304 protein-coding genes, 3 tRNA genes and 2 pseudogenes (1 of these 309 only partly in view) are annotated in these 461,373 nt (G+C 49.0%); 107 read left to right on the top strand and 202 right to left on the bottom strand.

From position 1 onward, the window contains the following. Both HMPREF9441_RS06365 and HMPREF9441_RS06370 read right to left on the bottom strand, forming a co-directional pair. The coding region (locus HMPREF9441_RS06365; protein ID WP_008619324.1) for an AAA family ATPase at positions 1 to 487 on the bottom strand (487 nt) is incomplete at its 3' end. A gap of 180 nt (positions 488 to 667) precedes the next feature. Then, entirely contained in the window at positions 668 to 1,735 is a 1,068-nt protein-coding gene (locus HMPREF9441_RS06370; RefSeq protein WP_039864996.1) for a transcription termination/antitermination NusG family protein, read from the bottom strand. Positions 1,736 to 2,192: 457 nt separating this feature from the next. Between HMPREF9441_RS06370 and HMPREF9441_RS06375 the strand changes: the two genes are divergently transcribed. Both HMPREF9441_RS06375 and HMPREF9441_RS06380 read left to right on the top strand, forming a co-directional pair. After that, positions 2,193 to 2,894 carry an iron-sulfur cluster assembly scaffold protein gene (locus HMPREF9441_RS06375; RefSeq protein ID WP_008619330.1) on the top strand — a complete coding sequence of 234 codons (702 nt, stop codon included), beginning with the start codon at positions 2,193 to 2,195 and terminating at the stop codon, positions 2,892 to 2,894. Positions 2,895 to 2,911: 17 nt separating this feature from the next. Further along, a complete protein-coding gene (locus HMPREF9441_RS06380; protein WP_008619332.1) occupies positions 2,912 to 3,922 on the top strand; it encodes a GGGtGRT protein in 1,011 nt (336 codons plus the stop codon). An 82-nt stretch (positions 3,923 to 4,004) separates the two neighbouring features. On the opposite strand, the gene HMPREF9441_RS06385 is transcribed toward HMPREF9441_RS06380, so the two are convergent. From HMPREF9441_RS06385 to HMPREF9441_RS06450, 14 genes are all read right to left on the bottom strand, one after another. After that, positions 4,005 to 4,214, bottom strand: a complete 210-nt coding sequence (locus tag HMPREF9441_RS06385; protein ID WP_008619340.1) for a hypothetical protein — start codon at positions 4,212 to 4,214, stop codon at positions 4,005 to 4,007. Further along, positions 4,211 to 4,405: a hypothetical protein gene (locus HMPREF9441_RS06390; protein ID WP_008619342.1), complete on the bottom strand. Its 195-nt coding sequence runs from the start codon at positions 4,403 to 4,405 to the stop codon at positions 4,211 to 4,213. The genes HMPREF9441_RS06385 and HMPREF9441_RS06390 overlap by 4 nt, the downstream gene beginning before the upstream one ends. Before the next feature lie 84 nt (positions 4,406 to 4,489). Next, complete coding sequence (gene rbr / locus HMPREF9441_RS06395; RefSeq protein ID WP_008619344.1) at positions 4,490 to 5,068, bottom strand: rubrerythrin; 579 nt, start codon at positions 5,066 to 5,068, stop codon at positions 4,490 to 4,492. Positions 5,069 to 5,229: 161 nt separating this feature from the next. Further along, positions 5,230 to 9,831 carry a rhamnogalacturonan lyase family protein gene (locus tag HMPREF9441_RS06400; protein ID WP_008619346.1) on the bottom strand — a complete coding sequence of 1,534 codons (4,602 nt, stop codon included), beginning with the start codon at positions 9,829 to 9,831 and terminating at the stop codon, positions 5,230 to 5,232. Positions 9,832 to 10,158: 327 nt separating this feature from the next. Next, entirely contained in the window at positions 10,159 to 11,262 is a 1,104-nt protein-coding gene (gene hisB, locus HMPREF9441_RS06405) for a bifunctional histidinol-phosphatase/imidazoleglycerol-phosphate dehydratase HisB (RefSeq protein WP_172634928.1), read from the bottom strand. 5 nt (positions 11,263 to 11,267) lie between these two features. Then, positions 11,268 to 12,320 (bottom strand): histidinol-phosphate transaminase, encoded by a 1,053-nt coding sequence (gene hisC, locus HMPREF9441_RS06410; protein ID WP_172634925.1) that lies wholly within the window; start codon positions 12,318 to 12,320, stop codon positions 11,268 to 11,270. Between the two features lie 2 nt (positions 12,321 to 12,322). Then, the gene (gene hisD, locus HMPREF9441_RS06415) at positions 12,323 to 13,618 is read right to left on the bottom strand and encodes a histidinol dehydrogenase (protein WP_039864999.1); all 1,296 of its coding nucleotides are present in this window, start codon (positions 13,616 to 13,618) and stop codon (positions 12,323 to 12,325) included. Positions 13,619 to 13,663: 45 nt separating this feature from the next. After that, positions 13,664 to 14,515, bottom strand: coding sequence for an ATP phosphoribosyltransferase (gene hisG, locus HMPREF9441_RS06420; protein ID WP_008619350.1), 852 nt, complete (start codon positions 14,513 to 14,515; stop codon positions 13,664 to 13,666). 286 nt (positions 14,516 to 14,801) lie between these two features. Further along, entirely contained in the window at positions 14,802 to 15,272 is a 471-nt protein-coding gene (locus HMPREF9441_RS06425; RefSeq protein ID WP_336495116.1) for a class I SAM-dependent methyltransferase, read from the bottom strand. A gap of 91 nt (positions 15,273 to 15,363) precedes the next feature. Beyond that, positions 15,364 to 16,272, bottom strand: coding sequence for a beta-1,6-N-acetylglucosaminyltransferase (locus HMPREF9441_RS06430; protein ID WP_008619354.1), 909 nt, complete (start codon positions 16,270 to 16,272; stop codon positions 15,364 to 15,366). 4 nt (positions 16,273 to 16,276) lie between these two features. After that, complete coding sequence (locus HMPREF9441_RS06435) at positions 16,277 to 17,299, bottom strand: hypothetical protein (RefSeq protein WP_230315336.1); 1,023 nt, start codon at positions 17,297 to 17,299, stop codon at positions 16,277 to 16,279. 199 nt (positions 17,300 to 17,498) lie between these two features. Then, positions 17,499 to 18,563, bottom strand: coding sequence for a hypothetical protein (locus tag HMPREF9441_RS06440; protein WP_008619358.1), 1,065 nt, complete (start codon positions 18,561 to 18,563; stop codon positions 17,499 to 17,501). Between the two features lie 58 nt (positions 18,564 to 18,621). Next, the gene (locus HMPREF9441_RS06445; RefSeq protein WP_008619359.1) at positions 18,622 to 19,272 is read right to left on the bottom strand and encodes a hypothetical protein; all 651 of its coding nucleotides are present in this window, start codon (positions 19,270 to 19,272) and stop codon (positions 18,622 to 18,624) included. Between the two features lie 414 nt (positions 19,273 to 19,686). After that, positions 19,687 to 19,992, bottom strand: coding sequence for a Dabb family protein (locus HMPREF9441_RS06450; protein ID WP_008619360.1), 306 nt, complete (start codon positions 19,990 to 19,992; stop codon positions 19,687 to 19,689). Positions 19,993 to 20,108: 116 nt separating this feature from the next. Between HMPREF9441_RS06450 and HMPREF9441_RS06455 the strand changes: the two genes are divergently transcribed. From HMPREF9441_RS06455 to HMPREF9441_RS18750, 7 genes are read left to right on the top strand one after another with little or no spacing between them, the layout of a single operon-like run. Then, positions 20,109 to 20,330 (top strand): DUF4492 domain-containing protein, encoded by a 222-nt coding sequence (locus HMPREF9441_RS06455; protein WP_008619362.1) that lies wholly within the window; start codon positions 20,109 to 20,111, stop codon positions 20,328 to 20,330. 22 nt (positions 20,331 to 20,352) lie between these two features. Next, entirely contained in the window at positions 20,353 to 21,843 is a 1,491-nt protein-coding gene (locus HMPREF9441_RS06460; protein WP_008619370.1) for a cytochrome ubiquinol oxidase subunit I, read from the top strand. 44 nt (positions 21,844 to 21,887) lie between these two features. Then, positions 21,888 to 23,039, top strand: coding sequence for a cytochrome d ubiquinol oxidase subunit II (cydB, locus tag HMPREF9441_RS06465; protein ID WP_008619371.1), 1,152 nt, complete (start codon positions 21,888 to 21,890; stop codon positions 23,037 to 23,039). A 12-nt stretch (positions 23,040 to 23,051) separates the two neighbouring features. Then, positions 23,052 to 23,696, top strand: coding sequence for a uridine kinase (udk, locus tag HMPREF9441_RS06470; protein ID WP_008619372.1), 645 nt, complete (start codon positions 23,052 to 23,054; stop codon positions 23,694 to 23,696). Further along, positions 23,693 to 25,090, top strand: coding sequence for an MltF family protein (locus HMPREF9441_RS19170; protein ID WP_008619373.1), 1,398 nt, complete (start codon positions 23,693 to 23,695; stop codon positions 25,088 to 25,090). Before udk ends, HMPREF9441_RS19170 begins: the two co-directional genes overlap by 4 nt. A 3-nt stretch (positions 25,091 to 25,093) precedes the next feature. Further along, positions 25,094 to 28,711, top strand: coding sequence for a DEAD/DEAH box helicase (locus HMPREF9441_RS06480; protein ID WP_008619374.1), 3,618 nt, complete (start codon positions 25,094 to 25,096; stop codon positions 28,709 to 28,711). Between the two features lie 17 nt (positions 28,712 to 28,728). After that, on the top strand, positions 28,729 to 29,043 hold the full coding sequence (locus HMPREF9441_RS18750; RefSeq protein WP_021981637.1) for a hypothetical protein: 315 nt from the start codon (positions 28,729 to 28,731) through the stop codon (positions 29,041 to 29,043). Positions 29,044 to 29,308: 265 nt separating this feature from the next. Here HMPREF9441_RS18750 and HMPREF9441_RS06485 read toward each other — a convergent pair whose 3' ends face one another. The 19 genes from HMPREF9441_RS06485 to HMPREF9441_RS06575 form a co-directional block, all read right to left on the bottom strand. After that, complete coding sequence (locus HMPREF9441_RS06485) at positions 29,309 to 29,830, bottom strand: RNA polymerase sigma factor (RefSeq protein ID WP_008619380.1); 522 nt, start codon at positions 29,828 to 29,830, stop codon at positions 29,309 to 29,311. Positions 29,831 to 30,009: 179 nt separating this feature from the next. After that, positions 30,010 to 31,764, bottom strand: a complete 1,755-nt coding sequence (locus HMPREF9441_RS06490; RefSeq protein ID WP_008619384.1) for a RagB/SusD family nutrient uptake outer membrane protein — start codon at positions 31,762 to 31,764, stop codon at positions 30,010 to 30,012. A 7-nt stretch (positions 31,765 to 31,771) separates the two neighbouring features. Then, positions 31,772 to 34,984, bottom strand: coding sequence for a SusC/RagA family TonB-linked outer membrane protein (locus HMPREF9441_RS06495; protein WP_008619387.1), 3,213 nt, complete (start codon positions 34,982 to 34,984; stop codon positions 31,772 to 31,774). After that, the gene (locus HMPREF9441_RS06500) at positions 34,974 to 36,566 is read right to left on the bottom strand and encodes a fasciclin domain-containing protein (RefSeq protein WP_008619390.1); all 1,593 of its coding nucleotides are present in this window, start codon (positions 36,564 to 36,566) and stop codon (positions 34,974 to 34,976) included. The genes HMPREF9441_RS06495 and HMPREF9441_RS06500 overlap by 11 nt, the downstream gene beginning before the upstream one ends. Positions 36,567 to 36,583: 17 nt before the next feature. Continuing rightward, complete coding sequence (locus tag HMPREF9441_RS06505; RefSeq protein ID WP_008619392.1) at positions 36,584 to 38,644, bottom strand: fasciclin domain-containing protein; 2,061 nt, start codon at positions 38,642 to 38,644, stop codon at positions 36,584 to 36,586. A gap of 21 nt (positions 38,645 to 38,665) precedes the next feature. Further along, a complete protein-coding gene (locus tag HMPREF9441_RS06510; RefSeq protein ID WP_008619394.1) occupies positions 38,666 to 40,306 on the bottom strand; it encodes a RagB/SusD family nutrient uptake outer membrane protein in 1,641 nt (546 codons plus the stop codon). Positions 40,307 to 40,330: 24 nt separating this feature from the next. Then, on the bottom strand, positions 40,331 to 43,639 hold the full coding sequence (locus HMPREF9441_RS06515) for a SusC/RagA family TonB-linked outer membrane protein (RefSeq protein WP_008619396.1): 3,309 nt from the start codon (positions 43,637 to 43,639) through the stop codon (positions 40,331 to 40,333). A gap of 29 nt (positions 43,640 to 43,668) precedes the next feature. Further along, positions 43,669 to 46,389 (bottom strand): fasciclin domain-containing protein, encoded by a 2,721-nt coding sequence (locus HMPREF9441_RS06520; protein WP_008619399.1) that lies wholly within the window; start codon positions 46,387 to 46,389, stop codon positions 43,669 to 43,671. A 92-nt stretch (positions 46,390 to 46,481) separates the two neighbouring features. Further along, positions 46,482 to 50,153, bottom strand: coding sequence for a hypothetical protein (locus HMPREF9441_RS06525; protein ID WP_244949650.1), 3,672 nt, complete (start codon positions 50,151 to 50,153; stop codon positions 46,482 to 46,484). 243 nt (positions 50,154 to 50,396) lie between these two features. Beyond that, complete coding sequence (locus HMPREF9441_RS06530; RefSeq protein ID WP_244949651.1) at positions 50,397 to 53,210, bottom strand: alginate lyase family protein; 2,814 nt, start codon at positions 53,208 to 53,210, stop codon at positions 50,397 to 50,399. 294 nt (positions 53,211 to 53,504) lie between these two features. Beyond that, positions 53,505 to 57,605, bottom strand: coding sequence for an ATP-binding protein (locus HMPREF9441_RS06535; protein WP_008619406.1), 4,101 nt, complete (start codon positions 57,603 to 57,605; stop codon positions 53,505 to 53,507). 154 nt (positions 57,606 to 57,759) lie between these two features. Beyond that, entirely contained in the window at positions 57,760 to 60,837 is a 3,078-nt protein-coding gene (locus HMPREF9441_RS06540) for an alginate lyase family protein (RefSeq protein ID WP_244949653.1), read from the bottom strand. A gap of 95 nt (positions 60,838 to 60,932) precedes the next feature. Beyond that, entirely contained in the window at positions 60,933 to 62,369 is a 1,437-nt protein-coding gene (locus HMPREF9441_RS06545) for a glycosyl hydrolase family 28 protein (RefSeq protein ID WP_008619412.1), read from the bottom strand. A gap of 149 nt (positions 62,370 to 62,518) precedes the next feature. After that, positions 62,519 to 64,411, bottom strand: coding sequence for a glycoside hydrolase family 97 protein (locus HMPREF9441_RS06550; RefSeq protein WP_008619418.1), 1,893 nt, complete (start codon positions 64,409 to 64,411; stop codon positions 62,519 to 62,521). A gap of 40 nt (positions 64,412 to 64,451) precedes the next feature. Beyond that, a complete protein-coding gene (locus HMPREF9441_RS06555) occupies positions 64,452 to 66,356 on the bottom strand; it encodes a glycoside hydrolase family 97 protein (protein ID WP_008619420.1) in 1,905 nt (634 codons plus the stop codon). 67 nt (positions 66,357 to 66,423) lie between these two features. Next, positions 66,424 to 68,280, bottom strand: coding sequence for a beta-L-arabinofuranosidase domain-containing protein (locus HMPREF9441_RS06560; protein ID WP_008619422.1), 1,857 nt, complete (start codon positions 68,278 to 68,280; stop codon positions 66,424 to 66,426). Positions 68,281 to 68,476: 196 nt separating this feature from the next. After that, a complete protein-coding gene (locus tag HMPREF9441_RS06565; RefSeq protein WP_244949654.1) occupies positions 68,477 to 69,493 on the bottom strand; it encodes an acyltransferase family protein in 1,017 nt (338 codons plus the stop codon). A 53-nt stretch (positions 69,494 to 69,546) separates the two neighbouring features. Beyond that, positions 69,547 to 72,093 carry a glycoside hydrolase family 31 protein gene (locus HMPREF9441_RS06570; protein ID WP_008619426.1) on the bottom strand — a complete coding sequence of 849 codons (2,547 nt, stop codon included), beginning with the start codon at positions 72,091 to 72,093 and terminating at the stop codon, positions 69,547 to 69,549. A gap of 112 nt (positions 72,094 to 72,205) precedes the next feature. Next, a complete protein-coding gene (locus tag HMPREF9441_RS06575) occupies positions 72,206 to 73,561 on the bottom strand; it encodes an MATE family efflux transporter (protein ID WP_008619428.1) in 1,356 nt (451 codons plus the stop codon). Between the two features lie 809 nt (positions 73,562 to 74,370). Here HMPREF9441_RS06575 and HMPREF9441_RS06585 point away from each other — a divergent pair. Continuing rightward, positions 74,371 to 77,136: a hypothetical protein gene (locus HMPREF9441_RS06585; RefSeq protein WP_008619435.1), complete on the top strand. Its 2,766-nt coding sequence runs from the start codon at positions 74,371 to 74,373 to the stop codon at positions 77,134 to 77,136. Positions 77,137 to 77,253: 117 nt separating this feature from the next. Next, a complete protein-coding gene (locus HMPREF9441_RS06590) occupies positions 77,254 to 79,257 on the top strand; it encodes a hypothetical protein (protein ID WP_244949655.1) in 2,004 nt (667 codons plus the stop codon). A 98-nt stretch (positions 79,258 to 79,355) separates the two neighbouring features. Here the strand turns inward: HMPREF9441_RS06590 and HMPREF9441_RS06595 are convergent, their stop codons facing one another. Together HMPREF9441_RS06595 and HMPREF9441_RS06600 are read right to left on the bottom strand one after the other, a co-directional pair. Next, positions 79,356 to 79,739 (bottom strand): VOC family protein, encoded by a 384-nt coding sequence (locus tag HMPREF9441_RS06595; protein ID WP_008619439.1) that lies wholly within the window; start codon positions 79,737 to 79,739, stop codon positions 79,356 to 79,358. Further along, the gene (locus HMPREF9441_RS06600) at positions 79,736 to 80,830 is read right to left on the bottom strand and encodes an HpaII family restriction endonuclease (RefSeq protein ID WP_008619440.1); all 1,095 of its coding nucleotides are present in this window, start codon (positions 80,828 to 80,830) and stop codon (positions 79,736 to 79,738) included. The genes HMPREF9441_RS06595 and HMPREF9441_RS06600 overlap by 4 nt, the downstream gene beginning before the upstream one ends. A gap of 77 nt (positions 80,831 to 80,907) precedes the next feature. Between HMPREF9441_RS06600 and HMPREF9441_RS06605 the strand changes: the two genes are divergently transcribed. Continuing rightward, on the top strand, positions 80,908 to 82,131 hold the full coding sequence (locus HMPREF9441_RS06605; protein WP_039865005.1) for an L-serine ammonia-lyase: 1,224 nt from the start codon (positions 80,908 to 80,910) through the stop codon (positions 82,129 to 82,131). Here HMPREF9441_RS06605 and HMPREF9441_RS06610 read toward each other — a convergent pair. From HMPREF9441_RS06610 to HMPREF9441_RS06635, 6 genes are read right to left on the bottom strand one after another with little or no spacing between them, the layout of a single operon-like run. Further along, positions 82,128 to 82,598 carry a low molecular weight protein-tyrosine-phosphatase gene (locus HMPREF9441_RS06610; protein WP_008619442.1) on the bottom strand — a complete coding sequence of 157 codons (471 nt, stop codon included), beginning with the start codon at positions 82,596 to 82,598 and terminating at the stop codon, positions 82,128 to 82,130. The genes HMPREF9441_RS06605 and HMPREF9441_RS06610 overlap by 4 nt on opposite strands. A gap of 33 nt (positions 82,599 to 82,631) precedes the next feature. Next, complete coding sequence (locus HMPREF9441_RS06615; protein WP_008619443.1) at positions 82,632 to 83,120, bottom strand: hypothetical protein; 489 nt, start codon at positions 83,118 to 83,120, stop codon at positions 82,632 to 82,634. A 17-nt stretch (positions 83,121 to 83,137) separates the two neighbouring features. Continuing rightward, positions 83,138 to 83,719 (bottom strand): Maf-like protein, encoded by a 582-nt coding sequence (locus HMPREF9441_RS06620; protein ID WP_021981613.1) that lies wholly within the window; start codon positions 83,717 to 83,719, stop codon positions 83,138 to 83,140. Positions 83,720 to 83,735: 16 nt separating this feature from the next. After that, positions 83,736 to 84,254, bottom strand: a complete 519-nt coding sequence (locus tag HMPREF9441_RS06625; protein ID WP_039865041.1) for a KdsC family phosphatase — start codon at positions 84,252 to 84,254, stop codon at positions 83,736 to 83,738. Next, entirely contained in the window at positions 84,247 to 85,050 is an 804-nt protein-coding gene (locus HMPREF9441_RS06630; RefSeq protein ID WP_008619457.1) for a Rossmann-like and DUF2520 domain-containing protein, read from the bottom strand. The genes HMPREF9441_RS06625 and HMPREF9441_RS06630 overlap by 8 nt, the downstream gene beginning before the upstream one ends. Then, positions 85,047 to 85,589, bottom strand: coding sequence for a nitroreductase family protein (locus HMPREF9441_RS06635; RefSeq protein ID WP_039865043.1), 543 nt, complete (start codon positions 85,587 to 85,589; stop codon positions 85,047 to 85,049). The genes HMPREF9441_RS06630 and HMPREF9441_RS06635 overlap by 4 nt, the downstream gene beginning before the upstream one ends. Positions 85,590 to 85,810: 221 nt before the next feature. Between HMPREF9441_RS06635 and HMPREF9441_RS06640 the strand changes: the two genes are divergently transcribed. From HMPREF9441_RS06640 to HMPREF9441_RS06665, 6 genes are all read left to right on the top strand, one after another. Beyond that, positions 85,811 to 88,156: a TonB-dependent receptor gene (locus tag HMPREF9441_RS06640; protein WP_008619461.1), complete on the top strand. Its 2,346-nt coding sequence runs from the start codon at positions 85,811 to 85,813 to the stop codon at positions 88,154 to 88,156. A gap of 118 nt (positions 88,157 to 88,274) precedes the next feature. Continuing rightward, complete coding sequence (gene mce, locus HMPREF9441_RS06645) at positions 88,275 to 88,679, top strand: methylmalonyl-CoA epimerase (RefSeq protein ID WP_008619462.1); 405 nt, start codon at positions 88,275 to 88,277, stop codon at positions 88,677 to 88,679. Between the two features lie 171 nt (positions 88,680 to 88,850). Further along, the gene (locus HMPREF9441_RS06650; protein ID WP_039865007.1) at positions 88,851 to 90,404 is read left to right on the top strand and encodes an acyl-CoA carboxylase subunit beta; all 1,554 of its coding nucleotides are present in this window, start codon (positions 88,851 to 88,853) and stop codon (positions 90,402 to 90,404) included. A gap of 20 nt (positions 90,405 to 90,424) precedes the next feature. Then, on the top strand, positions 90,425 to 90,604 hold the full coding sequence (locus HMPREF9441_RS06655) for a hypothetical protein (protein ID WP_008619465.1): 180 nt from the start codon (positions 90,425 to 90,427) through the stop codon (positions 90,602 to 90,604). Between the two features lie 13 nt (positions 90,605 to 90,617). Beyond that, the gene (locus HMPREF9441_RS06660) at positions 90,618 to 91,022 is read left to right on the top strand and encodes a biotin/lipoyl-containing protein (RefSeq protein ID WP_008619466.1); all 405 of its coding nucleotides are present in this window, start codon (positions 90,618 to 90,620) and stop codon (positions 91,020 to 91,022) included. A 238-nt stretch (positions 91,023 to 91,260) separates the two neighbouring features. Then, positions 91,261 to 91,455, top strand: a complete 195-nt coding sequence (locus HMPREF9441_RS06665) for a hypothetical protein (protein ID WP_008619467.1) — start codon at positions 91,261 to 91,263, stop codon at positions 91,453 to 91,455. Positions 91,456 to 91,475: 20 nt separating this feature from the next. Here the strand turns inward: HMPREF9441_RS06665 and HMPREF9441_RS06670 are convergent, their stop codons facing one another. Then, the gene (locus tag HMPREF9441_RS06670) at positions 91,476 to 91,877 is read right to left on the bottom strand and encodes a winged helix-turn-helix transcriptional regulator (protein WP_008619468.1); all 402 of its coding nucleotides are present in this window, start codon (positions 91,875 to 91,877) and stop codon (positions 91,476 to 91,478) included. A gap of 239 nt (positions 91,878 to 92,116) precedes the next feature. Here HMPREF9441_RS06670 and HMPREF9441_RS06675 point away from each other — a divergent pair, with 239 nt between their 5' ends. After that, positions 92,117 to 92,776, top strand: coding sequence for an NAD(P)-dependent oxidoreductase (locus HMPREF9441_RS06675; protein ID WP_008619469.1), 660 nt, complete (start codon positions 92,117 to 92,119; stop codon positions 92,774 to 92,776). 240 nt (positions 92,777 to 93,016) lie between these two features. Here HMPREF9441_RS06675 and HMPREF9441_RS06680 read toward each other — a convergent pair whose 3' ends face one another. Next, positions 93,017 to 95,029 (bottom strand): glycoside hydrolase family 2 protein, encoded by a 2,013-nt coding sequence (locus HMPREF9441_RS06680; RefSeq protein WP_008619470.1) that lies wholly within the window; start codon positions 95,027 to 95,029, stop codon positions 93,017 to 93,019. Between the two features lie 192 nt (positions 95,030 to 95,221). On the opposite strand from HMPREF9441_RS06680, the gene HMPREF9441_RS06685 reads away from it, so the two are divergent. From HMPREF9441_RS06685 to HMPREF9441_RS06695, 3 genes are all read left to right on the top strand, one after another. Then, complete coding sequence (locus HMPREF9441_RS06685) at positions 95,222 to 97,747, top strand: hybrid sensor histidine kinase/response regulator (RefSeq protein ID WP_244949656.1); 2,526 nt, start codon at positions 95,222 to 95,224, stop codon at positions 97,745 to 97,747. Between the two features lie 82 nt (positions 97,748 to 97,829). Next, the gene (locus tag HMPREF9441_RS06690; RefSeq protein WP_008619473.1) at positions 97,830 to 99,191 is read left to right on the top strand and encodes a sigma-54-dependent transcriptional regulator; all 1,362 of its coding nucleotides are present in this window, start codon (positions 97,830 to 97,832) and stop codon (positions 99,189 to 99,191) included. Positions 99,192 to 99,386: 195 nt separating this feature from the next. Beyond that, complete coding sequence (locus HMPREF9441_RS06695) at positions 99,387 to 99,905, top strand: hypothetical protein (protein ID WP_008619474.1); 519 nt, start codon at positions 99,387 to 99,389, stop codon at positions 99,903 to 99,905. Between the two features lie 52 nt (positions 99,906 to 99,957). On the opposite strand, the gene HMPREF9441_RS06700 is transcribed toward HMPREF9441_RS06695, so the two are convergent. The 4 genes from HMPREF9441_RS06700 to HMPREF9441_RS06710 form a co-directional block, all read right to left on the bottom strand. Further along, positions 99,958 to 100,761, bottom strand: coding sequence for a TIGR03915 family putative DNA repair protein (locus HMPREF9441_RS06700; RefSeq protein WP_008619476.1), 804 nt, complete (start codon positions 100,759 to 100,761; stop codon positions 99,958 to 99,960). Further along, entirely contained in the window at positions 100,758 to 102,032 is a 1,275-nt protein-coding gene (locus tag HMPREF9441_RS06705) for a putative DNA modification/repair radical SAM protein (protein WP_008619477.1), read from the bottom strand. Before HMPREF9441_RS06705 ends, HMPREF9441_RS06700 begins: the two co-directional genes overlap by 4 nt. 118 nt (positions 102,033 to 102,150) lie before the next feature. Further along, a complete protein-coding gene (locus tag HMPREF9441_RS18610; RefSeq protein ID WP_008619478.1) occupies positions 102,151 to 102,324 on the bottom strand; it encodes a hypothetical protein in 174 nt (57 codons plus the stop codon). Between the two features lie 17 nt (positions 102,325 to 102,341). Beyond that, entirely contained in the window at positions 102,342 to 105,044 is a 2,703-nt protein-coding gene (locus HMPREF9441_RS06710) for a chitobiase/beta-hexosaminidase C-terminal domain-containing protein (protein WP_008619479.1), read from the bottom strand. A 380-nt stretch (positions 105,045 to 105,424) separates the two neighbouring features. Between HMPREF9441_RS06710 and HMPREF9441_RS06715 the strand changes: the two genes are divergently transcribed. Next, positions 105,425 to 105,514 (top strand) — tRNA-Ser (locus tag HMPREF9441_RS06715). A gap of 271 nt (positions 105,515 to 105,785) precedes the next feature. Beyond that, complete coding sequence (locus HMPREF9441_RS06720; protein ID WP_244949657.1) at positions 105,786 to 106,427, top strand: CDP-alcohol phosphatidyltransferase family protein; 642 nt, start codon at positions 105,786 to 105,788, stop codon at positions 106,425 to 106,427. Positions 106,428 to 106,512: 85 nt separating this feature from the next. Here the strand turns inward: HMPREF9441_RS06720 and xpt are convergent, their stop codons facing one another. From xpt to hydE, 4 genes are all read right to left on the bottom strand, one after another. Further along, positions 106,513 to 107,082, bottom strand: coding sequence for a xanthine phosphoribosyltransferase (xpt, locus tag HMPREF9441_RS06725; protein ID WP_021981593.1), 570 nt, complete (start codon positions 107,080 to 107,082; stop codon positions 106,513 to 106,515). 409 nt (positions 107,083 to 107,491) lie between these two features. Then, positions 107,492 to 108,691, bottom strand: coding sequence for a [FeFe] hydrogenase H-cluster maturation GTPase HydF (hydF, locus tag HMPREF9441_RS06730; RefSeq protein ID WP_008619484.1), 1,200 nt, complete (start codon positions 108,689 to 108,691; stop codon positions 107,492 to 107,494). Positions 108,692 to 108,710: 19 nt separating this feature from the next. Beyond that, positions 108,711 to 110,126 (bottom strand): [FeFe] hydrogenase H-cluster radical SAM maturase HydG, encoded by a 1,416-nt coding sequence (gene hydG / locus HMPREF9441_RS06735; RefSeq protein WP_087943192.1) that lies wholly within the window; start codon positions 110,124 to 110,126, stop codon positions 108,711 to 108,713. 26 nt (positions 110,127 to 110,152) lie between these two features. Further along, positions 110,153 to 111,241, bottom strand: coding sequence for a [FeFe] hydrogenase H-cluster radical SAM maturase HydE (hydE, locus tag HMPREF9441_RS06740; RefSeq protein ID WP_407946614.1), 1,089 nt, complete (start codon positions 111,239 to 111,241; stop codon positions 110,153 to 110,155). Positions 111,242 to 111,320: 79 nt separating this feature from the next. Here hydE and HMPREF9441_RS06745 point away from each other — a divergent pair, with 79 nt between their 5' ends. Next, positions 111,321 to 112,763 (top strand): monomeric [FeFe] hydrogenase, encoded by a 1,443-nt coding sequence (locus HMPREF9441_RS06745; RefSeq protein ID WP_008619489.1) that lies wholly within the window; start codon positions 111,321 to 111,323, stop codon positions 112,761 to 112,763. A gap of 23 nt (positions 112,764 to 112,786) precedes the next feature. Beyond that, entirely contained in the window at positions 112,787 to 116,521 is a 3,735-nt protein-coding gene (locus tag HMPREF9441_RS06750; RefSeq protein WP_244949658.1) for a T9SS type A sorting domain-containing protein, read from the top strand. A 73-nt stretch (positions 116,522 to 116,594) separates the two neighbouring features. Here the strand turns inward: HMPREF9441_RS06750 and HMPREF9441_RS06755 are convergent, their stop codons facing one another. Then, complete coding sequence (locus HMPREF9441_RS06755) at positions 116,595 to 117,173, bottom strand: HdeD family acid-resistance protein (protein WP_008619491.1); 579 nt, start codon at positions 117,171 to 117,173, stop codon at positions 116,595 to 116,597. Positions 117,174 to 117,321: 148 nt separating this feature from the next. On the opposite strand from HMPREF9441_RS06755, the gene HMPREF9441_RS06760 reads away from it, so the two are divergent. Then, positions 117,322 to 117,879 (top strand): histidine phosphatase family protein, encoded by a 558-nt coding sequence (locus HMPREF9441_RS06760; RefSeq protein WP_008619493.1) that lies wholly within the window; start codon positions 117,322 to 117,324, stop codon positions 117,877 to 117,879. 4 nt (positions 117,880 to 117,883) lie between these two features. On the opposite strand, the gene HMPREF9441_RS06765 is transcribed toward HMPREF9441_RS06760, so the two are convergent. The 6 genes from HMPREF9441_RS06765 to mfd all read right to left on the bottom strand — a co-directional run bounded on the left by HMPREF9441_RS06765 (position 117,884) and on the right by mfd (position 125,630). Beyond that, complete coding sequence (locus HMPREF9441_RS06765; protein ID WP_008619494.1) at positions 117,884 to 118,486, bottom strand: zeta toxin family protein; 603 nt, start codon at positions 118,484 to 118,486, stop codon at positions 117,884 to 117,886. Next, a complete protein-coding gene (locus HMPREF9441_RS06770) occupies positions 118,473 to 118,670 on the bottom strand; it encodes a hypothetical protein (RefSeq protein WP_008619495.1) in 198 nt (65 codons plus the stop codon). The genes HMPREF9441_RS06765 and HMPREF9441_RS06770 overlap by 14 nt, the downstream gene beginning before the upstream one ends. 140 nt (positions 118,671 to 118,810) lie before the next feature. After that, on the bottom strand, positions 118,811 to 121,096 hold the full coding sequence (locus HMPREF9441_RS06775) for a M6 family metalloprotease domain-containing protein (protein WP_008619497.1): 2,286 nt from the start codon (positions 121,094 to 121,096) through the stop codon (positions 118,811 to 118,813). Between the two features lie 71 nt (positions 121,097 to 121,167). Continuing rightward, positions 121,168 to 121,560, bottom strand: coding sequence for a hypothetical protein (locus tag HMPREF9441_RS06780; RefSeq protein WP_008619499.1), 393 nt, complete (start codon positions 121,558 to 121,560; stop codon positions 121,168 to 121,170). A gap of 115 nt (positions 121,561 to 121,675) precedes the next feature. Then, entirely contained in the window at positions 121,676 to 121,894 is a 219-nt protein-coding gene (locus HMPREF9441_RS06785; RefSeq protein ID WP_021981582.1) for a hypothetical protein, read from the bottom strand. Positions 121,895 to 122,228: 334 nt separating this feature from the next. After that, entirely contained in the window at positions 122,229 to 125,630 is a 3,402-nt protein-coding gene (mfd, locus tag HMPREF9441_RS06790; protein WP_008619505.1) for a transcription-repair coupling factor, read from the bottom strand. Positions 125,631 to 125,781: 151 nt separating this feature from the next. Between mfd and HMPREF9441_RS06795 the strand changes: the two genes are divergently transcribed. Beyond that, on the top strand, positions 125,782 to 126,525 hold the full coding sequence (locus tag HMPREF9441_RS06795) for a polyprenol monophosphomannose synthase (protein WP_021981580.1): 744 nt from the start codon (positions 125,782 to 125,784) through the stop codon (positions 126,523 to 126,525). Between the two features lie 155 nt (positions 126,526 to 126,680). Here the strand turns inward: HMPREF9441_RS06795 and HMPREF9441_RS06800 are convergent, their stop codons facing one another. Next, on the bottom strand, positions 126,681 to 127,325 hold the full coding sequence (locus tag HMPREF9441_RS06800; RefSeq protein ID WP_008619509.1) for a hypothetical protein: 645 nt from the start codon (positions 127,323 to 127,325) through the stop codon (positions 126,681 to 126,683). 135 nt (positions 127,326 to 127,460) lie between these two features. On the opposite strand from HMPREF9441_RS06800, the gene dinD reads away from it, so the two are divergent. From dinD to HMPREF9441_RS06825, 5 genes are all read left to right on the top strand, one after another. Next, a complete protein-coding gene (gene dinD, locus HMPREF9441_RS06805; protein ID WP_008619513.1) occupies positions 127,461 to 128,294 on the top strand; it encodes a DNA damage-inducible protein D in 834 nt (277 codons plus the stop codon). 77 nt (positions 128,295 to 128,371) lie between these two features. After that, entirely contained in the window at positions 128,372 to 129,736 is a 1,365-nt protein-coding gene (locus HMPREF9441_RS06810) for a dihydroorotase (protein ID WP_172634929.1), read from the top strand. Beyond that, complete coding sequence (locus HMPREF9441_RS06815; protein WP_008619518.1) at positions 129,733 to 130,656, top strand: vitamin B12 dependent-methionine synthase activation domain-containing protein; 924 nt, start codon at positions 129,733 to 129,735, stop codon at positions 130,654 to 130,656. The genes HMPREF9441_RS06810 and HMPREF9441_RS06815 overlap by 4 nt, the downstream gene beginning before the upstream one ends. A gap of 16 nt (positions 130,657 to 130,672) precedes the next feature. Next, positions 130,673 to 131,863, top strand: coding sequence for a metallophosphoesterase (locus tag HMPREF9441_RS06820; RefSeq protein WP_008619520.1), 1,191 nt, complete (start codon positions 130,673 to 130,675; stop codon positions 131,861 to 131,863). A 40-nt stretch (positions 131,864 to 131,903) separates the two neighbouring features. Beyond that, positions 131,904 to 132,662 (top strand): lysophospholipid acyltransferase family protein, encoded by a 759-nt coding sequence (locus tag HMPREF9441_RS06825; protein ID WP_008619521.1) that lies wholly within the window; start codon positions 131,904 to 131,906, stop codon positions 132,660 to 132,662. 64 nt (positions 132,663 to 132,726) lie between these two features. Here the strand turns inward: HMPREF9441_RS06825 and HMPREF9441_RS06830 are convergent, their stop codons facing one another. The 3 genes from HMPREF9441_RS06830 to HMPREF9441_RS06840 form a co-directional block, all read right to left on the bottom strand. After that, positions 132,727 to 133,494 carry a DUF4369 domain-containing protein gene (locus HMPREF9441_RS06830; RefSeq protein ID WP_008619523.1) on the bottom strand — a complete coding sequence of 256 codons (768 nt, stop codon included), beginning with the start codon at positions 133,492 to 133,494 and terminating at the stop codon, positions 132,727 to 132,729. 98 nt (positions 133,495 to 133,592) lie between these two features. Further along, a complete protein-coding gene (locus HMPREF9441_RS06835) occupies positions 133,593 to 133,985 on the bottom strand; it encodes a hypothetical protein (RefSeq protein WP_008619524.1) in 393 nt (130 codons plus the stop codon). After that, on the bottom strand, positions 133,969 to 134,289 hold the full coding sequence (locus HMPREF9441_RS06840; RefSeq protein ID WP_008619525.1) for an FtsB family cell division protein: 321 nt from the start codon (positions 134,287 to 134,289) through the stop codon (positions 133,969 to 133,971). Before HMPREF9441_RS06840 ends, HMPREF9441_RS06835 begins: the two co-directional genes overlap by 17 nt. A 110-nt stretch (positions 134,290 to 134,399) precedes the next feature. Between HMPREF9441_RS06840 and HMPREF9441_RS06845 the strand changes: the two genes are divergently transcribed. After that, positions 134,400 to 136,214: a DNA polymerase III subunit gamma/tau gene (locus HMPREF9441_RS06845; RefSeq protein ID WP_008619526.1), complete on the top strand. Its 1,815-nt coding sequence runs from the start codon at positions 134,400 to 134,402 to the stop codon at positions 136,212 to 136,214. A gap of 31 nt (positions 136,215 to 136,245) precedes the next feature. On the opposite strand, the gene queF is transcribed toward HMPREF9441_RS06845, so the two are convergent. Genes queF through HMPREF9441_RS06860 form a run of 3 tightly spaced genes read right to left on the bottom strand, consistent with a single transcriptional unit; the run spans position 136,246 to position 138,085 of the window. Beyond that, entirely contained in the window at positions 136,246 to 136,713 is a 468-nt protein-coding gene (gene queF, locus HMPREF9441_RS06850) for a preQ(1) synthase (RefSeq protein WP_008619527.1), read from the bottom strand. Further along, positions 136,710 to 137,399 (bottom strand): 7-cyano-7-deazaguanine synthase QueC, encoded by a 690-nt coding sequence (gene queC / locus HMPREF9441_RS06855; RefSeq protein WP_172634930.1) that lies wholly within the window; start codon positions 137,397 to 137,399, stop codon positions 136,710 to 136,712. Before queC ends, queF begins: the two co-directional genes overlap by 4 nt. 2 nt (positions 137,400 to 137,401) lie before the next feature. Continuing rightward, positions 137,402 to 138,085, bottom strand: a complete 684-nt coding sequence (locus HMPREF9441_RS06860; protein WP_008619529.1) for a queuosine precursor transporter — start codon at positions 138,083 to 138,085, stop codon at positions 137,402 to 137,404. Between the two features lie 181 nt (positions 138,086 to 138,266). Here HMPREF9441_RS06860 and HMPREF9441_RS06865 point away from each other — a divergent pair, with 181 nt between their 5' ends. Then, positions 138,267 to 139,361, top strand: coding sequence for a TlpA disulfide reductase family protein (locus tag HMPREF9441_RS06865; protein WP_244949659.1), 1,095 nt, complete (start codon positions 138,267 to 138,269; stop codon positions 139,359 to 139,361). 113 nt (positions 139,362 to 139,474) lie between these two features. Here HMPREF9441_RS06865 and HMPREF9441_RS06870 read toward each other — a convergent pair whose 3' ends face one another. Continuing rightward, complete coding sequence (locus HMPREF9441_RS06870; RefSeq protein ID WP_008619541.1) at positions 139,475 to 141,037, bottom strand: OmpP1/FadL family transporter; 1,563 nt, start codon at positions 141,035 to 141,037, stop codon at positions 139,475 to 139,477. 494 nt (positions 141,038 to 141,531) lie between these two features. Here HMPREF9441_RS06870 and tpx point away from each other — a divergent pair, with 494 nt between their 5' ends. The 4 genes from tpx (at position 141,532) to HMPREF9441_RS06890 (ending at position 144,853) form a co-directional block, all read left to right on the top strand. Beyond that, positions 141,532 to 142,173, top strand: a complete 642-nt coding sequence (gene tpx, locus HMPREF9441_RS06875; RefSeq protein WP_008619542.1) for a thiol peroxidase — start codon at positions 141,532 to 141,534, stop codon at positions 142,171 to 142,173. A 147-nt stretch (positions 142,174 to 142,320) separates the two neighbouring features. After that, the gene (gene ffh / locus HMPREF9441_RS06880) at positions 142,321 to 143,673 is read left to right on the top strand and encodes a signal recognition particle protein (RefSeq protein WP_008619543.1); all 1,353 of its coding nucleotides are present in this window, start codon (positions 142,321 to 142,323) and stop codon (positions 143,671 to 143,673) included. A gap of 24 nt (positions 143,674 to 143,697) precedes the next feature. After that, a complete protein-coding gene (gene folD / locus HMPREF9441_RS06885; RefSeq protein WP_008619545.1) occupies positions 143,698 to 144,576 on the top strand; it encodes a bifunctional methylenetetrahydrofolate dehydrogenase/methenyltetrahydrofolate cyclohydrolase FolD in 879 nt (292 codons plus the stop codon). 203 nt (positions 144,577 to 144,779) lie between these two features. Then, positions 144,780 to 144,853 (top strand) — tRNA-His (locus HMPREF9441_RS06890). Between the two features lie 138 nt (positions 144,854 to 144,991). On the opposite strand, the gene HMPREF9441_RS06895 is transcribed toward HMPREF9441_RS06890, so the two are convergent. The 5 genes from HMPREF9441_RS06895 to HMPREF9441_RS06915 are packed head-to-tail and all read right to left on the bottom strand — an operon-like array spanning position 144,992 to position 150,711. Further along, a complete protein-coding gene (locus tag HMPREF9441_RS06895) occupies positions 144,992 to 146,113 on the bottom strand; it encodes a porin (protein ID WP_008619550.1) in 1,122 nt (373 codons plus the stop codon). Then, positions 146,110 to 147,318, bottom strand: a complete 1,209-nt coding sequence (locus tag HMPREF9441_RS06900) for an electron transfer flavoprotein subunit alpha (protein WP_244949660.1) — start codon at positions 147,316 to 147,318, stop codon at positions 146,110 to 146,112. Before HMPREF9441_RS06900 ends, HMPREF9441_RS06895 begins: the two co-directional genes overlap by 4 nt. 14 nt (positions 147,319 to 147,332) lie before the next feature. Beyond that, positions 147,333 to 148,118, bottom strand: a complete 786-nt coding sequence (locus HMPREF9441_RS06905) for an electron transfer flavoprotein subunit beta/FixA family protein (protein WP_244949661.1) — start codon at positions 148,116 to 148,118, stop codon at positions 147,333 to 147,335. Positions 148,119 to 148,153: 35 nt separating this feature from the next. Then, a complete protein-coding gene (locus HMPREF9441_RS06910) occupies positions 148,154 to 149,380 on the bottom strand; it encodes an NAD(P)/FAD-dependent oxidoreductase (protein ID WP_008619555.1) in 1,227 nt (408 codons plus the stop codon). Positions 149,381 to 149,382: 2 nt separating this feature from the next. Continuing rightward, the gene (locus HMPREF9441_RS06915) at positions 149,383 to 150,711 is read right to left on the bottom strand and encodes a DUF5690 family protein (protein WP_407946619.1); all 1,329 of its coding nucleotides are present in this window, start codon (positions 150,709 to 150,711) and stop codon (positions 149,383 to 149,385) included. Positions 150,712 to 150,889: 178 nt separating this feature from the next. Here HMPREF9441_RS06915 and HMPREF9441_RS06920 point away from each other — a divergent pair, with 178 nt between their 5' ends. Further along, on the top strand, positions 150,890 to 151,798 hold the full coding sequence (locus HMPREF9441_RS06920) for a hypothetical protein (protein WP_008619560.1): 909 nt from the start codon (positions 150,890 to 150,892) through the stop codon (positions 151,796 to 151,798). 74 nt (positions 151,799 to 151,872) lie between these two features. On the opposite strand, the gene HMPREF9441_RS06925 is transcribed toward HMPREF9441_RS06920, so the two are convergent. Together HMPREF9441_RS06925 and HMPREF9441_RS06930 are read right to left on the bottom strand one after the other, a co-directional pair. Further along, complete coding sequence (locus tag HMPREF9441_RS06925) at positions 151,873 to 153,888, bottom strand: glycoside hydrolase family 97 protein (protein ID WP_008619561.1); 2,016 nt, start codon at positions 153,886 to 153,888, stop codon at positions 151,873 to 151,875. 138 nt (positions 153,889 to 154,026) lie between these two features. Then, on the bottom strand, positions 154,027 to 156,363 hold the full coding sequence (locus HMPREF9441_RS06930) for a GH92 family glycosyl hydrolase (RefSeq protein WP_172634926.1): 2,337 nt from the start codon (positions 156,361 to 156,363) through the stop codon (positions 154,027 to 154,029). Positions 156,364 to 156,818: 455 nt separating this feature from the next. On the opposite strand from HMPREF9441_RS06930, the gene HMPREF9441_RS06935 reads away from it, so the two are divergent. Genes HMPREF9441_RS06935 through HMPREF9441_RS06945 form a run of 3 tightly spaced genes read left to right on the top strand, consistent with a single transcriptional unit; the run spans position 156,819 to position 162,555 of the window. Continuing rightward, a complete protein-coding gene (locus HMPREF9441_RS06935) occupies positions 156,819 to 158,204 on the top strand; it encodes a sugar porter family MFS transporter (protein ID WP_008619564.1) in 1,386 nt (461 codons plus the stop codon). An 11-nt stretch (positions 158,205 to 158,215) separates the two neighbouring features. Continuing rightward, positions 158,216 to 161,560, top strand: coding sequence for a DUF5107 domain-containing protein (locus tag HMPREF9441_RS06940; RefSeq protein ID WP_008619565.1), 3,345 nt, complete (start codon positions 158,216 to 158,218; stop codon positions 161,558 to 161,560). After that, positions 161,551 to 162,555, top strand: a complete 1,005-nt coding sequence (locus HMPREF9441_RS06945) for an aldose epimerase family protein (RefSeq protein WP_008619566.1) — start codon at positions 161,551 to 161,553, stop codon at positions 162,553 to 162,555. Before HMPREF9441_RS06940 ends, HMPREF9441_RS06945 begins: the two co-directional genes overlap by 10 nt. A gap of 120 nt (positions 162,556 to 162,675) precedes the next feature. Here HMPREF9441_RS06945 and HMPREF9441_RS06950 read toward each other — a convergent pair whose 3' ends face one another. The 32 genes and pseudogenes from HMPREF9441_RS06950 to HMPREF9441_RS07115 form a co-directional block, all read right to left on the bottom strand. Beyond that, positions 162,676 to 163,362 carry a DUF4276 family protein gene (locus HMPREF9441_RS06950; protein ID WP_244949662.1) on the bottom strand — a complete coding sequence of 229 codons (687 nt, stop codon included), beginning with the start codon at positions 163,360 to 163,362 and terminating at the stop codon, positions 162,676 to 162,678. Continuing rightward, positions 163,329 to 164,423: an AAA family ATPase gene (locus HMPREF9441_RS06955; RefSeq protein ID WP_008619569.1), complete on the bottom strand. Its 1,095-nt coding sequence runs from the start codon at positions 164,421 to 164,423 to the stop codon at positions 163,329 to 163,331. The genes HMPREF9441_RS06950 and HMPREF9441_RS06955 overlap by 34 nt, the downstream gene beginning before the upstream one ends. A 336-nt stretch (positions 164,424 to 164,759) precedes the next feature. Then, positions 164,760 to 164,832: transfer RNA gene (locus HMPREF9441_RS06960), tRNA-Gly, on the bottom strand. Between the two features lie 144 nt (positions 164,833 to 164,976). Beyond that, positions 164,977 to 165,366, bottom strand: a complete 390-nt coding sequence (locus HMPREF9441_RS06965) for a rhodanese-like domain-containing protein (protein WP_008619590.1) — start codon at positions 165,364 to 165,366, stop codon at positions 164,977 to 164,979. Positions 165,367 to 165,404: 38 nt separating this feature from the next. Continuing rightward, a complete protein-coding gene (locus HMPREF9441_RS06970) occupies positions 165,405 to 166,052 on the bottom strand; it encodes a nitroreductase family protein (RefSeq protein ID WP_008619592.1) in 648 nt (215 codons plus the stop codon). 34 nt (positions 166,053 to 166,086) lie between these two features. Continuing rightward, positions 166,087 to 166,980, bottom strand: coding sequence for an AraC family transcriptional regulator (locus tag HMPREF9441_RS06975; protein ID WP_008619593.1), 894 nt, complete (start codon positions 166,978 to 166,980; stop codon positions 166,087 to 166,089). Between the two features lie 150 nt (positions 166,981 to 167,130). Then, on the bottom strand, positions 167,131 to 168,411 hold the full coding sequence (eno, locus tag HMPREF9441_RS06980) for a phosphopyruvate hydratase (protein WP_008619594.1): 1,281 nt from the start codon (positions 168,409 to 168,411) through the stop codon (positions 167,131 to 167,133). Between the two features lie 138 nt (positions 168,412 to 168,549). Then, on the bottom strand, positions 168,550 to 169,215 hold the full coding sequence (locus HMPREF9441_RS06985) for a hypothetical protein (protein ID WP_008619595.1): 666 nt from the start codon (positions 169,213 to 169,215) through the stop codon (positions 168,550 to 168,552). Then, on the bottom strand, positions 169,190 to 170,002 hold the full coding sequence (locus HMPREF9441_RS06990) for a metallophosphoesterase family protein (protein WP_244949663.1): 813 nt from the start codon (positions 170,000 to 170,002) through the stop codon (positions 169,190 to 169,192). Before HMPREF9441_RS06990 ends, HMPREF9441_RS06985 begins: the two co-directional genes overlap by 26 nt. A 335-nt stretch (positions 170,003 to 170,337) precedes the next feature. After that, positions 170,338 to 171,069, bottom strand: coding sequence for a pyruvate formate-lyase-activating protein (gene pflA, locus HMPREF9441_RS06995; protein ID WP_009391503.1), 732 nt, complete (start codon positions 171,067 to 171,069; stop codon positions 170,338 to 170,340). A gap of 10 nt (positions 171,070 to 171,079) precedes the next feature. Continuing rightward, positions 171,080 to 173,320, bottom strand: coding sequence for a formate C-acetyltransferase (gene pflB, locus HMPREF9441_RS07000; protein WP_008619609.1), 2,241 nt, complete (start codon positions 173,318 to 173,320; stop codon positions 171,080 to 171,082). A gap of 131 nt (positions 173,321 to 173,451) precedes the next feature. Then, positions 173,452 to 175,338, bottom strand: coding sequence for a DEAD/DEAH box helicase (locus tag HMPREF9441_RS07005; protein WP_008619613.1), 1,887 nt, complete (start codon positions 175,336 to 175,338; stop codon positions 173,452 to 173,454). Next, on the bottom strand, positions 175,326 to 176,285 hold the full coding sequence (locus HMPREF9441_RS07010; protein WP_244949664.1) for an acyltransferase family protein: 960 nt from the start codon (positions 176,283 to 176,285) through the stop codon (positions 175,326 to 175,328). The genes HMPREF9441_RS07005 and HMPREF9441_RS07010 overlap by 13 nt, the downstream gene beginning before the upstream one ends. A 7-nt stretch (positions 176,286 to 176,292) precedes the next feature. Further along, on the bottom strand, positions 176,293 to 177,042 hold the full coding sequence (locus tag HMPREF9441_RS07015; protein ID WP_008619615.1) for a WecB/TagA/CpsF family glycosyltransferase: 750 nt from the start codon (positions 177,040 to 177,042) through the stop codon (positions 176,293 to 176,295). Between the two features lie 38 nt (positions 177,043 to 177,080). Next, complete coding sequence (locus tag HMPREF9441_RS07020; protein ID WP_008619616.1) at positions 177,081 to 177,962, bottom strand: glycosyltransferase; 882 nt, start codon at positions 177,960 to 177,962, stop codon at positions 177,081 to 177,083. A 347-nt stretch (positions 177,963 to 178,309) separates the two neighbouring features. Next, positions 178,310 to 179,377 carry a glycosyltransferase family 4 protein gene (locus HMPREF9441_RS07030; protein WP_008619618.1) on the bottom strand — a complete coding sequence of 356 codons (1,068 nt, stop codon included), beginning with the start codon at positions 179,375 to 179,377 and terminating at the stop codon, positions 178,310 to 178,312. A gap of 186 nt (positions 179,378 to 179,563) precedes the next feature. Further along, complete coding sequence (locus HMPREF9441_RS19175; protein ID WP_272869425.1) at positions 179,564 to 179,767, bottom strand: serine O-acetyltransferase; 204 nt, start codon at positions 179,765 to 179,767, stop codon at positions 179,564 to 179,566. A gap of 306 nt (positions 179,768 to 180,073) precedes the next feature. Next, positions 180,074 to 181,183 (bottom strand): glycosyltransferase family protein, encoded by a 1,110-nt coding sequence (locus HMPREF9441_RS07040; RefSeq protein ID WP_008619622.1) that lies wholly within the window; start codon positions 181,181 to 181,183, stop codon positions 180,074 to 180,076. A gap of 13 nt (positions 181,184 to 181,196) precedes the next feature. Beyond that, positions 181,197 to 182,243, bottom strand: coding sequence for a glycosyltransferase (locus tag HMPREF9441_RS07045; protein ID WP_008619624.1), 1,047 nt, complete (start codon positions 182,241 to 182,243; stop codon positions 181,197 to 181,199). Positions 182,244 to 182,570: 327 nt separating this feature from the next. Beyond that, positions 182,571 to 182,717 (bottom strand): annotated as a pseudogene (locus HMPREF9441_RS19290) (DapH/DapD/GlmU-related protein); the annotation flags it as partial. Between the two features lie 554 nt (positions 182,718 to 183,271). Beyond that, positions 183,272 to 184,483 carry a hypothetical protein gene (locus HMPREF9441_RS07060; RefSeq protein ID WP_008619633.1) on the bottom strand — a complete coding sequence of 404 codons (1,212 nt, stop codon included), beginning with the start codon at positions 184,481 to 184,483 and terminating at the stop codon, positions 183,272 to 183,274. Then, on the bottom strand, positions 184,480 to 185,187 hold the full coding sequence (locus HMPREF9441_RS07065) for a glycosyltransferase family 32 protein (RefSeq protein WP_008619637.1): 708 nt from the start codon (positions 185,185 to 185,187) through the stop codon (positions 184,480 to 184,482). Before HMPREF9441_RS07065 ends, HMPREF9441_RS07060 begins: the two co-directional genes overlap by 4 nt. Further along, on the bottom strand, positions 185,184 to 186,119 hold the full coding sequence (locus HMPREF9441_RS07070) for a glycosyltransferase family 2 protein (RefSeq protein WP_008619644.1): 936 nt from the start codon (positions 186,117 to 186,119) through the stop codon (positions 185,184 to 185,186). The genes HMPREF9441_RS07065 and HMPREF9441_RS07070 overlap by 4 nt, the downstream gene beginning before the upstream one ends. Beyond that, a complete protein-coding gene (locus tag HMPREF9441_RS07075; protein ID WP_008619646.1) occupies positions 186,106 to 187,239 on the bottom strand; it encodes a polysaccharide pyruvyl transferase family protein in 1,134 nt (377 codons plus the stop codon). Before HMPREF9441_RS07075 ends, HMPREF9441_RS07070 begins: the two co-directional genes overlap by 14 nt. Continuing rightward, positions 187,236 to 188,267, bottom strand: a complete 1,032-nt coding sequence (locus HMPREF9441_RS07080; protein ID WP_008619648.1) for a hypothetical protein — start codon at positions 188,265 to 188,267, stop codon at positions 187,236 to 187,238. The genes HMPREF9441_RS07075 and HMPREF9441_RS07080 overlap by 4 nt, the downstream gene beginning before the upstream one ends. Before the next feature lie 95 nt (positions 188,268 to 188,362). Continuing rightward, positions 188,363 to 189,223 (bottom strand): aldo/keto reductase family protein, encoded by an 861-nt coding sequence (locus HMPREF9441_RS07085; RefSeq protein ID WP_008619649.1) that lies wholly within the window; start codon positions 189,221 to 189,223, stop codon positions 188,363 to 188,365. Next, positions 189,220 to 190,755, bottom strand: coding sequence for an MATE family efflux transporter (locus tag HMPREF9441_RS07090; protein ID WP_244949665.1), 1,536 nt, complete (start codon positions 190,753 to 190,755; stop codon positions 189,220 to 189,222). The genes HMPREF9441_RS07085 and HMPREF9441_RS07090 overlap by 4 nt, the downstream gene beginning before the upstream one ends. After that, positions 190,742 to 192,574: a Coenzyme F420 hydrogenase/dehydrogenase, beta subunit C-terminal domain gene (locus tag HMPREF9441_RS07095; protein ID WP_008619651.1), complete on the bottom strand. Its 1,833-nt coding sequence runs from the start codon at positions 192,572 to 192,574 to the stop codon at positions 190,742 to 190,744. The genes HMPREF9441_RS07090 and HMPREF9441_RS07095 overlap by 14 nt, the downstream gene beginning before the upstream one ends. Before the next feature lie 530 nt (positions 192,575 to 193,104). After that, positions 193,105 to 193,440 carry a PD-(D/E)XK nuclease domain-containing protein gene (locus HMPREF9441_RS07100; protein ID WP_410517974.1) on the bottom strand — a complete coding sequence of 112 codons (336 nt, stop codon included), beginning with the start codon at positions 193,438 to 193,440 and terminating at the stop codon, positions 193,105 to 193,107. 13 nt (positions 193,441 to 193,453) lie between these two features. Beyond that, positions 193,454 to 194,191 (bottom strand): UpxY family transcription antiterminator, encoded by a 738-nt coding sequence (locus tag HMPREF9441_RS07105; protein ID WP_008619655.1) that lies wholly within the window; start codon positions 194,189 to 194,191, stop codon positions 193,454 to 193,456. 815 nt (positions 194,192 to 195,006) lie between these two features. Beyond that, complete coding sequence (locus HMPREF9441_RS07110; protein ID WP_008619658.1) at positions 195,007 to 196,437, bottom strand: rhomboid family intramembrane serine protease; 1,431 nt, start codon at positions 196,435 to 196,437, stop codon at positions 195,007 to 195,009. Positions 196,438 to 196,545: 108 nt separating this feature from the next. After that, positions 196,546 to 197,178, bottom strand: coding sequence for a hypothetical protein (locus tag HMPREF9441_RS07115; protein ID WP_008619659.1), 633 nt, complete (start codon positions 197,176 to 197,178; stop codon positions 196,546 to 196,548). A 234-nt stretch (positions 197,179 to 197,412) separates the two neighbouring features. On the opposite strand from HMPREF9441_RS07115, the gene lysS reads away from it, so the two are divergent. From lysS to HMPREF9441_RS07160, 9 genes are all read left to right on the top strand, one after another. Further along, a complete protein-coding gene (gene lysS / locus HMPREF9441_RS07120; RefSeq protein ID WP_008619660.1) occupies positions 197,413 to 199,206 on the top strand; it encodes a lysine--tRNA ligase in 1,794 nt (597 codons plus the stop codon). 12 nt (positions 199,207 to 199,218) lie between these two features. After that, complete coding sequence (locus HMPREF9441_RS07125) at positions 199,219 to 200,214, top strand: NAD(P)H-dependent glycerol-3-phosphate dehydrogenase (RefSeq protein ID WP_008619661.1); 996 nt, start codon at positions 199,219 to 199,221, stop codon at positions 200,212 to 200,214. A gap of 30 nt (positions 200,215 to 200,244) precedes the next feature. Beyond that, positions 200,245 to 201,594, top strand: coding sequence for a glucose-6-phosphate isomerase (locus HMPREF9441_RS07130; protein ID WP_008619662.1), 1,350 nt, complete (start codon positions 200,245 to 200,247; stop codon positions 201,592 to 201,594). A gap of 4 nt (positions 201,595 to 201,598) precedes the next feature. Continuing rightward, the gene (locus HMPREF9441_RS07135; protein WP_008619663.1) at positions 201,599 to 202,327 is read left to right on the top strand and encodes an HAD-IA family hydrolase; all 729 of its coding nucleotides are present in this window, start codon (positions 201,599 to 201,601) and stop codon (positions 202,325 to 202,327) included. Positions 202,328 to 202,347: 20 nt separating this feature from the next. Next, on the top strand, positions 202,348 to 202,770 hold the full coding sequence (locus HMPREF9441_RS07140; RefSeq protein ID WP_008619666.1) for a PaaI family thioesterase: 423 nt from the start codon (positions 202,348 to 202,350) through the stop codon (positions 202,768 to 202,770). Beyond that, positions 202,767 to 203,450, top strand: coding sequence for a response regulator transcription factor (locus HMPREF9441_RS07145; RefSeq protein WP_008619668.1), 684 nt, complete (start codon positions 202,767 to 202,769; stop codon positions 203,448 to 203,450). The genes HMPREF9441_RS07140 and HMPREF9441_RS07145 overlap by 4 nt, the downstream gene beginning before the upstream one ends. A gap of 18 nt (positions 203,451 to 203,468) precedes the next feature. Further along, the gene (locus tag HMPREF9441_RS07150) at positions 203,469 to 204,743 is read left to right on the top strand and encodes a sensor histidine kinase (protein ID WP_008619670.1); all 1,275 of its coding nucleotides are present in this window, start codon (positions 203,469 to 203,471) and stop codon (positions 204,741 to 204,743) included. A 91-nt stretch (positions 204,744 to 204,834) separates the two neighbouring features. Then, a complete protein-coding gene (locus tag HMPREF9441_RS07155; protein ID WP_008619681.1) occupies positions 204,835 to 205,275 on the top strand; it encodes a PepSY-like domain-containing protein in 441 nt (146 codons plus the stop codon). Positions 205,276 to 205,325: 50 nt separating this feature from the next. Next, positions 205,326 to 205,793, top strand: coding sequence for a PepSY-like domain-containing protein (locus HMPREF9441_RS07160; RefSeq protein ID WP_008619684.1), 468 nt, complete (start codon positions 205,326 to 205,328; stop codon positions 205,791 to 205,793). A gap of 75 nt (positions 205,794 to 205,868) precedes the next feature. On the opposite strand, the gene HMPREF9441_RS07165 is transcribed toward HMPREF9441_RS07160, so the two are convergent. The 5 genes from HMPREF9441_RS07165 to HMPREF9441_RS07185 all read right to left on the bottom strand — a co-directional run bounded on the left by HMPREF9441_RS07165 (position 205,869) and on the right by HMPREF9441_RS07185 (position 214,929). Next, positions 205,869 to 207,863: a hypothetical protein gene (locus tag HMPREF9441_RS07165; RefSeq protein WP_008619686.1), complete on the bottom strand. Its 1,995-nt coding sequence runs from the start codon at positions 207,861 to 207,863 to the stop codon at positions 205,869 to 205,871. Between the two features lie 21 nt (positions 207,864 to 207,884). Further along, positions 207,885 to 209,558 (bottom strand): O-antigen ligase family protein, encoded by a 1,674-nt coding sequence (locus HMPREF9441_RS07170; protein WP_008619688.1) that lies wholly within the window; start codon positions 209,556 to 209,558, stop codon positions 207,885 to 207,887. Further along, the gene (locus HMPREF9441_RS07175; protein ID WP_244949666.1) at positions 209,555 to 211,552 is read right to left on the bottom strand and encodes a hypothetical protein; all 1,998 of its coding nucleotides are present in this window, start codon (positions 211,550 to 211,552) and stop codon (positions 209,555 to 209,557) included. Before HMPREF9441_RS07175 ends, HMPREF9441_RS07170 begins: the two co-directional genes overlap by 4 nt. Positions 211,553 to 211,589: 37 nt before the next feature. Further along, positions 211,590 to 214,295 carry a hypothetical protein gene (locus HMPREF9441_RS07180; RefSeq protein WP_008619690.1) on the bottom strand — a complete coding sequence of 902 codons (2,706 nt, stop codon included), beginning with the start codon at positions 214,293 to 214,295 and terminating at the stop codon, positions 211,590 to 211,592. A gap of 94 nt (positions 214,296 to 214,389) precedes the next feature. Continuing rightward, positions 214,390 to 214,929 (bottom strand): hypothetical protein, encoded by a 540-nt coding sequence (locus tag HMPREF9441_RS07185; protein WP_244949667.1) that lies wholly within the window; start codon positions 214,927 to 214,929, stop codon positions 214,390 to 214,392. Positions 214,930 to 215,267: 338 nt separating this feature from the next. On the opposite strand from HMPREF9441_RS07185, the gene HMPREF9441_RS07190 reads away from it, so the two are divergent. Beyond that, positions 215,268 to 215,873, top strand: a complete 606-nt coding sequence (locus HMPREF9441_RS07190) for a hypothetical protein (RefSeq protein ID WP_008619693.1) — start codon at positions 215,268 to 215,270, stop codon at positions 215,871 to 215,873. 576 nt (positions 215,874 to 216,449) lie between these two features. Here the strand turns inward: HMPREF9441_RS07190 and HMPREF9441_RS07200 are convergent. Then, positions 216,450 to 217,895, bottom strand: a complete 1,446-nt coding sequence (locus HMPREF9441_RS07200) for a DNA recombination protein RmuC (protein WP_087943193.1) — start codon at positions 217,893 to 217,895, stop codon at positions 216,450 to 216,452. 102 nt (positions 217,896 to 217,997) lie between these two features. On the opposite strand from HMPREF9441_RS07200, the gene HMPREF9441_RS17735 reads away from it, so the two are divergent. After that, positions 217,998 to 218,549, top strand: coding sequence for a GNAT family N-acetyltransferase (locus HMPREF9441_RS17735; RefSeq protein WP_009391501.1), 552 nt, complete (start codon positions 217,998 to 218,000; stop codon positions 218,547 to 218,549). An 11-nt stretch (positions 218,550 to 218,560) separates the two neighbouring features. Then, complete coding sequence (locus HMPREF9441_RS07205) at positions 218,561 to 219,934, top strand: alanine/glycine:cation symporter family protein (protein ID WP_008619700.1); 1,374 nt, start codon at positions 218,561 to 218,563, stop codon at positions 219,932 to 219,934. Positions 219,935 to 220,027: 93 nt separating this feature from the next. On the opposite strand, the gene HMPREF9441_RS07210 is transcribed toward HMPREF9441_RS07205, so the two are convergent. The 3 genes from HMPREF9441_RS07210 to HMPREF9441_RS07220 form a co-directional block, all read right to left on the bottom strand. Further along, the gene (locus HMPREF9441_RS07210) at positions 220,028 to 221,428 is read right to left on the bottom strand and encodes a glycoside hydrolase family 125 protein (RefSeq protein WP_087943194.1); all 1,401 of its coding nucleotides are present in this window, start codon (positions 221,426 to 221,428) and stop codon (positions 220,028 to 220,030) included. An 82-nt stretch (positions 221,429 to 221,510) separates the two neighbouring features. Next, entirely contained in the window at positions 221,511 to 222,101 is a 591-nt protein-coding gene (locus HMPREF9441_RS07215) for a DUF4230 domain-containing protein (protein ID WP_008619703.1), read from the bottom strand. Position 222,102: 1 nt separating this feature from the next. Next, positions 222,103 to 222,777, bottom strand: a complete 675-nt coding sequence (locus HMPREF9441_RS07220; protein WP_008619704.1) for a DUF4230 domain-containing protein — start codon at positions 222,775 to 222,777, stop codon at positions 222,103 to 222,105. Between the two features lie 138 nt (positions 222,778 to 222,915). Between HMPREF9441_RS07220 and HMPREF9441_RS07225 the strand changes: the two genes are divergently transcribed. After that, on the top strand, positions 222,916 to 223,476 hold the full coding sequence (locus HMPREF9441_RS07225; protein WP_230315496.1) for a DUF4738 domain-containing protein: 561 nt from the start codon (positions 222,916 to 222,918) through the stop codon (positions 223,474 to 223,476). 80 nt (positions 223,477 to 223,556) lie between these two features. On the opposite strand, the gene HMPREF9441_RS07230 is transcribed toward HMPREF9441_RS07225, so the two are convergent. The 5 genes from HMPREF9441_RS07230 to HMPREF9441_RS07250 all read right to left on the bottom strand — a co-directional run bounded on the left by HMPREF9441_RS07230 (position 223,557) and on the right by HMPREF9441_RS07250 (position 233,385). Continuing rightward, positions 223,557 to 224,915: a TlpA family protein disulfide reductase gene (locus tag HMPREF9441_RS07230; RefSeq protein ID WP_244949668.1), complete on the bottom strand. Its 1,359-nt coding sequence runs from the start codon at positions 224,913 to 224,915 to the stop codon at positions 223,557 to 223,559. A 2-nt stretch (positions 224,916 to 224,917) separates the two neighbouring features. Further along, a complete protein-coding gene (locus tag HMPREF9441_RS07235) occupies positions 224,918 to 226,402 on the bottom strand; it encodes a RagB/SusD family nutrient uptake outer membrane protein (RefSeq protein ID WP_244949669.1) in 1,485 nt (494 codons plus the stop codon). Between the two features lie 12 nt (positions 226,403 to 226,414). Further along, on the bottom strand, positions 226,415 to 229,690 hold the full coding sequence (locus HMPREF9441_RS07240; protein WP_147715946.1) for a SusC/RagA family TonB-linked outer membrane protein: 3,276 nt from the start codon (positions 229,688 to 229,690) through the stop codon (positions 226,415 to 226,417). A gap of 17 nt (positions 229,691 to 229,707) precedes the next feature. Beyond that, positions 229,708 to 232,281: a C10 family peptidase gene (locus tag HMPREF9441_RS07245; RefSeq protein ID WP_008619710.1), complete on the bottom strand. Its 2,574-nt coding sequence runs from the start codon at positions 232,279 to 232,281 to the stop codon at positions 229,708 to 229,710. A gap of 75 nt (positions 232,282 to 232,356) precedes the next feature. Further along, positions 232,357 to 233,385 carry a T9SS type A sorting domain-containing protein gene (locus tag HMPREF9441_RS07250; protein WP_244949670.1) on the bottom strand — a complete coding sequence of 343 codons (1,029 nt, stop codon included), beginning with the start codon at positions 233,383 to 233,385 and terminating at the stop codon, positions 232,357 to 232,359. 374 nt (positions 233,386 to 233,759) lie between these two features. Between HMPREF9441_RS07250 and HMPREF9441_RS07260 the strand changes: the two genes are divergently transcribed. Then, the gene (locus HMPREF9441_RS07260) at positions 233,760 to 234,968 is read left to right on the top strand and encodes a hypothetical protein (RefSeq protein ID WP_008619716.1); all 1,209 of its coding nucleotides are present in this window, start codon (positions 233,760 to 233,762) and stop codon (positions 234,966 to 234,968) included. A 355-nt stretch (positions 234,969 to 235,323) separates the two neighbouring features. Here HMPREF9441_RS07260 and HMPREF9441_RS07265 read toward each other — a convergent pair whose 3' ends face one another. From HMPREF9441_RS07265 to dnaK, 4 genes are all read right to left on the bottom strand, one after another. Continuing rightward, positions 235,324 to 235,812, bottom strand: coding sequence for an S-ribosylhomocysteine lyase (locus HMPREF9441_RS07265; RefSeq protein ID WP_008619719.1), 489 nt, complete (start codon positions 235,810 to 235,812; stop codon positions 235,324 to 235,326). A gap of 22 nt (positions 235,813 to 235,834) precedes the next feature. Beyond that, positions 235,835 to 236,533: a 5'-methylthioadenosine/adenosylhomocysteine nucleosidase gene (locus HMPREF9441_RS07270; RefSeq protein WP_008619720.1), complete on the bottom strand. Its 699-nt coding sequence runs from the start codon at positions 236,531 to 236,533 to the stop codon at positions 235,835 to 235,837. A 45-nt stretch (positions 236,534 to 236,578) separates the two neighbouring features. Beyond that, positions 236,579 to 237,682 (bottom strand): linear amide C-N hydrolase, encoded by a 1,104-nt coding sequence (locus HMPREF9441_RS07275; RefSeq protein ID WP_008619721.1) that lies wholly within the window; start codon positions 237,680 to 237,682, stop codon positions 236,579 to 236,581. Between the two features lie 408 nt (positions 237,683 to 238,090). Next, positions 238,091 to 240,007, bottom strand: a complete 1,917-nt coding sequence (gene dnaK, locus HMPREF9441_RS07280) for a molecular chaperone DnaK (RefSeq protein WP_008619722.1) — start codon at positions 240,005 to 240,007, stop codon at positions 238,091 to 238,093. A 244-nt stretch (positions 240,008 to 240,251) separates the two neighbouring features. On the opposite strand from dnaK, the gene HMPREF9441_RS07290 reads away from it, so the two are divergent. Next, a complete protein-coding gene (locus HMPREF9441_RS07290; RefSeq protein ID WP_244949671.1) occupies positions 240,252 to 242,297 on the top strand; it encodes a patatin-like phospholipase family protein in 2,046 nt (681 codons plus the stop codon). 29 nt (positions 242,298 to 242,326) lie between these two features. Here the strand turns inward: HMPREF9441_RS07290 and HMPREF9441_RS07295 are convergent, their stop codons facing one another. From HMPREF9441_RS07295 to HMPREF9441_RS18350, 5 genes are all read right to left on the bottom strand, one after another. Beyond that, positions 242,327 to 244,522, bottom strand: coding sequence for a GH92 family glycosyl hydrolase (locus HMPREF9441_RS07295; RefSeq protein WP_087943195.1), 2,196 nt, complete (start codon positions 244,520 to 244,522; stop codon positions 242,327 to 242,329). 90 nt (positions 244,523 to 244,612) lie between these two features. Further along, positions 244,613 to 245,653, bottom strand: a complete 1,041-nt coding sequence (gene recA / locus HMPREF9441_RS07300) for a recombinase RecA (protein WP_008619726.1) — start codon at positions 245,651 to 245,653, stop codon at positions 244,613 to 244,615. Between the two features lie 80 nt (positions 245,654 to 245,733). Then, a complete protein-coding gene (locus HMPREF9441_RS07305) occupies positions 245,734 to 246,927 on the bottom strand; it encodes a saccharopine dehydrogenase family protein (protein ID WP_008619727.1) in 1,194 nt (397 codons plus the stop codon). Between the two features lie 155 nt (positions 246,928 to 247,082). After that, positions 247,083 to 247,664, bottom strand: coding sequence for a DUF6621 family protein (locus HMPREF9441_RS07310; protein WP_008619729.1), 582 nt, complete (start codon positions 247,662 to 247,664; stop codon positions 247,083 to 247,085). A gap of 428 nt (positions 247,665 to 248,092) precedes the next feature. After that, positions 248,093 to 248,359, bottom strand: coding sequence for a hypothetical protein (locus HMPREF9441_RS18350; protein ID WP_008619731.1), 267 nt, complete (start codon positions 248,357 to 248,359; stop codon positions 248,093 to 248,095). A gap of 131 nt (positions 248,360 to 248,490) precedes the next feature. On the opposite strand from HMPREF9441_RS18350, the gene clpB reads away from it, so the two are divergent. From clpB to HMPREF9441_RS07330, 4 genes are all read left to right on the top strand, one after another. Further along, positions 248,491 to 251,091, top strand: coding sequence for an ATP-dependent chaperone ClpB (clpB, locus tag HMPREF9441_RS07315; protein WP_008619732.1), 2,601 nt, complete (start codon positions 248,491 to 248,493; stop codon positions 251,089 to 251,091). Positions 251,092 to 251,433: 342 nt separating this feature from the next. Then, positions 251,434 to 253,752, top strand: coding sequence for a TonB-dependent receptor (locus tag HMPREF9441_RS07320; RefSeq protein ID WP_008619733.1), 2,319 nt, complete (start codon positions 251,434 to 251,436; stop codon positions 253,750 to 253,752). A gap of 33 nt (positions 253,753 to 253,785) precedes the next feature. After that, the gene (locus tag HMPREF9441_RS07325; RefSeq protein ID WP_008619734.1) at positions 253,786 to 255,192 is read left to right on the top strand and encodes a DUF4374 domain-containing protein; all 1,407 of its coding nucleotides are present in this window, start codon (positions 253,786 to 253,788) and stop codon (positions 255,190 to 255,192) included. A 9-nt stretch (positions 255,193 to 255,201) separates the two neighbouring features. Beyond that, a complete protein-coding gene (locus HMPREF9441_RS07330; RefSeq protein ID WP_008619735.1) occupies positions 255,202 to 256,377 on the top strand; it encodes a PepSY-associated TM helix domain-containing protein in 1,176 nt (391 codons plus the stop codon). 73 nt (positions 256,378 to 256,450) lie between these two features. On the opposite strand, the gene HMPREF9441_RS07335 is transcribed toward HMPREF9441_RS07330, so the two are convergent. Both HMPREF9441_RS07335 and HMPREF9441_RS07340 read right to left on the bottom strand, forming a co-directional pair. Next, complete coding sequence (locus HMPREF9441_RS07335) at positions 256,451 to 257,248, bottom strand: alpha-1,2-fucosyltransferase (protein WP_008619736.1); 798 nt, start codon at positions 257,246 to 257,248, stop codon at positions 256,451 to 256,453. A gap of 17 nt (positions 257,249 to 257,265) precedes the next feature. Further along, the gene (locus HMPREF9441_RS07340; RefSeq protein WP_039865018.1) at positions 257,266 to 258,762 is read right to left on the bottom strand and encodes a glycoside hydrolase family 10 protein; all 1,497 of its coding nucleotides are present in this window, start codon (positions 258,760 to 258,762) and stop codon (positions 257,266 to 257,268) included. A 99-nt stretch (positions 258,763 to 258,861) separates the two neighbouring features. Here HMPREF9441_RS07340 and uvrA point away from each other — a divergent pair, with 99 nt between their 5' ends. After that, positions 258,862 to 261,669: an excinuclease ABC subunit UvrA gene (uvrA, locus tag HMPREF9441_RS07345; protein ID WP_039865020.1), complete on the top strand. Its 2,808-nt coding sequence runs from the start codon at positions 258,862 to 258,864 to the stop codon at positions 261,667 to 261,669. Positions 261,670 to 261,761: 92 nt separating this feature from the next. On the opposite strand, the gene HMPREF9441_RS07350 is transcribed toward uvrA, so the two are convergent. The 14 genes from HMPREF9441_RS07350 to rlmN form a co-directional block, all read right to left on the bottom strand. Beyond that, positions 261,762 to 273,599 carry a right-handed parallel beta-helix repeat-containing protein gene (locus HMPREF9441_RS07350; protein ID WP_008619742.1) on the bottom strand — a complete coding sequence of 3,946 codons (11,838 nt, stop codon included), beginning with the start codon at positions 273,597 to 273,599 and terminating at the stop codon, positions 261,762 to 261,764. A 22-nt stretch (positions 273,600 to 273,621) separates the two neighbouring features. Then, the gene (locus HMPREF9441_RS07355; RefSeq protein ID WP_008619743.1) at positions 273,622 to 274,626 is read right to left on the bottom strand and encodes a hypothetical protein; all 1,005 of its coding nucleotides are present in this window, start codon (positions 274,624 to 274,626) and stop codon (positions 273,622 to 273,624) included. Between the two features lie 28 nt (positions 274,627 to 274,654). Continuing rightward, complete coding sequence (locus HMPREF9441_RS07360) at positions 274,655 to 275,617, bottom strand: FimB/Mfa2 family fimbrial subunit (RefSeq protein WP_008619744.1); 963 nt, start codon at positions 275,615 to 275,617, stop codon at positions 274,655 to 274,657. A 179-nt stretch (positions 275,618 to 275,796) separates the two neighbouring features. Then, positions 275,797 to 277,014 carry a hypothetical protein gene (locus HMPREF9441_RS07365; RefSeq protein ID WP_008619752.1) on the bottom strand — a complete coding sequence of 406 codons (1,218 nt, stop codon included), beginning with the start codon at positions 277,012 to 277,014 and terminating at the stop codon, positions 275,797 to 275,799. A gap of 61 nt (positions 277,015 to 277,075) precedes the next feature. Then, positions 277,076 to 278,416, bottom strand: a complete 1,341-nt coding sequence (locus tag HMPREF9441_RS07370; protein ID WP_008619754.1) for a tetratricopeptide repeat protein — start codon at positions 278,414 to 278,416, stop codon at positions 277,076 to 277,078. A gap of 14 nt (positions 278,417 to 278,430) precedes the next feature. Next, on the bottom strand, positions 278,431 to 279,009 hold the full coding sequence (locus tag HMPREF9441_RS07375; RefSeq protein ID WP_008619755.1) for a DUF3575 domain-containing protein: 579 nt from the start codon (positions 279,007 to 279,009) through the stop codon (positions 278,431 to 278,433). A 929-nt stretch (positions 279,010 to 279,938) separates the two neighbouring features. After that, positions 279,939 to 280,310 (bottom strand): preprotein translocase subunit SecG, encoded by a 372-nt coding sequence (gene secG, locus HMPREF9441_RS07390; RefSeq protein WP_008619758.1) that lies wholly within the window; start codon positions 280,308 to 280,310, stop codon positions 279,939 to 279,941. Between the two features lie 2 nt (positions 280,311 to 280,312). Continuing rightward, on the bottom strand, positions 280,313 to 281,059 hold the full coding sequence (locus tag HMPREF9441_RS07395; protein ID WP_008619759.1) for a hypothetical protein: 747 nt from the start codon (positions 281,057 to 281,059) through the stop codon (positions 280,313 to 280,315). A gap of 4 nt (positions 281,060 to 281,063) precedes the next feature. Then, entirely contained in the window at positions 281,064 to 281,591 is a 528-nt protein-coding gene (locus HMPREF9441_RS07400) for an LptE family protein (protein ID WP_008619761.1), read from the bottom strand. Further along, the gene (locus tag HMPREF9441_RS07405; protein ID WP_008619763.1) at positions 281,566 to 282,792 is read right to left on the bottom strand and encodes a sigma-54 interaction domain-containing protein; all 1,227 of its coding nucleotides are present in this window, start codon (positions 282,790 to 282,792) and stop codon (positions 281,566 to 281,568) included. The genes HMPREF9441_RS07400 and HMPREF9441_RS07405 overlap by 26 nt, the downstream gene beginning before the upstream one ends. An 84-nt stretch (positions 282,793 to 282,876) precedes the next feature. After that, entirely contained in the window at positions 282,877 to 283,872 is a 996-nt protein-coding gene (locus tag HMPREF9441_RS07410) for a lysylphosphatidylglycerol synthase transmembrane domain-containing protein (RefSeq protein ID WP_008619765.1), read from the bottom strand. Between the two features lies 1 nt (position 283,873). Then, a complete protein-coding gene (gene pdxA / locus HMPREF9441_RS07415; protein WP_008619767.1) occupies positions 283,874 to 284,965 on the bottom strand; it encodes a 4-hydroxythreonine-4-phosphate dehydrogenase PdxA in 1,092 nt (363 codons plus the stop codon). A 17-nt stretch (positions 284,966 to 284,982) separates the two neighbouring features. Continuing rightward, positions 284,983 to 286,044: a DUF4837 family protein gene (locus HMPREF9441_RS07420; RefSeq protein ID WP_050806176.1), complete on the bottom strand. Its 1,062-nt coding sequence runs from the start codon at positions 286,042 to 286,044 to the stop codon at positions 284,983 to 284,985. Positions 286,045 to 286,060: 16 nt separating this feature from the next. Then, positions 286,061 to 287,095: a 23S rRNA (adenine(2503)-C(2))-methyltransferase RlmN gene (gene rlmN / locus HMPREF9441_RS07425; protein ID WP_008619769.1), complete on the bottom strand. Its 1,035-nt coding sequence runs from the start codon at positions 287,093 to 287,095 to the stop codon at positions 286,061 to 286,063. A 112-nt stretch (positions 287,096 to 287,207) separates the two neighbouring features. Between rlmN and HMPREF9441_RS17745 the strand changes: the two genes are divergently transcribed. The 3 genes from HMPREF9441_RS17745 to HMPREF9441_RS07440 are packed head-to-tail and all read left to right on the top strand — an operon-like array spanning position 287,208 to position 293,311. Beyond that, on the top strand, positions 287,208 to 291,095 hold the full coding sequence (locus tag HMPREF9441_RS17745; RefSeq protein WP_008619770.1) for a DUF4922 domain-containing protein: 3,888 nt from the start codon (positions 287,208 to 287,210) through the stop codon (positions 291,093 to 291,095). A 7-nt stretch (positions 291,096 to 291,102) separates the two neighbouring features. Next, positions 291,103 to 292,431, top strand: coding sequence for an MFS transporter (locus HMPREF9441_RS07435; protein ID WP_008619771.1), 1,329 nt, complete (start codon positions 291,103 to 291,105; stop codon positions 292,429 to 292,431). After that, positions 292,415 to 293,311: a hypothetical protein gene (locus HMPREF9441_RS07440; RefSeq protein ID WP_008619772.1), complete on the top strand. Its 897-nt coding sequence runs from the start codon at positions 292,415 to 292,417 to the stop codon at positions 293,309 to 293,311. The genes HMPREF9441_RS07435 and HMPREF9441_RS07440 overlap by 17 nt, the downstream gene beginning before the upstream one ends. 242 nt (positions 293,312 to 293,553) lie before the next feature. Here HMPREF9441_RS07440 and HMPREF9441_RS07445 read toward each other — a convergent pair whose 3' ends face one another. Next, complete coding sequence (locus HMPREF9441_RS07445; RefSeq protein WP_008619773.1) at positions 293,554 to 294,462, bottom strand: DUF4595 domain-containing protein; 909 nt, start codon at positions 294,460 to 294,462, stop codon at positions 293,554 to 293,556. Positions 294,463 to 295,187: 725 nt separating this feature from the next. Here HMPREF9441_RS07445 and HMPREF9441_RS07450 point away from each other — a divergent pair. Then, positions 295,188 to 296,357, top strand: a complete 1,170-nt coding sequence (locus HMPREF9441_RS07450) for a DUF418 domain-containing protein (protein ID WP_039865051.1) — start codon at positions 295,188 to 295,190, stop codon at positions 296,355 to 296,357. Between the two features lie 37 nt (positions 296,358 to 296,394). Continuing rightward, positions 296,395 to 297,927: a right-handed parallel beta-helix repeat-containing protein gene (locus HMPREF9441_RS07455; protein WP_008619776.1), complete on the top strand. Its 1,533-nt coding sequence runs from the start codon at positions 296,395 to 296,397 to the stop codon at positions 297,925 to 297,927. Between the two features lie 80 nt (positions 297,928 to 298,007). On the opposite strand, the gene pfkA is transcribed toward HMPREF9441_RS07455, so the two are convergent. Then, positions 298,008 to 298,985, bottom strand: coding sequence for a 6-phosphofructokinase (gene pfkA, locus HMPREF9441_RS07460; RefSeq protein ID WP_008619778.1), 978 nt, complete (start codon positions 298,983 to 298,985; stop codon positions 298,008 to 298,010). 166 nt (positions 298,986 to 299,151) lie between these two features. Here pfkA and rpsA point away from each other — a divergent pair, with 166 nt between their 5' ends. From rpsA to HMPREF9441_RS07515, 11 genes are all read left to right on the top strand, one after another. Beyond that, on the top strand, positions 299,152 to 300,945 hold the full coding sequence (gene rpsA, locus HMPREF9441_RS07465) for a 30S ribosomal protein S1 (protein ID WP_008619781.1): 1,794 nt from the start codon (positions 299,152 to 299,154) through the stop codon (positions 300,943 to 300,945). A gap of 104 nt (positions 300,946 to 301,049) precedes the next feature. Further along, a complete protein-coding gene (locus tag HMPREF9441_RS07470; RefSeq protein ID WP_008619782.1) occupies positions 301,050 to 301,964 on the top strand; it encodes a ribonuclease Z in 915 nt (304 codons plus the stop codon). A gap of 93 nt (positions 301,965 to 302,057) precedes the next feature. Continuing rightward, on the top strand, positions 302,058 to 302,363 hold the full coding sequence (locus tag HMPREF9441_RS07475; protein ID WP_244949673.1) for a T9SS type A sorting domain-containing protein: 306 nt from the start codon (positions 302,058 to 302,060) through the stop codon (positions 302,361 to 302,363). A gap of 101 nt (positions 302,364 to 302,464) precedes the next feature. Then, complete coding sequence (locus HMPREF9441_RS07480) at positions 302,465 to 303,898, top strand: L,D-transpeptidase family protein (RefSeq protein ID WP_244949674.1); 1,434 nt, start codon at positions 302,465 to 302,467, stop codon at positions 303,896 to 303,898. Positions 303,899 to 303,946: 48 nt separating this feature from the next. Beyond that, positions 303,947 to 304,492 (top strand): RNA polymerase sigma factor, encoded by a 546-nt coding sequence (locus HMPREF9441_RS07485; protein ID WP_008619785.1) that lies wholly within the window; start codon positions 303,947 to 303,949, stop codon positions 304,490 to 304,492. A 49-nt stretch (positions 304,493 to 304,541) separates the two neighbouring features. Next, positions 304,542 to 304,916, top strand: coding sequence for a hypothetical protein (locus HMPREF9441_RS07490; RefSeq protein ID WP_244949675.1), 375 nt, complete (start codon positions 304,542 to 304,544; stop codon positions 304,914 to 304,916). A gap of 19 nt (positions 304,917 to 304,935) precedes the next feature. Next, positions 304,936 to 305,397 (top strand): hypothetical protein, encoded by a 462-nt coding sequence (locus HMPREF9441_RS07495; protein WP_008619787.1) that lies wholly within the window; start codon positions 304,936 to 304,938, stop codon positions 305,395 to 305,397. Positions 305,398 to 305,539: 142 nt separating this feature from the next. Beyond that, entirely contained in the window at positions 305,540 to 307,402 is a 1,863-nt protein-coding gene (locus HMPREF9441_RS07500; RefSeq protein ID WP_021980678.1) for an SLC13 family permease, read from the top strand. Positions 307,403 to 307,901: 499 nt separating this feature from the next. Beyond that, entirely contained in the window at positions 307,902 to 309,608 is a 1,707-nt protein-coding gene (locus HMPREF9441_RS07505; RefSeq protein ID WP_230315544.1) for a glycoside hydrolase family 43 protein, read from the top strand. Between the two features lie 27 nt (positions 309,609 to 309,635). Beyond that, positions 309,636 to 311,654: a family 16 glycoside hydrolase gene (locus HMPREF9441_RS07510; RefSeq protein WP_244949676.1), complete on the top strand. Its 2,019-nt coding sequence runs from the start codon at positions 309,636 to 309,638 to the stop codon at positions 311,652 to 311,654. 52 nt (positions 311,655 to 311,706) lie between these two features. Beyond that, positions 311,707 to 313,080: a DUF1593 domain-containing protein gene (locus HMPREF9441_RS07515; RefSeq protein WP_008619794.1), complete on the top strand. Its 1,374-nt coding sequence runs from the start codon at positions 311,707 to 311,709 to the stop codon at positions 313,078 to 313,080. 11 nt (positions 313,081 to 313,091) lie between these two features. On the opposite strand, the gene mazG is transcribed toward HMPREF9441_RS07515, so the two are convergent. Beyond that, entirely contained in the window at positions 313,092 to 313,889 is a 798-nt protein-coding gene (gene mazG, locus HMPREF9441_RS07520; RefSeq protein WP_008619796.1) for a nucleoside triphosphate pyrophosphohydrolase, read from the bottom strand. Positions 313,890 to 314,083: 194 nt separating this feature from the next. Here mazG and HMPREF9441_RS18615 point away from each other — a divergent pair, with 194 nt between their 5' ends. From HMPREF9441_RS18615 to HMPREF9441_RS07540, 4 genes are read left to right on the top strand one after another with little or no spacing between them, the layout of a single operon-like run. After that, positions 314,084 to 314,248 (top strand): hypothetical protein, encoded by a 165-nt coding sequence (locus HMPREF9441_RS18615; RefSeq protein WP_008619800.1) that lies wholly within the window; start codon positions 314,084 to 314,086, stop codon positions 314,246 to 314,248. Further along, complete coding sequence (locus HMPREF9441_RS07530) at positions 314,220 to 315,041, top strand: threonine/serine exporter family protein (RefSeq protein WP_008619802.1); 822 nt, start codon at positions 314,220 to 314,222, stop codon at positions 315,039 to 315,041. The genes HMPREF9441_RS18615 and HMPREF9441_RS07530 overlap by 29 nt, the downstream gene beginning before the upstream one ends. After that, positions 315,032 to 315,535 (top strand): threonine/serine exporter family protein, encoded by a 504-nt coding sequence (locus HMPREF9441_RS07535; protein ID WP_008619803.1) that lies wholly within the window; start codon positions 315,032 to 315,034, stop codon positions 315,533 to 315,535. The genes HMPREF9441_RS07530 and HMPREF9441_RS07535 overlap by 10 nt, the downstream gene beginning before the upstream one ends. 11 nt (positions 315,536 to 315,546) lie before the next feature. After that, complete coding sequence (locus HMPREF9441_RS07540) at positions 315,547 to 316,452, top strand: LysR substrate-binding domain-containing protein (RefSeq protein WP_008619805.1); 906 nt, start codon at positions 315,547 to 315,549, stop codon at positions 316,450 to 316,452. Here the strand turns inward: HMPREF9441_RS07540 and HMPREF9441_RS07545 are convergent. Further along, on the bottom strand, positions 316,444 to 317,811 hold the full coding sequence (locus tag HMPREF9441_RS07545) for an MATE family efflux transporter (protein WP_039865053.1): 1,368 nt from the start codon (positions 317,809 to 317,811) through the stop codon (positions 316,444 to 316,446). The two genes, HMPREF9441_RS07540 and HMPREF9441_RS07545, sit on opposite strands and share 9 nt — an antisense overlap. Before the next feature lie 154 nt (positions 317,812 to 317,965). Here HMPREF9441_RS07545 and HMPREF9441_RS07550 point away from each other — a divergent pair, with 154 nt between their 5' ends. Further along, a complete protein-coding gene (locus tag HMPREF9441_RS07550; protein WP_008619810.1) occupies positions 317,966 to 319,165 on the top strand; it encodes an efflux RND transporter periplasmic adaptor subunit in 1,200 nt (399 codons plus the stop codon). A gap of 11 nt (positions 319,166 to 319,176) precedes the next feature. Beyond that, positions 319,177 to 323,646, top strand: a complete 4,470-nt coding sequence (locus tag HMPREF9441_RS07555) for a multidrug efflux RND transporter permease subunit (RefSeq protein ID WP_008619811.1) — start codon at positions 319,177 to 319,179, stop codon at positions 323,644 to 323,646. A gap of 242 nt (positions 323,647 to 323,888) precedes the next feature. Here HMPREF9441_RS07555 and HMPREF9441_RS07560 read toward each other — a convergent pair whose 3' ends face one another. Then, positions 323,889 to 324,656 (bottom strand): ion transporter, encoded by a 768-nt coding sequence (locus HMPREF9441_RS07560; protein ID WP_008619814.1) that lies wholly within the window; start codon positions 324,654 to 324,656, stop codon positions 323,889 to 323,891. 305 nt (positions 324,657 to 324,961) lie between these two features. Between HMPREF9441_RS07560 and HMPREF9441_RS07565 the strand changes: the two genes are divergently transcribed. From HMPREF9441_RS07565 to HMPREF9441_RS07575, 3 genes are all read left to right on the top strand, one after another. After that, positions 324,962 to 325,606 (top strand): hypothetical protein, encoded by a 645-nt coding sequence (locus HMPREF9441_RS07565; RefSeq protein WP_244949678.1) that lies wholly within the window; start codon positions 324,962 to 324,964, stop codon positions 325,604 to 325,606. Positions 325,607 to 325,652: 46 nt separating this feature from the next. After that, positions 325,653 to 326,363: a glycoside hydrolase family protein gene (locus HMPREF9441_RS07570; protein ID WP_008619817.1), complete on the top strand. Its 711-nt coding sequence runs from the start codon at positions 325,653 to 325,655 to the stop codon at positions 326,361 to 326,363. Positions 326,364 to 326,504: 141 nt separating this feature from the next. Beyond that, positions 326,505 to 329,174, top strand: coding sequence for a valine--tRNA ligase (locus HMPREF9441_RS07575; RefSeq protein ID WP_008619820.1), 2,670 nt, complete (start codon positions 326,505 to 326,507; stop codon positions 329,172 to 329,174). Positions 329,175 to 329,270: 96 nt separating this feature from the next. On the opposite strand, the gene HMPREF9441_RS07580 is transcribed toward HMPREF9441_RS07575, so the two are convergent. Further along, positions 329,271 to 329,930, bottom strand: a complete 660-nt coding sequence (locus HMPREF9441_RS07580) for a hypothetical protein (RefSeq protein WP_008619821.1) — start codon at positions 329,928 to 329,930, stop codon at positions 329,271 to 329,273. A gap of 53 nt (positions 329,931 to 329,983) precedes the next feature. Continuing rightward, on the bottom strand, positions 329,984 to 330,589 hold the full coding sequence (locus tag HMPREF9441_RS07585; RefSeq protein ID WP_008619822.1) for a PD-(D/E)XK nuclease family protein: 606 nt from the start codon (positions 330,587 to 330,589) through the stop codon (positions 329,984 to 329,986). A 190-nt stretch (positions 330,590 to 330,779) separates the two neighbouring features. Between HMPREF9441_RS07585 and HMPREF9441_RS07590 the strand changes: the two genes are divergently transcribed. Continuing rightward, the gene (locus tag HMPREF9441_RS07590) at positions 330,780 to 332,984 is read left to right on the top strand and encodes a sodium-translocating pyrophosphatase (protein WP_008619823.1); all 2,205 of its coding nucleotides are present in this window, start codon (positions 330,780 to 330,782) and stop codon (positions 332,982 to 332,984) included. Positions 332,985 to 333,065: 81 nt separating this feature from the next. Here HMPREF9441_RS07590 and HMPREF9441_RS07595 read toward each other — a convergent pair whose 3' ends face one another. The 5 genes from HMPREF9441_RS07595 to HMPREF9441_RS07620 form a co-directional block, all read right to left on the bottom strand. After that, positions 333,066 to 334,172 (bottom strand): 6-bladed beta-propeller, encoded by a 1,107-nt coding sequence (locus HMPREF9441_RS07595; RefSeq protein ID WP_244949679.1) that lies wholly within the window; start codon positions 334,170 to 334,172, stop codon positions 333,066 to 333,068. 751 nt (positions 334,173 to 334,923) lie between these two features. Beyond that, entirely contained in the window at positions 334,924 to 335,364 is a 441-nt protein-coding gene (locus HMPREF9441_RS07605) for a hypothetical protein (protein ID WP_008619841.1), read from the bottom strand. 205 nt (positions 335,365 to 335,569) lie between these two features. Continuing rightward, positions 335,570 to 338,866: a preprotein translocase subunit SecA gene (gene secA, locus HMPREF9441_RS07610; protein ID WP_008619843.1), complete on the bottom strand. Its 3,297-nt coding sequence runs from the start codon at positions 338,864 to 338,866 to the stop codon at positions 335,570 to 335,572. 101 nt (positions 338,867 to 338,967) lie between these two features. Continuing rightward, positions 338,968 to 340,515 carry an alkaline phosphatase family protein gene (locus tag HMPREF9441_RS07615; protein WP_008619845.1) on the bottom strand — a complete coding sequence of 516 codons (1,548 nt, stop codon included), beginning with the start codon at positions 340,513 to 340,515 and terminating at the stop codon, positions 338,968 to 338,970. 46 nt (positions 340,516 to 340,561) lie between these two features. Continuing rightward, positions 340,562 to 341,740, bottom strand: a complete 1,179-nt coding sequence (locus HMPREF9441_RS07620; protein WP_244949680.1) for an Lnb N-terminal periplasmic domain-containing protein — start codon at positions 341,738 to 341,740, stop codon at positions 340,562 to 340,564. Between the two features lie 150 nt (positions 341,741 to 341,890). On the opposite strand from HMPREF9441_RS07620, the gene HMPREF9441_RS07625 reads away from it, so the two are divergent. From HMPREF9441_RS07625 to HMPREF9441_RS07650, 6 genes are all read left to right on the top strand, one after another. Next, a complete protein-coding gene (locus HMPREF9441_RS07625; protein ID WP_021980636.1) occupies positions 341,891 to 342,622 on the top strand; it encodes a type III pantothenate kinase in 732 nt (243 codons plus the stop codon). Beyond that, complete coding sequence (locus tag HMPREF9441_RS07630; RefSeq protein ID WP_008619849.1) at positions 342,609 to 343,916, top strand: hypothetical protein; 1,308 nt, start codon at positions 342,609 to 342,611, stop codon at positions 343,914 to 343,916. The genes HMPREF9441_RS07625 and HMPREF9441_RS07630 overlap by 14 nt, the downstream gene beginning before the upstream one ends. Beyond that, a complete protein-coding gene (gene lptC / locus HMPREF9441_RS07635) occupies positions 343,916 to 344,566 on the top strand; it encodes an LPS export ABC transporter periplasmic protein LptC (protein WP_008619850.1) in 651 nt (216 codons plus the stop codon). Before HMPREF9441_RS07630 ends, lptC begins: the two co-directional genes overlap by 1 nt. Further along, the gene (locus tag HMPREF9441_RS07640) at positions 344,563 to 345,831 is read left to right on the top strand and encodes a hemolysin family protein (RefSeq protein WP_008619851.1); all 1,269 of its coding nucleotides are present in this window, start codon (positions 344,563 to 344,565) and stop codon (positions 345,829 to 345,831) included. Before lptC ends, HMPREF9441_RS07640 begins: the two co-directional genes overlap by 4 nt. Before the next feature lie 103 nt (positions 345,832 to 345,934). Further along, positions 345,935 to 348,085 carry a peptidylprolyl isomerase gene (locus HMPREF9441_RS07645; protein WP_008619852.1) on the top strand — a complete coding sequence of 717 codons (2,151 nt, stop codon included), beginning with the start codon at positions 345,935 to 345,937 and terminating at the stop codon, positions 348,083 to 348,085. Between the two features lie 115 nt (positions 348,086 to 348,200). Continuing rightward, complete coding sequence (locus HMPREF9441_RS07650; protein WP_008619853.1) at positions 348,201 to 350,339, top strand: cation:proton antiporter; 2,139 nt, start codon at positions 348,201 to 348,203, stop codon at positions 350,337 to 350,339. 36 nt (positions 350,340 to 350,375) lie between these two features. On the opposite strand, the gene HMPREF9441_RS18355 is transcribed toward HMPREF9441_RS07650, so the two are convergent. The 6 genes from HMPREF9441_RS18355 to ilvD all read right to left on the bottom strand — a co-directional run bounded on the left by HMPREF9441_RS18355 (position 350,376) and on the right by ilvD (position 356,681). Further along, positions 350,376 to 350,525, bottom strand: a complete 150-nt coding sequence (locus HMPREF9441_RS18355) for a TlpA family protein disulfide reductase (RefSeq protein ID WP_009391480.1) — start codon at positions 350,523 to 350,525, stop codon at positions 350,376 to 350,378. A 121-nt stretch (positions 350,526 to 350,646) separates the two neighbouring features. Continuing rightward, positions 350,647 to 351,690: a ketol-acid reductoisomerase gene (gene ilvC / locus HMPREF9441_RS07655; RefSeq protein WP_008619856.1), complete on the bottom strand. Its 1,044-nt coding sequence runs from the start codon at positions 351,688 to 351,690 to the stop codon at positions 350,647 to 350,649. 112 nt (positions 351,691 to 351,802) lie between these two features. Continuing rightward, complete coding sequence (locus HMPREF9441_RS07660) at positions 351,803 to 352,570, bottom strand: acyl-[acyl-carrier-protein] thioesterase (protein ID WP_008619865.1); 768 nt, start codon at positions 352,568 to 352,570, stop codon at positions 351,803 to 351,805. A gap of 17 nt (positions 352,571 to 352,587) precedes the next feature. Next, the gene (ilvN, locus tag HMPREF9441_RS07665; RefSeq protein WP_008619866.1) at positions 352,588 to 353,151 is read right to left on the bottom strand and encodes an acetolactate synthase small subunit; all 564 of its coding nucleotides are present in this window, start codon (positions 353,149 to 353,151) and stop codon (positions 352,588 to 352,590) included. A gap of 15 nt (positions 353,152 to 353,166) precedes the next feature. Continuing rightward, positions 353,167 to 354,864 (bottom strand): biosynthetic-type acetolactate synthase large subunit, encoded by a 1,698-nt coding sequence (gene ilvB / locus HMPREF9441_RS07670; RefSeq protein WP_008619867.1) that lies wholly within the window; start codon positions 354,862 to 354,864, stop codon positions 353,167 to 353,169. A 14-nt stretch (positions 354,865 to 354,878) separates the two neighbouring features. Continuing rightward, a complete protein-coding gene (ilvD, locus tag HMPREF9441_RS07675) occupies positions 354,879 to 356,681 on the bottom strand; it encodes a dihydroxy-acid dehydratase (protein WP_008619869.1) in 1,803 nt (600 codons plus the stop codon). 955 nt (positions 356,682 to 357,636) lie between these two features. Between ilvD and HMPREF9441_RS07680 the strand changes: the two genes are divergently transcribed. From HMPREF9441_RS07680 to HMPREF9441_RS07725, 9 genes are all read left to right on the top strand, one after another. Further along, complete coding sequence (locus tag HMPREF9441_RS07680) at positions 357,637 to 358,542, top strand: GNAT family N-acetyltransferase (protein ID WP_008619872.1); 906 nt, start codon at positions 357,637 to 357,639, stop codon at positions 358,540 to 358,542. Between the two features lie 84 nt (positions 358,543 to 358,626). Further along, positions 358,627 to 359,232 carry an FKBP-type peptidyl-prolyl cis-trans isomerase gene (locus HMPREF9441_RS07685; RefSeq protein WP_008619873.1) on the top strand — a complete coding sequence of 202 codons (606 nt, stop codon included), beginning with the start codon at positions 358,627 to 358,629 and terminating at the stop codon, positions 359,230 to 359,232. A gap of 38 nt (positions 359,233 to 359,270) precedes the next feature. Then, positions 359,271 to 360,347 carry a chorismate synthase gene (gene aroC / locus HMPREF9441_RS07690; protein WP_008619874.1) on the top strand — a complete coding sequence of 359 codons (1,077 nt, stop codon included), beginning with the start codon at positions 359,271 to 359,273 and terminating at the stop codon, positions 360,345 to 360,347. Positions 360,348 to 361,062: 715 nt separating this feature from the next. Further along, complete coding sequence (gene gltB / locus HMPREF9441_RS07695; protein ID WP_008619880.1) at positions 361,063 to 365,598, top strand: glutamate synthase large subunit; 4,536 nt, start codon at positions 361,063 to 361,065, stop codon at positions 365,596 to 365,598. Positions 365,599 to 365,629: 31 nt separating this feature from the next. Next, positions 365,630 to 366,994, top strand: coding sequence for a glutamate synthase subunit beta (locus tag HMPREF9441_RS07700; protein ID WP_008619882.1), 1,365 nt, complete (start codon positions 365,630 to 365,632; stop codon positions 366,992 to 366,994). Beyond that, on the top strand, positions 366,982 to 368,715 hold the full coding sequence (gene asnB, locus HMPREF9441_RS07705) for an asparagine synthase B (protein WP_008619883.1): 1,734 nt from the start codon (positions 366,982 to 366,984) through the stop codon (positions 368,713 to 368,715). The genes HMPREF9441_RS07700 and asnB overlap by 13 nt, the downstream gene beginning before the upstream one ends. Further along, positions 368,712 to 369,518 (top strand): diaminopimelate epimerase, encoded by an 807-nt coding sequence (dapF, locus tag HMPREF9441_RS07710; RefSeq protein WP_008619884.1) that lies wholly within the window; start codon positions 368,712 to 368,714, stop codon positions 369,516 to 369,518. Before asnB ends, dapF begins: the two co-directional genes overlap by 4 nt. Before the next feature lie 15 nt (positions 369,519 to 369,533). Next, positions 369,534 to 370,763 carry an LL-diaminopimelate aminotransferase gene (locus HMPREF9441_RS07715; RefSeq protein WP_008619898.1) on the top strand — a complete coding sequence of 410 codons (1,230 nt, stop codon included), beginning with the start codon at positions 369,534 to 369,536 and terminating at the stop codon, positions 370,761 to 370,763. A gap of 605 nt (positions 370,764 to 371,368) precedes the next feature. Then, positions 371,369 to 371,902: a hypothetical protein gene (locus tag HMPREF9441_RS07725; RefSeq protein ID WP_008619900.1), complete on the top strand. Its 534-nt coding sequence runs from the start codon at positions 371,369 to 371,371 to the stop codon at positions 371,900 to 371,902. 644 nt (positions 371,903 to 372,546) lie between these two features. Here the strand turns inward: HMPREF9441_RS07725 and HMPREF9441_RS07730 are convergent. The 6 genes from HMPREF9441_RS07730 to HMPREF9441_RS07755 form a co-directional block, all read right to left on the bottom strand. Further along, positions 372,547 to 373,437, bottom strand: coding sequence for a hypothetical protein (locus HMPREF9441_RS07730; protein ID WP_008619902.1), 891 nt, complete (start codon positions 373,435 to 373,437; stop codon positions 372,547 to 372,549). 11 nt (positions 373,438 to 373,448) lie between these two features. Beyond that, positions 373,449 to 375,545 (bottom strand): S8 family serine peptidase, encoded by a 2,097-nt coding sequence (locus HMPREF9441_RS07735; RefSeq protein ID WP_244949681.1) that lies wholly within the window; start codon positions 375,543 to 375,545, stop codon positions 373,449 to 373,451. A gap of 121 nt (positions 375,546 to 375,666) precedes the next feature. Beyond that, the gene (locus HMPREF9441_RS07740; protein WP_008619906.1) at positions 375,667 to 376,479 is read right to left on the bottom strand and encodes an SDR family oxidoreductase; all 813 of its coding nucleotides are present in this window, start codon (positions 376,477 to 376,479) and stop codon (positions 375,667 to 375,669) included. Between the two features lie 29 nt (positions 376,480 to 376,508). Next, positions 376,509 to 377,690 (bottom strand): mannonate dehydratase, encoded by a 1,182-nt coding sequence (uxuA, locus tag HMPREF9441_RS07745; RefSeq protein WP_008619908.1) that lies wholly within the window; start codon positions 377,688 to 377,690, stop codon positions 376,509 to 376,511. Positions 377,691 to 377,703: 13 nt separating this feature from the next. Next, positions 377,704 to 379,107 carry a glucuronate isomerase gene (gene uxaC, locus HMPREF9441_RS07750; RefSeq protein ID WP_008619910.1) on the bottom strand — a complete coding sequence of 468 codons (1,404 nt, stop codon included), beginning with the start codon at positions 379,105 to 379,107 and terminating at the stop codon, positions 377,704 to 377,706. A 12-nt stretch (positions 379,108 to 379,119) separates the two neighbouring features. Next, positions 379,120 to 380,595: an MFS transporter gene (locus HMPREF9441_RS07755; RefSeq protein ID WP_244949682.1), complete on the bottom strand. Its 1,476-nt coding sequence runs from the start codon at positions 380,593 to 380,595 to the stop codon at positions 379,120 to 379,122. Positions 380,596 to 381,714: 1,119 nt separating this feature from the next. Here HMPREF9441_RS07755 and HMPREF9441_RS07765 point away from each other — a divergent pair. Then, on the top strand, positions 381,715 to 383,949 hold the full coding sequence (locus HMPREF9441_RS07765; RefSeq protein ID WP_008619923.1) for a YyaL domain-containing protein: 2,235 nt from the start codon (positions 381,715 to 381,717) through the stop codon (positions 383,947 to 383,949). 93 nt (positions 383,950 to 384,042) lie between these two features. Here the strand turns inward: HMPREF9441_RS07765 and HMPREF9441_RS07770 are convergent, their stop codons facing one another. Together HMPREF9441_RS07770 and HMPREF9441_RS07775 are read right to left on the bottom strand one after the other, a co-directional pair. After that, positions 384,043 to 385,968, bottom strand: coding sequence for a glycoside hydrolase family 127 protein (locus tag HMPREF9441_RS07770; protein WP_008619931.1), 1,926 nt, complete (start codon positions 385,966 to 385,968; stop codon positions 384,043 to 384,045). Between the two features lie 22 nt (positions 385,969 to 385,990). Next, positions 385,991 to 388,264, bottom strand: a complete 2,274-nt coding sequence (locus tag HMPREF9441_RS07775; RefSeq protein WP_008619932.1) for a heparinase II/III domain-containing protein — start codon at positions 388,262 to 388,264, stop codon at positions 385,991 to 385,993. 159 nt (positions 388,265 to 388,423) lie between these two features. Here HMPREF9441_RS07775 and HMPREF9441_RS07780 point away from each other — a divergent pair, with 159 nt between their 5' ends. After that, on the top strand, positions 388,424 to 390,352 hold the full coding sequence (locus tag HMPREF9441_RS07780; protein WP_008619934.1) for a glycoside hydrolase family 97 protein: 1,929 nt from the start codon (positions 388,424 to 388,426) through the stop codon (positions 390,350 to 390,352). 76 nt (positions 390,353 to 390,428) lie between these two features. On the opposite strand, the gene HMPREF9441_RS07785 is transcribed toward HMPREF9441_RS07780, so the two are convergent. From HMPREF9441_RS07785 to HMPREF9441_RS07880, 19 genes are all read right to left on the bottom strand, one after another. Next, on the bottom strand, positions 390,429 to 394,295 hold the full coding sequence (locus tag HMPREF9441_RS07785) for a hypothetical protein (RefSeq protein ID WP_008619935.1): 3,867 nt from the start codon (positions 394,293 to 394,295) through the stop codon (positions 390,429 to 390,431). Between the two features lie 919 nt (positions 394,296 to 395,214). Beyond that, complete coding sequence (locus HMPREF9441_RS07795; RefSeq protein WP_230315582.1) at positions 395,215 to 399,000, bottom strand: hypothetical protein; 3,786 nt, start codon at positions 398,998 to 399,000, stop codon at positions 395,215 to 395,217. Positions 399,001 to 399,115: 115 nt separating this feature from the next. Continuing rightward, entirely contained in the window at positions 399,116 to 402,247 is a 3,132-nt protein-coding gene (locus HMPREF9441_RS07800; RefSeq protein WP_008619939.1) for an alpha-L-fucosidase, read from the bottom strand. Between the two features lie 446 nt (positions 402,248 to 402,693). Next, a complete protein-coding gene (locus HMPREF9441_RS07805) occupies positions 402,694 to 404,412 on the bottom strand; it encodes a RagB/SusD family nutrient uptake outer membrane protein (protein WP_008619941.1) in 1,719 nt (572 codons plus the stop codon). Positions 404,413 to 404,417: 5 nt separating this feature from the next. Beyond that, positions 404,418 to 407,516 (bottom strand): SusC/RagA family TonB-linked outer membrane protein, encoded by a 3,099-nt coding sequence (locus HMPREF9441_RS07810; RefSeq protein ID WP_008619943.1) that lies wholly within the window; start codon positions 407,514 to 407,516, stop codon positions 404,418 to 404,420. A gap of 4 nt (positions 407,517 to 407,520) precedes the next feature. Then, positions 407,521 to 409,152, bottom strand: a complete 1,632-nt coding sequence (locus tag HMPREF9441_RS07815; RefSeq protein ID WP_008619944.1) for a fasciclin domain-containing protein — start codon at positions 409,150 to 409,152, stop codon at positions 407,521 to 407,523. A gap of 18 nt (positions 409,153 to 409,170) precedes the next feature. Next, the gene (locus HMPREF9441_RS07820) at positions 409,171 to 410,784 is read right to left on the bottom strand and encodes a RagB/SusD family nutrient uptake outer membrane protein (protein ID WP_244949683.1); all 1,614 of its coding nucleotides are present in this window, start codon (positions 410,782 to 410,784) and stop codon (positions 409,171 to 409,173) included. 16 nt (positions 410,785 to 410,800) lie between these two features. Next, positions 410,801 to 414,091 (bottom strand): SusC/RagA family TonB-linked outer membrane protein, encoded by a 3,291-nt coding sequence (locus HMPREF9441_RS07825; RefSeq protein ID WP_008619948.1) that lies wholly within the window; start codon positions 414,089 to 414,091, stop codon positions 410,801 to 410,803. Between the two features lie 18 nt (positions 414,092 to 414,109). Beyond that, on the bottom strand, positions 414,110 to 416,602 hold the full coding sequence (locus HMPREF9441_RS07830; protein WP_008619950.1) for a hypothetical protein: 2,493 nt from the start codon (positions 416,600 to 416,602) through the stop codon (positions 414,110 to 414,112). 23 nt (positions 416,603 to 416,625) lie between these two features. Further along, positions 416,626 to 418,623: a fasciclin domain-containing protein gene (locus HMPREF9441_RS07835; protein ID WP_244949684.1), complete on the bottom strand. Its 1,998-nt coding sequence runs from the start codon at positions 418,621 to 418,623 to the stop codon at positions 416,626 to 416,628. Between the two features lie 94 nt (positions 418,624 to 418,717). Continuing rightward, positions 418,718 to 420,715 carry a fasciclin domain-containing protein gene (locus HMPREF9441_RS07840; RefSeq protein WP_244949685.1) on the bottom strand — a complete coding sequence of 666 codons (1,998 nt, stop codon included), beginning with the start codon at positions 420,713 to 420,715 and terminating at the stop codon, positions 418,718 to 418,720. Positions 420,716 to 420,866: 151 nt separating this feature from the next. After that, entirely contained in the window at positions 420,867 to 423,428 is a 2,562-nt protein-coding gene (locus HMPREF9441_RS07845) for a hypothetical protein (protein WP_244949686.1), read from the bottom strand. Positions 423,429 to 423,751: 323 nt separating this feature from the next. Further along, on the bottom strand, positions 423,752 to 423,997 hold the full coding sequence (locus HMPREF9441_RS07850; protein WP_008619959.1) for a hypothetical protein: 246 nt from the start codon (positions 423,995 to 423,997) through the stop codon (positions 423,752 to 423,754). A gap of 54 nt (positions 423,998 to 424,051) precedes the next feature. Continuing rightward, entirely contained in the window at positions 424,052 to 427,276 is a 3,225-nt protein-coding gene (locus HMPREF9441_RS07855) for an alginate lyase family protein (protein ID WP_253270811.1), read from the bottom strand. Between the two features lie 155 nt (positions 427,277 to 427,431). Then, positions 427,432 to 428,883 (bottom strand): glycosyl hydrolase family 28 protein, encoded by a 1,452-nt coding sequence (locus tag HMPREF9441_RS07860; RefSeq protein ID WP_008619961.1) that lies wholly within the window; start codon positions 428,881 to 428,883, stop codon positions 427,432 to 427,434. 10 nt (positions 428,884 to 428,893) lie between these two features. Then, complete coding sequence (locus HMPREF9441_RS07865) at positions 428,894 to 431,452, bottom strand: alpha-L-arabinofuranosidase C-terminal domain-containing protein (protein WP_008619962.1); 2,559 nt, start codon at positions 431,450 to 431,452, stop codon at positions 428,894 to 428,896. 52 nt (positions 431,453 to 431,504) lie between these two features. Next, on the bottom strand, positions 431,505 to 435,179 hold the full coding sequence (locus tag HMPREF9441_RS07870) for a LamG-like jellyroll fold domain-containing protein (RefSeq protein WP_244949688.1): 3,675 nt from the start codon (positions 435,177 to 435,179) through the stop codon (positions 431,505 to 431,507). Positions 435,180 to 435,212: 33 nt separating this feature from the next. Further along, positions 435,213 to 437,501 carry a hypothetical protein gene (locus HMPREF9441_RS07875; protein ID WP_008619964.1) on the bottom strand — a complete coding sequence of 763 codons (2,289 nt, stop codon included), beginning with the start codon at positions 437,499 to 437,501 and terminating at the stop codon, positions 435,213 to 435,215. 42 nt (positions 437,502 to 437,543) lie between these two features. Further along, positions 437,544 to 438,068 (bottom strand): sigma-70 family RNA polymerase sigma factor, encoded by a 525-nt coding sequence (locus HMPREF9441_RS07880; RefSeq protein ID WP_008619965.1) that lies wholly within the window; start codon positions 438,066 to 438,068, stop codon positions 437,544 to 437,546. A gap of 318 nt (positions 438,069 to 438,386) precedes the next feature. On the opposite strand from HMPREF9441_RS07880, the gene HMPREF9441_RS07885 reads away from it, so the two are divergent. After that, positions 438,387 to 441,278 (top strand): AraC family transcriptional regulator, encoded by a 2,892-nt coding sequence (locus HMPREF9441_RS07885; RefSeq protein WP_008619968.1) that lies wholly within the window; start codon positions 438,387 to 438,389, stop codon positions 441,276 to 441,278. A 40-nt stretch (positions 441,279 to 441,318) separates the two neighbouring features. Here the strand turns inward: HMPREF9441_RS07885 and HMPREF9441_RS07890 are convergent, their stop codons facing one another. The 11 genes and pseudogenes from HMPREF9441_RS07890 to HMPREF9441_RS07940 form a co-directional block, all read right to left on the bottom strand. Next, positions 441,319 to 442,929: a hypothetical protein gene (locus HMPREF9441_RS07890; protein WP_008619970.1), complete on the bottom strand. Its 1,611-nt coding sequence runs from the start codon at positions 442,927 to 442,929 to the stop codon at positions 441,319 to 441,321. Positions 442,930 to 442,954: 25 nt separating this feature from the next. Then, the gene (locus HMPREF9441_RS07895) at positions 442,955 to 445,288 is read right to left on the bottom strand and encodes a DUF5703 domain-containing protein (protein WP_008619972.1); all 2,334 of its coding nucleotides are present in this window, start codon (positions 445,286 to 445,288) and stop codon (positions 442,955 to 442,957) included. A gap of 228 nt (positions 445,289 to 445,516) precedes the next feature. Next, positions 445,517 to 448,117, bottom strand: coding sequence for a glycoside hydrolase family 2 protein (locus tag HMPREF9441_RS07900; RefSeq protein ID WP_008619980.1), 2,601 nt, complete (start codon positions 448,115 to 448,117; stop codon positions 445,517 to 445,519). Between the two features lie 15 nt (positions 448,118 to 448,132). Further along, a complete protein-coding gene (locus HMPREF9441_RS07905; RefSeq protein ID WP_008619982.1) occupies positions 448,133 to 449,752 on the bottom strand; it encodes a glycoside hydrolase family protein in 1,620 nt (539 codons plus the stop codon). A gap of 150 nt (positions 449,753 to 449,902) precedes the next feature. Continuing rightward, entirely contained in the window at positions 449,903 to 452,200 is a 2,298-nt protein-coding gene (locus tag HMPREF9441_RS07910) for a glycoside hydrolase family 35 protein (protein ID WP_407946617.1), read from the bottom strand. 144 nt (positions 452,201 to 452,344) lie between these two features. Next, positions 452,345 to 453,454: a serine hydrolase domain-containing protein gene (locus tag HMPREF9441_RS07915; RefSeq protein WP_172634927.1), complete on the bottom strand. Its 1,110-nt coding sequence runs from the start codon at positions 453,452 to 453,454 to the stop codon at positions 452,345 to 452,347. A gap of 15 nt (positions 453,455 to 453,469) precedes the next feature. After that, positions 453,470 to 454,261: pseudogene (locus tag HMPREF9441_RS07920) on the bottom strand (alpha/beta fold hydrolase); the annotation flags it as partial. A 110-nt stretch (positions 454,262 to 454,371) separates the two neighbouring features. Continuing rightward, complete coding sequence (locus tag HMPREF9441_RS07925) at positions 454,372 to 457,497, bottom strand: glycoside hydrolase family 2 TIM barrel-domain containing protein (protein WP_407946618.1); 3,126 nt, start codon at positions 457,495 to 457,497, stop codon at positions 454,372 to 454,374. Between the two features lie 168 nt (positions 457,498 to 457,665). Then, on the bottom strand, positions 457,666 to 459,855 hold the full coding sequence (locus HMPREF9441_RS07930; RefSeq protein WP_008619991.1) for a glutamine synthetase III family protein: 2,190 nt from the start codon (positions 459,853 to 459,855) through the stop codon (positions 457,666 to 457,668). A 52-nt stretch (positions 459,856 to 459,907) separates the two neighbouring features. Beyond that, a complete protein-coding gene (locus HMPREF9441_RS07935) occupies positions 459,908 to 461,167 on the bottom strand; it encodes an ammonium transporter (RefSeq protein ID WP_008619993.1) in 1,260 nt (419 codons plus the stop codon). 57 nt (positions 461,168 to 461,224) lie between these two features. Further along, positions 461,225 to 461,373: the 3' portion of a P-II family nitrogen regulator gene (locus HMPREF9441_RS07940; RefSeq protein WP_008619995.1), read on the bottom strand. Its footprint extends 208 nt past the window's final position; 149 of the gene's 357 nt are visible here — the last part of the coding sequence; its start codon lies off the right edge, out of view; its stop codon occupies positions 461,225 to 461,227.

Genomic DNA, 461,373 nt, shown 5'->3' on the forward strand with positions numbered 1-461,373 from the left:
GCACCACGTCGAGCAAGGGCGCATCGTATTCGTCAATGAGCACCACTACTTGACGGCCTGTCTGTTCGTAAGCCCTTTGAATCAGTCCCTCCAAACGTTGGTTGACTTTGACGTCCCCTTTACCGCGCCCGTAAAGGGCTTCATATCTCAGCAGTTTCTTCTCCAGTTCCAAAATCAGGTCTTCCTTATCCACGTGCTTCGCCGTGCTCATGTCGAAATGCAGGACGGGATATTCCGTCCATTCCGTTTCCAACCTCTCCAAAGCCAAACCCTTAAACAGTTCTCTACGCCCTTCAAAATAGGCTTCCAAAGTACTTGTCAACAGCGACTTTCCGAAACGGCGCGGACGGCTCAGGAATATGTAATTTGAGTCGGAATGCGCCATACGGTAGACGTATTCCGTCTTGTCTATATACAAGTAATTACCGTTCCTTATTTTTTCAAACGTCTGTATGCCAATAGGATAAAGCCTTCTCAAAAAAAACATTCCAAGTCCTCCCTTTTATTTCATTTCCGTTCCATCACGTACCTTCAACATCCCGGGAAATCCATAACATCTTCTCAGAATCCGTACACCAACCGGATACTTCATCCAAGCCTTTTCCATAACACCCACGTAAAGGTAGAAAAATCAAACAGACATTCCAAACTTTCCGGCTATAAATATTTATCCCCGATGCCCCAGCCATTCGTCATAATCATCCAGCCACTGCAAAAGTTGCCGCTTGCTTTTCTTCATATCAGGCTCCCTGCGCCATGGGACGATTAAAGCATGAGCCTCATGGTAATACATGTTATTATCCGTACAACCATACAACGTAGCCAATAACAAGGCACGGGATTGCTCCGATTTCAGCAAAGGCAGGATGGTGCGGGAAAAAGCTTCCAACTCGCCCCTCTCTTCCCGATTCCCCAACACCGTATGAGCCATCAATAAGATTGAAGCCAACTTGCAACGCATCACATCGCTATCCATCTGTAACTTACCGTAAGCACGCAAGGCCTCTTCCGCCAAAGCCCGGTCGGCGTCCGTCACACCGCCACGGGAGTGATAATTCCGTAGTGCCTTATGAAGCCCCTGGAAAATACGTTCATTGGACAACTTCGTATACACATGTTTGCCGTTTTCGTTCAGGCCGATGATTTCATACTGTCCGGCAGACACACGCATTAAAGGCACCCACAAACATCCTTCTATGCAAACCACGACATCCTTATGCCCGGCCCCGGGCTGGACTGCCACCATGGCTTCTACTCCTTTAAACTCCCCTTCCGTAATCCGGACACGGTCGCCTTTCACCAGGCGTCCTGCCTCCGGCACATACACCGGAAGCTCGCCACGGTATGCTTCCGCCACCCAACGAAGATTTCTCATTTCAGCATCTGAAAGATAGGGATAATGACTTTCGCCACCGCTATGCACGCGCGGCAAAAAACTATAGGCATGCAGGGTACTTCGCTGCCTTCGGTAAATTTCGGCCTCCGTAGAACGAATGAATACATAATTGTAAAGCAAGGGTCGCTCCGTACGCACGAATTCCCCACCCTTTCTTTTTACCTCTATATATTTAGGTGCAAAATATTCCAACATCGCTTCATCCCTCTTCACACTCCGGTCAACCTCCATACGCAATGCACGGGCCGGATCTCCTCTGTGCCCTACGGGAAGTACCAGAATATACCAACGTACAGCATGGCTTCCCATCCCCCTACGAGATGAAACTATCTCACTCATAAATACTTGATGACCATACCGGTAAAATTACATATTTTACTGGCTTTTAGATATTTACATTAGACAAACAGGCATTCCTGAAAATTTAAGTTCCTCGGTTTGCCTATTGCTTCCCTCCGATGCGGCATTGCTTTTGTACATAAAGTGAAAGTACATTCAAAAATGGCCACCTCTATAAGAAAGAATAATCATTCGGCAAAAATATAAAAAATAATTCATTTGGCATTTCTATTTTAAAAGTTTTTTCATTCTCATGTAAAATTGCGGAAAAGCAATCCCCCCAATATCCGCCCAAGCACCCGATACCTCATATAAGTGATAAAAATCATAAACCATCCCCAAAAAGTTGGTATCGACTTTTAATGAAATACTAAAAATTGATTATCTTTGCAGCGCAAAAAGATGAAGGTTTTTAATAAGAATCTCATTATATTACCTATAATAAATTAGTATAATTATGGTTTATTCACACGAAGTAGAAAACATGTGTTGTGTTGCCAAAGGCCCGAACCACGGACCAGCCCCCATTCCTGAAGAAGGCAAATGGGTACAGGCAAAGGAGATCAAAGACATCTCAGGTTTGACTCACGGTATCGGATGGTGTGCCCCCCAGCAGGGTGCCTGCAAACTGACGCTGAACGTAAAAGAAGGTGTCATCCAGGAATGTCTGGTGGAAACTATCGGTTGTTCCGGTATGACCCACTCAGCAGCTATGGCTTCTGAAATTCTTCCGGGCAAGACGATTCTGGAAGCATTGAACACTGACTTGGTTTGCGATGCCATCAACACAGCCATGCGCGAATTGTTCCTCCAGATTGTTTACGGCCGTACACAGTCTGCTTTCTCTGAAGGCGGTTTGATGATCGGTGCCGGATTGGAAGATTTGGGTAAGGGACTGCGTAGCCAGACCGGTACCCTTTATGGTACTTTGGCCAAAGGTACACGTTACTTGGAGTTGACTGAAGGTTACATCACCAAAATGTTCCTCGACAAGGACGATCAGGTATGTGGTTACGAATTCGTACACATGGGTAAATTCATGGAGGCCATCAAGAAAGGTGTACCCGCAGACGAAGCTTTGAAGTCTGTAACAGGTACATACGGCCGCACAAAACCGGAACAGGGAATTGTTAAATCTATTGACCCACGTAAAGAATAATAAGGAGGAACCAGATTATGATTAGAGAAGTGAAATTTGAAAGTCAGGACCGTCGTATCAAGCAGATTTTGGCTGCATTGAACGAAAACGGTATCAAAGATATTGAAGAGGCTAACAAAATCTGTGAAGAAGCTGGTTTGGATCCTTACAAGACTTGCGAAGAAACCCAAATGATTTGCTTCGAAAATGCAAAGTGGGCTTACGTGGTAGGTTCTGCCATTGCATTGAAGAAGGGATGCAAGAATGCAGCCGACGCTGCCGAAGCTATCGGTATCGGTTTGCAGGCTTTCTGTATTCCGGGTTCTGTGGCCGACGACCGTAAAGTAGGTATCGGACACGGAAACTTGGCAGCCCGTCTGCTCCGCGAAGAGACGCAGTGTTTCGCCTTCTTGGCCGGCCACGAATCTTTCGCTGCTGCCGAAGGTGCCATCAAGATTGCCGAAATGGCCAACAAAGTTCGTAAGAACCCGTTGCGTTGCATCTTGAACGGTTTGGGCAAGGATGCCGCCATGATTATCTCACGTATCAACGGCTTTACTTACGTACAAACGAAATTCGACTACTACACGGGCGAACTGAACGTAGTGAAAGAAACCGCTTACTCAGACGGCCCTCGTGCTAAGGTAAAATGCTACGGTGCAGACGATGTGCGCGAAGGTGTGGCTATCCTGTGGAAGGAAAACGTAGACGTATCTATCACGGGTAACTCTACCAACCCGACCCGCTTCCAGCACCCTGTAGCCGGTACGTACAAGAAAGAGCGTGTATTGGCAGGCAAGCCTTACTTCTCAGTGGCTTCAGGTGGCGGTACAGGCCGTACCTTGCACCCGGACAACATGGCTGCCGGCCCGGCTTCTTACGGTATGACGGATACGCTCGGCCGTATGCACTCAGACGCTCAGTTTGCAGGTTCTTCATCCGTTCCCGCTCACGTAGAAATGATGGGCTTCCTGGGTATCGGTAACAATCCGATGGTAGGTTGTACGGTAGCTTGTGCTGTAAACGTGTCTTTGGCTCTGAGCAAGTAATCACTGAACATAGACTGCATAAAACCAATAAAGGGGACGTTTTCTAGCGTCCCCTTTATTATTGCCTATCGACTAAAACTTATTAATAAACCAACATATAATACACATTGTCTCCTTCACGTTCTTGCTTAATCTTATGCTCCTGCATCAGACGGGCAATGCTCAGGCACAATTCCGTAGTTCCTAACTTACATTGGTTTTGTAACTCGTCGAACGTACACCGCAATAAATTCGACAACGTCTTGTAAACGCTCATACTGCGTGATTTGATGGTTTTTTCGTCTGGTATCATAATGTATCTTTGTTGTTGATTGCAAAGAAACGAATTAAAATCTCCTCCTCAGCAAACCACCTTATAATAGATGTTCCTTTTACCCATTTTTCAGAAGAACAAAAGTCTCTTTGCATTATAAGAGCAATAACCCCCTTCGAGAAACTTAAAAATAACCCTAAATAGCAAGGTGTGTTAAAATCCTCTTTCATAAAAAATCCGGTTCTTCCCTGAACCCATTTATCAGGAAAGAACCGGAAAGCCTCGTTCGTTTTCCGTAAAAATACGGCAAACGATTAATAGTTCTCTTTCTTCACTTCGAAGTAAGCCTGCGGATGCAAGCAAGCCGGGCACATCTGCGGAGCTTCTTTACCCACATGGATATAACCGCAGTTGCGGCACTGCCATACCGTCTCACCGTCCTTCTCGAACACTTTGAATTCCTCCAAGTTCTTCAACAAAGCCAGATAACGCTCTTCGTGACCCTTTTCCGCCACAGAAATCATACGATACATCGCAGCAATGGCAGGAAAACCTTCTTCGTCCGCAATATCTGCAAACTTAGGATAATCCAACGACCACTCTTCGTGTTCTCCGGCAGCCGCAGCCTTCAGGTTCTCCATGGTAGTACCGATTACACCGGCCGGATAGCTGGCCGTAATCTCTACCATACCGCCTTCCAGCCACTTGAACATACGTTTTGCATGTTCTTTTTCCTGGTCGGCCGTTTCCGTAAATATAGCCGCAATCTGTTCATAACCCTCTTTCTTTGCCGCACTGGCAAAGTAAGTGTATCTCATTCTGGCCTGAGACTCACCGGCAAAAGAAATCATCAGATTCTTTTCCGTACGCGTACCTTTAATACTCTTCCCCATAACTTTTCTTTTTAAAATTTTGAATTTAAATCTATAACTTTTCTAACGTTTCAAAGATACGGATAAAAACGTTCATATTTGTAATCATTACAGTGTATTTTCCTTAATTCTATGTTAAAGAATGCTACGCCGCACAATTTCCAACTGTGCGGCATGCCCCGTCAGTCCACAGTTACTTTACGGCTCACCGTCCGCTGACCTTGGGTCATCTTAACCATGTACATACCAGACTTAAATCCATTCTCTTCCATATACACCCTGACTTCCGACGGCATGCAGGTAAAATATCCCGCACGTGCTCCATCCAACGTATAAACCACGCAATCTACCGGTTCACCGGAAACCACCCCCGTAATACCCGTCGCAGTTTTCACTTTCAGGACACCGTCTTCCAACGCAGAAGTATCCCATTCCAATCCTTCTCCGGGGCTATCCAAATCCAGCGTACAGGCGGAAGAGAGCACCGTCCGGTTTGCAGTCCACAGTTGAAACTCATCCCCGGCTTCCAGTTCGAGCCCTTCACGTACCGACACTTTCAGCGTACCACGCAGGGAGAACGAGCTTATTCCTTCCAAGGTCGTACAGCGTACTTTGGAGGCCACATTGAACATTACCTCCCCACCGGCACTGACCGTAAGCCTCTTGCCAGAGAAATCCAACGCTCCGGAAGAAGCACCCTCACGTGTTCCGGAATACAAGCGTCCGCCACGTTCCACCGTGACCGAAGCATTACCCAATTTACCCAAGCCACACAACACCGCACCGTCCTCAACCGAGAGTTCTCCGCTTCCCAGCATAGCATTTTCTGCCGAGCGGTCATTCAGGCAAAGCGTACCTTCCTTCACGGCCACTTCGCCCGTATTGTCCCATACTCCACTAACCGTCATCTTGCCGCTGCCCACTTTCTCAAATTTAGAATTGGCTGTTACGGTTCCGGCCCAAGTGAAATCATCGTCGCATCCCACCTGCCACGTGTTGACACCCGTGGCCCCGTCATTGGCAAAAGAAGCATAACCGCCCAACGCACCTTTTCCGGCCAGTTTCCCAATACGGAAAGTCCGCCCGGTGTTTTGCACTGTTACTCCTCCGGCGATATTAAGCGTTCCGTCCGGCATACCCGAAGACGTATTGAGCGTAAAACGCGGATAAGTGTCGGCCATGTCTGCCGTGGCATTGATTGTCCCTGTAAACTGGGCCAAATTGACAGCCACCGGCGTGCGGGTGGCAAACCAACCATTACCGTGTTCCACTGCACAGTATATCGTAAGCGTACCTTCGCCCGTTATCTTATTGGTATAAGTCGAACGGTTGGCCAACGACCACGTACCGCTACCGCCTTCCGGCACATGAATGGCATAACTTGAACCTGTATTTTCATACAACGTGCCGGAACGGAACTCCACCGTCCGCGCAGGCTTGTCGCAAGCCACACACTGCACGGTACCGCCATCGAGGGCAAGGCGTTCCAACGAAGGACAGGCCGTGTTCAGTTTCATCCATCCGTCTCCTTTCTTGGTGAGTAGCGTACCCTCCACCGGGGTTTCGATGATGAAATCCTTGAGATTCTCAACGCAGCCGCCATCTTCGCCTTCCATCTTCATGGGAGAGCCTTGGGTAACAGTCTCCGTCGTCCGCAACGTGGCGCCGTTCTCTATGACGAAGAGGTCGGCCGATTCCACCACTCCGCCCAGACCTCCGTAAGCCCGTGTGGAGTTGCTCAACATATTCACCGATACCGTACCGCCACTGATACGCGTACCGCCCGTATACGTATTGTCGTTACTGATGGTCAGCATACCGCTGCCGCGTTTCACTAATGCCGTATGGCCCGCAAGGGCACCCGTCCCGCTGAAAGCATAATTCAAAGTATTGTCCACAGTGACACTTTCGGCCTCGATACTGCCGGAAAGGCTCACGCTCCTGCGTTCGGCCGTATCGTCGAACAAAACCCTGTCGCCCGTCACGAAAAATACGGGTCCGGCCTCTTCTGCCAAGGTGAAATTCTCGCTTTGGCCAAAGTCCCAGATATTGCTGTTCAAACCGTTCCAAACCACATCGGATACAGCACGCACGTCACTTAGGGAAAGATACAGCGTACCGTCTTCCAACACCAACCGGGCACTCATTTGCGAACTGATACCCTCGATGAGGATACTGGAAAGTTCACCCTTGACCATAGCCGCCGTGCCTATCGGATAACGTCCGGGCTGCACATCCTCGCCCCGGAACTCAAATACAGGCGCCAAATACTTCGGCCCGTATTTCCATGACTTCGTTTCGACGGTAAGCACCTTAGCATCGAGACGGTCGGAAGTAAAGTCATTCTTCAAATCAAAGACCACGCGCGAACCGAAACCCAGCGTCGCGGAGTCCGTCGTAATGGTGCCAACCTGTCCGTCACCGCCCGGATAGACTGTAGCATTATAGTCCGCCTTGATGCTATGGAAAGTACCGGCGGAACGGAGCGACGTATGACGGTTAAGCCAAAGGGAGGACTGTTTCATCGTCCCGTTGAAAACGAGTGTCCCGTTCCACACATCCGTATTGCCGCGATGGGTCATCTCCACGTCCGGCAGCACCAACGTACCTTCGCCCTGCTTGACCAAGCGTGTGGCCCCACTGAACCCGCTACCCGTCACCGTACAAGTATAATAGTCATAATCGATAGGCACGTCTTTCGTGGTACAATCGCTCAGTGCCGTTCCTTTCACCCACGAAGGCACGTTGAACACAGCCACCCATGGTTCGGCACCGGACTCCACTGCCACTTGCGTGTCCGCATTGTCGAACACAAGCACCTGACTACCGTTGTGTGCCGTAGTAATATTGCCCCCATTCGCAATCTGCGTACGCCCCTCCGTGGTGAGCGGCGGCGGAGCCACGGTGATGTCCTCCAGTTCGCCCAAGAAATAACTCAGGTGGGGAGGCTGGTTGTAACCGATGGTTTCCCACACCATGCCCTGCCGGTATTGATGATCGTGCCAGAGAGTGGGGATACGGAAATCCGTCGGATAGTTGGTCGTATAAATCAGCAAATCTTTCCCGTCGCGTACGAGCAGTTCCTCTCGCCAGTCACCGAAGAGGTCACCCGTGACGCATGGGTTGTTTTTAGTCCCATTGTTCATGGCACCGTTCCCCAAGAAGATACGTCCCACGCCGGGTTTGTCGATTTTGGGCTGGCGCGCCGTTCCGGGACTGTTGAGCACCTCCTCGCAAAGGTCGCCGTCCCAATAGATACGGAAATTCAAGTCCCATCCCGCGACATCGGGCAACGGCTTGTCTGCCGTGAGGCTGATGACGCCCGACTGGCTGCTTGCCCCTTGGCAACCCGGATAATTCTTATAGAACTTGCCGGCCAACGCACGCCCGTCGTCACTGGTACTTTGCAAACGGTAATATAGTTCCGACGTGGTGGCATTCCGGTAATTCATGGCCGGGGAAGTTTCATTACAGGCAAACATCTCCTGCCCGAAACGGTAAGGATCCAAATCGGCGCAATGTTGTGCGTCGCCATGCCCGAGGCCGGTGGTACTCAATCCCTTTCCATTATCGTCTATTATCATCGAGCCGAATACGATTTCATCCCGTCCGTCCATATCCACATCGGCCACGCCGAAGTTGTGGTAACCCTGCCCGAACCACGGACCTCCCACGCTGCATACCCAATTCCAACGTTCCGTCAGCTTATGCGTAGCAGGGTCTACGTCGAAAGTATAAAACTTGTGACGCGTGTAGCAACCGCGTCCGACGAAAATGGAAGGATGCCGACCGTCCAGATAAGGCGCACCGAAATAGTGTTTGGTGGCACGATGCCCCGTGCCGTCGCCCCAAGCGGCCGTCCAGTCCGTCTCGCCCGGTTCCAACCGTTTGCAAGGGTAAGGCATCCATTTCTCGCCGTTTTCCCCGATTTCGTACAATTTGCCCGTGGCACCCTCCATATAGAGCAAATACTCGTTATCGGGCATGGAATATTCGGTATTGTTAATCTTACGGATATCATGGGACATATTGCCCACTTCCGTGACCGTGCCGTCCGGATGATGGACAATCATATTGTCCGCCCCACGCATCAGCACTTCGGCTCTGCCGTCTTCATCCCAATCGAAAGCTACGGCATCGAACTGTTCATCGGGTCCCGACTGCATGTTCGGACCGATATCAATGTACCATAGCCGCTCTCCCTTGACGTTGTACACCTCGATGCGGTTGTAAGCCGAAGTATTGGCCACGTCTGTCACCCCGGGAGTACCCGTATAAAGACGTTTGGCGATAATCTCCGGCATCCCGTCTCCATCGACATCAGCCAGCACAGCATCATTGAACATATAGTTTTCTGTCAGATCCTCGCCATTACGTCCTTTCATCTCTGCCCCCGGAACTCTGAGGAATCCTGTATTTTGTCCTGTAAGGGAATAGAAACTGAATTCCGTGAAACGTGTGATGGGGTCGCACTGTTCCCCCTCCTTGCCTTTCACCACAGGAGCCACCGTATATCGGGTTTCGGCCGTCCCTCCCGTATGGACGTAGTTACTTGCAGACAGTCCTTTGGCTACCAACACACCGTCGGCATAAAGGTTATAAGTCACGTCGTAGTACTCTTCGCCCAGCACACGCCAGCTCACGAAGTTTCCACTTCCGCTTTGAGTAACGGTTGCCACGAGTCCGCGTCCCAACTTGTCCATCGTCCGTTGGGCATACAAATCCGTTGTGCCGCCTCCTAAAGCCAAGCAGCAAGCAAAAAACAAAATCCGGTTCTTTTTCATGGGTTCTATTTTATTAGGTTAATCCATAAGATGATACAAAAATACATAAATAACTCAACAGACTGCCATGTTTGGAGACTTTTCACCTAAACTTTTTAATTCTGTCAATAAAATCAAAAAGCCCCAGTTTCCTCCTCGAAAAGAAGTTAACGTCCAATAACACATTCATACTCAGCGCTATACAATACCCCAAAAACAACCGCAGAACGGTAAATCAATCTCAGCCGATTGATTTACCGTTCTGCGCCAAACGATTTTCCGTTCTCAGCAGGACGGCATCACGCCTTCCGCAGCCCCGTCTTTTCTGTAAAAGATATGAACTTCACGTCAGAGGACACCCTTACTCGAAGGCAGCTCGTAATGATAGATGTCGCGCCTTACCGCCATCTTCAGGCTACGGGCCAGAGCCTTGAAAATTCCCTCTATCTTATGGTGCTCGTTCACGCCTTCGGCCTTGATGTTCAAGTTCATCCGCGCCGCGTCGCTCAGGCTCTTGAAAAAATGGAGGAACATCTCGGTAGGCATCTCACCCACTTTCTCGCGACGGAACTCGGCATCCCACACCAACCAAGGCCGTCCGCCGAAATCGAGAGCCACGCTGCACAGGCAGTCGTCCATGGGCAGGCAATAGCCGTAACGCTCGATGCCGCGCTTGTCGCCCAAAGCACGCAACAGGCACTCTCCCAAAGCCAGGGCCGTATCCTCTATCGTGTGGTGTTCGTCCACCTGCAAGTCGCCTTCCGTCCGGATATACAAATCCATTCCGCCATGCTTGCCAATCTGCTCTAACATGTGGTCGAAGAATCCCAATCCCGTACGGATATCACACCGGCCGCTACCGTCCAAATCCAAGCGTACCTCAATGTCGGTTTCCTTGGTCGTGCGACGCACACGGGCTTTGCGTTCTCCGGCAAAAAGGATTTCGGCAATGCGATCCCAACTGTCCACGTAGCGGATGCGCTCGTCCGAAAAAGAATCCTCGTCCTTCTCCTTCAGAATCAGGGCACGACAACCGAGGTTCAGGGCCAACTGCGCGTCCGTCTCACGGTCGCCGATGACCCAACAGGCCGCCATGTCGTAATCGCCCGAAGTGTAACGTCCCAACATGGCCGTACCCGGCTTGCGCGTGGGCAAATTCTCTTCCGGGAAACTGCGGTCTATCAACACGTCGTCGAACGTTACGCCCTCTCCCTCCAAGGTGCGCATCATCAGATTGTGCACCGGCCAAAAGGTGTCTTCAGGGAAGGCTTCCGTGCCCAACCCGTCTTGGTTGGACACCATGACAAACTCGTAATCCAGTTTCTGGCGGATAAATGCCAGATTGCGCATCACGCCCGGCACGAACGCCAGTTTCTCGAACGCGTCTATCTGCTCGTCCGCCGGCTCTTTTATCAAAGTGCCGTCGCGGTCTATAAACAAGGCTTTTTTCATGATGTTCATTTTATCGTCTCCGGTTTGTAAGAACGCAACGCGCCCAACAGGCTGTTGTCCTCCTGCGGCGTACCGATGGTCACACGCAGGCAGTCGCCGCAAAGTTCCACTCTCGAACGGTTGCGCACGATAATGCCGTTCTTCACCAAATAGGCGTATATCGCATCGGCTCCTTTGACTTTCGCCAGAAAGAAATTGGCATTCGTCGGATAAATCTTCTCGCAGATATCCAGTTCGGCAAAGGCCGCCATGACCTGCCCGCGTTCGCGCAGCAACGTCTTCACCCACTTGTCCACATCGAAACGCTTCTTCAATATCTCCACGGCCTGACGCTGGGTCAGTTGGTTCACGTTGTAAGGGTACTTCACCTTATTAAATAAAGAGATGACCTCTTCGGAGGCAAAGGCCATGCCCAAGCGGATGGCCGCGCTCCCCCATGCCTTGGAAAACGTGTTGAGCACGATAAGGTTCGGATATGTCTCCAGTTCTTCGCGGAACGGTTTCTGTTCGGAAAAGTCGGCGTAGGCCTCGTCGATGACCACCATCCCCGGAAAACGCTCAAGCACCTTGACGATTTCCTCCCGTTCCAAGTCGTTTCCCGAAGGATTGTTCGGCGAACAAAGGAATATCAGTTTCGTATGTTCGTCCGCAGCAGCCAGCAATTTGCCGGCATCCAACCGGAAACCGTCATCCAACAATACGGGGCGATAGGCCACGTCATTGATATCCGCACACACTTTATACATACCGTAAGTAGGAGCTATCGCCACCACGTTGTCCGTCTTCGGTTCGCAGAAAATCCGGAATGCCAAGTCGATGGCTTCGTCACTGCCGTTACCGAGAAAGATTTGTCCGGGCTTCACGCCTTTGACGGGAGCCAACATCTCTTTCACCTCCAGTTGCAAAGGGTCGGGATAGCGGTTGTACGGGGCATTGTAAGGATTCTCGTTCGCATCGAGAAAGACGGAAGCCGCCGCACCCTTGTATTCGTCACGGGCCGAGCTGTACGGCTTCAACGCCCAGATGTTCGGGCGCACCAGTTTTTGCAAAGGTTTCATGCTCATTTCATTTCGGTTTTAATGGATTCCAATCTTACGGTCATGGCGTTGCGGTGTGCGTCGAGATGCTCGCCCGCCGCCATGAGTTCCACGGCCGGACCGATGGCACGGACCCCCTGCGGCGTAAGTTCCTGAAACGTAATCTTACGGTGGTAGCTGTCCAAGTTGACACCGCTATAAGCCGTAGCATAACCGTTGGTGGGCAACGTATGGTTCGTGCCTGAAGCATAATCCCCCGCACTCTCCGGCGTATAAGAACCGAGGAACACGCTGCCTGCATTGACCACCCGTTCGGCGGCCTGCATGTAATCGGCCGTTTCGATAATCAGATGTTCGGGCGCGTAGCGGTTGGTCAGTTCCAACGCCTCGTCCATGTCGCGCACCACGACGAGTTTGCTGTGGGCCAATGCCTGCTCCGCGATTTCCTTGCGCGGAAGGGCAGCCAACTGGCGTTCCACTTCGTCCTGTACCTTGCCGACCAAAGCTTCGTCGGTCGTCACCAACAAGACCTGGCTGTCCACGCCATGCTCGGCCTGCGAAAGCAAGTCGGCCGCCACGAATACCGGATTGGAACCGGCGTCGGCCAATACCTCCACCTCCGAAGGTCCGGCGGGCATGTCGATGGCCACATCATGAAGCGACACTTGCTGCTTGGCCGCCATGACGTACTGGTTGCCGGGACCGAATATCTTATACACCTTGGGCACGCTTTCCGTACCGTAGGCCATGGCACCGATGGCCTGCACACCGCCCGCCTTGAAAATACGGTTCACTCCGGCCACACGGGCTGCGCAAAGGATGGCGGGATGCACCTTGCCGTCACGTCCCGGCGGCGTGCAAAGCACGATTTCACGGCATCCGGCAATCTTGGCCGGTGTGGCCAGCATCAGCACCGTGGAGAAAAGCGGCGCCGTCCCTCCGGGTATGTAAAGCCCCACCCGTTCTATGGGAACGGCTTTCTGCCAACAGGTCACCCCGGGACGGACTTCCACCTTCGTCGTTTCAAAGCGTTGGGAAGCGTGGAACTTCCCGATATTGTCGTGCGCCAAGCGCAAGGCATCCTTCAGTTCGGGCGACACCAGACGTTCGGCCTCGTCCATTTCTTCTTCCGTGACGGCCAGACGCTCCAGTTCCACATGGTCGAACTGCTTTTCGTAGGCCATGACGGCGCGGTCGCCGCCCGTCTTCACGTCGTCCAACACCCTGCATACGGTTTCACGCAACGTGTCCACGTTCATTACGGGACGTTTCAACAGTTCGTCCCATTCTTCTTTTTGCGGATATTTTATCACATTCATTTGCTGTCCTCCTCTTTTTGACATGAAAATACCGGCCTGTCCGGCTCAAAGAATCATCTTCTCCACGGGAACGACCAGAATGCCCTGCGCTCCCAACTCCTTCAGTTTGGAAATAATCTCCCAAAAGCGGGACTCATCGATGACGGTGTGCACACTGCTCCACCCTTCCTGCGCCAAAGGCATCACCGTGGGACTTTTGGCTCCGGGCAATACGGACACGACATCTTTCACCTTGTCCGACGGCACGTTCATCAGTACGTATTTCTTGTCTTCCGCACTCTTTACCGCCTCGATGCGGAACAGCAACTCGTCCAAAATCGCCTTCTTGGCATCGTCCATATTCCGGTTGGCGATGAGCAACGCTTCGCTCTTCATGACGACGGCCACCTCCTGCAAGTTATTGCTTACCAAGGTGGAACCGGAGCTTACAATATCGAAAATACCGTCGGCCAACCCGATACCGGGCGCGATTTCCACAGAACCGGTAATGACGTGGATGTCCGCCTCCACTCCGTTTTCCTTCATGAATTTTCTCAAGATATTGGGATAGGAAGTGGCTATCTTCTTACCTTCGAACCAAGAAAGGCCGGAATAATCCACAGCCTTGGGTATGGCCAACGAAAGGCGGCACTTACTGAAGCCCAGACGGCGTACCACCACGGCATCCTCCTCTCTTTCCACAAATTCATTTTCGCCCACGATACCCAAGTCGGCCACTCCTCCCGCCACGGACTGCGGAATATCGTCGTCGCGCAGGTAAAGCACCTCGACGGGGAAATTGGAGGACTGCACCAACAAGGTGCGCTTGGATGAACTCACTTTGATGTCGGCCTCCGCCAGGAGCGCCATGGTGTCTTCGTAAAGACGTCCTTTCGACTGTACTGCAATTCTAAGCATATCTGTTTTTTTAATGAAGTATTCTTAAACTATCAAAAAAGGCTCACCGTTCATATCGGCAAGCCTTCATTTCTATCCTTCCATTGGCACACGCGGGACAGCCTACCGATTTCTAACCGTTAGGATGATGATGGTGGCGTGTTGCAATATTCTTCATTTTCTCTTTTATTTGTGGCAAAGTTAAATTATTATCTGCAAATAAACAACAAATTCGCAAGAAAATTACGAAGAAGTTATCATTGGACAACGAAATCGGCAGTTCTTTTTCTTATGAAAAGCAGTTGTTTCAGTAGTTGATGAGTGGTAAATTCCGCCGGGTGAGCACACAGCAGTCTTTCCTTTTTAAAACGACGTGCAGCCTGGCCGTCATATACCTTTCTACGGTATAGCCTTCGTTTTCAAAGTGAGGGATAATGTCTTCATCTGTCATGTCCCTATGGGGGAAAGCGGCCACGGCGTCCGGTACGTTCCAACTTAACAGGATGAAATGCGACGATAGGCGTGCGAGGTTACGTATGGCTGTGGATGCCGATTTTTCAGGGATATAGGGAAGCACGTCCTTGCATACCACGATATCAAAGGGAGTGGAAATATCCAGTTCTTCCGTGAGGTCTGCCACTTCGCAGACAGCATCCCCCTCGGGCAGGAGCATACCGGACAAATCCGGCGTACGGGGATTCGCGTCATATCCGGCAAACGCAAGTCCGCGGCTCCTCCATTGCGAGACATAGTAACCGGCACCGCATCCTATGTCTATCCCCGTCCGTGCCCCCTATGTCCCACCACATTTGCGTGACGAAATCGCAAAATGTTTTGTCGTATCCGTACTTCAGGAAACCGTCATACGTCTAACTGCCGGTCTTTGTCAGGCCAATCTCCCTGTCTTGTAGCAGATACCGGTCTATCCTGTCCAATAGCACCGTACTGCATGGCTGTTCGATTTTTCGTGCGAAAAGATATTCGTCTTCCAAAAGGTAACGGAAATGTTCGCATCCCAAATTGGCGGGACGGTTGCCGTTTTCATGTTTCCAACGGATAAAACGGTGGTTCCAAGGCACGATGTCTTCCTTATCCATTAAATTGACCAATACGGTGGCCACATAACATTCCTCCGGTGCGAAAGTCATCCACATCCGGCCATAAAGCGAGGGGAAGCGGTCAGTATAGTCCAACAAGGTGATGGCAGCCTTTCGGGTTATGGACCACCATTGCGAACTGCCGTACAGATGGTCGAACTCATCGGGAATGGGGCGTTTTGCCCTTTTGGCCTGTTGTTGCCTTACCTGTTCCCTGACCCACCCACGCGGATTCCTTTTGCCTGCGGCATAGTCGTATGGATAATAATATTGCAGTCGGCGGAAAGTATTGTCTTCCCAGTTAGGATGCGGCAAATGCAGGTATCCGATGTATTCTTTTCCCGCATTCCGGTCAAAGAACTCCAGGAAATAATCTAACGGACGAGTCGGGTAATCTTGCCCGCTGATAAGATGAAAGTAATCGGCATCACTGCGTTGCACAGCCATGCGCAACAGGTGCATTTCGCTTTCCAATACACTTGTGCCGCCCCAGTTCACGTCATATTCACGCGAAACGGCTTTCACTTGTTTGTAACTACGCAACTTTTCTTCCTCTTCGCGTGTGACGGGTTGCTTTTTGTCTATATGGATGAATACGTCGCAATCCTTTTCGAAATATCCGGCCAACCTGCATAGCTGGCCGATGTTTTTGTGGGCTAAGATTAGAATGGCATGTTTCATGGCTTTAATGTCGTTGTGTGATTGAATCGGGAAAAGTCCTTAGTATCTCAGGCTTGAACAAATCCTCCTTTTTATAGATGAGTTTCCTGTAAATCTCTTCAATGATAACTGAATCAAGGGAACTTTTTAGCCGCAAAGTCAATGCTGACGATAAATCCTTAATATCCATGTCATCTGTTATATGAAAGACATTCGAGGCTTCCCTAAACGTACCATCTTTACAGAACTCCAACACCATGTAATCCGCATATGGAGACGGGGCGCGATGAGGAGTCATGCAACTTTTGACGACGAAAAAGAAATAGCCTTCCTTGCTTTCGATGTATCGACAAGGTGTCCATTGGAGGTCGCGTGGCCAACACCCACAATCGAGGGTGTCCGGAATTAGGGAGAAACATTCCGGAAAAGGTAAGTCGGCATATGGAGGAGATGGTATAAACAAGGAATCGTTTACGTAAGGATTATCCCATTTCTTAAAATAGGACATAAATTCTTCAAACCGGATAGGGGTGCGGTCGTTCTCCGGATTTTTAATGGTTTCTTTTTGGGCTGTTCCGGTTGTTCTCTCTTTGATTTTCCCGTCCGGGCTTACGTTGTATTCGTACGTTCTTACCGTGTAGGTCAAGTCTTGGTATCGGAGGATTGAAGTACAATCATCCAAAGAGCCTTGCTCCACAAGGAAGTTTGGTGCCTGTCCACTGGGGACTATACGTGTGAAGTACGCTCTCCCATCGTGTCCGACCGTTTTAAAATCCAGGATTTTACCATCGCGTGAATATGTGACGAGCATATAATCGGTAACATCGTTCTCTATGAAATATTGGCTGTTTCCGTCCTTGTAGTCTTGGCAGTGCCTTTTCAGCATGATGGTGATAAACCCTCCACGCTCCATGTAACTTCCTTTTTGCCAAAAGACATCGTCCTGTCCACAAAGGCAGCCGTCTTGTATGGGAGGAAGAAAACGGGCATACATGTCGCTATCTATCAAAACTGAATCGGATATGATTCTCTCCCCAAATGATGTCATATTAATTTGGGTGCACTTCTTAAACCCTGACAAGAAAGTGCGGAATGCTGCCGGTTGGGCGGTTGCATGTGCAAAATGTGATAAAAAGAAGAATATGAATATGTTTCGTAGGAGCATGAATGATTGTATTTTTAGAAATGTTCAAAAGAGACAGCCATAGTTTTTTACGAGCCAAAATAGAATGACGCGTCCCATAGTTTTATGAGTCTATTGCTTTTGTCATAAGCAATATGGGACTTAAATCATATTCCACGATGGTATAAGTCATTTTTATATTGTCGTATCCTATTGTGTACAGATGCTTGTTGACAATAACCGTTGTATTATCAGAACTTAGTGCGCCACCTGGAAACCAACCGGTTGTCGCATCCAATCGTGGTAAGCCGGAAATGGGATATTTTGTTATGGTATGGTGTATTGTGTCTATTATTGCAATCGAGCCGATGTCATAGTCGATAGAACCATATATAAGAAAAGTGTCTATTTTTCCATAAAAAACCATATAAGGGGGATTGTTTTCCAAATCAATAAATACCGGCGTGCCGTTAAGGTGCAACTTAGCGATGTCGTTTTCTCCGCTGATTTTATTTTGCAATTTATTAGGGTATGTGAAGAGATAGGCTACGTCGTGGCTTCTGTCATAGCCCGGAACGCTATCAGGTACATTTTTGGGTCTTGCTACTACATAAAAACCGTTGTTTCGTAAATTTCCCTCAAGATATTCTCCATCTATGTATAGGGGGAAACGTTCAACATCTCCTTTACCGCTTTTGTGGATGCGAAAGATAGAGTTGGCTTCATCCATGTAAAGATTGGATTTAGCTTCATCTTTGAAATACATAGAGTTAGCCTCATTAAAAGAATAGATGTATTTGACTTCATTTATAAAATAAATGGAATCGTTTACCATCTTGAATAAAGCATTTTGGCAGTGTCTCATAGACAAACCGAGGCCTCGGCTCCATTCCATATTCTCTCCTATGAAACAAGCTAATCGGACGGGTTCTCCCCCTAAAATGTAAAAACGCCCCTTACCGTCTGTATCGAAACCTTTAATCGTACCATCATACGCTCCATGGTCACATGGGAATTTTTCATCGTCATACCTGAATGTCCATTTCCGGGTAGGTCTCAGGCTGTCGTTCTCCATACGGATGGTTTGATATTCCTTTTCAAGTACATTGTCTCCTATTTCTGCTTGCAAACAGGAATAGGAGGATAATGGAATAAGGACCAATAGGTATCCGATAAAAGTTTTCTTCATGACTATTTCCTATAAATATAAGATTAAAATGGCAGTCTCATGGTTGCAATGCGTTTCTTTACAGTCCCGTCCTGTCTTTGAGCAAGACGAAAGCCTTGCCCTCCCTATCAATGTAAGGGCAAGTCAGGTTCTTGACCCTTACGGTGTCTTTCCTCACAGACATGTTGTAGCGCACGGTGTCGTTTTCCAACCACCGGGCAAAGGAGATACTCATTTGTATCTCATCCTCCATCCGGTCGGTAAAGGGTTCCCACGTCTGATAGCGAGACATGGCTTCCTGCCAAGAACGGATATGGCGGTCAATGGGGGCTTTGACGAAAGTGTTGACTTTTTCACCGCTTGAGGTCGTGACAATGTCCAAACGGAATGAAATGGAGTCTTTGTCTTGTTTTATATCCGTCATGGGCATGACGAAATAGCCGCACTCGTAGCCTTCACGAGCTTGTTCAAACTCGTCAGTCGTTCCCCAAAAGTACCCTTTCTTCAATATGCCGTTTTCCAAGTACAATTCCATATAACAGTCTTCGGGAAGCAAGTCCGGATAATAATCCTGCTCTGGATTATGGTAACGATACCATAGGGTGTCAATATCCACACGTTCTTGTGCGGAAAGAGGTATGATACTGATGAAATACCAGGCAACCGATAGTGTCATGACGGCTGTAAATAAAGACTTGCTTTCAGGTCGGTTTGATTTGTACGATTCCATGGCGTATTTTGTTATTGATGGTGTGTTAAGGGATAAGTTCCACTACAGACGTTCTGCAAAAATCCGCCATCCCCCCAAGAGTTTTTTAAAAAGACCTTTCATCTTTCAGGCAGCACGATAAGCAGCTATTACATAACACGTTACAGAATGAAAGATGTTTCAGGAATCCTTCAGTTTCCGTTCATTGCGGAAAGCGATAAAAAGTTCTCAGCCAAATGATTTTTCAATCTCAGCCGAACGATTTTTCGTTCTGCGCCAAACGGAATGAAGCATAGCTGAAAGATGCCTGAAACATCCTTCAGCCTGTAACATCAATATTATGAACGGATTACCATATATCCTGAAGGATGAAGGCTCTTTTTGCAAAACTCCTATGTAGGGGAAGGGTGCGTCCAGCATGCAAGGACTCCTTGGTCAGGCTTTGCATTCATAATCCACACACGAACGGCTTTTTTTGCAATCCTTCAGCAAAGCCGCTACGGCCAAATGAGCCGGATGGGCCGCATAAGCCCTTACATCGTCCATCGTGTCGAACTCACTGTAGAGCGCGATGTCGAATTGTTCTTCCGGATTGGCATTCAACCCGACCTCAATCTTCCGAATAAACGGGATTTTGGCAGGCAGGGCCTCTATCCCCTTCTTGAAAGCATCCATCACGTTTTTCTTACGCTCGGCTTCCATTTCAGAAGCCAACTGAAATAATACGATATGTTTCACCATAATAATACAACGTCTTTTATATTATTTTCATCCAAAGTTAGCAAAAAATCCGTTCACGGCACCCGCTTCCAACTGTTTTTTGCTTACCTTTGCCTTATCACACTTATACATTCACTATGATAAGACAAGGAATCATCGGAATTTGGAGATTTTACCGCGACGGTTTCCGCAGCATGACGCTGGGACGTACGTTGTGGGCCGTGATTCTAATCAAACTTTTCATTATGTTCTTTATCCTGAAACTTTTTTTCTTCCCGCCTTTCCTCAAAGGCAAATCGACCGAAGAAAAGGAAGACTACGTAGGAAATGAACTGATAGAAAGAGCTATTCATCCTTAATCTTGAAATAAAAACAAGGCTTATGTTAGACAATATGGAGACAATGATAGACTGGTCAAGAGCACAATTCGCCCTGACGGCAATGTACCACTGGCTGTTTGTTCCGCTCACGCTGGGACTGGCTGTCATCATGGGAGTTATGGAGACACGGTACGTCATTTCCGGTCATGATTTCTGGAAAAGAACAGCCCGTTTCTGGATGAAACTGTTCGGAATCAATTTTGCCATCGGAGTAGCGACCGGACTGATTCTCGAATTCCAATTCGGTACGAACTGGAGCAACTATTCTTGGTTCGTAGGTGATATCTTCGGAGCCCCTCTTGCCATTGAAGGCATCGTAGCCTTCTTTATGGAAGCTACTTTTGTGGCCGTAATGTTTTTCGGATGGGACAAAGTAGGCAAGAAATTCCATTTGGCTTCTACATGGCTCACCGGTCTGGGAGCTACCTTGTCTGCCTGGTGGATTCTGGTGGCCAATTCATGGATGCAATATCCCGTAGGAATGGTATTCAACCCCGAAACGGTACGCAATGAAATGGTTGATTTCCTCGCCGTAGCCTTTTCGCCTGTAGCCGTAATGAAGTTCTTGCATACAGTACTCAGCAGTTGGATTGTAGGGGCCGTGTTCGTCATTGGGGTTAGTGGTTGGTTCCTATTGAAACGGCGTGAGAAGGAATTCGCTTTGGCCAGTATGAAAATTGCAGCATGTACAGGTATGGTCGCCTCGCTGTTGACACTATACAGCGGAGATAAATCCGCCTATCAAGTCGCACAATACCAGCCGATGAAACTGGCTGCAATGGAAGCACTTTACGAAGGTGGAACAAGACAGCCGTTAACGGTGGTCGGCGAATGGAAAATCCCGACTATGCTGTCTTTTCTGGCCACACGGAATCCCGACGGTTACGTACCGGGAATCCACAATATCCTGGCTGGAGGACATACGACAAACGACGGTTCCAAGGCTCTGTCCGCCACAGAAAAGATCGCGAGAGGCAAAATGGCAATCGCGGCCTTATCGGATTTCCGGCAGGCTCAAAAGGACGGCGACCAAGATAAGATGGACGCGTCCCGCCGCACATTGGAAGAAAACATGCCATACTTCGGTTACGGTTATATTCAAAACCCTGACGATCTTGTGCCGAATGTAGGACTTTCGTTCTGGACATTCCGGATTATGGTAGGTTTCGGGATGTACTTCATTGCTTTTTTCGCCTTGGTCCTTTTCCTGTCATGGAAAAATAAACTGTACGGACAAAGATGGCTGCACCGAATCGCCCTATGGAGCATTCCTTTCGCCTTCGTAGCCAGCCAGGCCGGTTGGGTCGTATCAGAGGTCGGGCGACAACCTTGGGCCATCCAGGATTTGTTACCGGTCAATGCCGCCATATCCAACCTGTCTGCAGGAGCGGTACAAACGACGTTCTTCATCTTTCTGGCCATTTTCACTATTTTATTCATTGCCGAGATAGGTATCATGGTAAAAGCCATCCAAAAAGGACCTGAATCATGAACGAAACCGATAAAAAAGATTAGTCACTGTCAAATATCAAAACTATGGAATCGACCTATATTTTTCTACAGCATTATTGGTGGTTCATCATATCCCTGTTAGGGGCACTATTGGTCTTCTTATTATTCGTACAAGGGGGCAACTCATTGTTATTCCACTTGGGAAAGAATGAAACGGAACGTGCTTTATTGGTGAACGCGACAGGCAGTAAATGGGAGTTTACATTTACCACGCTCGTCACTTTCGGAGGTGCTTTTTTTGCCTCTTTCCCTTTGTTTTACAGCACAAGCTTCGGCGGAGCATATTGGCTGTGGATGCTCATACTTTTCAGTTTCGTACTACAAGCTATTTCTTATGAATTCCAATCGAAATTAGGAAATCTGTTAGGCAAACGTACTTACCAATCTTTTTTGGTATTCAACGGAGTCATGGGTCCGGTTCTGCTCGGAGCGGCCGTGGCCACATTCTTCAACGGGTCTGATTTTCTTGTCAGCAAATCCAATCTGACAGAGGCCGCCATCCCCGTCATCAGTCATTGGGGTAACGAATGGCACGGCTTGGATGCTTTGGCAAATCCTTGGAATCTCATGTTGGGACTGGCTGTCTGTTTTCTGGCTCGTATTTTAGGTTGCCTTTATTTCATCCGCAGCATTCGCGACACAGAGCTGATTCCCCGTTGCCGCCGCCAATTGCTGGGAGACAGCGTCCCATTCCTGCTGTTTTTCTTGGCTTTCGTGATCCATACGTTATTGAAAGACGGTTTTGCCGTCCATCCGGAAACCGGCATCGTTTTCATGGAACCCTACAAGTATTTCCACAACTTGACAGACATGCCGATATTGCTTGTCTTGTTCCTTTTAGGTGTGACAGGTGTGCTTTTCGGACTTATTCGTGGTATCTTCTGCCACACCAGTCGCAACGGTTTCTGGTTTACAGGTACAGGAACCATACTGACCGTATTATCCTTGCTCCTGTGTGTCGGCTATAACCATACTGCTTACTATCCCTCCACCGCAGATTTACAAAGCTCTTTGACCTTGGCAAACAGCAGCTCCAGCCTGTTCACCCTGAAAACCATGGCCTACGTGTCTCTTCTCCTTCCCGTAGTCGTGGCCTACATCGCATACGTGTGGAAGGTTATGGATCGCAAACCGCTCACATCGGAAGAAATTACCGGAAACGAAGATGTTTACTAAAACAAAAACAGAATGCCCATGTATATTATCGGAATAGCCGGAGGCACGGGATCCGGAAAGACCACGGTCGCACGAAAAATCATTGAGAGTCTCCCGAAAGGTGAAGTGGCCCTCATCCCGCAGGACTCATATTATATCGATGCCACGGACATGACCATGGAAGAACGCCGCAAAATCAACTATGACCATCCTTGCGCTTTCGACTGGAAGCTCTTGATCCGTCAGGTGAAAGAACTGAAAGCCGGACGGGCTATCGAACAACCGACTTATTCATATTTGGAATGTAACAGGTTGAAAGAGACCATACACGTAGAACCCCGAAAGGTTATCCTGATAGAAGGCATACTCGCTTTGTCCAATAAAGAACTCCGGGACCTGATGGACATCAAAATCTTTGTAGATGCAGACTCCGACGAACGCCTCATCCGTGTCATCGAACGGGATATCATCGAACGGGGAAGAACCGTACAAATGGTAGTGGACCGCTATCGGGCCGTACTCAAACCCATGCATCTGGAATTCATCGAACCGACCAAACGCTATGCCGACCTTATCATTCCCCAAGGAGGAGAAAACGAGAAAGCCATCGAAATCATGCGTACTTACATCCTACACCATCTCAATCTCCATTTGGAACAAACGGGGCAAGCTCTATGAAAGTCCGTATAAGCGAATTCGGATGGAAGGCCGGCTTCCGGCTATGCCGAAAACGACCGGATTTATGGAAAATCACGAGTAAGCGAGGGCAGAGCGGGGCGAAAACGAAGTTTTTAGGCTCCGTTCTGCCGAACGGGAGCGATTTATGGAAACACAATCTGCTGGCCTGCCTCTTGACCGTCCTTGCCGTCAATCTCGTATCCTGCGGAGAAAAAGAGGAGAAAAAAATATCCCCTTTGGGTATCACGGAAGAAGAATATGCGGAAACAGCTTACGACTTAGACCAGATACAGGAAGCCGGCGAACTGATAGCCGTCACGCTGTCCGGTCCCGACACTTATTATGAATATAAGGGAAAAGGATTCGGACTGCAATTTGAATTGGCCGAACACTTTGCCGTGTCCATCGGTGCCAAGCTCCGTATGGAAGCAGTACGCGATACGGCGGAGCTTTTCCAACGACTGAAAAAAGGAGAGGCAGACCTCATCGCATTGGAAATTCCGGAGAACCACATGACAGACACGGAACTGCAATTCTCCGGCGTCCGGTCGTGTCCGTCAGACAGTACGGCCGCAGTCAAAACCGGATGGGTCGTACGAAAGGATGCCCCCTTCCTGGCCGAAGCCTTGGACGGATGGTATAAACCCGAGACACGGTCTTTCTTGCAAAAAAGGGAACAGTTGCGTCTGTCTCCCGGCGGAAGTGTAAAACGCCGTGTCCGTGCCCCCTTCCAGAATCGCGCCAAGGGCATTATCTCGCCGTACGACACTCATTTTATCCGTCATAGCCAAGCCATCGGGTGGGACTGGCGGCTCATGGCCGCACAATGTTACCAAGAGTCCGGTTTCGACCCGGAGGCCGTATCGTGGGCCGGAGCACGCGGACTGATGCAGATTATGCCTGAAACAGCCGTACATCTCGGTTTGCCCGCCGACCAAATGCACCAGCCCGAAAAGAACATCAGTGCGGCAGCCCGGTACCTCCGTGAACTCGAACGTAAATTCAGCGATATCCCCGGCAGGTCGGAACGTATAAACTTTATCCTGGCGGCCTATAATGGAGGAACGGGACACGTTCGCGACGCCATGGCCTTGGCACGTAAACACGGCAAAAACCCGCAGTTGTGGAACGATGTGGCTCCTTTCATCCTCCGCCTGAGCCAACCGCAATATTACAACGACCCCGTAGTGCGTTACGGCTATCTGCGCGGAGAAGAGACCTACGGCTACGTGACTTCCATCCGTGAACGTTGGCTACGTTACCGTGCTGCCGTCCATGGTGGCACGACCGGTGCCGCGCCTGCCCCGTCACGCAAGAATTCGCGCGGAGGATTCAAAAGCAAAGTACTGAGTGCCGAAGAAGTGGAAGCCAAGTCCAAACAGAATACGCCATAACCCATGACGGAAGAGATTCAGGACATATTCGATGAAATCAGAAACATCATGCAGCCGGACATGGACTGTACCGCACGTTACCATGCCCTCGACGCGCTGTTGCTCCGTGCGCTGAAAGACCGGACCCGCCACAGTCCGGTGGATTTCACCCACACAGCCGCACGCCTATATTGGCTCTGCAAACAAACCGGCCATCCGTCCCACCCGTTGGAAGTGTTCCGTGCGCGGGCCGGACGAATACAAAAAGGGCTTTTCCTGCCCGACGGAGAGGATGAAGCCTACGACTTAAAAGCGGTCTGCGAAGGATTGGCCGCTTTTTACCAAACCCATGTTCCGGAAGACGTGCAAAAACGCCTGCCCCGCCATTGGCGACCCGCTCCCGCACCTGCCGAAAAAGTACCGCAGGCCAAACGTATCCGGATAACGGTGCACCGGTGGGACGAGCATTTCATTTATGGAAAAGACCACACGCATCCCACGGAACAACTGTTGAAAGTGGAATATGCCGACGAAACCGACCGCACGTTCGCCGACTTGAAAGAACAACTGTACGAAGGGGCGCAGCTCAATCTCTTATCGGTCAAAGCCATAAAGGCGGAAGGCGCATATCCTTATGTCCTAAAACCCGAGATGTTGGTTCTCGACCCGGATTTCCTGATTGACATCACAGCCTTGTGCGCCTGCATCAGACCGTACGGGTATTCGGCTTACACCCACTTGTTGAACAAATTCGCTCCTCCGGCACGCTCTGCGGCCATACAGTTGGGAAATGCGGCCAACCAGTTTCTGGACGACTGCGTGAATGAAAATCGCGATTTAGAGAGAGAAGAAACAAGCGAAAACGAAGTTTTCAGGCTTGGCTCTGCCGAACGTGAGCGATTTATCCAAAATCGCGATTTAAAGAGAGCAGACCGGGCTTGCCCGGAGTCTGCCGGGCGTGAGCGATTTACCCAAAATGCAGACGGGACGGCAGAAGCGGAACTCTACCTGCGTTCCATGCAGAATTCCTTCCGGATCTCCCCTCTTGCCTGGTCCACCTTGCCGGACATCGACCGCGATTTCTTCAACCGCTGCGAAATGCAATTCCACCACATCCGGCAAACCGTACGCAACAGTTTCAGTGCCGCAGGCATCGACATCCGGAAAACGGAAGTGGAACTGGAGCCGTCTTTCCTTTGCGAAGCCCTCGGGTTGCAAGGACGTATGGACCTGCTCACCCGAAACGCCGACAAGTTAGTGGAACTGAAAAGCGGAAAAGCGGACGAATATCCCTACCGTAGCCCGAAGGACGAACACCGCCTGCAAATGGCCCTGTACAAAGAAATCCTGTATTATAACCTGGACCGCAGGCATGAACAGGTACAGTCTTACCTCTTCTATTCACGCTATCCCGGGCTTTATGCCGTCGACGTGCCGCGCAGCCATATCCGCCGCGCCATGGCCCTGCGGAATGCCATCCTGCACATAGAGCACCGCCTGAGAAGGGGGGAATCCCGTGCGTTGATAGACGAGCTGACGGAAGAACGGCTCAACGTGAACGGACGGGGCGATCGGCTCTACACTCGTTACCTGCGCCCCCGCATGATGGAAATACTGACACCACTTCATGGCATGAGGGGCGCGGAAGCCGATTATTTCCATCGCTTCCTGACGTTTACCGCCCGCGAACAATTCCGCGCCAAAGTCGGGGACGACCGGGCGGACTCGCCGGGCGGGTTCTCCGAAACATGGTGCTGCGACACACTGACCAAACAACAGAACGGAAACATCCTGACCGGACTGAAACTGCATCCCGTCCCCGACGAGGAAGGTGCCATCGTGCGGCTGGATTTGAAACTTCCGGAATACGGCGAAGACTTCCTCCCGAACTTCCGGCAGGGCGACATGGTAATGCTCTACGAACGGAACCACGAAGGGGACAACGTGACGAACAAACAGTTCTTCCGTTGTACCATAGAGGAAATCCATCCTGAACACATGCTGCTGAAACTATCTTACAAGCAGCGGAATGCCGGAGTATTCCACCCCGACAGCCTTTATGCCATAGAGCCGGGTTACATGGACGCCACATTCAACCAAGCCTACTCGGGACTGTTCAGCCTGCTCACCGCCCCACGGGAACGGAAAGAGCTGCTGTTGGGCATACGGCCACCGGCCACCGATCCGTCCGTAAGGCTCCACCGGCATTACCTGAATGAAGAAATAGACCGTATCGTCCTGAAAGCCAAACAGGCCCGGGATTACTTCCTGCTTGTCGGACCGCCGGGGACAGGAAAGACGTCGGTAGCCTTGAAATCCATGGTGGAAGAGTTCTTGTCGGATTCTCCACAAAAGACCCTCCTGCTCATGGCTTATACCAACCGGGCTGTGGATGAAATCTGCCATACGCTGTCTGCCATCAACCCTGCTCCGGAATATATCCGCATCGGTCAGGAACTGAACTGCGCCCCGGACTTCCGGCCACGGCTCATGAAGCACGTCATCGGGGATGCCACCTCCCGAAAAGAAATCTACGAGAAGTTGGCGCCCGTCAGGGTGTTTGCCGGCACCATCAGCAGCCTATGCAGCCAGACAGAGCTATTCAGCCTGAAAGTCATCGACGTGGCTATCATCGACGAAGCCTCACAAGTGCTCGAGCCCCAACTGCTCCCCCTGCTATGCGCCACTACTGCGGTGAACCGGGGAGACTATAACCTGAACCGTCTGGCCATCGGGAAGTTCATCCTCATCGGCGACCACAAGCAACTGCCCGCCGTCGTGAGCCAACCCCGGGAAATGTCACGGGTGACCGAGGATAGCCTGCAAGCCATCGGGCTGACCGACTGCCGTAACTCCCTGTTTGAACGCCTGCACCGGCTGAGCAGCCTGCAAGGCACGAAAAACATCGTGGAAATGCTTCATCGCCAAGGACGCATGCATCCGTCCATCTGCGAATTTGTCAACCGTAATTATTATAACGGCGGACTGGATGCCGTTCCCCTCCCCCATCAACAGGAACCACTGGCATTCGGCACCCGTCCGGACGATGACCGATGGACCGCCTTCGTGGCCGGTACACGTATGGCATTTATTTCCGTACAAGCCGACGAAGCAGAATATTACACGAAAATCGAGAGTAAGCAAGAGCAGACCAAGCTTGCCCAAGGTCTGCCGAACGTGGGCGATTCATCCAAAAGCAACAAGCGGGAAGCCGAGACTGTGGCACGTCTGATACATACCCTTTGCCAACTGTACAGCCGCTCGGGCATACCCTTCAGTCCCTGTAAGCAAATCGGAATTATCGTCCCCTTCCGCGCACAAATCGCCATGATACGCAAAGCCTTGGCTGAACGGCACATTCCCGACACGGCCGACATCACCATCGACACGGTGGAACGTTATCAGGGCAGCCAACGCGACATCATCATATTCAGCACCACCGTCAGCCGTCCGTACCAGCTCTCCATCTTGTCCGAACCGGTCATGACAGACGGTCGGGAAATAGACCGCAAGCTCAACGTGGCCCTCACCCGGGCACGCAAGCAATTTTTCATGACCGGAAACGAAACGCTGCTCCGGAATTGCACGGCCTACCGGAAGTTTCTGGATTTCTTAAGCAAAGAGCAAATCCTACGTCTGTAAAAACCTCCAATTACAAAATGGCAAAAAGTCAATTCCGATGGTGCGTGACTCGTTTATTCGTCCCCCACTTGGATGTCCGCCGTAAATACGCGATTCTCGCACCGTCGGGAAAAGGCAAGATGAAAGCCGGAAATGTATTCCGTTATCATAATGAAAACCATAAGGCGCGTTCTGCGCAGCCCCCAAAGAATGGCGTAACCAGTAAGGCGTTCCAGCTTACCAAAAGACACTCCGAACCCACAGGCTTTTCCTTTCCAAATAGAGAAAATAATGGCATCCGCAGCAGGTTGAGCCACGGTTTTAAGGCACTTGTTCCACCGATAAGCGCATGACTTCCGACCGTCACGAGGAGAAAAAAAATGTTTTCTCAGCCGAACGATTTTTCATTCTGCTCCAAACGATTCATGTCTTTGGTGAATAAACATAAAAAAATGCCTTGAAACCTTAAAAAAGTATTCCTAAAAAGCCTCTTCCATACCTGTTTCAGGCTTTTGACACAACTCCGGCCAATGGGAAGAAAGCCTTTTCCCTTTCCATTTGCATGCCGGAAAGCGGAAAGAGTGCACATATTGTCAAGAATGGGACTTCCGGTTCCATTCACCCCGCCTTATACCGGTATATCCCGTCCACCCCCAGACGCACCGCCCTGAACGCCCTTTGCAAATGACTGCCCACAGAACGTTCGGACACACTGAGCCTGTCGGCAATGGAAGCATACGACATACCCCTGTAAAAATACAAAATATATGCCTGACGGCGTTTCTCGGACAACTGTTTCACCATCTTCCTATGCGCCACGCGAAGCTCCTTGTAATAATAATCTTCTTCTACCGTACTGCGGCCCTCCTCCTCACAGCAGGTGTATATGTCCATCTTGTCTTTTTTCATATAACGGCGGCGCAGATAGTCTATCACGGTGTTCCGCATAACCGTATAGACTAAATTGTGAAGCGTTTCCTTGCGTACCCCTTCCCTGCATCTCCATATATTTTCAAATACGTCCTGAGTCAGATCCTCCGCCTCTTCACGGTCGGAAACCCGAGACAAGATATAACCTCTCACCCGCCTCCGGTAATGTATATAACATGCTGAGAATTGACTTTCCGTGAATATTTCCATGATATTGGGTTCTTTAGTTTTCTAATCGCAAAATTAAGCCACCTTACCCAAAGAGGATAGGGCAATTTTCGACAAAACGTATGTCATTTTTTCCCATTTCATATTTTTTGCAGAAAAAACAGGCATGGAAAAGAGCCTATGCCTGCGTTCCATGCCTGCCATTCCTCAATATACCATTCTCAATTCTCCACCATCGGCAAATACCAGTTTTTGCGGTCTTTCAATTTGTTGTAGAGCGTCTGGTCCGGCATATCCGGATTATTACGCCGTGCCACACGGGAAGCCAGAAAATCTTCTCCGCGACGGAACGCAAAGCGCATCAAGTCATAGAAACGGTTGCCTTCGTAGGCCGTCTCCAAAGCCATTTCGTCGCAAATCATATCCTCCACTTTCTGAATGCTGTCCTGAAGCGAAGCCATGGTGGGTAACGAGTAATGCAACGTGTCCATCTCCGCGTTACCACAACCGCGTGCATGCAAACCAATATTATCCTTGTTGTCATACATGTCGTAAAACGTATAACCGGACTGCATCAGACGGCGATATTCCCCATTGGCATCATATTGTATCAAATTGCCACGGCTCAAACCATACTTCAACGCATGGAAAGCCGTCAACGGATAACCCGCACGGTTGATGGCCTCGGCCAGACGAAGGTATACCGCTCCCGTACGATAGGTGGTCACATGCGGCCAAGAAGAGGAATACTTATTGATGCTCAACCCGTATCCCTCCTGATAATCCCGGTTGAAACGCAAATCGCCCATGAAATATTGCGGTGTGCCCGGTACTGTGATATATGAATAATACTGAGGATTTTCCTTTGTCCCGTAATATAAGGTATCCTTTGCCAAACCCGTAAAACGAGACATATACTCACTTTCACCCGATTCTGATTCTTCTGTATACATCACGTAACAATAATAAGACTCATCCACTAATTTCTGAAGAGCATCAGACCCCATGAAAGACCTAAACGATTGCCGCAAACTTCCCAATTTTCCATATTGAGAATTGCCTGCAAATGGAACGAGGCTAATACTTTCATTATAATTGTTTCCGAGAAAAACGGAACTCCAACGATCCACAATTTGGGCACCATCCATATCCACAGTCCGATAAGCCACCTTTACATCAGGACTTACAAATCGTTTTTCAGACAATAAATAATCACGATATTCTTGTGCAGCCTTAGCAAAATCAGATTTATTACCATCCAATGAACCACGCCATAAATAAAGGTCACCTCTCAGTAAACGAATTGGAAGAAAAAAATCACTACTATTTACTGAACTACTCTGATCATAAGTGAAGTTCCCATAATTGGGAAACGGCACATCAACGTAAGGAAGCAAATCATCAATGAAATAAGAACAAATCTCACCCAATCCCTTCCGCTTGGAAGGATCATTCATCACTTGCTCTATTTCAGAATAAGACAGCAAAGGCTGAGTATAGAACGGGACTTCGCCATAAAGCAAGGCCAATTGCAAGTAAGCCCACGCCCGGTAGGCACTCACGGCTGCATATTCCTTCAGGAACACTTTCTGCCCGCGACGCTCCATCTCGGCATCCGCACGTTCCAAATAGAAATTGCAATTATTCACAATGGCATAGTAATCCCGATAACGGTTGAAAGTCGCATTTTCCAAATTCTCAAAACGAGTCAAATCCACCCAAGCACTACTTGTACCGACAAAAGGATCAGGCTTTACCAAATCTCCTCTCAATTCCCCTAAAAGCACTCCTTTTTCGACCACGTCTTGAACCTTGTCCAATATACCCAACATAGAGAACACGGTATCGCCCGGTTGAGAAAAGTCATGGTCTTCTTCAAACATCACCGTAGTAGTATCCACTTCACAAGCCGTGAAAGATACCGTAGCCGCCATCCAAATGGCGGTCAACTTTAATATGTTTTTTAACATCTTCATATCCTTGTTAAAGATTTATTTTAACACCTAAAACGAAACTGCGCCCGTGCCCTAACAAACCACGGTCAATCCCCTGATAAATCGGATTGCCTGAAATGGAAAGTTCTGGATCGCTACCCAAATATTTTGTACACGTAAATAGATTATTTGCAGCTCCCCAAACTGTAATCCCTTGTAGAAACGTCAAGTTGAAAGGGAAACGATAACTCAAACTTAAAGTCTTGAGTTTCAAGTAAGAGCCATCCTCAATCCAACGATCAGAAAAACGTGCGTTTCCCATCCTATCACCGTATTCCACACGGGGGATTGAAGTCAGCTGCCCCTCTGAAGTCCAACGATTCAACATAGCTGTGGTCTGATTATAATAAGAATTTCCGCTTTCCAATACGGCACGTTGATAATTGTAAATGTCATTCCCCAATGAATAACTGAAAAAGGCATCCAATGTCCAATTTTTGTAATGCAGGCTAGTCCCGAAATTACCGAAAACATCCGGATTGGGGTTGCCGATTACATCTTTGTCCTTATTATCAATCACCCCATCAGCTACCAAATCGGAGAAATGCACATCACCTGCACGGAAAGCACTTCCATTTTCACTTCCATTACGTAAATCTGTTTTAGCAGCTTCTTCTGAAGTGGCAAACACCCCTTGTGTCTTGTAACCATAGAACAAATCGATTGGGTTTCCGACTTTAGTCATGACCTCACCACCATAAACCGAAGTATAAATCGTCTTATCGTTATCTGGCAACGCAGTCACCTCATTCTTGTAATGGCCGACACTTGCAGAAATTTCCCATGAGAAATCCTTTAATGCCATGACTTTAGCCACTGCCGCAACATCAAAGCCCTGGTTTTCCATCTTACCCTCATTACTCCAATAATTACGCAATCCGCTCACCCCTCCCAATGTCTTATAAGCTAACATATTGTTCACATAAGACTTATAATAATTGAATCCAAGCGACAAACGGTCATGCCAAACGGACATATCCAAACCTACAGAAATCCGCGTGACAGTCTCCCATTTTAGTTTATCATTACCGATATTGGCCAAGGCCAAACCCGACGTATGATTCAAGAATGCACTTGGAGCAAAATAAGACCGGGAGGCAAAGCAATCAATATTATCATTGCCCGATTGGTCGATGCCGACATTCAGTTTCAAATAGTCAATACCTTTCACGTTTTGAAAGAAAGGTTCGGCGGAAACCACCCAAGCCGCCTGTAAGGACGGGAATACCCCCCAGACATAATCGCCCAGTTTCATTCCCCCTGTGGCATTCTTACCGAAACGCGTAGATGTCTCCGCAGTCAACGTTCCCTGCAAAAAATACTTATCCGCATAATTCCAATCCGCATTCACATACACAGCTGTGGATTTCCATTCTTCAATAATACCGTCTACCTTACGGTTTTTCATTTCATTGGAAATATTCGGCAATTTATCGCCCGCACTGTTATCTGCACGAATAGCATCTGAATTAAATGAATCGCTTAAATAACGGAAACCTCCAAAAAGATGAATCACATGTCCACCATAACGGCACGACCAATCAATTCTGGTGTCGCTCGCCACGGACAATTGCTTACTAGAATAAGCCCTTGCCCTGTTAACAGTCATATCGTCACCACTCTCTGTAAAAGTTGGTACCCCTTCATCCGGGATAAACGAACGTTCCGTAACATTATTCAACACATAACTTACCTTTTCAGACAGTGTCAAGTTTCGATTGATTTTCCATTTCGGCATGGCACTCAATGAAAACAAAGTATACTCCAACCGGTTTTTATTACTTGCGTCGCCATTTTCCAATATGGACAAGGGATTGGACAAGTTAAAACAATCGTAGTCTGCCATGGATGCCGTAAATCTGCCATATTGGTCAGGATTGTATGCAGCCAATACAGGTGATTTAATAAGGCTCAACATTCCCGGAGACAACATCTGCCCATTGCCCATTCCATCATCCCGTAAATTCCGGGTCGTATTGGAATAAGCCACATCTAAACTGCAATCCAAATTCTTCATAAACTTCACATCTGTATTGAAACGCATATTCAACCGTGAGAAATCATTGTATTTCAATGTACTTTGCGCATTAGCATAGCCTATGGAGAGATTGTAATTAGCCACATCGTCACCACCTTGCACGTTTACACCGTAATTTTGTGTGAAAGCTTCATGATAAACATAATCCTTCCAGTCCGTATCGTTATGGTACATGGCGTACTTTTGCTTGTCCGTTGTAAAATCATCCAAAAAATCCGGAGTTTCCGTCACGTTCCCCATCACATCCGTTGCATACAAACGATATTGCCCGGCATTCATCATTGAAGGCAATTTCGGTAACAATTCAACCGCTCCATAGATATCTACATCAATCCGTGTAGCCATACTCTTTGCACGTTTTGTCTCAATCATCACAACACCATTGGCACCTTTCGCCCCATATAATGCAGTGGCGTTTTTCAACACTGTAACTTTCTCAATGTCATTAACACTAATGGCTGAAAGCACGTTATTGACATAACCTTCGTGCATTAACGAACGCCCGTTTTGAGTATCAAGAATCACACCGTCCACTACAAACAAAGGTTGCCCGCCTCCATTCAACGAATTATATCCTCCAATAAACATGTTCGCTCCTTGAGCCGGATTACCCGAACGAAGCAATACACGTAAATCAGCACCAAGCTTTTTAGCCATTTCGTCTTCAATGGTCAATGACGAATTTGGAGAAAAATCTCCGACACTGCTCTTATTCGTCACCCTCACTTCATTGGCATAACCATCGGAAAAATATTCTGAATACATCCTCACTACTAATTCTTTTCCTTTTCCAACCAAATGTACCCTAGCCAAGGCATAAGTAGGTGTACGCACCAACAATTGATTGGCATACAACGGCACTTTTATTTCAAAAGCACCCTGTTCGTCGGAAATGGAACTGAACCGTTCGTCTCCGGCTACTTGTATGATGCCGCCCTGCACTGGCCCACCTGTGGCAGCATCGACCAATGTCCCCTTACAAACCACCGTGGGAAGCTTATTCATTTCTCTCTGCACTACAATCTGAAGTGAATCGGTTTCTCTTCCTGCGGCCGATAACGTGGAATCTATCATCCCTTCCGCATCCACCTGCCCATAGACCGTTTGCAGACTGCCTGCCAAGGCCATACAAAAACATATACTATATAGATTCTTATTCTTCATCACTTAAATCTCCATCAATTGAGGGTTTCAACAATATGCAATCAATGTATAAATCACGTGTATAATCCGACTCACTACGTTTAGGCGTACTAACGATTTTTAAAGAGATTTTAGCATCTTCCATAGAAACACGATCGGGGAAATAATCACAATAAGCAAAATGATACCCTTGTGCCACCCATATCGTATCAACCTTGTCACCTGGTATTTCAATCCCTCCCACTGCCAGCTTTTCATTCGTGTATTTATCATTCAATTCGACATCCACACGCCCTTTTTTTGTATCAATGGAAGAAGACCAACCATTACGCGTCAAATTCATCGGAACAAATACAATCCCTATATCATAGGCGCAAGACAATACGTTTGGGATAGCATAAGTGACGGTGGCGCCCCGTAACATGTTCGTAGAAGTAAACTTCATGTAATAACTAGATGACACACCGGTATTTGCTGCGGCAACAAACACAGGACGATCCTTATTTTCATCGTAATAATTAGCTGCAAGCAGATAATCACCGATATTTTCGGCTTCAACAACAATGTCACTGTTTAAGACCTGATAGGGGCTCAAATTCACATCGGCCGCTTTCAATATTTGTCCATTGCTACAACCAATGGCTTCGGTCCCTTCAAACAAGCCCCCGGCATCTTGGGGACGATAGAACAATTTTCCGGACGTACTTTCCCAATAATCGGATGTCGAAGACTGACTACGGGTTTCAAAAACCAAAGCATCCAATATGCTGCGACACGCATACTTGTCTGCCAATTCCGGTTCTTCGTCTTCCGAATAATGATAAAAGCCCTTAAACTTATCCACCAACCGGTCCCAACAATCATTCACGGGAACCAACATCGTATAATTCCGCTGCTCGTCATTCAAGTAGCCAATCTGCCCCCACAATTCATTTGTTAAGACAAACACGGAATCCGTATACACCTGTTCCCCATTCACCACACCGCCCGGTGTACTCAATTCAGGCACAAACTCCAATTTATTAAAGCTATACAAATAATTGGTAATATTAGAAAAATCAGCATCTTGTCTCAAATAAGACCAAACATTGTTATTATAAACCGCCTGGTGATCTAATATATGCAAATCTCCATTACTGCATTCAATATTAAAAGATTTGGCCGGCGAGCCATTGAAATGAGGCACACCCCCTTCTGACACAAAAGGCATGGGCTTCCCATTCAACACTTTTATAGTATCGTTCACAACAGACGACGCCGCAATAACTCCACGGGCGATATGGTTTTTAACTACTTGTTCCATCACTTCATCCGAAGTCATGTTCTCACCGGTCACCAATGTCGTGTCTATAGTACCGGTAGGCGCCCAAACCGTATAACGTTGACCCGAATCCAAGAACTTGTCATAACCATGGCTTTTAAGCAATTTTGCAAAATCCGCCAACTCCGGACGGGCAGTAATTTCCTGCCACAAAGTCCTTGTAGGACGGGGCAGACCATCATAATGTGCATCCCAATCGTCCGAACAAGACAAGACCAATCCGGTAGCCAATACCGCCACGCAACAAATAGCTACCCTGGTATATTTTTTAGTATCTTTCATAATCTTCTGCTTTTAATTTAATTTCTATCTTCTGGTATAGCACCATTATACACACTTTTCGGCACAATTTCGATAAAATCGATATTCAACATGCGCCCGGTTCTTTCATCCACTTTACGCAGGCGTAAATAAGAAGGTTTTTCTTCCAAAGTCTGAGTGGTGACGATATTACGTATATACCACCAATCGTTAACCAACTTCGCACGTAATGAAACCCTGTCATTGTCTACTCTATACACGCAGGCAGGCCCTTTCATATACCCCAAATTACGCATAGCCTTATCATTTTCGGTGATGGTTGTCTTTCCTTCGAAATTATTCGACACGTCATTATGAATATCATCAAACAAAGCATCGTCTGCTATCATTCCCACTTTGGGCATTCCCCCTCCCCATCCCAAATTCAAAGGGATTCCGGTGGGTTGCATGTATTCACTATTTTGTCCAAAATAAATTTGCGCAATCCCCATAAGGCCATTAGCCACGTACCCTAATCTAATCTCATACTGACCGGCAGGCACGGCAGGCAAACGCAACATCACATCATATTCCCCCGCAAAATTCATATTATCCGTACGGAATGCTGCCAAATCATAGTGCGACCCCATTCCGGTTCCCTGAGGATTAGGCCAACGGTTATATTTGCAATCGCATTGGCTGTCATAACGCACATCATCAAAATATCCTTCCGGGAAATGCCACCATAACATATCTCCATCCGGATCCAAACGGACATCATTGTTCACCAATTCAGGAAACAAAACCCCCGTATCAATACGGATTCGTTCACTACGAAGCATTTTCACGACATTTTCATTATAAGAAAGGATACTGCTCAGAAATTGGAAATTGCCATTTACTGTTGAAGAACCTCCGGAAGGAAGGACTTCCGCACCATCCATCCTGTTGTCAGCCCTATTCACATCATCACAGCGATTTAAGTATATCCCGTCTCCCAAAAGAGATACTTTTTGGGCACGCAACAAATTACCGGCCATGGTTTCGTAGTACTCCACAAAATCCCCACCTTCCTGCACAGACCAATCCGGAGTAGAACGTACCAAATCCCCATAGCTTGCATTACGGTCCAAGATATGATAAGCAACAAAACGGTTTAAAGGATTCTTGGGATGAGTATAGTCATCATCATACAATCCCTTATCATCCGGATATACCTTGTCATATATATCCTTTGCATAATTAAACAAGGATGCCAAATCCGCCTGAAGATCCCCTGTATAGACAGGCTTACCCATATTTTGCGGATCATAGACCGTTTTATACAATTCATCTTTCTCTACCAGTACCGTATAACCGAACTTACGGGCCGGAGGAACTTTATGCCCAGCCGTAGTGTACTCCGAATTCGAAGCATATTGGGCCAATCGGGACAACATTTCCGGGCTTTCATCTTTTTCCCTTAACATGGAATCCGTCAAATGAGTCTGTTTCAAAGCCTCCATAAACAGGGTAAAACCCAACATCTCACATTTGGACTGCATGTAATCCGGTAACACATAACTGGACTGCTCCAACACTCGATCTATTGTATGAACAACCCCATTGCTCACAGTATCGTTAGCTTGGATAATCCGTGAATAATCGTTCAAGACATACACTGTCATACTATCGCTTATTTCAGCATCGAACTCTTTTTCAATGGTCACTTGTACCTTACGGTCGTACATGTTAGACTCCTGAAGATAGCCTGTTGAAAAATCTGAAGTCAAGTAGCGAATGTCTATCAAATGACTTTTGGCCAAAGCCACCACAGCTGAATCCGGCAAAGTTTCCAACGTACAGCCCGGATAATTACTATCCACATAACGGTCTATGGCCTCGTTGGTCGGTGCAAAGCAAGTGTAATCCCCATAAGCATACATCAAACCTTTCATGCCGGCACGTTCCAAAATAGTGGAAAACTCACCATATTTCCCGTCTGCATCCAAATAATCACCAATCGTCTGTCCCTGAAACACATAATAACTGTCACCTTCCACACCGTCGTCATAACAACCCAATAATGTTGTTGCCAAAACCACACATCCTATTACCTTATTATATATGTTACGTTTCATATTACTTCTATTTACTCTTGATTAATAAATGATGTAAGCCGGATTCTGATCCGGTACTAACAACGGATTCACATCTAACTCTTTCTGATAAAAAGGCAGATACAAATTATCCAATGATCCCATTCGAGCCACGGCATCGCGTCCTCCTGTTCCATATTTACGTTGCAAATATGTACTACGCAAAGTGGACATCGCATTCACCGGATTGTCGGAGTGACGTACCATTCGCATCAAGTCATACCAACGCTTCCCCTCAAACATCAGTTCACGTTGCCGTTCATCCAAAACGATATTCTTTATTTTATCGGCATCAAACACCAACAAACTACGCCCTTTGCACGACCGCATGTTCACAGATTTCACAATCTCAAAAGCTTCCTGACTGTTTTCATCCCCTCCCATATAAGCCAAAGCTTCAGCACGCATCAACATCACATCCGTCAAACGGTAAACAATCCAATTCTCTGCCGTGGAACGAAACCCTCTTTCATCATTTCCGAAATACAAGAAACGAAACTTATAGATAGGATAACTGTTTGAGGGTTCACCCATATATCCGGTATTCTCTTCCAACCGCAAATCCGATGCGTCTGCAAACAAGGCACCAGCCGTCTGATTGGTCAAATAAGCCGCTGCATTGACCTTTCCTGAGAGATCTTTATGATTCCCATAGAAATAAGAAACACCTTCATTGCCATCCTTACGGTTATCATAATCGTATTGGAGCTCAAAAACACTTTCAAATGAATTTCCCCGCTCATACAACATGGTATAAGGATAATGAGATGAATAAGATTCATCCAAAAGCGGATAGCCATTGTACAAGGTCAGAGAACCTTCTGTAGAAGAAGATATAAAATTCCCCTCCAATTCTGCTGCTTTGATGGCATTGTACTCTGCCATTTTCTCATCCATGATTTCCTTACAATACTGCGCACACCTGGCATAATCCCCTTTCCACAAGTAAATATCTGCCAAAAGGGCTTTCACAGATAATTTATTGAAACGTCCTTTCCTTTCGCGTACATCACCAAAAAACTTTTTATTCCATATATAATCTTTCGACCATTCCAAATCTGCAATAATCTGTTCCAATACTTCCTGCTCAGAGGATGCACGTACTTTGAAATCCACATCATCACCGATAGTAGCCTGGAGCACCAACGGCACTTTTTTAAAGGTACGGATTAAATAGAAATAACACAAAGCACGAATCGACTTAGCTTCGGCTTCATGCGTATGTAATTCGTCTACTGAATAATTTCCATCCTTGGCTTGAGCTTCAGGTGCATAATGCAAGATAGTATTACATAAATTGATCACATTATAGAAATCCGCCCACGAAGTCCAACTGTTATCCGGAACAATGTTATTCGTATAAAAATCATAAAGTTCCTTTTCTTTTGCAGCCATAGTGGAAGTTTCCGTCAAATTGTCCCCCCGTAACTCCCCCCAGGCTATCACGCGTTGAGAAAAGCCCTTATCCTGCATGTGAAAATAGCAAGAAGTTATCACACTCTCCACTTCGCTTTTCTTCTCCCAATAGTTTTCTACCACCACAGCATTCAAGGGCGTTATATCCAAGAAATCGCCACAGGAAGTCGTAAAAGCGGCAAGGGAAACGGCCATGGCCAATGTTCCGGTTTTCAATATCTTTTTCATATTTCCTTCTGTTTATTCATGTCATTAGAACGTTGCTGTCAACCCGAATGTAAAAGACTTTGCACGAGGAGTTATCGCCTCATCTATAGTCACTCCCATACTACCATAATCTACTTCGGGATCCACGCCTGAGTATTTCGTTAGGCAGAACAGATTCTCTCCGCTCACGTAAAGGTTCAGACGAGAAAGCCCGATGCGCTTGACAAGCTTGGAGTCAAACCCATAAGAAAGTTGCAAATAGTTCAGGCGCAAGAATGAACCGTCTTCCACAAAACGGTCACTGCCCATCCAGTTATACCCCTGACCATACAAAGCCCGAGGCAACACATGCCCTCCATTTGCACCGTCACCTTCCTTACGCCAACGATAGTTCACCGCCGTACTCTGATTGTCTGCACCATGCATGTTTTCCGCCATCATTCGCGCCACATTCGCAATCTTGTTACCATAACGATAGTTGAACTGCGTATTCAAACTCCATCCTTTATAGAACAACCTAAACCCAAAACCACCGGTCAATTTGGGCAATGAACTGCCTAAATAGACCACATCATATTGATCAATACTCCCGTCGTGATTCACGTCTTCATAAATAGCGTCACCACCGGTAAAAGCATATTTCGTACCGTTATAATCATAATACATGGGCATCGGATCTCCATTGGCACCATAAATGACGCCTCCGGCTTTATCTCGCGCCACCGGGCAAGTCGCGCCGGACGCCTGTGCCTTGTCAAACTGGTCGTAACTGTAAGCGTACACACCTTTATAACGCAAGCCGTAAATCGCACCAAACGGGTTGTCTATCTGCACACGGGACATATACTCCCCGTTTTTAGGTAACTTGACCCCTGTTCCATTAATGGCATTCAGACGCGTAGGTGTCATGGCCGTAATAGTATTCCGGTTATTAGCGAATGTAAAATTGAAAGTAGCCGCCAAATCCCCCGTCAATTTTACACGGTTCAGGTTCAAATTGATTTCATAACCTTTATTCAACATGTCTCCGCCATTCTCCACAATCAACTCTGAAAAACCGGTCGTTGTGGGAATAGAAGCATGTTCGGTCATCAAGTCTGTTTTCTTCTGGGAATACAAATTGATATCCGCCGTTACCAAATCATCAAACAAACCGATGTTCCACCCTAGGTTCCACGCAGTCTGTTTTTCCCAACGCAAATCCGTCAAGCGGATATTGTTCGGCCGCATCCCGATGGAATTAATATACCCCCCATCTACACCATACACACTGAAATGGGTATCCTCCTTAGGAGGTTGCGTACCCGTCACACCCCATCCGAAACGGACCGCAAACATGCTCAACCATTTTTTGGTCGGTTCCATCCATTTTTCATCCGAAATATTCCAACGACCGGATGCGGAATAAAAATACCCCCAACGATACTTTTGGCCAAAACGAGTGTTTCCTTCTCCGCGCAAGGCCAAATCCAAGGAATATTTGGACTGGTAGGCATAATGCCCCTGAAGGACCCAATCGGCCTTCCGCCAATGACCGGCTCCTGTTTTCGTCTCATTCAAAAAGCCACCGGCAGTTCCAGAAGTGATGGTTCCACTGGGCAACAAGTATGAACTTAAGAACTGGGAACTAGACGTACCGGAAACCATTTCCCCTTTAAAGAACAAGCGTACCGAGTGGTCTTGGTTCATGATATAAGGGATATATGTCAACTGATGACGTGTGTTAAAACCGAAACTCTTTTCAAAAGCCGAAGAAGCGGAATTTATCCCTTTCTCATTCTCCTTGAAATCCACATTCTTCAACTCCCAAGGATAGTAAGAATCATTGTATTTGTTATAAATGCTCAATACCACAGTCCCCTTATAAGTCAATTGGTGAGAAGTCTCGTCAAGTCCTAACAAACGGTATTGGAAATCGAATTGGGGTTGGATGTTATAACTACGTTCCTCCTTCTTTGCCAAATATGCCGAAGCCACCGGATTCACTTTACCGCGTTGTGACGAAAGTTCATCCTTGTCCCCTTGGTACCGTTCCACAAACCTCGGTTGCATGTAATACGTACCCAAAGAATTACCGTACGCATCCTCGTCATAAATAGCCAGATTGGGCATCTTCGTATAAGCTACCTTCAACAAATCATCACTATTCATGTGGTTATCCGTATAAGTCAATGCAAAGTCGCTCGAAATCTTGATACGGTCGTTTACAAAATAATCCAATGCCATACGGGTGGTAAAACGATCCAGTTTCTGAGCGATAATAGAACCTATCTGATGGTCATAACCGGCTGAAATACGATAATTTGCTTTCTCTCCACCTCCCGACAAAGAAACATAATGCGTTTGGAACAGCCCGAACTGCTTCACAGCATCCCTCCAGTCAGTATTGTTATTGAATTGTTCGTATTCAGAAAAGGTTGGGTCATAATTCAATTCCGGCTGACTTTCGGGGTTTTGGTTCACATTGAATAGCTCCTCTTTCATCAGCATGGTATACTCATCTCCGTTCAATAATTTGTAACCCTCAGGCTGATAAGTACCCTTCAATCTCAAAGAATAAGTAAATTGGGGTTTGCCACGCCTGCCACGCTTGGTTACGATATTGATGACCCCGTTAGAACCTTGTGAGCCCCAAATAGCCGTAGCCGCCGCATCTTTCAGCACCGTAATGCTCTCTATGTCTTCCGGGTTGATAGACAATAATTCGGCAAACCTTTCATCCGTCATACTCGTATAATCGATATCATCATTAGCATTGGTCTCAAAGATATTGTCATCCACAACAATCAACGGTTCTGCATTTCCCATAATGGTTGACACACCGCGTAAACGCATCGTCGTACCGGAACCCAAGTTTCCGGATGAAGCGATAATGTCCAACCCGGCAATACGTCCTTGCAAAGCCTCATCGGCAGAAGTGAAAGATAAACCTTCGAATTCTGTCATTTTGATCGTCTGCTGAGCAAAAGACTGTTCACGCTCCGGTATTTCCAATCCTCCGGTGGCAATCTTCGGACGGGCTTCCACCACGACTTCTTTCATAACCTTACTGTTTTCCTCCATCATGATATCGAAAACCGCCCGCTTTCCTATTTCCTGCAAAACCGTCTTGTACCCCATATAAGTAAAACGCAACTTATTCTTAGGGTTTTGTACTTTTAGAGTGAAATGCCCGTTCATATCGGTCACAGCAGCAGACACAATACGGTTGGCTGCATCTATCTCCCCCACGTACACTCCCATCAGAGGACCCAAGTCGTCCGACACGGTACCGCTTGCCACTTGGTTCTGCCCGACGGCCCACAGCGGACATAAGCAGAATAGAAATACTATCAAATATTTTATTTTATTCATAACCTCTTTTTTTATGATTCATGGTATTGTTAATCCTCCGGAACGCGTTCATTATCTTTCAGGCAGAAGCATTCGTCATCGTATATCAAAGGTTCATTCACGCGATGAACTACCACATATGAAGAAGCGTTGATATTACCATTTTCCGTTTTTTCCGAGAATGTATATTCACGCGTCATCCGGTTATAGAACTCTGGATTTTCAGGTTTTATATGAACCACATCGGTCTTCTCCGAATTATCTGTCACCATAATACCCGCGGCGTCAGAATTCACCCGCAAGGTATAGCTCAACCCCTTGTCCGCACCGTCCAAATGAGTTGCCGCAGTTTCGAAAGACATATTACGGGCATCCCCACCGATATAAACCGCATTGTCTTGGAAATGATACTTCAAAAAGTTCATCACACGTCGGGTATAAGCCTGTTTCAAAGAATCCACGTTGACATCCGTCCCGGCATACACATTGGCCAGATTGTTGATGTCTTTCCAACGCGGTAACCCGAGACTGTAAGCTTTTTCCATGGCTGTATTGTCCGGTACATATACCGTATAATGATAAGAACTGAAAGTCTGTATGGCAGCATTGTCCTCATTCATATTCAAAGATTTCGTAGAAATCAAAGAATATAGGTTCGACTCGTTGGTAGTCCATTCCTCATTTCCCAAAAGCAATTCGTAGAACTCAGAATATTCTGAATGTTCCACCAACTCCTGCATTAAACTATGGAATGTAGGCTGTACCATTTGGTCAAGCACATAATACACCCCATTATCCATCGTTACAAAATCCTGCGTTGTTACTTCTGCTCCGGAAAACTGATCGGCCACAGTCACTTGCCCGCCCACTTTTTCAATCTTCATGGGACCGTCATCCTTTGTCTGATAATATACAGAACCATTGCCCACATAATTGCCCCCGTTCACATCCCGAGGAACGATACAGAAATTCAGCAAATCGGTCAGACGATTTTCGACCACAGGATTGATTTGATAATAGGAATTACCCTCACTATCTTGTTGCAACGTGCTACCCAATATGCGCATGTCATCTTCTGTGCAGCCGTCCCATCCACCCAATTTCTTATCATAGCGGTAAGAATATGCTTCCACCTGGTTCTTCTCCGCATTATAATAAAACTTGAACCAACGCGGATCCGTTCCGTTATACGACACGGGGTCAATGTAACGTGAAAGGGCCTCATCCGTCAATATCATGAAATCATAATGACTCACCATAGACAACAAATAAGGTCTGAACTCCAAACTTCTAATAGCCCAATTCATGATTTTCATATTCTCATTGACCAACGTCGGAGCCAACACGGAACGGAACGATGCCGGTGCATAGGCTTTTTTCATCACATACACAGCACCATTGTTACACACAGCCGTGCTTCCTTTTATAATATCAGCCTCGTCAAGTCCGACAGGGTCTTTGGCATCATCCAATACCAAATTGAATTTGCTGGGCAAAGAAGACAAGAACGAATACTGCATGTGGTTGTTCAAGAACTCCGCCAACACATTGTTAGGAACGTTTTCGAAAGGCTCTTCGCTCGGATAACGTTCACGTAAGAAAGAGCCGTTTTCACTATTCCAATACGAGTTCAACGCCTCATCTGTAGGAGCAAAGATGGCACCCATGTCCAAGTTGACATTATTCGTTTGTACCCCATTTATAGTATAGATATTCCCTTCCGCATAATCGTTTCGCGAAGGATCGAATTTCAGCACACCGTCCACTTCCGATCCGTTGTACGAAGTCAGTGAATTCCCATCGGCCGAAGAGAAAAAATAACGCCGTCCATATATGGAGTCCCCTCCGGCCAATACCGGATAAAGATTCTGGTTAGCATAGAGGTCGTGCAAATCCTTGTAAGAATTGGTAAGGAGGACTGATACAAAAGGGGCTGAATAACGATCCATCAACTTACTGAACAAAGAGGTATTCCCGTTCGTGCGCAAATAACCGGCCATATTAGGCAAAGGTTCCGGCACACCTTCCATAATATGGATATATCCGTTCTGGCACGTCACATTCCCCTCGCGCACCTTCACATTATTTATATATACATCCTCTTCTTGGAATTCCGTTCCATTAAAAAGGTAAGAAAAATCTTTTTTAGTAATGCCCTTGGACATCATTTGGCGCCATATAAAATGCACCATCGGCACAGTCCCCTCTTCAATCAGGTTATACACGGACTGATGCCTTCCACGCAATCCCCCCCAGTAATCTGCACTCACCGAAGCCTCGGGCAGTTCTGCCACGGACACAGCCGGAATAGAATCATACACCGACCATTGCGTATTGGTACGGCGCATCACCTGCCCTTTCAATATATTGTCTCCTGACGGTTGGTTGGTCAACAAATCAAGCACGTAGGCATTCTCCAACATGGAAGTGTTCACCAAAAACCTCTTCATCGGGGTGGAGATATGATTCTCATCCACTCCCTGCGCCTTAAAATAAGCGCGATAAGTATCGTCATCGGCCACAAACACCGTCACACTACCGGTCTTGCTTAAGAATTCGGTACGCCCCAAGTCGTCCACCATCTTTAAATAAATACCGAAATTGCCACGGCGTGCCAACTCGTCATAAATGCTTTGCCCCAACCACGAGGGTTTCTCCTGTGCCCATTCATAATCATCCGAACAGGAGGGCATCATGCAAAATGCACCAACCCAAATACCGGTGGAGATCAGTACCCTATACGGCCTTGCACGTAATACCTTTTTTAGCATAAAACCTTGTTTTAAAATTATGTTTTTCTTTCAACCCTAAATGGGAGAAACGGGACGGCACACGACGGTGCCCCGTCCCGTTTTGTTTTAGATTAATTGCCTGTCACTACATATTTCTTGCCGCCTGCAATATAGATTCCTTTCTTCAAGCCCTTCACCGCATCGGCACGTTTCGCTTGTTTGCGCACAAGCTTGCCGGTAATATCATATACATCTACAAGTTCCGACAAATTATCGTTGCGGCCAACCATGGTACCACCGATATTGCTACCTCTTTCCGTACCGACATAATAGAGACGGAAATTGTCAGCCAGGAACCAAGAATCATTTCCTCCAACTCGTCCATTACCACGTATTCCAATAGTCACGGCCCCATTCTCCACATAGATTTCAGGAACCACTGTGGTCGTTCCCAAAGTCGCCTGTGCTGCATCCCATACATCCTGCTTTCCGTTGAAGGCACTGTCTGCATATTCAATTTCAGTATAGGCATACACGGTACTGTCTTGCCCGGCACTTCCGGTCACCGTACTTACCTCCACACTGTTCGTCTGCGCATAAAGCCTCATCTTGTCCCATTCATGGTTCAAGAACGTAGCGGCCTCCACACGATAGGCGCCGGTTGGTAATCCATACTTGCCCTCAGCAGACACTTCGGGTTGCGTACCGATAACCTGACGATAATCCGTAGCCGAAGAAATATTATGAGCATCATTACTGGAATGACTGGTCGTGTACATCCAAGTATCACCAGACGTGGCCCCTGTACGCGGTGCACGATCTGCATTCGTTTCCAAAGTCCATCCATTGATTCTTATATCAGTCGGATTGCCTTCATCATCCGTGGCATCCTGATAGATATTAGGATTGACAACAAATGTCGTCATATCAAACGGTTCGTCAACTGTTGCCCGTGCCAACACTTCTGGAGTCATGGCATTGATACACTCACCTTGCAAGGCCTGTACCGCCAAATCAACATCCAAAGGATCCAACTCATCCGAAGCAAGATAAGTCATTACGTTAAGGTAGGCCTCTGTTTGTGCCAACCCTCCTATCTGGTCTGCCAAAACTTTGGCTGTCCCCATCGGGAAGCAAAGTGCCACGGAATTCATGAACTCCGTAGTGGCCACTTTTAGAGCCTCTGCCTGTTCAACCACTGCGTCTGACAAATAATTGTCCCAAGTCATATCCTCAGCCACTTCCGCCGCCGTTTCCAAAGCCGCAATAAATGTTTTTTTTGCTGTAGGTTGAGCAAACAGAACCCCTTCATTCAATTGATTATTGAAATTATTTCCATTCTGCACCAATGGAGTCAAAAGTAAATAATTCGCAATCAATTTCTCGGCATCCGCGTTCATCTTATCCAAGTCATTTATGGCATAAGAAACGTCGTCCAAAGTCCCTTCCGTCAAGAAAAGATAATAACCCTCTTCCGGATCCAAGGCAAAACCGTAGGACTCACTGTCGTCTATACCGTAGACCGTCAAGGAGTCGTGCAATACCACAGCCTTATCCAACCGGTCTTGTAAACGTCCCCGGTAAGCCCCAAGCACATCCTTTCCTGCAAAATAAAGACGGAAGTTATCGGCATACCAATTCTTACCATTACCACCTTGATGGTTATTCTCCGGATCGGATCCCCTTACACCTATATACAATTGGCCACCAACTACCACGACATCTTCCACCGTACTGGTCACATCTGTCTTAGAAAGAGCTTCATCATAAAGCATCCTATCACGGTTAAAATACACTGTATCGAAGTTTACACTGTCAGATGTCGCATACAGTACAATCTTATTCGGGTCACCGTCAGAATAAGTAGCAGCCGCCAACTGATACAAACCATCCGGCAATTTGACAGAGCCATCTCCAATTCCTATTTTCTGATAATAATGTACTCCTGTCACATCATTACCTTTATTACCAGACCAATTACCCGCATGCAATTCACCATCACCGTCTGTCACCGTACACCACTCTGTGTTGTCACGCGCATCATTACGACCAAGAATCCATCCCCCAGGCATTTGGTTCTTTACACCAGTATTGTTGAAAATATTCGGGTTAGTAATAAAGCTCGTCAAATCCAATTTGTTCTCTTCTGTAACCGTAGCCAAGAATTCCGGTGTCAGTTTTTCTTGGATTTTCGCATTCAAAGCAGCCACATCCAAGATTGCATCGTCAAATGTCAATTCCACAGCATCCAAATCAGCCAACACTTTTTTATACTCATCCGTGTTCTCCAATCCGCCCAACCGGTCGGCCAAAGCCTTTGCTTTTCCTAAAGCGTATGACAATCCGGCCCAATTCCGAGCCGAAACCACCATTGCATTCAATTTTGTGGTACTTTCTTCTGCCCCAACAACCATATCAGCCATATTGGTCTCCGCAAGTTGTTTCTTAGCTTCCGAAATCTGTTGCTGCAAAGAAGTCTTTAAAGCAGTATTCAATGTGACTTCCCCATTCTCGACTTTTGCCCAATATGCTTCGGCCCCCTTCACGGCATTGTTCAAAGCCATGGTCAATGCACGTGCGGCATTAGCCGATTTCACAGTCTCTGATACAACTTGCAACGCCTCCGTGACATCGCCTGTGGTTCCAACATACTTGTCATATACGACCTGAAGCTCTGACTTTATAGCTTCAGCTCCAAGGTCATTAAAATCATTAATCAGATTCTGGAATGACCCCATCAACTCAGTAAAGGCTTCTTCTGCCGTTGCCTCTCCCAAATATGTTAAACGGAAATTGTCAAAAACGACCCAATCATTTTTGATATGTGCATTTTTCTTCACACCGAGACGCAAAGTACCGTCCTGCACAATCACTTCCACCGTATTGCCGCCATAACGGCCATCCCCAAAGGCAATCGCAGCCTTATTGGCATCCGTGGGAACATCCTCCTCGCTCTCGGCTAAAAGAAGAGGGGATTCAATCAAACCTGCATACAACATGGCGTTCCGAACCGAACCGTCACCGCGATAAAAACCTTGGCAGGTCAAACGGTAACGCCCGTTACGGATACCGGTAAGTTCCTGGTAAATATCGAAATTGTCATTATTGGACGCTTCTGCACAATAAAAATGATTTCCAGAAGCTCCACTCGGAGAACTTAAACTAACCGTTCCGCCATTATGCACCTCTTTCCAATTGTGAGGTTCTGTGCGAACAAAACTGGCTCCCATGATATAGAACGTAGCATCCACCCCATTGTCTTTGGTAGCCTGATTGAGTCTTTGCTCACGTTGTGCTTTCGAAACGAACAACCATTGCGCATCGGTGGCACTTCCGTTACCGTCCAAATTTAACACCGTGCCTTCCCCGCCATAATAAAACCATTTGTTGGCATCCAAGTTCATCACATACTCATTAAGGCCATCATCCGGTGTGGGATCAGTGAAGGTATATTCAGCCGGGGTACCATTATCAATATATCCATCGCTGCCCAAGCCCCTGTTGTCACCGTTGCAACGGGTCACAATCTTGTATTTGCCATTCGACACGACTACCGTGCACAATAATCCCGGTTGTCCCAAGGAACCTTGTGTACCCCAGGTATTGGCTCCCAAAAGAAAACCGTCACCACTTTTGTTATAAAGGTAAAACTCACCACCTTCTGCTGGCAGAGCCTCACCCACCCAAGGATTTTCCTCCTGGGCAAAAGCCATGTTGGCTGCCGCCAATGCCATGGTCATCAAAGCCACCGGCAAGCGTTTGCCCAACCGGACAGAAAAAATTTTCGTCGCTCTTCTTTTCATGTTCATAAGTTTTAAGGTTCATTATTCTTATCGCATATCACAGCCGAACCTATTGACTGCAAAAGCGTTTTTTTATCCAACTGCTTTCAAAGGTAGACACTATATATTTAAAGGTATAGGACAAAAAATAACAAATGATTAGACATTTTATAACATAGCACAAAAACCATTGATTTTCAATACATACAAAACGTAAAAAAGCACCATCATTCTATCGTCCCATACTTATTCCGACACATAGACCTACATCATCTTCAGGCTCTTGCAACGACCTGAAGTCGTCACATAACGCAAAATCATCATGCCCTTCCGCGCCGGCAGATCCACACGGTTTGTACCCGGTACACAACGGACACTGCGCAACAAGCTGCCTTCAAGCATATAAATATTCAACAAGCCCTCTTCGTCCACACATACTTCCAGAGCACTTTTGCCACAACGGCCAACCTCCAACAACGGGATGCTTTCCTCATCTTCCAAAACGACATCCCTTACAGAAGAGCCGTCTTCCTTCTTCACTAAACGGAACGGGAATGAAGTACAAAGCCCTTGGTTCACCGATATAACAGACGATTCCGGAACAATTTCCCACAAACCACCAGACACAGACGAAGAACGTTCTATGGCATACAAGTCGTCCGAGCCGCATTTATGCCACAAATTAAAGGAATGCCGAGAATAATCGCTCGCCGAACTCAAACGCCCATCTTCTGATAAATGCTGTCCGCTGTTGGTACGGCTGATGAACATGTAACGCGAACCATAAGTAGAAGGAAGACGACGGATACGCCACAAATACTCTTCATCTGTATCCTCAGAATAGGTCATGAACTGCCCGTCCGTATTCCGCAGATAACGATTACCCGAAGCCTCTTGAATATAGTAGTTGTCTTCATCAGAAGGAGACAAAGCATTGGTCTCATATACAGGCACATCGAAATGGTACACCGTGCGAGCCTCTTTCCCTGTAGATGAAAAACGTTGGAACACCAAAGTAACACTAAAACTAGTGTCCATGGCTGATACATGCAGGGTATCATTCAGATCGGCCACCTGTACGCCCAAATCATCCAAATGGTAAGTCAACGTGTCGGCCTGGATGGTATCGTTGGCCACGGCCCATTTGTAAATGCGCGTTGAATTCACCGACTGGCTCAATATGGACGTAGGCTTAGCATAAAGGCTGAAAGAAGCCCCTTGCGGCAACACCAAGGATGTACCGGGATATTCTTCACCATTATAAATAATGAAAGGATCTATTTCGGAAACCTCCACGCGGAACACCTGCGACTTGAACACTCCCGACTTGTGTTCCATCGTCACACGGTAATAGGCACTGGAAGCCACACTGGCCAATTCAAAACGGTTGGTTGTCGCGTTGTTCAACTTCGACCAATTCTCCCCGTTCGTACTCTTTTCCCAACGCCATGACCTGACATGCCATCCACCGTAATCCATACCTAAAATCACGCTCTCGTTCTTCTTCACGTAAATCAAAGTGTCCTGGCTTTCCCGGTAAGCATATTTGCAATAAGGCGTGCAGTCACGCACGTATGCCTCGCCCGCCACCTGTATGGAAAACATCTGCGTACTTACCACTCCTGCCGAATTCGTATAACGTACACGGTACACGAAAGAGGTATCCATTTCCACCTCACGCTCGGCTGAAATACAAGAGGCATCATCATCCCACGCCCACTTACCGGTATCAGTCTCACCTTCCGGTAAAGCCACCTTCAGTGTCACTTTCGCCCCTCTCGGAACGGCATTCAACAAGGTACGGTCCAAAGCCTCACCGCCATACTCAATACTTCCTTTCAGAACGGTCGGTACAAGGGTTTCGTCTTCCAACGGATCCAAGGAACACATCAATGTTGTGAATCCCAAATGGTCGTATCCGCCACTGTTTCCGCCGTAAAATCCCCCACCGCCATCAATTCCATTCTCATGCATCATCATGATTTTATGCGAATAAGGCATATCCACGCCACGGATGTTCTCATAATAATTCACGATGCGTGGCCAACCACAACGATTTGTCCCGCGCCCACCGTATCCCATCTCCGGAAAAGTGCCATCGGAATTAGTGTAGGGAGAATTGGGCAAACCTTCCTCACCTGTATTATACGCCGCTACATATTCAAAACCGGTTGCGATACGGTCGTCCATATAGGCATAAAGATCATCACCTTGGTTCAAACCCGCCCCACACACATCTGCCGCCAAAACCACAGCCATGGAAGCGTGCCCTTGGTCACGGTTGGATTCCTGCATTTGGCCAAAATAACCGAAGGGGCCACGGTCGTCCTTATGGAGTTTCCATACCAGATTGCGAAGAGTCTCCGCATAACGGTGCTCCTCCATATACTTATAATACTCCATACCGGCATTATACACATAAATGTCGTCGCACAAAATACCCACACTGATTTCGCACAACACATTACACAACCCCCAATTCGACCAGTAATGGTCATCTGCACAGCCATGACGCTCCTGTAGGAAACCGAAACTCTGATCGCTGAACACCCTCAACATCCACTGCTGGTAACGTTTGAAATCCTCACGGTTCCACCCTTCATAGTCGCGCATTAATTCTCCAGCGTTGGCAAACTCGTATCCATAAAGCCCAGAGGCAAGACTGCCGTTGGAATTACCGGACACTTTCTTGCAGGTCCTGGCCCACGCATTCATGATTTCAACAGACTTTTCCGCATAGCGCTCATCTCCGGTAATCCTCCAAACCAATGCACACTGGTAAGCCGTAGCCGCATCATTCATGGCGGCTCCATAATTGTCACCTTCCGGTTCCCAGACATTCCATCCTCCACGGATAATCTTGACTGTGGGATTGGGTTTCCAATTCAAATCCACATGCTTGCTGGTCATCAACTTGTTGTAGGCCGCCGTCCAAGGTTCCTGCCCTGTGGCCAACTTTTCCTTCACCCTGTCGAAATCCGCCTGCGTGTGCAATATGCCGGGATGTATGAATCCCTGCGCCATCCCAGACAAAGACATACAGACAAACAGCAACGACAATACGCTCTTTTTGTTCATAGCATTCATTTTTTTAATACAACGATTCAAAATTATATGATTCATTCCATACAATATGGGACAAAAAATAACAAATGATTAGGCAATTTGTAACACCACATGTAAAACACTCATATCCATATATATAAGGATAAAAAAAGAAGTCATGTATCCCTTGAATCAATCTCAGCCGAATGAAAAATCATTTGGCTGAGATTGATTTTCCATTCGGCTGAGATTAAAATTCCGCTTGGCTCAGACTGAAAATCCACTCCATTCACAAAGGCGCTCATACGACAATAAAACAAGACATTTTCAAGTCTTAGGGCTTTTATTTACCTTTTTGTTCGCTTCACGATACTGCGTAGGTGTCATGCCGAACTCTTCCTTAAAATAACGGTTGAAGTATTTGATGGTGTTAAACCCGACTTTATCCGCAATCTCCACCACATTGTACTGGCTGCCCACCAACAATTGGGCGGCACGTTTCAAACGGATGGACCGGATAAATTGGAGGGGTTTCATATTCAGAATGACAGTCAACTTCCGGTTCAGATGCGTCTTGCTCAAACCGAGGTCACTACTTAAATCTTCCAATGAATATTCCGAATCATCCATATTTTTTTCTACGAAAGCTACTGCTTTCTTTACGAATTCCTCATCCAAGGAAGTCGTAGTAATCTCACTCGGGGTTATTTCGATGTTCTTCTTAAACGTTTCCTTCCTTGTTTCTCGTTGTTCGATAAGTTTTTGCACGCGAACCTGCAACATCTCAAAATTAAAAGGTTTTGAGATATACGAATCGGCACCGGCTTTGTAACTCTCTATGCGTGCGTCATCCGACATTTTGGCCGTCAACAAAATGAAAGGAATATGCGATGTATGTATGTCGTTCTTCATCCGTTGACAAAAAGCTATGCCGTCCCGCTTGGGCATCATCAGGTCTGAAATGACGAGGTCGGGCCATTCCTCACGCACCATTTCCTCTCCTTCGGCACCGTCCCCCGCCTCTACCACATCGAAATCCGAGCTGAACTCATGGACCAAATAAGCCCTGAAATCCGCATTATCTTCTACTATCAACAGCTTTTTCCTCTCTCCGGATGGTTCACTGCCATCTTCTGCTGCCGATGGAACGGAAACACCAACTGTTTCCTTGTCCTCTCCATGCGCTATAGTTACTTTTTCGTCATGCTGTAAGTCTATCGGCAAAAAAAACGTAAACACGCTGCCCTCTCCGGGCCGACTGTCCACAGTGATTTCTCCCCCATGCAAATCCACATACCCCTTGACCAAGTGTAAACCTATTCCGCTGCCCGACTGGCTCTTATGGCTACTCTCCACCTGATAGAAACGGGTAAATATACGCTCTTTGTCCTTCTCTTCCATGCCGCATCCTGTATCCCGGACTGACACTGCTACGTACTCACGACCGTTGCGAACCGAATTTTCCACCCGTACGGCAATTCGACCACCTGAGGGGGTAAATTTCACTGCGTTGGACAACAAATTGTTCACCACCTTATATACTTTATCATGGTCATAATTCATATACAGATGCCCAATCTTACTTTCAAAAGCCAACGTAACACCTTTTTCCTTCACCAATTCGCAGAACGCCTCAACCGCATCCCGAACAAACACGACAATATCCCCCATACTGACCGACAATCTTTCGCCTTGCATCTCCAATTTCCTGAAATCCAACAACTGGTTCACTAATTGGAGTAACTTTTCCGCATTACGGTAAATCACGACCAGCCTCTGTTTCAAATCCACGTCGCTCTGCTGTTTGATAAGCGATCCGAGCGGAGTCAGAATCAACGTGAGAGGCGTACGGAACTCATGGCTTATATTGGTGAAAAAACGCAATTTCATTTCTTCCAGATGTTCCTGTTGCCTCCTCGCATTTGCCCTACGTTCCTCCATCATCTTTTCCTTTTCCCGATGTACATACATCCTGGAAATCCAGTAAACCATCCCGACTACCATGAGAACATATACCGCCATGGCATAATACGTAGCCCAAAAAGGAGGATGCACAACAATAGAAAGTCGGGCCGGCTCCTTGCTCCAAACTTTGTCCCCATTGGCCGCATACACCTCAAATTCATACTCACCGGGACGTAAACCTGTATACACCGCACGCCCCTGAGCAGTAGCATGAGACTCCACCCATCCCTCTTCATAATTTTTCAACCTATATTTATAATAGGTATGGTCTGGATTGGCGTAATTCAAACCTGAAAATTCTATGGAAATGAAATTCTCATCATAGCGCAGTTCAATCTTGTCCGTACGGTTCATGGGCGCCGACAAAATAACATGCCCCTCATACTCTTTCCCCACCCTAACGGGCGTGTTAAAAATACTAAGTCCCGTTAGAATAGGCTGGCTGGCAGCTTCTTCATATACCATGTGCCCGGGATTGAAATAATTAAACCCGTGCGCACCTCCGAAATAAAGCGTCCCGTTTTTTGCTTTCAGTGCCGCATGGTCATAAAACATTCCGCTTTGCAATCCATCCGCCACACCAAATGCCACCAAGGAAAAACAATAACCGCCTTTTTCTTCCTCACGAGGAATAATCTTACATATACCATTCAAAGTTGAAGCCCACACAACTCCGTCGCGGTCCTCCAAAATGGAGGAAACGGCATTGTTCGGCAATCCTTCAGCCGTTGTAAGTAAATAAAGACGTCCCGACTTTTTATCCCAAATACGGATACCATCCTCTGTAGCAAACCACTGCAAGCCACGCACATCAGTCAGCAAACCAAAATATTTGATGCCGGGCTTATAATATTTATCTTTACATACATCAGGAATCTGCACTTCATCTTTTCCGGCATCATAATAAAATAACCCGTTATCTCCCATTGCAGCAAAACAATCTTTTCCTATAGGACAAAGCGAATGAATCAGCTTAAAGTTCTTCAGCTCGGGATGTCGCTCATGCAACATAAATTCTATTGTTCCATCGTTTGGATTCAGCAAGCCGACCCCACCGTTCACACTGGTCCAATAATTCCCACGGGAATCTTCATACAATGCCCGCGACACATTCTGCGCCACCTCCTGCTCGGAATCGCCTCGGTTTCTTAAAAAATGCTTACATCCCCCCCCCCCGCAAATTTGGTAAAAACCTTTTAAAAAAGTTCCCACCCATATATTTCCATGACGGTCACGGGAAAGCGACAAAACCAATTCGTTAATCTCATCTTTGAAAATCTGCTCCACCTTATGGGTTTCCGGATGAAAACGGAACAATCCCTTTCCGCTTCCCACCAAAATAGTCCCATCCTTATCCTCTAAAAAACATCGCACGGATTCGTTGGTAATATAAGAACTTCCCGGAGAAGTCTGTGCCAATTGGAATTTCTGCATGCTGGGATGATAGTAGCAAAGCCCCTGAAACAACGTACCAACCCAAAGCCCACCGCGCGAATCCGACATCACGGTATAAATATCATTATGGAGCATCCCTCCGTTTGTCAAAGGCAAATCCGGCATCTCGGACACCGCAAACGTTCTCCCGTCCACATGCCGCAAGCCGCTCCGGGAAGTCCCCGCCCAAATATCCCCGTTACGATCCATATCCATACAAGTAAAGAAGTTAGATATACCAAAGATACTGGTCACATCTCTCCATTCCCGAAGTGTCCGGTTATAAAAACAAATACCATTGTTGTACATCAACCATAGATTACCCACCGAATCAGGATGCAGATAAAGCCGGTCAGTATATTCATTAATAATACCCTCAAAACGGGAATCCTGAAAAAGAAAATCGGAAGAAGTATAATCCCAACACCGAATCAAGCCGCTACTATACACAATCCAGCAGAAATTCTTATATTGAGCTAGTTCCAAAGGAACGCCGTATCTCTGCGTAAATTCACTGTCCCCGCGGTCTATCACTTGTTTTTTATGTTTGCCGACATCGTAAAAAGAAAAAGTATTATCCTCTGTCAGGAACCAATAATTCTTGGCATCATCGATAAAAAGGTTTTTCAACCTTTTATCAATCCCCATAGTCTCCAACTCCCCTTGAATATCATAATTGAAAGCATTTGTCTTTAAATCTAAAAGCAACAAATAACGTAGTTCCTTCATCCACACTCGGTCTTTTCCGTCATAATACTCTTTCGGCGGACGGGAGTATGTCCACACATATTTCCGGTCTTTGTCATAAGGAAAATACTCAAAAGATGCGCCATCGTAAATGTTCAATATAGAGGCAGTCCTTATTCCGACACGCCCATCCGGAACCATACTCAGTCCACGAATCTGATTATCGGACAATCCGTCTGGCACATCAATCAAACGAAATTTATACTGTTCTACAGACTTGCACGGAAATACAAGACAAACAAAAGAAATTAATGCCCAAAACATTTTCGCCATGTTCTTCATAATCTTTCCACGTTCTTTATGCGACGTTATTTTTCGTTAGTATTAATACATGCAAATATACTTCAAAAGAAAGGCTTAGTATATCAAAAAAAAAGAAAAAAGAATCCCCATTAGAAAAAATGAGGATTCAAGACTTCTAAAAACATTCCTACCTTTAATCTATCGAGATGTGATCTAAAACCACGTAATTCCCCCCTTTACCTTCACGGAAACTTCCGATCATCCCTACATAAATTTCCACAGGCATATCCATTCGGGTAGAATGCACATAAAACCAATTCACTCCATCAGTCGACTCATAAGCATAAAACACTCTTCCCACACGAACCAATTTAAACCAGGCAGGTACCCAAGTATATGTGTTCCCAATAGCAAAATGTCTTTTCTTCTCGCCTTTTACAGACCATCCCATTCGCGCAAACCGTCGACCAAAGTGGCCAAGCGTCATCGTCACAGCATTTCCTCCACCGGCCAACGTTTCCTTCGCCATCAACCCACATTCACTCACATAGCCCTTTATCGCGTTGACACGGCAAGAAAAAGAAAAATCACCTTTGATTTTCCGATATATAAACGGAGTATTTTCCACCCCGTTTCCCATAAAGCCCTCACGACACTCCAAACGAAAAGTCCCTTCCTGCACATCGGCATAGGCAACCTTTCCGCCCACAACATCCCCGATTTCACCGTAAGCCCATTCTTGCGGCCATTCCCCCTCCGAAATGGCAGTAGCCCTCACGCACTCCGAAAAACGGCTCGTTCCGGTCTTATTCACCGCCGCCACCCGATACTCATACGTTTTACCTGCTTCTATATGGGTATCGATAAACCAATTGGTCACCTTTTCTTTGTATACAGCTATATCTTTGAATTCACTCCGTCCTGCCTCCGAACGTTGAACGATATAACCATTAGCAAAATATCCGGCTGACGGTTCCCAATCCACTCTGATCTGCCCGATAGAAATTTCGGTTCTCAGTCCGACAGGTACTTCCGGAGTAGGCAAAAGAGGATAATTGGAAGGACGCAATGAAAAGGTCAATGACCCATAGCCGAAATGATCCTTACTACCATGTTCCGGACGCAACAGCTCGGCCATCCGTTTAGAATAAGGAGCTGGTATACCTTTCAACACTTCGTAATGGTTGTATATCATCTCCCAGACCGGACGGTCTTCCAATCGCCCAAGCCCGTTTATGGAAGGCCAACGGTTATTCAAACCTTGGCTATTATTATAATAAGTAAAAGGAACACCACGCATCTGATTATGACGGGCCACGTATTCTGCTCCCGCTAATAAACGGTTATGGTCGTAAGCAAACAGACCATCCCCCTGATTCCAAGCTATCTGACAAAATGTACCCAAAAAACCTACCCCTAACATTGCATGTTCCTGGTCGCGGCCGCTTTCCTGCCATTGACCGAGTACTGTACCATCTTCCATTCGGTGCAGGTAAGGCACCGCGTTTCCTATACTTCCATTACCCAAACCATGCTTGAAATATTCAATCCCTTCACGATAAATATCCGGACGGTCACATAACACACCGATAGCGACCAAGGCCACCATATTACATGCATCCCAGTTTGTCCAACAATAATCCACATTACCACCTCCATGAGTTTGAAGAAACTCATGGCTCACGGGGTACAAATACTCCACCATCATGTCCTTGAAGCGTTCAAAATCGTCCTTTTTCCACAAAGGACAAACCCTCAACACCTCGGCAGCCATGGCAAACTCGCTGATGGGTATGCCTAATAAACCCTGGTCTTGCCTTGCTTTCGGAATCTGGTTCACAGTTTCCGACCAGGCATTACAAATATTAACGGCACAACGCGCGTATGCCTCATCACCGGATACATACCAACGGATAGCATTCAAATAGGCGGCATGGGCATCTGCCGAAGCCTTTTGACGGCTGTTGCCCATATTCATCATAGGCCGAGGCTCAAACGTAGATTGTGCCCATGGGTCTTTTTGCAATTCAACCCAACTTTCTGCCCAAGGATGCTGTCCTTGAGCTACCATCATTTTCATCCGTTCTAAGTCGGCAAGGGTATGCAACCCACCCGGATGGACAAATTTGCGTCCTACCGCCCCTTCGTTAAACAAAAGGGTTCCAAAACCGGGTTGGTCCCGATCGTACCCTTCCGGCCTGAGTTGCTCCAACACCTGCTTCGTGAACGGCATGGGCAACCCCATCCGGTTCACATAATGATTGTAAGCGATTTCGAACACATACATATATCTTCCACGGGCCTTATCCGACACTTCATTCCAATCGCAATACTTTCCTGTAATGTCCGTCCACTTCACAAAAGGAACATCATAACCCAAATTATAACGCGCCACATACTCGTAACCTTTCAACAAACGGTTGTTTTTAGCGGAATATAAATCATCTCCTTGTTGCCAAGCCAATTCACAAACAGTAGCCATAGCCCCGATTCCCAACATACAATGGCTTTGGTCACGACCACTTTCTTGTATCTGTCCGGTCTCCCCGTCAATATAATGAGCCAATGTCCCGTTGTCACGTCCGTCAAGGTAGAAAGCGCGTGCCTTTTCATACATATTCCGGTCATCCAAATGGATAGCGGCAGCCATATAAGTCTTGGTCACGATAGTCCCCCAATTTCCGTTCGTATAAGGATTACGATCATAAAAAGTATCCAGCACGGGAAGAAATATCTTCGTAAACATGCGCAAAGCATCCTTATAATCATCCTCCGGCATCTTACGCCAGGTATGTTTCAACAGTTCCAAGGCATATACGATTTTAAAGCCTTCCAACCCAGCCAACAGCGGTGCGTCATTCGTGTTGGGAATACGTTTTAGCACACGGGCATAGGCAGCCAACACTTCGGCCGACTTACGGGCATGAGCCTCATTCCCCGTAATACCCCACATCAGAGCATTCAAATAAACCGCACTGAAATCCCGTTCCATCTTCGATTTCGTATAAGCAAACTTCCCGTCACGCGAAATGGTGTCGAACGGTCCTTCCATCTTATAATCAGCTTGTGCACAAGGATGTTTCTCCAATAAAAGATAAGAAGCATAAGCATCCTCATTTTTTTCCTTCACCAACGCCCGAATTTGCTTCATCCGCTCTTTCGTATGCAATACGCCCGGATGGATAAAATTACGGGAAAGTACCGGACACATCACCAACAGGCATCCCAACCAGACACACAACCGTTTCACCGCAGAAGTTCTACATTTCATGGCATTTTATTTTGTGTTAAATTTATCACTAAATGCAAAGATAGGCATTTTATATATATCCTTTACACTATTCAGGTATCCCGATATAGAACATCCTACTCTTTCGTTTCCACAAACTGCACGTTTTCTACATGTGGACCCACATAAATCCGGCACATGTCTCCGGTGTTATACCATCCGGGCTTACCGGACATGTCGTCCGTTATCAACTGCCCGTTGACGCGGAGGTTCTCGAAACGGATGTCTTTTATCTTCCGTTCCTCGTTATATCCCTCAATCACCGAGACCTCCGCACGGTCTCCGGTATAGGAAATATCCTTGAATAGCACATTCTCTATACCGCGTCCCGGTGCCGTACAATACTTCTTATTATAGAAGATACGCAGGTTGACCAACTGCCCCTGCCGGAAATCCTCCACACGGATATTTTCGAAACGGACGTTACGAATCAAGTTGTTATCTCCTGCATTGATAGCCATACATCCCTGATAATTCAACTGTTTTTCTTTATGGTCCAGGATGTCTATATTGACATAGTTCAAGTCTTCCAGTATCTCCTGTTCTTTCGAGTTACCGTGAATACCGATAAATATCGGATGAGCCACATCCGCCCACAAGGTAGAATTCTGCATCGTGATGTTCCTGCAACCGCCTTCGAATCCCAGACGTGTGCCATACACCGTCGTACAATCGTCCGAATTACGGCAGAACACGCCATCGAACAACACATTATTGCTGGCAAAGACATTCATCCCGTCTCCCCATCCGTAATAGCTGATGCTCTTTACGTTGCGGATCGTCACACCATCCGATCCCCCCGTAGCGCACTGGGTCGTGACAACGCCTTCGACCAGTACGTTACGGGAGTTGGCTATACGGATGCCTCCTTTTACCTTATAATCAATAATACCTCTTCCTCTCAAATTCACATCGTGTACGCCTTCCATAATGACACGCCCGGCCAATACAGCTCCACCGGCCAGATAGACGGTCTTTCCCGAAGGAACTTTCAGTTCCCCGTTCTCCGGCGTATGCAAGCCCGGGCCATAATATAATACATCCGGGTCATTTTTATCCGGTACATCCGTCTCCAACGGATTGGCAAACAAATGTAAGTTGTGGAAAATATCTCCATTCACTTCGACCGAAACATTGCAGGGACGCGTCAATTCGAAACAAACGGCATTCCCCTCCACCCTGCACGGTATGTCGTAAGAAAGCGGACGGACACGAGCCGTGTTCACCTTACCTTTATTATATACGGCTTTCACGTCAACCTTTCCGGAAAAGTCGAAAATGGCCATCGAAGCGTCCTCCACGCAGTGTTTGGTATCCCTCACCTCATCCACCTTCACCAAGTAGGACGGCAAGGTTTTCCATTCTCCCCCGTCTTGACGTACCTGTACCGTAAAATCATCATTCAAATCCACACCCTCAGGAGCCGGATAAGTCACCAAAGAAGACGAGGCCATACAAACCGCGTGTCCCGTCCCAACCAATAGCATAAGCAAAAGCCAGTGTTTTATTTTCATCTTGATTTCATTATTGAATTCCGAATGCAAAAATAATGCAACCGAAAAGAATAGAATGGGACAAATTGAAACAAAAATAGGGCTTAAAATCCCCAAATGGAGATTTAAGCCCTTAGATTGTCATAAAAAACGTCCCTTACGACATTTTATCAATGAAACCATCCCACGAAACCTCCCCCGGCACGCAAGTGGACTTTCAATGTTTCTTTTTTAGACACTTTCCTATCTTCACGCGCAACGGAAGCCAAAATCTTATCATCATCATGCAGTAAGACTGCATCCATACTCTTTTTCAAGAAATCCAAAGGTATCTCAATTTCCCGTTCCTTATCTCCATTCATCACTCCTACCCACCAATCATTCCCTTTACGGCGGGCATAAGCCACGACTTCGCCCATCTCTGTACAGGATAACACTCGGGTCTCGTCCCAAACCGTCGGCACTGCTTTAAGCAAATCCAAGAAAGGACTTTCCAAATAATAAGAATAATGATCGGAAAAATGAGTAATGGGCGAAAGAAAAACAATAGACTGGGCAAACTCATGTGTCCAAGTATAACCTCCAGTCTCTATTTCACGCGGGTTCAACGTCACGGGAGTCACATCCGCAGCTCCGGCCATCAAACGTGTGAACGGCAAAGCCACATAGTGAGATTGAGGCAATACACGCCCGTATCGTAAAATATGCCACTCGTTTCCTCGAACGGCTTCCCGCGTAACATCGTTCGGATAAGTACGGGAAAGCCCTGTAGGTTTTACGCTTCCATGAAAATTCAACAACAGTCCCAATTCCGCACAATCCTGCATGGCTCCCATATACCATTGCATGATTTCTGCCGTGGCCGCCGGAATGAAGTCAATTTTAATGCCTGAAGCTCCCACTGCTTTTATTTTCTCCAAATAAGCCCTGCGCGGACCCGCCGTACGCATTTCATTAGAGTTGACCCAAACAATGGATTTTACTCCCACACTACGCCCGTATGCTATGACTTCCTCCAACAGTTCCCATTGGTCTTTCCCGTCTTTACGCCAATTTCGCCAACCGTCATCTATCAGATAATATTCCCATGTAAGTTTGGCGGCGGCATCGAACCATTCCTTTTGTTCCTCATATCTCGGTGCTCCCACACTCCACCATTGCCACAGACATCTTCCGGGTTGCACCCATGAGAAATCACGCCCTTCTTCCGGAGAAGGGCACAAGTTCGTCAACATATCCGAGTTGACCAAAGCTGTCAAATCCCCGGCTATTATCACACACCTCCAAGGAGAAACATCCTTTCCCTTATACCTTCCGGCCAGAATCTTTTCCGACTCATCGGGCAAGCGCCGGATATCCCATCCTTTTTCCGAAGCGGGGAAACCAGCCTGAAACGTATTCCCCGAACGGGTAAAGGCCATGTCTGGAAAAGATTCGCAATCAGCCTCGGTAAGTGTCACGTAACAGTTGCCCAGATCGACTGTAAGCGGACCTCCCACATATCCTTTATCCGGCATGGCCTCCAACGCCGTGACATGCACATATCCTTCATAACCTGGCTCATATTCAGCCCACGCCACCTTCTTTACCCTCTGTGGCAGGGCCCAAGCTGTCCTTTCATTTCCTATATGTTTCGCGCCTTCTGGCAAAATGTAACGTATGGCAACTCCGTCATTATACACTCGCACCACCAAGCCGAAACGCACCCCGGAAGCCTGCATCGGCAATACCGCCTCTACCCCTCTCCCCGATGCTTCGGCATGATTCCCGAATATAGGATATTTTTCTTGTATTTTTTCTATTTCCGGCTCAGCCACCAACGACGCACCTTTTCCCAAGTCATTCCCGTCTACAGTTATTCCCAACGGAGATTTCTGCAAAACATCCACCTTCCCCCGCTTGACGGAATAAAGGAGCCAGCCTCCGTCCTCTTCCACACAAACTTCTATGTTTTTATCGGGACTGCCCAACCGTAACAAGTCCCCACGGCTTCCGGCCGCATGCACCGACATCGAAAACAACGACCACAGAAGCCCGGCACTTATAAACAAGTGATTTTTCATATCTGTCTTCTCTTAAAACAAAAACACAAGTCCACACCTATTACTTCACTACAGCTACAAATCCGCCCCGCGGCAGACATGTTACTTGCACAACTTTTCCGTTCTCCGGCAAAGACACACTCTCTTCCGTCACGAAACTCTTGCCGTCGCTCCCGTCTTTGAACCATGTCACCTTACAGCTTTTCTCCAAGCCCAAGTTTTCCAACGGCACGCCAATCACACGGGGTTCATCCGTTCCGTTAATCCCCGCTATGTACCATACATCCCCCTTACGGCGTGCCATGACGACTTCCGTCCCGGGATAACCGGCCAAAAGCTTCGTATCATCCCACGCCGTAGGCAACACCGACAAGAATTGTTTTACCTGCTCCGGCAAACCGTAATATACCGACGGCCTGTCGGGCATGTGCTGCAAAGCCGATTCAAAAATCACAGGCAATGCCAACTCATGGGCATACGTTGTGATATGCGGATGCTGGGAATCGGAGAAAGTTCCGGGAGTATAATCCATCGGCCCCACTACATTCCTCGTAAAAGGCAAGGTTGCATTATGTGCCGCAGCCTGATTGGTCAGCACGCCGTTATTGTTATACCACTCTGCCCCGTAAACGGCTTCCACTGACATCAAATTAGGATAAGTCCGCTGCCATCCCCTCGGAATAGTCGCACCATGGAAATTCACCATCAAATTATACTTAGCCGCATCCTCCAACAAGTCGATGTAATAATCCATAGAAGAAATGCTGTCTCCTAAAAAGAAGTCCACTTTTATACCGAAAACGCCTAACTTGTTCAACCATTCGAATTCTTTCGCACGGTCTTCCGGCTTATTCAGACGATACAAAGGAGTTGGGCCTAACCAGTTTGTGCTTGAGTTGTACCACAACAAAGGTTTCACGCCACGCTCGTGTGCATACTTCACGGCATCTTCCAAGTTTCCGCCGTTGCCCATCTGATCCCATTCCCAATCTATCAGACTGTAAGGCCACTTCATTTCGGCCGCCAAATCAAAATATTCTTTCAGAAGCTGATAATCTCTCGTTCCGTGATTGTACGCCCAATATATCCACGAAGCCGAACCGGATTTGATCCACGATGTATCTTCCACCGTTGAAGGGTCGGAGACATCGGTCACCAACGTAGATTCCACGACGTCCGACAACGTCCCTATGATAAGCACCCTCCAAGGCGACTCCCAAGTCTCTCCCATGGGCTGCTGCTTGTCGAACAGACGCACACGGTAAAGGTCGGCACTGTCGGCATTACACAAGAAAGAGCCTCCATGTCCCCGCCGGATATTCGCCTCCGTCATCAACATAAATACGGAATCCCGTAATTCCACAAGTCCGGGATAGCCCCAAAGATTCGCATCCGGCTGCCCTTCCAACCTGCCATTAGTGGACAAAGGATAAAAACCTTCATATCCCAACGTATACTGCTGCATCCAACGTTTCACCCCCTGGGGAACATCGTATGCCGTATGTTCATCCACGACAAACTCTTCCGGCGCAACAGACTTCACCCCGTATTTAAAGGCCACGCCGTCATCATACGCCCTGATGGTCACGTCCAATATGTTGCCGTCCTCATTCTCAAAAGAATAAACCCTTTCAGTACCGTGGTTCACGCAATGACTGCGTTTTCCGGTAAGCATCCGGTAATCATCCGTTATCGGTTTAGCCTCCGACACGCTTTTAAATTTCAAGTTGCCGGCATATTTCTGCCGGTTCGTTTCCATTCCCAGACGGACCAATGGCAACGCACGCTCCCCGTTATAATACACCGCGAAAGACACATCGCCATACTCACCCTTGTCAAGTTCTGTCATGCCCACAACCAAGTGCCTGTCCGGAGAAACCACTTCCTGTTCTTCTACTCCACTACAGGAAGGAAGCCCCACGGCCAGTCCTAAGCACCACACCCATTTCAAAACTCCTGTCTTCATTCTTTTTCTTTTTTAATTATTTCACATTAAAATACATACTATATTCAGATCACAGTCGCGCAGCCCCTCAATAATTCCGTATCGTAGCATATACCCCATAGGATTCCTTGTCCACATCAAACAAGGGGCGAAGCCGAAACTCGCGTTCTCCGTTCTTCAGGACAAAACGTCCGGACTCACTATCCGCAAACGACAATCCTGCAAGTATCTCATCTTTGTTGCCTTTCAATATCACCTCGTCACGGGTCTCGAAAGCCAACAGCATCGGGCCATAAAACACAGCCAACATATTTTCCTTATCCGGCATGGACTGCAAACGGAATGCGTAACGAAACTCTATCCGTACCCTGTCACCATCTGCCCAACGCCTTGAAAGCTTCAGGAAGGAAGACGGACGTACCGGCATTTCCTGCTTCTCGCCGTTCACATATACCACTGCACCATCCGTCCAGGCGGGTATGAACAAATTCAACACGAAATCCACCGGACGGCGCACCGACACGGTGAAATCCACTATCGGTTCCACCGGAAATCCCCCGGCTTGTTCCAAACCGACCTTTTTATCAGCCCAATGCACTTTGGAAGGCACGTATAAATTCACATACACGGCCGAGTCGTCATGATAATAAATGCCGTTGTTCAATTTGGCAAACGCTTCGGCACAAGACCCGCTGCAACACTTGAAGTCGTTGTCCGCCATGTACGCCTTATGACGAGGTGACCCCAACGGCAAATGGTAAACATAAGCTCCCGTGGAACGGCTCTGCACGGGAAGCACCGCATTATAGAACATGTTCATGTAAACATCCGCATAACATGGATTACCCGTCCACGAAAAAAGACTGGCATTCAACCGCTGCGTGTTATGGGTCACGCAACTCTCCGCAATGCCTTTGGTCAAAGTATTGCACAGATGGCAAGGTTCGCCCCAATGCTCTGCCGTCAACGAAGTCTCGGTCGTGACGTTCGGGCGCGGACCGCTGCTTGTGCCGTTGACATACGCATGGAAATGCATGAGCATATTCCAAAAGTTCGCAACGGACTTCCCGTAACATTCCTCCCCCGTGGACTCATACCGCCGGGCAAAACCGTTCACCAAAGCAATGTGCGTATTGGCATGCAATCCGGAAAGAATGTCCTCGTTCCGCACCAAGGGTTCCAAAAACCATGAGGGGTCAAATAAGGAAGCCAGTTCCAAATACCGGGGTTTTCCGGATACACAGTAAAGTTGGTACAACACTTCGTTCATGCCCCCCATCTCATTCTGGGGATTGGCATCTGCCGTGTACATCATGCGTGCGACAGTCGCCGGATCCAGTTTCGACATGCGCCTGTCCACATAACCGGCCAAGCCCTCCACCATGGCGTATGCCTTTTCATTGCCGGTGCGGAGATACACGTCCAACAGTCCCTGCATGATTTTGTGAAGCGTATAATACGGTGCCCACACACCTGTAAAACGCGTCTCCAACACCTCTATGTCCGTTTCGGGAAAAGCGCTTAAATAACCGTTTCCGTGTGCTTGCTGGCAGGCATACATGCCCTCGACGACCTTCTCCAAGTTCCGTGCCAACCCGGCGTCTTCATATCTCTCCACCAAGGCTGATACAGCCGAAAGATAATGTCCCACGAAATGTCCCCGCAAGCCTACGCCGGGCGACTCCCAGCCTTCCAAGGGCTTTGCCACGGAAGGCAAGCCTGCGTTCACCCTGAAATTATGCAATAACCTGTCCGGTTCCAACGACCTAAGGAAAGCGGTATTCAGGTCTTCCCGCTGCTTAACCCACGAAGAAGCCAATTCCACGTCATGGCTTGGAAACGGCAACAACATCTCCGTCGCAGAAGGGCTGACGGCCATCTTGCCGCCTGCTTCCATCCGAACGGCTACCCAAAGGAAAAGTATAAACCAATAATGTGCCTTCATACACCCGTATCATTTATTCCTACCGCAAAGATACGCCCTTTCCACCCATCATAATAGGACAAAACCACCAAAAAGATAGGATAAAAAACTTTTTTATCACGATTCTCTTTCCATGCCATGCAAAAACAACTTGGCGTGACATTTCCATCCCTCCGTACGCATTGGCTTTCGCAAAGGCGAGAGAGCCCCCGGAAAACTACCTTTCACCCAACACGAACAAACGAATATAGACATTCTTTTTGAACAGCAGCACCAAACGGTAACAAACCACCAGTTCGACCAAGGCCAGACATGGCGGCAGGACAAACGTCCAAATCATGGGTACATAAAATCCCAGACTGTTGAACAGGTATTCCAACAAAAAAGTCTGCAACCAATAAATGCCCAAAGTAGACCGTCCTATGCCATTCAATGCCGTTGCGATTCCTTTACCCTCAATAAGGCGATAAACGTAGGGAGACAACAGGAAAAACGACATGCTACCTGCAATGCCTATCGCCAGACGATAGAGCACCACAGAAAGGTTCTGCACGTCCCACGTGAACGTCCCCCAGTCCAACACTTGAGTGGGAACCATATACACCGTAAGCCTCCCGGACCAAAATGGCAGCATAACACCAAAAGCCACAAGGGAAATCCCTAAAAACCATTTGCGGTGGCGGTCCAAAAGGGATTGGTTCAGCTTACAAGCATATCCCACCCAAAACATGGGAAGCATAAAGTTGAAGTTCGCCACACCGCCATAGGGCAAAATGCCGGACAACACGACAGTCACGAGGGCTGCCAGCCAAACATTCCGGAACAAGCGGATGGACAAGAATCCCACCAAATAACACAAAAACACACATTTCAAGAACCACACCGTGTTCATAAACCCCATCCAATCGGGAGTGAACAGGGCTGGCCACGGGTTATGCCCCATGACGGACACCGCCGTCCACACTATGACAAAAGCCGTCACCGAGGGCAAGAGCAACTGCACGAACTTCTTTTTCAACAGTCCCCCGAAGGTGAGCTTCAGCGAAGAGCCGAAGAAATAACCGCACAGCAACATGAAGAGCGGCATGTGGTAAGTATAAATAAAACTCCAAATAGGGTTGTCCCAATAGTCGTTCCCCGTGAGCTGTTCCACAGAATGCCCCAGCAAGACGCTGCCAATGGCAAAAAACTTCAAGAAATCAAGATAGGGGATACGTGCTTTTGATTTTTCCATCAGAATGATATGATTAATGTGTTGGATAATCGCTTTCCGCCATTCCACCAGCCTCACAAGCGGCATTCCGTGGCTGTTCCGTCGTAACGGACTTCCACGCCCGCCCCTTCACGGAACACCTCGTCCGCGCTGCCGCCCAAGACCACGCGGAACTTTCGGGACTCCTCCATGCCGGGGAACGAGCCTTCGCGCCGGGCGATAGACAGCACGCCCCGGCTATCGTCCCATTCCATCCGGATGGTCGAGAAACGCCCCTGTTCGTAACCGTAATTGTCGCCTTCGTCCTCATACAGGGTGAAAATGGCATCCCGTCCGGGATAGACCACGATGGTAAGTTCTTTTCCCGACAACTCTCCCGTATGCTGCACAACCGGCCCCATCGGAACGATGGAACCCTGGCGCACGAACAAGGGAATCTTGTCGATTGGCGCATCCGCCTTGACATCCCGGCCGCCCCGGTACTTTTTCCCACTCCAGAAATCCACCCAGTCCGTACCTTCCGGCAAATATACGGTCCGTGTCTTTTCCACACCCTGCAAAGCCACGGAACCTTTATCATAGTACATCGGACGGGTCACGGGACACACCAGAAAAGCCGGACCAAACATGAATTCGTCCTTGATGTCGTGCACACGGGCGTCGTCCGCAAAATCGAAAGCCAACAACCGGCTCATGGTATAGCTTTCTTGCGTGACCTTCCCGGCCAAAGAATATATATAAGGTATCAGGCGGTAACGTAAACGAATCATGCGCAGGATACTGTCATAAAAAGGCTCGCCCGGCCGGCCGAACCGCCAAATCTCACGCGGAGTGTCCGTGCCATGGCTGCGGAACAGAGGCAAAAATGCCCCGTATTGCAGCATCCGCACGTAATATTCCCGGTAACCCATATCGTCCACGCCGGCATCGAAATCTCCCGCACGAAACCATTCGCGCCCTTTCCGCGTGAAAAACGAACCGATATCCACCGTCCAATAAGGGCAGCCCGTAGCCATGAAATTCAACCCCTGCGGAATCTGCTGGGCGAACGACTTCCACGAAGCATGCGTATCACCGTTCCACGTGATGGTAGAATAACGCTGTTGTCCCGCATAACTGGAACGCGTCAGGTTCACCACTCGCTTGCGGTCGGTCGTGGCACGCTGGTTCTCATACAGCCCCTTGGAATGATACAACGAGAAAAGGCTGCTCCGCTCAGCCCCCAACACACCGTCCAGCAAAGCCAGATTCCCTTTCCACCGTTCTTCATGGCTGTCCCAACCGTATCCTTCGGGCATCGGTCTCCAATCCGCATCCAACGGTTCCGTGCAGTCGCACCACCAAGCATCGAAACCGTTGCCGAAGAATTCCCCGTCGGCATATTCCCAATAGCGCGCCCGGGCCAGGGGATTGAAAACGTCATACACAGAACGGGGCAACATAAAGCCACGCCTCTCAAAGTCTTTCGTCTGGGGGCAGTTCGTCGGGTTGGGCCAAATGGACACCATCAGCTTGGCATCCCACGCATGTATGGAATCTGCCAACGCACGCGGGTCGGGATAGTTTTCACGGTTCATCTTCATGTACCCCCACTGTCCGCCAGGCCAATAGTTCCAATCCTGCACGATGACATCCAAAGGCACCTGCCGCCGACGGTATTCCTGCACGACGTCCACAAGCTCCTTCGAATGGGTATAGCGTTCCTTAGACTGAATGTAACCGAAAATATACCGGGGCATCATCGGAGATTGTCCCGTCAACTTGCGGTACTGGGCCACGACGCGATCCATCGTAGATCCTTTCATGAAATAATAATCCACCTCCTTGGCGGCTTCCAATTCCATGAAACCGCCTTCCGCCCCGTCTTGGAACTTCATCCCGCAACCCGCATCGAACAACAGGCCGTAACCGGCCGTGGAGTTCAACACCGGTACCATCTCTTTCAGGTTATGCTGGCACAGGTACATCGTCTTGCCCCGCAAGTCGAGGAAATCTTCCATGTGGCATCCCAAACCATAAAGCGCCTCGCCTTCCGACCAGCGGAAATGATTCCTGAACGTCCAAGTCCACCCCACCGTGTCGCGGCGAAGCACGTCCATCACTTCCTTCTCTCCGTCGGCCGTTTTCTCGATTCGCCTGCTATCCGGGTCGTAAACGACGTTTTCCATATACGTCTTCTCCGCCTCGCGCGGCATGTCCTGACGCTCGGAAAGCAAAACCTTTCCCGTGCGGGCATCCTTATAAGTAAGGGCACAAGTGTTCAAATCCACCCGCACTTCCAGGCTGTCCGACTGCAAAGAAAGCCCCCCTGACACCGAAGCTACCTGAAAAGGAACCTTGTTTTCCGTCCGCTCCACGCATACTATAGTACCGTTCCCCAAAAAATCGGCTTCACGCGTATAACGTACCCTCACGATGTCCGGACTCACGAACTCCACACGCATTCGCCCGTCCGCCGTACGGCAATACACTCCGTTCTCCAACATGACATACCCGTCGTCCGCCGCCGCGACCATAGCCACAGAGCCGACAGAAATAAAAAAACACAATGCTGCACTAAACTTGGAAAAGCCCGACTTCCAAAAACTCGGCCTCGGGTTTGCAGATACCTCTATATCCATATATCTTTCGCTTGTTGTCATGCGGCAAAGATACGGTTTTCCATTTTTCCTTTATAGGACAAAACCACACAAAAGATAGGACTATATGTACAAGACTTCCGTCGACAATGATTCACCTTGCCATTTTACGTAGGATTTTCGGGAACTGCCAAACAAAAATCAAGGTGCAACAAACGGCTGCGGCGGCATCGGAAACACCCTCGGCGGCGTACACGCCCATAACCCCCATCCAGCGCGGCAACAGTAGAGCCAACGGCACCAACAATATCACCTTACGCAACAAGGCGATGAAAACGGACACCTTGGCCTGGCCAAGCGCGACAAACATGTTCTGGCAAGCCCGTTGCAGGCCGAAAATCGTCATACCGGCCAGGAACACGGGTAAGGTATACTCCACGGTGGCTATCAGCCGTTCGTCGGACGTAAAAGCCGAAGCGACCAATCCGGGAAACAGAATCATGAAAAGGACAAGCAGCAGGTTGAAAGAAAACATCACCCGGACCACGATTTTAAAGCAGTCCTTCACCCGCTCACGGTTCCCGTGGCCGTAGTTGTAACTCACGATAGGAATAAAACCTTGTGCGAACCCTGTCAACGGTACACTGACGGCCAACATCGCACTTTGCATGATGGCCAATGCGCTGATATAGATGTCGCCATACACTTTCAAGCCGCTGTTCAGCACAAAACCCACCAGACTTTCCGTACTGGCCATGATGAACGGGGACACGCCCAAGGCCAACGTGGCACCAATGATTCTCCTGTCGGGACGCATATACCTCCGCTCGATTCTCAACGTGGCCTTGCGCGAGGTCAGGAAATGCAACACCCACCAGGCACTGCAAGCCTGCGAGAGGATGGTGGCCAAAGCCGCCCCTTTCACCCCCATGCCGAACACAAAAATGAACAGCGGATCGAGACCGATGTTCAGCAGCGCACCGATGACGACCGAGCACATGGCTATGCCCGGCCTTCCCTGCGTATTGATGAAAGTGTTCAGCCCCACCGAGACCTCCACGAACAACGTCCCCAACAAATACACCGACAAATAATCCATCGCATAGCCTATCGTATGTTCCGATGCCCCGATAGCCATCAGCAGGGGACGCATGGACAGGTAAGCCATGGCCGATGTAAGGACGGTGAAAAGCAGGAGCAATACCAGTCCGTTCCCCAATATCTTGCCGGCCCGCTCCCGGTCGCCCTGCCCCAACGCGATGGCAGCCAAAGGTGCACCTCCCGCCCCCACGATAGAGGAGAAAGCGGAAATCAGGATGATGACCGAACTGGTCACTCCGATACCGGCCAACGCGTCGGTACCGATACCGGGAATATGGCCGATGTAAATACGGTCCACGATGTTATAAAGCAAGTTGACGATTTGTGCGGCCACAGCCGGAAGGGCCATCCGGAACACCAACGGCAGCATGCGGTCCGTACCCAACCGCTCTTCGTATAGATTATTCATGTGTCTGCTCTCTCATATAACTTCGTGCAAAGTTACGAATTTTAAATGGAAGACAGGAGCAATGACAAAATGTTCCTTCTGACTTTTTGTATTCCGTAATGCCCCGAGAATCGGATATTCCGTCCCGAATCCGGTCGGGACGGAAAATATCGCAGCCATGCCGGTTCCCGTAAAATCAAAAAGTCGGTCCGGTGCGCTCATTCCCGTCATTTTGCCACCGTCCGCCTCATTTGCTCCGCACGGTTCGCCGTCCGTGTTTCTTAAAAGCCCGTTTCTGCTTGCGCTTTGCACGATTCTTCATGTCATCGGAAAATCTCCAAATAAATCCGCGAACGCCCCTTTCTGCACATTCCACTCCCGTTGAAGGCCGATTTTCCACACGGAAAAAAGGAACCGCCGCCACGACATGCGGACAATATGCCAATGACATGCTCGTATAAAAATCCCGTTCTCATGAGATTGATTTTCTATTCGGCTGTGAACGGTACGCCGATATGCAGCGTTTATGCAAAAAAAACACTTGATATACGTATATTTATGCAAACCATCCTCACAGATTCGGGCTGAAGCTTCAACCCGGATGTCAGCCCGAAAGCTTATCCGGCTACTTTTTAACAGCAAAAGAAGTGATTATCCCTATTTTTGTTACTCACCACATCCTATACATCTATGTAAGAGCGTAAAGGGAAGTAAAGAAGGAAATCAAGCCCCAAAACAAAAGACTGCTTGAAAATGTCCCATGATTTGTTACGAAACGTCCCATACTGTTCTTCAAATCTTTTATTACTTTGCTTAAACATACTAAGAACATGAAAAGAATTACCTTATTTTATGCACTTGTTTGCACCGTATGGAACATCTCAGCGCAAAGCCATAAAGATATTGCATCCGTGGATTCCCTCGCCGCCCGCGTGGAACGTTTCGGCACCGGCCTACCGCAAGAGAAAGTGTACCTCCATATTGATAACACCTGCTACTTCGTGGGCGATACGATATGGTACAAAGCATACGTCACACGGAGTGACAAGGGATGGCTCACCGACCTGAGCAAAATCATGTACGTGGAACTTCTCACGCCGGACGGCTATCTCGTGGAACGGCAGCAACTGAAGATGGAGGACGGAACGGCACACGGGGCGTTCACCCTGACCGACTCGCTCTATGCCGGATACTACGAACTGCGGGCATACACCCGGTGGATGCTCAACTTCGGACGACACGAGCATCCGCATTCAAAATATACGGAGGATATGTTCTACAACAAACAGATGGCCAAAGATTTCTTCCGGGATTATGACAAGTTGTATTCGCGCGTATTCCCCGTATTCGACCATCCCAAGGAAGCCGGGCGTTATGCCAAAGACATGACACTACGCCCCATGCGAAGGTACTACAAGGCGCGGAAAGGGAAGCCCGAAATAGACCTGCGTTTCTATCCCGAGGGAGGGCATCTGATTGAAGGTACAGACGGACATGTGGCATTCGAAATCAACGATGAGGAAGGAAAACATTTAGATGCAGAATTTTCCATCATCGATAGCGATGGAAAGGAAGTAGCCCAGACACGGACATTGAACCGGGGAAGAGGCGTGTTCACCCTAACAGACATGAAACCGGACGATAAATACAAAGCCAGACTGCATTACCAAGACTACGACTATGAAGTGAAGTTACCGGAAGTGGAAAAGGAAGGATATGCCCTGCATGTGGAGAGGAAAGACAGCGTACTGAGGATGATTATACAAGGTACTACCGAAAGCAAGGAGGAATTAGGGATACAGATACAGTGCAATGGCGTAAGCAAGGCCGTCAGAAAACTCTCGACCAACGCCACGGGAAAGGACACCGTAGACATATATTGGGCTTCGCTCCCCACGGGCGTGAACCAAATCACAGTCTTCAATGGCGAAGGACGGATTTATGCCGACCGCCTCTTTTTCGTCAACCACCACGATTATAACCAACCGCTCATCACCGTAGAAGGCATAAAACAGGAATATGCCCCGTTCGAGCCTATCGAACTGCGGATGAAACTGCTTCGGCATCATGATGCGGACGTATCCCTCGCCATACGCGACCATGCCACGGACGAAACGACTTACGACAACGGTACGATGCTCACTGAAATGCTGTTGGCTAGCGAGATTAAAGGTTTCGTGGAAAACCCCGGATGGTATTTCGAGACGGACGACAGCCTGCACAGGAAAGCCCTCGACCTGCTCATGATGGTACAGGGATGGAGAAGGCATGACTGGAAAATGATGGCCGGACAGGAGCACACACAGTTTGAGTTCCTGCCGGAAAAGATTCAGACACTCAGCGGAAGTGTGCACCAGACTTATCCGCTCTTGGAGGAAACAAACTACGGTGAGTCCGTGTACATACCCCTCATAGCTGACACTGCACCTATTTATACCACGGCACCCGACTACCATAAAAAGGGAATAAAACCACCCCTCGCCAAAGTCCTGACCCTGCAAGACCTCTATGGCCCGCTCATTAAAAAGATGAAAAAGGAAGCGAACGTGTCCGCCTCGTTCATACAAGACCGAGACATCGTAGATGTTTCACAAACCACACAAAACGGAAAGTTCTACATGCCTTCGGCTGTCGTCAACGACAACTACGTCTTATTCCTAAGCGCTTCGGACAGTACAAAAAGTGAGAAATATAAAAGAAGAAGAAAAAGGAAAGGATTCATGGACGAACAAGCCTACCCGGAGTTCTACGTCAAACTCGACCCGTTCTTCCCGGTATTTCCCAAACCATACAGTTACTATCAGGATGCTGCTTTCGAGGAAAAATTTGCCTTGCAGGATTCCGCAAGCTGGGAAAGCTTCACCGAACGGAAACTGAATACTGTCACAGTAAGGAGCAAACGGGGAGGATTGAGAAGATTAGACCACAGCAAGCCGGCCTTGGTCGTGGATGCTTACGAAGCCTTCAACCTTGCCGCCGACTATGGGTTGAACTGCGGCATGCACGACTGGAGGGCATTCTCGAGGCAAGTGGCCACGGCGTTTTTCGGAGACATGGGTATGGACAGGCATTTCTATCTGCAAGAACAATACGATGGAAAGATATTAGATTTTATGCCTGAGCAAAAGAGGGAGTCCGAAGCGGGCATGTCCATGTCCAACGCACAAATGGAAAAGTACCGTCGCCTCCGCCATCTGGACAAACTATACATCTATACCGATTACGTCCCACGGGAACAAGGAAGTTGGAAATACAGCCAGACCAACCAACCGGAGGTGGTCATAGACTACCGGCTTCTGCCCAACGACGGAGTACGACCCACCTACCGGGACAGACGGTATGCTGCAACAGGATACTCCGTTTGTACGGAATTCTACTGTCCCGATTACAGCAAGAAGCCGATGCCCGATGTCAAAGACTACCGACGCACGCTTTACTGGACACCCAAAGTGAAATTCAACGACAAGGGAGAAGCCGTCATCCAACTATATAATAATAGTAAAAAGACGGTGATAACCGTGGAGGCCGAAGGCATTACAACCGACGGGAAACCCGTTGTGTGGAAATCGGAAACAGATAAAACATACTCACGTTGATTTGTCCCATCATTTGGAAAAAAATGTCCTATACACTTCCAAAATAAGTCCATACCTTTGCAGCGGAAACATGAAAGAGTCAGTGAATAACAGATATTTAAAAATATGAAGAAAGTCATGATTAGAAAGAAAACGGTAAACATCATGTGGATGATATTTCTGCTTATACTCACAGGTCAAACCATCAGTGCAAAACCCAAAAGTATAAAGGTTCATCCATACGTACCCTTTACCATCCCTGAAACAGGACCTGGAGGAGAAGCATATCCTTCGCATGTAAGAAACGATGTAGCCTCTGCACGCTTTAATGTAAAAGTGGCAGATATCAGAGTTGCTGCAATCCGCTATGACAATACAGGTTTTGGCAACCAAGGGCACAACATGGATGTCGCTCGCTTCGCCTCAAACAGCCGGTCCCCCGAAATTGAAATCAATGTGACGGGAGATGACGAAATCAACAGTGTAACCATTCATCCTGTACGTTTCTATCCACAAGAAAAACTGAAAATCAGTCCCGACAAAAAGACTGTCATATTCGAAATGGCCGAAGAACTACCCTACGCCATTGTCATCATCAACGGAGACGACCCACAGGATGCCTCTACCTCCAACCCACAGCTTACACTGATAAACGATCCCTTGGAAGACTTGGCGGAACGTCCTTCATTGGAAAGTCCTAATGTTCTTAATTTTAAAGCATTTGCAGAAAATTACTTAAAGAACAATCCAATCACAGACATTGCCGGACAAGCATGCCGTCCTGCGGGAAGTATCGCAGATGCCAGCCTGAACGACGAGAAAACGTTCACGTGGAATTACGAAAAGGGAGTATTCGTCCCCTACACCAACCGAATTGTAGCATTCCCGGACATGAGGGCAAGAAACCGAAATGACGTCTCTGATGCCCTGCAAGCCGCATTGGAGGCAATCAGGAACACACCGGAACTCAATACACTCTACATACCGGCCGGAACTTATATATGGTCGGGACTTCGTATCGTCAACTGGAACGGAGACCATAAAAAGGGAGGAAAGCCCCTTTTCGTTTACACTGATGAAAATGCGCTCATGATTAACCGTTTGAAAGAATGCCGGGAAGCCAACGAACCTGCCATATACATTGCGAACTCTTGTTTTGTGACCATTTCCGGACGCGGCATGCATGACGGACAAGGTTGCTTTACTTTCGCAATGGACAGGAAGGACGCACGAAACACTCCACACCAGGGAGGAGCCGTAATAAAGAAATCAAGCCATATCACATTCAACGACACATATATACGTGACAGCCAGCAATGGAATTGGGAAACACATGATGCCACCGACATAAAACTAAACAACATTAAGGGGTTGTCGCCCTATAACCATGGATGGATAGACGGCCTCAACCTATCAAGCGGAAAAGACATCACTGTTAATGGTGCCATTACGTTGGGCAATGATGATACTTTCGCAACCGGCCACTATAACCCTTCGAACGAATTCCCAATACGTACTTATAGGGAGAATCCATCCATCAACCTCACAAACACAGACGACAATCCGGCAGAAATACGTAATACGTTTGCAGCAGCAGGTGTTTACAACAAAGACCGGATGGAATGGAGCCGCGACGGAGCTTCGGAGAATATCCGCGTCAACAATGCCATCGGATGGACACGTACGGCACATTGCATACGCATCGGAGGAAACGTCTTGGTCGGCAAACCTCAGGGCGGTTCCAACAGCAGGACTATAAAAGGGTATTACTTTGATAATTTTCATTCCATAACAGGAAGAAAAGCGGGCGGAGACATCAGGGTCCAATTCTATGAGAACTCCGATTTGCCGGCAAACGGGGAGCTTGTCGTCAAGAACAGTTCCTTTTGGACTCCTGCAAAGAAATGGGCACTTATCCCTGCCACAAAAGACAATCGGCACACGATACGAAAAGTAATGTTACAGAATCTTTATTTCGTAAAACCCACAACAAAGCCTTCAGCCGTCTTCTCCGACATCGAAGAATTGACCATAAAGCAACTGCATATCGGAGGACGAACGATTGAAAAATACAGCTCTTCGGGTATTCCGGAGAAATTGGAAAATGTCACTCACTTCAAAAGCGATTTCAAAGATAAATAATAGAAGAAACCATGTCTGAAAAAGAACCGATAAGGCTTCGAAAAAATGAAAGATGATTTAAAAGACTATCAGAGAAGGTTGGTAAACCTCCTCTGATTTCACACGGTAATCTCTATTTGATTGTGTTCGGAATCCAGAACACAACTTTCATAGAACCCATCGCCGGTAAGACGTGGTCCACTGATAACCTCGTACCCGGCTGATTGTAATTTAGCAGTCAGACTATTCACCTGTTCCTCACTCCCCACGCTGAACGACAAATGAATATATCCCGTACAATAAATATCTTTTCCTAGGTCCGACAAATCCGGACGTGTCATGATTTCCAACTTGGCTCCATTGCCGAAACTTAAAAAATAGGACTTCAAGCCTGTCCGGGGATTATGATACATTTCATTAGAAACGGCATCGAAAAAACGCACAAAGAAATCCTTTACCGCCTCCAAATCCCTCACATACATAGCCACATGATCGATCTTCATCTTTTCACAAAACCTATCTTTAAGTTCAACTTCAAATAGTAAGCACGGTTTTCACGCTCCAGATAACCATACTTGTCTTTTTCCGGATGTCCTTTCTCCAAACGGGTATGCTTGAACAGAAAATCGGCAAAGACCTGACGCTCCGTCTTACGATAGGCCACCATACGTCCCTCCGTATCCACCATTACGAAACCAGCCACGGCCGAATCAGTCCCGTCGTACTGCTTGGCCGGACGCATGCCTAAGGCCAAAGCCAACAGGAACTCTTTCATCTTGTAACGGTAATACCCGTGTTTGCGAATCAGTTCTTCCTTTATTTTCAACGGGTTCCGCTCTTCTATGAGCGCCGTCAGTTCGTCCACCCGGCTCACGTTGTCCAAATGCATCAAACGCACCATCTCGGCCAACACGCGGGGGAAGTTGAGGTCTATCATGCAAAGGTTACTGCGGAACACTTTGTCGGCCACGTCATTGTATTTCAACACGCCGCCCATGCTCTCGATGTAAAGCATGCGGCGCGCCACCTCGTTCGGATTGTCCGGGTCGTCCGTATAATTGATTTTGTTGACCGCCGGTTGGGAGAAACGGATACCTCCCTGCTCGAATTTCAGATTGGCCGTCCGTCCGCCATCCAACAAGGGCATCATGGCGCAAAGACGGGAATAGATGCGGAATCCCACGGGTGGGAAACTGCTGTCATGAAAAGTAATGTAGAAATCGGTACGGTCATCCGTCCGGGCTTCCATGTCATAAATCTTCAGTGCATCGAGAAAGCCCTCCACCCCTTCGGGTGCCTCCACCTCTTCGTTCCGTTCCCGTTTCAGCGTATCAAGAATCATAGCCGCCACTGTGCCGAAGTCTTCACGCGGAAAACGTTCGTCCATCTGTTCCCCTTCGACATGGATGTCGGCCTCTTCTACCGTGTAACGACGCTCTCCGTCATGCTCCTGCCGCGTCACCTGAAAAATAGGCAACACACGACCGGAAGGTAGCCCCTCTTCGTTGCCCAAGACTATCCTTCCTTGAGCCAAGAGGTTGAAAAACACATATAATTCGTTCCATTCCCTACGTGTAGCTGTCAACATATCCATTCCATTTTAAAATACAGGCAAAAGTAATAAATAATATGGGATTTTCCCTACCTTTGCAGACAAAAACAACGCTTACAATGATAACTCTGAAAGAACTATACCGTATCGGCTACGGCCCGTCGAGCAGTCATACCATGGCTCCGCGCAAAGCTGCCACCCTCTTTTTGGAACGCAATCCGAAGGCCGTACGTTTTGAAGTAACCCTTTACGGCAGTCTGGCCGCTACAGGAAAAGGACACATGACAGACAAAGCGATTCTCGACGTATTGGACGAACCACGTACCACAATCATTTGGAAACCTAAGACTTTCCTTCCCTACCATCCGAACGGCATGAAGTTTCAAGGATTCGACGCAGAAAGACACATCACAGAGAATTGGACTGTGTTCAGTATCGGCGGAGGAGCACTGGGTGAAGAGGGAAAACAGAACCTGACGTTTGAAGAAATATACCCTATGAACTCTGCCACAGAAATCCTGGCTTGGTGCATGCATACCGGAAAGAGTTATTGGGAATACGTAGAAGAATGCGAAGGAAAAGACACCTGGGACTATCTGGAAGAAGTGTGGAACACCATGCAACAGGCCGTACGGAACGGACTGGAACATGAAGGCGTGTTACCCGGCCCATTGGGATTGAGAAGGAAGGCCACGTCTTATTACGTCCGTGCCGACGGCTACCAACATTCCATGCGTACGCGCGGATTGCTTTTCGCATACGCCCTTGCCGTCAGCGAAGAGAATGCCGGAGGCGGAAAAATCGTCACGGCCCCCACTTGCGGCTCCTGCGGCGTACTGCCGTCTGTGTTATACCATCTCTCCGTATCGCGGCATATCAGCGACCAACGTATCCTCAGAGCTTTGGCCACAGCCGGCCTTTTCGGAAACATCGTGAAGAAAAACGCATCCATATCCGGTGCTGAAGTAGGATGCCAAGGAGAAGTGGGTGTAGCTTGTGCCATGGCGGCCGCTGCCGCAGCCCAGTTGTTCGGAGGCACACCGGCACAAATCGAATATGCAGCCGAAATGGGATTGGAACACCATTTGGGACTGACTTGCGACCCTGTTTGCGGTTTGGTGCAAATCCCCTGCATCGAGCGCAATGCCTATGCTGCCGCCCGTGCCATGGATGCCAATTCGTATGCCATGCTGACTGACGGAGCACACCAAGTATCGTTCGACAAAGTGGTGGAGGTAATGAAAAAGACTGGCCACGACCTACCGTCCCTATATAAAGAAACGGGAGAAGGAGGACTGGCCGAAGATTACAAACGGATGTGGGACACGTTGCATACCCGTTAACGGACACCACGCAACGTATCCAACAAACCGGCACAAGCATCTTCCAGTATGTCGAGAACATTCTCGAATCCGCTGTCGCCTCCATAGTAAGGGTCGGGCACATGGTCTACTACCTTCAGCCGACAATAGTCCGTCATGCGTACGACTTTCTGTTCTTCCTCCAATCCGGGCGCCAAAGACTTCAACTTACTGATGTTACGGTCGTCCATTCCTACAATCCAATCGAAATCAAAGAAATCATCATACCGCACCGGACGTGAAATGTGAGTAATGTGGTACCCTCGGCGTGCCGCATGTGCCCGCATACGGGCATCGGCGGGTTCTCCTTCATGATAGTCTATCAAACCGGCGGAATCCAAGAAGAACTCATGCTCCAAACCGGCATCATTCACCAACCTCCGCATGACTTCTTCGGCAGCCGGAGACCGGCAAATATTTCCGAGGCAAACAAATAAAATCCTTTCCATCGCTATCTAAAATCAAATCCTCTCCACAGACTGTTACCAAGAAAGAGTATATGAACCACGCCCCGTCCCATAAAGCTGGCTGGCTGCCGTAGTCGTAATACTACCGTAAATACCCGATTGTCCGCTATTGGAGCCACTCGGTGCCGATTGCGGAGCCGTAGCCGAATAACTATACTGAACGCTGAAGTTTATTTTGGCCATTCTACCGCGAAAATCGTCCGGAAGCCGGATACCGATGTATGGATTGGATTTATCCGCATCATACACCACATTATAATCTTTAGTGAAAGTCGTATCCGTACATTCCACACTCCAATGGTATTCAGCCTTATACAATAAATCCCCCAGACTTTGCTGTACTGCCGTAATCGTAACCGAATCTCCCGCATTCCATACCGTAGGTTCAATACGGAAACCGGCAAACGACGGTAAAGTACAAATATGCTTGTCTTCTTCGCAAGCTACAAAGGCCATAGCCACCGCACCCAAACATGCCAGACGCATCAAAGATTTCATTTCCATTCGTCTCTTTATCTTTTTTATAATGTTTTTAATTCCTTATATAAACGTTGCACCGGCAATCCCATGACATTGAAATAAGAACCGCTGAGGGAAGATACTCCCACATAGCCTATCCACTCCTGAATGCCGTATGCCCCGGCTTTATCCAACGGACGGTAGTGCGCCACATAATACGCTATCTCTTCATCCGACAACTCGTCGAAAGTCACTTCACTGACCGTCGCAAAAGTCTTTTTCTTTCCGGCTGTTACCAGTGTCACTCCGGTTATCACCTGATGCGTACGTCCGGACAGGCGGCGCAACATATCCTTGGCTTCGGCCTCGTCTTTCGGCTTGCCCAGAACCTTCCCATCCGTCCAGACTATCGTGTCAGCCGTGATAATCAACTCGTCCGGCTGCATAATGGCTTCATACGCTTCCGCTTTCTTGCGGGAAATGTACTTCGGAATTTCTTCCCCTGACAACCCGTCCGGATAAGACTCGTCGATGCCCGGCAACACTCTCACTTCATAATCCACATCCAACCCCGCCAAAAGTTCTTTCCGACGCGGGGAATTGCTGGCCAAGACCAGACGGAATTTCTTCAAGTTCTCCAACATATTTTCCATTGTTTTACTACCAACCAAAAGCCTTTTCATCCTTCAACCACAAGCCTTGCGCCTTCAACACCTGTTCTATCACGTCGCGCCCGCATCCATATCCCCCTTTCAAATGGGAAATATAAACCGCCAAAGCCTTGATTTCCGGAGCCGCGTCGGCCGGTGCACAAGGACAGCCGCAACGCTGCATGACCTCATAATCAGGTATGTCGTCGCCCATGTAAAGCACTTCCTCGTCCCGCAATCCATAACGTTCCAAAAAGGCTTCGTATGTCTTTATCTTCACAGCACATCCCAAATGCACGTCCGGAATGCCCAATCCCTCATACCGTTTACGTACCGATTCGGTACGTCCCCCGGTAATAATGGCCACATGCAAGCCCGACTTGACAGCCAGTTGCAAGGCATATCCATCTTTGATATTAACTGAACGCATCGGTTCCCCTCCGGGATGCAACGTAATGGTCTCGGCACTCAGCACACCGTCCACGTCGAAAGCCAACGCCTTTATCTTCCTTAAATCGTAATTAATCATTTGTTTCTTTCCTTTCCGCTTCATTCCTCAAAGCCAAAGCATGGATGCTCCGGCTCATCATTTCATAGAGTGCTTTCCGCTCCGGTTCGCCGTCCAGCATGGCGCACTGGCGAACCATCACATTCCGATCGTAACGCACAGCCGGTCCCGTCTGTGCCTCCACGGGCGGAAGGCGATGGACCTTCCGTGCCGTCTCGTCTATCAAAGGCCACATCACATCGAACGGTATGCCGTCCCTGCCCAATACATCCGCAGCCAAAGCATAACAATGGTTCACAAAATTGCAAGCAAATACCGCTGCCAGATGGAGACGGCGGCGTCTCTCCGTACTCATCTCCTTCACCCTGTCCGAGACAGAACGTGCCAACTGCTCCGTCTGTGCGAACACATCAGGGGCAGACGCTTCCACAAAGACCGGAATCTCCTTGAAATCCACCGGACAATCTTTAGAGAACGTCTGCATAGGATACAACACACCATAACGCCGGGCGTGACCACGGAAAACATCCATCGGAATGCTCCCTGCCGTATGCAGGCACAAGGCATCTCCTGTCCGGGGAGCGATACGGGACACCAAGCCCTCTAACACTCCATCTTTCACGGAGAAGATATACACATCCGCACCCGATACCACGGCATCAAGGTCATCCGTTGCCGGACATCCCAAACGTCCGGCCAAAGCTTCGGCGGAAGCCATCGTACGGCTGAACACCTGCAACGTTTCATGGCCTGCACGGTGCAGAGCCTCTCCCAACTGCGTGGCCAAATTACCGGCACCGATCCAGACAATTTTCATTCTTCCGGTGCGTCAAAGGTATTGATATGCACTTTCTCCCACTGCAACCGGTCTTCATTGAACGGCTTGCGTTCCATTCCCTTATGGCCCACAGCCACGATGGAAAGCACCCTTAGATGCGCCGGAATATGCAGAATGGCCCGCACCATCTCCTCCGCAGGTTTTCCATCCGCCATTGTACGGTTCCGGATTTGTACCCAACAAGCACCCAGACCCAAATCCTCAGCCTGCAACAGCATCATGGTCGTAGCCACCGAAGCGTCTTCCACCCACACGTCGCTCTGCGTCGGGTCGGCCAAGACGACTACCGCCAAGGGAGCACCTTCCACCAGTTCGGCTCCGTGCTCCTTGCAATGCGCCAGTTGTTGCAACAATTCCTTATTGTCCACGACCACGAACTCCCAAGGACGCACTCCCTTGGAAGAAGGGGATATCAGCGCCGCACGCAACAAAGCCACCACTTCGTCTTGGTTCAACTCTTCTTCCGTAAACTTCCGCATGCTACGACGGATGCGAATCAGCTCGCTAAACTTTTCCATTTCCTTATCCTTATATTTATTGTCACATTGCGCAAAGATACATGATTTCCCTATTACGGAGAAAAGAAATCCGGACGGAATCGACAGTTTCACCAAATAAATCGACGGTTCTTTATACAAAAAAGCGTATTTTTGCGTTATTTAAAAAGCGTAAGTAGACAAACAACGAAGTGAAGACAAGACTTTTCAAATCCATATTCTGCCTTTTCCTGCTGACCCTTATGGCCTTGCACGTCGCCGCCCAAGACAAAGTAAAACTGTCGGGAAGGGTCATCGACGATGAACAAAACCCGGTACTTTTTGCTGTAGTAAAAGTCGATGGCCAGGCCGCAGGTACTACCACAGACCTGCAAGGGCGTTACCAACTGGAATTCTCCACTGCCGATACCGTGACCGTGTCGTTCAGCATGATAGGTTACGTAACCAAGAAAAAAACACTGGTCCGTCCCAAAGGCAGCTTGCGGCTCAACATCACCCTGCAAACCCAAAGCATCGACATGGGTGAAGTAACGGTAAAGGAAGTACGGCGGCAAATGAATTCCACGCAACATCTGAATGCCGAAAACCTGAAACGGCTGCCCTCCACTACCGGAAATGCCGTAGAGGAACTGGTGGCCACACAAGCGGGAGTCAGCACACACAATGAGTTGAGTTCGCAATATAACGTAAGGGGCGGAAGCTTCGATGAAAACAGTGTGTATATCAACGGAGTGGAAGTTTACCGCCCCATGCTTATCAGTTCCGGACAACAGGAAGGGCTGAGCGTCATCAACAGCGACATGGTGGAAAGCATCAACTTCTCGGCCGGAGGTTTCGACGCCAAATACGGGGACAAAATGTCGTCCGTATTGGACATTACTTACAAGAAGCCCAAGAAATTCGAGGCTTCGGTTTCGGCCAGCCTTCTGGGAGCCGGCCTCTATGTAGGTTATGCCAAAAAGAACTTCAGCATGACCCACGGTGTACGTTACAAGACCAACCAGTATATGTTGGGGTCGTTAGAAACCAAAGGAGAATACAGCCCACGTTTCCTCGACTACCAGACTTATATCAGTTGGTCGCCCAACAAACGTTGGAGCCTGGATTTCATCGGGAACATCTCCCAGAACCAATATGACTTCCTGCCGACGAACCGGCAAACCAATTTCGGCACGATGCAGGATGTCAAGTCGTTCCGTGTATATTTCGACGGAAAGGAAGAGGACCTCTTCCGTACGCTGTTCGGCACATTGAGCCTGTCGCACAGCTTCACCGACCGCACGAAGCTTTCCCTTTTGGCTTCGGCATTCGCCACCAAGGAACGGGAAACATACGACATCCAAGGACAATATTGGCTCGACGAGACCAACACGACCGAACAATTAGGCGTAGGCACCTACATGGAGCATGCCCGCAACTATTTGGATGCCAACATGAAGAGCCTGAAGGTCTTGTTCTCCCACAAACCGAAGGGGCACGACATACAGACCGGACTCACGTGGAAACACGAAATCATCGACGAGAACTCACGCGAATGGGAAATGCGCGACTCTGCCGGATATTCCATTCCCCACACGGGCAACCGTCTGGACCTGATTTATAACCTGAAGTCTTCCAACCGCATCAGCAGCGACCGCCTCGAACTTTTCGGACAGGACACTTGGCGGTTTACCAACAGCCACGGTATCTTTTCCCTGAATTACGGGGCACGGTTGAGCTATTGGAGCTGGAACAAGGAATGGCTGTTCAGTCCGCGTGTTTCGCTCGGCATCATCCCTTCTTTCAACGAAGATTTCACATTCCGCATTGCCACGGGACTGTATTACCAGGCTCCTTTCTACAAGGAGTTACGAGACACCGTGACAACCGGAGTCTCCACCAAAGTACACCTGAACCGGAACATCAGGTCACAGCGTTCGTTCCAAGTCGTATTGGGTGGCGACTACAAATTCAAGCTCATGAACCGTCCGTTCAAATTCACCACGGAAATCTATTACAAAGCCTTGAGCAACCTGATTCCCTACAATGTGGACAACGTGAAAATCGTATACTACGGAGGTAACATCGCCTCGGGATACACCACAGGCATCGACTTCAAAATCTTCGGGGAGTTTGTAGAGGGTACGGACTCCTGGATCAGCTTCAGCCTGATGAAAGCCCAGCAGAAAGTAGACGGTAAGAGTTTCCCGCAAGCCACCGACCAACGCTACAACCTGAACTTCTTCTTCAGCGACTTCTTCCCCGGTACGACGCGGTGGAAGATGACACTGAAAGCCAGCATTGCCGACGGACTTCCCTTCGGTCCGCCCCATACGGGATTGGAACGCATGGTATTCCGCGCCCCGGCCTACAAACGCGTGGACATCGGCATGAGCTACCGGCTGTTGGACAACGAGGACGGACGCAACCAAAAGAAGTTCATCCGCCACCTGCGTAACGTATGGCTGGGTGTGGACTGCTTCAACCTGTTCGACATCAGCAACGTAAGCTCATACTATTGGGTAACGGACGTGACCAACCAACAATACGCCGTACCCAATTACCTGACCGGACGGCAAATCAACGCACGTATCCTGATTGAATTGTAACCACGGGAACGGCTACTGCCAAAAAAACATGAATTTATTTCCTGTTTCACCGCAAAATGCGTACTTTTGCATCATGATAAAAGCACGCCTGCGTGCAAACAACTAAAATTTATATGTCATGAAGATATCACATATCGAACATTTGGGTATCGCAGTGGAAAGCATCGAAGCCGCACTGCCTTATTATGAAAACGTATTGGGTCTGAAGTGCTACAACATCGAGGAGGTGGCCGACCAAAAGGTGAAGACCGCTTTCTTGAAAGTAGGCGAAGTGAAAATCGAACTCTTGGAGCCGACAAGCCCGGACAGTCCCATCGCCAAATTCCTCGAAAAAGGAGGCCGTGGCGTACATCATGTGGCATTCTGCATCGAAGACGGTGTGGCCAATGCTTTGGCTGAATGTGAAGAAAAAGGCATCCGCCTGATAGACAAGGCTCCGCGTCTCGGAGCAGAGAAGTTGCAAATCGCATTCCTGCATCCCAAATCGACTTGCGGCGTACTGACCGAACTTTGTGAACATTAACACAACTCCAAGTGAATTTCAATCCAATCTTTGAACTTCATATAAAGGCTCGTCCTTGAACCTGATACCACCGGCGGAACCGCTTTCCACGAAAGCCTTCCGCTGGTGGCTTGTTTTTTAGGGGATAGGAAAATCAAAGCCTTCTTTTTGAAACAGAAAATAAAACAGATTATGAGTGTCCAAACAGAAAAAATCAAGGAATTAGTAGAACTGCGCGCCAAAGCCCGTATGGGAGGCGGCGAAAAAGCCATTGAGAAACAGCATGCCAAAGGCAAGTACACGGCCCGCGAACGTATCGACATGCTGCTCGACCCGGGCAGCTTCGAGGAAATGGATATGTTCAAACTGCACCGTTGCACGAACTTCGGCATGGAGAAGAAACAGTACTTGGGCGACGGCGTGGTAACCGGCAGCGGCACGATAGACGGCCGTCTGGTTTATGTCTTCGCACAAGACTTCACCGTGAACGGCGGTTCGCTGTCGGAAACGATGGCTGAAAAAATCTGCAAGGTCATGGACCAGGCCATGAAAATGGGCGCACCCTGCATCGGCCTGAACGACTCCGGCGGCGCACGTATCCAGGAAGGCATCAATGCTTTGGGCGGATTCGCCGAGATATTCCAACGTAACATCATGGCCTCCGGCGTAGTGCCCCAAATTTCGGGCATCTTCGGCCCGTGCGCCGGCGGTGCGGTCTATTCTCCCGCCCTGACGGACTTCACGTTGATGATGGAGGGCACTTCTTATATGTTCCTCACCGGTCCGAAAGTGGTGAAGACGGTGACGGGCGAAGACGTGTCGCAAGAAGACTTGGGCGGTGCAAGCGTACATTCCACCAAGTCCGGCGTGACGCATTTCACGGCCCAGACGGAAGAAGAGGGCTTGGCCACCATCCGCACGCTGTTGAGCTACATCCCGCAGAACAACATGGAAGAAGCTCCGCGCATGGAATGCACCGACCCCATCGACCGCATGGAAGACGCGTTGAACGAAATCATCCCGGACAATCCGAACAAGGCATACGACATGTATGAAGTCATCGGAGCCATCGTGGACAACGGCGAGTTCTTTGAAGTGCAAAAAGACTATGCCCGCAACATCATCGTAGGCTTTGCCCGTTTCAACGGCCAGAGCGTGGGCATCGTGGCCAACCAACCGAACTGCTATGCAGGCGTGCTCGACTGCAATGCCAGCCGCAAGGGCGCACGTTTCGTACGTTTCTGCGACGCGTTCAACATACCTTTGGTCACGTTGGTAGACGTGCCGGGCTTCTTGCCGGGTACAGGACAAGAGTACAACGCCGTCATCCTGCACGGTGCCAAGCTGCTGTATGCTTACGGCGAAGCCACCGTACCCAAAGTGACGGTAACCTTGCGCAAGAGCTACGGCGGTTCGCACATTGTCATGAGCTGCAAACAGTTGCGCGGCGACTTGAACTACGCTTGGCCGTCAGCCGAGATTGCCGTGATGGGAGCAGAAGGTGCCGTGGCCGTGCTTTATGCCAAAGGCGCGAAGGAAGCTGAAGACCCGAAAGCTTTCCTGGCCGAAAAAGAAGCCGAATACAACAAGCTCTTCACGAACCCGTACCAGGCTGCCAAATACGGCTATATCGACGACGTAATCGAACCGCGCAACACGCGTTTCCGTGTCATCCGCGCCTTGGCCCAACTGAAGACCAAGAGTTTGACCAACCCGGCCAAAAAGCATGGTAATATTCCTTTGTAATCCCTGTCATCCGAAACATCATGGAACAGAATCAGAATAAAAACAATGAAGTGTTGGCCGCCATCACGTTGGCTCTGCACGAATATCAGGGCTACACGATGCATGTGTCGGAAAGCGGCGTCCTGACTTTGGGAAACGCGGATACGGAGTGGAACTCCAAGTTACGCACGCAACGCCAACAGCCTGAACATAAATTTTAAAGCAAACAAGCAGATGAAGACTTACAAATACAATATCAACGGCAACGATTATGAGGTGGCCGTGGAAGGGATAGAAAATTACGTGGCTACCGTGACGGTAAACGGTGAGAGCTATACCGTGAAGATGCCCGAACCGGAAAAGCCGGCACATCATCCCGTAGTAGTAAAACCTGCCGGAGTGCCCGCCGTAATCGACAAACCCAAGAAGTATGGAGTGAAAGCTCCGCTTCCGGGCGTGATCGTGGACGTGAAAGTGAAACCGGGCGACGAAATCAAGCGTGGCGATACGGTGGTCATCTTGGATGCCATGAAGATGGAAAACAACATCACGTCCGACCGCGCCGGAAAGATTGCGGAAATCTGCGTCGTACCGGGCGAATCGGTCATGGAAGGCAAGGACTTGGTGATTCTGGAATAATCCGAATACCAAGAAAGTGCTTCCATCCCATTAGCACTTAAACGAACATATAAGTAATGAGCTCCGCAGCCCTTGTTCTTTATTCATTGAGTACGGTCAGCATTCGTACTTTGGGAACAAGTGGATGCGGAGCTCGTATTTATAGGGCATGGTGAAACTTTCGGGTCATATAGCTTTGCGTTTCAGGGAAATATTGTATATTTGCCATCAGAAATAAAAATGAAAGGAAGTACAATCTATGAAAGTAGGAGACAAGGTATGGATATCTCCCGACTTGACGTTACTCAAAAGATGGATATCAGGGACGGTCATTCAAGTAGAAAACAATCCGTTTGTAGGTACCGTCATATCTGCGGAAACTGAAGACCTCAACGTGTTTTTCGGGAGAGAGGAAATGTTCAAACTTACGAAGGAGGAGATATGTTTGCCATAAGTTTCGATATGACGGTTTCGTTATTCATATTGTATGATTGAAGTGGCGGATGCCTTTTGCCCGCTTCGCGCCCTGTCTTCCATAATGGCATCCATTTGTTCCTTGGCCCAATCAATCAGCGCGTTCAACCGGGGCAACAAAGACTGCCCACGCGATGTCAACGAATACTCCACCTTCGGAGGAATCTGGGCATAGACCCGGCGGTTTACAATACCATCTTGCTCCAACGTCCTCAAAGTCACCGTCAACATCTTTTGCGAAATATCGGGAATAGCCCTTTGGAGTTCGCCAAATCTCATGACCGCCGTCTGCTCCAACGTAAATATCACCAATATCGACCATTTGTCGCTAATACGGGACAGGATGTTCCTTATCGGGCAATCCCGGACAAAGATTTCATCTTTCTGCTTATCTGCTTCCATAACCCATTATGTTTGAATCACGCTACAAAAGTAACTAAAAACCCATAATGGTACAAACAGTCTTATTCTTCCGCGTTAAAACAAGTTAAACCACCCAAAGATAATCCCCTCATACACAACATTGGTTTCCGACCGGTAAGTATCTGAGAATTCGGTGCCTACTTGTATATACGGCTGTAAAGGACGAACTTTGCAGCATCAACCGAACAAACAGTATAAACCCTAAAAAAGAACAAGTCATGAAACATGTAACATTGATTGGTGCAAGCGGATTTGTAGGAAGCGCCATTTTGGAAGAACTCTTGAATCGTGGGCATCATGTCACGGCCATCGTACGTACACCCAACAAACTTACGCAGTCCCACACGAATCTGAAGGTTGAAGTCATGGACGTGGAAGACCGGAATGCCCTCGTCCAAGTATGCCACGGACAGGATGCCGTGATAAGCGCGTATAATCCGGGATGGGGCAACCCGGAAATATACGAAGACACCTTACGCGTCTATCCCCTGATATTGGAAGCCGTGAAAGCCTCCGGCGTGAAACGCTTTCTGGTCGTGGGCGGCGCAGGTAGCTTGTTCGTCAAACCGGGGTTGCGTCTGGTGGATACCGGCACCCTGCCGGAAGCATGGCTCCCGGGCGTGAAATCCCTGTCCAAGTTCTTTTTGGAAACATTAACCGCAGAGCAAGAACTCGATTGGGTGTTCTTCTCCCCTGCCGCCAACCTCGGCAATTTGCAGAAAGGCGTGCGCACGGGCAAGTTCCGCCTCGGGAAGGACGACCTGATTGTGGACGAGAAGGGGGACAGTTTCATCTCCGTAGAAGACTATGCCATGGCCATGGTGGATGAATTGGAACAGGAAAACCACCATCGGGAACGCTTCACGATAGGATATTGAAAAGCTATGTCCGAAATCATCCGGAGGGCATAAAACGTAAAATATCCGGAACAGCTATTCAAATTCTATAAACTATTAAAATTCAAATACTTATCATTTTAAAATCGTTCTGCGCCAAACGAAAAATCATTTGCCGCAGAACGATTTTCCGTTGTGCTGAGAACGATTTTCCAATCTCAGCACAACGATTTCAGGCTTTCTGCCGTAAATAACATTTACCTACCGAAAGCCTCATCCCACTCAGAAGAGCACCCATTTACAACGGTCTGAAAACTCCTGTCCGCCCCGCTGCCCGAAAGCCTCCACTTGGTTCTCCCCGTGCTTCAAACCTACCTTCCTCCAGATGCAAATGCTTCCGTTGCGCTCCGGACTGCCGCAATCTTTTCCGTTCACTTTCAGGCGGACGGTCTCGCAATTCGTATATACCTTGACATCCGTCAATGAATCCCGGCGGGCCACATCCCTCCGGCTGGCGATATGAACCACCGGCTCTTCCGACCATTCCGACTGATAAAAGTAGAAAGCATCCTTCCGTATCTTACGGTCGTAAGAGACCAACCCCTTGTCGTTCATCCCCGGCATATCCCCCTCGTTGCGCGACGCGCTGGCAAAATCGAACATGTTCCAGACGAAAGAGCCCCACGCGAAACCGCTGCGCTTGATGGCATCGTAAGTCTGTTCGTGCACCGTGGCCTGCCATTCTTCGGGATGGAACACCCCGTCGGCCTTCGGCGTCTTCTTTCCCGTCTGCCAATGGTGCCACACGTTTGCGCCGGCTCCATACTCGCTCACGGCGATACCCTTGTTTCCACACTGGCGGTTCCACCGCTCCAAAGTGGATTTCATTTCCGAAGGCATCGCCCAATACCATCCGGGATAGGTGTTGAACGCCATGATGTCGGGCACGGCGTTTTCCGGACGTTTCTCCACATTTGCGGCCAACACCGTCAGCCGTCCCGGGTCTTCGCGGTGCGACACGTCATTGAGTTCCGAAATCAATTCTTTCACATCCCCTTTGGACAACTCGTTGCACAGGCTCCAACAGAAAATGGAAGGGTGATTGAAATTCTGCCGGATGAGTTCCGTCAATTCCGTTTTCATGTTCTCCGTGAATTCCGGGGTATCCAAGGCTTTGCCGACCAAAGGAATCTCGGCCCAGACCAACATGCCCTCGCGGTCGCACAAGGTGTAAAACTCGTCCGAATGCGGATAATGTGCCAACCGGATGCCGTTGGCACCGATTTCCTTGATGAGTGACATGTCCTCCCGGTGGTCGGCCGAAGAGATGGCCCACCCCTTGTCCGGACGATCCTGATGGCGGTTCACTCCTTTTATCTTATAAGGCTTCCCGTTCAGGATGAAACCTTTTTCAGCGTCCACATGGAAAGATCTCAGGCCGACATACTGCGACAGGGTGTCCAACACTTCCTTGCCCCGTTTCAGCTCCACGAAAACACGGTACAGGTAAGGCGATTTACGCCCGTCCCACAACATGGGGTTGTCCACCGTCAACCGGTTCGTAAAATCGAGCCGTGCCTGTCCTTCTGTGGCTTGGGAGGTCGTGGCCGTCGCCACCAGTTTACCGGCGGCGTCGAACACGTCCGTCTTCACGGACAATTCTTTCACCCGTTTCAGTCCGTTGTCCACTTTGGTGACTACCGACAAGTCCGCACGTCGCTCGCCGACCTGTTGGCTGACATATACCCCGGAAGAAGCATAATCCAAAGGCGTGATGCAAGCCTTGGGCAACAGCAGGAGCGAGACAGGCCGGTAGATGCCGCCAAAGACGGTGAAGTCCCCCTCCAACGGAGCGATGTTCAACTCCTTACGGTTGGACACGGCTACCTCCAACAGGTTCTCGCCGGAATGCACGTAGGGCGTGATTTCAAAACAAAAGGCATTGAAACCTCCCACATGTTCTCCTACCTCCTGTCCGTTGAGTTTCACTTCCGCCTTTTGGCTCGCCGCCTCGAAACGCAAAAAGATACGTTTTTTCATCATCGCGGGCGAAACGGACAAGGTGTAACGGTACGTGCCGTCGCCCCTGTAATAATCGGGCGACGTACCATCTGTCGCATTCCACGTGTGAGGCACGTCCACTTGCTCCCATACGTCTTCCGCCTCATCCCTATCCAGACGGAAATCCCATTTCTCACTCAAAAAACTTTGCTGTCTGAGCTGCCCGGCCACAGGAACGGACAGGCACGCGCAAAACATCGCCAAGGCCACGGGCCTTACTTTTAATACATTCATCGGTTCTAAAAGGTTAAGTTGTATCTACAAAATGATGCCAAAGATAAGAGGCATCATCCTACCAGACATCACACATTCCCACAATAAAATACGATTTTTGCGGCAAAAGGACTTTTGAAGCCGTCTTCTTCCCTCTTTTCGGAAGTTTTTCTTAGTTTTGCAAAAGGAATGAACGGCCATAGCCTTACTTTTATGAAACAAAATACATCCTTCAAAATCGCCTGCGGATACTTTTTATTAATCTGTCTCCTGTTAGGTTCCATCTACTATATTTACCACCAGACCACTTCACTGACCCGGATGTCCGGCAATGAACAAACGCTGGCCGAACGCCGGAAAGTGACTCATCAGCTTGTCAGTCGGCTCTTTGAAACGGAAAATATCGGGCAAGCCATCCATTTCGGCCGATGGGAGGCCTACCGCAAATACGTGCAATCCATGTCCGACGTACAACAGACCATATCCGCGTTGGACACTTTATTCACCGATTCTTTGCAAAAAGCCCGGCTCGACACACTGTCTTCCTTACTGGCCGACAAACAGGAAAACATGAAACGATTGGTATTGGCTTTGGAGCACAACTCCGCCCCGCAAATTTACCAGCACCAAATCAGCCTGCTTGTCAAAAGCCAAGACACCGTCATCCAAAAGCCGCATATCACCCGGCAAATCATACAAAAAGACAAATCCTACACGGTGAAAGAACCGAAAAAGAATTTCTTCCAACGACTGGCTTCCGCTTTCCATAAACCGGAAGCAGACACCACTTCTGTGAAACAAACCGTGCAAATCTTAGAAACGGACACGATTCATCAGGAGTTCAACGCAAGAGACACCCTTGCACACATCCTGGACAGCATAGAAAGCAGCATGAAACTGTATAACAGCCGACGGCAACAACGCATCAACGCGCAAGCGGAACGGCTTTGGTACACGAGCCTCGAACTCAACAACCGCGTCACGCAACTCCTGGAAAGCATCGAGAAGGAAGAACAGCAACGATTGGAAGAAGAAAGCCGGAAAGCCTATCTGGTACGGAAACAGGCAGCCCTCACGACCGGCCTCATTGCTACGGCTGCCATCCTTTTGGCCATTGTCTTCTTCGTCATCGTATGGCGCGACATCACTAAAAGCAATCATTACCGCCGCGAGTTGGAGAAAGCCAAGAAAAGAGCCGAAGACCTCTTGGTTTCGCGTGAGAAATTGATGTTGACCGTGACCCACGACATCAAGGCACCGGTAGGTTCCATCATGGGATACACGGAACTCCTGGCCCCCCACGTCTGGGAAAACCGTCCCAAAAACTACTTGGACAACATCCGCAGCTCATCCGAACATCTGCTCAGCCTCGTCGGTTCACTGTTGGATTACCATAAGTTGGAAGCCCATAAAATGGATTTGCATCCGGTCAGCTTCAATCCGGACGAACTGCTTCATACCATTGCCCAAAGCTTCTTACCTATAGCGGAAAAGAAGGGATTGGAGCTGCAATGTGAGACCTCTCCCGAAACCCGACGGACCTATACCGGCGATGCCTTCCGCATTCGGCAGATTGTGGACAACCTGTTAAGCAATGCCCTGAAATTCACACAGCAGGGCCATATCCTCCTTCGCGCCAAAATGCACGGCCGCCTGCTTTGCATCACCGTGCGCGATACGGGATGCGGAATGACTGCGGAAGAACAGCAAATGATTTTCAAGGAATTTACCCGCCTGAGCAGCGCGCAAGGAGAAGAAGGAGTCGGTTTAGGATTATCCATCACGCTGAAACTGGTACAGCTCCTTCAAGGAGAAATCCATTTGGAAAGTACTCCCGGAAAAGGCAGTTCTTTCCTTATCACGCTTCCCTTACAACCTACACAGAATAGTCAGGCTCCTGCGGAGGACTTTCCTGTGCCCCTTGAATCTCCGGAGCGTCCTCTCCATATATTGCTGATTGACGACGACCGTATCCAAATGCAACTGACTCAAGCGATGTTACAACAAATCCAACCGGAAAAAACAGCTTGGGAGATTGTTTCCTGCCGTACGCCGGAAGAAGTATTCCGCCGGATAGAACAACACCGTTTCGATTTGTTGTTCACAGACATACAAATGCCGTCCATGAACGGTTTCGACGTATTGAAAAACATACGGAGCCTGAATCCTCACGCCCATGCACAACTCCCAGTGGTGGCCATCACGGCACGCTACGACATGCAGGAAGCGTTTTTCAGGAAACATGGCTTCGCCACCTGCCTTTACAAGCCGTTCAACCAAAAAGATCTAGCTCAAGCCATCCGGAAAGCACTCGGAGACGTCCGGCCGGAAGTAAAAGAAGAACCCGGGAAAGCTGAAGCTGAGCCATCCTCGGCATCTCCCGTCATCGACCTTGCCCCATTGACCGAATTCGCAGGAGACGACCGGAACGCCGCACGGGAAATCCTGAATACCTTCCTGCAAGAAACCCTCCTGCATGCCGAAGCGTTCAAAAAGGCTTACGAACAAAAGGAAAAGGTCGAAATATGCAGGATTGCCCATAAATTGCTTCCCACCTTCACCCTTGTGGGCGCTCCCTGCATCAAAGCATTGCAGACTTTGGAACAACGACGGGATGAACAGGAATGGAACGACGCGGACAACGTCCCGGCACAAGAAGTCATCGAGTCTTTCCACCTCGTCGTCCGTGCCCTGAAAGAAAAGAATGGCAGTGAACCGACACGTAAGCGTGAATATTAAAACATTTAAAAAGCCGCTCCGCATATACTTTCGTACTGCAAAAGGCATTATCTTTGTGTCAACTTAATCCGATAAAGACCACATGGCAGCCATTCTCATAGTAGAAGACGACTTGACGTTTGCCACCATGCTTAAAACGTGGTTGGGCAAACAAGGATTCCAAATCAGTACGGCCGGAGACTTATCCAAAGCACACAAGTTATTGGAACATCAGTCGTATGACCTCATCCTGTCGGACCTTAGGTTACCGGAAGGCGACGGCCTGTCTCTGCTTGACTGGATGCAAAAACACGGCCTCGTTGTTCCTTTAATCGTCATGACCAGTTATGCCGACGTCCAAAATGCCGTAAACGCCATGAAACAAGGGGCATGCGACTACATTGCCAAACCGGTGCAACCGGCTATGCTTCTGGAAAAGATAGAAGATGCCTTGTCCGCTTCTTCTCCGCCCCTCTCCAAAAGGAATACGGATTCCGAAGAGACTCAAACAAGTACCGAAACCCACCCGACATTTCTGGAGGGAAAGAGCGAGGCGGCACGCCAACTTTACAATTACGTGGCTTTGGTGGCCCCGACACCGCTTTCGGTACTCATCAACGGTGCCAGCGGAACCGGAAAAGAATATGTGGCCCACCGCATACACCAATTAAGCAAGAGGGCTGACAAACCCTTTGTAGCCATCGACTGCGGAGCCATGCTCAAAGAACTGGCGGCTTCTGAATTCTTCGGCCACGTGAAAGGTTCGTTTACAGGCGCCGTGGCCGACAAAACGGGAGCTTTCGTAGAAGCCAACGGCGGCACGCTGTTTCTCGACGAAGTGGGAAACCTGAGTTATGACGTGCAAGTACAACTCTTACGGGCCATCCAAGAACGGAAAATACGTCCGGTGGGTTCCAACCAGGAAATAGAAGTGGATGTCCGGCTCGTCTGTGCCACCAACGAGAACCTGCAACAGGCCATCGCCCGTGGAGAATTCCGCGAAGACCTCTACCACCGCCTGAATGAATTCACCCTGCACATGCCTTCTCTGAAAGACCGTGGCGAGGACATCCTTCTATTTGCCAACTTCTTTCTGGACCAAGCCAACAAGGAACTGGAAAGGCATATCGTAGGTTTCGACGCCCCGGCTTCGGAAGCGTTGCTCAATTACGCATGGCCCGGTAATTTGCGCGAATTGAAAAACCGGGTGAAACGCGCTACTTTACTGGCACAAGACCGCCTGATCCATAAGACCGATTTGGGAGAGTTCAATATCATAAACCGTGGCGAAGAAGAACTCCCTGCAGCAACTCCTTTCGCCTTACACGATAAAAATACCGAGAAAGAACGTATCCTGCAGGCCCTGCAAACGGCACACCACAATAAAGCGCGTGCCGCACGTCTTTTAGGCATAGACCGCAAAACCCTCTACAACAAAATCAAGCTCTACGATATTCCACAATAAAAGTGTGGAATTCTTCCCCACTCATCCCCACATTCCACACGTTCGTTTTTTAGCCTCATGCAATCTTAAATGCAAAGAATCCACTTATAATCAACACCTTACAACCTTCTTTCTTTTTCTGGCACACCTCTTGTCCATTAGTTTGGCAGATGACAAGATAAAACAGTCAAACAATTAAATAAAACAGAAAGCATTATGAAAAAGTTATTTGCAACAGCCTTAATGGCTATGAGTATGGGAAGCGCTTTTGCACAGGGTAACATCGTCGCAAACGATACTGTAAAAACGGATACTACAAAGAACTGTCCTGCACAAGGTTGCCAGAAATCATTGGCTGCCCTCATTTCTAACGATACTGTAACCACAGACAGCACCAAAGCTAAATTAACCGCCATGTTGGCGTGCGTAGCTATGAATGATACGGTAACCACAGACTCCACAAAATCCGCTCCGGCTGCATTAGTGGCGCTGAACGACACAGTTACGACAGACAGTGCAAAAGCACAACCGGCAGCCTTGGTTGCAGCCAACGATACGGTCGTAACCGACAGCACGAAAGCTCAACCGGCCAAACCGACAGCTTTAGTAGCCATGATTGAGGAAAAGGATACGACTCAAACCAAAGATGCAAAAACGACTCCTTCTACTTGCGACAAAAAAGCAGGAGAGAAAGCGATCCAAGCATTAAACGCCATGAGAAAAATCACCGCCTAACCACACTGATTTTTCTCATTTTAAAAGAGGAGAACGTGCCCGCGTTCTCCTCTTATTTTTCTTGTTCCCCAATTTGCTTTTCGGTCAGATACTTCCAGTAACGTACCGGCATGTCTTTCCGGTGTTTACGGGGATTCAAGCGTTCCTTGATACAAATGGCTTTAAAATACGTCCGCCACATCTCCTGATACCACATTTCATCCTCGTCCCGCATCGCTTCGCTCAAACGTCCGTCCGGCAGTCGGAAAACCTCTGCTCCATCTTCAAAAGTAACACGTACGGACTTATGCCCAGCATAATAGTAGCCATACCGGCGACGCCGGTCGTAAATCAGCCAACATTCTTCCGAAAAACGGTCGCTAAAATGCGGAACGATTAAAGGCAACACGTCATAGTCCGGCTCTATCATGGCAAAATAAGTTCCGTCGGCAGTTTTCTGGAAGCGCACGAATTGCATCATGCGAAGACGTTCATAACGCACCTTACGATAGGTATTCGTCACAAAAAGCACATCCGGGTCGGCAAAATTCGTTTCAATGCTCTGCCCGGCCTTCACGGCTTTGCATACATACCGGAACAAAGGCAAGTCCAAATCCGGCAGTTCGGAGAAAAGACTGGTCGTCAGACAAGCCAGTGCCGACGTCGAGAGTTTCCTTTGCAATGCCCGAAACACTCTTCCGGCTTTTTCTTCATCCGTTGTCACCCGATGTACGACTGCAAAAAGAGGAGGCGTGTCCTTTTCTCCGATAATCGCCACAGGAAACTGGTGACGATAGAATGCATCGAACACCGCTGTCAGCAAACCATCCCATGTACGGTCGTACACGAAAACACTATCCTCTGTCATACTCCTCATGCAGGCTCCTCCTTAAACAGCAACGTCAACTGCCCGTCATTCTGCTTCTTCCGGCTTTTCGACTGCACCAATAAAGAACGGACACGTTCGGGATAAAGCTCATTCACTCCCTTGGCTTCCAACTCCCCACAGGTTATGAAATATTGGGCACGCTTCATCACACATCCCATTTTCTTCAAATCAAAACTCGTCAAACGGCCGAAACGGCGCGAACAAACAATCAGACGGGCCGACTTTACCCCAATACCGGGCACCCGTAAAATCCGTTCATACTCCGCACGGTTCACATCCACGGGAAATTGTTCGGGATGCCGAAGAGCCCAGGCCAGCTTCGGATCCACTTCCAAATCCAAATCAGGATGCGTTTCATCCACAATCTCTTCCACTTTGAACTGATAGAACCTCATCAACCAGTCTGCCTGATACAAACGGTTTTCCCTGACCAACGGCGGTTGTTTCAGAGACGGAAGTCGAGGGTCGTACGTATTCACGGCCACATAACCGGAATAATACACACGCCGCATGGTAGGCCGACCGTACAATGCGGACGAGAGGTACAAAATATCCCGGTCGGACTCCCCGGTTGCTCCCACAATCATTTGCGTGCTCTGCCCTGCCGGAACGAAACGGGGAGCATGCCGGTGTTTTTTCCGTTCTTCCGCACTCTCCAGTACACCTTGCTGTATATATCCCATAGGGCGGTAGACACTCTCATGATCTTTCTCCGGTGCCAACAACTTTAGCGAAGCCTCATTGGGAATCTCTATGTTCACACTCATACGGTCTGCATACAAACCCGCCTCGTCCACCAACTCACGACTGGCTCCCGGAATACTTTTCAAATGGATATACCCATTAAAACGGTGCACCGTACGCAGGTCTTTCACCACACGTACCAAACGTTCCATCGTATAATCGGGGTTCCTCACCACACCGGAACTCAGGAACAATCCTTCGATATAATTCCTTTTGTAGAACTCCATCGTCAGGTCTACCAATTCCGATACGGAGAGTGTGGCACGGGGAATATCATTCGTGCGACGGTTGATACAATAAGCACAATCGTAAATACAATAGTTCGTCAGCATGACTTTCAGCAAGGAGATGCAACGTCCGTCCTCAGCAAAACTATGGCAAATACCGATGCCTCCCACGGTATTCCCCACTCCGCCTTTCACGTTACGCCTCACCGTACCGCTCGAAGAGCAGGACACATCATATTTGGCCGACTCTGCCAATATCTTCAACTTCCTGAGCGTATCGTCTTTCATGCCGCAAACCACTTTTGTTTTTGCAAAGATAACCCTTTTCAACAGATTAGGAAAAAGCCGCTCCGGGTTTTCATCCGAAGCGGCTTTGCCGTATCACGTTCAAAAGTGTACCAAAGTATTAATACTCGTTACCCCATATATCGGTAAAACCTTGATTCATATTGGTCCGACCTTCCATTCCATCCTGTGGCGTGTTATCGACTCCTATCATAGAACGACTTAACAGCAATGAATCTTGAATCTCAAATTCTGCCACTTCGCAAACCGGTTTTATATATATTTTCTTGTCCATATTTCAACTTGTTAATACTATTTTACTACTACTTTTTTACCATTCACAATGTAAATGCCCTGCGGCAAGCCTTGAGTGGCCTCTGATTTGTCGACCTGATGGCGAACTTCCACACCGCTAAGTGTGTACACATCTGCCAAACCGCCCTCAACCATTGTTTCGGAGATACCGGTCGCATCTTCAAATGAAATCAGGCGTTGGTTCACACCAACTTCTCCACTGTATTCCGGAACTTCATTCATATCGATATAGGCACGGTTTCCCGAAATCTTACAACTCTTACCGCAAAGCTGCACTTTATTTTGAGCACTAATCAGGTACATGCCTTCAGCCACATCTTGCCCCTCAAAGGAACCGATCAAACCGTTTGCCTCTTCAGCCACAGCCACAGCCTTTCCACTGTATGCAGCTATAAGCTTGTCGGAAGTTGCACTGAATATATAAGGTACTCCAGCCTCAAGGGTAGTCACTTGATTCAAGACTATGGATTGCGGCTCTCCGTCCTTCATGATCTTTCCGGCAATGCTGAAGAACTCTGCACCAGCCATATCTTCTGCGGCCACCGCATAGGGAAGACAGATAGTACCGTAATCGCCGGAAGTCACATTCCTATGGTACCCCTCGGTTATAGGCATTACGACAGGGGCAGGATATTTGGCAGCTATCTCATTCACCAAATATGTTCCAAAGAAATATTTGGTTACATCATCATTGGTTGAAGAATTCAATCCTATGGCTCTTTGTTTATTCTTTTCATCAACACACGTCCACATTTCATCAGAATATTCCCATTTAAAACCATTGGATTGCAACACCAAATCCGTATTACCAGAACCGTGGGCTACAAACATATTATCATTGAAATCTTTAATATATCCAGCACTTTGATCTACTACCCAACCACACAAATCCATTCTATCTGTAATAACTTTCCCATTAAGAATAGTAGCTTCACTCGCATTCAACTTATTTTTTGAGTTACCCGTGGTATTTAACATCGCATAATATATACCATCTTTTTCCGAAACCAAGGCTACAACATCAGGTACAATACCCGGATCTACCACTTTCACGGTACAAGTTGCAGTTGCACCGGTATATTTATCATTTTCGGTTACAGTGGCCGTAATCGTTACCGTCCCGGCCTTGTTACCGGCTTGGACCTCTCCCGTATTCTCGTCCACCGTAGCTATCGTTTTATCCGAAGAAGAATAAACCACCGAAGCCGAAGAATTTGTAGTAGCCTTGACCGTTAAGGACTCGCCCACATTCACAGAATAAGCATCCGAATCAAAAGTCAACGTAGCCTGCGTCTTGCCTGCAGTCTTTACAGCAATATCCTCTTGCAAGATTACATTCAATTGCTTTGTGGAATTATACAAACCGGGATACCCTGTTACATCAACCGTGGCCTGCACATCCGCCGTAATGCTTTCGTCAGCCGCCCTGAGTGCTATCTTTTCGCCGTTTTGCTCGATTTCTCCATTCTTATCGTTAAAGCTTGATGTTACCGTCGCATCTACCACTTTTACACGCATGGATTCATACTGGGCAAAGTTTTGGTTCAATTCAGCCACAGTCACCTCTTGTACCGGAATCTCAACGTCGTTAGTAACCGCAACATTGTCGAACTCCCCTCCGTCTACTTTCAATTCATACAGGCCAAAGTACAATGCCAATTGGGCAGCTACCACACCGTTCAACTTCGTTCCGGCCTTCAATTTATTTGAGCCAAAAACATACAACCCTGCTGTTTCATCTTGAATATAAGCCTTTCGGGAGTCGGCATACGTCACCACAGCATCTGTCAATTTCATTATACAAGGTACACCAGCAGCGGTTGCCCCACCTTTTTCTTTCAATTCAGCCAAAGAAGCAAAAGGTTCCACCTTAGTATAAGTAGCTGTTACCACACTACTGTTATCTAATCCCTCCTTTACAGCAATAGCCTTAACGGCAGTAGTTTCAGTAATGGTGATCCCCGCTTCCGTAAGAACATCAGAATCAACTGTCGGTTCATCACCGTTTGTCGTGTAATGGATGGATGCTCCCTCTGTTGCACAGGTCGCTTTTACAATTAGGCTTTCATCAAATGTTGTTCCGTCTATTGGTTCGAACGTAGGAGTCGCAACCTTATTTGTAGCAACCGCCTTCGTTATTTCGTACGTAGACATTCGTATGGTTTTAGAATTAGAACTTGGCACAGCTACTAACACTATATCTTTTATACTCTGAGGTTGAGCAAATTCGTATGAAATACTTCCTGCAACAGTCGGACCGCTACCTGAAGTTAATGTGTTTTTCAAAACTAATCCGTCTCCCTCATCCACAAGCAGATACATCCTCATTGCATCATTGCTACCAGCCCAATCAAACTGAATGTGACCAACATCACTCAAAGAAGTTCCATTTAATTGTAAGCGCATAGCATAAGCATGGTCCGTGTTTTCCTTAAAAGAAGCATCTTGGTTCTTTATTGCAGCAATAACATCAGCCCATTTATCACTTAAAAGCCCTTTTGCAGCGTTTTTACTATTACATCCCAAATAAAAAACACTCGCATTATATTGGGAAGTACTAACCAACCAGGTATCATTACCTACAACAACTTCCTTATCCGCTGTATAAGAATACGCCGATAATTTTCTGAAATCACCGCTCTTTAAAACTTCTTGTCCCCAAACACTACCGGAGACCAACGCGAGAAGTAGTAATGTCAAAATTACCCCCCCGATTTAACATTTGTAAACCTTTTCATACGCTTAAGTTTTATATGAATAATAAATTGAAAAGTTTTCTCATGTTATGACATGGCAAATATATACAAAAGAAATTAGGCTGCCATATAAAAAACGGATTATTATTCATATTTTCCACATAAAAATTAAACTGTATTACAATAAAATGACACGACATCAAAAATAAGAAGTCTTTCAAACATTCATGGTCTGTTAGAATCAGATTGTTAAATTCAGCCTCCAGAAAGGAAAGAGTCCGGCAAAACTCCATTTCCCAACCCTTATCTCACTATTTCCCCATACTTTTTTGAAACTTTTCGCTCGCGTATCACAAAAAAGTTGTAACTTTGCCCACCGAACAAGGAAAGATGCCGGAGTGGTCGATCGGGCCGCACTCGAAATGCGGTGAACGGGCAACTGTTCCCAGGGTTCGAATCCCTGTCTTTCCGCCAAAACAAAAAACTGCCGACCAAATTCCACCCATATAATTGGGGACTTTTAAAAGGTTTGTAAGGCTCACTAAACAAAACTCCCGACTTCACTATCTCCCCCAACGGAATGGTAAAGTCGGGAAATTCATTTTCCAAGTATCCGGAAGAACTGTATCTTCAGAAGAAAGCATTCACGTGCAGTCCTGACGGCAAAAGACTAAAAGGGAACAAAAGAACACTAAAAATGGGAAACGAATCATCTGAAAGAATTCAAACCTCCATTTTAAACAAGATGGAGAAGAAGTTGCTGATATGGCTGGCACAGAGACAACCGGCATGGATCACATCCGACTTCCTGACTTTCATTGGCGTGATAGGAGCCGTACTTTTCGCCATCGGAGGCATATTGGCCCATATCGACACAAAATTCCTATGGTTGGCTTCATTGGGGTTAGTCATTAATTGGTACGGAGACAGTCTGGACGGTACATTGGCGCGCGTCCGCCACACGCAAAGGCCCGTATACGGCTTTTTCATCGACCACACTTTAGACGCTTTGACCACATGTCTTATCTGTTTGGGACTGGGATTATCCCCCATGATGAGGATGGACGTGGCATTTCTGATTTTGGCCGGATATTTGTGCTTGTCCATCTATACTTACGTCTGCACTATCATTATCAACGAATTCCGGCTGACATACGGCAAACTGGGGCCAACGGAGGTACGATTGCTGCTCATTGCTGTCAACACCTTATATATATACACTCCGTGGTCGGCCATACATTATAATATATATGGCAGGAATTGGGGGCTGTTCGACATCATAGGATGCACTGTGGCCGCCATCCTTTTCATGCTCTACATCAGTCAATTCACAAAGGACAGGCGGGCTCTTGCCTTGAAAGACCCGGCCAAACCTTGGCATCCGTAAATACACCTTACAAACGTAATACCCTCGGAAGTTTCCGGTTGAACTTCCGAGGGTATTACGTTTAAAACCACAAGAGCGTATAACGTTATTCTTTCAAAGTTATGCGGCATCCCTCCAAACTTTCGATTACCGCCAACGATTCCACATGAATGCCTTGTGCACGCAAATAATCACCGCCATGCTGGAAGGCCTTCTCGATGAGGAAACCCATGCCGGCAAGTTCGGCTCCAGACTGACGCACCAAATCCATCACGCCCTTAGCCGCATTGCCATTGGCCAGAAAATCATCTATGAAAAGCACCTTGTCGCCCGGCTGCAAATAATCCTTGCACACGCATACATCGTACGTATTGTTTTTAGTAAACGAAAAGACTTTCGTCACCAGCATGTTTTCCATCGTGCTCGGTTTCTTCTTCTTGGCAAAGACCACCGGAAGTTCCAAGAGGTAGCCCACCATGATGGCCGGAGCTATGCCACTGGCTTCTATCGTCAGTATCTTGTTGATGTCGCGCGACGCGAAACGGCGCACGAACTCCACGGCCATGGACTTCATCAGTATGGGATCCATCTGATGGTTGATGAAATTGTCCACTTTCAGTATTCCTCCCTCGAAACATTTTCCATCGCGCAAAATGCGCTCCTTGAGTTGTTGCATATCTTTTTCCTCTTTATATCCCGTCTGAGTGTTTTCCTTTCCGGCATGGCCGAAATGTGGGGCAAAGATAACACAAAAAAAGTAAACAACACGGCTTCTGCAACAGAAAATAAGAGGACGAGCAACGTCCTGCATCGGAAAATAAGGTCATCCTACACGCCACATAGGGAAGGTTCCCGGAAACACTTCCCTTCATTCAGGCCGAAAACCACTGTTCTTTCCTAAAAGCATTCAACCAATTCAAAATCAATCCACTAAACCATCATCCCGGACCTTCAGGAAAGCCCCTAAAATTTGTGCGCCAAACGAAAAATCAATCTCAGCCGAACGAAAAATCAATCTCAGGAGATTGAAAACACTCTTTAAGCCGAGCAATCTGAAGACCTCCACGGACCGGTTTCCAATCCCCCTATTCCGGCACCGCCACCTTGTCCAAGATACCGGTCAAAGCCGCTATGGCTACTCCATAATTGGTCACAGGCACACCGCAGGCACGTGCCCGCCTCAAGCGGTTCAGCACATGGCGGCGCGTAAACATGCACGCCCCACAATGGATGACCAAATCGTAAGCGGACAAGTCTTCGGGAAAGTCATTACCAGACACAATGTCGATGTGCAAAGCCTCGCCGAACTTACAGCGCAACAAACGAGGAAGCTTCACGCGTCCAATATCTTCATGTTGCGGCACGTGGGTACAAGCCTCCGCTATCAGCACGCGGGCATCGGGACGCAAAGCGCACAACGCCTCCGCCCCTTGCAGGAATTGCCGGATGTCCCCCTTCTGGCGGGCAAACAAAACGGAAAAAGAAGTCAGCCGCGTTTGCGGCGGGCAAAGGGCCTCCACCGTAGGAAATACTTGCGAGTCCGTGATAATCAGGGACGGGGGCGACGACAAGACGGACAACGTGGCCGACAAACGGTCGGCCGTACAGCACAAAGCCGTACAACGTTTGTCCAACAAGTTGCGCAAGGTCTGCACCTGTGGCAGGATTAACCGTCCCTTGGGTGCCTGGATGTCTTGCGGCATGACCAACACTACGGTATCGCCCTCGCCCGCCAAGTTTCCCGTCAAATCCTCCACCTCATCCGTACGGCGATACACCTCGGCCATCGCAGACAGCAAACGGTCACGGCCTTCGCCCGTACGCGCCGAAACCGATACCACCTCCGTCGCCCCCAACGTCATGCACCAAGCATCGGCATGGCTTCCGCCATCTTCGTCCACCTTATTATATATATACAGAACGGGAATGTCGTCCGCCCGGAAACGTTCCGCCCAAGCCTTTTCCTTCTCAGCCCCGTCCGGCAAACCCGACACGATGATCAAAGCCAAATCCACCCTGCGGGCAGCATTGACGGTCTGCCTCACACGCAGTCCGCCCAATTCCCCTTCGTCGTCATAACCGGCCGTGTCGACCAAAACGGAAGCCCCGACACCCGGCAATTCAATGTTCTTCAATACCACATCCGTCGTCGTGCCCGGCACATCGGACACTACGGCAACCTGCTGCCCCGTCAGCATATTCACCAACGAAGACTTGCCGCTGTTGCGGCGACCGAACAATCCGATATGGAAACGGTTGGCGCGTGGAGTTTCTTCTTTCATCATAACGTATCTTACCTACACTTTAAAAACGGAAATCACGTCCGCCATCCTCTATGGCTTTCAAATAGCAGCGAGCGTTCTCCCGAACCCGTCCGCCGGGCACGGTTTCCAACAAACGGGCAATCATGGCCTCTCCTTTCGCACGGGTGGCAGGCGACGCATAATCATTCAAATACTCTTTCAGGGTCAGCAAGGCATTGGGCAGGCAACAGTTGGCAATCTGTCCCTTCTTCACCAACGACATGAAACGGTCGCCCGTACGCCCCTCACGGTAGCAGGCCGTGCAAAAACTGGGCAGGTAGCCCAAATCGAGCAGCCATCCCACCACCTCGTCCAACGAACGGCGGTCGGACACGTCGAACTGGGCGGAGTTCTCCTCCGTCTCTTCTTGCACATATCCTCCCACGCTGGTACGGGAACCGCCGCTCAACTGCGACACGCCCAATTCCAATACCTTCTCCCGACTGGCAGGCGTCTCTCGCGTGGACACGATCATTCCCGTATAAGGCACGGCAATACGGAGCACCGCCACAATCTTATGGAAAATCTCGTCCGGCACACAGTTCTTGAAATCCGCCGTGTCTATGTCGTCGGCCGGACACAGGCGTGGCACGCTGATGGTGTGCGGCCCGACCCCGAAACGGGCCTCCAGATGCTCGGCATGCATCAGCAAACCGATGAAGTCGTAACGATAAGTCTCCAACCCGAACAACACGCCGATACCCACATCGTCGATACCGCCCGTCATGGCACGGTCCATGGCCTCGGTGTGGTAGGCATAGTCGCTCTTCGGTCCCGTAGGATGAAGTAACTCATAATTCGTCCGGTTATACGTCTCCTGAAAAAGAATATACGTACCGATGCCCGCGTCTTTCAAGCGGCGGTAGTTCTCCACCGTCGTGGCGGCAATGTTCACATTCACGCGCCGGATGGCCCCGTTCTTATGCTTGATGCCGTAAATCGTACGGATGCTCTCCAACACATATTCGATAGGGTTGTTACGCGGGTCCTCGCCGGTCTCCAAAGCCAACCGCTTGTGTCCCATGTCCTGCAAGGCGATGACTTCCCTGCGGATTTCTTCCTGCGTCAGCTTACGGCGGCGTATCGTCTTGTTCTTGGCATGGTACGGGCAATACACACAACCGTTCACACAATAATTGGAAAGGTACAACGGGGCGAACATCACGATGCGGTTGCCATAAAAACGCTGCTTGATGTCGCGTGCCAAGGCAAACATCTCTTCCGTCAGGTCCTGCTGCCCGGAAGCCAACAGCACGGCCGCCTCGCGATGGGTAAGCCCTTTGCAAAGGCGTGCTTTCTCCAATATGGACACGATGAGCGGACGGTCGTCCTTATGCGCCTCGGCGTATGCCATTGTCTCACGTATCTCCGCGTCGGAGATAAACTCTTCGGCGCGTTCCGATTTCACATCATACATTATCTTCATATCTAATCGTTCTACAGCTACTTTCCTCCCCCATGTCCCAGACTGTCTCCGCGACCGTATGAGATGTGGTAGCCTATTTTTTTCAAATCCTGCTCCAGACGGTGCAACCCTTCGGCTGCCTCGCTCCCTCCGGACGCTTTATGGTCGTAAATACTGTATTGCCCCCTCACGGTCAAAGGGGATAAGTTAGGCATCACCACGTTTGCCCCCGCCAAGATACCGGCCTCACGCCCGTGTGCGTCTAACGTAGCCAAAGCCGTGGTGGCCGGAATCAATGCCTCCGGAAAACGCAGCCTCATCAATGCAATCAAGCGGAGCGTCAAAGACACCGACCCGGCCGGATGACGGGCAAAAGGCGTATGGGCAGCCGGAACGAAAGGACCCATGCCTATCATTTCCGGTTCCAATTCTTCCAAAAAAGCAATGTCGTCCAACAAGCAATCCCATGTCTGACCGGGCGACCCCACCATCATGCCGGCTCCAGTCTGATACCCCAAAGCTTTCAGCGTCCGCAAGCATTCCCGACGCCGTGCACCGTCCATCTCACGTGGATGCAAAAGGGCATAATGCGCCTCATTCCGTGTTTCGTGGCGAAGCAGGTAACGATCCGCCCCTGCATCACGCCACCGGCGGTACACCTCCCCGTCTCGTTCCCCCACAGACAGCGTGATGGCATGTCCGGGGAACTCCGCGCGGAGCTTGCCCACCAATTCTTCAATCCAATCCTCATCTTGTTCCCCGTCTTCTCCGCCCTGCAAGACAAAAGTCCCGAAGCCGAGCCGTGCCCCCTCCCGGCAACAATCGAGTATTTGCTCCTGAGACAAACGGTAGCGCGAGGCGAAACGGTTGGAACGGCGAAGCCCGCAATAATAACAGTTGTTGCGACACCACGAAGAGATTTCAACGAGTCCGCGAATGAATATCCCGTTCCCGAAACGCTTCCGGGCAGCCTCTGCCGCAAGGGCACGAAGAGACTCATCCTGCCCGTCGTCCAAACCGGCAAGTAACAATCTCCAACCTTCCCTACCGGGACTTTTTCCAGCCAAAAGTACATCCAACAGGGTAGAAAAACCGCTTTCTGAAATATTATTGAAACATTCTGTCATAAAATTAACACAAAGATACAAAAGATTGCCTTTTTTTTCGTAGATTTGTCCAATAATCAAAACTAAATAATCCTAAACGATGGCATATAACAACAACATCATGTTCATCCGCTACCAATTATTGGCGCGTTTGGTGAAAATGTGGAAAGAAAACGAGTTATTAGAAAAAGTAGACCGGCTGCCTGTGGAACTGCATCCACGCAAGCAAAAACCGTTGGGACGCTGCTGCGTGTATAAAGAACGTGCAGTGACAAAATACAAGACCATGGCCATGATGGGCTTCGACATGACGGATGAAACCGACGAAACCGAACGTCTGTCTACCTACGCCGCCCGCATGATGGAACGAAAAGAAATCGATTCGGAGAAAAGTATCCTCAGCGTAATGGACGAAGCGTGCTCTTCGTGCGTGAAAATCAACTACGAGGTGACGAACCTGTGCCGTGGCTGTGCCGCGCGGCCTTGCTACAACAACTGTCCGAAAGATGCCATTCACTACGACAGCGAAGGAAAAGCCTACATCGACCACGAAAAATGTATCAGTTGCGGCCGGTGCCATCAGGTATGCCCTTACCACGCTATCGTGTACATTCCTGTGCCGTGCGAAGAGGCTTGTCCCGTGAAAGCCATTTCCAAAGACGAATACGGCGTAGAGCATATCGACCCGGAAAAATGTATCTATTGCGGCAAATGCCTGAACGCTTGTCCGTTCGGTGCCATATTCGACCAATGTGCCGTATTCGATGTGCTGAACCGCATCAAGGAAGGACGACAAGTAGTGGCTATGGTGGCCCCCTCCGTGTTGGCCCAATTCAAACAGCCTGTAGAGAAAGTATTCGGTGCATTGAAAGCCATCGGTTTCAGCGACGTACTCGAAGTGGCATACGGCGCCGAAGAAACCATACGGCGGGAAGCGGAAGAATTCAAAGAGAAATTGGAAAGCGGAGCTGCGTTCATGACCACCAGTTGCTGCTCGGCTTACGTACAGTTGGCGCGGAAGCACATCCCCGAAATCATGCCTTACGTGTCTTCTACGGGTTCTCCCATGTACTACGTAGCGGAATATGCCCGCAAAAAACATCCGGAAGCCCTGACGGTGTTCATCGCCCCCTGCGCCTCCAAAAAGGCGGAAGGACGCGAGAATCCCAACGTAGACTTCGTATGGACGTTCCGTGAACTGGATGCCGTCATTGAAGGTATGGAAATAGACATGGCGGCATGTGAGGACTTTACGCCCGAAGAACATGCCGGACATGACGCACACGGCTTTGCCAAGACCGGCGGTGTATTCACGGCCGTAAAAAACATGGTAGGCGACCCGGAACTGCAAGGTACACTGATAGCTGACCTGAACAAGAAAAACATTGCCGCGCTGAAAGCGTACGCCAAAACGGGCAAATGCCCCACGCGCATGATTGAGGTGATGGCTTGCCCGGGCGGTTGCATCAGCGGTCCGTGCGCCTGCAACGAGGGTATGGCCGCCATCCGGCAGTTTGACGCGGAACTGAAGAAAAAGGAATAGTATTTACTTCAAAAATAAAAACCATGAAAAAATTATGGACGCTGTGTACCTGCTGTTTGTCTGTCGGCATGATGTGGGCACAAACCGGAAACTGGACGGACGAAGGCAATTACGACACATCATGGTGGGACGGTAACAATAGCCAGGAATACCACATTTCCACAGTGCAACAGTTGGCAGGGTTGGCCTATTTGTCCCAACAAGGCACCACGTTCCTGCAAAGCAGAATCGTGTTGGACAACGATTTGGACATGGGGGCGCATTATTGGACACCCGTCAAAAAATTCGGTGGATTTTTCGATGGTAACGGGCATACCTTATCCGGAGTACAGGTACAAGCCGGTGTGGGGAATTCCGGATTTATCGCCACTTTACAAGGCTATTATGGCAATCCCGAATATGGAGTGGTGTATGACCTGATTTTGGACGAGACATGTAAAATCACTTCCTCTAACCAACTTCCAGATGCCACAGTGGGCGGCATCGTAGGCGAAGCCATGGCGTACACGACTATAGCCGCCTGCCGTTTCGCCGGGAGCATCACCTTTGAAAAATACCGTGGCGAACTCACCGTGGGGGGCATTGCAGGCAGCACCGACGGCACCGTGAACGGTTGCCTGAACGAAGGAGGAATCACAGTGGAAGTCACCGAAAGCGGCAGCGTGTCTGGCGGAGGCATCACGGGCGACTGCAACGGAAAGAACATACGCATCACCGGATGCGTAAACCGGGGCAAACTGTCGGGCAACAGCTCGTCTTACAAGACGGAAGGCATCAGTCTGGCGGGCATTGTGGGTACGAACTTTTCCGGTTCCACCATCAACAACTGCCTGAACGAAGGAGAGATAAACATACGGTTCAGTTCGTCACAAACGGTATACAGCCCGTTCTCGGCTGCCGGCATTACCACCAGTAATTACGGCCTCGTCATCAACAGCGGCAATACAGGACGCATTGCCGTACAAAGCGACATGAAAGCCACCGTAGGCGGCATCAGTTCTCACAATTCAGGAAGTATTGTAAACAGCTACAACATCGGTGCCATCGCATGCAACGGCCGGAAAGGACAAACGTTCTACAATAACGGAGGCGGTATCACCGGCGTATTCCAATACAGTACAATAGGTATCACGCCCTTGATTTACGGATGTTACAATTCGGGGACGGTAAGTTCCACCGGATCGGAAGAACAGATAGGTAGCATCGCAGGGGATGCCAGTTACCTGATAGACAAATACAACGTACCGACCCGCATTCGGAATACTTATTACAGCACGGAAACGGGAAAGTCCATCGGCAATGACTATTACCAACAGTCACAGTACATCTTAGGCGTATTCGACATGAAAGGCAAGGATTTCCGGCAGGACTTAAACGAGGCTGCCCAAGCCTATAACGACACGGCCACTGCGGACAAAGGCCACGCCTGGACGGGGGACAACTACACCCTTCCACATTTCCGCACGGCGGATGTCTTTTCTACCGGAACGAACTATTACACCGCGCATCTGGAGCGAATCACCCCGAATCCGGACAACGTTCCAAGCAACATGGTATTGAAATACAAGAAAACCACAGAAACGGACTACACGGAAATTCCATGGAGCGGCACGGAAACAGACATTGAAGTATCTCCTGACACGGAATACGAATACTTGTTGGCATGGGAAGAAAACGGTATGGAAAACCTCATGCCGTCCAAAAAGTTCAAGACCGGTAACTTATTCGAGGAACTGAGCGCACAACCCACACGTACTACAGCCGACCTGCTTGCCCTCATCAAGGGTGAACCGGCAAAAGTAAAGAAAGTGAGCTTCGAGGTGGGCATCGGCCATCCGCTGGAAGAAGGATACAAGATTATAGCTGTTGTGGACGGCAGCCCCATGGACGAAACAGGATTCGTACGCGCTACCGTAACGGGACTGCAAGGCAACACGTCCTATTGCATGCGAGCTATCGTGAAAACCGAACACGAGACCATTTACAGCAGCACACGGTTCTTCACCACTAAAAACACGGGAGTACTCTGCCATACCATAGAACTTAACGCCACGCAAACCCGCATAACCGCCTTGCATACATTGGACACGGACAAAATAGAAGGTACGCTAAAGGAAAGCGGCTGCTACTACGTGCCTCTCGACACATTAGAGAAACACAACTGGGCATGGAACGACATGACTCTATGGACGAAAGTGAAAGGAGATCCTTCTACCCATGGAATTGACAAAAATGTATTCAAGACTACCATCTCCGGACTGATAGAGGGCACGAAATACTCCATCAGGCATTACGCCATCGTAAACATCCCAAATGAAGGCGACATTGAGGAAACGTTCTACAACAACCTCGGGGATTATTATCCTACCCTTCCCGTCGCGGTTTCCTGGGCTTTGAAAGAAGCCACACAGACTACGGCGACCCTCGTTTGCCGTTTCGACACGGGAGATGCCACTGTGATAGAAAAAGGATTGGATTTGAACGGGGAGCACTATGTGCTCAACGGGAAAGACTCTCTCGTAACACTGACGGGACTATATCCCGGCGGATACTATTCCCCGACAGCTTACGTGAAAACTCCGCACGGGACTTATACCAGTGGATGGAACTCGTTCTCCACCCTTCAGGTCACCGTCGGCGGCAATGTCGTGGAAGCCTTGCAAACCTCTGCACTGGTCACGGTGTCGTCCGACTTGGCCGAACCCTCCGCCATTACCGCTTCGGGCGTAGAATGGAAAGTGGGAAACGAAACGTTCCGGAAAGAAGGTACCTCCTGCCGGTTGACAGACCTGCCGACTCACGCCACTGTATCTTACCGTACCTTTATCCAAATCGGTACGAACAGTACTTATTCCGAATGGAACACGTTTACGACACAACCTATCAGCGCCACCATAGAAGCTGCCGATGCATGCTCACACACTTCGGCCACATTACATGCCCTCACGGCGTGTGACACTTACAGCGACGCACAATTCGGTTTCGAGTGGCGGAAATATGACGCACCGGATTTGGTTCCGTCGAACACCGTGCTCGCACAACCTCCCGTAGACGGCAAACTGGCTTTCAGCCTGCGCAGCCTAACGCCAAGTACTTACTATAAATACCGCGCTTTTGTGAAATACCAAGAAAAAGAGTATTTCAGCGAATGGATAGGATTCGGGACAGCCGATGCTTTCGTACTCTTCCCGCCCACCGTGCAAACCATCACCATCACATCGCCGGACGGTACGTCCGTCACATTGATGGGCTACATCATCAGCGGTTCGGAAGAAATCCTGCAAAAGGGATTTGAATACTGGACAGAGGATATTGCCAGAAGCTACGCCGACAAGCAAACGGTTATCGTGGACGGCGAGAAAATGAAAGCAGAGCTGCATGACTTGAAACCTTACACCACATATAAATACAGGAGTTTCGCTAAAACCGCGTCCGGAACGACCTACGGAGAAGAACAAACGTTCACTACTGGTGGGGCAAGCAGCATCGCCGCAAGTGAAGCCGGAAAATTCTCCGTGCACCTGACACCCAACCCTGTCAGGGAGAGTGCCACATTGGTCGTCGACCACACGCAAGACGGAACTGTGGTTTACCGGATTTATTCTTTAAGAGGCAACCTCATAAAGCATGAAGAAATCGCAGCCCAAAACGGGAAAACCGAAATTCCGGTTTACGCACACGACTATCCCCCTGGTACTTACTTGATACAAGTAATCTACAAGGATTATAAGGAAACCATAAAAATGCTCGTAAAATAAAAGACATTCGCAACAATAAGAAAGGGAACGACCAAAATGCTGTCGTTCCCTCTTTATTGTTGTGAAATTACCCTCAAATTTCTTCATCTTCTCTTTCAATCAATACTTGTTCCTTTTGCTGTTGCATCCGGCTATATTTACGCCAACGCACGCCGTTAATCAATTCCGACACACCATAAAGCATGAAACTCACTCCCAATAGAATGAACGGGACGGAAGCGGATTCCAACGGATTGAAAAGCACAAATACGCCTAAAGCCGTAATCAATAATGTGAAAAACAGAACATACCAACGGAAAGGTATCAAACGACGCAAGCGAAACATATTCCACAACTGATTGATGCCGGCCACCACCATCAGAAAACCGAAAATATACATCAGATAAGTAATGAACAGCCCCGGGAAAAAACCAAGAAATACTCCAAACAGCAAACTGCCCAACCCCACCATAGGAAATACGGGCTTGACCGGTACTTTATCCGAATAACTGATAATGAAATAATTAATGAGCGAGACTAATCCGGAAATCAGAAACAATCCACCGATTACCTGCACCAACAATCCGGTCATCCTCTCTGGATTGGATACTAACAAAAGGCCGATAAGCAAAGCGCATACGGCACGAAAAATATAACTGTTCACTATCTTCATAAGTGTAAATGTTTAATGTTTATACACAGCTAAGGTACGATATTATCATTGAAAAAACGAAAGAAACCCTGAAAAATCGGCAAAAAAGCCGATTAAACGGATTTATTTTACTTACTTTACCTCTTATTACACGACAATCTTATCTTTTATGACAGAACTTTATCTGGTGAGACACGGACAAACGGAAGAAAATGCAGCCCACATCCTGCAAGGACACATGCCGGGACATTTGTCGCGCGAAGGAATCGCACAAGCACAAGCCCTACGGGATGAATTGAAAAATATCCGTTTCGATGCTTTATTGTGCAGCGACTTGAAACGCTGTATGGACACCGCTATGATACTGAATGAACCGCACGGCCTGCCTCTTGAATCCACACCTCTCCTTCGCGAACGGGATTGGGGGCCGTTTACGGGTATGGATATCCTGAAGGCACGTACAAAGATAGACCACCGGGCCGAACCCGTAGAATCTATGTTTCGCCGGGCGGAAACATTCCTGCTCGATACAGTGTCCCGTTACAAAGATAAACGTGTATTAGCAGTAAGTCACGGACTTTTCTGTCGTGTCATCCAAGCAGCCTGTTCGGGTAAGACCATTCGCGACATTCCACGTATGGACAATGCGGAGGTGCGCCGCCTCATCCTCACACCGCCGTTCTCCTTCTCCTGCCAGCGAGAAGAAACCGGTGCCACGGCCAACTAAAGTTTTATTCGTCTACACTAGAAATAATTCGTGCCCAAAAGGGAATATCCGTTACGTACTTCTTAAAAAGCAGGCCATCTTTCATCCTATACAAAAGCCTTGCTTCTACCCCATCCATAGAATTGTCATACACGTAAGTACGATCCACAAAAGAAGAAACTATACGACAATTAGAAATAGATTTCTGATATCGCGAAATAATCTTAGAGATAGGAACATCATGCCCACCCTCCATAACTCTAGCTGCTATACGGGACGCATTTATCTTAGGCGAACTTGTAGAAATAAAAAAGACACGAACAAAAAAACCGGCATCTTTTGCCCGGCGAATAAAATCAACCTTATCAGGGGCAGACATCACAGTCTCAAAAATCATACTTTTGCGCTCTGCTAAAAGCCTTTCCCGTAAACGTGCAGCGTATAACGCAGCTTTATAAACAGCATCCATGGAATTCCACCCACCGAATCGCTCTTCGGCTATATTGTCCGGGTTGATATAATAACTGTCTTCCATCCATTCATGATGTAAGACCTTCGCGGTAATAGTTGTTTTACCGGAACCATTGGGTCCGGCTACAACAATCAATAGCGGTTTACGTTCTCCCATAACGAGTTTTATATTCAGCCATATACTGACGCGCCATATTTTCCAACTCTGCTTCAAACTTAACATCAGCTTCCCGTGCCCGTTCTACAGCATCCGAACAGGCTTCTCGCATTAACTGAGCAAGCTGGGCATCAGTCGGCTCTTTACCGCTAAAGAAGCTGTAATTCATATCCACCTTTTCCATACCGTCCTTCTTTTAAAACCACATCTATCAAACTTTACGGACAAATATAGTTCATTTTACTCAAGCTACAAAACAAAATCTTTGTTTTTCAATGGCATAATACAAGGATGGAATGTCCTGTCGCCGTCGGATGTCCGGATTCAATTATGAATCCGAACTTTCTGAACGTACTCCCCGATTCGTACCACATAGATGCCGGACGGCAAACGGAACGTCTGTTCCCCTGCTTCGTAACGACCGGACAGTATCCGGCGGCCATCCCAAGCATAGACGGACAAGACAGACGGAACGGACAAAGACACCCACAAACATCCCTCCCTCGCGCCGATTTGGCAACCGGCCGGTTTGCTTGCAACTTCAAGCGCGTCGCCCTTTCTTGGCTTCAATATAGATACATCATCTACAAACGCCCCACAAGCTCCTTCCGTTTTGGCCAAGAATATGACTTGAAGGCGTTCCGTGCTCACGGGCAAATCCACTTCCTGTTTCGTCCACGTACCGGTTATTGCATCCAAAACCTGCAAAGGAATCCATTCCTTCGAGGTTTCCTTTTTACAATACACTTCCAACGTAACCTGTCCTCCGCTTCGTGCCTTGTTCTGGTAAAAAAAACGCAATTTGGCATTACCGTCGGGATTGTCCGTCACGGGCGGTGACACCATCACACCTCCCAAACTTCCCAACATAAACCGCTGTACCAACCCCATATAATATGAGCCATCTGCCGCATCGGTTATGTAGTCCCACGAAGCGATTTCCCCTATTCCTCCGGAACTGTCAGCCATCATACGTTCCCATTCCGTTGTATAGCCCCATTGGCTCGACACCAACCATGATGAAGCGGAAGAGGGATTCTCAAAACTTTCGTTCCATTCCGTCTTCCATTCCGAAGACGAAACCGTACCATCCACCGTAAAACGGAAAGAAACCTGTCCGTCCGCAGTGCGGTTTATATCGGACAGTTCGAAGCCTACGTCACTCCCGTCCCATGCAAACGCCGCCGGAACGGTCTGCCCGCCGAACTCCGTTTTACCAGACGAACCGGGGAAAGGGCAACCTGCCGAATTAATCTCACCGTATGAATAAGAAGAAGATGAGGGAACGGACACAGACGAAGAAGCACACACCGGATACATCATTTGCGGTGCCGAAGCGTTTATCGTATTGCCATACGCCCCTTCCTTAATCCGGGGATGCACGTGATACACCATCAGCCCTTCACCGGGCAATACCGTATCGAACCCGTCACGAACACGGCTCTCCAACAAATAAAAATCCCCCTCGGAACCTGTATCGACCCGGTACACGCCGTCTTTCTCCCAAATGGAAGGATGGAGCGAATAATCTCCTGTATGCGTTAACGTAGTCACACCCACCCAACCGAAATCATAGGCTTTCACGTAAGGGTTGAAATGTGCCGGGGTGATACCGTCGTTGTTCCAACTGCCTTGCGCCATGACATCCCATACGCCCGTGCCCTCGAAACTACCGCCCGTGGTATAATCGGTATCGTAATAGTCCATCGCTCCCAAAGCATGCCCCATTTCGTGGCAGCAAGGTCCGATACGTGATATACCTCCTCCACGGTTTCCCCGTAGCTCCGGCGTACAGGAATAACGGTCTATCTTCATGCCTTGCATGGTGATTTCCGGGAACATGGCCTCATGCGACCAGATGGCGGAGGGAGAAGCCCCGGCTTCTTCACCATATCCGGCAAACACGATATGCACGTTGTCCACATAACCGTCTCCGTCGGCATCATAATCCTGCAAGTCGATTTCCCGCACGGCATGTTCCATGGCTTCGAGAAACAAAACATACGGGTTCACATCCGAACCGCCATAACCGTTCGAGCCATAATAAGCCATAGGATACACGGCCCTGTAAGGCCCTAATACGTCGCAATGAAACGAAAGCTGCCCGTAGGAAACCTCTCGGAAGTAATCATAGACGCTTCCCTGAGCCCCATCCACGGCATAACCAGGCTCATTGAAAAGTGCATCGAAATCCGCCTCGGTCTTAGTGAAGCTTACATCGGCAAATGACATCAGGATTACTAAGGCACGATGTTCTCCAACGACTGCCGCATGCCTTCCTCGTTTTTCAACAGCCTTATTTCTGTACGATAGCCTCCTCTTTTGAGCTTCATCCACCATAGGACACAACCCTTTCGGCTGTTGCGCCAGAAAACGACGCAAACTTTCCGGGCGTTCGGCATCGGCACACAATTTATAACCAGAACGGACAGCATTCCCCATGCTGTCCGCCTTAGCAAAATACCATTCATTTCCCGAAGGTAGTAAGGTATAATTGTCTGTGGTCAAAGCCCATTTGTTGTATTCGTCGCCTTTAAGACGAATTGACACTTCCGTACTGTCCCCAAACTTATAAAGGACTTTATGAGGATAGGCAGGAACTGAATACATCTTTATAGAAAACAAAGAAAACACAGCTAACCAACATCCCCTTCTTCTCTTATTCATTCTACAAATAAAAGCTACTTTTTATATAATATAGAGATTTCCTCTCCATTTGAAGTATTAGTCAATACCATTTTAACGCCTTCACTAACAACGCCTTCAAGATTTGCCTTTCCCGTTTGTTGGGGTCTAAATACAATCAAAGTTCCAGAATATGTATAAGAATAAGGACTTGACGTATTGTCAACAATCGTACCTCCTGCATTTCTTTGTTCTACTTCATAATAAGCTTTTGTTTCATCCGCAAAGCGAATACGCGTTGTTATAGTACCAGACTCATAAATATCTTCATATTCCCAAACTGTTCCCGCATAGGGATGTCCTTCATCATCATCACTACAACTAGAAAAGGACAAAACCGATAATACGGCCACAAACATCCAACTCAAAAATTTTAAAGTCTTCTTCATAACATTTCTTTTTAATTATTAATATGAAATTAAACTGATGCAAAGTTAAGGAGGAAAATGCGTTAAGACATATAGAATTTGTAGACGTAACGGCTACAAACCGTAGACAAAACCGCTACGGTTTGTTATCGGAAACAAAGTCGTCGGTATAGTACTTAAAGAAATCATGGGACAAAACACAAGAAATACGATAGAGCAACAACGTGTCTATGCTCTCCTTACGAAATAGTTTGTACACATTGGTACGGTCGCAATAGAGTTCCTTTGCGAACCATGACACGGAACGTCGCTGGCGGCGCAGTTCCTGTTCGATGAGCTGACCAATGTGTACCATAAAAACAAAAGCGTAAACCATCCAGTGCTTATTGCCTGCCTGAGGTACCGCCAAGTAACCTGAAGATCGCATATAAGCACAGACGGTTCACGCCCGTTAGGACGCGAACCTCTCGTAGCTTATCCTCTGATCTTCAAATTTTGGCGGTTTTCAGACAGTGAGAATGTAAGCTAAAAGCTCGTTTTCTTAAAAGCTGAATGGAATCGCTATTCCACTATTTATATGTTTATCTTTATTGTCGTCTGACTACTTTTGTTCTTATAAAGCCCCCAAAGGTACGAAGATTCCGGCAAAAGTACAAACGGGTAAAAGAAACACGCCTTCAAGCATGTGTTCACACCGCCTGCAACTCCGAAATCTGCCGGAGTATCCCGACGGCATCTTTCACCGAACGCACTTCCTGAATCACCATCGAACGGCGGCCGTTAGCCTCACGCAGGTTGCTGCGATGGGCATTCATGGCAGCGTATGCGATGCACTGCCCAAAAGCCTTGCTCTCGAAATAAGCACTCTTCTCGTTCTGCACGAAATAAAGCACCATGCGCCCGGCCTTGAGGAATATCTTTTCTGCACCGAGGCACTTGCCGAGACGACGGAGCGTCACTACACGAATCAATTCCTCGCCCTCCTCCGGAATCTCTCCGAAACGGTCTTTCATGCGCAAACGGAATGCTTCCACGTCTTCGTCGCGCTCCAGACCGTCCAATTCGCGGTAGAGGAGCATGCGCTCGCTGCTGCTGGGCACATAATCATCGGGAAAAGACATCTGCAAGTCGCTCTCCAACGCGCACTCGTCCACAAAGTTCTCACCGCCCAAGTCGTTCCCCTTCCTGATTTCCTCGGCATAGAGGTCGCCGAACTCATCGTTCTTCAGTTCCTTCACGGCCTCGGACAAGATTTTCTGATAGGTCTCATATCCCAGGTCGGCGATGAAACCGCTCTGCTCGGCTCCCAACAGGTTACCCGCCCCACGGATATCCAAGTCCTGCATGGCGATGTGGATACCCGAACCGAGGTCGCTGAAATTCTCGATGGCCTGCAGGCGGCGGCGCGCTTCCGGTGTCAAGGCAGCCAAAGGAGGCGCCAAAAGATAACAGAAAGCTTTCTTGTTGCTGCGCCCTACGCGGCCTCGCATCTGATGCAAGTCGCTCAGACCAAAGTTCTGCGCCCCGTTGATGATAATCGTATTGGCATTGGGGATGTCTATACCGCTCTCGATGATGGTGGTGGACACCAACACGTCGTAATCATAATGTACGAAACCGAAGATGATGTTCTCCAGTTCTTCCGGCGGCATCTGCCCGTGCCCCACGCAAACGCGGGCATCCGGCACATGCTTGTGCAACAGAGCCTCCAAATCGTAAAGACTGGAAATACGGTTGTTCACGATGAACACCTGCCCGTTGCGGCTCATCTCGAAGTTGACCGCCTCGGCTATCAGCTCCGCACTGAACGTATGCACCTCGGTCTGCACGGGATAACGGTTGGGCGGCGGGGTCTGTATGACCGACAAATCGCGTGCCCCCATCAGGGAGAACTGCAACGTACGCGGAATCGGCGTGGCGGTAAGCGTCAGCGTGTCCACGTTGACCTTCATCTGCCGCAGCTTTTCTTTGGTAGCCACCCCGAACTTCTGCTCTTCGTCGATAATCAACAGGCCGAGGTCCTTAAACTTCACCGACTTGCCTATCAGTTTGTGCGTCCCCACAATGATATTGATCTTCCCGTCGGCCAAATCCCTCAATATTTCTTTGGTCTTGGCTGCACTACGGGCACGGCTCAGGTAATCCACCCGAACGGGCATCCCTTTCAGACGCGACGAAAAAGTCTGGAAATGCTGATAGGCCAACACGGTGGTAGGCACCAACACCGCCACCTGCTTATTGTCCGCACAAGCCTTGAAGGCAGCGCGGATGGCCACCTCGGTCTTGCCGAATCCCACATCCCCACACACCAGACGGTCCATCGGACGGTCGCGCTCCATGTCGGCCTTTACGGCCTGCGTGGCCTTCAACTGGTCGGGCGTGTCCTCGTAGAGGAAGCTTGCCTCGAGCTCGTGCTGCATGAAACTGTCGGGACTGAAGGCGAAACCTTTCTCCTGACGGCGCAGGGAATACAACTTGATGAGGTCGCGTGCGATATCCTTGATTTTGGTCTTCGTCCGCTCTTTCAGGCGTTCCCATGCCCCCGTGCCCAACTTGTTCAACCGGGGAGGCTCGCCCTCCTTGCCACGGTATTTGCTCACCTTGTGCAGGGAGTGAATGGAGACGAACACCACATCGTCGTTCTGGTAGATAATCTTGATGACTTCCTGCATGGTGTCGCCATTGGGAATGCGCACCAAACCGCCAAACTTTCCGACCCCATGGTCTACGTGGACCACGTAATCGCCGATGTTGAACTCCTGAAGCTCTTTCAACGAAAGAGCCACTTTGCCGCTCCGCGCCTTGTCGCTGCGAAGGTTATATTTATGGAAACGGTCGAAAATCTGATGGTCGGTGAAAAAGCACGCCTTGAGGTCGTCGTCGGCAAACCCGGCATGCAAAGTACGGTTCACGGGAGTAAAACCGATACCCGAAGCCTGTTCCGTGAAAATGGAAGCCAACCGGTCGGTCTGTTTGGCAGAATCGGCCAATATATATAAGGTGTATCCCTTTTCCAGATACTCATGGAAAGTACGGGTCACCAATTCAAAATTCTTATGGAATATAGGTTGTGCCGTCAGGTGGAAACGCACGGTGGCCTGCGGTGTGGCGGACGGCTTGTTCCCCACCTCTACCCTGCGGAAATCGAGCATTCCCTTCATCAAGGCCGACCCGTCGACAAGCATCAGGTCGGCACGAAGTTTCTCGTGCCGCTCCGCCTCTTCCATCTCCGTCCGGGCCTGCTCGTCCATCAGAGCCTGCGCCGAAAAGCCGTCGGCATATACCCGGTCGGCCACGTCGCGCAAGAAAAACAAATCCTTCATCACCAAGACGGTCTCCGGAGGCAGGAAGTCCGTGAACGGCACCTTTCCCTGCACGTAACCGGCCAGTTCGGGCACGATGACGATTTCTTCCTGTTTGTCGCGCGAGAGTTGTGTCTGCACCTCAAACGTACGGATGCTGTCCACTTCATCGCCGAAAAAGTCTACCCGGTAAGGCCATTCCGAGGAGAATGAAAAGACATCGAGAATACTGCCACGCACGGCAAACTGCCCCGGTTCGTAAACATAATCCACACGCCGGAAACCGAACGCACGCAAAGTCTCCTCCACGAACGTGATGTCCACCCGCTCGCCGGCATGCAGCCTCAGCGTCTGCTCATCCAGTTTCTGCCGCGACACGACTTTTTCCATCACCGCCTCGGGATAAGTGACCACGAAAAGCGGACGATGCCCTGCCGACAAACGGCTGATAACCTCCGTGCGGAGTATCTCGTTGGCTGCGTCCCGCTGCCCGAACTTCACCGCCCGGCGGAACGAAGAAGGAAAATAGAACACTTCCTGCTCACCCAAAATCTGCGTCAGGTCGTGATAAAAATACCCGGCCTCTTCCGCATCATCCAGCACGAAAACATACGGACAAGCCATCACCTGCGGACAAGCTGCGGCCACACTGCTGAACAGCAAAGGAGCGGCCGACGCGCACAGTCCTTCCGCGAAAATCGTCCGCGCGGAACCGTCCTGCAAAGCCTTTGCCAAAGCCTTTACCGACTTATGCCCTGCATAGAGGGCCTGTAAACCTTGTATCTCCATGATTCAATCCGGTGCAAAATTACAAAGAATCACTAAAAAAACACCTCCGCCGGAAGAAATATTTCCACTCTGTTACCTGTATTCGTGATTTATGTCTATATTTGTTTCACGAATACAAACGAAGTCATTCACTTTTAAAGCTGACAGAAATATGCGTTCAGACAGTGTAGTTATCATTCCTACGTACAACGAAAAGGAAAACATAGAAAACATCATCCGGGCCGTATTCGGACTGGAACAACCGTTCGACATGCTGATCATAGACGACGGCTCGCCCGACGGCACGGCGGCCATCGTGAAACGCCTCATGGCGGACGAGTTCAAAGACCGCCTGCATCTCATCGAACGTACGGGGAAATTAGGCCTCGGCACAGCTTACATTGCAGGATTCAAATGGGCTGTGGCGCAGAAATACGACTATATCTTCGAGATGGACGCCGACTTCAGCCACAACCCGAACGACCTTCCGCGACTGTACGCCGCTTGCGCCCAAGAGGGGTACGACGTGGCCATCGGGTCGCGCTACGTGAACGGGGTGAACGTGGTGAACTGGCCCATGGGGCGCATCCTGATGTCCTACTACGCCTCTAAATACGTGCGCATCATCACGGGGCTGAAGATAAACGACACCACGGCCGGCTTTAAATGTTACCGCCGCCGCGTGTTGGAGACCATCGAACTGGACAAGGTGCGCTTCAAAGGATATGCCTTCCAAATAGAAATGAAGTTCACCGCCAAGCAGTGCGGTTTCAAGATAAAGGAAGTACCGGTCATCTTCGTCAACCGCGAGTTGGGCACGAGCAAGATGAGCGGCGGCATCTTCAGCGAAGCCGTGTTCGGGGTCATCCGCCTGCGGCTCGACGGGTGGTTCAGACACTACCCGAAGCCGTCTTGAAATCAAGCACTTACGAAAGCAAAAATATTTGCCGCAGATTAACATTTTTTTCTCATGAGATTGAAAAATCGTTCGGCTGAGATTGATTTTTCAATCTCAGCCGAACGATTTTCGGTTCTCTACCGAATGTTTTCACACGTGCCCAAAGGCCGTTTTCAGTCTTCAAACATCCTCTTTGCGTCCACCCCCAAAAGCCCGCAAAGTTGAAGCACCATTTCTTGTGGAAGCCCCATGCGCGGGTCGTCCGTCGCAGGCCAAAGGGATGCCAGGAAGTGAGGCCACTCCTCACGATAAACTCCGGCCATGCGATGATTGTAATCCGAAGTCTGCCGCAAGGAGAAACGTACGTTGGCCATGCGGTCGGCCAACTTGACCATGGGGGCGTAAGGTGTGGCACGGATACCCTCATAATATTTCACGCCCGCACGCTCGGCACGTGTACGCCCTTTTTCGTTCGTCAACGCGTACACAATCTCCGCCGCCATGAACGCCTGTGCCTCGTCCAGCCCCAAAGACCGGGCGCGTTTCCGCACGTCGTTGTACGTCAGACGGGCATCCTCTATACTGTCGTGGAACCAGGCCCCGAACATCACGGCCGGAACGTCTTCCGCCCGCGTGCATACCTCGCCTCCATAACGGGCCACCAGTTCCGCTACACCGTCCAAATGGTAAGAATAAGGCAAGTCTACGCCATAAAATTGGTTGACGGCCGCATGCGCCTCATGCGCGGCATGGCGGATACGTTCCAACAGGTCCGACTGCCGTTCCAGTATTTCAGAAAATAAAGTCTTGTTTTCCATATTCCTTTGATTTTGATTTACAAAGGAAACAAAAATCCATATACCGGACAAGATTCCGCCCGACAAGATACCACCAATAAGAAGTATTTATTAAATTTGCAGGAGATGCGGATACAAAACCATTGATGGAGGCACATGAAGACAGAAGAAATCATAGAACTTTTCCGGCAATTCGAATCGATAGCCAACGAATATGAAGGTGTCGAATGTTGGAGCGCAAGGGAACTTGCCAAATTACTTGGATACGCCCAATGGCGCAATTTTGAAAACATAGTAAACAAAGCCAAAGCGGCATGTGAACATGCAGAACAAGAGGTTTCATACCATTTTGCTGAAGTCGGCAAAATGGTTTCCCTCGGTTCCGGTTCGGAACGCGAAGTTTCCGATTATATGCTCACCCGCTATGCCTGTTACCTCGTCGCCCAGAACGGTGACCCGAGAAAACCGCAAGTGGCATTTGCCCAAAATTATTTCGCCGTGCAGACGAGACGGGCCGAACTGGTACAACAACGTATCCTCGACTACGAACGGATACAAGCGCGCACCAAACTTGCAGAAACAGAAAAACGCCTGTCCGGCATCCTTTATGAACGTGGCGTGGACAGCAAAGGCTTTGCCCTTATCCGTTCAAAAGGAGACAAGGCTTTGTTTCGTATCGACACGGCATTGCTCAAAAGGAAATTAGGAGCACCAGAAAGCCGTCCATTGGCCGACTTTTTGCCTACAATCAGTATTAAAGCCAAAGACTTCGCGGCAGAAATGACCTCTGTCAACGTACAACAAAAGGACTTGTACGGACAACAAGAAATCGGGAAAGAACACGTAGACAACAATGCCGCCGTACGAGACATGCTCCTGCAACGAGGTATTGTTCCTGAACAACTTCCACCCGGTGAGGATGTGAAAAAAGTGGAACGAAGGCTTAAATCAGAAGAGAAACGGCTGACCGGAAAAGCGAAAAAGAAATAACCGAATACGCCCATCATCTTCTCCGAAAATAAAATATTATAAAAACAGGAGCTGAAAAAGACCCTATAAAGAAAACCATTATGAGAACCAGAATACAAAATGCCACCATCGTCAACGAAGGAAAACGCTTCGTAGGTACGGTCACACTGGAAGACGACAAGATTCTGAGCATCGTCCCGTCCGACGATACCATACACACCCTTCCGCCGACCGACCGCGTGATAGATGCCGAAGGGTTGTACCTGATACCGGGCGTGATAGACGACCATGTGCATTTCCGCGAACCGGGACTGACCCACAAGGCCGACATCGCCACCGAAAGCCGGGCGGCGGCGGCCGGAGGCGTGACGTCGTACATGGACATGCCGAACGTCGTGCCGCAGACCACCACTCTCGAAGCCTTGGACGACAAGTTCCGGTTGGCAGCGGAAAAGAGTCTCGTCAATTATTCTTTCTTCTTCGGGGCCACCCATACGAACACTGACATGCTGGAACAACTGGACCCGCACAAGGTATGTGGCGTCAAACTGTTCATGGGAAGCAGCACGGGCAATATGCTCGTCGACCGCGAAGACGCGCTACGTGCCATATTCAGCCGCTCCCCCCTGCTCATCATGACCCATTGCGAAGACTCGTCCATCATATCGGCCAACCTGAAATCGTTCCGGGAACGGTATGGAGACGACCCGGACGTGAAATACCATCCTGCCATCCGCAACGAAGAAGCTTGTTTCCGTTCTACGGAACTGGCCGTCAAACTGGCACGGGAAACCGGTGCGCGACTCCATGTGGCCCATGTCAGCACCGCACGTGAACTCTCTCTTTTCCGCCGGGATCCGCTGTGGGATGAAACCACGGGACGCATGAAACCTGTCACAGCCGAAGCCTGCATCGCCCATCTGTTTTACACGGATGCCGACTATGCCCGCCTCGGAACACGTATCAAATGCAATCCGGCCATCAAGAGCGGCGCCGACCGGGCGGCTTTGCGACAGGCACTGACCGACGGGCGTATCGACGTGATAGGCACGGACCACGCTCCTCACCTGCCTGTTGAAAAAGAAGGAGGTTGCGTGAAAGCGGCCTCCGGTATGCCCATGGTGCAGTTCTCACTCGTCAGCATGCTCCGCCTGTCTGATGAAGGCGTGCTGCCCCTCGAACGTGTCGTGGACCTGATGTGCCATGCCCCGGCCCGGCTGTTCCAAATCAAAGGCCGCGGTTTCCTCCGCGAAGGCGCACAAGCCGACCTCGTACTGCTCCGTCCGTCCAGCCCGTGGACCTTACGGAGAGAGGACATCTTAAGCCGCTGCGGTTGGAGTCCGTTGGAAGGAGAAACGTTCAACTGGTCGGTGGAACAGACCTACTGTAACGGGCATTTAGTATATAATCACGGCCATATAGACACGGACGTCTGCGGCCGGCAACTTACTTTCGACCGATGACCCATACATTGACTTATCGCATACACGAGGTCGCTCCCTACATCAACTGGATATACTTTTTCCACGCCTGGGGATTCCCGCCGCGCTTTGCCGCCATCAGCCGCATACACGGCTGCGATGCCTGTCGTGCCGGTTGGTTGGCTGAATTTCCGGAAGAGGAAAGGGCGCGGGCGGCCGAGGCCATGCAGCTATTCAAGGATGCCAACCGCATGTTGGCACAGTTGGACGGAGATTTCCACACCCACGTACGTTTCGGGTTATATCCGGCCTGTTCGGACGGCGACGACCTGCTTCTTACCGACCCCGAACAGGAGGGGCGCACGCTTCGCCTCGCCTTGCTGCGCCAACAACACACCACGAAACCGGACGAGCCTTATCTTTGCCTTTCGGATTTCGTACGTCCGCTGTCGCAAGGCATATCCGACACCGTAGGTGTTTTCGCGGCTACGGTAGATGCGGACATGGAACATCTCTACGAAACCGGCGCATACGCCGATGACTTCAAGCACCTGTTGGCCCAAACGCTATCCGACCGTTTGGCCGAAGCCTCTACGGAAAAAATGCACCAAGAAGTGCGTACGACCTATTGGGGATATGCAAAAGACGAACAGTGGTCCATCGAAGACTTATTGGTGGAGAAGTTCGCCGGCATCCGGCCGGCCGTAGGCTATCCTTCCCTACCGGACCAGTCTGTCAACTTCGTGCTGTCGGAATGGTTGGGTTTTCCGGAAATCGGTATCCGGCTGACCGAAAACGGTGCCATGGTGCCGCATGCTTCGGTAAGCGGACTCATGCTATCCCATCCCTCTGCACGCTACTTCGCCGTAGGAAAAATCGGGGAAGACCAGTTAGAAGACTATGCCCGACGACGCGGTCTGCCCGTGGAAACGATGCGTAAATTCTTAGCCGCTAACCTTTAACCGTCAAAACAAAAACATGGTATTACGAATACTTCCCGTCTTATTGCTGACGTTGATATTGTCCGATGTCTACCTGTACTTCAAGTTCATGTACGGACGCAGGCACCCTCTTTGGGCCTATTTTCTCTTTTTCCTGCCCAACGCATTGTTGCTGATTGCCGCCCTCATATTGACTTGGACGGAAAACCATACGCCGGAGAACATGACCCAAATGGTCATCTTCTTCAGTCTCTACATGCTCATTGCGCTGCCCAAGATGCTGTTCCTTATCGTGGATTTGATAGGAAAAGGCATCTGCCTGTTTTTCCCCCGTGCCAAAAAGGCATGTACGATGGTAAGTTCCGCCGCGTCTCTCTTTTTGTTCTGTATCATGGGAGCAGGGTTGAGTTTCGGCCCAACCCTCTTGCAAGTCCGCCACACGAACTTCTCTTCGGCCGACCTTCCGCCTGCCTTCGACGGCTACCGCATTGTGCAGTTCAGCGACTTGCACCTCACAAGTTTCAGGAACCGGCCGGAAATGGTGGAGAAGGTCGTGGAACGCATCATGGAGCAATGTCCCGACATGATCGTGTTTACCGGTGATTTGGTCAGCACGGAAGCAAACGAATTAGACGGGTTCGACGGGATACTTTCCCGTCTGCACGCACCGGACGGGGTGTATTCCATCTTAGGCAACCACGACTACCTGACATACGCCCATTACCTCTCTACCGAAGAGCAAGCCGCCCAACGGGAAGAGTTGAAGGAAAGGCAACGTGACATGAACTGGGACCTGCTGCTGAACGAACACCGCATCATACGTCAAGGCCGGGACAGCATCGCGCTCGTCGGCGTAGAGAATGACGGGAAACCGCCCTTTCCCGAACGTGGCGACCTGAAAAAGGCTTTGGCCGGAATCCCCGGGTACGGGCAAGGCAACGACTCGACGCATATGTTTAAAGTGTTGCTCAGCCACGACCCGACCCACTGGCGTCGCAAGGTATTGCCGCAAACCGACATCCAGCTCACGTTGTCGGGACATACCCACGGCATGCAGTTCATGCTTTTCGGCTGGTCGCCCTCCAAATTCTTCTATCCTGAATGGAAATACATGTACCGCGAAGGCGAGCGCGGATTGTATGTCAGTCTGGGTATCGGCGGGGCACTCATTCCCTTCCGCTTCGGAGCATGGCCCGAAATTAACGTCATAACCTTGCACAATAAATAGGTATTACTTAACTTTGTATAGTCAAACTGTCATAGAAAACATGATGTTACTCTATCGAATCTACCAACTCTGTATCGCGCTGCCCATCCTGTTGGTCTGCACCATGTTGACGGCTATCGTCACCATCATCGGTTCGTGGATAGGCAACGCTCATTTCTGGGGATACTATCCCGGAAAAATCTGGTCTATCATCATCTGCCGCGTGCTCTTCATCCCGGTTATCGTACGCGGTCATGAAAACGTGGACAAGAAAACCTCATACGTATTCGTGGCCAACCACCAAGGGGCATTCGACATTTTTTTGATTTACGGCTTCTTGGGACGCAATTTCAAATGGATGATGAAAAAATCGTTGAGGAAAATCTTCCTGGTCGGAAAAGCATGCGAGAGCGCACGTCACATCTTCGTAGACAAGTCGGGACCGAAAAAGATTCAAGAAACTTATGCCAAAGCCCGTGAAATCCTGAAGGAAGGAACCTCGTTGGTAGTATTTCCCGAAGGTGCCCGCTCGTTCACCGGACACATGGGAGTGTTCAAGAAAGGAGCATTCCAACTGGCGGACGAACTGCAACTGCCCGTAGTCCCCGTAACGATCAACGGCTCGTTCGACATCCTTCCACGTACGAAAGGTTTCGGCTTCGTCAGACGCAGTAAACTGACTCTCACCATCCACCACCCCATCCTGCCTAAGGGAAAAGGACCGGAGAATATCAAAGAAACGATGGAGGAAGCATACCAAGCCGTCATGGCAGGCCTCCCGTCCGAACGACAGGGCTTTATAAAAAATGAAGACCAGTAAATCCTTATTCAAACGCATACGGCTCGCCCAAAAGGCGAGCCGTAATTCTATCCGGACAAAAGTTTTATTTTAAAGAATCAGTTCCCGAAAATTCCGGTAACTCTGCTAAAGAATCCTCCGGCAAGACGTCGTCATAACCATACCCCATTTGCGTCATATTCTCCTTGGCCGCCTTGATGTAATTTTTCACATATACATCATTCTTAAAATAAGGGGTGGCCTTGGCCATGATCTCTTCTATTTGAGGGGTCATCACCGGATAAGGATAACTGCTTGTCAGAATCATAAAAACGCCTGCTCCCAAGACATTATCGAAATTGGACGTAATGAAATTGGTAATCAAACGGTCGTTCTGCAATGCCAGACGGTTGGCTTCGTCATTCAAACGCACCATAATGACATCCTCATCCACCCCATCCATAATCATTTGGCTTTCCTTATGCGGCAATTCTGCTATCTGATTGTCCAACCGCGTCTTGCGACGGATAAAACTATATAAGGTATCGTTCAGAGCACTTCCTGTCACGTATTGACGTGCCGTACTGATATGTATGGACAGTTCTTCCGGCCCCAAGACAAACGGCATCAGGCATTCATCATCTATAAAAAGGCTCACCATCATGACGGAATCCAGTGCACCGATAAAATTAAACTTCCCATGCACCACATCGCTGGAGTCAATATCCACCAGATCATCATCCTTATAGGCTTTCAAATACAGTTTTTTCCCATCCATGGTCTGTATCGTAGAGTTTCCTTCCACCATGTATTCTGTCTGGTGGCAAGAAGCCAACACCATAAGGCTCACCAATATCCATAAAAAATTTTTCATTCTTCTTATATTATTCCGGACTTATAGGGGTACAAAGATAAGCGCTTATCACCAGAGGATAAAGCGTTTTATCACTATTTAAGCTTGTCTTTTCCGTTTTAAAACTTATTGTTGTTTTTTCGTGACTCTTCTTTCTCCAATTCGGCCGGAATACGAAAAGCGGTGTACAATTCCAGCACGCAAGCGACTGCCAGGCATACCACCCATTCCTGTCCGCGGGCAAAACCGAAATCAAAAATACGCATAGCCATAAAAAAGGCTGTACAAACCAACAAAAGCGCACCGATGACTTGTTGTCCCCGCAACCGGCGGATAACGAAATTATCCCCTTCGTACCCGGCACGCAACTGCATCGCAGCAAAAGCGCAAGCCCCCACCGTATAAAGATAAAAGGCATAAAGCCAACCGGTAAAAAAAGTGGCTGCCCCAATCAACAACAGCACAGCTCCGGTTATGAATACTATATTTTGAATCTTATTCAGTCTCTTCATCCGTAGTTTTTTCTTGTATGACAAAAATATCTTCGTCGTCTGTCTTCATGTAATATCGCTCACGTGCAATCTCGATTAACACGTCGGGGTCGGTGTTCATTTCCTCCAAATAACGCGTGTCATGCTCGTACATCTCCGTGTACTTCCGGATTTCAAAGCGCAATTCAGCCAACTCAGCCTTATGACGATAGCGGCTCCACAAACTGTTTTCGTCTACCACTCCCATCAACAAGACGAAAAGCCCGATGACAAAACCATATTTATGCCGGCGAAAGACATTCCAGAAAGTATGAAGCTTACCCATAACTTGACTTGTTTATAGGGGCAAAGATACGACAAAATCAACGAAAACGGAGGATGCACCCGTTTTTTTTGCTAAATTTGCTTTGCGAATAACTAATTCATCAATCCATCATGGGAGAATACATCGTATCGGCACGAAAATACCGCCCCTCGGCATTCGATGCCGTGGTGGGGCAGGAGGCGCTCACCACGACTCTGAAAAACGCCATTGCAGCCGGTAAACTGGCACATGCTTACCTGTTCTGCGGACCACGCGGAGTGGGAAAAACGACTTGTGCCCGCATTTTTGCCAAAACCATCAACTGCCTACACCCGTCCGACAACAGGGAGGCTTGCGATGAATGCGAATCATGCAAGGCTTTCAACGAACAGCGTTCGCTCAACATCCATGAGCTGGACGCAGCCTCAAACAACTCGGTGGAGGAAATACGTGCCTTAATAGAAAAAGTGCGCATACCGCCGCAGGTGGGACGCTATAAGGTGTTCATCATCGACGAGGTGCACATGTTGTCCACGGCTGCATTCAATGCTTTCCTCAAGACGCTGGAAGAGCCGCCTTCGTATGTCATCTTTATCCTGGCCACTACGGAAAAGCATAAAATCCTGCCTACCATATTGAGCCGTTGCCAAGTGTACGATTTCAACCGCATGAGCGTACAGACCATTGTCAACCACCTGAAGTTCGTGGCAGACAAAGAGGGATATGCATACGAGCCGGAGGCACTGAACATCATTGCCCAAAAGGCAGACGGCGGCATGCGTGACGCACTTTCCATTTTCGACCAGACGGTAAGCTTCACGGGAGGAACCCTGACGTATAAAAAGGTTATAGAAAACCTGAACGTACTGGACTATGAATACTACTTCCGCCTGACGGACCATTTCCTGAAAAACGAGGCAGTGCAGTGCATGCTGGTCTTCAACGAGATTTTAGAGAAAGGTTTTGAAGGCAGCCATTTCATTACCGGATTGGCCGCACACCTGCGCGACCTGTTGGTCAGCCGCGACGCAATGACCCTCCCGTTACTGGAAGTAAGCGACAGCATCAGGGCACGTTATCAGGAACAGTCGCAACGGTGCACGCCCAAATTCCTATACCGTGCCATCAAGTTGTGCAGCGACTGCGACTTGAATTACCGGGCCAGTAAGAACAAACGGCTGTTGGTGGAAATCACCTTGATACAACTGTCTCAACTGACCTTGGAAGATGACAGCGTCGGCTCGGGGCGTAGCCCTGAGAAGACATTAAAACCCCTATTCGACCAACCTGCCGGGACGGTACAACAGACTGCCGCTCCGGTCAATCCGCAGAAGCCTCAGGCTCCCGTGGAAAAGGTTGCCTCCGCCGTTCAGGACAGAACGGCACCGTATGAAACGCGCAAATCCCCGCTTCCGGACACTGAAACCACGGAACGCAGGCTTCCCAAAGTCAAACTCGGCTCTTTCGGCCCATCCATCAGCCGACTTAAACAAGGAATAGGAAATCCGGCCGAGACTTCCCAACCGGCTACAACTCCGGCTACGACAACCATAGCCTCACAGACACCGAAAGAAGAAGAAAATTATCCTGTCACGGAAGATAACATCCGTTTCTGTTGGCATGAGTTCATCAACCTCCTGCCACAAGAAGAAACCGCCATCGCACAACGGATGAAAGTCATCCAGCCCAAGCTACAGAAAGATGCCACGTTTGAAGTATTGGTGGACAACGAACAGGTGAAATTCTACATGGAACAAATCGCCCGGCGTATAGAAACCCACATGCGCAAGCAGCTCCATAACCGGAACATCACCATGACCGTACGTGTGGCCGAACCGTCAGAGGTCACCCGCATCACCAGCAAACCCCAACAATACCAAGCGATGAGCAAACGGAATCCGGCCTTGCAAAAACTAAAAGAAACGTTCGGACTGGAATTGGCGTAACCTCTCATCCGAACGTTTCTCCATTTTTCTCTTATTTCAAATCATGATTCATCATGCGGAACTCCGCCATCTGCTCGAACTTCGTACCTTTGCGGCCGTAGTTGGCATACGGATAGATGGAAATCCCGCCACGCGGAGTAAAGATACCGGTGACTTCGATGTATTTCGGATCCATCAGACGAATGAGATCCTTCATGATTTTGTTCACGCAATCTTCGTGGAAGTCGCCGTGGTTACGGAAGCTGAACAAATATAGTTTCAGACTCTTGCTTTCCACCATGCGGCGGTCGGGAATATAACTGATACGGATTTCGGCAAAATCGGGTTGCCCCGTAATGGGACACAAACTCGTGAATTCCGGACAGTTGAAACGTACCCAATAATCATTGTCGGGATGCTTGTTTTCAAAAGCTTCCAGCACCTCAGGAGCATAATCCTGGCGATACTCCGTCTTTTTACCCAACGACTGCAATCCTTCTTTTTCTCTTTCGCTGCTCATGGTTCTATATTTTCCTCTACATGTGACTTACATTCTTTCTCTGCCAAATACTTATGCAGACCCTCATTCCGCAATTTACAAGCCGGACAATGGCCGCAACCGTCGCCCTGCACACCGTTGTAGCAGGTCAGCGTGTCGTGGCGCACCAAGTCGAGCACGCCCAGTTCGTCGGCCAAAGCCCACGTCTGGCATTTGTCGATCCACATCAACGGCGTATGCAAGACGAATTGCTCGTCCATGGCCAGGTTCAAGGTCACATTCAGACTTTTGATAAACGCGTCCCGACAATCGGGATAACCGCTGAAGTCCGTCTGCGACACCCCGGTCACAATATGGTTGATGCCCCGTTCACGGGCATACACGGCAGCAATGCTGATGAAGAACAAGTTACGCCCGGGAACGAACGTATTCGGACAATGCCCCTCGGGCTTCTCCTCATCCATCTGCATGGTGGCGTCGGTCAACGAGTTCCTCCCCAATGAACCGACGAAAGAAACATCCATACAGTCCCAGTCCACATCGGCCCGTGAAGCTATGGCCTTGGCCAACTCTACCTCCTTCACATGCTTCTGCCCGTACACAAAACTCAAGGCCACGACTTTCTTGAAATGCTTTTTGGCCCAAAACAAACAGGTGGTGGAATCCTGACCGCCACTGAACACCACCAAGGCGGTTTCCTTATTCATGGTCATAATTGAGACACCTTTAATATATTATAAGAAATATTTTTGTCATACACATCTACGCCTTCCACACGTTTCACCCAGCGAACCACACGAATCGTGACGGGAAGTATGACGACCTCATAAAGCGTCTTCAGCAAAATCTGCCAGAACATCATGAGCAACAGATTATCCCAAGGCACAAGGCCGCCCAAAGCTATCGGAAAGAAGATCAGGGAATCGGCTGTTTCTCCTGCCACAGAAGACAAGACGGCGCGCAACGAAAAGCGACGCCCACCGGAAGCCACCTTCATCACGCTCATCACATAGGCATTGAGGAAAGAGCCGGAAAGGAAAGCCAAAAACGAAGCTGCCGCCACGCGGGGAGCCAGACCGAACAGATTGTGAAAGCCTTCCTCGTTGTTCCAATACGGCGCACCGGGAATAAGGTCGGCCACATAACCGAAGAAGACAAACAGGAAGTTCATCAGGAAACCCGTCCATATCAAGAATTTGGCTTTGTTGAACCCCCAAACCTCGACGATACAGTCGTTCACGATATAAGAAATGGGAAAGACCAAAATCCCGGCCGTAATATTAAACGGACCGAACATGATTTGCTTCGTGGCCAAAAGATTGGCCGAAATGAGACACACACAAAACAGTATCCCCATCAACATGAAGGATACACTGACTGTTTTTTCTTTCATATAATCTTGTTTTTTAAGAGGTTACCAAGCACTCATCGCGCATTCCTTCCGGAAACGCGGGGACAAAGATACGATAAAGACAGGAGACAGCAAAAAGATTGCATAAAAAAAGTTTTTCCCTGCACGGGAGCGAAAAGATTTCGTACCTTTACATTCAAATATCAATGATAAAAATATGAAAATGAAAAAACAAATCATGTGCCTGTCACTGGCAGCATGTTGCGGTGCGGCTTTCGCACAAACGGATTACAAGGTGACATTCACCACAGACCGGACCGACATCACTACAATCTATCTTTACTCGGAAGAGGACGGCACCGTATTGGACAGTGCTTCGTGCCACAACGGCAAAGCCGTGATGGACGGACAGACCAGATTGCCCCAAATAGCCGTCGTTGCCCAAGACAAAAAGTCCAAAAGCCCAATCTCTTCATTCATACTGGACAGCACGCCCACTACAATAAACCAGACGAAAACGGGAATTGAAGTGAAAGGTTCGCCTCTCAACCAAAAATATGCAGAGGTAAAAAAGAGCGTAAATGTCCACAATGAAAAAATGAGGGCTCTACAGGAAGAAGCAAAAGCCATCGCACAAAAAAACAACGGCAAAATACCAGATGAACAGTTGAAACGCCTGCAAGACGAGTTCGACAAAGCCCTGCACAGTCAGACCGAAGCCATTCGGACAGCCCTTCAGGAAAATAAGGATAACCTGATTCCGGCTTCCATGATTGCATTCTACAGCGAGAATATCGGCATGGACAAGGTTGAAGAATACCTGAAAGAATATGCTTATAAAGACAACGGCATACTGAAGAATGTAAACAATTACATTCAAGCTTTGAAGCGTAAGGCTGTAGGGGCCATGTTCACGGATTTCACGATGAACGACATGCAGGGCACGCCCAGAAAACTATCCGACTACGTAGGTAAAGGAAACTATGTCTTGGTAGACTTTTGGGCCAGTTGGTGCGGCCCTTGCCGTGCGGAAATGCCGAACGTAAAGAAAGCCTACGAACAATTCCACCCGAAAGGGTTTGAAATCGTAGGCATCTCGTTCGACGCACAAAAGGACGCATGGCAAAAGGCGACTACCCAATTAGGCATCACATGGCCTCAAATGTCGGATCTGAAAGCCTGGAACTGCGAAGCCGGTGCCATTTACGGTATACGGAGCATCCCGGCCACCATACTTTTCGGTCCTGACGGTAAAATCGTGGCTACGGACCTGCGCGGAGAAGAACTCCAGAAAAAGTTGGAAGAAATTTACCCGTAAGCCACAGGCAGAACGGTTCTCCGTTCCCATTCACAAAAGATGGCATCTCCGGATATCCCGAAGATGCCATCTTTCGCTTTATTATCTTACTAAATTCAAAACTGCGCGCCCACTTAGAAACTGAAATCTATTCCCAGACCAAAAACCTTATTGGTACGGGTGAAAGAGTCGCTGCCCTTCAACATACCGGAAGCAACCAAAGCGTCGGCCGTAGCCTGTCCGGCCGCCGTGGCCACCGTCGCGCTGATGCCGTTGTAATCGTTCGTAGCGCGGTTGTAGTCTTTATAGAAAGTATGGAAATAAGCCACATTCACCTTGATGCGTTTCGTAGCCTGTATCCCCAAGCCCACACCTAAGGAGTTGGAGCTTACGTTGAAACTCATATCTTTCATGTACTCGTCCGTCAGGCCGAAATAGGTGTTCTGCCATCCGGCACTGGCCTGCACACGGTCGGTGATGTCGTATTCCACACCGGCCAGAAATTCCCTCGAACCGCTCTTCAGCAATTTTTGCGAACCACCTTCCTGCGAAGCTTGTTTGTCGAAGTAATGATGATACCCTGCCATGATACGCAACGAAGGGAGGATTTCGTATTGCGCACCAAGGGTCAACAGTGCCGGGATGTCTTCTTTCACAGTCCGTCCGTCGCGGAACTTATCCAACATGGCCAAGCGTTCAGCCGACTCACTGTTGGCCGCACGGTTGTCCAAACGGATTTTCGTCTTAAACTCATACTTGGCTCCGAAGTTGAACTTGCCTATTTTATAGTCCAAGCCGATAATGGGCGTAAAGCCCCACCCCGTCTGGTCACAGTTGAGTGTCACGTCTTCCGTAGCTACAGCCAAAGTACCCATTTGCTGGGCAGCCGCACCGGCCTTTTGGGCCAATTCGGCATACTGTTGCGCCAAATCCTGATTTCCGGCAGCGGCAGCCTGTTCGGCAGCAGCCGTCAACTGTCCGGCCTGCTCTAAATAAGAAGCCATTTGTCCGGCAAACAAAGCCGAAGCCCCCACCATCTCTCCGCCTACAGGATTGTTCACCGAGATATTTTTCACATAACCGTAGTAGTTCGTGGTGGCATACACCAGCCGTCCGCCGACAAAAGCCGACAGATTGTCGGTGATTTTATAGGACGCACCGATTTGGAAACCGTAATAATACTGGCGGCCACGCATATAACTGTCGAGAGAATAGCTGTTGATGCCCATCTCGCTCCCCAACAACGGCAGCAACGCCGCCTGGCTCTCGAACGAGCCTAAACCATCTTCAAATGCGCACTTTCCGCCCCCGCCGCCAATGGCGAAGTTGAAAGAATACGACCAACGGCCACGATTGTAAGCCGCCTGTAAAGAAGGAACAACCGGAGCTTTGGCATCTCCTTTAAACAGTTTGGAAGATTCTCCACGATTGCCTGCACCGTATGCGAAGGGACCAAACACAGAGGTAATCTCACGCGTCTGGTAAGCACTCTGGAAATTCAGGGACAAATGCAATCCGTCCGGCAAAAAAGCCACACCCGCCGGGTTACTGTACACTCCGTCGATACCGATGGCACCATCTCTCGCGGGATTACGCAGGAATGCCGCATTTTGATTTGTGTTCGTAAGCAATCCTCCGGCAAAAGTTAAACTTGAAACCATCAAGCCAAAGGAAGCTACAAGAGTTTTTTTCTTCATTTCTATGAATTTTGCTAAAAATCAGGTGCAAAATTAACAATTAAAACTTATATTCACAAAGAATTCCTCATTTTATTCTATTTTCAATCGTTACACATACAACAAAACACTTCGTTCCAAAGTACACGTCTCACGACATCTCCTCTCCATTACACATCCGTGCAAAAATCCTCCTTTGCTTTTCTGAAAAACATACACTTATACACCTGAAATCAATCTCAGGAGAATGAAAAATCAATCGACTGAGAACGAAAAACGAATCTCAGCCAAACGATTTTTCATTCTCCTGAGATTGATTTTCCATTCTACCGAGATACCTCCAGCACTCTCTTAAATTCCACACCAACCACCTGTATATCAAAGAAATGAATCTCATTCAAGCTAACTTTTTTTCTACCCTTTTCGCTCTACCCTTCCCCATTCCGTTTTTTATACTTATATTTGCTGTCGCCTTTCGCCTTACTTGTTTTGATAAGAATTAAACCTACTTAAAAATGACGGATATGAAAAAAACGCTTTTTTTGTGGCTGGCATTGGGAGCCACCACAACCGCTTTCACCCAATCCCCCGATGGCATCACCGGAGCCTCGGCCGTACAAACGGGACAGACGAAAAACAAAGGAGAATCTATCATCTATAAGGGGAACACCCTACATACGACTGGAAAGATGGTAAAAACAGGACGCAAGGCACCGGACTTCCACCTGACACAGTCTGACCTGCAAGACGTAAAACTCTCTGACTTCAAAGGTAAGAAAGTCATTCTGAACGTATTCCCCAGTTTAGACACCCCCACTTGCGCCGTTTCCGTACGTGAATTCAACGAAAAGGCCTCGGGACTGGAAAACACGGTCGTGCTCTGCATATCCATGGATTTGCCCTTCGCACAATCACGGTTCTGTACCACCGAAGGGCTTACCCGCGTCATACCGCTTTCGGCCTTCCGAAGTCAGGATTTTACCCAAAACTACGGTTTACAGATTGCAGACGGCCCCATGAAAGGCTTGTTGGCTCGCGCCGTGATCGTGGTGGATGAAAAAGGAATCGTGCGGCACACCCAACTGGTCAAAGAGATTTCACAGGAACCGGACTATGAAGCGGCATTGGAAAGAGCCGCAACGGCAACTACGGAGTGAGGACGCAGACGCATACCCGCCTTCTGCCGCAAACTCCGAAAGGAAAAGGCTTATGAAGCAGATTTTATCCGCTGTCATCCCTCTCTCGACGGAAGTTTTTTCGTATCTTTGCCGCTTTAAGAATAATCACAAAAAAACAAACGATATATGTTCGACAATTTGAGTGAAAGACTGGAACGGTCTTTCAAAATCCTAAAAGGTGAAGGCAAAATCACCGAAATCAACGTGGCTGAAACCTTGAAAGACGTGCGCCGCGCATTGCTCGATGCCGACGTGAACTACAAGGTGGCCAAGACTTTTACCGACACGGTAAAGCAAAAGGCATTGGGGCAGAACGTGCTGACAGCCGTGAAACCCAGCCAGTTGATGGTGAAAATCGTACACGACGAACTGGCAACCCTGATGGGAGGCGAAACGGCCGAACTGAACCTGCAAGGCCATCCGTCCGTCATCCTGATGGCGGGATTGAACGGTGCAGGTAAAACGACCTTGTCCGGAAAACTGGCCCTGATGCTGAAAACAAAGAAACGTAAGAATCCTTTGCTGGCGGCTTGCGACATCTATCGTCCGGCGGCCATCGAACAGTTGAAAGTGCTGGGCGAACAAATCGGTATCCCCGTATATAGCGAACCGGACAACAAGGATGCCGTGCAGATTGCACAGAACGCCGTAAAGGAAGCCAAGGCCAAAGGCTACGACGTGGTCATCGTCGATACGGCCGGACGTCTGGCGGTGGACGAACAGATGATGCAGGAAATCGCCGCTATCAAGCACGGTATCAACCCCGACGAGACACTCTTCGTGGTAGATGCCATGACCGGACAGGATGCCGTGAACACGGCCAAGGAATTCAACGACCGTCTGGACTTCGACGGCGTGGTGCTCACCAAATTGGACGGCGACACCCGCGGCGGTGCGGCCTTGTCTATCCGTACGGTGGTGAACAAGCCCATCAAATTCGTCGGCACGGGAGAGAAAATGGAAGCCATCGACCAGTTCCATCCTTCGCGTATGGCCGACCGTATCTTGGGCATGGGCGACATCGTGTCGCTCGTGGAAAAGGCCCAGGAACAATATGACGAGGAAGAAGCGCGCCGCCTGCAAAAGAAAATCGCCAAGAACCAGTTCGACTTCAACGACTTCATGTCGCAAATCCAGCAAATCAAGAAGATGGGTAACCTGAAAGACTTGGCCAGCATGATTCCCGGCGTGGGCAAGGCGCTCAAAGACGTGGAAATCGACGACAATGCCTTCAAGGGTATCGAAGCCATCATCCAGAGCATGACTCCGCGTGAACGTACCAATCCGGAAATCCTGAACACCAGCCGCCGCCAACGCATCGCAAAAGGTTCGGGCACCAACATACAGGAAGTGAACCGCCTCATCAAACAGTTCGACCAGACGCGCAAAATGATGAAAATGGTGACGGGCAGCAAAATGGGCAAGATGATGGCCAACATGCCCAAGATTCCGGGTATGCCTAAAATGCCTAAACTATAATCGTAAACCAAAAGAGGAATAACCATGCAACTGATTGACGGAAAGGCCACCGCCGCACAAATCAAGGCGGAAATTGCCGAAGAGGTAAAACAAATCGTAGAAAGCGGAGGGAAACGCCCGCATTTGGCTGCCATCCTCGTGGGACATGACGGAGGCAGCGAGACTTACGTGCGCAACAAGGTATTGGCTTGCGAAGCCTGCGGTTTTAAATCGACCCTGCTCCGCTTCGAGGATACCATCAGCGAAGAGGAACTTCTGGCCGAAGTGGACAAGCTCAACAAAGACGAGGACGTGGACGGATTCATCGTGCAACTGCCCCTCCCCCGCCATATCTCCGAACAGAAAGTCATCGAGGCTATCGACTTCCGCAAGGATGTGGACGGTTTCCATCCCATCAACGTGGGAAGAATGGCCATCGGGCTTCCTTGTTACATCTCAGCCACCCCGAAAGGCATCCTGGAACTGCTCCGGCGTTACCATGTCGAGACGAGCGGCAAGAAATGCGTCATCCTGGGCCGCAGCAACATTGTAGGCAAACCCATGGCACAACTTATGATGCAAAAGCAGTATGGCGACGCTACGGTGACCGTATGCCACAGCCGGAGCCGCGACTTGAAGAAAGAATGCCGCGAGGCGGACATTATCATAGCCGCTATCGGCCAGCCCGATTTCGTCACGGCCGACATGGTGAAAGAGGGAGCCACGGTCATCGACGTGGGCACGACACGCGTCCCCGATGCTACGAAGAAAAACGGATTCCGCCTCAATGGCGATGTGAAATTCGACGAGGTAGCTCCCAAATGTGCTTACATCACCCCCGTACCCGGCGGAGTCGGCCCGATGACCATCTGCATGCTGATGAAAAATACACTGTCGGCGGGCAAAAAGGAATTCTATCGTTAACAGGGTATTGAACAGACATAAGGTGTACCGCCTGCTTGACGGTACACCTTATTATATATAAGCCTTCGCGGACTTCAAGGCTGTGGCTCAAAAAAAGTTTTAGTAAAAATCCGACGAAACATTTGCAGTTTCAAATAAAATGCGTACCTTTGCATCGCTTTAGGAAAGGAACATGATACTTTCCATACAAGCACACCAAAATGGTGACTATAGTTCAGTCGGTTAGAGCGTCAGATTGTGGTTCTGAATGTCGTGGGTTCGAATCCCACTAGTCACCCGAAGAAAAAGGATTTCCTCTCGGGAAATCCTTTTTTAATGCCTTTATATCGTACTCCCCGATACAAAAGAACAGACAGATGCTCCCTTGCGAAAACATCCGTCTATTACGAATCCGAGAAATCAGATGAGGGCTGCCTCAAAAAATATATTGGACACGTAATTGCCCCAAGAATAGGTTTTTCTTGTAAAATTCATTGCAATGTTCTCCTACAAGGACATAACTTCCGTTCAGCTTTACGGCCAAATATTCATTCAAATAGAAATTGGCTCCCAACGAAACGTCGCTTTCCCGTCCGCCCATGATGCCGGCTCTGCCATCGTTCAAGTTCGTATAATTGAAACGTGCCGTGAGTTCTATCGCCTGTTTACTGCCCGGCCTGCCGGGAATACCGTACAGGTCGTCATACGCAAACCCTCTTCCCCGAACCAGAAAGCCTGCCTGCACATATCCTCCCTGCGGACGGTAAGCCTCCCTTTCCGTACGATTGAGACGGTTCAGAAAGTATTCTCCCTGTACCATGAAACGCGGAGCGGTATAAAGTATCTCAAAAACGCCTTTGAGTTCTGTCTCTAAACGATCCACGGTGGCTTCCATCAATGGACACGGGAACATGGATGTCACGCCATCGTTCGATACAGTTTTTGTCGGCGATTCCACTGTATTCACAGGTTTGGTACGGAAAGAAAAAGCACCGCCCACATGCAACAGATTCCCTTTCCACCGCTTGCGCCAAACACCCCGCGAAGTGGAAACCAAAGCGTTAACCTGCCCGTCACCGATTTTATTGATGTCATTATGCGTATACAATCCCGTAGCCCAATATCCAAATGGTAGACTGGAATGATAGGTCAACCCGAGCTTGCGCCCGTCCGTAAAAGCCAATACGGATCCGGCCGACTGATGAAAGCGCATGTCTGCCGTACTGATGAGCATATCCATGGAATAAGGTTCATAAGCATTTCCTAACGAAAGGACACCATGTTTAAAGTGATAGTTCAACAACAAATCCTTGATGGCTACTTTGTTTCCTCCCAAACCAATGTCGGCTTTCATTTCATATTGTCTGTAAGTGGCTTTAAAGCCCACACGGAAATCTTCCAAGCGATAATACCCCTGCACACTTTCCTTGCCATAACCGGACACAGCGGCATCCAGCAATGCCCTCGAACGGAACTTCACGGTCAGAGGTTCGTCCGCCTGTGCCGTCATAAAGCAACTTCCCATGCCCAACCACACGCATGCCATCCATTTTCTCATACGCACCGGTTCAAAATGTTCATGAATTGCGGAAGTGCCTCTTCCACAGGTATTGCCCAACCATAATCCGCCACATTGAAGATCGGAGCCGTACGGTCTGGGTTAACGGCTATCACGCAACGCGCTCCGGTGATGGCCGCCGTATGCTGTATCTGTCCGCTGATACCGATGGCGATATACAAATCCGGAGCTATCGTATGCCCGGTCTGCCCCACTTGCACGGAAGCGTCCACCAACCCGGCTTCTACTGCCGCACGAGACCCGGCTACCGTCGCACCGATACGTTCGGCCCACTTCCGGATTTCATCGGCACATCTCCGCGTTTTCACGCCTCGTCCGATACCTATTATAATAGAACTGTCGTTCAGCGAAGTTCCGCCCACTTCTTCCGCCACGGTCTCCAACACGCGAACACGGCTGTCGGTTCTCCCGGCCTCATAAGCATGATAGACGATTTCCCTCCTCCTCGAAGTATCCTTCTGCCGGGCTTTCATCACCCCGGGACGTACGGAAGCCATTTGCGGCCTACAAACGGGGTTGACAATCGTAGCCATCAGATTTCCTCCGAAAGCCGGGCGTATTTGGCGCAACAGTCCGCTGTCCGTATCCATTTCCAACTCCGTACAATCTGCCGTCAATCCGGTGTGCAGTACGGCAGCCAATCGTGCGGACAAACCACGACCGCATGGCGTAGCCCCGATAAGCAAGATCGAAGGATGCTGTTTGCGCACCAAGCCGGCCAACACCTCCGTATAGTTTTCCTCCACAAAATCCGATAGAAGCGGAGACTCCACCACGTGCACGCGGTCTGCACCGGCGGCTATCAACTCATCCGCCCATGCAGACACCTCACCGCCTATCAGTACAGCCTCGACCGGTTGGGGACGGCAAGCCGCAAGTGCCACAGCCTTTCCCAAAAGTTCCCGGCTTACCGGTGCCAAAGCTCCGTCCATGACTTCCGCCCACACCCAAATGCCATTGGAATCATCCACAGGCTGTTCCTGCCTTTCGTCTTGACGCTGCATCACCCAAGCTCCAACCGGACAAGCCTGCACACAACCGCCGCACAAACGGCAATTCTCTTCGTCCACCTCCGGAAAGTCGCCCATACGGATAGCCCCATAGGCACAACTTTCGGCACATATTCCGCAGGATACACATTGCCCGGCCTGCAATTGAAGTATAAAATCCTTATCTTTATTCATTTTCATCTTGCTTTTTAAAAATTAATCCCGCGTCTCATGCTTTCACGGACGACTGCAAAAAACTTTTCCCCGTCGGGAAGCCATTCCACGTCTTTCTTCCGTCGAGGCACCATGGTAGACACTACTTGAGTAGGAGATGCCTGCAATCCAACTTGCGAAGGTTCCAGTCCCAAGTCGCATTCATCCCAATGAAGGATGGTCTGCCGCTGAGCCCACCGCCAACCGGTCAGTGTGGGACAATCCAGTTCCCCCGTCTCCCGGCCAACCGTCACGACACAAGGTAAATCCACCTCCATACGTTGGAGTAAACGACCGGCCTTCTTCCTCACACACATACAAGTATCCGATATGTCCGAAACCTCCATCAAATGCGTCACTTGGGGAATGTCCAACTGTCCGGCTACCTCAGGCCCCACTTGTGCCGTATCGCCATCCACCGCCATTTTCCCGAAAAGCAACAAGTCGTATTCACCCAACTTGCGCACGGCTGCCGCCAGTACCAGGCTCGTACACCACGTATCGCTTCCGGCAAATGCCTTGGAGGACAACAAAACCGCCTTATCCGCCCCTCTTTGCAAAGCCTCCCGGAGCACTTCTTCCGCCGAAGCGGGTCCCATGCTTACTGCCACTATCTCAGCCTCTGTCTGCCTTTTCAATTTTACTGCCAACTGCAAGGCATACAAGTCATCAGGATTTGTCCGGGTCATGGCCGACGAACGCTTCAGCGTCCGGGTTACAGGGTCCATCTCTACCTTTGTAGACAAAGGCACTTGCTTTAAGAATACAATATACCGCTTCATATCTTTCGTTTTTTTATCTTCCATATATCCGAACCCTATCCACCTTTTTTGTTGGAACGGGCATCCGCACACCTTTTTTGAAACTCAACCGAAAACGGATCCACTGCCCCGAAACGGTCCGGTGCAAACCCGGCCGGATCCACAAACGGCTCTTCCCGCAAAATCAATTCTGCGGCCAAGCGTCCCATGCCTCCACCGGCAGCCACGCCTCCTCCACAGCATCCGGCTACGGCATACAACCCGTCGTATGGACGCACCTGCCCGATAATGAATTTGGCATCCGGCACGTAACATGAGGGCCCGGCCATATAATGCGCGATACCCAATGTTTCTATGTCCGGAAGATAACGCTGTAGCAACGGGGCACACTCGTCGAGCACTTTCCATTCGGCCGCCTTATTGAAATCGAAATCCTCCAGCTTATCCGTCAATGTGTCGGGATTGAAGGCCTGGCATTCACTTTCGCGCAAGCCGATAATCAACGCCCCCACATCCGAACGGGTGAAAGCACGGGCATCGGGAATCACCGTAAAAGGATGGTTTGCCGGAAAACGCCCGAGGTTTGTTCCCGTAATCCAAAAATGACTCCGCACCGGAGTAAAAGGAAGCCCTACCCCTAAAGGACGCATCAACAGGTTGGCCCACGAGCCTGCGGCATTCACGACAACCGGCGCCAGTACTTTTTCCCCGTCCGCCAACTCCACTTCTGTCGCCTTGTCTCCAACAGCCACAATGGCTTTTACTTTCGTATTCGAACGCAATTCCGCCCCGAGACTTCGTGCAGCACGTGCATAACCGGAACATAACAAAGCACAATCTATAAACGCATCCGTAGGCATGTAAAGCGCCTCTTCTACCGCCGAAACCTCCATCCAAGGAAGAAGTTCTTTCAAACGCCTCCGGTCGATACGTTCATTCGGTATTCCGAAACGTACGGCCGCTTCTTCCAATGCTTCGAGTTCTTTCAGCGATGCGTCGGACGAAGAGATGGTCACACTGCCGCACTGCTGCAGTTCGAGCGATTCCCCCAAAAGGTGCTCTATTTCATCAATGCAATCATACGTTTCCTGCACCATTTCCATCAAAGCCGGTTTGGTACGCGCCCGTGTCAACAGGCAGGCTGCACGGGACGAAGCCTGCGACGCTATCTCGTTGGCATCCAACAACAACACCTTCCCCGCCTTACGTTTGGCCAACTGGTAAGCCGTGGCGCATCCCAACAAACCGCCACCGATAATTATCACATCATAATCCTGTTTCATCGTCAAATCGCATTATATTGAGGATTCATATACAAAGTCGTACGCTCCGTCTGTTCTTTTCTACGCCCTTGAGCGGAATACCGTTTATAAATCAATACGGCAGCCACCGTGAACAAGACCGCACAAACCGCGCCGACCGCACATGCCATGTGGTTGTAAAGCGCAAACCACTCCATGTCGAAGTTCAAAAACTCCTTGGTGGAAAGCAGAGTCACCGTACCCATGTAGCCGATGAAATCGATAATGGCGATGAAGAAACCCACGTTTCCTCTGATGCGGAAACAAGCGATGAAGCGATCGAAGAAAATCGTCTGAAAAGTCAGATAGGCAATGTAAAGGCACAGGCTCTGCACAAACAACCACACTACCGGCTGCCAATCCAATGCCTCATAATTCAGCGACACGTATGTCATGACCAAACAACCGGCAATGACCAGTCCCATCAAGCACATCAAAGCCCGAATATTGCTGCGGAAGAAGATGAAAGCGGCAAATATCCCGAGGATGACCAACGTAACAATCGTATCCACCTGGGCGAAAAGCCAAGAAGACTGATTACTCATATCCAGGATATTGACCAGAAAATCTTCCTTGATGTCGCGCAGCACCAGCAACATGAAGTTGCCCACGAACAACAAGGTAAGAATCGGAGCGTAACTTCGGAACAAGAGCTTACGTCCGTTTCCGTCCAATGTCACACGTTCGTTACGCAGCGCAATATCCTCTTCCGTAGGCTGTGGCAGACGCTTCAACATATACCCCATAAAAACGAGAAGAGGCAAAGCAAAAGCCCCAATCACGGCAGGCATCCAAAACTGTCCCACGTGCATCTCGTTCATGGCAAACAAGCCGAAACTCTTGGCCACACCGGAACTGAACACCATGCTTACCCCCAACAGACTGGCCAACATATCCGTCACCTTGCGTCCCTCGATAAAGCTGAATATCACGCCCCACATACAACCGAGCGACAAGCCGTTCAAAAACATGGCCGCCACATTGAACGGAGGAGCCAACAGGCCGAAGCCTACCAAAGCAGCCTCGGCTGCTACCGCCGAACAGACGAAAAACTTGAAACGACGCTCCTTCTTCAACTCCGAAATCAACTTGATGCCAAAGAACTTGGCTATCACATAACCTAAAATCTGAATCGTCGTCACCGCGACCTTGTAGTCCGTGCCGAAAAAATCAAACCCCTCGAACGAAGCCGCCGTATAAGGTTTGCGCAAGGCATACACCAAAGAGTAGGAAAGCAAGGCCGCACCGCCCGCCCACAGGATGAGCAACGCATCCGAAAATCTTTTGTTCTTTACGATTTGTTCCATAACCATAGTTTTGTTTTCGGCTGCAAAACTATCCCAAACTGCCATCTGAAAAAATTAATTCATTATATATCATACGTCCGTCCAAACCCGTATTTATAATGTAACATTCATCTCACGGTAATGAAGCACGAAAGCAACAGGTTTGTAACATGGAAAACGTACCTTTGCCCAAAAGAACATACGTATGGACAAATTGGTATCACTCTACGAACGGATGAAGAAACTACGCGAAGCCGGTGTACGGATGAAGGACATCTCCGAAGAGACGGGCATAGCATCCAGCGTACTCTCCTCGCTCTATTCTTCCGTGCTCCCCACCTACATCAATCTGCTCTCCGGAGGATGCGGTACGGAAAGTGCGTTAGACCAAGGGCTACAACAAGTCAACAACGTGTCGAAACGCAAACTGCAAGGTTGCCTCGATGAATTGTACGACAAAGTGAGCCACATCGAGCCACGTTTCGTTTCCAACAAAAACGGCGGACGACCTTTTCTGGACGACATCGAGAAAGAAGCCATCAAATATCTGCCCAATGCCGGCATCTATACCGGACTTTACCAGTCTTACAGTTCTTCGTCCTACTCCGACGGACTGAAAGTGGAGCCTTATATGATATCCTCTATCGTAGACGGCGACACCATGCCCAAAGTCTATTGCCAGAACCTGTCGGGCGACTATTATATCGGCGTGGGGCTGTTCTCGCCGTTTCAAATCGGTTATCTGATGTTCAACGAACAAAAACGCCTGCAACTTGCCCTGAAGGTGGTCTACCTGCAACTACCCATCATCGAGTATCCCCAAATCATGAAAGGAATCTATCTGACACACGACTATAACCGCAATCCGATCGCCCGGCGCATTCTCTTTGTCCGGCAAGGCGACGAAATCCCACTGGAAGAGTTTGCCGACTTGCGCACAGAGGTGATACCCAAAGCACGACTGACCGGGGAACTGTTGGAATACTACAATTACACTTGCTGCAACGAGGATATCATACGGAGCATGATGCTGATATCACCGGACAAGGATACCAAAGAACTCCAACGCGAAAAGCAGCTCCTGAAAATCCTCAGTACACAAGAGGCTCCCTGAAGAAAGGTCACCCGCCATGCGAAAGGCCGCAGAAGGATATTTCCTTCTGCGGCCTTTCGCATAAAACCTTACTTTCATTCTTCCGTCAGACGAATCGCAAAGCCGCCTCCACGAGCCATATCCAACGTCAGTTTCGTATTCCGATCCACATTCATCGTCTCGCAGGCGTACGTTGTCGGATGGTCGCCCGACTCCGGTTTATCCTTGAAAACCACGGCGCGGTAGGTCTTCCCGCGTTTCAGGAAACCGAAGTCCACCGTCACGCTGCGCGGTGTCCAGTTCGTCATGCCGCCCACGTACCAATCCTTACCGGTTTGTTTGGCCATCACGATGTACTCGCCCAAACGGGCATCGAGCGGAAGGGTCTTGTCCCACACCGAAGGAACTTTCGACAGATAATCCAAGATGTCGGGATATTTGTTATATTCCGAAGGCGCGTCGCACAGGTAACCGATCCAATGGTCGAATATGACGTACATGGACAAGACATGCGAACGCGTCCCCATATTCATCGGAGGGATGCTGTCCCGGTCACGCGGTTGGAACTCTTCGGGCGTCACGTTGCGCATGCCGCCCGGCGTGTAATCTTCCGGTCCGGCCAATGAACGGATGAAGGGGAAACGTGTATGGTATTCGGGCGTGATGGTCTTTTCCCAGAAATTGCATTCAGCCCCTCTCACGGCCTCATAATTCATCACGTTGGGGTAAGTACGGTTCAAGCCCACCGGTACGGGACAACCGTGGAAGATGGCCACCATCCGGTACTGCGCCAACCGTTCGGCAAATTCGCGCCCCCAACGCATGGCAATCTGGTCGTTGCGTTCGAAGAAATCAATTTTGGCACCCGCCACCCCGCACTCGTGCATCTGCTTGATCCAATCGTTCGGATTCTCCAACGGACAACTGGCCCAAGTCCAAACCAATATCTTCACGTTCTTCCCCCGGGCATAGTCGCACAATTCCTTGATGTACTCCATTTTCCATCCGGCATCGAGCGTCATGTATTCTATACCGTTCTCCGAAGCCCAGTCTACATAGTATTTATAAAGTTGCAACGAGAGATGTTTGTTCCCCACCGGGAAGTCCACGCCTTCCACCACGGCTTTGTGCCACCATTCCCAAGCACTCTTTCCGGGTTGTATCCACGAGGTATCCTCAATCTTGCAAGGTTCGGCCAGCATGTAGACCAGCTCATTGTTCAACAACGTCTTGTCGTCGTCGGACACGATCATGACGCGCCACGGGAACGTGCGGTCGCCTCCCGTCCTTGCAATGTAATCCTCACGTGAAATCACCAGATGGTTGGAATACCAACGGTAAGGGTTCGACGGGTCTCCGTCCATCACTTCTTTAGGGTAAGCCGCCCACTTTCCGCGCATGGAATTCTGCCCGGCGGCTTCCATATACAAGCCGGGATAATCGTAAGTGTCCGATTCCGTCACCACCACCTTGTAGGGCTTGCCGGGATACTCGAAGAGCACCGGAGAAACGGAAAAACGGCCGGCCGGAATCTCACCCGGCGAACGATACACCTTGTAAAGCCGCTCGAAATTACGGTAGCCCTGATGAATCTGGTGCACCTTGCCCGACTGTTCACGCTCGGGTGCGGTATTGCTGTCGCACTCCGGGAAATACACCGTAGGGGTAAAAGCGAAATTGAACACGGCATCTTCGCTGTCGATAATGATTTCCTTGTCCCAGTGCGTCACGAAACGGTAAGCCCACCCTTCGTTGTAGGCTCTCACGACCAGGTCGTAGTCCGTGCCGTAAGACAGCACGATTTCATTGTACGCCTCTTTCAGGGTCTTGTTTTTCCCCGCCACGACATCTATCTTGCGGTTCACACGGTCTTTCTTCACAGAGGTCACGGGGTCGCCTCCCACGTGACGCCCGTCGGACAGGTTCATCCCTATCACCGAAGGTTCCACCAACTTCACCTTATCGTACCACACTTCAAATTCCGTACGCCCCTCCACACGGAGCTTCACCTCCAGTCTCTTGTCGGGCGAAGACAATTTGTACTCTTCCGCTTTCAGGGCAAACGTCCAGCAAAAGAATACCGCCAAAGATAACATGATTTTTTGAGCCATATCGCCATATAGATTTAAGAATGATTATTCGTCTGCAAAGTAAGTCCGTTTCACTAAAAGCCGAAATGGAGAGAATCACTTATCACATGGACAATTTTGCGATTCTCTCCATTCCTATATGACTTGCCATACGGCCGCTCATTCCACACCCCACTGCTTGTTCGGCGTGCGCCCCAACACGAAGTGCAACTCACCGCCACGGACGATATCCTCGTGGTCGATATAGCAACGGTTGTAAGGCTTGCCGTTCAGCGTGGCCGACTGGATGTAACAGGCATCGGGCGCATTCCCCTCCGTAGTGACTACAAACTTACGGCCTTTGGCATAACGGCGGTCGAGCGCGATCTCCACACGGTCGAACACAGGGGCTGTCAATTCATAACGCGTCTCGCCCGGACAAAGCGGATGGAACCCCGCAGAAGCCAGGATATACCAGGCCGACATCTGCCCCACATCCTCATTGCCGCACAGCCCGGCCAGACTGTTCTTGTAAGCGTCGGCACAAATCACACGCGTCCAGTACTGCGTGAGCCACGGCGCCCCCAAGCGGTTGAAGAGGAAAGGCACGTGGTGCACGGGTTCATTGGCATGATTATAATAGGGATTCCAATAGAATTCGCGCGGCGTGTTTTCAAAAAAGGATTCCAGATCGGCCAGCACTTTGTCGCGACCGCCCATGATTTCCACCATGCCGGACACGTCGTGCGGCACGAACCAACCCTGTTGGTAGGGATTGCACTCCATGCAACCGTACCACTCCTGCAAGCGTCCTTTTTCCGGCCAGTCCGCCCACGAGCCGTCGGCGTTGCGCACGCGGAACCATCCCTTTTCCTTGTCGAAGATTTTACGGTATGCCTGTCCGCGCCGGTGATAGATGCCGGCATCCTCCGTCTTGTCTAAAGCCTCGGCCCATTCGCCCACACACCAATCGAAGTATCCGTATTCCAACGTTTCCGATATGCCGCTGCCGCCGGGCGAATATCCCAGTTCCGGATGGTGCCCGATGCGGTCGGCGGTCTGACGGGCAAAGCGGTAAGCTTTCTCCACGTCGTATCCGCGTATGCCTTTCATATAGGCATCGACGATGACGGCTATGGCCGGATTACCCAACATGCAGCCGCTGTAAGCGTTCAGGAACTCCCAACGTTCGTACACGCCCGTACCGTTTTCCTCGGCCAGAGTGACAAACGAGTTGATCATGTCGTTCACCACTTCCGGATTGATAAGGTTTTGCAGGGGGAACTGGCTGCGGAACACATCCCAACCGCTGAACACCGTACGCTTCTTGAATGCGTCGGTCTTGTGCACCTTCCGGTCTCCTCCCACGTATTCACCCGTCACATCGCGATAGTCGCGCGGGTCTATCATCGTGTGGTACAGCGAAGTATAAAAAATCGTGCGCTCATCTTCTGTCCCCCCGGAGATTTTGATTTTCGACAAGGCCTCGTCCCACAGCGCAGCCGCCTTTTCGCAATACCGTTCGAAGTCCTTTCCCTTCAATTCGGCTTTGAAGTTCGCCTCCGCTCCTTCCAGACTGACAAAGGAGATGGCCGTGCGCATCAGCACCTGTTCGCCTTCGCGCGTGGGGAACTCCGTATAAAATCCCAAATGGTCTCCCTCCATGCGGTCGGGACGTTCCGTCACCTTCGCCCGGCGCACCGCCTCGGCAAATTCCGGCGAGGTCACGTTTTCCAACTTGCGCCCCATACCCTCAGGAAACTCGGCCGACCATACGCCGTAACGCTCCAACGGCTTGCTGAAACGGGTGTAAAAGTAGACCGTATAATCGGCCTTCCCTCCCCCGTTGCCCCAACCGCCTCCGTCGGGCGTGCAACGCATCCATCCGCGGATAGCATAGTCATCCACACACTCCACGTACTGCCGGACAGACGTACCGCCCACACGGCGGGCCAAGTCGATTTGAATGCGCGAACATTCGTTTTCCGGATAAGTGAAACGCATGACCCCACCGTGAGGCGTGGCCGTCAGTTCCGCCCGGATGTCATAATCGGTCAGGCGGACAGCGTAATATCCTGCACGTGCCGTCTCGCTCTCCTTATCGTAACGCGAACGGTAGCCCTCCTCCGGACGTTCCGCCTCGCCGCGATACGTATGCAAAGGTCCTGTGGTGGGCATCACTAAATAATTCCCCAAATCGCCATACCATCCGATGCCGCTCATCTGGGTCAAGGCAAAGCCCTCGATGGTCGTATGTTCATAACTGTACCCCGAACCGTTGTCGCCTCCGGTAATGGTATTGGGGCTGACCTGCGTCATGCCCCACGGCGTGGCCACACCGGGAAAGGTCTTTCCCAACCCATGTTCGGCCTTGGCCATTTGTGTGTTCGTCGTAGCCCCAATAAACGGGTTCACATACTCCGACAAGCGTTTTCCTCCACGAGCCTGCACGCTCAAAGCCGCCGTGGCCGCTATGGCCAGTACTCCGGCCTGCTTCAAATTCAACTTTATTTCCATGATATTTTGTATGATATTCAAGTAGTATAACTCAGCATACAAAAGTACGAAAAGAAAACCTTGCCTCTGTCCGAAATTCTCGTCAAAAACAAACAAATTCGCTCCAAAGTCAATATTTTTTAGAGTAGAAGCCCAATAGGATCTCCATCAATAACACACTATGATACAACGATTTATGATTTACAAAATTTTCTCCTGAGAACGATTCGCCGTTCTGCGCCAAACGATTTTCCGTTCTCAAGAGATTGATTTTCCGTTCTGCGCCAAACGATTCGCCGTTCTCCCTTTGTCAAAATAAGCCACTGCGTCGCCCATACCCCGAACCGTCGCCCGGCCGCACAAAAACACCCCACCGCAAAATTGTCCATATCATAAGTGATTCTATCCATTTCCGGAACCGCAAAAACCGCGTTACTTTGCACCCAGAAAATATTTCTTAAACCATTTCTACAATCATGAAGACAAAAACAAATCTTTACCTGTTTCTGATTGCGCTGATTTCCGCCATGGGCGGTTTCCTTTTCGGTTACGACTGGGTCGTAATTGGTGGCGCCAAACCTTTTTATGAACAATACTTCCAGATTGCCGACAGCCCTTCGCTTCAAGGGTGGGCCATGAGTAGTGCGTTGATCGGCTGCCTCATCGGCGCGTTGAGCGCGGGCAAGCTGAGCGACAAATTAGGCCGTAAACCCATATTGATACTGGCCGCCGGACTATTCATCTGTACGGCCGTGGGCACGGGTGCCGCCGACACGTTCGGACTGTTCAACGTGTTTCGCCTCATCGGCGGATTCGCCATCGGCATCGCTTCGAGCCTTTCTCCTATGTATATAGCGGAAATCGCCCCGGCCCACTTGCGCGGACGTTTCGTGTCCATCAACCAGTTGACGGTAGTACTGGGAATCCTTAGCGCACAAATCGTCAACTGGCAGATTGCCGAACCGGTGGCCGACCACGCCACAGCCGAGATGATACGCCTGTCGTGGAACGGACAAATGGGATGGCGGTGGATGTTCTGGGCCATGGTCGTACCCGCAGCCCTTTTCTTCGTCTTCAGTTTCGTCCTGCCCGAAAGCCCGCGCTGGCTGGCCTCATCGGGGTACAAGGAGAAAGCCTTCGGCATCTTCGCGAAGATAGGCGGCGAGGCCCATGCCCGTGAAGAACTGGCAGCCATAGAAGCCGCCGCAGGAGAGAAAACCGTGGAAGGCGGATTCAAACAACTGCTCCACCCCTCGATGCGCAAAATCCTGCTCATCGGCGTGGTGATGGCCGTGTTGCAACAGTGGTGCGGCATCAACGTCATCTTCAACTATGCCCAGGAAATCTTCATGGCAGCCGGTTACGGCGTGTCCGACGTGCTGATGAACATCGTGGTGACGGGAGTGACCAACGTGATTTTCACAGTATTGGCCATGTGCGTGGTAGACCGTTGGGGACGCAAAGCCCTGACTCTCTTCGGGGCGTTCGGCCTGACACTGATTTATGCCTTCATGGGTGCAGCCTACTGGTTCCATATCAGCGGAGTCATGCTGCTCGTCATCGTGGTGGCCGCTATCGCCTGCTACGCCATGACGCTGGCTACGACCATGTGGGTCATCATCTCCGAAATATTCCCCAACCGCATACGGGGCGTAGCCATGTCGGTATGTACCTTCGCCCTTTGGGCCGCCTGCTTCATCCTGACGTACACCTTCCCGGTGCTGAACAGCGGATTGGGCGCAGCCGGGACGTTCTGGCTCTATGGCATCATCTGCCTCGCCGGTGGCATCTTCGTATGGCGCCGCCTGCCTGAAACGAAAGGCAAGAGTCTGGAAGAAATCGAACACGAACTTATCCAATAACTTCATACATCATGGAAAAAATCACATCCTATTTGATTCAAAGCACGGTGAACACCTCCGAGGTGCGTGCATGGGAAGAGGACATCCTGCTCCCCACCTACGAAATCGGCAAGGAAGAAAAGAATCCGATTTTCTTGGAGAAACGTGTCTACCAAGGCAGCAGCGGCGTGGTCTATCCTTATCCCGTGGTAGAGAAAATCTCCGACGAGAAGAAAGACAAGCTTTACCATGCGCTCTTCATCGAGAACGAATATATCAAGGTGATGATACTCCCGGAACTGGGCGGACGCATCCACATGGCCTACGATAAGGTGAAGCAACGCCACTTCGTGTACTACAACCAAGTGGTGAAGCCCGCACTCGTCGGCCTGACCGGCCCGTGGATTTCGGGCGGTATCGAGTTCAACTGGCCGCAACACCACCGCCCGTCCACGTTCCTGCCCACGGACTTCTCCATCGAGGAGCATGCCGACGGCAGCAAGACGGTATGGTGCAACGAAGTGGAACGCATGTTCCGCACCAAAGGGATGCAGGGCTTTACGCTCTATCCGGGCAAGTCGTACATCGAAATCAACGTGAAGATTTACAACCGTACGTCTTTCCCGCAGACGTTCCTGTGGTGGGCCAACCCGGCCGTGGTGGTCAACGACCACTACCACTCGGTGTTCCCGCCCGACGTGAACGCCGTGTTCGACCATGGCAAGCGTGACGTGTCGTCGTTCCCCATCGCCACGGGCACTTACTACAAACAAGACTATTCCGCCGGTGTGGACATCTCGAAATACAAGAATATCCCCGTGCCGACATCCTACATGGCCATTCAATCGAAATTCGACTTCGTGGGCGGATATGAAGAGGACGTGAAAGGCGGATTGCTCCACGTAGCCGACCACCATGTGTCGCCGGGAAAGAAGCAATGGACATGGGGCAACGGCGACTTCGGACGCGCATGGGACCGTAACCTGACGGACGAGGACGGCCCGTACATCGAACTGATGACAGGCATGTACACCGACAACCAGCCGGACTTCACGTGGTTGCAACCCTACGAGGAAAAGTCGTGGAAACAATACTTCATGCCCTACGCTGAGGTGGGCTACGTGAAGAATGCTACCAAGGACGCGTTGCTGAACATGGAAGTCAAGGAGGGAAAAGGCAAAGTCATCCTGTATACCACCGGAGTGAACAAGGACGTGCATGTGTTCGTCAAGGACAACGTGAACGGCGGCACCCTTTTCGACAAAGTCATCTCCATCTCTCCGGCAGAACCGTTCCAAGCTGAATTTGCCGCCGAGGGCTTGAAAGACGAAGACATCCTGGTTGAAATCCGCAACCACGAGGGCCGCATCCTGGTAAGCTATCAGGCCGACAAACCGGAAATCAAGCCCGTACCGGATCCGGCCAAGGCCGCCAAAGACCCGAAGGACATCGCGTCCATCGAACAGCTCTACCTCACGGGACTCCATTTGGAGCAATACCGCCACGCGACTTACAACCCGATGGACTACTATGAAGAAGCACTGAGCCGCGAACCGGGCGACGTGCGTTGCAACAACGCCATGGGGTTGCTCCTGATGCGCAAGGGACAATTCGCCAAGGCCGAAGGTTATTTCCGCAAAGCCGTCGAGACCCTGACGGAACGCAATCCGAACCCTTACGACGGTGAACCGTATTATAATCTGGGTTGGAGCTGTCTGATGCAGGACAAAACGGACGAGGCATACGACGCGTTCTTCAAATCGGCCTGGAATGCCGCTTGGCAGGATGCCGCCTATTACAACTTGGCCGCCATCGACTGCCGCCGGGGCAACTTCGAGAAAGCCCTCGACCTGATAGACCGCTCGCTCGTACGCAACTGGCACCACCATAAGGCACGCCAACTGAAAGTCTCCATCCTACGCCACTTGGGACGTAAGGAAGAAGCCCTCGAACTGATAGCGGAATCGCTCAAGATAGACCGCTTCAACATGGGATGCCGCTTCGAGCAATATCTCCTCACGGACGACGACAACGTACTGAAGGAAATGCAGCAACTGATGCGAGGCGCAGCCCACGTCTACATAGAATACGCACTCGACTTCGCACAGGCCGGGCTTTACGACGAGGCCATCAACCTGTTGGAGGGTTACGCCGCCACACAAAGCTCAGTTTACCCGATGGTACATTACGCGTTGGGTTACTGCCACTCGCGTAAAGGCGACACGGTCAAGGCGCTCGAATATTACAAAAAGGCCGAACAGGACGACCATTCTTACTGCTTCCCCAACCGCATCGAAGAAGTATTGGTGTTGCAGGATGCCATGAAAGAGAACCACGAAGCCTGTGCCAAAGCGGCCTACGCCCTCGGCAATTTCTGGTATGCCGCACGGCAATACGACAACGCCATCGCATGCTGGGAAGCATCGGCCGCTATCGACCCGGCGTTCCCTACCGTATGGCGCAACCTCTCGTTGGCTTACTACAACAAACGCAACGATTCGCAGAAGGCGGTGGAAACACTGGAGAAGGCTTACCGCCTCGACGAAAGCGACGCCCGCATCCTGATGGAATTGGACCAGCTCTACAAACGGCTCGGACGTCCGCAAGCGGAACGTCTCGCATTCCTCGAAGCCCATCCGGCCGAAACGGAAAGCCGCGACGACCTGTCCATCGAGCGCATCACGCTCTACAACCAATTAGGACGCTATGAAGAGGCCAAGGCACTGATTGCCGCCCGCAAATTCCATCCGTGGGAAGGCGGTGAAGGAAAAATCACGGGGCAATACACCATCTGCCATGTGGAACTGGCCAAAATCGCCCTGCGCGAACACCGCTACGCCGACGCTTTGGCTTTGTTGCAGGCCACAGACCAATACCCGTACAACTTGGGCGAAGGCAAACTCATCAATGCAGAAGAAAACGACATCTGGTACTACAAAGGACTGGCTTACCGCGGACTGGGAGATGAAGAAAACGCCAAACTTTGGTTGCACAAGGCCACCCAAGGCTCTGCCGAACCGCAACAGGCGTTTTTCTACAACGATGCGCAACCAGACAAGATTTTCTATCAGGGACTGGCTTGGCGCGCATTGGGCGAGGAAAGCAAGGCACGCGGACGCTTCAACAAGCTCATCAAGCATGGTGAGAAACACTTGTTCGACCACTGCCGCATAGACTACTTTGCCGTATCGTTGCCCGACCTGGCCATCTGGGAGGACAATCTGGACAAACGCAACGCCATCCACTGCAACTATGTCATGGGATTGGGCTATTTAGGATTGGAAGACCGCGTACACGCCATCGAGTACTTGGACAAGGCACGCGCTTTGGACATCAACCACCAAGGTGCACAAATCCATCGTGAATTATGCGAATAAACACACAAGTGATCTGTAATATGCCGACGGGCGCCCCGGTCTACGGCTTCCGGTTGACAAACTCAACCGGAGCCGTGGTTGAACTGACCAACTGGGGTGCCCGTTGGCTTTCTGCCATCGTGCCGGACAAACACGGAGAGATGGCGAATGTGCTCGTCAGCCCGACCGACCTGTTGTCGGACGAGTTCTACATGGGAGCCATCGTGGGCCGTTTTGCCAACCGCATCGGAGGCGCACGCCTCTGCATCGACGGGCAAACCTACGAACTGGAAAAAAACGACGGGCAGAACACCAACCATGGCGGCTTCTCCGGCTTCGACCGCATGCTGTGGGACTGGGAAGTTTTGGATGAAGGCGTGCACTTCACGCGGCTTTCCCCCGATGGAGAAGGCGGTTATCCGGGCAACGTGCGTATCACGGTGGAATACCGTTGGAACGATGACAACGAGCTGTCCATCCGCTACTATGGAACAACAGACAGGGCGACCTACCTGAACCTGACGAACCATGCCTACTTCAATTTGGGTGACAAAGGAGAGAAAATCACGGGACATGTATTGCGCATCCCTTCACATACGATGCTGGACACCACCCCGCAGTTCATTCCCACGGGTAAACAGGTGAAGGTGGACGGCACGCCTTTCGATTTCACTTTTGCCAAACCCATCGGACAGGACTTATATGCCAACCATAAGCAACTGAAATGGAACAAAGGTTACAACCACTGTTACGTACTGAAAACGGAAAAGTCTCCCGACATGGTGGAGGCCGCCCGGTTGTCCGAGCCCACCACGGGCCGCAGCCTGACGGTAAAAACCAACCTGCCCTCCGTACTGCTCTACACAGCCGGTTATTACGTCCATCCCGACACCGCCGTCTGCCTCGAAGCGCAATACTATCCCGACACACCATCGCATCCCGATTTCCCCTCCTGCCTGTTGCGTCCTGGGGAGGAATATCGGCAAACTACGGTGTTCCGGTTCGATACGGAATAAGACTTCACATCACCAACACGCCCAAAAATGCGTGTTGGCTTTTTCCAAACGCTATAAAATCATCAGATATAAACAACCGACTTTCTGCCTTCATACAATATGCCCCGAACCTCATTCAACCTATACTTTACAGGTGTCAATGATTTGGGTTATCCACCTATTGAATCTCGGACATTTTTCAAGCATACTCATTATCCCCACCTCCAGTGCTATTAAGTTTCCCTCCAACACTTTATTATAATCAGATTTCAAGGCCAACAATCTTTTAGAAGGTGCTCCCTCTGGAGATGAATTTATATCTTCCGGATTTTCATACGAGGAAACAATATTATTTGTTTTTTTAGCACATTCTTCTGAGAAGTAGTACTCAAAACCATTATTATTAGAAAACAAAAGAGCCTCAAATTCATGTAACTGGATATAAGAAAAGAAACGTCTATCTCCGATATGTTCATTCATAGCGCTTTCCAGTGCTTTGACACGCTCTATTTTACTGGCTTTCGCCATACATTCTTCATACCTCGGCATGGTGTTAGGTATCCTGAAAAAGTCGATGAATGTAGTTACAACAAAATCATTCCTTGAAGATCCCAAAAGCGATTTGACGGTATTCCATAAATGCTGGTAATTCACCATTCCACCTCTCCCGTTCCTACTGGTCCGGATCAAAACCGGAGTAATATTGAATACGCCAAATTCTTGTAAATAAAGAGAAATAACAGTATTGACGAATTCCTGCTCAGTTTGTCCTTCCACAACAATATATACACGTCTCATAACTGTCCTCCTATCATATTCTTCTCCCACAAATCACTAATTGACAAATCGTATTCATCCATCCATGTCGCCAAATCCTCCTCTGACAAATGCCTAAAAACAGATTGGCTCTCAATCCTATCCACAACTATAATATCTTTCACATCAAAGCAATTCACTAAATTTGTAGATTGTGTGGATAAGATAATCTGACTCTTATTGGATGCACGTTTGACAAGTTCGGCAAACTTATTTATAGCAGCAGGATGCAAACCAAGCTCGGGCTCATCAATCACAATAACCTCGGGGGTTTTCGATTGCAACAGTAAAGTGGCTAAAGCAATAAAACGTAAAGTCCCATCCGAAAAACTGTATCCGTTAAGATACATATCTGTCTCCTTTTCTTCCCATTCCAAGCGTATTCTTTCCTTATCATTTACATCCGGACGTAACTTGAAACACTTAAAATAGGGCGCAATCGAACTTACCACTCCTTCTATCAACCGAAAATTAGTTTCATCATTTTGCATCATAGAATAGAGAAATGCCGCTAAATTAGAACCATTGTCACGAAGGCATTCGTTATCATTGATATTACAATCTCCACGCATAGGAGAACTTGCACTGGTATCATGAAAATGATATACCGTAAAGCTACTCAAATATTTCTTTAAATAACCGGCCCTCCATTTGAGATTTTGGATTAAAGAAGATTCTTCAACAGCGGAATCCCATAGCGTCTTATTCCATTCCGCATAATCCTTACCTTCTGTATGGAAATTATTGAAATAATCCCCCGTTTTTTCTATAAATCCCTTATTGGATTGCGCGGGTTTTATTTCAAAAAAGAAAGCATTATTATTATCGAAATCTAATAATCCATGGATGGAAGGAGATACCTTCCTTCCACGATACAACAAGCTGTCAATACCACCTTTTGACAAAGTATAACTTCCGAACCGTTGCTCATATATGGCTTTCGTCAATTCAAAAAATGAGATAAAATTACTTTTACCCACACCGTTTGAACCAATGAGCACATTCAATCGGTTTAAGGGTAAAGACAAATCCCTTATCGACTTATAATTATTTATTACAACCTGCTCTATCATATCATACTATTTTTATTTTTTCAATCAGTCCCGTAAACTATCTACACATCTCACAAAGCCATGAAACCTCTTCATCCCATTTTGATTTATCATCTATATCAAAAGAGCATACTTTTATCTTTCATTACTTGTACTCCACACAAATATACTATATTCACACAATTCCAACAATCATATTATGGATTAAAGATAAAGTATTAACGATATTTTATGGCACATATCAAGACTTTGCACGACTACATTGCATTAAACGTTATAACGGGGCTATCCGGGTAAATAGCATTTACCTCACGAATACAACAAAAAAGACCTGCTAAAAACAGCAAGTCTTACATGAGCGGAAAACGGGACTCAAACCCGCGACCCCCAGCTTGGAAGGCTAGTGCTCTATCGACTGAGCTATTTCCGCATGATTTCCTTGAAATCGAGTGCAAAGATAATGAAAAGAGCCATTATATGCAAGTTTATCGCGAAATTACAGTCATTTTTTCACCCCAAATAGTCTCTTCTTTTCACTGGCCCCCCGGACTCATCCGTTTCAAGACTTGTCCCGTCACTGTCCGGCCTTCGTCCATTCCATGTATCCACCGTCAAGCTCCACCACCTTATAATGAAGCTCACTCAGAATCCGTGCTGCTTTCTTGCTGCGCTTCCCACTCCGGCAATACAAGACTATGGTCTTGCCTTTCGGTAAAACGGCCTTGCTCTTCTGTTTGAAATCCGGTTGTAACACGTCTATATTCACCGCCCCGGCAATATGTCCCTCCGCATATTCTTCAGCCGTACGTACATCTAAACGCACGACCGCCGTATCGGCAATGTATTCTTTGAATTCCGCTACGGAAAGCGAACGGAAATCCCCGTCCGAAACATGGCAACCGAAAAGGCTGCTCAAAAATGCACTCATTCCCATGGCTACCCCCAGTATATAAAAACGTTTCATACTTCTCGTTCTTTAATCTCCAATCAACAAAAACCGCATCATTCAACCGTTCGGACCTTGTTCATATCACGAGGTTTGGGAGAAGGTTCTTCATCCGGATAACCGAAAGCTATGGCATAAAGTAATTTATGCGTTTCGGGAAAATCCAATTCATCAAGCAATTCACGACCTTCCGGTTCATTCAGGAAACGGCAAATACCACCCAAGCAACATGAACCAATCCCTAACGATTGTGCCGCAATCATCATGTTTCCGCCCAATAGTCCGCAATCCACCTGCGACAAATCATAAGTCGTATCGCATGCGATAAATACCAACACAGGTGCACCGTATGCCGCTCGAAGAGTGGTTTCCTCCTGTCCTTTCCCCATGAAACGGCTGTAAGCCGAATCTATCGAAGCCAACAAACGGGGATTGTCCACGACACGCACTTCCCACGATTCCAGTCCTTTCCCGTTGGGAGCATACACTCCACATTCCACTATCTGTGCCCACTTGTCCTTCTCTATCGGTTGCGGCTTGTATTTCCGGATGCTGCGACGCTGTAGAATCGTATTCACGACTTCATTTTTTACCACCACACTGTCTGCCGCCCCCGTTTCTCCTTCACGGGAAACAGGCGCTGTATGGCAACTGTAAAGCAGGGAAATGCCTGCTACTAAAGATAATAGAGCTTTCGTATTCATGTCTCGTTCCTCAAATATATAATTATTTAAAATCTTACCCTTTCTTCTTTGATTTATATTCCGACGGCGACATGCCCATGTATTTCGTGAACTGTCGGGAAAAGTAAAGCGAATCCTCATAACCGACCAACGGACTGATCTGACTGATTTTCAACTCTGTGAAATCCAAATAATGACAGGCTTCCTGAATGCGGAGGTATCCCAAATAACGCAAAGGGGGAGAACCGGTCTTGTCCTCAAAGACATTGGAGAAGTAAGACGGGGAAAGTTTCACTTCGCGGGCAATATCCGTCAGACGGATTTTCTTATTCAAGTTTTCCTGCATGAAATGAATGGCACGCTGCACCACGTCTCGTTTTTCCTGCACACCCGCAAAACGGCACTCACGGTATTCTCCAAGAAACTTCATGGAACCTAAGAAGTGGAAAAGGCTCGTCGTGGCATACAACATGTAGTTTTTGTTATACCCAGAACTGACCGAAGCATAAATTTCTTCAAACAGCATCAGACGTTCTTTGATACGGGAATGTTCTGCCGGTGAAATATCATGCGGCTTACTGAAACCCACACTGAAAAAGGCGGCTTTCGCGCCATCGAAATGAATCCAGTAAATCGTCCAAGGATTCTCAGCCTTACTGCCATAAGCATGCGCCTTATATTTGGGCAAAATGAAAAACTGGTTGGCCCCAACGTCATAACGCTTACCGTCCAGTTCGAACCATCCCTCCCCCTCTACACAATAAATCAGCACAAACTCATTGGAATCCTCCTCTTTCCGCTCACAATAATGAAAACCAGCATGCGGATAATAACCGATATCCGTGATGTAAAGCTCGCGGCCCAAAGGGTCGCGCTTCAACTCTTCTATCAAAAATCCCGGCAAGACAACTATCCGTTCTCCCTTGAACCCTTCCTTTATCCGTGGCATGGCCTTTAATTTTTAAGGTGCAAACAAAGTTAGGAAAAACAAAGATATGAAAAGCCATGCCTCCCTGTTTTTCTTGCAAAAAAAGAGTTGCATTCGGTAAAATATCTCCCGAAGCAACTCTTTTTTCATTCAATCACAATACGTAAAGTCTCACTTGATGCGCTTATAACCATACACAGCCAAATCCCCCAGTTCTTCCTCGATACGGAGCAACTGGTTGTATTTGGCCATACGGTCGGAACGGCTCAAAGAACCGGTCTTGATTTGGCCGCTGTTCGTAGCCACAGCGATATCGGCAATCGTAGCGTCCTCTGTCTCTCCCGAACGGTGGGAAGTAACCGTTGTATAACCATGACGATGAGCCATCTCGATGGCATCCAAAGTTTCGCTGAGCGAACCGATCTGGTTCACCTTGATTAAGATGGAATTGGCACACCCCATGGCTATACCCTTGGACAAGAAGTCCACGTTGGTCACAAACAAGTCGTCGCCCACCAACTGGCAACGTCCGCCGATACGCTCCGTCAACTTCTTCCAACCGTCCCAGTCATTCTCGCTCATACCGTCTTCAATAGAATCAATCGGATACTTCGTGATTAATTCTTCCAAGTAAGCGATCTGCTCGTCTGAAGTACGCTTCTTACCCTTTTCACCCTCGAAAATGGTATAATCGTACACTCCATTTTTATAGAACTCGGAGGAAGCGCAGTCCATACCGATCATCACATCCTTGCCCGGTACATAGCCGGCAGATTTAATGGCTGCGATTATGGATTCAAGAGCATCCTCGGTGCCATCCAACGAAGGAGCAAAACCGCCTTCATCGCCTACTGCCGTACTGAGTCCACGGTCGTGAAGCACTTTCTTCAAGGCATGGAACACTTCAGCCCCCATCCGCAAACCCTCACGGAAAGAAGGAGCACCCACCGGACGAATCATGAATTCCTGAAAAGCTATCGGCGCATCGCTATGCGAACCTCCGTTAATAATATTCATCATCGGGACGGGCATCACGTATGTGTTCACGCCGCCAATATAACGATATAAAGGAATGTCCAAATATTCCGCAGCAGCCTTAGCCACAGCCAACGACACCCCGAGAATGGCATTGGCACCTAAATTAGACTTTGTCTTCGTGCCGTCGAGTGCCAACATCTTGTGGTCGATGGCACGCTGTTCCAAAGCACTATAGCCCACCAAGGCCGGAGCAATTACCTTATTCACATTTTCCACAGCCTTCAACACGCCTTTACCTCCGTAACGTTTTTTATCTCCGTCACGCAATTCCAAGGCTTCGTGCTCGCCCGTAGAAGCTCCTGAAGGAACTGATGCACGGCCCACCACGCCGCATTCCAACTCCACCTCTACTTCTACTGTCGGATTACCACGGGAGTCCAATATCTCACGTCCTTTAATTGATTTGATTTTCATATTTACTTTTGTTTTTAATTAAACATCTTTTTCTATGGCAAAGTTCATCACTTTCCGCCATTCGTACAATACCTGAAAAAAGGGATTCTAACAAGACGCAAGATACTGACTTTTAAGTACGCCCGCAAATAGGAGAAGTTAAATATGCAGTTTTATACCGACAGCCAGACTTAAAATTTCTTTAAATTTGATACTGCGGTCACCAAAAAAGGTACAGAAATCGGTATCGCAAGCTCCTAATTCATAATACAAAGAAATGTCCTGTATCCACCAATTAGATACATCCGGCACATCGTACATCACACGCTGACCCAAAGAAAGATTGGCACGAATACGGGTAGAAAAACCGTAATATCCTTTAGGATAACGGTCTGGCTCATGCGTCCAAAACTTATCGCTCAATACGGAGGACAAGAACAAACTGCATGACAAAGGCTGAATCACCCACGCACTCTCTTTCACGCGTAACCGCCAAGGCAAATACGACTGTTTCAGAGTGAAAACGGCCTTATTATGTTCACTTTCAAATTTAGGCAAAAAGCCCAACATGATATCTGTCTCCCACTGCTGCTTCTTCCCGTAGGTCCATCCCGTACCGATTGAAACGACACCGATACTTCCCGCAAACTGTATCTTGTAATGGTCGGGAATCAAACGTTTCCACCCTTCCATACGGCGTGTCATCATTTTCTCATAGCGTGTCGGAACTGTATCCGATGCCGCTTCCGTCACACCCTGCCCCATTACCCAAGAAGGCATGCCAGCCGAAAGCCATATACTAAAAATCGCAACGTTCAATTTCATATCCTTCTTCTTTTATGGTAATGACGTAATACCCTCGCTTCCCGACTGTCGTACATCCGTAATATACGACTCCATCCTCAAAAAACTCTTCTTCAGCCCAACGGTGGATGTGGCCGAACAGACAAAACTGCATACGGGGAAAACTGGTCACATAGTGTTCAAAGGCACGCCCCACATTGTTGTTGAACTCCCCGTCGCCGGGTGGCACGTGCATGGCTACAATGGTTTTCTCTATGCCCGCCGGCATATTCCTCAATTCATCCTCCATAAAATTGAAATCGGGCACCGGATGACTGTAATCATATTCAAGCGCGTTGGTATTCAAACAGATAAAACGCACGTTGCCCACCGTAAAAGCAAAATTATCCTCTCCGAAAACTTTCAGATATACATCGAACCCCGTCCCCAGACAATCATGATTCCCCAACAGGCAAACATACGGCACCCGCAACTTATTCAAGAAATCCCGTGCCCATAAAAATTCTTTCGTCTCGCCGAAATCCGCCACGTCGCCGCCATGCAACACAAAATCAATGTCACCGCGGTTATTGATGATATTCACGACTTCTTTCGTCTCGTCATACCGACGTTGGGTGTCGCTGATCATGGCAAAGCGGAACTCACGCCTTCCCCGCATCTTGTCTTCAATCAAACGGATGTTCTTCTCCGTCAGCCCGACCTCTCCTTCTATACGCGTATCGTAGGGATGATATTCGATGATTTCGCAAGAAGACAATATCCCCATCCCGCAAAGTAGGCCAACGACGGAATTGTATATTCTGCTCATAAAAAACGCTTTTGAATATCAAAGATAGAAAAAGAAGCAATACGAAACACACAAAAAGTCCGTTTCAGACTATTTGGAAAAATAATCCCTACTTTTAGAACAACTGCCAAGGCATATACCACAAGAAAAAAGCACAACAGGGGACAGCCTCACAGAAGCCCTGAAATCAATCTCAGCCAAATGAAAAATCAATCACAGCCAAACGATTTTTCATTTGGCTGTGATTGATTTTTCATTTGGCGCAGAATGATTCGCCGCACTTACCAGCATGAATTACAACATGTTACGCAAAGGAGTATAAAAATAAAGAAATTATACATCACCATACGCACACATCAGCACGGGAAGATGCCCTCAAAACGTTTTTTAATGGCTTCTATCCTTTCCCGGGCAAGAGGAGGCACGTCGGCCAACGGGTAGTCCAACCCGAGTTCCTTATACTTAAATACCCCCATTGTATGATAAGGCAACCATTCTATTTTGCGCACAACCTTGTAATGTCGTACAAACTCGACCAGTTCATCCAGCAGCGTGTCGTCGTCCGTCAGACCGGGTACCACCACATGACGAATCCAAACCTCCGTACCCCTCCTTTCCAACTCGTCAAGCAACGCCCGGGCATTCCGTCCGTCACTTCCGCTGACTTTCCTGCAAAGTTCAGGGCGAAGCGCCTTAATGTCGAGAAGCACCAGATTCGTATAATCCAGCACAGCACATACGCGCTCATTGAACACGGCTCCTGAAGTGTCCAATGCCGTATGAAGACCTTCCTCACGGCAGAGACGAAAAAACTCACGACAGAAATCAGCCTGCAATAAAGGTTCGCCCCCCGTCAACGTCACCCCTCCACGGGCTATGAAACTGCGCACCTTGAGTACTTCGGCAAGCAATTCCTCCGGAGTCATTTGATAACGGGGAGGACGACCGGCATCCCAAGTGTCCGGATTATGGCAATACAGACAACGAAGCGGACAACCTTGCAGGAAAGTCACAAAACGAATTCCAGGACCGTCAACGGTCCCGAAACTCTCAAGTGAATGTATTTTACCCACTAATGGTTTTTCCATATCCTTTATATTACAAAGAGTGGTTGATGGTACGCGAAATGACATCCAACTGTTGTTCACGCGTCAGCTTCACAAAGTTCACGGCATAGCCGGACACGCGGATGGTCAACTGCGGATATTTCTCAGGATGTTCCATCGCATCCACCAACAGATCCTTGTCGAACACATTGACGTTGAGATGCTGGCCACCGTCCGGAGTGAAATAACCATCCAACAGTCCGACCAGATTGCTTACCTGAATGTCACGTTCCTTACCTAACGTAGCCGGAGAAATGGCAAAGGTATAAGAAATACCGTCATGTGCATGATGGAACGGAAGCTTGGCCACCGAAGCCAAAGCCGCAACGGCTCCTTTCACGTCACGCCCGTTCATCGGATTAGCCCCCGGTGCAAACGGAGTACCGCCCTGGCGGCCGTCGGGAGTCGTACCGGTTTTCTTTCCATACACCACATTGCTGGTAATCGTCAGGATGGACTGCGTGGCAACCGCATTGCGGTAAGTCTCGTGCTGACGGAGGTAATTCATGAATTTCTCCGTGATTTCCACTGCGATGGCATCCGTGCGGTCGTCATTGTTGCCGTAAGGAACATACTCGCCTTCACGCTCGAAGTCCACGGCCAGGCCGCGTTCGTCACGAATCACCTTCACCTTGCAATCGCGGATGGCAGCCAAAGAGTCGGCCACGATGGACAAACCGGCAATACCGGTAGCACGGATACGTTGCACATCGCCGTCGTGCAGAGCCATTTCGTATGCTTCATAGTCATACTTGTCGTGCATATAGTGGATAATCTTCAAGGCGTTCACGTACACCTTGGCCAACCAACGCATCATCTGCTCGTACTTCTCCATCACCTCGCCATAGTCGAGATATTCGCTCGTAATCGGCTCGAACTTGGGAGCCACCTGCACACCGGTACGCTCGTCGCGCCCGCCGTTGATGGCATAAAGCAAGCACTTGGCCAGATTGGCACGAGCACCGAAGAACTGCATTTGCTTGCCGATTTTCATCGGAGACACGCAGCAGGCAATGCCATAGTCGTCACCGTAATCCACACGCATCAGGTCGTCGTTCTCATACTGGATGGCCGAAGTGTCGATAGAAACCTTGGCACAGAACTTCTTCCAGTTCTCCGGCAATTTGTCCGCCCACAGCACCGTCAAGTTCGGCTCCGGAGCCGGCCCGAGGTTGTAGAGCGTATGCAGGTAACGGAAGCAAGTCTTCGTCACCAACGTGCGGCCGTCGATGCCCATTCCGCCCAACGATTCCGTCACCCATACCGGGTCGCCGGAAAACAAGTCGTTATATTCGGGCGTACGCAAGAACCGTACGATACGCAATTTGATGATCATCTGGTCCACCAGTTCCTGCGCTTCCTCCTCCGTCAGTTTCCCCTCGCGGATGTCTTTCTCTATATAAATGTCGAGGAAAGTAGAAGTACGCCCTATGGACATGGCCGCACCGTCCTGGTCCTTCACAGCGGCCAGATAAGCCAGATATACGAACTGCACGGCTTCGCGGGCATCCTTGGCCGGACGGGTCACATCGAACCCGTATGCGGCACACATCTTCTCAAAATCCTGTAAAGCATGAATCTGTTCCGTGACCTCTTCACGGTTACGGATGATTTCATCATTCAGTTCCTGAATGTCAAGGCGTTTTTGGAACTGCTTCTTGTCCTCAATCAAACGTGCAGTACCATACAAAGCCACACGACGATAGTCACCGATGATACGGCCACGACCGTACGCATCCGGCAAACCGGTGATGATAGCCGACCGACGGGCCGCCAACATCTCCTCCGTATAGGCTGAAAACACACCTTCGTTGTGCGTCTTACGGTATTTCGTGAAAATCTCCTTCGTCATCGGGTCGAGATGATAACCGTAAGCTTCCAAGCTGTTTTCCACCATACGGATACCGCCCTTCGGGAAAATACCACGCTTGAGCGGAGCATCCGTCTGCAATCCCACAACCACTTCGTTATCCTTATCTATATAACCCGGCCCGTAAGTCGTGATACTTTGAGGGAGTTTGGTTTCGGTGTCATACACGCCTTTTTCACGCTCCACCTTAAACATCTCGGTCAATTTGTTCCACACTTTGCGGGTCTTCTCCGACGACGGCTTCAGGAAAGAATCATCTCCCGTATAAGGAGTATAATTGTTCTGAATGAAATCACGCACGTTGATTTCCTTCTTCCACAGTTCGCCTTTGAAGCCGGCCCAGCTTTCGTTGTTACGTTCCATAATTTATCCGTTTTAGTTATTTATGTGCTAACCGGCTGCAAAGATACGGAGAAATAACGGAATCCCCTATACTAATTTGTAGGTATTTCAAATTTAAAACTATCCTTAGACTACTTTTGTATTCATTCCAATCAAAAACCCGGCCAATGATGAAATCGGATATACATCCGGTCAGGGGTACGGGTTACTGTTCCCGGATAAGGAGGCTTAAAGTCACAAAAACGATTTCCGGAATCCAATATTAGGCGGTACACATTCTGCCCGGGCAACTTTACCAGAATCATTCCTTTGCTGAATCCAAGAAATTCATACAGAAACTGTTCTTTTTTATCATTCACAATCAGATGCTTGCCGATAATAAAAACCTTTTCGGTGGCACAGACCTGCACATCTTCTTTCCGGAACGAGAAGTCCAGCCCACGCTCCCTGAAGCGGAACATGTATGCGGCATCCTGCTTGACTAGTTCAAACCGCCCGAGCCGCCCGAGTTCCGGCATCTTTTCGTAGAGCCTCCGCGTCTTGCTGTCCCAATAGACCTGCCTTCCCGCAAAGTCATACCCCTTAAAAAAATCCCCTTTGCATTCCACCTTTCCATAAAGTTCCGGCCTCAAATCACGCCCTTTTGCATCCACCACCGTCACCTTCCCCCGAAAGACAGCATCATACGGATAAAAACATAGGGCAAAATAAGGTTCCGGCAATCGCTCTATCCGCGTGAACTGCGGGGCACAGACCTCTTTTCCATCCAACGCTATGCCATATTTTCCGCCCTGCATAAACACTTCCATCCCCTCACGCTTCTCTTCTTTCCGTTTGATACGGACCATCTCCAGATTCACCAACTGTTTTTCCATGGCCTCCTCTCCTATATATATAGGATAAGTATTGCACGTTACGGAACGCCCGGCTTGCCTCCCCTCAAACATCCGCTGCCAGTCCCATCTTTGTATCGGCATGCCAAATGCCAGATATAGTCCCACTTGATCCAATATCATCACGTGACTTTTCTTGCTGGATACGCGCATCCCCCGCCCCACCTGCTGTAAATATTTGGCTAATGAAAGCGTGGGACGGGCAAGCTGAATGACCTCCACCTCCGGCACGTCCCATCCTTCTGAGAATATGTCGACGTTGACCATCAACGTAATACGGCCGTTCCGATAGTCTTCCACCAAACTCCGGCGTTCCTCCGGCGGCGTCTTCGCGTCAATCATGCAACAGCTTACCCCGCCCTTCCGATAATACTCCACGATATGACGCGCATGCTCCCGATTAATGGCATATACTATGCCTTTTTTCCCCGAAGCAAACGTTTGGTAAGTATCATACAAATGCCGGATGCTTTCAGGGCAATCCATCACCGTGGCCATCTCTTTCAACTGATAATCGCCATCCGCACCGCGCTTGGACAACAACCCCACCCGGCATACCGCCTTACTGTTCGGGTCGGCACTTATATATTCAAAATCAGCCAGCCATCCCTCGTCGATAAAGCGTTCCATACTCCACGCTTGGAGCAACACCCCGAACAAGTCCGTGAAAGGTTCGCCGCTCAACCGGCAAGGCGTAGCCGTCAGTCCCAAGAAAAGAGCCTCCGGCCACTTTTCCCACAATATGCGGTAAGTCTTCGCCAAGGCATGATGAGCCTCATCCACAACCACAACAGAAGGGCAAAAAGAAAGACTATCTATACATCGGCTCAACGTCTGTATGCTCGCCACCCGGACGTTCTCCGCCAACAACGCCTTCCGGCCACCGGCAATCACCCCGTGACGTACTCCGAAACGAGACAAGGTTTCCGAAATCTGCTCTACCAATTCTATCCGGTGCGTCACGACCAACACCCCGTCCGCAGCATTCTCGCGAACCACGGCAGCCATCAGGAACGTCTTTCCCGTCCCCGTAGGCATCTGCACCATCACGCTCCGGCTTCCGCCCCACCATTTTTCATACAGGCGGTGCTTCATCTCCCGCTGATAGCTGCGCAATTCCGTATAACCAACATCTACTTGCTCCATATCCTGCTATATGCAATAGCTGTACTATATGACAAAAGCAAACACAACACGAACACCACAGCAATCGGTGCATTATGCCCGATATAATAAAATATGATGTCAAAGACCAACATGTGTACTAAATACCATTCGTATGAAAAACGGTTGGTCCACTCCAACAACCGGTTAAGCGGCTTGATTCCCACCTTATAGATGATAAGCGCAAGAGACATATAACCCACCAAAGAGGGTATATCATTGTAAAGTTTCCATGGCCACCCCGCGAAACCCATTATGCCTGTCAACCCCACACCGGCCATACACAACGGCAACAAACATTTCCACCGGGGCACTTCCAGTGCTTTAGGATTGCCATGATATATTTCTGCCATCTTCATCCCTAAGCAAAACTCCCATAAATATTGCAGGAAGAAACTGTTCCAAACTCGCTCCTCTGCATACCCTAACAGGCCTACGGTCGTAGACCATAACAGGCTGATAATGAGCGCAAGCTTTACCCCCCCCCGAATGTTAAATAACTTAACAATAAGAGGCCAAGCAAGATAGAACTGAATGATAGTAGACACAAACCACATCTGCCCTCCCATAGAACTCTCCAGTTCGGGAACGAACATTTTGAAGAGCAGCAAATTGCCCCACAGCGGCATGAACCATTCACGCCCCATACAAGCCATCCAGACAGCCGTGGCCACGCACAAGACGGCCATCGGCATATAAATCCTCGTAAAACGTTTCTTCAGGAAAGCAATGTATCCTAAAGGCTTACGAAGGTAAGAAAGGTATAATCCAAATCCCGAGCAGAGGATAAAGACGTGCACTCCGGCACCACCAAAGGCCGCTGCTTTTTCCCATATTCCGGAAATCCCCAACATCCCTACAAGATGCATGATTACTATGGTAGAAATGGAATACCCGCGCAAAAAGTTTACCACATCAAGCTTTCTCATTTTCATTTCAACGTTTAAACGGGTTACGATAAATCCCAAGTAGTTGCCGACCGAAATACCAAAAGAATTTCACATCATCCACAAAGTATCTCCTGAACATTCGTTTGGGTTCCATCAGAAACCTGTAAAACCATTCCATCGCCAACATCTGCATCCATTTCGGTGCCCGCTTCACATTGCCGGCCTCAAAGTCGATCGTAGCACCCAAAGCCATCCATATATCAACTCCCGGCATGCGGCTTTTATGACGGAAAATCCATTTTTCCTGTTTGGGCGCCCCCACACCGACCAGTACCACATTGGCACCGGAAGCATTAATGGTACGGTAAATCAATTCATTTTCCTCTGGTTTGTTTTCAAAACCATACGAAGGAGACATCGCCCCCACCACGATTTCGCGCCCCACCGAGGCATTGATACGTTCCATGGCCTTTTGTGCCACACCTTCCATCGCACCCAAAAGAAATATCCGGCAATCCGGATTATCCTTATGATATTGATAGAAAGCCGTAAAGAAACTGCTACCCGGAATGGCTTCCGGTATTCTTTTCTTCAGCAAACGAGAGCACAAATACAAGATTTTACTGTCGCAAACCACCCACTCCGCCTTTTGATAAAGGTCATAAAACTCACGGTCATGCTGGAGTTTGACCAAATGATCAAGATTCGGAGTGACCAATACCCCGCGTTTTAAGCTTTGCAGCAGTTCAATCCGGGTAATGGACAAGAGGTTCGCATTCAAAATACGAACAGACATGAAATAAAAAAATTAATGTTATCGATTATAATCTATGCCTACAGTCCCATCTTATGTCCTGTAAGTTTCCATTGCACATGCTTTAAAAACACCTTTATAGCATGCGGTAAAAATCGGCTCCAACAATACAAACGTCCCACATTCAAGGTTCGATTCAACGCAAAACAGGATAACAACTCCGAATCCCGAACGAAACGGAAATCAAGACTCATTTTAACATCATTATCCACATTTCGCTCATGTACGACTTCGCCCCATAACGGCTCGTCATCCTTAGTATCCAACATAACGGAACGTACATTTTCCATCCGAGAGAGATAATAATGAGTACCAAACTCATACACCGTTTTCAAATGAGATCCAAGCGTAAAGTCTTCTACCCTTGAAACGAAATGATTGTTTGGGAAACTTATCCACAGCGCATAGTTTTGCTTTAGGAAATACTGTAAACCTCTTTTATAAAAGAAAAAAGTTCCGCCGCAGAGCCTTTGTGCATCATTTCGTACCGCAGCCATATAGTTGCAACCCAATACGTCATCGTTATCCAACCACGAAGTAATTACTTTTGTCGGCTGCACACACCCTTGTAAATCATTCTCTATCCAACGCGCGAAAACTTGCGGATAGAACCGGGCATATTCGGATTTCACGGGTACATACTTAAAATTTTCACATCTTTCCGCCCATCCTTTTACACGCTCACGATAAACCGGCGGAGTATCCCCATCGAAAAGTACAACCCACGTAAAATCCTTGCAACTTTGCTGCAAAACACTGGGCAAAGTATATTGTTCAAAAAGGCGGAACCTGTCTTCCAACCACACTTCATCCCGAGTCGCCAATCCACGCTTATCCTTGTTCCACAACGGAAGGTTGAAACGTGTCAACAAATAGTGCCGAACGGGAGTAGTGCTACACATAGTTAAAGCATGAGATACTTCGTTATAAAGTATCAATTGTTATTATACTCATAAAACCATATTTAAACCGATAATGCAAATGTACATAATAATCATCACGATTCAAAATGTAAGCATCTAATTTTGAGGTATCGCATAGGGAATTATGGAAGAGATTGTAGGGTACTTTGTTTTTCAAACAGAAGTTCTGTATGGACTCACCGTGTGGCATGGCTTCCGCCTTGTAGCGAATGAACAGCCTTTCAAAATCACTGCTGCTATACATAATGTTTTTAATTTTGGACTACAGCAGCGAAGGTCGTGTTTTTTATTCTTTGAAGCAATACGTCATTTTTGGACGCTTACTGTTATACATTTATAAGTGAGTTGTAAATCCCTTCCAAATCCCTGAAAACCCTTTCCGGGAAAAAGTCTTTTGCCCTCGCGAACGCATTGTCCCCCTGCACTTTTATCACTTCGGGATGTTCTATATAATGCCTTATCGCACCAGCTATCTCCACTGCATTGCCCGGTTGTACAAGCATTCCGTTCTCTCCGTCCTTTACCAATTCAGGTATTCCGCCCACCGGCGTCGATATTACGGGGTGACTGTAACTCATCGCCTCTAGTATGGCTATGGGCAGACCCTCATTATATGACGGCAGGACGTACACATCTTCCCACGCCAGACAATCGGTTTTCTTCTGTCCGGAAATCCATCCCTCGTAGCTTACAAACCTTTCCAGACCATGCTCTCGGATATACGTACGGACATTGCCGTCAACCTCGTTGCCGCCCATACGCAAAATGAGCTTGTCCTTGAAGTAATCCTTGTTGTCACTTACGGCCTTGAGCAGGTCGAACGCTCCCTTACGGTTACTTATTTCACCCATGTAAAGCAAGTGCAGCTTACCGTCATCGTGCCTGACGTTGGCGGCAACAGGCGGCAAAACGATATTGTTAAGCACACGAATCTTACCCTCTTCCACGCCAATGGACGAGAAGTAACGCCGCCACGACTCAGACAGAACAATCAGGCAGTCGCAGGCATTAATTGTACTGACAATGCCTGCCTTGTCGGTAGCCGCATCATAAAACTCGATGAAGTCGGCAGCGTGCTCATGCAGAATCACTTTCTTTCCGCATCTCTGTACAAGCCCTATGAACATGCGGCAACGGTAAAACGACGCGTTGGCCGCACCATGTATATGCACAATCCTGATGCCACGGTCAAACTGGCACAGCCACCATGTCCTTACCATAGCCTGTGCCGCATACCACGCTTTCACCACCTTGCCGCCCAACCGCCACGTGGGCACAAATTTCATTCCCTCAATATACTTCCCGTACGAAACGAGTACGGCGGTCATCCCCCCTTTAGTCTTCATGGACACGCCAAGGAAGAGAACTTTACGAGCTAAATCCTTATTAATCACCTTCTTTATATCATATTTTTAATTGATGCTCTTTTACATATTTGATTATCACTTTTTGCCATGTGAAAAACCAACTGTTGCATCGCATCCATCATCATTTAACTTATTGCCTTTCACTTACAAAGCTCAATGCTATTTATCAGTGGCAATAATAAAGCTTTTGCTTCTCAGGCGTGTTTACGGCTATCACTTTTGCCGGAATACCAACAGCAATGAATTGTCTGGAACGTCTTTCGTAACGACGGCATTTGCTCCAATGGTAACATTATTTCCGATAGTGATGCCACCTATTATCTTTGCACCGCTTGACAATATGACGTTATTACCGATACGCGGTATGCCCGATGTTCCCACACCAATTATTACACCTTGGAATATAAGACAATTCATTCCTATTATTGTCGCTTCATTTATCACGATACAAGAAAAGTGTTGAAATCTTAATCTTTCACCAACCTTTGTTTCTAACCGCAGTTGTATTCCCGTAAGGTATTGATTGTGCTTATGGATAAAAAAAACGATTGCATATAGCATCTTGAAAAAGATGTTTTTCTTTGTCCTCAAGTATGCTCCGAGCCTAAACCACACAGTAAATTTAAAAGATGCGTTGGATAGGAAATATTTTATCCCCCCATTTTTTCCGAGGAAACATTCTCAAATCCCCTCGTATTAAAGACAAGCACTCATGAAATTTCATCACTTACAAATTTTGAAAGCCTCATTAAACCGCCTTGTCCAAGTATGTTCCTTTTCAGCTCGTACCCTCGCTGCTTTTTTCATCAAATTAACAAGACTTTCATTTTTCTTATCCAGATAAAACTTTGCCTTATCTACCATTTCTTCTTTTGAATGATAAAGCACAATTTCTTTACCATCTTCAAAATATTCAGACAGTTCTTCTGTATAACTTGCCAATTGCAGCCCACCACACATTGGAATTTCAAAAGTGCGTAGATGCGTTTTGTTTACAGGCTTCTTCAAGATATAAGTATCCCGCAGTTCAGTTATATTCAAAGAAAGTGTTAAGTCTGAATACAAGCCAACCATTTCATCATCGCTGACCGACTTGTGCTTGGTCAAGAATTTGCTTTCGGAACATAAATCAGTCTTCTTCATCAGTTTATTCTTAATAGTAGAATAAAGCACCTTGCGCCCTATAGGAAAACGCATATATCTGATTGCCTTTACACATACGTCCAATGGATCAAATTGTTGCACTTTTCCCAGCGAAGTGTTATATCCTATATTGAACAAGGAATCAGAAAAGACATCGCAATATATTCCACTTGCCAACAAATCATTTAATTTGTTTACCCGGCTACCATAAGGTGAGCCGATAAAGCCAACCTTACTTATCGTTTTTCCCCAACATGGTTTGAACACATAAGGGTTTGCAGCAAATGATTGGAATATAATGTTTTTGCATCCCCACCTCTCAAACAAATATTTTGTCTCTACAGAAGTTATCCAAACCATGTCAAACAAAGGAGCTATTGACTTGTGCTTGTATGGCAATTCCAAATTATCCCAACAAATAAGCAATGAAGGTATTCCCATTTTATTTATCTCTTTCATTGTCTCGGGATACAAGACAGAGGAATCGTCACAGTTCATAAACAGGTCAATATCCTCAGTATCTTTTATAGCAGAAATTAATTTTTCGTTAGCTTCATCTGTTGACGGATAATCCAAAGGATTGAATGTAATGATGTGATGTCCACCCCGTTCTAATTCATCAAAGAAATGTATCCTTTGCCATTGATACATTGGCGTTTGCAATTCCTTAAAGAAATAAAATATGTTCATGCTCTATTAGGCTTTATTTGTGTAAAATACTTTTTATAAACAAAATGATTTTCACATAAAATAATGCTGTCGCGTACATCCTATTTCTTTGCAAAAAACAAATCAGCCGGGAGTTTTTGTTTAGTGCAGAATATGGGTACGAGTCTACGGTTTTCCATATGTCTTTATCATTCAACTCTTTCATTAATCTTATTTTCTCATTATATGGTATGTCCATCGCTGATATGCCATATAAATGCGCCCTCATGTATGATATGAAAAATCTTTTCGCCCTAAGACATTCTTTATCAAAATCCCTTGTTTTGCTTGCCAACAAATTATATAACGCCATACTTCTTTCAAGCTTGTCATTAGAGTATTTACTTTGAGTTAATGAAGATGCGTTATTCATGCAATAATAATATAGTGTATCGGGGATATATGACGCTGAATTAGCCGCTTTGAGAAAATCAACTTGGAATGGAATATCTTCAGACAAATAATTTCTTTCTGAATAGAATTTAATATTATTCTCTTTTATGATTTCTCTTTTGTAAATGGAATGCCACACGGACATCTCATATTTCCAATCTTTTTTACACTTAGGTGACGATGAAATAAAATCCAATAATAGTTGGTTAACATCTTCCCCTTTATATATATGCTCAGAATTTACATTGGTATAATGTATGACCTTATTTTCAGAATAAAATCTGTTAAAACCACAATATACGACATCCGACTCTGTTCGGATAGCTGTAACATATAGCTTTTCATACATCTCCAAATCTACGTAGTCATCGGAGTCCACGAACGCGACGTATTCACCGGTTGCAACATCCAAGCCCGTGTTGCGTGCGTAACCAAGTCCGGCATTTTGCTTGTGTATTACTTTTACACGTGCATCCCGCCTTGCGTATTCGTCACATAAGGCAGGACAACCGTCAGGCGATCCGTCATCTACCATGATTATCTCGACGTCCTTCAGTGTCTGGCCGAGCAGCGACCGCATACAGCGGTCAAGGTACTTCTCGACGTTGTAAACCGGAACTATTATACTTACTTTCTGACGTTTATTCATTGTATATGGATATGATTATACTGATATATGGGCGTTTTATTTTCCAAATCTATTATAGAATTCGTTCATAAAATCTTCGAATGAATTGAATGGAGCTTTATGGGACTTCAGCCATTCGTTAAAAGCAAGATCTGAAGTAAATACATTTTTATAAGGGAAATAAGGATAATCTTTGATATTGTATTTATCTACGAAAATCGGATAATCATCTGCGAAATCTTTTGGGATAGGTTCTCTATGTTGGTGTGTTCTTATACACTCTGCGTATTCAAAAACTTCATTGATATATTCTTTTTTACGTTTCTGATAATATTCTTCCAATGAACATATTACTTTGGCCGGACAGCCAACGGCAACAGAATTTGCTGGAATGTCTTTTATGACGACACTACCATATCCAATAATGCAATTATCTCCGATTTTTACCCCTTTTAAGACGGTACATTTTTCTCCAAACCAAACATTATTTCCAATTGTGATTTTTCCATGAGATGGAATAAATTCATGGTAGAGGTTGACAAAGACACGGGAGGCATAATCATGAGACAGTATAGTTAGATTTTTATGTAATAGGACATTATTACCGATTTCCAATAAGTCTGGTCGCGAGGTATCTATTTCTATTGTTCTAGGATATTTGCAGATAGTTCCTTCGCCAATTGTGATTCCGCATCTACGCAGATATTGAATATATGCTTGGCTGTTTCTTCTTTGCCAGTAATATTTGATTTTATTTATAATATTCATATTGCAGTATATTGATTATAAGTAAGCACTCAATTTAGGGCATTCCCTCTTTGAAAGGGCACTTTTCAGTGCCCTAAACCGAGTTATGATAATTAATTAGTGAGTATCCTTAAACCACTTTTGGAAAATGTTATAAGGGACTTTGTTCTTGACACAAAACGACTGGAGGGATTCTCTATGAAGCAAAGCCTCGGTCTGGTACTGAAAGTAAAACCTTTTAAGATCTTCACTGCTATACATAATTCTATAAATTTGGTTGGCAGCGAAGGTATTCATTTCAATTAATAGCCATTTTTTGACTGCTTACACTCTTTATTTGTAGTATTATTCTGTAGGTAATTATTTTTAAAAGTATACAATGACATAACCAATATCGGTATAATGGGGCATGACGTTTGTAACGCATTATTTGTATTTAGTAATAAAAAACAAATAATTATTGTGGTATAAAAAGTAAAATTATTAGCTCCAATGCTTTTTAATTCTTTAAACATGAGAAACAAAAAGCAAATCGTAAAAATTAATCCAGATCCAAATATTAAGTTTACAATTGAGTTCTCAATAGCTATAAGTTCGTTGTTTTGCATTATAAAAAGAACCGTCTCGTCTCGAATACCAAATAGTATATCATTTAAATTCAAAGACATAAGTATGTCTATTAAAACAAACCTTGCATTTGAACTGCCATCATCTTTGGTCAACCCCGTTGATAGACGTGAACCTAATGAATGAGTTTCAATATATGACATACTAAAATATATTACTGTAATTATAAATGCAATAAGCATTGTTTTATGCCATACTTTCATCTTATTGCTCCTCATATCTCTTAGCAAATTAATTACAAATATTCCACCTAAGAAGTATATAGAACTTCTTGTATTGAAAGCAAATATTGCTATGTAACCAAGAAAAAACAAAGCATATCTATTTTGAATTTTCATTTTTGAACTTAATATTATTGTAGACAACATACTGACCAAAAATGCATTCTGAAGAGGATGTCCATGCAAACTATAAGCTCGCATATCCAAACTTGTCCCCATAACATCAATAGCATTAATGTCGGCAAAAAGAATAACTTTACTTACTGATTCAAAAATGGCCACTCCACATTCCAATATAAAGAATAATATCAACATCTTACGTATAAAAAGCACCTGTTTTTTTCTTGTTATACGTAATAGCGACAATAACAATATAGGCTCAATTATAAAATTCAAGAATCCTGACAGACCTGCAGATCTATCAAAAACGACAATATTTAACAACCCGAATACAGCAACAATAAGAAATAATTTCGTTTCAGAATTTGTTAATCTAACAAAAGATATATTCCTTATAAATACTAATAATAAAAACGGCAATGCAAGGTAGTGAGATAAAGCGATAATACCTTTTCCTTCTATCGTTAGATGTAAAAACTGCTGTATTGATAAGCCCAAAAATAAAGTTATGAATATGTATAATAAAAAGGATTCCTTACTTTTCATATTAAAAGACCTCTATATTTGATTACTGTCATCAATTCCTTTAACCTGAAACATATTCTTTTATAAAGGCTGTTTCTACTATCTATCCATAATCCAGCAAAGTCATGTATGGATAAGCTCTCTGATACATTGTAATATTCTTTTGTCCTGCAGTCTTTACAGCAAAATATATTTTGTGGATATATCACAATATCATTTAAATCTTGATATGTATTGTTTCTTTTTAATCCATGTTTCGCAAGAATATCCGTAAACAAATTAACATTGGGTATTAAACTATATCTGATTCCCTTGAAAAAATGCATATCATTATAACATTGCAAGAATTCTTTTATAATAGGATTGTTCTTTTCACTTCCCATTATACCTGTTCCGATATTAATTTCGTGTTCAAATCCTGCAAAAGCCTTATGTGAGCGTAACTTATCAGGAAAAGTCTTTAAAATAATAACATCCGTATCCAAATATATACCTCCTTCTGAATAAAGTGCATAAAGCCTACATACATCTGAAACGAAAGCATACTTTTTTGCAAAATAAGCTTCCCTTGTAAAGTTTAATTGATCAACATCAAAGTTGCCTTCATTCCATTCCTTAATCTCATAATCAGGAAAACATTTTTTCCATGTATCAATGTACCTCAACATACTTTGAGTCTTTTGATTATGTCCGAACCAACAATAATGTATTTTCTTGGGTATCATATTTTTGTTTTTATCAAACTTGCTATTTTAAACATGTGAAAATATGCAAAAACCAAACAAATCTTAATTTTTCTTCCATATTTATATGCAAGAATTGTACTTAACGGTGTTTTATAATAACCGTAAAATTCATCTTCGGATAATTTATTATGATTAAATGCTTCTAATTTTACTTGAAATGCCACTTCGCTTATTATCACATCATTTGGTATTGGTAATATCTTCTCTAATTCTGACACATATTTTTTTCTCATTAAATATGTTTGCTCTGTATAATTTCTTGTTATTGAATCATTTGAAAACTGTTCATAGTGATAAAATCCCTTGTGGATGAATGATATTCTTAAATCATTCAAAAGAAGTTGGCTTAACACTAATACATCCTCACAATAGTCCACTCCTTTTATAAACCTTACGTTATATTCCTTATATAAACTATGCCTTATCAACTTATTCCATAGAGAACCAAATAATTTATTTCTCAGTATATCTGTTAATATGTCAAACGAAGTCTTTGATTGCGTTTTCTGGCATTGATAAAATGATCCTTTTACGTTTTCTGTATAAAAATCAGATATTAAAATATCAGCTTCATCTTTTTCTATCTTATTATACATTTCATAGAGCATATCTGAAGAAACCCAATCATCAGAATCCACATGAATCGAATATATCCCATACGCATTATCAATACCGATTTGTCTTGCCGAACTTACTCCACCGTTTTCTTTATGTATCACGCGTATGCGTGTATCCCGTTTCGCGTATTCATCGCAGATACGACCGGAGCAGTCGGTACTACCGTCATCGACAAGCAGCAACTCGAAGCAGGTGAATGTCTGGACGAGTATACTGTCAATGCAGCGTGACAGGTATTTTTCCGCGTTGTAAACAGGGACGATGACTGATATTGTAGGATTATTGTTTTCCATCGGTTGTGTTCAAATTGCCAACAAGATAATTCATCGCTTCCCTTTTCTTTTCCGCCAACATGGCCATGATGTCTGCCCTGTCTGCATCCTTACATTCAGTATACGCATGACCATTGGTTACAAGCCTATCCTCAAGTCCGAACATGGAGAACAGTGAATTGAAACGTGACATGCCACGATCGGCGTTACCCACGGCTACGAAAGGCTTGCCAAAGAGAATGGAGAACACGCAGGCATGAAACGAGTCGGTAACAACGAACTCGGCATCATAGAAGCCGCGAAGCCATTGCTCCAATGGTGGCTGTATGCGCTCACCGATGGGCGAAGCTATGCTATCGCTCTGCGATTTCACGTTGAAAGGTGTCAGTCCCTTTTCGTCAGCTATGCGCCTTACCACCCCCCTTTTCTCTTCCGTCTCGTCCAACATATAGCATAAAAGGTTACCCTTGCTATTGGGCGTGCCAACCGTCTCAAACAATTTCACGTAATCATTCTTGTCAAGAAGCATCGTAGGGTCAAGCACATGCCGCGCGCCAACACCGAAACGCTCCCGGCACAGCCTTACGCCCGAATCCTCCCTTACAGACACCGCATCGAACATCCTTAACAGTCTGCCGCACTCTGATGTCTGCTTGGCAGTATATTCCCATTCGTCCGTGCCGAACGACGCGGCGTATGCTATGCGCTTGATGTTCCACCCCTCGGCAAATTTCAGATAGGCGTTCCCTATCTGTTTTATGCCGAAATACCTTGGCCGCCACACTTGGTCGCTGCCAACTATTACCGCATCATATTCTGATTCTTTAATATCTGAAAAATCATCGTATTCAACCAAATGAATATATTTCTTTATAAACTTGTCTGTATTCTGTCGTATTATGGATTGCTCCCTGTGACATTTCTGTTCGTACAAAACTGGGATTTTATGCCCTAGCAGATTCATCACCATTCTTTTGCCGTAAACGTATGGCATTTTATAAAAAGGCAAGCCGTAAGGTCTTTTCCACTCTACCACACGCACCTCGTGCCCCAAACGTTCCAACACAGTCTGCAACGCGTATGCCTGCAATATGCCTCCGTAATTTTGATTCAAAGGAAGCGTCAGTATCCCGATTCTCATAATATATGCAAGTCTTTTAATACGATTCTTGTAAACTTCCGTGCGCCCTCTTCACTCATGAAGAATGAATTACGGAAATATCTTTCATCGTCAAACCTCTCATCGTCCATATAGTTCAAGAACAGCACATTATGCGTGTTTGCCTTCCGGATAAACGGATAGATGTAATTATCACGAAAAGTCGGAGTGAACTTGTTTGAAAGACTTTTGTGCATGGGGGGAATGACAATGACCGGACGCAAACTCCTTTCCATGCAGAAAGACAAGATGTCGGTCAATAGGACTATACGTTTTCCCTGTCCTTTAAGATTTACCGGTGACAGTGGAGCATTTAGTTCGTCTATACCGAACTGGGACATCCAATTCTCAACCCATATCTTTGAATCGTCAATAAAGCATTTATCGGGCTGTGTTTTGCCTGCTTTCGTCTTCTGTTTCTGAACCTCTTTTATAATGCTTTTTATCGAGAGCTTAGGCAAATACAGTAAAGGGTACTTTCGCCTTCTTGATACTGCTTTATAATCATCTATTAATTCACAAGGAAGTGTGTAATAATATTTATCATTGACAGTCTTGTCCCATTTGCCTTCCACGTCCAAACCTGATAATGGACACAATGATATTATAACCGTCCCGTTTTCTTTAAGAATACTGAAATATGTTTTCAATACTTTAAAACCATTACTTAATAATTGCGGTTGCTCTCCCCAATTGAATGCTTTTACGGGTAATCCGGAATAATCAAAAGCATATTTCGCTGATGAACTGCCGATATTCACTACGTCAAAGTTACGTTCCAAATGTTCTCTATACCACTCATTCGTCGGATATAAAGACATGTCGGGAATCGTGCTTTTATACCATAAGGTCGTCTTGACAAACTTATTTGCGAACCAAAAAGTGACAAGAAGAATTAACAAGAACACCAACAAGCCAAACATGGCAATGGCAACGGAACCTTTTATCGCTGACATTAAAGCGCATATAGCCAAATACGCAAGAACCAGTATGTACAGTTTCTTTTTCATGTAAAATCTAATTTTCTATCCACAGACAAGATAATAAACAACACCATCGGTAAAATTATAGAGTCATCCTGCAAACAAACTCTTTCTCAATACGATTAATAACCGGGACAATTCACAGATTCAATATGATATTTATAGTCTTGATTCAACGAACTAATTCCAGCCAACTCATCCGTTGTCAGCTCAAAGTCGAAAATGTCTATGTTTTCCTTAAAACGTTCAGGCTTGTACGACTTGAACACGGGCATGACATCTCCCTGCTGTATATGCCACCTTAAAATTATCTGTCCTAACGACTTGTTGTATTTTTCTGCCAACGCTTTCAATATGTGGCTGTTCTTGAGCTGCGGAACGAGACGGCACAAAGGAGCATACGCCTGAATCTTTATGTTGCGTTCTCTAAGATATGCCGTCAGCTTTTCCGCAATCCTGAGTGGATGGTATTCCATTTGATTTACCATGGGCGTGGGAAGAATATTCCCAGATTTTCCTGCCAATAATGCCTCAAAATGGCGGACATCGTAATTCGCCACACCTATGGCACGCGCCTTGCCCAATTCATATACTCCAACCATCTTCTCCCATGTCTGTTTGTAATAACCAGGATACGGCCAGTGCATCAGCCATAAGTCAACATAATCGGTTTGGAGGTTTCCGAGTGATATGTCCATCTGCTCTTTTATATTGCCAAGCACCTGCTGGGCGTTACCTATTTTAGTCGTCACGAAAATGTCTTCCCTTTGAAGGCCGACATCTTTCAAGGCATCTCTCAATGCTTTACCCACAACAGGTTCATTGCCGTAATCACGTGCAGTATCAATGGCTCTGAATCCGGAACTAAACCCGGCAACAAGTATCCTCTTCAACTCTTTATAATTCATCCAGTTGGTACCAATGGCCATACATGGCATTTGGATACCGTTTGACAATGTGATTTTATCGTTCGAATAGTTCATCTTTTCAATTTATTTGTGATAATATTTTTCACCTTATCTCTTTCCGTTTTGTCCATTCCTAAAACATAAACAAAGAACATCGACGATGCTGTAGATAACACACAGGTCAGAACGAGATGCAAAAAACCCTGATTGTAAATATGCTGATAAAGGATGTGCGTTATAAAGAATGAAGTGATAACAACCAGCAGACAGCGTCCGTATACTTTTTTTATGTAATCGGAAATGGAATAATCGATATATTTTTTCAAGATTATCATACTTGCGGCTTCAGAAACCAACATGGTCGCGTTTGCTGCATAAAAAACACTTTCTGGGGAAAATCCGATTTTTAACAAAATATATGCTAACGGAAACGCGGCGCACAATATTCCTCCAACCACCATATTTACGAATTTCAAATGCCCTGTGGCATGAAACACTGTTGAGCGGGGAGTCTTTATTGTCTGAATAAGACAAAGTATCAAAACAAGATGCAAGAAACATACCGTATGCTCAGGATAATCTCCGAGCCAAAGTGTCAAGATGTAATCCGTCTCCAAGAATATTGGAAGAGAAATCACCCACATCAGATAGAACGAGAAACAACTGCTTTGTTTCACGAGACGCATCATTTCCTCCGGCCTACTTTCGGCATACAGTTTAATTATCTGCGGTCTGACGGCAGTCATAAAATTATTGCTGAACTGTGTTATTGCCCCTTGTACCTGATACGCTATTCCTCTCGCAGCATTTACCGTCGGGCCGAAAAACATATTCAAGAGAATGTTCAAACCTTGGCCTTGTGCCAATACGGCGATATTGCCTATAAGGTCAGAACCGGCATACGAAAACATTTCCTTGAAAAGCCTTCTATCCTTATATATATGTATCACACATGACGCAAAGTGTCTGTTGCAATAAATTCTATAAAAAAACATTATTCCTATTTGGATAAGGCACAACATTAATGCGTAGAAAACCAGTTTGTCAATAGGAGACACAAAAATAAGAAACACTACCGATAATTTAAGAAGGACCTCGACAATACCCACATAGGCATAGATTTTCATGTTTTCATACGCAATGATTGTTGCGTTATACGGCACTTGGGTGAGCGAGAAAAAACATGTTATTACTGAAATTTGGTACACCCATAATGCTGCCTCCAACCTTCCATGAGGTATCGTCATCTTTTCATAAAAAAACCACAATCCTACAGTTTCAGCCAACAGGATTATAAGTAAAGCGATAATAACGTGTATAATCAAGGCCGTATTGAAAACTTTGTTCAGACGCTCAAAGTCCCTTTTGCCAAGTTCGAACGTTATATAACGCGATGTGGCCGCCCCGAGAGAGCCGTTCAGAAACGTGAACATTGTCACGATTCCACCTACAACATTGTATAGTCCATAATTCTCAAAGCCGAGAACCTGCAATACGACACGTGACGTATACAAATTAACTCCCATTACAAGGAGCATCCTGAAATACAGGAACATCGTATTCTTAGCTATCTTCCGGTTATCTGCCATGACTTCAATACCACTCAATGTTTTCCTTTATCACCTTTGCCGGCGATCCTCCTACAAGGCTATGCGGTGGCACGTCTTTCGTCACTGTCGCATTAGCTGCCACCACACTGCCTTCTCCTACTGTCACACCGGGCATTATGGTACATCCCGTACAAAGCCAAACATGGTCTTCAATACGTACAGGAGCATGATTCCGATAATGGTCGTTTATGATAACATGAGATCCGTTCCAATCTCTTATTGACACGTTCCGCCCTATACGTACCCCGTTGCCTATTGTAACTTCCTTGGCACACATTATCGTCAGCCCCACGTTCGCCGCGCCTTGACCGATTGTCAGCCTGCCACCGTTCACTATTTCTATATATGCGCCATAACGAAGATTATACGGCATTGTACCATAACGCGTCAAAGGCCCATCGTGTATTTCAAGTGTCGTGTTGGCCTCCATTCTCAGACATGTCGGTATACGCATCCCTTTTACAGGATTCTTGCCATACAACAACGATGCCTTTATTATGATTTTTGCAGAAGGATGGATATCAAATGTCGAGCTTGGCATTGTATATATCACGTGTCCTGACATCCAGTCGCTTTCCGTGTTTTTCCTATAATTCAGCTTAAGGAAATTAATATATGCCTTTGGCGAAAAACCCAAATACTGGTACAAACCGTAATATGGTTTCAATATTCCCTTAAGTTTCTGCCTGAAAGACAAATCAGCATTTGTCTTTAGAGGAAAATATTTACTGACAACTTCATCAAACGTGCCTTTATCCAAGTCTTCAAAGAATTGCCTGCGGTCTATCTTTGCAGGCTCGATAGGTTTTGTCAGTGCGACATTTCCAGGCAAGATGCTTTCAAACGTTGTATATTCCCACTCTATTTTGTCTTTTACCTGCCCGAAAAAATTTTCGCCTTTCTTCGAGTTAAGCAGAATCATCGATGTTCCGATATTGTTGTCAAGATTCTTGTTTATTTTCTCAATTCCCCAATAATCCGCAATGGTTATGTCGGCAATGCGTGGAAATCCCTTATATTGGCACGTGTAGCAGGAGGGACGGCAAAAAACATTGGTATGATAACCACGACGGAAATTATCGTCCATCTTTACTCCGTAATATACTTTTCCGTTATCAAATACAACTTTACGAGTAAGGTTTCTCCATCCCAACTCCTTGTTCTTAGCCTTGACATAAACCACCTTGCCACCATACTTACGTTCCAAAGAGTCTAGATATTTCCTATAAACTTTCGGAGAATTTACCCCACGGCAAATGAAGTCGACAATAACGAGATTGTCATAATCCTTGTGCAAGAACAATCGCAGGGCTGCCATCTGGCACGGTGTACCACATGCCAATACCTTTTTCCCATTCCTTAACAACTCTCTAATCCTTACATAAAGCCCCTCGGCATTACTTTGCAGATATTTGGAACTTCTTAACCTTGACAGATCTTCAGGCTTGTCGGAGACAAAATTGTGTACCAAAAAATTCTCATCATACACAGCTCCGCTGACATAACCACCCTGTTCATACATAACTTCAGCCAAGGCCGAAAATGCTCCGCCGGAAGTGCTGTCCCAACGGACGGCCATATTCTTGTTTATCGCTGCTACCGTTACGGGCGGATTATTGTCATTCTTCTTTAATTCGCCAATATGCAATTCAGGACACACCCTTTCACAAAGCCTGCAATCCACGCATTTTGTTTCGTCAACGACAGGATACCAAAATCCTTCTATATCCGTCTTAAATGTGATTGCTCCATGCGCACACACGTCACCACATGCATTGCAACCGCAACAATCAATATTATTCTTTATTGAAATCATTTGCCTATCAGTTATTAGAAAATATATTTAAGATCTCATTAGCCCCTCACATGGATTATCCACTTCACGTAGAGCAGTTTTTGCCTTAATCAGTCAATTCGATTAACGGATTGGAAAATCCTCTCTTTGGGAAGAAGTTGTTTTAGGCATCGAATGTGTCCACTTACAAAGAGTTTTGTCGAAAAATGGCTTCGCATCTTTCATACCTACTGGAAAAAGACTGAGTTAAGGTGAGCCTTGTTGTAAAATGCATTCATCTGCCTTTCACATAGAGACAAGCGTTGGTAATTTAGTTATGATATGAAATTGCACACGGCAATAATTGTAAGATTTTATAGATGGGACATTTTTTCAATGGTTGCCTTTGGTTAATTTGATAACACTCTGCCTTCAAGAAAAAACAACCCATCCTTCGAGTTCATGGCCAACCAATCCACACGGTTGTATTTTCAACCTCGTTTTCCTGACTCCTTTCACTCTCCATGAGGTTGCGATTGGCTTTGTCGCGCAACAGGCGTTTCACAGCCCAGTCAAAACAGACATTCCTCAACCTTCCACTCTTCCACCCCTTTGGTATCAGACGAGAAGTTCACACCTACGAGGAACACCTTCCGGCCATCCTTACGGTAAGGCTCGGCATAACCTTTCTCATGAATCTGTCGCAAAGCCTCGTCGGCACTGCCGTCGAGTTTGATTTCCATCACATAGATGTAATCCGACGTTTTGATGACGATGTCGATACGGCCGCGATGGGTGGTGCGCTCCACTTCGGTATAAAAGCCCATCATCTTGAAGATGACATACATAGTGTTCTGAAAATGGTAACATATACCGTTCAACATATCCGAGGTTAGTTCTTCGTGCACCAGATTGTTCCATTCATATATTCTTCGGCTCAGGCACTTCCCTCAAAAAAGCCTTGGGGATATAGGCCGAAGCCAGAAAGCATATCGGCTGCAAATCCACGATGACACAAGTCTGGCGGTCTATACGGGCCACGCGCCCTACTACGCCTTTGAAATCCCCTTCGGTAATCACGACTTGCTGGTCTTTCTTGATCCGGAAATCAGCCGGTGAGACGGCACGGATAGACTCGCTCCCTCCAATGGTGAAACGAATAAAATTGACCATCTCCTTGTGGGGTATAACCACCACGTCATTCAGCCCGTTTTCATTCAAAGACGTATGGTCGTACATGAAATGGAGGCTTACGGGCATCTTGTCTTTGCGACGGGATTCAGATTTCAATGGGAATGCCACCAAACGGCGGGCCGTGCACTCGTCCGTAAACACGAAAACAAGATTGGGCAAGAGGGATTCCTCTACTTTCTTCTTCTCTCCTTTCACCATCTTCAACGTCTTCCGTTTCGGCACATACACCAAAACGCCCCGTTTCTTCAATAGGTCTTCAGCCTCCCGTTCACGTCCATACGTCGCTCTCAAAACATACCATCGGCATTCTTGCGGAAGGCCGTGCGTCGGATGCAGGACATACTCCAAGGACACCCCGGTCCCGCATCTTTGCGAACCGGCGGTTGTGACAGGAGGCAATCCCTCACTCGGAAGTCGGCTTTCGCTTTCTTCCGGAATACTGGCTACATTTATCAACGTATCCATCACACCTTGGCACGGAAGTCCTGTGTGACGACACAAAAAAAGCGTGAGACCGTCGTTACTCGTCCCACCCTAAGAGGCTCTGGTATGCCCATTGTCGTTGAACGAGCAACATCCAGAGCCCACGCCGATATGGATATAACTTCTCCCTTTACGACACAATATACCCGTATCGAAAAGGGATGCGCATATATACACATCCCGAGGACATCTACTGTTGCCTCATCCCTGACGACAATTGAAATTTACCAGATTCCTTAGAGTCAAGAACAAGACGTCACGTAAACGCCTTTAATATGTCGCGAATCTCCGTCCCCACCCTTCCCCCGCATACGCGGTTCGGCGCAGGCTTCCGTCCGTTTTCAGCATCCCTGACAAATTACTCCGTCAGGGCAAGCTTCGCACGAACCCGGAAATTCTGCGGCAAAGATAATTATTTTTTCATTCCGTTCAAAAAATTCACCTTTAATTAACTCATAAACTTCAGCGATGCCGTCTTGGTCCCATCGAAATGCGAAAACAGTCCAAAAACGTCAGGCAAACGACTTTCCGGTGTGCGGCAAACGTTCGATCAATCTACTGAGAACTTTTTACGGATGTCCTGCAGGCAATGTTCCTTCCCCACCCCTTTCATTATGTTTTCATTTAAAAAGGGTTCACATCCTTCATTCTATCTAAGAATCAAACAATTAAGGTGAACCCTTCACTCAAACAGTCTTCACAAGAGATTCACCGAAAAATTCCGTTCCGCACTGTGGTACAACACTTTACGGTGAACCTTCAGCCGTCATTCACAAAAAAGAAAAATCAAATGCCCTTTATGGTTCCCGTACGAAAAAACTTTGTGCCATTTCATCCATCTCTTTTCGGAAAGGTTCACTCGTGGTCCACTGCACGATGGTCATGCACCGTAAAGGATTATCCTTATAATATCCGTAAGTAGTACGCCTCGCCTCAATCCATTTCTTCCCTGTAAGGGAGATACGTTGGGGGCTACTGACTTTCACAAATTCAGTCCCGTTCAGGACGACCGTCTCGCAAGTGCAACCGTCAAGCAAACGGCCTTCTTCGTCACACACACTCCGCTTTAAAGCATCTTTCATTTTCCGGGCATCCGTATCTGCCGCAGCATCCGAATACTCCACGGTCATCCAATTCAACCCGTTTTCGATGCGGAAATCCGACCATCCATCCGGCTTTCTATGCCAATTGGACGGATAACGGAAACTGAAACCACTCGCTTCGTCGCTAAAAGGAATCCAGACATCCTGATCCGTCATGGTCCAACCCTCCACTACGGTATACTCCGTCTTCTGCCCCATACCGTTCTCTTCCGAATGAATCTCCGAATCTCCGTTTCTTATATAGTCTTCCAACAGGCCACTCCGCCAAACTTCGCACACGTCTTGGTAATCGGGAGGCATTCCGTGTGTCAAGGCGGAAAACCAACAGATAAACTCAGATAATAAGACGAATTCTGCCAGACAAGCCACAACCATCCGTTTGCTTTTCTCACGCACCTTATCCGACATCCCGTAAGCCAACCCCAACAAGAAACCACACCCCAATCCGCCGACGTGCGCCGCATTATCCACACTGTCATCTCTCATCCCAAACAACAGATTATACAAAATGAAAACCGCAATACTGATAAGCAAGGTCTTTCGCCTCTCCTCTCCGCCCCTGCGTAAAAGCAAATAAGCAAAAAAGAGACCATACAAGCCGAATATGGCTCCCGAAGCCCCGGCCGCAATCCATTCGGCATTGACCGACAGGCTCGCCAAGGATGCGTAAAGTCCGGACAAGACATAAGCCATAGCCATACGGCGAGAACCTGCCAACGGCTCCAAAAACAGACCAATGAACAATAAGGCATACATGTTCATGGCCAAGTGTATAAGACCTACATGCACATAATTGCAGGTCAGCACACGCCAATAATCGCCGGTCAGAGTCAATGGAGCAAAATCGGCGCCCCAATGCAACAAATCGACATTGTCCGGAAAAAATATCCCTACACCGGACAAGCACATGGCCAGAAAGACGAGAAAATTAAGATCCAACAACAAAGGGGTAACCCAAAATCCCCTGCGTGGCACGAAAAAAGAAAGGAAAAAGCCTTTTCCGGGTTCGGCCGCACTAGGCGGAATAGTCTCATCTGCTTTTTCCCGCCCCTCTTGTATTTCACCACCGGATGACGCAAAGTAAAACCGAGCGGACAACGCCTGTGAATCCTTACGAACGTTCATACCCCCTTCTTTCCTCAAAAAGGAAATCCGCCGTCATATCCAAGTCCTGCCACGGGACTTCCGGAAATATGAGACGACAGCGGATTTCCGAACAGAAGCGCCTTACACTTATTCTTTCACTATGATATGTTCGCCATCTTCGGCTACATGGTAAGTCTTACTCAACATATTGGAGGACTTGTGTCCCACCATGATGAACGCATCACCTTTTTCTATCTGGTAGCTTCTCACATAGCCGTCTTCGCCATATCCCGATGCTTCCAACGCCTCTTTGCAGAACACCGGCAGATTCTCCACCTGCTTGGCCACATCATCGTAAGTGAAAAGCATATCCTTGAAACCGTCATAGGTATCAATCACATTATCGTCATGATCCGAAATCACCATATCCTGTTTATCCAGTTTGTTACGGACATCCTTATTATCGTACCAACTATATTCCGCCATCTTGTTCTTATCCTCCGGCGTTACAATTTGTATCGTCACACTCGTAGAAGGATCACCCGGCTTATAATTGAAATAGGTATAAATCTCGGCAAACTCTGCCGTTTCCTTTTTTGCCTTGGCCAATTCCAACAATTCATCTATCTTCCCGTCCAACTCCCCGGCATTTGCTCCGATAATCGTGTCCGACGGCGTTGTAGTAGCATTCTCTTTCATCTTATTCACAAAATCACAAGATGCCATCGTAACGGCAACTACACATAAGGCCCAGACACCTTTCCAAACTTTTGCTTTCATAGTCCCAATTTTAAAAAGTTACCACTCTATTGATTTATTTGCGAAAGTTAGCATTTTTATACTGAGCAAAATTACCCTCCCCGAATATTTAACACAAAATTAACTATATAAGTCCGTCATTCCAAAGAAAACATGTTTTCACTGTCCTAAGCTCCATGCTAATAAACGGGTAAATCATTGGGACACTCAAAAAACTTTTGTAATTTTGCCCCAAATATCGAAATCAGAATAAAAATGAATGTTTTAGAGTTAAGTGAACAAGAAATCGTAAGAAGGAACAACCTGAACGAACTCCGTGCCTTGGGCATCGACCCTTATCCGGCTGACGAATACCCGACCGATGCTTTCTCGACCGACATCAAAGCCGAATACGACGATGCGGCGGAAGAGAAACGCCAAGTGTGCATCGCAGGCCGTATCATGAGCCGGCGCATCATGGGCAAAGCCTCTTTCCTCGAATTGCAGGATTCCAAAGGGCGCATTCAGGTGTATGTCACCCGCGATGATATTTGTCCCGGAGAAAACAAGGATTTATACAACACCGTATTCAAGAAATTGCTCGACTTGGGTGACTTTGTCGGCGTCAAAGGCTTTGTTTTCAAGACTCAAACAGGCGAAATCAGCGTGCACACGCAAGAACTGACGGTTTTGGCCAAGAGCCTCAAGCCCCTGCCCATCGTCAAGATGAAAGACGGCGAGGTATATGACTCTTTCGACGACCCGGAACTGCGTTACCGCCAGCGTTACGTGGACTTGATTGTCAACAGCGGAGTGAAGGAAACGTTCCTGAAGCGTTCGGCCATCCTGAAAACGTTGCGTGCCGCCCTGGACGAAGCAGGCTACACGGAGGTGGAGACACCTATCCTGCAATCCATCCCGGGAGGAGCCAGCGCGCGCCCGTTCATTACCCACCACAACTCGCTCGACATCGACCTGTATCTTCGTATCGCCACGGAACTCTACCTGAAACGCCTCATCGTAGGCGGTTTCGAAGGCGTGTACGAAATCGGCAAGAACTTCCGCAACGAGGGTATGGACAAGAGCCACAATCCGGAGTTCACTTGCATGGAACTTTATGTACAATATAAGGATTACAACTGGATGATGGCGTTTACCGAAAAGTTGCTCGAGCGCATCTGCATCGCTGTGAACGGCAGCACGGAGAGCGTGGTGGACGGAAAGACCATCAGCTTCAAGGCACCCTATCGCCGTCTGCCCATCTTGGAGGCCATCAAGGAAAAAACGGGTTATGACCTGAACGGGAAGAGCGAAGAGGAAATCCGCGAGATATGCAAGGCCCTGAATCTGGAAATCGATGACACGATGGGTAAAGGCAAGCTTATCGACGAGATTTTCGGCGAGTTCTGCGAGGGTACTTATATCCAACCTACCTTTATCACCGACTATCCGGTGGAAATGTCGCCGCTCACCAAGAAACACCGCAGTAATCCGGCATTGACCGAGCGTTTCGAGTTGATGGTCAACGGTAAGGAACTGGCCAATGCCTATTCGGAGTTGAACGACCCGATAGATCAGGAAGAGCGTTTCATCGAACAGATGCGCCTGAGCGAGAAGGGCGACGACGAAGCGATGTTCATCGACCAGGATTTCCTGCGTGCCTTGCAATATGGCATGCCCCCCACCAGCGGTATCGGTATCGGCATCGACCGTCTGGTCATGCTCATGACGGGCCAGACCACGATTCAAGAGGTTCTCTTCTTCCCGCAAATGCGTCCTGAAAAGAAAATACCCAAGGACAGTGCCGACAAATACGCTGCCATCGGCGTGGCCGAAGCACTCGTGCCCGTGCTGCAAAAAGCCGGATATAATCTGGTAAGCGACATGAAGGAAGTCAATCCGCAAAAGCTACAGCAACAGGTGGGAGAGGTCATCAAGAAATACAAACTCGACATCGAAAAGCCATCCGTCAACGACGTGGCCGAGTGGATTGCCAAAATCGCGAGTGAGCGAGCGCAGACCGAGCCTGGCTCGAGTATGCCGAACGTGAGCGATTTATCCAAAATATAACAACCGGAAAACATGGGAAATTGTGGAACCATAGCCATCATGGGGGGCGGTAGCTGGGCTACCGCCATCGCCAAGATGATGTTGGAGCGAAACGATTCCATCCATTGGTACATGCGACGGGAAGACCGCATCGAGGAATTCCGCCGCCTGGGACATAATCCGGCTTACCTGACCAGCGTACATTTCGACGTGAACCGCATCCACTTCTCTGCCGACATCAATAAAATAGTGGAAGAAGCGGATACTTTGATTTTCGTCACCCCCTCACCTTATTTAAAGAGTCATCTGAAGAAACTCAAGACGCGCCTGCGCGATAAATTCATCGTCACGGCCATCAAGGGTATCGTGCCCGACGAAAACCTGGTCTGCTCGGAATATTTTCATCAGGTGTATAGCGTGCCCGACGAGAATCTGGCCGTTCTGGGGGGACCGAGCCATGCGGAAGAAGTGGCTTTGGGACGGCTTACTTATCTGACCGTAGGATGCGCCGACTTGGAAAAGGCGCAAAACTTTGCCGACATGATCAGCAGCGAATATGTCAAGACCAAAATCAGCGACGACGTCATCGGCATCGAATACGCTTCGGTGTTGAAGAACGTCTATGCCATCGCGGCGGGTATCTGCAACGGCCTGAAGTATGGAGATAACTTCCAATCGGTCATCATGTCCAACGCAGCGCAGGAAATGAACCGTTTTCTCAAGATTGTACACCCCATTGAACGGAATATCATCGATTCGGTCTATCTGGGCGACCTTCTCGTCACGGGATATTCCAACTTCAGTCGCAACCGGGTGTTCGGTTCCATGATAGGCAAGGGGTACAGTGTGAAAAGCGCACAAATAGAAATGGAAATGATAGCCGAGGGGTATTACGGCACCAAATGTATGAAGGACATCAACAAGTGCCTCCATGTCAACATGCCGATTCTGGACGCCGTATATAATATCCTCTACGAACGTATCTCGCCGAGCATCGAGATAAAACTGCTCACCGATTCATTCCGATAACTCATTATTGTTTTTTAATAGCGTAAAAAGATGAAGAATATTCAATTAGACATCACAAAAGCAACTCAGTTCCTTCAGGCCGATGCCATCGCGGCATACGAACCGAAGGTGAAGGCCGCACAGGAAGCGTTGGAAAACGGCACTTGTCCGGGTAACGACTTTTTAGGTTGGCTGCACTTGCCGTCTTCCATTACTCCCGATTTCATCGGTGAACTGAACGCCACGGCACAGGTGCTCCGCGAGAACTGCGAAGTGGTCGTAGTAGCCGGCATCGGCGGAAGCTACCTTGGCGCACGCACCGTCATCGAAGCCCTGAGCAACAGCTTCCAATGGTTGCTGAACGATAAGAAGAACCCGGTCATCCTGTTTGCCGGAAACAACATCGGCGAAGACTATCTGGCCGAAATGTGCGCTTACCTGGCCGACAAGAAATTCGGTGTCATCAATATTTCCAAGAGCGGCACGACCACCGAAACGGCTTTGGCTTTCCGCCTGCTGAAAAAGCAATGCGAAGACCAACGCGGCAAGGACATGGCTCGCAAAGTCATCGTGGCCGTAACCGATGCCCAAAAAGGTGCCGCCCGTACCACGGCTGATAAGGAAGGATACAAGAGCTTCATCATCCCCGACAATGTGGGCGGACGTTTCTCCGTACTCACTCCCGTAGGCTTGCTGCCTATTGCCGTAGCCGGTTTCGACATCGCACAACTCGTGGCCGGTGCCGCCGACATGGAAAAAGCAACAGCCGTGGACGTACCTTTCATGGAAAACCCCTCGGCCGTATATGCAGCCTGCCGCAACGCTTTATATGCCGAAGGCAAGAAAATAGAAATTCTGGTAAACTACCAGCCTAAGCTGCACTACCTGAACGAATGGTGGAAACAGTTGTACGGAGAATCGGAAGGAAAGGATCAAAAAGGTATTTTCCCGGCTGCCGTAGATTTTACCACCGACCTTCATTCCATGGGACAATGGATTCAGGACGGCGAACGTACCATCTTCGAGACCGTCATCAGTATCGAGCAGCCCAACCACAAGGTGCTCTTCCCTTCGGACGACGAAAATCTGGACGGCCTGAACTTCCTGGCCGGAAAGCGTGTGGACGAAGTGAACAAGATGGCCGAACTGGGTACGCAACTGGCTCACGTGGACGGCGGTGTGCCCAACATGCGCCTGAGTGTCCCTGTGTTGAATGAGTACTATTTGGGACAAATCATCTATTTCTTCGAGAAGGCCTGCAGCATCAGCGGTAACCTCTTGGGGGTAAATACCTTCAACCAGCCGGGCGTGGAAGCCTACAAGAAGAACATGTTCGCCCTGCTGAACAAACCGGGTTACGAAAAAGAAAGTGAAGCCATCCGCGCACGCTTAAACAAATAAGCCCATGTTCGAAGCAGAAAAAGACAAATATTTAATGAAGCACGGCTTTGGGGCGACGCGCCTTAAAGCCGTGCTCTTTGATATGGACGGGGTCCTCTTCGACTCCATGCCCAACCATGCCTATTCCTGGAGCCATGCCATGACGCAGTTCGGCCTGCACATCACGCCCGAAGAAGCCTACATGCACGAAGGACGTACGGGCGGCGGAACCATCGATCTGCTGGCACAACGTGATTGGGGACGCCGGGCTACCGAAGAGGAGAAGCAAACCATCTATAAAGCCAAGTCCGACGTGTTCAGCCGTTGTCCGGAAGCCCCACGGATGCCGGGCGCTTACGAGTTGCTGAAAAAGGTAAAGGCCGATGGCTTCACCCCCATGGTCGTCACCGGGTCGGGGCAGGTCAGCCTCATCGACCGGCTGAATCATAATTTTCCGAGCGTATTCCGGCGCGACCTGATGGTGACCAGTTTTGATGTGAAATACGGCAAGCCCAACCCCGAGCCCTACCTCATGGGACTGCAAAAAGCCGGTATACAACCGTGGGAAGGCCTTGTGGTGGAAAATGCTCCCTTGGGGGTACAAGCCGGAGTATCTGCCGGAATCTTCACCATCGCCGTCAATACGGGACCGCTGCCCGACGAAGTGCTGATTGATGCCGGTGCCGACTTGTTGTTCCCTTCCATGCAATCGCTTTGCGAACACTGGGAAGAAATACGAAAAACTTTCGCCTGACATTTTTATCCAACTATAGTATGACATTATCCGAATTATTACAGAACGACCGGTTTGCCCGGGCGGCCGGTGTCGAGATACTCGACATCTGTCCGGGATATGCCAAAGCCCGAATGGAAGTCACCCCTGCCCACCTCAATGCCGCCGGGGTCTGCCAAGGCGGTGCCCTTTTCACGTTGGCCGACTTGGCTTTTGCCGCCGTAGCCAACAGCTATGCACAGGTAACATTGTCTTTAAGCGCCAATATCAACTTCCTGAAAGCCGTGTCTGCCGGATGGCTTTACGCAGAGGCCCGTGAGATACACCACCACCCGCGCATTCCTTATATAGAGGTAAGAATCTGCCAAGAAAACGGTGACTTGGTGGCCATCCTCAACAGCACAGGTTACCGGAAGAAAGACAGATTACCCATCGACAATCCATCCGATACGGAACAGTCATGAAGATCCTGCTGATTGAAGACGAAGAGGAGTTGCGGAATACCGTCAGGGAGTACCTCACGCGCGAAAAGTTCATCGTGGAGTGTGCGGAAGACTATGCCTCTGCCATGGAAAAGGTCAACGATTACGATTACGACTGTATCTTGCTGGACATCATGCTGCCCGGCGGAAGCGGACTTTCCGTCCTGGCCCATCTCAAACGGATGCGTAAACAGGAAAGCGTCATCATCATCTCGGCCAAAGACTCCATTGAGGACAAGGTGGAGGGGCTTAATCTCGGGGCCGACGATTATTTGGCCAAACCATTCCATCTGGCCGAGCTTAACGCACGGGTAAAATCCCTGTTGCGCAGGAAAAAAGCCGGAGGAGACACCAGTATCGTACTGGGCAACCTGACTTTAGTCCCTGACACACGCAAAGTGACCGTAGATGGGAACGAACTGAACCTCAACCGTAAGGAGTTCGACCTGCTGTATTATTTCATCAGCAATCCCAACCGCCTCATCAACCGTATGGCATTGGCAGAGTCTGTATGGGGCGACCACATCGACCAGGCTGATAGCCTCGACTTCATTTATTCCCAGGTGAAGAATTTGAGGAAAAAGATGAAAGCTGCCGGCACACAAGCAGAAATAAAAGCCGTTTACGGTTTCGGCTACAAACTGGCATTCGACATGCCGTAAACTCCCCATACCCCGACCATGAAGTTATTACGCTATACCCACTTCAACCTCTCTTTCCTCCTGTTCTTGTTGCTGGGCGGATGGGGTACCTTTTTCTATTACACCGTCATCGACGAAGTGATGGACGAGACCGACGATGCCCTGGCCAATTACCGGGATATTATTGTGGGGAAAATCCTGGCGGACTCTACTCTTTTAGATACCGAGGACAAAATCATACACAGTTACAGCATCCGTCCGCTTACCACGGAAGAGGTCGAGCACTATCGCGACCGGTACTACGACGGTACGGTATATATCGAGACTGAAGATGAATATGAACCCGTACGTATCATGAAGTCCTGCTTCATGGCCACCGACCTGAAATATTATGAACTGGAACTCCGACTCTCCACTTTGGAACGGGACGATTTGATAGCCGCCATATTCAAATATCTCGTCGCACTCTACATCGCATTGCTTTGTTGCATCATCTTCAGCACACGCCTTATCCTGAAGTCCGTGTTCCGCCCGCTCGACCGTTTATTGGAATGGCTTGAAAACGTATCACCCGGACACCCGGCACCTTATCTGAATCCGGATTGCCGTATTCGGGAGTTCCGTACCCTGAACCGTGCTGCCCTTGAAATGCACGAACGGGCAGAAAAAGCATACCGGGAACAAAAGGAATTCATCGAAAACGCCTCTCATGAACTGCAAACCCCGTTGGCCGTCATCAACGGTAAGCTGGAATTGTTGGCCGAACATGAGAATCTCGATGAAGAGGAACTGAAAAATATCGATGACATGTTCCGTAGCCTGCACCGTGCCATACAGCTCAATAAATCCCTGCTCCTGCTTTCGCGTATCCAAAACCGGCAATTCGAGGAAGTAACTGAAGTGGATATGAACCCACACGTCCGAAAGATTCTCGAACTGTTATCGGACTTATACGAAGAAAAAGAACTGGACTATCACTTGTCAGACACGGAAGACTGCCGTATCAGGATGAACGAATCGCTGGCTCATACTTTACTGACCAATCTCATCAAAAATGCCATCATACATAGCCCCGAACACGGACGTGTGGACATACTCATCCATTCCACCCGGATTGAAATCGTCAACGACGGGAACCAAGCCCTCGACGAACGACAAATGTTCAAACGCTTCTACAAGGGGCATAGCGGACAAAAAGAATCGACCGGACTGGGACTGTCTATCGCCCAATCCATTGCCGACCTGTACCATCTCTCCCTCACATACTATCATGACGGACGACATCATTTCGTGTTAAAAGTTGCAAAGCCCTAAAACGAAAAGCACAAATCCCAAATCTTTCCAGAATCAGGTATTTACTTTGCGGTTACAATAGCATTACTAACCATTAAAAGGAATTACCATTATGAGAAAGATTTTTGCCATATTGATTTTAGGGATTGTCATCGTAACGACCGCTTGCGCCGACAATGATGTCATCACCCGCAATTTAAACGAACTGCCCGCCCCGGCACGTACGATTTTAAAGCAGCAATTTGCCCATACCAAAGTCTCGTATATCAAAATAGACAAAGACTGGTTCAAATCTACCACTTACGACGTACAGCTTGTCAATGGTACGGAAGTCTCCTTCGACAGCAAAGGGGATTGGACGGAAGTAGACGGCAAAAGGTCTGAAGTCCCGGCTTTTTTCATACCGAAGGAAATCAAGAAACAAGTGAACGAGATGTTCCCCGGAGAGAAAATCACCAAAATAGAAAAAGACAGTCGTAAGTACGAAGTGGAGCTCACCAACGATGTAGAACTCAAATTCGACCGTAAATTCAATATCCGTGAGATTGACTGAAAGATGAGATTTTCACAAGAATATAAACCTTTTACAAAAACCAAAACAAAATGAGAAAGAATATATGGAAATGGGGGCTTTTCATCTTATTGCTCGCCCCGGTTATGACCGCATGTAAAGACGACGATGAGGACGACTACAACTTTCGGAATGACCCACACATCACCCAAACGGTAGAAAGCCGTTATCCGGGAGCACAAATCGTGGAAGTCGAACGTACCTACCAAGGATATGAAGTACAAATGTGGCTGAACAATGCAGAGGCAGACATGCACGTGGACACGAATTACCAATGGTTGTTCACTGAATTCGAGGATATGGCATGGACATCCGTTCCGGAAGCCGTAGTCAACAGCTTCACGCAGGAAGGTTACACGTTCAACCCACGTGAGGACGATGTAGACCGCATTGAATATCCCAACGGGGCGGAAACAGGCGTCTACTACCGCATCGAATTGGATCGCGAACCGATAGATCTCATTCTGGTTTACAATCCCGATGGCAGCAAACGTTCATAAAAATCCCTTCTTGAAAAGGAACACTCCCTGTCGGCACAAGCAGACCGACAGGGAGTAATTTCATAATCCACCCACTCACCAATACACTTGTTTACCGTCTTTATACTCAAACAACCGTTCCGCTTCTCCCCGACTCAAGTCGCGAAGTAACAAAAGCGCATGTTTCGGCACTCCCTGGAAAAGTAAAGAATCAGCCGTAGCTATTTGCCGGGCAAACGGAACCCACGTTCCCTCACGGCAAACTAAAAGCTCATACAAATCTCCTTTACGGACAAAATTATCCCGATTACGGGGCGTATAGACAATTTTCCCTATATGCTTTCGCTCGCCCAAATCAAGTCCGGCCCATCCTCCGTCAGCGAAAGGATAATCATACGATGTATCCGTATGCCCGTCGAACACATTGAAATAAGAATGGTCGCCTGTTGCACCGTCTTCCGGCCCCAATATTTTTCCGGCCAACGGCATTGTGTCATTCACAGACGAATAGAATCCGGCCTCAGAGATATTCCCGTAACCACCAGCCGGACCGTAATACCTTACATAACGATATGCTTTGGAAGAACCTGTTTTTACCACTGTGCAAAGTCTGTCCGGAGTCGCACGAATCAGGAACAACGTATCTTTTTGTTTGAAAGAAGGCGAATTGCTGCCCTCAAATACCCCATTGACCATCCGTCCTAAAAAGAACTCCCCAAGCATTCCGAATTTACTCAGCAGAACGACATCTTCCGTTTCTTCCTGCACATCATAAAACTCCATTTTCCCGTTCTCCTGACCAACGCTGAAAGGTGAAGACACCGGAGCCAACTTGTCATTAGCCGCGTCATAAACCGCCAAACAGTAAATGGTACCTCCGTGACAATCCTTAAAGACAGCATTGGAACCGTCATATCTTGTCCATCCCACAGGTTTCCAAGCATAACGGTCAGACATACAAATATAAACTACTTCTCCTGCCCTTATATCTCTGGCAAGATGCTGTTTCCCTACGGATAAAGTAAAAGCCTTGTCCGTAGCATACAGACGGGTGACATCCTCAAAAAAAGGATAGCGGAATACAGGATGCACACTGTCCAACGGCATCCGCAATGAATCCATCATATCTCTGTTCAGGCTGAACCGTTGCCTGAACACTTTTCCATAGACATCTGCATACACTTCGGCTTTCAGCAGGCGATGCCACCAATAAAACATAGAAAAATACCAAGTCTGCCCATGCTGGTCAACAAGGAAATTCCAAAAATGCGGTGCGTTGTTGTTCCCACGCATCGGAAGTTCCTCTATGCCACAAGGGATTCCCAACGCCCTGTAAATGTATACCAACATGTCGCACAAATCCAGACAACTTCCACCTCGCCAGTCCGCAATCCTCGGTCCGATACGTACGCTCGTCGCCATCTCGCCCGTAAAATAGAAAGGTGCCCGGAGCAAACTGTCCAAAACAATGTGGGCGGCAAATGTGGGGTTCTCTATTTGAGGGTCATTCTTGTACTTCTCGATAATAGGCATGAACTGGTAATATAATTTTTCCCGCCATGGAATCAATTCTTCGTTTCCAATACGGTAAGGCAGTATATACTCACAGAATTGTTCGAATGAAACGTTTTTCCCCCATGGTTGTTCCCTCCATACTTTGAAAGCCCACTCTATATTGGATACCAAAAATCCGGGATCCATATCCACATCTGCCTTCCATACGATGTCTTTCACATTCTTGGGCTTTCCGCAAAGCTTCGCGGCCGAATCCAATGCTTGCCGATAAGTATAGCGTCCCGTGCTGAATATTTCGTATGCTTTGTACATGGAGTTCAGTTCGCCACTGTCTGCCCCTTGGTAATATCCCATATTGTCTATCAGAAACAAAGCGGCCTCATATTTCAAAGAATCTTCTTGGTATAATTCCAATATGCCTTTTAACCCGGGATTTTCAGCTAAAACCATATCACGGACATGTTCCTTATCCGTGTGTTCCGAACAACTGACGGCTGAAAACACTGCAACAATCGTGGCAACAGCTACGACCACTATCATTAAAACAACTGTATTTTTCATTTTCATGAGTTTCATACCTTTTTCATCTATTCCGTCTCACGGCACCATCTTTTCACCGTGCCGCATATCCTCCAATATTTCCTTTTTAATCCGTTGGACATCCCGGGAATCCACCTTTATCTTCTTCCGGAAAATTACGTTAGCTACCGAATCTGCCATAAGCGATCGGTTCCCTGATTTATAAGCATAATACAAACCTTCCAAGGGAGCAAACCTCACCGGACACATCCAATGAGCCTGTACATAATATTGCACGGCTTCGCCATACTTTCCGGCAGCCCGACAGATGTCTCCGGTCAGAAGGGACAAATTATAAGACGGCCATAACGCCCTGCATTCTTTAGCTGTCTTCAGTGCCTCCTCATACTGCCCGGCATAGAACTGTTCTGCCGTATAGTTATACAAGAAAGAAGCATCGCGATGGTAATGCCTATACAAATCCGCATACCGTGGCATCATTTCACGGGAATGCCCGTGCAAGGCACAGCGAGCCACCCGGCTCCATTCATATTCATAGGAATAGGCAACGGACACCTTTATCAACGCCACAACCGACACCACGACTCCGGCCATGCCTACCCAACGCCAACCCCACTCATTCATCTTTATCCGTCCTGACATACCGGCACACACGCGCCACATAGCCACTATGCCTATTACCGAAGCCAACGGATATTTCAACGGATAGGAAAACATGGCAAAAATAACGCTTGCACATAAAGAAACGGCCAGCATACGGGAAAAGATGTCGCGCCTCCGGAACAATCCGGCCAAAAGCCAAGCCAAAGCCCCCAATAACAATAATATTCCCGGCAAACCGAACTCAATCCATACCCATACGAATTCGTTCAGCGGATGATACACCTCGCCGGCCAACCACGCATATCCGCTATCAGCGTGCCGTCTGAAGTAATCGGCCTGCCGGGGCATATACTCACGCAGGAAGCCACCGGAGCCGTATCCGGCAAAAGGACGTGCCTGCACCAATTCCCATGAACGTTCCAATATGAAACGGCGACCGCAGGTAGAATCCGTCTTGACAACCGAAATACTCCAGGCCAAACCAGCGGCCAATACCGCCAGAATCGTCAGTTTCATCGTACGATGACCTTTCCACTGTTTTTGCAACCACAAAGCGGCATACAACGCCAAGCAAATCCATCCGGTGCGGGACTCTGTGCACAATATGGCAACCCAAACGGCCAGACCACTCACAGCAAGGACAACACGATAACCAATCCTCCTCGTCCACCTTTGCCATAAACAGACATGGAAAGGCAAGGCGGCACAAAGACAGAAAGCCAATCCGGCAGGGTTATCGAACGTGCCGGATGCCGGCATTCCTTGCCCGTCCCGATACATCCGGCCTATTGCGTACACTGCTTCCATAAAGGCCACGGCCACCAAAGCTTCACAAAACGCGTCCTCTACACGTCCCCACCGCAAAAGAACCCGCCATCCGGGATTCCGATGCTTGCAGGCCACAAGCACCTGTATTCCTAATGTCAAAAGCACCAACAGCCCTGTTGTTTCGGCCAAGACCCATTTCGGCCTTAGCCATTCCTCTGAAAAGCCTCTCACCGGAGGAAAAAAACAGGCGGCAAACAAGCACAGGAACAAGTAAAAGTAAATGCCTGTCCCGTCTGCCATCTGCTTTCCTTTGGAAACGCATTTCCCAACACGGTCACTGTTTTCCTCCATTGCCATCATTGCATCTCTTTTTCCGCTTTCAATATACGACGGAACCGGTCACGGAACATCGTTTCGTTTTTCATGTCAAGCGGTTGTTTGAAAACCAACCCGTTGCGGTCGAAAGTCATCTGCTTGCCACTGCTGTAGAAATGGAATAACTCCTGTAGTTTGAGGTAACTTTCGCCATCCCTGAAATAAACCACCGGAAAAGACAGCTCCCTCATCATCCGGTCAGCCACTTCATCATCCGAATATGCTTTTCCGTTAAGTATCGCGATGATTTGCAAGTCCGGAAAACTTTCATGATCTGCCATGATGTTCTTCACGGACGAATTGCCATTGAAGCTAAAATCTTTATTAGGATCTGAAAGCCAAACCACCTGCACATACCGGCCTTTATAACTATTTAAAATAGACTTCATGTCCCGGTAGCCCTCCCCTTCCGGTATTTCATAAACCCATGAGGTAGAGTTTCCGGACAAACGGTTCAATTCCTTTATTTTCTCCTTGAAGTAGGGGTAAGTCAGATAGGAAGATGACAAGAAGTCTGCCAACTTTTCGCGTTGGCCTATGCTCCATTCCCCTTGCAAACCAGTCATTTTTTGGGTGAGATAGGCTTGCACAGCCCAAGGAGTCCCCTTTGTACCGGTCAGTTCACGCAACGTTTTCACTTGAAGACTGTCTTTTTCGATTTCTACTTTCGCATAGTCCAAAGGTTCTGTTTCAGAAGAATTATCCCAAAAAGCATACATATCAAGAAAAGCCATCATATATGTCATACTGATGGACGGAGGATATCCTAAACTATAAGGCAAGAAAGAAAGCGACGGATCATCCAAAGAAAGAATGTTTAACACCTTATAGGCAGAATAATCATAACCTACATAGTCTTCTTTTTCCACAGGATATTTTCTCGGACGTTCTACCTTTTCTTCGAACAACCGACTGGCCATAAACAAATAACGGTCTGTCAATTCAAACCTTTGACGGTTCTTCAAAAGGTGCGTCTCCCATGGAGAAAGCTTGTACTTCCATGCCACATAGTCGCAAAGCCGCATGTTTTCCGCTACACTCTCGTCCACATTCTTCAGAAAATATTCAGTGTCCAAGTTCCGTCCATAATCCGACAAACGTTCCCATCCGTAATAGATGACCGGCACGTCCTGATGCTTCAACAAGTCCTCATAACAGCCTTTCGGATGGCTGCTGGAGTAGTCCACGGTCACATTCTTCTCCAATATCCCTTTCACGGTAATGTCAAGCGTATCACCAGGACGGACATAAAAAGGAACTGGCGCGTTTCCACCTCCCATCTTCATCTCCGCCCACACCGGATGCTCCAAAGATAGTTCTGCATAGAATGTCCCGTCCGGTTTCAAAGCCGTACAAGGCCGACTTATGGGATAAGGAGCAATCTCCCTATGTCCCAAGAAACTGACATCAAAGAACAAAATAACCCCATTCCAATCTTGGGAATATCCCTCTATCTTGCCGCGCACCACGGCCTTTCCTTTTCGGAACATCTTCTCGGAGGTCTCTTCCGCGTCTATCTCTTCTTTGGCCTCCGGAATCTTTATCTTGGCCTTGGCATCGTGGATGCCATAGATGCGGAACATATCCTTGTCCGTCCCTTCTATCAGGTCGAATATCTTCGTGTCTTTCGGCATCGGTTTGAAGAGCAAACGGAACGCCAACTGCCCGGCTTTCGGAATATAGCATTTCTCGCCCAAGGTCAGCCCCACAGCCCCCTTCACGGGATAACGCGCATCCTCTTCATCGCTCAGGTACGTGGATGACGCGAATTGAAACCAAGAGTTGATTTTCCCTTTCGCCGTGCAATACATGACCGTGGCCGTATCGGACAGCACCACCTTGTCTATGGCCACCATCCCCGCATTGGAATAGAAGGACTGCAAACGGGTGTAGACGACCTCACCTTTTCCAAATAAAAAGGCAGGCAACATGCAAGCAAGAAAAAAAGCCTGCATTTTAATGAATGTTGAATTCCTCATATTGTTCTCTTTTTGATACTCATACCACTTCGTTTGTTTACCGCACACTGTTATATTGCATATACCGCCCGCTGTCCGTAACGCCCATGGCCTCGACACTGACAGCCGTCCGCTTGCTGTTGTTGTAAAGGCGGACTGTGGCACTTCCCTCTGCATCAAACTCCACTTCGGGCATCCATAGGAGCGTACGGCGGTAATCTTTCGTTTCGGGCAAAGGACGATGACTGTAGTCGGGACTGTAGAAATCATCGCACACGGCATAACCATGTAAGAGGTAACGGCGGTCACGGCAAGAAGGGAAATATTCCCCGTCGGGACGGAGCTGCATACCCACGATGACTTCCGGCTGGTTGTCCTGCCGGTATTTCCAACTGCCCATTTCACGGGGCACATAGTCCGTATAAATATAAAACTTGTCCAACAGGCTCAGCGACCGGTATTTCTCAAATTCCCCGCGCGACAACCAATCGGGGACGGGATAGGTCGGCGTGCTCGGCATGACAGGCTTGTCCCACAGACGGTTGGGCCAAGCGTTGAAGGTTGTCCGAAGAAAATAATCACGGTATTTGTTCATGTCGCCCACAAATAAGAACGAAATAAGCGTGGACACGGCCGGACTGCTCAAATAATAGAAAGGCACATCGGCCAAACCGTAATCGGCCATCATGTTATATGCGTCGTACGCGTCGATAACGACTGCAGGCTTCGTCGGGTCGTAGCGGCGTAACCCGTTCCTCCGCGTCCGCACCGTCACGGAAGGCAACACGCGACCCTCGAACGAACCGCGCACGAGGCTGTCCTCATGAGCAAACGGTTCGAGGTCACGCGGCGACACGTCCTGGTAAAAGCTGTAGGGATGTGCGAAATGGGGATGGAACAAGTCCAGTTTCACATAATAGTCCGGCCAAGCCTCCTCGTCGGTGAAGCCCTTCCGACGCCTTTTGCTGACATACTCTGCCCCCTTACTCAGTTTCGCCGCGCTGAGGAACATCATGCAATCACCGTAAATCTCAGGCATGGCCATATAGAATGCACCGTCTTTCGTCTGTTGCTTCAATTCAAAAGTCTCCGGTCCCTGCGTGAACATGGCCCAGACGTTCACCTCCTTTTTCAAGTTGCTGATCTTTTTAAAATCAATGTTTTGCCTTTCCGAACGGTTGACACACCCTCCGATGGTCTGGAACTTCTCGGGCAACCAAGGCAGCGCGAGGGGTTCTACGTCCGCCATCTCACGCCACTTGTAACGTCGCCACCCCTGCACCATCATGAGCCGGTCGAGGGCTTGGCGGCGAAGACTGTCGTCTGACTCGAAATAATAACCCGGATTCTCCACAAACCCCTTGATTTCACTGGCAAGGAGCATTTCGGTGAGTATCGTGCCATTGTCATACGTGTCTTCTTCCGTATCCCGGTCGCGAACGGCAAGGGAAAGACTCGACAAGGAATCCGCCGGGTCGGTCAGTTGCAGGTGTAAGGTGATGGAATCGAAAGGTTCGTAGGACTGACGTACACCGGAAACGGCCAGTTTCGGGGCATCGTAGTCGTGATGGTTGACGAAAAAGAGCCGGTCGGCATAGATACGTCCTTCCCCGTCGAAGACCGTAAGTTGGTTGACACCGGTGGGAAGACTGTCCAACGGGATAGCCATCCGGCAGACCCGGAGGCCGGAGGCCGGTTCGTCCGCCGTGTCCGCCATCCCGTTTGAAAAGAGCGACACAGGCAAGGGACGGTAGAAACGGGACACTCCGCCACTCATGACGTGCAAGGCAACGGGGCGCTTCAGTCCGACGGCCTGTATCACGGCCTCCACCACACTGTCGCCCACCGTGACAGTCAAGGCACAACCTTCTTTCTCCACTTCGGGAAGTTCTTCTTCATACTCATATCCTTTGTAAGTGAAAGTCGCACGGAAATCCGCCTGTTCCGACACATCCGGCAGGCGGAATGTCGTCCGGCCGCGCTCGTCCGTCCGGCAGACAACCGCCACCTTTCCCTCCTTATCCCGGACGGTAAGCTTCATTCCGCCAAGATGTTGCCCGTCCTCGCCGTTCAATTCAAGAGCCACCCGGCAAGCCGCACCGGCCACAAGGTTACCTCCTTCGGGATAGAAACGCAAGTCCACTTTGGGTTTCTTTTTCTTCGGGGTTTTATAGTAGCGGCGCATGGGGCGCAACGTCATGTCTTTTGCAAAATCCCCGGCTTTCTTAGGCTTGTCATACACAGGAAACACCCGTGAATAAAGCTTCTCATAGTCTCGGAAAAATTCCTTGGCCATCTTCTTGCTGTAGAACAAATCCTCTGAAATACGCACATGGGGATATTCACACTGTCCGAAGTTGAGCATCCAACGCGTATAGGCCCTCAATTCGTAGTAACCGGCATAAAGCGTATCCTTCAGCACGAACATGCCATGGGCCGTGCCGTCTTCCATCTCCAACTGCTGCCGTTCCACGGAATAACCGTCCGGCGTGAGAAGCTCCACGTAGAGAATCTTGCTCAGGTCGGTCAACGTGCCCCGGTCGGAGCGCGTGACATAGCCTTTGTACCAAATGGTATCGCCGAGGAAATAGCAGGTGTTGTCCAAATGGAGATACGCCTTTTCCTGCGGCAAGCCCACCCCGAAGCCCTCCACTTTACGGTAAAGCGAATCTGTACCTTCAAAACTGGCTATTCCTTGCCCATACGTGGGAAGCGGCCACCCCAACCCATACATCAGCCCCCATACCCAAAATACATATTTCATAGTCCTACTTTTTTATTTTTATTAAACTCTCCTCCCCACAACACTCAAAAGAGGGAAGTGACATAGGCACTACCCTCTAAACAGCCTCATTTCATCAATTCTTTTTTTTATCATCTTCCTCTTCTACAAACTTGATAGGATTACTCAAATGAAAGACATACTTATTATTGTAATAAACATTCTTTTGGAGTTTCTTATTTCCTTTCCAGTCTGTTACATACTCCCACTTTACATAATCATAGGTCAATTCTCCTCCTATATGATAAGCACCTTCCCAATCCAAATCGGAAATCCGAGGATTTATTACTATAGTATCAGATGAATAAACACTTCCTGAAATCGTTGCCATATCGCTGTTATTATGAACACCAGAAGTATACCCCCTCGTCCACGAAACACTTACTTCCACTTCACCATGGGGACATTTAACATCTTCTTTCCAACTACCAGCTTCGACTTTACTTGTCCCCGTGCTTGGGCTAAGCCCTTCTCCGGAAGGATACATAGCTCTCTTCGCTAACGAACGTACATCTTCCTCTTCCTCAAAAATACCATCCCCGGAACAGCTATAAGCCAACATACCAACACCGACTAACAACAAGGCCAAGCCTCTTACTCCAAAAATTCTTTTCATTCTCATGTTCTTGAAATTAAATTAATACTTAAAATAAATCTATTGTCTTCTTTACCACCATGGTTTAAGACGACGATACAAAGTAAAACAATAGAGATTTCAAATACAACTTTTCGTTATCAAATCTTATCAAATCCGGTATCAAATAATATCAGAAAATATCAAGCCTCTCATATTCAGCATAAAGAAAATTTTTAAAATACGCCTTTTTCTTTCATTTTTTCTGAACAGGAAAACATAACCATGATATATTCACAAAAAAATCCAAGTATTATTTGCCTTTCAATACTGGAATATTTAATTTTGTGTCATATTAACTTAATCAACAATGCAAAAACATGAAGCACAAATTTACTTTAATCATTTCAGTAGTCACTGCACTCCTCTTGACCACCATCATCGGAGCTACCATTAGTCTGTACCACTGTATGAAATGGGTATCTTACTGCAACGATGAGACTTTACCTTTGATGGCCGTGAAGTTTACGCAAAACCTGATTTTCCACGCCTATTACTGGATGGGGATAGCCTTCATCTGCTTATGCCTGGTTGTCGCCATGCTGGTATGGTATTTCCGCCATCAGCAGAAACTCCATCCGGAACTGAGCGACATGATAGCCGACACATCGGAATGCGAATTCAAAAAAATACGGGTGAACCGTTATACCAACGAAATCACCATAGACGGCACGACCCGCCCAAGCCGCCGCCAAGTGGCGACCTTACTGGATTATCTCCTTAAAGCTCCCACACACGAAATCTCATTCACGGAACTCAATACCGTATTCAATGAGAATTTCTTCGACGGTTCGCCGGCATCCAAACGGAAAATAAGTAACCTTAAATATGAAATCAACGACCTTTTGAAAAACTTAGGATTCGAACTGGTCAAGACTTCTTCCGACCAATTCGCTTTAACCGCAAAGAGGAAAGAAGTCATTTAATCCTGTCAAAAAGTCAAACCGACCTCCGCGAGAATCCGTTATTTACGCCCCGATACGGAAGTCTACGGAAATACGGGATTCTCACGGGGGTACGGAAAGGCAATCTGACAGCCCATAAGGCTTTCGGGCTACATCTTGCACCGCCGGAAAGCAAGACGTAACGCAAACGGCCGGAGGGCGAGGAAGCGCAAAGCGAATTTACATGCCATTTTGACAGCCGTTTTTTGCGAACGGAAGCACTTCAAATAGAATAAAAACGAACTGGAAAAGCTTGCCCACGCTTCGTTTTCCGGCATATTCCGGCCCAACATGAGGACAGCTTTCAAACGACATGCGGAGAAAAAATATGTTTTCTCAGCCGAACGGAAAATCATTCGCTTGAGATTGAAACGCATTTAGACTTAAAAAGATAAAAAAATCTACCGGAAACGCTAAAAATTGTATTCAAAAACGACCTAAACTCCCTCTAAAACCTGCATGTTTTCAAGGCATGCACAAAACAAAAAACGTGGTTTTACTATCAAAAAGACAGCAAAACCACGAAAGACCTATCTTAAATCAAAGTCGCAAAAAGAGTCATCCCGGGAGGTTGGCACCCATCTCCGCCGTCCCTTCCACTCCGTGCAACGGTTCGTTCTCCTCGGGAATCACCTTCTTGGCACTGGCCTTGGCACCCAACTTGATAAGTTTGTTGGCAGCTCCCACCACGCTCAACCGTCCGTCCTTCAGCTTGTCGGCAGCCTTGGTAAAGGAGGACGAAGCATCTTGCAACTTCTGTCCCACCGTCTCGAAATGGCCGATAAAATCGGCCACACGGTCGAGCAACATCCGGGCCGTATCGTAGATGGCCTCCTGATTCTGCGCCTGTTGCATTTGGGTCCAGGCTATCTGGATAATGCGGAGCGCCGCCGTGAGATTCTGCTCACCGGTGATGAACACCCCTTTGGAGAATGCCTCACGCCACAACTCCGGTGCTTCTGCCAACGCCAACTGGAGCGCCCCTTCGTTGGGTACGAACATGATGACGTAATTCAAAGCCTGACGCGGCAACTTGATGTACGCACTGTAATCCTTGCGGGCCAATTCGGCCACATGCTGCCGCACGCTCCTGACATGCCGCTGCAAGGATTCGGCACGCGCATCGTCCGTCTCGGCGTTCTGATAGTCCACAAAAGCCGTAAGCGACACCTTGGAGTCGATTACCGCATCTTTTCCGTCGGGGTAATGCAGGATGGTATCGGGAATCATCCGCTTCCCGGACTCTTCGTTCAGGATGGCTTTACCTGCACGGTCGCGCAGGGTCACCTGCTTCTCGTAATGTATGCCTTCCTTCAGCCCCTGGCTTTCCAACAACTCGTCCAGAATCAACTCGCCCCAATTCCCTTGCACCTTGTTCTCGTTGCGCAACGCCGAAGCCAGCTTGTCGGCCTCAGCCCCGATTTCACGCGTACGCCTCATCACTTCCTCGATGGCTTTCTCCAGCGAAGCCGTATTCTTATTATGCGTGTCGCGGCTGCTGTCCATGGCCGTACGCATTTCCCGGATGGTCTCTTTCAGCGGGTCTATGATAGCCGTCATCTGCACCGTGTTCTGCTGCGAAAGTTCACGGGTGCGCTGTCCCAATATTTCACGGGTAGCGTTCTGCAACTGCTCTTGCATGAGATTCAGTTGTTCCTTGAAACGGCGGTTGCGCTCTTCGCCCTCGCGCACCATCTGCTCGCGCACCAACACCAATTCTTTTTCCAACGTCTGCTTGTCGGCAGCCAGCCCCTTGTTCTCGCGATTCAGTGCCTCGCACCGTTCCTGCAACGCTGCCAAATGGTTCTCCATGCGTTCTTCGCGCTCCTTGAAATCCTGCGACTGCCGTTCACCCGATTCTTCCATCTCGCTCCGGCGTTTTTCCATCTCTTCCTCACGGACCTGCAACAGGGTTTGCAGGGAAGACATACGCGCCTTCGTCCACAAAAAAACAACACCGGCACCACATGCCCCTCCGGCGAACAGCCATAAAAGTTCCGTCATTTCTTCTTTTTCCTTACGTTTTATAACAAAATTACGTTTTTTTGTGGATAAAACAAAACGATCTTTGTATTTTTGTGACCTATAATCTAAAAAACAAACAGAATGGAACTTATACCCGTAAAAACGACAGACCCGTATTATGCTGAAGCCGAACGGCTCATGACGGACGCTTTCCCGCCCGAAGAACGACGCCCCCTGGACCGACAACGTCAATACACCGACCACAATCCGCTTTTCCACCCTCAGGTCGTTGTGGAAAACGGGACGTTTGCCGGACTGTTCAACTATTGGACTTTGGACGGATTCCTCTACGGAGAGCATCTGGCCACCTGCCCCTCCCTGCGCGGCGGCGGACTGGGACGACGCATCCTCGACACTTTCATCCGGCACGCCGGACAACCCATCGTGCTGGAAGTGGAGCCGCCCACTACCGACATAGCCGCACGGCGCATCGGCTTTTACCGCCGTTGCGGTTTCCGGTTGTGGGAACATCGCACCTATATACAGCCTCCTTACGCTGCCGACCTCCCGCCGCTCCCCCTGCTCCTTATGGTGCACGGCGATTTGGACGAAGAGAAAGACTTTGAACATATCTGCCACGAAATCCATACGAAAGTGTACGGATGGCAGGGAGGTAAACTGACCAACGACTGAAGATAATCCATATGGCAGAAACACTTAGCGCATTCATCAAGTCGTGCAGCGACTGGCTCTGGGGATGGCCCATGGTGATTATCCTGTTAGGCACCCACTTGTTTTTAACCGTACGGCTGCGCTTTCCGCAACGCAAACTGTTCAAAGCCATCCGGCTCTCGGTACAGTCGGACAAGTCAGGTCAGGGAGACGTCAGCCAGTTCGGCGCGTTGGCCACAGCGTTGGCAGCCACCATCGGCACGGGGAATATCGTAGGCGTAGCCACGGCCATCACGTTAGGAGGACCGGGCGCCGTATTCTGGTGCTGGCTGACCGGCGTGTTGGGCATCTCGACCAAGTATGCCGAAGGACTGCTGGCCGTCAAATACCGCATCCGTACCCCGCAAGGCAAAATGCTGGGAGGCCCCATGTATGCCTTGGAACGGGGAATGGGCATGAAATGGCTCGCTGTCTTGTTCTGCATCTTCACGGTGTGCGCCTCGTTCGGAATCGGCAATCTGGTGCAAAGCAACGCCATATCCATGCTGTGCTACGAGACATACCGTGTGCCGCAGGCACTTACCGGAACGGCAGTAGCCGTATGCGTGGCTTTGGTTGTCATTTTCGGCGTGAAAGGTATCGCACGTGTCTGTAGCGCGTTTGTCCCCCTGATGGCCGCACTTTATTTCTTAGGATGCTGCTACATTCTGTGGGTCAATGGCGGCTATGTGTGGGAAGCGGTAAAACTGATCGTGGAATCGGCCTTTCATCCCGAAGCGGCCGGAGGAGGTTTTGTGGGTGGTTCCGTCATCATGACCGCCCGTTACGGCATCGCCCGCGGACTTTTCAGCAACGAAAGCGGCATGGGTTCCGCCCCGATTGTGGCGGCTGCCGCGCAGACCCGCAATCCCGTGCGCCAGGCATTGGTGTCGTCCACCGGCACATTCTGGGATACGGTGGTCATCTGCGCCCTTACCGGCCTGGTTCTGGTATCCAGCATTCTGGCCTATCCCGACATCTCATACGCCGACGGACCGGCTCTGACCAAAGTGGCTTTCGACAAGATTCCCTATCTGGGCGCTCCCCTGCTCACGTTCGGCATCGTCACTTTTGCTTTCTCCACTATCTTAGGATGGTGTTACTACGGCGAAAAGGCCATGGAATACCTGAGCGGCAAACGGTGGACCTTAGTCTACCGGGGCGTCTTTATCGTCGGCGTATTTTTCGGTGCCATTACGCAGTTGGCCGTGGTGTGGAACTTTGCCGACCTGACCAATGCCCTCATGGCTCTGCCGAACATCGTATCCCTGATCGGACTTTCGGGCATTGCTGCCGCCGAGACCCGAAAATACCTGTGGGAAGACCGTCTGGACGAAGAAGCCGATCCGGAAGACAACCCGATGTAGAAAGGCCAGGCACCCGTACCTTACAAATAAATCCGGTGCGGCGGAAAGCTTCCGCCGCACCGGATTTTCTTACCGGCATCCCGTATTCCCGGGTCAATCCGTCTCGATACTGTTCAACAAGTCTGCCTTTCCCTCGTTGATCAGTTTCAATATCAATTCGCCGAACAACGTGTTTTGCCAGGCAAACCATGCACGGGTAAAGTTCTTCGGGTCGTTCTTATGAAAAGACTCGTGCATGAATCCCGTACCGGCATCCGTATTCACCAGCATTTCCACACAGGCTTTGATTTCCTTGTCGTCACGGCTCGTAAAAGCTTTCATCATGATGCTCATCGGCCAAATCATATCGTAACCGACATGTGGCCCGCCGATACCTTCGCCCGCCGTCCCCTTAAAGAAATAAGGATTGTCCTCGCTCCATATCAGCTTGCGGGTATTCTGATACACCGGATCGTCCGCAGGCACGTCACCCAGATAGGGCATGGCCAACAGACTGGGCACATTGGCATCGTCCATGAGCAAACGGTTGCCGAAACCGTCCACCTCGAAAGCATACACTTTTCCGTAACGGGGATGATCGTATACGGCGTATTTCTTCAAGGCGGTCTCCACTTCATCCGCCAATTCACGACATTCTTTAGCCAACGTCTTTTCATGATTCACCTCGGTCAATATCTCGGCCGCCTTACGCAAGGAAGTCACGGCAAAGAAATTGGAAGGCACCAGAAACTGAAACGTGGTGGCATCGTCGGAAGGACGGAAAGCCGAGGCTATCAACCCTACAGGCTTCACCGGATTGCCCCATCCGTTATTGGTCACGGTGTCGAGCGCACGCTCCGTCTTGCGTTGGAAGTGATAGGGGCCGTTCCCCTCCTTACGCTGCTGTTCCCGGAACGTCTGTAGAATGTATGCCACGGCTTGCAGCCACTCGTCGGAGAAGACACTGGCATCTCCCGTCACCTTCCAATAATGGTAGGCCAGACGAATGGGATAACACAGCGAGTCGATTTCCCATTTCCGCTCATACACTTCGGGCTTCATATCCGTCATGTCGGACGCCCAATAGCTTCCCGTCGCCTCCTTATTGAAGGCATTGGCGTATGGGTCGATGTTGATACACTTGAACTGACGGCGAATCACTCCGGCCAACATTTTCTTCAGTTCAGGATCCTCATTGGCCAACTGTACGTAGGGCCACACTTGCGCACCGGAATCCCGCAGCCACATGGCATGGATATCACCCGTGTACACGAAGGTGTCGTCCGCCCCGTCGAAGTGGACGGTCGTATCCAGCGTATTCGGGAAGCAATTCTCAAACATCCATGCCAATTTTGTATTCGTCAACAGTTTCTTGGCACGTTGTATCTGCTCCTCTACGGCTTTGGAAGTGAACAAACGTTTTTCGGGCCGATGGCTCTTCCACACACTGACCTGAGTGTTGTCCCGTTCGGCTACATACTCCTGCATTTCAGCCGCCCGGGTCTCTACCGTCATTCCGGCAACCCCCACGGCCACTCCTACAATTTTAATAAGATTTAAGTTCATAGCATTTATTGTGAATTAGTATTAAGTTGGGTTATCTTATAAAATAGATTTCCACCGCATGGAAACCCAAAGCACGGAACAAGGCCGTGAACTGATTGCGTGCATTGGCTTCTGCCCGACGCATATTCGACGGCGTCAGGCATTGGCGCAACATCTTCCCGTAAGCACGGTCGTACAAATCGCGGCGTGCGCCGTTCGGCCATTTTCCACTCTCATAGAACACCTTCGTACGGGCTTCGTCGATAAAATTCTTGTCCAACAAATGCACGGCAGGCAAACGGAGAGTCACGGTATCGCCATGCGCCTGCGCCCATTCTCCTGTCACCCGGTTCATGTCGATCCCGATGCGGGGAACTCCGGTGTACACAGCCACCAAGCGGTCGTCGGTAAAGAACCCTTTGCGTAACGTATCGGCCACGACTTCAGACTGAACCGACAAAAATTCCCATTGTCCGATTTGTTCGATACGGCGTATCTCCTGAGAGGTCAGCTCGATACGGTCATCAAAACCGGCCTCCACCGATATGCCTCCTTTACGATTCCATTTTATCAGCAGCCCGATAAAAACAGCCAATACGACGGCCACGACCAGCCACTTCAGTGCACTCAACCATTTTCCCATTTCATTTCAGTTTTTCAGTCCGGCCTTCACGTTCCAACAGCAACGGCATATCCGCCGTCGTAAAATCCTTACGGAAGGAAATCACTATATTCCGCTCGTCATAGCCTAACCTCGTCAACATCGGCACCAACACATGAGCCGCATTCTCACGAGCCATCTCCAAAATGCCCAACTGCGGTACGGAAGCCAGAATCTCGTCTTCCCCCTGACGCGTAAAATCGGCCAACTCCGCAGAAGTGTAGTCCGAACGTGTCAAAGACACAAATTGCTTCACTTCATCGTGATTGATGCGCGAGGAGGTCACGACCACCCGTGGGTCGGGCAAAGTGACCACAATACGGTCGCCCGAACGCAACACATTCTTCTCGCCGAAGCCCGTGAAGTCAATATAAGCTTTCAGGGTTACATCGAGAGGTATCATGACCTTGCGTTCGCCGATAGGAACTTTTACGTCGAACGCCCGCTGAAAGAGATTTCCTTTCACCCGCAAAGGGTCGTCCTTCAACACTAATTTATGGACTTCATATTCGGCCGTATAAAGACGGGCACACTCCTTTACCTGCATAACCAAAGAGAGCGTATCGACCCGGACGGCTTCTGCTTTCGTCTCTTCCCCGCGACAAGCCGACAAAAGAGACAGGCACAAAACTATGACAAAGTAAAACGTTGTTTTCATTGCAAATGCTTGGGGACTTCAAAGATAGACATTTATGGACTAACAGGCAACAAAAGAAGACCTAAAAATATAATAAACCGGCTTGTCCAACTCACCTTTTTTTTGTTCCTTTGTGAAACTGTTGAGAAAAAGAAGAAAATGCAGACACATTTCAAATTCCTATGTATGGCATGCACCGTATTGCTGTGCTACAGTTGCGGCGGAAATAACCCGCAAACCACCAGCGGATACAGTGAATATGAAAAACCGGACACGACAAATTCCGTGCAGGAAATGAAAGACTATCATTACAGTGCAGAAGTCAAAGTCGGACAAACGCGATATACGTACGACATCGTACGGGAGGTAAACGATACGCTTCCGTTAGTGACGGGGGACGACGGCGAACGCTATGCCGACAACTATATCCGGCTGCGCGTGAACCGCGAAGGAAAAGAAATCTTCAATAAAGTCTTTACCAAAAACCACTTCAGAAGCTATATGGAAAAAGGATTCATATCCCACGCCATTTTGGAGGGAATGGCCTTCGATAAAGCGGACGGCAACAACCTGCGTTTTGCCACCAGTGTCAGCTACCCGGCTTCGGACATCTACATCCCGTTGTCCATCACCATCTCGCCCGACGGCAGTTATCAAATTACAAAAGATGAAGTCCTGGACACGGTGGTAGCCACAGACTCTACGGAAACGGAAGAATAATCCGACAAACCACGATGCCCGGTCCAAGTAAGCTTAGGCCGGGCATCGTGGCTGTTCCCTCTCAACAAGAGAAGGGAACGTTATTTCATCAACTTTTCCAACTGTAATTTCAACTTCGGATCGGAAGGTCGTTTCGCATAGGCATCCACGATACGTCCATCCTTATCCACCAATACCACGCGAGGAACAGAACGGATGTTCATTCTTGCCGTAAAATCGGAACGGAAACCTCCGGGCAGATTCAAATTCAATACAGGTGATTTCCCGCCTTTCTCCGACACCATCTTTTTCCACAGTGCCATCAATTGGTCGCCGGTATCCAACGAAACGGACAGGAATTGAACCGGACGGTCTTTGAATGTTTCTGCCAGACGGTCGAAGTAAGGCATTTCCGCACGGCAAGGAATACAACCGGTGAACCAAAAATCTATGACTACCACCTTGCCTTTCATGTCGGATAAGGTATAAGCTTTCCCGTCTTGGGTATAAGCCGTAAAGTCCGGCATTTCCATCCCCCTGAGCAAATCTTTGTTTTTTTCGCGCAAGGTAAGGTACTGTTTTTCTATTTCCGCCAAATCCTCCAAAGCTTTCCTGTCGGTTATCAACGGACGCACATCATCTACATATACATTGAAATCGTCAGAGAATCCCTTACGTAAAGTGAATCTCAGCATCTCCACCAGAAATCTCGAGCGTAGCTTCTCGTCTGTAATGCGCTCCGCATAAATCGGAAGATAATGGGTGGCGGAAACCGTCAAAAAGCCTTGTTTCTCCATCTCTTCCATAGCGTCTTTCATTACGGAGAACCATTTGGGCAGGCAAAGAATAAGGGAATCTCCGAAGGTAAGCGTTCTCAAAAAGTCATAATAATCCCGACCTGCATCGGCTCCATGTCCGAACATTTGCATGGTACGGGCATTCAATCTGAGATTCAGAAACACAAAACGAAGATATTCTTTGTGAACCGCCACAAAGTTTGCAGGCAAACCGGAGCGGTCCAATAGGCCGTATAGCTCTCCCAGCTTCTCTTCATTATAATGCACCCACTCTTGAGAATAAGTTTTTATAGGTTCCGGAGCACGGCCTATATAACGATGTTCGTCCAGAAAAGTCTGTACCCGGGCTTTCGTACCGCTCCAAGAAAGTTTTTTCCCGTCATACAGTAATTCCAATGTGTCTCCCGGTTCCACGTATAAAGAGTAGAAATTGGAATTGGCATCCACAAAGCGATAATAACAAGCACCGTCCACGACCGGTTTCATTACGGTGGTTCCGGGAAGAACCTTACGATACCCCGTCGTATCTTCCGGTTGCAGAAACACGTCTTCCGTACTTTTATTCTCGACCGTTATATACACTTCTTGTGCCTTGGCCCCTACGGTCCCTATCACCGTCAGGCATAAACCGCCGACTAAGCTTATCAATCTTTTTCTTTCCATCGTCATTTACTATTTTGAATCAAATTACTCGTCTGCATAGCCTTCAAAGGGAACGGATACGTTAGCAAATGAGACGCAGGAGACAAAGTATAGGTTTTCCCTTCAACCACACGTGTCTGCGTCTCGTTGAACTCCGTAACAAAACGTCTGAGGTCAAAGAAACCGTTACAAGTGAGGAAAAGTTCACGTTTACGTTCCTCGCGTACCAAACGTAACGCTTCTTCCGCATCGGTCGGCGCAAAAGGCTGATAGCGACCGGGAACCATACGGCAGGCACGCAATGTTTCCATATACCCCATGGCTTTAGACAGATCTGCCGTGTTGCCCTTACGGGCATAACATTCAGCCAACATCAGATAGACTTCGGACAATCTCATCCCGCCGGGATTCCACTTGATAGCCAACGTTGAAAAGTTACTGTCACCCGCCGGAGCCGTCTCGTGCTCGGCCTTGTAACGGATGCAATAACGATAGCGCAAATCCGCATCCTTCTGGAAAAGATCCAGCACTTGCTTGGGCACGTACATAGGATAAGGATCGGTATAAGTGGAACCGAACTGATACAACAGTTGTTCCGGGGCATCATACTCAAAAGGTATTCTCGTTTTCCATACATTCTCGACAAAGTCGTTCACTCCCGCATACTGAGGTTCGTCTATCGCCATTTCAGGGTATCCTGCCGCCACAAGCATCGGAGCAAAAGTGTTATAGCCTTCCGTCATATCCCACAACTCGTGCCCGGCCCGGGCGGCCTCCGCAAGTGCGGAATCGCATGCTTCTATACATTGTTCGAACTCCCGTCGGAATAAATGTACCTTGGCTTTGAAAGCGTATCCAAAAGTCTTGTCGGGACGAAACGAATTTGTAGCCTTATGCGGCAAATCAGGTATAGCCGCTTCTATGTCGCGCTGTATAAAATCATAGGTATAGCCTACCGACTGCTGTATCCCCACATCTTCCAAACTCTCGAACATCTTTTCCCTGACAATGATACCGTGAGTCTGATAGGCCGTAGCAGGATCATAAGGACGGGCAAAAGTGTTTATCAAGAAAAAGTAATTGTATGCTCTCAACACTCGTGCCTGCGCTTCTCCCATCCGTTTGTCCTCTTCCTTTCCCTCGGACGAGGCAATACCGTCCACCACGACATTGAATTTCGTAATACGGTCATAACATGCATTGTAAGCAGCATTCTCTATCATATCCCCGGCACGATCGTACGACTCGTCCCAGAAATAGGCTACCGAGTTCAACGGATTGGTATAACTTTTCAACTCTTCGGCCTTATACCAACTGGCCTCACCGGCCAAAATCCAGCTATTCATCATATCATATTCGGGCGACCTGTCCTCTATCAATCCCAAATAATCTTCGGTAGATTTCAGCAAAGCCTTACCTTTGGGCGTAATATCCAAATAGTCGTCGCAGGCCGCCAACGTTACGACCATGCCGATACAAGCCGTCCAATTTCTTATTATATTCCTCATCATTTGTTCTTTTTAGAATTTCACATTAAGCCCTAAAACATAGCTCGGCATGATAGCGTCCGTACGGGTTCCAGTATTTGCATTGAAAGCCTCGGGGTCAATATCACGCTTGTTGGCAGCCCAATAACACAGATTGTCCACCTGAGCCTTCACTGTTATGCCTTTCATTTTCAGTTTCGACACAAGTCCCTGAGGCAAAGTGTAGGACACTCCGATATTCCTCAGTTTGATGAACGAAGCGCTCTCCGTATTCACATCGGCATATTTCCAATGATAGTTGCGTTCCCCTACATTGGTATGCAGTCCCATGGCCGGAATATCGGTATCCGTATGTTCCGGAGTCCAGCGGCGTGAAATATCTTCGTGAATCGCTCCTCCCTCGATAGCATTGTATGGATCATAAAGCGTTACCACATCGTCACGCAGAGCATGGCCGGTATAATAAACGACTTTGGCAAACACATTCAATCCTTTCCAACGGAAGTCGAGCTGCAATGCACCATTCCATTTCGGAGTAAGTTGCCCCACACAAACCACGGCATTCACATTACGCACCTGTTCTATGGAAATGACATTGCCGTTTTCATCGTAAACAGACGGGTCACCGGTTGCTGTCAAGCCCGCATAACGATAGGCATAAAGAGAGTTATAAGTATCTCCCATCTTATAGTTGGATGTAGGCTCACGCATCATATCCAATGCATCGGTGGGTTCATAATCCACTTTCTTGATTTCATTCTTATTGTAAGCTGCCGAGAATGATGTGGTGAAAGACATATCACGCTTCTTCAACCAATCGTAAGAAAGAGAGAGTTCCACACCATTATTCTGCATCTCTCCGTTATTGGCACGTGCCTTTCCATCGAATCCCAACGAAGGGTCTATGCTTTTATTGACCAACAAATCCGAACTATAACGCCGATATACATCAAAACTTCCCGTCAATCTGCCGAGCAACATGAAATCCATACCGAAGTTCAGCGTAGAGGTCTTTTCCCAACGCAACGAGCTATTGGGAGGAGTCTGCAACGTAGTAATGGGTGAATTCGTATAAAGGGAAGTAAGATAGTAAGCCAACAGATAAGGAGACGAGGTCTGGTCTACATTTCCCGTAATGCCATAAGTCAGGCGCAGTTTGAACATGTCCAGCCAATCCATTCCCGCATCTTTGACAAAACGTTCATTCGTCACATTCCAACTGGCCCCCACCGACCATAAGGGACGATAACGATATTTGGGGTCCGTACCGAAAAGATCCGCCTGTTCCACACGCACGCTCCCGTTCAGAGAATAACGGGTGTCGTAGGTATAACCGGCATTGAAATAAGCTGATACATAGCGATGCATTTCTTCATAGACGTTCAAGACCTCACTTCTGCGCCGCAAAGCGGAATAGAGCCCTCCTTCCACTCCGTCTTTCGACAGCGTGGCCCAATCGACCATAGAATATGTCAGGCGCATGTCATCATAGCCGTAACGTTCGCTACTTGCCGAACGGTTCTTGTCCTGCCGTATTTCTCCTCCCAACAAAGCTGAAACATCATGCTTTCCGGCAAATTCCTTTTTGTAATTGAACTGCCCCCGCAAGTTATAGTAACTGGCATTCGTATTCCCCGTGAGCAAATGTCCCCCACGTGGGATATGATAAGTCAGCGTACCATCATCGTTGCGCGATGCAAATTCGTTGAGGATGGAACGCATCATATAGGAATTTTCCTCGTCATACTCATTGGTTTCGGCATGGTTTCGTTCATACTGGAATTTCAACTCCAAATCCAAATCCTTGGTAATGTTGAAATCCGTATGCAAGAACAGTTTCAGATATTGGCGGTCGGTCTTCTTGATGTTATGCTCAGACTCTTCCGCTGCGTTGAACCCCATATCGTAATATCCGTCCTGTGTGGCCAACTGTTCAGCCAGCACTTGATTATAAATATAACGATTCACCGGCTGGCCATCGTCGTCGTAAAGACGGTCATAAGGCATGGCGCTGGTATATCCCATTCCGGAAGCCTGACAAAACTCACTTCGGTTGAAACGGGTATCCATCCCTAACGTAAGTTTCATCCAGGAAGCTACCGACAACGTATTCTTCAGATAAAGTGAAATGTTACGGGCTTCGTCGTACCGGTTGTACTGTCCGAGTTCCTGATAGCGCGCCGAGAAAAAAAGGTCGTTCTTCCCCCCGCCTTTCGAAAGCGTCACGTTGTAATCCTGCGTCAGATTCAGGTGTTGCAGCTTTTTGCGGTACTCCCGGCGATAGTCGTTGCCACGCAAACGGTCCAGTCCCGCATTCACCTCTTCCTGTGTGATTTCGCCCATGGCCATACGGTAGTAAAGCATGTCCACTTGTGTCATATACGCCGGACTCGATTTGGCCGTCATCGTTGAGAAATAAGCTGTAGGGCTCTTGATATATTCCGGGTCGGACAGCAAGTTGTCGCGCTCCAAATCAATGATGTCGCTCGTCGAAGCATAGTGCATGTAGTCGAGCGACGGCAAAGGTTTGAGGTAGTAACCTAACGACACATTGACATTGAGCTTGTCGTTTTCAGCCTGCTTGGTCGTCACGACAATGACCCCGTTGGAAGCACGCACACCGTATAGCGACGTTGCCGCAGCATCCTTCAACACCGTTATGGTTTCCACCGTCTCCGGATTCAAGTCTTCCAAGGTCAGGCTGCTCGGTTGCCCGTCAACCACAAGAAGCGGAGTCGTGCCCACGGCAAACGACGAAACTCCGCGAATGCTCAGTTCATTGTTATAGGTACTCAGACCCGGAGCAATACCTTCCAGTTTCGCCACAAGGTCGGGCGCCTGCACTTGGTTTAAGTCCTCGCTATTGACAATTACGGCCGAACCGGTAGCACGCTCGCGCGAAATCGTCTGGAATCCGGTCACAATAAGCTCGTTCATTATACGTTCTTCTTGTGCCATACGGATATTCAAATTCTTTCCTGGCACAGCCTGGCGTTCTATACTCTCCATTCCTATATAAGAAACGACCAGAGTAACTTTCCCCGTGCCCTTGACCGGGATTTCAAACGTGCCATCCATTCCGGATATGGCACCCGTATCAGTCCCTTTTATCCGGACCGAAGCACCGGGAAGCGGCTCTCCCATGTCATCAATAATCGTTCCTGTCACTTTATACCGACTTGTCTGGGTAACTTGTCCCGCCATTTCCGGAGTTGCAGCCTGCACTACGGAACAATACGGGTGTCCCACCCACAAAGTCAACACGCACGCGGCATGGCCGCAAAATGGTAAAAACCTGTTCTTACACATCTTAATAATTGTATGGGTTAAGGTATCACGATTTCTTTTATTTGCACACGGCCTCCCGTTCCAATCCGAACAAAATACAGTCCGGAAGGCAAGTCTTTCACGGAAATATCTGTTTTGATTCCGGCCGCAAGAGAAGCGTTACGCACCACCATACCCGACAAGCTGATGATAGAAACTTGTCCGGCTTGGGGCACACAGAGTGTCACCAGAGCTTCTGCGCGCCGATAAGTGACTTCTGAAGCCCATCCGACCTCTTCTACCGAAGAACCTTCGTCCACGACCGTCAATGAGCCGGACGAAAATGCCGTAGCATAGCCGTCATCAAAATAAAACACGATATTATACCCGCCGCCTAAAGGCAAATCCACCGTTTCAGAGGCCCAAAGCGTTACATCCGTTACCGATGGTTTGGTTAATTCCAAGAGCCCGGAATAGACTTTCACACCGGTAGTCTCCTCTCCCGTAGCCGTCTTGCGGAATATTTCGGCATAGATACGTCCTACAAACGGTATCTTAGAAGAGGGTTGAGACACTTCCACTGTCACACTCCCATCACGCCGATTCAACTTAAATCCGTCGGAAGGAGTCATTACACTGACCAGCGGTTTACGCGTAGCCTTCACCGTAACGCTCTCACCCAAAGATATACTGTTATCCACCGTTGGTTTGGCATAAATACCGTTCACACTGCAATAATACGGAGTCAACTGATAATCAACAGCCGCCATGCCATCCAAATTAGCCAATACATTGACCGTCACGTCTTCTCCCGCCTCACAATAAGCCAACGAAGCAAAAAGAGTATCCACTCCGGCCTCTTCACTCTGCATCCGTATGCCGACCCATCCTTCAAGTCGTACAGCCCCCAGATTCGTGATATGAAGCTGCCAAGTCTTCAGGCCGGTCGTATACAAAATACCCGGTTGGAAATCTTCAGCCAAGGCTATACGAAAATCAGGATGAATTTTCTCCATCGTCACAGTCTCGGTTCCTATCACAAGACGAAAAGCAGAAGCATTTGCCTGTTCGGCTTGCATGGGCGACCAAAGTCCGTCATCACCTTTATAATACAGTCCCACTTCATAGGAACCTTCGTCCAAAGAAGACAAGTCCAAAAAAGCAGTGAACCATTGGGCGTCATTGTTGGAAGGTACAGCCATTTCGCGCTCAACGGTAAGGGGCACCACGACCCCGTCACGGTAAATGCCGGCACAAACCGTCGTGGCGAACGCAGCCACCGTCTCCGCATTGAAATAACATCCCACTCCGATACTTTCGTCGCGTCCTGCTTCGACCACGCCTTCACTTACGTATTCGTAGCTGGGAGCCGGCCGGCGGGCATAAAGCGACGAGATATAAAGCCGGTTCGGCTGCGGCGTTGAGGAACTTACCGGCGGTTGGATACGGCATACCATAGTTTGGTTAAAAGCATAAGACCCGTTGGAGCCTCCGATGCCCTGCGTACTCGGATTCATAGCCGAAAGGGCATAATATCCATCACTGGAACCACCCCATCCCCAATTAAAATGAAACAGCCCGTCTCCGTCGTAACCATCGCAAAGAAAAGCATGGCCGGCCTTATTATTGAATCCTTCATAAAGCACGGGACGACCGGCTTGCAGTTCGTCGACCAGTATCTTCACCCATTCGTCATAAGGAGTAAGCGCACGGATATGACGATGCATATTGGCATCGTATCCCAAGAAGTCCCGTAAACCAATGGCTGCATCCTTCAGGAAGGCCGTACTTTCACTCCTTGAGTAAGCCATCTTACAGGCATATCCGGCACAAACACTCAGATTGGCCACGGCATGACGCTGCGCTTCCGTACCCGAGGCATAAGGATAATAGGCAAGCATATTATCCCAATCGAAATCCGGACACTCATCAAAATCAAACTCACGGTAAACCGACTGTTTCCGGTCATAATATTTTATATATCCCGAAGGACGCTGAGGCCAGCGATGATAATACATCAACTGTGCCATGGCTGTGGCCACACATCCCACGACACATCTTTCGTCCGACTCGCCGGATTCGTTTTCCGTCGGACAGAACAAATTGAACGGATCCGCCTGAGTCCATTGGGTCTGCAACATAGGCTGTATGACATCCGTCGGATAATCCGTTTTCCGAAATGCGGCAGCCTTACTCTCCGCCCCGTCCTCGGGCATATCTTTCAATAAGGAAATTTCTTCTTGATAACCTTGCAGCCAACTTTGACTATTGGCAGGAAGGGCGTCGGGAGTAAATCCGCCATGCAGACTATAGGCTAATATGGGACGGGCGCGGTCGTCACCCGACACAATGACAAAACCTTCATTCCCGTTCACATTCACCACATAGAAACAGGCTTCTTCTGCAGAAACCATCCTACGGGGCGCAACTTTACCTTTACGGTAAGCCACATAAGATAGTTCAAAACGAGGTTTCGCGGACAAAGAACGTACATTTCTCGGCGCGGAAACCGTCTTTAGTTCATAAAATGCTTCGGCTTGCGCTAAAGCCTGTTTTAAAGATACAGGACGCGCCCACCCACAAACGCACAGGCAGACCAGCAAGCCACTTAATATAATCTTCGGAATGTTCATATATAAAAAAAGGAGAACGGCCTAACCCCAAAAAGGTTAGGACCGCCCTTTTATCCATCAAAATACCGTTTTCACTTATTCCACAATAACTTTAGTCGAAGCAGACTTGCTACGGCCTACAACCAAGAACATATATGTCCCGGCAGGAACACCGGACAGGTTTACGATCGCAGCATCGGAAGCCGGTTGTGCCTTGATGCTGTTGATTACACGTCCGCTCATATCGTACACATATATACCGGCACCTTCGCCCAACAAATAGCTGCTGACACGATATTCCCTTTCGGCCACTTTGCTGACCTTCATATCGCTATAAGTCTCGGAAACGCTACGAACGCCTGTCGCATCCTTGCTGATTTGAACACTCGGCATACCCGTACTCATTTTGGCAAAAGTTTCGCTGGAGATCACGTAAGTCTGGCCTTCTTTCATTTCCACATAAACCTTGCCCTCTCCATTTTCACCCACTTCGGCCATCTGGGCATCCTCAAAATTGCAGGCAAATTTGGCGTTGTCATCTTCTTCCAACGTCCCGACTTGGAGAATCGTTCCCTGCGGAGCCTTATTTGTCACCAAATAAGTAGCCGTCTCAGGAGCGATAAAACGCCAATAGTTCTCATAAACGGCATTAGGATATGTAACTCCCGTATTTTCGGACAATACGGTCATACGTTCCGGATGGTTCTGGCAACTGGCTACAGGGGAAGACATCTGGAACATAATCTGAGTATCCCCCGAACAAGTCACACAAAACAGGTTCTCACCGGATTTGGCATAAACCTGGTCCGGCATCAAAAGATTGCTTTCGTTCTCCACGGCATTGCAATCACCGCTCTTCACTTTCACAGAAGTGACCGTAGCCGAGGAACCTGTAGCCGTGAACTGTCGCACACTATACAAACCGGGATAAACCAGATTTATCTTGAACCATGTCGGATGATTAGCCTTTATAGGAGTGTACATACCTTGATTCACAGCAATCGGATTTGAACAATCATCTCCCTCGGCAGCAGCCGCCACTTCCACTGGAGTTCCCATAGCCATAACGTTCGTACCCGCAAACCACATACAAGCAGCAGCAATAGTTAGTAAACTTCTTCTCATAATCATTTTATTTTATATGAATACTATACTAAAAAACACGTTAATAAAACCGTAACCTTCATTCTATTCCGGTAAAATTTGCATTTCGGCAAATCATTCTTTTTTATCTCTCTCTTCCTAAGAGAGCGACAACGGTTGCAAATTTATTGAAAATCTATAGATTCGACAAATAAACATTAATAAAAGTTTGCCAAACCGTTACTTTTTGTTTGAAAAACACAAATAAAGCCTCCTTGGAAAGCACGTAGAAATGCCAATATGACAAAGGTTGTCGCTCTCTTAGGAAGAGAGCAACCGCATTTCTCTTGATGCAAAACCACACAACTTCTATCTTTTTTTCGTAAATTCGCAAAAAGATAAAAAACAAACGTGATATGGTAGTCATTAAAATAGGCCGCGGCGCAACCCAACGCATAATATGGATTCTGGCCCTCCTGATTCTGGCCGGGGGACTTACGGTAGCATTCTTCCACTTACGTGATAAAATCTTCCCCTCCACCACGTTTGAACTGAATGACGAATTAGGGGGAAACATCTTCCCTTCCCTGATTCTCTCCACAGCCACTACGGACACCCTTATCGTAGCCCCCACGGAAAAAGGCGCGCTGGGGAATCCCAAATCGGGAATCTCAATACAAATCACAAGCCCCGTAAAAGACGCCCGCCTGCATGTAGAGGTGGCAGAAACGCCGTTTTTCAAACGTTCCGTATCGGAATTCATCCTTCCCGAGGAAGGAAAGGCTTACACGGTGTATCCCGATATTCTTTGGAACTACGACGCTTTACGCAATAACACACAGGCCGAGCCTATCACCGTGTCGGTGGAAGTACAAATCAAAGACCGGGAGGCAAGCCAACGCGTACGTACTTTCTCCGTGCGCAGCATCAATGAATGCCTCATCGGCTACAATGACAAGAAGAACCGCTTTCACAATACGGGAGTCCTGTTTGCCGCATACGTGAACGAAGACAGTCCGTTGATAGACAAAATCCTGCGGGAAGCCTTGAACACACGTATCGTCAACCGCTTTATGGGCTATCAGAACAAGCGTAAAGACTACGTGGACAAGCAGGTCTATGCCCTTTGGAACGTACTGCAACGGCGCAAGTTCCGTTACAGTTCGATTTCATACAGCAGCCTATCGAGCAACGTAGTCTATTCCCAGCGTGTACGGACGTTGGAAGACGCTCTGGCTTCTTCGCAAATCAACTGCGTGGACGGCAGCGTATTGTTCGCCTCCCTGCTCCGCGCCATCAACATCGACCCGATATTGGTGCGCATTCCGGGGCACATGTACGTAGGGTATTACACCGACCGCAATCACAGTCAGGCCAATTTTCTGGAGACAACGATGATCGGAGACATAGACCTGGATGATTTCTTCCCCGAAGAAAAACTGGATTCCACTTCCGAAGGCAAGTCGCAGGAAGAAATGTCACGGCTCACTTTCGAGAAATCCAAAGAGTATGCCCATCGTAAATACTCGGCCGACAGCGCACGCATCCATACGCTCCCACGGCAATACATGTTCCTGGAAATCTCCAAGGCATTAAGACGGAAGATACAACCGTTGGGCAAATGAAACCGGCGTCCCCGTCATATTTACGGACATTCGAGAAAAAGCAAACGGCATCTCCAATATTTTATAAAGCATTGTATTAGAATCAATTACAGCTTCCCTCATTTTGATTTTCCGTTCTGCGCCAAACGGAAAATCAATCTCAGGCAAACGATTTTCCGTTCTCAGCCAAACGATTTTTCATTCTCAGCAGAACGGAAAAAGGCGTTCTGCAATCCTTACACCCTATTCCGGTATCCGGAAAAACGATCGCTAAAAAAGGGGATGGCTTCGCACGAAGCCATCCCCTTCAAGTTCCTGAAAAAATATCCACCGTCCACTCCTACGCAACGGATTTCCGTCTCTGCCTCCACACGGTTCAACCTTCCTGCGACGGATAATGCAAATTGGCGTCCGTCACCTGTTCCAGCACTTCATGGAGGTACTTGGCAGACTCCCATTTGGCCATCGGCAAGTCCTGCAACAAATAATTGCCGCAGTCACGCGGGGTTGCTCCGGGAACTTCCCCTTCATATTCCGCAATGAAACGGAACGTTTCTTTCATCAGTTCCACAATATCCTCCGACTGCAAGTCCCCCTTCATCAGCAGGTAATTTCCCGTCAGGCACCCCATCGGTCCCCAATATACAATCTTATCGGACCATACCGGATGATTGCGCAGGAACGTGGCCGCCAGATGTTCTATTGTATGCAACGCGCCTTGCCCCAAAGCCGGCTCACGGTTGGGTTCTTTCATGCGGACATCGAACGTGGTCACTGTCTCACCTCCCACTCCATCTTTACGGGAAACGTAAATGCCCCGCAACAAGTGGATGTGGTCAATCGTAAAACTTGGAATTTTCTTCATTGGATTTATATGTTTTTTCGAATTAAGACAAAGAAGAAGGCAAACTCTCCAAGAAGGTACGTACTACCCCGAAAGAACGGTCGGCCATCGTTTCCCAAAAATTCTCGTACTGCTGCCAGTGCGCATCGGCTCCCGGCGTGTCGCTGATAATCCGGAAACTGATGAAAGGCACGCGGTAGAGGTGGCAAACCTGCGCTATGGCAGCCGATTCCATGTCTACGGCCAACCCCTCAGGAAATTCGGCTTTTATGGCATCCAGTTCGCCGCGCTCCGTGATGAACTTGTCACCAGTACAAATCAACCCGGCATGCACGGGAACCGATGACGGCAACGAAACGGCCTTGCGAACCAATCTTTCGTCGCACGTGAACCGGGGAGGCAATCCCTGAATCTGCCCGTAGACATTCCCCATGCCGCACCATACGTCATGATAGACCACCTCCGAAGCCGCCACGACTTCCATCACACCGGCTTTTGCGTCGATGCCTCCGGCCACTCCCGTACTCACCACCACATCCGGCTGCATGCGGGCCGTCAGTTCGGACGCACCGACGGCTGCATTCACTTTCCCAATGCCGCACTCCATGATATATAAGGTGTTCCCGCCCAACTGTCCTATGGTATATTCAAAAAGTCCATGTCGCTCCTTACGCATCTCCGCGACCAACCGGGTCAACTGTTCGCGTTCGGAAGCCATCGCTGCAATAATTCCTATTTTCATTCGTCGTCATCTTTATTTCCCTGCAAAAGTACAATTTTTCCGCCACTAATTCAATATAATCGGGACAATCGGTTGTTCTTTCACATCGTCTATCGCTACAGAACGGTACTTCACACGGGCAAAGTCTATGGCCTTCAAATCGATGCTCCGGATTTCGCTGTTGTACATGGTACGGTAATAAAACACCAAATCCTTCATGTCCGTGGCGGAAGTCCACTGCGTAGCGCTCGGAATATCCGCCGGCACCTTGGCATCTGCAAATTCAATCCCCACGGGAATGTCGAAATTGTTCAATATCTGGAAAGCTTGCAGTACCGTCTTTTGCGCCGTAGCCTGCACGGGAGAAGAAGTCTGATAGAAAGCGGCACGCACAAAACGGGACGGAGGCGTCACATCGCCGGGAATCCCTAAAAAGCCGCTGCCTGCACCAAAAGCGGCGAGCTTCACCTTGCCGAACGGCTTGGCTTCCGCCACTCCTGCATACAGGTTTACATAATTGTTCAGGTTCGTCATCTGCCATTCAAAGCCCGGAGAGTTGGTGAGCACGCCTAATTCATTTTCATAAAAATGAGGAATGCCGTCCACAATCTCCAACACGACCTGTCGTCCCGAAGCGTCCGCAATGCGCCAATGAGCCGTAGAGGCACGCGGGTCGGACGACACCACATGCACCGTTCCGAGTGCCTCTTTTACCTCATCCACCGTCTTGAACTGAGACAACATCCAAGGTACCAGTTGCAAATCGGACAAAGTACTCTCACGTTGCCCCTCATCGTACGCTTCATAACTACCGTAGTGAGGGAAGTAAAACAAACCGGCAGCCAGTCCGGCCTCGTTCAGTCCGTCGGCCACAAAATCCTCCAACTCCACGGCTATCCCTACATAACCGTATACCGCCGTAAATTCCAATCCGTTTTTTTGTCCGCCCGGCACATACGATTGTTGCACATACCCCCGAGGCACAACCACATAACGGCTATTCAGATAACTGCCGCCCCACTCTATGGTACGAGCCAAGACGGTGGCGCCGTCCTGCGACTTCAACGTAATTCCCGTACATGCATCAGCAGTATGCGGAACCCATAGTCCGACCGCCGTAACGGCAAGCCCGAAAACCACGTCCTTTATTATTTTATTCACATTCTTCATCTTTTCAATATTTTATATGGTTATATTTCGAAAGGTACGAAAAAAGCCATACTTTTGCAAGCATAATCCAGTATTATATTTTCCAACTTCACAAAGATGCAACGCTTTTACGCATTCTTATTATTGTTCCTAAATGCAGTATTATGGGTTCTTGTCGCGATTATCGGCCCCATATATTTGTTATTGCATGCTCTATACCAAACATGCAAGCGATGCTTCGTACACCCCGAATAAACCCCGGAAGAGACTCGAATCCCTCATTAAAACTTATCTTGGAAAGGGGTAAGTAAGACTTGAAATACCCGGCCTCTCTACTCAAATAAAAGTATACAAACAAAAGAACTCCCTCCACCAACTTTCAAAAGTTGGTGGAGGGAGCTCACATCTATTAACTAACACCTAATGCAATTACTTCACTTCCTCAAAATCTGCATCTTGAATACTATCATCAGAAGAAGAGTTTCCGGCGTTGGTATTACTCTGTCCTCCAGCATTCTGCTGTGCACCGGCTCCAGGCTGTGCACCACCCTGATACATCTGTGCACTGGCTGCCTGCCATGCTGCATTCATTTCGGCAATAGCAGCATCGATGGCGGCAACATCACCCGCCTTGTGAGCATCTTTCAATTTCTGCAAAGCTCCTTCGATAGCAGGTTTCTTGTCAGCCGGAATCTTATCACCCAACTCTTTCAACTGGTTCTCTGTCTGGAAAATCATAGAGTCAGCCTGATTCATCTTGTCTACTCTTTCACGCTCTTTCTTGTCGGCATCTGCATTAGCCTCAGCCTCAGCTTTCATACGGTCGATTTCGTCTTTGCTCAAACCTGAAGAAGCTTCGATTCGAATAGCCTGTTCCTTACCGGTAGCCTTATCCTTGGCAGACACTTTCAAAATACCATTGGCATCGATGTCGAAAGTCACCTCAATTTGAGGAACTCCACGACGAGCAGGTGCAATGCCGGTCAAATTAAACTGACCGATAGACTTATTCTGAGCGGCCATCGGACGTTCTCCCTGCAATACGTGAATAGTCACTTCCGTCTGATTGTCGGCAGCCGTACTAAACACTTCGCTCTTGTTGCACGGAATGGTCGTATTGGCTTCAATCAACTTCGTCATTACGCCACCCATCGTCTCAATACCCATAGACAACGGCGTCACATCCAACAATACGATGTCGCCCACTCCGGCTTCCTTATTCAGGATGGCCCCTTGGATAGAAGCGCCTACAGCTACGACCTCATCCGGATTTACACCTTTAGACGGAGCTTTGCCGAAGAAATCTTCTACTAACTTCTGGATGGCCGGAATACGACTCGAACCGCCGACAAGAATCACTTCGTCGATGTCTGAATTACTCAAACCGGCATCCTGCATTGCCTTCTGGCACGGTACCTTACAAGCCTGAATCAAATTATCGGCCAACTGCTCGAACTTAGCACGCGTCAAAGTCTTCACCAAGTGCTTGGGCACACCGCCTACAGCCGTGATATAAGGCAAATTGATTTCCGTAGTCGTAGAAGAAGACAATTCAATCTTGGCCTTCTCGGCAGCTTCTTTCAAACGTTGCAATGCCATCGGGTCTTGCTTCAAATCAACTCCTTCTTCCGACTTGAAGTCAGCAGCCAGCCAGTCGATAATCACTTGGTCGAAATCATCACCTCCGAGGTGAGTATCACCATTGGTAGAAAGCACCTCGAATACACCGCTACCAAACTCCAGTATGGAAATATCAAATGTACCACCTCCCAAGTCGAAGACAGCAATCTTCATGTCCTTATTGGACTTATCCACACCGTAAGCCAAAGCCGCAGCCGTCGGTTCATTCACAATACGTTTCACTTCCAAACCGGCAATCTGTCCGGCCTCTTTCGTCGCCTGACGCTGAGAATCCGAAAAATAAGCCGGCACGGTAATCACGGCTTCCGTCACCTCCTGACCCAGATAGTCCTCAGCCGTCTTTTTCATCTTCTGGAGAATCATGGCAGAGATTTCCTGCGGAGTATAGAGACGCCCCTCAATATCCACACGAGGCGTGTTGTTATCTCCTTTTACTACTGAATAAGGCACACGTGCTATTTCTTTCTGTACCTGATCATAGGTCTCACCCATGAAACGTTTGATAGAGAAAATGGTATTCTTCGGATTCGTAATCGCCTGACGTTTGGCCGGATCACCCACCAAGCGTTCGCCGTTTTTAAACGCCACGATAGAAGGAGTCGTACGCTTGCCTTCGTTGTTCGCGATTACTACCGGTTCGTTACCTTCAAATACGGAAACACAAGAGTTTGTAGTTCCCAAGTCAATTCCAATAATCTTTCCCATAATATATCTACTTTTTTATTATTAATCTAAATTGAATGTATTTCTTACGTCCGCCTCTTACGGAAGCAGCGCACTGTTATAAAAACAAACCGCGTGCCAAACCATCTCATGAGACAGAAAAAACAATAAAAAAAGATTTATCGGAATCAAGAGAGAGTTTTTCTGCTATCTTTGTTCTCGGACAAGCTCATCTGCGACAGTCAAACCTGAAAACTGCCAAAATGGCTGAAAAAATATAAAATGTATGACGAAAATAGCACGACTTCTATTATTTCTTTGCACCTTATCGGTATTCCATATTTCTATGGCACGCCCACGGGTAGCCGTAGTACTAAGCGGAGGCGGTGCAAAAGGTACGGCTCACATCGGGGCACTGAAAGTAATTGAAGAAGCAGGAGTCCCCATCGACATGATTGTAGGTACGAGCATGGGTAGTATCATCGGCGGGTTATATGCCATAGGATATACGACCGAACAGCTCGACAGTATATTCATGGCACAAGACTGGAACACATTGCTTAGCGACAAAGCTTATCGCAACGCGCTTAACCTACAGACCAGAGAACAAAATTCACAATACATCCTCTCCGTCCCCTTCTTTGAAAAACCGCAAGACTTAATCAGCGGAGGAGTCATTAAAGGAAGAAACATCGGGCGTATGTTATGGCAACTCACCGAAGGGTACCACGATTCCATTGATTTTCAAAAAATGCCTATCCCGTTTGCCTGTATTTCCCAAGATTTGGTGACGGGCGAAGAGATCGTATTCCGAAACGGCGTACTGCCCATCGCCATACGTGCCAGCATGTCCATTCCCGGTGCTTTTGCCCCGATATCCATGAACGGCAAACTACTCATCGACGGTGGTATCATCAACAATTATCCGGTAGATGTGGCACGGCAAATGGGAGCAGACATTGTCATAGGCGTGGACGTACAGGATCCGATGAAAAATGCAGAAGAACTTCAAAACAATATCTTCGCACAACTCAACCAACTCATCGACTTGCAAAGAAAAGACCGTTGGGAACAAAATATCGCGCTTTCGGACGTCTATATCAAGGTCGATGTAAAAGGATACAACACAGCCAGTTTCAACACAACAGCCATAGACTCCCTGATGGAACGTGGAGCACAGGCCGCCCGCTCACAGATAGACACCTTACGGGCCATAGGCGGTCGTTTCTCTCCCGACGATTCCATCGTGAGCCGTCCCACTCCTCCTTTCTTCTATATGCACCGCCCGGGAAATATCGAAGCGCGCTATGCAGGAAGCTTGAAAATCCTGATAGGCGACGCGCCCAGAAATTCCATCAATCTGGGACTTAGGTTCGACAACGAAGAACTGGCAGCCTTGCTGTTCAACGGACAAATGCAACTCGGGAAAAAAAGGAATCACCACATCAACCTGACTTTACGTTTAGGAAAGCAAACTTATGGCGACGCGCATTACAATCTCAACTTAGGCAGGGAATGGAACCTTACCACCGGTTATCGTTATACTTACAACGATTTTAACATCTATGAGAAAGGAGAAAGGACGTACGGCATCAGCTTCAATCACCATTTCGGAGAGGTCGGATTCACCAAAAGCTGGAAAAACGTACGTCTCAAGTTGGGAGGTATTTACCAACTCTACAACTACGGTTCCTTCCTCTATCGCTTCGAGGACAGCTCGCCGACAGATATTACCAAAGAAAGCTACCTGAAGTTCGGCACACAATACGCCGTCAACACATTGGACGATATTTACTTCCCGACAAAAGGAGCTGAATTCGATATGGAATACTACTATGCCATACCATTAAACGGAAACAAAGCCTTCCACACAGCCGGAATACACTGGAATGCCGCATTCTCTTTCAACTCGCGCTTCACTTTAATGCCCCGGATAGAAGGACGCTATCTGACGACAGAAAACACCGTGGCCGAGATGAATACGCTCGGCGGCCAAGAACGGGGCAAATACTTCAGCCAACAAATACCATTCTACGGCATCAATCATTTCGAGATGTCCCATCGTTCTTTGGTCGTGGCGGGAATAGAGGCCCGTCAACGCATCGGAGGAAAGCATTACGTCAGCGGCGTATTCAATATCGCCGCCACATCGGACGACTGGATGCATTTTTTCAAAAACAGTTTCAACAATAACGACCTGTTGGGATACCACATCTTCGGTGGAGCCGTAAAATATGACCTCCGTACCTTTATAGGCCCTATCGGTATTACGATTTGCTTCAGCGACCGAGCCAAGACCGCCGGATACATAAGGGCGGGATTCAATTTCTGAAACCCGCCCTTCAGTCCTTCACAGCTTTTTCACTCGGCTTTAAACTCCAAAACTCCGCCTTTCATCAAGTCCCGGATGGCAATGAAAGGCGCATCCAGCTTCTTTCCGTTAAAAAGAATGACCGGCAGATGCTTATGTTCTTTCAGACCTTCGGCACGAACTGTCAACACTTTGCCATGCGGCAGTTCCACACGGGCCGACGGGAACCGCGGAATCCCCAACGCATACTCTCCCGACGCCGGAGTCACCGGATAAAAGCCCAACGAACTGAACAGATACCAGGCAGACATCTGTCCGCAGTCGTCATTTCCCGACAGTCCGTCCGCCCCGTTCCTGTAATGGGTTTCCAGGATTTCCGGAATACGTTCTTGCGCCTTGTCGAAGCGACCGCAATAGTTATATAAATACACATAATGGTGACCGGGTTCATTGTCATGCCGGTAATGCCCGTTGTCGAACACGTTATCGAGCGCTGCGGCAAAAGACTCATTACCTCCCATTAAATCTATCAGCCCCTGCACATCCTGCATGACACAAAATTGATAAGTCCAGTTGGCCCCTTCGGTAAACCCTGAATGCTCCCCGGCCCAACTGCCATCGGCATTACGCGCTTGGAAAAGTTTCGTTTTCGGATTATATAAATAGCGGTAATTCTTTGCCCTTCTCATCAAATCTTCATAATCAGCCGTTTTTCCCAAAGCCTTTGCCATTTGGGCAATGCAATAGTCGCTTAAAGCAAATTCCAACGTGCGGGCCACGGATTCATTCGTCCGGTCATCCGCCACGTAACCGTTCTTCAGGTAATAAGACAATCCGCCGCGTGCCTCATATCCGCCGTTCCACCATTCTCTGTCCCCCCAACGGTGGAGACTGTCGTCCGTAGGAGGCACGTAGGCATCCTTACGAATCGCTTCATACGCCTTCTCCACGTCATAATCGCGAAAGCCATTGATGTAAGCATCCGCTATTACAGCGTCCGCATGCGTGCCGATCATGATATTCGTATAGGTAGGATTCGGCCATTTGGGTATCCAGCCGCCCTCTTCGTACATTTGTACCAATGCCGTAACCATATCATCCACCCGTTCGGGCGCCATGATTTGCAGCCAAGGGTGTTCAGCCCTGAAAGTATCCCACAAAGAATAAGCATTATAGGAAACGCCCTGATGCACCTTATCGTCAAACGGACTGTAATAACGGCCATATTCCGAAAACTCCCGAGGATACTGCAAGGTACGGAAAAACGCCGTATAGAATATCGTACGGTCTTCTTCGCTCGCCCCCTCCAAGTCTATCTTGGAAAGCTTTTCCTCCCATTCCTTTTTCACTTTTTTCGTCACGGATGCAAACGAAGACCTGGCCGGAATCTCTTTAGACAGGTTCACCGCAGCTTGCTCGAAGTCGATAAAAGAACTGCCGATACGTACATCAACCCACGTCGTCCCCGCAGGAAACTCGACATATCCGCCTACCGAACCACCTTCCGCCTGTACAGACTTTCCGCTGACCGCCCCGTCGCGCCATGTGCCGTAACCGGCGAAGGCCTGGGAAAACTTCAACACATAATATCCTTTGAATCCCGGTAAGGCCGGCCCCAAATGGGCATCATGCCTTTCCTTATTATATATATGTACCTCGCGCTTGTCGGGATAAATGCGTATGAAACCTCCTTCGTTTTCCCTCCCGGCCTCCAAATAAAGCAAGGATTTTTCCCCTTTGGGGTAAGTGATATGAAAGAAAGACGCGCGTGAAGTCGCTGTCATTTCCGTGGTAATCTCCGAACCGCCGTGTTTTCCCGAAGCGTATGACACCTTATAATAATAAGGTGTAGCCACTTCTTTCCCATGATCCAGACGCACCTGCCTGTCCGTCGCCTTGATTTTCAGTTCTCCACTTTGGGGCATCAGAGTCATGAACCCGTAATCTCCCATCCAGATGGCCGGCTGGTGCGTCCCCATAAAACCGATTAAGACCGAATCGCAACGGCGATACATCGTACGGGATATACCGTTGAGGCGGGTCGCCGCGCACCACTGCGTCATGGCAAAAGGCGTACCCACGGCCGGAGTCGTCCCCCCGTATTCCGTCTCATGGCTACCATCCGTACCAATCATCATAGACACTTCGTCCACATGGGATTTAGCTGTTTTTGCGGCTTTGCCCGGCATGACAAAAGGACACGAAGCCACACTCATCAATAAAAATAAAGTTCGTAACACTCTCATGTTATTAAAAATTTGGTTAGGGTTGTCTTACAAATAAACGGAAAAGAACAGCCCTGCGGCCATTCTTTTCGTTTATAAAAAAGGATATTGTCACGGATTGGCATTGGCATCCTGCAAGGCTGCCGCAATCAGTCCTTCCACTTCGTCACAGAGTTCGGGGTTGTCTTTCAACATATTTTTCACGGCATCCCTTCCTTGTCCAATCTTCGTATCGTTGTAACTGTACCAGGAACCGCTCTTCTTCAGAATACCCAGTTCCGTACCCAAGTCTACGATTTCGCCGATTTTAGAGATACCTTCTCCAAAGGTGATTTCAAATTCAGCCTTACGGAAAGGAGGCGCCACCTTGTTCTTCACCACTTTCACGCGTACCTGATTACCGACCACCTCGTCGCCGTCCTTGATACTCGTCACGCGGCGGATGTCCAGACGCACGCTGGCGTAAAATTTCAAAGCGTTACCACCGGTCGTCGTCTCCGGATTGCCGAACATCACGCCGATTTTCTCACGCAACTGGTTGATGAAAATACAAGTGGTATTCGTCTTGTTGATTGTGGAGGTCAGTTTACGCAAAGCCTGACTCATCAAGCGGGCCTGCAAACCGACTTTATTGTCCCCCATATCGCCCTCGATCTCAGCCTTCGGTGTCAAGGCAGCCACGGAGTCTATCACGATAATGTCGATAGCCGACGAACGGATCAACTGGTCGGCTATTTCCAATGCCTGCTCCCCGTTGTCCGGTTGGGAAATCCACAAATTGTCCACATCCACGCCCAACTTGGCGGCATAAAAACGGTCGAAAGCGTGCTCCGCATCGATAAACGCGGCTATCCCGCCGGCTTTCTGCGCCTCGGCAATGGCATGGATGGCCAAGGTCGTTTTACCGGAACTCTCCGGACCGTAAATCTCTATAATACGTCCGCGCGGGTATCCCCCCACGCCCAAAGCGGCATTCAACGCGATGGAACCCGTAGGAATCACATCCACCTGTTCCACGTGGTCGTCACCCAGTTTCATGATAGAACCCTTTCCGAAGTTCTTCTCTATCTTGTCCATCGCCGCTTGCAGGGCTTTCAGCTTCTCCGTATTCGGTCCGCCGCCCCCAGTGGTTTCTTCTTCTTTCTTTGCCATAATCTTTTTTATAATCAAATCATCTATGTTTCAGCTCCCGGCAGCACCCCGACAAGAGATGCAATCCGGGATATACTGCATTAAAGTTCAAGGTCGCCATTGAACACTTCGTGCCAGGGAAGCCCGTCCTTGTTCAACTCCTCCATGAACGGATCCGGATCGAACTCTTCCACATTCCACACACCGGGCTTCTTCCAGATGCCTTTCAGGAACATCATGGCTCCTATCATGGCCGGCACGCCCGTCGTATAGCTGACCCCCTGCATGCCGGTCTCCAGATAAGCGGCATGATGGCTGCAATTATTGTACACGTAATAAGTCAGCTCTTTTCCGTCCTTCACCCCACGGATACGGCAGCCGATACTGGTCTCGCCTTCGTAGTTTTCACCCAAATCCTGCGGGTTGGGCAACACGGCCTTGAGGAACTGCAACGGAACGATTTTCACTCCATTGTAATCCACCTCGTCTATGCGTGCCATACCGATATTCTGAATCACGCGCAGATGCGTAAGGTATTCCTGTCCGAAAGTCATCCAGAAGCGGGCACGCTTGATGGTCGGGAAGTTCTTCACCAGCGATTCGAGCTCTTCGTGGAACAACAGATAAGAGTCGCGCGGACCGATGTTCGGATACGTCAGGTCCTTATGGATTTCCATAGGCTTCGTCTCCACCCACTGTCCGTTCTCGTAATAACGTCCGTTCTGAGTAATTTCGCGGATGTTGATTTCCGGATTGAAGTTTGTGGCAAAAGCCTTATGATGATTTCCCGCATTGCAGTCCACGATGTCCAGGTAATGGATTTCATCGAAATAATGTTTGGCCGCGTATGCCGTATACACACCGGAAACGCCCGGGTCGAAACCGCAGCCCAGAATGGCGGTCAGTCCAGCTTCCTCGAAACGTTTCTTGTAGGCCCACTGCCAACTGTATTCAAAATGAGCCACGTCCTTCGGCTCGTAGTTTGCCGTATCCAGATAATTGCATCCGGTTTGCAGACAAGCTTCCATAATGGTCAAGTCCTGATAAGGCAAGGCCAGATTCATCACCATGTCCGGTTTGTAACCGTTCAGCAGTTCCACCAACTCTTCCACATTGTCGGCGTCCACCTGTGCCGTTTGGATAGACGGGTTCCCGATGGCCTTCACGATAGCGTCACACTTGGCCTTCGTACGGCTGGCAATCATGATTTCGTCAAACACTTCCGGATGCTGGGCCACTTTGTGCGCTGCTACCGTGGCCACACCGCCGGCACCGATAATTAAAACTTTTCCCATTTTTTTGAATTCGGTATTATAATTAAATATGTATAGGATGCAAAGTTAATGACTTTTTCCAAGAAGGAAAGAAAAAGCCTGTTTTTTTGATTTTTATTTGAATTAGATAATTTGCTCACGCTCGGCAGACTCGAACAAGTTCGGTCTGTTCTCGCTTAATCGCAAATTTCGTCTCCCCTGATGCCCAACGCATTCATCAACGAGTAACCGAGAATTTCCTGACGGAATCCTCTCCCCGCCTGAGGTTCCATGGCCAGCAACGTGATGTCCTTGCCTTCGGTCCGGCCCAAAATCTCGCGTACTCGAAGACCGTATTTCTCCACGTCCGGCACGATGACCAGTCGTTTGATGCCTTTCTCGTCGGCCAATGCCTCGAGCGACTGCAAATAGAGGGCGTCTCCGTCCACCAAGTTCTCCACTTGTACGGAACTTAACTTGAATTCTCCCAAATGTCCGTCGCAGAACGCCTTGCCGTCAAGTTCGGCCTCGAAGTCCGAGGGGGTGAAGTTTTCTAAGGCTTTCCGCCCCTTGCCGTGGATAAACACGACCTGTATGTCGTTCTTTCCCTCTCCGACTCCCCCGTCCAAAGCCGCGCAAACCAGCCATTGCGCCAGGTCGGCCTTAGGAATCGGACGGTTCAGCATCCGCTCGAAATTCACGATTAAATTGAATGCCACGGCATCCACGTAATCCGCATCCACCAGTATGACATTCTCACTCCATTTCGTTTTTTCCATTTTATGTAGTACTGTTTTCCGTTCACAAAGATACAAAAAAACAAAAGCAGAGCAGCGCATGAAACGAGAATCTGTCGTCACCAACTGCGTCTTTTTGCTTTCAAAATGACAGCAAAAAGGTCATACAGGCCAGTGGAAAAACCTTTTTCCAGCGTAGTTTCAGATGTTTTCGAGGCATCCCTAAATACAGTTTTTCACGTTTAAGACTCGTTTTTTAATCTTTTTAAGCCTAACCGCGTTTCAATCTCAAGAGATTGATTTTCCGTTCGGCTGAAAAAACATTTTTTTTCTCCACTTGTCGGCCGGAGGAGGTCTGCATCGGGAGGCGAAATGTACCTGAAAACGACGTAAGGACAAGCTTTTCCGGCTTGATTTTTTGCTATTTGAAGCCTTTCCGCCTGTCAAAGGCTGATGTCAAAATGCCATGTCTATCCGATTTGTACTATCACGCCCGGTACTCTCCTGCGCAGAACCTCGCAGCCCGGCCTTCCGGATGTTGCCGGAAAGCTCCTTATGGACGACAGATTGTCTTCCCTCCACCCCACGAGAATCGCGTATTTCCGCAGACCTCCGCACGGGGACGCAAATAACGGATTCTCATGAAGGCCGATTTGACTTTTTGACAAAGACGCTTGTCCCTCACATGAAAGCCCACATACCAAAGCCGTCAGTCCGCGAAGCATCCGGTCTGCCATTTTTTCATGTTTTATGACATTTTGTCAGACTATTCCTTATGGCAAACATTTTGATACAGGATAAGTGTGGCTCGAAAACGCCACACTGAAATACAGAAAAATAAACAATTAAATATAGAAAGGAAACAACCATGACTTTTGACAAATTTACCATCAAGGCCCAAGAGGCCATTCAGGAAGCCGTCAACCTTGTACAGGCAAGGGGACAGCAAGCCATCGAACCGGAGCACTTGTTGGCCGGTATCCTCAAAGTGGGGGAAAACGTCACGAATTTCCTCTTTCAGAAACTGGGTGTCAACAGCAGGCAAATCGAACAGGTACTGGAAAGCCAGACCGCTTCGCTGCCAAAGGTACAGGGAGGCGAACCCTACCTGAGCCGCGAAAGCAACGAAGTGCTGACACGGGCACAGGATTACGCTTCCAAGGGCGGCGACGAGTTCGTCTCGCTCGAACCGATGCTTCTGGCTTTGCTGACCGTGAAAAGCACGGCCTCCAGAATCCTGAAAGACGCAGGCATCACTGAAAAGGAACTGGCATCTGCCGTCAACGAACTGCGTAAAGGAGAAAAAGTGACTTCCCAAAACAGTGAAGACACTTATCAGGCGCTCAACAAGTACGCCAAGAATCTCATCGAGGAAGCGCGGAGCGGAAAGCTCGACCCGGTCATCGGACGGGATGAAGAGATACGGCGCGTGCTGCAAATCCTGAGCCGACGTACGAAGAACAACCCCATATTAATCGGCGAACCGGGTACGGGTAAGACGGCCATCGTGGAAGGACTGGCCCATCGTATCCTGCGGGGCGACGTACCGGAGAACCTGAAAGACAAACAGCTCTACTCCCTCGACATGGGCGCGCTTATCGCCGGTGCCAAATACAAAGGAGAGTTTGAGGAACGTCTGAAATCCGTCATCAACGAAGTGACGAAAAGCGAAGGGCGCATCATCCTCTTCATCGACGAAATCCACACGTTGGTGGGCGCGGGAAAAGGCGAGGGTGCCATGGATGCCGCCAACATCCTGAAGCCTGCCTTGGCACGGGGCGAGCTGAGAAGCATCGGTGCCACCACGTTGGACGAATACCAGAAGTACTTTGAAAAGGACAAGGCATTGGAGCGCCGTTTCCAGACGGTTATGGTCAACGAGCCGGACACGCTCAGCACCATTTCCATCCTGAGGGGACTGAAGGAAAGATATGAGAACCACCACAAGGTGCGTATCCAAGACGACGCCATCATCGCCGCCGTGGAACTTTCCAACCGCTATATCACCGACCGTTTCCTCCCGGACAAGGCCATCGACCTGATGGACGAGGCGGCAGCCAAACTGCGTATGGAGCGTGACTCCGTACCGGAGGAATTGGACGAAATCGAACGCCGGTTGAAACAGTTGGAAATCGAGCGCGAGGCCATCAAACGGGAAAACGACCAGCCCAAACTGGAACAACTGAGCAAGGAGATTGCCGAACTGAAAGAACAGGAAAGCAGCTACAAGGCCAAATGGGAGGCCGAACGCGGACTGGTGAACAAAATCCAGCAGAACAAACAGCAAATCGAGCAGTTGAAATTCGAAGCCGAACGGGCCGAACGCGAAGGCGACTATGGCAAGGTGGCCGAAATCCGCTACGGCAAGCTCAAGGCATTGGAGGACGAAATCAACCGGATACAAGACCAGTTGAAGGACACGCAGGGCGGAGACGCGATGATTAAAGAGGAAGTGACCTCGGAAGACATCGCCGATGTGGTAAGCCGTTGGACGGGCATCCCCGTGAGCAAGATGCTGCAAAGCGAGCGCGAGAAGCTGCTCCATCTGGAAGAGGAACTCCACAAACGGGTCATCGGGCAGGACGAAGCCATACAGGCCGTGAGCGATGCCGTGCGGCGCAGCCGTACGGGACTGCAAGACCCGAAACGTCCCATCGGTTCGTTCATCTTCTTGGGAACGACCGGTGTAGGCAAGACCGAGCTGGCCAAGGCTTTGGCCGAATACCTCTTCGACGACGAGACGCTGATGACGCGTATCGACATGTCGGAATATCAGGAGAAATTCAGCGTAAGCCGGTTGATCGGTGCGCCTCCGGGATACGTAGGATACGATGAGGGCGGACAACTCACGGAGGCCGTACGCCGCAAACCTTACTCGGTAGTTCTGTTCGATGAAATAGAAAAGGCGCATCCGGACGTATTCAACATCCTCTTGCAAGTGCTCGACGACGGCCGCCTGACCGACAATAAGGGACGCGTGGTGAACTTCAAGAACACCATCATCATCATGACGAGCAACCTGGGGAGTGGTTACATCCAGAGCCAGTTCGAGAAACTGACGCCGCAGACCGGCACACAAGCCCGCGAAGCCCTCATCGAGGAGACGAAAAAAGAGGTGCTCGGCATGCTGAAGAAGACCATTCGTCCGGAGTTCCTGAACCGTATCGACGAGACCATCATGTTCTTGCCGCTCACTCAGGAGCAAATCAAACAGGTGGTGCGCCTGCAAATCAACGGCATCACCCAGATGCTGGAGGGCAACGGCGTGACCTTGCAACTGACCGATGCCGCCCTGGACTTCCTGGCCGATGCGGGTTACGATCCCGAGTTCGGTGCCCGTCCGGTCAAACGGGCCATCCAGCGTTACCTGCTGAACGACTTGTCGAAGACCATGCTGGCACAGCATATCGACCGGACGAGACCCATCATCGTGGATGCGGACGGAAACGGATTGGTGTTCAGAAACTAAGCATAAACAAAGAGCGGAAATGTGAAACCACACATTCCCGCTCTTTTTGTTCATATTTCACAATATCCCTACTTTCAAGTATCCATACGCCCATCTCTCCGTCAGTATGAACTGATAAGATAATCAAGAAATAATGCAATACCTAAAAACAGGTATTTGCTCAATCCGCAAATTACTGATTTTGAACGATTGCAAAATTCTCTTTCCAAGCCGTATCTTTGCATTCGCAAAACAAACCTCCTAAACTCATAAAAATTGAAAACGGTAATCAGATTGTTAAGCCTTACATTGGTATTTATTGCAGGAACAAATCACCTTTCAGGACAAGCCCGGAAACAGGCTATGGTCTCAGGCAAGGTGATCTCCACTTCGAACGAAATCATGGACTTTGCTACCGTACAAGTCAAAGGGACTTCTATCGGTACACGCCCCGACGAAAAAGGAATATATCATCTGAAAGTCGATGCGGGAAAGCATACATTGGTGTTTAAGGCTATGGGGTACGCCACGGTGGAACGTACCGTCACCCTCCAGGCTGGCGAACGCCAGAAGTTGAATGTCAAAATGCACCAGAAAGATATGGAACTGGCCGAAGTGAAAGTGGAAGCCAGCCACGTGGGCCGCATCAACAAATCGGCATTCAACGCTGTGGCCGTAGACTTGAAAGGCATGGCCGGACTGAATAAGAACCTGGCCGAAGTGCTGACCACCGTTCCGGGCGTCAAGCTGCGCGAGACGGGCGGAATGGGTTCGGACATGCAACTCATGCTCGACGGTTTTACGGGCAAACACGTCAAGATCTTTATCGACGGCGTACCGCAGGAAGGAGCCGGAACAGCCCTCAATCTGAACAACCTGCCGGTGAACTTCGCCGAACGCATCGAGGTCTACCGTGGAGTGGTTCCCGTAGGTTTCGGTACCGATGCCTTGGGCGGGGTCATCAATATCGTCACCAACCAAAGGAAACTCGGCTGGTTTGCCGATGCCTCTTATTCTTACGGCTCGTTCAACACCCACAAATCTTTCGTCAACTTCGGACAGTCATTCAAGAACGGTCTGCTGTATGAAATCAACGCTTTCCAGAATCTCTCGGACAACAACTATTACATTGACTACTACGTTACGGAATTTAGCGACGACGGTATCTCGGAGAACACTGACAAGACAAAGATTTACCATATAAAACGTTTCAACGACCGTTTCCACAACGAAGCCGTGAGCGGCAAAATCGGGGTGGCCGACAAGAAATGGGCCGACCGCCTGATGCTGGGCTTTACCTACACCCACTTTTATAAGGAGATACAAAACGGAGTGTTGCAGAAAGTCGTATTCGGAGAAAAACACCGTCATGGCTTCTCGTTCATTCCCTCTTTGGAATACCGCAAACGCAACTTGTGGGTCGAGGGACTCGATGTCATGGCCAATGTCAACTACAACCACAACATCACCCACAACATAGATACGGCATCTTACAAATACAACTGGTTGGGACAACGGAAATATACCGGCGTGCCCGGGGAGCAATCCAACCAGAACAACGAGGCCAAGAACAAGAACTGGAACGGTACGCTCACGGCCAACTATCGCATCGGCCACGCCCATCTGGTCACGCTCAACCATGTGCTGAGCACTTTTGAACGCACCACTCGTTCGTACGTCGCAGGAAGTTCGCGCCTCTCGGACTTCAGCATCCCCAAGCGTTCCCGCAAGAACGTCACCGGACTGTCTTACCGCTTCATGCCCACAGAGAAATGGAACGCCACGGTGTTCGGCAAGTATTACAACCAATATAACGAAGGCCCCGTATCCCAAAGCGACGACGGTATCGGCAATTACATACAGATGTCGCAAAAAACGAGTGCTTTCGGCTATGGAGCAGCAGGAACTTACTTCATCCTGAAAAACCTGCAGGCCAAGCTGTCATACGAGAAAGCTTACCGCCTGCCCTCGACAGACGAACTTTTCGGTGACGAGGACCTGGAAGCCGGACGGGCGAACCTGCGTCCCGAAAAAAGCGACAATGTCAACTTCAACCTCGGATACACCCCGCGATTCGGTAAGCACGGACTGTACATGGAAGGAAGCCTCATCTACCGCGACACGAAGGATTACATCCGTCGCGGATTGGACAACGTGGGCGGTATGGACTTCGGATTCTACGAGAACCACGGACGGGTCAAGACCAAAGGATACAACGTCTCCTTGCGTTACAGCTATGCGAACTGGTTCAGCTTGGGCGGAACATTCAACAGCATGGATGCCATCGACCGTGAGAAACGGTTGGCCGAAGGCACGGGGCAGGCTTCGCTGACCTACGGACAGCGCATCCCCAACCAGCCCTACCGCTACGCCAACTTCGACGCATCATTCTATTGGCATGACTTGTTCGGCAAAGGCAACATGCTCTCGCTCACTTACGACAGCTACTACCAGCACGAGTTTCCCCTGTACTGGGAAGACTTCGGCGACCCGGACACCAAAGCACGCGTCCCCGAACAGTTCTCCCACAATCTCACACTGAATTACAGTGTGGCCAAGGGACGTTACAACTTTTCGCTCGAATGCCGTAACCTGACGGACGAAAAACTTTACGACAATTACAGCCTGCAAAAGGCCGGACGGGCTTTCTATGGAAAGGTAAGGGTTTACTTCGGGAAATAAACAGCATCATTCACTCAATAAATAATTAAAAACATGGAAAAAAGATTCTTTACTTGGGCGCTTGCTGCCGCCCTCTGCGTCGGCGGCGCATTGACTTCATGCAGCGATGACGACACGACTCCCGGCGGAGGCAACGGTAATGGCGGCACCACAACTCCGGGTACAAGCAAATACGTCATAGCAGCCAAGGCCGACGAAGGCACTTATCTCGTCACCAGCGAATCACTCGACGAAGGCTCCGTGACGGTATTGGGCAACGGTACCGAAGCCATCGGTGCGTCCTATTGGATATTCTACGGCCAACAATACCTCTTCGGGCTGCAATACAATGACGGAAATGCAGGAACCGGAACTTCTTACGCCCTGAATGCCGCAACCGGAAAGGTAAAAGAAGCACGCGAATACACTTTCAACCGTATCACGACATACGGTACATGGGGCGATAATGTCATCACCTGCTCCACCAACGACGGCTCGCAGGAAAAAGACGCCCAAGGCAATTTTGCCAAATATCTCCAGTTCAATTATCTGAATGTACATTCGGGCAATACAACCACCGGTAAGCGTATCGCCGAGAACTTCCTCGGCAACGGCGAGATTGTCAGCTTTGCCGGTTTCGTGGAGGCAAACGGCAAACTTTATACCTCAGTCGTTCCTATGGGCATGAGCCACTATGGCGTGAACACCTTCCCTGAAAAGGTCACGGACCAGGCACTCATCGCCACTAGCGACGGCGGCAGCGGTTCCGGTCAATACACAGCCGGGCAGATTCCTTCCACCCAATATCCTGACAATGCCTTCATCGCCATTTACAGCGGAGACAGTTTCGACGAAACTCCGGTTATCGTAAAAACCGATAAAATCGGCTTTGCCAGCGGACGCAAGAAATCGCAATACTACCAGACCATTTGGGCTGCCGACAACGGCGACCTCTACGTGTTCTCTCCGGGTTACGGGCGTACGGCTACCTCTTCTGCCGACCTGAAGAAAGTTACCGGCCAACTGCCATCGGGCGTTGTCCGCATCAAAGCTGGAGAGACTCAATTCGATGCCAACTACTACTATAATCTTGAAGAACAGGGTACGGGTCATCCGATGTTCCGCTGCTGGCATATCACAGCCGACTACTTCTTGCTTCAAATGTATAGCGAGGGTACGATGAGCGGCAAGAATGCGCCGACCAACGAACTGGCCGTATTCAAAGGCGAAAGCGGTAAGCTGACTCAAGTAACCGATGGATTGCCAGCCCAAGAGCAGATTTCTTCATTGGGTGACCCCTTCTGCGAAAACGGGGTAGCATACGTCCCTGTCACGACCAAGGACGGCGAGGCTCCGGCACTCTACAAGATAGACCCGGCTACGGCTAAAGCTACCAAAGGGTTGACCATCATTACCCACAACAGCGTGTCGGCCATCGGCAAACTGGCCGCTACAAACTAATTTTGAAATATGAGAAAAGCATTCGCCAAGATTCATCTTTGGTTTTCCATTCCATTCGGCATCATTATCAGCGTCGTCTGCCTTTCGGGGGCGGCGCTGGTATTTGAGCAGGATATCACCCGTGCCCTGAATCCCGGTTTTTATCGGGTCGAAGTAGAGGATGGAGCAAAGCCGCTCACGCCTTCCGAACTGGTCACGAAGCTCCGCACGCAACTCCCGGACGCATTGCAGATTTCCGGCCTGCAAATGTCGGGCACCCCGGAAGAAGCCTGGATGGTCAGCTTTGAGCACTTAAACCGCAAAACGCTAAGCGTAAACCCTTACACCGGCGAGATAAACGGATGGAACAAAAGCTATCCTTTCTTTCAGACCATGCGCAAACTTCATCGCTGGCTGATGGATGTTCCGCCTCGGAAAGGAGACAAGACCGTGGGTAAAACTATTGTCGGTGTCACTACGCTGGTCTTCGTTGCGATACTCATCAGTGGTGTGGTGATTTGGATACCGCGGACCAAAAAGGCTTTGAAAAACCGCCTTCAGGTATCCTGTAACAAAGGATGGCGGCGTTTCTGTTACGACAGTCACGTATCGCTCGGTTTCTACACCACGCTATTCCTACTCGTCATGGCGCTGACCGGACTTACCTGGTCATTCACTTGGTATCGCACAGCCGCGTATTCCCTTTTCGGTGGCACCGCGCCAAAAGTGGAAAATACGCCTCGACCGGAATATCGGCAAAAGGGACGGAAAGATGCCGCAAAACAGTCCCGTCCGGACGGACAGCGGCATGCCGGCGGAGAAAAAGGCCGGAAAGGGACCACTTTCAATTATGCCGTATGGGACAAAGCCGCAGACGCTGTCCGCCAGATCTATCCGACCTACAAGTCGGTCAAGCTGGGTACGGAAGGCATAGAAGTGGCTCCCAACCCGAAGACCGACCGCCGTCAAACGGATAAAATACAATTCGACCCGCAAACCGGTCGCCTCGGCTCCATAACCTATTATAAGGATGCCCCGGCCTCACAAACGCTGAAAGGTTGGTTTTATGCCTTCCACACCGGCTCCTGGGGCGGCATGTGGACCAAGGTACTTTATTTCCTGGCTGCTTTCATCGGAGGGATTCTCCCGCTCAGCGGCTATTACTTGTGGTACAAACGAAAGTTCTCGTCTCGACGGAAACGTTAACGTCTTCGTTCTACGTAATACACACGTCCCCGGGAAATCCAAAACGGAAATTCCCGGGGACGTATCTTATATCCTATAGCCCGACCCACTCTTCCGAAAAGATAGGCGGACTGGTCCATGTAGGGTCGCGGAACCACCGACGAGGATAGATTTTCATACCGTTGCCATCTACGGCCAAATATGCCCCCCAAAAGCTGAACGTGGAATTGGAAATGATATGCCCGCGGCACAACGTCATCAAATATAAATCCACGTAGTCGGGCAGCAGTTCCGTATGTTCCACATATACGGCATCCTCCATCCAAAGATTCTCCCTCACCCATTCCATATCGTCGGAAAAGAAAAAGAAACGCGCATCGGGCCGCTTCTTTCTGACATAAGCAATGGCTTGTTGGAAATAGTCCACTCCACATAAACCGAAACTCGAGTTGGAAGGATGCAAATAGTCTCCGCGCCTCACGTGTACCGATACCGGATAATCCACGGCTCTTATCATCTGTACGAAACCGCTCTGCAGTTCTGCCAAAAACTGACGGAAAAAGAAGTAACGACGAGCATTCGGTATAAAACGCCGGTGCTGACTGTAATCGTCTATCAACACGGCTTCCGGCTTCTCGTCATCATACAATCTTTTCAAAACTCCCACGGCACGACAGATTTTGAGCCCCCAAACCACCAGTTTTATCCCCCACGGACAAGAAGGTAATTCCAGTTCAAAACAATCGGAAAGCCTCAAACCATTATGCTGTTTCAGCCTACGGTGGTCGTAAAACAGATAAACCTCATCGTGTCCGGACTCCATCAAATCCCGGAAACGACAATATTCGAACATCTGGTTCCCCAGTCCTCCTTTCAGACAAACGATTTTCATGCCGTCCGCGTACAATTCTAAAGACGTATTTTCTTTTTCACCTTTTTCGACTCGTTTTGCAAACGGTCGAGTGCCGTCACCACATACGTATATTTCCGGCTCCCGTCCTCATAAGGCAGTTTATAGAAAGTGTTCGGCGTAATCGCCACGATATTCTCGGCATATTCCAAATCTATAGGCTCGCCCTCGGCAAAGCGATAAACCACATATTGACGCGCACGGTTCATCTCGCTCGTTCCGCGCGGCTCACGCCAAAACAGCATATAGCCGTCTTCCGTCCATAAAGTGGTCAGTTTGCGTACTTTCTTCGGACGCTTGTGGTCTATCCACGGCATCTCGGGCTGCAAGGCCGGATAACGGTGGTAATAGTTGCGCAACATCGTGCCATAATTTCCTTTGTTGTCCACCACTGCCTTGGCATACCATTGGCAACTGCCCTCGATGTTAGGCAACGAACGTTGCAAAGCCATCTTGCGCTCCATCTGGTGTTTGTTCGGGTCCACGGGGTCGGCTTTGGCTACCGTACGGTCCACGTCCTGCCCGATGTAGAGAGGCCGATGTCCGGCATGCTCACTCCACCAGCGTATCAGCGTATCGTAGTCGGCCGCGGAATGCCCGATTTCCCAATACACCTGAGGGATGTTATAATCCACCCAACCTTCTTTCACCCATTTCAACACATCGGCATAGAGATCGTCATAGTTCTGCAATCCGCGCGTATTGCTTCCCCTCTTCGGGTCGCTCTTCAAGTTACGATAGATACCGAAAGGAGACACGCCGAACTTCACCCAAGGCTTGACGGCATGGATGCAGTCGTGCAACTGACGGATGAAAAGGTTCACATTCTCCCGTCGCCAGTCATCGCGGTTCATTCCGTTCCCGTAACGCGCATACGTCTGGTCGTCCGGAATGCGCAAACCGCTTTCGGGATAAGGATAAAAGTAATCGTCGATATGAATGCCATCCACGTCATAACGCAACAGGATGTCCGTCACGACGTTGCAGATATAGTCCCGGTTCTCGGGCATCCCCGGATCCATAATCAGTTGTTCGCCATACCAGAAATACCGCTCAGGATGCTTTCTGTAATCATGTGTGGCAGCCAGTTCCTTCGTACCTTTCGTTTTGGCCCGGTAGGGATTGATCCAGGCATGCAGTTCCATGCCCCGTGCATGACATTGGGCTATCATCCACTGCAACGGATCCCAGTAGGGAGAAGGCGGCGTGCCCTGCTGTCCGGTCAGATAACGGCTCCACGGCTCGAAGCTGCTGGCATAAAGCGCGTCGAACTCAGGGCGTACCTGAAACAGGATGGCATTGATACCGCACTTTTGCAGTTCATTCAACTGGTACGTCAGCGTACGCTGCATCTCTGCCGTACCCAACCCCATAAACTGATAGTTCACACACTGTATCCATGCGCCGCGAAACTCCCGTTTGGGCGACAACTGGGCCTGAAGCGCAAAGCTGCAAAGCCACATCATCAAAAGCAAAAGTGATTTTTTATTCATCATACACGTTATTTCCGTGCAAAAATACAATAAAAATCCATCATGCGTTTGCCAAACATTGACTAACTTTGCAAACATAAGGACAATTAACGAAAACAACTGATGAACGACTACATACATATCAAGGGGGCGAGGGTGAACAACCTGAAGAATATCGACCTGGACATTCCACGCAACAAACTGATTGTCATCACCGGCCTGTCCGGTTCGGGCAAGTCTTCGCTGGCATTCGACACGCTCTACGCCGAAGGACAGCGACGTTACGTGGAAAGCCTGTCGGCTTACGCCCGGCAATTTCTCGGACGAATGAGCAAACCGGAATGCGACTACATCAAAGGCATCCCGCCCGCCATCGCCATCGAGCAGAAGGTAAGCAGCCGTAATCCCCGTTCCACCGTAGGGACTTCCACCGAGATTTACGAATACCTGCGCCTGTTGTATGCCCGTATCGGGCGCACTTTCTCCCCCGTGAGCGGACAGGAGGTGAAAAAAAACACCACGGAAGACGTAGTGCAGTGCATGCTCTCCTATTCCAAAGGCACGCGCTTCACCGTACTCGCCCCGTTGCAGGTGCGTGAAGGGCGCACCCTTCAAGAGCAACTGGACAGCGACTTCAAGCAGGGTTTCTCGCGCATCGAAGTAGACGGCGAGGTCGTGCGCATAGAGGACTTCATGCTGGAACTGGCCTCGGATCCGTCGAAAGGCGAACACCGCACCATCCATCTGCTCATCGACCGCATGAGTTGCGACGACAGCAAAGATACCATCTCCCGACTGACCGACTCGGCCGAAACCGCTTTTTATGAGGGGAACGGGCAATGTATGTTGCGCATCGTTCCGTCGGGCATCCTGCACACTTTCTCCACGCGCTTCGAGGCGGACGGCATCACGTTTGAAGAACCGTCGGACAATTTATTCGCGTTCAACTCGCCGGTCGGTGCCTGCCCCGTATGCGAAGGATTCGGCCGCGTCATCGGCATCGACGAAAAGCTGGTCATCCCCAACTCGGCCCTGAGCGTGTACGACGGAGCCGTGGTCTGCTGGCGCGGAGAAAAGATGGGCGAATGGAAAACGGAGTTCTGCCGCCGGGCACAGAAGGCCGACTTCCCCATCTTCGAGCCTTATTACAAGTTGACACGGGAACAAAAGGATTATTTATGGCACGGAAAGACCGGTGCTTCATCGCCCGAAGAGGAAATCTGCATCGACAACTTCTTCAAGATGTTGGAGAAAGACCAATACAAGATACAGAACCGCGTCATGTTGGCACGCTACCGGGGCAAAACGATCTGTCCCCAATGCCACGGCACGCGCCTGCGCCCCGAAGCCGGATACGTGAAAGTGGGCGGACGGGCCATTTCGGATCTGGTGGACCTGCCCGTCACCGAACTGAAGAAATTCTTCGACACGCTGACACTCACCGCCCACGAGGCGGAAGTGGGCAAACGCCTGCTCACCGAAATCAACAACCGCATCCGTTTCCTGCTCGACGTAGGACTGGGATACCTCACCCTGAACCGCCTGAGCAATACGCTTTCGGGCGGCGAAAGCCAACGCATCAACCTGGCCACGTCATTGGGCAGTAGCCTGGTGGGGTCGCTCTACATCCTGGACGAACCGAGCATCGGACTGCACAGCCGTGATACGGACAAACTTATCCGCGTGCTCCGGCAATTACAGCAATTAGGCAACACGGTCATCGTGGTGGAACACGATGAGGAAATCATCCGTGCGGCAGACTATATCATCGACATCGGGCCGCAAGCCGGACGCTTGGGCGGCGAGGTGGTATTCCAAGGCGACCTGCAACAGATGCTGGCCGAGAAACCGCAGGACACGCGAAGCTACACCGTGAAATACCTGACGGGACAGGAAACCATCGCCTTGCCGGACAGCGTACGCCCGTGGACAAACTATATCGAAGTGAAAGGCGCACGGGCCAACAACCTGCGCGGAATCGACGTACGCTTCCCGCTCAACGTCATGACGGTGGTCACGGGAGTCAGTGGGTCGGGTAAGTCCACCCTCGTGCGCGACATATTCTATCGCGCCATGAAACGGCAATTCGACGAAGTGGCCGACCGTCCGGGCGAGTTCCTCGGACTGGAAGGCGACCTGCAAATGGTAAAGAATATCGAGTTCGTGGACCAGAATCCCATCGGCAAGTCTTCGCGCAGCAACCCCGTCACCTACATCAAGGCCTACGACGAGATACGCAAACTGTTCGCCGCACAACCGCTGTCCCAACAAATGGGCTTCACGCCCGGCTTCTTCTCTTTCAACACCGAAGGCGGACGTTGCGAGGAATGCAAAGGCGAAGGGACGGTCACGGTGGAAATGCAGTTCATGGCCGACCTCGTGCTGGAATGCGAGTCGTGCCACGGCAAACGGTTCAAAAGCGACCTGTTGGAAGTGAAATTCGGCGGGCAGAACATTTATGACGTGCTCAACATGACGGTAAACCAAGCCATCGAGTTCTTCGACGCGCACGGGCAATCCAAGATATCCAAAAAGCTCAAACCGCTGCAAGACGTGGGACTGGGCTACATCAAGTTGGGCCAATCGTCCAATACCCTTTCGGGCGGCGAGAACCAGCGCGTGAAACTGGCCTACTATCTCGGCATGGAGAAAACGGAACCGACCATTTTCATCTTCGACGAACCGACCACGGGGCTGCATTTCCACGACATCAAACGCCTGCTGGCAGCTTTCGACGCCCTCATCCTGCGCGGCCATACGCTCGTCATCATCGAACACAATATGGACGTCATCAAATGTGCCGACCACATCATCGACCTCGGCCCGGAAGGAGGCGCGCAAGGCGGCAACGTGGTCGTGTGCGGCACACCGCACGAAGTAGCGGCCTGTCCGGACAGCTATACAGGCCGCTACCTGAAAGAAAAGCTCTGAAGTCCGGCCTAAACCACCCAATAAGATAAATAAGAAGCCCCTCACACATTCACCGTGCGAGGGGCTTCACCAACCTTAAAATCCACTATCCTCTATCGGACCATGGCTTTTACCACTGTAGTCCGTCCGTCTGCACCGGCCACCTTGAAGAGATAAGCTCCTTTTGCCAGTGCGAAAGTCACTTCGCTTCCGACAGCCTCCTCTACAGCCACGGCTTTACCGTCTACCGTCACCACGGTCACGACATCGCCGTCGTTCACACCAAACACGGTGGCCTTGCCCATGCCGGACTTCACATATATCGCATGCCGTTGGTCTGCATCCATACGTTTGAAACTCAAAGTGAAGCGTCCCTCAGCAACTCCCGCTTCCGCCGTCCGGAACGAGTAAGCCCCTTCTTTCAGGTCGGCAGCCTTGCCCGTCGCTGCATCTTTCAGCATCACATATTCATAATCTTCGGCCTCGCAATCTTCCGGAATACCGATGGAATACATACCTGCTTCCGGCAGGCTCACGCCCACGCCTATCGTACCTTCACGGTCGATGGCCGAAAGCAACGAATAACGTCCGCCGTCGCGTACGGCAAAGATCTCAGGTTCGCCGTTGTCGTTCATCCATTTCACACCGTCGCGCGCCAAGTCGAATTCCGTTGAGGCCTCTTCCGACGGCACCGCCGTCAACTGCAACTCGTCATAGATGCCGTCGTTTTCCTCCAGGCCACGCTTACCGGCTGCGGAAGCGACATACAAGGCCAACTTCGTACTCCTCGTGTTGTGGTCTATCTCTGCCTTACGCATGCCCACCGTAAATGTTTCCGTCTCTTTCAGGGTCGCCGTCTGGGTGAATACTGCGCTGCCCACCGGGATATTGCCCTGTGTACGCTCTCCATCAGCCCCCATACCATCCGTGTAATATCCGTTATTGGCATAACCGTAAATCACACGGCCGTATTCCATATCCTCGTAGTTCATCGTACAGAGGTAAGGCGAACCGAAGAGATTCCAGCTCATATTCTCCTTGTGGGTGAACTTGTCTCCGGTGTCGCTTGACGAACTCCAAGGACTGTTGAAGTTATACTTCTGCAACACGACATTCTTCGGTTGTCCGTCTTCCTCATAGCTTGTACCATAGAAACGGAGTTTCACGTCCTGTACCGGACTACCTTGTGCTTCGAAGAGCAAGCCTTCCGTCACGGCAGACAAATCGGCGGAAACGTCTTGCCAAGCCTTAGAATCTTTCGAAGCGAACTTGTAGTCATACTTCGCACGCTCCAGACCATTATACCTGTAAGCTTTCACGTTGCTTGCCTCGAGCCCGTCATTTCCGTTCACGGTCATTTCCTTCAGGCGGAACGGCATGGCTACCAAATCCTTATAACCGTTTGTGGCTGTCAACTTACGTTCGGCTGCAAAGTTCCTCAAATCCACTCGCTTACCGTTGCCCCACAGGCCTGCGCCGTGTTCCAGCAACAGGAAGCCCGGATTGAACGGTGAGGAAGCCGCATAGTCGCGCTCCAATCGAAGTTCATGGCCTTCACGGACATAAACCACAGACTTACCGTGCGGATAGTCATCGTCAGTCACCGTGGCGAAGTTAACACCCTCTCCGCCGACGATATTCCAAGTTTCGAAGCAGCCGTTATCCACTTGATTACGGATACGCTTGTTACCTGCAATATCTTTCTCGTGGCCGACCATCGTCATTATCGCTTGAAGACCATCATCAGAGCCCTTGTCTATGTTCGTTTCGTCTGTTTCCTTTAACTGGTATTTCCAGTAACCGTCCGTTACATAGCCATTCTCCGAACCATTCTGGACGACATTTTGCTTTTGGCCGGTTGTAAGTCTTCCGCTGTTCACAACTGTCACATTCACGGCTTTTCCTTCACCATTCACAGTTGCCCCGTCAGCCAAGGTATTATACAAAATACCATTTGTACCAACCAGTATCGATGCTCCGGCTGTCAGGATGGAAGTGCCCAGTATACCGTTGCCCTCTACCGAAGACGTACCCGACACCTCAAAGCCGTCCACCACGCTTGCACCCGAGACAGTTACCCCTCCCTTCAGGGCAGAACGGTCGGCAGTTTCCAACAATCCGCTACGAGCCATTAATACCTTTTCCACCGAATTATCCTCTGCCACAGTCTCGGTATTCATGCCTCCGTACACCTTCACACCGCCACGAGTCAAATGCAACTGCTCGTTGCTTTCCACATTCTGATGCACAAACACATAACCATTGTTTCCAGAAGAAGTATTGGCATAAACCGTAGCCAAATCCACAGCTCCCTGCAAGTCGCTTATGGCATGTTCCCAACTGCTTCCGCTGTTGTCACTGCCGGCCACACCCTGCTTCACATAGATGTATTGACTCAGTTCCGAAGCATATTCGTATGCTCCGACATCGATTCTCTCGCCTACTACACGGTGCTTTCCGGCCAAATCCTGTTCACTACCCAAATCAGATGCCACATGTGAGGTATAGGACTCATTCCGACCTTGGTTCAGCAACGTAAAACTGGGTCGAATGTTGTAGTCACGCTTCAATATATCATCATTATTCGGATCCACGAAGTTCGGTCCGTTCTCCAGATCTGTATTTTCAGCGTTCAACACTTTATTGCCATTGCCAGCAGTAGCTCCACTAAATCCGGCTGTTCCGCTATTCCATGCCACCGAGTTATACACTTCGGCCGAACCGTTGATACCCGCTACATTATTGTTAGCAAACGTGGCATTCACCACCTCGACCTGACTGCTCGAAACAACATTTAATCCTGTCTCGCCATCGGCAAAAAGCGTATTGGCTATCAAAGCCCCCTCATCGGCTGCATCCGATATTTTCATGCCGAATTCGCCTGTTTTCCGGAAAGCAGAATTTTTCAGTGTAAGCTTACCGTTCCCCGAAGTCGTAGCATTTAATCCTCCTCGGGCATTCTGGAACGAAAGACCGGAAACACTCACCGGCTTACCGTTGGTAGCGACACTCAGCAAGGTGACACTTTTATCACTGCCGCCTCCTGCCAACACCGTAGGCTCACCGAAATCCTGAATACCGGATTCGTTATAGGAACCGTTTACGGTCAATGCCGATACATATGTATTATCTGTTCCGCTCATGGAGATTTGGTAAGCTATGTCACCCACAATCAAGTTATTCCCCATAGTGTACGTACCGGATTTGATATGCACTTCTTTTTCAGTTTTCAAACCACCGGTAGCATTGGCCATGGCGTTCAACGCCCCACGCAAGTCGGAAGTAGCATTGTCCCAGCTCGATCCGTCGCGCTTTCCGCTTTCCGTAGTAGCCACATACACGATATCCCGATCAGATAGTTTCTCAGGATACTGATACTCGAACACACCGATATCTATTTTCTTAACCATTGGCTTACCGTCCGGTCCTGTCGGACCGGCATAACGGGAAGCAGTACTTTTCATATATAAAGTATTATATGATGCAAAGTCACCTGTCATCCACTCCTTATATGCCCCAGTAGCCTGAGTCATATCCGATTCTGCCGCAGCCAACTGACCATCACCGGCATCTACCAACACGGAAATCGCTACCGGTTCCCATTTCGCAGAAACCTTATTTCCCTCCGTTCCGGCCACCGTAGACGGGTCGTCGAAACGCGGACCATTGACAGCGTTGTTTTCCTGGTCAAGAAGAACAAAACCATTAGTCTGTACACCAAGTTCTACATCAAAGGCCGAATTATTGATACCCGTAGTCGCAAGATGAACAGGATTACCTGCACACTCATTACCCCACACGGCTGTGTTTGTCATTTTACTTGCATTGTTGCTTGTACTTTCCACATAAACAGCCGCATACTGTCCTGCTTTATTCCGTACAAAAGTATTGTTCATCAAGTCGACCTCTCCGATACCGCTCACCGCAACAGCACCGCCCCACGACGGGTTGTCCTCCGTTCCTATGTCCGTACCATTATTGGCCCATAACGTATTGACAGCTTTCAACCAATAGGCTTTATCTGCTCCAGCTAAATAGAGTGCACCGCCGCGAATATTCCATCCTTCACTTTCATCTACATCATTGCCTATTTCTGCATCTTCTACCGTTCCGTTTCCTGCAAAGATCGACCCTACGGATGTTACATTCGCATTCAGTGCATACACAGCACCTCCACGCACAGCCTTATTATTCAGCAAACGACAACGAACCAACTTATAATCTACGCCTACGGTATAAATACCGGCGCCACGGCCTACCTCCGAACGACCTTTCATCACGTTGTAAGTCTCACCATCCATAATGGTCAATCCATCCAGAGTCACACCTCCCAAATCAGATACCTGCGCATCAGCTTTGCTATACAACACATGATAAACGTTCTTTTCCTTGGCCGAAAGATTGACATGTCCCGAAAGAATCGTCGGGTGTGCCATTTCCCAAGGTTCGGTAATACCATTCGAGTTCAAGTCTCCGCTTTCACGGGCATCCAATAAATTTAAGATGTCCGCATCAGTACTTTCTTTTAAGTCCTTCAGTTCACCTTTATTAAATAGTTTATCCAACCCATACGAATAATTTTCCTCTCCCGAGAATCCACCGAAGATCTGCACACCTTGCGGAATTACAAATGAATTCTGGCGTTGGTTCGGCTCACCCGTTTCAGGGTCAGCGTCCTTACGTGCATTACGCGGCTTGTAAGTCCCTTCAGCCATCCATATCTCAAAATCCGTGTCCTCGCCAAAGTCGGTCGCCCTTACCTTATTAATATAATCCAAGGCTTCATCCAAAGAAGCAAGTCCCGTATAGAATGAACATCCTTTCAATTCATCTTCCCGTCCAGCCTCTTCATTGCTCAATTCAACATTTGCCGTTAGCGACACAAAGATTCTCTTAATAATTTCACCTTCATTTCTCGGCATTCTCATACTACCACCTAAATAAGCATAAGCCCCGGCATCTATTTTCTCCAAATCCTGTGCTCCCTGTTGCTGTATGCGAGAAATTCCTTGCATATCGTAAGCAGCAACTTCATTTTTCGATTGCAATTCCTGTTGCAATACCGATGTGGTTCCTCCTTTCACCAACAGCGAGAACGGACGCGGGATGTAATAACCTTTAAAATAAAGATCTTTATCTGCTTCCATCTTATGGTTCCCGTAATTACCCGGCAACTCATAAGTTTCTACGAAACAGTTATTGAACGGATAGAAGCCTCCTTTTCCATTTTCCTCCGTGTCAATGCCTCCAAACAAAGCATCCTCAAATTTCTCATCCGTCACACCACTGATATTCTTGTCACTCGGAGCTGTATTCCCCCACACTACGGTATTGACCGTCAGAGCAGCACCGTCTTCCAGATAAAAACCTCCGCCTACTTCGGCAGCCTCGTTTTCTACTACTGTACCCGAAATAACATGTGCACGATTATCTTTCGTCACACCATCTTCAGCCGACAAGTACATACCGGCCCCCTTATCGGCTTTGTTCTGCATTACGCCGCAACCGGACACCATACCACCGGGCAACACGAACAATCCGCCGCCTTCGATGGCTTCGTTGTTACGAACCACACAGTTGCGTATGTGTGCCCCCTTCGGCACGACGGCACCGCCACCACGGGTGTTGAAACTACCGCTACCGGAAGAAGCCGTAGCCAGACCGTCTTCCAAATAGACTCCGTCAAGCACCGTCTGTTTATCCAAAGCAGCCGTTCCATCCTGTCCGAACTGTACGGCATGATAACCGTTCACCGCCTGACGGCCTCCGGCCTCATCGCTCACTGCACTCAACACAGTCATATATTGCGCAGCGTTGCGATTGTCATCATTCCAGTTTCCATCATTCTGATATATACCGCCCACATAAGAACCTTCATTATATCCGCCCATCACGGTCACGCCTTCCGGAATCACGAACGTGTAACTCTTCGGATCGTTCGGATTAGCCAGCGTATTGGAATGATACACAGTAGTATAACTTTCATATCCGGCAATCTTCACAATCGCCGTATTACCCTCTGTCACACGCTGTCCTGCCGCATTCAGCACTTCCTGCAACTTCATGGCACAGGCTGCATTAGCCGGAGAAGAAGCGTCTGCCGTACCGTTACCGTTAAAGGTCACATAATACACTCCTTTATCATCAGGCTTAACCATATCTTCATTCTTGCGTTCGTAAGCACCGGCGTCCACCGTACAGTCTTTCACGCGGTCGGTGTAATCCATATCGGTGTAATCGAACAAGTCTATCGTATTACCATCTATCTCAATAATATTTTCACCCATATTCAAGGCTATACATCCGGCCTTCAGATGATAATTTCCGACTACGCTATTTTCAAACAGCTCAATATTCCCTTTCTTACAATTCTTAAACTCTATTTGTGTTCCGTAATTATCAATCTTCTCGGAAATGGAATTGTAACAAGCCATCTTTCCTGCATTCGATGCCAAATCCTTATCGCCGGTCAACCCTTTATACCCAGTATTTCCAACAGTAATACAATTATACAACAAAAGTCTGCCGTTCGGGTCGCTGTTGTCATCATGGTACACACAAATACCGCCATTTCCACGGGTTGTGTGTTCTGTACTATTTCCTACTACCGTATTATTGAAGAACTCTCCGTTCTCAATGAAGAAACCGCCGCCATCCGCATGCACTCCAACTGTTTTGTTTCCACTGACAACACAGTTATAAGCCGTACCGTCGTATAAATATCCTCCGCCACCATAAGCTGTATGCTGATTACTCCGTCCTAAGGTATTATTCGTAATATAACAGTTTACAAGGGAACCTTGGTCGCAATACACACCGCCACCACGCAATTCCTTATTCGTATTGGTACTGGAATTTATATTGTCGGTCACAATACTGTTGGCCAATGTCACATTGGTAAATATCAACGCTCCGGCACCGCCGTTTCGTTTTCCGCTATCACCCAAATAACTTATCTCATTTGAATTGATATAACCGTTTGTCAGTGTGAAACCATCCCAAGTTGTAGGCGTTCCAAAACGATTGGAACTCTCTGCCATCTGATAGTCGCCTTTGCCCGTTCCCACATAAATATATTCACCACCGGAAACATACTTGTGCGTACCTTTGCCCTCACCCACTTCGTTATAGCCGGGCTTGGTCAATATATGCGTACAAATTCCGGGAGTGGCAAAATCAGGAGACGATGTGGAATAATATCTCGACTCCTCCGCCTTTCTGTGAGTTGACAAGTTCGAAGCAGCCAGATAATATGCCTCTTTTGGATTAAATTCCACGTACTCTCCGTTTTCATTTTCCGTATATTTATACCAACGTTCATCAAATACAACTCCTCCTTCCTGCGTTATAGAATGGGTTCCAAAACCAACTCCTACTTGTACAAAAAACTTCTCTACATAATATTCAAAACCACCATTCCAATAAGACCCGGTTCTATAGGAATAAGCCGTTCTCTCTGACGCCGTACAATGCTTATACGTCCCATTTCCTGCACTTGTTTGATAATAGGCATCTTCATTAATATTAACATAAACATAATTGGCAATGCCCTGTACTGCCTCTACATAGTCTCCACCGTTCTGCGACCATACATAGCCGCCACCGGAAGCCTCCTCATAATGCTCTTCTGCTTTTATATAATCACCTTTATTTGCACCTACATATTCATAAGATATGCTACTTGCATTTATCGGATTGTATTTGTCGGCCTGTCCTAACACACGGCGTGTGGTTGCTTGGTCTTTCGTTTTAGGCATGAGAATCGTTTCATAATCTTCCGCCTTGTAAGTCCCGTCATGATATACGAATTTGGAAACAAACGGATGCCGTTCGTCCATACCCGGTGCTCCGCTATTTGGGAAAGCACCGTATACATTCACTCCTTCCAAAATCTCAAAACAGTTTTGCGAGCCGCTCTTAGGGTCTTGCTCATAAGTACCGGCAGCCACCCACACCTGCGGCCTCGCTCCATTCGGAAGTTTGATACCAGCCGCCGTTTCCACAGCCTTACGTACTGTGGCAAAAGGTTTTTCCCACGACAGACCATAGCCATCGGTATCTTTACCGGTATTCCGTACATAATATACCGTACCACTCTCCGGCAAATCAGCCTCGTACGCTCCCAAGTCAGGTATACCTCCCAAGTCACGTCCCCGTCCGGAGATGTCTTCGGCGACACCCGCTACCGCCGTGGCTTGATTAATCAAAACGGCCGCATCCGTAGAACTGGTCAGCGGACGGAACTCTGAATATCCTCCTAAATACGTATCATAGCCTAAAGTAGCTCCCTGCACATTCGTCGGATTGGCAAAGTTCTTGGCCCCATCGGCCGATGACGTCTTCAAACTTTGCGTGTCTCTTCCGGACGTATTTCCGGCACTGAACGAGGTGGAATAATTTCCTCCCGGTGCGGCACCCTTATTGTTCACCACCGTAACATAATGCATCGTCAAGTTGTTTGCAGCAATAACCGAAGCACTCTCCGTCGTATTCGTATTATTGTTCACCACGCAATTCACCAACGTCAAATTGCTGCCGTCTTGTGCAGAAATAGCCGCAGCCTCCACGGCCGTATTGTTTTCGAAAACCGTGTTGCGTACCGTTACCGTAGCCCCTTTGCCCACCAGCATACCGGCTCCGGACTTGTATGTGCTCGACACGGCATAACCGCCCACGACATGGAAACCATCGATTTCCACATTGGCACCTTCGGCCACTGTGATACAATGGTATAACCCATCCTCCAAAGCCTTGCCTTTGGGATTACCGTCTATCACGGAACGGTACTCCAAAGGTTTGCGTGCAGCACTGCCATCCTCTACGCGATAGCCGCCTTTGATAACCAACGGCAAACTCGTTTTCAGCACATTGATAGTAGCCGTCTTGGGGTCGAGATTAGTAAAACTGTAACGCGGATAGCAATCGCCTTCACGTACCAAAATCTCAAACCGTTCAACTCCGTCCGTCGCCTGCACATTGGCAAAATATTCTATCGCTTCGTTGATCGAACGGTAAGCCTTAGCCCAAGAACTTCCGTCGTGTTCTGCATCCGTACAACTTACATCGACATAAAGACGCCATACCTTATTATCCGGTTCATGTTCAAGGGTTCTTTTTTTCGTCATCACAGCTCCTACGCTCGGCTTTTGAGCAAACAGATCCCCTTTGATATCCAACTCGGGAGCCAATACCACTTCCTCGGGGAAACGTCCTAATTCCAAACCTATAGAACGCAAGTTAGAACCTTTCTGCGGGAACCAATAATACTCCACCTTCTTCAAGTTCGCGTCCACTCCTCCCTGGCTGGGCATGCCGCTCTGTTCAAAATCAGGCGTAATAACCCCTTCTGCATCAGAAGAGTTGTCATCACTCAAAGACACCATGTCCTGTTGGAGCGTATTGTTCCATACAGAGTTGTTCATGCCCGACACTGCCGTATTGAAGAAACGTACGGTCTTCACCGTAGGATTCACGGCATACATCGGCACGTTTCTCTCCTTAATCAGATTGTTCCACAATACGGAATTAACCGAAAGGCTGTAACCTTTCACATACAGTCCGCCCGTTTGTGCCGATTCGTTGTCGGCAGGGTCCACCGTACCCACGGAGACATTGTTGACCATCGTGGTTTGCAGCATCACACCTCCTTGGTTACAATAGACCGCACCGTTGTGGCGGCTCGTATTGTTGCTCACCACCGACGTAGACAATATCTGATATTCGGGGTGCATGCTACCGTCCGTCCACTCCGTATCGGAAACCATATAGACGGCAGCCCCGTCGTAACCCGAATTATTCGTCAGCATGGAACGCAGCACGATACCGGAATTGTCCACATAAACGGCTCCTCCCTGCTGTCCTTCATTATTATACAGCAACGAACCGATGATGCGTCCGCCATAAAGGTATACACCACCACCTTTTCCCGTGGCTGCATTCTCCGTCACCACGCAATTTGTAAGGTTTGCATTTCCGGCCATATAGACTCCGGCTCCGCGGTCGCCGAAGAAATTTTCTTTCGTACCTTTAGCCTCCTGAGCCGACCCTCCTTTGATGGTCACTCCGTCGAGCACGGTCACATTCTTGAACGCAGTACCGTCCGGTTGGGCGAACCATACCACGTGATTGGAATTACTGCCTGTCACGCTCCATTTATTATCAGCCGTATTATATTCACATTTTCCTCCGCCCGTTGCAGCTCCTCCATAGGCATTCCCCACAAACACGGTAGAATGTTTGTACTGCCAAGGCATGCTTCCTTTTTTATTATCCCGCTCAGCTCTGGTGGTCTCATTCCCTTCAAACCCGCCATACACGCTCACGCCATCTTTCATGACGAAAGCCGCCGAACGGTCGGTACTTTCACCGCTCATATAAACTGAAGGCTGGTAAGTACCGGCTGCCACCCATACTTCTCCACCTTGGCCTCCGTCCGCCAATTTGTTAATGGCAGCCTGTACACTTTTAAGAGCATTGCCCCAATCAGAGCCGTTCTTGCTGTCATCTCCATCCGGCTTTACACGCAAGATACGGTCGACCGGCACAGCCTGAAACTCGTATGCACCGATATCCGTCGCTTTGCCCACTGTTCGCGCACTTCCACCCAAATCATAGCCTCCATACGTTGCCGAAGCATAGGCATCATCCTGGCCTTTGTCGATAAAGGCAGATCCTTCGAGTGCCTGCCAGTTCCAAAGCGGATAAGCATTATAAAGCCAGTTGAAATCGCGGTCGAAACTCGTTTTCAAAGAGGGCGAAGCAAAAAAAGGCGATGCCTGCGAACGGTCATTATTCTTGTCGCTTACATATACATTTCCAAAAACATCCACACGATTGGAGCCTTCACCCTCAACCTCGTGATAAGAAGAATTTCTAAATCCGGGAGTAAACTCAGAAAACAACGTGGTATTGCCCCAAACTACGGTATTGACGACCTTAGCATTCTCATTTTTACCACTATTATCCGTGAGGTCCACACCTGCCACAGTATTACGGGCAATCGTAGAGTTAAGCACGCTCGCATCAGGAGAAATACGCACTCCGCCGTTTTCGTTGTTGAAGATCGAGGTGTTGACCACAGTACCCTTACCGGCGATGTAAATACCGCCGCCTTTGTTGGCCACTTCCGCTATCAATCCGGCCTCATTATTATATACCACACATTGGTTAATATAAGAATTGCTGCTGGTAACCTTTCCCGCCTTCTCGTCCACATAAATAGCTCCGCCGTTCTGTACGGCATAATTGTTAAAGAAGAAACAACGTTCTATACGGTAAGCACAAGAGTATGTTTCATGTCCCGTCACCAATACACCACCACCATTCACTGAGGCATGACCGCCCACAATCGTAAAACCGTCCAAAACGGAAACGGCATCGTTTATATTGTTCGCAACGCTGTTATTGAGGTTCATCGTCAACACATGCTCTGCATTGTCCGAACGAAGAGCGTTGGAAGAGCTAATCAAATTGACATGGTCGATCGTGTCGTTCATACTAATATCGCCCGAAAGGATAGAGCGACATGCGAAATTATAGGCTTTACCCAAAGTTGCACGTTGCTCCAAAGAAGTCTCATTTCCTTTGAAACCGCCGTAAAGCTTCACGCCGGCCTTCAACGTCCAGCCCTCTTTAGGAGCCAAATAAACCTGTCGGTATTCGTTACTATTTTTACGGATTTCCTCGAAACCCTGCACCCAGATTTCTTCGCCGGGCAGCGCTTGCTGCAAAGCTTCTTCGAGGGTGACCAATTTTGCTTTATCCGTACTTGACCAAGCCCCATCAATGGGTAACCCGTTGTAATCTACCGGGGCGTTTCCATCCGGTGTCACATAAAAATCCTGTGCCATGGCCATTTGCGTGGACATCAGCCCACACAGACACACAAGCGTGCCGAGAAACCTTGTTCCCTCCTTCTTGCGATTTGACAGATATGTTAACAATATATTCATGCTTATAGTATATTTATGGTTTTTATTTTGATGTCGATGTAGACGGGATAAGAGAGATATTACCATCCCCGGTAAAACTTTCCCCTTTTACGGTGAAATTCACCTTATGCCAAGTAGCCCGTCCCAATTTGTCATTGAAAGTTGCGATATAGGTTTTGCTCCCCTTCGGAGTCTCATTTGTAGCGTAATCCACAATAAAACGGAATTTGTTCGCCACGCCCGGAAAAGTATAGAAATAGGTTCGACCGTTGCGTTCGCTGATTGGGCTGTTCGCTTTATAGGCAGACTTATAGATGTCATTCGCATCGCCAAGAGAAGGCAATTGCTGTATTTCATTTTCCGGGAAAAAAAGCCCGCTGTCCAAACCGAAAAATTCAATCTCGTTCATCTTCACCTTGGTATATACACCGCTCGCATAAGCGTCTTCCACATCCCATTGCACGTCCACTTTCGTAATCAGACGCGACAATATGATGTGCAATTCCGTCCTTTCGTCTTTCTTAATCTCCATTGGCGCGTCCCCACTCGCAAGCTTCGCCCCACTGAACAAGCTGAGCATATAAGCCTTTTTATCCTCAGGAGTTGTGATATTACTCAACCGTGCCGTTCTCAAGTTCTTTATGGCCTCTTCGTTCGAGGCCGACACAGTCGGTGCACCCGCTACTGTCTTGTAAGCCACCCCATAAAGCCCTTTCAACGTCCCGGCATAGGCATTAAACGGATGAGGGTTAGCGGCCACCAGTTCCTCTTTTGTCAGCGTATATTGCAACACTTGTCCCCAGTCGTACACCAAGAATAAGTCCAGTTTATCCCAATCGGCCACATCGTCACCCGGTGATTCACCCGGATCGCCCATATCTTTCAGCACGGGAATATCCAATCTGATACCCACCGACACTTCGCAATCCTTCTCACGAACCGGCTCCGCTCCCGGGCCTTCATCATTGTCGCTGCACGCCGCAAAAAGAGGAAGGCACACCACAAGCCATAACCCCCATTCCAAGATTTTATTCCAATGTTTTTTCATATCTTGTTTCTCCTCTCTTTCCTTAGGTTTACATTTCCTGGTCGTAATCGTTACCAGGCTTCCAGTCGGTGTTGATTTCCACACCGGCCGTTACGTCTACGGCTTCGCCGCTCCCGTCCGAAATGTTGAACGTGGCTTCCAGCACACGTCCGGCCCGAATCGGGTCTTCCACGGTGAATATATGTTGTATGGTTCTGTCTTCGCATTCGGAATAGAAATACAGCTTCCAGTGGCCTTCGCCTTCCGCCCTGCGGTACACGCTTCCGCCGGTGCAGGGATAGCTGTAGAATTCAAACTCGGTGAGCCGTGCCGCCTCGGTCACTTTGAAGTCCGATGCGTCCGTCCTCAGCCGGTCGTTGCTGATGTAAGCGTCCTCCCAGCACAAGAATCCTTGTTGCGTGCGGGAGAGATAGCATTTGATGTTTCTCATCGTCTCGGGGTGGTTCACGTGAAGTTTCACCTTGCCCACCACCGGGCTCATCAATACGGTGTAATGTTCCGTCTTTTCTTCCTCCATCCGCATGCTCAGCACGCCGGAGAAAGGCGGATAGGCCAAAGCCTTGATGGTGTCCGGGGAGATGGGCGTTTCGTCCACCACCACGTCTTCCAACACGTTGTCGAACGTGTGCAGACCGCCTCCCACGCGGTCGTTGTTGTGGTTGGCCACGGCCAGGTGGTCGTAGTTGTCCACAGGGAGCGTCACCTTGAAAAACAGTTCCTCCGGCATGTCTTCGGGCTGGAACACAAGGTCACGGTAAAGATTTTGCGGCGAATTCCAGAAACCCAGATGAAGGGACAGCAGTTCGGCCTCGAACTCGGGATCCACGCCGTGTTGCAAGTCGATTTGATAGGACACCGTAATTTCCCTCATCTCTACATTGGGCGGACAGTCGGACAAATCCTCGTCCACACAAGCCGTCAACGACAAAGCCGCCCCGGCCCATAGTCCTAACTTATATATATATGTATCTATCTTCTTCATAGGTTTCATAAAAGCCACCTTTCAAATTAATTCATTGGTTTTAAAATCAAGCAGCGCGGCTGCACGCCCCGGACTGCCGCGCAGCACAAGGCCGCACAATCCGCGCTGCGATGAGTCTGCGGCGCAGCGGCTGTCAGGCCGCTATGCGCCACAGGATTTGTCCTCCACCAGGGAAGGAAACTACTTTTTTAGATATCCAAATCGTAAGCAATACCCTTGCTCCACTCAGTTTCGAACTCAACACCGATAAACACGTCTGTCTTCTCAGGAGGAGTGATAGTTCCTTTACCCCAATCCGTGATGTTAGCATTTAACAAAGTCGTATATGCTGCTTCAAAGATTTGACGTTCTGTATTGCCTTTATAATCTTTGGCCAACTTCACTGAATAATAAACAAATCCTTTATCTGCAACAGTTTCTTTTGTCTGCAAAGTCAATGTACGTCCAGTGTTATTTTGGAATCTGAAGCTGACAACTATATTCTCCTCATTTTCAGGAGCCACCACTGTGTAGAAATTGGCACCAATGACTTTCAGAGGCTCATCATTCGTTGCCCCCGTAAACTCAATCTTATTCTCCTTCAAAGTTGCATCTGCAGGAGCTTCAAATACCTTAACGGAACCAGTCTGATTGAATTTAGCGTCCATCTCTGCAGGTTGACCTTCGATAACAATACCAGTCAATGTCATGTTGGCGTTAATTTCAGTTGCCCAATTCCCGTCATTCAATTCATTTTGACCTTCCACTGTAGAAAATTCGTCTTTTACAAAAGTAGAAGTCGTACGGACTCCGGCAGCAAGCACACCCATGGCATACTTCACACCACTTAATTTAATGGCCTTGGCGTCGCCAACCGTTGTAGCATTTTCATTCCAATCTCCAAGCTGCCAATAGCTGTAATTATCCTCAACTGACGTAGACGAAGTTGCAAATTTAGTAATATCCGCATAATAAGTCAAATCATAGGGTTTCTTGTAATCCGCCGCTGCAGCTTCGCCAGTAATTCCGGCAGTTTCTGCAGTAAAAGTCATTCCCTGAGCCACGTTGGCAACATTACCATAAACTAAGAATTCGTTGACTGTCTTCAACAAGTTTACAGACTGAGCATTGCTCTGCTTTGTCCCCGCTGTAATCGAACCCAAATTAATAGGAGTCTGCCAAGTCCCATTAAAGACAGGCACTACCGTCACATTTGTAATGCTTTGAACCGTTCCGTCCAAGTTTACATCACCAGCAGCCAATCTTTTACTCGGCATGCCACTGGCATACACACCCATTGTCACCTTAGACGCTGCCACTTCGGGAGCACCCCCAACAACTTCCTCTTCATTTGAACAAGAAGTCAATCCCATTGTACTGGCCACGATTGCCGCAGCAAACAAGTACATTCCATTTCTCATTTTCATAATTCTAAAATTTAATGAATAAATAAAAAGTTAATAACTCTATAATTAGAAAATCTCGTAATTATCGTCCTTCCACGGCCCGTACACCCTCCAGGTTGCCTGCGGCCTCGCTGTCGCCGGCCTTCACGGCCCGTTCGAAGCATTCCACAGCCTCCGCCCGGTGTCCCGTCTTGAAGTAGGCCACGCCCAACGTGTTCCACTTGCGCTCGTCGGCCAACGGTTCGAGCAGCGTCACCGCCTCGGCGTCTCGTCCCTCGCGCACCAACGCCACAGCACGATTGATGGCCTCCGCCCCCTTGTCCGGCACGGCCTCATAGTAGGCACGGATATATCCCGAATTACGCTGGTCGGCAAAGACAGACTGTTTCAGGTATTGGTAAGGCCGTCCGCCGTTGAGCTTGCGGATACGCTGCTCGCGCAGGTTCTCGTCCGGCGTGTTGTCGATGATTTGCAGCAGCTCCTGACGCTCGTCCAGATCGCTCTCGGCGATGACATCGCGCAAGTCGGCCCAGGCTTCTCCCGCGCCCACCACTTCATACACGTCGTCCGGCATATCGACCCGTGCATCGAGATAATCTTTCAAGACTTCGGCACGCCGTCCGGCCAGATGCTCATTGAAAGCCACGGAGCCTTCGATGGAGGCCAAGCCCACAATCACCACTTTCACGATGGAGGAGGTCTTGTCGTCCTTCACGCGCCGCATCATGTCCACGATGCGGGCCAGCGTGGCTTCGTTGTCTCGGAAGTCTTCGCGCAAGTCCCACTTACCCACGGGGAAGTGCACGTAAAGTGCGTCTTTCATCTTACGCAAAGGGATATCCCGCGTATAGGGCTTATATTCGCTGATGGGTTTCAGCACGGGTTCGCGTACGGCAATCTGCTCGGCTACGCTCAGCACGGGCATGACCGCCTTGGGTTTCGGCGTGAACCAACGCGTGGCGCCCAAATCGAGCGCAGCCAGCGGCCGCACATCGCAGCAGTTCTCAAACTCACAGTCCACTGTGAGCGAAAGAGCCGACGCACGCATCCACGGCTCCACCCCTACCACCTTATTATAATATAAGGTGTCGGCAGCAGCAGCCACAGCGACACGCTCTTCGCCACGCAAGGCCGCGCGACGGTCGAAATAACGGCGGTTGCGCTTGCCGGCCAGCTCCACAGGAGGCAGCGTCAGCGTATCGCCTGCCTTCGTAGTGAGACGCGGCGTAAGGATGAGACGGTCGTCCGACGTGATTTCCACATCGCCGGCAGCCACGGAAAAGGCCACTTTGAGCTGCGTGCTGTCCTGCCACGACAACACGGGTTCTCCCGTCGGCACCACCTGTTGGGCCGACAACGGACAGGAAGACAGGCACAAGGCCGCGGCCCCCATCCATGCTTGTATGTCATTGATTCTCTTCATCTTCTCTGTTGGCTTTACTTAAACACATAAATAAAAGACACGGACAACTTGGTGGGCACGAAACGGTGGGTGGTGCGCTCTTCCAACTTGTCGCCACACTTGCGGCACTCGTAGGCATCGAAGTCGGCGAAAGAATAACCCAACCCCAACTCGGCCTCCAGGCTCCAATGACGGCTCAGAATCCAATGGTAACCGTAGCCCAGCCCCACAGCCCATTCATTACCCTGCACGCGCTGGTCTTCCAACTTGGGCCACAGGCCGAAAGGCAGGTTCACCCCTCCGGCGTTAAACCGCGTGTAAGAAGCATGAAGCCCCAGGAAGTGTCCGCCGAACGGGCGGCAAATCCAGTAACGGTACTCCGGCTGCACCCGCAGGTGGCGCCACTTCTTGTTGTCGGAGAACGTCCAGGGATTCCACGAAAGCCCCAAGGCCATCGTAGACTTGCGCCCCACCTTTACCTCCGGCTCCAGATTCAACGAAGCGGTAGCCCAGTTCACCAAATCCGTCTTTAACGCTACGGTCTGTGCTTGAACGGCAACGAACCAACCGCACAGCCCCAGCAAACATAAGATAAGTCGTTTGCTCTTCATCATGGTTTTCAGTTTATAGAATATACGTAAAAGCCCGCTTCCGGAAGAAAGCGGACAATATGCCCTTCGCCCGGCATGCCGGAACGGCACGGGGCTTACCCACAAAAGACAATAAGATATTACATGTGTGTGTGTGTGTTTACACAAATATTTGGAACAGCCAAATATAATTTGTTAAAAATACAATTAAAAACACATACCTTACCCCACAAAATATCCAAAAAACGATATTTTTCGTCCTTGCACACCGCTACCGACAACGGGCTCCACAGCGTGGTGCCTTTCCGGTTTCTATATGCAAGTTCGTTTTTCATCATCTCATTTGGATAATATTACAGGACAAATATAGAGGTTATAAACAAAACAAACAAATTTTCTCGATATTTTTTTTAAAAAACATTATAAACATCATATTATTCTTATTCTTCACACTCCCACACCAGAGTTTTTCAAAAAATATCCTTCATCTTTCAGGTTATATGATAAAACATTGTCATACAACATATTACGGGCTGAAGGATAAAAGGGTCATCTTTCAGCTTTCCTTCATGACTGAGAACGACAAAACGTTCTGCGCCAAACTTTTTATCGTTCTCAGCCAAACGTTTTATCATTCGGCTGAGAACGAATTGAAGCACGGCTGAAGGATACCTGAAACATCCTTCATCCCGTAACACAAACATTATGAGATTCTTACCATAGCACCTGAAAGATGAAGGATATTTTTTGAAAAACTCTGGTGTGGGATGGAAGGCCTGAAAGTACGTGAACAAAAACAAGAAAGACAAAAATACAAAAGAACATAAGGTTTAATTTTTCAAATTCCGTTTGCGGAAATCGATACCCTCCTTATGTTCTTTTGTACTTCTGTCTTTTATTATCCGGAGGAAAGCTTCCGCCCCTCCCCCGTCGTCAAACGACCGGCTTCCGCCTTATTGCGCGGGTGCCTGCTGTGCCGGAGCTTGTCCGGCCGGAGCAGCCTGTTGCTGCGGCTGGCTGGCACCGAATCCCGGCAAGTTGTTGGAATTTACGGCCTTTTGCTCGGTGGCCGCCTTCATCATGGCAGACTCTTCCGTAGCCACCTTGGGAATGAAGAATACCGAAACCACGCTCAATACGACCATGGCGGCAGCCAATCCCCAAGTCACTTTTTCAATCACATCCGTCGTCTTGCGCACGCCCATAATCTGATTGGAAGCGGAGAAGCTGGAAGCGAGACCTCCACCTTTGGACTCCTGAATGAGTACAACCAGACACATCAGAATGGCAAGAATGACGATGAGAACAACCAATACTGTGTACATGTTTACGATTTTTTATTTTTATTATTTATTATCAATTTCTCCAAGAAACGAATCTGGTCTGCAAAGTAACGGTTTTTTTTTGGATATTTCAAACTTAACCGCCTTATAATTTCCATCGCTTTGGTATATCGGCCTTGTTTTATATAAATTTTAGCCAATGTTTCGGTAAAATAGTCCTCGTCCTCCTCGTTTTCGCCCTCGGCGGGAAGAGCGGGAGTCTGCAACTCGCTGTCGGCATCCTGATTCAGTACGATGCGTTTATCCCCTTGCCCGATAAATTCGTCTATCAGTTCCTGATGCTGCATGCGGGGCACTGCCGTAATCGTATCGGGAGCGTCTTCGCTCTGCATCAGATATGCCATATAGTCTGTAGAGGCATCCACCGGTTTCGGACGGTGGGGCTTCTCCTCCGGCAAGTTGGCCAGAAAATTGTCTATGAGCGAATAGGTGCGGTCTTCTTCCACCTCTCCCGCCTTCTCGGCTTTCGTCTGATACTTTTTGACGGGTTCGAACCGATAGTTTACGCCTTCTATCAAACGGAACAGGGCCTTACGGTCGGGCAGAAAAAAGGCGGCGCGACGAAGCTCCCGGTCGAAAGCCGCATCGTGCAAGAGGTACAGATTGCGCAAATAGAGCAGACGGGCCGGCTGAAAGTAAGGATAGTCACCGACCAGCTTTTCCAGGCGGGGCAACGTTTCCTTATCCAGTTTCTCCGGATGCTTGATATAATCCGATAAGTTCAAATCCATATCCTTACCAATTCGCTACGGTTGCATTAAATATCTGGTCTACAATATCCTTCACCATCTGGGTCACCAGTTCTTCCTGTACGGCCGTCAGTTGCTGCGACGAATCATACTGGGACGTGGCGCTGAACTTCTGTTCGAAATCCTCGTTGTGGTTGGCATTATTCACAAAACGGACATTCACCGTCATCTTCAACTGCACCTGCGACGAAAACCCGTCGGCAGACACGGCCTTGTTGAACTGGCTGTATTCCACAATCTCGCCCGAAAGCTGCAAATCCCCGTTACGGTTCACCTGCCTCAACTTGGTCTGGCGGGCAAAGACATCGGTCAGTTGGTTGCTGAAAATAGACTGCATGGGCGCCCATACGTATGCAGAACGGATGGGGAAAGCCGAAATCTGTATCGTCTTGGTTTTCGTATAGTCGATGGATGCCCCGTTGAATTTATAGGAGATGGAACAGGCCGCCAAAAAAAAGACACAAGACAGAAGCCCGACCGCTTTGCTTTTAAAGATCCTCTTTATCCAAACCATATTCCTTTATTTTACGATAAAGCGTCCGTTCGGAGATGTTCAGTTCCAGGGCGGCCTTGCGACGCTTGCCCCGGTTCTTCTCCAAAGCCCTCACTATCATCTGGCGTTCCACGTCGTTCAACGACACAGCCTCTTCCACATACTCTTCCGGAGTCTGGAATTCATCCGCTCCTTTGGCTGCGTGAGCCACAGGATAAGTGATATCCGGCTGATAGTAGGTTATCGGCTGTTCGACAACCTGGGGGGCAGAAGACCGCTCACGCTCCACCCGCTGCCCGTGCACCAACTTTTTCAGCTCCGTCACGTCGTTGCGCAAATCGAAAAGTATCTTGTACAGCAACTCGCGTTCGTTTTCAAAACTATGGCCTTCGTTCCGTTTGTTCAACGGCACAATATCATGCGTCACCGGATCTTCGGGGATATAACCGGACAAGATTTCAGGAGTAATTATCCGCTCCGGGGAGAGGATGGAAATCTGTTCCGTCACGTTCTTCAGTTGGCGGACGTTTCCCGGCCACGAATATCTTTTCAGCCTTTCCTGGGCTGCTTCCGTCAGTTCCACCGGATCCGGCATATTATACTTTTCCGCCGTGTCCATCGCAAACTTCTTGAAGAGCAGCACCACGTCGTCTCCCCGTTCGCGAAGAGCCGGCATCTTGACGGGAATCGTGTTCAAGCGGTAGAACAAGTCCTCGCGGAAACGGCCGTCGCGGATGGCCTGCGCCATGTTGACATTGGTAGCCGCCACGATGCGCACGTCCGTCTTGCGCACGTCGCTCGAACCGACCCGGATGTATTCGCCCGTCTCCAGCACACGCAACAAGCGTGCCTGCGTGGCCAAGGGCAGCTCTCCCACCTCATCGAGAAACAGCGTACCTCCGTTGGCCGCCCCGAAATAGCCTTCGCGCTCTCCTATCGCCCCGGTAAAAGCTCCTTTCTCATGACCGAACAGTTCGGAATCTATCGTTCCCTCAGGAATGGAACCGCAATTCACGGCAAAGTATTTCTTCGTCTTTCTCAGGCTGTTGTCGTGGATAATACGGGGAATGATTTCCTTTCCCACACCGCTCTCTCCGGTGATCAATACGGATAAGTCCGTCTTGGCCACTTGCAAAGCAATGTCCACTGCATGGTTCAACCCTTCCGAATTGCCCACGATACCATATCTTCTTTTCTGTGCCTGAACGTCGGATGTATTCATATCTTCTACCCAAATGCGATTGTCGACAAAATTACATAAAAAATCCCGTGGGACACAACTTTAACCGTATTAATTTAAGAAAAACTAAGCAGACTTGTTGCCCAACTTGATCAACAGCAAACCGACGGCCGTCCACACCAATTCCCGCAAGCGGATAATCAAACCGGTATAAACACCGTATGCGCCGGCCAGGGAAAGTCCGCCCACAGCCAACGCGAAGCCGCCTTCACGCGCGCCCATCCCCATCGGAATAAAGAAAAACAAATTGGCAAAAAGCGACGTGAATGCCTGTATCAGCACGCAATCCCAAAAGGAAACATGGTCGGTCAGTATCAACAAGATGAACTGGATTTCAAGACAACCGGCCACCCGCACGGCGAACTCTATGAACAACGACAGATAGAACGTGGACTTGCGCTGTGCATGCAAGGCGGCTATCTGGCTGTCCACCTTCCGTATGGACTCTTCCCGCGTGTCGATGAACCGCCGCAGACGGGACTTCAATCCGGGTATGTGGGCCAACAGGCGCAAGGCTTTCATGGCCAGTCCGTTTTTATATCCTTTCTGGAAAAAGTAAATGCCCGTACCGCAGAAAGCGGAACAGACGACCATGAACACCGCCATTCCGGCCGACATCTCCCGGCCATAGAGCCACAAGTAAAGGAGGATGGAGAAAGTCCAGAAACAGAAATGGGAAAAGATGTGCATCATGGCATAGAGAATCACGCTGGATGTCGCCTTGGCCGCCCCTACGTACGGTGTCAGTTCCATAATACGGTAAGGCTCGCCGCCGAGAAGTCCCACCGGAGTGACGTAGTTCAGCGCATAACCGCTGATCGTGTACTTATAAATCTTCAGAAAAGGCACTTTCGGTGCCGCCCCGTCGTGGATGATGACCGACCACGACCAGGCGTTGGCCAGATAGAGAAAGACCCATAAGAGGATGACGGCAGGAAACCAGTATCCCGCCCGACGGACGTTGTCCCATAATTCCGAATAGGACAGGTCCGAAGTGCAGAGCATAATGATAATGGCCACCACGCCGATGGCCAGAAACACGTTACGGTAGAGAGGCTTCATGTTATTCTTCCGGAGCGTTCAGTTTGAGTTTGTCGCTGTCGTCACGACGCTCGTGATACTGCTTGCGCAAAGGATGGGCATACGCCTCTTCGTAACGGACACGGTTACGATACACATCCAATGCCGCATAGACCGCCTGGCGGAAAGATGCCTCGTCTGCCTTTCCCTGTCCGGCGATATCGTAAGCCGTACCGTGGTCGGGAGAGGTACGGACAATGGGTAGCCCGGCCGTATAATTCACCCCGTCCGTCATAGACAGCGCCTTGAACGGTGCTAATCCCTGGTCGTGGTACATGGCCAGCACACCGTCGAAATGCTCGTACGTACGGTTTCCGAAAAAGCCGTCGGCCGCATAAGGGCCGAAACAGAAGACGCCTTCTTTCTCCATATCCTGGAGAGCCGGCCGGATAATATCCCTTTCCTCCGTACCCAACAGACCGTCGTCACCGGCATGGGGGTTCAACGCCAATACGGCAATACGCGGATTCGACACATTGAAATCCTTGCGCAGCGCCTCATGGAAAATACGGATTTTTTGCATTACGGCTTCCTTGGTTATCGCCTGCGCCACGTCGCGGATCGGCAAATGTGTGGTCACCAAAGCCACGCGAAGCACATCATTCATCAAAATCATCAGTGCCTCCCGGCCTTCCCCGGCGCGCTCCTGTATATATTCCGTATGTCCGGGGAAATGGAAACCGTCGCCCTGAATCGTCGCCTTGTTGATAGGCGCCGTCACTAATACGTCGAACAGCCCCTCGCGATAATCCGCCATAGCCCTTTCCAAAGCCGCCAAAGCCGCCTTACCGCTCTCGGCCGAAGGCTGTCCGAAATCGATCTTCACCTCGTCCGTCAAACAGTCCACCAGATTCAAGCGCCCCTCCACGGCCTCATCCGCTTTCTGTATCGTGACGAAATTTGTCGTCAGTTCCATCGCCTTACGGTGATAAGTGGCCACTTTGGGCGAACCATATATAATAGGTGTACATAACTCCAACATCATCGGTTCGCTGAAAAGCTTCAGGATAATCTCGTATCCCACACCGTTTATGTCACCGTGGGTTATCCCCACCAAGATCTTACCATTCCTCATATCTTTCGTTTCTGATTTTATTCTTGTTCTTTTCCTGCCACCACGCTGACTTCGGGTATGCTGGCTTTCAATTCACGGGCTTGCTCACCCGGCAAGCAAAGGGTGTACAACGCAGCCTCCAACCGACGGATCAATCCCCGCTTCATTTTCTCCGGTGCATAGACAAAGCCTTCCGCCACCACCACACGGTTGTTCAACGTGTCCACCCGGGAATGACTGACGAACGGACCGCCCATGGCATCGTGCTCCATCTTCCACAGTCCGCGGGTCTCCATGGCATACTCCCCTTTCACCGCAATGGGTTTTACCGACGTGCAGAGGGTATCGGTGGCCATATACATGCGTGGTTCCGTACCGGGTATGTTCGCTTTCATCACCGAATCGCGCTTGGCCAGCACATATTGTTTATTAAACGTCCGGGGACCTTCGTAGGGATAGGAATACATGCAGATGTTCACCAACCCCGAGGCCGTGTTGGAAGATGCCCAGAAGAAATCCTTCCCTTTCTTGTAACTTTTGATTTCCACCGGTGCCCAAAATTGGCAACTGAAGATGGAATCGGCCAAGTATGACACGACCTCCGAATGTTTTTTCTCCAATTCATTGATTTGCCTATTCATTTCCATTTTCACCAAAAAGTCGATGATGGATTGGGCATTCTTTTGCACAAAAGCGGCAAAGTCCTTTTCATTCGGACTTTGAATAGTCAGCACGACTTGCGGACGGGCATACACATCGCGCGTAAACTTCATTTTGGTCTGTGTATATTGGTTGGGAGCTATATCCACCTTTATAATGTTCCGAAAAATGTTCAACACCTGATTGAAACGTTGCGGGTCGGTTTGCGAAATCCGGAACGAACGCTCGGGCTGCGGAAGGCCGGGAATATCCGTATCCAATACATCAAACAGCGCACGTCCCGCAGGACACTGCCACAGAGAATCGCCCACAACGACCAACACCTCATACGGGCGTCCGCTTGAGGAGGGCTTAGCCAAATGGTCACAGGCCGCCAAAAATGTTACTACAGCCCATATTCCACACCATAACATCCACCTGTATTCCAATTTCCTTTTCATAGTCCTATTCTGTTTATTAAAGTTCCACACCTTGTTGCTTCGCCGTGCTCAACAACCCGCAAGCGGCAAAAATATCCTGTCCGCGCGATGCCCGGATGGTAGAAAAAAGTCCGTGTCCGGTCAGATAATCCCGAAAGCGTAACATGCCTTCCTCCGACGTCCCCTTCAAGTCCACACCGGGAACAGGATGGAAGCGAATCAGATTCATCCGGCATTCCAATCCGTCGAGCAAGCGCAAGAGTTCCTTGGCATGCGCCGGGGTATCGTTCACCCCTTCGAACATCGTATATTCGAAAGAAAGACGACGCTGATGCGTAAAGTCGTACTCCCGGAGCAACGCCACTATTTCCCGCAGGCCGTAGCTGTTCTCGGCCGGCATCAACAGGGCACGCTGGTCGGCAAAAGGATTATGCAGACTGACAGCCAGATGACATTCACTCTCGTCCAAGAAACGTTTCAGCCCCTTGCGCAATCCGACGGTAGACACCGTGATGCGCTTAGGACTCCAGGCATAGCCATAATCGGCCGTCAGAATCTCCGTGGCGCGCAACACGTTATCCAAATTGTCCAACGGTTCTCCCTGTCCCATAAATACCACATTGGTCAGGGTGTCGCGTTCCGGCAACGAATACAGTTGGTTCAGGATATCGGCTGCCGTCAATTGTCCGGAAAAGCCCTGTTTTCCGGTCATGCAAAAACGGCAGTTCATCCTGCACCCCACCTGGGAAGACACGCAAAGCGTAGCCCGGTCGCCATCGGGGATATACACAGTCTCCACATATCCGCCCGCCGCCGTACGGTACAGATACTTCACGGTCCCGTCTGCCGAGCGTTGACCGTCCACCGGCGCCGCACAGCCCACGGTATAACGTTCGTTCAACAAACGACGGTTCTTCGCCGAAATATTGGTCATTTCGTCAATGGAAGCCACCTTCTTCCCATACAGCCATTCCGCCATCTGACGGGCGGCAAAGGACGGCATACCGATTTCTCCCGCCACGGCCTTCAACTCCGCCAGCGTCATGCCCAATAATGCTATCTTATCCTCCACGGTTATCTCTTCTCCTTTATTTTACAGGCAAAGTTACGGAAAAAAGAGAAAACTTTCCACTATATTGGACTTCTATTAGTATATTTGCACGCTATAATACATAAATTACCACATGAAATCGTCATCACATTCTCCACGAATAGACTGTTTCCTCCCTTGCGGAACGGAAAATCAAACCGCCGGACTGGTACAGGAACTCCGCGACAGCCGATGGACAGGCCGTATCTACGGGTTATGCCCCGCAGGCGTCGGGGCCATCCTGCCGGAGACCTGCCTGCCGTTACCTACCGACGGGATTTTCAGCACACAGACTATCCTGGACATGGCTCGCCTCTGCGAGGCCGAATACTGCTTGTTCTACCACAAATCCTTGCCGCTGGAACTGGGATTCCATGCCCTCGACCGACTGTTGCGTGTGGCCGACGACACCCATGCCGACTTGCTTTATGCCGACCACTACGCCATACAGGACGGGACACGGCAACCCCATCCGCTCATAGACTACCAAAAGGGCAGCCTGCGCGACGATTTCGACTTCGGCCCGTTGGTCCTGATACGTACCGAAGCCCTGAAAGCATACGCCGGACAAGAGAATCTGCCCGACTATCATTTCGCAGGATGGTATGACTTACGTCTGTATCTGAGCCGTCACGGCGAGTTGTTCCATTTAAACGAACTCCTTTATACGAAAACGGAAACCGACGCCCGGAAAAGCGGAGAGAAAAACTTCGACTACGTAGACCCGAAAAACCGCACCGTGCAAATCGAAATGGAAAAAGCCTGCACGGAGCACCTGAAACAAATCGGGGCTTATCTGGCTCCCGACGAATTCGACGAAGTAGATTTCCATACCGAAGATTTTCCTTGTGAGGCCACAGTCGTCATTCCGGTACGCAACCGGGTCCGTACTATCGAAGATGCCATCCGCAGCGTGCTGTCCCAAGAAACAGATTTCGATTTCAACCTTATCGTGGCAGACAATCATTCCACTGACGGAACGACGGAAGCCATCGCACGTTATGCCGCCCGTGACCCTCGCGTCGTCCACCTTATCCCCGAACGCAGCGACTTAGGCATCGGAGGCTGTTGGAACTTGGCCGTACATCACCCGCGCTGCGGGCGCTTCGTCGTCCAGTTGGATTCGGACGACCTGTACAGCTCTCCACAGACTTTGCAACGCATCATACAAACTTTTTATCATGAAAAGGCGGCCATGGTCATCGGGTCCTACCGCATGACGGACTTCTCCCTGCAAACTCTGCCGCCGGGCCTGATAGACCACAAGGAATGGACACCCGAAAACGGACGCAACAATGCCTTGCGCATCAACGGACTGGGTGCCCCGCGCGCTTTCTTCACTCCGATTCTGAGGAAGCTGCAAATCCCGAACACCAGTTACGGGGAAGATTATGCGCTCGGCTTATGCTTTTCACGCTACTATCGCATCGGGCGCATTTATGAAGAACTTTACTTGTGCCGGCGTTGGGAAGGCAATTCCGACGCGGCACTGAGCATAGAAAAAGTCAATGCCCACAATCTTTATAAGGATCGGTTGCGTACTATCGAGATAGAAGCCCGCCGCCGGTTGAACCGACTGTGGGCACACCCGCTGAATCCCGAAGAAATGCAGGCTTTCTTCCGCAAGCAATTAGAGGACTGGGACGAAGCCCGGCAACGTTACGAAGACCTGCAAAAAGCGGAGACCAAGGAACTGGTCATCGGCGACCATACGCTGACCGCCCAGTTCAATCCGGCACGCATGACCTCGACCGGAGCCAGCATCTCTGCCGAAGCCTTGGCCACACGCCCGTGTTTTCTTTGCGACCTGAACCGGCCGGAGGCACAACATGCCCTACCCATAGAAGGACATTATCAACTGTTGGTGAACCCTTATCCCATCTTACCGGAACACTTTACCATTCCGGCACGGAGACATACTCCGCAAAGCATCCTGCCTCACTTCAAGACCTTGCGCAACATGGCCTGGAACATACCGGAAGCCGTCTTTTTCTACAACGGCCCCGTATGCGGCGCTTCAGCCCCCGACCATATGCACTTCCAGGCCGGGAAACGGGGTGTGCTGCCCATCGAACGGGACTGGAAAAGTTACGAAATGGGGATGGAAAAACTCTATCCTCTGCAACCGGCCGAAGAAGAGAGCATCGAGGAAATCATGATGCAGAACGCCAACTGCGGACTTTACATCCTCAAAAGTTATATCTGTCCGGTATTTGTCATCCGCACCCGTCCGTCGGAACATCCCTGCCTGCTTTTTGAAAAACTCTACTATGCCCTTCCGCTCTGCGACGGGGAAAGCGAACCGCGTATGAATATCCTTTGCTGGCGGCAATCCTGGAACGCCGGACGCGAAGACGAAATCGTCATCTTGATTTTCCCACGCAAGAAACACAGACCGGCTTGCTACGGACAGACCGGCGAGCATCAACTGCTCGTCAGCCCCGGAGCCTTGGATATGGGCGGGCTGCTCATCACACCGCGAGAAAAAGATTTCCGAACCCTCACGGCCGGACTGGCTACGGACATTCTGCGTGAAGTGACGCTGAGCGAGGAAGAGCTGCAGCCGGTCATCGGGCAGTTCACCCGTCATCTGAAGAAAGACGGCACGGAAAACACGGAGCCACGCACGGCTCCTGAACGGCTTCATGAAGGCACGGAACCCGAGGTCAGCGTAGGCATCATGAGCCGGCAACGCATTCGTTTCTCTCTCAACGCCACCTACTCGGCCAAAGGCAGCCTCGTAAGGGGTGAGCAAACGGTGGAATGCAGCGAAGGAGGCATCTTGTGGAACGGGAACCTGTACCGGGAACTGACTTTTACCCCACAGGAAAACAAAGCTTCTTTCTCGCTTTACGATGTGACGATCGGCATTAAATTCCATTGGGAACGGCAAGAGACGCAAATCTTCAGCGGCACACTGAAATTAGTGGTGGAAGAAGAAAAAATCGTGGCCATCAACGTGTTGCCGGTAGAAGATTACCTCATCAGTGTCATTTCCAGCGAAATGAGTGCCTCCGCCTCTCCTGAGTTCCTGAAAGCATCGGCCGTCATCAGCCGCAGTTGGCTCTATGCCCAGATAGAAAAGCGCAAACAACTGAGTAACCACGACCGTGGATTCTTCTCATTCAGCAAAAGCGACGGAGAGCTGATCCGTTGGTACGACCGCGAAGACCATACGATATTCGACGTATGCGCCGACGACCATTGCCAACGCTATCAGGGCATCACACGAGCCAGCAACGAGGCCGTGGTGGAAGCCGTCAAAGCCACGCGCGGCCAAATCCTCACGTCGGGGGATGACATCTGCGACGCACGTTTCTCGAAATGCTGCGGCGGAGCGACCGAAGAATTCGAATATTGCTGGGAAGACAAGCATCTGTCTTACCTGACCAGCATCAGAGACATTGCGCCCGAGAACCTGTCGGGCATCCGTCCGGCACTGCCGGACCTTACCCGGGAAGAAGAGGCGGAAAAGTGGATACGGAGCAACCCGCCTTCGTTCTGCCACACGGAAGACGAAGAAATACTCCGCCAAGTGCTGAACGACTACGACCGGGAGACGACGGACTTCTACCGTTGGCGCGTGGAATATACGCAAGACGAATTGTCCGGACTCATCGCGGAAAATCTGAAAACGGACTTCGGCAGCATCCTCGACCTTATCCCGGTAGAGCGCGGACGGGGAGGACATATCAGCCGGCTGAAAATCGTCGGCACACAAGAGACGCTCGTCATCGGAAAGGAGTTGGAAATACGCCGTGTATTGAGCCGCACCCACCTGTTCAGTTCGGCATTCGTGGTCGACAAGGAGGATTTGCACGACGGCATTCCCGGCCGGTTCGTCCTCCACGGTGCCGGATGGGGACACGGCGTGGGCATGTGCCAGATCGGGGCGGCGGTCATGGGAGCCAAAGGTTACCGTTACGACGAAATCCTGAAACATTATTATGACGGAATCACCATCCGGAAAGTCTACCCCTAACAGCTTTATGAAAAGAAACCCGTACGCCATAGACGACCGGCAAACGCCGGAAGCCCCAAGCCGGAACCCATGGAAATGGATTCCTACACTGTACTTTGCCGAAGCATTGCCCTACGTGACGGTCATGAGCATCTCCACCGTCATGTACGAACGCATGGGGCTTTCCAACGCCGAAATCGCTTTCTACACCAGCGCACTCTACCTCCCGTGGGTCGTCAAACCCCTATGGAGCCCGTTCATCGACCTTGCCAAAAGCAAAAGATGGTGGATACTGGCCATGGAGTTCCTCATCGCCGCTGCCATAGCCGGAGTGGCCTTCACGCTTCCCTCCGCCCATTTCCTCGTCTTTACCCTGATGTTCCTGTGGCTGATGGCTTTCAGCAGTGCCACCCACGACATCGCGGCCGACGGTTTTTACATGTTGGCGCTCGACCCGCACGAGCAAAGCCTGTATGTGGGCATCAGAAGTACGTTCTACCGCATCGCTACCATAGCGGGCAGCGGACTGCTCATCATGCTGGCGGGCACGTTGGAAACTTTCACCCGTCGCATCGCCTACTCGTGGAGCATCGCTTTCTACGTGCTGGCGGCATTCTTCATTGCCGTGACCGCCTACCACTTTTTCCACTTGCCGCGCCCCGACTGCGACCGGACACGAAAAGCCGTATCGGCCCGTAGACTGTTGAAAGACATCTGGCTCACCGTCATATCATTTTTCCGGAAACCGCAGCCCGTCGCTGCCGTCCTTTTCATGCTTTTCTACCGTCTGCCGGAAGCATTGCTCATCCGGATTTCCAACCTGTTCATGATTAAACCCGTCAGCGAAGGCGGACTGGGGCTTTCCACGCAGGAAGTAGGGTTCGTACAGGGAACGGTAGGCGTACTCGGCCTGACCCTCGGCGGCATCATAGGCGGTATAGCCGCCTCGCGCGACGGGCTGAAAAGGTGGCTGTGGCCGATGGTATGGAGCATCACGCTACCGGATCTTGTATATGTCTATCTGAGTTACTTCCAGTCTACGAATTTCCTGCTTATCAACGCCATGGTATTCATCGAGCAATTCGGTTACGGTTTCGGCTTCACCGCCTACATGTTATTCCTCCTATATTATTCGCAGGGGGAACAACAGACTTCACACTATGCCTTCTGCACGGCTTTCATGGCCCTGTCGATGATGTTGCCGGGCGCTGTGGCCGGAGAATTGCAGGAAGCCGTGGGTTACTTCCACTTCTTCCTTATCGTAATGGCCTGTTGCCTGGTGACGGTCGGTGTCACCGCACTGCTGAAAATAGACCCGGAATTCGGAAAAAAAGAACACCATGGAGACAAAGCATGACATACGGAAGGCCTTGCTGGTGGCCGACGGAGGTTCTACAAAAACCGACTGGTGCCTGGCGTTCCCCCACCGGGAACCTCAGCTTTTTCGTACGCGCGGTCTCAACCCGGCTCTGTTGGAACTTCCCGCCATCCGGGAAATCCTGCAAACGGAACTGCTGTCCCGGCTGACGCCCCATCTTCAAGACCCTGAAGCCGAAATCCATATCTATTATTACGGCGCGGGATGTTTGCCTTCCGTCTGCACCAAGATGGAACAGGCTCTTACCGGACTCCTCCCCCGCTCTACGGCCGAAGTCCATTCCGATCTGTTGGGAGCTGCACGGGCCTTATGTGGACACGAAGCCGGCATTGCCTGCATTCTGGGCACCGGTTCCAACTCCTGCCGTTACGACGGCCAGGATATCGTGCAACATGTGTCCCCGTTGGGATATATCTTAGGAGACGAAGGCAGCGGTACGGCGTTAGGCAAACGCCTGATAGGCGACTGGCTCAAAGGACTTTTAGACGAAGAACTAAGCGGAAAACTGGCGGAAAGCTACGGATGGGACGAGGCCGACATTATCCGGAAAGTGTACCGGGAACCGGAGGCCAACCGTTTTCTGGCTTCCTTCACGCCTTTCCTGAAAGCTCACCGTACCCATCCGGCCGTCCACCGTATCCTCACAGACTGTTTCAAAGCTTTTTTTGAACGGAACATCATGGCTTACCGCCCCGGACCGCTTGCCGTACACTTCGTGGGCAGCATAGCCGCCATTTTCCGTGAAGAATTAGAGGAAACCGCCGGAATATACGGCATACGGATAGGAAATATCCTCAGAGAACCGATAGGCCGGATGGTAGCTTACCATCAGCAAAAACTGAAAAACGAAACTGATTAAAAGATTTTTAAGGAAAATGCAGTGTTTTTCGCAAAATATGTTTTATAGCATAGTTTTTCATTTGCACACACCTGAAAATGGCCTTATCTTTGCATCGTTATCCTGAAAACAATCTTTTTACCTTAAACAAAACTAATACCTAAAAAACTAAAGAATACGGGTCGCTGTGAAGCGGCCCGTATTTCTTTTACCCCTTTAAAAAAGGTCCCGTCACCAGCCGAGGCCGATAACGGGACCACCGTTCAGGGGCAACTGACGGGAAAGTAATCGAATGAAAAGCGTGGGACTCCACCGTAAGACAGTATCGCAGCATTCTTTTCCGGTTGGAGGGTGAATGTGAGAGACTGCGTTTCGCTGCGATTTTCTCCGTCTCCCACCTTTTCGTATGTGACCGTCTGCGGAATGTGACGGGTGGTCTTCCCCCACAGTCCGGCATACCAAATAAAATCATAAAGCCCCGGAAAACAATTCATCTCTTGGAGGTAGATACCGGGATTCAACTTCAGGGAATCCTGCATATCATAACCAAAAGTATAAATCTCATGTCTCTCGTATAGATTGTTCGTATGGGAGACATCGGAAACCACCGTCTCCAGATTCCCGTCTTTCCAAGTGTACCGCGCCACGCCGGTTTCTCTGCAGCCCGAACTGTTTTCACGATGGTAGTTCATCTCGGTGATATGTCCCTCGGAGTCGTAAGAAGCCGATACCTCTCCCCGAAAAGGACGGGCTTTTCCGCCGTTTGCCGCTTCTTGCTCCATGCCGTTGAATTCCATATAAACCACATGGCCTTCCGGAGCGACACGAACAGGCTTGAAACAAACCTCACGGACACGACCGGTGGCTACGGACTTCTTTTCCTTGAAAACCCGAAACGCCAGTGGATGAGTCTCCACTATAAAAGTACCATATTCCGTACTATAGCCTCCGACCATCCGTCCGTCACGATATTTAAACCGGGTCATATCACTGTCCTCCCGGCTCCATCCGGCAATCGGGCGTACGATACCCATATCTCGCAAACAGGGAACCGACACAGCGGCTTCCCCTTCTAAGGGATGCGATTTTTTATTACTCCGACAGGCCACACAGCCACAGGCCATATACGCAACGAGCCATATTTTCATCAAGCTACGGATCATTCTTATCATATTCCTGCGTTACTATTATTTTATCTTCCCAATACGGTTTATCTCTTGGTAAGAGATAGACCGGCCTTCAAAATATACTATTTTACAGCCATTTAAAAAATACAAAGTTTAGAAAACTATCGCCTTTCTTAGCTTTTTTTACACGTTTACTTGGCATTATCTGTCTTTTTACCTACATTTGCAAGCGGTAGTCTATCTCTTACCAAGAGATGGACTTTTTTTCATCCCCCAATAGACCTCGGAAAAACGGCTAAAAAACAGCAAACAAGATGCTCCGTTTATAAAAAACGTTAAATACAACCATTTTCATTTCCCTCTTATTGTTTATTTCAAAAAAGTCCGTAACTTTGCATCGTGTTTTTCATAGTATTAGATTTAAGGTTAACAAAGGTTGGGTCAGAGCGCTGACCCTTTTTTTATATCCTTACTGTGAAGTAGGGATATTTTTTTGTAGTCGGAAAAAGAAAGACTACGGGGAGTTCCACAGTATCCCTCAGCCACTTACAGAAGCATCGTTTATCTATATTTTTCCGTCCACAAGCACCACTGAAAATCAATCGTTTACATTCTCAAAATCGTTCTGCGCCAAATGAAAAATCGTTTGGCTGAGATTGATTTTTCAATCTGCTGCAAACGATTTTTCAATCTCCGCAAGATTATTTTTGTTGGTATAGATGAAAAAAATCCCTATTTTTGCAAAACATACAAAGCAAAAAGGAAAAAACATGCAAAACACCATGAAAAGACATCCACGCGTGGACGTGGCTGACGTATTACGCGGAATAGCCGTAATGGGCATCATCCTGCTACATTCCATCGAACATTTCAATTTCTACTCCTTTCCCGACACGGCAGGACAAAGCGAATGGCTGAACTTCAGCGACAAAGCCATCTGGGACGGTATGTTCTTCCTCTTCGGCGGAAAAGCATACGCCGTTTTCGCATTGCTCTTCGGTTTCAGTTTCTTCATCCAATACGACAACCAGCGGCTGCGCGGAAAAGATTTCAGGGGACGGTTTTGCTGGCGGCTCGCCCTTCTTTTCCTTTTCGGCAACCTGAACGCCTCGTTCTTTACGGCGGAGGTGTTGGTGCTCTACTCTTTAGTGGGCTTCATCCTTCCGCTCACCTGCCGTCTGAAAGACAAATGGCTGCTGATACTGGCCTGCGTCCTGCTCATCCAGCCCCTGCCCTTATACTACGCCATCCGGGCGGCCTGCGACCCGGCATTCGTCACTCCGGCCGTACCCACCGGACATTTATGGGCACAAACTTTCGCCGTACAACAAGGCGGCACGTTCTGGGAAACCGTGCGCGTGAACCTTTGGGAGGGGCAACTGGCCAGTCTGGCCTGGGCCTGGGACAACGGACGCGTGTTCCAGACGGCGGCCCTGTTCCTCTTCGGACTGCTCATCGGCCGACGGGGCTTGTTCCTGAAAGAAAACCTGAAAGTGTGGAACAAGATACTTTGCGGAGCCTTAGTTGCATTTTTCCCGCTGTACGGGCTTGGCAACATGCTGCCGGACTTCATCAGCAATCCGTCCGTGCTGACCCCGCTGAGCCTTGTGGTAAGTTCTTTGTATAAATTCGCTTTCATGCTGGTATTGGTCTCGGGCGGGCTGATGGCTTTTTACCGTACCCGGATGCAACCGTTCATGAGCAAAATCATCCCATACGGCAAAATGAGCCTGACGAACTACATCACCCAAAGCATGGCCGGAGCTATGCTCTATTACAACTGGGGCTTTTCCCTACACGACGATTTGGGCATCACGGCCAGCCTGTTGGCCGGAATGGCGTTCTTCATCCTGCAGTTCTCTTTCTGCAAATGGTGGATGAAACACCATGACCACGGCCCGTTGGAATATGTGTGGAAACGGGCCACATGGCTGAAATGACCCGTATGGTTACGAATGTTCCTTAACCTTTTATATAATGAGAACTTTATTCCTTCTTATTTTCTTGGGGCTGGGCGGAAACATTTTCGTCCCCGCCCATGCCAAGTCCAAACCACGCGGAGGACAAAACTATTATGTAGACGCGCAAAACGGCGACGACCGCGCCGACGGCAAAAGTGAAAAGACGGCTTGGAAAAGCCTGTTGCGGACGAAAGAGTTACAGTTGCGTGCCGGTGATTCCTTATTATTGCGCAGAAACTCCTCGTTCAACGGACTGCTGGAAGTATCGGCCGAAGGGAAGGCAGGCCGTCCGGTCGTAATCGGCGCTTACGGCACAGGCAGAAAACCTTGTATTCAGGCTCCGGACTCGTCGCTGTACACGGTCTTGGTACGCAACTCCGACTATCTCACTTTGGAGAATCTGGAAGTCGTGAACACGGGAAAGCAAAGGATGGCGAACCGCACGGGCGTGAAAGTGCTCTGCAAAGATTACGGCGTGTCGCACGACATCGTGCTCCGGGCACTCCATATCCACGACGTGAACGGCAGCCTGATCAAACAGAAAGGGGGAGGTTCGGGCATACTTATTGTCAACCGGGGTAAAGATACGCCCTCGACGTTCGACGGATTACGGGTGGAAGACTGCGTCATCCGGAGGTGTGAACGAAACGGCATCATCTGGTCCGGTTACAGTAACCGCGAACATTGGCATCCCAATACCCGTACCGTCATACGCAAAAACCTGATAGAGGAAGTCCCGGGCGACGGTATCGTCCCCATCGGATGCGACGGCGCCTTGATAGAATACAACCTGATGCGCAACTGCCCGGGCACGTTGCCCCACAGCGAGGCGGCAGCCGGCCTGTGGCCTTGGAGTTGCGACAACACCGTGATACAGTTCAACGAAGTGAGCGACCATAAGGCTCCGTGGGACGCACAAGGATTCGACTCGGATTACAACTGCCGCAACACGACCATACAATATAACTACAGCCACGACAACGACGGCGGACTGGTTCTGATTTGTAATTCAGGTACGGACCCCGGTGCAGGCAACCAAGGCAGCGTGGTACAATACAATGTAAGCATCAATGATGCCATCCGTCCGCGTGCGACCCGCAGCGGCATTTTTTCCGCCAATATCCACATAGCCGGTCCTTGCAAGAACACGTTGGTCAAACGAAACCTCTTGCATGTCAATCCCAAGACGGAGCCATTCATAGACCGCAGTATCATCACGTCCGATGCGTGGGACGGCTATGCGGATTCTACCGTATTCCGGGAAAATGTATTCTTCGTCCCGCAGGAATCGGAGATTCGCCTGAACCGCTCCACCCGTAACACGTTCGACGGGAACTATTATCTGGGAAACATAAAAGGACGGCCCGAAGACCCGAACGGCAGAAACGCATCGGACTATTACAACCAGTGCATCAGCAAAGACCCGTCCGGCTTCAACAGCTTGTCTTTCCTCTTCGACACGGTGGTTATCGGCGACGGCTCAGCCATACTGAAAGCAGTGAACCGGGACACCATCCACCGCTTCTTTGAAACGATGAAAGAAGAATGACCTTTTCAAAAAACAACGGGAGCCGGTCTTGCCAACCTTGCTCCCGTTACACCTTATTATAATAGGGCTTTGCCCCTTCCTTAAATGGACAAGATGCCCAATACATTTATCAACTCTTTCTTCACCGGCTTGTCGCTCTTGATGGCATTGCAGAACGGCACGTACACCACTTCGTCATTCTTGATGCCGATCATCACGTTACGCTGCCCTTCGCGCAAAGCCGTAATGGCGCCTACCCCCAGACGGGAAGCCAAAATACGGTCGTAAGCACTCGGAGAACCGCCACGCTGCAAATGCCCGAGAATAGACACGCGCACGTCGAACTCGGGATATTCTTTCTTCACCCGGTCGGCATAATACATGGCACCGCACTTGGGGCTTTCGGACACGATGACCATACTGGAACTCTTGCTCTTGCGGATCCCCCGGCTGATGAACTGTTCCAACTGGTCGGCATTGGAAGAGTCTTCGGGAATGATGGCAGCTTCCGCCCCGCTGGCTATCGCACTGTTCTGCGCCAGGAAACCGGCGTCGCGCCCCATCACTTCGATGAAGAATATACGTTCGTGTGAAGTCGCGGTATCGCGAATCTTGTCTACACACTGCACAATGGTATTCAGCGTCGTGTCGTAACCGATTGTGGAATCCGTTCCGCTCAGGTCATTGTCGATGGTACCGGGCAGACCGATGCAGGGCACATCGAACTCCTCTGCAAAAATGCGCGCGCCCTCAAGCGAACCGTTACCTCCTATGATAATCAAGGCGTCAATCCCCTGTTCCACCATATTATCATAGGCCTTTTTACGCCCCTCCGGCGTAAGAAATTCCTTGCTGCGAGCCGTCTTCAGAATCGTTCCTCCTCTTTGGATGATATTGCTCACATTCTCCGTCGTAAAATCCTGAATTTCGTTGTTAATCAAACCTTCATAACCACGATATATACCTTTTACCTTCAAACCGGCTGCTATCCCGGCGCGCGTAACGGCACGAATAGCGGCATTCATTCCCGGAGCATCTCCTCCGGAAGTCAAAATACCTATACAATTAATCTTTCCCATGTTAGATGATTATAAATGACGCTGCAAAGATACAAACAAAAACAAGAAATACATTCATTTTCTTGCCTTTTTAATTGCATAATTATACCTTTTATCGTAACTTTGCGCCCGATTATAAACAACATAATGTCTAACATTATTAATTTTATTATTTTCAATTAATTAAATGGCAGAATTAAAGAACGTAGCACCGTTGGCAGACTTCGACTGGAATGCTTATGAAAGCGGTGACACTCAGGTGAACGAGAGCCGCGAAGCTCAGGAAAAGGCCTACGAAGGCTCTTTAAACAAAGTAAATGACCACGAAGTGGTTGACGGTACGGTTATCGCGATGAACAAGCGTGAAGTGGTGGTAAACATCGGCTTCAAGTCAGACGGTATCATCCCGATGAGCGAATTCCGCTACAATCCCGATTTGAAGGTCGGAGACAAAGTTGAGGTTTACATTGAAAACCAAGAGGACAAAAAAGGACAGCTCATCCTTTCTCACAAGAAGGCACGCGCTACCCGTTCTTGGGATCGTGTGAACGAAGCTCTCGAAAATGAAGAGATCATCAAGGGTTACATCAAATGCCGTACGAAAGGCGGTATGATTGTGGACGTATTCGGTATTGAAGCTTTCTTGCCGGGTTCACAAATCGACGTGAAACCTATCCGCGACTACGATGTATTCGTAGGAAAGACTATGGAATTCAAGGTCGTTAAAATCAACCAGGAATTCAAGAATGTCGTTGTTTCGCACAAGGCTCTTATCGAAGCCGAATTGGAACAACAGAAAAAAGAAATCATCAGCAAGCTTGAAAAAGGACAGGTACTCGAGGGTACCGTTAAGAATATCACCTCTTACGGCGTCTTCATCGACTTGGGCGGCGTAGACGGTTTGATTCACATCACCGACCTCTCTTGGGGACGCGTGAGCGACCCGAAAGAAGTGGTACAGCTTGACCAGAAGATCAATGTGGTTATCCTTGACTTCGACGACGAGAAGAAGCGTATCGCATTAGGTCTGAAACAACTGACTCCGCATCCTTGGGACGCTTTGGATCCGAACTTGAAAGTAGGTGACAAAGTAAAAGGCAAAGTTGTCGTGATGGCCGATTACGGTGCATTCATCGAAATCGCTCCGGGTGTAGAAGGCTTGATCCACGTATCGGAAATGTCCTGGAGCCAGCACTTGCGTTCCGCACAGGACTTCATGAAGGTAGGTGACGAAGTAGAAGCTGTCATTCTGACCTTGGACCGTGAAGAACGTAAAATGTCTTTGGGTATCAAGCAATTGAAAGCCGATCCTTGGGAAAACATCGAAGAGAAATACCCCGTGGGTTCCAAACATACGGCCAAAGTACGCAACTTTACGAACTTCGGTGTATTCGTTGAGATAGAAGAAGGCGTAGACGGCTTGATTCATATCTCCGACCTTTCTTGGACCAAGAAGATCAAACATCCGTCTGAATTCACGCAGATTGGCGCAGAAATCGAGGTTCAGGTATTGGAAATCGACAAAGAAAACCGTCGTTTGAGCTTGGGTCACAAGCAACTTGAAGAGAACCCTTGGGATGTGTTTGAAACCGTATTCACGGTGAACTCTATTCACGAAGGTACTATCGTCGAGATGTTGGACAAAGGTGCCGTAATCCAATTGGAATATGGTGTAGAAGGTTTTGCTACTCCGAAACATCTGGTAAAAGAAGACGGCAGCCAGGCTCAACTGAACGAAAAATTGCAGTTCAAGGTAATTGAATTTAACAAGGAAAGCAAACGTATCATCTTGTCTCACAGCCGTATCTACGAAGATGCACAGCGCGCTGAAGCTAAAGAAGCCAAGAAGAATACGAGCAACGCCAAGAAGGGCGCTAAGAAAGAAGAAGCTCCGGTAATTCAAAACCAAGCTGCTGCTACCACTTTGGGTGACATCGATGCATTGGCTGCATTGAAAGCTCAAATGGAAAAAGGCGAATAAACCACATTCCTAAACAGGAAAAAATACGAAAGAAAGGGCGATGATTATTTCTCATCGCCCTTTTTTTATGTATTTTTGTACAATGTAACTCATATCCGAAAAGCATGGAAAAGTTTGAACTGACAATATTGGGATGCGGGTCTGCACTACCTACCACACGGCACTTCGCCACTTCACAGGTCATTAACATCCGCGAAAAGTTATATATGATTGATTGCGGCGAAGGTGCCCAACTCCAAATGAGGCGCTCACGGCTTAAATTCTCGCGACTGAACCATGTATTCATCTCCCACCTGCACGGCGACCACTGTTTCGGTTTAATAGGTCTCATCTCTACTTTTGGCTTATTAGGACGTACGGCTCCTCTATATGTACATGCCCCGGCGGCATTCGGTCCCATATTGCAAAGCCTGCTGGGCTTTTTTTGTAAGGGACTGGATTTCCGTGTTGAGTTTTACCCCGTAGATACCTCGCGCCATGCTTTGATTCACGAAGACCGCTCCGTTTCCATTTACTCCATTCCCCTGCGCCACCGTATCGAATGCTGCGGTTTTCTGTTTCAGGAGAAAGCTACCTTGCCACACATCCGACGCGACATGATCGATTTTTACCGTATCCCGATCTGTGAAATCAATAATATTAAAAACGGAATGGACTGGACTACGGAAGACGGTACACTCGTCCCGAACCATCGGCTTACCGAACCATCGGATCCTCCACGTTCTTTCGCCTATTGCTCGGATACATGTTATCTGCCTGAACTTACCCAGTACATCCGGAAAGCAGATTTGCTATTTCATGAAGCCACATTCTTGCACGAAGACCTGGCACGAGCACAAGAAACATTCCATACCACAGCCCGGCAGGCAGCCACACTCGCACGGGACAGCCAAGTCAAAAAGCTCTGTATCGGTCACTTCTCTGCACGGTATGAAGACGAAAGCCTGCTCCTGAAAGAAGCCCAAAGTATATTTGAACCTACAATCCTCGCAAAAGAGAATCTTCTCATAAAAATTTAATGAGGAAAAAAAGCGTTTTTTACACAATAAAATTTGTTTCTTTCGTTAGGAATACCTACATTTGTGCCATTAGAATAAATGAAGAATAAGACTATGATGAAAAAGACACTTCTTTTAATATTGACGACCTTCCTCCTGAATACCGCAGGAGTTTGTTGGGCGCAAGAAGAGAAGAACGAGCCGGAGACAGAACTTTCGGCCACATCCATAGTCGTAAAAGGTTCTACTTTATCGGTCTATAATGCCAACGGAAACATATTGGAGATTTTCTCCCTGACGGGCACTAAGGTGGCAACGATAAGAATCGACAGCAACGAAAAAACGGTAGACTTATCTCTGAAGAAAGGCTGTTATATATTAAAGGTAAATAAAGTAGTGCGCAAGATTTCCATCCACTAATTCATGTAATGGGATTTTCTCGTTTTTTTAGTCTCTTACTCTTCTGTCTGATTATCGTTTCATGCCATGAAGAGAAAAAAAATGCAAACATCAACGTCCAATTGGACGATCTTGCGGATTGGAATATACGGGAATATAGCCTGTCCAGTCGGAAAATACGACATGAAATCGACAGTTTACGGTTGCTTCCTCTCAGAATGTATGCCGACGAGTATACCCGTAAATACTACGCCTCCGGCGCTCCTTTCCTTTGGATTACCCGCTCGGGAATAGATGAAAAAGCAGATACTTTACTGGCTTATCTCCAAAAGGCTTCTTCGTCCGGTCTACGGGAAAGTAATTTTTATATATCCGAGCTTCAAACAAACCTGCGACGAATCCGTCAACTGGATTTCGACCCCGAAAACAACATCAATGCCGTTTTCGGACGCACTGAGTTTCTACTTACGAAAGCTTATCTCAGATACGTATGCGGACAACGCTTCGGATACGTCCAACCGAACCAGATTTTCAATCGGTTAGAACAAACGGACACGACGCAAAAAGCTCCTTTCCGCCGATTGTATGACATTGAAACGGAAAGCGCGGATCAAGAATTTGTCCATAAAGCCCTCTCTTTGCTGAAAGACGGGAACTTTACCGATTTCTTTCGGGACATACAACCTGATAATCCATTATACCGTCAGTTGACAGACCATTACCTGCAAACACAAAATCCGGAAACGCGCCGCAAAGCCATCGTCAATATCGAACGGAGCCGTTGGCGAACCCCTTTCGCCGCACACGACAAGTACGTCTGGGTCAATTTGGCTGCTGCAACGCTTTATGCCGTAGACGAAAACAAGCCGGAATATCTGGACATGAAAATATGTATCGGCAGTCCAAAAAACAAAACTCCCATGTTGCAAAGCCGCATCGAACGAGTGGATATGAATCCATATTGGAACATCCCGTACAGCATTGTAAAAAAGGAGATAGCCCCGCGACATGCAGGAGATGAGGCTTATTTCTCACGCAACCGTTACCGCATCTTCAATAAGGAGACCGGGGAGGAACTACCACCTGCTGCGGTCACTTCCGACATGCTTACCAGTGGCCGTTACAGAGTACGTCAAGACAACGGAGAAGGTAATTCGTTGGGAAGACTGATATTCAGGTTTCCCAACAATTTCTCCATCTACTTGCACGACACCAACAACAGACAGGCTTTCAAACGCACAAACAGAGCCATCAGCCACGGATGTATCCGAATAGAAAAACCACTCGAACTGGCCGTCTTTTTATTGAATTCACCCGAAGAAAAAACAGTAAACAAGCTCCGGGAAGCTATCGGCCTGCCTCCGTTGAATTCATCCGTCCCCATAGAAAAGAAAGAAGGCGAACAGTTGAAAGTAGGTATACAACGGTTCGACCCTTCCATACCAGTCGTCATAGACTATTACACCCTCTATCCGAAGCCGGACGGCGGATGGGAAGAAAGTCCCGACCCCTACGGCTACGATGAAATTTTGCTCAAAAAACTGGAAGCGTTTTAAACTATCTTCCCTTCCGGGTGTCCTATCTAAACAACGACTTATACCAGTATGAATTCTACGGAGGAAACGTCACTCATCCACCGGTTGAACCAGCCGGAATATCAACGCCAAGCATTCGAACAATTGGTGAACCTTTACAGCCCGCAACTGTATCGGCAAATCCGCCGTATGGTATACAGTCATGACGACACCAATGACATCTTGCAAAATACGTTTATCAAAGCCTGGGTCAATTTAGACACCTTCCGCGGCGATGCCCGTTTGAGTACGTGGCTTTATCGTATTGCCACCAATGAAACCCTGAACTTCCTACAACGGAAAAAAGACATGACCGGACTGGACGATGCCCCGACGGCCATCGTCAACCAACTGACGGCCGATGAATATTTCGATGGAAATGAAACGGAGCTTCAGTTGCAAAAAGCCATCGCCAGTTTGCCGGACAAGCAACGCGCCGTATTCCATTTAAAGTATTATGAAGAAATGAAATACGAAGAAATGAGCAGCATATTAAACACCAGCGTAGGCGCCTTAAAAGCCTCCTACCATCATGCCGTGAAAAAAATATGCGATTTTTTTAAATCACAAGATTAAACCTTTTGAATCCGGAAATATCAAATATACAAAGAAAGGAATGCCAGTTATGAAAGAAGAAGATTTCATCCGAAAAAAATACGGTTCCGGCAACCCGTTCAAGGTTCCGGAGGGGTATTTCGAGCAGTTTACGTCCGAGTTGATGAGTAAATTGCCGGAGAAGGAAATGAAGCCTGTTCTCTCTATGCCCTCCCGCCGACGAACACGCATGCGCACGGTATGGTATGCTGTGGCCGCCGCCCTGTGCGGTGCCATGTTTCTCGGAACATATTATCTCCAATCCGTAATTCACCCCCACGGTGAAAGCCCTGTGGCACAATATGGAGAGACCATAGAAACCGAAGACATTTATATGGACGACGTACTTGATTACGCCATGGTCAGCAACCACGAAATCGCCCTATACTTGACAGATGTGTATTAATTCATAGACATAAAACCAGATGAAAAGAAAAATACTGCCCCTGTTCGTCCTGTTTTGGGTACTCGGTCACATACAGTTCATGGCCCAACCGCCCAAAGGACAGTTCTCTCCTCAAGATTTTGTGAAGCATCTGGAGAGTTTCATCGTACGTGAAGCCTGCCTGACTCCAGCCGAAGCCACGGCCTTTTTCCCGATTTTCCATGAACTGCATGACAAACAACGAGGTATCAACTGGCAAATCAGGGAACTTAAAAAAAGAAGTCTGCCGGCTCACTCGACGGACAAAGATTATTATAATCTCATCAAAGAGATCAACAAATTAAAGATTGAGTCGGCCGAATTGGAAGATGTTTACTACAAAAAAATGTGTAAAGCGGTTCCCGCCCGGAAAGTGCATGAAGCCATGCAGGCCGAAGACCGCTTCCACCGTCGTATGCTACGCAAGTTCAGCAACCGGCCGGACAGGTCCAAGCAAAAGTAAGCACAGCTCGCCATGCTGTGCTTTTTTGTTTCAAGTTCATTTCTAAAGAATACATAAAAAAGCCCCCTCCCTCTCCCGACAACAGATTAATCTTCGTAACTTTGAAGAAGATTATGATATAAACCCTAACATGTTTTCATCCATGCTGACCACCCTCTGCATCTTGATTCTTTCCGCCATATTTTTTGTCAGCGGAAAAATACGTTCCGATATCGTGGCATTGTGCGCCTTGGTAGCCCTGCTGATATTCCATATTCTCACTCCGGAAGAAGCCTTGTCGGGGTTCTCCAACTCCGTAGTCATTATGATGGTCGGCCTGTTTGTCGTCGGAGGGGCCATCTTCCAGACCGGACTGGCCAAAATGCTCAGTTCGCGCATTCTCAAACTGGCCGGAAACAGCGAACTACGCCTGTTTATCCTCATCATGGCCGTCACCTCGGCCATCGGCGCTTTCGTCAGCAACACCGGCACCGTGGCCCTGATGCTCCCGATCGTCGTCAGTTTGGCAGCATCCAATCCCCACATGAACGCCAGCCGACTACTCATGCCGCTGGCCTTTGCCAGCAGTATGGGCGGCATGATGACCCTAATCGGTACGCCTCCCAACCTCGTCATACAAAACACGTTGACAGACGCCGGCTATCCCAGCCTTTCTTTCTTTTCATTTCTTCCCGTAGGACTTATCTGCGTAGTCGTAGGCACCATTGTCCTGCTGCCACTCAGCAAAATCTTCTTATCCAAGCGAGGCGCAGAAAGCCGCACAGGCAAGCATTCCGGAAAGTCGCTCAAAGAGTTAGTGCATGAATACGGACTCTCCGACAACCTTTTCCGGTTGAGAATCCCTGCAAAGTCCGTGCTGAAAGGCAAAACCATCGTAGACTTGGACATACGCCGCAGGTACGGGCTGAACATTCTGGAAGTACGGAGAGGAGAGGCATCGCAACACCGTTTCCTGAAGACCATCACGCAAAAATTGGCTGAACCGAACACCATCCTGCAAGCAGAAGATATTCTATATGTCAAAGGAGATTTCGAACAAGTAAACGCTTGGGCCGCAGCACACCGACTGGAAATTCTCGACGGCCGGGCCTCGGAAGACATACGCAGAGACCGTTCGCTGGATTTCTATGACATAGGCATCGCTGAAATCGTCTTAATGCCGGCCTCAAGAATCGTCAACCACACGATTAAAGAAATAGGCTTCAGAGACAAATTCAATGTTAACGTATTGGGTATCCGCCGTAAGAAAGAATACCTGTTGCAGGATTTGGGCGACCTTCGCATTCACTCCGGTGACGTACTACTCATACAAGGAACGTGGAGCGATATCTCGCGGCTGAGCAAAGAAGATGAAGACTGGGTCGTATTGGGAGAGCCGCTCGACGAAGCGGCCAAGGTGACCCTGGACTACAAAGCCCCGCTGGCAGCGGCCATCATGATACTGATGGTCGCCATGATGGTATTCGACTTCATCCCCGTAGCCCCCGTCACGGCGGTCATGATAGCCGGCATACTGATGGTACTGACCGGATGTTTCCGCAATGTGGAAGCGGCCTATAAAACCATCAATTGGGAAAGCATCGTGCTGATTGCCGCCATGCTTCCCATGTCGTTAGCCCTGGAAAAAACGGGAGGAGCCGAGTTCATATCCAACAGCCTTGTCAACGGACTGGGCAGTTACGGCCCGTTGGCACTCATGGCCGGAATCTATTTCACGACCTCCCTGATGACCATGTTCATCAGTAATACGGCGACGGCCGTATTGCTGGCCCCCATAGCCTTGCAAAGTGCGCTACAGATTGGTGTAAGCCCAGTCCCCTTCCTGTTTGCCGTCACCCTCGGTGCCAGCATGTGTTTCGCGTCCCCGTTTTCTACGCCTCCCAACGCGTTGGTCATGCCGGCCGGCCAATACACTTTCATGGATTACGTCAAAGTCGGTTTGCCATTGCAAATCATTATGGGTATCGTCATGATATTCGTACTGCCCTTGCTTTTCCCCTTCTGAATTCACCTTCGGAGTAGCAGATAATCTTAAGCTAAAGATAGGGTTCGGACACACTCCGAACCGTCTTCAGATATTGGATTTTCATTCTGCGCCAAACAATTTTTCAATCTCCTGCGATTGATTTTTTGTTTGGCGCAGAACGATTTCACGTTGTAAGGCAGATGATTTTTACCTCTCAAAAAAGCACAAAAAGTTACCTTAAACAAAAAACATGCAACACAGCCGAAAACAAGATAATCCCATACCGCTTACCTTTGCAACGTACCGAAAGGACAGGAAAAACAATATAAATAAAAAACATCATTTGAATGCCATGTATACACCCATAATAAAAATCAGCCAAAGAGGCGTGCTCTTACTAACACTGACTTGTTTTGCCTCTTACCCTCGCCTAAACGCTCATATAAATAGTGATTCGACCAAACAAAAACATGAAACAGCCGAATTATATGAAGAGATACGGCCTTGTACAAAAAAACATCAGGAAGACACTGCCAAATTGAACGAACAAGCACAAAACGGCTATTGGGGCGATATGGGTGACGGTACTTACCGTAATCCCATCATTGCCGCCGATTTCAGTGACCCTGACCCAATACGGGTCGGTGACGACTTTTACATGGTAACCTCCACATTTGAAACCTCTCCCGGAGTCACGGTACTTCATTCCAAAGACCTTGTGAACTGGGAAATCATAGGAGCGGTTTTTGACGACTTGTCTAAAGTGTCTCCGGCTTTCTCTTTCCGGAAAATGCGACGTTACAACGGAGGAGTATATGCTCCGTGCATCCGTTATCACAAAGGAAAGTTTTATGTGTATGTTAATCTATATACCGATGGCATGTTCGTCGCAACCACCCGTAACCCTGCCGGGAAATGGGACGTACAGCCTCTGAAAGACAAGTTCGGCCAACCTTTACAAGTAGAAGGATGGACCGATCCCTGCCCGATATGGGACGAAAACGGGAACGCCTATTTGGCCAGCAGTACCCCAGGTAAAAACTGGTTTGGCTACCTGTTTCAGATGAGTCCGGACGGCACACAATTATTAGATGCCGAAACCGAACACATGAAACAGCGAGGTATCGTGTACGAATACCCCAAAGGAGGTACATTGTACAGCCGGAATTATTCCACGGAAGGAAACAAACTATATCGGAGAAACGGGTATTACTACCTCCTTCACATTGAATTCTTAGACGGAGGAAATGGAGCGGGAACTTACGTCTATCGTTCCCGGAACCTATACGGAACAAAAGCCGACGGTAGCCCCGGAACACCGGGAGACATCGGTACATACGAAATAAAACGTATTGACCCGCACGGGAATCCTTATCGGCAGGTACTTCCGGGACAAGGCGGCTTGGTGGATACTCCGGACGGGCGGTGGTACTGGATTGCACAATTCAATCGATACGGCTCGGACGGACGCACTCCCTGCCTCGTACCTGTGACCTGGATAGATGATTGGCCTGTCATCGGTGATTCCGTATCCTCTCCCAATGAATACGGAAAAATGTGTTGGAGAGCTGCCAAACCCGTCCAATCTTCTCATACCACGCTACCTCACGGCAGCGACGACTTCTCCTTCTCCACACTTAAAAAGCTATGGGCTTGGAACCACCAACCGGACAGTTCGCATTGGTCGTTGAGTGTACGCCCTGGATTTCTCCGTCTTTATGCGGATGCTACGGCAGATTCAACAGATTCGTTCTTCAAAGCAGCCAATACCCTTCACCAACGCTACATGAGTTCCGACACGGTCATCATCACCATAAAAGTGGACGTGACGGGTACCACCCAAGGACAAAAAGCCGGACTGACACATTTCAATGGCGGAGTGCACTATGCTTTTTGCGGAATAGCTGATTACGGTAACAGCAAACATATTATCTACGAAGCAGACGGAAAGAGCAAAAACGGCCCACGACTCCCGTCCAACCTAAAAACCTTGTACATCCGGTCGGTTTCCGGTTTCGAAAAGCGTGATACAAACCGGCAATACACTACGGAAGGGCAACATTTCCTCTATAGCATAGACGGACAAAACTTCTACCCTTTCGGTGATGAATACAGAATGGGAACAGGTAACTTTAGAGGAGACATGGTAGGAATCTGTACGTATAATAACCAAAACAACAGGGGTTATATAGACGTTGACAAGTTCCATTACCACATCAAAAACAAACCGGCCACGCGGCCATAATAATAACTTTATCAATACCACTTTATCATGTTCAAAAGAATCATCTTAATTTGCATGTGTCTGACATGCAGTATGCTGCCGGAAAGCTATGCCCAACGTGCAGAAAATCTGAACTTAAACCGTATCGTACAACCACCTTACCATTGCTATGGACGCCTTGCTGACGGTTGTCCTCATGCAGAGGAACTGGGATGGAAAGTGGGTGTCCAGTTCTATACCTTTCATAAATATACCTTTTTCGAAGCCATAGACCTGACCCGTGCCTTAGGACTACATTATATAGAAGCCACCATCGGGGCACGGATTTGCGAGGAAAGTACACAAAACATCCATGCCGGACTCTCCCCTGAATGGCGGGAACGCATCAAGCGGAAGCTGGCTGAAAGCGGAGTGAAATGCGAATCCATATATTATTGGATGGACGGTAGCGGAAAAGGCTTTGAAGATATCGTAAAATTTTGCAAAGATATGGGATGGATGATTGTCAGTGACCCGCGCCGTGCAGAACAAGGTGGGCAACCGGTCGCATTTTATGAAAAGATTTTGGAAAAGCACGGTGTGAAAATGGTTTTCACAAACCACCCGAAAGCAGCAGCTTATTGGAATCCGGATTTCACCGTAGAAGACACTCAAAACCACGGTTCCTGCATCGGAGCATCCATTGACATTGGGCACTACATGCGAGGTGGATTCGACACGTATGAAATTACACGACGCTACATTGATATAGGCAAGATGTATCATTTTCATTTACGAGATGTAAGTACCATATCCCCCCACGGACTCGATGTCCCATGTGGTACCGGCAAGGGACGATTGAAAGAGATATTTCAAGCTCTGAACGATAGTCAAACCAAGCCTTTAATGATGCTGGAATATGAACATGATTTCGATAACCCGATGCCTTACCTCATCCAAAGTGTAAACGAAATCAATAGACTCTGCGAAGAACTTATCAAAGCTAACGACGAAAAGGCCCGGACGGGCGATACCATCCTATTGCCGGCATACAAAGCTCGGATTTCTCCCGAAATGACTATGCAAGGGAAAGGTACCGAAGCCTCCATCCACGGTTGGAACCATCCGTCCCAATCCATATCATGGTCCGCTTCTCTCTTGCCGGGACACTATCAAGTGTTGATGCGATATGCGCAACCCCATGCCGGAAGTGCTATGACCTTGGAAGCCGACGGGCAGGAACTGGCCGCTTTGTTTAAGCCCACTTTCACTTGGTTTGACTACACCACAGAAAAGATCGGCATTATCAATATTCCCCAAGGAGGAAATGTAACGATTACATTACGAGGTATACAAAAGGGCATCAAACGCAACAAAGAAGGTAAACTGAAAGCAGACGAAGCTTTCCCTGACGTACAATCTCTGATACTTGTTCCGACATCCCTTCCGACCACATCGGAAGCGACTGGCATTCCAGCTCATTTCGAAGGCACTCGTCTCTTCAACGGTAAAGATTTTGAGGGTTGGGAAGGTAACGATGGAGAATACAGTATGGCACATTTTCGTATCGAAAAACGAGCCATCGTAGGCGGAAACATAAACAAGGACCTTGAACACAATCAATTCATACGCACCACACGAAAATATAAAAACTTCGAACTACGACTGAAGTATAAAGTGAAAGCTTCGGACGAAAGCTATAATGGCGGAATACAATTCCGAAGTGTTCCTTGCACTATCCCCGGACGTTCATTCGAAATGGTCGGTTATCAGGCCGATATTATCTCTTGGAAACAGGGCGCACTATATGATGAACAACGTCGTTGGGACTTTCTTGGAATGCCAACCGGAGTACCCCAAAATTACAAAGCCGACCAATGGAACGATCTTATTATACGTTGTGAAGGACCACGTATACGCATTTGGCTGAATGGAGTCAAAACGACAGATTATATAGAACCTTACATCGATGAACCATTCGAAGGTATAGGCACTATTAACCAAGAGGGTCATATAGCTCTGCAAATACACGAGGGTAAAGCTTGTGAAGTTTGGTACAAAGACATTGAAATAGAAGAAATAAAATAGGTACCGAAAGGACAGAAAAAACAATATAAACAAAAAACATCATTTGAATGCCATGTATGTATCTACGTTAAAACTTCAACCCGGAATATGCCTGAAAACGCTGTTCGCATTACTATTGGCCGCCTCCGCCTCTGCATGCCATTGCCGTAACGCACGGACGCATCCGGACAAGCAAAGACTTATCGTCACCACGGACCTCGGAGGCACGGACCCGGACGATACCCAGTCGATGATTCATCTTTTGGTATGTTCCAATGCGATAGACATCGAAGGGTTGGTCAGCTCGCAGGTCTGGTCGGACATGCCGGACAAGGTGGACCGAATTCATGAAGTTGTCGGGCAATTTGAAAAAGTCCTGCCACGCTTGAAAAAACATGCGGAAGGCTATCCTGAACCGGGCTACCTCCGCTCCGTCATCCGGCAAGGCCAAAAGACATCCAATATGGCGGGCGTGGGAAACGGCAAAGCATCTCCCGGCTCCGAACTCATCATCGAAGCCGTGGACAAAAAGGACGACCCGCGACCGGTATGGATTGCCGCTTGGGGCGGCATGAACACTGTGGCTCAGGCACTTTGGACCGTGACGCACACGCGCTCCCCCAAAGACATCGAAAGGTTCGTACGTAAAATCCGCATCTATGACGTGTTGGGACAAGACGATGCCGGTGCTTGGATTGCCCAGAACTATCCCGGCATCTTATACCTCCGTAACAAAGCGGTTTACGGATGGGCACCTTCGGACGAATGGCTCAGGGACAACATACAAAGCCATAAACCTTTAGGCGACTATTATCCCGACAGGAAATGGGCCACAGAGGGCGACTCCCCGTCTTTCCTCTACGTATATGCCAACGGGCTGAACGTACCCGAAGAAATCACTTTCGGAGGATGGGGCGGCCGTTTCTCGGATACCCCCGCCGAAAACGTACGCGGCATGAAATTCATTGCCCAAAGCGGAAAGGACGAGAGCCTGTACGACCCATACCGCATGTACGCCTGTGCAGCCGAAGGCGGAAACTCGATAAAGAGATGGGAACGGGAGATATGGAACGATTTTGCGGCACGTATGGCCTGGACAGCCACAGACGAGTATTCCGCCGTCAACCACCATCCTGTAGCCATCGTAGATGGGCACGACGACATGAACTGCATATATAAAAAGGTAAAGGCAGGCCGCGATATGGAATTCGACGCTTCCGCATCTCACGACCCCGATGGGAATCCGTTGGATTTCCGTTGGGAAATCTATGCCGAACCCAGTACGTATAAGGGTAAGGTAAACATGGAAAACGGGGATTCCCCGAAATGCCGCATACACATCCCCGCAGAGGCATCCGGAAAGTCCCTGCACGTCATTCTCTCCCTGACTGACCGGGGCAAGCCGGCACTGACGGCATATAAACGGATAGTCGTACAAGTATTATAAGAAACGGGACGTTACAAGCCGCCCCGTTTCTCTATTTCTTTCGCTTCGTTCCAAAGTGCATCCATTTCTCCCAAGGTCATGTCCTTCAAAGACCGTCCTTGGCGGATGGAATGTTGCTCCACATAATTGAAGCGCCGGATGAACTTGCGGTTCGTACGCTCCAAGGCGTTGTCAGGATTGATATGATAAAGCCTTCCGGCATTGATGACACTGAAAAGGAAATCGCCGAACTCATCGGTGGATTTCTCCTTGTCCTCCCGGGCCAGTTCTGCCTGCAATTCGCCGAGTTCTTCCCTCACCTTGTCCCATACGTCCTCTTTCTTTTCCCAATCGAAGCCGACATTGCGCGCCTTGTCCTGAATACGGTAAGCCTTGATGAGCGAAGGCAAAGCTTCCGGCACGCCGCCCAACACGCTCTTGTTACCGTCTTTCTCCTTCAATTTGATTTGTTCCCAATTCTGGCTTACCTGACCTGCCGTGTCGGCCTGTGCTTCGCCGTACACATGCGGGTGGCGGAAAATCAGTTTGTCCGTCAACTTGTCGCACACGTCTGCTATATCAAAATCCCCCGTCTCGCTGGCAATCTTGGCATAAAAACACACGTGCAGCAGCACGTCGCCCAGTTCCTTGCAAATGTTTTTCTTGTCGTCTTTCATCAGGGCGTCGCACAACTCAAAGGTTTCCTCTATCGTGTTCGGCCGCAGGCTCTCGTTCGTCTGTTTCTTGTCCCACGGACACTTTTCGCGCAACGTATCCAACACATCGAGGAAACGCCCGAAAGCCTCTAATTTTTCTTCTCTGCTATGCATAAATATTCCTGTTTGTCCCGCAAAAATACGCTTTTTTCCCGCTTCGCCCAATACCGGCGGGACATTTTTGCCATAATAAACACCGATGGCAGAGACTCGGTAAATACGATAGCCACTATCGAAACTTTCGCGAACGAAAACTTTCCGGAGAACGATAAACCGCCTACTTTTGCGGTATCAAAAAGAAAAAAGATATGAATAATCAGATGACCATTTGGATTTTAACCGTAGGATGCTTATTTTTGATTTTTATTTTCAGAAGCATCCAAAAGATGCGCAGGGAAACGGGAGACAGCAAGATTCTTGAAATAGGAAACGAGAACAATATCTATGACGAACTCGACGACGACGAATCATAAAGAGGCACTCGTTGCAGAAACGGATATTCCTGCAACGCCGAAAGATGCGTGCATCTTTCTTTCCGACTACGCCGCATGGCTCTTAGGATGCGGTGCCACATGTATCCGCATAGAAAAGAATGTAAAACGGATGGCCGACAGATGGAACATGACATCGGAAATGACCATCTTGCCCTCGCATATACACATGACGGTGTGGAACGACGACCGCAGCCACTCGTACAGCAATATCGTAAGACTGCATCATACGGGTATCAGTTTCGACATCAATACCCAACTGAGCAAATTAAGTTGGGCGATAGCCGACCGGAAAATAGGTTTCACAGAGGCCCGCCGGAATTTTGAAGCCATCGTGCAGACCCGACCGGCCAATCCTTGGATGGTGTGGATACTGGCATCCTTAGCCAACATGGCATTTTGCCGTCTGTTCGGAGGAGATTTCATAGCCATGGCTATCGTACTGATAGGAACATTGGCAGGTTACAAACTGAAACAAGTGATGTTGGAGGACGGACAAGACGTACGTTTCGTATTCTTCTGCTGCGCGTTCTTCTCTTCCGTAATCGGTGCGGCGGGTTACGTATTCGACCTAAGCGATACACCGGAAATCGCCCTCGGCACCAGTGTCCTGTATCTGATACCGGGCATTCCTTACATCAATTCCGTGAGCGACCTTCTGGACGGACACTATATCAGTTCATTCAGCCGTTTCATGAATGCCATGGTACTGACCGCTTGTTTGTCGGCCGGCTTGTGCGGCGGTTTATTACTCATGAATATCAAATGGCTCTAACGATGATGACTTATCTCTTCAATATTCTTCAGGACGGATTCTTTGCGGCGATTGCTGCCATCGGCTTTGCCAGCATCAGTAATCCTCCGCGCCAAGCTTACAAGTATTGTGCCCTCATTGCCGCTTTAGGTCACGCCACACGGTATGTCCTCACCCATAACGCTTACGGTGAGATGCACCTCATCGGTGCCAGCTTCATCGCGTCGCTGGTCATCGGCGTACTGACGGTGTTTCTGGCTCCACGTGCCAAATGCCCGGCGGAGACTTTCTCCTTCCCCGCGCTGCTCCCCATGATTCCGGGAATGTACGCCTACCGCACAATCGAAGCTCTTTTGCTCTGCCTGACCAACCAGGAAGAACATGCTTTCAACCACTATTTCTATCTGTTGTCCTACAACGGTTTGACCTGTACATTTATTATATTGGGAATGGTCGTAGGAGCCACGCTACCCATCTTCCTGTTCAAGAACACTTCATTTAAAGCTACACGCTAATCATCGACTATATGGAATTACGACAACTCCGGTATTTCGTCAAAGCTGCCGAAACACTCAACTTTTCCGAAGCCGCCAAAGGGCTGTACATCACACAAAGTACATTATCCCAGCAAATCCGACAACTGGAAACCGAGTTGGACGTACAACTCTTCCAACGCAACAGCCATGAAGTGACGCTGACCGAAGCCGGAGCGGAACTTTTGCCATACGCCAAAGAAACCCTGTATGCCGCCGACACGTGCAAAGAACATATACGCGACCTGCAACAACTGCTCACCGGCACGCTGAACATCGGCGTGACCTATTCGTTCAGCCCGATTCTGACGGAAACGGTGTTGGCTTTCATGAAACTGTACCCCGAAGTGAAACTGAACATTTTCTACAAGACCATGACGGAACTGATGCAAATGCTTGTCAAGCGAGAAGTGGATTTCGTACTGGCCTTCAAACCCACACGCCGTTACGAACAGATCGAATCGCACATCCTCTTCGACAACCATCTGTCGGTCATCGTGCGTTCCGATCATGCCTTGGCCCAGAAACAGAAAGTGACACTCGGCGAACTGGAAAAATATGAGTTTGCCCTGCCCAGCAAAGGCCTGCAGGCCCGGAATACATTCGACCAAGTGTTTTCCGAACGTGACTACAAATTCAAAGTCCGCGTGGAACTGAACGAAGTCAATATCCTGCTGAAACTGATAAAGAAAAGCAATCTGGTGACCATCCTTTCCGAGGCTACCATACACGATGAATCGGGAGTGAAAGCCATCCCCTTAGATGTCAATGAGTATGAAATGGAGGGATGTATCCATACTTTGAAACATGCCTACCGGAAGCACTCTGCCCTTAAATTCATCCATCTGCTCAGCGAATCGAACGCCATCCGCGAAAGGATGCACACTTGGTTAGGATAGCAGGCCGGAACGGGGTCTCAACGTACTGCCGGTCAAGAGCACGTGACGCCGCAAAACCAACCAACCGAACAAGACACAGCCTTTCAAGATACTGGACATACTGACGGCCCACCACACGCCGGCTATCCCCCATCCCCAATGTCCTAAAAGCAAAGCCAGAGGGATGCGCAACACGTTGCCGGTGATGCTGACCAAAGCCGGGGGCACCGTACGCCCGGTCCCGTAAAAGACACCTTGCGTCGTGATCTCAAGCATCATAAAAATCATGGAGTAGCTATCTATTTTCAGGAAAAGCCCTCCGGCACGGTAAGCGTCCGGTTCCGATGTGATAAGGGAAAAAATCCATTCACCGCCTCCATAAAACAAGGCCGTGCATCCGGCACCTATGGCAGCCGTAATCCCCAACGTCATTTTAAAAGCCTTGCGAATACGTTCCGTACATCCGGCCGCATAGTTTTGTGCCACAAAGGTACTCAGCGCCGTACTGAATCCTTGAGAAGTGTACCAAGCTATAGCCTCCAACTGCCCGCCTGCCGTCAAAGTCATTACCCCCAGATATCCTCCCTCTGCCGATGCCGTACGCCCCATGAACAGGCTAATCAACGAGAAAAAAATATTCAACAAAGCCACCGGCAACCCGACTTTGAAGATTAAAGGAACGTAAGGCAAACGCAGCGGAACCAATATCCGAAAACGTTCGAACAAGCGGCGTCTCCTCATCAATACGTAAAAAAACATCAGGCAAACCGTAACCTGAGATATCCAAGTGGCCCAGGCAGCTCCTAAAGTTCCCATGCCAAAACCTAAAATGAAAAGCGGGTCAAGCAGCATATTGAGTGCCAATCCTATTCCATTTACATAAAAAGGAACCTGCGTATGCCCCGAAGCATTGTAGATTCCGGTGAAAGCAGCAGACATAAAAATAAAAGGGAAAGCCGTAGATACCACCCGCAAATATTCCACTGATAACTGCGTCACGTCGCTTTCCATCCCGAATATCCCTATCAACGGAACGGCACACGTCCAGATTAATGTCGTCCATACAACGGAAATCAACAAAGCCAACGTCAGATTATGTGACGCATAAGCCTGCGCTTTATCCATACGCTGCGCACCGATACACTGGCTCACATTTACCTCCGCACCGACTTTATTGATAAGAGCCAGGGAATTACTCGTCCACGTCAGCACCCCGACAGCCCCAATCGCCGCGACCGATTTGCTGCCCAAGCTTCCTACCCAAGCCATATCGGTAAAGCTATAGGCCATTTGGACAAATGACGACCCCATGACGGGAAGAGCCAGTCTTACCAGTTGTCCGCGAATGGAACCGTGAGTCAAATCCTTAACATATTGCATCATAGGAGTGAAAAAACAGAAAAGCGGTGCAAAGATAGGGATAATCCGGCAGATTAGTCTTTTTTCATATTTATTATTAGGCAAAATGCAATAAAACAAACTACTTTTGCACCCGAATCACCTTATACTGATTGAACATCCAACCCATTATGAAATGAAATATCCATTGAACAAGAAGGAATTGAGATTTAAGAAAAAGAAGTTACTTTATGCTTTTATATGCATCGTATTGGTGGTAGGCGTATACTGGATTCTGACCCGCGAGAAGCAACCGGCCCCCGACATTCCGGTGGTCTCTGTCATGCCCGTAGAGCAACAGAATGTGGAAATCTTCGGAGAATACGTAGGACGCATACGTGCCCAACAGTTCGTGGAGGTACGCGCCCGTGTGGAAGGGTTTCTGGAGAACATGTTATTTGAAGAAGGCACGTACGTCAGCCGCAACCAGGTTCTTTTTGTCATCGACCAACGGCAATACCGTGCCAAAGCCGACAAAGCGCGTGCGCAGTTGAAGAAAGACGAGGCACAAGCCCGAAAGGCCAAACGCGACCTGGACCGCATCAAGCCCTTGTACGAACAAAATGCAGCCAGCCAGTTGGATTTGGACAATGCCGTAGCAGCATACGAAACGGCTGTGGCCAGTGTGGGAATGAGTCAAGCCGATTTGGACCAGGCGGAACAAGAACTGGGCTACACCATCGTGCGTTCCCCCATCTCCGGCCATATCAGCGAACGGCATGTAGACTTGGGTACTTTGGTGGGCAGTGGCGGTAAATCGCTGCTGGCTACTATCGTCAAGAGCGATACGGTACTGGTGGACTTCAGCATGACCGCCCTCGACTACCTCAAAAGTAAAGAACGTAACGTAAATATAGGACAAAAAGACCAGAACCGCTCTTGGCAGCCTACCGTCACCATTACTTTGCCGGACAATACGACCTATCCTTTCAAGGGATTGGTGGACTTTGCGGAACCCCAAGTAGACCCTCGGACCGGCACCTTCTCCGTACGTGCGGAAATGCCTAATCCGGACCACGTGCTGTTGCCGGGACAGTTCACAAAAGTCAAAGCCCTGCTCGACGTCCGCGAGAACGCCACGGTAGTCCCACAAAAAGCACTTATTATTGAAAAAGGCGGGGCATACGTCTTTGTCATGCGTAAAGACTCCACCGTAGAACGGCGTTTCATCGAATTAGGACCGGAATTCGGGAACCACGTCGTAGTGGAACGCGGTCTGGTTCCGAACGAACAGCTTGTCACCGAAGGTTACCATAAGCTGAACCCCGGCATGAAAGTGCATGTAGCTACGGCTGAGACAAACGAAAAGAAACAGCAAACGACAACAGCCCAATAATCGAGAAGCCCATGAAAGTGACTTATTTCATTGACCGTCCGGTGTTCTCGATGGTCATCTCCATACTGATTGTCATCGTGGGTATCATAGGTCTGACCTTATTGCCCATTGACCAATATCCTCAAATTACGCCTCCGGTAGTCAAGATCAGCGCATCCTATCCGGGAGCCAGTGCGCTGACGGTATCGCAGGCCGTAGCCACCCCCATCGAACAGGAACTGAACGGAACGCCGGGCATGCTGTACATGGAGTCCAGCAGTTCCAATTCCGGAGGTTTTTCCGCCACGATTACGTTCGACATCTCGGCCGACCCCGACTTAGCGGCTGTAGAAATACAGAACCGCGTGAAACTGGCAGAATCCCGCCTGCCTGCCGAGGTGATACAAAACGGTATCTCCGTGGAGAAACAGGCGCCCAGCCAGCTCATGACCTTATGTCTGACTTCCGACGACCCGAAATTCGATGAAATCTATCTGAGTAACTTTGCCACCATCAACGTGCTCGACGTATTGCGACGCATTCCAGGTGTGGGCCGTGTGTCGAACATCGGAAGCCGCTATTACGCCATGCAGATATGGGTACAACCGGACAAGCTGGCTAACTTCGGCCTGACGGTACAGGACGTGCAGAACGCCTTAAAAGACCAAAACCGTGAATCCGCAGCGGGCGTACTCGGCCAGCAACCCATAGAAGGTTTGGACATCACCATCCCCATCTCCACCAAAGGGCGGCTCTCAACCGTCAGCCAATTCGAGGAAATCGTGTTGCGTGCCGATGCCGACGGATCGCTCATCCGCCTGCGCGACGTAGCCCGCATCTCGCTCGAAGCCCAGTCTTACAACACGGAAAGCGGTATCAACGGGGGCAACGCCGCCGTACTCGGTATCTACATGCTGCCGGGAGCGAATGCCATGGAAGTGGCAGAAAATGTGAAGAAAGCCATGGACGAAATCAGCAAGAACTTTCCGGAAGGACTGAAATATGAAATTCCGTTCGACATGACCACTTACATTTCGGAATCCATTCACGAAGTGTACAAAACGCTCTTCGAGGCACTGGTACTGGTGATTTTCGTAGTCTTCCTCTCCCTGCAAAGCTGGCGCGCCACGCTGATACCCGTCGTAGCCGTACCGATCTCCCTTATCGGAACTTTCGGCTTCATGCTGATATTCGGTTTCTCGCTTAACATGCTGACTTTGTTGGGCCTGATTCTGGCCATCGGTATTGTAGTGGACGACGCTATCGTCGTGGTAGAGAACGTGGAACGCATCATGGAAGAAGAGCACCTCGGCGCGTACGAAGCCACGAAGAAAGCCATGACAGGACTAGCCGGTGCCTTGATAGCCACATCATTAGTACTGGCAGCCGTCTTCGTACCGGTCAGCTTCTTGCCGGGCATCACGGGACAACTCTACCGCCAATTCACCGTAACGATTGTGGTATCGGTACTGATTTCTACGGTAGTAGCCCTGACGCTGAGTCCGGTCATGTGCTCGCTCATCCTGAAACCGACAGACTCGAACAAACCTAAAAACATCGTTTTCCGCAAAATCAACGAATGGTTGTCCGTTGGAAACCACAAATACATCCAAGGTATCCAGAAAGTCCTGATACATCCTAAACGAATCATTCTGAGCTTCTGCCTGGTCGTCGGACTGATTTTCATCCTTCACCGTATGGTGCCGACCAGTTTCCTCCCCGTAGAGGACCAAGGATATTTCAAGGTGGAACTGGAGCTTCCGGAAGGAGCCACACTCGAACGTACACGGAACGTGACCAAACGTGCCATCCGTTACCTGATGGAGAATCCGGCTGTGGAATACGTACAAAACGTGACCGGAAGCAGCCCCCGCGTAGGTACGAGCCAAGCACGAAGCGAACTGACCGTCATCCTGAAACCATGGGAGGAACGGGACAAGACCACGATTGACGAAGTCATGGCCGAGGTCAAAGCGCATTTTAAGGAATATCCCGAATGCAAAGTCTACTTGTCTACCCCTCCGGTCATTCCCGGGCTGGGTTCATCGGGCGGTTTTGAGATGCAATTGGAAGCACGTGGCGACGCCACGTTCGAGAACCTCGTACAAGCTACCGACACCTTATTATATTATGCAGCGCAACGCAAGGAACTTTCGGGGCTTTCGTCCTCCCTCCAGGCCGAGATTCCGCAGCTTTATTTCGATGTGGACCGCGACAAGGTGAAACTGTCCGGCGTACCGATGGCCGATGTTTTCTCCACGATGAAAGCCTACACCGGATCGGTCTACGTCAACGACTTCAACATGTTCAACCGTATCTACCGCGTGTACATACAGGCTGAAGCCGATTACCGCGAACACCCCGAAAATATCAATTTGTTTTTCGTACGCGGAAGCAACAACGCCATGATACCGCTGACCTCCTTAGGTACGACTTCCTATACGACGGGACCGGGCAGCATCAAACGTTTCAACATGTTCAACAGTGCCATTATCCGGGGAGCCGCTGCCGACGGTTACAGTTCGGGGCAAGCCATGGAAGTCATCGAACAGGTGGCCCGCGAGCATCTGCCGGACAACATCGGCGTAGAATGGAGCGGACTGTCCTATCAGGAAAAACAGGCGGGTGGGCAGACCGGCCTCGTGCTGATGCTCGTGTTCATCTTCGTTTTCCTGTTCCTCGCAGCCTTGTATGAGAGTTGGATGGTACCCATCGCCGTACTGCTATCCCTTCCGGTAGCCGCCCTCGGCGCATATCTCGGCATCACGCTCTGCGGATTGGAGAACGACATTTATTTCCAAATCGGACTGGTGATGTTGGTCGGACTGGCCGCCAAGAACGCCATCCTGATTGTCGAATTCGCCAAAGACGAAGTAGACCGAGGCGGCGATTTGGTGACCTCGACCCTCCATGCGGCACGCCTGCGTTTCCGTCCCATCCTCATGACTTCACTGGCCTTCATTCTGGGTATGTTGCCCATGGTAGTGGCCAGTGGTCCCGGTTCGGCCAGCCGCCAAGCCATCGGCACGGGCGTATTCTTCGGTATGATAGTGGCCGTATCGGTCGGCATCCTGCTGGTACCGTTCTTCTTCGTACTGATATACAAAGCCAAAGGCAAATTCAACCGCAAACGCCTTTCCGGTGCCGGACTCATCCTATTGGCAGCCGGCACGGGACTGTCGTCCTGCCAAATCGGCAAATCCTATACCCGTCCGGATATGCCCCTGCCCGTCCGGCTCGACACGCTTACGCAAGACACGGCATCCATAGGCGACCTCTCGTGGTGGGAGCTTTACAACGACACCACTCTTCAACAACTGATCCACCGGGCACTCACGTACAATAAAGACCTGAAAATAGCATCGGCACGAATGAATGAGCTGGCTGCCCTGAAACGCATCGACTTTGCGAACATGTTCCCGCAAGCAACCGCCCGCCTGAACGGCAACCGTGAAACGACAAACTACGGTGGTGACAAATTCGATGCCGACCCGGAACTCAGCCTTACTGCTTCCATTTCATGGGAGCTTGACTTATGGGGCAACCTCCGTTGGGCACGCGACCATAGCACGGCGGAATTTCTGGCTTCGGTGGAAAACTGCCGGGCCGTAAAAATGGGGTTGGTGGCACAGGTCGCACAGTCTTACTTCGAACTGATGGCGTTGGACAACGAACTGACCATCGTGCGCCGTACGTTGGAAGCACGGCGCGAGGGCGTACGCTTGGCAGAAATCCGTTTCAAGGGCGGGCTGACCTCCGAAATCGTATTCCAGCAAGCTAAAGTGGAATTGGCCAAGACGGCCACAATGGTACCAGACCTGGAACGCAGGATTTCCCTGAAAGAAAGCGAAATCGCACTCTTGACCGGTGATTTCCCCTACGCCGTAAACCGCAACGTCCTGCCCGAAGAAATACAGTTGCCCGACGCTCTTCCCTTGGGGTTGCCCTCCACGCTTCTGGAACGACGCCCCGACATACGGAAAGCCGAACGGGAACTGATAGCAGCCCATGCCGAAGTGGGATTGGCTTATACCAACATGTTCCCCCGCCTGGCACTGACCGCCACATTAGGTGCGGAAAGCGAAACGCTTCGGGACCTCCTGAAATCGCCTTACTCCTATCTTGCAGGCAACTTGCTGAGCCCCCTCTTTGCGATGGGCAAAAACCGTGCGGCTCTGAAAGCCAAACGGGCCGCTTACGAAGGCGCCGTGGCCGAATATGAGAAAACGGTGCTCACAGCCTTCAAGGAGACGCATAACGCCATCATCAACTTCAACAAAATAAAAGACATCTACGAGTCGCGCCGCCAACTGGCCGAAGCTTCGCGCACGGCGGTGGAACTGGCACAACTGCAATACATCAACGGGGTCATCGGTTACTTGGACCTTCTGGATGCCCAACGTAACTACTTCGATGCCCAAGTGTCGTTGAGCAACGCCGTGTGCGACAAACAGTTGATGATCATCAACCTCTATAAAGCCCTCGGCGGAGGCTGGAAGTAACTCCGCCCCTACCGTCCCGTCCCCCGTTTCTCAGTGCCCCTTATCGGAAAAACGGGGGACGGGGCTATCAAAACAACGCACAAGGTCATCAAAAACAGCGCACAAGAAAGTCATCAAAAAATGTGCGCCAAACGATTTTTCAATCTCAGCCGAACGATTTTTCATTCTGCTGAGATTGATTTTTCGCTTTCAAGAGGACAAAAAGACGGGTAACGTAGAGGATGAAAATCCCTTTCCGGAAATCAGTTTTTGTGTTCTTCTTCCTCCTTCCGTTTCTTCTCTTGAATCAAACTCATGAAAGCCGAAGATATAAGACCGGTGGGGATGGCTATCATCGCAATGCCTACCATACATATCACGCCGCTCAGCAACCGTCCCAATGCCGTAACCGGATAGACATCCCCATAACCCACGGTGGTGAACGTCACTACAGCCCACCAAAAACCGTCGCCGATATTGGCAAAGGCTTCGGGTTGTGCCTCGTGTTCGATATAGTACATCAGGATGCCCGAGAATCCCAGCAGGATGCCGCAAGCCGTACAGGCCGTTATCAATTCATCCTTCACCATCTGCAACACACGTCCGATAAGCTGGAACGAGCGGGAATAGCGTATCAACTTAAATATCATTAAAATATAGGCCAATACCGCCAAATGTACAAAGATGGTCTCCCGATACAGATAGATGATGAGAAAAGGGATGACAGCCACAAAATCTATCAAGCCGTAAAACGAAAACAAATACCTGAAACGGGAACGCCAAGCACGATACTGACGATATTGGACAGGAGCTGCTATGATGCGCAACACATATTCGACCGTAAAGACGAAAGAGGCCAAATAACAAAAGCTGTATAATTGCAGGCGATAAGGGGCTGAGGACTCGAAAGAACTGCAAATCACGGAGAAAATCGCCCCGACAATGAAAAACAAGACCGTATAGCGGAACCATTTTTTCATTAATTGTCGGTGAACGGTTAGATATAACTTTTCGTGACGGAGCACGAACATCTTCCTGCCTCGTGCAGGAATCGTTGGATGCAACCTATGTTTTATTTCCATTTTATTATCAATTAATATCCAAAGATAACATTTTATTCTTGAACCTCCACTTTCTTATTATTTTTTATAAAGAAGAGCCGTGTAAGCATGAAATATATGTTAAAGGTTTAATTTTTATATCTATATTCTTGTTTTACCGAAAATATTTCATTATAATTGCAAGGTTCAGAAGATGCAGTTGGTATCTACCTCTACAAGTACAAGAACAGGATAGTGAGAAAAGACTATTTTTATTTATTAAAAAACGGACGCTTATGAAACAGAAAATTCTCAGCCTGATTATTATTCTAATGGTAGGCACACAACCCTTATTCCCTTTTTATTGGGAAGAAGACACCTTAACCAAAGAAGTGGACTTTAGTAATGAGGTGGACGATGTTGAACAAGAAGGTGAGGCATGGTGCGTCTATGCCTCCATGGAGGCCGTTGACGGAATGCCTCAATGTATGCGTTGTTTTAACTATATATTTCATTTTTTAGACGGTAAAGATGACAATGTCTATGGTTCATCTTACATTCCTGATGAAGAATACAAAGCTGCGATGAAAAAGTTCCATGAGGATTCCAACTCGACATGCACTTCCAAAGAAACTTTCTCGAAGTTCGGAGTGGCAGGAGGAGACATCCGTTTCTTTGAATCGGAAGGATACCACTTTGTAAACAACCGTTTTTTTGTGAAGCAACTGATGGATCCAAACGAATACATCTCCTCTCCCGTTTTATTATTAAAAACAGTTGGAGGATATGGACATTGCATTGTATTCGTAAGCTCCCAATATTATAATAAAAACTGGTATGACCCCTCAAGTTCCATAGAGATAATGGATCCGTCTGATGGTCATATACATAATATAAATTGGGATGACTTAATGAGTTATGACGCGGTGTATAGCAAATAAGTCTTATAAGTCTTTTTTATTAGTATAACATTAAATTCATAGAGCTATGAGATATAATTCTTTCATTTTCATATTATTGTTTGGAATCAGTATTTTATCTTCTTGTATAAATACCGACATTACGGCAGAAGAACCTGCAACGATTGCCCCTAAAGTGTCCCCCGTACATGCCATTCAACCCAAAGCCCTATTACCGGGTGGAAGCCTATTCACTGCACTCACCGAAGGCGGCCGTGACACCATTTTGGGCAAAATCCGAAGAATTGAGAACCAACAAAAGAAAAAGAATCCAGCCTTTACCACCCAAATCAAACGGGATTTCCAATACTTCCCCGTAGTGGAAGCATTCAGGGAGAACGGTAAGACCCATTACCGGCCGTCCAAAGACGTTGTATGTGTGGACGAAACTATCCCAACTTACTATTTTGCTTGTTACCATGACCGGAGCAACTTTAAGAAAGAAGATAATCCTTACATGTACAATGGCGTAAAAGAAGTGCTCGGGCAAGAATTTGCCGATGACATGGTTAGGCGGTACAAAGCAAACAAATGGACTATTTCATACTCATACACCGGTGGAGGGTTAAATGATAAAATTGATTATGCCATCAAAGAGTCTGATGACGGCAAATTCTTCCTCCTAAAAACCATTTCACCATACGGCGGTAGCATCAATGCCTGCTATTTCAAGGACGGAAAGCCGTACATCTGCAAGAAAGATGACGACGGTACCATCACAGGAAAAGAACTGCAATGAGATGCTTGACCTACCGAACGGAATTTACCGAGTACACAAAGGTATTTACCGTAATTTAATTGTCCCAAACTCCGCCATATATAACCTTTTTTATGTAACTTTGCAAGTCCTAAAAAGAAATACATAAAAACGTTATATACAATGGAATTAGCAAGTAAATACAATCCGGCCGACGTAGAGGGCAAATGGTACCAATACTGGCTCGACCACAAGCTTTTCAGTTCTAAACCCGACGGACGCGAACCTTATACGGTAGTCATCCCGCCCCCCAACGTGACGGGCGTGCTCCACATGGGGCATGTGCTCAACGAAACCATTCAGGACATCCTCGTACGCCGCGCCCGTATGGACGGCAAGAACGCTTGTTGGGTGCCGGGTACCGACCATGCTTCCATCGCCACCGAAGCCAAGGTGGTAAACCGCTTGGCGGAAAAGGGTATCAAGAAGACTGACCTCACCCGCGAAGAGTTCCTGAAATATGCCTGGGAATGGACGGACGAACACGGTGGCATCATCCTGAAACAGTTGCGTAAACTGGGGGCCAGTTGCGACTGGGACCGCACGGCTTTCACCATGGACGAGAAGCGGAGCGAAAGCGTCATCAAGGTGTTCTGCGACCTGTACAACAAAGGATTGATTTACCGTGGCGTGCGCATGGTGAACTGGGATCCGAAAGCCCTGACAGCCCTCTCGGACGAGGAAGTGATTTACAAAGAAGAACACAGCAAGCTGTACTATCTGAAATATATGGTGGCCGGTGAAGACGGCCAACCGGACGGAAGCGGACGCTACGCCGTGGTGGCTACCACGCGACCGGAAACCATCATGGGTGACACGGCGATGTGCATCAACCCGAACGACCCGAAGAACACGTGGCTGAAAGGACAAAAGGTGATCGTGCCTCTGGTAGGCCGCTGCATCCCCGTCATCGAAGACGACTATGTGGACATCGAGTTCGGAACGGGCTGCCTGAAGGTGACACCGGCACACGACGTGAACGACTACATGTTGGGCGAGAAGTACAACCTGCCCTCCATCGACATCTTCAACGACAACGGCACGATTAGCGAGGCTGCCGGGATGTACGTGGGCATGGACCGTTTCGACGTGCGCAAGCAAATCTGCATCGACTTGGAAAAAGCCGGATTGTTGGAAAAGGTGGAAGACTATACCAACAAGGTGGGCTTCTCCGAACGTACCAACGTGCCCATCGAACCGAAGCTTTCCATGCAATGGTTCCTGAAGATGGAGCACTTGGCGCAAATCGCTTTGGAACCGGTGATGAAGGACGAAATCAAGTTCTATCCGGCCAAATACAAAAATACTTACCGTCACTGGATGGAGAACATCAAGGACTGGTGCATCAGCCGACAGTTGTGGTGGGGACACCGCATCCCGGCCTACTACCTGCCACAAGGCGGATTCGTGGTGGCCGAGACTGCTGAAAAAGCACTCGAACTGGCCAAGGAAAAAACCGGCGATGCCAACCTGACCGCAGCCGACCTCCGTCAAGACAAGGACGCATTGGACACTTGGTTCTCCAGTTGGTTGTGGCCGATTTCCCTGTTCGACGGCATCAACCACCCGGGCAACGAGGAACTCAGTTACTACTACCCCACGTCCGACCTCGTAACAGCTCCGGACATCATCTTCTTCTGGGTAGCGCGCATGATCATGGCAGGCTACGAATACGAAGGGAAGATGCCGTTCAAGAACGTGTACTTCACCGGTATCGTGCGCGACAAACTGGGACGCAAGATGAGCAAGTCGCTGGGCAACAGCCCCGACCCGCTCGATTTGATAGAACGCTACGGTGCCGACGGCGTGCGTATGGGAATGATGCTGTCCGCCCCGGCAGGTAACGACATCTTGTTCGACGACGCACTCTGCGAACAAGGCCGCAACTTCAACAATAAGATATGGAACGCATTCCGTCTCGTGAAAGGCTGGCAGACGGCCGACATCGCACAACCGGAAACGGCGGCCATCGCCACACGCTGGTTCGATGCCATGTTGAGGACCACGGCAAGGGAAGTGGCAAGTTTGTTCAAGAAGTACCGTCTGAGCGAAGCCCTCATGGCCGTGTACAAACTGTTCTGGGACGAGTTCTCCAGTTGGTACCTCGAAATGGTCAAGCCGGCCTACGGACAACCTATAGACAACAAGACGTACGAGCAAACCTTGTCGTTTTTCGACATGCTGTTGAAGCTCCTGCATCCGTTCATGCCCTTCATCACCGAAGAACTTTGGCAACACATCTACGACCGCCAACCGGGCGAGAGCATCATGGTTTCTCCGCTCCGGACGGGCGAACCCACAAAGGAAGATGCCGACTCCATCGCCTTGGACGGTGTTTACATCGTCCACATCGAGAACGTGAAGAGTATCGTGGCCGGTGTGCGTACCGTACGCAACCAAAAGAACATCGCCCCGAAGGAAGCGTTGACATTGGAAGTCGTAGGCGGAAATCCGGAGGCCGACTTTGAAAGTGTCATCAAGAAGATGGCCAACCTGAGTGCCATCAACACCGTGGCACAGAAAGGCGAAGGCACGGCTTCGTTCATGGTGGGAACGACGGAATATGCCGTGCCGCTCGGCAATCTGATAGACGTGGAAGCGGAAATCGCCAAACAAGAAGCCGAACTGAAACACTTGGAAGGCTTCCTGACTGGTGTCCTGAAAAAGCTTTCCAACGAGCGTTTCGTAGCCAACGCCCCCGCTGCCGTGGTGGATATGGAACGCAAGAAACAGGCCGATGCCGAAAGCAAAATCGCAGCCTTGAAAGAAAGTTTAGCCAAGTTGAAGAAGTAAATCCTTCACCTTATAATAGTAAGGGCTGTCTCCTGCATATAATGGGAGGCAGCCCTTACTTTAATTTAAGTTGGCCAAAGAAAAACTCACAAAAAACTAATATTCATCATCATAAGTCCAAATCACAATGGTCTCCATATCTTCATCTTCATCAGGCTGAAGCGAAATCTTGACTTCGGGATTATTGCCCAACCGGGAAAGCCACTTATGCAAAACATCCAGATTATCCTTTACCCTCTCGCCATCATCAAAATTTAATGTGAGGCCAAAAGAATACGAAGCATTGGCTTGTATCTGGAAAGATTTCACCCAATCAGAAAGTTCTCCTTTAAAACAAACAGATTGAACCCAACAACCTTGTTTCAGTATATATTGTAAATCTGTGAAATCATAACTTATCATGCCCGTTTTGAGAATATGGGCATAAATATTATGAAGAAGCTGAATCACAGTCTCAACTTTGTTCCCTCCTATTATATTATAAGACATCCATTTGTTACGAAAGCGTTGACGGTCGAGCGAGTCATTCATATCCAATACCATGTAATGAAGCCTGCCATTAACCACACTTTGCAAAAAGGCATCTATACGTTCTTCGTATTCGACAGCACTGTCCGTAATAATCACTATGAAATCCTCAAATCCGGAAACCGGACATTGAAGCCAATCCACGACCTCTTTACACGCAACAATATCACGAGCCACCTTTCCAAAAACAATGGTGGGAACCTTGCCGTTACATCTTAACTGAGACATATTCTGTTTCCGTTTTTACTATTACATTTCTACAATCATTTCATTCACCTATATCACCACTCCTTTAACCAAAACTCATCAAATATATCACTGTCAGGCTTCTCCTCTTCCAGAATATTATTGGGTTGAAGATCAAGAATAGGAATACAATCCCAGCCGTTGGCCTCACATTCTTTCTTTATCTTATCAAACTCGTCTTTCCGACACTCTTCATTAAAGCCCGTAATTACCCTGAAATGGATATGCTTTTCGTAGGCACCTCCTTTGTAGGTATTAAGGATTATCTCTTTATACCGCCCGAGCTGGTTATCACGCAATGGAGTATAAATCTTATTTTCAACCACAATGACATGATATTCCGGCTCACCTCCGTCAATTCTCAATGTCACATTGGCGTGCAAGTCGATATTATTCCATTGTTTCCACACTTGCACAGAACAAACTTGGCATTGCTTCCTTTCTATTTCCTCATATCTCTTTAAACCGAATATCAACTTAAAAAGAATTCTTCGGCAAGCCTTATGCAATGTTTGTTTTACTTCTTTATCTGGATAAGCATCAGACGCTACGCGCAAGGTCCACGACAACACGAAGTCCAACATGGCTTCCTTTCCTTTATCACCCTCTGAAGAGTCTTTCATTAATAAGAAATCATTCATGTCCTTTCTTTTTATAAACTTATCTTTTTCTTAAACCTATTCAACCCTATTTATTAACCAAAGTACAAATATACCATAACGAAGTAACAATACCGATATTTTTCATTCGGATTTCTTCGCGCATTATCCTTTTTTTCATTACCTTAGTACCCGATAATAACATATCGTTAACTCAAAAACACATTTTACTATGGAGCATCTTCTATTTTGGATGATTCCCGTATCGTCCTTATTGGCATTGCTGCTGGCTTGGTACTTCTACCGCCAGATGATGAAAGAAAGTGAAGGCACACCGGTCATGCAGAAAATCGCCTCGCATGTGCGCCAAGGTGCCATGTCGTACCTGAAACAACAGTACAAAATCGTGGGACTGGTTTTTCTGGCACTCGTCGTGCTGTTTTCGGTTATGGCCTACGGCTTCAACCTGCAAAACTCGTGGGTACCGATAGCATTCCTCACCGGCGGATTCTTCTCCGGACTTTCTGGTTTTTTGGGCATGAAAACGGCTACCTACGCATCGGCACGTACAGCCAACGCTGCCCGTAACTCCCTGAACAAAGGACTGCGAGTAGCTTTCCGCAGCGGTGCGGTCATGGGGCTGGTCGTTGTCGGCCTCGGCCTGTTCGACATCTCTTTCTGGTATCTCCTTCTGGACGCCTTTATCCCGGCCGACATCTACGCCCCGACAGCCAAACTCTGCATGATTACCACCACCATGCTGACTTTCGGTATGGGTGCCAGCACGCAGGCCCTGTTTGCCCGCGTAGGAGGCGGCATCTATACGAAAGCGGCCGACGTGGGCGCGGACCTGGTAGGCAAAGTGGAAGCCGGTATCCCGGAGGACGACCCGCGTAATCCGGCTACGATAGCCGACAACGTGGGCGACAACGTAGGCGACGTGGCCGGTATGGGAGCCGACCTGTATGAGTCTTATTGCGGTTCCATCCTGGCCACTTCCGCATTGGGTGCCGCGGCATTCATGGCCGGAGGCGATGTGGACATGCAGTTCAAAGCCGTCATCGCCCCGATGCTGATAGCCGCAGTGGGTATTCTACTCTCTATTCTGGGTATCTTCTCCGTACGCACCAAGGAAGACGCCGGTATGAAAGAGCTGCTCAACTCCCTGTCCGTAGGCACGAATCTGAGTTCCGCCCTGATTGTCGTGGCGACTTTCCTTATCCTTTGGGCGTTGCAGATAGACAACTGGCTGAACATTTCGTTCGCCGTGGTCATCGGGCTTCTGGTGGGTATCATCATCGGACGCTCCACGGAATATTACACGTCACAATCCTACCGCCCCACCCAACTATTGGCTGAGAGCGGAAAAACGGGTCCGGCCACGGTCATCATCTCCGGTATCGGACTGGGTATGGTGTCCACCACCATCCCTGTGATAGCCGTCGTCATCGGTATCATCCTTTCCTATTGGCTGGCCTCAGGATTCGACTTTGCCAACGTGAGCATGGGACTTTACGGCATCGGTATCGCCGCCGTGGGCATGCTCTCCACCTTGGGCATCACCTTGGCCACAGACGCTTACGGCCCCATAGCCGACAACGCAGGCGGAAACGCTGAAATGAGCGGACTGGGCGAGGCTGTGCGCAAACGCACGGATGCTTTGGATTCGTTAGGTAACACCACGGCAGCTACCGGCAAAGGCTTTGCCATCGGCTCGGCAGCCCTGACCGGTCTGGCACTTTTAGCTTCTTACATTGAGGAAATCCGCATCGGGCTGACACGCTTGGGCGAAACTGTACTGGCCATGCCGAATGGCGACACGTTGGCCATACATGACGCCTCGTTCACCGACTTCATGACCTACTATGACGTGACGCTGATGAACCCGAAGGTCCTCTCGGGCATGTTCATCGGCAGCATGATGGCTTTCCTGTTCTGCGGGTTGACCATGAACGCCGTAGGGCGTGCAGCGGCTCACATGGTAGAGGAAGTGCGGCGGCAGTTCCGTGAAATCAAGGGCATCCTGAGTGGAGAAGCCGAACCGGATTATGCCCGTTGCGTGCAGATTTCCACCAAAGGTGCACAACGTGAAATGGTCTTCCCGTCGCTGTTGGCCATCGTGGCTCCCATTGCTACCGGACTGGTGTTCGGCGTACCGGGTGTCATCGGCCTGTTGGTCGGCGGCTTGTCGGCCGGTTTCGTGTTGGCCATCTTCATGGCCAACTCCGGTGGTGCCTGGGACAATGCCAAAAAGTATATCGAAGAAGGTAACTTCGGCGGAAAGGGCGGCGAGGTGCACCGCGCCACCGTGGTGGGCGACACCGTAGGTGACCCGTTCAAGGACACTTCCGGCCCGAGCCTGAACATCCTCATCAAGCTCATGTCGATGGTGGCCATCGTCATGGCCGGTCTCACCGTGTCGTGGAGCCTGTTCTGACCTTAACTTTATACTATATAAAACCATCCCCTCCACCTGTACGATGACAAGCGGAGGGGATTTCTACTTTTCGGGATGTTCCTATTTCATCCGATATAAGACCAACGCGCTTCCCCCTTGTTCCAAACGTTCCTCTGTCAGGCTGTCCGCCTTGTATAGCCCGAATTTCACCAATTCTTCGTAATAGGCCTTATCCGGCACATAGCCGATGAAATGGGTGCCATCGCTCCCTACAATGAATGCCATCCTGTCCGTCGCCTGCCCGTCGTTTCCGTAAAGCTTACCTGCGTGCCTGTCATACACATAACATTCGCTTTTCTTGTCCTTCGTCACCTCCACAAACCAATATTGCCTGCACACCACCGGGGTCTGGACCACAAACTCGTAAGGCGACGAACCGTCATAACTTTCCGTCTTCGCCCGCAGCCCTTCCGGAATAGGGTGCTTCAAATCCATCAGGACTGAATGGACAGCCTGCTTCCCGGACTTCATGATTTCCGTCAAACCATCGAATCGAAATGAACTGAAGATGAAACTGCTATCCGTTGCCGAAAAATAGGAATAACGGCTCAAAGGTTCGCAGTAATCCTCTTCGTAAGGGAAATAAGCGTCTTTCACTTTAAAGTCCCCGTCGGTCTGGAATACCAGATTCTTAGGCTGTTCCACAGCCCAAGCCTGCCCGTTCGGTATGGCCGCCAACAGAAAACCGTCCTTTCCGAACGCCGCGATGTCGGAAGCTATGACATCCGCCGGTTTGGATTCAACATACGTTCCCGTATTCTTCCCATAGATATGAATTTGATGTTGAAAGTTGTCTATGGTATAAAGCCTATCGCCATCTACCGTAAAATTCCTGATTTCCAAATACTCTCCTTGACCGTGTCCTCGTTTGTCCAACACATACTTCAGTTTTCCGTCGTGTGCATATACCGCAATCTTCGAATAGTTGAAGTCTGCCAAAAAATACAAACTATCATCAGCCCACAGCTTATGTACTCTAGACAAAGCTGCACTTTCCGACAACTCTAATGGCAAATATACCACCGTGTCCAACACTTCGCCTATACTGCCACCGACCACATCCATTTGAACGACTTCATCGGGAACGAAATCTTTCTTTTTCTCCGTACAAGCCACCATCAGGCATGATACCACGAAACACCATCCCCACCCACATTTTATTCTCATAGTTCTTTCATTATTTATACACGCAACAGATTGAAACAAACGCAGCGAAAGTTACCAAAAAAATCCTGAACTACCCTCTTAAATATATCTGTTTTTTTATTAGAAGCGCCATGTCTGCAAATTACAATTTAATCTCATTTCCCTCTATATCCTGGCAAAAAGATATGATTTTAATCCTTCACGCTTGTTTCAAATTGAGAAAACAGCGTCAGATAAAGCCCCAAAAGAGAATAATTATGCAAAAAAGCGGTGTATTTTCGCATAAAGTCTGCATATATGCAAATCAATCTCAAGAGATTGAAAAATCGTTTGGCTGAAAGCGATTTTCCGATGTGCGCAAAACGAACGGAATACATATATCACACGACTTAAAACCAAGCTCCAAACGCTCCCCAAACAAGATTTTAAGCATACGAAAAACACTATTTGAACTCATTTTGTTTCCCAGAACAAGAAACAAACGGATAGGGATTGCGACGTTTCGCTTACACCTTATCCGCATCTGTCCGTACGATTCGACATAAAGGCGAAACAAAAAACAGGAAAAACACCCGACGGCTTACACTCTGCCTTTTCCCCGACACACGAGAATGCCCTTGCGCGGCCCTCAACGCCTTCTGCCCGAAAATACGCGATTCTCGCCCCATCGGATTTGACATTCTGACATTCTGAACAAATCTCTCCCGGCAAAGCTCAAACGGACTTGGCTTTACCCTCGCTCAATCGCGATTTTGTCCGTTCAAGGGACACCTTATTCCTCCAAAAGCTTTTTCAGGAAATCATCCAAATCTTCGTCCAACCCCTTCAGCAGTTCGCCGTCCACTATCACCGTCTCATCGTCCACAAGATACAAGTCGCAAAGCGTTTCCTTGTCCTCATCTACCAAGACGAAAGAATAAGGCTTCAACAGGGAAAGATGCTCCAACGTATCTTTCATACCCTGGATACACTGGCGCAGCACGGGAGTAATCTCTTCATAAAAATTCTCATCTCCGTTGTCCATCCACTGCTCTACCACGCAACGCGTCAACTCTTCATCGTCATCGTTGAACGCCAACAATTCGCCGGAATCGGCTTTTACCTGAAGATGGATATCCGTCAAAGCCAAATCCTCCCGGCCTTGCGGGTATTTGGCTGCAATTTTCCTGAGTGCACGTTCAATCTGCTGAATGGTTTGTGAGGTGGCTTTCATAATCTGTCATTTTTGTCTATAGTTGTATCAAAGGTACAAAAAAAACAGTATCGGAAAACATTCCAGTACCAAAATTTAAGGAAGAGAAGCGAAAAAAACATCATGACATCCGAAGAGAGTACCCATACAACAAACTTCCCCCGGACGCAGCCGGAAAACCCGACCCCGTCCGGGGGACAATACAACTTATCGTCAGTCTGCCGATTTACAATCCGCGTCCGTGACAGTTCTTAAATTTCTTTCCGCTACCGCAAGGACAAGGGTCGTTACGTCCCGGAAGCTTCTCAGCCACTACCGGTTGCTGCTTCTGCGGTTCGCGAGTGTCCTGACGAGCAGCGGCCTCTTGATTGGGGTCGGTCAAGTCCTCGCGGGATTCCACATACTTCTCCTGACGGGGAGCCGGTTCCGGTTCGGCCTCACGCACCTGTTCGGGCTGCTGCACCGGAATTTGTCCACGCATCAGTACGCTGACGGTCTGGTTATTAATCTTGTCCACCATGGCATCGAAGAGCTTCACGCTTTCGAGTTTGAAAATCAACAAGGGGTCTTTCTGTTCGTAGCTGGCGTTCTGCACGGAATGTTTCAACTCGTCCAGTTCGCGCAGGTTTTCTTTCCAAGCCTCATCGATGGTATGCAGCATGATGGCCTTCTCGAAAGCCTTCACAATGGAACGGCTTTCCGTTTCGTAAGCCTCCTTGAGCGGAGTGGAAATCTGATAAATACGACGTCCGTCCGTCACGGGCACCATGATGTTCTCATACATGTGTCCTTGTGCCTCATACACCTGTTTGATGACAGGCTGGGCCACAGCGGCCAACATATCCGTCTTTTGCTTGAAACGTTCCATGGCAGCCTGGAAAGCCTTTTCGCACAAATCTTCACGCTTCATGCTGTTCATCTCGTCCTCCGTAAACGGTACTTCCATGGCCATGACCTCGATAAAGCCTTCCTTACAACCCTGATAGTCGTTATTCTCGATGATATTCACGCAACGGTCCCAAATCATGTTGGAGATGTCCATCCCGATACGCTCACCCATCAGGGCGTGGCGACGCTTCTCATAGACCACCGTACGCTGTTTGTTCATCACGTCGTCGTATTCCAACAAACGCTTACGCACACCGAAGTGGTTCTCTTCCACCTTCTTCTGGGCACGCTCGATGGCATTGCTGATCATCTTGTGTTCAATCATCTCGCCATCTTCAAAGCCCAGTTTGTCCATAACCCTGGAAATCCGTTCGCTGGCAAACAGACGCATCAACTTGTCCTCCAAGGACACGAAGAAAACGGATGAGCCCGGGTCGCCCTGACGTCCGGCACGACCGCGCAACTGACGGTCTACACGGCGGCTCTCATGACGTTCCGTACCGATAATGGCCAAACCGCCGGCTTTCTTCACCTCGTCGCTCAGCTTGATGTCGGTACCACGACCGGCCATGTTGGTGGCAATGGTCACCGTGCTGCTCTGTCCCGCCTGCGCCACGATATCGGCCTCTTGCTGGTGCAATTTGGCGTTCAGCACGTTGTGCGGAATCTTACGCATCTGCAACATCTTGCTCAACATCTCCGAGATTTCCACCGAAGTCGTACCGACCAACACGGGACGTCCGGCCTTGATGAGCATCTCGATTTCCTCGATGACGGCCTTATATTTCTCACGCTGTGTCTTATACACGCGGTCGTTCATGTCCTTACGTGCAATCGGACGGTTGGTCGGAATCTCCACCACATCGAGTTTATAGATGTCCCAAAACTCGCCGGCCTCGGTTACGGCCGTACCGGTCATACCCGCCAACTTATGATACATGCGGAAATAGTTCTGCAAGGTAATCGTGGCAAAAGTCTGGGTTGCAGCCTGCACTTTAACGTGCTCTTTGGCTTCCACAGCCTGATGCAAGCCGTCGCTCCAACGACGCCCGTCCATGATACGTCCCGTCTGCTCGTCCACAATCTTCACTTCGCCGTCGATGATGACATATTCATCGTCGCGGTTGAACATGGTATAAGCTTTCAGCAACTGCTGCAAGGTGTGCATACGTTCGCTCTTCACGGCATAGTCGGAATAGAGCTGGTCTTTTTTCATGACGCGTTCCTCGTCGGTCAAAGAGCTATCTGTCTCCAACGCAGACATGGCCGACGTAATATCCGGCATAACAAACAATTCCGGGTCTGAGGTAGCTTTGGACAGCCAGGCAAAACCTTTGTCCGTCAGGTCCACGCTGTTCAACTTCTCATCTACAACGAAATACAACGGTTCCACAGCCTCGGGCATGCGCTTGTTGTTGTTTTCCATATAGATTTCCTCGGTCTTCAGCATACCGGACTTGATACCCTGCTCGGACAAATACTTGATCAAGGGCTTATTCTTGGGCAACGCCTTATGGCTACGGTACAGTTGCAGGAATCCCTGCTCCACCTTTTCCTTGTCGCCCGAAGCTATCATCTGCTTGGCCTCGGCCAGATATTGAGTGGCCAGCTGACGCTGTACGCCGACCAACTTCTCTACCAGAGGTTGGTATTGTTCGAACAACTGGTCGTCGCCCTTAGGCACGGGGCCGGATATAATCAACGGCGTACGGGCATCGTCGATCAATACGGAGTCGACCTCGTCCACGATGGCGTAATTGTGTGCACGTTGCACCAAATCCTTGGGATTCGTTGCCATATTGTCGCGCAAGTAGTCGAAACCGAACTCATTGTTCGTTCCGAACGTGATGTCGGCCAGATAGGCACGACGGCGGGCGTCGCTGTTGGGCTGATGCTTGTCGATACAGTCCACACTCAAACCGTGGAACATGTAGAGCGGCCCCATCCACTCGGAGTCACGCTTGGCCAAATAGTCATTGACCGTCACCACGTGCACGCCGTTGCCGGTCAGGGCATTCAAGAACACAGGCAGAGTAGCCACCAATGTCTTACCTTCTCCGGTCGCCATCTCGGCAATCTTGCCTTGGTGCAGTACGACACCACCGAAAAGCTGCACGTCGTAGTGTATCATGTTCCACACCGTATCGTTTCCTCCGGCCGTCCAATGGTTGTGGTAATGCGCCGTGTCGCCCTCAATATCCACGAAATCGAACTTTGCCGCTAACTCGCGGTCGAAATCGTTGGCCGTCACGTCCACGATTTCCTGAGTGGCAAAACGTTCGGCCGTGGACTTCACGATGGAGAACACCACCGGCATGACTTCGTTCAAAGCCTGTTCGTAACGTTCCAAAACGTCTTTCTCCAACTTGTCGATCTGCGAAAAAAGAGAAGAACGGTCTTCAATCGGCATTTCTTCCACCTTTGCCTTTAACTCTGCAATTTTAGCCTTGAGGTCGTCGGCCGAAGACTGCACGTACTTTTTCACTTCCTGCGTCTTGGCACGCAGGGCATCATTACTGAGCGCCTGAATTTCAGGGTAAGCTTTTTTCACGGTCTCTACCAACGGCTGAATCAACTTCATGTCCCGGGTAGACTTATTCCCGAAAAGCTTGCTCAAAAACTTGTTTATATCCATATATTTTGTTTTGTTTTTTATTCACGCGATGCACTTTGCACTTCTTTGCGCAAAGTTAATCAAAAAAAGTAAAAGAATAGAAAATTATTTAAATATCTTCATCAGCGGACGGCCGATAAAGGGGCTGCGGAACATGCGTTTGGAGCACGGATACGCATGAAGCGGGCTACGGTGGGAGCGATACAATCCACCGTTACCGGCGTCTTTATCGTTTCCGGCCGTACGTTACAGCCGAAAAAGAAAATGGGAAAACCTACATATGAAGCCCTTTCCAAGGTTTGTTCATGCGTCTCTTCGTTGACGACCTTCCAACCCGGAGACACTTCAATGAAGATATCTCCCGAACGCATCTGGTTGAAACTGTTCCGCAAACGGCGTATTTCGGTTTCTCCCGCAGACAAAGCCAACCGCTGGGAAGTGTACACGTCTTTTACGCCGGCCATCTGAATCAGGAAAGCCTGCGCACGTGTCAGCACGTCACTTAAATTCAGTTGCTTGTCTTCTATAAGTTTCTGGTTTAAGAACAGTTGCGAGCCAAACTCCGTCTCCACATACTGCCCCTGGCCATATACAGCCATCAGGTACATGTTCAACAATGCAGAAGCACGCGTCACACTGAACGTACCAGTAGGAATACGGTATTTCGAGAAATCGGTGATTTCGTCATCGGTATATCCCGTAGAAGTAACGACCAACAAAAAACGTCCGGCCCCTACTTTCTTTTCCAACATCGTAATCAACTCTGCCAATTCAAGATCAAGACGCACGTACGTGTCCTGCAACTCTACCGGAACTTCGGCTACCGGTTTGTGATCGAACGTCCCTGCATAATACGTCAGGGACAGGAAATCCGTCACAAGGTCTTCGCCCAACTCGGTATGGTCCAGACAATGTTTGGCGAAACGGTTGACCTCGTCATTGACATACGCACTGGTCTTGAACTCATAAATCTTACGGTCTCCCGTAAACTTATGTGTAAACCCTTTGCTCTCTTGAGGCGAAATAAAGAAATTGAAATTCTCTACAATCGGACTGATTGGAGTCCAGGACAAATCGGAAATACGGCCGGACAAACGGTCGGAAACGTCGTAACGCAAGGCCCAATCCGGATACTGGCCGTAATAAGACGTGCTGCTCCACTGCCCGGAAGCATTGTCTATCCAAAAAGCACCGTCGGCGGCATGCCCGGCTGCCAGAATTGCAGCGTCGGCATCCGGGGCAATGCTGTACACCAAAGCCCGCCCTCCGGTAGCCATCTTCAGTTCATCGGTGACGGTCGAAACATTCAGCGCCACCGGAGAGTACTTCTCGGAAGTCAGCCATCCCTCGCACGTCGCATCGTCTACGCAATACATCGGACGTAAAGTCTTACGGTCCATCCAATGCTCGCCCACGATTCCATTATCGTAAGGCACCGTACCCGTCATGATACACGCCACTGCCGAAGCACGGTCTATGTGGGAAAAAGGATAGGCGGCATCCATATAGCTACGCCCGTCGCGCATCACCTTATTGAAACCTCCGGCTCCGAAAAGCGAAGAAAAGGCTTCCATATAGTCCGTACGCAACTGGTCTATCGTCACGTTGACCACCAACCGGGGGACAGGATGCGACGTCTGGGCTTCCATATTGGCCCAGGTCAGCACCATAATCAACGGAGTCAGAAAACGATAGCTTTTAGAATGCATGGCTTGCTTATTTTTCTTTTTTTCGATAGCTTATCCAATAGCTACACGAACGTAGCAACAAAGCTAAGGCCAAAGGTACAACTACCACACAAAAATCTTGTGGTATCAGGGCAGAAAAAAACATAAATAATATTAAAACCGACGCATTTAACGGATGATAGTAAGTTTTTCTCCTTTTAACAGCACACCAAACCACCCACGGCATGGCCACCAACGGAATGGGATTGAAGACCCAAATCTGCCAATTCGAGCCTACTGTGGGATGAACGGAGAAGAAAAAGAGAAACGTGACCACCAATCCGATTCCTCCGGCCAATGACATCAAAAAAATGTCTATCCCCCAAAAACATGCATGACGCCACCGTTCCACCACGGTCAACCCCGCCACACAAAAGAAAAGTATCCATACGGACAGTGCCGGAGACCAAGGGAATTCTTTCTGTATTTCCACATCACGCCCTTCAACCACTTTCGATTGAGACAACACCAACGGCCGCGTACTGCCGTCGGAGCCCTGAATCACCGCGCCATTGGCGTAACGCAACAAATAAAAAGGAGCGAACATCTCGTCACGTACAGAAATAGGACGGTCGGCCTCCGCCCCCAAACAAATATCATTGCCCAATTCCGCCCAGGGATGCTGAGCCGTATACTGATGAATAATCTCACGATACGTACGGACAGTGTCTTGTTCCGGATAAATGATCTTTCCCTCCACAGCTTCCTCTATACGGTCGCGTGCCCGCGTCGTACAATTATCATAAAGAAAGTTATAACGGTATTCCCGGTTTTCCGGACGCATATTCTCTACCAACAGCGTCCAAAGCCGTTCCTTCTCCGATGCCCTCAGGTTCAGCACTTGCTGATAGACGGCCGACCCACGCCCTTCATATTCCTCGGCAAAGTAAGCAAAAGGCAAGGCTCCAATTTGATAATCGCACTCGCCGCGCGTAAAACGCCATATAAAATTCGGACGGTTGAAGCTGAACACACCGTAATTAAAAACCCAGTCCTCCCCCGTGGTATATGATTTCACACGAATGGCCGTATGACCATACAAAGAATACACTTCGGTGCCGGGAGAACAAGTCAAAAGACTAACCTCGACAGAGTCGGCCGGAAAGGCATGAGCCATCCCTCCTATATATAATAAGGTGTATAAAAACACAAATCTCAAATATCTCATTCCATGCCATATTTAGCTTTGCAAAGTTAGTGCATTTTCCCTTTTGCCCCATGCCATTCACGGAAAAAAGCGAGACGAGCATCTTTTTGACAAAGAAATCATCTGCCATGTTATTTTTTGATTAACTTTGCAACCACAAAGCATGAACACGTGAATTTAATCATAGACATAGGAAATACGCTGGCCAAACTGGTAGCCTTTGACGGTGATACTCCGGTGGAAGAAATCAAGACCTCAAATGAAACACTGGAACGCCTGCCGGAATTCGTGAATAAATATGCGTTTAAACAAGGTATCGTCGGAAGTGTATTCGGCATCACCGCAGAAGCCGAACGACAACTGAAAAGGCTCGACTTCCCTTTGCTGTATTTAAATGCACAGACTCCCGTCCCGATCACAAACGATTACCGGACTCCGGACACGTTGGGAGCGGACCGGTTGGCTGCGGCCGTAGGCGCCTACATGCAATATCCCGGACATGACATCCTTATAGTCGATGCCGGAACATGCCTGACTTACGAATTCATCGACAAAAACGGACATTACAAAGGAGGGTGCATTTCTCCGGGACTTCAAATGCGCCTAAAAAGCCTCCGTGCTTTCACAGCCAAACTTCCGTTGATAGACAGCGAGGGGCCGCTCTTAGACATCGGATATGATACGGAAACGTCTATCCGCTCCGGAGTCATTCAGGGCATGAAGTTTGAAATAGAAGGACGCATCAAATATTTCCAAGAAAAATACCCGTCCCTTTTGGTTTTTTTAACTGGTGGCGATATTTTTAACTTTGATAGCAAAATAAAAAATCTCATCTTTGCAGATAAATATATAGTGCCCAGAGGGCTAAACCGAATATTAGCATTTAATAATGAGCAGTCATAAACTTATACTCTGCGTGTTGCTGGCCATGGCAACACTATATGCTCCCGCACAAACCAATGGTTCAAACTCCCCGTATTCCCGTTTCGGACTCGGTAGCTTGAAAGACCAGTCGCAAGGTTTCAACAAGGCTATGAGCGGAGTGGCATTGGGATTCCGCGACGGAAACCGCATCAATATGCAAAATCCGGCTTCCTATTCCGCCATAGATTCCTTATCATTCATCTTCGACGTAGGTCTCACGTTGCAAAACGTAAATTTCAAAAGCGGAGGCAACAGTATCAATGCGCACAACACCACGTTGGACTATATCAACGCGGGCTTCCGTTTGTGCCCGGGATTGGGATTTTCATTCGGTTTTATCCCGTTTTCCAGTATTGGATATGACTTCTCGGAAAGCAAATATCTGGGCGATCATTTCAACAGCGGTTCGACCATGACTTATACCAACAGCTATACCGGCGACGGAGGACTGCACGAGGTGTATGTGGGTTTAGGATGGAATCCGTTCGCAGACTTTTCTGTCGGAGCCAATTTCGGATATGTATGGGGAAACTATGCCCAAAATATCACGCAGACTTTTTATGAAGACGGAACAGCCACCAGCGCAAGCAACGGGCTACGCCGACAAATAGAAGCTGACCTTTCTTCCTATAAAATAGATATCGGAGTACAATATCCCATTAAAATCGGTAAAAACGACGTTTTAACTCCCGGTATTACATACGGTATCGGACATGCAATCAACTCTCCTGCCCATTATTACAGTTATGTGGCCAACGGAGATACCACGAAATCCGTCATAGAAAAGGCTTTTGAATTACCCACATCTTTCGGAGCCGGATTGGCATGGGCACACAAAGAGCAATGGAAAGTTGGTTTGGACGTAACTCATCAAAGATGGGGAGAATGCCGTGTGCCTCAAATTATAAACGACAAGTTTGTCAGCACTACGGAAAACTATATGAACCGCACCAAAATTGTGATCGGAGGGGAGTTCCAACCAGACCGTTACAGCAGCAAATACTTAAGACGGGTACAATATCGTATGGGGGCATCTTTTTCCACACCTTATTATAAGGTAAACGGACATAACGGCCCACGGGAATTCGGTGTAACGGCGGGATTCGCTCTTCCCGTATCCAACAATATCAATAACCGTTCCGTGGTCAATATCGCATTTCAGTGGGGCAGGTCCGTTCCTAGCGTATCATCTTTAATTACTGAAAACTACTTGCGTCTCAACGTCGGTATTACGTTCAACGAAAGATGGTTCATGAAATGGAAGATTCAGTAATGAGAAAAAGTAAGGTTAAGTCTACGACGGGATTGTCCCGTTTGACCCACATAACAGTCTCCGTTTGGGCGACTGTTATGCTTATTTTAATACTCTCGTGCTCTACGGAAAAATCAAACCACGCTCCGGCCGTAAACGAAAACGACTCCTTGCCTTTCATGCAATCGTGGGGCATCTCGACTCTCATTTCAGACTCCGGAGTCATCCGCTATAAAATCACGGCAGAAGAATGGAATATCTACAATACGACCAATCCGCCGCGATGGACTTTCGTAAAAGGCATACTTTTGGAAAAGTTCGACTCCACGTTCCATATCGATTGGTTCGTGCAATCGGATACGGCATATTGCCACAATCAACAACTATGGGAGTTGCGCGGACGTGTGGTCATACGCAACCAAGAGGGTACTGTCTTTACCAGCGAAGAACTTTTTTGGGATATGGACCGTCATGAAATGTATTCCAACATGTTCATGACCATCCGGAAACCGGATGAATTCCTCCAAGGTTATAATTTCCGTTCCAACGAACAAATGACACGCTACTCTGTCAGCAACGCCAATGCCGAAACGCCTTTCAGCGACAGTGGCAGTTCATCCTCCAATGACTCGGTCATGCGTGCCGCTCCCACCAAACCCAATCAGCCATGACACTGACCATTATAGAAATCATCATCATACTGTTGCTCTCCGCCTTCTTCTCGGGGATGGAAATCGCATTTGTTTCTTCCAACAAACTTCGAGTTGAGTTAGACCGTAGCGATGCCAGTCTGACTTCCAAAATTCTGACCATATTTTATACACGTCCGAATGATTTCATCTCTACCCTTTTGGTCGGAAACAACATCGCGTTGGTCGTCTATGGTATTTTAATGGCAGGAGTGATCAACGAATTCGTCCTTTCTCCGATCCATTTAAACCAACACGAAGGACTGAACGTGGCTTTGCAAACCATCATTTCAACCCTAATCGTATTAGTAACCGGAGAGTTCCTTCCGAAAACGCTATTCAAGATAAACCCGAACCGCATGCTGAAGATATTCGCCGTTCCGGCGTTTATAATCTATATACTTCTTTATCCCGTATCCAAATTCACCAGTGCGCTATCTCGCGGCATATTGCGCCTGATGGGACTTAAAGTAAACAAGAAAGCGTCGGAACAAGCTTTTACCAAAATAGACTTAGACAACCTGATACAATCCAGTATCGAATCGGCTCAAAATGAAAACGACATTACGGATGAAATCAAGATATTCCAAAATGCCTTATACTTCTCGGAAGTCAAGGTACGGGACTGTATGGTCCCACGGACAGAAATAGAAGCGGTGGAAATCAGTTCATCCATAGAAAACCTTAAAAACAGGTTTATTGAAAGCGGAAATTCCAAAATCATCGTTTACAAAGAAGACATAGACCATATCGTAGGCTTTATCCATTCATCCGAAATGTTCCGGAACCCAGCAGACTGGACTTTACGAATTAAAGAAACTCCCGTGGTCCCGGAAACGATGTCTGCCCAAAAACTATTAAAGAAGTTCATGCAGCAGAAAAAATCTCTGGCTATCGTAGTAGACGAATTCGGCGGAACTTCGGGAATCGTAACGATGGAAGACTTAGTAGAAGAAATCTTCGGCGATATTGAAGACGAGCACGACAATACAAACTACATTGCCCAAAAGGTCGATGAGAATGAATACGTCCTGTCCGGACGACTGGAAATAGAAAAAGCCAATGAATTGTTGGGATTGGATTTGCCGGAATCCGAAGAATATGTCACGGTCAGCGGACTGATTCTACACCAGTATCAAAGCTTTCCGAAACTGAACGAAATCATCAGATTCGGCCATTTCGAGTTCAAAATCATCAAGAATACAACGACAAAAATAGAACTTGTACGTCTGAAAATCGTCGAATAACTAAATTTTAGCCCGACAGACATGAATATGTGCGAAGATTTTTGTATCTTCGTGCGCTTAAATCGTTTAAAGAAAATAATAAAAATAATAATCATTTAAATCAATGGCAACATTACAGAAAATCAGAGCTAAGGGGCCTTTGCTGGTCATCGTGATCGGTCTGGCTCTTTTTGCATTCATTGCCGAGGAAGCCATGCGCTCCATCCAGTCTGCTTCTAACGAAAGCAAGCAGCAAGTCGGCGAAATTTACGGAGAGCGGATTTCAGTACATGAATTCCAAAACTTAGTGGACGAATATGCGGAAGTTGTGAAGTTCACCAGTGGCAACAGCGCACTCAACGACCAACAACTCACTCAATTACGCGACCAAGTTTGGAACACATACGTCAACAACAAACTCATCGAGCACGAAGCTGAAGAATTGGGACTAACTGTCACTGACACAGAAATCCAATCCATTATTTCGGAAGGCAACAGTCCCATACTGATGCAAACTCCTTTCCGCAATGAACAAACCGGCCGTTTCGATGCCAATGTACTGAAGAAGTTCCTGACCGATTATGAAGGCATGAAAACCAAAAGCGAACAGATGCCGGCCGAATACATGGACTACTATAACAGTCTCTACAAATTCTGGATGTTCATTGAAAAGACACTCCGTCAGGAAAGTCTTGCGCAAAAATATCAAGTACTGCTGAGCAAAGCGATGTTGGGCAACAAAATCATAGACAAGGCCGCATTCGAGGCACGTACCAATGAAAGCGACATTATCATGGCTGCCGTGCCCTACTCTACCATCAATGACAAAGATATCAAAGTGGAAGAAAGCGATTTAAAAGCCAAATACAATGAGTTGAAAGAAAGATTCAAGCAAACAGCCGAAAGCCGTGACATTAAATTTATCGATGTTCAGGTCAAAGCCAGCGCAGCCGACAAAGCAGCCTTAGATAAAGATATGGCGGAGACAGCCACAGCTTTGGCTGCTGGAGGCGACATTGCTAAAATTGTCCGTGAGAGTGGCTCTACGATTAATTACAGTCCGCTTCCGGTCAGCAAGAACATATTCCCCAACGACATAGCTTCACAGTTGGATTCCATGGCTGTAGGACAGATGAAAGCTCCTTATTATTATGCCGGAGACAACACGATGAACATCATCAAGGTAATCAACAAGATTTCCGCACCGGATTCCATCCAGCTTCGTCAAATACAAGTAGCAGGTGCCGATATGAATGCCATCCAAAAGACAGCCGACAGCATCATGACGGCATTGCGGGGCGGTGTGGCTTTCGATTCCATCGCCAAGAAATACAACCAGACCGGCGAGAAGACATGGATTACTTCACGTAATTATGAAGGTGCTCCTTTGGACGGCGACAACTTGAAGTTTATCAAAACCATTACCAACATGCCGGTAAATGCCACCGAAAAGATTGACTTTACCCAAGGATGCATCATCGCACAAGTGACAGACCGCCGTGCCATGATCAACAAATATGATGTGGCCGTAATCAAATGCCCGATTGAGTTCAGTAAAGACACTTATGCAAAGGCTTATAACGACTTCAGCCACTTCATCGCTTCCAATCCTACCCAAAAGGATATCGAAGCTAAAGCACTGAAAAACGGCTATAACTTACAAGAGCGCAAAGACTTGTTCAACAATGAACATTATGTAGGAGGAGTAAGCAACACGCGTGAGGCCATGCGATGGATATTCAATGAAGACACCGAAATAGGCAATGTATCTCCTCTTTACGAATGTGGTGAGAACGACCACATGCTTGTGGCCATCCTTACCGGTATACACAAGGAAGGTTACCGCACGATGGAGGATATGAAAGAATATCTCACGCAAGAAGTCATCAAGGACAAAAAAGCCGAGATGCTGAAAGAGAAACTGGCTCAGACGAAGAGCATAGCAGATGCCATGAAAGTACAAGGTGCCGTAAGCGACACCATCAAACACGTGACGTTCAGTGCCTCCGCTTTCGTAATGAAGACCGGCTCCAGCGAACCGATGTTAAGTGCCGTAGCCAGCAAAACAGCGGCCAATCAATTCGCAGGCCCGTTCAAAGGTAATGCCGGAGTCTACACGTTGCAGGTTATCAATAAGAACAAATCGGCCGAGAAGTTCGACGCTAAAAAAGAAGAAGCTCAACAAGAGTCTCTCAACATGCGCGCCATCAGCCGTTTTGCCAATGAACTGTATGAAAAGGCCGAAGTAAAAGACAATCGTTACCTCTTCTTCTAAGAAAAAGCAGAGACTTTACGACAAAAACAATAGAAACCTACAAGATGATATGGTCTTGTAGGTTTTTTTCGTTATATTTGTAGAGTAGACCTTTCTACCCATTAAAAAGAATATTATGGAAGATTTCAACTTACTGGCCCCTCTACTGCTGGCCATTGTCGGCTTGTTAGCCGGCGCTATATTAAAGTCCATACTGAAACGAACCGGTTTTCCCTATACCGTAGGACTGTTTGTATTCGGTTTACTGATAGGCCTCCTCAACCGTTTTCATTATTTCGACTTCATGCCACGCGTAGAAAATGCAGTGGCAACCGTAGCCGATACGAATCCGGATTTCATTCTATATGTTTTCCTCCCCATTTTGATATTCGATGCGGCATACGAGATGAACATGCACATCTTCAAGAAAACATTGGCCAATTCCACCCTGTTGGCTGTTCCCGGATTAGTAGTCTGCATGTTGCTTACAGCCGCCCTCATGATTGGCATCAGCCTGTTTGCTCCAGAGTACACCTCGTGGACATGGCCGTTGGCTCTCATGTTCGGCGCCCTCATCAGTGCAACCGACCCGGTAGCCGTCGTAGCTTTATTGCACGAACTGGGTACCAGCAAACGCTTCTCCACTTTAGTAGACGGAGAGTCTTTGCTCAACGATGGAACCGGCATCGTATGTTTCATGCTGTTTTTCGGAGCCTATACGCTTAGTGGAGCAAGCACAGCTTCTCCCGTAGTGCAATTTCTGGAAGTCGTTATTGGCGGAATACTTTTAGGATTCTGCCTGGCCCGACTGACAATCTGGTTCATTACACGTATCAACTCGGAAGAGATGATACAAAACAGCGTCATCATCCTTTCTGCCTACGTCACGTTTATTCTGTCCCAATACTATATGGGCATATCCGGTGTCATCGCTTTAGTGGCTTTCGGACTGACTATCTCTTATACCGGCCGCCCCAGACTGAAACCGCAAGTCAACGTATTCATGGAAAAGTTCTGGGGACTTCTTACCCATATAGCCAATACATTAGTCTTTATCATGGTCGGTGTGGTCATCGCAGTGAAGGTAGACCTGAATTGGTCCGACCTCATCATTTTGCTGCTTGTCTACGTAGGGCTGAACCTCATCCGGTTTGCCATGATCATGCTTTTCTACCCCGTTATGAAAAGATTGGGATACGGACTTTCCAAACGCGAGTCCGTCATTCTGACATGGGGTGGCCTGCGCGGAGCATTAGGTATGACACTGGCCCTGATGGTTTCTTACACACCGGGAATTCCGGAAGACATCAGACGACAGGTCTTGTTTCTCACAGCCGGTATCGTCACGCTCACTCTTTCCATCAATGCCACCACCATGCGTTGGCTACTGAGACGATTGGGCTTAATACAAGTTTCCAGTGCCAGAGTACTGATAGACTCCAAAATCCAAGGATACTTACACGACAGTGCAGAAAAGTATATGGAAAAACTGTCTGCAAAGGCGGCATTGCACGACGCAAACTGGAACAAAGTGAAAAAATACCTTCCACCGTCTCTGTCTTTGTCTCCGTCCGGACCTCTTCCCACAATGGAATTCCTTTCCGAAATACGTCTCCGTATATTGGACCGCGAAAAGGCCGTATGCCATCAACTTTATGATGAAGGTGTCGTTTCGAAAACCACATTCCTTCATTTGATGAACTCTCTCGACGAGATGTATGACCATGACGGACAGTATGCGTTAGACTACCGCCCCTCCATATTCAATTATTGCAACCGCACCTCCGTCCTGCCTCGTATCCAGAAGAAACTTCACTTGGGGGACAGCATCAGTTTCTACTTCCGTGAACGCATCGTAAACGTATATGACCTGGCCAGAGGGTTCATCATTTTACAAAACGAGGATCTGAACCTATTGAACGAACTCAACGCTTCCGAACTCCTCACACCCGATCAGAAAAAACGATTGGACATTCTTCGTACGGAAATCAACCATAACATAGACCGCATGAATCATGTCACCTTGCAACTGGAACAAAATTACCCGAAGGCTTACCGCCATGCACTCACCGTCAAGTCTATCCGTATGATGCTCACTTACGAGCGCCGCACCATCCGTAAACTCCAGGACGATGGCGTGATTTCCGAAAAAGATGCAGAACGCTTTATCGAAAAAGTAGACGAGCGGACAGACCAAGGCAATTCTTTCCGCTATTCAATGCCGGGTACTCTATTACGGGGAATACTCCACGCAATAAGCCCGAAGAAGAGATGACTCACAATGGGACGGAACGTCAGGTTTCGTCCCACTTTATTTCACCCTTTCTTCCAATTTCTTTTTCAGCACTCCCGTCCCATAACCACTCCATACATGTATAATTCGCCCTTCAGGCGATACAATCACGTAATGAGGAATACCTTTGATACCATAATGAGCGTATATTCCCACTGTACCCTGCATATCATTCAGGTTGACTCATGTACAAAACAATATCAGCTTTTTCTTCATGGTACTACTAAATATAAAACCCAAAGGTGTCGGTTTATCCGACACCTTTGGGTTTTATTAAATTTTTAATTCATTAATTGTTCTCCGGACGCAATTTACGCACCGTTTCTGCCGTACGCCACATCTCACTGTCGTGCAAAGCCTTCAATTCAGCTTCCAACTTCACACGGTAATCCGGTTTCGAGTTGGAATCAATCGAGATTTGCGCTTCATTACCGGTCACTACGCTCTGGTACAACTTTTGCACCACCGGCTTGATGGCATCGTGGAACGGTCCCATCCAATCCAATGCGCCACGCTGCGCTGTCGTAGAACAGTTGGCATACATCCAGTCCATACCGTTCTTGGCAAACAACGGCATCAAGGATTGAGTCAATTCTTCCACCGTTTCATTGAAAGCCTCGGAAGGAGTATGTCCGTTCTCGCGCAACACTTCGTATTGTGCCAACAACAAGCCCTGGATAGCACCCATCAAAGAACCGCGCTCGCCGGTCAAATCGGATGTAGCCTCACGCTTGAATGTGGTCTCGAACAAATAACCTGAACCGATACCGATACCGAATGCCAATACTTTATCCAATGCCTTACCACTGGCGTCCTGATAAATAGCATAAGAAGAGTTCAAGCCACGGCCTTCGAGGAACATCGTGCGCAATGAAGTGCCCGAACCTTTGGGAGCCACCATAATGACGTCAATATCTTTAGGAGGCACCACGCCCGTACGATCACTCCAGTTAATAGCGAAACCATGAGAGAAATACAAGGTCTTGCCCGGAGTCAGATAAGGCTTGATGGTCGGCCACAACTGCATCTGAGCTGCATCGGAAAGCAACATGCAAACTATCGTACCCTTTTCGGCAGCTTCCTCAAGAGAAAACAAAGTCTCTCCCGGCACCCAGCCGTCAGCCACAGCCTTGTCGTATGTCTTGCCCTGACGCTGGCCTACAATTACATTAAAACCGTTATCACGCAGGTTACAAGCCTGACCGGGTCCTTGAACACCATACCCTAAAACTGCAATCGTCTCGTTCTTCAATATTTCACGAGCCTTTTCCAATGGAAATTCCTCACGGGTCATCACGGTCTCGATAACACCGCCAAAATTCAATTCTGCCATTTTCTATTTCTGTTTTGTGCGACAAATAGCCGCGTTCTTTATTAAAATTCTTTTTTGTACGAAACTCGACGACAAAGTTACAAAATTATTCTAATACACCTACAATAAATTGCTATTTGTTATCAAATTTAAGTTTACTTCGACACACGACTTCCCCTTCGGGATTCTCTCCGCCGACGTTTTTACGCACTTCGATATCGTAAGTCCCATCCTCGTTTTCCTCGCGGAAGAAGCTGAGCGTGTCGCCGGAATAGCTTTCGGCCACGTACGCCATTTCAAAACGGCGGATGACATGTCCGGCATACCAATCTTTGGAAAACAAGTCCAACACGTGTTCAATATATTTAATACTGTTCACATGCCCGTTGATGTCAATATCACTATAATACACATCCATAGAACGTACCGGCATACAACTGCTCACTTTGATACGACCGGGCTTCTCTATCGGACAAGCCTTTTCCGTCTCTATATAGTCCACGATGTCACCGCCGTGCAGCGACAACAAGTCGGCCGGTTTGCGGGTATCCATATTGATCATGGCCCACACGGAACGCGCATAACCGTAAACCTTCCCGTCCTTCCCGTAAATGGCAAAGTTACGGTCGGTAAACAAACGGTACACGTTCTCCACCCACGTATCTACCGAGAATTCCTCATATTGAGCCGGCATATCTTCCAATTCGATGGCCAAGCGTGACAGTACCCACGTATAGTTACTCTCATTCAGTTCCGCCATACCGAAACCGCGCTCCGTGGCATGGAATCCGGCACAGTTGAGCAAATGGTTGCCCAACACCCCCATGAAAAGCCTTCCCGTGAAATCCACGTGAAAAGGTTCGGCCACAAACGAGTAAGTCCCTACTTTATTCTCTTTCATTCGAATCCTTACCTTATTTATTCCTTATTCTGAAGATCCTCGTACGCACGCCGCCGTTCTTCCAAAAACTCGTCCAGATATTCCGTGCAACTCTTCGTAATGGCAATACGCCCCGAACGCACGTATTGCAACACGCACTTATACTCATTCAAGGCGAAATAAAGCGACATGATATCGTCCGTCATTCCCTTTTTGCTGACCACGGTATAAGTCGGATTCACCTCCACAATCTGCGCTCCGTGCTGACGTACGGCCTTCGAGATGTCCGGATTCTCCAACACCTTGGGAGTAGCCAGCTTATAAAGCGCCACTTCCTGGATGAAGATTTCGTCGTCCGTGAAATAATGAGCCTGGAGCACATCTATGCGTTTCTCTATCTGTTTGGTGATAACCTGTATCTGTTCCTCCGTGCTCCAACAGGTAATGGTGTACTTATGCACCCCCTTTATACTGGAAGCCGACACATTCAGACTTTCGATATTCACCTGCCTGCGGGTAAAAACCGCCGTCACCTGATTCAAAAGCCCCGCAAAGTTCTCGGAGAAAACAATCAAGGTATAGAATTTCTTCTCTTGTTCCATCTAAAAATCCTCCCGTTAATAATCCAAAACCATGTCGTCCACGTCATTGCCCGGACAACACATCGGCAACACACGACCTTCTTCTATCACGGCCACCTGCAACAAGTAAGGCCCATCCGTATCGACCATCTCCTGTATGGCCGCAGCCAAATCCTCACGCTCCACGACCGTACGGTTCGGTATGCCATAAGCCGAAGCAATCATATTGTAGTCCGGATTCATCATCGGCGTGAAAGAATACCGTTTCCCGAAGAACATTTCCTGCCACTGGCGCACATTACCCAGATAGTTGTTATTGAGCAATATGATTTTCACCGGACTGCGTTGTTCCATAATCGTGCCCAACTCCTGAAGTGTCATCTGAATGCCTCCGTCGCCTAAAAAGAGACATACCATACGTCCCGGAGCGCCGAATGTGGCTCCGATGGCAGCCGGCAATCCGAATCCCATCGTCCCCATACCGCCGGAGGTTACGATGCTGCGTTGTTCCGAGAATTTGAAATAACGGGCAGCCATCATTTGGTTCTGTCCCACGTCGGTCACCAAGACAGCCTTATTACCGGTCATCTCCGTTACCTTACGTACGACCTCCCCCATCTTTATCGGTCCGTCTGCCGGATGGATTTCAGGTTCTATCACTGCCTCCTTTTCTCTCTCGTGATGTTCTCCGAAGCTGTCAATCCATTCCGTATGCCGATTGGGTTTCACCTGTTCGAGCACCTGAGCCAACGTCTGTTTGCAATTTCCTAACACGGCTACATCTACTGGTACATTCTTGTTGACTTCACTGGGATCTATTTCAAAATGTATCTTTTTGGCCTGACGGGCGTATGTACTTAACTTACCGGTGATACGGTCGTCGAAACGCATGCCTACGGCTATCAACACGTCACACTCCTGCGTCTTGATGCTGTTGGCCAGACTTCCGTGCATACCCAGCATACCCATATTCAACGGATGGTCGGACGGCAAAGCAGACAAGCCCAACAAAGTGCAACCGGCAGGAATGTCGGCCCGTTCAATCAACTGACGGACTTCTTCTTGCGCGCCGCCAAGCTCAACCCCTTGTCCGACAAGGATAAACGGACGTTTCGCGTTGTTTATCAATGCAGCCGCCTGACGTATCGCCCACGGGTCGGTCTTGGGTACAGGCACATAACTGCGAATGAAATCCGTACCCTGCGGTTCATAGTCCACCAAGCCAACCTGCGCGTTCTTGGCAAAGTCCAACACAACCGGCCCCGGCCTGCCGCTCTTGGCAATATAAAAGGCACGGCTTACCGCCCAGGCCACATCTTCCGGACGACGGATCTGATAGGCCCATTTGCTGATGGGTTGCGTCACACCTACCAGGTCGCATTCCTGAAAAGCATCAGACCCCAACAAAGAAGCACCGACCTGACCGGCAATCACCACGATGGGCGTACTGTCCATCATGGCATCCGCAATGCCGGTAATGGTGTTCGTCGCCCCCGGTCCACTGGTCACCAAAGCCACCCCGACCTTGCCCGACACACGGGCATACCCTTGTGCCGCATGGGTAGCCCCCTGCTCATGCCGTACCAATACATGGTTCAACTTATCTTTATATCCGTACAAGGCATCATATACCGGCATGATAGCTCCTCCCGGATAGCCGAAGAGCGTCGTAACCCCCTCGTGCTCCAACGAACGCATCAAAGCCTCTGCGCCTGTTATCTTTTCTTTTGCCATATTGAATACTGTTTTTAATCTATCATACGAACTCCACCCTTGTCGGCCGAACTCACCATCGAAGCGTATGCTTTCAGCGATTTGGGTACGACACGCTTACGCGTCATCGGACGTTGCGGACGGGCTTCCAATTCAGCTTCGCTCAACTTGACATTGATGCTCCGGTTCGGGATGTCTATTTCGATAATGTCTCCGTCCACAATCTTACCGATATTCCCACCGGCTGCCGCTTCGGGCGAAATATGGCCGATACTCAAACCGGAAGTTCCTCCGGAAAAACGCCCGTCGGTAATCAGGGCGCACTCTTTTCCCAAATGGCGGCTTTTCAGATAGGATGTCGGATAAAGCATCTCCTGCATACCCGGCCCGCCCTTCGGTCCTTCGTGAGTGATGACCACCACGTCACCACTTACCACACTGCCGTTCAGGATGCCTTCGCAAGCATCTTCCTGAGAATCGAACACCTTGGCCGGACCGCTGAAATGCCAGATGCTTTCGTCCACTCCGGCCGTCTTCACCACGCAACCGTCTTGGGCAATATTCCCGAACAACACGGCCAGACCGCCGTCCTTGCTGTAAGCATGTTCCACATCGCGGATGCACCCTGTGGCACGGTCGGTGTCTAACGTATCGTACACCTTGCTCTGCGAACCCATCTTGTTACTGAAGACTCCGCCCGGCGCACTGCTGTAAATACGCTGCGCCTCATCGTCCACCTGTCCGGAGGTAATACTATATTTCGCAATATCTTCGCCTAAAGTACGGCCGTTCACCCTGCGGCACGACGTATCCAACAAACCGGCCTTTGTCAATTCACCTAATATATTAAGGATACCGCCCGCACGGTTACATTCCTGGATGGAATACTTCTGCGTGTTGGGCGCCAACTTGCATAGGCAGGGCACTTTACGGCTCAGCGCGTCGATGTCCGCCATCTTGAAGTCCACCCCGGCTTCGTTGGCCACGGCCAACAGATGAAGCACGGTGTTGGACGATCCGCCCATGGCAATATCCAACGTCATGGCGTTCAGGAAAGCCTGGCGCGTGGCGATGCTCTTCGGCAATACGCTCTCATCCCCTTCCTCATAATATTTGAACGCATTCTCTACCACTAATTTGGCCGCATCCTGAAACAAACGGATACGATTGGCATGCGTCGCCAAAATAGTCCCGTTCCCCGGGAGGGAAAGTCCGATAGCCTCCGTCAGGCTGTTCATGGAGTTGGCTGTAAACATCCCCGAACAACTACCGCAACCGGGACAAGCACAAGCCTCAATCTTCGCCATCTCCTCATCGCTCACCGACGTATCGGCTCCTTTGATCATAGCCGTAATCAAATCGGCATTCTCCCCGTTGATTTTGTGTGCCTCCATCGGCCCTCCGGAAACAAACACCGTAGGGATATTCAAGCGCATACTGGCCATCAACATACCCGGCGTGATCTTGTCGCAATTCGAAATGCAAATCATGGCATCCGCCTTATGCGCGTTGACCATATACTCCACGCTGTCGGCGATGATGTCGCGCGAAGGCAGAGAATACAGCATCCCGTCGTGCCCCATGGCGATACCGTCGTCGATGGCTATCGTATTGAACTCCGCAGCATAACATCCCATCTTTTCGATTTCGGCTTTCACCATCTGCCCGATTTCATGCAAATGAGTATGCCCCGGCACGAACTGGGTGAAAGAATTGACGATGGCCACGATCGGCTTCCCGAACTGTTCACGTTTCATCCCATTGGCCACCCACAATGCACGGGCTCCCGCCATACGGCGTCCTTCAGTGCTCTGCGCACTGCGCAACTTATGTTTCATCTTTATAGCGTTTTTATACTTTTTCTTTATAGTGCTGCAAATTTAGCCCCTTTTTTCATATTAGACAAAAGTTTAGGGTATAAAAGTGAGATACACATAAACAATAGTTATCAAATCGAGCGGTATTAAACAAAATCAACATAAACACCACTGTATTTAATTTCAAACTATCACTTAAGCCTTGCAAATATATCATAGAGTCATCAAAACCATACCCTCACAAGCTTCTGCTGTTTCGGCAAAGCTTGATTTTTTCTTATCTCTCCGGCATATACCTCCGCTATGTCTTTTTATTCTTTCAAGCCATGAGACTTCCGCAAATCATATCTTTTTCGCTGACAAAATGTAAGTCATAAGCCCCTTTCTCTAAAGGACAACATTCTGATTCCGGACGCATTCCACGAGGTATTATCCTATTTTTGAATACAAAAATTTATATTTAAGCCTTGTTTTTTACTTCCTTTAACTCAAAGTGCGTTTCAATCACAGCCGAATGATTTTTCGTTCGGAGCAAAAAACATTTTTTATCTCCGCAGATTGCGTACCCATCTTCTGCGCCCTCTCGGAAAAAACACCTGAAAGCGAAACCGGAATATGCTTTTGCTAACTATTTTTTCTCTAAAAGGAACACGTTTGCAGTCAAAAAACGGATGGCAATATGTCACGCTGTTGCTACCTCATATACGTACGTCTCTTCACTCACGTCTACATACCAAGTTTATTTGTCGCACAAATTAAAAGCAAAACCACTGATTGGTTGTCAAAAGGATATTCTCCCAGCACGTAAGAATCACGTATTTTCAAACCAATCCGGTCTGGATACAAAATAACGAAATCTCACAGGGGATGGATTGACAATTTGACAAATCGCCACACCCGCCCCAAAAAATCATCCCATATCTTGTGAGCAACTTTCTTTTTTATTCGTAACTTTACCACGTTTAAAATTCAAAACATGCACATTACATCTCCCATACGCACGAAAAATACGGTCAACACGTTAGCTCGTTTGTGGGAAGCCTCCGTACGCCGGAGCCACCATTTCTTGACGAAGGCCGACATACGGCGACTCACCCCTTTTGTAAAGTCCGGATTGGCCCACATCGAACGGCTTTTTGTGGCGTATGTGCAGAACGTTCCTGCCGGTTTTATCGGTCTCGAAAAAAACAAGATCGAAATGCTTTTCGTCGCACCGGACTTCTGGGGCATGGGCATCGGGAAAGAACTGGTACTGATAGCCTTCAGGAAATTCAATATACGATATGTGGATGTGAACGAGCAAAACCCGCAAGCGGAAGGCTTTTACCGCCATTTGGGCTTCCGAACCTTCGAACGTACGGAAACCGACGGACAAGGCAATCCTTTCCCGATCCTGAAAATGGAACGGGAAAGGTTCTCCCTGCGCCATGCGACACCTGAAGACATTCCGGTTCTCAAGACCCTCTTTACAGACACCGTCTTACACACAAACCGCAAGGACTACACCCAAGAGGAAGTGGAAGACTGGGCTGCGTGTGCCGACAAACCCGGCCATTGGAAAGAATTGATTGCCACACACCATTTTATGATAGCCGAAGAATACCCCGGACATGCCGTCGGATTCGCAGCAATCCGCCTGGACGGCTATTTGCACTCCATGTTCGTACACCACGACTTCCAACGCCAAGGCATCGCCTCCCTGCTTTTGGAAGACATGGAAAAATACGCCCGATTGCAAGGCGTTTCGTACATCACGTCCGAAGTCAGCCTGACAGCCCGCCCGTTCTTCGAAAGCAAAGGTTACACCATCGTGGAAAAACAGCAGAGAAAAGCCATGCTACGACTTCTGACAAATTTCAAAATGAAGAAACCAATCGTTTAAGATAGTCAAAAAGGAAAATACGTTTCCGATTATCATTTATTTCCCGTAACTTTGCGACCCTATATCAATAATTAGAAAACATATATGGATACGACACCCAACAAGTACATCACCGTCGCATACGAACTCTATACGGATTTCGACGGGAAAAGAGAATTAGTGGAAAAAGCTCCTATCGAACACCCATTCCAGTTTATTTCGGATATGGGCACAACTTTGGATGCCTTTGAAGCACAAATCAAACCGTTACAGAAAGGAGAGAAATTCAACTTCACACTGTCCGTAGAAGAAGCTTACGGTGAGTATGAACAGGAACGCGTACTGGAACTGAACAAAGATGTATTCAAAGTAAACGGACACTTTGACAAAGAGCATATTTATCCGGGAAGCGTGGTGCCTTTGATGAATGCAGACGGAGCACGTTTCAACGGAACAATCACAGATGTGAAAGAAGATACCGTAACCGTAGACCTGAATCATCCCTTGGCCGGAAAAGCGTTGAACTTCATCGGCGAAGTCACTGAAAACCGCGATGCGACAAAAGACGAAATACAAGGCATGCTCAACATGCTGAGCGGCGAAGGAGGTTGCGGATGCGGTTGCGACAGTTGCGGCGGGGGTTGCGGAGACGACTGCGACTGCGACGGCCACCACCATGAAGAGGGTTGCGGATGCGGACACTGCCATTAAAAGCGGCATCTGTATATTTTATATTGAAAGGGTGAGACATGAGCAATACATTTGGTAATATATTCCGGCTGACGACTTTCGGAGAAAGCCACGGGCCGGGAGTAGGCGGAGTCGTCGACGGGTTTCCGGCCGGCATCGACATCGACCAGGACTTCATACAACACGAGCTGGACCGCCGTCGTCCGGGACAAAGCAGAATCACGACTCCCCGCAAAGAAGCGGACAAGGTGGAATTGCTGTCCGGAGTGTTCGAAGGCAAATCGACCGGATGCCCCATCGGCTTTCTGGTACGCAATACCAACCAGCATTCCAATGACTACGACAACATACGCAACCTGTACCGACCGTCACATGCCGATTTCACCTACACTCAAAAATACGGCTTGCGCGACCATACGGGCGGAGGACGCTCTTCGGCACGTGAAACCATAGCACGTTGCGTGGGCGGTGCCTTGGCAAAACTGGCCCTCAAACAAATCGGTGTGGAAATCTATGCCTATACCTCACAAGTGGGCAACATTGCTTTGGAACACGATTATACGCATTACGACCCGACACAAATCGAAACGAACGATGTACGTTGCCCGGATGCGGAAAAAGCCGCTTCCATGGAAGGCCTCATTTCGGAAGTCAAAGCAAAGGGAGATACTATCGGAGGTATCATCACGGGGGTAATCCGCCATTGCCCCATAGGGCTGGGCGAACCGGTTTATGGTAAACTCCACGCCGCATTAGGAGGTGCCATGTTGGGCATCAATGCCGTAAAAGGATTCGAATACGGACGAGGGTTTGCCGGAGTAAGCCAACGGGGAAGTGAACAAAATGATGTCTTCATCCCCCAAAACGGAGCCATCGGAACGCGTACCAACCACAGCGGAGGCATACAAGGCGGAATCAGCAACGGGCAGGACATCTATTTCAGGGTGGCTTTCAAGCCGGTCGCTACCATCCTGATGGAACAGGAAACCGTAACACTGGACGGAACCCCGACTATCATAAAAGCCCGCGGACGGCACGATGCTTGTGTACTCCCCCGTGCGGTACCTGTGGTAGAAGCGATGGCGGCCATGACGATTCTGGATTATTATCTGCTCAACAAAACCACTCATTTGTAATTGCAACGAAGAAAAAATATCCGGATTCGTAGAAAAAAACCGTTCTTTCGTAGATTCTATTTGGATATAGTCGAAGAAATAACTATCTTTGAAACGTAAAAGAAATAAAGTTGTGAAACTTTAAGATAGCTTAGTTAAAAGTTTAGTTTAGTTTTTGTGTTGGTATCCCGCCTCGATTTTGAGGCGGGATATTCTTTTTCCCACATGTTCCTTTTTCTCCTTTTTTTCTTTCAGCAGATTGAAAAATCAATCACAGCAGAATGATTTTTCAATCTACTGAAATTGATTATCCGGTCTCAAACCGACTTCTCACAGCTTTCCTCCCTGCCGAAAAATTTAGTCTCAAAAAGCCTTCGCATCTTTCATACCTTTTGAAGTTCAACAACTTAAAGTGAACTTTCCACGTCTAAAGGATTCACCATGTATTCACCACAAGATGACTTGAAACCCAGCGGGGAAAAAGAACGCCCCCTGCTGATTCCTGCATATTTTTTTATAGTATTGATAATTAAATTATGATTTAAAGCTTAAATCATAATTTATATTCCCATTCCTCATTCTTTTATGCGTTTTTTATTCGAATCGTTAGTTTTAAAAAACACTGTTTCATTTTCTCTATAAAAACCGAAGCACACCTCATTGCATTTTGGCACACAATTATTATTTTTGCAAAACAAAATGACGCTATATAATAAAATATCATTGCATATAGATTATGAAACAAGAGAAACAAAATCCTTTTATCAAATACAACGGTATTAAAGACGCAAAGGTGCACATCCACAAGACAAGCGGATTGTACGATGCCTCGAACGAACATGACGCATGTGGAGTAGGCATGATTGTGGACATCCACGGCAACAAATCCCACGAATTGGTGGACTCAGCCCTTAAAGTGTTGGAAAACATGAAACACCGGGGAGCGGAAGGCGCCGACAACAAGACGGGCGACGGGGCAGGCATCATGCTCCAGATTCCCCATGAATTCATCCTCTTGCAAGGCATCCCCGTACCGGAAAAAGGAAAATACGGCACGGGACTTGTCTTCCTACCCAAGGACGAGCAGGAGCAATCGCACATGCTGAGCGTCATGATTGAGGAAATAGAACGGGAAGGGTTGAACCTGATGCACTTGCGCAACGTGCCGGTCAATTCGTCCATCCTAGGAAAAGACGCATCGGCCACGGAACCGAGCATCAAACAGATATTCATAACCGGTTCTACCGATACGGAAAACTTGGAACGCACCCTATATATAATAAGGAAGAGGATTGAGAACCGCATACATCACAAAGATTTCTATATCGTATCCCTGTCGAGCAAGAACATCGTGTACAAAGGGATGCTCTCGTCGATGCAAGTGAGGGAATACTTCCCCGACCTGACCCAACCATACTTTACCAGCGGACTGGCCGTCGTGCATTCCCGTTTCAGCACCAACACCTTCCCGACCTGGAGTCTGGCACAGCCCTTTCGCCTGTTGGCGCACAACGGTGAAATCAACACCATACGGGGCAACCGCGCCTGGATGGAGGCACGGGAAAGCGTGCTTTCCACGCCCACGCTCGGTAACGTGAAGCAAATCAGGCCCATCGTCCAACCCGGCATGAGCGACAGTGCCTCGCTGGACAACGTACTGGAGTTTTTCGTCATGTCCGGCCTGAGCCTGCCCCACGCCATGGCCATGCTGGTGCCGGAGTCCTTCAACGACAAGAACCCCATCAGCGAAGACCTGAAAGCTTTCTATGAGTACCACTCCATCCTGATGGATCCATGGGACGGGCCGGCCGCCCTGCTCTTCAGTGACGGGCGTTATGCCGGAGGTATGCTCGACCGTAACGGCCTGCGCCCGGCCCGCTACCTGATAACGCGGAACGACATGATGGTCGTGGCCAGCGAAGCGGGTACCATCCACTTCGAGCCGGGAGACATCAAGGAAAAAGGACGGTTGCAACCGGGCAAGATACTGCTGGTGGACACCCAAGAAGGGAAAATATATTATGACGGGGAACTGAAAGCCCAATTGGCTGCCGCCAAACCTTACCGGCAGTGGCTCTCCACGAACCGTATCGAACTGGACACCCTGCGGAGCGGACGAAAGGTGGAAAACATAGTGGAGGATTACGACCGCCGCCTGCGTACTTTCGGTTATACACGCGAAGACATCGAACGCACGCTCGTCCCGATGGCAACGGGCGGGGCGGAGCCGACCGCTTCCATGGGGAACGACACCCCGTTGGCCGTGCTCTCCGACAAGCCCCAACTGTTGTTCAACTATTTCCGCCAACAGTTCGCCCAAGTGACCAACCCTCCCATCGACCCGATACGTGAGGAACTGGTCATGTCGCTGAGCGAGTACATCGGCGCCGTGGGCATGAACATCCTACTGCCGAGCGAAGCGCACTGCAAGATGGTGCGACTGCCGCACCCCGTATTGACCAACACCCAGTTGGACATCCTGTGCAATATACGCTACAAGGGCTTCCACACCGTGAAGCTCCCCATCCTGTTCGACGTGCACGGAGGGAAGGCGGCCTTGCAAGAAGCCTTGTCCGCCCTGTGCAAGCAAGCGGAAGCGTCCGTCGACGAGGGCGTGAACTACATCATCCTGTCCGACCGCGGAGTGGATGCCGCGCACGCAGCCATTCCCTCACTGTTGGCCGTAAGTGCCGTACACCACCATTTGATTTCCGTACAGAAACGTGTACAGACCGCCCTGATTATCGAAAGCGGGGAAATCCGCGAGGTCATGCACGCCGCCCTGCTGCTGGGCTACGGAGCAAGTGCCATCAACCCCTATATGGCTTTTGCCGTACTGGACAATCTGGTCAAGCGGAATGAAATACAGATGAACTACGAAACGGCGGAAAAGAACTACATCAAGGCCATCTGCAAAGGCTTGTACAAGGTAATGAGCAAGATGGGCATCAGCACGATTCGTTCTTACCGGGGTGCCAAGATATTCGAAGCCGTAGGACTCAGCGAGGAATTGCTGAAAACCTATTTCGGCACGCCGGTCTCTACCATCGGCGGCATACGGTTGGAGGAAATCGCAAAAGACTACACCGCCTTCCACGATGCAGGTTTCCGGCCCGCAGAGCCTGGGCATCTCCTGCCCCACATCGGACTGTTCTCTTTCCGCAAGGATGGCGAGCAACATGCTTGGACCCCCGAGACCATATCCTCCCTGCAAATTGCCACACGCCTCGGCAGTTACAAGAAATTCAAGGAGTTCACAAGGATGGCGGACGGGAAAAGCCGACCAATATTCCTGCGCGACTTCTTCGGGTTCAAGCGCAACCCCATCGACATCGACAAGGTGGAACCCGTGGAGGACATCGTCAAGCATTTCGTCACCGGTGCCATGTCATTCGGCGCCATCAGCAAGGAAGCGCACGAAGCCCTGGCATTGGCCATGAACGAACTCGGTGCCCGAAGCAACACGGGGGAAGGCGGCGAAGACAGCAGCCGTTTCCACGAAACGTACGAAGGCATCCCGCTTTGCAGCAAGACCAAACAGGTGGCCTCCGGACGCTTCGGTGTCACGACCGAATACCTCGTCCATGCCGAAGAGATACAAATCAAAGTGGCCCAAGGCGCCAAGCCGGGGGAAGGCGGGCAGCTTCCGGGTTTCAAAGTGGACGAAGTTATCGCCAAGACACGCCACTCCATTCCGGGCATCTCCCTGATTTCCCCACCGCCCCACCACGACATCTACTCCATCGAGGACTTGGCACAACTGATTTTCGACCTGAAGAATGTCAATCCGAAAGCCCGAATCAGCGTGAAACTGGTAGCTGAAAGCGGAGTCGGCACGATAGCTGCCGGAGTGGCCAAGGCCAAGGCGGACCTGATTGTTATCTCCGGCGCGGAAGGCGGAACGGGCGCTTCCCCGGCCTCTTCCATGCGCTACGCCGGCATTTCGCCTGAAATAGGACTGAGCGAGACCCAACAAACATTAGTACTCAACGGGCTGCGCGGGCAAGTACGCTTACAAACTGACGGACAGCTCAAGACGGGGCGCGACATCATCGGCATGGCCCTCCTCGGGGCTGAAGAATTCGGATTCGGCACTACTGTCCTTATCGTATTGGGATGCGTCATGATGCGCAAGTGCCACACCAACGCCTGCCCCGTCGGGGTGGCTACCCAGGACCCGGTACTGCGCAGCCACTTCCGCGGACATTACAAGTACGTAGTAAACTATTTCCGCTTCTTGGCCGAGGAGGTCCGTGAATACTTGGCGGAAATGGGATTCATGCGACTGGAAGACATCGTGGGACGCACGGACCTCATCGAACTGAAACCAGCGGAGAAAGAGACCAAAGCCGGACTGTTGGATTTCAGCCGCCTGCTACACAAGGTGGAAGGGAATGCTGCCATCCATCACGTATGCGGACAAAAGCATGAAATAAGCCACGTGAAAGACGTGGAAATCATAGCCTCAGCCACAGAAGCCCTCGAACATGGCAAGGAAGTATCCCTAGAATACGCCATCGCCAATACCGATCGCTCCGTAGGAGCCATGCTGTCGGGTGCCGTGGCCACACGGTATGGCAACGAAGGGCTGCCCGAACAAACCATCAACGTGAAATTCAAAGGTTCCGCCGGACAAAGCTTCGGGGCGTTTCTGGCCCACGGCATCTGCTTCAAATTGGAAGGCGAGGCGAACGACTACCTGGGCAAAGGGTTGAGCGGCGGACTGATTTCCGTGCGACCGCCCGTACGCTCCAACTTCGATGCGGAAAAGAACACAATTGCGGGCAACACGCTGCTCTACGGTGCCACGAGCGGCGAGGTCTATATCAACGGCCGGGCCGGCGAACGGTTCGCTGTACGCAACTCCGGAGCCATCGCCGTCGTGGAAGGTGTGGGAGACCACTGCTGCGAATACATGACCGGCGGACGCGTGGTCGTGCTGGGCGAAACCGGACGAAACTTCGCCGCCGGCATGAGCGGAGGCGTGGCATACGTTTGGGACAAAGACCACACGTTCGACTACTTCTGCAACATGGAAATGGTGGAACTTTCGCTTTTGGAAAACTCCACCTCACGCAAAGAGCTACATGAACTTGTCCGCCAACACTACCTTTACACCGGTTCGACCCTGGCCCGTACCATACTGGACGACTGGAACCACTACGTGGACGAGTTCATACAAGTCACTCCCATCGAATACAAACGCGTACTGGCAGAAGAACAGATGCGCAAGCTGCAACAAAAAATAGCTGACGTACAACGGGATTACTAACAGATTCGACAAACGACAAAAATAAAGAAAAATGGGAAACCCTAAAGCATTCCTTACCATACCGCGGCAGGAAGCCGGCTACCGCCCGGTACACGACCGCATCAACGACTTCGGCGAAGTAGAACAGACCCTGAATACCAGCGAGCGCAAGCAGCAGGCATCACGCTGCATGGATTGTGGCGTACCGTTCTGCCATTGGGCGTGTCCTTTGGGCAACCGTCCTCCGGAGTTCCAAGACGCACTTTACAAGGGCAAATGGGAAGAAGCGTACGAAATCCTGTCCCAGACCAATGATTTCCCGGAATTCACCGGGCGCATCTGCCCCGCGCTTTGCGAGAAAAGTTGTGTGCTGAAACTGGCTATCGACGCTCCGGTCACCATCCGAGAGGACGAGGCGGCTATCATCGAAGCAGCTTTCCGCGAAGGTTACATCAAGCCGCGAACTTACCCTCGAAACGGGAAGAAAGTGGCCGTCGTAGGTTCAGGTCCCGCAGGCATGGCCGCAGCCAACCAACTGAATCGCATGGGATATGAAGTGACGGTGTTTGAAAAGGACGAATATGTGGGAGGGCTGCTACGCTTCGGCATCCCGAACTTCAAACTCAACAAGGCCATCATAGACCGCCGCGTGGACATCATGGCCGCCGAGGGCATCACGTTCAAGACGAGCACGCCCGTCGACGTGGAACACCTGCCTGAAGGTTTCGACGCCTACTGTATCTGCACAGGGACACCGCAGGCACGCGACCTCGATATCCCGGGGCGCGACCTCAAAGGCATACACTTCGCACTAGAAATGCTCGCCCAACAAAACCGCGTCCTGGGCGGACAGGCATTCAGCAAGGAAGAACGCATAAACGCCAAAGGCAAACACGTGTTGGTCATCGGTGGCGGAGATACGGGAAGCGACTGCATCGGTACGAGCAACCGACAGGGTGCGGCCTGCGTCACGCAAATCGAAATCATGCCGAAACCTCCGGTAGGGCACAACCCGACCACACCATGGCCGCAATGGCCCGTGGTATTAAAAACCAGTTCCAGTCACGAAGAGGGTTGCACACGCCGGTGGAGCCTGACATCCAACCGTTTCATCGGCACGAAAGACGGCCGAGTTTGCGGTGTGGAAGTGGAAGAAGTGGAATGGATTCCCAGCCCGGACGGAGGCCGCCCCATCATGCGCCCTACAGGGAAGAAGGAAACTCTCAAGGCCGACCTCGTGCTGTTGGCCATGGGATTCCTCAAACCCCAACAGCCGACATTCGCAAGCAACGTTTTCGTGGCCGGAGACGCGGCCACCGGTGCCAGCCTCGTAGTCCGCTGCATCGCAGGAGGACGCAAAGCAGCCCAAGACATCAACGCTTACTTAACTAAAACCTTAACGCCATGTGTGGAATAACAGCTCTTTTCAACCTCAAACGACAAACGCCCGAATTACGAAAAAAGGCTTTGTCCATGTCCAAGAAAATCCGCCACCGCGGGCCGGACTGGAGCGGCATTTATTGCGGCAAGACAGCCATCTTGTGCCACGAACGCCTTTCCATCGTCGATCCGCAAAGCGGCGGGCAGCCTCTTTTCTCGCCCGACCGTAAACAGATACTGGCCGTCAACGGGGAAATCTACAACCACCGCCAAATCCGTGAACAGTATGCCGGACGATACGACTTCCAAACGGGCAGCGACTGCGAGGTCATCCTCGCGCTCTACCAAGACAAAGGCATCCATTTCTTAGAAGACCTGAATGGAATTTTTGCCTTCGCCCTTTATGACGAAGAACAGGACGATTTCCTGATAGCCCGCGACCCCATCGGAGTCATACCTTTATATATAGGACATGACAAGGACGGCATCCTATATCTGGCTAGCGAACTGAAAGCACTTGAAGGTTTCTGCGACGAATACGAGCCGTTCTTGCCGGGACATTACTACTGTGGCAAGGAAGGGAAAATGACGCGCTGGTACACCCGCGATTGGATGGACTACTCGAACGTGAAGGACAATTATACCCCTGACGCCTGTAACGCTACAAAAGTCACGGACTGTGGAAACAGTTATTCCGTACAGGTAGAAGCCGTGCGCGATGCCTTGGAAGCCGCCGTGCGCCGCCAACTGATGAGCGATGTTCCCTATGGTGTGCTGCTCTCCGGCGGATTGGACAGTTCCGTCATTTCAGCCGTAGCGCGGAAGTTTGCGGCACGCCGCATTGAGACCGACGGGCAATCCACGGCGTGGTGGCCGCAACTCCACAGCTTCGCCGTGGGACTGAAAGGCGCACCGGACTTGGCCAAGGCCAGGGAAGTGGCCGACCATATCGGTACCGTACACCATGAAATCAACTACACCATTCAAGAGGGTTTGGACGCCGTGCGCGATGTCATCTACTACATCGAGACCTACGACGTGACCACCGTGCGCGCCTCCACCCCGATGTACCTGCTTGCCCGCGTCATCAAGAGCATGGGTATCAAGATGGTGCTTAGCGGTGAAGGGGCCGACGAGGTATTCGGCGGTTACCTCTATTTCCACAAGGCACCGGACGCACGGGCCTTCCACGAGGAAACTGTGCGCAAACTCTCCAAACTGCACCTTTACGACTGCCTGCGGGCCAACAAGTCCCTCTCGGCATGGGGAGTGGAAGGACGCGTACCTTTCCTCGACAAGGAGTTCCTCGACGTGGCCATGCGGCTCAACCCGTCCGCCAAGATGTGTCCGGGCAAGACCATCGAAAAGAAAATCGTACGTGACGCTTTCTCCTGTCTCTTGCCCGAAAGCGTGGCCTGGCGGCAGAAAGAACAATTCAGCGACGGTGTGGGATACAGTTGGATTGACACATTGAAGGAAATCACATCACAGGCCGTCAGCGACGAACAGATGGCACATGCCTCGGAACGGTTTCCCATCAACCCGCCCATGAACAAAGAAGAATACTATTACCGCAGCATCTTCGAAGAATATTTCCCGAGCGACAGCGCAGCCCGAAGCGTACCGAGCGTACCGAGTGTAGCCTGCTCCACAGCCGAGGCTTTGGCTTGGGACACCTCCTTCAAAGGACAAAACGAACCGAGCGGACGAGCCGTAAACGGAATACATGAAGATGCTTACTCAAAAACAGAGATATGAAGATAGAATTTACCAAAATGCACGGAGCTGGCAACGACTATATCTATGTCAACACCCTGAAATATCCCTTGGTGCAGCCCGAAACATTCGCAAAAGAATGGAGCAAACCGCATACCGGCATCGGGAGCGACGGACTCGTCCTGATAGGACCGTCCGAGAAAGGAGATTTCAGCATGCGTATTTTCAACGCCGACGGTTCTGAAGCCATGATGTGCGGCAATGCCAGCCGCTGCGTCGGCAAGTACCTGTATGAATACGGCCTTACCGATAAAAAGGAAATTGCCTTGGAAACCCTTTCCGGAATAAAAACCTTATATTTACACTTACAAGGCGAGAATGTGGATTCGGTAACCGTAGACATGGGAGCTCCGCGCGACATTCGTACCGTGGATTTAGGAAACGGCTACCTTTTCCGTGAAGGTACAACCGTAAACATGGGCAACCCGCACCTGGTGATTTTCACCCACGACGTTTCTGCTATTGACTTGCTTTCCGAAGGTCCGTCCATGGAACATCACCCGCTGTTCCCGAACCGCGTCAACGTGGAATTCGCCCAGATTTTACCCGACGGGAATATCCGGATGCGTGTATGGGAACGAGGCTCCGGTATTACACAGGCCTGTGGAACAGGAGCGTGCGCCACGGCCGTAGCCGCAGCTTTCACCGGACGTGGCAAAGGCAAGACCGACATCATCATGGACGGAGGCACACTCACTATCGAATACCAACCGCAAAACGACCGGATTCTGATGACCGGTCCAGCCACAAAAGTATTCGACGGAACAATAAATATGGATAGATAAAAACAACATAGCATTATGGCATTAGTAAACGAACATTACCTCAAACTGCCGGGAAACTATTTATTCTCGGACATCGCCAAGAAAATAAACACGTTCAAAGTGACCCATCCTGGCAAAAGGCTCATCCGTCTGGGTATAGGGGATGTGACCCGTCCGCTGCCACAGGCATGTATCACGGCCATGCATAAGGCCGTGGACGAAATGTCCAAGGCTGAAACATTCCATGGATACGGACCAGAGCAAGGCTACGATTTTCTGATTGAAGCCATCCTCAAAAATGATTTCGCTTCTCGCGGCATCAGCCTGAGCCCTACCGAAATCTTCATCAACGACGGTGCCAAAAGCGACACCGGCAACATCGGTGAGGTCCTGCGTTGGGACAACAGCATGGGCGTGACCGACCCCATCTATCCGGTCTACATAGACAGCAATGTCATGTGCGGACGATCCGGCGAATTGGGGGAAGACGGGAAATGGAGCAATGTCACCTACCTGCCCTGCACGGCAGAGAACCATTTCATCCCGCAAATCCCCGACCGGCGCATAGACATCATCTACCTGTGCTACCCCAACAACCCTACCGGTACCACCCTGACTAAGGCCGAACTGAAGAAATGGGTGGATTACGCCTTAGCCAACGACACCCTGATTTTCTTCGATGCTGCATACGAAGCCTACATCCGTGAAGACGATGTTCCCCACTCCATCTACGAAATCAAGGGTGCAAAACGTTGTGCCATCGAGTTCCGCAGCTTTTCCAAGACGGCAGGGTTCACTGGCGTACGCTGCGGTTATACGGTAGTACCCAAAGAACTGACAGCCGCCACGTTGGATGGTGAACGCGTCTCCGTCAACAAACTATGGAACCGCCGCCAATGCACCAAGTTCAACGGCACGAGTTACATCACCCAACGCGGAGCGGAAGCCATTTATACGGCGGAAGGCAAGGCGCAAGTGAAAGCCACCATTGACTATTATATGGAAAACGCACGCATCATGCGCGAAGGCCTGCAATCTGCCGGATTCAAGGTCTATGGCGGAGTCAATGCGCCCTACATTTGGCTGAAAACACCCGATAACACGGGTTCCTGGCGTTTTTTCGAGCAACTGCTATACGAAGTAAACGTAGTCGGCACACCGGGCGTAGGCTTCGGCCCCAGCGGCGAAGGCTACCTCCGCCTCACGGCTTTCGGCGAGCGCGAAGACTGCATCGAAGCCATGCGGCGCATCAGGATGTGGATATAAATAGAAACTTTTATATCCCAACCACTACATAAATTAAGTTAAAAGGATTCCGCTCTTTTGTTCAAAAGACAAAAGAGTGCGTATCTTTGTATTATAATGAAACATTTTCAAAAAATCATACTGTCATTCCTATTTGCAGCCATTACATTTCTAATTTCTGCCAATACGAACGTTTTCCGTGAACAAAATCCGGAAAGTAAAAAAGTATATGCCGAAAATGTACACAAACAGCAAGAGTTACACACGGTAAAACCACAAGTCTTATTCGATGGGGAAATTTCACCGGAAATCGTATGGGCGCGGATATTGACAGCCCAACCTACACGTTCTCTGCAAACTTCCCATTTACAGACTTTGCAATACCTGCCATTCCGCACCCAAAAACTATTGTCTGCACAATACGGAATGAGCACCAATGGCAAACAATTCGAAACGGCAGCCCCATTCGACTGTCAACCTTCATGCGAATACTATGTGTTCGCTTTATGCCGCCTACTCATTTAGCGAGATTTCCTTATCCGGTTTATAGACAGACTGGCAAAAGTTCATTTTGCCAGAAAAGTCGCGTATTATCTCATCATGTTTTATTTCTAAATTAAAAAGATATGGAAAATCAAGCTATAACCCAACGTCCTAACGAACGGGACATCCAAAAAAGATTCAATTCACGCAACGCTATCTCATCCAACATACTGATAGTAATAGGCGTTTTCATGGTATCGCTCACCCTTACGATGCACACCACAGACAGCAATATCCTTTCGCTCGTCCTCATGGTGTGTGGAGGAAGTATGGCCATTTATGGTATGATACGGATTTTGAGTCATGCCTCCAGAACCGTATATGCTCCTACCGGCAGTACAATTAAAGAATACCATCTATACTATTCACCGGAACATTTTGATACTTTGCAACATATCATTGATGCCAATGGGGTTCCCGAATGTATTCCGGTAAGTCAGGCGGACAATACTACAGTCCGATTGGATATCCTCATGTCGGAAGATAAGAAGTTTGCCCGGTTACAGTTATTGAAATACGAAAACTATATTTTCCATCCGGCCACGGACATGTTCTTTTATTCAACACCTGAGGCCGGAAGAATCCATGAACTTATTACAAACCACCGGAAGGAATAAACACAGCCAAACCGGAACCTCACACGACAAGGGAGTGTGCCATGAGGCACATTTCCTTTTTTACTTTCCCAGAAGTCCCTCCGCTTCCTTTTTTGCCCTCTTTACTTTTGCCGAACCTTTCACAGGACTATAGATATTCAGCAGGGATTTTTTTGGAAACTATAGAAAAGCAAATAGTATACCATCCAACCGGAATACCATCACATTTTGCCTCCCTCCCAAGAGTTTTGCAAAAAGTGCCTTCATCTTTCATCCCAAATCCCAACTTTCTGTCATACAACTCGTTATAAAATGAAGGATGTTTCAGGAATCTTTCAGCTTCCTTTCATTGCAGAGAGTGAAAAAGTTCTGCGCCGAATGATGTTTCAATCTCAGCCGAATGATTTTCCAATCTCAGCCGAACGATTTTCCAACCACAGCCGAACGAAATGATGTTTGGCTGAAAGATGCCGGAACATCCTTCAGTCCGTAACACCAATATTATGAAAAGGTTACCATGCATCCTGAAAGATGAAAGCACTTTTTGCAAAATCCCAGTGTAGGGAGACGCCCAATCGGCAGAAAGGACAATAACCCCCGTTGATTGCCTGCTGTTTCTTAATCCCAACTAAATTTCTACAACCCCAACATAAGTTTAAATCACTTCATTGCACAATATCATTAAATACACATTCTAACTGTACGTCATCTGTTATCTTATCTATCACAGAAACCACATAAGAAGTACGCGGCTCACCAATAAGAGAAGGAGTGAATTTATGCGTCACTTCATAAAGGTATGAAACAGGTGACAAGGGAGTGATTTTAAAATCAGGATCACTCACGACAAAAACTCCGTCAAATTTACGTTTCCATAATATTACAGAATACCGGCTATAATCCACTGTAAAAAAGAACGGATAATTCCAAGCCTCAGGCCACTGTATATAATTATACAAGTCCGGTATCATGCGTATCAAAGCAAATTCCCTGTCCTCCATATTAAAATCCGGTGTTGACAGACCTTCTCCTAATATCTCAGTACTATACACAAGCCCCAAGCCACGTTCACCATCTATGGAAAGCGACACGCCTCCCGGTACAGAAAACTTAACATATTTTCCACAGATCAAACGAACGGAAGAAGCATCAGAAGGAGAATAGAAGTAATCAAATAAATATTCAAACCGACCGGAAGCATATACCAACGTATCCTGTTTAACATAGTACGAAGGGGAATGAAGTTCTGCACAACCTAACAGATAAGTATACCTTTCAAAATCCAAATCATCAGGAATCAGCAAGGAGTCCGGCAACCACGTTGAAAGTTCATCGCGACTGTCAATTCGCATCACTTTGTTTCGCTCCAACGACGGAAGCAAAGAAGAGAAAAAGGCTGAATCTTCGGAGTTCATCGTCATTGGTACAATATCCCCTTGTTGTGGAACTATATTCTCTGCATCTCCTTCTGAAAAGCCGAAACCACAATCTTCATTACAGCCGAACAAACACCAACACAATGAAGCTATCAGGAACAAAAAGCTATATTTTTTCATGTCTGATAAATTTAATATTTTTTAATCATAATTCTATCTGTAAATACAACCCGGCCAGCTTCCACCATATTAAGTATATAGTTTCCATCTGGCAAATCTGATACGGAAATTTTAATCTCTTTAGACAAAGGATCAACCTCAACAGTCTTCACTTTGTTCTGCAAAGAGTAAATCTCAACCCGTAAAGACGAAACATCACCTACCTTTTCCTTCGTACCCTTTACGGACTTCTTAATCGTTAACTCTTGACTAACGATATTGCCTTCCAAGGAATAATATGGTAAAGAAAATCCTATGGGAACATGCGCTCTCATACTATAAACTTCCTTTTTGCCTCCCCCACCAATAATCTTTGTTGACGGAACATTTCCATTCATCACATACTTGGCCTCGACATCAAAAGGGGGGATGACACCTAAACCGTTCCCCTTAATTTCCATAATAAAATATTCCCAACCCACCATCTCAACAGTATAAGACTCTATGTTGCACATGTCTTGGTTGGCAATAGTCCATTCCACGTCACATATTTCAGGAACTTTCAGCCCCATCACATCCAAAATAACCCAACCACCGACTCGGCGGTCATTATATCTGATAATCTCCGACACTTTCAATTGAGGCAATAAATCCTTGGCTGCCTGTACAGCACGTCCGGCATCAATCAAACCGTATCCCGTTTTGGAATTCCAAGAGCCGTACGGATAAGTTATGCCATAACCATATCCATCCAACTTCACACAAGTGGAGTCTATTGTTGCTTGTAATTGTTCCACATTCAACAAAGGGTTTACAGTTAGCATTAATGCGGCTAGGCCGGACACATGAGGGCAAGCAAAAGAAGTACCTGATGCATCGGAATACACATTCCCCTCGTACCAAGGAACTGTCCCTAACAATTGTCCTCCTGGTGCTACAACATCTAATTTTTCTCCGTATCCAGAACCTTCGAACCATTGAAAAGATTGGTTTATAGATCCTACACAGATAATCGAATCATTAGCATATGCCGGATAGTTTATGGAATTATGATTTCCACTGGCAAAAGTTACAATTGAACCAAAGCCATTACGTCCTTCGTTCATTGCATCATGTATAGCCTCTTCAAGTAAAGCACTATGCAATACATCATAATAAACTCCTGCTCTATCGCCCCATGAATTATTAATGATATGTGCTCCATTTCTCCATGCCCACGAAATACCAGTTGCCAGCTCTTCAGATAAGGTTTCTGATGATTCAAGATTATGACTTATGGGTAAAAGTGTCACATTGGGAGAAATACCTGAAGTATATTTCCCGTTTTGAGCAGCAGCAATCATTCCTGCTACAATAGTTCCATGATATTTAATACATTTTGAATGATTAGCATCAACTTTATAATATACATTTGCCTTACCTCCCGTCATTGCATCATATCCATCCAATACTCTCGGCAATTCCACATGATTAGGTTCGACTCCCGTATCTAGCACTGCAACGACAATATTACTATCCCCTTTGGTAATTTCCCACGCATCACAACCATTCACAGCCTGCAAATTCCATAAAGAATTGGTGTTCCACGCAGGCTCATCTATACAATCGGGCTGAAAATCGAACATGAATCCCGGGTCGACATCCGCCACCCGACCCGTTTCGAAGCAACGGTTAGACATCTCTATCGAATTTCCGGCAGAATGGAGTGAAGTGGACAGGACATACCACAACGGCATTTGTTCCACCTGACGTTCCACCTTGCAACCATTTTCCTCGGCAAACGTCTTAAGGAACAAAGTATCACATTCAGACTTTAACTTCACATAAAACAAACGGGATACCGGCGTTTCAGACGGAAAAAGAACCGGTTCTATGGCCAATATGTCCGATGGCAACGAACTATTACGTGCTTGCAAGATTTTTATAGAGTCCTTTTCCACTACATTCCAATTTTTACCAACATCACTTCCTGCACTACGTAGCAACAAAGGAGGAGTGTCTCTAAATACCGTACACTTGGTTGAATCCAAAGCAATCCCTATTTTCTTGCCTTTATAATAATAGTAAGTCTGCGCCTGAACCGTACTTGCCCAAACAAATAGTGACATCAATATACATTTCACATTCACGGCGTTATATTTTTATCGTTATTAAAACCTAAAACAAAGCCAATTGCTACTTCTTTTGGAATCTTATCCACAAATATAAAAGTCCACTCCATCCACAGGCGGAGTGGACTTATAATGCTTTTTACATGGCAAAGGCATTGAAGCCACCATCCACCACGGCTACCGTCCCGGTGACAAAGGCCGAGGCCTCACTGATGAGATAGTGTATCGTACCGCAAAGCTCTTCGGGACGGCCGAAACGTTTGAATGGTGTCTGGCGAATGACATCCTCGCCACGCGGTGTCAGGCTACCGTCGGGATTGGTGAGCAACGCACGGTTCTGGTTCGTCAGGAAGAAACCCGGTGCGATAGCGTTCACACGGATGTCGGAAGTAAACTTTGTGGCTACTTCATTGGCCAAGAAAGCCGTGAAGTTGGAAATGCCCGCTTTGGCTGCCGCATAACCACACACTCGGGTCATGGGGCGGAAAGCCGCCATGGAACTGAAATTAACAATCGCGCCCTTTCCTGCCTCCACCATCGGGCGGAGGAATATCTGCGTGGGGATGACCGTTCCCGTAAGATTCACATTCAGCACCCGTTCGAACTCTTCCACCTTGAGGTCGAAGAACGTGCCGGTCGGTGCAATGGTGGCTCCCGGCATGTTACCTCCGGCCGCATTCAGCAAAGCGTCCACCCTACCGTAGGCCGACAACACGTCTTGCAGGTTCTGCTCCACCACCGCCGGATTCATCACATCCGTCCTCAGGAACATCGCCTCGCCGCCTTTCCCACGAATTCCACCCACTATCTGTTTACCAGTCTCTTCATTGCGCCCCATCAGTACCACCTTGGCACCTTGAAGGGCAAGGTATTCCCCGATTTCCCGACCCAGCACACCCGTACCGCCGGTAATGACCACCACTTGTCCTTGAATATCAAATAAATTCTTCATGTCCGTTTGTTTTTAACCTTCATTCGTTTTCAAATTTTACCTTCTGCTATCTCACGGTCCACCACCGCCATGACCCCTTCCATCTGCCCGAGGGCCAACATACGCCCGTGGAACGAATAACCGGCATTATATCCCATCTTTTCGTCTCCCAACATCAAAGGGGCATGGTCTACCCGCATAGGCAGGGAGGGGTTCTCCTTTTGGAACGTGCGCACCAAATCGATGATACCCGCCCTCCCGGCCAAATGGGAAGCCTCCTTGAAGTTCCCGCCGGGCAGCACGTCCGTGCTGCGCAAGTGCACGAATTTCGTTCGGGAAGCATACTTGCGTGCCAGTTCCGGCACATTGTTATGTGCTCCGGCACTCAACGAACCGGCGCAGAACGTCAACCCGTTGTGCGGATTGTCCACGGCGTTCAGGAACCAAGCGATGTCCTCGTCGCACGTCACGATGCGCGGCAACCCCAGTATCTGCAAGGGTGGATCGTCGGGATGCACACACATGTCCACCCCGTATTGCTCACACACCGGCATGACAGCAGAGAGGAAATAACGCATGTTCTCGCGCAAGGCATCACGGTCTATACCTTTATACAGGCCGAGCAACTCGCGGAAGATTTCCACCGGCTTCTCGTCGTCTTCCTTGATATTTCCGTTCACGAACCCCTGTGTCTTGATAATGATGTTTTCCACCAACTTATGGTCGTCCTCCGGTGTCATTACAGCCTTCTTCCGTTCCACATGTTCCATGATGTCCGCCCCGTAGTCGGCTTCAGCTCCTTCTCGCTTCAGGATGCAACAATCGAAATAAGCGAAATCCGCACGGTCGAAATAGAGCGATGACGTACCGTCTGCATTCGGGTGCTCCAAATCAGTACGTGCCCAATCGAGCACGGGCATGAAATTGTAGCATACCGTCTTGACGCCTGCCTTACCCAGATTGGCCAGACTCACGATGTAATTCTCTATTAGGCGGTCGCGGTCAGGGCCGCCGTACTTGATGCTTTCACTCACCGGTAGGCTCTCCACCACCGACCAACGCAGGCCGGCCGCCGCGATGTAATCGCGCATCTCCACCACGGCCTCGTAAGGCCAGATTTCCCCGTTCGGGATGTCATGCAAAGCCGTCACGATGCCTTCCACGCCAATCTGGCGCAACATGGACAACGTAATCTTGTCTTTTTTCCCGAACCATCTCCAAGTTTTTTCCATTATGTCTTATTCTTTAGAACCTAAAATAGTTTTTTGCATTGTAATAGCAGATGTCCTCCACCATCTGTCGGATACGCGGCATCTCGCCTACGGGCATCTCTCCGTTCTCCACGTCACGCCCCAAAAGGTTACAGAGCGTGCGGCGGAAATATTCATGGCGCGGATACGAAAGGAACGACCGGGAGTCGGTCAGCATCCCCACAAAACGACTCAACAAACCGAGCACGGAGAGGGCGTTCATCTGACGTTCCATCCCATCCTTCTGGTCGTTGAACCACCATCCCGAACCGAATTGTATCTTGCCCGGCACGCTTCCGTCCTGAAAATTACCAATCATCGTAGCCACCATCTCATTAGCTGCCGGATTCAGGTTGTAGAGGATGGTTTGGGGAAGTATGCCACGGCTGTCCAATCGGTCGAGGAAACGCGCCATGGAGAGGGCAGTGCTGAACTCGCCGATGGAATCGAAACCCGTATCCGGCCCCAAGAGACGCATCATCCGACTGTTAGCATTGCGTATCGTCCCATAATGGAATTGCTGTGTCCATCCCTTTTCGGCATCCATCCGGGCAAACTCCACCAACATGGCCGACTTGAAACGGGCGCATTCCGCTTCGTCCAGATGCTTGCCGCCATATACCTTGTTATATATACGTCGGATGTCGTCCTCAGTATAATCTTCTGCATAAAACTCCGAAAGCCCGTGGTCTGAAAGACGGCAACCTTGGGCCGCAAAGAAATCGTGCCGATGTTCCAACGCACCGATGAAATCAGCAAAGCCGGATATGGTCTGCCCAGAAGCTTGCTCCAACCGCCCCACATAGCTGCGGAACGCTTCAGGATCCTCCACGGCCATCGCCTTGTCCGGTCGCCATGTCGGGAGCATCCGGATTTCAAAACCGCTCGCCTTCGTGGCGATGTGGTGCTCCAAGCTGTCCACCGGGTCATCGGTGGTACATACCGTTTCCACACGGTAATGACGCATCAGGCCCCGGGCAGAGAACTCCGGTTGTGCCAACTTCGCATTACACTCCTCGTAAATATCTCGGGCCGTAGACGGGTTCAGCAATTTGTCGATACCGAAAGCCGTACGCAGTTCCAAATGCGTCCAATGGTACAATGGGTTGCGCAACGTATAAGGCACGGTCTCCGCCCACTTCTCAAACTTCTCCCAGTCCGAAGCGTCGCCCGTGATGTAACGCTCGTCCACCCCGTTGGTACGCATGGCACGCCACTTGTAATGGTCACCGCCCAACCACAGTTCCGTAATGGAACGGAAGCGGTAGTCCTCTGCCACCATCCCCGGATTCAGATGGCAATGGTAATCTATGATGGGCAGCCGTTCGGCATGCCCGTGATACAGTTCCCGCGCGGTGTCCGTCCCGAGCAGGAAATCCTGATCCATAAATGCTTTCATGTTTCTTGTCTCCTATTCTTTAATCAGTTGGTAGCGCGGCACCAAGAGTTTGATAATCACCCAACTCAACAGGTATCCTAACGACGCTACCATAAATACTATCATATAACCGGCTTCGATACCCCGGAAGCCCAAAAACTCCATCTGTGTTTCCTTTGAATACGTGAACAGCATACCGGAACACATGTTGAACAGCAGGCAACCGATACCGCCCGACATGCCGCCGATGCCCGTCACCGTAGCCACGGCAGACTTGGGGAACATGTCGCCCACCACGGAATAGACATTCGCGCTCCAACTCTGATGCGCCGCCCCTATGATGCCGATTATCACGATGGGAAACCAATACGACCAACTGCCTAAAGGCTGCGCCACCAACCCTATCAAAGGGAAAAAAGCATAGATGAGCATGGCACGCATGCGCCCGGCATACGGGTTCATCCCTTTACGCCCCACGAACCACGTAGGTAGGTAGCCACCAATGATGGAGAGCATCGAAATGAGGTAAAGGGTGAAGATGAGCAACATCCCCGTCGTGGAATCCGAACTATAGCCATAGACGTCATGCACATAAGCCGGTGCCCAGAAAAGGAAAAACCACCACACTCCGTCGGGCAGGAAACGCCCGGCCACGACGGCCCACGTCTGGCGGTAGGTCAGGCACTTCCAGATGCCGATGCCCTTCGCCGGCTTGGCCTCTTCCGCCCCCTCGGCCATCGAGGCATCGGTGGCGGCATCCTGCTCGATGTAGGCCAGTTCCACCGCATTGACGCGCTTGCTCTTCTGCGGGGCATCGTACACATACACCCAAACGCCCATCCAAATGAAACCTACGGCACCCACCAAGAGGAAGGACATCTCCCATCCCCAGCATCGGGCCAACAAAGGTATGACGAAAGGAGCGAGCAAGGCGCCAATCTGTGCCCCGCTGTTGAACACGCTGGTGGCAAACCCACGGTCTTTTTTCGGAAAGTATTCCGCCGTGATTTTAATGGCTGCCGGGAAGTTTCCCGACTCCCCGATGGCCAGTACGCAACGGGCAGCCAGAAAGAGCCAGACACTGACCGTAGACACCGTCCATACGCCGTCCGCCACCGTCTGCAACGCGGACAGGTTCTGCCGCGCCCCCTCGAAGCCCGTCAGCCACTCGCCGCCCAACAGTCCGTAGGTGGCAATCCCACAGAAGGCATGGAGGCATGCCCCGGCCGACCACAGCCCGATGGCCCACAAATAGCCGCGCCGCGCCCCCACCTTGTCGATAAACTTGCCGACGACCAGCATGGCGATGGCATAGACGATGGAGAAGCAGCCCGTGATAAGACCGTAGTCCGTGTCGTTCCATCCGAACTCAGGCGCAATAAAATCTTTCCACGTCAGCGATAAAACCTGACGGTCCATATAGTTGATGGCCGTAGCCAAGAACAACATGGAACATACGACCCAACGGAAACGGGTCATTCCTGCAAATGTTTGATTTGACTCATTCATGTTTTTTCAGTTATTATTTAAAGTTTACGTCTGTTTTCATCCGTACAAATATAAAGTTTTAATTTTCAAGGCATGAAAAGGATATGTATCAAAAAACACCGAATGTTACATTGGAAAAAAAACATGATACAAGAGACAAAATTACCCCAACCGTACAATCTCTCTAAAGTGTAACAACACAAGGAAACAAGAAAGGATGTTTATTTTTTCATTTTATCAAAACGTCAAATCTCCCTATACGAGAATCGCGTATATGCATTCCCCTCCGACTTCAACTGCCTACACGCGATTCCTGAGCCATATACCAGATGCAAAAATCCATCCTTACGGCCTTATTGATAACAGATTGGCATCCTTAAACCTCATCCATGAAGCATTGTTCCGGCATATGCGAAAGAGAAAACAGCAGAACGCAGCCATTATGGCAAAAGATTTCTGCAAGAACGATACGGCCAAACAGCCGAAAAAAGAACGTTTTCCTGCGATTCAAACCTCCACGTATCCTCATTTTCCACGGAACAACCGCCCGAACACGGATTTTTATGAGGAGAACTTTTTTTCGTTTGACTGAAAGTTATATTGTTTTCTCCTCATGATAAATGAATATATACCGCATAATCATGAATAAAAGAAATAATTTTGCATATTTATGCAATCCAAACCATTGTCTTCTTCTCTTTCAGACACTATCATCGGATTCCGCATCCATATATAATTGACATTCTGACAAAAAAACGAGCCATGAATATTGTTTTTTAGCGCAACGTTCCTGACACTTCAAACTTTCCGCATCCTGTATATCCATACACACCCTCACTTAAAACACCACCCGTTACCACAGTGCCCCCCTCTTCCTACACCAACAACGATGTCACACAAGACCGTCAAACCAATTAAGCCGCACTTTCATTTACACTGTTTTTTGTATCGCCCCCGAAAACGTTACGACCCTACCGGATTAGAAACATACCATACAACAAATGCTTCACGTTTTGACATTATTGCTTCGTTTTTCAGTCAAACACTTAAAGAACGTTTATTTATTTTGCCTCCATTTTCCAATACTATAAGTTTGCATACAAAACACATTCATTCATCTTTATACATCACACATTCCGTATGATAAATAAATTATGGACGGGAAGTATTTTACTGTTTTGCCCGATGAGCCTGCAAGCCCAGAACTGGTTGCCGGACACGGCAAATGCACATCAGGAAATAAGACTGTTGGATTGCCGTTACCATGAAGAGAAACTCAAAAGTTGCGAACAACTGACCGACACTTCCTCCTGTTGGAAAACCTCGGTGGAGAAGACCGAAGTGGCGGACGGAACCTTGTTCGTATTCCGGTTCAAGGCTTTGAAAAATCTCACGGATGCCGGAGTTGCCGTGGCTTTCGACCGTTACCATTGGACAAGCGACAACTATGTCATGATTCCGGCCTCCGTGTACAACGGGAACCGTCAGCGTATCGTAAACCGCAACTATGCCACGGGACTTGACCCTTCGGACTACGACCGCCCGGATTTGGCCTTAACCTCCAATCCCATTCCCCAACTTTCACCCGATTTCGGCAGCCCCTCCCGTCTGGAGGTCAGCGTATGCAACGCCGCCACCCCGGCCATTGCTTTCCTCGACCGGCAGAAGAAAGAGGGTGTCCTGCTACTGACAGACCAAGGTATCGTACGCGACGGGCAAGTCTTGGACCACGGACTCATCGTGGAAGAAACGCCGGACAGAAGCGTGGCCTCTTTCGTTATCAGCGCACCGGGCGTACGCGAAAAGAAACCGGAGTTCATCGGCTTCAGCAAAAGTCCGGACCGGGGAATCACGGTGCGCGAAGGGGACGAAATCGTCATCCGCGTCACACGCCTCGTTTATCCCTGCACGGACGCACCCTGCCTGCTCGGGCATTTCATGGAAGAGCGCAAACGCCACATCCGGTGCGCCGCACCGCGCAATTTAGTACCTATGAGCCGGGTGTTGGACATTATGGACAAAAACATCGACCTCCGCTACTACCAAAAAGACAGCGTGGAATTCTACCGCCCCGAAACGGCGGACTGGATGTCGTACGGATGGATTGGCGGCCTCATCAATACTTATCCGATGCTCGCGCTCGGCGACGACGAGCACCTGCGCCGCGTGGCGCGCACCTTTGACTTCGCCCTACCCCGGGCGAAAGGCAAAAGCGGATATTACTATGACATCCTGCAACCGGACGGCACAGTGCTCAACCGCGATGCCGCAGCCGTAGTGCCGGGCGTGGCGGTGACGCGCCGGAACGGGGACGTACTGTATTGGATGGTAAAACAGTTCAACCTATTAGAGCGCATGGGACACAAGGACTTCATCCGTCCGGAATGGGAAAAGAACGTCCGTTCGTTGGCCGACGCATTCGTCAATACTTGGAGGAATGAAGGCACGTGGGGTAATTACCTGCACGTGGAAAGCGGAAAAGTAGCAGTGTACAACACCACCGGCGGTGCCATGGCCATAGGCGGACTGGCATTGGCCTCCGTTTATTTCAACTGCCCTGAATATTTGGAAATCGCCCGGCAGGCCGCAAGCGCACTCTACCGCCAGTTTGCCATCGTGGGCTTTACCTCAGGCGGTTGCGGTGACATCCTGCAAAATTCCGACTCGGAAACGGCTGTCGCCCTTGCCACTTCCCTATTCACATTATACGAAACGACGGGCGAAACAGGATATCTGCAACAAGCCCGTGACGCAGCTCACCTGTGCGCCACATGGACGGTTTCCTTCGATTATCGCTTACCGGAAGATACGCCGCTGGCCCAACTGGGTGCCAACCTGACAGGCGCCGTATGGGCCAGTACGCAAAACAAACACGGGGCACCAGGGTTCTGCACGCAGTCGGGCGACGTGCTGTTCAAACTCTACCGCACCACCGGCGACACGTTGTATGCCGAACTCCTGCGCGACATCATCCATGCCCACGCCGAAGGCATCCAACCGAACGGCAAAATCACCGAACGGCTCACGTACTGCGATTCCGACCGGCGAGGCTCCCGTGCCGACGGTTGGGAAACGGGTTGGAACGAAACGAACGGAGCGCTAATGGCATTGGAAATCCCGGGAATTTACGTCCGTACCGACCTCGGCAAACTCTACGTCTTCGACCACGTCGAAGCGGAAATCATAAAAAGCGACAAAAGGAAAACCATCCTACGTATTACGAACCCCACGGAGTTCGACGCACAAGTCACTCTTTTTGCCGAAGGGGCAGAAGAAGCCGCTTTACCGTTAGGAGACAATGCGTTTCTGAACTGGCAGGATAAGGTCAAGGTGAAAGCCGGACAGACGGTAACATATACAATAAAGAAGAAGTAGCAAAAGAAATTTTACCCTAAGAATACACACAAAAGAAAAGTCCCGTTTGCCATCCGCATGTCCAATGGAAGGCAAACGGGACTTTATTTTGGCTTATTGCTGTTCCATACAATCCCAATACACAACATACCGCTGACGGTGGACATCATACAGCGGAAGCACCTGCACTCCGCTTTCCGTGACGAAAGTCAACCCTTTCCCCGTACGTTTCAACACGCGTTCCGGATGGCGGTCATCCCAGGGCAACGAGCAAGGCAAACCTTGGGGGATATGGTAATCGTAAGTATAGTAATCATTGTACCGCAAAGGATTGGAATACGGAGCGGGCGGTTGCATTCCTTCCGTACCTAAGACACCGGCCAATACGATCGGTCCGTAAAGTAACGCGCCCTTATGGGGATTGTCCGGCATACGTTCCATCGCAAGGCGCATGGGATAAGTCACTTCTATACGGTCGCCGTCTTCCCAACGCCGGTCCAACGTGATGTAAGAACCGGGGTGCTGTTTCACCCGTACGGACTTCCCGTTTACCCTGACCGTAGGACGGCCGCTCCACGACGGATAACGGAGTTTCACAGCCAACCTACGGGGAGTCTCCAACGCCAAGGTCAAGCGAGTGGTTTCCTCTTCCGGGAAACGGGTCTCCTGACGCAAATTCAACCCTTTTTCTTTCCACGCCAATTCGGACGGAATGAACAAATTGACATACAGGCAGTCTTCCCCACGATAATAAATGCTTTCGGCATATTTGGCATGGCTCTCGAAGCCACTGCCCACGCAACACCAGAAAGAATTCTCCGGCGTGCTGTACACCTTGTGCGTGCCGGACTGCAAAGGCAAAAAATAAGATACCATTCCCGTCGCAGGGTCTTGCTGCCCCAAGATATGATTGTACAAGGCACGCTCATAATAATCGGCCACCTCGGGAGAAGCCTCCCAACAAAACAGATGACGGCTCAACTTCAACATATTATAAGTACAACAGGTTTCGCCCGTGTAACCGCTGATATGCTTGGAAAATTCGTCCGGATCGAAATAATGTTCCTTGTCGCTGCTACATCCGGGAGCAAAGGTGTGGCGGCCTATCATCGTATGCCAGAAGAATTCGCTCAAAGCCTTGCTGTCTCCATCTCCCGTCAACTCATAATTACGCGCCTCAGCCAATACTTTCGGAATGAATGTATTGGTATGTTTCGTCCCCAAATCATCCCGTTGTTCTTTCAACGGGTCTATTACATCATTATGATAAAAGAAACCGGCCAACCAACGGTAACGTTCATCTCCCGTCAAGGCATACAGGTTGTAGAAAGACTCGTTGATGCCTCCGAACTCATTACGAATCATCTTGCGGCGCATCTCTTCCGGCAACGGCCGAAGTTTCCCATAAGCCCAGTCTCCCATTTTCCGCACCACGTCCAACGCCTGCGCATTCCTGGCATACAGATATTGGTCTATCAAGCCGGAAAACAATTTGTGCAACGTGTACCAAGGTGCCCAAACACTCTCCCCCCGGATATTCCGGTTGATGAGCTCTTCGGGATAAGCACTCAGGTAACCGCCCGTCCCCGCAGCCTGTACTTCCGCCAGACCGGCTACAAGGCTGTCCCCCTTCATCTTGAAAACATCGCTCCCCGTGGCTGCATACATCAAAGCCAAAGCCGAAAGCACATGACCCGTCGTATGCCCGCGAAGTTCACAATCCAAGGACTCCCATCCGCCGAGTTTCTTCACCGTCATGTATCCTCCCTCACGTCCGGCAAATACCCCTGCGGTCGTCCGAAAACCATGCAGCAGACGATCGGCCCCGATGGAGACCATCCACGCCGAGTCCCGCATCATGTTGTCACGGAAACGTCCGGGTAACAGGCGCACGTCCTGCAAATCGAACGATTCGGCAGCCAAGGGAACCTGCACCGAGACACGAAATTGCCCCTCACAGATACCGGGATAAACAGACTGCGCCATTCCTGTAGCCATGCCCATTCCCCAAAATAGGCTGATAATTATTCCCTTCTTCATGTCTTTTTATCGTATTGCAATTTTATAGTTTACTCTTCAATATGACATTCCCGTTTTCGTAGACCGCTTTCTGCCTTTGCCCGTTCACTTCCAGTTCCGCCGGACAAGACGGCTGACGGAAAGCAGCCCGGATATGGGGTTGCCCCTCCACCCGCAAATCCAGTTTTTTGCCTTCCCGGCGTTGCATGACAAAGAGTTTGGACAAGGATGAATAATAAGACACCTCGCCCCGGCGCAATGCGCTGCCGTAACAAACGAACATCTCCGAAGCCTTTGCCGGATCCGTACCTTCGTCATACGTCACGGCAAACATGTAGGCATCCGTAGTCCATCCGTCGGCCGTAATCCATGAATTGTTGTGCATCAGCCGTCCATCGGCCAACTGGTTGATATAAATGTCCGTGACCTTTCCGTTCCGACGCACTTTCAACCCTATCCAGTCTTTTCCTTCCGTACGTTCCATCATCGGCAAATCCTTATCGTCGGGCGAATCCTTCAGGATGACGGCCGTCAGTCCTTTGACACGCTTATGCTCGCCGGGCAGATGGAACGAATAGTATTCTTCCTCACCCTTCAAATCCTCGGTCGGTCCTTTTTTCACTTCCCAATACAAATCGTCGGGATAGTCATGTACAAAATCGGATAAGGCCAGCAGACGGGGATACAACGGACGGATGACCACGGAAGCACTGTCGGAGGTCACCGTCACGTCGGCTCCCCGCTTCACGGCCTTCCCGTTATAGTGCCAAAGCCATTCGAAATGCCCGGGCTTATGGGCAGCTATGTCATCTATCATGTAAATCACCTTGTCCATCCACAGGAAATGGCGGAAGTTCCGGCTGAACTTGTCCGACATCGGCCCCGTACCGTTGGCCAACACATATTTCATCTTCCCGTTATCCATCAGGTAATGCAGGCTTCCGCGCAAATAAGAACCCTGATACTGCTGTTCGCGCGACTGTCCTTCCCCATTGAACAACACCACATTGTGCGCCTGGCTTTGGAAGAAGTAGTTCCGGTAGGCAGGATTGGGATACCAACAGTTGCCTGCGTCTTTCAGTATATCCACGCCTTTATAAAACAAGATGAACGAATTGGCATCGGCGTGCGAGTGGTTCCACGTCTGTCCGCTCTTCACGGCCAGCATCGCTGCGTCCTTTTTCCAAGAATCGCGCATCACGGCCCAGCCGAAATCGGCAAACAGGCACGAAGTAGCCACGTCCGGCACGGCGGGTGCCTTACTGCAATCCGGCATGTAAAGGAATCCCATCGGGCGGTTACGGAAATAGCCGTCGCGATGTTGCCCCTCCTGTACCTGGTTGATGTACCACAGGATTTCCGGTCGCCGTATGCCTAACGCATACAACAGCATCATGCTCGATTCTGCCGTCACGTTCTTATGGCTGTCTCCGAAATTCAAGTTATACAATATGCCCGTACGCGGATAGCACACTTGTACGAAATAGTCGGGCAAACGCTCCAACTGGGGCAGTTCCGGAGCCTTCCGCCCCGGATGGGTGTTCTGCCAGGCTATCCGGTATTGCAAAGCCTCTTGGATACCGAAATTGGCATAGTTCAAACTCTCATACATACCACCGGCTTCGTCGAAAGATTTTATCTTGGCTTGCAACACGTCACCAGCAAAACCGAACCACTCCGGCATGGCCTCGTTCAGCGTCTCCACCCATTCGACGGCTTCGGGCAACTCATTTTGTAAAGCCATGGCCAGCATTCCGCCGTTGTACACGCACGAAGTCCACCAGTTATGCCCCATGGAGTTCAGGGAATGGATACGGGTAGGCTCCAACACCCAGTCGCCCAACGAAGGTTCCACACCGAGACGAAGCAAATCTTCGGCCAGTTCCTTCCGTTCACGTGACGATAAGGTCTCATAAATGGCATCGTAAGCCAACGCGGCCATCAGGCATTTATGGGAAAGTCCCAAATCGGCACGCCACACCGGCTTACGCGACAGCATCTCCTCGCTTCCCCAAGTCCTGGCCTGCGTGACCGATTGCAAAATGGATTTCAAACGGTCGGCATACCGGCGGTCGTCCGTCATCAGATAGGCCAAAGCCAGATAATCCGATCGGTTGAGGTCGTTTTTCTCCAATGCGGCATCGGCCACCTTACGGATGTCCGCCCAACAACGGGCCATGCAAATGTCCGACTGTACACGTGCCTTGGCCGCTTCCACCCGTTCTTTCGTGAAGAGCAACGCCGGATGGTTGACGCGCTGCCCCCATAAGGAAAGGCCCAACAGGAAACCTCCCACACAAACTACGACTTTCTTCATCTGTATATGCTTATGATTTGATGTCTCTATAGTCTAATACGATTGAAAAGCCCTATTTACGCACACCACACATAAAAATTTTCTCTCGGAGTACGTTAAACGTCCTTTTCAATCGTATATAGAAGTAGAAGCATATTTTAAACTACAAATTTATCCATAATGAAAAAACAGTTCATATCCCTATGTATGGCATGGTGGGCCGTCACCGGATGGGCCTCGCCCCACACGTTCCAAGTGTCGTCGCCCGACCGCAACTATGTGTTCACTTTCACGCAGGAAGAGCCGGAAGGCAAAACACGGATGTATTACACCTTATCTTATAAAGGCAAAGAGATTGTCCGCCGTTCGGAACTGGGTGTGGAAATCGAAAACAAACTCTTGGAGAGCGCGTTGGGTATCGAAAATGACGCCTGTAGGAACTGGAGGGACAACCTGACATTCATCGGGGCAGACTCGGCCTCGCACGACGGAACATGGCAACCCTTATACGGCGAACGCAAAGAAATCCCGGACTGCTACCGCAGCCTGCAAATCAAATTCAGAAAAGGAGAAGCACCGGCAAGTGAAGTGACAGGCGGTTACGACCGTTCACGCACTTATTTCATGAACGTGGAAGTGCGGGCTTACAACGAAGGAGTGGCTTTCCGTTATCATTTCCCGGCCACCAGCAACGGGCTGTTCCTGCACATTACAGACGAACTCACCGAATTTGCCATGCCGGAGGGCACCATGGCCTGGCACGAACCGTGGGCGCAGGCTCCCGTCTCCCTGCTCCCGTTAGAGGGCTGGGAAGGTGAAAGCGAACGCCCCCTGACGATGAAACTGGGGAACGGCCTGACGGTCTCCCTCGGAGAAGCCCGTATGGTGGATTACGTACGCACCAAGTTCGCCCTCGCTTCCGGGAAGGCTCACACGCTGAAAACCTCCATGTACGACTGTGCCGACATCATCACGCCCTACGACACGCCGTGGCGCGTCATCATGGCAGCGGAACGCCCCGTGGATCTGATAGCCCACAACTTCATCTACCTGAACCTAAACGAACCGAATGTCCTGCAAGGGGACTTGTCTTGGATCAGGCCGGGAAAGACATTCCGTAGCGGACTCTCGCAGAAAGAAGCACTAGCCGCCGTGGACTTCGCCGCCGAACGCGGACTGCAATACATCCATCTGGATGCCGGGTGGTACGGGCCGGAAATGAAGATGGAGAGCGACGCGACCCGTATATCCGAAAGCAAAGACCTGGACATCAAGGCCATCTGCGACTACGCCTCCACGAAAGGCATCGGAGTATGGCTTTACGTCAACCAACGCGCCCTCGTCCAACAAATAGACCGGCTGCTGCCTCTTTATAAAGAATGGGGTATAAAAGGCATCAAGTTCGGTTTCGTGCAAGTAGGCAACCAATTCTGGACTATCTGGCTACACAAAGCCGTACGCCAATGCGCCGACTACGGCATCATGGTGGACATACACGACGAATACCGCCCCACGGGCGTGAGCCGTACCCTGCCCCACCTGATGACACAGGAAGGCATCGCCGGCAACGAGACCATGCCGGACGCGCGCCACAACACCATCCTGCCGTTCACCCGCTTCCTTTGCGGTCCAGCCGACTACACTCCTTGTTACTTCAACGCGAGGGTGAAGAACACGCACGCACATCAACTGGCCATGCCCGTCGTCTATTACAGCCCCGTCACTTTCCTCTATTGGTACGATACTCCGTCGCTGTATCAAGGCGAAAAAGAACTGGAATTTTGGAAAAACGTACCGACCACATGGGACGAGACCTACCCGATAGACGGAGAACCGGGCGAATACATTGCCATGGCACGACGCAGCGGAGAGAAATGGTTCGTGGGCGTAATGAACGGACTGGAAGCCCGGAAGCTCTCCCTATCCACAGAATTCCTCCAACGTGGAAAAAGGTATATGGTGACATTATACGAGGACGACCCTCATTTAGATACGCGTACTAAGGTAGCCATCAAACAAAAGGTCATCAAAGGAGGTCAAATCCTCAATATCCAATTACAAGCCAGTGGTGGAACGGCCATGGAAATAAAAGAAGCCCATAGGGAATGAACCGTCTACTTCTCCACCACAAAACCGGGGATGCCGCTACAGGCATCCCCGAAATGTTTTTGATATGTTATCCTTGTCAATGTATCACAATTTTCTTACCGTTCACTATATAAATGCCCGGACGGGTAGGATTCGCGATGGCACGGCCGGAAAGGTCATAGACTCCCTGTCTTTCCACAACTGTAGTATCTACCTTCACATCATTGATACCTGTCACATCATCTACGCTCACGTTACTTCCATAATAGGAAAGGCTGAAATTATCGAATACCACCCAATCGGAAGAAACCGCCTTTGTGTTTTTCAATCCCAACTTGATATCCTCTGCATCCCTCTTGACTTCAACCACAAGCGTATTGTCGTAAAGCTGTTCCTCCATATAGTCGGAAGCCGAGGCCACATTGTTGGGTATATACAAACCCTGAGTATAGACTTGAGAAGACGTTCCCAACTTCTTCTCTTGTCCTCCCACCATTATATTGTGGATCTTGGAAGACCTGTTATACAAATAAATAGATGTAGACACATTGTTTATACCGGAAACATAATCCTTACCTACTTGGGAATAAGTACCAGGACGTTCAAACCCTTGTACACCGGCACGATATACCCCTTTGGGCATCTGCTTCAACGTTTGATAAAGGTCAAACGTTGACGAAGTATTACATAACCCATTCGTGAAAAGGAGCACGTCAGCCTGGGAACAATCCCAACCGTCGAGAGTTTCCATACCGGAATTGTCAACTAAGAAAGAGAGGTCGTAAGCCGACAGGTTGTCAAGTACAGTATTTGACATAAACGAGATAATGCCCGTATACATCTCACAAATGGCATTTTCCAAGTCTTGCACAGTTGCCAAGTTATCCACAGACGACTCCATCCTATTGGTCAAAGCCGTAAAGATGCCAGTTGCATCATCCGTAGCATCATGATGTGGGATTTTCACCATCTCTTTAGCCCCAATAACGTAACGACGTAACTTCTCACGATTCAAAGTCACCTTACTTTCATCCACAAGACGTATCTGGTCTGCCGTAAGGATTATCCACCGTTGGCTGGTAGCTGCATTGCTGAAATCTTGTGTAGAAGCTGTTTTTGTGTTTCCATCTGTTTCTGCCTGCAATGCAGGAGGAGTCTCCATGTTACGTTTGCCTTCGCATATCCAGTAGCCTTTGGTATTCAAGGTCTGATTCCCCACACCTAAAATAACAGGTACGCGCCCCCTCATCAAATGAAAACTTTCTTGTTCCCCAGGTTCGGCCACTTCTGCCGTCTTGATACTGCCACTCTTGAAAGTAAAGTACTTGCCGGACTTGGCATTACGCAACAAATAATAACATGTTTGAGGTTGGAAGACAAGATGCCATGCGAATGCATCGTCACCCACCAATTCATCCGTAGAAACAGCACAATAGGCCAATGTACCGTCTGCATTCTCAGTCAAATAGGCTGTCCCTCGTCCACAAGCCTCATCTTCGTTCGTGATGTAATATTTAACATCATCCTCGCTCTCGAATATATAATAAGGAGAGGGCGAACCACCGGAAGGGGGCAGACCGTCTACACCAAGTCCATGTGTCTGCAAGGCATTGGCGATATAAAGCAGACGCGTGCCATTGTCCGCCCCGGCACCGTTGATACCGAAAGGCCCCATGTGCATACCATCGCCATTACACAAATCCTGTCCGTTGGTCAAAAACTCCACAATAAGGTTGGCCAAGTCACCTTGCCAGTATACACCCGACTGAATTTTAGGCATTTTAGTGGGATATAGCCCTTGCCATTTAGTAGAAGCCTTAAGCTCTTCCCAACTCCAACGCCAATGTTGACCAACTCCTACACCATGATTGGATTCGTGCATCACCGTTCCCGTACGTTGGTATGCAGGATTAGGTCCTACTGACATCCAACCGCCATAACTACATTCAGCTGTCGGGGTACCGGCACCAAACGACACAGTAATTCCGTAATCCCGTATGCTCGTCCAATTATTATAATAATCCATAGCCTCGCGACATGCCTTACTAATCCGTTCGTTATCGGCCTGTTCGCCATTGTTGGCGTAACTCCATGTACAATTCCCCATGGGAAGCGTTATGATTTTACGTACTTCACCGTATCCCACGGCATTGCCCTGTGTCATGGCAAAAGCGCGTACATAGTACACCGTGGCAGGCTGCAACGGTTCCATAATATAAATAAGACCGGGATAGTTTAACAGTTGTGCGCCATCGGTGACATAATTGTCGGATAAAGTCGGTTCCTTGTGAGTGGCCCAACAGTAACCCTGCAACTTAATATCTTTTTCCGATATGCCATTTACCGTAACACGTCCTAAAGCCCCGACCGCACCACGGGGAATAAAACTTGAAGTCTCGACACCTGGCACATCTCCGGAAGGATTAGCCACATAATACAGGAGTTCGGCATGGGACAGTTCTTTGGAAATCTCGTCGATTTCTTCCCTCGTACTTTTAGCCGTCTTATAAAGCCCATTGGCTTTGTCAATAACCGCTTTCAGCTCATTGTTCCCATTAGGCAACCCTTCGGCAAGCACCTGCTCAGACCTTTGTATGGCTTCCAAGAACAATGCATAATCCCACACACTAACCTGTGAAGCCGTAATAGCTTTACGAAGAATATTAGCCTTGTCCGCAATATCTTCGGTTTTAGTCACAGCCTTGGCCTCTTCTACAGCTTTGGCAAGCATGGCAAGACTATCAGCATGCTGTGGAGACTCCAACAGCGCTTCTCCTTCTTGTATCATTTGGCGAAACTCTGCAAACTGCGCATCATCGTCAAACCCCGTATAATAAATATGGAAATCATCAATGCTCACTTTATTACCAGTACATCCAATTGTATTCACTCCTATTTTAGCCTGATTATCCACCACGACAAAGTCAAGCGTATATTTACCGGTCAGACTCAATTCCTTCCGCGCATTGTTCGCATAAACATAGGCTCCTTTCTGTGGGATTGCCTTGTTACTTTCCTGTATATTCTGTGCCAAAACAGTGAGCTGGTAGTTCCCATTGGGTAATTCTACTATTTGATGGATGTCGCCGTCAGCCACATTCCCCCAACCACTCCAGATTTCACAATAATAAGTACCTTCCTTCAATTCAAAGGCATCATTACTCTGCGGACTGAAGCCATTACAAACCCATCCCTTGCTATTGTCTTCAAACCCAGGACTTAGCATATTTGAAGTGAGTTCCAACGGTTCTTCCGGTGAAGCCAACGAAAGTCTGTAATTATAAATCGCCGCCTTCAACGCAGCATATACTTTTGTCACATCTTCAGTCGAAGTTCCGTCCACCACAGACTTTCCATCGGCCAAAGCGGCATCAAGCGCTTTCTGCTCAGGTGTATCAAGATGCTTGTTAATACCTTCGGCTTCCGTAACAAGTTTACCTACTTCTTCACGAAAGATAGCATAAGTCTCTTCCGTAGGTTCCTCAAGAGTAAGGTGGAAATCATCGACACATACATAGTTTCCGGTTGCTCCTTGCACAAGGAGCCCGAACTCCAATGTACCATCTACCGTCGTGGTCTTCACTTCATACTTATCAGGCAGATTCACTTCTGTTTTGTCATCATTGGCATACACCCATACCCCTGTCTGCTTGGCTTGTGCATCATTCTGTTGGATGTTCTGCGCTGCCACACTTACTGTGTAAGTCCCTGCCGGCAAGTTATGGATTACTTGGTCTACACTGCCGTCTGCCACCCTGCTTCCGGCTCCACTCCATGTCTCTACGTAATAATCGCCCACTTTCAAAGGGAATTCATTATTACCCTGACGGCTCATCTTGCGAATCTCCCATCCATTGATTTCATCTTCAAACCCTGGATTGACGATTCGATCTGTCATATCCGTCTGTGCCCACAAAGATGCGGCCGCACAAAGGAAAAGAAATAGAAAGAATTGTTTTTTCATTACGGTTAATTTAAAAGATTAAAAATATGATAATTTACTCGTTTTATTGCTTCAAGAAGCCCAATGCCACCAAAGGCCTATTTTCATATTCTTGAACCATTCAGGGCTCTCTTATGGCGGCAGATTGTCCCACCCCATATATTGCCCCATGACAACAGGTACGTTTTGCGATTTTGCCACAAAAAGAACAAAAAACAACAGCCACAAAACTGACATTCTCAAAATTTCCACCCTCATCATTATAGCCTGATTATAAAAGGAATCAAATGTTTTTTGCAAAAATAGATGATTGACAAAAAAAAATATAGAATTATATCAGCCTAAAATAGCACTTTAGCACTATTCTGACATTGTACATCCGAAATAGATGATACTGCTCCCCAAAGTGCCCGAGAGAGCAGATAATCAGTGGGGAACGTTGCCCTTCGTGGAGGCCGGACATATCTCCCACACAGGAATTTCGCAAAAAGAGCCTTCATCTTTCAGGACGCATGGTAAACCGTTCATAATATTGATGTTACACGCTGAAAGATATTTCGGGCATCTTTCAGTCATACTTCATTCCGTTTGGCGCAGAACAGAAAACCGTTCGGCTGAGATTGAAAAATCGTTCGGCGCAGAACTTTTTACCATTTCCTGCAAGGAAAGACGGCTGAAAGATGCCCGAAATATCTTTCAGACCATAAATCACTATATGACAAGCACATACCGTACAACCTGAAAAATGAAAGGACTTTCCCGAAAACTCTTGGGAGGGACATTTACTGTGCCAAAGTCACCCCAAATCCGTACGTTACAAGTCATCTTCACACAGTCAACGCCGACAAACATTGACCTCATGAGATACACCATCTTCTCCATCACAAAACCGGGGATGCCGTTCTGACATCCCCGAAATGTTTTTGGTATGTTATCCTTGTCAATGTATCACAACCTTCTTACCATTCACTATATAGATTCCCGGACGGGTAGGATTCGCGATGGCACGGCCGGAAAGGTCATAGATTCCTTGTCGAATTCCCGCATCCGGTTCCTGTTCCACCCCGTCAATTCCTGTCACATCATCCACCGTCACGTCCGTGCCATAGTAGGACAACTTGAAATTGTCAAACACAGTCCAGTCGGAAGAAACGCTGTTGTTGTTCTTCAAACCTAACTTTATGTCCGTATCCCTCTTGACCTCGACCACTACCTTATTTTCGTAAAGTTGCTGCTCCATATAGTCGACAGCAGACGCTACATTATTGGGAATATACAGTCCTTGCGTATAGACTTGGGAAGCCGTACCCAACTTCCTCTTTTGACCGCCAGCCATTATATTTTGAAGTTTCGAAGATTTATTATACAAATAAACGATAGCCGACACATTGTCTTCGCCAGACATGTAGTCCTTGCCGACCTGAGAGTAAGCCCCCGGTCGCTCAAAGCCCTGCACCACGGCACTATACACACCTTTTGGCATCTGGGACAACGTCTGATAGAGGTCAAAGGTCGATGCGACCTCGCACACACCGTTCGTGAAATTGAGATCGTCGGATTGCTCGCAAGTCCAACCCTCGAAGCTTTCCATACCGGCATTGTCTATCAAAAAGGTGAGGTCGTAAGCAGACATCCCGTCAAGGGCCGTGCCGACCATAAACGTCGTAATGCCTGCATACATCGCATCAATTGAGGAAACTACTTCCGCGGCAGAAGTCAAATGGTCAATAGATGCTTCCGTCTTGTTTACCAAAGACGTAAAAGAGGCTGAAGCATCACTCGACACGTCGTGGTGCGGAACTTTGGACATCTCTTTAGCCCCGGCAACGTAACGGCGCAACTTTTCCTTGTCCACGGCGATTTTGCCCTCATCAGCAAGACGTACTTGATCCGCCGTGAGGAACACCCAACGCTGGCTCGTAGCCGAATTAGTGAAGTCTTGGTTGGCGACGGTAATAGTCCCCCCTTCTCCATTGGCCTGCAATGCAGGAGGAGTCTCCACGTTACGCTTGCCCTCGCAAATCCAATACCCTTTGGTATTCACCGTCTGGTCACCAGCCCCTAAAATGACGGGCACACGCCCTCTCATCAGGTGGAAGCTCTCTTGTCCGGCTGGCTCTGCCACCTCGGCCGTCCTGATACTACCGCTCCTGAACGTGAAATACTTGCCGGACTTGGCATTACGCAACAAATAGTAACATGTCTGGGGCTGGAAGATAAGATGCCATGCGAAAGCATCGTCTTCCACCACTTCCACTGACGAAATGGTGCGGTAGACCAACTGACCGTCGGACGTTTCAGTGAGGTAAGCCGTGGCACGTCCGTAAGCCTCATCCTCGTTCGTAATATAATACTTCGTGGTATCCTCGCTCTCGATGGTGTAATAAGGTGTGGGAGAACCTCCAGTAGGCGGCAACCCGTCTTCGCCTAAGCCTTGAGTCTGCAACGCGTTGGCAATATAAAGCAAGCGAAACTCCGTCCCGGATCCATTGATACCGAAAGGCCCCATGTGTGCCCCGTCACCATTGCATAAATCTTGCCCATTGGTCAGGAAATCCACAACCAAATTAGCTTGGTCACCCTGCCACCAAATACCTGGCTCTATTTTGGGTGTTTTTGTGGGACGAAGGCCTTGCCACTTAGTAGAAGCTTTAAGCTCTTCCCATCCCCAACGCCAATGTTGACCAACACCAATACCATGATTGGCCTCGTGCATCAAGGTCCCAATACGTTGATAACCTGCATTAGGCCCCACAGTAATCCAACCTCCATAGCTACCGTGAGCCGAACCATCCCCCGCGTCATAGCTCACGCTAATATGGTACCCCTGAATGCTTGTCCAGTTATTGTAGTAATCCATTGCACCAGCACAAGCCGCGTTGAGGCGTTCATTGTCGGCTGCTTCACCGTTATTGGCATACGACCACGTGCATTGTCCCATAGGAAGGGTAATAATCTTACGTACTTCACCGTAGCCTACAGCATTGTCTTTCGTCATCGCAAAAGCGCGTACATAGTATACCGTAGCAGGTTGCAACGGTTCCATAATATAAATAAGCCCCGGATAGTCAAACAACTGTTCCCCTTCGGCCACATAATCATCAGACAAAGTCGGATTCTTATGAGTTGCCCAACAAAAGCCCTGATATTTAAGATCATTTTCCTTTAGGCCTGTCACAGTCAAACGCCCAAGCGCTCCCGTGGCCCCACGGGGGATAAAGTCATAAGTCTTCACAATAGGAACTTCGCCAGAAGGATTAGCAGCACAATACAACACACCGGCTTGCGCCAGCTCCTTGACCATCAAGTCTATTTCCGCCTTGAGTGCGACAGCAGTATTATATACAGACTTAGCTTCATCAATAGCCTGTTGGAACTCTGTAGCCCCATTACTGCCTACACCTTCGTTGGCAAGCACCTCGGCTTCCTTGATAGCCCCCTCCAACACTTTATAGTCGGCCACACTAGTTTCCGAAGCCTTAATAGCCGTTGTCAATGCCAATGCACAAGCCGCGATTTCCTTTACCTCTGTCACTTCCTTGGCATCCTTCACTGCTTTCGTAAGGGCAGCCAGACTGTCCTTATGCTGATGGGATACCATCAAAGCCTCCCCTTCGTTTATCAACTGTTGGAGAGTTTCCTTCTGAGCTGTTTCATCAAACCCCACATAATAGAGATGGAAATCATCCAGACACACATAATTACCTGTACAATTGCGCGTGTAAAGCCCTATCTGAGCTTTATTATCCACAACGACGAAATCGAGAGAATATATACCCGGTACGTTCACGAGCTTCTCTACATTATTAGCATAAACGTAGGCTCCCTGTTGAGGCACATTCACATTGCCTTGGTCTATGTTCTGCCCTACCATCGTAAGACGGTAGTCCCCATTCGGCAATTCCACATCCTGATGAATATCTGTATCCGTCACCAATCCCCAGAACTCACAATAGTAATCGCCCACTTTCAGTCCAAATGCGTCATTGTTCTGAGAATTAAAGCCCCCGTTAATCCATCCCACAGTACTATCCTCAAAACCTGGATTAGTCATATAAGAGGTGACATCCATTGGTTTATCTGGAGAAGCCAGCGAGAAACGATAATTAAAAATAGCATTATCCAAAGCTGTATAAGCTTCGATAATACCTTCCCAAGAGGATTGTGCCAAGATAGCTTTTGCAGTAGCCACCGCCTCATTAAGCGCTTTTTGCTCTGGAGTACTAAGTTGTTCGTCTATTTTCTCTGCTTCAGCAAGAAGCTTGCCCATTTCTTCACGGAACACAGCATAAGTTTCCTCGGTAGGCTCCTCATGTGTAAGGCGGAAATTGTCTACACATACATAATTTCCAGTAGCTCCTTTTATCAGGAAACCGATTTCCAGTGTACCGTCTACTGTGGTGGCCGTTACACTGTATTCACCCGGTAGGCCAACTTCTGTCTTATTTTCGTTAGCATAAACCCACACACCGGTTTGAACAACATCCGGAGTATTTTGCTGAATATTTTGTGCAGCAACAGTCACTGTATAAGTACCTGCAGGTAGTTTGGTAAGTACCTGTTCAAGACTACCATCCTGTGCCTTGTCTCCTGCCGGACGCCAACTTTCCACATACGCAGTTCCCTCCTTCAAGCCGAACGCATCGTTGGTTTGACGGCCAACCTTACGAATGTACCAACCTTCGACACCATCTTCAAACCCTGGATTGACGATTCGATCCGTCATATCCGTTTGTGCCCACAATAATGATGTGATCACAAACAAAAATAAAGATAAGAATAATTGTTTTTTCATTGTATTTAATTATTAAAATTAGGATTTATAATAAATTCGGTTCTTATTATTTCAGTACTTTCCGACCATTTTTGATATAGAGACCATGCTGTGGAGCATCACTCAACTGCTGCCCTTTCAGATTATAATAATGAGTATCCTGACCCGCAGGTGTGTTTTTGACAGCAATCACAGCATCTTCGATTTGCCAAGGCTCGTAAAGCATCCGTATATCCTTCACGCGAAACTCCTGAGTTTCACTTCCCTCCTCCAAATTAGCTTGCCAACCTACATAAACATCCTGAGACTCTTTGATAGAAAAGGAAATAGAATACCATTTCCCATCATCCACGCCCGCCTTATTAATGGCAAGCCTTGCCAACGACTTGACGGGAATGTCATGCGTGGCCAGAAGTTTCGTAGAAGCAAACATATAGGCGTCAGGACTCATACTATAACTTGTCTGATACTCCGCTTGCATTGTATAAACACCTGCATCAAGATGTAGCTTGCGGTAGATACGCGCATCGGAAAGGTTGCCCTCCTGATTTCCACTACGGTCATCCCAGACTCCCAACATAAGACAACTGTATCCTGGATAGTTGTCTATTCCGTTCTTTATGCCATCGGCCTCGTTGGGGATTTTAAAGTTCTCTACCTGCCAGTACTTGGGTGTGGCAAAACGTGTGGTTACGCTTCCATCAAGACGTGAAAAGTTGGAACGCTCATCAAGTAATTGCAACGTCACATCCCGAGCCGCCACAATTTTACTTTCATCGTAACGACATAATTGTACACGAGTGGCACGAAATTCCTGTGTGCCACTACCCATCATCAAATTAGCCTGAAACCCCAATGTCACATCCTGCTCTTCTTCTACAATAAAAGTAATACCCCACCAACTACCATTATTTGGTGCTGTATTAAGACGTGCCCATGCAATGGCCCGAACAGGAATCTCAGAAGTCTGTAAATCCTCGACAGCCTCTGGGCAGGCATACATATAAGCCTCGTCAGACAACTGGTAAACGGCATTGAAAGTAGCACCGAAATAATAAGTACCGGGAGTAAGATGCACGGTACGACGTATGGCAGCCTGCGAAAGATCACAGTCATAGTCTACATTAGTACGGTCATCCCAGACTCCCAACATCAAAGCCTCAGTTCCTTCGTAAGCATCGAGTCCTTGCTTAACCCCCTCACTGCCATTAGGTATATTGAAATTGGTTACAATCCAATTAGCCGGCTTACCGAAACGCTTACCATTTCGAGTATCCGGAGTACGACTGAAGTCTGCCGCCTCCACGAGCATTTCTACAGTAAGATTATCACCTGCATAAAGAGGTGCGCCAGCTTCGGTAACTGACGCTTTAAGATATGCTTGAAAAGCCTTACGCAATACAACAAGAGCCGCAGCCTGTTCTTCGACAGTACCATCCAGGCTATTTTCCGCTTGAGTTACATAGTATCCTAAATCAGACAAAGCTGAGACATTGGGACTACCTGTGTTGACAGGTTTCAGATTTCCGTCGGCTCCTTCAACAAGGGGTTTACAATAGTCAATAAACTCGGCCAATGAAATAGGCTTATCCGTACCAGGTTTAAAAGTTATGGCAAACACAGGAGCAATGTCATTGGTATTCTCTATCGGAAGCTGCACTGTAAGCCCCTCCATCGCAAGTTCGTGCTCAACCGCACCATGTCCCAACAATTCTATACTTTCAATCTCACCTGAGAAGTATTCATTGGCACGTCCTAAGTGAGCAAACGTGAAAGTACGTTCTGCCGGCCAACGCATAATGGTAGCAAAGACAGTATCTACATCCTGTTCCGTCCGGGCATGTTTGACGACGTAACGCACATCTTTTGCAGAATAATTGATACCTTCGTTAAACCCTTGGTTATAGATAGGATTACTTGCATCAACCAACGGTCCCTCGCCAAAAGTTTTCCAAACACGAGTCCCATAAATTGAACGTCCGTTTTGCTCCATCCAATCTGTCATCTCAGCAATGAAACGCATTTCCTTGTCATCGTGAGTTCCATCTCCTTTTAGAGGAATAGAAAGCAACAAGTTACCATTTTTGCTGACAATGTCAACAAGCATATCTACCACCTGCTGAGCCGACTTGTAACCGGCATTATAATCTTTCACGCCATAATGCCATCCACCGATACAAGTACAAGTTTGCCAAGGCTTTTCTTGTGGGCGATCGGGTATACCACGTTCTATATCCCACAACATGGCTTCCTTATGCGTAGAGTCCAAGACCTTGCCGGTAACCACCATTTCCGGATCGGTATTATAAGAATGAGCCAAAATATTAAGGCCTACGCTCTCGTCGCAACCATAGAAAGGAAGTACTGTATCATCAAAGTAAAGCATGGCAGGGTGATAGGCATTCACACACTGCAATACACGGTTTTGAAATTTCATCTTGTACTCTTCGCTGGGCTGTGAAGCACCGTTACCCCACGTCCATTGACTGTGTATGGTACCCGCATCTTCCCAACCTCTACTGGGAGTATGGCGTTGGGCATAAAGATCTTGTGGATCATAACCTTCCCACCATTTACCCTTACCATCTTCTTTCGTCATATTGGCATCATATTGCTGGGCGATTTCAAACCAAAGCCAAGCATGGCTACCATGCATGGATACACCTAAAGGAAGATCATACTTTTCACATGCTTTAGCCCATTCTCCTACCACATCGCGTTTAGGACCGATATTCACCGAGTTCCAAGGTTGGTAGGGAGAATCCCAACAGTCGAAATTATCATGGTGCTGCCCCATAGCAAAAAAATACCGAGCCCCCATATCATAATAGAGTCTGATAAGATATTCAGGCTCCCATTTTTCAGCCTTCCAGGCGTTACACAAATCCTTGTAACCATAGTCTGTACCGGCTACACAAGGATCACCAAAGTGGCTCACATGCCAATTGTAGTTTCCACCACCTTTGAAATACATTCCACGACCATACCAATCTCCGTCTGCCCCCTGGCTCTGCGGATCCCAATGTGCCCAAATGCCGAATTTTACGTTTTGGAACCATTCAGGACATTCCCACTGCGCCAGATTGTCCCAATCGGGAGTATATCGCCCTGTTGCCACAGGTACATTCTGCGCGTTTGATGTGAAAGAAGCAGATAACAATAGTCCTGTCATCCATACTGTTAAAGTTCTTGCCTTCATAGTTATTATTGTTAGATTATTACTAAAGAAATTAAGTCCTTATTTGCAAAGATAAGTGTTTAGCAAAAAGCAAACATAGAATTATATCGACAAAGAATAGCATTTCAGCACTATTCTTTCACTTATTACCTCAAAAATAAGGCTAAACTCGAAATAAATTTAAGTCAGCCTTGAATTCGTAACTCACAAACAATATATAACCATTGACTAAATTTGCTATGAAGAATACAACAAATCCTATGAACTCTAATCAAATCTTACCAACTGAACTTTATTACCTTTCGGACTATCCCCCAAGTAAACCACACTATGCACAGAACGGACTCTAATATTCGCACGCGAAACATTTATTATTCAAAAAAGGAAAAGGACAACCGAAAGCTTTGCATCTCACGGTCCTCACTTTTCCTTTCATTTTTATTCCTTTTATCAATCTTACCTCCTCCCTATTTCTCACCGAATTCTACAGTCGTAGGCAGATACCAGTTCTGCCGGTTGAGCAACTTGGCCCGGATGGCCTCGCGCTCTCCTTCGGGAAACTTGGCAGCCACCTTATCTGCCAACCAAGACGGATCGTTCCGGTAACGGGCCACACGCATCAAGTCGTGGAAACGGTTGCCCTCCAATGAGGTTTCCAAAGCATACTCCGTCAGCAGCTTGTCTTCCACCTGCAACAAGGTATCGGCCGACGAAGCACAGGCTTCGATGACGAAAGTAGGATCCAACTCCAGATTTTGCGAGCCGCACCCACGGCCATGCAACCCTGAATTGACATCGAACATCCCGATATCCCCGGAAGAGGTAAGGCCGAAGTCGATCCATGGCTCACCCGTAAGTTCGTCTTTCAACAGGTCATTGTAGATTTCGAAAGTGTTCTTGCTCAAACCATATTTCAGCACACCATAAAAAGCGAGTTTGGGTTTCCCCAAGCGGTTGACGGCCTCGGCATAACGCAGGTAAACCAAAGCGGTACGACAAAGTACCACATAAGCATTTTCATTCTTTTGCATATAGTTGTACTTATCCACATACGGGCGTTCCGTCTCGCTGCCATCCACGGTCTCTTCCTTATCATAATAAGTTCCGTAAGCCCCACGCAGATCTCCCGTCACCGGTTTCGTGTTGATGGAATACGACTGGTCGTCGAACATATCAATCAAAGCCTGCGAAGGCGCCAGCACATAAGAGGTGGTGAACATCTTCGAAAGAGCGGAAGAATTATCCGTATATTCATCCGTGAACGGAATGGCAGTCAGAATGTCGTAGTAGGAAAATCCTGAGAATTGGTTCGTCCAATTCTCTCCGGCCGGCAACAGAGTGGTTTCATTATATGAATTCACATAACTTGACGATACATACAACTGATTCCAATAAATCAGGTCATAATATACCTGGGCAGCCTTCTGGAAATCCTGATTCCACATATACAGCTCGCCCAAGACGAAACGTACGGGAAGCATCAACTGGTTGGCCGTATAGCCTTCATACTGGACGGAACCGGCAAATCCGGGGTCGGCATTTCCCTGCATCCATCCGCTGCTCACCGGCGTGTCGTCCGACACCATCCAAGGCAACACGCCCTCCAAATCCCGAATCAGCACGGGCAACAAACCGTCCAAGTCCAACGCCTGCATCTCCACCGGGCGGCTGACATCCAAAAAAGGTTCGTCGGCATACTTCACCCGCCCGTAGTCCAGACATAACTGGAGATAACACCACGCACGGAGGGTCTTGGCCTGCGCCATGTAAGGGCGAAGGATTTTCACCGGATAGCTATTGTCATCCTCCCGTCGGGATATGGTCGTGTCCAAACGATGGATGTAATAATTGCAGTTGTTGATGAGCGAATAATACTCTCGCTCTTTCAGATAGGAATTTTCCGCATCCACCTCGAAACGGCTGATGTCGCGCAGTTCCTGGGAAGAGTTCTCCGTCACATCCATCAAGTCACCGCGCAGCTCACCCATAATCACATAGTTGTCGCCAATTCGTTGCAAACCTTGCAGCAAACCGAACAGACCGGCCCGCGCCGTGGTCTCGTCCTGGTAACGCTGGCCTTCGGTTTTCAGAACCCCGGCCGAATCGGTTTCAAAAAAGTCGGTACAGGAAGCGCACAGGCTTCCGGCCAGACAAACGGGTAAAATATATCTCAAATATTTCTTCATGACTTTTATAAATTAAGTTTCACACCGATTTGATAAGAACGTCCATGGCTCAGCAATCCGTTGTCGATGCCCTGGTACAACACACCGGTCTGCATCGACACATCCGGATCCGGACCTAAATATTTAGTCAACGTCAACAGGTTGGATGCACCTGCCCAAAAAGTCACCCCTTGGATAAAGACATTGTTTATCGGCCACACGTAGGAAAGACGCACATTTTTCAACTTGAAGAAACTACCGTCTTCTATCCAACGGGAACTGAAACGGCTGTTCCCCATCGGGTCGCCATACACAGCCTTCGGCATGTCCGTCACCTGCCCTTCATGCCGCCAACGGTTCATGACGGCACCGGTTTGGTTGTAAGTATCGGTCATGCTCTCCAATGTCTGACGCTGGTAGTTATAAACGTCTCCCCCGCATTTGAACGTGCATAACACATCCAAAGCGAAACGTCCCATCGTAAAACGGTTGGCAAACGACCCCGTGAAATCAGGGTTCGGATCGCCGATAATCGTTTTATCCCTTTCGTCCAATACCCCGTCGACATGAAGGTCTGCAAAACGTACGTCACCGGCATGGAAATAGGTGTAAGAGGCATCTTCATGCTGCACTTTCAAGCGGGCGGCCTGCGCCTCGGCTTCCGTGGCATATACCCCGTGGGCTTCATAACCGTAGAAAACTCCGGCAGGATGGCCCACGGCCGTCAGTACTTCTCCCCCTAAGATTTCCGTTGTATAATCTCCGTCGGGCAAGGCCGAAATCTCATTTTTGTACCTCGCGACACCAAGCTCCGCATTCCACTTAAAGGGCTTGGTGTCCAACACCTTGGCCGAAAGGGCAATCTCGATACCTCGGTTCGTAAGTTCTCCGCCATTATATAAATAGGTGTCGAGCCCGGTCTCCGTATCGGCCTGCTTCCACGTCAGCAAGTCTTTGGTCTTGTGCCGGAAATAGTCGAAACTCACTCCTATCCGGTCGTTCAGGAACGCCAGATCGATTCCGGCATTCCACTTGCGCGTGGTCTCCCACTTCAAAGACGAATTAGCCAAGTTGGCCAATTTCAACCCCACGGCCGAGCCCAAATAGTTCACGCCCGACAGATAGGAGTAGCCATACATCCCGTCGATATTATCATTTCCCGTGACCCCGAAACTTGCACGCAGATTCAAACGGTCCAAAAACGTCAGCCGACGCATGAAACGCTCGCCTGTGACCAACCACGCTCCGCCTACGCTCGGGAACGTGCCCCACGTGCCGCCGCACATGCGGAAACTTCCGGGGGCATCTTTGCCGAAACGCGAAGAGGCGTCGAGCGACACGGCGGCCCACAAAGTATAACGTTCTTGGAAGGTATATTTGCCCTGCGCATACAAAGCCATAGAACTCCAATCGGTATTCAGGCCGTCTACCGTACGGTAAGACAACGAATTATTCATGTTGGACACTTTGTCGTTGCCTGTATTGTGCCCGTCCTCATACACACTCTTGAAAGAGGTGTTCATGATGCGGTAACCCACGAAAGCATCCACGAAATGATCGTTATGAATCAGTTTGCGATAAGACAACTTCACGTTGCCGAACAAATCGTTCTGCGTGGCCGTCTGGTCTTTCACCGTATTCTCCCACACTTGGTTGCCCACAACCTGCGGAGCCACACCGACCATCGGGGAGAAATAATGGCTTTTGGAATTGTTGAAACTGTAACTGAAACGTCCCTCTACCGACCAGTCATCCGTGATGTCCCATTTCGGTGCCAGGCTTACTCCGAACCGGTATTGCTTATTGGTATTCTCCGCATTCTCCAACAAAGCCAACGGATTGGATACCCCCAGTTCGTCCACGTCGTTCAACGTATTCGTGAGCTGCGTTCCGTCGTCGGTATAGCTGTAGCCCACCAAGAAAGGAGCTTTGATTAACGCCAGATAACGGGGAGCGGTCGTAGCGTTCACGCCGTCGTCCTGAAGCGTATAATTCAAGTTCGTAAAGTAAATGTCCGTGCCCAAGGTCAGCGTCTTGGTCAGGAACACATCGGAATTGATACGGGCATTCAAGCGGGAGAATCCGGTTTCTTCCACGACTCCCTTCTGATTGTCATAACTCAACGAGATGGAATACTTGGCTATGTCGTCCCCGCCCTGCACGTTAATGCCGTAATGTTGCATGTAGCCGTTACGGGTCACGTTGTCCGTCCAATCATTGTTCTGATGATATGTGGAATAATCTGCCGATGACGGATTCATCCCAAGGTATCCGTCGAACAAAGTAGCCAGTTTATTGCCTTGACCGCTTCCTTTCAGCATCTCGCTCAGATAAGTACGATACTGGGCGGCTCCCATCATCCGTATCGGTTCGGGCGATTGCACAAAGCCGTATGAGAGATCGGCCGCAATACGGGTCGTTATGCTCCGTCCCCGCTTTGTGGATATGAGTATCACCCCGTTAGCTCCCTTACTGCCATATAAGGACGTAGCGTCTTTGAGTATCTGCACGGACTCTATGTCGTTCACATCGACGAAAGCCAAAGGGTTCTCATAAAAACCGTCATGAACGGATTCCACCCACGTCGAAGTGTCCCAAATCGTACCGTCTACGACAATCAGCGGCTGTGCGTTCACGTTCAGCGAATTATATCCGCGTATAAAGAGGTTCGCCCCTTCGCCGCCCACTGCACTGCGGGTCGCCGCACGCACATCGCTTCCCCAACGTCCGCCCAAGACTTCGTCCAACGACACAGCTTGCGTATTGGTAAAAGCATCATCTCCCTTCAAGGTCAGAAAGGCATCGCTATAAACAGACACATCTTTCACCGAATCTCCCTGCAAAGACACAGTCCTCTGCAAATAACCTTCAGAAGAAAGGGTCAACTGCACCATATAAGACGGTACGCGTACCCTATAACGGCCTTCCTCGTCCGTCAGTGCCGACCATGAACCGGCCGCTACCCTGACACCTTGTACGGGCCTTCCGCTCCGAGCGTCCGTGACCCGGCCATTTACATATACCTCCTGTCCGTCCTTTTCCGACGGAACACCGTCCCCGGCTGCCCGTGCGGGAACTGTCCCCAAAGCCATGGCCAGCATGGCGTATTTCAATATGTTCGTCATCGCATCATTCTATTACAGGTTCAAAAATAAGGCAGTCTATCCGCATGGTACGGGTAAACTTCGTGGTCTCGTTCCGGTCGACATTCGCCTGTACACGCAACTTCACACAATCGTCGTCTTGCGTAAGGGGTCCCTCGAACGGGGATTCAGAATAGTTGGCATATGGCAATTCTATTTGGGTCACAAACATCTTGGTCATCGTTTCCCCATGAGTCGGCATCGGACCGGCAATCACCGCATCTTCGTACATCCTTCCGTCTTCGTGCACATAATTCAGATAGAAATTCACTTTCGTGCTATCGGCAGCGACTCCTTCCATATAAGCTCCGGCCGGAGCAAACACGCAATACACGTTGTATTTGGCTGCCAATGTGTTCGGCACGGTAAACTGCACCACGGGTTGCTGGCGGGGATTCTCGCTGGTAGCGGCCACCTCGATGAAACGTCCTTCCGATACAGAATCGCGGAACGACGTGGAGGATGCACTACGCGAACTGATGACCGCATAATTCGACTCCCGTCCGGCAGTGTTCTCAGCTTCCACGACAATGGTCTTCAGCCACGACTCCTCCGGTTTGTGTTTCAACGCCGAGGTCTTCCATATCCTGCCGTTGCTGACCGGAACCTCCGTCGCTCCTGACAACAGGTAAGACGGATGGTGGAAAACATTTCCCGAGGTAGAGGCTAAAGAGTCACCCGGCACATCTCCGAAATCCAAATCCTTACGGAACACCAAGTCCATACACATCGCCTGCTTGAGGTAGGTATCGGACAAAGAGTCAGCCAATGCCGTACCCACGGCATACTCGCGGTCGGGAATAATCAAAGACTTCACCGTGTCTTTCAATGTCTCTCCGAAGGTCCGGAAATACCGTGCCATACGCCTGCGTCCGTCTTCCCATCCCTCGTTGGTCGGTACGATCATCGTGTACACACTGTCCTCGGAATGGAGGAAACCGTAGCGACGCAACCAATCGTTATTAAAATCGAAAATCGAGTCGTAAAGAACCTGGCCTTGCTCATTCTTTCCGATGGCCGCACTCCCCTCCTCGTCGAAAGTATATTCATCGAACGAGGTCAAGAAACGGGCTATGGAGTCCGTCCCGTTATCCTTTTGCCGGATACTTTCATACAGGTTATAATAAAACGGTGCCCTTTGGCGAAGCGTATGGATAATCCCGTTACCGGCCGCAATGTCCGTAGCCTCTACCGGTACCCCCGCAAAAGTGTATGCTCCTCCCTCACGTACATAGTCCTGCGACTTGCCGTTCAGCATCCTGACCCGTACGGAAGCGGTATCTGCCAAATCGACCATACCGTACAGGTAACGGGAGATATGGTTGTTCAAGAACTGGTCTTTCGTATCTGCGTCCTCTACATAACCCGCCATGGCCTCATTGGTCGGAGCCCACACCGTAAAGGTCTGGTCCGTGGACAACAAGGAATCAAGCCCCTGGCTCCGGACGACTTCGCAGAAAGCCGAATACTCCGGACGGCTTTCCAGTACCTGCATGAGCGTACGGGTCTCCGTCGAACCGTCTATCCCGTAATGGTCGTCCCACAAATGGTCTTGGCAACCGGCAGCAAAAGCCAGTACACCCAAACCGAATGATAGTTGTATAATAGTCCTTTTCATAATAGCTTTCCTCTGTGATTACTGTTCTTTCATTGCATAATATGAATTCTGGTGTAATTGCGTATTGGCGTTCATCTCCGTAAGCGAAATAGGAAGATACCACGCCTCCGGATTGGACAACCGGGCTTTATAGGTGGAAACCTCCCGGGCATACGCCTTTTCCAACAAAGCGTAAGCCCCCGCAGTCGCTCCCTCACGCCGAACTTTCCTTAACAGGTCGTACCAGCGTTTGCCTTCGAAACAAAGTTCGCGTTGGCGTTCTTGGAGTACCATCGCTTTCACGGCATCCATAGAAGGATAGTCGGCATATTCCAAAGAGTCCATCTCCATGGTAGCCCGTTTGTACGTCACGTTACACAAGGAAATGACAGTCTTGCGTTCATCATCCGTCACGGCTAATTCGGCCAATGCTTCCGCCTTCATCAAGTAAATATCCGACAAACGGTAGAATATCCAGTTGGCCGTGCTGGTAGAAGCACGATAACTATATTCATCCGACGTGTGCGGCACCAAAGCCAATGCCGGCGACTGCCCCTCGTACTTGAATACCTTGAAGCTCGTGGGCGGCACGACAGAGCCGTCGGAACCGGCCTCTACCGTAGCTGCAATAAAGTCGCGAGCACGATAATCGTACTGCACATCCAAATAGGTATTGAACAACTGAGCAGTCGGCTCGAAATGGGCACTTTTGCCTTTTGTAGTATTCCCGTACAAATTGGCAGTGGCCCCGTTCATCTTTCCGTCCTTATCAAAGTTCAATTCAAAAACCGCCTCCGTGGAATTACCGGTGTAGAACACCGAATTATACATCCTGTTACCCTCTACCATCATCATTTCCGTTTCATACATGGCCTGATTGTACAGCACACGGTCACAAGCTTCCACACAAGACCGATAATCCGCCTGCGCTTCGGAATTGCCCACGTCGGAAGCCTTCCATAAATATACATCGGCCAAAAGGGCTCGCACACCGTTCTTCGTAATCCTCCCGCGTGTGTATTGTTCCGTCGGCCATTCTTCGGGAGCGTACTCCTCCGCCAGTTTCAAATCCTCAATCAAAGCCGGTACAATCACATCGTCCGCCGAACTTTGCGCTACCTGATAGTCCTGTTGTTCGCTCTCACTGGGCTCTGTCACATAAGGCACGTCGCCAAAACTGCGTACCAAATAGAAATAACAGAGTGCGCGCAAAGTATAAACCTCCGCCAAATAATTGTGTAGGCGTTCTTCGGTAAAGTTGGCGTCGCGGTCACGCACGGCCGGAGCCGACTTGATGACTTTGTTGCAAATATTGATAACCTTATAGAAATCGCCCCACGTCACCAATCCGTTCGATGACAGCAGGTTCGCATCTTTCAAATATTGCTCGTCAGTGGAAGCCGACGTAGAATAATCCATATTGTCCGAACGCGCCTCGCCCCAATAAATGATTCTGCTGATCACATTATCCTCCAGCATGAAACGATAACAGGAAGCCACCACACTCTGTACGTCTTCTCCCGTTTCCCAATATTCGTCGTCCACGATATCGTCTTCCGGATAAAGCGTCAGGAAGTCGTTGCATGCGGTAAAAAGCCACAAGCAGGAAGCCGCCAGAAAGATATTCTTCAGATAATATTTCATTGTTTTCATCATTTCCGTTTTTTAATTAAAATGTAGCTGAAAGTCCGAATGTCCATTCCTTGGCACGCGGAGTCATGGAATTGTCCACCGCTATGCCGTAATAGTCTTTGGCTGTATCCGTACAAATAGAAATCTCAGGGTCTACACCGGAATACTTGGTAAAACACCAAAGGTTGTTCACAGTGAGATAAGCACTCAGGTTCGTCATGCCGATACGCTTCACCCAGTTGGACGGGAAACGATAACGAAGCGTGATGTACTTCACACGCAGGAAAGAACCGTCCTCTACATAACGGTCGGATGCCAGCCAGTTATAACCTTGGTTGTACACTGCACGCGGCATGTCCGTCACGTCTCCTTCCTTGCGCCAACGCCAATTCACCGTCGTACACTGGTTGTAGGCATGATACATGTTCTCGGCATTCATACGCGCCATATTCACGATTTTGTTCCCCCAACGGTAGTTACAGAACACATTCAACGAGAAGCGGTCATAACGCAACGTAAAGCCGAAACCACCCGTAAGTTTAGGATTGCAATTACCCAAATAGACCACATCATACTGGTCGATGCTTCCGTCGTGGTTGATATCCTCGTAGATGGCATCACCCCCCTGGAACTGGTATTTGGTCGTACTGTGGTAATAGTACATCGGTTTCACCGTACCTTCGAAATTCGTCATCGGGACTCCGTTCTCATCACGGGCCACAGGCACCGTCTTTCCTTCTGCTACCGCTTGGTCGTAACGGTCGTAACTGTAGGAATATACCCCTTTGTAACGGAACCCATAGATGGAGCCGAACGAGTTGCCTTCCTGCAAACGCGTATAGTAAGCCCCGTTTCCGAAGTCGGAATGGTTGTTGAAGTTGTTCAGCACACTCGGATCGAGACTGCGAATCATGTTCTTGTTGGAAGCAAAGTTTGTATTGATGTCCAACGAGAACTTACCTTTTTCCACCACCTTGTTGAAATTGACCGTAAGTTCCCAACCGTCATTATCCATTCGCCCCACGTTTTTGTAAGTCAATGTAGCAAAGCCGGAAGAAGACGGAATGTCGATGTCTTTAAACAAAAGATCGTCTGTACGCTTTTTGTACCAGTCGTAAATGACAGACACCTTTCCGTTCCAAAGTTCCATGTCGAAACCCAAGTTCAACGAAGTCACCTTCTCCCATTTCAACCCATCCAGACGGATACGTGTGGGATAAACGGCACTCATGTCCATATAACCTGTAGAATTCGTCGTCAATACACTATATTGAAGGTAATTCTGCCCGGGTTGCCGACCGGCGATACCCCAACTCGGACGGAAAGCCAACAAGGTCAGCACTTTTCCCGTGTACTTCTGCAACCACGGTTCGTCCGAGATAATCCATTTGCCACCCACTCCCGGGAAAAATCCGTAACGGTTGGAAGGACCGAACTGTGTGGAACCGTCCACACGAAGATTGGCATCAAAGATATAACGCCCCTTGAAACTGTAGTGCACACGTCCCATCCAACCTAAAGTCTTGTCATTACTGTTCCCGTTTTCCGTGCCGGATATGTATCCCGTAGCCGTGGCGTCGTTAATGGCAGAACTCGGCAATCCCTGCATCTTCACATATTGGGAATGGCTCGTGGTCGTAGTCAACTGCATCAGAGCCTGCGCCTGCAAGTTATGGTCGTCATTCAGGAAACGGCTCTGCCATGTAAGTCCGTGCTCCGTGGCTACCGTCAGCTTGCCGGACGTTTTCGTCTCCGCCACATTGGCCGATCCATAGTTGTCCGCCGCATTGTACACACATTCCGCCGGTAGAAACTTCTCTTCCCGTTCATTGTTCAAGTCAATGGCCACCCAACCAAGATAACGCAAGTAATGCTCCTCCGGATTGAAAAAGTCGTATTGCAACGACAACTTGGGCATAATACGGTACCCTTTCAGGTTGTTCTTGGCTAACTTGCCCAACGCCACGGGATTCTTCAATTCCCGCTGCTCTTTGTTGAAGCCCGACTCGGCATCCATATTATAATAACGCCCCGTACTGCTGCCGTCCGCATTTTCCTCATACACGGCCATGTTCGGCATTTTCTTGTAGGCGATGTCTAACAAATTCTCATAATTCCGGTCATTATCCGAATAAGTAAATTGGAATTCCGAACCGAACACCATACGGTCGGACACATAATAATCCAGTTGCGAACGGGTAGAAAAACGTTGATACCGCTGCCCCATGACCGTACCTTTCTGGTCATAGTAACCACCGGAAATACGGAATGCAGCCCGTTCACCGCCACCCGACACGGTCAGATAGTGGTCGTTTGTCCATCCGTGTCGCGTCACTTCGTCCACCCAATCTGTATTATTATTGTAATTCTGGTTGTCCGGTTCGTAGCGCAACTCGTCATAATCATATTGTTCGTAAGTCTCGTCACGTCCGCTCAAAGTTCGGTTAAAGTATGCCTGCTTCATCATCATCGTATAATCCCCTCCCGACAGCAGCTTCATCCCTTTGGGTTGGGTGGAACCGGAAAGTTTATAGGTATAAGACACACGTGTCTTCCCCCTCGTACCCCGTTTCGTCTTGATCAACAATACGCCGTTGGCTCCCTTAGAACCCCACATGGCGGTGGAGGCGGCATCTTTCAATACGGTAATCTCCTCGATATCCTCCACATTGACGCTCAACAAGTCTGCATACTCTTCCTCGTTAGCCGTACCGAAATCGAAACTTTCATCAATCTCACCGCTATAAGGCACGCCGTTCACCACCACCAAAGGCTGTGAGTTACCCGTGATGGATGTCGTTCCACGGATACGCATCTGGCTGCCCGAACCGGGACTTCCGCCTACCACGATGTCCAAACCGGCCACACGCCCTTGCAAAGCATCGTCGGATCCGGCCACAGACACTCCTTCCATGGCATCCATCTTGAAAGTAGTCATGGCCATACTCACCTCCCGTTGCGGAATATTGAAAGCCCCGTCCGGTCCTCTCTTCTGCGCTTTGACCACGACTTCACTCACTTTCATCGTGTTGTCTTCCATCTTGACATTGAACTTACGTTGGGAGCCGATAGGAAATTCCTGCGTTTTATATCCCATAAAGGTAAATACCAGTTTGTTGTTCACGTTCTTCACCTTAAAGGCAAAGTTACCGTTCATGTCCGTCGTCATACCGCCGACCACACGATTGGTCGCATCCTTCTCCGCCACGGTACATCCCATCAGTTCAAGCCCGTCGTTCGCATCCACGACACGCCCGCTCACCATGACCTGCGCCCCGGCACGCCATACCGCGCATAGAAAAGCCATTAATAACAAATATCTCTTCATCGTTCTCTTTTTTTAAGGTCATTTTTGGTCTTTTACATTCTCTCCTTTGGGCTGTTCGAACCACAACACATCGTCTATCTGATGTATCACGGCGTAGGTATAAGCCTCTATCGTCGTGGCCTTTTCCTTATCGCCGCTGTTCAACGTCATGTCGCGAGTCATCAGGTTATACACTCCTTCCGTTTTGACCACACGGGCCGAAACCCTTCCCGTGCCATAGTCAGCCTCATCAACCAAAGTGATATTCCCGTCCTTGTTCGTCACATACACCGGATAGAATTTATTGCTTGCTTCGTTGATCGTAGAGGTCAGATAAGCTTTGTTTTCTACCTTCTCACCTTTTATAAACACGGAATTATCCTGGAAATGATAACGGACAAAACGCTCCATTACGTTTTCCAGAGAATCCCTCACGCTTTGGTCCCCCTCGTTCTCTATCTGCCCCACCGTGGGAATCCATCCTTTCGCCTGAGCTTCGCGTATCGCCTCATTCGTCGGTACATACACCGTATAATGATACTGGTTGAGGAACTTCACCTTACGTCCCGGTGCCACGGTAGAAGACGTCGGATTGTTGACGAAAATGCCCAGCAAAGCACACATGTCATAAAACTCCCGGAAATCATCCTTGGACGACAATACATCATAAATGGAAGTCGTCGTGTTTTGCAAGATACCGTCTATCAGGTAAGTATTTCCGTTCTCCTTATTATATATCTTACTCACTGTGAGCGGCCGTTCATTTCCGGCCCCACTGATTTTGTTGTCCTGCGTAATACGAACCGGCGCATATCCTTTAGTGATAAAGTACTCCTGTCCGCCCGCACGAGCCGCTTCGAAGGCTTCATTGCTTTCCGTGACCAAAGTCTGGCAGTTCAAGATGTCTTCCAAACGGTTCTTCAGGATGGAACTGTTACTGACGGTACCATTCGAGCCCAACGGAAAACCATTGTCCATAATCACCGTCCCGTCGGATGTACGGGTCGGTACGGCAGCCACCGTATTCTGCGGCGTCAACTGGAATTCCAGGTTACACCGATAGTTTTCCGAGGCGTATGATTTCGCCACGGGGTCCACATAGTCTTTCATATACTCGTTCGGTGTGACAAAGAACTGATACGTACTCTTCAACGAGCGCAAATAATAGACAAATTGTGCATCCGTCATAGCCTGATTGAAGATGGAGTTCAGGGAGTCAATCTTGGCCGGCCCCATTACCGTACGATAATCCAACGGCGTAAAGACTTTGTCAGTCACATAGACCACTCCGTTACGCCCCACAAACTTATCCACAATATTTTCCTTGCTTACCTCCATCTCATAACCGGCCTCATCTTTGATGTCCCCGAAACGGCTCGGCAACGAAGACAGGAAAGAATACTTCTGGTGGTTGGCCACAAAGTCTGCGGCGATATTGTCGGGCACCTTGTCCCACGAACCGAAAGCTTCAAAAAAGTCGCTTCCCTCACCCGATGGAGAAAAGAACCGATCCATCGCCTCATTGGTCGGTACGAACATACAGCCCATGTCCGTCTCATAGCCGGGCTGGCTCGTGTTTCCGCCTTTCGGTTGGTACAAGTTCCATCCCGGATCGAAATACAACAGGCCCGGCGCATTCGTACCGTTATATTCCGTAAAGGAGTATGCCGGACTTTGATTGAAATAACGTGTCTGGAAGATGGAGTCGCCCTGGGCATCCCGTTTGTAGAACACCGGACAGGCGAAACGGTCCATCAGTCGGCTGAAACGGCTCACCTTTTCATTCCCCCGGATATAAGCCGCCATGTTTTCAGGCGGAACCAGCACGTCGGCCAACTCGTGCAAATATCCGTTTTGGCAAACGATATCTTTCTGGATAATCTTATTGGCAAACAACGACGCATCGTCTGCCTCGCGGGGAATACCCGTCACGAAACTGAAATCATCATCCGTAATGTGCTTCCCGGACATTACATCGGGAAAGAACTGTACCAATGTCCATTTCGTGGCATCGGACAACAATTTTATCGGTTTGCCCGCCCGGCGGTAGGGAGCGAAGTATTTGCTGTCCGGCAGGTCCTCCGCGTCAACTACCGGAATCGTGTCTTCCACCTCGAAATCGGTCGTCCGGCGGAAAGTCACCTGCCCCCTGTCGCTCAAAGACAAACGTTCCAAGAGTTGGGAATAAGGTATCGTTCCCAACTTGAGCAGCATCATCTTGAACGAATAAGGCAAATCCTCATAACTGCGATACCCCATTTCGTTCGTCTGGAAAAAGCGTTCGAAAGAAGCATCGTTCGAAAAGAACAGCGTATTGCTCCCCGACACCTTCATGGCATCGGTGTATCCGCAGTCATCAATCAGGCGGATATAATACGTACAGTCCCCACGGCCTGAAAGATAATCGTATATGTTGCTGTTCAGCCACGATGGCATGTGGTTTTCCATGTCCTCATACTTGTCCGTACAAGCCGTAGGGAAAACCCCTGCCACACCTACGGAAAGCAAAGCCAGTAACTTATAAAACTTCATGGTATAAAATGTTTAAATAGAAATCAATGCGTATCTTCACTCTCAATCAGATTGGTCGGCATGAACTCGATGTAATCCAAATGGCAGTTACCGTTGAGCATCTGCACGAAACGGAACTCATGCGTGGACATTTCCGTCCAACTGAATATACCCAGCACCTTGCGCAGTTCGAACGGGTCGTTACGGGTAGAGCCTTTGATGCCTCCGCTTTGCCCCATCATCAATTCCGTGGAAGCAAAGGAATCCGGCCCTTTCATGAATCCGCGGTTGTGCATACTCTTGTCGTTTTCATACCCGTAGGGGTCGTCTTCCTTGGAATCATAATCCCACCACGCTCCGGGATTGTCCTGCGTGAACTGCCACACCTGCTCCCAACCGATTCCGGCATCCGTACCTTTCAGACGCATGTCGATAGGAATGCCGCAAGGCTCGTCGTCTAAATAAAACTGCGTAATACCGCGCGTGGCCGCATCCACACGATAACCGATACGTACTTCATAACTTCCGGCCGGCACGGGTCCCACGGTAATCGAAGCATCGAACATCCCCCAAATCTCCAAATAGTCACCCAAAAAGAAACTGTGCATGTTCGACCCGATATATTTGGCAAACACCGTACTGCTCTCTTCAAAGTGGAAATTCTTACAATACCCCTGCGGCACATAATAGTCTTTTTTGGAAATGATGTCATTATTCCGCAATTCCGGTGTAAAAATGGTGAAGTCCATACGTATGCGTTTGCCACGCATGATACGCCCTACCTTATCCTCATCGTACACCAACATCCCCGTCAGCGCATGGATAACTCCGTTTTGGCAGTCCAGATTGCTATGTGCCATGTCCAAGGTCACCACATCGTCCAATTCCTCCGCCATATTCGTGTACTGCGCATCATAACAGTTACGTTCGTCATTGAATACCGGTTTCTGCGCATCCTGGTCGCCCCATTTGAAAGCCTGCACCGTAATGATGGACTGCTCGGCCAGCGGCACCAAATACTGTTCCAGCCAGAACGAGCCGTCGCGGTAATTCTCACGCAGCCAATCCGCATCCATCCACGTGTGCGTCACTACGTAATCGCGGGTGTTCACGATCTGATTGGAAGCCAGCATGACCGGCAACAAGTGGTAAGCCACGAAGCGGTACAGGCTGCTGCCCTCGTCCGTATCCGGCAGATCTTTCCCATCCGGATAGAAACGTTTGGCATATTCCCGCATGTCGTCCAACGTACGGATTCCGTTTAATGCCAATACCGAATCCGTTTCCAACAAAGCCGTATAACGGTAATTCTTGGTCTTGGGAAACTCCGCACCGGAAGCGTACGGGTCGTCCGACGGTTTGGTCGTAGCAGGCACGTACGTCTCGTCGTCCAGAAGCGTAAGGGAATTACGCAAACCCGTAGCATGCAAAGCTTCGCCGTAAAGCTTGAAATGGCCTTCCGTCTCGATGTAATCGGCCAACAAGTCGGTATTACCGGCTAAAGCCTTGTCTACGATATGCACCACTCCGTTGACCTTGATATGGTCGCCCGACACGATACGTGCCGAATTGTTGATCATCCACGAAGTACCGTCGGGTGCGATGGACGTGTACAGATAACGCCCCAACATGTTTTTCGTGTCGATGGCCCCGGACGTAAAACCGGCCGTTTCATAGTTTCCCACTTCGTTGGCCTCTCCGTCTATCAGATGATAAAACACCATTTCCTTGACCGCCTCCACGGAATCCAGAAAATGCTCGAACGACCCGTAACCCTGTTCTTTCGCATACGCCTCCATCGCCGTGTTGTTCGGCACAAAACAGGTGTATGAGCCGTATGATTCCAGCAGGGAAAAAGCCCCCGCCGTCTTCAAAGCTTCCGCGAAATCCGAATAATCCGCGTTGTTCTGCAAAAAGTCGCTGATGGTCTCCCCCGTAAAAGTCGTGTAATTCTCTCCCACGTCGTCAGAATCCTGGCATCCGGGAAAACAACAGAACATACAGGCCAAGAGACAGTACGCTACCACATTCTTTATTTTCATATAGAATCTAATTATTAAAAAAAACATAATAAAAGTCTTCTTCTATATCCTACTACGTATACGACGAGACAAATACTTACGCCGATTAAAAAAATTAATGTGTATCTTCTCCTTCAAGCAAATTGGTTGGGATGAACTCAATGTAGTCGAAATGGCAACTCCCGTCTAACATTTGCACCACACGGAACTCATGGGTTTCCATCTTATCCCAACTGAATATCCCCAGGACCTTACGTAAGGCATACGGGTCATTACGTGCAGAACCTTTTACCCCTCCACTGCTTCCCGTAGGTAACAACTCATTAGAAGCAAAACAATCCGGCGCTTTCATGAATCCCCTGTTATGCAAGCTCTTATCATTCTCATAACCATAATAATCCTCTTCATTGCCACCGCCCCAAATATAAGGGGAGTTGATTTGAGTGTACACGTATTCCTGTTCCCAACCAATAGAGGCATCATCCCCCTTCAAGCGCATGTCGATGGGAATGCCACAAGGTTGTTCGTCAAGGTAAAATTGCGTAATCCCTCTATGGTTTGTGTTAACCCTATAACCGATACGCACTTCATAACTTCCATCCGGAATAGGACCAACAGTAATGGTCACATCGAACATACCCCAACTCTCTATATAATCATGTAAATAATCACTGTGCATGTTATCCCCTATATATTTGACAAACACGCTGGCCCCCTCTTCATACTTTAGTTTTTTACAATACCCTTCAGGCAAATAATAACACTTATTTGAAATGATATCATTATTACGCAATTCCGGCAGAAAAGTAGCGAAGTCCATACGGATACGTTTCCCACGCATGATACGCCCCAACTTGTCCTTATCATACACCAATATGCCGGTCAGGGCGTGGATGACCCCGTTTTGGCAGTCCAAATTACTATGCGCCATATCCAACGTCACCACATCGTCCAATTCTTCGGTCATGTTCGTATAACGAGGGTCGTAACAATTACGTTCATCATTAAATATCGGTTTCTGAGCATTCTCACTCCCCCATGTAAAAGCCTGAACCGTAATGACTGACTGTTCGGCCATGGGTATGAGGTACTGCTCCAACCAGAACTTTCCGTCCCGGAATTTATCATTCAACCAGTCTTCATCCATCCACGTATGGGTGAAAGCATAATTTCGTGTATTAACCAACTGATTGGAAGTCAACATCGTCGGTAATAAATGGTAACCTACAAAAAGCGACAGGCTGCTTCGCTTGTCTTCGTCCGGAAAATCCGCCCCTTCCGGATAGAAACGTTTGGCATATTCCCGCATGTCGTCCAACGTACGGATTCCGTTCAATGCCAACACCGAATCCGTCTCCAATAAAGCCGTATAACGGAAGTTTCTTGCTTTCGGGTATTCCGCCGTACTTGAATATGGGTCGGTAGCCGGTTTCGTTACCGGTGCCACATAATGTTCATCATCAATCTGCAGCAAGGAGTCCCTCCAACCGGTAGCACGAAGAGCATCCCCATACAAATTGAAATGTCCTTCCGTCTCAATGTAATCAGGCAGCAAGTCCGTATTACCGGCCAACACCTTGTCCACCACATGCGCCACACCGTTGACCAACATGTGGTCGCCCGACACGATGCGTGCCGAATTGTTGATCATCCATGCAGTCCCATCGGGTGCAATGGACGTGTACAGATAACGCCCCAACATGTTTTTCGTGTCGATAGCTCCGGACGTAAAACCGGCCGTTTCATAGTTTCCCGCATCGTTGGCCTCACCGTCTATCAGATGGTAAAACACCATTTCCTTGACAGCTTCCACCGAATCTAAAAAATGCTCAAACGACCCGTAGCCCTGTTCTTTCACATACGTCCCCATCGCCGCGTTATTCGGTACAAAACAGGTATATGCCCCATAAGACTCCAACAAAGGCAAGGCGTTAGCAGTTTTGAGAGCATCCACAAATGCCGAATACTCCTCGTTATCCTGCAGGAAATCGCAGACGGTCTCCCCCGTGAAAGTCGTGTAATTCTCCCCCACGTCATCGGAATCCTTGCATCTCGGGAAAACGCAAAACATGCAGGCTAACGTCCCGAATAGAAAAATCTTTCTTATTTTCATCTTCATCTCTCTTTTAAACAATCATACGTTTCGTGTTTCCACCCTCTATTTCCTACTACGTATCTCATGGCCCAAATACTTACGGTTATTAAAAAATTAGGCGAAGCCTTGAAAACTCCGCCCAATCATTATCTAATATCCGATATTGCGTTTACCTCACCAACACTTTCTTCACCGTGTCGCCCACACGGACAATATACATGCCCGGAAGAACCGTCTGGTGCACCGTACCTTCAAAGGAAGCCACGCGCATGCCGTCTACCGTATAAATGGCACCGGCCTCTGCCGTGAAGACATTGATGGTACGACCGGTCACGAACACCTTCAAACCGTCTCCGTCGGCCTGTACGTCGCAGATGGCCGTAGCGAAGCTTTCGGACGGAATATCTTCTTCCGTTTCAAACGTACGGATCCAGTCAATGTAGAGCGCATCGTCTTTCTGGAAGCCCATCGTACTGAAATACTGGCTCACGTACGGCATCTTGCCCACGCTGATATATTTCAGTAGGTCCCAGTAATATACATCGCCCTTGGCTTCGGCGTCGGCCAGATTCAAAGCAAAGTCCGTAGCACTTGTTTCCGGTTTGCTCAAGAAGTTGAATACATCCACCGTAATGTCGGGATTCGTCCCTTTACATTTGATGGCCAGATAACGCCGTACACCCGGATTCAAGTTCACCAAGCAAGCCTCGTCACGCACACCTCCCGCCGGGTCGCGGTCGTAGAAGTTCGTAAATACACCGCCTTCACGACGCATGGAAGGACTGGCCGGATAAACCGTCGCATTGCCTAAAGAAGTCCCGTCGAACGAATCGTATGTTTCTGCCGCCGTCAGTTTCAGGCAACCCAAGTCTTCTCCGTCTTCGCTCTTGTAAGTACCCTTGTTCACACGCGACCACATGCGCCAGCGTTGCATACGCCAACCATCCAACATAAACGTCTGTCCGTGTTCGCCCATAACCAGTTCCGCACCGTTTATCGTACCTTTCGTGCTCGGGTCTTCCTCGACTTCGCCATTGAATTCCCAAGCCTCGAACAGTCCGCTCTTCTCGTCTTCCGTCGGATTATAACTTTCCAATGCGTCTACGATTTGGAACAAATAAGGCTGCATGTCGTCATAACTTACCTCCGGGAACGCATTCACGGTCTTCAATTCATAACCCGACTTATAGTAATAGAAAGAACCGCACTTCATGTCGAACAACCCGTAACCGTCGCGGTCGGCAAATGTGAAAGTTGCAGCATCTCCCGAGCCCTTAACCAAAAGCAATGTCCCGTCTGTACATTGTACGACTACGCCATCCTTGCCCTTCAAATTATAAGCACACTGACCGTTAGATACTCCAATAGGAACAAAAGTCAACGGAATAGCACTTTCGTTAGCCCCTAATGCCAAAGGACGACCTGTATAATTATCCTTTGTCACTTCCGATTGAGCTGCATACAATGACGTAGCTGCATCAGACGTACGAATATAGTTATACACCAAATTCTCCGACGGATTAACATAAGAATAAAACTCCGCAATCGCAGCATTGATATTTTCTATGGCAGACAGATATTCTTCCGTGGTAGCATCTGACTTATTGTACACGACATCAGCATCTGCATGTACGTTTTTCAAAGCCGCATAAGCTGCGTCGGCATCTCCTGCGTAATTTTCAAATCCTTTAATCACTTTTTCTGCCTCATATAAAGCCGTATTCAAAACATCTTTTTGAGGATTTTCTATCGCACCGTCCCCCCAATTGTTTTCTTCTGTCAGGCTTTTTACTGCGGCATCCATTGACGTATAGGTTTTGAACCATTTCACGTTCAAATAAGGCAACTCTTCCCGCGTTTTCGCACGGGCTACAACCGTATCTCCATTTTCATCAGTTTCCACATACATTGTATCTGCACGAGTAATAAAGCCCAACGAACAATGGGATATCTTAATAGGCACACGGTCTATCAAACGATGAGAGGCTAAGGCCAATTGGGAGGAGTCACGAATAGAAGCAAAATTGACTGCTACGATAATTTCACATTTGTCTTGACTTTCTGTCACAGGCAAACGTTTCATATACCATACAGTATCATTCTGTTGGGCAGTAAATTCATTCACATCTTTATTTATTCTTATGGACAAAGTAGAGTCATTCCCTTCCCTATTATATAAATAGATGGAATCACGCCCTAATTCATCTTTAGCCCATGGACAATGCGACTTCACCACATCCAAAGCTTTGGTAAATCCCCAAAAACCTCCACCTCCATTATTCGGCAAATCAACGTCTTGCTTTCCTGTATAAGGGTCATGCCAAAAGAACTCAATCCAGAAATTACTGTCGCCGGGTGTCTTCACCTGAGACTGACGCGGAATAGACAACTTGGCCACAAAAACCGGATAAGAGGGAGTAATGGTCATAAAACCTTCCCCTTTCACCTTTTCACGCCAATCAATACGTGAACGAAATTGAAAACCACCTTTGTCTTTATCAAAGGCAGTGTTATGCACTCCAGGAATCCATCTCAAATAATCGCCTTCAAATTCATAACTCGGCTCCCATTGTGCCCATTGTTTACCTTCCGGACCAAACTCAATTTGGGCATTGGCCTGCATTTGGGCTGCCGTCCAGTTGTAATACCCGTTCACACCGTGAACGTCGCGCGCCCCGGCCATTCCGGCCCAACAGAGCAAAGACGCACTGAGTAAATGTCTCAATCTCATAATTTTTAATTTAAAGTTATACTATAAAAATAGAACTCTCTCTATACCCTACTACGTTTCACAACCTCAGAATACTTACAGAAGAAAAAAAATTTTTAGTTTCAATTCAAATTTTCCTTGCATGCCACATACGTCTCCCTGAATTTTTCATAAAGACCTTTCATCTTTCAGGATGTAAGACAAGCCTTTCATTTCCTTTGTATTATAAGCTGAAAGATGTCCCAAGCATCCTTCAGCCACGCTTCATTCCGTTCGCCTGAGATTATAAAATCGTTTGCCTGAGATTGAAAAATTGTTCGCCTGAGATTGAAAAATCATTTGGCTTAGAACTTTTTATCCCTCTCCGTTATGAAAGAAGGCTGAAAGATACCTGAAACGTCCTTCATTCTATAATATTCTATATCACAATTGGTTACCATATAATCTGAAGGATGAAAGGTCTTTTTGAAAAATTCTGAGGGGGCGAGCACGGGGAATGACGGATTTCCGATAGAGATACTTTGTCCCCCTCTGATTTCTACTACCTCCTCATCTTCATCTCCTCTGCAAATAACACCGTTCAAATCCATTCCCCTCGATTATTAATCCCACCAAAAAAAATGAATTTGAACGGTGTTGTATATTTAACGTCCCACAATACGCTTGTAAGTTTTCACGGTACCATCAGATAATATTTGTTTTTGGATATAAAATCCTTTGAGAGGTTTGTCTATCCGGGTACCATCTGCTTTATACCAAATGGTTGATTTTACTTGCAACTCATCGCTATTCCTATGTTCCAATATAGCAGTTTTAACGGTTACTCTTAAGCGACGTTTGACCGGCGTAGCTTCACCCCATTCCTCGTTTCCGTTTTGATAGGCTACGATATAGGTGTTACCAGGCCCCACCACGTGAATTTTTCCATTTACAATGGTAGCCACATCAGTCTTTGAAGATGAATAAGTAACGGGTAACCCCGACGTGGCCGTTGCCTTAGGTGAAAAATCTGCAATCCCTTCTTCTACCACACCTAATTCGGGAAAGTCAATAGTCTGCTCTTTCAAGCTCATCTTACGACCATAAAACTGAACCTCCGCCACATTGCAAAAACCATCTTTAGGAGACATATAACGTAAATATCTGAATTTCTTTCCTGTCGATGAAAGTTTTATGTGAGTATACTTCCCTTCTTCTGGCGTAAATGTTACAGTATAAAGCGTTTCCGCATCACTGAAATCCATTTTGTTTGCACCTTGAAAAACACCACCTACCATACGCTGTGGCATACCATTACGCGGTGCGAAACGTAATTCATAAACATAAGCACGATTATTTTCCCCTAAATCATACCCCACATAGGCCCCGTCTTTTTGTGAGGAATCGAAATAAGTATCCAATAATCCATCTACAGCCGCCTGTTTCATTGTGGCAACGTTGTCCTCCCAACTTCCGTCCGTACCTATAACCACTCCCTCCAGTTTTTCTATACTGAATATTTCTACAATATCCGACTCGCAGTACGAACTTGTACCCAATCTATTTACTGCCATAACCCTATAATAATAGGTTTTGTTCTCTTCCACCGAGGTATCAACAAACGACAGCACAGAATCGGATAACAGCGTTTGAAACTCACCGTCAATGGATTCCGCACGTTGCAAGACATACGAAGATGCTTCATCAGTAAAAGCCCACCTAACAACAACTTCCGGTTCTCCGTTACATTCTGCTCTAATATATGCAGGCGACAACGGAATACCCAATTTAGGCATGGTGACACTTACAACAGCAGACTCATCACTATAACCACCAAATCCACGGCTTTTGATGCCATAGCTGTAAGTCTGCTCGGGTACCAGACAAGAATCTTGAAATATAGGTTGTATGGCAACATACTCTTTTCCATCGTGACGTGTAAGCACATAGTCTATAGCACCTTTTACCGGAGTCCACGAAATAGCGGCACGCGTACTGTTGCAAGCATCAACCTGTACATTTTGCGGCGTGTCTACAACCGTGAGTACGTTTTCCACAGTGACATGGTCAAATATAGCTTCGTAAGCTTCACCTGTGTCAGATGCCGTACTTGAAGCCATCCCAACGTAATAATCACTTGCCATGGAAACCGATTGGCGACCAATCTCAAACCAATTCATTCCGTCGCGAGATTGATAAGCCATGAACACATCCCCCTCGCGTTGTAAGCGAAACCATACGGGTGCATAAGTGAAATCATTGCCTTCCACCCAAGAAGTTCCACCACCTTGTGAAGAGCGCGTACACATGCGGCATAAACGATAACCCACTTCGCCTAAAGTGATACCAACCCGCTTGGATGCACCATCAAGAGATTCACGCATTATGATACCCACCTTATAAAAAGCTTCCTCGGTAGAAACCAATCGAACAGTAAATATGGCATCCCCTTTTACCTTTCTATAAACAAAACCATGCGCATCATTTGTGCCGCCAATGTCATGCCCCACTCCCGATACGGCAAAAGAACTGCTTTGGGTATTGAGGTACTTTCCTGCCCCTATACCTGTTTGCCCCACATCTTCAAAAGCCCATTCTTCAGGCAATATTTCACTTCCGGCAGAGGCCGTCAAAGGACCGACGACATCAGAGGCTTCACTTTCTCCTGCATAATTAAAGAGAATCACTTTATAATAATAAACATGTCCTGCAATGACGCTATGGTCTTGGTAGCTATTTTTTGTAGAATGGTCTACAGTAGCCACACAATTATAATTCACGCCATCTGAAGAACGATAAACTTTATATCCGCTTTGGTCGTCGAGTACAGGGTGACTCCATGAAAGTTCCATAAACCCTATTCCTTGTGTCACTTTAAATTGAACCGGCTTTTGAGGAACCACTTTAAACACGGGAGACAACTCCGGATCGGCCACATAAAAGAGTGTATGATAGAAACGTCCGGGACGAGCCACCTTGGCATAACGATCTAAGTAATAATACTGGGAACCATCCAATTTTTTCACTTCCTTGTAATGATGCAAAGCACATTCAAAAATAGAACCGTCTGGATACAAACGATTCCCGTTATTATGGGTGGACAAATAATACCAACGTCCAACAGGAGTATAAACCATAGAGTCTTCATATCCCAAATTGGCTTGACACCAATAATCGAAACTGCGCAACAGACGATTGTTATCGTACCCGAACAAGTCATCACCTTGTACCCAGGCCACATGTGCCATACGGCACAAATCATCAAGGACAAGATTGGCGTGGACCATGTCGCGTCCCATTTCGTTGAGTTGTCCGGAATCGGTAATGGCTCCCGTTATCGAACCGGGAATAGATTCGTTTTTAAAATAACCGATGGCTTCATCGTAGATGGCTTCATCATCAAGTAGTACGCCAGCTATAAGCAAACCGTCGATGGCACCCGCTGACCAACTGCTCATTCCGTTTGTTCTCTCCTTTCTTAAAGCCGGAACAAGAATTGTTCGCACTTTATTTAGAAACTGATTGTATGAAACCTCCTCCCATCCACTATAGAAAGAACCGTCGCTTAAACGCAGCAATTCAGCCGCATAACATAAATCTCGAGCCGGATACTGGTAGAGCTGCTGTGTAGCACTTTCCATTTTCTCTGCATACACCGACAGGATGCGAGCCGCACAATCAGCATATTTTACATTCCCCGTAACATGCCATTGCAGCGCATTGTAGAAAGCCGCCATGGCATCATTGCTCACCTGTTGGCGAGTACCATCACTTCCTCCGATTTCAATATGTCCCGAAGTGGTGTAAGACGGGCTGGCATAACGGTCGCTTTGCAGAGTTTGCCATTCACTATAAAACGGTTCTGTTTTGTCTGCAATATGTTTCTTCATCTTCTCTATTTCAACTATCGAAACCATTGAACACGGATGTTTGAAATCACGTGCCCAAAGAAAACTTACATTACTTATTATTAAGCAACACAAAATAAACAAGCCTTTCTTCATTTGTATATAATAATTAGTTAAACATTCGCAGATTCCATTTTTTATTTTACGATCATTTTGCGTATGAGGCCTTTATCCTCGTTAAACGGCTTACCGTTCAGCATCACATTCTCTATCGTATATTTCCCTATGACACGGTTGGCATCATAATCTGTAATCAAACTTGGATTCATACACCCTTCTGAATCGAATACCGAGATATTCCGAAAATGTACATCCCGAATTCCGTTACCCGGAGCACGATTGTACTTCTCGCTGTAAATCACCTGCATTTCAAACAAACGCCCTCTGGATATGTCTTCAATGCGAATGGAATCGTACACCACGTCACGTACCACATTCTTATCTCCACACCTAATGGACAGCATTCCGTCTCCCTCATGAAAAATGATGTCACAGTCGTGGATACGCACATTTTTCAATGTCTCGCCTGACTCGCTCCGGTCATCCCCATGAGTTCCTATATTCACGGGATGTGCCCAGTCACACCATAAAGTAGCTCTGGAAATATCCACATCCTCAGTGCCGCCCCAATACCACCAACGGTGATTATAAAGCGCAATGCAATCGTCTGAATTCCGTAAAAATACATGGTCGATCTTCACATGACGACAACTCATCAGGTCGATACCGTCACTCCACGGACGAGCCGAAAAAGACTTCAAGTTACAAATGGTCAGATTTTCCGATTGACCGCCATACACAGTATAATGTTGTGGATTCAAGATGGTAATCCCATCTACCAGCACATTTTTGGAATAAGTAATCTCAACCCCACGCAAAGGATGGGCTACGATTCCCCGGCCTATGATACGGACATTCTCGGCACGATCCACAATAAGACGGGCCCGAACTACCGCACCGGGAGCCAGATAAACCGTCGTATTGCTCGGTATCTTGATTTCCCCACTCGGCAAATCCTTAGGAAAATGTACCCCCGGACCGAAGTAAATCAATCGCGCATCCTGTTTAAACACGTCTTGTGCGTTCTTTCCTTTCCAATTAATCGCATCTGGTTCTTCCCCCGTATAGGTCTCGGCAAGCATGTCATTGGCAAAGATATGAAGGTTCTGCTTGCGCTCACCATTAAATTCCACGCTCAGGAATTCAGGACGATGCAAAGTAAACTCCACGGTACGTGCATCCACCTGACGACAAGCGATGCCACGAGAGGAAGGCTTCACTTTTACTTGCATTTTGCCATTCCCGTCCCATGCATCTGTGCGGCAGTTCTTCACTCGGACCACCACGGGACTTCCCATCTCGAATTCAGCAAACGAAGCATGGCGCACATGTCTGGTATCCACATCACACCGTAAATTAGGTACCCGTATCCATTCCCCGCTTCCTCCTGCAAGAGATTTTACAGTCACATCATAATCCGGACTCCTTTCCAATCCGTCCTTGCCCTCAGGCCAGGCACTGACACGCACCTGTGCTTCCCCAAGTAAAGCAAATAAAAAACTCCAAACTAAAATCAGCCATCTTTCCATAATCCGTTATTTATTGTTCATTATTCAACCCGGAAACATCCCTCTCTGCCTTGATACGTAACACTGTATATGAAAAAGGGCGGAACGTATAAGTAAAATCACGTCCGAAATCACCGTAACCGGATGTCACAGGATAAATCTTCCGTGGATTCTCGAAAGAATTTTCCTCTGCTCCACTCCCAGCCGCCAAAGTAATGACCTTGCCTTCAGGAGCCACCCGTCGTGCCCCGTCAATACGGAAAGAAACCGGATAGACCGAATCTGTGGCATTGACGACTTTCAAAACCAACTCACCCGCATGTTCATCATAGCCGGAATCCACAAACTGTAAAGGTACGGGCTCGGGTACATGGGACAGTACCAAATTCCCGTCTACGTACAATTCACTCTTGCGAGGGGAAACCACCAGCTTCAAATCATACCAACGACCGGTTTCCACCCTCACGTCCTGACATTCTGCCAACACTTTCGCCCGGTTGCTGTTGGCCACTTGCTGCAATACGGCCTTTTGATTATCCCATCCACCTATATTATACATATAACCATCTTGGCCGTTGGCCGTCATACCAAAATAAATCAAGAAACCTTCTTTACCACTCACCCGGCGTGCCTTACACTCCAAAGTGTAATCATTATCCTTAAACCCTTTCAGAATATACTGGGTGCCGGTTTCCAAAGAAGTTTGAGACAAAACGCCATCGGTATAGCTCCAACTTCCATAATTCCGTGTAGTTTCCCCGAGCGGCACATCTACCCTATGCCCCTTTGATACCCACTTGAAGTCCTTAAATTCCACAGCAGTAGCCCACGAACCAAAGCCGATATGGCCGGATACATACGAAGCCGTATCAGTTGCCCGTAAAACCTTATCATTCGCCACATTATAAGTAGGCCTGTTCTCCACCGCCATTTTCTGCACATAATAGGATCCACGTCCGACCACTTGCTCGGAGTCGAACCAAATCAGATTGGTCGGCCATTTACGATTGTTACGATTCTCCAGCAAGGGGGCATAAGAAGCCATCTTCACCAAATCGCCGTTACGCTCCATACCGCCAATAAATGCCGCTTCCGACAAGGCTGCCCACATATTTCCACCGCCCACTCCTCGGTTACAAGAATATTCACCGACGTAAACCGTGTGCTTCCCCCGTTCGTAATGATCAAACAAATCCGTATTCCGGAAAAAGAACTCCGGTGCCACATAATAATGCGGATCCACCATATCGGTTTTCGTAATGCCCATCGGTCCGTTTCGTTCGGGCATTTCGTTATAAATCAAAGTAAGTTGAGGGTACTTTTGCTTGATGGCCTGATAAAACATATCGAAACGGCGGTCATATTCGTCTCCCCAATTTTCATTACCTATCTCAATATACTGCAAAGGGAAAGGTGCCGGATGTCCATCGGCTGCACGACGTGCTCCCCATTCCGTCAACGTATCCCCCAACGCGTATTCTATCGCATCCAAACAGTCATCTATATAATAAGATATATCACTTTTTTCAGAAGCTTCCCCCATACGGAACTGGCAACTCAAACCCACATTACAGACATACATGGCCTTGGCACCGATGTCCTCACAAAACTGCAACATTTCATAATAGCCGAAACCATAAGAGCAACGATACCCCCATGTGCTGTATTCCCCGGGGCGCGCCGCCGGATCGCCCAAAGTTTTCTTCCACTCGAAACGGTTATTCAAAGTAATGCCTTCCACCACACAACCACCGGGCCAACGGAAAAAGGCGGGTTGCAAACCGGCCACCATTTCCGCCACATCCTTACGTAAACCGTTCTGGCGTTTCTTAAAGGTATTTTCAGGAAAGAGAGACACGTAGTCCAACCACACCTTCCCGGGTGCATCGAATTCTATAGCTAACGATGACTTACAGTCCGTGGCCACAGATGTCAATACCAGTGTCATATCATGCCATTCACCGTCAGGAATACAAGGTAATAAAGCCCGTGCCAATATATCTCCTTTTTCCGACAGCAACTTAGCAGTAAGGGTTCCCTTATAACCTGGATCCACACGCACAATGGTACGTAAATGATAACGTTCGTTCTGCCGAATACCCATACCCCAATATCCTTCGTTAACCAACTGTACAGCACCTGTTGTTTTCTGAATAAACAATTCCAAATTGTTCGGAGCCGTAGGATACATAGGACGTTCTTTTGTCAAACGCATGGAAGCCTCTGACAAATCTCCGGTTTTCAAATTCCACCCCCTGATTTTGCCTCCATACCACTCAAAAGAACGCTCACGTATCTCGCCAGTCAAATGATAAGGTTTGGCAAGAGGTATCAATTTCGTTCCTTCTATTCGATACCCTTCAGGGATTTCATCTTCTTCAAAACTTCGGTTCTGTACCAATTCCGCATACAAGCCTCCATCACCAGCGTGGTTGATTTCCTCGAAAAACACACCGTACATGGAAGAAGAAATATCAGCCCCCTTTTGTCGTAAATTTACCACAACCTCTTCCGTTATCTGGGACATATTCTGGCATCCCATGACCGATGGAAAAAACAAGACTCCGAAAAGCCATTCTCGAATATACATATTTTTTTATTTTTGATACCTTAAAAACATAATAAAGAATTTGTATTCATCCTCACAAAACGATTTTCAACATCGTAAAATTTCCCCTACTTTCTACTTTTAATAAGTATATTCCCGAAGAAAGTCCGTGTGTATCCCATTCATAATGGTTTACACCAGTCAAAATCGCACTACGTATCAAAACGCCATTCATTTCGAATAACATAGCCCTACAATCATCTTCCACCGGTTGAGAAAATGAAATATGTAAGCCCCCCTCATGTCGTTGAACATTTACCTTTATTTTCCCCGAACCAATACTTTCCACTCCGTCACCTTTTTCCACCATCAGGGTTTGCGACACGGGAGCGGCCGCCGCATAAAGCAAGTTTCCCGTTTGCAAGGCGGTGATTTCAGCCTCCCCGGGCGACAAGGCCCGAATACGGCATCCGTCCACCACTTCGGCTACCTCAGGACGGCTGCTCCGGAAAGTCAATGACAGGCCGGAAGTGGCCATGGCCGAGGGAGTGAGCTCCTCGTCTCCTACTTTCATAGCGGGCAAGCCGGAAAAAGTAATCTGTTGGGCGGAAGCCTGATACAAGGCCGATACCTGGTCGGCCTCCAAAGCGCAATCGTAGATTCTCAAATCATCCACAATCCCTTGCAAATAAGGGTCGGCCGTATGGGCTGAACGTCCGATATAGTTCCGCGTGGTATATCCCAAGTCGGCCGGAGAAAGGGTCAGGTTCTCATTGCGTCCCACTTCCGCACCATTGGCGTAGAGAATGCCTGTCGTACCCTGCTGCACCAATACGATGTGCGTCCATTCGGAGGCTTTCGGACAGAAGTCCGTATTGATTTGCTGTTCCCCCGACGTCCCTTGCACGATGGCATAACGCAAACAACCGGTCTGAGCTGCCTTAATGGTCAGGAAGAGGTTATTATCCGTCCCCGTGCCGCAATCCACGATACGAGCCCAATCCTCCACGCGGTCGGGCTTTACCCAAAGCGACAACGTGAAGTCCTTCCACGTCTCTGTCACTCCGGCAGGCAGCGTGATATGGCCACCGGACAAATGAATTCCAGTATCGTACTTCCCCGTATCAAAACGGGAATTGTTCACCAACTGTGCCTCTCCTCCGTTCCATACATCCGATGCCGCAGTACCTCCCGCTTCGTCAAACGGCCAATAACGGCAACTTCCCACTTGCGGATAGGCTTTGGCTTCTTCCGAATAAGTCCCTTCTCCTACGGCGTTCACGGCGGAAACCACATAATAATACATCTTCCCGTTGTCCACCTTATGATCCGTATATCGATTTTCCATGGCTCTCCCTATCAGGGTATAGGGACCGCCGAACATGCTTCCGCGACGGACTTGATAGTAAGCCGTCCGCTCACCCGTAGCTTCCCACGTCAGGCTCACGTATCCGTTACCGGCCTTTGCTTCTGCCGCCTCCGGCCGACCGGGCAAGCTCAGGTCTTCCGTAGCCGCCGAAACCGTAGCGGCCTCTTCGCTCTCCCCCACGGCATTTGCCGCCCATACCTTATAATAATAGGTCGTACCCGGTTCCAGCCCCTCGTCCGTATAAGACGGGGCGGACAAACTTCCGGCCACGGTTTCAAAAGGCCCGTTGGGAGAAGTAGACCTGCACAGTTTGAAGGAAGACACATGCCCCGAAGCCTTCCAAGACAGACTTAACGAAGTGCTGCCCAATACCTTCGCTTCCAAATCGGTCGGCACGGAGGGCTTTGTGCCTCCACCGCACGTCAAGGCTACATGGTCGAACCCTACGGTATATCCTTCGGGACGATAAGCACCGCCACAAACCCACATTCCCACGAGGCAATCGTCGGGGAAAGAAATTTCCGAAGCACCTACGGTATACCAACGCGTACCGCTGTCGGACACGTATGCCTCGAAAACATTTCCTTTGCGCACCAGTTTAAGCCATACCGGTACCCAAGTGTGGTCGCTCCCCGCCACATCTCCGTTACCGTCCGCCGTATTGCGCCACATGAAATGCGTGTAACGCGTGCCGGCATCACCGACCCACAACATGACTTTAGGAGAAGAAGTGGTCGTATTCTCACGCACGGCCAGTCCGAACTTTTCCTTCAGTTGACTGCCCTCTTGCTCCCCGTCGTAAATCTGGGCCACCAGTTCAAAATCACCGGTCACGGCCGTATAGGTAAAGTTTCCCTCGGGTTGCTCCGCACTGTATATGTCGCGTCCCGAACCGGTCAGCACAAAGGTGTGCCCGTTCACGGGAGAGTATTTCGTGACTCCGTCTATCATCCACTCTTCTTTCCCGATGTCTTGTTGCGTCCATCCGGATAACAAGGAGTTGGAAGAACCCGGTTGGGCCGTCCCACTCACCGGCTCGCTCCATGCACTTTCGCCGGATCGGTTTTTGGCCCTTACCCTGTAATAATAGGTTTTCCCAGGCTCCACGTCCTTATCGGCAAACTCCGTTGTGGAGTTGCCGGACCAACTGCCTACCGTCTCAAAACCATTGTCGGGCGAAACGGAACGTTGCACGTCATAACCATTGGCCACGTCTCCTTCCGCCGATGCCCAATCCAAATCTATGCGCCCGATGCTACCGGTAACTTTCACGTCCTCCGGAACCGGTGGAACGGGATAGGAAACATACGCCGTGGTCGTATCGGAATAAGTGTACATCATGCCGGTCAATACATCTACGTTTTTCAACTTCATCATCGTACGCAAATAAGGAGCATCAAGCCCTTTCCGGTCTACATAATGATGATAAACCGCCTCATTGGCGAGGATACGGTTGTTGGGCATGGACGAAGGAGCATTGTTCGACGGAGCCGGATAGTAAAACTTATGCCCGTGATAGTCTATCGGTGTCCAGTCCACCGGATGTTCGAGATTGAACTTGGCATAATACTCGAAGCCTTTCAACAGCAAGTTGTCCTCGTAGGCATACATATCCAACCCTTGATTCCATAAAGCCTGGCAAAGGTCGACATACGCATCTATCCCGATGGCTGCATGGGGTTGGTCGCGTCCCATCTCTACCGGTTGGCCGCCAAAGACGATGCCTTCCGTAATGCAACCGCCTCCCTTGCCGGTCTTGTAATAGGCGATGGCATCATTCACCATCTCCGCATCATCCAAGAAAATCCCAATGTACAGGCAAGCGACATTGGCCGGACCGTCCCAACCGGGCCATGTCCCCGCCTCACCTCGGAAGTCCCGGCACGCCGGATAAATGTAGTCTCGCGCCATCTTTTCAAAACGTTCCACGTCTTCGGCCTTCCATCCCGGATAAAGCCGGACCAGTTCGGCGGCCTCTATGAATTCGCATGCCGGAAGCATGTACAACTCTCCCGTCACCACAGACTGCACACTGGCTGACCACGCATTCAATATATCCACGGCACATCGGGCATGTGCCTCATCTCCTGTAACGTACCAACGCAGGATGTTATAATAAGCCGCCATGGCATCGCGCGATGCCCGCTGACGGGTTCCGTCCGTACCTCCGATAGTCGGTTTGGGACTCGCCTTGAAATCCGACTGTGCGTCACGGAAGGCGCACAAAGCGTCCCAACCGTCAATCCAAGGCTTTTCCTTAGCCAATACTTTCTCTTTCATCCGTTCCAAATCGGCACGGGAGTGATTCAACCCGGGATGTGCGAACGGAGCCTGCAACTCCTGCGCCTGTCCGATAAAAGGCACAAGGCATAAAATGGCAATCAAAAATATCTTTCTCATCATAAGTTGGTATTAGAATTTTGTTTATCCCATTCATTCCACTATCAATACCACCGTGGATTTCGGTTCCACCTGCAACACGCGTTCTGTCACCGTCTCCTTGGAGGGAAATGCTCTCACGGACTTCGCCGCAGGCACTTCCACATCGAATGTTCTGTCCGGCGTACAATTCATCGCTATCAAATACTTGCCGTAACGCAGGGTGTAGAAGTCCCCCTTCCCGGCATATACGCTTTCCTGCCCCGGTTCAAAGTGAACGCCTTCGGGTGCCTTGGCAATAGGCAACTGCTCGCCGGTATGGGCGGACTTCACTTCGGGATAGAAATTACGGGCAGGCGAAAAATAAAGATTGTTCCGTTCGGGACGGGTATAGGTAAATCCGCTCGGTGTGTATCGGATGTCCTCGAACACCGTGGCGACACGGTCGCACTCCGGCGTAATGTAGTGCACACGTGCCAAGAAGTTCACGGCAAAGTTCGCACGCCAATACAAAGATGTGTACAAGATTTCATCCCCGTTTTTCAACGCCACCACGCCGACTTCCTCGTCAGAGAACAACGCGTCCGGCATACCGTCCGACATGGGCAGGCGACCCTCGCGGCGCGGCTGTTTCATAATCAAATCGTACTCACCCGGCAATCGCAGCAACGTATAGGTGGAATTCAATCCGCGGTCTTTCATTTTCTCCTTGACTACGGCAAAGAACTGGTTGTCTTCCATCATCTGTTGGGCGTATGCCACTGCTTCAGGATCCAATGTGGCCGCAGCCGCCATGATAGGCGTGCCTTCACGATGGTAACCACGTTCTCCGTAAGTGATACCGGCCGGATAATAGCCATGGTCACGCCAGCCGATGACCGACTCGCCGCGCATGGCCGCATATCCGTCATTATCCAATGTCGGATAACGGAAATGACTGCGCGTGTGCATGATCTTAAGCATCTGGGCACGAATCAGCGGGTCGCGCGTATCGGTAAGGCCGCGTTCACCGGTCACTTCATAAAGATGTACCATCCAGTTCAGGATTTCACCGTAACCGCCCACATAGCCCAACTCCTTACTCAGACCGTCCGGCGAAAACTGGTAATAGCTTTTCCCCAAAGGCCAGGTCAGTTCTCCCGTTGCCGACAAACTGCCCGACCACGGGGCAATACCCATGGATTCATAAATGAATTTCAAAGTCTGCCAAACGGGCAGGGCCTCTTCGGGTGACAGAATGGAAAGCATGCGGTTCACGTTATACAGATGCAAATCCACAATCATGCTCTGGTTGGTATAACTTCGACGATGCGTCTTGGCGTAGTCCACACATTCCCGGCACATAGCCGTCCAATTCTCCCGGCGCGTTTTCCCGTTCGGCATCTTCTCGTCCCAAATCTCACGGATTTCGGGTATAAAGGAATTCAAGGCCTGACACAAAGGCCCCACCGTCAGCCATGACCCGTCATACACCGATTTGGGATTTTGGGCATAACGCTCATAATACCGGTCGGCCGTACGGATGACCTTCTCCCCCACGTCCTTGTTCCGATAAGCCACTGTCCACGGCTCATGATAGGCATACGCCAAAAGCGAAGCGGTTTCCTGGTCTATCTCCGTTTGGTTCAGGTAACCTGAAATTTGACGGTTCACGAACTGCCTGACCTCCTCCATGACTTCCGCTCCCGGTGCGGTACGTACCCGTCGTTCGTTCTTTTCTATCTGCTTCTTCTCTTTCTCCGAGGGCTGGAAACAAGTCTCCGTATGGGTATATCCTTTATATAGTGCTTTCGACGGCTTTTCCATTACTTTTTGATAAGCATCGAAAGTTTCTCCGTAGCGGAATATACGTCCGGTAGAACGGATACTCAATTCTATTTTCTTTTTTCCTCGGGTCATACTGATGGGCAAGGGCAGCGTGGCATATGTGAACCGGCCGGAATAAGGCTTATCTTCATTGGCTATGTCCAACACGTCGTAGTCGCCCAAATGACGGTATCCTATCTGCTTCCCCTCGCAAAACAAGATGAGGATATTGCTGTTCCCGCTGTCCGAGCCCCAGAAACGAGCCGTAAAATAATTCTGTTTCTCCGGATCGACTTTCATCGTAAAGGTGATATGGCCTCCCTCTACCCTTTCGCCGGGTATGGGCAACAGCACACGGGCCTCTTCTCCCAAGCCGCCAGTTACCACCTGACTGGCTTTTGCGGAAAATCCATGCTTCTTCTCTGAAGCGGAATGTCCGAAAACGATCTCATCCAATACCTCCGTTTTCCGGGCATACAAACCACTCGCGAACAACAATCCGCACACCACACACATCCACAATCTCATTGTTTTCATGTTTATCTTCTTTTTAAGGTAAATGATTCTTCTGTCTTCCCGTTAAAAGCCTCCTACAGCCTTGAGATAAGGACGCACCCTTCTCCGCCCTTTCTGTATCTGCGCCTCCACCGTACGGCGGCTGATATGAAGTTCCTTCGATATTTCTTCTGCCGTCAGTTCTTCGAAACGGTTCATGCAATATACTTTCCGGCACGCTTCGGGAAGCGTCTTCGTCCAAGCATATTCCGCTTGCAGCAGACTGTTCGCGTGAATGGCCGACTCTGTCTCTTCGGTAAATTCCGGTTGGATGTCGTATATATAAGAATGGACTTCCGACACCACTACCCGACGGCGCAGGCGATCTATCAAAAGGTTCTGTACGGTTGTAAAAGCCAGATTCCGGATGGTAGCCGCATACACCATGTCTCCCATATTGATGATTTTAATGAAAGCTTCCTGCACCACGTCTTCGGCATCCGCCAGATTCCGGGTTCTTTTATTGGCATAGGCCACCAACAACGTACGGTATCGGGTATATGCCTCAGCTACCAATGTCATCTCTTGCGTATTCTTCAAGTCTTCCATGATACTATATGTTTTTTAAGTTTTCGATTCTTTTGGACAAGACAAAATTATCGTTTGAAAAACCAAAAAACAACAGAAGAAATTCTCAAAAGTGTTCACCGCAATGTATTTAGACACCAAACCGTCTATTCCACTAAAAATCAATATTCTAAATCAACCATTTCAACAGTCCGCTGAATTTGGACGGACTTATCGGACTATATTCCTCCTTACTAAGATAATACTTTCCGCGTCATTTTACGCATTTAAAAGCACTAAAATTTGCAATCATTCGCTTAAAAATATAATTTTGTATGCGTTAACAGTTTAAGACGACTCATGAAAAAATACCCGATACGATTCTTTTCTTTTTTAATTCTTGTAGGATTCCTCTTCGTCGGCCTGCCTCTTCACCCAATAAAAGCCGCACCCACGGAAAACTATCTTACCGACCAAGACGGGCTGCCGAACTATACCGTCTATAAAATCTTTAAAGACAGCCGCAACATGATGTGGATAGGTACGTTCAACGGTATCTGCCGTTTCGACGGACATTCTTTCACCAAGTTTCACATCGACCTCCCCAAGCCTCTCAATGCCGTAACGGATATCGTGGAAACCCATGAAGGGCACATCATGTTCGGTACCCGAAAGGGACTTTACCTTGTAGAACCGGAACGACAGACTTGTGTACAGGTATGCCCCCAAATCTCCTTTGTCAACTGTATCAAAAAAATAGGACAAACTCTCCTCATAGGGAGTGCGAACGGGCTTTGGGTATATAAAAACCCGGAAGAGGCAGAACCCATCAAGTTTGAAAATAGCGTCATCTCCAAAGGTAATATCGTCAACGACATCACGGACGACGGAAAAGGGGGAGCATGGCTGTGCAGCGACGAGTTCCTGATTCATTTAAACCTGAAAGACAGAAGCCTGAAAAAGTATAAAATCAGCAAAGACCTGCTGACGGGAAACCTACGCAACATCTGCCGGGGAGGTGACCGTATATATATAGGTACACGTAACAGCGGACTGCTCGTCTTCGATCCCTCTACGGCATCTACCGAACCTTACATCGACTTGGACTGTCCCGTCATAGCCGATCTGAACTCCGACGGAAAAGACTTGTTGTACGTAGCCACCGACGGGAACGGAGCCTATATTATCGACACCCGCAAAAGACAAATCGTCAATACCTATCGTACCAATACGGCCGACTTTCCCCTGCCGAGCAATGCCGTCTATACTTTTTGGCACGACAAGACGCTCGGCATCAGTTGGTTCGGATTTGCCACCGACGGCATCTGTTACAACTATCACCGTCATCCGCTTTTCAAAATCTATCGTTACAAAGATCTCAACACCGACGGACTGCCCGTCCGCAGTTTCTGTATCCACGACGGCGACAAAGCCATAGGAACCCAAGACGGTCTTTGGTTTGTCTCGGAAAAGCGCGACATTATCCGCTATTTTACCTCGGAAGAAATCGGAGGACGCATCGTTACGAACATACAATACTTCGGCGGGCACTTCGTCATCGCCACTTATGAGAAAGGTTTGAGCATTCTTGACCCTAAGACTTTGGAATTAAGGCATCTCGACTACAACGATAACCTGAAAAACGGTAACTTCAGCCGTATAGAGCCTCTGCAAGACCAACGGTTGTTTGCATGCAGCAATACGGGTATTTTCGTTTTCGATACCGACTTCAATATCGTCAAGCATTTCCACAGCCGCAACTCGGAACTCCCCAACGCTTACATCTGCGACATCCTTTTCGACCTGACCGGCAAGGGATGGATCGGCACCATGTATTCCTTGGCCATTTATGACCCGCTTACTCAAACCATACAATCCCGGGATTTTCCCGAAGGCTTCTTCGACAAAGAATCCAATCTTACATTCAACTTATGCCGGAACGGAGATATGCTGGCCGTATCCGAAACATCAGTGTTCCGTTCCAAATCGGATTTAAGCGAATACACGACCTTGGATCTTTACCAACGGCTGAACATCGGAAATATCTTTTTCATCACCGAAAACCGACAGGGCAAATACTGGATGGGGACGGACAAAGGATTGTTCCTTTTTGAAAAGGACCTGAAAAACTATTGCCAATTCAACGAAAACGACAACCTCCCGTCACTGCGGTTCAACCGAAATGAATTTCAGGAAACACCGGACGGTGTGTTTTGGCTCGGTAATACGAAAGGATTGATGTACCTTACCCCACAAATGCAAACCGACCTTAACCGAAAAATCTATGGAAAAGTAGCTTTAAACCACATGACCATAGCCAACCGGGAGGTCCAGCCGCAAGATTTCCAACGACAATTAGAACAACAGGAAATCAGCCTTTCCTGGAACTTCGGCTGCCAGACGTTGTCCGTCGTCCCCATTCTGCTGAACTATGCCAAGCCGCAAGGACGATATTACGAATGGAGTCTGGACGGAGCGGAATACCGGTCTTCAAGGGACGGGGAAACGATCTCTCCGGACAAGCTTTCCTTAGGGAGCCATACCCTGAAAATCAGACTGGCCGGACACGAAGAGACCGCCACAACCTGGCGGATTTCGGTAAGCCCTTCCCTCATTTTCTATATAGAAACCCTACTGGCCGTCCTGCTCGTATTTTTCGCATGGTATGCCAAGGCTCTCAAAGACAAACGCATACGCTTCAGGAATCTTCTGGTACGTAAACATATCATGGACCTGGAAATCGCCGCCCGACGAGCCATAAGAAAACAAAAGGAAGAAGAGGAAAAGAAAAGGCAAGAAGCACAGGAAGCCAAAGTGCAGGCCATGTATGAAAAATCGAGAATGAACCAGAATGAATATAAGGCTTTGCACAAAAAAGTCAAAGACTGCATGGAAAACGACAAACCCTATACCAACCCGAACCTGCGTATTACGGACCTTGCCGCCATGGTAGATTGTACGCCGACCAAACTGTCGCAAATGTTCAACCAACATCTGCGGCAGAATTTCTTCGACTACGTCAATCTCTACCGCGTGGAGGAGTTCAAACGCCGTGTGGCGAGCGAGAAATACAGTCAATATACGGTCGTAGCCATTTCTGAAACCTGCGGTTTCAAACGCTCCACCTTCTTCGCCACGTTTAAGAAGTTCGAGCACTGCACCCCGACTGAGTATTTACAGCAGCACGGAACAGGACATCCGTCTAAAAACAAGGCGGACACGCCCCCGGCAAACGAAACCGCGACGGATTGACAAAATGTCAAAAAGGAAGTCGCCACGGGAGAAATTCCTTCTACTCCCGGACGATATAAAAACTCCGCTCCACGGGTTCAGCCGTCTGTACCCGTCCGGCCAACCCGTATTGCCAGGCCACAACCGTCACTTTCACAGGAAACTTGGCACGGGGCGGAATCCGCGTCAGGCGCAAATTTGTCCCTTCCACCTCGGCCGGACCTTCTTTCACGTAATAATGCACCGGCAAACCGCAATCCGACGTGGCGTGAAGCGGAACGGTCTCCGTCCCCTCCGTCACATCCGTGATGCCCGGAAAAAGCAAATATTGCCTACGCCCCTCCGTGAGAGGATAAGGAAGGCGGACGTTCAGTTCCTGTACCACGCTCTTGTAACGGTCGTCACCGTCGTAACTGGCCAACAGGCACATATCCGACACACGCCGCGAATTACCCAGCCCCATACGGTAGAAATCGACCACGAATGTCGTGTCGTCCAACTTCTTCACCGGACCGCAGATGCGGGTGATGACGGGACGGCCTTCCACACGGGGCGACGCTACCGACGCACGAAGGCTGTCCGTGAAGACGGCTTTCAAGCGGAAAGTCACGCCATCGGCTTCCGGACGGAAGGGCACATTGACCTTGACATGCGACCGGGGATTGTAAGGTGCCAACCGCCCCTCCTGTTCCACCCCCAGATACAGCATTTCTTTCCCTCTCTCCCGGGCATAACGCTCTTCCGTAGCCTCAGCCATCTCACGGTCGAAGTACCAGAAAGCATCGTGCACGTCGCCTTTATACTTCGCGTAAGGTGCGGGCTTCGCCCTGTGGGGTTGCACGGGATGCCAGCGTTCTGCCAACCATCCGTCCTGTGGGCGTACTTTCCGCAAAGCCACGGGACGGTCTTGCGCCACCGTATCGGGCAGACGTGCCTGCAATGCCTTCTTCACAAACAAGGCGATATATTCCGCCGTACGGTCCGACACGTCGAAATGGCCGCGCCCCGCATCGCAGAGAAAAGAAATGCAACTTTCGGGGTACATCATACGGAATGCCAGTGCCGGATTCACCCGAGCCTCCCACCATTCATATTCCCCTTCTACCATCAGGCCGGGAATACCGTCGATGTTACGCGTCCGCCCCCACTCCAGATTCTCTCGTCCGTAACCGGTCAGGTTCGTACGCGGCGCATCTCCGTGGTAAGATACCACGGCCAAGGTGCGCTCCGGATGCCAGGCCGCAAAATTCCACGGGTAGGTCGCCATGGCGGAATGCCCTATCGGGATGATGGGAGTAAATTTCAACTCACCATATCCGCTGGTCTCCGCCAAATCGTCCAACATCTGCCAATAAGCTTCCGGGCTTCCCGAATCCGCTTTCCACTGCTGGTCCCATCCGGGGGTAATCCATATCAATGCCACACCAGCCTCTTTCATCTCGCGGCGGAACAGCTCGTTCTCAAACAAAGTCTCCTCACACATGTTGTGCGTGCCTATCATCACGGCCCTGACCTGCATGCAGTTCTCCGGAATCCACAAGAAGGCTTGCGGATGCCATCCAGTCTCGGGCGCGATGACTTTGGAAACCGGAACGGACCATTGCCATTCGGCGGCATGTGAATATATAGTCCAAGCACATAGCAACAACCATACAACGTTTTTCTTTCTCATTTTATCCTTTTTCTGAAAATCCCTATCAATCTTTCCCCAACCAAACCACGATATCCTTCATCCGGTTTTCCGGATACACGTCCAGACGCACCACCTTGCCCCGGCGGATACATCCCTCGACAACCGTTTCCTGTGGAGCATGTAATTTGAAATCGACATCCCAATCGTCGGGCAATCCGGCACCGATATAAATCTTATCTCCGTAACACTGCATGACCATTTCTTGCAATCCGATCATTCCGCAACCACCCCAATTATGATCCGGAACCCAATCGTGCCCCGGCCCCCACCAAGTAGGAAACCTCCGCCCGGAATCCTTCATTTTCTTTATAGTAAAGTCTGCCGCTTCTTGCCTCAAGCCTAAACGCGCACAGAAGACGGCACTTTGTTCCCAGCTCTTGTAGCCCTTTTGGGCAGGAACATCCGCACCATAGTACCAAGTGTTACGGGCAATATCTAATTCCGGAGCATCTATATGATGTACTCCCCAAGGAAACACTGTATATAATTGGGGATATTCCATATTATTCACCCTTTCCCACGACTGTGCCGGCGAAAAAGTCTTATGCCCCTCCTTCGTCCGATAATGAACAGGGGTGGGTATACGTTTCTGTAGGGATTCCAAATAACGTCTCTCACTGGCCGTCAGAAAAGTGTCCGGCAACTCAAGCAGAGCTTGCGTCAGGCACTCCATAGCTGTAAGGGTGGTGATGGGATTAGTGGCCATTTTATAAGTCTCCAAAGCCGTAGCAGGATATAACACCAACTTCCCTTCGCCATCCAGTTTTTTAGGCGTACGCAATGCACTCAAATACTGGTAGTGCTCGTCATAGAACCTTAAACAGCTTAACATCAATGGCATGTATTCCGACACATCCATACGTGCATAACGGTAAGCCTCGACCATCATCATACAAAATTCAAAAACCGTATCCCATTGATACTCTACCCATGCATTATATTGCAGGCCGGGGTCAAATTCCTTCGGGCGTTTCCAACCGTACTCGAACCCTACCGGCAAACCGAAATTCTCGATTTGTTCTGTGAAACATGCCCCTCCATGTCCCCAATAATGCCGTGAGCGCACCTCCGCATTAGGCAACAAACGCTTATAAAAATCGAACTGCGAGGGAAGCATGTCAAAATCTCCACTCTTCAACATCGGCCAATACACCAAACGTTGGTTTTGAGCCGTAAAACTGCCTCCTCCCCATTTCCGAAAGTCGGGAGTATGGAGAATCCTGGCATCTGTATACTCCGGGTCTACGGTAAACAGCCCCCCGTTGAACTTCGTAGGATACTCTCCGTATGCATTACACGCCAACTGATAACGGAATACCTGATAGTTACGTCCTACCTGCCATTTTTCGTCCTTTATGTCGGCTTGGTCATTATTGACATATATATAACTCCTATCCCAAAACTTCTTCCACCAGTCCAGCGTTTTTTCTTTCGATTTGCGTCGCATCTCTCCTATTTCTTGCTCCACCTGTACCAAACCGGTTTTCCAATCTTTTTCAGTCCCTCTTTTCTGTGTATGAAATACCACCTGAATATGGTGCTTTTTGGATGGGCGGACAGACTTCAACCGCCAGGCCCGAAACGGAGTAGAAGCGTATTTACCGGATACCTGATCGTAAACAACCATGCCATCCCCCGACAAACGTCCACCGTATATCAGTCCAGGCAAAGGATTCCATAACTCACCTTTCACGCCTTCCAACTTTTGCTGACGCACAGCCAAATCAAAAGCCGTCTCACCTGAATTTCTATGGTAAAACATAACCCCTCCACCATCAAACCGTACTGTATCGCACTTTACCACAGCCGGAACCGGTGCTCCCTTATAGGTCCTGCAAACTTCCGCCTCATTCCCTACCAAGGTTCTTTCTTCATACCGCCAGCCTTCATAAGCGGCATAAGCCGTCAACGGCTTATTGCTTTCAACTTCGATATGAGCCACCGGGTGGAACACATCCGCCCACAAACGGACAATCACTTGCTGCCCCTCTTTTTCCGCCCGGATTTCAACCTCGCCTTCCTTTAATTTAAGTTCCTGTCGGAATACATTGGAATCTTTAAAAAGATTGGGAGACAAAGATATGCGCAGTCGCCCCAACTTCGGGAATGAGTTCAATTCGTCGAATGTCCCACTCCTACTCAAATAAACCAGTAAATCCCCATCTTCCACCCATACGTTCATCCCAATATCTCCTGCGCCGCACGGCATAGACTCTAATGCATTACGAGACGGGGCGTCCCATACTACATTATAACAGTCCAACCCATCCGGTTCCCGTTCTACGGCCATAATATAAAAAGAGTTCAAAATAACGAGCAACAACAATATTCTTCTCATATACAATTCTATAAAAACAGACCTTATACTATCCTTAGAACAAACTTTTTACCTCAAACAAAACCGACACCTAAATCCTTACATTAACCTAATTCTCTAAACCTAATACATGAAAAACAACCTATTCTTTATTTCTATATACGTTTCAGTCTGCCAAAATACGCACCCGATTCTGTTAAAAAGAATAAAAGGTCGGCTTTGCCGACCTTAAAAAGTATTTTGAGCGTCTCAGTCCGCCACCACACCGGTGATTTCTATCTCGGACACTGCCGCAGGAAGTCCGTCAGTGTTGTCCTTGAAACTCACTCGCACGAAACGCGCTTTGACGGTCGGTGCTTCTACAGGAAACTCCACCACCCGAACGTTCTCTACCTTCGGAGACGGGCTGTTTTCCGCCACTTTCTGCCAATGTTCCTTATCGGAAGACACTTCTATCCGGTAACGATAGGTTGCCGCGCGAGGGAAAGTCACTTTAATACGGCGCAAGAGCAACCCCTTTTCCGTATCGGACATCCACCAAGGCGACGGGTCGTCGGCAGCAGCCTGCCAATAAGTAGAGGGATTGCCGTCGGCACCCTGTCCGGAAGCCCGCCCCTCCGACTGACTACTGGCAAAAGTCGGATTGTTCCTACCGAAAGTAAGTATCTCTTTTTCCGTCTCGCGGACATACCTCACGTAAGGACGCTCTTTCACCACAGGGGTAACTCCTTCGCGATAGGGGCAATCTCCCACGAAACCGATTTCAATACGCACCGGCGGCAATCCTTCGGCGCGGGCCTCGACCACAGCCGTACCGGCTTCGTATGCCCGGAACTCTATCGCAGCCTTACCGTCGGCCATACGGATGTCGCTGTCTGCACTGAAAGTGATGCTACGCCCCGTGGGAAACTCACCGGGACCGGACACTACGGTCAGCGTCACCGTGGGATTGTCGGACAAATCACGCCCCGCAGCGTCTTGCACTCCCACCTGCAACATGACATCGTCCGTCCCGTCCGTACGCACGCCCTCGCGTTTGTCCGATGTCAGTACCAGACGCTCCGCCTTTCCTTCCACCGGCCACGTCGGCGGCTCCACGCCACGGTACGCTTTGCGGTACCAATACCATGCACGTTTGGGAATACGGAAATAATCCACGATGCCCATCTTGCCTAAAGTACTTCCAGCGATACTGCCGTGGTCGAAACCGCACCACACAGCTTGCCCGCTCCTCCACGGCAATCCTTTATAAGCTCCGTTCTTCTGCAATTCCCCCCATCCGGGAGCAAATTTACCCGGCCGGTCGGCACTCACACTCCCATATTCGGCCACCATGCTCGGAATGCCTGGCTGTTGGAAATCAAGTATAGTGCCACCGTCGCCGTTATATCCGGCAATATCGCCCAACAGGTCTATCCGGTCCTTGCCTAACGGACGCTGTGCGCCGCCGATGGCTGCCGGACGCGTCGGGTCGAGCTGCCGGGACAGGGCCACGCATACCTTCAGCAACGCGCGGACACCGTCCATCGCAGCGGGCGCAGAGAAGAACGCTTCGTTACACATGCTCCACGCAATAATAGAAGGATGGTTGCGATGGATTCGTATCATCTCGGCCAACTGCGTTTTCACACTGCGGTCGAATCCGGCACGACCTTCTGCTTCCACCGGATAAGCACTGGCATTCCAGTACCCGTCCGCCCGGAAACCGCCGATACCCCAAAAGGCATTTTCCGACCAGAAGAGCATGCCCTCGCGGTCGCAAGCCTCGACAAAAGCCGGGGAATGCGGATAATGGGAGCCACGAATGAAGTTGAATCCGGCTTCTTTCATCATACGCACGTCACGCCACATGCCGGCTTCGGTCACGGCATCGCCCCATCCGGCATGATCCTGATGTACATTAGCCCCTCGCAAATAGAGGTGCTTGCCATTCAGGAAGAAGCCTTTGTCTGCCGTCCACTCCATCCATCGGAATCCCAAAACCGTCTCTGTACGGTCGAGCATCCGGCCTTTCCGCGACAGCGTGCTGACCACCTTATATAAATAAGGCTGTTCGGGCGACCAACATATAGGCTGCTCCACAGTGGGTGTCGTCTGGTCGGCCTGCACGGATGCACCCGACGCTATTTTATAATCATCAGTCACTGAGGCTACCGTGCGCCCTTCGGCATCTACCACGTCGGTCTGCAACCGGAACGTGGCCTCACTTCCGGTCGCGTTGCAAAGGTCGGTCACGACGCGCACGGTAGAACTCCGCCCGTCGTTCTGCGCCAAATCCGGTGTGGTGACACTGGTTCCGTACCAATCGATATAAGCCGGTGATTTCAATACCAACCGGACGTTCCGGTAGATACCGCCGCTGAACACATGCTCACCGGCTCGCGGAGCACGGTCGGGATGCCACAGGTTGTTCACCCTTACGGCTATCACATTCCGGCCTTTCCGGGCTTGGAGGGTGATATCAATGGAGAAGCCCGTATAACCGCCTACGTGGCTTCCGGCACGGACACCGTTGACAAAGACTTCTGCCTCCTGGAATACCCCGTCGAACTCCAAGAAGATTTTCTTTTTCAACTGCTTCGCGGTCAAATCCACCTCCCTGCGATACCAACCATAGCCTACATAAAAATCCTTACTCATAAAATAAGGAATGCTGAAGGAATGGGGCAACCCGACACGCTCCCAAGCGGAATCATCGTATGCAGGCCGCGCTGCCCCGGCATCATCCCCCCTCGAATATTTCCAAGACGGATTGAGGTTCAATACTTCCCGTGAGGTATTCCCGGCATACAAAGCCGGAACCATCGCCCACAGCCACACGACATTAAGCCATTTCAACCATGTCCTCATGGTACTCTATTCCTCCTAATAATTCAATTTGTTCCGCCCGGTCTCTTTCCCGTCGGTATAGAAAGTGACCGTCAAGTCTGACAATTCTTTTTCCGTCGGCACGAAATCCGAATCCAGACGCAGGGCCGCCGTGGCGTAAGGGGCGAGAGGCGCGATTTGCCCCTCGGCCAACTTTCTCCCCCCGGCCTCAACCACAATTTGCGACGGAGCGGACGACGACAAACCGTAATTCTTCACTTCCAATGTCAGCGCCTTCCCTTCTTTGTCATACATCGGATAAGCAGCCGAAAGCATGGCCGGATGGTAATCCACGTAAGGCAAGGAAGCATAGCCGTACAGTAACCGCCCCTTTTTATCGCGTCCCAACAACTTGGGCGCAAACTCGTCCGGCTGCATACCGTTCCCGGCCCCGTCGAACTCTACAATCAAATCCTTCCCGACCTTATGCGACCGGATGGCCTTGCATCCCCGTCCGAAATTCACCTCCGAAAACGCGCCGAAACGCAAAGATTTTACGTCAACGTCCTTTTGCGGGTCGAAGTCCTTTTCCGCCCTGATTCTCACTTCTATGGTTTTCGTGTCCGCCGTAATTGTATCGCGGTTCAACACTTCCAGCAACACTCCTTTATTCAGAGGAATACAAATATTCTTGGAACTATGGTTATCATTCGGCTGATCTTCCCACTTGATGGTGTCGATCACGGCAAAGTTCGCCTGGACCGCACGCCCCAGGCTGTCCTGAAACACCTTCAGACGTTCGTACTTGAACCAATGCTCCACCTGTCCGTCCGGATGGACAGACACTCCGGGCATGTAGGCCTCTCCCTGTTCCGTCACCCAATGCAAACCGTCTTTCGAACGTTGGTAGTAGGCAATGCGCCCCAACCAATCGTTGACAATCAGATGGTATTGCAGATGGTCGCGCCACACTACCGGGTCTTCAAACCGGCCTTCTACCGGAGGATATACGCTACGGTCGGTCAACTGCTCGTACGGAGAAAGCCCGTCACGACTGACCCAAACACCTCCGCCACGACACACCATCAGATAGGAACCGTCCTCCCTGCGGGCGAACGTCAGGTTGGACAGCCCTTCGACAATCCTCCGGCTGCGTGCGTCGAAATGAAAACGGCCGTAACGCCAAGGACCGTTCTCCGAGGGAGCGATATAATATCCGTCGATGACATATATCACCACACGTCCGTCCTGCAAACGGAAAGCCTCGGGGTTATGCCCCCTGCCTATCGTATCGCTGATAGCGTACGGGCCTTCCAGTTTGTCACCGACCGCATGGAACACCGTAGAGTTACGCCAAAACATGTGCCCTTCGGGCGAATTCTCCGGCCAACCGCACACAAACAGATGGTACTTACCGTCTGAAGTTTGCAGGATATTCCCTCCCCAAAAAGAAGTCTCCGGCAACTCAATGCCGTTATCTACCAGACGCGGACGCACACTATCCGCTCCCCACACATCGGAAGACAGCATTTCGCCTTTCATCGGCTGGAGGCGGTCCATAAAACGTGCCCCTTCCACCAAGTTTTTCCACTCTGACGGTCGTTCGCGTTCCGTCACCTGAGCTTGAAGTCCCCAGCCGAATCCGACGGCCAAAGAGAATATTAAAAATCTTTTCATTCGCATATCATATTTTTATTTTCGGCAAAGATACGGTCTTTATTCCTTACAGCAATAGGACAATCCTTAACGGATATAGGACAAAAAAGCTTTCTCCACCGTCGTCAGACCGTACGTTCAACATTTATATATACGGTCATACGGCACAAATTACCTGTCTGGAGTTCTGTTTTTTAATATAATTAACGCAGATTCCACGGCATTTCCTTGGGAACACGGCCTCAAACTCACCGCCACACGGTTCGGACGGTCTTGATGCAACCAGCATTCCGGTATGTAGTATTCACGTTGCGGCCCCTCCTGATAGCAGCGTCCGATACAATGGCCGTTAACATAGACAAATCCGTTTCCAGCATGTTCCAGACGCAGGAAGTAAAGCACGTCATCCCGGTCGCCCACGGTCTCGAAAGAGTAGAAGTGCCATTTCAACAAAGGATTCTCCGATTGCGAAACGGAAATCAGGTGGGGCCAATCGCCTCCGGCCGACCACCGTTCTCCACAGGCCTTTTCCGTATAAGCATATCGCAAAGGCAAATCTTCGCCCCGGCTGCGAACAAAAGCCGGACCTATCTTCCAATGCGCTTCGACGGCAGCATTCGTATGATGATGCAAGCCTCTGTTCTCAAACAACAACAAGACATCTGTTTTTTGTCGGCTGGCCGAATCTCCGGGAATACGATAATATGCCTTTTCCGGTGTCTCCCTGTCAATGGGTACCAATTTGCCATCGACCGCCACCAAAACGGTATCGGCCGCCGAACGGTTCATGACACTCTTCCCAACCCGTCCGACTTCGAGCATACAGCCCCGGTAGGCTGACGTACGGTAGTAAATGAAATGCCGTCCGTAAATACCGTCGTTGTCTACGGTTTCACCGTCCCGCAACCGTGTCCATTCCACCGGCAAAGGGTCTTCCATCATCCCCTCCTGTTTCAGTTCCACCGAAGGCAAAGGCCGCATGTCACATACCTGCGGCTCGGGCAGACGGGGATACCATGTCCCCTTCCCTGCACCCGACGGCAAATAATATACCATCGCTCCGAAAGGTTCCAACGCAAAGTCTAACGCAAGTCCCTGAGTATATATCGTACCGAAGTGCTGACGTGAACGCTCCTCGGTACGTATGAAGAAATAACGGTCGCCGTCCGGAGTAGTTCTCACGGCCAATTTCACATCGGTATCGGTAGAAGTATAAGGCACGTAGTCCAAATCCGCACGGGCTATGCGCGTGCCGTGCTCACGGATAAAAGCCGACAGCCCCCGGAAACGGCGGTAACGCTCGTTCGTCATGCCTCCCTCACCGATAGCGGCAGCATAGTCGTAGGAAGTGATTTGCTGCCGGGCCGCCCAGTCGTCGAAGTTCGTCCCTCCCACGACCATATAAAAGTTCAATGCGCCGAAACCGCGTTCCAAGGCATAAAGCGTGAGGTTTTGGGTCTGCACCGGTGGCAAACCGTCCTGTTCCCAACTCAACGGCCACCCTAACTCGCAGCACCATCCTCCTTGCAATTCCCCAGAGACCAGAGGTTTCCCGGGCTGTGTCTTCATCTGCAAATTAACCAACCGTCCGAAATTCTTCTCCACTTGCCAACGGGGGTAACTGTTCACCATATCGACCACTCCGTTCAGCACTCCTTCGCCCATATTCCGCGATTCATCCGTCCAACAAGTGATAACGGGTACTTCAATGCCATACTTGCGGGCGATTCCGGCCAATTGTTCCAAATAACCGCGCTTGGCTTCTTTCGGAAACCAGTTCACACGGTTAAACTCGTTCTCCACCTGAAAGAGGATAATCCCCTTCCCGCCTACCGGCTTTTCAGTCAACTGATACGGGGCTGCCACACGGCACACGGCCCGATACCAGTGTTCGTTCCAACGCATAAATTCAGGATCGTCGCTTTGCAGCCAGACCTTATAAGCCGTCTCTTCCGGTTTCTTGCGCATCAACCACTGGGGGAAACCGCCTCCGCTCCATTCCGCACAGATATAAGGTCCGGGACGCAGAATCACATAAAGCCCGAAATCCTCGGCCATCTGCAAGAACGCCTCCAAATCCCCCAAGTCGATTTGCGAATCGTCCTGGACGGAACGGGGCATATTCCGCTCGTGCCAGTTCCAAGGGACGTAGGTCTCCACACAATTGAAACCCGCAGCCTTCAGTTTTCGGAAGCGATCGGCCCACAGCGGACGGGGCACCCGGAAATAATGGAAAGAACCGCTGAAAATGAAAACGTCCTTTCCTTCTATCTGGAAGCAACGATGGTCGTAACGTATACGGTCGGGATGCAGGAAGACTGTATCCGCAATAGGCGGATTCGTCCCGATATTCAACACCTGACGGTCGGCCGATTTGTCATTCATTACAGCCAAGTCGGTCATATTTTGAGCGGAAGCTACAACGGTCCACCCACAGAAAGCAAGAGAAAGCCACGTGATTTTTGCCATATCCATGAGAATCTTTAAGATGAAAAACGAATATCCTGAAAACAACCTTCCTCCTTAAGCAAACCTAATATCCAGAAACCACATTAACCTAATTTCAATATTAACTAACTGCTTTCATTATCTTATACGTTTGAGAACGGCAAACTACTTAACCGTATTCCCACTTTTTTTAGAAATTGCGGCAGAAACTTTATCGGCAATCACCGGACTGCCGTAAAAAGAGGAAAAGCCGTCGGGTTTGCTACTGCTGCCCGTCACATGGGCAATGAAGAAACCATAGACACCCTCGCGCAAGTTAATCCAAGGGTAAGCTCCGGCCCATCCCGGCGAACTGATACGATAGGCCTCTCCGGTCTTCTCGTCCACCATTTCACGCCATTCGCCCAATCCGTAAACGCCCTGATGATGCCGTCCGAGCGCACGCTCCACATATTCTCCTTCAGCTACTTTGGCACGTCCCACCTGGTCTGCCTGCATTTCTTTCACGGTAGCCTCCCGAAGAATCCGTTGCCCCTCGAAAACGCCACCATGTATAATCATGTCTAAAAAGTTCATATAATCATTCAGCGTCGTACACAGCCCACCGCCCAACATAGGCGCGTGGCCTCCGTCCGTATTGACAGGAGTGAAATGGGAACGGGTCATGCGTAAAGGCCCGGCCAAAAGCTCCTGAAACAAAGTTTCAAATTCCTTCCCCGCAGCCACCTCGGCCATGCGTCCGGCCACCTGCATGGCCAGGCCACCATACTCGAACCGCGTTCCAGGCGTGAATACGGTGTCCAAAGGTAAGATTTCCGCTACGGCCGAATCCAAATGGTTGTAATTGTCCACCCGGGGTTCGGGCAAATAAGGCCGGATGCCCGACGTGTGAGACAACAACCGGCGTAAAGGAATCACGCCTTTCGGGTCGCCCTTGAACTCCGGCAGCCATTTCTCCACCGGGTCGTCCCACGACAGTTCCGTCCGGTCCACCACGGCGGCCACCACCGCAGCGGCTACCCACTTTCCGGCAGAAGCCACATAAACCGGAGTATCCGGCGACACGGCACCGTATGACTTGCGGAACAAAACCGCCGTATCCTGTTTCACACAAATGGCCGCACCGGGATAATATCCTTTATCCACCCAACCTTGAATCAACGAGTCAAGCCCCGTAAAGTCCGGCTCCTCCCCGTGCGTTCCGTTTCTGCCGCCGCAAGCGGCCACCATGCCCCCTAACAGGCATCCCCATATCCAAACTCCGATTTTCTTCATACCTTTCATGTTTATTTATTCCACCTTACTGATAAACTCCCTTAAAGCCTTGTTGAACTCCTCCGGACGCTCCATGTTCATCATGTGTCCGCAATCCTCCAGCACCAACATTCTGCCATTGGGCAAGTAATCCAAGATTTCCGGATGTTCCGGAAACTTATTCCCCGGAGATTTTCCCTCCACAATCAAGACCGGCACATCGGACTTACGGGTTTTCAACTGCCGAAAAGCATCCTTCCCCGCCACGACACGGACTTCCTTGTGTAAAGGTTGCCAGGCATCCCAATCCTGAATCATCTGCCAAAGCGGCTTGCGCATCCGTTCACGCCGACTTCCTCCGGATTTCATCAGCCCCTCGAACCATTCCCGTTTCATCACGTCTACGCCTTTCCGCTTCAATTCCGCAATTTCACGATCGCGCCGGGCTGCCTCCTCCGCATCCATCGGTTCGCTGGGACCCGGAGACATGCGCACATTTCCGCTGGCTAAGAAAGCCGATAACATCCGTTCCGGAAACCACCCCAACATGTCGGCACCGATATAGCCTCCTAACGACAAGCCCACGACGTGCGCCTTTTCGATATGCAACGAATCCATCAACGCCACTAAATCTTCTACATGGGTGAACTGGAAATCCTCCGTTTGCGGAGATGAAAGTCCGTACCCTCGCAAATCATAACGGATAACACGGTAATCCCGTGCCAAATCTGCAAATTGTCCGTCCCACATACGATGGTCTAACGAATGACCGTGTACCAGAATGACCGGTTGCCCTTCACCGCATTCTTCATAGTACAACGTTCCGTGATCCACTCCGACATAAGCCGACCGGATCTCACCGGGCCGCCGAGCTTGCATGCACCCGACGATCAAGCAAAAGCAGCCCCAAAGCCATACCTTTCTACTATTCATGCCTTTTATTTCAAACGAATCAGATAACTGTAACTGTATTTCTTGTCCCACAAACGGTACGGATTGTAGGGAAACATCCCCCAACTGTTATCGCCTCCAAGCCCACGTTGTTTCAGATCCACATGCAAAAATACATCTTTTTGCGGTATCGCATCAATCGTATGCTGCATCTTCCGCGTCAGGCCGGGGTCTAAATCTTCCGGGGCATAGTGCAAGGCCGAAAACGCAATGGGTTGCGACACACCCGTGATTTCCACTTCCGTCCCCTCGCCGTCCAACAAGGAAAGCCAACGCACGTCCGTCTTGTTCCCCGTCTCTTGCGGACGGGCATACGGGTAATACTGGTTTTCCACTTTGTCTTCATACCGACCGACGAACGCAGACGACCAACGGTCGATATAATTCTCCTGCGGCCCGCGCCCGTAATAACAAAGGTTTTCATACCGGCCTGCCAACTCCATGCGCATACCGAACCGAGGCAGTTCCGGCAATTTCTTCCCGGTCATGTCCATCGTGCCACTCACCAGCAACGAGCCGTCATTGCGTACCAGAAATTCCATGGTGTAGGGGACTTGTATATCTGTCAATATCCATTCCACCTTCACGGGAAGCCCCTCCGGAGTCCGTTCGCCCACGGTGGCGTTTTTCACGTAACGGTTGACATGGGCCGTACGCCATACCCCGCACGTCCACGGCATCTTGTTCCCGAAATCATTGTCCACCGGAGCACGCCAGAAAGCGGGTTCCGGATACTTCTTGAACGGGCGCACGCCCCGAATGGCGTAATCGGACAAGACACCTTTCTTCAAATCTATTTTCCCGGACACGTCGCCCGATGCAAAAACCAATACGCCATCGTCCACACTGTACTCCAGATTTCCGGAAGCCTCGGGCATACGGGCAAAGAAATCTCCCTCACCCAACTTCAACTGCTCTTTCGCCACTTCATAGCCCGCAGGCAATAAGCCGGACGCTGCCTTCGTATAAGCATACAGGTTCAGGAAATATTCATTTCCGTCATCCGGAATTTCCGGCAAGTCCAAACGGATGTCTTTCTGCCCGTGGGGAAGCAAATCCACAGAGAAAGTGCCCGACGCGGTCTTCTCTCCGTTCCTGCATATTTCCCAAGCGAAAGCATAGTCTTTCAGGTTGGTAAAGTCGTGACGGTTCCGCACGGTAATCCACCCGTGCGCAGCGTCCTTTCCTTCAAATTGGATATACTGGTACACTTTTTTCACTTCCCAAGCCTGCGGCTTCGGCGTACCGTCGGCAGAAAGAATACCGTCCGTACCTGTATTCCACTCGCTCGGCTTGTCTTCGAGCCATTTGTAGCTTCCCATTTTCCCGTTGTACATCCAATAAATCCTACCGTCCCGGGATTCCGTCTCCATTCTGAAACCTTGGTCCTTAAAGTCCCAGATGAAACCGCCCTGGAGGTTGGGACTGTCGTAAATGACATCCCATATATCCTTGAAATTTCCGTTGCTATTGCCTTGTGCATGAGCGTATTCGCACATGATGAAAGGACGCTGTTTGCCGGACTCTCGGTAGTCCTTGATTCTTCCCATATTAGGATACATCAGACAGACCACATCCGTATTCCAATCCTCCCACGCCTGTTCAAACTGCACAAAGCGTGAAGGGTCGTAGGCTTTCAACCGTTTGTACTCATCATGGAACACCTTTCCGTTACCGCACTCATTGCCCAACGACCAACCGATGACACAAGGATGGTTCTTGTCTCTCTTCACCATACGGTCGATACGGTCTACGTGCGCCGCATACCAGTCTTCCCGATAAGCGGGATGGTTGACGGTATCCTTAAAATAAGGCACGGAACCCATGCCGTGGTTCTCTATATTAGCTTCGTCCACCACGTAGAAACCGTAGCGGTCGCATAAGTCATAAAAGTCCGGATGGTTGGGATAATGGCAAGTCCGGATGGCGTTGATGTTCAAGCGTTTCATTTGTTTCAGGTCGTCCAATATCAAGTCGCGCGTCTGCACATGGCCTAAGGTGTCGCTATGCTCGTGGCGGTTGACACCTTTTATATATACGGGCGTCCCGTTTACCATCAACTTGGCATTTTTTATTTCTATCTTCCGGAATCCGGTCTTGCAGGCCGTCACCGACGTATTCCCCTCCCCGTCCCGCAAGGTCAGGATGCAGTCGTAAAGTTCGGGAGTCTCGGCTGTCCATTTGGCCACATTCTTGATTCGCCCCGAAAAGGAGAGCGTTTCCGCCTCCCCCTTCATCTCGAACTTCCGCTTTTGTGCCCATACGGTCTTACCGGCCTTATCCACCAGTTTCATCTCTACTTGGCCTTTTCCGGATTCACTGTCTGCAAATGCACGCAAATCCACCGTGGCATTGAAAATGCCGTCCCTGTAACGGCCGTCCAAACCGGCATGCAAGAAAAAGTCCCACACCGTCGACTTGGGATAAGCTTGCAGGTACACGTCGCGCTCGATGCCCGTCAAACGCCAGAAATCCTGGTCTTCCATGTAACTGCCGTCATGCCAACGGTACACCCGGACGGCCAACAGGTTCTCCCCTTCGCAAAGGTAAGGCGTCACGTTGAACTCAGCCGGTGTCTTGGCCGCCTTGGTCATCCCGATCCTTTTCCCGTTCAGGAAAACCTGTGCATAACCGGATATGGACCCGAAATGCAACAGGACTTCGCGGCCGTCCCAGCCTTCCGGCACGGTGAACACCTTACGGTACGTCCCCACCGGATTGTCCACGTCCACGTAAGGAGGGTTGGCCGGAAAAACATACTGGATATTGCGGATAATCGGTTCGCCGAACCCTTTCAGCTCCCAATTCGAAGGGACGTCCAAATCGGCCCAAGAGGAATCATCGAAATCTTTCTTATAAAAGCCCTCTTCCGCGTCCTCGATGTCCGGCGCGTACGAGAACTTCCACCGCCCGTTCAGGGATTCATGCCACGGCGACTTAGAGAAGTCGCCAGCCAACGCTCCCGGTTCATCGTCATACCACATGAAGACCGTATGCGGACTTTCCTTGTTCCACTCATACCTCTCCGGATTCTCCCACTCGTTTTGCCCTGCACAAAGTCGCCCTGCTCCCACTACCAGTAGCAGTAACACCCCATAAATAATCTTTCCCATATACATTTTAATACGTTCTTTCTATTTACCACTACGTTGCTAACGTTTAAAATACCTACGGGAGAAACATTTTTTCAGAAATATGACCGATAAACCACAAAAAGCCGGACTGTCTCACGACACCCCGGCTCCACCATCTAAATTCCTAAAAAATAAAGAACCTTGCTGTCAACGAATGAACAGCAATTCGCGATACTTAGGTAACGTCCACATCTGATCATCCACAATCAACTCCAACTTGTCGATATGATAACGGATTTGTTCCAACATCGGCGCAATGGTGTCATGGTAGGCCACGGCCTTTGCCCGTTCGCCTCCAATCTTGTTGGCTACCTTGCGGGCCTCGACCATCGCATCCACGTGTTCCTTGATATAGGCCGTACGTTCGGAAATCTCCCTGATGATGGCCAGGTTCTCGGCCGACAATTTATCGGCTTCTTCCGCACTGAACAGTCCCTTCATCTTGTACACGTTATCTATCAACTTGCTCTGGTACTCGATGGCTACAGGCACGATATGGTTCATGGCCAAATCACCGAGCACACGTGCTTCTATCTGGATTTTCTTGGTATAGGTTTCCCATTTCACTTCATTGCGGGCTTCCAGTTCCACTTGGGTCATCACCCCGGTAGACCCGAACATGGCGATGCTGTCTGCCGACAAGTAGTTGTCGAAAATAACGGGACAGCTCGTCTCACAATCCAGACCGCGCCGCTCTGCTTCGGCCTTCCACTCGTCGCTGTAACCGTTCCCGTCAAAGCGGATGGGCTTGCAGATTTTGATATATTTGCGAATCACCCGGATAAGGGCAGCTTCTTTGGCCTCGCCTTTTTCCATCAAGGCATCCACTTCGGCCTTGAAATCCGTCAACTGTTCGGCCACGGCGGCGTTGAGGGCTATCATCGCACTCGCGCAGTTGGCCTCCGAACCCACGGCCCGAAACTCGAAACGGTTTCCGGTAAAGGCGAAAGGCGACGTACGGTTACGGTCAGTATTGTCTATCAACAACTCAGGAATCTGGGGGATGTCCAGCTTCATCCCATGCTTGCCCTCCAAGAGGACCAGTTCCTCGTCGGTGCTCTCCTCCAGATGGTCGAGCACACGGCTCAACTGCGTGCCGAGGAAAGAGGAAATGATGGCCGGGGGTGCCTCGTTGGCTCCCAAACGATGGGCGTTGGTGGCGCTCATGATGGAGGCTTTCAGCAAACCGTTGTGCCGGAACACGGCCATCAGGGTGTTCACGATGAACGTGATGAAGCGCAAGTTCTCCTCCGCCGTCTTGCCCGGAGCCATCAGCAGCACGCCGGTATCGGTGCCCAACGACCAGTTGTTATGCTTGCCTGAACCGTTCACGCCCTTGAAAGGCTTCTCATGCAACAACACACGGAAACCGTGCGTGCGGGCCACCTTGCGCATCAGCGACATGATCAGCATGTTATGGTCTACCGCCAAGTTGCACTCCTCGAAGATAGGAGCAAGCTCGAACTGGTTCGGTGCCACCTCGTTGTGGCGCGTCTTCACCGGGATGCCCAGTTCCAAGGCCTGTATCTCCAAGTCCTTCATGAAAGCGGCCACACGGGTCGGGATGGCTCCGAAATAATGGTCTTCCAACTGTTGGTTCTTCGACGCTTCATGCCCCATCAGCGTACGCCCGGTCAGCAACAAGTCCGGACGGGCGGCATACAAGCCTTCGTCCACCAAAAAGTATTCCTGCTCCCATCCCAAATAAGAAACCACCTTCTTCACGGACGGGTCGAAGTAATGGCACACTTCTACCGCCGCCTTATCCACCGCGCGCAAAGCCTTCAGCAAAGGCGCCTTGTAGTCGAGCGACTCGCCGGTATAAGCAATGAACACGGTGGGAATGCACAGCGTGTCGTCTACCACGAACACGGGCGAAGAGGGATCCCAAGCACTATAGCCGCGCGCCTCGAACGTGTTCCGTATGCCCCCGTTGGGAAAGGACGAGGCATCGGGTTCCTGCTGCACAAGCAACTTGCCCGAAAATTCCTCCATCATCCCGCCTTTGCCATCGTGTTCCACGAAAGCGTCATGCTTCTCTGCCGTACCTTCCGTCAAGGGTTGGAACCAGTGGGTGTAGTGCGTCACCCCCAATTCTTCGGCCCAACGCTTCATGCCCGAAGCCACCTCGTCGGCCACGCTGCGGTCCAAAGCGGCACCATGGTCCATGGCATCCACCAACCTCGCATATACAGTACTGGGCAAATACTTGAACATCTTCTCGCGGCTAAACACATATTTGCCGAAATATTCGCTGGGTCGTTCCGCCGGAACGGTCACTTCTTTCGCCTTCGCGTGGAAAGCACTCTCTACAACTCTGAATCTTAATTCTGACATAATCACCTAAGTATTTTGATTTTCATATTATTCTTGCCTGTTACGGACTGTCTTACAAATCGTAGGCAGATTCACCGTGTTCGTAAATGTCAAGCCCTTCTTCTTCCACTCTCTTGTCCACACGAATGCCGACCAGCTTGTCCACTACCTTGAACAACACGAAGGTCATCACCGCACTGAACACCATCGAAATGACCGTGGCCGCAATCTGAATCCACAACTGGTTCCAATCCCCGTAGAGTGCACCCTGCACACCACCTTCACCGGTCACGAACTGCGTGGCAAAAACACCGGTGAGCACAGACCCGATGATGCCGCCTACCCCATGCACGCCAAAGGCATCGAGGGCATCGTCATAACCGAACTTGGGCTTCACGACAGCCACCATCCAGAAACAAACGGCCGAGGTTATCAAACCGATGAACAGCGCACCGACCAGATCTACCGAACCGGCTGCCGGCGTAATGGCCACCAAACCGGCCACGGCTCCCGTACAAGCCCCCACCGTAGTGCATTTCTTGTTGACCACCCAGTCAATGGCTGCCCAAGTGACCGCTGCCATGCACGTGGCGATATGCGTCACCAAAAACGCGTTGGCCGCCAGACCGTCGGCCGCCAAGCCGCTTCCTGCATTGAACCCGAACCAACCCAGCCAAAGCAATGCCGTGCCTAAAAAGACAAAAGGAATGTTGTGCGGAGTAATGGGACGGCCCACCCTGTAATCCTTACGACGGCCGACCATAAGCGCCATCACCAATGCGGCTACGCCGGCGTTGACATGTACCACCGTCCCCCCGGCAAAGTCCACGGCTCCCATTTCCATCAGGAAACCGCCGCCCCATACCCAATGGGCCATGGGCATGTAGACCAGTATGCTCCACAGCACCGTGAAGCACAAGAAACCGGCGAACCTCACACGCTCGGCGAACGCACCGAGAATCAAAGCCGGCGTAATCAGGGCGAACATGCACTGAAACATTACGAACAGCATTTCGGGGATGCCGGTCGCCGTCAGCGTGTCCAGGCCGATGCCGTTCAACATCACCTTGTCGAATCCCCCGATGCCGTATTTGAAGAAACCGCTGCCTTCATATCCGGTGCCGAAGGCAAGGCTGTAGCCGAAGACCACCCACAAGATGCTGACCACCCCGGCTATGGCCAGGCTCTGCATCACCAGGCTCAGCATATTTTTCTGGCGCACAAGGCCGCCGTAGAACAAGGCGATTCCGGGAATCGTCATCATAAACACCAAAAGGGTTGCCACTATCATCCAAGCCGTGTGGCCTGAATCCAATATCACTGATGTATCCATAATTTTACTTTTTTATCATTCAACCATCTTTTTAACCTTGGCGGGAACCGTCCTGCCTCACTTCTCTTGTTCCGCGTTGTAAAGCGCAATGTCACCACGCTCTCCCGTACGGATCCGTATGGAATCCTCGACCGGAATGATGAAGATGCGCCCGTCGCCGATTTCGCCCGTATAAGCGGCTTTCGTCACGGCTTGCACGGTCTTCT

This window comes from Paraprevotella clara YIT 11840 (assembly GCF_000233955.1).
Classification (GTDB): Bacteria; Bacteroidota; Bacteroidia; order Bacteroidales; family Bacteroidaceae; genus Paraprevotella; species Paraprevotella clara.

Excerpts from the sequence above, each read along its gene's own strand:
- HMPREF9441_RS06370 (WP_039864996.1), bottom strand. The coding sequence starts at position 1,735 with ATGAGTGAGATAGTTTCATCTCGTAGGGGGATGGGAAGCCATGCTGTA.
- HMPREF9441_RS06375 (WP_008619330.1), top strand. The coding sequence starts at position 2,193 with ATGGTTTATTCACACGAAGTAGAAAACATGTGTTGTGTTGCCAAAGGC.
- HMPREF9441_RS06380 (WP_008619332.1), top strand. The coding sequence starts at position 2,912 with ATGATTAGAGAAGTGAAATTTGAAAGTCAGGACCGTCGTATCAAGCAG.
- HMPREF9441_RS06385 (WP_008619340.1), bottom strand. The coding sequence starts at position 4,214 with ATGATACCAGACGAAAAAACCATCAAATCACGCAGTATGAGCGTTTAC.
- HMPREF9441_RS06390 (WP_008619342.1), bottom strand. The coding sequence starts at position 4,405 with ATGAAAGAGGATTTTAACACACCTTGCTATTTAGGGTTATTTTTAAGT.
- rbr (WP_008619344.1), bottom strand. The coding sequence starts at position 5,068 with ATGGGGAAGAGTATTAAAGGTACGCGTACGGAAAAGAATCTGATGATT.
- HMPREF9441_RS06400 (WP_008619346.1), bottom strand. The coding sequence starts at position 9,831 with ATGAAAAAGAACCGGATTTTGTTTTTTGCTTGCTGCTTGGCTTTAGGA.
- hisB (WP_172634928.1), bottom strand. The coding sequence starts at position 11,262 with ATGAAAAAAGCCTTGTTTATAGACCGCGACGGCACTTTGATAAAAGAG.
- hisC (WP_172634925.1), bottom strand. The coding sequence starts at position 12,320 with ATGAAACCTTTGCAAAAACTGGTGCGCCCGAACATCTGGGCGTTGAAG.
- hisD (WP_039864999.1), bottom strand. The coding sequence starts at position 13,618 with ATGAATGTGATAAAATATCCGCAAAAAGAAGAATGGGACGAACTGTTG.
- hisG (WP_008619350.1), bottom strand. The coding sequence starts at position 14,515 with ATGCTTAGAATTGCAGTACAGTCGAAAGGACGTCTTTACGAAGACACC.
- HMPREF9441_RS06430 (WP_008619354.1), bottom strand. The coding sequence starts at position 16,272 with ATGAAACATGCCATTCTAATCTTAGCCCACAAAAACATCGGCCAGCTA.
- HMPREF9441_RS06435 (WP_230315336.1), bottom strand. The coding sequence starts at position 17,299 with ATGACATCATTTGGGGAGAGAATCATATCCGATTCAGTTTTGATAGAT.
- HMPREF9441_RS06440 (WP_008619358.1), bottom strand. The coding sequence starts at position 18,563 with ATGAAGAAAACTTTTATCGGATACCTATTGGTCCTTATTCCATTATCC.
- HMPREF9441_RS06445 (WP_008619359.1), bottom strand. The coding sequence starts at position 19,272 with ATGGAATCGTACAAATCAAACCGACCTGAAAGCAAGTCTTTATTTACA.
- HMPREF9441_RS06450 (WP_008619360.1), bottom strand. The coding sequence starts at position 19,992 with ATGGTGAAACATATCGTATTATTTCAGTTGGCTTCTGAAATGGAAGCC.
- HMPREF9441_RS06455 (WP_008619362.1), top strand. The coding sequence starts at position 20,109 with ATGATAAGACAAGGAATCATCGGAATTTGGAGATTTTACCGCGACGGT.
- HMPREF9441_RS06460 (WP_008619370.1), top strand. The coding sequence starts at position 20,353 with ATGTTAGACAATATGGAGACAATGATAGACTGGTCAAGAGCACAATTC.
- cydB (WP_008619371.1), top strand. The coding sequence starts at position 21,888 with ATGGAATCGACCTATATTTTTCTACAGCATTATTGGTGGTTCATCATA.
- udk (WP_008619372.1), top strand. The coding sequence starts at position 23,052 with ATGCCCATGTATATTATCGGAATAGCCGGAGGCACGGGATCCGGAAAG.
- HMPREF9441_RS19170 (WP_008619373.1), top strand. The coding sequence starts at position 23,693 with ATGAAAGTCCGTATAAGCGAATTCGGATGGAAGGCCGGCTTCCGGCTA.
- HMPREF9441_RS06480 (WP_008619374.1), top strand. The coding sequence starts at position 25,094 with ATGACGGAAGAGATTCAGGACATATTCGATGAAATCAGAAACATCATG.
- HMPREF9441_RS18750 (WP_021981637.1), top strand. The coding sequence starts at position 28,729 with ATGGCAAAAAGTCAATTCCGATGGTGCGTGACTCGTTTATTCGTCCCC.
- HMPREF9441_RS06485 (WP_008619380.1), bottom strand. The coding sequence starts at position 29,830 with ATGGAAATATTCACGGAAAGTCAATTCTCAGCATGTTATATACATTAC.
- HMPREF9441_RS06490 (WP_008619384.1), bottom strand. The coding sequence starts at position 31,764 with ATGAAGATGTTAAAAAACATATTAAAGTTGACCGCCATTTGGATGGCG.
- HMPREF9441_RS06495 (WP_008619387.1), bottom strand. The coding sequence starts at position 34,984 with ATGAAGAATAAGAATCTATATAGTATATGTTTTTGTATGGCCTTGGCA.
- HMPREF9441_RS06500 (WP_008619390.1), bottom strand. The coding sequence starts at position 36,566 with ATGAAAGATACTAAAAAATATACCAGGGTAGCTATTTGTTGCGTGGCG.
- HMPREF9441_RS06505 (WP_008619392.1), bottom strand. The coding sequence starts at position 38,644 with ATGAAACGTAACATATATAATAAGGTAATAGGATGTGTGGTTTTGGCA.
- HMPREF9441_RS06510 (WP_008619394.1), bottom strand. The coding sequence starts at position 40,306 with ATGAAAAAGATATTGAAAACCGGAACATTGGCCATGGCCGTTTCCCTT.
- HMPREF9441_RS06515 (WP_008619396.1), bottom strand. The coding sequence starts at position 43,639 with ATGAATAAAATAAAATATTTGATAGTATTTCTATTCTGCTTATGTCCG.
- HMPREF9441_RS06520 (WP_008619399.1), bottom strand. The coding sequence starts at position 46,389 with ATGCTAAAAAAGGTATTACGTGCAAGGCCGTATAGGGTACTGATCTCC.
- HMPREF9441_RS06525 (WP_244949650.1), bottom strand. The coding sequence starts at position 50,153 with ATGAAAAGAAGAGCGACGAAAATTTTTTCTGTCCGGTTGGGCAAACGC.
- HMPREF9441_RS06530 (WP_244949651.1), bottom strand. The coding sequence starts at position 53,210 with ATGAACAAAAAGAGCGTATTGTCGTTGCTGTTTGTCTGTATGTCTTTG.
- HMPREF9441_RS06535 (WP_008619406.1), bottom strand. The coding sequence starts at position 57,605 with ATGAAGAACATGGCGAAAATGTTTTGGGCATTAATTTCTTTTGTTTGT.
- HMPREF9441_RS06540 (WP_244949653.1), bottom strand. The coding sequence starts at position 60,837 with ATGAAATGTAGAACTTCTGCGGTGAAACGGTTGTGTGTCTGGTTGGGA.
- HMPREF9441_RS06545 (WP_008619412.1), bottom strand. The coding sequence starts at position 62,369 with ATGAAAATAAAACACTGGCTTTTGCTTATGCTATTGGTTGGGACGGGA.
- HMPREF9441_RS06550 (WP_008619418.1), bottom strand. The coding sequence starts at position 64,411 with ATGAAAAATCACTTGTTTATAAGTGCCGGGCTTCTGTGGTCGTTGTTT.
- HMPREF9441_RS06555 (WP_008619420.1), bottom strand. The coding sequence starts at position 66,356 with ATGAAGACAGGAGTTTTGAAATGGGTGTGGTGCTTAGGACTGGCCGTG.
- HMPREF9441_RS06560 (WP_008619422.1), bottom strand. The coding sequence starts at position 68,280 with ATGAAGGCACATTATTGGTTTATACTTTTCCTTTGGGTAGCCGTTCGG.
- HMPREF9441_RS06565 (WP_244949654.1), bottom strand. The coding sequence starts at position 69,493 with ATGGAAAAATCAAAAGCACGTATCCCCTATCTTGATTTCTTGAAGTTT.
- HMPREF9441_RS06570 (WP_008619426.1), bottom strand. The coding sequence starts at position 72,093 with ATGGATATAGAGGTATCTGCAAACCCGAGGCCGAGTTTTTGGAAGTCG.
- HMPREF9441_RS06575 (WP_008619428.1), bottom strand. The coding sequence starts at position 73,561 with ATGAATAATCTATACGAAGAGCGGTTGGGTACGGACCGCATGCTGCCG.
- HMPREF9441_RS06585 (WP_008619435.1), top strand. The coding sequence starts at position 74,371 with ATGAAAAGAATTACCTTATTTTATGCACTTGTTTGCACCGTATGGAAC.
- HMPREF9441_RS06590 (WP_244949655.1), top strand. The coding sequence starts at position 77,254 with ATGATTAGAAAGAAAACGGTAAACATCATGTGGATGATATTTCTGCTT.
- HMPREF9441_RS06595 (WP_008619439.1), bottom strand. The coding sequence starts at position 79,739 with ATGAAGATCGATCATGTGGCTATGTATGTGAGGGATTTGGAGGCGGTA.
- HMPREF9441_RS06600 (WP_008619440.1), bottom strand. The coding sequence starts at position 80,830 with ATGGATATGTTGACAGCTACACGTAGGGAATGGAACGAATTATATGTG.
- HMPREF9441_RS06605 (WP_039865005.1), top strand. The coding sequence starts at position 80,908 with ATGATAACTCTGAAAGAACTATACCGTATCGGCTACGGCCCGTCGAGC.
- HMPREF9441_RS06610 (WP_008619442.1), bottom strand. The coding sequence starts at position 82,598 with ATGGAAAGGATTTTATTTGTTTGCCTCGGAAATATTTGCCGGTCTCCG.
- HMPREF9441_RS06615 (WP_008619443.1), bottom strand. The coding sequence starts at position 83,120 with ATGGAAATGAAATCTTTGATGCGTCTGGCATGTTTGGGTGCGGTGGCT.
- HMPREF9441_RS06620 (WP_021981613.1), bottom strand. The coding sequence starts at position 83,719 with ATGTTGGAGAACTTGAAGAAATTCCGTCTGGTCTTGGCCAGCAATTCC.
- HMPREF9441_RS06625 (WP_039865041.1), bottom strand. The coding sequence starts at position 84,254 with ATGATTAATTACGATTTAAGGAAGATAAAGGCGTTGGCTTTCGACGTG.
- HMPREF9441_RS06630 (WP_008619457.1), bottom strand. The coding sequence starts at position 85,050 with ATGAAAATTGTCTGGATCGGTGCCGGTAATTTGGCCACGCAGTTGGGA.
- HMPREF9441_RS06635 (WP_039865043.1), bottom strand. The coding sequence starts at position 85,589 with ATGGAAAAGTTTAGCGAGCTGATTCGCATCCGTCGTAGCATGCGGAAG.
- HMPREF9441_RS06640 (WP_008619461.1), top strand. The coding sequence starts at position 85,811 with ATGGCCTTGCACGTCGCCGCCCAAGACAAAGTAAAACTGTCGGGAAGG.
- mce (WP_008619462.1), top strand. The coding sequence starts at position 88,275 with ATGAAGATATCACATATCGAACATTTGGGTATCGCAGTGGAAAGCATC.
- HMPREF9441_RS06650 (WP_039865007.1), top strand. The coding sequence starts at position 88,851 with ATGAGTGTCCAAACAGAAAAAATCAAGGAATTAGTAGAACTGCGCGCC.
- HMPREF9441_RS06655 (WP_008619465.1), top strand. The coding sequence starts at position 90,425 with ATGGAACAGAATCAGAATAAAAACAATGAAGTGTTGGCCGCCATCACG.
- HMPREF9441_RS06660 (WP_008619466.1), top strand. The coding sequence starts at position 90,618 with ATGAAGACTTACAAATACAATATCAACGGCAACGATTATGAGGTGGCC.
- HMPREF9441_RS06665 (WP_008619467.1), top strand. The coding sequence starts at position 91,261 with ATGAAAGTAGGAGACAAGGTATGGATATCTCCCGACTTGACGTTACTC.
- HMPREF9441_RS06670 (WP_008619468.1), bottom strand. The coding sequence starts at position 91,877 with ATGGAAGCAGATAAGCAGAAAGATGAAATCTTTGTCCGGGATTGCCCG.
- HMPREF9441_RS06675 (WP_008619469.1), top strand. The coding sequence starts at position 92,117 with ATGAAACATGTAACATTGATTGGTGCAAGCGGATTTGTAGGAAGCGCC.
- HMPREF9441_RS06680 (WP_008619470.1), bottom strand. The coding sequence starts at position 95,029 with ATGAATGTATTAAAAGTAAGGCCCGTGGCCTTGGCGATGTTTTGCGCG.
- HMPREF9441_RS06685 (WP_244949656.1), top strand. The coding sequence starts at position 95,222 with ATGAAACAAAATACATCCTTCAAAATCGCCTGCGGATACTTTTTATTA.
- HMPREF9441_RS06690 (WP_008619473.1), top strand. The coding sequence starts at position 97,830 with ATGGCAGCCATTCTCATAGTAGAAGACGACTTGACGTTTGCCACCATG.
- HMPREF9441_RS06695 (WP_008619474.1), top strand. The coding sequence starts at position 99,387 with ATGAAAAAGTTATTTGCAACAGCCTTAATGGCTATGAGTATGGGAAGC.
- HMPREF9441_RS06700 (WP_008619476.1), bottom strand. The coding sequence starts at position 100,761 with ATGAGGAGTATGACAGAGGATAGTGTTTTCGTGTACGACCGTACATGG.
- HMPREF9441_RS06705 (WP_008619477.1), bottom strand. The coding sequence starts at position 102,032 with ATGAAAGACGATACGCTCAGGAAGTTGAAGATATTGGCAGAGTCGGCC.
- HMPREF9441_RS18610 (WP_008619478.1), bottom strand. The coding sequence starts at position 102,324 with ATGGACAAGAAAATATATATAAAACCGGTTTGCGAAGTGGCAGAATTT.
- HMPREF9441_RS06720 (WP_244949657.1), top strand. The coding sequence starts at position 105,786 with ATGGAGAAGAAGTTGCTGATATGGCTGGCACAGAGACAACCGGCATGG.
- xpt (WP_021981593.1), bottom strand. The coding sequence starts at position 107,082 with ATGCAACAACTCAAGGAGCGCATTTTGCGCGATGGAAAATGTTTCGAG.
- hydF (WP_008619484.1), bottom strand. The coding sequence starts at position 108,691 with ATGATGAAAGAAGAAACTCCACGCGCCAACCGTTTCCATATCGGATTG.
- hydG (WP_087943192.1), bottom strand. The coding sequence starts at position 110,126 with ATGTATGATGTGAAATCGGAACGCGCCGAAGAGTTTATCTCCGACGCG.
- hydE (WP_407946614.1), bottom strand. The coding sequence starts at position 111,241 with ATGACAGAATGTTTCAATAATATTTCAGAAAGCGGTTTTTCTACCCTG.
- HMPREF9441_RS06745 (WP_008619489.1), top strand. The coding sequence starts at position 111,321 with ATGGCATATAACAACAACATCATGTTCATCCGCTACCAATTATTGGCG.
- HMPREF9441_RS06750 (WP_244949658.1), top strand. The coding sequence starts at position 112,787 with ATGAAAAAATTATGGACGCTGTGTACCTGCTGTTTGTCTGTCGGCATG.
- HMPREF9441_RS06755 (WP_008619491.1), bottom strand. The coding sequence starts at position 117,173 with ATGAAGATAGTGAACAGTTATATTTTTCGTGCCGTATGCGCTTTGCTT.
- HMPREF9441_RS06760 (WP_008619493.1), top strand. The coding sequence starts at position 117,322 with ATGACAGAACTTTATCTGGTGAGACACGGACAAACGGAAGAAAATGCA.
- HMPREF9441_RS06765 (WP_008619494.1), bottom strand. The coding sequence starts at position 118,486 with ATGGGAGAACGTAAACCGCTATTGATTGTTGTAGCCGGACCCAATGGT.
- HMPREF9441_RS06770 (WP_008619495.1), bottom strand. The coding sequence starts at position 118,670 with ATGGAAAAGGTGGATATGAATTACAGCTTCTTTAGCGGTAAAGAGCCG.
- HMPREF9441_RS06775 (WP_008619497.1), bottom strand. The coding sequence starts at position 121,096 with ATGTATTCAGTTCCTGCCTATCCTCATAAAGTCCTTTATAAGTTTGGG.
- HMPREF9441_RS06780 (WP_008619499.1), bottom strand. The coding sequence starts at position 121,560 with ATGAAGAAGACTTTAAAATTTTTGAGTTGGATGTTTGTGGCCGTATTA.
- HMPREF9441_RS06785 (WP_021981582.1), bottom strand. The coding sequence starts at position 121,894 with ATGGTACACATTGGTCAGCTCATCGAACAGGAACTGCGCCGCCAGCGA.
- mfd (WP_008619505.1), bottom strand. The coding sequence starts at position 125,630 with ATGGAGATACAAGGTTTACAGGCCCTCTATGCAGGGCATAAGTCGGTA.
- HMPREF9441_RS06795 (WP_021981580.1), top strand. The coding sequence starts at position 125,782 with ATGCGTTCAGACAGTGTAGTTATCATTCCTACGTACAACGAAAAGGAA.
- HMPREF9441_RS06800 (WP_008619509.1), bottom strand. The coding sequence starts at position 127,325 with ATGGAAAACAAGACTTTATTTTCTGAAATACTGGAACGGCAGTCGGAC.
- dinD (WP_008619513.1), top strand. The coding sequence starts at position 127,461 with ATGAAGACAGAAGAAATCATAGAACTTTTCCGGCAATTCGAATCGATA.
- HMPREF9441_RS06815 (WP_008619518.1), top strand. The coding sequence starts at position 129,733 with ATGACCCATACATTGACTTATCGCATACACGAGGTCGCTCCCTACATC.
- HMPREF9441_RS06820 (WP_008619520.1), top strand. The coding sequence starts at position 130,673 with ATGGTATTACGAATACTTCCCGTCTTATTGCTGACGTTGATATTGTCC.
- HMPREF9441_RS06825 (WP_008619521.1), top strand. The coding sequence starts at position 131,904 with ATGATGTTACTCTATCGAATCTACCAACTCTGTATCGCGCTGCCCATC.
- HMPREF9441_RS06830 (WP_008619523.1), bottom strand. The coding sequence starts at position 133,494 with ATGAAAAATTTTTTATGGATATTGGTGAGCCTTATGGTGTTGGCTTCT.
- HMPREF9441_RS06835 (WP_008619524.1), bottom strand. The coding sequence starts at position 133,985 with ATGAAGAGACTGAATAAGATTCAAAATATAGTATTCATAACCGGAGCT.
- HMPREF9441_RS06840 (WP_008619525.1), bottom strand. The coding sequence starts at position 134,289 with ATGGGTAAGCTTCATACTTTCTGGAATGTCTTTCGCCGGCATAAATAT.
- HMPREF9441_RS06845 (WP_008619526.1), top strand. The coding sequence starts at position 134,400 with ATGGGAGAATACATCGTATCGGCACGAAAATACCGCCCCTCGGCATTC.
- queF (WP_008619527.1), bottom strand. The coding sequence starts at position 136,713 with ATGAGCAGCGAAAGAGAAAAAGAAGGATTGCAGTCGTTGGGTAAAAAG.
- queC (WP_172634930.1), bottom strand. The coding sequence starts at position 137,399 with ATGAATAAGGAAACCGCCTTGGTGGTGTTCAGTGGCGGTCAGGATTCC.
- HMPREF9441_RS06860 (WP_008619529.1), bottom strand. The coding sequence starts at position 138,085 with ATGAAAGAAAAAACAGTCAGTGTATCCTTCATGTTGATGGGGATACTG.
- HMPREF9441_RS06865 (WP_244949659.1), top strand. The coding sequence starts at position 138,267 with ATGAAAAAACAAATCATGTGCCTGTCACTGGCAGCATGTTGCGGTGCG.
- HMPREF9441_RS06870 (WP_008619541.1), bottom strand. The coding sequence starts at position 141,037 with ATGAAGAAAAAAACTCTTGTAGCTTCCTTTGGCTTGATGGTTTCAAGT.
- tpx (WP_008619542.1), top strand. The coding sequence starts at position 141,532 with ATGACGGATATGAAAAAAACGCTTTTTTTGTGGCTGGCATTGGGAGCC.
- ffh (WP_008619543.1), top strand. The coding sequence starts at position 142,321 with ATGTTCGACAATTTGAGTGAAAGACTGGAACGGTCTTTCAAAATCCTA.
- folD (WP_008619545.1), top strand. The coding sequence starts at position 143,698 with ATGCAACTGATTGACGGAAAGGCCACCGCCGCACAAATCAAGGCGGAA.
- HMPREF9441_RS06895 (WP_008619550.1), bottom strand. The coding sequence starts at position 146,113 with ATGAGAAAATGGATGGCATGCGTGTGGTTGGGCATGGGAAGTTGCTTT.
- HMPREF9441_RS06900 (WP_244949660.1), bottom strand. The coding sequence starts at position 147,318 with ATGAATAAAGATAAGGATTTTATACTTCAATTGCAGGCCGGGCAATGT.
- HMPREF9441_RS06905 (WP_244949661.1), bottom strand. The coding sequence starts at position 148,118 with ATGAAGCGGTATATTGTATTCTTAAAGCAAGTGCCTTTGTCTACAAAG.
- HMPREF9441_RS06910 (WP_008619555.1), bottom strand. The coding sequence starts at position 149,380 with ATGAAACAGGATTATGATGTGATAATTATCGGTGGCGGTTTGTTGGGA.
- HMPREF9441_RS06915 (WP_407946619.1), bottom strand. The coding sequence starts at position 150,711 with ATGGTTATGGAACAAATCGTAAAGAACAAAAGATTTTCGGATGCGTTG.
- HMPREF9441_RS06920 (WP_008619560.1), top strand. The coding sequence starts at position 150,890 with ATGGACAAATTGGTATCACTCTACGAACGGATGAAGAAACTACGCGAA.
- HMPREF9441_RS06925 (WP_008619561.1), bottom strand. The coding sequence starts at position 153,888 with ATGGCTCAAAAAATCATGTTATCTTTGGCGGTATTCTTTTGCTGGACG.
- HMPREF9441_RS06930 (WP_172634926.1), bottom strand. The coding sequence starts at position 156,363 with ATGGAAATAAAGTTGAATTTGAAGCAGGCCGGAGTACTGGCCATAGCG.
- HMPREF9441_RS06935 (WP_008619564.1), top strand. The coding sequence starts at position 156,819 with ATGAAGACAAAAACAAATCTTTACCTGTTTCTGATTGCGCTGATTTCC.
- HMPREF9441_RS06940 (WP_008619565.1), top strand. The coding sequence starts at position 158,216 with ATGGAAAAAATCACATCCTATTTGATTCAAAGCACGGTGAACACCTCC.
- HMPREF9441_RS06945 (WP_008619566.1), top strand. The coding sequence starts at position 161,551 with ATGCGAATAAACACACAAGTGATCTGTAATATGCCGACGGGCGCCCCG.
- HMPREF9441_RS06955 (WP_008619569.1), bottom strand. The coding sequence starts at position 164,423 with ATGATAGAGCAGGTTGTAATAAATAATTATAAGTCGATAAGGGATTTG.
- HMPREF9441_RS06965 (WP_008619590.1), bottom strand. The coding sequence starts at position 165,366 with ATGAAACGTTTTTATATACTGGGGGTAGCCATGGGAATGAGTGCATTT.
- HMPREF9441_RS06970 (WP_008619592.1), bottom strand. The coding sequence starts at position 166,052 with ATGAATACGAAAGCTCTATTATCTTTAGTAGCAGGCATTTCCCTGCTT.
- HMPREF9441_RS06975 (WP_008619593.1), bottom strand. The coding sequence starts at position 166,980 with ATGCCACGGATAAAGGAAGGGTTCAAGGGAGAACGGATAGTTGTCTTG.
- eno (WP_008619594.1), bottom strand. The coding sequence starts at position 168,411 with ATGAAAATCAAATCAATTAAAGGACGTGAGATATTGGACTCCCGTGGT.
- HMPREF9441_RS06985 (WP_008619595.1), bottom strand. The coding sequence starts at position 169,215 with ATGAAATTGAACGTTGCGATTTTTAGTATATGGCTTTCGGCTGGCATG.
- HMPREF9441_RS06990 (WP_244949663.1), bottom strand. The coding sequence starts at position 170,002 with ATGAGCAGAATATACAATTCCGTCGTTGGCCTACTTTGCGGGATGGGG.
- pflA (WP_009391503.1), bottom strand. The coding sequence starts at position 171,069 with ATGGAAAAACCATTAGTGGGTAAAATACATTCACTTGAGAGTTTCGGG.
- pflB (WP_008619609.1), bottom strand. The coding sequence starts at position 173,320 with ATGGAACGTAACAACGAAAGCTGGGCCGGCTTCAAAGGCGAACTGTGG.
- HMPREF9441_RS07005 (WP_008619613.1), bottom strand. The coding sequence starts at position 175,338 with ATGGAGCAAGTAGATGTTGGTTATACGGAATTGCGCAGCTATCAGCGG.
- HMPREF9441_RS07010 (WP_244949664.1), bottom strand. The coding sequence starts at position 176,285 with ATGAGAAAGCTTGATGTGGTAAACTTTTTGCGCGGGTATTCCATTTCT.
- HMPREF9441_RS07015 (WP_008619615.1), bottom strand. The coding sequence starts at position 177,042 with ATGTCTGTTCGTATTTTGAATGCGAACCTCTTGTCCATTACCCGGATT.
- HMPREF9441_RS07020 (WP_008619616.1), bottom strand. The coding sequence starts at position 177,962 with ATGTGTAGCACTACTCCCGTTCGGCACTATTTGTTGACACGTTTCAAC.
- HMPREF9441_RS19175 (WP_272869425.1), bottom strand. The coding sequence starts at position 179,767 with ATGAATTGTCTTATATTCCAAGGTGTAATAATTGGTGTGGGAACATCG.
- HMPREF9441_RS07040 (WP_008619622.1), bottom strand. The coding sequence starts at position 181,183 with ATGAACATATTTTATTTCTTTAAGGAATTGCAAACGCCAATGTATCAA.
- HMPREF9441_RS07045 (WP_008619624.1), bottom strand. The coding sequence starts at position 182,243 with ATGAATAAACGTCAGAAAGTAAGTATAATAGTTCCGGTTTACAACGTC.
- HMPREF9441_RS07060 (WP_008619633.1), bottom strand. The coding sequence starts at position 184,483 with ATGAAAAGTAAGGAATCCTTTTTATTATACATATTCATAACTTTATTT.
- HMPREF9441_RS07065 (WP_008619637.1), bottom strand. The coding sequence starts at position 185,187 with ATGATACCCAAGAAAATACATTATTGTTGGTTCGGACATAATCAAAAG.
- HMPREF9441_RS07070 (WP_008619644.1), bottom strand. The coding sequence starts at position 186,119 with ATGGAAAACAATAATCCTACAATATCAGTCATCGTCCCTGTTTACAAC.
- HMPREF9441_RS07075 (WP_008619646.1), bottom strand. The coding sequence starts at position 187,239 with ATGAGAATCGGGATACTGACGCTTCCTTTGAATCAAAATTACGGAGGC.
- HMPREF9441_RS07080 (WP_008619648.1), bottom strand. The coding sequence starts at position 188,267 with ATGAAAAAGAAACTGTACATACTGGTTCTTGCGTATTTGGCTATATGC.
- HMPREF9441_RS07085 (WP_008619649.1), bottom strand. The coding sequence starts at position 189,223 with ATGAACTATTCGAACGATAAAATCACATTGTCAAACGGTATCCAAATG.
- HMPREF9441_RS07095 (WP_008619651.1), bottom strand. The coding sequence starts at position 192,574 with ATGATTTCAATAAAGAATAATATTGATTGTTGCGGTTGCAATGCATGT.
- HMPREF9441_RS07105 (WP_008619655.1), bottom strand. The coding sequence starts at position 194,191 with ATGGATACGTTGATAAATGTAGCCAGTATTCCGGAAGAAAGCGAAAGC.
- HMPREF9441_RS07110 (WP_008619658.1), bottom strand. The coding sequence starts at position 196,437 with ATGAACGTTCGTAAGGATTCACAGGCGTTGTCCGCTCGGTTTTACTTT.
- HMPREF9441_RS07115 (WP_008619659.1), bottom strand. The coding sequence starts at position 197,178 with ATGAAAGCAAAAGTTTGGAAAGGTGTCTGGGCCTTATGTGTAGTTGCC.
- lysS (WP_008619660.1), top strand. The coding sequence starts at position 197,413 with ATGAATGTTTTAGAGTTAAGTGAACAAGAAATCGTAAGAAGGAACAAC.
- HMPREF9441_RS07125 (WP_008619661.1), top strand. The coding sequence starts at position 199,219 with ATGGGAAATTGTGGAACCATAGCCATCATGGGGGGCGGTAGCTGGGCT.
- HMPREF9441_RS07130 (WP_008619662.1), top strand. The coding sequence starts at position 200,245 with ATGAAGAATATTCAATTAGACATCACAAAAGCAACTCAGTTCCTTCAG.
- HMPREF9441_RS07135 (WP_008619663.1), top strand. The coding sequence starts at position 201,599 with ATGTTCGAAGCAGAAAAAGACAAATATTTAATGAAGCACGGCTTTGGG.
- HMPREF9441_RS07140 (WP_008619666.1), top strand. The coding sequence starts at position 202,348 with ATGACATTATCCGAATTATTACAGAACGACCGGTTTGCCCGGGCGGCC.
- HMPREF9441_RS07145 (WP_008619668.1), top strand. The coding sequence starts at position 202,767 with ATGAAGATCCTGCTGATTGAAGACGAAGAGGAGTTGCGGAATACCGTC.
- HMPREF9441_RS07150 (WP_008619670.1), top strand. The coding sequence starts at position 203,469 with ATGAAGTTATTACGCTATACCCACTTCAACCTCTCTTTCCTCCTGTTC.
- HMPREF9441_RS07155 (WP_008619681.1), top strand. The coding sequence starts at position 204,835 with ATGAGAAAGATTTTTGCCATATTGATTTTAGGGATTGTCATCGTAACG.
- HMPREF9441_RS07160 (WP_008619684.1), top strand. The coding sequence starts at position 205,326 with ATGAGAAAGAATATATGGAAATGGGGGCTTTTCATCTTATTGCTCGCC.
- HMPREF9441_RS07165 (WP_008619686.1), bottom strand. The coding sequence starts at position 207,863 with ATGAAACTCATGAAAATGAAAAATACAGTTGTTTTAATGATAGTGGTC.
- HMPREF9441_RS07170 (WP_008619688.1), bottom strand. The coding sequence starts at position 209,558 with ATGATGGCAATGGAGGAAAACAGTGACCGTGTTGGGAAATGCGTTTCC.
- HMPREF9441_RS07175 (WP_244949666.1), bottom strand. The coding sequence starts at position 211,552 with ATGAGGAATTCAACATTCATTAAAATGCAGGCTTTTTTTCTTGCTTGC.
- HMPREF9441_RS07180 (WP_008619690.1), bottom strand. The coding sequence starts at position 214,295 with ATGAAATATGTATTTTGGGTATGGGGGCTGATGTATGGGTTGGGGTGG.
- HMPREF9441_RS07185 (WP_244949667.1), bottom strand. The coding sequence starts at position 214,929 with ATGAAAAGAATTTTTGGAGTAAGAGGCTTGGCCTTGTTGTTAGTCGGT.
- HMPREF9441_RS07190 (WP_008619693.1), top strand. The coding sequence starts at position 215,268 with ATGAAGCACAAATTTACTTTAATCATTTCAGTAGTCACTGCACTCCTC.
- HMPREF9441_RS07200 (WP_087943193.1), bottom strand. The coding sequence starts at position 217,895 with ATGACGGAACTTTTATGGCTGTTCGCCGGAGGGGCATGTGGTGCCGGT.
- HMPREF9441_RS17735 (WP_009391501.1), top strand. The coding sequence starts at position 217,998 with ATGGAACTTATACCCGTAAAAACGACAGACCCGTATTATGCTGAAGCC.
- HMPREF9441_RS07205 (WP_008619700.1), top strand. The coding sequence starts at position 218,561 with ATGGCAGAAACACTTAGCGCATTCATCAAGTCGTGCAGCGACTGGCTC.
- HMPREF9441_RS07210 (WP_087943194.1), bottom strand. The coding sequence starts at position 221,428 with ATGACGGTAGAGACCCGGGCGGCTGAAATGCAGGAGTATGTAGCCGAA.
- HMPREF9441_RS07215 (WP_008619703.1), bottom strand. The coding sequence starts at position 222,101 with ATGGGAAAATGGTTGAGTGCACTGAAGTGGCTGGTCGTGGCCGTCGTA.
- HMPREF9441_RS07220 (WP_008619704.1), bottom strand. The coding sequence starts at position 222,777 with ATGAAAACAACGTTTTACTTTGTCATAGTTTTGTGCCTGTCTCTTTTG.
- HMPREF9441_RS07225 (WP_230315496.1), top strand. The coding sequence starts at position 222,916 with ATGCAGACACATTTCAAATTCCTATGTATGGCATGCACCGTATTGCTG.
- HMPREF9441_RS07230 (WP_244949668.1), bottom strand. The coding sequence starts at position 224,915 with ATGGAAAGAAAAAGATTGATAAGCTTAGTCGGCGGTTTATGCCTGACG.
- HMPREF9441_RS07235 (WP_244949669.1), bottom strand. The coding sequence starts at position 226,402 with ATGAGGAATATAATAAGAAATTGGACGGCTTGTATCGGCATGGTCGTA.
- HMPREF9441_RS07240 (WP_147715946.1), bottom strand. The coding sequence starts at position 229,690 with ATGTGTAAGAACAGGTTTTTACCATTTTGCGGCCATGCCGCGTGCGTG.
- HMPREF9441_RS07245 (WP_008619710.1), bottom strand. The coding sequence starts at position 232,281 with ATGAACATTCCGAAGATTATATTAAGTGGCTTGCTGGTCTGCCTGTGC.
- HMPREF9441_RS07250 (WP_244949670.1), bottom strand. The coding sequence starts at position 233,385 with ATGAGAAGAAGTTTACTAACTATTGCTGCTGCTTGTATGTGGTTTGCG.
- HMPREF9441_RS07260 (WP_008619716.1), top strand. The coding sequence starts at position 233,760 with ATGGTAGTCATTAAAATAGGCCGCGGCGCAACCCAACGCATAATATGG.
- HMPREF9441_RS07265 (WP_008619719.1), bottom strand. The coding sequence starts at position 235,812 with ATGAAGAAAATTCCAAGTTTTACGATTGACCACATCCACTTGTTGCGG.
- HMPREF9441_RS07270 (WP_008619720.1), bottom strand. The coding sequence starts at position 236,533 with ATGAAAATAGGAATTATTGCAGCGATGGCTTCCGAACGCGAACAGTTG.
- HMPREF9441_RS07275 (WP_008619721.1), bottom strand. The coding sequence starts at position 237,682 with ATGAAGAATGTGAATAAAATAATAAAGGACGTGGTTTTCGGGCTTGCC.
- dnaK (WP_008619722.1), bottom strand. The coding sequence starts at position 240,007 with ATGGGAAAGATTATTGGAATTGACTTGGGAACTACAAACTCTTGTGTT.
- HMPREF9441_RS07290 (WP_244949671.1), top strand. The coding sequence starts at position 240,252 with ATGACGAAAATAGCACGACTTCTATTATTTCTTTGCACCTTATCGGTA.
- HMPREF9441_RS07295 (WP_087943195.1), bottom strand. The coding sequence starts at position 244,522 with ATGAGAGTGTTACGAACTTTATTTTTATTGATGAGTGTGGCTTCGTGT.
- recA (WP_008619726.1), bottom strand. The coding sequence starts at position 245,653 with ATGGCAAAGAAAGAAGAAGAAACCACTGGGGGCGGCGGACCGAATACG.
- HMPREF9441_RS07305 (WP_008619727.1), bottom strand. The coding sequence starts at position 246,927 with ATGGGAAAAGTTTTAATTATCGGTGCCGGCGGTGTGGCCACGGTAGCA.
- HMPREF9441_RS07310 (WP_008619729.1), bottom strand. The coding sequence starts at position 247,664 with ATGGAAAAAACGAAATGGAGTGAGAATGTCATACTGGTGGATGCGGAT.
- HMPREF9441_RS18350 (WP_008619731.1), bottom strand. The coding sequence starts at position 248,359 with ATGGCAGACCGGATGCTTCGCGGACTGACGGCTTTGGTATGTGGGCTT.
- clpB (WP_008619732.1), top strand. The coding sequence starts at position 248,491 with ATGACTTTTGACAAATTTACCATCAAGGCCCAAGAGGCCATTCAGGAA.
- HMPREF9441_RS07320 (WP_008619733.1), top strand. The coding sequence starts at position 251,434 with ATGGTCTCAGGCAAGGTGATCTCCACTTCGAACGAAATCATGGACTTT.
- HMPREF9441_RS07325 (WP_008619734.1), top strand. The coding sequence starts at position 253,786 with ATGGAAAAAAGATTCTTTACTTGGGCGCTTGCTGCCGCCCTCTGCGTC.
- HMPREF9441_RS07330 (WP_008619735.1), top strand. The coding sequence starts at position 255,202 with ATGAGAAAAGCATTCGCCAAGATTCATCTTTGGTTTTCCATTCCATTC.
- HMPREF9441_RS07335 (WP_008619736.1), bottom strand. The coding sequence starts at position 257,248 with ATGAAAATCGTTTGTCTGAAAGGAGGACTGGGGAACCAGATGTTCGAA.
- HMPREF9441_RS07340 (WP_039865018.1), bottom strand. The coding sequence starts at position 258,762 with ATGATGAATAAAAAATCACTTTTGCTTTTGATGATGTGGCTTTGCAGC.
- uvrA (WP_039865020.1), top strand. The coding sequence starts at position 258,862 with ATGAACGACTACATACATATCAAGGGGGCGAGGGTGAACAACCTGAAG.
- HMPREF9441_RS07350 (WP_008619742.1), bottom strand. The coding sequence starts at position 273,599 with ATGAATATATTGTTAACATATCTGTCAAATCGCAAGAAGGAGGGAACA.
- HMPREF9441_RS07355 (WP_008619743.1), bottom strand. The coding sequence starts at position 274,626 with ATGAAAAAACATTGGAATAAAATCTTGGAATGGGGGTTATGGCTTGTG.
- HMPREF9441_RS07360 (WP_008619744.1), bottom strand. The coding sequence starts at position 275,617 with ATGAAACCTATGAAGAAGATAGATACATATATATATAAGTTAGGACTA.
- HMPREF9441_RS07365 (WP_008619752.1), bottom strand. The coding sequence starts at position 277,014 with ATGAAAATGAGAAATGGAATGTACTTGTTTGCTGCGGCAATCGTGGCC.
- HMPREF9441_RS07370 (WP_008619754.1), bottom strand. The coding sequence starts at position 278,416 with ATGAAGAGAATCAATGACATACAAGCATGGATGGGGGCCGCGGCCTTG.
- HMPREF9441_RS07375 (WP_008619755.1), bottom strand. The coding sequence starts at position 279,009 with ATGATGAAGAGCAAACGACTTATCTTATGTTTGCTGGGGCTGTGCGGT.
- secG (WP_008619758.1), bottom strand. The coding sequence starts at position 280,310 with ATGTACACAGTATTGGTTGTTCTCATCGTCATTCTTGCCATTCTGATG.
- HMPREF9441_RS07395 (WP_008619759.1), bottom strand. The coding sequence starts at position 281,059 with ATGGATTTGAACTTATCGGATTATATCAAGCATCCGGAGAAACTGGAT.
- HMPREF9441_RS07400 (WP_008619761.1), bottom strand. The coding sequence starts at position 281,591 with ATGGTTTGGATAAAGAGGATCTTTAAAAGCAAAGCGGTCGGGCTTCTG.
- HMPREF9441_RS07405 (WP_008619763.1), bottom strand. The coding sequence starts at position 282,792 with ATGAATACATCCGACGTTCAGGCACAGAAAAGAAGATATGGTATCGTG.
- HMPREF9441_RS07410 (WP_008619765.1), bottom strand. The coding sequence starts at position 283,872 with ATGAAGCCTCTCTACCGTAACGTGTTTCTGGCCATCGGCGTGGTGGCC.
- pdxA (WP_008619767.1), bottom strand. The coding sequence starts at position 284,965 with ATGAGGAATGGTAAGATCTTGGTGGGGATAACCCACGGTGACATAAAC.
- HMPREF9441_RS07420 (WP_050806176.1), bottom strand. The coding sequence starts at position 286,044 with ATGAAAAGGAAATTGGAATACAGGTGGATGTTATGGTGTGGAATATGG.
- HMPREF9441_RS17745 (WP_008619770.1), top strand. The coding sequence starts at position 287,208 with ATGAAATCGTCATCACATTCTCCACGAATAGACTGTTTCCTCCCTTGC.
- HMPREF9441_RS07435 (WP_008619771.1), top strand. The coding sequence starts at position 291,103 with ATGAAAAGAAACCCGTACGCCATAGACGACCGGCAAACGCCGGAAGCC.
- HMPREF9441_RS07440 (WP_008619772.1), top strand. The coding sequence starts at position 292,415 with ATGGAGACAAAGCATGACATACGGAAGGCCTTGCTGGTGGCCGACGGA.
- HMPREF9441_RS07445 (WP_008619773.1), bottom strand. The coding sequence starts at position 294,462 with ATGATAAGAATGATCCGTAGCTTGATGAAAATATGGCTCGTTGCGTAT.
- HMPREF9441_RS07450 (WP_039865051.1), top strand. The coding sequence starts at position 295,188 with ATGCAAAACACCATGAAAAGACATCCACGCGTGGACGTGGCTGACGTA.
- HMPREF9441_RS07455 (WP_008619776.1), top strand. The coding sequence starts at position 296,395 with ATGAGAACTTTATTCCTTCTTATTTTCTTGGGGCTGGGCGGAAACATT.
- pfkA (WP_008619778.1), bottom strand. The coding sequence starts at position 298,985 with ATGGGAAAGATTAATTGTATAGGTATTTTGACTTCCGGAGGAGATGCT.
- rpsA (WP_008619781.1), top strand. The coding sequence starts at position 299,152 with ATGGCAGAATTAAAGAACGTAGCACCGTTGGCAGACTTCGACTGGAAT.
- HMPREF9441_RS07470 (WP_008619782.1), top strand. The coding sequence starts at position 301,050 with ATGGAAAAGTTTGAACTGACAATATTGGGATGCGGGTCTGCACTACCT.
- HMPREF9441_RS07475 (WP_244949673.1), top strand. The coding sequence starts at position 302,058 with ATGATGAAAAAGACACTTCTTTTAATATTGACGACCTTCCTCCTGAAT.
- HMPREF9441_RS07485 (WP_008619785.1), top strand. The coding sequence starts at position 303,947 with ATGAATTCTACGGAGGAAACGTCACTCATCCACCGGTTGAACCAGCCG.
- HMPREF9441_RS07490 (WP_244949675.1), top strand. The coding sequence starts at position 304,542 with ATGAAAGAAGAAGATTTCATCCGAAAAAAATACGGTTCCGGCAACCCG.
- HMPREF9441_RS07495 (WP_008619787.1), top strand. The coding sequence starts at position 304,936 with ATGAAAAGAAAAATACTGCCCCTGTTCGTCCTGTTTTGGGTACTCGGT.
- HMPREF9441_RS07500 (WP_021980678.1), top strand. The coding sequence starts at position 305,540 with ATGCTGACCACCCTCTGCATCTTGATTCTTTCCGCCATATTTTTTGTC.
- HMPREF9441_RS07510 (WP_244949676.1), top strand. The coding sequence starts at position 309,636 with ATGTTCAAAAGAATCATCTTAATTTGCATGTGTCTGACATGCAGTATG.
- HMPREF9441_RS07515 (WP_008619794.1), top strand. The coding sequence starts at position 311,707 with ATGTATGTATCTACGTTAAAACTTCAACCCGGAATATGCCTGAAAACG.
- mazG (WP_008619796.1), bottom strand. The coding sequence starts at position 313,889 with ATGCATAGCAGAGAAGAAAAATTAGAGGCTTTCGGGCGTTTCCTCGAT.
- HMPREF9441_RS18615 (WP_008619800.1), top strand. The coding sequence starts at position 314,084 with ATGAATAATCAGATGACCATTTGGATTTTAACCGTAGGATGCTTATTT.
- HMPREF9441_RS07530 (WP_008619802.1), top strand. The coding sequence starts at position 314,220 with ATGACGAACTCGACGACGACGAATCATAAAGAGGCACTCGTTGCAGAA.
- HMPREF9441_RS07535 (WP_008619803.1), top strand. The coding sequence starts at position 315,032 with ATGGCTCTAACGATGATGACTTATCTCTTCAATATTCTTCAGGACGGA.
- HMPREF9441_RS07540 (WP_008619805.1), top strand. The coding sequence starts at position 315,547 with ATGGAATTACGACAACTCCGGTATTTCGTCAAAGCTGCCGAAACACTC.
- HMPREF9441_RS07545 (WP_039865053.1), bottom strand. The coding sequence starts at position 317,811 with ATGCAATATGTTAAGGATTTGACTCACGGTTCCATTCGCGGACAACTG.
- HMPREF9441_RS07550 (WP_008619810.1), top strand. The coding sequence starts at position 317,966 with ATGAAATATCCATTGAACAAGAAGGAATTGAGATTTAAGAAAAAGAAG.
- HMPREF9441_RS07555 (WP_008619811.1), top strand. The coding sequence starts at position 319,177 with ATGAAAGTGACTTATTTCATTGACCGTCCGGTGTTCTCGATGGTCATC.
- HMPREF9441_RS07560 (WP_008619814.1), bottom strand. The coding sequence starts at position 324,656 with ATGTTCGTGCTCCGTCACGAAAAGTTATATCTAACCGTTCACCGACAA.
- HMPREF9441_RS07565 (WP_244949678.1), top strand. The coding sequence starts at position 324,962 with ATGAAACAGAAAATTCTCAGCCTGATTATTATTCTAATGGTAGGCACA.
- HMPREF9441_RS07570 (WP_008619817.1), top strand. The coding sequence starts at position 325,653 with ATGAGATATAATTCTTTCATTTTCATATTATTGTTTGGAATCAGTATT.
- HMPREF9441_RS07575 (WP_008619820.1), top strand. The coding sequence starts at position 326,505 with ATGGAATTAGCAAGTAAATACAATCCGGCCGACGTAGAGGGCAAATGG.
- HMPREF9441_RS07580 (WP_008619821.1), bottom strand. The coding sequence starts at position 329,930 with ATGTCTCAGTTAAGATGTAACGGCAAGGTTCCCACCATTGTTTTTGGA.
- HMPREF9441_RS07585 (WP_008619822.1), bottom strand. The coding sequence starts at position 330,589 with ATGAATGATTTCTTATTAATGAAAGACTCTTCAGAGGGTGATAAAGGA.
- HMPREF9441_RS07590 (WP_008619823.1), top strand. The coding sequence starts at position 330,780 with ATGGAGCATCTTCTATTTTGGATGATTCCCGTATCGTCCTTATTGGCA.
- HMPREF9441_RS07595 (WP_244949679.1), bottom strand. The coding sequence starts at position 334,172 with ATGAGAATAAAATGTGGGTGGGGATGGTGTTTCGTGGTATCATGCCTG.
- HMPREF9441_RS07605 (WP_008619841.1), bottom strand. The coding sequence starts at position 335,364 with ATGAAAGCCACCTCACAAACCATTCAGCAGATTGAACGTGCACTCAGG.
- secA (WP_008619843.1), bottom strand. The coding sequence starts at position 338,866 with ATGGATATAAACAAGTTTTTGAGCAAGCTTTTCGGGAATAAGTCTACC.
- HMPREF9441_RS07615 (WP_008619845.1), bottom strand. The coding sequence starts at position 340,515 with ATGGTGCTGACCTGGGCCAATATGGAAGCCCAGACGTCGCATCCTGTC.
- HMPREF9441_RS07620 (WP_244949680.1), bottom strand. The coding sequence starts at position 341,740 with ATGAGATATTTGAGATTTGTGTTTTTATACACCTTATTATATATAGGA.
- HMPREF9441_RS07630 (WP_008619849.1), top strand. The coding sequence starts at position 342,609 with ATGAGCAGTCATAAACTTATACTCTGCGTGTTGCTGGCCATGGCAACA.
- lptC (WP_008619850.1), top strand. The coding sequence starts at position 343,916 with ATGAGAAAAAGTAAGGTTAAGTCTACGACGGGATTGTCCCGTTTGACC.
- HMPREF9441_RS07640 (WP_008619851.1), top strand. The coding sequence starts at position 344,563 with ATGACACTGACCATTATAGAAATCATCATCATACTGTTGCTCTCCGCC.
- HMPREF9441_RS07645 (WP_008619852.1), top strand. The coding sequence starts at position 345,935 with ATGGCAACATTACAGAAAATCAGAGCTAAGGGGCCTTTGCTGGTCATC.
- HMPREF9441_RS07650 (WP_008619853.1), top strand. The coding sequence starts at position 348,201 with ATGGAAGATTTCAACTTACTGGCCCCTCTACTGCTGGCCATTGTCGGC.
- HMPREF9441_RS18355 (WP_009391480.1), bottom strand. The coding sequence starts at position 350,525 with ATGCAGGGTACAGTGGGAATATACGCTCATTATGGTATCAAAGGTATT.
- ilvC (WP_008619856.1), bottom strand. The coding sequence starts at position 351,690 with ATGGCAGAATTGAATTTTGGCGGTGTTATCGAGACCGTGATGACCCGT.
- HMPREF9441_RS07660 (WP_008619865.1), bottom strand. The coding sequence starts at position 352,570 with ATGAAAGAGAATAAAGTAGGGACTTACTCGTTTGTGGCCGAACCTTTT.
- ilvN (WP_008619866.1), bottom strand. The coding sequence starts at position 353,151 with ATGGAACAAGAGAAGAAATTCTATACCTTGATTGTTTTCTCCGAGAAC.
- ilvB (WP_008619867.1), bottom strand. The coding sequence starts at position 354,864 with ATGGCAAAAGAAAAGATAACAGGCGCAGAGGCTTTGATGCGTTCGTTG.
- ilvD (WP_008619869.1), bottom strand. The coding sequence starts at position 356,681 with ATGAAACATAAGTTGCGCAGTGCGCAGAGCACTGAAGGACGCCGTATG.
- HMPREF9441_RS07680 (WP_008619872.1), top strand. The coding sequence starts at position 357,637 with ATGCACATTACATCTCCCATACGCACGAAAAATACGGTCAACACGTTA.
- HMPREF9441_RS07685 (WP_008619873.1), top strand. The coding sequence starts at position 358,627 with ATGGATACGACACCCAACAAGTACATCACCGTCGCATACGAACTCTAT.
- aroC (WP_008619874.1), top strand. The coding sequence starts at position 359,271 with ATGAGCAATACATTTGGTAATATATTCCGGCTGACGACTTTCGGAGAA.
- gltB (WP_008619880.1), top strand. The coding sequence starts at position 361,063 with ATGAAACAAGAGAAACAAAATCCTTTTATCAAATACAACGGTATTAAA.
- HMPREF9441_RS07700 (WP_008619882.1), top strand. The coding sequence starts at position 365,630 with ATGGGAAACCCTAAAGCATTCCTTACCATACCGCGGCAGGAAGCCGGC.
- asnB (WP_008619883.1), top strand. The coding sequence starts at position 366,982 with ATGTGTGGAATAACAGCTCTTTTCAACCTCAAACGACAAACGCCCGAA.
- dapF (WP_008619884.1), top strand. The coding sequence starts at position 368,712 with ATGAAGATAGAATTTACCAAAATGCACGGAGCTGGCAACGACTATATC.
- HMPREF9441_RS07715 (WP_008619898.1), top strand. The coding sequence starts at position 369,534 with ATGGCATTAGTAAACGAACATTACCTCAAACTGCCGGGAAACTATTTA.
- HMPREF9441_RS07725 (WP_008619900.1), top strand. The coding sequence starts at position 371,369 with ATGGAAAATCAAGCTATAACCCAACGTCCTAACGAACGGGACATCCAA.
- HMPREF9441_RS07730 (WP_008619902.1), bottom strand. The coding sequence starts at position 373,437 with ATGAAAAAATATAGCTTTTTGTTCCTGATAGCTTCATTGTGTTGGTGT.
- HMPREF9441_RS07740 (WP_008619906.1), bottom strand. The coding sequence starts at position 376,479 with ATGAAGAATTTATTTGATATTCAAGGACAAGTGGTGGTCATTACCGGC.
- uxuA (WP_008619908.1), bottom strand. The coding sequence starts at position 377,690 with ATGGAAAAAACTTGGAGATGGTTCGGGAAAAAAGACAAGATTACGTTG.
- uxaC (WP_008619910.1), bottom strand. The coding sequence starts at position 379,107 with ATGAAAGCATTTATGGATCAGGATTTCCTGCTCGGGACGGACACCGCG.
- HMPREF9441_RS07755 (WP_244949682.1), bottom strand. The coding sequence starts at position 380,595 with ATGAATGAGTCAAATCAAACATTTGCAGGAATGACCCGTTTCCGTTGG.
- HMPREF9441_RS07765 (WP_008619923.1), top strand. The coding sequence starts at position 381,715 with ATGATAAATAAATTATGGACGGGAAGTATTTTACTGTTTTGCCCGATG.
- HMPREF9441_RS07770 (WP_008619931.1), bottom strand. The coding sequence starts at position 385,968 with ATGAAGAAGGGAATAATTATCAGCCTATTTTGGGGAATGGGCATGGCT.
- HMPREF9441_RS07775 (WP_008619932.1), bottom strand. The coding sequence starts at position 388,264 with ATGAAGAAAGTCGTAGTTTGTGTGGGAGGTTTCCTGTTGGGCCTTTCC.
- HMPREF9441_RS07780 (WP_008619934.1), top strand. The coding sequence starts at position 388,424 with ATGAAAAAACAGTTCATATCCCTATGTATGGCATGGTGGGCCGTCACC.
- HMPREF9441_RS07785 (WP_008619935.1), bottom strand. The coding sequence starts at position 394,295 with ATGAAAAAACAATTCTTTCTATTTCTTTTCCTTTGTGCGGCCGCATCT.
- HMPREF9441_RS07795 (WP_230315582.1), bottom strand. The coding sequence starts at position 399,000 with ATGACGGATCGAATCGTCAATCCAGGGTTTGAAGATGGTGTCGAAGGT.
- HMPREF9441_RS07800 (WP_008619939.1), bottom strand. The coding sequence starts at position 402,247 with ATGAAGGCAAGAACTTTAACAGTATGGATGACAGGACTATTGTTATCT.
- HMPREF9441_RS07805 (WP_008619941.1), bottom strand. The coding sequence starts at position 404,412 with ATGAAGAAATATTTGAGATATATTTTACCCGTTTGTCTGGCCGGAAGC.
- HMPREF9441_RS07810 (WP_008619943.1), bottom strand. The coding sequence starts at position 407,516 with ATGACGAACATATTGAAATACGCCATGCTGGCCATGGCTTTGGGGACA.
- HMPREF9441_RS07815 (WP_008619944.1), bottom strand. The coding sequence starts at position 409,152 with ATGAAAAGGACTATTATACAACTATCATTCGGTTTGGGTGTACTGGCT.
- HMPREF9441_RS07820 (WP_244949683.1), bottom strand. The coding sequence starts at position 410,784 with ATGAAAACAATGAAATATTATCTGAAGAATATCTTTCTGGCGGCTTCC.
- HMPREF9441_RS07825 (WP_008619948.1), bottom strand. The coding sequence starts at position 414,091 with ATGAAGAGATATTTGTTATTAATGGCTTTTCTATGCGCGGTATGGCGT.
- HMPREF9441_RS07830 (WP_008619950.1), bottom strand. The coding sequence starts at position 416,602 with ATGAAGTTTTATAAGTTACTGGCTTTGCTTTCCGTAGGTGTGGCAGGG.
- HMPREF9441_RS07835 (WP_244949684.1), bottom strand. The coding sequence starts at position 418,623 with ATGAAAATAAAGAATGTGGTAGCGTACTGTCTCTTGGCCTGTATGTTC.
- HMPREF9441_RS07840 (WP_244949685.1), bottom strand. The coding sequence starts at position 420,715 with ATGAAAATAAGAAAGATTTTTCTATTCGGGACGTTAGCCTGCATGTTT.
- HMPREF9441_RS07845 (WP_244949686.1), bottom strand. The coding sequence starts at position 423,428 with ATGAGATTGAGACATTTACTCAGTGCGTCTTTGCTCTGTTGGGCCGGA.
- HMPREF9441_RS07850 (WP_008619959.1), bottom strand. The coding sequence starts at position 423,997 with ATGGATTTGAACGGTGTTATTTGCAGAGGAGATGAAGATGAGGAGGTA.
- HMPREF9441_RS07855 (WP_253270811.1), bottom strand. The coding sequence starts at position 427,276 with ATGAAGAAACATATTGCAGACAAAACAGAACCGTTTTATAGTGAATGG.
- HMPREF9441_RS07860 (WP_008619961.1), bottom strand. The coding sequence starts at position 428,883 with ATGGAAAGATGGCTGATTTTAGTTTGGAGTTTTTTATTTGCTTTACTT.
- HMPREF9441_RS07865 (WP_008619962.1), bottom strand. The coding sequence starts at position 431,452 with ATGTATATTCGAGAATGGCTTTTCGGAGTCTTGTTTTTTCCATCGGTC.
- HMPREF9441_RS07870 (WP_244949688.1), bottom strand. The coding sequence starts at position 435,179 with ATGAGAAAGATATTTTTGATTGCCATTTTATGCCTTGTGCCTTTTATC.
- HMPREF9441_RS07875 (WP_008619964.1), bottom strand. The coding sequence starts at position 437,501 with ATGAAAACAATGAGATTGTGGATGTGTGTGGTGTGCGGATTGTTGTTC.
- HMPREF9441_RS07880 (WP_008619965.1), bottom strand. The coding sequence starts at position 438,068 with ATGGAAGACTTGAAGAATACGCAAGAGATGACATTGGTAGCTGAGGCA.
- HMPREF9441_RS07885 (WP_008619968.1), top strand. The coding sequence starts at position 438,387 with ATGAAAAAATACCCGATACGATTCTTTTCTTTTTTAATTCTTGTAGGA.
- HMPREF9441_RS07890 (WP_008619970.1), bottom strand. The coding sequence starts at position 442,929 with ATGAGAAAGAAAAACGTTGTATGGTTGTTGCTATGTGCTTGGACTATA.
- HMPREF9441_RS07895 (WP_008619972.1), bottom strand. The coding sequence starts at position 445,288 with ATGAGAAGAATATTGTTGTTGCTCGTTATTTTGAACTCTTTTTATATT.
- HMPREF9441_RS07900 (WP_008619980.1), bottom strand. The coding sequence starts at position 448,117 with ATGAGGACATGGTTGAAATGGCTTAATGTCGTGTGGCTGTGGGCGATG.
- HMPREF9441_RS07905 (WP_008619982.1), bottom strand. The coding sequence starts at position 449,752 with ATGAAAAGATTTTTAATATTCTCTTTGGCCGTCGGATTCGGCTGGGGA.
- HMPREF9441_RS07910 (WP_407946617.1), bottom strand. The coding sequence starts at position 452,200 with ATGGCAAAAATCACGTGGCTTTCTCTTGCTTTCTGTGGGTGGACCGTT.
- HMPREF9441_RS07915 (WP_172634927.1), bottom strand. The coding sequence starts at position 453,454 with ATGAAGAAAATCGGAGTTTGGATATGGGGATGCCTGTTAGGGGGCATG.
- HMPREF9441_RS07925 (WP_407946618.1), bottom strand. The coding sequence starts at position 457,497 with ATGGGAAAGATTATTTATGGGGTGTTACTGCTACTGGTAGTGGGAGCA.
- HMPREF9441_RS07930 (WP_008619991.1), bottom strand. The coding sequence starts at position 459,855 with ATGTCAGAATTAAGATTCAGAGTTGTAGAGAGTGCTTTCCACGCGAAG.
- HMPREF9441_RS07935 (WP_008619993.1), bottom strand. The coding sequence starts at position 461,167 with ATGGATACATCAGTGATATTGGATTCAGGCCACACGGCTTGGATGATA.